Below are 457390 nucleotides of genomic sequence, written 5' to 3' on the forward strand. Positions count from 1 at the left end.
AACGAAAAGATGTAAATGCGAAGAGAATGTCGCAACCTGCGCCGTAGATGATAGGCCAAAGGATCGGAACCGACTGGCCTTGGCATATCGAATTAGTGCAGACGAACGCGGCTCGCCCCCCTGCCGCAGTTACATAGTCCGTTGCCTTGATTACCCATCCGCAAACGTAATCGAGAAATCCCGTCGAACTACTGCGCGCGCCAACGATGGCGCGTATTTCGGCTTTCTGTTCAGCGGTCTGCCAAGTGTTACCAAGATAAGGTGGATTACCACAGATGTAGGTCTCCCCGGCCTCATTCTCGAAGTCGATCTGCGCCTGATTCAGCAGCGTATGAAACAGGTCGTCGGCATGGTGCTTCACGCCGGTCCCGGTCGGCGGGCATACGCTCAACCAATCGAGCCGCAGGGCATTGCCGCAGGTGATCCAGTTCTGCGCGTCGAGCGGCAGAAACTCGGCCAACGCCAGCTTCTGCCCGCGATACAGCAGGTCGCACTGAAACTCGGCGATGATGAGCGCGAGGCGCGCGACCTCGGCCGGGAAGTCGCGCAGCTCGATGCCGCGAAAATTGGTCAGCGGGATCTCAGATGCGCGGCCGGCTTCGCCGCGCCGCTCGTTGATGACGGCCTCGATGGCCCGCATTTCCTTGTAGGCGATGACGAGGAAATTGCCGCTGCCGCAGGCGGGATCGAACACCCTGATCCGCGCCATGCGCCGCCGCAGGTTCAACAGCATCCGGCTGTTGTCGCCCGCTTCCTCAAGCCGCGCCCGCAGGTCGTCGAGGAACAATGGGCTCAACACTTTCAGAATGTTGGGGACGCTGGTGTAGTGCATCCCGAGCGCGCCGCGCTCCTCGTCGTCCGCCACGGCCTGGATCATCGACCCGAAAATGTCCGGGTTGATCTTCGTCCAGTCGAGGCCGCCGATATGGAGAAGGTAGGATCGCGCGATCCTGCTGAAACGCGGCACGGCGGGGCTGCCGGAGAACAGGCCGCCGTTCACATAGGGGAACGCATCCGCCCAACGCGGCAGCTTCGCGGACGCCCGCTGAGCGATGGGCGTGTTCATGGCGCGAAACAGTTCGCCGATCACCTCATGGGTGTTGGACGAGTCCCGCGCGCTCATCTGCTCGATAGTGGCGGTGAACAGGCCCTCGCCGTTGAAGATGTCGGTGTCCTCCGCGAAGAAGCAAAAGATCAGCCGGGCCATGAAGTGGTTCATGTCGGGGCGGCGGTCGGCCGTGCCCCAATCGGGGTTGTCCTTCAGCAGCTCGACATAAAGCCGGTTCAGGCGGCCGGTCGCCCTTATGTCGAACGAGCTTTCGCGGATTTGCTTGACCGTGGTGATCCCGGCCAGCGGCAGGAAGAATCCGAATTGGTTGGGGAAATCGGCAAAGGTGCAGGCGACCGTCTCGCCCGTCGCCAATTCCTCGGCCTCGAACGTGTCGCCATCCGTCGCCAGGACGAATTTGGCCTTGGCCCGCGTTGTCGCCGGACTGGCCTTCAGCGCGGCAAGGGTGTTCGTCACCTCGCCGGGCAAAGCGACAGCGATATGGATGTTGTTGGTCTGAAGGACGCCACCAAGGTCGGACTTGTTCGACTCGCCCTTGCGCAGCCGCTTGAGGGTGGTTTCCTTGTTCCCGAAGGCCTGCAGGAAGAGATAGGGAAACTCCTCGGCGTCGAACGGCTGCTCAGCCAGCTTAGATATGGCTTCTTCAATCTCGACGGCGTTCATGAGTCCCCCCGCTTTCCGTGGCCGAAGCACGGAAAGGCACCACCTTGATCTTGTTGGCCCGCCGCATGACTTCCTCCAGTTCGTAGTCGAGCTGCCGGATCAGCCACTCGCGGGCTGGTGTGCCGAATGCCTTTTCCAGCCGGACGGCCATCTCTGGCGAAATGCCCGACCGCGCGTTCAGCAAGTTGCTGAGGGTCTGCCGATCCACGCCCAGGACTCGGGCGGCGTCGGTGACGCTTAACCCGTTCCTTTCAACGCAGTCCTGCCGGACAGTTGCTCCTGGATGCATCGCCTATGATTCTCACCAAGCCTCAGTGAAGAGGACACTATAGTGATAATCGACACTCGACAACCGACTTCGGGCTCCACCCACATCAGGGGCAACATCGATCCGCATCAACGACCATTCCGGGTGTGCTTTGTTTGGACCGCGGAAGGCCCCGTGGAGGTCGAGATCGTGGACTACGACTAGAAGAGAACCCCACAATGACCAAGAAGCTCAAGCCCGTGCATCCCGGCGTGGTTCTGCGAGAGGAGTTCCTCGTTCCGCTCAAAATGTCGGCGGGCGCTCTTGCGAAGGTCTGCGGCTTGCCTCGGACTCGAATCGAGCGGATCGCCAGCGAACAGACCGGCACTACGGCCGATACCGCGCTTCGGCTCGCCAAGGCTCTCGACACGACGGCCGAGCTTTGGCTCAATCTGCAGAACGACTACGACGTTCAGATCGCGAAGCGCGATCTCGGCAGGATTCTCGATCGCATCCAGACCGTAAACAAGTCGAAGGCGGCCTGACCGGCGAAGTGCAATATCGACGGCGTAACGGGCCGCCCAGTCAAGCCGGGCGGCGATACCCGAGAGTTAGGCAAGCGCGGGCAAGCGACGCCGAGCGGTCACACGGCGTGCCCACCGCCCGCCCCCTCACACCTCCCGGCGGCTGAGGAAGGCGAGGCGCTCGAACAGGTGGACGTCCTGCTCGTTCTTGAGCAGCGCGCCGTGCAGCGGCGGAATCAATTTGCGCGGGTCGCGCTCGCGCAGCGTCTCGGGACCGATGTCCTCGTTGAGCAGCAGCTTGAGCCAGTCGAGCAGTTCGGAGGTCGACGGCTTCTTCTTCAGCCCGGGCACCTCGCGCACCTCGAAGAAGATGCGCAGCGCCTCTTCGACCAGGCGCCGCTTGATGTTCGGGAAGTGCACGTCGACGATCTGCGCCATGGTGTCGGCGTCGGGGAACTTGATGTAGTGGAAGAAGCAGCGGCGCAGGAAGGCGTCGGGCAGCTCCTTCTCGTTGTTGGAGGTGATCATGACGATCGGCCGCTTCTCGGCGCGGATGGTGGCGCCGGTCTCGTAGACATGGAATTCCATGCGGTCGAGCTCGAGCAAGAGGTCATTGGGGAATTCGATGTCGGCCTTGTCGATCTCGTCGATCAAGAGCACCGGCCGGCTCGGGGCGGTGAAGGCGTCCCACAATTTGCCGCGCCTGATGTAGTTGGCGATGTCGGAGACCCGCGGATCGCCGAGCTGGCTGTCGCGCAGGCGCGACACCGCGTCGTATTCATAGAGGCCCTGCTGGGCCTTGGTGGTCGACTTGATGTGCCAGGTCAAAAGCGGCGCGTCGAGGGCCTTGGCGACCTCCTCCGCCAGCACGGTCTTGCCGGTGCCCGGCTCGCCCTTTACCAGCAGCGGCCGCTCCAGCACGATCGCGGCGTTGACCGCGACCTTGAGGTCGTCGGTCGCCACATAGTCCTTGGTGCCCGTAAACTTCATTCGACACTTCGCCTCTCGACATGGCCTCTCGAGATGAAGCGACCGCCGCCGGCGGTCGCTTCCCAAAAGGAACGCTCCGTCACACCCGCTTGATCAGCGTGAGCAGCACCAGGACCACGACGCCGCCGATCGCGGCATTGATGATCTCGGCGACCAAGCCGACCCCCAAGTGAATGCCGAGCTGCGGCAGCAGCCAGCCCGCCACCACCGCGCCGATGATGCCGACGACGATGTTGCCGATCAGGCCGAAGCCGCCGCCCTTGACGATCAGCCCGGCGAGCCAGCCGGCGATGGCGCCGACGATCAGCCACGCAATGATGCCCATATCTATTCCCCCTGATATCCGTGATCGGCCTTCCCCGGAAGGCCTTGAGCCGCGCCGACTTTAGTTGAAATCGCCCCCTCGACAAGTGCGGCGCAGCGGAAAAACGGAAACACCCGTCCGCCGCACGGAATTGCGCGCGCTTGCCCCGCCTCGAAGCGCTTGACGAGAGCCGCGGTCGCGCGCCACCCTGCGACCATGTTCCTGCAATTCTTCACATCGCTGCGCGACGCCCAGGTCCCGGTCACGCTGCGCGAATATCTCACCCTGCTCGAGGCGCTCGATGCCGATCTCGCCGGGCAGACGGTGGAGAATTTCTACTATCTGTCGCGCGCCGCGCTGGTGAAGGACGAGCGCAATCTCGACAAGTTCGACCGCGTCTTCGGCGCCACCTTCAAGGGACTGGAGAGCCTGCTCGACGCCATGGAGAAGGCGGACATTCCCGCCGAGTGGCTGAAGAAGCTCGCCGAGAAATACCTGACCGACGAGGAAAAAAAGCAGATCGAGGCCATGGGCTGGGACAAGCTCATGGAGACGCTGCGCGAGCGCCTGAAAGAGCAGAAGGCGCGCCACCAGGGCGGCAGCAAGTGGATCGGCACCGCCGGCACCTCGCCGTTCGGCGCCTATGGCTACAATCCCGAGGGCGTGCGCATCGGCCAGGACAAGAACCGCAACAACCGCGCGGTGAAGGTCTGGGACCGGCGCGAGTTCAAGGACCTCGACGGCAATGTCGAGCTCGGCATCCGCAACATCAAGGTGGCGCTGCGGCGGCTGCGCAAGTTCGCCCGCACCGGCGCGCCGGACGAACTCGATCTCGACACCACGATCCGCGAGAGCGCCAGCCACGGCTATCTCGACGTCCATATGCGCCCCGAGCGGCGCAACGCGGTGAAGGTGCTGATCTTCTTCGACATCGGCGGCTCGATGGATTCCCACGTCGCCCAGATCGAGGAGCTGTTTTCGGCGGCCAAGTCCGAATTCAAGCACATGGAGTATTTCTACTTCCACAACTGCCTCTATGAGGGCGTGTGGAAGAACAACAAGCGCCGCTTCATCGACCGCACCCCGACCTGGGACATCCTGCACAAATATCCCCACGACTATAAGGTGGTGTTCGTCGGCGACGCCGCCATGAGCCCCTACGAGATCGTGGTGCCGGGCGGCTCGGTCGAGCATGTCAACGAGGAGGCCGGCGCGGCCTGGGTGGAGCGGATCACCCGCACCTATCCCCATGTGGCCTGGCTCAATCCGGTGGCGCGCAAGCACTGGGACTATTCGGAATCGACCACCATCCTGCGGCGGCTGCTCAACGAGCGCATGTTCCCCTTGACGCTCGAGGGGCTGGAAGCGGCGATGCGCGAACTGGTGCGCTGACGCCTTCCGGAATCGATCTGCAAACGAAAGTTCTTCACCGATGCCCCAGACCATCCATCGCGGTATCAAGAGCCTCGTCGCCGAGGCCAATGCGCAGATCACGACGCTGAGCGCGCCCGAGGCGATCGCCGCCGCGCAGCGCGACGACGTGGTGCTGGTCGACATCCGCGACCCGCGCGAGATCGAGCGCGAGGGCCGCGTGCCAGGCTCCTTCTCCTGCACCCGCGGCATGCTGGAATTCTGGATCGATCCGGAAAGCCCCTATGCCAAGCCGGTGTTCCAGCAGGACAAGACCTTCATCTTCTATTGCGCCGGGGGATTGCGCTCGGCGCTCGCCGCCAAGACGGCGCAGGACATGGGATTGAAGCCGGTCGCCCATGTCGCCGGCGGCTTCGCCGCCTGGCGCGAGGCCGGCGGACCGGTGGAAAAGCTGCCGGTGGACAAGCTCGCGCCGCGGCAGCCGAAGTAATCCACACCGAGGTTGGCCACCGGGTTTCTCACAACGGCGAATGCAAGGCGGACTTACGCACATGGCCTCAACCAACGATCCCCTCGTCTCCACCGCATGGCTGGCGGACCATCTCGATGATCCGAACGTCCGCGTCGTCGACGCCACGTTCAAGATGCCCGGCGTGCTGCCGCTGCCCCATGACGATTTCCTCGCCGCCCATATTCCGGGCGCGGCGTTCTTCGACGTCGACACCGTCGCCGACACGAACAATCCGCTGCCGCACATGTTTCCCGACGACGCGCGCTTCGCCCGCGAGGTCGAGAAACTCGGCATTTCCGCTGACAGCCTGGTGGTGGTCTACGACGCCGGCGGCTGGGTCGCGGCGCCGCGCGCCTGGTGGATGTTCCTGAGCTTCGGCCACGACAAGGTGCGGGTGCTCGACGGCGGATTGCAGAAATGGCGCGCCGAGGGCCGGCCGGTGGAGTCGGGGCCGGCGTCGCCCCGGCCCGGTCATTTCGCCGCCAGGCTCGATCCGGCCTTCATCCGCACCAGGGCGCAGCTCGTCGACAATCTCGCCGCGCGCGGCGAGCAGGTGATCGACGCCCGGGCCCGGCCGCGCTTTGCCGGGTCGGTCGCCGAGCCGCGGCCGGGGCTGCGCAGCGGCCACATCCCGGGCAGCCTCAACCTGCCCTACAACGAGCTGTTCGACGCCGCGACCGGGACCATGAAGCCGCTCAACGAGCTGCGAAAGCTGTTCGAGACCGCGGGCCTCGATCTCGCTCGGCCGGTCGTCACCACCTGCGGCTCGGGGGTCTCGGCCGCGGTGCTGAGCCTGGCGCTGTACCGGCTCGGGGTGCGCCGCTCCGCGCTCTATGACGGCTCGTGGAGCGAATGGGGCGCCGCCGACGGGCCGCCGATTGCCCACGGTTGAACTATATAACAGAGATCAACCACCGAATCCGGGAAACGGATTGATCTGCTGGCGCTGCTGTTGAAAGGGGCTGATCTGTTGCGCAGCGGGCCTCGCCCGGACCGCCGCGCGAACGTGATGCACCTTCGGCTTCTTGTGCCGCTTGGCAAGGTGGCGCGGGATCTCCGGACGCGGCCGCGCCGCCGCCTTGATGACCTCCTCGGGCAGATCGGCCGGCACCGCAGCGTTTTCGCTGGTATCCAGCGCCGCGGTCGGCCCGGGCTTTGCCGCCTCGGACGGCGCCGCGTTCTCTCCGGTCGCCGCTGACGGCTCGGCCGCGTCCTGGCTCGCATCCTTGATCGCCGGCTGAGGATCACCGGCAGGCGGGGTGGCCGCCGTCGTCGCCGGCGCGGCTTCGCCGGCCGGCACGGGGGCGGGCACCGCCGGCGCCAGCGCCACCACCGCCGGCGCTTGCCCCGGCTCCGGCTTGGCCTCGGATGTCATTTCCGTCCTGGTATCGGTCTGGCTGCCGGGCTTCGCCTCAGGGCCCGGCTCGGTCGCCGTCACCTCGGCCAGGCCGGGCGCAGGCGCTTCCTGTGCCGGCGCGGCGGCAGCCGTGTCCGGCTCGGTCGGCCGCGGCTCCGCAGAGGGGGCGGCTCGCTGCCCCGGCTCGGCCTGGGTTTCGATCTGCAGCAGGGCGAGGGTGGCCTGGCGCTGCTCCCGTTCCCGCGCCACCACCGCTTCCGACGCCGGCGGCGGCGCCGCGAGCCCGGCGAAATTGTCATGGGCGGCACGCAGCAGCGCCGCCGCGCCGAGACCGAAGACCAAAAGCGAAACCGACAGCAGAACAATGGCGAACAGGACGCGGAAGCCCGGCAGCATGGGACCCTCGGCACCTCGTGGCTGGAGGCGCGGTCGACTCGAAGTGGGACGAGATGCAGCCGGATGAACGCCGCGGCCGCGAATCAGGCGTTTCGAGGATAGCCCAAGGCGTTTGCGTCAAATCATGAAAAATGGAGGCGGTGGCGTCGGTTGCGCCGAAATTAGCCGCCGAGGCCCAAAATCTCGCCCCATTCGACGTGCTTGTGACCGCGATGTCTTGAATGCGCCGCTATGGTGCGTAAAGCACGTTAACCTTCCGGTGGCGGATTCCGGGTTATAGAAGAGTGATGATGAGCAAGCGAATTCTGGCGATCTTGGCGGTGGCTGCGGCCGGCGTCGCGGGAACTCCCTCGGCGATGGCGCAGACCTATGCCCAGCCGACCTCGCCCTCCTATCCGGCCCCTCCCGGCTCCTATCCGCCGCCGGCGGCGCCGGACCAGATGCCCGATTTCGACAATCTCGACGATGACGCCGCCGCCGCCCCACCGGCGTCCGCCGCGCTGTCGACGCCTGGCCCGGTGATGTCGCCGGACGATCCGCGCTATGGCCGGCCGGCCGGGCCGCCGCCGGTGATTTATTCCGATCGCCCTGCCGACGGCGCCGTCGCCAGCCGCCAGCAGGGCGGTGCCGGCTTCATCGATCCGTCCGACCCCAGCCGTCAGCTGCGGCCGCCGGGCGCGATCGACGGCAGCGCCGCTGGTCCGGTCACCGGTGCCGTGCCGCAGATGGCGCCCCAGGGCTCCGACGGACGGCCGATGACCGTGATGGCTTTGCCCGCCGACGAGCAACCCGAGGTCGGTCCGCGCAAGGAATTGCCCGAGCGTCTGCGTCGCAAGGAGGTCTCCTTCGTGACCAAGGAGCCGCCGGGCACCATCGTCGTCGATACCCCGAATACCCAGCTCTATTACGTCCTCGGCAACAACCGGGCGATCCGCTACGGCGTCCGCGTCGGTCGCGACGGCTTCACCTGGACCGGCGTGCAGAAGATCACCCGCAAGGCCGAGTGGCCGGACTGGCATCCGCCGCCGGAGATGATCGAGCGCCAGCCCTACCTGCCGCGCTTCATGGCCGGCGGCGACGGCAATCCGCTCGGCGCCCGCGCGATGTATCTCGGCTCGACCGTGTACCGCATTCACGGCACCAACCAGCCGTCGACCATCGGCCAATTCGTCTCCTCGGGCTGCATCGGCATGCTCAACGAGGACGTCACGGACCTGTTCGACCGCGTCAAGGTCGGCACCCGTGTGGTCGTGCTCCCGGGTGGCGCGCCGCCGGCGACGACCACGGCGTCGGCCCAGCCGCTGCCGGATCCCGGCCGCCCCGCGCCGATGACGTCCGGTACGGGTGCTTCCGCCATGGCCGGCACCAGCCCCACGGTGGTGCCGGCGCTGCCGGCTCCGGTGACGATCCGCTGATCCGGCATCGCTGAAGGCGATCCTGTCTGAATGATCTGAACTTAAAGTCTTGAGGGCGCGGTGACCAAACGGCCACCGCGCCCTTTCCTTTTGGACTGCTCGTCGGCACTCAGCCGAGTCGCCGCACCGGCTCACCGGCCTGCCAGGCGGCGATGTCCTCGACCATGTCTTGATAAAAGCGACGATAATTCTCGGCGGTGACATAGCCGAGATGCGGCGTCAGCACGACGTTATCGAGCCGCCGCAGCGGGTGATCGACCGGCAGAGGCTCCTGCGAAAAGGTGTCGAGCCCGGCGCCGGCGATGCGGCGCTGCTGTAGCAGCTCGAGCAGCGCGACCTCGTCGACGATCGGCCCGCGCGCGGTGTTGATCAGGTAGGCCGTCGGCTTCATCCGGGCGAGATCGGCGCGGCCGACGAGGCCCCGTGACCGCTCCGACAGCACCAGGTGGATGGTGATGATGTCGGAGGTGGCAAACAGCGTCTCCTTGCTCGCACGGGCGACGCCCGCGGCAGCGCAGGCCTCGGCGGTGAGATTGGTGCTCCAGGCCTGGACCTTCATGCCCAAGGCTTTGGCGATGTCGGCTACGCGGATGCCGAGCTTGCCGAGGCCGACGATGCCGAGCACCTTGCCCTCGACGTCCTGCCCCAGCGTCACCTGCCACGGCGCCCCGGACTTCATCCGGGCACTCTCGAAGCCGATGCGGCGCGTGAGCTCGAGCATCAGACCGATGGCAAGTCCTGCGGTCGGATTGCCGACATTGCCGGTGCCGCAGACCACGATTCCGCGGGCCTTCGCCGCGTCGAGATCGATGGCGGCATTGCGCAGGCCCGAGGTCAGCAGCAGCTTGAGGCGCGGCAGCGCCGCGATCACCTTGGCGCCGAACGAGGTCCGCTCGCGCATGGCGCAGACGATGTCGAAATCCTGCAGCGCGGCCACGGCCGCTGCGGAATCGGCGAAGGGCTGGTCGAACACGGTGATCTCAACGTCCGTCAGGCTCCGCCAGTCGGCAAGGTCGAGGGCAACATTCTGATAGTCGTCGAGGATCGCGCAGCGCAGAGCCATGAGGAACCGTTCCCGGGTGACTGCGAGGCGATGCGCCCCGCCCTCGTCATGCTGGCGCGGCCGCTGATGCGACGCAAGCCGGACGGCTTACGGCCGGATGCAACCCTGATCCGCCTTCGCCACCTCGCGCGCCGCTTCCTGGCTGTGCCTGGCCTGCCAGGCCGGGCCCGGACCACGCATGTAGTGCTGCTCCGGCCGATAGGGGTCGAAGGCGGAGATGACGAACTGGTGCAGAAAACCGGTCACCTCATGCCAGAAACCGGCAGGCGGCGTTGCGGCGGGAACAAGATCGAGACGGACAGTGGGATCGTGAGCCATCGGGGCGCATCGCGTTGCAGATTGCTGCCGGGTCGCGGTCGGCTCGCTGGCACAGCCACAGCCAGAGTGTCCCGCGGCCTCCCGCGCCTGGCTTCCGAGGTCCGCAAGCGACGCCTGGGGCGTGTTTCGCGCACCTCGGAAGCGGGGCACTTGGAGAGCTTCAGGCTCGGCGGAATTGATTAAAATGCGGTTCTCCGGCGCCGCCGCGGCCGGACGATGATGATTATGGTTTCCAATTCGTGAACCGCGCCGGTTGCCCTTTGCCGACCGCGCCGCTACATCAGCACCAGATTTTTCCCAGCTTTTCGCCTCCCAAGGAACACGATGGCTCGCCAGTTCGTCTATTTCATGCAGGGTCTCACCAAGACCTACCCGGGCAACCGCAAGGTGCTCGACAATATCCACCTGTCTTTCTACCCGGATGCCAAAATCGGCGTGCTGGGCGTCAACGGCTCCGGTAAGTCGACACTGCTGCGGATCATGGCCGGCATCGACAAGGAATACAGCGGCGAGGGCTGGGTCGCCGAGGGCGCACGCGTCGGCTATCTCGAGCAGGAACCAAAGCTCGATCCCGCCAAGACGGTGCGCGAGAACGTGATGGAGGGCGTCGCCAAGCAGAAGGCGATCCTCGACCGCTATAACGAACTCGCGGTGAACTACTCCGACGAGACCGCCGACGAGATGACCAGGCTGCAGGACGAGATCGAAGCCCTGGGCCTGTGGGATCTCGACAGCAAAGTCGACCAGGCGATGGATGCGCTGCGCTGCCCGCCGGACGATGCCGACGTCACGGCGCTCTCCGGCGGCGAGCGCCGCCGCGTCGCGCTCTGCCGGCTCCTGCTCGATCAGCCCGACCTGTTGCTGCTGGACGAGCCGACCAACCATCTCGACGCCGAATCCGTCTCCTGGCTGGAAGGTCATCTGCGCAACTATCCGGGCGCGATCCTGATCGTCACTCACGACCGCTACTTCCTCGACAACGTCACCGGCTGGATTCTCGAACTCGATCGCGGCCGTGGCATTCCCTACGAGGGCAACTATTCCTCGTGGCTGGTGCAAAAGCAGAAGCGGCTCGAGCAGGAGGGCCGCGAGGAGGCCGCGCACCAGCGCACCCTGGCCCGCGAACAGGAGTGGATTGCAGCCTCGCCGAAGGCGCGTCAGGCCAAATCCAAGGCGCGCTACCAGCGCTACGAAGACCTGCTCGCCAAGGCCAGCGAGAAGCAGACCCAGACCGCCCAGATCATCATTCCGGTGGCGGAACGGCTCGGCAACAACGTGGTCGACTTCGAAGGCCTCACCAAGAGCTTCGGCGATCGCCTGCTGATCGACAATCTGACCTTCAAGCTGCCGCCAGGCGGCATCGTCGGCGTCATCGGCCCCAACGGCGCCGGCAAGACCACGCTGTTCCGCATGATCACGGGGCAGGAGACGCCGGACAAGGGCACCATCACCATCGGCGAGACGGTACATCTCGGCTATGTCGACCAGTCGCGCGACGCCCTCGACGGCACCAAGAGCGTGTGGGAGGAGATCTCCGGCGGCAACGACCTGATCCTGCTCGGCAAGCGCGAGGTCAATTCGCGCGGCTACTGCTCGGCCTTCAACTTCAAGGGCGCCGACCAGCAGAAGAAAGTCGGCCAGCTCTCTGGCGGCGAGCGCAACCGTGTTCACCTCGCCAAGATGCTCAAGTCGGGAGCAAATGTGCTGCTGCTCGACGAGCCGACCAACGACCTCGACGTCGACACCCTGCGCGCCCTCGAAGAAGCGCTGGAGGATTTTGCCGGCTGCGCCGTGATCATCAGCCACGACCGCTGGTTCCTCGACCGTATCGCCACCCACATCCTCGCCTTCGAAGGCGACAGCCACGTGGAATGGTTCGAGGGCAACTTCCAGGACTACGAGAAGGACAAGATGCGCCGTCTCGGCCAGGATTCGGTCATTCCGCACCGGATGAAATACAAGAAGCTGACGCGCTGACCGCGCGGATCGGAAGATCGAGGCGCCTTTTTCTTTTGCGTCATCGTCTTCTGCATCATGCCGATCGATGCTGCGGCCGGCGCGGCGCCGCGTCAGGGTGACGCGGAGACACTTGGGACTTGATTTCCGGCCCCCATTTCGAGTGAGACTCCAGGCACGTTGATCCTGGTGCGATGGATCTGACGCTCGTATCAGCATCGCAGCGAATTCGTCGTACGCGCGTCAGATCCAAAACCGCACTAGAATCATAACTATGCTAGTGTCCCTCTGGTTTCCAACGTTCGTATGAGCGCCTGCTGCAATGGGATACGAACGTTGGAACCGGGACACTAGGAGTCATGATGTCACTGTCACCCGAAACCCCGTTGCCGCCGCGCGGCGCCCGGTTGCGCCCGCTGCCGATGCTGATCTTCGGCTCGCGCTGGCTGCAGCTCCCGCTCTATGTCGGCCTGATCGTCGCCCAGGGCATCTACGTCGTGCTCTTTCTCAAGGAGCTGTGGCATCTGTTTTCCCACACGCCCGATTTCAACGAGCAGCAGATCATGCTGGCGGTGCTGGGGCTTATCGACGTGGTGATGATCTCCAATCTGCTGGTGATGGTGATCGTCGGCGGCTACGAGACCTTCGTCTCCCGCCTCAATCTCGAGGGACATCCGGACGAGCCGGAATGGCTCAGCCACGTCAATGCCAGCGTGCTCAAGATCAAGCTGGCCATGGCGATCATCGGCATTTCCTCGATCCACCTGTTGCGCACCTTCATCGAAGCCGGCAATCTCGGCGGCGTCGGCCGGACCACCAACTACACCGAATCCGGCGTGATGTGGCAGACCATCATCCACGTCGTCTTCATCATTTCCGCCATCGGCATCGCCCTGGTCGACAAGATCTCCAGCGCGACCACCGCTGCGGCGGCCGCCGAGCACGACTGAGACTTGAGCGGTAAGAGTTGGGCGATGAGGCACGAGCAACAGCGCGCACGTACGGGCGGAAGGCGGATAAGAGCCGCCGTCCGTGCGCTCGCCGTCGCGCTGCTCCTCGTCACGGCTATCCGTGCCCCCGCGGCGGCGGCCGATTCCGGTTTCACCCGCTTCATCGCTTCGCTCTGGCCGGAGGCGCAGCAGGCGGAGGTGTCGCGCGCCACCTTCGATCGCGCCACAGCATCGCTCGAGCCCGACTACAAGCTGCCCGACCTCGCCCTTCCCGGCCGCCCGCCTTCGGCGGCGCAGGCGCAGGCCGAATTCGTCCAGGTCCCCGCCGATTACGTCAAGGAAGCGACCATCGCCCGCCTCGCCGCCGAGGGACGGCGGCTTGCCGACCAGCACCGGGCGACACTCGCAGCCATCGAACAGCGCTTTGGCGTGCCGCCGGAAATCATCCTGGCGATCTGGGGCCGCGAGACCGACTACGGTCGCTATACGCTGCCCAACAACGCCATCCGGGTGCTGGCGACCCAGGCCTATGTCGGCCGCCGCAAGGATCAATTCCGCACTGAATTCATCCTGGCCCTGAAGATCCTCGACGAGGGCCATGTCGCCCTCAAGGACATGCGGGCATCGTGGGCAGGCGCCATGGGCCTCACCCAGTTTCTGCCATCGGAATTCTACCAGCACGCGGTGGATTTCGACGGCGACGGCAAGCGCAATATCTGGACTTCAATTCCCGATGCCCTCGCCTCGGCCGCCCAGCAGCTCAAGCACAAGGGGTGGCAGAACGGTTTGCGTTGGGCGTATGAAGTACGTGGGCCGCGCAATGTCGACTGCACCGAGGGTGTCCCCGAAATCACGCGGCCGATCGGGGAGTGGCTGCAGCGCGGCTTCTCATTGGCGCGCGGCCGGGTGCTGTCGGCTGCGGAGAAAGCCGAGCGCGCCTCGCTGCTCCAGCCGGAAGGCATTTACGGGCCGGCCTTCCTCGTCACGCGCAATTATTTCGTGATCAAAGAGTATAACTTTTCTGATCTCTACGTGCTGTTCGTCGGCCATCTCGCCGACCGCATGACCGATCCGCATCCGTTCGAGGCATCGTGGTCAGCTTCCACGCAGCTGCGCACCGCCGATGTCGAGGAGATGCAGCGCCAGCTCACCCGCATGGGACTTTACGCCGACAAGATCGACGGCAAGGCCGGCATGAAGACCCGCGCCGCGCTGGGCGCCTATCAGAAGGCGGCCGGGCTCAAGCTCGATTGCTGGCCGAGCGGCGATGTGCTGCGCGCCATGCGCCGCTGAAAGTCCGCCGGGAACCCGCGCCAAACCGTTCTTCGCCGTTGCTTTATTGTCGACTGCGCCGGGAAATCGACTAACAATGGATGGCTTGCGCGCGGGGACACCCATTCTACAATTCTCACACCTGGCCAGCAACTGGGCGGAGGCGCTGCGGCGCGGATGGCAAGGCATTGCCCCGCCGCCACCCGCCTTGATAACGGCATTCGCGGCGATCTGCCTTGCTGGCAGCACCTTGGCGCGTTGGCTGATCGCATTGATCCGGCCGGATACGCCCTTCATGCTCTATATTCCGGCGGCGATGGTGTTGGCCGTGGTCGGAGGCCTGCGCGCCGGCGTGATCACTGCGCTCCTGGGCGGAGTGCTCGGCATCACGCTGAGCTTCAGTGGCAGCCCGCCCATTCCCAGCCGGCTGACGCTGCTTGCGATCTACCTGCTGGTCGCCGCGTTGATCATCTGGGGCGTCGGCCACTACCGCGCGCTCGTGGCCCATTATCGCGCAGTCTGCACCCAGCTCACCGAAGAGGAGCGTTATCGCCGGCTCGTCATCGAGGAGCTGCAGCATCGGCTGCGCAACAAACTCTCGACCATCCACGCCGTCATCAGGCAGGTGCTGCGTGACCAGCCGGAGGCCTGGACCAAGATCGACAGCCGCATCCGCACCCTGTCGGCGACCGACGATCTGATCGCCCAGGCGGACGAGCGCGGCTGCGAGCTCAAGGACCTTCTCGTCTCCGAACTCGATCCTTATGGCGAGGGTCGCTTCACCTTGGCGGGGCCCGAGGTCTACCTGCCGGCCAAGCTCGCGGTCTGCCTCGCACTGGTCTTCCATGAATTGACGACCAACGCCGCCAAATACGGCGCGCTGTCGTCCGCCGCTGGAATGCTCGAGATCGGCTGGTCGACCGCGAATGACATTCTCAGCCTGAACTGGCAGGAACGCGGCGGCCCCGCCGTCGCGCCGCCAGGCAGGGCCGGCTTCGGCACCAAGCTCATCAATTCCGCCCTGGCCGGCTTCGACGGACACACCGAGATGGATTTTCGTACCGAGGGGCTGCGCTACGCCCTGCGGTGCCGGATCCCCGCGCCGGAGCCGGACCGGCCGCTGGCTTGAGCCATCGGAGATCGGCATAGGGGGCGACCTTTTGGGTCGCTCCCCTGCCACACCACCCGGCATGCGGGTCCGCACCGGGCGGTTCGAGAAGTTGAGGTCATGAGAGACGGGGCAGTCCCAACCGGTCCGACCAGTTCAGGGTTAGCACGGCGTTGAGGAGCATGCCGCTGTTGCGCCACCAGCGACGGCTGTTGGCCGCCACCTGCCGTGCAACGTCAGGCTTGGCTCCCAGCGCCAGCAGTTCCCTGTGCATGGTCGTACCGCGCTTCCACTGCTTGAGCTGGATGGCGCGCAGCCGGTGACGCAGCCACTGGTCCAGCTCTCGCCAGACCCGTGGGGTTTGCGCCAGCCGGAAGTACGCCTTCCAACCCAGGACATAGGGCCGCAGACGATCCACCACATCCTGCATGCTGCGCCCGCCACTGCGGCAGGTCAGTTGCCGGATGCGCTGCTTGAACGTCCTCAGCGGCTTGTCGGCGACCTTGCGTTTGATCACGCCGCCCGGGGCTACCCAAAGGCTGTAGCCCAGGAACTTGCGACCAAACACGCTGGCCACTGTGCTTTTGGTCTCGTTGACCGTCAAGTGCAGCTTGCCGTAGAGCCGCCGAAGCAGCGCCATCACCCGGTCACCCGCCCGGCGGCTGCGAACGTAGACGTTCGCATCGTCGGCGTAGCGCACGAAGCAATGGCCCCGACGTTCCAGCGCCTTGTCCACTTCATCGAGCAGAACGTTGGCCAGCAGCGGCGATAGCGGCCCGCCTTGCGGCGTCCCCATCGTTCGCTTCCGGACCACGCCATCGCCCATGATCCCGCTGTTCAGATACGCCCGGATCAGCCGGATGACCCCGGTGTCCCCGATCCGTTTCTGAAGGCGGTCGATGAGGATGTCGTGATCGACCCGGTCAAAGAACTTTTCCAGGTCGACGTCCACCACGATCCGGCGGCCCGATTGCACGTATGACTGCGCCGCAAGGACGGCGTCATGCGCGCTTCGGCCCGGCCGGAAGCCGTAGCTGTGCTCGCTGAAGGTCGGATCAAGAATGGGCTGCAGCACTTGCAGCAGCGCCTGCTGGATCAGACGATCCGTCACCGTCGGGATGCCGAGCTCACGCTCGCCGCCCTCGGGCTTGGGGATCGCCACCCGTCGCACCGGACTGGGCCGGTACGCCCCCGACAACAGTTGCTCGCGGATCGCCGGCCACGCCGTACGCAGCTGCGCGGCGGTCTGGTCAATGTCCAGACCGTCCACACCGGCTACGCCTTTGTTGGCCCGCACCCGCTTCCACGCCCGTTGCAGGTTCTCTCTCGCCAGAGCCGCCAAAAGCAGCGCCGACCCTGTGCCCTTCGGTTCATGCCGCGGGCGACGAGCTTCATCGCTGCCCGAGCCACACGCGGCTTCACCGCGTCCTACCCCGGACCGCCCTGCTTGCGCAGGCATCTGATGCAATGCTCGCCACATCGACATGGCCTCGAACACTCCCTCTCGTTCGGCCCTTCGCCTGCGGGACGGCTTCGCAGCCTTCCCACCGGCTACTACGACCTCGGCTGACTTCTCGCTCCGGCTCGACACCGTCGCCCTTTCGGGCATGAGGCGAGACCTCCCCAGGTAAGAACGCACTCCTTCACTGCACGACCGCCGGATCTACGCCGCTTCCCCTTGATCACGAGAGCTTCGCGATTACTGGCCCGCTCGCCCTGGTCGGCAACGCCTTCTATCCGCTTCTTATTCATCGGCCCGCAGCTTCGCTCCACGCTTCCTCCCCACACTCGGTCGCCCTCATGCGGTTGCGCTTCGCTTCGCTCGTTGTGATCAACTCACGATGGGACTTGCACCCATAAGAGGGCGCCCATGCTGGGCGCACAAATGAAAAACCCGGCCAGCGGCCGGGTTTCTCGAATGGAGCTGATGGTCCGTTCAGCTGCAGACCGTTCAGTCGCAGACCTGGACGCGGCGAAAACGCCAGCCGTAACCGTCCCAGAAGCGCTCACGCACCCAGCGGCACGGCGGCTCTTCGACATAGACCGGCGCCGGGGCATAGTAGACCGGCGGCGGCGGCGGAGCCGAACCGGCAATGGCGCCGCCGAGCAGCGCACCACCGATCAGACCACCGGCGATCCCGGCCGCGATCCGGCCGTCATCGGCGCGCGCCGCAGGAGCGGCAACGGCGAGCGCACCGGCGACGGTGACCGCCGCAAGGAACGCCGAAAGCATCTTCTTCATTCGTATTCTCCTCAGATCGCGCCGAGCCGCGCGGTGGAAAGGTCCGACAGGAGAGCCCCGGGGCTCCTTGTTGGCGTGTTTACCGTGTCGTTGCGTTCAGTAGAAGCGACCCTGCCTCGCGGCCGACCGCCCGCATTCGTCCCCGCCGCGATCATAATCGAAATTCACGTGGCGGGCTCAACCTTTTTCGGCTCGAACCGGCGCGATCAAGGCCTTGCCATTGCGCCGAATTTTCGGCGAACCGACCGCACAAACCGTCAATAACAGACGCGCGTGCGGCGAATCCGCCAGCCGTAGCCGTCCCAGAACCGCTCGCGCTGCCAATAGCACGGACCGCCATAGGCCGGCGCGTAATCGCCGTAATAGCCGTAGCCCGGGCCGTAGCCGTAGCCAGGGCCGTAGCCGTAGCCGCCGCTGAGGGCGCCACCGATGATCGCGCCCGCTGCAAGTCCGCCGATCACGCCCGCGGCGATGCGGCCGCCACGGGCCTCCGCCTGATGCGGCGCAGCAATGACGCTGATCGCCAATGTCGCCGCCGCCGCCGTCGCCAGCAGTGAATGTTTCATGGCACACACTCCTAGAATGAAGATGCGAGGCTGAAAGAATTTCGCGGCCGCAGAGTTTCATTTGCGGGTTGAACGGACAATGAATGCGGCCGCCGAAATGCCGCCATGTTCGCCGCCCGGGCGGCCTATTTCGATGCGCCGCTCTTCGCGCCCTCCGGCGGCTTCTTGTCGCCGCCCGAGGCCGGCGGCTGGAGCCGCAGCTGCTCGAGCTTGCCCTCGAGACCGGCGACGCTCGCCTTGAGGGCTTCGACCTGGCGGCGCAGCGCCTCGATCTCGGCCCGCGCGGCATCGACCCTGGCCTGCTGGTCGAGCGCCGCCTTGGTCATGACCTTCTTGAGGAAATCGACGTTGCTCTGCAGGCAGCTGGTGCGCCGCTCCATGGTCTTTTCGGCGGTACAGATCTCGATGCCGGGGACGTCCTGGGCCCGCGCCACGATCGGCAGGGCAAGGACGCCAACCAGGAGGGCGCATGGAGCCGCCAGCCGCTTTCGCATCGTCATCGTCATCGTCCCTCCCGCTGCGCAACAGAACAGGGGTAGTTTAGCCGTGATTGCAGCCGCCCTGAGCGCAGAATGATGCAAATAAGAATGATTTGCATATAGCTCGATACACCGTGGAGATCTGGCTGCGCTGCGACGCCAGACGAAAACGCCGCCGGCGCTGCGAGCGGACCGGCGGCGGAAACCATCAGGCCGTGGACAACCCCACCGCGCCGGCGGGGTGGGAAACGCCTCAGCGCTCGGCGAAGGCCTTTTCCACCACGAAGTGGCTGGGCTCGCCGTGGTTGCCCTCGATGAAGCCGCGCTCATCGAGCAGCGCCTTGGTGTCGACCAGCAACGCCGGGCTGCCGCAGATCATGACGCGGTCCTTCGCGGCCTCGAGATCCGACAGGCCGATGTCCTTGAACAGCTTGCCCGAGGTCATCAGGTCGGTGATGCGGCCGCGGTTGCGGAACGGGTCGCGGGTCACGGTCGGATAGTAGATCAGCTGGTTGCGCACCATCTCGCCGATCAGTTCGTCGTTCGGCAGCTTTTCGGTGATCATCTCGCCATAGGCGAGCTCGCGGACGTGGCGGCAGCCATGCAGCAGCACCACCTTCTCGAAGCGGTCGTAGGTCTCCGGGTCCTTGATGACGCTGAGGAACGGCGCCAGTCCGGTGCCGGTGCCGACGAGATAGAGATTGCGGCCGCCCATCAGGTTGTCGATCACCAGCGTACCGGTGGCCTTGCGGCTGACGATGATGCGATCGCCTTCCTTGAGGTGCTGCAGGCGCGAGGTCAGCGGCCCGTCCGGCACCTTGATCGAGAAGAATTCGAGTTCGTCCTCGTAATTGGCGCTGGCGACGCTGTAGGCCCGCAGCAGCGGCTTCTCGTTGACCTTGAGCCCGATCATCGTGAATTCGCCGTTGCGGAAACGGAACGACGGGTCACGGGTGGTCCGGAAGCTGAACAGGGTATCCGTCCAGTGATGGACGCTCAGAACGCTTTCATGATTGAAGTTGCTCATATGCACCGCACCCGTCGCCGCTTGGTCCAAATTTTCCAGGGGCGGCGAGCGCCGAAGCGATTGCCCCGGAAATTCGTTTGTGTACTAATGAATATGCCGGCCGCCGTTTGCCGTCAAGGGAGGGCGGACACGGTGCCCACGGTGGCTAGATAAGGGATTTTGTTGCCAAGCGGAATACGTTGCGATGCAACATTATTCTCAATTTCAAGGCCTTAGGATTATTCTGGCCCCTTCCGGGGCGCATGCAGGGAATGTTTGCAGAACCGCCCTCGACGGCTTCAAGGAAAGGAACGACGACCATGGCGCATGGCGAGCCCACCGGCCCCTCCGGCTCGACCCGGCTGGTAATCCGCAATATCGGCCTGCTGCTGAGCGGTGACATCGACAAGCCGGTGCTCGACGCCGACACCATTGTCGCCGACAACGGCCGGATCTCGGCGATCGGCCGCGCCAAGGACGTCGATACCGACGGCGCCACCACGGTGATCGATGCCGCCGGCACCACCCTCACCCCGGGGCTGATCGACAGCCATGTCCACCCGGTGGCCGGCGACTGGACGCCGCGGCAGAACCAGATCGGCTGGATCGACAGCTTCCTCAACGGCGGCGTCACCACCATGATCTCGGCGGGCGAGGTCCACATGCCCGGCCGGCCCAAGGACATCACCGGCCTCAAGGCCATGGCGATCTTCGCCCAGCGCGCCTTCGACGCCTTCCGTCCCGGCGGCGTCAAGGTCCATGCCGGCGCGCCGGTGATCGAGCCGGGCATGACCGAGCAGGACTTCAAGGAGCTGGCGGCGGCCGGCGTCAAGCTGCTCGGCGAGGTCGGCCTCGGCGGCGTCAAGGACGGCGCCTCGGCCCGCGAGATGGTGGGCTGGGCCCGCAAATACGGCATCCAGAGCACCATCCACACCGGCGGTCCCTCGATCCCCGGCTCCGGCCTGATCGGCGCCGATGTCGTGCTCGAGGCCGACACCGACGTGATCGGCCACATCAACGGCGGCCACACCGCCCTGCCCGACGGCGAAATCCGCTGCATCTGCGAGGGCTGCAAGCGCGGCCTCGAACTCGTGCACAACGGCAACGAGCGCTCGGCGCTCTACACCCTGCGCACCGCCAGGGACATGGGCGAGATGCAGCGCGTCATCCTCGGCACCGATTCGCCGGCGGGCTCGGGCGTGCAGCCGCTCGGCATCCTGCGCATGATCTCGCTCTTGTCGTCGCTCGGCGACGTCCCGGCGGAGGTCGCGTTCTGCTTCGCCACCGGCAACACGGCGCGGATGCGGGCGCTGGACTGCGGCCTGATCGAGGTCGGCCGCGCCGCCGATTTCGTCATCATGGACAAGGCCCAGCACTCGCCGGGCAGGACCATCCTGGAGAGCGTCCAGCTCGGCGACCTGCCGGGCATCGGCATGACCATCATCGACGGCGTCATCCGCACCCATCGCAGCCGCAACACCCCGCCGGCGACCAAGGTGCCGAGCGTGGTGCACGGCTGACGGATTCGGATTGCAATCGATCCGGGTGCTGATCATGATCATCCCGGCGCGGCGGCCCACGGCCGCGGCGCCGGGATTTTTTTTGCCCTGCTTTTTTTTGCTGAACACGACAGTCTGATCGCCCAAGACCTTCGAGCCGGGGCCCGCGCCGAACAGCGAGCCGCGAACCTCCGGCCCTGCTTGACCTTGTCCATCCTCCGGAGAAGCCGTCAGGGTGTATGTGTCCATCGGCCATATCCCGCAGTGGATCGAGATCGACCGGACCGATCAGGCCAATCCGGTGCTGCTCTTTCTCCACGGCGGCCCGGGCGGCTCCTCCCGCCCGGCGGCGGCGGCGTGGAAGCCGTGGGCCAACGCCTTCACCCTCGCCCATTGGGACCAGCGCGGCGCCGGCCGCACCTTCGCCCGCAACGGTGAAGCGGGCTGCGGTCCCCTGACCATCGCCCGCCTCGTCGAGGACGGCATCGAGGTCGCCGAATTCCTCCACCGCAATCTCCACAAGCCGAAGCTTCTGCTGGTCGGCCACTCGTTCGGATCGGTGCTGGCGGTGCACATGCTGCGACAGCGGCCGAAGCTGTTTGCGGCCTATGTCGGCGCCGGCCAGCTGGTGAACAAGCGCGCCAACGAGGAGATCATTCATGCCCGTCTGCTGGCGCGCGCCCGGGCGACCCGCGACGACGAGGCGCTGCTCGCCCTGAGCGCGCTGACGCCGCCGCTGCACACCGACCGCGACAACATCGCGGTGCTGCGCCAGTGGGCCGACCGCCTCGCCGACGGCAGCGGCGACGAAGTGCAGATGCATCCCTCGCCGCCATCGGTCGGCTTCACCGCACAGGACCGCGAGCAGCTGGCGCGCGGCCGGGCCTACTGCCGCGCCCAGCTGTTCGACGAGATCGGCGCCGTCGACCTGGCCGCGCTCGGGCTCGACTTCGCGGTGCCGATGTTCTTCTTCCACGGCACCCACGACCAGCAGGCGGCGCTCGAACTCGCCGAGCAGTACTGCGCCGACATCACGGCGCCGGCCAAGGGCTTCGTCCGCTTCGAGGGCTGTCACCATTTCATGGCGATGAACCGGCCGGAGCTGTTTTTGCGCGAATTGCTGGCGCGGGTGCGGCCGGTGCTGTGAGACGTGGCGACCGCAATTCATTCTCGTCATGGCCGGGCTCCGTCCCGGCACAAGGCTGGGCGCGCCGAAGCTTCTTAGCGAAGGTGGGCAAGCGCGGGCATGACGATTGAAACGCTGAAACAGTGGCCGCTTTCTCCGCGGTCGTCGCCCACTTCCCAGCCGAGGCAGGTGTTGACCGAGGCGCGACACAATCTCCACCGTCCGCCCGCTTCGAGCGGGCGAACCAGTACGCCGTGACCGTGGTGAAGGGCAGAGCGTCCGCCGCGATGCCTGATCGCAACGGCACGGAGTACTGGGCTCCCCGGACGAGCCGGGGAGCGACAGCAGAATGTGCCGATGGCGCGTTTCCCTCTCGGCCGAGCGCAACGGCCCAGCCGAGGCAGGTGTTGACCGAGGCGCGACACAATCTCCACCGTCCGCCCGCTTCGAGCGGGCGAACCAGTACGCCGTGACCGTGGTGAAGGGCAGAGCGTCCGCCGCGATGCCTGATCGCAACGGCACGGAGTACTGGGCTCCCCGGACGAGCCGGGGAGCGACAGCAGAATGTGCCGATGGCGCGTTTCCCTCTCGGCCGAGCGCAACGGCCCAGCCGAGGCAGGTGTTGACCGAGGCGCGACACAATCTCCACCGTCCGCCCGCTTCAAGCGGGCGAACCAGCTCGCCGTGGCCGTGGTGAAAGGCACAGTGTCGGCCGCTCCGCGCCAATTGCGATGACACGAAGTACTGGGCCGCCCGATCAAGTCGGGCGGTGACGGCAGAATATGCCGATAGCGCGTTTCCCTCTTGGCCGAGTGCACGGCCCAGCCGAGGCAAGTATTGACCGAGGCGCGACACAGTCTCCGCCGTCGTCGCCCGCTTCGCGCCTACGAGATTCACACGTCACCACCGCATTCGTCGCAACCTTTTCTCGTCGTGGCCGGGCTTGCCCGCCTTCGCCAAGAAGCTTCGGCGGGCGCAGCCATTGTGCCGGGTCGAAGCCGAAGCCGACGACCGGTCCCGGCCACCCCGATGAGGAGCGCAGTGCGTTTGCTCCCCTCCTGATGATCAGCGCACTCGGATAAATCCGACTTGCGATGACAAGCCCGCTGACGACGAAGTGGGAGTCGAAGCGCTTCCGGAAAGACCGCCGGCGTGGCGCGCTTGGCCTGAACAGGACGGTGCGCGGGTCGTCTCGCATCCCCGCTATTGTCCCTGCGCCATACGCAGGATCGAAATCGCCACGCAGCCTGCGCCCGCCGGAAGAAGAATTGCCTGTCCGCCGGCCGGAAGCGCGAAGACCGGGGTTCCCGCAAGCGCCTCCTGGCGTGCGCTGCCTTTGGGCAGAAGGGCCTCCGCCGCCTGGCAGTTCTGCGCGAACGGCACGACACGCACCATGTCGCCTTCGCAGGATTGGCCGTTGGGCGCGGCGAAGACGACACCGCTGGCCGGTCCGGAATTGCCGTTGTCGGACTTGTAGAGCATTCCGACGACGCCCTGCATCGACCGGCGATCCGCATCGGTCTTGCCGGTTTGCGTCTGAACCATGTACTGACTGCCCTCCGTCAGGGCCCTGCCCAGGGCGGCATAGGTACTCGCGCAGGTCTTGATACCCGCCTGGGCAGCATGGGTGGTGAAGGGATCGGCGGCACCGGGGGCCGACGCCGTCGGAGTGGATTGCTGTTGAGGATGCGCCTGGGGCTGTGACGCGGCTTGCGGCGGCTTACCCGAGGCACTCTGGGCGTTCGCCTCCGAACCGACGAGATTTTCGTAAGCGAGAAAACCGACACCGCCGGCCAGGACAAGCCCTGCCGCCGTCAAGGCCAGGATGCGCCCCCACGATCTGGCGGTGCGCGTTTTGCTGGCTGGCGATGACGGCGGGGCCGTCGCGGCGACAGGACGCGGCGACATGAGGCGGTCGTGGATACTTTGTTGGGTCATGAAAAAACCTTTCGAATTTGCCGCTTTATTGGAGCGACGTGGCGCCGGGCGCTGCTCGCCCTCAAATCGCAGCGAGTGCATCCGAGAGGCCGTCGAGGGGTGCGCGAAGAGCGACCTTGACCGGCGGCCCCTGTGCGGGCGTGCCGACATAGGAAATCTCGGCCACCGCCTTCTTGCCGACATAACCGCGCATGCGGGGGCCAACCGGCAGATAGGCGATGCAGACCGTCTCGTTGCAGCCGCTGACGCTGACCTGAACCGGGGCCTGCCCATCGTCGAAGGACAGCTCGATCGTATTGCCCGCGCCGACGGTCGGCGGCGCGCGCAGGATCATCAAGGGATCGCCGGCCTGCGTTGCGGCCAGCGACCAACTGAACGCGGCCGCCCCTGCGGCATCGACGATGGTTTGCGAGACATTGCAGACCCGCTTCTTCACCTTCAGATTTTCGTCGCAGATCAGCGTCCAGTTGCGGAACGGCTGGATCATGCGGCGATACTGGCCGAGCGGCACGTCGGCGGGCAGCGAGACCTCCGATGGCTTGATGCTATAGCCCGGCGTCAGGCTGTAGCTCGGGGCCGCCAAGGCCGCCTGCACCGCCGGCGCAGGCTTTTTCTTAACCTGTCCGGCGGCGGCGGCACCACCGGACAGGCACGCAACGATCAGGAGAGCCAGCGTACAGGGGGGGCGGATCCCGATCGTCGCGAACATAGGCGAATACCGATCAGTTGAAGGTGTAGCTGAGGCCGCCGGCTACACCCCACTGACCGCCCGACGTCGTCGCTGAAGCATTGACGCGCACCAGCTGACTCTCGCTGGTGTAACCGAGCCCCATCGCGAAGGCGCCTTCGCCGCGCCACGCGCCGCCGCCGACCGCCGCACTCACCTTGCCGGGACGATCGTCATAGCGCAGCGAGGATGCCGCCAGGCCGACCGCCGCGGCCTGGCGCGCCTCCGTGCGAACATCTCCGATCGCGTTGCTCAACATTCCGAACTTCTGATCGGTGTAGTTATTGGCAGCACCCAGCGTCTCCGCCGACTTCTGATCGGTGTAGGAGTTCGCCGTCGATATCGCATAGGTCGTCCGGGTGTCGGTGTAGGTGTTCGCGCTCGCCAGCGTCGTCGCGGCGGTATCCTTCAATTGCTTGACGTTCACCGCATCGGAATTGGCGACACCCGCCGCGACGTTGGAGATCAGCACCGGCGCACCTGGATCTCCGCCCTGAAGGGTGACGCTGTTCTTCTTGCTGCCATCTGCATTGGTGTCGTACTGGACCGCGTTCTTGCTGGCGGCTGTGGCGGAGCTGATGGCGGAACCGAGGCTATCGACCGCCTGGTTGGTCGCATAGAGCTGCGAGCCGTTGACGGCATCCGTCGATGTGGAGCTCAATCGGCCGGCGGCGACATTGGTGAGTGTCCGCTCGGCGCCCACATTACCGACCGAGACAGTGCTCGTCGCGTTGGTGCCGGCGAATTTATAGGCCGTACCATTGACCGTCGCACCGGCCGTATTGACCACTGCCGCCGTCGTCGATCCGGAACCGAGAGCGACATCACCGGCATTGGCGCTCGCCTTGGCACCCTGGCCGAGTGCGACCGCATTGGCCGTGCTCGCCGAGGCGCCATTGCCCGCGGCGAGGCTGCTTGCGCCCGAGGCGACGGCCTTCGGGCCGACCGCCACACTGTCGGTCCCGATGGCCTGACTGTCGGCGGCCGTCGAGTTGGCATGGAAGTATTTGATACCACCGCCATTGCTGATGTTGGAGATCTGGTTCGTCAGGTTGGTCACATTGCTGTTCGTCGCGAACAGCTGCGAGCCGTTGACCGCGTCGGTCGAGGTCGCCGACAGCGCCCCCTCCTTGACGTTGGTCAAGGCCACAGGCGACGTCGCGCCGACCCCGCCGAGCGTCACGCTGGTCTTGCCGGCGTTGTCGTACTGCACCGAGTTGTTCGCCAGCGTCCCGATCGCGCCAATGGCCTGATTGGTGGCATAGAGTTCGGACCCGTTGACCGCATCCGTCGAGGTGGCCGAGATCCGCCCCGCCGCGACATTGGTGATCTGGCGCTCGGTGCCGACGCCGCCGACGCTGACGACGCTGGTCGGCGAGATGCCGGCGAAGGTGTAGGTCGTGCCGTTGATCACCGTGCTCGCGGTCGGGTTCGCAGCCGCGGTCACGCTGCCGGCCCCGAGCGCGACATCATTGGCGTTGTTGGCGGTCGCGCCGAAGCCGATCGCGGTCGAACCGGTTCCCGTCGCGACGGCATTGACGCCCGCCGCCAGGGCGTTGGTGCCGGTGGCGCCGTCGTTGTTGAAGTTGCCGCTCGCAGTACCGCCGTCGTTGACGCTGTAATAGTGGGTCCTGACGGCGGTGACCGCGGTGGTCATCTGCGACAGGTTCACCGCATCGGTCCCGGCAGTGCCCGGCGCGACGTTGGTGATCCTGGTGCCGCCGGCGTCGATGCCGGTCGAGGTGACGCTCGGCCCGCCGACGATGGTCAGGCCGCTGCTGTTCATGGTGGTGTTGCCGGTCGTCACCGAGGTGAAGGTCGGCGTCATGCTGGTGGCGATCTGGATCTCGGCGCCGTTCTGGGTCACCGCGATGTTGTTGCCGGCGGTGAAGGTCGCGGTCGCTCCCGGCGCGATGTTACGCACCGTGGTGCCGGTCGCCGTGCCGGTGCCGGTCGCCTTGGTGGTGACATTCCAGCCGGCGCCGGCGAGCTGCTGCACCGCATAGAGCTCGCTGCCGTTGATCGCATCGGTCGAGGTCGCGCTGATCCGGCCGGCCGCGACGTTGGTGATCTGGCGCTCGGTGCCGACGCCGCCGACGCTGACGACGCTGGTCGGCGCGGCCCCGGCGAAATTATAGGTCGTGCCGTTGACCGTCATGCTCGCGGTCGGGTTCGGCGCCGCGGTCACGCTGTTCGAGCCCAGTGCGACATCGCCCGCATTGTTGGCGGTCGCGCCGAGGCCGAGGGCGGTCGAACCGGCGCCGAGCGCCGATGCGGCCACGCCCGCCGCCAGCGAGTTGGTGCCGGTGGCGCCGTTGTTGGTGTAGTTCGCCTGCTGGGTGCCGCCGTCGTTGACGCTGTAATAATGGGTCTGGACGCCCGTGACCGCGGTGTTCAACTGCGAGACGTTGACGCCATCGGTTCCGGCGGTGCCCGCCGCCACATTGGTGATCTTGGTGCCGCCGGCGTTGATGCCGGTCGAGGTGACGCTCGGCCCGCCGGTGATGGTCAGGCCGGTGTTGTCGATCTTGGTGTTGCCGGTGGTCACCGAGGTGAAGCTCGGCGTCATGCTGGTGGCGATCTGCACCTCGGCGCCGTTCTGGGTCACCGCGATGTTGTTGCCGGCGGTGAAGGTCGCGGTCGCTCCCGGCGCGATGTTCTGCACCGTGGTGCCGGTCGCCGTGCCGGTGCCGGTCGCCTTGGTGGTGACATTCCAGCCGGCGCCGGCGAGCTGCTGCACCGAATAGAGCTGGGCGCCGTTGATCGCGTCGGTCGAGGTCGAGGTCACCGCGCCCTGCGCCAGGTTGGTGATCCTGGTGCCGCCGGTGACGCCGCCGTCGGTGCTGACCGGCCCCGCCAAGGTCGAGCTGCCGTAATTGACGGTGCCGTCCGGATTGAGGTTGTACTTGACCGCCCGGTCACCGACCGCGGTGACCGCCTGGTTGGTGGCGTAGAGCTGCGAGCCGTTGATGGCGTCGGTCGAGGTCGAGGTCAGTCGGCCGGCCGCGACATTGGCGATCTGGCGCTCAGTGCCGACACCGCCGACGCTGACGACGCTGGTCGGCGAGGTGCCGGCGAAATTATAGGTCGTGCCGTTGATCACCGTGCTCGCGGTCGGATTGGCCGCCGCGGTCACGCTGTTCGAGCCGAGTGCGACATCGTTGGCGTTGTTGGCGGTCGCGCCGAGGCCGAGGGCGGTCGAACCGGTGCCGAGCGCCGATGCGGCGACGCCCGCCGCCAGCGAATTGGTGCCGGTGGCGCCGTTGTTGGTGTAGTTCGCCTGCTGGGTGCCGCCGTCGTTGACGCTGTAATAATGGGTCTGGACGCCCGTGACCGCGGTGTTCAACTGCGAGACGTTGACGCCATCGGTTCCGGCGGTGCCCGGCGCCAGGTTGGTGATCTTGGTGCCGCCGGCGTTGATGCCCGTCGTGGTGATGCTCGGCCCGCCGGTGATGGTCAGGCCGGTGTTGTCGATCTTGGTGTTGCCGGTCGTCACCGAGGTGAAGCTCGGCGTCATGCTGGTGGCGATCTGCACCTCGGCGCCATTCTGGGTCACCGCGATGTTGTTGCCGGCGGTGAAGGTCGCGGTCGCCCCCGGCGCGATGTTCTGCACCGTGGTGCCGGTCGCCGTGCCGGTGCCGGTCGCCTTGGTGGTGACATTCCAGCCGGCGCCGGCGAGCTGCTGCACCGCATAGAGCTCGCTGCCGTTGATCGCATCGGTCGAGGTCGCGCTGATCCGGCCGGCGGCGACATTGGTGATCTGGCGCTCGGTGCCGACGCCGCCGACGCTGACGACGCTGGTCGGCGCGGCCCCGGCGAAGTTGTAGGTCGTGCCGTTGATCACCGTGCTCGCGGTCGGGTTGGCCGCCGCGGTCACGCTGTTCGAGCCGAGGGCGACATCGCCCGCATTGTTGGCGGTCGCGCCGAGGCCGAGGGCGGCCGAACCGGTGCCCGCGGCCGCCGCGGCGACGCCCGCCGCCAGCGAATTGGTGCCGGTGGCGCCGTTGTTGGTGTAGTTGGCCTGCTGGGTGCCGCCGTCGTTGACGCTGTAATAATGGGTCTGGACGCCCGTGACCGCGGTGTTCAACTGCGAGACGTTGACGCCATCGGTTCCGGCGGTGCCCGCCGCAACATTGGTGATCTTGGTGCTGCCGGCGTTGATGCCCGCCGTGGTGACGCTCGGCCCGCCGGTGATGGTCAGGCCGGTATTGTCGATCTTGGTGTTGCCGGTCGTCACCGAGGTGAAGTTCGGCGTCATGCTGGTGGCGATCTGCACCTCGGCGCCGTTCTGGGTCACCGCGATGTTGTTGCCGGCGGTGACGGTCGCGGTCGCTCCCGGCGCGATGTTCTGCACCGTGGTGCCGGTCGCCGTGCCGGTGCCGGTCGCCTTGGTGGTGACATTCCAGCCGGCGCCGGCGAGCTGCTGCACCCCATAGAGCTCGCTGCCGTTGATCGCATCGGTCGAGGTCGCGCTGATCCGGCCGGCGGCCACATTGGTGATCTGGCGCTCGGTGCCGACGCCGCCGACGCTGACGACGCTGGTCGGCGCCGTGCCGGCGAAATTGTAGGTCGTGCCGTTGACCGTCATGCTCGCGGTCGGGTTGGCCGCCGCCGTCACGCTGCCGGAGCCGAGGGCGACATCGCCGACGCTCGTGTTGGCAGTGGCCCCCGAACCCAGCGCGAGGCTGTTGCCGCGGCCGGCGGTGGCCGTATCGCCCATGGCGATCGATCCGGCCTGGGCCGCCCGGCTCAGATAGCCCAGCGCCACCGAACCCTGCCCGACGGCAAAGTTCTGAAAACCGATACCAACCGCGCCCGACGCGGCGGTGCCGGGGGTGCCGGTGGCCTGGCCGCCGCCGCCCACCATGTTGCCCCAGCCGATCGAGGTGGAGCCGTCCCCGGTTGCCGTACTGTTCGAGCCCTGGGCGACGGAACCGTGCCCGGTCGCCGTGGCCGAAAAGCCGAGCGCAGAGGCGCCAATTCCGTTGGCAAACGCGCCTGGGCCGACGGCAACAGCAGTACCGCCTTGAGCCGTCGCGTTGGTGCCGATCGCCACCGCATTCGCCGTCTGGGCGCTGGCGGTATTGCCGATCGCCACCGCCGAGGTGCCCGCCGCCGCCGCGGCGACGCCCGCCGCCAGCGAATTGGTGCCGGTGGCGCCGTTGTTGGTGTAGTTGGCCTGCTGGGTGCCGCCGTCGTTGACGCTGTAATAATGGGTCTGGACGCCCGTGACCGCGGTGTTCAACTGCGAGACGTTGACGCCATCGGTTCCGGCGGTGCCCGGCGCCAGGTTGGTGATCTTGGTGCCGGCGGCGTTGATGCCCGTCGTGGTGATGCTCGGCCCGCCGGTGATGGTCAGGCCGGTATTGTCGATCTTGGTGTTGCCGGTCGTCACCGAGGTGAAGCTCGGCGTCATGCTGGTGGCGATCTGCACCTCGGCGCCGTTCTGGGTCACCGCGATGTTGTTGCCGGCGGTGACGGTCGCGGTCGCCCCCGGCGCGATGTTCTGCACCGTGGTGCCGGTCGCCGTGCCGGTGCCGGTCGCCTTGGTGGTGACATTCCAGCCGGCGCCGGCGAGCTGCTGCACCCCATAGAGCTCGCTGCCGTTGATCGCATCGGTCGAGGTCGCGCTGATCCGGCCGGCGGCCACATTGGTGATCTGGCGCTCGGTGCCGACGCCGCCGACGCTGACGACGCTGGTCGGCGCCGTGCCGGCGAAATTGTAGGTCGTGCCGTTGATCACCGTGCTCGCGGTCGGGTTGGCCGCCGCCGTCACGCTGCCGGAGCCGAGGGCCACGTCATTCTGGTTGGTCGCGGTCGCGCCCGAACCGAGCGCCACCCCCCTGGTCGCATTGGCGGCGGCTGTATCGCCGAGGGCGATCGATCCCGCTGCCGCCGCGTTCGAGCTGTTGCCCAGCGCCACCGACCCCTGGCCTGAGGCCGAGTTCGCATTGCCCAATGCGACAGCGCCCTGGCCACTCGAGGAATTATTGGCGCCCATGGCGACGGCGCCGGTGCCGGTCGCGGTGTTGGGATCGCCGATCGCCACCGCGCCCGCGCCGTTGGCGATGTTGCCGGCACCGATCGAGACCGCCGCACCGCCCAGCGCCGAGGCATTGGTGCCGATCGCCACCGCATTCGCCGTCTGGGCGCTGGCGGTATTGCCGATCGCCACCGCCGAGGTGCCCGCCGCCGCCGCGGCGACGCCCGCCGCCAGCGAGTTGTTGCCGGTGGCGCCGTTGTTGGTGTAGTTCGCCTGCTGGGTGCCGCCGTCGTTGACGCTGTAGTAATGGGTCTGGCCCCCCGTCACCGCCGTCGTCATCTGCGACAGGTTGACCGCGTCGGTCGGATTGGTGCCCGCCGCGACATTGGTGATCTTGGTGCCGCCGGCGTTGATGCCGGTCGAGGTGACGCTCGGCCCGCCGGTGATGGTCAGGCCGGTATTGTCGATCTTGGTGTTGCCGGTCGTCACCGAGGTGAAGCTCGGCGTCATGCTGGTGGCGATCTGCACCTCGGCGCCGTTCTGGGTCACCGCGATGTTGTTGCCGGCGGTGACGGTCGCGGTCGCTCCCGGCGCGATGTTCTGCACCGTGGTGCCGGTCGCCGTGCCGGTGCCGGTCGCCTTGGTGGTGACGTTCCAGCCGGAGCCGGCGAGCTGCTGCACCCCATAGAGCTCGCTGCCGTTGATCGCATCGGTCGAGGTCGCGCTGATCCGGCCGGCGGCGACATTGGTGATCTGGCGCTCGGTGCCGACGCCGCCGACGCTGACGACGCTGGTCGGCGTCGTGCCGGCGAAATTATAGGTCGTGCCGTTGACCGTCATGCTCGCGGTCGGGTTCGGCGCCGCCGTCACGCTGCCGGCCCCGAGGGCGACATCATTCAGGTTGGTCGCGGTCGCTCCCGAGCCCAACGCCACCGAGGAGTTACCCGCAGCGGAGGCGCCAACCCCGAAAGCCGCTGAATTGTTACCTGAGGCCGTGGCGGCGTTGCCGATTGCCGTCGCAGCCACGCCAGAAGCATTTGAACTCGCGCCGAGGGCGCTCGCGTTCCCGCCGCTAGCAGCCGCAAATTGTCCAATCGCCACTGCATCTCCAGCACTGGCGTTCGCACTTGTTCCGATCGCCGTTGACTGTATGCCGGTTGCCTTGGCGAGAGCGCCGATCGCCAAGGCTTGGTTCTGGGTTGCCTGGGCGCTTATTCCCAATGCAACCGCACTACCCCCGGAGGAGATCGCGTTTGTGCCCTGCGCAATTGAGGAGCCACCTGTCGCCGTGGCGCCCTTGCCGATCGCGACATCACTGGCGCCCGTCGCCGATGCGGCGACGCCCGCCGCCAGCGAATTGGTGCCGGTGGCACCGTTGTTGGTGTAGTTCGCCTGCTGGGTGCCGCCGTCGTTGACGCTGTAATAATGCGTCTGGACGCCGGTGACCGCGGAGGCCATCGAGGCATAGAGTTGCGAGCCGTTGATGGCGTCGGTCGAGGTCGAGGTGATCCGCCCGGCCGCCACGTTGGTGATCTGGCGCTCCGCGCCGACCGCGCCGACGCTGACGACGCTGGTCGGCGCGGCCCCGGCGAAATTGTAGGTCGTGCCGTTGATCACCGTGCTCGCGGTCGGGTTCGGCGCCGCCGTCACGCTGCCGGAACCGAGGGCGACATCCTTGGCGTTGGTCGCCGAGGCGCCCGAGCCCAGCGCGAGGCTGTTGGTGGCATTGGCGGCGGCGGCGTCGCCCATGGCGATCGAGCCGGCCTGCAGCGCCTTGCTCTGGTTGCCGAGCGCCACCGAGCCCTGGCCGACCACCGTGTTGGAGAAGCCGATGCCGACGGCGCCCTGCGCCGCCGTGCCGGCGGTGCTGACCGCCTGGCCGCCGCCGCCGACCATGTTGTTGTTGCCGATGGCGGTGGTGCCGTCGCCGGTCCCGGTGTTGTTGAAACCCTGGGCGACGGCGCCGGTGCCGGTCGCCGTGTTGGGATCGCCGATCGCCACGGCACCGTTGCCGTTGGCGACGTTGCCGTTGCCGATCGACACCGAGGCGCCGCCGATCGCCGAGGCTTTGGTGCCGACCGCCACCGCATTGGCGGTCTGGGCGTTGGCGGTGTCGCCGATCGCGACGGCCGACGGCCCGCCCACATTCGCGGCGTTGCCGACGGCGACGGCCTTGGTCGCACCGGCGGCGACCGTCGCCCCGTTGCCGATCGCCATTGAACTGGTCGACAGGCTACCGGACGCCCCATTGACCTTTGCGCCGTTGCCAAGTGCGATGGCGTTCGCTGCGTAGGTCACAGCGGCGCCATTGCCCTGGGCTATCGATGCGGCGGAATTGGCGTCCACGGACGCGCCTGGGCCAATCGCCACACTATCCGTTCCACCGGCCTGGCTCGCCGGACCAGTCGAATTGGCCCGGAAGTATTTCGTATAGTAATAGAGTTGACCACCATTGACAGCATAAGTGCTTGTTGGGCTCAACGCTGGAGATGCGACACCGGAGATAACTACGCCGGAAGCGTTCGTAATCGCATCGGTTCCGTTCGTCATAAGTACGTAGTTCGCCGCCGATCCGCCCGGGGTCATTGATATGGTGGCAGTGGTGTTGTCAGTGACAATACTTGTTCCGTTGGCCGTAGCTCCGTTCGCATAAATCGTCGCATAAGCGTCATTTACCGACCCGACTGGACTATAAAAAGCGCAGTGGGCGCCAGGCGCATAATAGCCGCTGGTTGTGCCAGCATTATCCATTAGAATGAAGGAGGCCGAATTGGCCACGGACGAGCAGGCAACTGCTCCGGCCGCTATAGCCGGTTCCGCGAAGATCAGGCCGCCGAGAACCGAACTTGCGACAAGCGCCCCGATCGTCGCAACAAGATCGCTTTGCGAGCCTCTGCTCCGATTCAAATCAACGCTGATTGACGACCTAAGCGACACGCCCGCAACCCGCGCCCCGCGCAGCCCCAGCGCGCCGAGCCCGAGGTTCTTGCGGCGGATACCGAGCATCCGGTGCGCGATTCGCAGGATGGCCATCACCCGTCGCCGCAGCGCGCGGCTGCCGTCCTCGCCGCCGTCAACCCAGTTGTTGACGAAGCCGGTCCTGGTGCGACGCCCGGCCTGGTTTGAATGTGGATTCATGGAAGGAGCTCCTGATGATAGCTGATGACGGCCTGACCGGTTGGTCCGGCCGGTCCGGTGCTCCAGGGCACTCGCCTCTTGCTCGAAAGAGACAGCCCCGGTGGCGCGCCCATGGCGCGAAGACGTCAGCGGCCATCCTGGCGGCACTGCGCTTGCCTCGCCTGCAACCCCATGCAGGCGACGATCACTCGGAAACAGTTCTAATCGCTCACTCACGTCCGGCTCCCCCCGGCTAGCCGCGTCACGATCCGGACAGCGCCCGCATTCTGGTGGCGCTGACCTTTTGATGACCCGGCCATGAGAGACAGCTCGAAGGCTGTTCGTATTGCTCAGGCCCGCATCAAGGTTGACCGTCGCCGCACGATCGACACGAAATTGAACAATGTTGCCGCTAATCCGACAGATCGCCGGCGCGACGACATCGCGACGGGGCCTCGGTGATTCGCTCGGGGTTGACGGCTCGACACCAGACAACCGGCGCTGTCAGGCGCTGTTGTGCTTTCGACCGATCACCACCTGGGGGCGCCGCAGCGATGGCATGCGAACCTGCGATGACGCGGATGACTGGTCCGCCCGATCAAGTCGGGCGGTGACGGCAGAATGTGCCGATAGCGCGTTTCCCTCTTGGCCGAGCGCACGGCCCAGCCGAGGCAGGTGTTGACCGAGGCGCCGCCACAATCTCCGCCGTCATCGCCCGCTTCGAGCGGGCGACCAGTAACCCGTATCCGCGGTGAGGAGCGCGTGCGTCAGCCGCTGCGCGTCAAATCAGCGACACGGCGTACTGGGCCCTCCGCCTTCGCGGAGGGCGACGGTGAGTGAGTGGGTCGGCGCCTCGGCCAAATCGCTGATGACGACGGAGAGTGGGCCCGCGCGCCGCACCTCTCTCCGCCGTCGTCGCCCGCTTCAAGCGGGCGAACCAGTACGCCGTGACGATGGTGAAGGGCACAGCGTCGGCCGCAATGCCCGATCGCGACGGCACGGAGTACTGGGCTCCCCGGACAAGCCGGGGAGCGACAGCAGAATGTGCCGATGGCGCGTTTCCCTCTTGGCCGAGCGCAACGGCCCAGCCGAGGCAGGTGTTGACCGAGGCGCGGCACAATCTCCGCCGTCATCGCCCGCTTCGAGCGGGCGACCAGTAACCCGTATCCGCGGTGAGGAGCGCGTGCGTCAGCCGCTGCGCGTCAAATCAGCGACACGGCGTACTGGGCCCTCCGCCTTCGCGGAGGGCGACGGTGAGTGAGTGGGTCGGCGCCTCGGCCAAATCGCTGATGACGACGGAGAGTGGGCCCGCGCGCCGCACCTCTCTCCGCCGTCGTCGCCCGCTTCAAGCGGGCGACCAGTACGCCGTGACGATGGTGAAGGGCACAGCGTCGGCCGCAATGCCCGATCGCGACGGCACGGAGTACTGGTCCGCCCGATCAAGTCGGGCGGTGACGGCAGAATGTGCCGATAGCGCGTTTCCCTCTTGGCCGAGCGCAACGGCCCAGCCGAGGCAGGTGTTGACCGAGGCGCGGCACAATCTCCGCCGTCATCGCCCGCTTCGAGCGGGCGACCAGTAACCCGTATCCGCGGTGAGGAGCGCGTGCGTCAGCCGCTGCGCGTCAAATCAGCGACACGGCGTACTGGGCCCTCCGCCTTCGCGGAGGGCGACGGTGAGTGAGTGGGTCGGCGCCTCGGCCAAATCGCTGATGACGACGGAGAGTGGGCCCGCGCGCCGCACCTCTCTCCGCCGTCATCGCCCGCTTCGAGCGGGCGAACCAGTACGCCGTGACGATGGTGAAGGGCACAGCGTCGGCCGCAATGCCCGATCGCGACGGCACGGAGTACTGGGCTCCCCGGACAAGCCGGGGAGCGACAGCAGAATGTGCCGATGGCGCGTTTCCCTCTTGGCCGAGCGCAACGGCCCGGCCGAGGCAAGTGGCGACCGAGGGGCCGACGCAGCCTCGCCAAAACGGACCGGATATAAATAAATCATGCGACATTATTAATTGACCGATCCCAGGTCGGCGCGGCATATTCGTGCCCGATGCCGGGGCGGTCCGGCACGGCGCGGGCGCTGCCCGAGCCGCAGCAGGATGCCAGGAACTCGATGCAGCGCACCACACCACAGGATGCTGCCGTCCCGGTGGTCCAGCACCACGGGCGCGGCACCAATCAGGTCGGCGTGCGCCTCTACAACGAGCGGCTCATTCTCTCGCTCATCCGTCGCCACCGCCGCCTGTCCAAGGCGGATATCGCGCGCCTCACCAGCCTCTCCCTGCAGACGACCACCGTCGCCATCAACCGGCTCGAGGCGGAAGGGCTGCTGGTCGCCGGCGAGCGCCAGCGCGGGCGCATCGGCCAGCCGGCGGTGCCCTATTCCCTCGACCCCGAGGGAGCCTTCGGCCTCGGCATGGTCATCGGCCGGCGCGCCTGCGACGTGGTGCTGATGGATTTCGTCGCCGGCATCCGCGGCCGCGAGCGGATCACATTCCCCTATCCGCTGCCCGGGGCCATCCTCGACTTCGCCCGCGCAGCCATTCCCAAGCTGCTCGAGCCGCTGTCGCCGGGCGCCCGCGCGCGCCTGTCGGGCAGCGGCATCGCCATGCCGTTCGAGCTGTGGAACTGGGAGGCGGAACTGGAGACGCCCGCCGACGCGCTGGCCGGCTGGCGCGATTTCGACGTGGCAGCGGCCCTCGCCCCCATCGCTCCCGGCCCCGTGCGGGTACTGAACGACGCCACCGCCGCGTGCGCGGCGGAATTGACCTTCGGCGGCGGCTCGGCTTATCGGGACTTCGCCTATTTCTTCGTGGCCACCTTCATCGGCGGCGGCATCGTGCTCAATGGCAGCCTGCTTCCCGGCCGCTCCGGCAATGCCGGCGCGCTGGGCTCCATGCCGGTCATGGCCCACACCCGCGGCGCAACCGAGCTGCAGCAGCTCATTCGCTCGGCCTCGCTCTACACCCTGGAGCAGCGGCTCGGCGAGACCGGTCTCGAGGGGGCGCAGATCTGGACGGAGCCCGACGACTGGAGCCGCTTCGCCGGACCGCTGGACGCCTGGATCGAGGAGGCCGCCGAAGGCCTCGCCCAGGCGACGGCCGCCTGCCTCGCGGTGGTGGATTTCGAGGCCATCGTCATCGACGGCGCCTTCCCGCCCGAGGTGCGCCGCAGGCTGGTGGCGCGCACCCGCGAGGCCTTCGCCCGCCTCGACCGTCAGGGGCTCTCCGAGGCGGTGATCGCGGAAGGCACCATCGGCCGCGATGCGCGGGCCATCGGCGGCGCGGCGCTGCCGCTGCTCGACACGTTCGGCAGGGATCTCGACGTTCTGTTCAAGGATTGACCATGCGCAACGGCGTGGAAAGCAACCGATGATCCTCGTCTGCGGCGAAGCCCTGGTCGATCTTCTCGTCGGACCGGCGGAAGGCACGGAAATGCCGGCGCGGGCGGTGGCCGGCGGCTCACCGTTCAACGTGGCGCTCGGCCTGGCGCGGCAGGGCGTGCCCGTGGGCTTCTTCGGCGGCATCTCGCAGGATCGCTTCGGCACCCACCTCGCCGACGTGCTGGCGCGCGAAGGCGTCGACCCGCGGTTCGTGGTGCGCTCGCCCCATCTCTCCACCATCTCGGTGGTGGCGACGCAGGCGGATGGCCAGCCGGTCTATTCCTTCCACGGCGAGGGCGCGGCGGATCGCATGCTCGCCGTCGCCGACCTGCCCCCTGCCCTGCCCGACGCGGTACGGGCGCTGACCTTCGGGTCCTACACGCTCGCGGTGGAGCCGGTGGGCACCACCTACGCGGCGCTGGCCGAGCGGGAGGCGGGCCGCCGCATCATCAGCATCGATCCCAACCTCAGGCCGACCGTGGTCGGCGACCTCGAGCGCTGGGCGCGGGCGGCGGAGCGCTTCTTCCGCGTCGCCGACATCGTCAAGGCGAGCGACGAGGACATCCGCATCGCCTTTGGCGACGGCACCGGCCTCGCCGATGCCGCGCGCCTGTTCCACGGCAAGGGAGCGAAGCTCGTCATCATCACCCGCGGCGAGAACGGCGCGCTCGCCTTCACGCCCACCTGCGAGGCGAGCGCCCCCGGCCGCACGGTCGCGGTGCGCGACACGGTGGGCGCGGGCGACACCTTCCACGCCGCCATCGTCGCCCGGCTGTACAAGACCTCACGGCTGACCGGCGAGGCTCTCGCCGCCCTCGATGCGGAAGCGCTGGGCGATCTTCTCGCCTATGGCACCGCGGCCGCCGCCATCACCTGCTCCCGCGCCGGCGCCGACCTGCCCACCGCCTCCGAGGTGGAGGCGAGCCTGTCCTCCCTCGCCCGCGCCAGCTGACGGCCGTTTCGCAAGGCCCGCGAGCCGTCACCCGAAAAAACAAAACGCGCGAGCCGGGTCTCGCGCGTTCCGCGCCTTCGGTCGGAGGAGATGCGAGGGCAGCGCCCCAGATTATCGACTATCAGATTCACAGATCATCGCCAGCGTCACAGACGCGGCGCTCGCCTCGCATTCCGCGTCGTCCCACGCTTCAAGCCTACGAGATTCACGCATCCGGGCGGCACAACGAAGTGAAAAGATGCGCCCTGACCCTCATTCTCGTCATGGCCGGGCTTGTCGCCCGGAAGTCGGATGTTTCCGACTTCCGGCATTAAGGAGAACGCGATCCGGCGCGAGCCGGATCGCTATGCCATCCACGACTTGCTTGCTGCAGCGTCGTGAAGACGTGGATGCCCGCGACCGGTCTTCGCCTTCGGCTTCGACCCGGCGCAATGGCTGGGCGCGCCGAAGCTTCTTAGCGAAGGCGGGCAAGCGCGGGCATGACGACTGAAAGGCTGAATGAGTGGCCGCTTTCCCGGCTGCGAAGCAGACGTGTGAATACGATAGCAGATTATTGAATGGATATCCGGCTCTTGGCGGCGCGCTCCTGCGGGGCACGGGCGCCGGTCATCAAGGCCACCGCGTCCGACATGGTGCAGCTCGAGGGCTCGACCACGGTGAGCCGCCGTCCCAGCCGGTGGATGTGGATGCGGTCCGCGATCTCGAACACGTGCGGCATGTTGTGGCTGATCAGCACGATGGCGACGCCGCGCCGGCGCACGTCCAGGATCAGCTCCAGCACCCTGCGGGATTCCTTCACCCCCAGCGCCGCCGTCGGCTCGTCCAGGATCACGACGCGCGAGCCGAAGGCGGTGGCGCGCGCGACCGCGATGCCCTGCCGCTGTCCGCCGGAAAGGGTCTCCACCCGCTGGTTGATGCTCTGCACGGTCATGAGGCCGAGTTCGGAGAGCTTCTCGCGGGCGATGCGCTGCATGGCCTTGCGATCCAGCATGCCGAACACCGTGCCGAGCACGCCGGGCTTCCTGAGCTCCCGGCCGAGGAACATGTTGTCGGCAATGGACAGGCTCGGGGAGAGGGCCAGCGTCTGGTAGACCGTCTCGATCCCCGCGGCCTGCGAGTCCAGCGGCGAGCGGAAGCGGACGGGCTGCCCGTCGAGGCGGACTTCGCCCTCGTCCGGCACCAGGGCGCCGGAGAGCGCCCGGATGAGGGAGGACTTGCCGGCACCGTTGTCGCCGATCACCGCCACGATCTCGCCGGGAAAGAGGTCGAAGTCCGCATGGTCGAGCGCGGTGAGGCGGCCGTAGCGCTTGACGAGGCCGCGGGCCTCCAGCAGCGGCCGCGGGGTGGCGTTCACGGGCGCGATGGTCATGCCGACACCTTCCGGATCCACTGGTCGAGGGCGACCGCGATGATGATGAGCCAGCCGACGGCGAATTCCTGCCAGAGCACGTCCACGCCCGAGAGGGCGAGGCCCGAGCGCGATACGCCGACGATGAGGGCGCCGATGAGCGTGCCGATGATGGAGCCGCGGCCGCCGAACAGGCTCGCTCCGCCGATGACGACAGCGGTGATGCTGTCGAGGTTTGCGGTCTGGCCCGCCTGCGGGCTCACCGAGCCGATGCGGCCGATGAGGGCCCACGCCCCCAGGGCACAGATAAGTCCCGCCGCCACATACACCGTGAACAACACCCGGTCGGTGCGGATTCCGGCGAGGCGCGCGGCCTGGGCATCATCCCCCACCGCATAGATATGCCGCCCCAGCGCCGTGCGGTTGAGCACGTACCAGACGACGGCGACGAGGGCGAGCATGAACAGGGTGCCGAAGGTGAGCCGCGCCCCGAACACGTCGATGGGCGTGCCGAGCCGCTGGAGGAAAGGCGCGGCCTTCGCCACATCCTGGGCGCGGATGGTCTGGGCGCCCGAGTACCAGAGGTTGAGCGCGAAAAAGATCGACCAGGTGCCGAGCGTGACGATGAACGGCGGCAGCTTCAGGAGCACCACCAGGAGCCCGTTGAAAGCGCCGCACGCCGCGCCCGCGGCGAGCCCGGCGCCGAATGCCACCGGCGTCGGCAGCCCGAGCGTGACGGCGAGCTTGCCCATGATGACGGAGCACAGGACCATCAACGCCCCCACCGACAGGTCGATGCCCGCCGTGAGCACGATCAGCGTCTGCGCGGCGCCGAGCATGCAGATGATGGTCACCTGCTGGAGGATCAGCGACAGGTTGAAGGACGAATAGAAGCGCGGCCCGACGATGAGGGAGAAGGCGACGATCCCCACCAGCAGCACGATGGCGGGCGCCGCGGTGGGATTGGCGTGCAGGAAATGCTGGAGGTGCTGCAGCGGCGATTTCGCATGCACCTCGAACTCGGCCACCTTCGTGTCCTGCTGGGTGAGGACCGTCTCGAACGCCTGCATGGCGCGCGTCTCCCCGCTCGTCTCGGTCATGGCAGCTCCTTATGTCGCGTTCCGCGGCGCGCGTTCGGCACGTCGCGACGGCTCAGCCCCAGCACCTCTTCAGGGCGGCGTCGACGGCGATGGAGGACAGGCCGGGCACGGGGCGATCCGTCACCAGCTCGACGCCCGTGTTGATGAAGTCCCGTCCGTCGGCCGCCTTCGGCCGGGTACCGTCTTTGACGAACCGGGCCACGGCATCGACCCCCATCTGCGCCATCGCGAGCGGGAACTGCATGGCGGTGGCGGCGATCACGCCGTCCTTGACGTTGCGCACGCCGGGGCAGCCGCCGTCCACCGCGACGATCAGCACGTCCTTCTCTCGTCCGATGGACCGAAGCGCCTCGTAGGCGCCGGCCGCCGCCGGCTCGTTGACGGCGTAGACCACCGACACGACGGGATCGCGCTGGAGCAGCATCTCCATCGCCCGGCGCCCGCCCTCCTCGTTGCCGAGGGTGACGTCGTGGCCGACGATACGCCCGTCCTTCTCGTCGCCGATGACGGCCGGATCGGCGACATCGACGCCGAAGCCGGAGAGGAAGCCCTGATCGCGCGCCACATCCACCGAAATCTGATTCACGTTGAGGTCGAGCAGGGCAAGCTTCGCCGCCTTGGCGTCCTTGCCCAGCGTCTTCGCCGCCCACGCGCCGATCAGCCTGCCGGCCTCGAAATTGTCGGTGGCGAAGGTCGCATCGGCCGCCGTCGGCGGATCGAGCGGCGTATCGAGGGCGATCACCAGGATGCCCTTGGCGCGCGCCTCCGCCAGCGCTGGCACGATGGCGCGGGAGTCCGACGGGGTGATGAGGATCCCCCGGGCGCCGGCGGCGATCAGGCTCTCCACCGCCGCGATCTGGGAGTCGGTGTCGCCGTCCACCTTGCCGGCGAAGGTGCGCAGCTCGAAGCCCAGCTTCGCCGCGGCGGCCTCGGCGCCTTCCTTCATCTTCACGAAGAAGGGGTTGGTGGAGGTCTTGATGATGATGCCGACGATGGGCTTGTCGGCGGCCAGCGCCGGGCTGGTCGCGGTGGCGAAAGCGAGTACGGCTGCCGTCAGCAGCCCTGGCCAGGCCCGCATGGTTTCCTCCTCCCGATGTTGCCCGTTCGAGCGTCGTCTTCGGCCGAGGAGAGCGCATGCGGTGGCCTCCTGTCAATATTTAAATCAGGATGAGTTATTAATTGACGGCTGCGTTCCCCCTGCGCATAAAGACGACATTGCGCCCTCCGCGAGCTGGAAGCTGATCGCAACGGCGGTAGGCAATTGCGAGACGCCACACTGGTGCGGTGGATCTCGTCAGATCCAAAACCGCACTAGAATCATAATGATGCTGGTGTCCCTTTGTTTCCAACGTTCGTCAAAGCGCCTGCTGCAAAGGAATACGAACGTTGAAAACGGGACACTAGTGTCCCGTCTCCGAATGACCGCTTCGTTTGCCTCACCCTCGCACGGTCATTCGGAGACATCGGGACACTAGCAAAATCAAAAAGCTAGTGTGGCTTATGTCTCGCAATTGCCTACAGGGACTTGCCGCAAAGGACATAGGCAATTGCGAGACGCCACACTAGGAACAACGAGCCGAACCATGTCGAGCCGCGTGATCCCGGTCGTTCCCTTCGTCCTCACCGTCTTTGGCGCGACCGGCGATCTTGCCCGCCGCAAGCTTTTACCTTCGCTCTACCGACGCCACCGCGTCGGACAACTGCCCGCGCGCGCCATCATCGTCGGCGCGGCGCGCCAGCGGATGACGGTGGACGCGTTCGTCGCCCTCGTGCGCGACGCCCTTGTCGAGCACATCGCGCCGGAGGATCTCGACGACGCCGACCTGACGCAATTCCTCGCGCGCCTCAGCTATGTGCCGGTGGAAGCCGAGGGCGAGGAGGGATGGACCGAACTCTCCGACCTGCTCGCGGCGCAGCAGGGTGTCGTGCGCATCTTCTATCTGGCGACCGGGCCATCGCTCTTCGCGCCGATTTGCGCGCGCCTCGCCCGCCACGGCCTCAACAAGGACGATGCGCGGCTGGTGGTGGAGAAGCCCCTCGGCAAGGATCTGTCGAGCGCCGTCACCCTCAACGACGCCATCGGGCAGGTCTTCGACGAGCATCACGTCTATCGCATCGACCATTATCTCGGGAAGGAGACGGTGCAGAACCTGATGGCGCTGCGCTTCGCCAATGCCCTGTTCGAGCCGGTGTGGAACAACGCCCATATCGACCATGTCCAGATCACCGTGGCCGAGAGCATCGGCACGGCGGGCCGCGCCGGCTATTACGACACCGCCGGCGCCCTGCGCGACATGGTGCAGAACCATATCCTCCAGCTGCTCTGCCTCGTCGCCATGGAGCCCCTCGTCTCGCTCGACGCCGATGCGATGCGCGACGAGAAGCTCAAGGTGCTCAAGGCGCTGCGGCCGATCAACGAAGGCAACGCCGCCCAGTGCACCGTGCGCGGCCAGTATCGCGCCGGGGCTTCCGCCGGCGGCTCGGTGCCCGGCTATCTGGAGGAGCTCGGCACCGGCCATTCCGACACCGAGACCTTTGCGGCGCTGAAAGCCGAGATCGGCAACTGGCGCTGGTCCGGCGTGCCCTTCTATCTGCGCACCGGAAAGCGCCTCGCCAGCCGCGTCTCCGAGATCGTGGTCGCCTTCCGGCCCATTCCCCATTCGGTGTTCGACGGCCATGCCGGCCCGATCGCGCCGAACCGCCTCGTCATCCGCCTCCAGCCCGACGAGGGCGTGAAGCTGTGGCTGATGATCAAGGATCCCGGGCCCGGCGGCATGCGCCTGCAGCACGTTCCGCTCGACATGAGCTTCGCCAGCGTGTTCGGCGTGCGCAATCCGGACGCCTACGAGCGACTCATCATGGATGTGGTGCGCGGCAACCAGACCCTGTTCATGCGGCGCGACGAGGTCGAGGCCGCCTGGCGCTGGATCGACCCGATCCTTCAGGCCTGGCGCGCCTCGCGCGAGCCGCCCAAGCCCTATACGTCCGGCACCTGGGGTCCCTCCGCCGCCATCGCGCTCATCGAACGCGACGGCCGCACCTGGACCGACGACACCTGAGGCCTGCACCGTGAACGCTCATTTCGCCCCCATCGCCCTTGCCGCCCATGCCGACGGCCCTGCCCTCGCCCGGGCGCTCGCCGCCGGCGTCGCGGAGGCGCTGCGCGCCCGCCTCGCCCGCGACGGCGCGGCGGGCCTTGCGGTTTCGGGCGGGCGCACGCCGGTCGCCTTCCTCAAGACCCTCGCCGGTGAACCGCTGGACTGGACGCGCATCGCGGTGACGCTGGTCGACGAGCGCTGGGTGCCGGAGACCTCGGAGCGCTCCAACGCCGCCCTCGTGCGCCGGCACCTGCTCAAGGGCGCGGCCGCCGCCGCGCGCTTCGTGCCGCTCTTCACCGGCGATCCGACCCCCGAGGCGGGCCTTGCCGCCGCCACCGCGGCGGTCGCGTCCCTCCCCGCCCGCTTTGCCGCCGTGGTGCTCGGCATGGGCGACGACGGGCACACCGCCTCCTTTCTGCCCGGGGCAAAGGCGCTTGCCGCCGCCATCGATCCCGCCGGCACCGCCCCGCTGACCATCGTGCGGGCACCGGCGGCGAACGAGCCGCGCCTCACCTTCACGCTGCCGCGCCTCGTCGCGGCCGACCGGCTCTTCCTGCACATCGAGGGCATGGCGAAGCGAGCCGTCCTGGAGCGCGCCCGCGCCGGAACCGACGCGGCCGAACTCCCCATCCGCGCCGTCCTCAACACCCTGCGCTCCCCACTCGACGTCTTCTGGTCGCCCTGAAACCAAGTCCGGCTCGCTCCCTCAAAAGGATGCAACGATGACCACCCTCAACGCCCGGATCGGCGAAGTCACACAACGCATCGTCGCGCGGAGCCTTTCGGCGCGCGCGCGATATCTCGATCGCATCGCCGGGGCCGCCGCGCCCCGGCCGCACCGCCAGGCGCTGGGCTGCGCCAACCAGGCCCACGGCTTCGCCGCCTGCGGCCCCGCCGACAAAGCCATGCTGCGCGAGGGGCAAGGCGCCTCCATCGGCATCGTCACCGCCTATAACGACATGCTCTCCGCCCACCGGCCGTACGAGCGCTATCCGGAGCTGATCCGGGAGGCGGCGCGCGCGGCGGGCGGGGCGGCGCTGGTGGCCGGCGGCGTGCCCGCCATGTGCGACGGCATCACCCAGGGCGAGGCGGGCATGGAGCTCTCCCTCTTCTCCCGCGACGTGATCGCCCTTTCCACCGCCGTCGCGCTGTCCCACCAGACGTTCGATGCCGCGGTGTTCCTCGGCATCTGCGACAAGATCGTGCCGGGACTGGTCATCGGGGCGCTGTCGTCCGGCCACCTGCCGGCGGTGTTCATTCCCTCCGGCCCGATGACGAGCGGGCTCGCCAACACGCAGAAGTCGCAGGTCCGCCAGCTCTTCGCCGAGGGCAAGGTGGGCCGCGATGCGCTGCTGGAGGCCGAGGCGAAGTCCTATCACGGGCCGGGCACCTGCACCTTCTACGGCACCGCCAACACCAACCAGATGCTCATGGATATCATGGGCCTGCACCTGCCCGGCGCTTCCTTCGTCGCCCCCGACACGCCGCTGCGCGACGCGCTCACCAGGGCGGCGGTGGAGCGGGCGCTCGCCATCACCGCGCTCGGCAACGATGCCATCGCCGTGGGCCGGATGCTGGACGAAAAGGCCTTCGTCAACGCCATCGTCGGCCTCCACGCCACCGGCGGCTCCACCAACCACACGCTCCACCTCGTCGCCATGGCGGCGGCGGGCGGCATCACCCTCGCCTGGGACGACTTCTCGGAGCTTGCCGAGGTGACGCCGCTGCTCGCCCGCGTCTACCCGAACGGCGCGGCGGACGTGAACCATTTCCACGCCGCGGGCGGCATGGCCTTCGTCATCCGCGAGCTGCTGGGCGCCGGCCTGCTGCACGCCGATGCGCAGACCATCCTCGGCCAGGGGCTCGACGCCTATACGCGCGAGCCCGTGCTCGGCGGGGACGGTGGCCTCGTCTGGCGCGACGGGCCGACGGCCAGCGGCGAGGCGACGGTGCTGCGGAGCGCCGCCGCCCCGTTCCAGCCGACCGGCGGGCTGAAGGTGCTGGACGGAAACCTTGGCCGCTCGGTCATCAAGACCTCGGCGGTGGCGCCGGAGCGGCACGTGATCGAGGCGCCGGCCCGCGTCTTCCATGCCCAGGAGGAGTTGCAGGCGGCATTCAAGGCCGGCAAGCTGACCGGGGACTTCGTCGCGGTGGTGCGCTTCCAGGGGCCGAAGGCCAACGGCATGCCGGAGCTGCATAAGTTGATGCCGCCGCTGGGCGTGCTGCAGGACCGGGGGCAGAAGGTGGCGCTGGTCACCGACGGCCGGCTCTCCGGCGCCTCGGGCAAGGTGCCCGCCGCGATCCATGTGACCCCGGAGGCGGCGGAAGGCGGCGCCATCGCCAAGATCCGCGACGGAGACCAGGTGCGCGTCGATGCCGTGACCGGCCGGCTGGAGGTGGTCGTCCCCGCCGCCGAATGGGCCGCGCGCCCCGCCGCGAAGGCTGACCTTTCCGCCCACCACGCCGGCGTCGGCCGGGACCTCTTCGCCCCGTTCCGGGCCGCTGTCGGACCCGCGGACCAGGGCGCCACGATTTTCAGGGGAGTGCAGGCATGAGCGAGACGAACCAATCCGGGCTGGACGCCATTCTCGCCCGCGCTCCGGTGGTCCCGGTCGTGGTCGTGGAGCGCGCCGCCGACGCGGTGCCCCTCGCCCGCGCCCTGGTGGAGGGCGGTCTTCCCGCCATCGAGATCACCCTGCGCACGCCGGCGGCGCTCGACGCCATCCGCGCCGTGGCGGCGGAGGTGGAAGGCGCCATTGCCGGCGTCGGCACCGTGCTCGACGCCGCCCAGCTGGCGGCCGCGGAACAGGCGGGGGCGCGCTTTGCCGTCTCCCCCGGCGCAACCCCCGCGCTGCTGGACGCGGCGGCAGGCGCCGGCATCCCGCTGCTGCCGGGCATCGCGACCGCGAGCGAAGCCATGGCGCTGATCGCCCGCGGCTATCGCTTCGCCAAATTCTTCCCGGCCGAGCCGGCGGGCGGGCGGAGCTATCTCGCGGCGCTCGCCTCGCCTCTGCCGCAGCTGAAATTCTGCCCCACGGGCGGCATCACGCTGGAAACCGCCCCCGCCTATCTGGCGCTGCCCAACGTGATCTGCGTCGGCGGCTCCTGGATGCTGCCGAAGGCCGTCGTCGCAGCCGGGAACTGGACCGCCGTCGCGGCGGCGAGCCGCGCCGCCGCCGCCTTGCGTGCCTGAGGGGAAGCGTCGTGACCGAGGCGCCGGCCAAGGGCTTCGTCCGCTTCGAGGGCTGTCACCACTTCGTGGCGATGAACCGGCCGGAGCTGTTCCGGCGCGAACTGCTGGCGCGGGTGCGGCAGGTGCGGTGAGGCGTCGCGCGGCTCAGAGCAAGGATGATCGCCGGGCGATACGGTGTTGCAACGTGCAATTTTGAGTCAGCGCCCCTCACCCGGATCGCTGACGCGATCCGACCTCTCCCCGCTTGCGCGGCCAGTGTCCTGTTTCCAACGTTCGTATGCCATTGCAGCAGGCGCTCATACGAACGTTGGAAACAAGGGGACACTAGCATCATTATGATTCGAGTGTGGTTTTGGATCTGACGCTCGTTCGAAGAACTCGCTGCAATACTGAAACGAGCGTCAGATCCACCACACTAGCACTACTTTGGCAGATTCTGGGAGTTGATCGGCGAGACTGGATTCCCGAATCACGTTTTCAATGATTCATGGGTGGTCAGCTTTTTTGGAGGGCTGACCGGTGGATACGACGTCGAGGTGGGAAGATGAGCTTGGACGCTGGCTCGAGCCATTCCTGGATTGTTTAGGTCACAAGGCTCGGCGGCGGATGTGTCCGCTATATGTTTCAGGACTGATTGGGCCGGGCGACCGCAAGAGCGTCCAGCCAATGGCGGCGCGGCTGGCGCCGGGCGACTATGATCAATTGCATCATTTCATCGCTGATGGCGTCTGGGACGCGGCGCCGTTGGAAGTAGAATTGCTCGTTCAGGCCGACCGGCTCGTCGGCGGCACAGATGCGGTGCTGGTCATCGACGATACATCGATGCCGAAGAAGGGCGATCGCTCGGTTGGTGTAGCTCCGCAATATGCATCAACTCTCGGTAAAACGGCGAATTGCCAAACATTGGTGTCGCTGACGCTTGCGCGCGGTGAAGTGCCGGTAATGGTGGCGCTACGTCTCTTCCTTCCCGAGAATTGGACGAGCGATCCGGTACGTCTGAAGCACGCCGGCGTTCCCATCGAGCATCGCGCGGCACGGTCCAAGCCAGAGATCGCGCTGGCTGAGATCGATCGCGTGATCGCAGCCGGTGTTCGCTTCGGCTGTGTGCTGGCGGACGCGGGATACGGATCGAGCGCGCCGTTCCGTCATGCTCTGAGCGAGCGCGGCCTCTTATGGGCAGTTGGTATGTCGCGGCGCCAGAAAGTCTATCCGGCCGATGTCACCATGATCTTTCCAACGGAGAAAGCCCGTAAGCCGCGCAAACACCATATCCCGGATATGTCGCCAGTTTCAGCCGAGACGATGCTGGCCGGCGTAAAGTGGCAGAAGATCAGCTGGCGCGGGGGTACGAAAGGCCCGCTGACATGCCTTTTCGCTGCGCGGCGCGTCCGCATCGCCGACGGCCCAAAGCACCGCGTGTTCGATAAAGGTGTCGAGCGTATGCCTGGTGATGAAATGTGGATCCTGGGCGAGCGACGATCGAGCGGAGAGCAGAAGTACTACATCTCGAATCTGCCCGCTGACGTTTCGCTTAAGACGCTGGCAGCTGCCGTCAAGGCGCGGTGGATCTGTGAACAGGCGCATCAGCAGTTGAAGGAAGAGCTGGGGCTCGACCATTTTGAAGGCAGGTCGTGGGCCGGATTACACCGACATGCCTTGATGACGATGATCGCCTATGCCTTCCTTCAGTCCCGCCGCCTCACCGCAGCGGGACGAAAAAAAAAGAGTCCCAGGCCCACCGCCACAACCGAGCATGCCGGCCATCAGGCAAGCCATCCTCGACCTCTTCGTGCGGCCTCCACCCCTACGATGCACGCACTGTGAGATGCTGCTCGCAGGCTGCCTTCAGCCAAATCTGCCAAAGTAGTGCTAGGAGATTCACACATTCGAGCGGCGACAGATGCGCTCTCACCACAACTCATTCTCGTCAGGGCGCATCGTTTCACTCCGTTGTCACCGCCCGGATGCGTGAATCTGATAGCCGCTCTTTGCGGGGCGAGGTGAAGAAAGCCTCGCCTTTTTGGTCACCTCTCCCCGCTCTTTGCCTATCGTATTCACATATCTGCTTCGCAGCCGGGAAAGCAGCCACTCATTCAGCCTTTCAATCGTCATGCCCGGCCTTGTGCCGGGCATCCACGTCTTCACGACGCTGCGGCAAGCAAGTCGTGGATGGCATAGCGATCCGGCCTTCACCGGATCGCGTTCTCCTTAATGCCGGAAGTCGGAAACATCCGACTTCCGGGCGACAAGCCCGGCCATGACGAGAATGAAGGTCATGGCGCATCGTTCCACTCCGTTGTCACCGCCCGGATGCGTGAAGCTCGTAGGCTTAAAGCGGGGGACGACGATGCGAGGCGAGCACCGCGTCTGTGTGTGAATACGATAGCCCCAAGGCGGGGAGAGGTCGCGCGCCTCGAGCGCGCGGCTGAGGAGCGCCTTCCTGAGTTCACCGCAGCAGCGACAGCAGCGTCTCGCGCTCGGCGTGATCGAGCGGCGACAGATGCGCTCTCACCACAACTCATTCTCGTCATGGCCGGGCTTGTCCCGGCCATCCACGTCTTTCAGGTCGAGAGTCCGCAAAGTCGTGGATGCCCGGCACAAGGCCGGGCATGACGATCGAAAGGCTGATGGCATAGCGATCCGGCTCTGGCCGGATCGCGTTCTTTTTCTCGTGCCGGAAGTCGGAAACATCCGACTTCCGGGCGACAAGCCCGGCCATGACGAGAACGAAGGTCAGGGGGCATCTTTTCACTTCGTTGTCACCGCCCGGATGCGTGAAGCTCGTAGGCTTAAAGCGGGGGACGACGATGCGAGGCGAGCACCGCGTCTGTGTGTGAATACGATAGCCCCAAGGCGGGGAGAGGTCGCGCGCCTCGAGCGCGCGGGTGAGGGACACCTTCCTGAGTTCACCGCAGCCGCGACAGCAGCGTCTCGCGCTCGGCGTGATCGAGCGGCGACAGATGCGCTCTCACCACAACTCATTCTCGTCATGGCCGGGCTTGTCCCGGCCATCCACGTCTTTCAGGTCGAGAGTCCGCAAAGTCGTGGATGGCATAGCGATCCGGCCTTCACCGGATCGCGTTCTCCTTAATGCCGGAAGTCGGAAACATCCGACTTCCGGGCGACAAGCCCGGCCATGACGAGAATGAAGGTCATGGCGCATCGTTTCACTCCGTTGTCACCGCCCGGATGCGTGAAGCTCGTAGGCTTAAAGCGGGGGACGACGATGCGAGGCGAGCACCGCGTCTGTGTGTGAATACGATAGCCCCAAGGCGGGGAGAGGTCGCGCGCCTCGATCGCGCGGGTGAGGGACACCTTCCTGAGTTCACCGCAGCCGCGACAGCAGCGTCTCGCGCTCGGCGTGATCGAGCGGCGACAGATGCGCTCTCACCACAACTCATTCTCGTCAGGGCGCATCGTTTCACTCCGTTGTCACCGCCCGGATGCGTGAATCTGATAGCCGCTCTTTGCCTATCGTATTCACATATCTGCTTCGCAGCCGGGAAAGCGGCCACTCATTCAGCCTTTCAATCGTCATGCCCGGCCTTGTGCCGGGCATCCACGTCTTCACGACGCTGCGGCAAGCAAGTCGTGGATGGCCGGGACAAGCCCGGCCATGACGAGAATGAAGGTCATGGCGCATCGTTTCACTCCGTTGTCACCGCCCGGATGCGTGAAGCTCGTAGGCTTAAAGCGGGGGACGACGATGCGAGGCGAGCACCGCGTCTGTGTGTGAATACGATACCCCCCAAAGCGGGGAGAGGTCGCGCGCCTCGAGCGCGCGGCTGAGGAGCGCCTTCCTGAGTTCACCGCAGCCGCGACAGCAGCGTCTCGCGCTCGGCGTGATCGAGCGGCGACAGATGCGCTCTCACCACAACTCATTCTCGTCATGGCCGGGCTTGTCCCGGCCATCCACGTCTTTCAGGTCGAGAGTCCGCAAAGTCGTGGATGCCCGGCACAAGGCCGGGCATGACGATCGAAAGGCTGAATGAGTGGCCGCTTTCCCGGCTGCGGAGCAGATGTGTGAATACGATAGCCGCTGACGCGGGGCGAGGTGAAGAGAAGCGTCGCGTCTTGGTCACCTCTCCCCCCAAAGCGGGGAGAGGTCGCGCGCCTCGATCGCGCGGGTGAGGGACACCTTCCTGAGTTCACCGCAGCCGCGACAGCAGCGTCTCGCGCTCGGCGTGATCGAGCGGCGACAGATGCGCTCTCACCACAACTCATTCTCGTCATGGCCGGGCTTGTCCCGGCCATCCACGTCTTTCAGGTCGAGAGTCCGCAAAGTCGTGGATGCCCGGCACAAGGCCGGGCATGACGATCGAAAGGCTGATGGCATAGCGATCCGGCCTTCACCGGATCGCGTTCTCCTTAATGCCGGAAGTCGGAAACATCCGACTTCCGGGCGACAAGCCCGGCCATGACGAGAATGAAGGTCATGGCGCATCGTTTCACTCCGTTGTCACCGCCCGGATGCGTGAAGCTCGTAGGCTTAAAGCGGGGGACGACGATGCGAGGCGAGCACCGCGTCTGTGTGTGAATACGATAGCCCCAAGGCGGGGAGAGGTCGCGCGCCTCGATCGCGCGGGTGAGGGACACCTTCCTGAGTTCACCGCAGCCGCGACAGCAGCGTGGCGCGCTCGGCGTGATCGAGCGGCGACAGATGCGCTCTCACCACAACTCATTCTCGTCATGGCCGGGCTTGTCCCGGCCATCCACGTCTTTCAGGTCGAGAGTCCGCAAAGTCGTGGATGCCCGGCACAAGGCCGGGCATGACGATCGAAAGGCTCATGGCATAGCGATCCGGCTCTGGCCGGATCGCGTTCTTTTTCTCGTGCCGGAAGTCGGAAACATCCGACTTCCGGTGGCAAGCCCGGCCATGACGAGAATGAAGGTCAGGGGGCATCGTTTCACTCCGTTGTCACCGCCCGGATGCGTGAAGCTCGTAGGCTTAAAGCGGGGGACGACGATGCGAGGCGAGCACCGCGTCTGTGTGTGAATACGATAGCCCCAAGGCGGGGAGAGGTCGCGCGCCTCGATCGCGCGGGTGAGGGACACCTTCCTGAGTTCACCGCAGCCGCGACAGCTAGCGTGGCGCGCTCGGCGTGATCGAGCGGCGACAGATGCGCTCTCACCACAACTCATTCTCGTCAGGGCCGGGCTTGTCCCGGCCATCCACGTCTTTCAGGTCGAGAGTCCGCAAAGTCGTGGATGCCCGGCACAAGGCCGGGCATGACGATCGAAAGGCTGAATGAGTGGCCGCTTTCCCGGCTGCGGAGCAGATGTGTGAATACGATAGCCGCTGACGCGGGGCGAGGTGAAGAGAAGCGTCGCGTCTTGGTCACCTCTCCCCCCAAAGCGGGGAGAGGTCGCGCGCCTCGAGCGCGCGGGTGAGGAGCGCCTTCCTGAATTCACCGCAGCCGCGACAGCAGCGACAGCAGCGTGGCGCGCTCGGCCTGATCGAGCGGCGCCAGGGTCTCGTCGGAAATGGCCACCGCGTTCGGCAGCGCCTTGTCGACCGCGAGCTGGCCGGCCCTGGTCAGGCTGACCAGCAGCCGCCGGCCGTCGGCCGGGTCGGGGCCGGTCTCGGTCAGTCCGCGCCCGGTGAGGCGATCGATCACCCCCTTGATGGTGGCGACGTCCATGGCGGTGATGCGGCCGAGCTGGTTCTGCGAGCACGGCCCGCTCTCCGACAGCTTGAACAGCGCCGTCCACTGGGTCGGCGTCAGGTCGCCGCCGATGCGCTCGGCGAAAATGGCGGAGTGACGCTGCGACACCTGGCGAAGGATGAAGCCGATCTGCTCCTCGAGCTGGTAGGTCGGCCGCTGCGGCTTGCGTCGCGGCTTCGGTGATGCGGCCCGGCTCATGAGTGCTCCTGAGATTTCCGCCGCGGTTTTCGACCGCTGCGGCGATCAAGTCAAATCATGCCCGATCGCCCGATGCACCTCCACCCGGAAGCGCGTCAGACCGCGAGGTAGGCGTCGCGGATGTCGGGCCTCGCGTCGAGCTCGGCCATGGTCCCGGAAAAGCACATCCGGCCGCGCTCGATGATATAGGCGCGATCGGAGATCAGCCGGGCGAAATGCAGGTTCTGCTCCGACACCAGGATGCTGACGCCCTCGCGTTTCATGGTCAGGATGGCATTGGCCATCTGCTCGACGATCTTGGGCGAGAGGCCTTCCGACGGCTCGTCGAGCAGGATCAGCGACGGATTGCCCATCAATGTGCGGGCGATGGTCAGCATCTGCTGCTCGCCGCCGCTCATCCGCCCGCCGGGGCGGCCGCGCATCTCGGCGAGGTTGGGAAACAGCTCGTACAGGCGCTCTTCCGTCCAGCGCGGCGCGTCCTTGCGCGGCGGCTGGCGGCCGACCTCGAGATTCTCCTCCACCGTCAGGTCGGTGAAGATGCGGCGCTCCTCCGGCACGTAACCGAGGCCGCCGCGGACGATGGCGTGGGTCGGCAGGTCGGAGACGTCGCGGCCTTCGAACATCACCTTGCCGCGGCGCTGGCTGACGAGGCCGACGATCGAGCGGAAGGTGGTCGACTTGCCGGCGCCGTTGCGGCCGAGCAGCGCCACGACTTCGCCGGCGCCGACCTCGAGGCCGACATCGAACAGGATGTGAGCCGGACCGTAGAAGCTGTTGAGATCCGAGACGGCGAGTTTCACGAGGCAGCCTCCGCATCCGCATGGCCGCCTTCGTAGAGCAGGCCTTCGCCGAGATAGATCGCGCGCACCTGCGGATCGCGACGCACCGCTTCCGGCGAGCCTTCGGCGATCAGCTGGCCGCGGTTGAGCACCAGGATCCGCTCGGCATGCTCGAACACGACATCCATGTCGTGCTCGGTGAACAGCACGCCGATCTGCTTGTCGTGGGCGATGCGCGCGGTGAGCCGCATCAATTCGATGCGCTCCTTCGGCGCCATGCCGGCGGTCGGCTCGTCCATCAGCAGGAGTTGCGGCGCATTGGCGAGCGCGATGGCGAGTTCGAGCCGCTTGAGGTCGCCATAGGCGAGCTCGCCGCAGGCCCGGTCGCCGTCGCTCGCCATGCCGACGAGGTCGAGCAGCGCGTCGGCCTCGCCGCGCGCCAGCTTCGGCGTCGAGCGCCACATGTTGAACAGGCGGTGCGCGTGGGACGCCAGCGCCACCTGGACATTCTCCCGCACCGTCATGGTGGAAAACGTCGCGGTGATCTGGAAGGTGCGCCCCACCCCGAGCCGCCAGACCTCGCGCGGCTGCCGCCCGGTGGTGTCCTCGCCGAGCAGGCGGATGCGCCCGGCATCCGGCGGGATCTGGCCGTTGAGCATGTTGAAGCAGGTGGTCTTGCCGGCGCCGTTCGGCCCGATCAGGGCGACGATCTCGCCCGCGGCGACCGCGAAGGACACGCCGCGCACCGCATGAACGCCGCCATAGGACTTGGTCAGGCCTTCGACCTGAAGGATGGCTGCAGGCCGGCTCATTCGGCGCCTCCGAGCTTCGGCGTGGCGGTCACCGCGACCGGCGTCCCATTCTGTTTTTCAGGTCTGCCGCGCAGCTTCTCGCGCAGGCTGCCGATGATGCCGACGATGCCGGCCGGGAAGGCCACCACCAGCAGCACCACGATGCCGCCCAGCACCAGCTTGGAGAGATCGGTCTGGCTCACCAGCCAGATGTTCAGCGCCTTGTAGACCACCGCGCCGACCACCGCCCCGGAGATGGTCTCGACGCCGCCGAGCAGCACCATCACCAGCGCGTCCACCGACAGCGAAATGCCGAGGCTGTCGGGAAAGACGCTGCCCTTGAGATAGGCGAACAATGCGCCGGCGACGCTCGCCACCGTGCCGGCGACGACGAAGGCCAGCCACTGGATGCGCTTGCCGTTGATGCCGATGGCCTCGCTGCGCAGCGCCGAATCCCGCGTCGCCCGCAGCGCGTAGCCGAACGGCGAGAACACCAGGATGCGCAGCCCCGCCACCGCGAGCGCCGTGATCGCCAGCGACAGCAGGTAGAAGCGCGCCGGGGTGGCCACCACCGCGGCCGGCCAGATGCCGAGCAGGCCGTTGTCGCCGCCGGTGACTTCGACCCACTGGAAGGCGATCGACCAGACGATCTGGGCGAAGGCGAGCGTCAGCATGGCGGAGTAGACGCCGGACAGCCGCACCGTGAAGAAGCCGAACAGCGCCGCCCCGGCGAGACCGAGCAGCGGGCCGATCAGCAGGCAGGACAGCATCGGCCAGCCGGCGAGCTTGGCGAGGAAGGCGACGCCATAGGAGCCGAGGCCGAAATAGGCAGCGTGGCCGAAGGAGGCGAGCCCGCCCACCGACATCAGGAAATGCAGGCTGGCGGCAAACATGATGAAGATGACGATCTCGGCGCCGACCGTGAGCGCGTAGGTGCCGCCGACCAGCGGCAGCGCCGCGGCGGCGATCAGCGCGGCGAGCGCGGCGAGACGCTCGCCGAAGGTCAGCGGCGCCCAGGGCCGCACCGTGAGGCCGGGGGTGCGCCGCGCCGGCGCCTCGGCCTTGCCGAACAGGCCCCACGGCCGCACCACCAGCACCGCCGCCATCACCAGGAAGACCAGGATGATGGAGATCTTCGGAAAGATCAGGATGCCGAAAGCGTTGAGCTCGGAGACCAGCACCGCGGCGACGAAGGCGCCGGTGATGCTGCCGAGCCCGCCGATCACCACCACGACGAAGACGTCGACGATGACGCGCAGGTCCATGGTGTGGTTGACGGCATCGCGCGAGATCTGCAGGGCGCCGCCCAGCGCGGCGAGGAAGACGCCGACGGCGAAGACCGAGGTGAACAGCCATTTCTGGTTGACGCCGAGCGCCGCGACCATGTCGCGATCCTGGGTGGCGGCGCGGACCAGCACGCCCCAGCGGGTGCGGTGGAACAGCAGCCACAGCGCGCCGAGCACGACCGGGCCGATCACCAGCAGGAAGACGTCATAGGACGGCAGCGCCTGGCCCAGCACGTCGATGGCGCCCTTGAGCCCCGGCGCGCGGCGGCCGAGCAGATCGTCGGGCCCCCAGATCAGCACCACGAGGTCCTCGACCATCAGCGTCAGGCCGAAGGTGGCGAGGAGCTGAAACAGTTCGGGCGACTTGTAGATGCGGCGCAGCAGCAGCATCTCCACCACCGCGCCCACCGCGGCGACGATCAATGCGGCGAGCACGATGCCGCCCCAGAAGCCGAGCGCGCCCGACAGCCTCTCGGTCAGGGTGAAGGCGACATAGGCGCCGAGCATGTAGAAGGCGCCATGGGCGAAATTGACGATCCGCGTGACGCCGAAAATGATCGACAGTCCGGACGCCACCAGAAACAGCGAGGCGGCGCTGGCAAGCCCGGTCAGGAACTGGACGAGATAGAAGCTCATGGAGGGTTCACACGGGCCTGGTCATGACCGGCGCCGGCGGCGCCGAATGGGTTGGAGCGAAACGAGGCGGAGTCGAGCAACCGGCGCCGGGCGGACGGCACGCCATCCACCCGGCGACATTGTGGGATCAGTCCTTCGGACGCACCTTGGCGACGTCGGCCTCGCTCGGCAGGTAATTGGCGCCGTCGCGATAGACCACGTCCACCATCACGCCCTTGCCGTCCTTGACCGAGGTCTTGCCGACGAAGGCGCCGAGCGTCGCCTGGTGATCGGACTTGCGGAAGGTGATCGGGCCGAACGGCGAGTCGACCTTGATGCCTTCGGCCGCGGCGATCAGCTTGTCGGTGTCGGTGGAATCCGCCTTGGCGAGGATCGCCGCCGCCGACTTGATGAGCTCGTAGCCGACGATCGAGCCGAGACGCGGATAGTCGTTGTATTTGGCCTGATAGGCCTTGAGGAAGGCGTCGTGCTCCGGCGTCTTGATGCTCGACCACGGATAGCCGGTGACGATCCAGCCTTCCGGCGTCTCGTCCTTCAGCGGATCGAGATATTCCGGCTCGCCGGTCAGGAAGCTGACCACCGCGCGGTCCTTGAACAGGCCGCGGGTATTGCCCTCGCGAACGAACTTGACGAGGTCGGGACCGAAGGTGACGTTGAGAACGGCCTCGGGCTTGGCGGCGGCGAGCGCCTGCACCACCGGGCCGGCGTCGATCTTGCCCTGCGGCGGCCACTGCTCGCTGACCCACTCGATGTCGGGGCGCTTGGCGGACAGCAGCTTCTTGAACACCGCAACCGCCGACTGGCCGTATTCATAGTTCGGCGCCACGGTCGCCCAGCGCTTGGCCGGCAGCTTGGCGGCCTCTTCGGCCAGCATCGCCGCCTGCATGTAGTTCGACGGGCGCAGGCGGAAGGTGTAGCGGTTGCCGCTCGCCATGGTGACGGCATCGGTCAGCGGCTCGCCGGCGAGGAAGAACACCTTCTTCTGCTTGGCGAAGTCGCTGACGGCGAGACCGATATTGGAGAAGAAGGTGCCGGAGATCATGGCGACGCCTTCGCTGGCGACGAGCTCGTTGGCCGCGGTGACCGCGTCGGCCGGCTTGCCGCCGTCGTCCTTGGAGATGACGACGAGCTTCTTGCCCTTGATGCCGCCGGCGGCGTTGATCTGCTCGACCGCGAGCTGCCAGCCCTTGCGATAGGGCTCGGTGAAGGACGGCAGCGCCGAATAGCTGTTGATCTCGCCGATCTTGATCTCGCTCTGCGCCATCGCGGCGCCGGCAAGGCCATACAGCCCGGTGGCGAGCAGGCCCGCCAGGAGATATTTGCGTCGGTTCATTCCAGACCCTCCAGTGTAGCGGGTGCCTGCCGGCCCCCGGGTGACTTCCTCAACACGCCCGAATTTCCCGCCAAACTGCAAGCCGAGGCCTGCCGTCAGCGCAAACCGTCCTCGCCCTTGATCTCTGCAACTGTCAGGCCACCGACACGGGGCAACGGCCGGCCGCTGTCGGTCACCGCCACGGCCACCATGATCTCGTTGGCCCGCGGCGCGTCGTTGATCCGCACCTCCATGCCGTCGAAGTGACTGCGGACGAAAGCCGCATCCTTGTGGCCGAGCGGGATGTCGAGCGCCACGCCCGGGCCGCCGCGCTTCTTCGACGACGGGATCAGCGCCGCGCCCTTGCCCAGCACCTTGCGCACCGGCGCCCCCAGCTTGGGATGGAGCAACGCGGCGGCATGCTCGAGCTCGCCGTTCTCGCCGACCGCCGCGGCCTTGCCGTAGCTCTGGGCCTGCGGTCCCTCGATGCCGAGCGCCGCCACCGCCCGGCGCGTCAGGAGGTCGCCGAGTTCCTCGCCGATGGCGATCAGCGGCGAGAGATCCTCGACGTAGCGGCCGGCGAACGGATTCTCGATCACCGCCACCGCGGCGGCGCGGCGGGTCGGCGGCGTGACGTCGCGCCCGGCCTCCTGAAGGGTCTCCTCGACGACGGTGACGATCTTGCGGATCACGGCGCTCATCGCAGTCCATCCTCTCCCTTGATCTCGTCGGCCTTCAGCCCGCCGACCCGGGCGTGAATACGCGATCCGGTGGTCATCACCAGCGCCAGCAGGATCTCGTCGGCCCGCGGCGCGTCGGTCATGCCGACCTCCATCGCATCGAAATGCGACCGGACGTATGACGCGTTGACGTGGGTGATCGGCACGTCGAGCCGCGTGCCGGGACCGCCGACCTTCTTGGCCGAGGGCACGATCGCCCTGGCCTCGCCCAGCGCCTCGCGCATGGCGTAGCCGCCGGGGACATGCCACAGCGCGCCGTGCTCGAGCTCGCCCGCGCCGCCGACGATGGCGCCCTTGCCGTAGCCCTGGATCAGCTTCGGATCGCCGCCCAGGGCGTCGACCAGCGCCTTCGCCATGGCGATGCCGAGCGGTTCGAGATCCTTCATGAAGGGCGCGATGTCCTCGACATAGCGGCCGGCATAAGGATTGCGGATCACGGTCAGCGCCGCGCCGCGCTTGAGGGGCACGCTGGCGCGCGGCCCCCCCTCGTGGAAGATTTCCTCGATCTGGATCTGGCGCTTGCGGATGACGACCTCAGGCATGCAACGAGCTTTCTTGCGGGATGATGGGGGAAGGATAGACCGCCGGCGCGGCGGTGGCGATGGCGTCGAAGCCGACCGTGCGGCTCTCGCCGCAAAGCCGCAGCGCCGCCGCCTTGATCAGGCCGCGGGCGAGAAGATCGCGCGCCACCGCAGCCCCCGCGGCGAGCGCCTCGGCGATCTCGGCCGGATCGAGAGCGGCCACGGCGCGCGTCACCGGCAGCATGCCGAGATCGCTGTCGGGCTGCAGCTCGCAGGCTGGCACGCGGCTGACGGCCGGATGCCCCGGCAGGTCGACGGCATTGGCGATCACGGTGGCCGCGGCATCGGCCGGCGCCGCGGTGGCGGCGAGGACGGTGACCGCATCGGCGATGCCGAGCGAGAAGCTGCGGCCATGGCGGCCGCTGGTGGCGATGCCGCGCACGCCGTCGCGCGCGCCGATCACCGCGGTCCCGGTCAGGGCAGGACGGTCCGGCCGATCGACGAGACCCACGGTGAATTGCGCACCATCGGCGAGATGCAGCGCGATGTCGCCGCCGTTGTTGACATAGGCACGCTCGAGCGGCGCCGCGCCGGCAATCGCCGCGCAGATCTCCTCGGCGACGGCGCCGGCCACCGCCGCCATCGGCGTGATGAAGATCTCGGCGGCGAACGGCGCCACCGCGGCGTGCATGCGCCGCGCCACCCGCCCGCGCAGCGCGGTCGTCAGGGGTCTTGCCGGCGCGCGCAGCTCGCCGAGTTCGGCGCAGAGCTCGTCGAGCAGTCCGGTGAAACGCCGCACCGCGGCGGCATAGGCCGCTTCCACGGCATCGCGCCGGCCGCTGGCCTCGATCACGAGATCGATCGGGCCGTCCTGCAGGTGCAGTCGCCGGCCATCGCCGAGAAAAGCGACCTGCGGAGCGCGGCTCACGGCTGCGCCGCCGTTTTGGTTTTGGCCGCCGGCTCCGCCTCGACCGCCGGGGCGCGTCGCAGGAGTTCGGCCTTGTCCTTGAGCGAGGTGACCGGGCGGACATTCTCCATATGGCCGCCGAGCGCGGCGTAATCGGACAGCCGCATGGTGAATTCGATCGGCGCCACCAGCGCCGGGGTCGGCACATAGCCGAAGGCGCCCTGCGGCACCTCCGTCACATCCACCATGAAGGTGATGCCGCCGCCGGGCCAGACATAGACCGGCGCGCCGCCGCTCGTCACCCTGGTCAGCGCATCCTTGACCGAGCGCGTCAGGCGGACCGGATTGTCGGTGACGCCCGAGCGCAGCGAGCCGCCGGCGCCGCCCATGAACAACACGGTGCACAGCGCCGGCTCGCAATTCTCGCGGATGCGCTCGACGGACAGCACCAGCGCTTCCGGCAGCGGCTTTTCGACGGGATGCAGCGCCTCGTCGAGCTCGAAATAGGCGTAATGCTCGCCGGTGGTCGAGACCATCAGCAGGCGCAGGCCCGGCCTGGCATTCCTCGGATCGAACGGCCCGAGGATCGCGAGCGGATCGGTGATGTTGGTGCCGCCCCAGCCGGTGCCCGGCTCGGCCACCTGGAAATAGCGGCCGGGCGTCGAGCGCCGGCCCTTCATCTTGATCCCGGTCTCGGGAATATCGAGCAGCTTGCCGGCCTGATGCTCCGACAGCACGCCGGTGATGTGATCGTCGACCACCACCACCTCGTCGACCTTGCCGAGCCATTGCTTGGCGAACATGCCGATGGTGGCCGAGCCGCAGCCGACACGCATGCGCTCTTCCGGCTCGCCATTGACGATCGGCGGCTTGCCGGCCTGCACCACCACGGTGGCGCCGCCGTCGATGGCGAGCTCGACGGCCTTGCCGTTGGAAAGGTCCATCAGGACGTCGCAGGTGACGCGGCCTTCCTTCTTGGTGCCGCCGGTGAGGTGATGGACGCCGCCCAGCGACAGCATCTGCGAACCGTATTCGCTGGTGATGACGAGGCCGACCGCCTCGCCCTGGGCGCGCACCGTCGCCGCCTCCGGGCCGAGATAGCGGTCGGTGTCGATCTTCACCTTGACGCCGCAGTAGCTGAAGATGCCTTCGGTCACGACCGTGACCATGTCGACGCCGTCGATCTCGGAGGAGACGATAAAAGGCGCCGGCTTGTAGTCGGGATAGGTGGTGCCGGCGCCGATCGCGGTGACGAAGACCTTGTCCTGGCCGACGATCTTGCCGTCCCAGTCGCCGACCCGCTGGAACGGGACGATCTTGCCGCCGTGCGACAGCGTGCGCTCGAGCAGCACATGGGGGTCGACGCGGATCAGTTCGCCGTCGCGATTGGCGTAGCGATCGCAGGCGCCGGTGGCTCCGGGACGGATGTAGCACATCACCGGGCAGGCATCGCAGCGGATCTTGTCGCTGCCGGCCGCGCCGTCCGCGGGAGCCTGGCTTGCGTCATTCGACATGAACGTCATCCAATCATCGCGCCGGGATCGACCGGGCCGCGCCGCGCGACCGCCGCGCGCCGGCGCACTCGTTCGTATACGAATGATCTTGCGCAGGGCCCGGGAGACTGTCAAGCGCGGCCGCGGCGTCTGGCGAGGCAATGCAAATTAAACTCGCAGTTGCCTAGCCGACCTGTCGCGAAATTGTGCAAAGCAGCGACATGCTGCGGCGCGCCGATACCGTTCGGCGCGGCAGCGCAGCAGACGCGATGCCGGAAGGGGCAGGCCATTGCGAGACGCCGCACTAGCAGTCGGAATAGCCGTCGCAGGGATACATCACGGGCATCACGAAGATCGCGACCGCGAGCAGCAACACGACAAAATGGAGCACCATCATGGATCGCTCGCTGTCTGAACAGACCGGGCCACCGCGACTCTCATTCAGTTGAAAATTGCGGCGCTCCGGTTTCGCTCGTCCTACGTACCTTCTTGGCAAATAGGATCACCCGCGCCCCGTTCCCTGCGTCCCATTGCCGCGTTCGCCGGCACCGGCAGGCGCGATCGAGCGCCACGTCCATATTTGTCCTGATGCGCTCAACGGCGCCCGGAATCCGTTGTTCCAGCGTGGCCCGGCTCGATCGATGCTGCAGCCGCGAACGTGCCGCGTCAGAAGGCGATCTGCACCTTCATCGAGCGACTTCGGTCGCCGGCGATCTCGAAGGCGGCGACGGCGTCGTCGATCGGATAGATGCCCGTGAGCAGCGGCTCGACATCGACGCGCCTGGAATTGATGAGATCGACCGCGAGGCCGAACTCCTCGTGAAAGCGGAAGGTGCCGCGCATCTCGATTTCCTTGGCCACCACCACGTTCTGCGGAATGGAGATGTCGCCGCCGAGCCCGAGCTGGACGAAGACGCCGCGCGGCCGCAGCACGTCGAGGGCGCCGCGCACCGCCCGCTCGTTGCCCGAGGCCTCGAACACCACGTCGAAGGAGCCCTTGCCTGCTCCATAGGCGGCGAGCGCCGCCGGGTCGCTCGCCACATTGATGGTGCGGTCGGCGCCGACCGCCAGCGCCTTGGCGAGCACGCCGTCCATGACATCGGTCACGACGATCTCGCGCGCGCCATGGGCCCGCGCCGCAACGACGCACAGCGCCCCGATCGGGCCGCAGCCGGTGACCAGGACCCGCTTGCCGAGCAGCGAGCCGGCCCGGTTGACGGCATGCAAGGTGACGGCGAAAGGCTCGGCGAAGGCGGCGATGTGGGGCGAGACGTGGTCGGCGACCTTGTGGCACTGCCAGCTTTCGGCCACCAGGCGCTGGCGGAAGGCGCCCTGGATGTGCGGCATCGGCATGGCGCTGCCGTAGAAGCGCATGTTCAGGCACTGGTTCTGCTGGCCGCGCTGGCAATATTCGCAAGCGCCGCAGGGCCGGCTGGGCGACACGGCGACGCGCTCGCCCACGGCGAAGCCGGCGACGCCGGCGCCGAGCGCGACGATCCGGCCGGCGACCTCGTGACCGAGCACCATGGGCTGGCGCACCCGCACCGTGCCGAAACCGCCGTGATTGTAATAATGCAGGTCGGAGCCGCAGATGCCGCCGGCCTCGATCGCGATCTCCACCTGGCCGGGGCCGGCGGTCTCGGCCTCCGAGCCTTCGATCCGCAGATCCTTGGCGGCGTGAATGACGATGGATTTCATGGCCGATGTCATTGGGCATCCTCCGACCGGCGCGGATCGTTTCCTCGCCCGCTCGCCGTGTGCGGCGTGCTTAGGTGGCAGCCTTTCGGCCGTCAAGGCGGCGCGATCACCGTGACACAGCCGTCCGGCTTGCAATGCCCGGCGCGACGGGCGACACCTTGTCCAGAACAGTCGAAGAATGGGAGGAATTGCCGTGACGTCCTTGTTCGATCTCAGCGGCCGGCGCGCCCTCGTCACCGGTTCGAGCCAGGGCATCGGGCTGGCGCTGGCGCGCGGCCTCGCCCGCCACGGCGCCTCGATCGTCCTCAACGGCCGCTCGGTGGAGAAGGTCGAGGCCGCGGTCGAAGCCCTCGCCGCCGACGGCCATGCCGCCCGCAGCGCGGCGTTCGACGTCACGCGCCAGGGCGATGTCGCCACGGCAATCGACCGGATCGAGGCCGAGATCGGCGCCATCGACATCCTGGTCAACAATGCCGGCGTGCAGTTTCGCGCGCCGCTGGAGGATTTTCCGGCCGAGCGCTGGGAAGAACTGCTGCGCACCAACATCTCCAGCGTGTTCTATGTCGGCCAGGCGGTGGCCCGGCACATGATCAGGCGCGGCCGCGGCAAGATCATCAACATCGCCTCGGTGCAGAGCGAACTGGCGCGCCCCTCGATCGCGCCCTACACCGCCACCAAGGGCGCCGTGCGCAACCTGACCCGCGGCATGTGCACCGACTGGGCGAAATACGGGCTGCAGGTCAATGCGATCGCGCCCGGCTATTTCAAGACGCCGCTGAACAAGGCGCTGGTCGAGGACGCGGAATTCTCCGCCTGGCTCGCCAAGCGCACGCCGGCCGGCCGCTGGGGCGACGTCGAGGAACTGGTCGGGGCCGCGGTGTTCCTCGCCGGCGACGCCTCGTCCTTCGTCAACGGACACACTCTATATGTCGACGGCGGCATCACCGTGAGCCTGTGAGCGAGTAGTCGGCGAGCGGTGTGCGAGCTGGCACGGCTGCGTCTCGCCAGCGCCGCGCTCGGATCATTGCCTGATCGGCCGGCGCGCTCGCCGCACGGCCCGTGTCAAATCGACCGATCGTGGCGCCCCTGGCCCGCATCTTGCTAACCGGTCGGCGCCTAAAGCTTGCACGTTTGTATACAAACGGTATCGTCGCCGCGAGCTCACTCAAGGCCAGGGACCGTCCGCCGCCGCCATGCCAGCCAAACCCACGCCCTCCGTGCTGCGCCTCACGGTCAACGGCCGCAGCCATGACGTCACGGCGGCGCCGGAGACGCCGCTGATCTACATCCTGCGCAACGACCTCGGCCTCAACGGCCCGAAATTCGGCTGCGGGCTCGGCGAATGCGGCGCCTGCACCGTGCTGATCGACGGCGTCGCCGCGCGATCCTGCGTCATTCCGGCCGGCGCCTGCACCGGCCGCGCCATCGTCACCCTCGAAGGCCTCGGCGGCCGCGACAATCCCGATCCGGTGCAGCAGGCCTTCATCGACGAGCAGGCGGCGCAGTGCGGCTACTGCCTCAATGGTATGATCATGACCGCGAAAGCGCTGCTGACGCGCAATCCCCATCCCACCGAGACGGAGATCGCCGAGGCGCTGCGCTACAATCTGTGCCGCTGCGGCACCCATGTGGAAATCCTGCGCGCGGTGCTGCGGGCCGCTGGAGGGAGCGCCGCATGAGCGAGGAAAAGGCGACGACTGCCATGACCGGAAACTCCGGCTCGCTCACCGGCGGTTCACTCACCATCGTCCGCACCACCGCGACCGGTGCAAGCGACATCTTCCTCGTGGTGCGCGCCGACGGCACCGTGGAAGCCTATAACGGCCATGTCGACCTCGGCACCGGCATCCGCACGTCGCTCGCCCAGATCGTTGCCGAGGAGCTCGATGTCGGCCTCGCCCGCGTCAACATGGTGCTCGGCGATACCGCGCGGGTGCCGAACCAGGGCGCGACCATCGCCAGCGAGACCATCCAGATCACCGCGGTGCCGCTGCGCAAGGCGGCGGCGCAGGCGCGCCATGCCCTGCTCGCCCGCGCCGGCGCCCTGCTCGATGAGCCGGCGGCGCAGCTCAGCGTCGATGACGGCCTGATCCGCGGCCAGGGCAACCGCACCGTCAGCTATGGCGAGGCGATCGGCGGCGAAACCATGCGCCTCGAGCTTGCCGACGAGGTCGCGGTCAAGCCGGTCGAACAGTATCGCATCGTCGGCCAGGCCGTGCCGCGCGTCGATATCCCGGCCAAGGCCACCGGCGAATGGGTCTATGTCCACGACGTCCGCGTGCCCGGCATGCTGCACGGCCGCGTCGTGCGGCCGCCCTATGCCGGGGTCGATGCCGGCGACTTCGTCGGCACCAGCCTGATCGCCGTCGACGAAGCCTCGGTCAGTCACATCGCCGGCCTCGTCGCCGTGGTGCGGATCGCCGATTTCGTCGGCGTCGTCACCGAGCGCGAGGAGGACGCGGTGCGCGCCGCCGAGGCGCTGCGCGTGTCGTGGAAACCGACGCCGAGCATTCCGGACGTCACCGATATCGCGACGGCGCTGCGCGCCAATCCCTCGACGCCGCGCAAGCTGCTCGACCAGGGCGACGTCGACACCGCCCTCGCCGCCGCGGCGACGCGGATGACCCGCACCTATGTCTGGCCCTATCACATGCACGCCTCGATCGGGCCATCCTGCGCCGTCGCCGACGTGCGCGACGATGGCATCCGGGTCTGGTCGGGCACCCAGAACCCGCACATCCTGCGCGCCGATCTCGCTTTGCTCACCGGCCGGAGCGAAGCCGGCATCGACGTGGTGCGAATGGAGGCCGCCGGCTGCTACGGACGCAACTGCGCCGACGACGTCACCGCCGACGCGGTGCTGCTGTCGCGCGCCGTCGGCCGGCCGGTGCGGGTGCAGCTGACCCGCGCCCAGGAGCACCAGTGGGAGCCGAAAGGCACCGCCCAGTTGATGGATGTCGACGGCGGCCTCGATGCGCAGGGCGGCGTCGCCGCCTACGACTTCGCCACGCGCTATCCCTCCAACGGCGCGCCGACGCTGGCGCTGCTGCTGACCGGCACCATTGCGCCGGTGCCGGCGGTGTTCGAGATGGGCGATCGCACCGCGATCCCGCCTTACGCCTACGACAACATGCGCGTCGTCGCCCACGACATGCCGCCGATCGTGCGCGCGGCCTGGCTGCGCGGCGTCTCGGCGCTGCCCAACACCTTCGCCCATGAATCCTATATCGACGAACTCGCCACCGCGGCCGGCGTCGATCCGATCGAGTACCGGCTGCGCTATCTCAAGGATCCGCGCGCCGTCGATCTCGTCCGCGCCGTGGCCGAGCGCGCCAACTGGCAGCCGCGGCCGCAGTGGCAGCCGAAAGCGGCCGAGGGCGACATCCTGCGCGGCCGCGGCTTCGCCTATGCGCTCTACGTCCACAGCAAGTTTCCCGGCTACGGCGCGGCGTGGTCGGCCTGGATCACCGACGTCGCGGTCAACAAGACCACCGGCGACGTCAGCGTCGTGCGGGTGGTGGCGGGCCAGGACTCCGGACTGATGATCAACCCCGAAGGGGTGAGGCACCAGATCCACGGCAACGTCATCCAGTCGACCAGCCGGGCGCTGAAGGAAGAAGTCACGTTCGACCGCATCGGCGTCGCCAGCAAGGAATGGGGCGCCTATCCGATCATCACCTTCCCCGAGGTGCCGAAGATCGACGTATTGATGCTGCCGCGCGACGACCAGCCGCCGCTCGGCGTCGGCGAATCCGCCTCGGTGCCGAGCGCGGCCGCCATCGCCAATGCGATCTTCGACGCCACCGGCGTGCGCTTCCGCGAGCTGCCCTTCACGCCGGAGCGGATCCGGGCGGGCCTCGAGGCGGCGCAGATCGCGCCGCCGGCGCGCCGGCGGCGCGGCTTGTTCGCGGGCCTCGGCGCCGCCTGCGCCGCGATCGCCGGCCTCGTCGTCACCGCCATGCCGTGGCGGCCGGCGATCGCGCCGGTCGAGAAGCCCGATGCTTCGATCTATACCGCCGCCACCATCGCCCGCGGCGCCCAGCTCGCCGCGCTCGGCGCCTGCGCGGTTTGCCACACCGCCGAGGACGGCACGGTCAATGCCGGCGGCCGGCCGCTCGAGACACCCTTCGGCGTCATCTACAGCACCAACATCACCCCCGATCCGAAGACCGGACTGGGCGCCTGGTCCTACCCCGCGTTCGAGCGCGCCATGCGCGAGGGCATTCACCGCGACGGCCGCCATCTCTATCCGGCCTTTCCCTACAACCATTTCGCGGCGACGACCGACGCCGACCTGCAGGCGCTCTATGCCTATCTGATGGCCCAGCCGGCGGTGCACGCGCCGGCGCGCGATCACGAGCTTGCCTTCCCGTTCAATCTTCGCCCGCTGCTCGCCGGCTGGAACCTGCTGTTTCACCGCGGCGCCGCCTTCGCCGCCGATCCGGCGCGCTCGGCGCAGTGGAATCGCGGCGCCTATCTGGTCGAAGGCCTCGGTCATTGCGGCGCCTGCCACACCCCGCGCAACGCGCTCGGCGCCGAGCAGCGGCGCGTCCGGCTCGCCGGCGGTTTCGCCGAAGGCTGGGAGGCGCCGGCGCTGACCGCGCTGTCGCGCGCGCCGATCCCATGGAGCGAGGACGAGCTGTTCGCCTACTTGCGCACCGGGCAGTCGCGGTTTCACGGCGTCGCCGCCGGACCGATGGCGCCGGTGGTGCAGGAGCTGGCGCATCTGCCCGACGCCGACATCCGCGCCATGGCGGTCTATCTCGCCTCAGCGGCGCCAGCGACACCGGGCGCCGCGGCGCAGGAGGCGCTGGCGGCGAAATACGAAACCCTGACCGCCGCGGTGACGACGGCGCCCGCCTCGATGGGCGCGCGGATCTATCAGGGCGCCTGTGCCGTCTGCCACGAGGTCGGCGGTTTGCCGCTGTTCGGCAGCCGGCCGTCGCTGGCGCTCAATTCCAACCTGCACAGCGACCATCCCGACAACCTGATCCAGGTGATCCTGCAGGGCATCCCGGCGCCGGCGGCGCGCGACCTCGGCACCATGCCGGCCTTCGCCGCGCAGTTCTCCGATCATCAGATCGCCGAGCTCGTCGGCTATCTCCGCGGCCAGTTCGCGCCCGACAAGCCGGCGTGGGGCAATGTGGCGGAGACGGTGGCGCGGCTGCGGCGGCGGTGACGCCAGTGATGGCCGATGCGCCGGCACGACCTCCGCCCTGCGCCATTGCGACGACGCGGATGACCGGGCCGCCCGATCACGTCGGGCGGTGACGGCAGAATGTGCTGGCTCACTTCGTCGGCTTGTTGTTGCCGCCGCCGCCGAAGGTCATCTTGAACATTTCCTGGAACTGTTCCGGAGCGAAGGACATCCAGTTGCGCATGATGGCGTCGGGCGACATCTTGCCGAGATTGTCGAGCATCTGCTGCTCGAGCTCCTTCATGACCTTCTCCTGCATCGGCTGCAGATTGGGCAGCCCCATGAATTCGCGGGCTTCCTGCGGCGTGCAGTCGACGTTGACGGTGATTTTCATGCGAATTCCTTTCGGCTTCGCCAGCTAATCCGATCGACGGTAAAAATTCAAGCAAGTGCCGGGACTTGGTCAGGATCCGGTCGGAACCTGACCACAATCGCCGGGGCGAGCGGTTTTCGTCGCAGAGGCGTTGCAAAAACCGCCGAAATCGTCTTCCTGTGCACCATGTGGCCGCCGGAATTGCCGGTCGGGCCCGCTTTCAGGAGCAGATAACGATGAATATCGATGCAGTTGCCATCGGCAAGAACCCTCCCGATGACGTCAACGTCATCGTCGAGGTGCCGATCGGCGGCGAGCCGATCAAATACGAACTCGACAAGGCGGCCGGTACCTTGGTCGTCGACCGCTTCCTCTACACGCCGATGCGCTATCCGGGGAATTACGGCTTCGTGCCGCACACCCTGTCCGACGACGGCGATCCGATCGACGTGCTGATCGCCAATACCCGGCCGATCATCGCCGGCGCGGTCATCAATGTGCGTCCGATCGGCGTGCTGCGCATGGAGGACGACGGCGGCGGCGACGAGAAGATCATCGCGGTGCCGGCGCCGAAGCTGACCAAGCGCTACGAGAAGGTCCACAACTATACCGACCTGCCGACCATCACCCGCGATCAGATCCAGCACTTCTTCGAGCACTACAAGGATCTCGAGCCCGGCAAATGGGTCAAGGTGATCGGCTGGGGCGACGCCGACGAGGCCCGCCAGCTGATCGTCGAGGCGATCGCGCGCTACAACAAGGGCTGACGCACTCGCACTGAACATCACAAAAGGCGCGCAGGGATTGCGCGCCTTTTTTCGTGACTATGGTAGGTGCCGCGGCGGCCTCAGCGCGCCCGGCCGTCGAGGCTGAAGCCGCCGGCGCCGAACGCGACCACCTGGAGGAGACCGCCGGCGATGGCGATGTTCTTCAGGAAATGGATCATCTGGTTCTGGTCGGCGAAATGGCTGTGAAAGCCGAGCGCCGCAACGACGCTGAAGGCGGCGAGCACCAGCGCCGCGGCGCGGGTGCGATAACCCACCGCCAGCAACACCCCACCGGCCAGTTCGACGAGGACGGCGGCGCCATAGGCGACGGCCGGCAGCGGCAGACCGGCCGCGGCGATATAGGCCTGGGTCTGCTCCGGCGCAAAGATCTTGCCGACGCCGGAAAGCACGAAGATCAGGGCCAGCATCAGACGGCCGACGAGGGGCAGCGCCGCAGCGAGAGCGCTGCCGGACTTGCCGTTGGACTTGGAATCGAGCGCAAGCGACGTCATTGCAGAAATCCTTCGAAGTCGAATGGGGATGGGGATGAGGCGCGCGATCAGGCGCCGGTCAGCGCCTTGGCGACCTGGGTGACGCGCTTGCCCTGGAAGCGGGCGACCTCGAGATCGTCGGCGGTCGGCGGCGTCGCCTGGTTGAACGACACCGAGGAGGCGCCGTAGGGCGTGCCGGCCTTGAACAGCGAGGCATCGGCATAGCCGAGCGGCACGATGATCAGCCCGAGATGCGCCATCGGGGTGTAGAGCGAGATCAGGGTCGATTCATTGCCGCCGTGGGGCGTCGAGGTGGTGCCGAACACCGAGCCGACCTTGCCGTTGAGCTTGCCCTGGGCCCACAGCCCGCCGAGGCCGTCGATATAGGCCTTGAGTTCGGACGACACCGAGCCGAACCGGGTCGGGGTGCCGAACACGATGGCATCGGCCCACACGGCGTCGTCCGGCGTCGGGGCTTCGTATTTGGCGTTCAGCGCGGCGGCCTGATCGGCCCAGCCCGGCACCGAATTGATGACCTCCTGGCTGACGACCTCGCGGGCGCGGCGCAGGCGAACCTCGGCGCCGGCGCCGCGGGCGCCATCGGCAATGCCGTTGGCGAGGGCTTCGGTGACGCCGGAACGCGAATAGAAGACGATCAGAACTTTGGGCTGGGCCATGGCGGGGTTCCCTTCAGTTGAACTGTTTTCACCGCTTCAATGGCCGGCTGGCTTCGTTCTGAAAAGCCGGATAATATCGATCCAATTATTCGATCTTTTCGAACATCGCATTGTCAAGGAGGGCGTGATGGAGCCGAAGCAACCGACCCTCGACCAGCTCCAGATCTTCCTCGCCATCGTCGAGACCGGCAGTTTCGCCGCCGCGGCGCGGCGGCTCGGCCGCGCCACCTCGGTGATCAGCTACGCCATCGCCAATCTCGAAGCCCAGCTCGGCCTCGAGCTGTTCGACCGCGGCGCCGCCCGGACGCCGCAGCTCACCGAGGCTGGACGCGCGGTGCTGGCCGACGCCCGAAGCATCGCGCTCGGCGTCGGCGAACTGCTGGCGAAAGCGCGCGGCCTCGGCGCCGGGCTCGAGGCCGAAGTCGCCCTGGTGGTCGACGTGATGCTGCCGGCATCGAGCTTCGTCGCCGCAGTGGAGGCGTTCCAGACGGAATTCCCGACGGTGTCGCTGCGGCTCTATGTGGAGGGCCTCGGCGCCGCCACCCAGCTCGTGCTCGACGGCAGCGCCGATATCGGCATCACCGGTCCGGTGTCGCATCATGTCGACGAGCTCGAGGTCCGCCAGCTCGGCGCGATCCGCCTGGTGCCGGTGGCCGCCCCCCACCACCCTTTGGCGCAGATCGAAAAGGTGACGCTCGCCGCCGCGCGCAAGCACATCCAGCTCGTGCTGGCCGACCGCTCCGAATTGACCAGGGGGCAGGACTTCGGCGTGATCGCCTTGCGAAGCTGGCGCCTCGCCGATCTTGGCGCCAAGCATGCGCTGCTGCTCGCCGGCATCGGCTGGGGCAGCATGCCCGAGGCGATGGTGGACGATGATCTCGCCGCCGGGCGGCTGAAGCGGCTCGGCCTCGATGCCTGGGACAACGTCGCCTATCCGCTCCAGGCGGTGCATCGCTCCGATCGCGCGCTGGGCCCGGCGGCGCGCTGGCTGCTGGAGCGGCTGACCGGCAACTGTCGCCGGGCCGAAGCGAAGTGGACGCCGGTGCGCGTGACGCAAACGCCGCAAAAACCGAAGCCGCCGCTCCGAGCCCGTCGGAGCGGAAACGGGGGCTAGTGTGGCGTTTCCAACGTTCGTATCCCACTGCAGCAGGCCCTCATACGAACGTTGGAAACAACGGGGACACTAGTGTGGCGTCTCGCAATTGCCTACCGCCTTCGCGGCAACCCTCTCGTAGGCAATTGCGAGACATAAGCCACACTAGCACTTTGATTTTGCTAGTGTCCCTATGTCTCCGAATGACCGTGCGAGTGCGAGGCAAACGTAGCGGTAATTCGGAGACGGGACACTAGCATCATTATGATTCTAGATGAGATAGATCCGGTCCGGCAGTTCGTCGCGCGGCGCGCCTTGCCGCGGAAAATGGCTGGCGAGCTTGTCGCCGCACAGTTCGATCGCGGCAACGAAACCGTCGCCGATCCGCCCTTCCCTGGCATGCGCGACGAGGAGGTCGACCGCCTGCTGCCATTCCGCCTGGGGCACCTTGGCCGCGATGCCGTCGTCGGCGACGATGCGGGCATAATGCTCGGCGAGCGAGACGAAGATCAGGATGCCGCAGCGATCCGCCTTGCGGGCGATGCCGCGGCTGGCGAACTGCTCGGTGGCCATGCGATAGGCCACCGCCCGCCGCGCCGCGCGCGGCATCAGGGCGACGCGCAGCGCCGGCCGTGACAGCACGCCGGCGAGGACGACGAACAGCAGGATCTGCGCCTCGAGCAGCCGCGTCACGCTGAGCGTCGTCGCCGCCATCAGAATCCAGGGCAGCGCCAGGGCTGCCGCTGCGGCGATCAGCATCGGCAGCGCGGTGGAATCGGCGGAGACGCGCGCCAGCACGCAGACGATCTCGCCCCGGCTCTTCTCCTCCGCGGCGCGGATCGCCGCGGCGACGCGCTGGCGTTCGTCGAGGGAAAGCGTCATCACCAACTCCCCGAGGCGCCGCCGCCACCGGACGACCCGCCTCCTCCGGAAAACCCGCCGCCGCCGGACGAGCCGCCCGATGATCTGCTGCCGCTCGCCGCGCTGAAAAGAATGTTGAGCACGACGTTGAAGAAGAACCAGCGGAACCCGGGCGAGATGATCAGCAGCGTTACGAGCGCGATCAGCGCGGCGATCAGCACCCAGCTCACGGCCGGATCGGCCGGGCTGCTGTCGAGCCGCAGGTCCGGCTTCTGCTGCCATTCCGAGGAATCGGTGGTCAGCACCGTGATGATGTCGTCGACGCCGCGGGCGATGCCGTCGCCGAACTGGCCGGCCTTGAAGCGCGGCGTCATCGCATTGGCGATGATCACCTTGGAGAGCGCGTCGGTCAGCGTGCCTTCGAGGCCGTAGCCGACCTCGATGCGCACCCGCCGCTCGTTGGGCGCGACCAGCAGCAGCACGCCGTTGTTCCTGGCCTTCTCGCCGAGCTGCCAGCTGCGGAACAGGGCATTGGCATAGGGTTCGATCTCCTCGCCCTGGAGCGAGGAGACGGTGGCGACGACGAGCTGGATGCCGGACTTCGCCTCGAGGTCGGCGAGCTTCTGCGTGATCGCGTCGCGCGTCTCGGCCGGAATGATGTTGGCCTCGTCGACGACGCGGCCGGTGAGCTGCGGAAAGGTCGGCGCCGCGGCGGCGAGACCGAACAAGGTGAAAAACAGCAGCAGCGTCGCGAGCAGGCGCGAGAAAACCTCTCGCGCGCGTTGGATCAGGCGCGGTGCCGTGCCGCGAGCCGCACGGCTTACTGGGTCCCCCGGTCGAGCCGGGGGACGACGGTGGGAGGATGGGGCGTGCGCATCGGGCCCGGGGGCCGCGCTGCCGCATTCAGATGTCGTCGCCCGCAACGGCCGGCGCGCATGCGTCTGGGATGGGGCGTTCATCCCGCGCCTCCGCCCGAGGCCGGCTTTAGAACTTCACCTGGGGCGGGGTCTGGGCGCCTTCACCGGCGGTGAATTCGGCCATCGGCTTGGCGGAGCGGAAGAAGGTCGAGGCCCACAGCACGCCGGGGAAGGTGCGCAATTCGGTGTTGTAGGAGCGCACCGCCTCGATGTAGTCGCGCCGCGCCACGGCGATGCGGTTCTCGGTGCCTTCGAGCTGCGACTGCAGGGCGAGGAAGTTCTGGTTCGACTTCAGGTCCGGATAGTTCTCGCTGACCGCGAGCAGCCGGCCGAGCGCGCCGGAGAGCTGGTTCTGGGCATCCTGGAACTGCTTGAGCTTGTCGGGATCGGTGAGCTGGCTGGCATCGATCTTGACCTGGGTCGCCTTGGCCCGGGCCTCGACCACCGCGGTCAGGACGTCCTTCTCCTGCTTGGCATAGCCCTGGACGGTGGCGACGAGATTGGGAATGAGGTCGGCGCGGCGCTGATAATTATTCTGCACATCGGCCCACTTCGCCTTGGCCTGCTCCTCCAGCGTCGGGATGGTGTTGTAGCCGCAGCCCGCGACCGACAGCCCCAGGAGAACGACGGCGACGAGATTGCGAAATTGCGGCAGCGTGATGCGCATGGGGACTCCTGGGGGAAACGACGGATGACTCGATTGAAGGTAAATTATCCGCCGCCGCAGGTCGAGAGCACATAAGCGAGCGCGGCGGAGTTAAGGAGTTGACATTCGCACCACGAGCCCGCGTCCAGGCAGGCGGCAAAAGTCAAATCCGCTCCACTATGCGGTTGGTGGTTGCGTGCCTAGTGCGGTGGATCTGACGCTCGTATCAGCGTTGCAGCGAATTCGTCGTACGAGCGTCAGATCCAAAACCACACTAGAATCATAATGATGCTAGTGTCCCCTTGTTTCCAACGTTCGTATGAGCGCCTGCTGCAATGGGATACGAACGTTGGAAACAGGACACTAGTGTCCCTTTGGTTCTAACGTTCGTATGAGTGCTCGCTGCAAAGGGATACGAACGTTAGAACCGGGACACTAGAAGAGCGTAAAGATTTTAACAGAGCCCGGCGCCGCGGGCCAGTCGCGCCCGCGCCTCAATAACCGGTCAGCTCCAGATAGCCGACGCCGCGCTCGCTGCCGCTGATCGTGATCGGCCCCTCCCAGTATTGATAGCGCGTGCCCATCCAGCTCTGCGGATTGAGCGGCGCGATGTCGAGCGCGAGCCTGCGCGAGGCAATGGCGATTTTCCACGAGGTCGGCAGCTCGCGGCCGGCGATGCGGGTCGCCGTGCCCGGCGTCAGCACGATGTCGGCGGGATCGAGCGGCGCCGCAGCGCCGTCGGCGCCGACATAGGTGCCGGCGAGGAAATGGGCGCCGTCGTTCTGGCGCAGGCGGAACAGCATCAGCTTGGCGCCGGACGCAAGATGCAACGAGAACCAGTCCCAGCCGGTCTGGTCCGCCGCCAGCGGCTGGCTGCTCCATTCATGGTCGAACCACGCCTCGCCGGTGACATCGATGGTCCGGCCGTCGACCACCAGCGATCCGGCGACGCGCAGGAACGGCTGGCTGTAGTAATAGGACGCCTGGCCGCGCGCCGACTTGCGGCTGAAGCCGGCCTCGCCCTGCGGCACCAGCGGATGACCGGCGGTGAGCGTCAGCGCATAGGAGAAATCCTTGCCCGACGCATTCAGTTGCAGCGGCGCCATCAGCTCCGGCGCGGCGCCGGGCGCGCCCGCCATCCGCCAGTCGTCGATGAAGGCGAGGAAGGGCGCGGCGGTGACGCCGGCCTGATCGACGCCGCCGCGGGCGAAACGCTCGGCGAAGCGATGCGTCGTTGCGCTGGTCAGCGCCGCATGCCCCATCCAGAGCTGGCGGCTGGCAAAGCCCTCGGCCTGATCGCCGGGCCTGCCGGCCTGGCGGAACAGCGTCCACTGCACGCCATAGCGCGCGCCGCCGGCATCGCGCAGATTGGCGGTGAGGTACCACCATTCGATGCGGTAGTCGGGATGGGCGCCGTGATCGGCGGGAAAGCTCAAGGCCTTGCCGGGCAGCACCCTGGCGAAGCCCTCCACCTCGGCGCCGAGATCGGAAAAGCCCTGGGCGTCAGCCGGGCCTGCGATCGGTCCAACCACAACCAGCGCTGCGACCACAGCGAACCGACAAAGATGATTCGTCCTGCCCGCGCTTGCCCGCCTTCGCTTAGAAGCTTCGGCGCGCCCGGCTCTTGTGCCGGGTCGAAGCCGACGGCGAAGACCGGGCGCGGGCATCCGCGCCTGCGTGGATCGGCCGCGAAGTAAGACGTGGATGGCCGGGACAAGAAGCCCGGCCATGACGAGGAGGCTAGTACCCTGTTTCCGAAGTTCGTGAGTCATCTGCTGCATCCTCTGGACACGAACTTCGGAAACAAAAGGGTACTAGTGTCCTGCCTCCGAATTACCGTGCGAGCGTGAGGCAAACGAAGCGGTCATTCGGAGACATAGGGACACTAGCAAAATCAAAGTGCTAGTGTGGCTTATGTCTCGCAATTGCCTACGAGAGGGTTGCCGCGAAGGCGGTAGGCAATTGCGAGACGCCACACTAGCGTTCATCGGCGAAGATCTTGAGCAGCGTCACCGGACGGGTGCGCGCCAGTTGCAGGATGGGAACAAGCGCCGCGAGCGCCGCCGCCGCCATGGCGACGACGACGAGCCGCGCCAGCTGGAACGGAAACACCGAGAGCGGCAGCCGCCAGCCGAAGGCCTTGACGTTGACGACCTCGATCAGGCACCAGGCGACGACGATCCCGAGCGGCAGCGCCAGCAGCACCGTGAGCAGCGCGAGCCCGAGCGTCTTGACGAGTTCGAGGGCGGCGAGCCGGCGCCGCGTCAGGCCGACGGCCCAGAGCGGCGCGAGCTGCGGCAGCCGGGCCTCGCCGAGCGTCAGCAGCGACGTCAGGAGCGCGATGCCCGCGACCAGCAGCGTCAGCGTGTCGAGCGCCGCGGTGACCGAGAAGGTGCGTTCGAAGATCCGCTCCGATTCCGCCTTGACGCTCGCCTGGTCGGCAAGATTGCGGCCGTCGAGCTGGAAACGGTTCTGCAACGCCGCCATCACCGCCGGCACGTCGGCGGGCGCGACGCGGACCCCCATGCGGGTGCGATCGGCCTGCGGAAAGCGCCGCAGCAACTGATCGACATTGACCGCGATCTGGCCGCGCGCATTGCCGTAATCGGCATAGATGCCGCCGACGCGCACCCGCCACTCGCCGGTCGGCGTCGGAACGCGCAGCTCGCCGTCGAGCTTGAGACCGAGCCGCCGCCCGAGCTGCTCGCTGACGAGCGCGGTGCCGCCGTCGCGCACGCCGTCCCAGACGCCGGCTTCGGCCTCCAGCAGCGGCCATCGGCGGCGATAGGTGGCGTGATCGGCGACGCCCATCACCTCGACGGTCTCATTGCCGAGCCGCGTCTCGCTGCGGACATTCGGCAGCACCGCCCTCACCTCGTTCCGGGCGCGCAGGAAGGCGGCGATCTCGGCGGCCTCGCGGTCATTCCTGCCCGCCACATAGATCTCCGATGCCAGCCGGCCGTCGAGCCAGCGCAGGAAGGTGTCGCGGAAGCTGCCGACCATGGTGCCGACCCCGACATTGACCGACAGCGCCAGCAGCAGCGCCATCAGCGCCAGCGACAACCCGGGCAGCTGGCGACGGCTGTCGGCCCACGCCCACAGGCTCACCGCGCCGCGCGCGGTGCCCTCGCCGAACCGCAGCAGCAGCGCGAGCAGTCCGGGCAGCAGCAGCGCGGCGCCGAGCAGCACGCCGGCGAGCACGGCGAAACCGGCGATGAGGCTGGTGCCGAAGCGGAACGCCGCTGCGGCGGCGGCAAAGGCGATCAGCGCGATCGCGCCCTGAACGATCAGCGCGCGCTGCTGCTCGCGCTGCCAGGCCACCGGCTGGGCCGAGACCAGCAGCGGCAGGCGCAGCACCTTGACCAGCGCCTGGGCGGCGGCGATCACCGCGCCGGCGACGCTCATGGCGAGCCCCGCCAGCCACCATTGCGGCGCGAGGCTCAGTTCGCCCGGGACGCTGGCGCCATAGAGGCCGCGCAGGCTGGCGGCGACGTCGGGCAGCAGCACGGACGCGATCAGATAGCCGCCGGCGACGCCGGCGAGGCCGGCGACGAGCGCGATCAGGACGAGTTCGGCGAGCAGCAGCACGGCGAGACCGCGCGCGGTGACGCCGCAGGCGCGCAGCGTGCGCAGCATCGGCAGCCGTTGCTCGAAGGCGAGGCCGATCGCCGAATGAACGATGAACAGACCGACCAGGAAGGACAAGAGGCCGAAGGCGGTGAGATTGAGATGGAAGCTCGCGGTGAGACGCTGCAGATCGGTCTCGCTGCCGGGCGCAACCGAGCGCAGCGCAGCGCCGGCGACAGCGCCGAGCGACGATGCCGGCGGCGCCGCCAGCGGATCGATCAGGAAGCGCGAGATGCGATCCTGAAGATGCAGCACGCGCTGGGCGAAGCCGATATCGGTGACGAGGAGCTCGCCCACGAGATCGCCGACGACATGGATCGGCGGCAGCGTCTCGCCGCTGTCGATGGTGGCGCGGGCGCCGTCGGTGACGCCGAGTTCATGCGCGGTCCGCGGCGCCACCAGGGTCTCGCCCTGCGCCGAGAGAAAGCGTTGCAGCGCCGCCGGCGCTAATTCCGGCGCCGGCCCGCTGCCGCGCGGCAGGCTGAGCGGCTCGATGCCGATCAGCCGGACCGGGCGGCCGCCGAGCCGCACCCGGCCCTCGACCACCGGCGACACCGCCCAGCCGGCGCGGCGCAACGAACCGAACAGCGCCTGCGGCACGCTGGCGCTCTCCGCCGGCAGCAGCATGGCGGTATCGGTGCCGAACACCGCCGCGGCGCGATCATAGCTAGCCCGCGCCTGGGCATTGATCGCCTGGACGCCGCTCCACAGCGCCGTCGCCGCCATCAGCCCGACCAGGAGGGTGACGAGCTGCATCGGATGGCGCCGCCAATGGCTGAGCAGGACCTTGAGGACGAAGGCCGCGCCGGTCACGTCAGGTGCCCCGCGGTGAGATGGAGGCGGCGGCCGAGCAGGCCGGCGAGATGCAGGCTGTGGGTCACCATCAGCAGCGCGCAGCCGCTGCGCGCGACGAGGTCGCGCAGCAGCCGCACCACCTCTTCGGCGGTGGCCTCGTCGAGATTTCCGGTCGGCTCGTCGGCGAGCACCAGCGCCGGGCGGACGGCGAGCGCGCGACCGATGGCGACGCGCTGCTGCTGGCCGCCGGAGAGCTGTTCGGGATAGCGCGCAAGAAGGTCGCCGAGCCCGAGCCGCGCGGCGAGCTCGGCCATCCATCCGGCCTCGAAGCGGCCGGCGATGCGCGCCTGGAAGGCGAGATTGTCGCCGACGCAGAGACTGGGGATCAGATTGTACTGCTGGAACACGAGGCCGAGCTTGTCGCGCCGCAGCCGGGCGCGGGCCGCCTCGCCGAGCTTGGTGACGTTGTCGCCGTCGAGCACGACCTCGCCGCTGTCGGGCTCGTCGAGGCCGGCGATCAGATGCAGCAGCGTGCTCTTGCCGCTGCCCGATTCACCGGTGAGGGCGACGCTCTCGCCGCCGGCGATGCCGAGATCGATGTCGCGCAGCACCGCGAGCGAGCCCTGCGGCAGGCGATAGCTCTTGCACAGCTTGGCGACGCTCAGCATGGACGAGGGCATAACCGGGGACAGCGGGAACCGCCAGCCGAAACTCGGATCCGCGCCCTCTCGAACCATGAGGCTCCCTCACCCCAGCCGCAGCAGGACCTCGGCGCTGTGCAGGGCGAGGCCGGCGAAGCCGCCGATCAGCGTGCCGTTGAAGCGGATATATTGCAGGTCGCGGCCGACATTGAGCTCGATCAGCTTGACGAGCTGGCCCATGTCCCAGGCCTTGACCTGATCGGCGATGAAGCTCGCCGCCTCGCTCTTGTGTTCGGCGACCAGGCGACGCAACACGGCGTACAACCCGCGATTGATCTCGGCGCGCATGTCGTCGTCGCTTTCGAGATGCCGCCCGGCCTGGACGAACAGATGGGCGAGATGCGGATGGATGCCGCCGCCGCTGGCGCCCTCGGCGATCAGGCCGGAGAGAGAGGCCCATAGCTTCTGCGCCAGCGCCTGCCACTCGGGACGCTCCAGGATCTCGCGCTGGAGCTGCTTGAGCTTCCCTGCATAGTCGGGATCGCCGGCGAGGCGATCGGCGAACGAGCGCATCAGGCGATCGAATTCGCCGCGGAACGGGTGACCGGGATCGGCCTCGACCTCGGCGAAGAAGGCGGTGGCCGAGGCGACGAGCTTGTTGAGGACGTATTTGTCGGCGCGGTAGAGCTTGAGCAGCGTCGGCAATTCGTCCCGGATCTTGTCGCGGATGGCGGCGAGCAGTTGCGGATCGTCCAGCGAAGCGCGAAGGCCGCGCAGCAACTCGTCGAGCAGCACGCGATGGCGGCCGCTGTCGATCAGGCTGCGCAGCGACGACGCCGCCAGCGGGCCGAGATCGAGCGCCTCGAGCTGGGCATTGATGCGGCGGCTCACGAAGCTCTTCAGTCCGGACTGGTCGATCGCGGAGAGCGCCTCGGGCGCGAGCTGCAGCAGGAAGCGGGCGAGATCGCCGGCGCGCTTGGCGTCACCGAGCCAGGCGCTGGCCAGGGCGGCGAAATCCACCCGGCGCAGCCGCGCCTCCACCGCGGCTTCGCCGAGGAACTGGCGCTCGACGAATTCGCCGAGCTTGTCGGCGATGCGGGCCTGATTGCGCTGGATGATCGCGGTATGGGGAATCGGCAGGCCGAGCGGGCGGCGGAACAACGCCACCACCGCGTACCAGTCGGCGAGCCCGCCGACCACGGCGGCCTCGGCGAAGGCGGCAAGGAAGCCGAAGGCGGGGTGGCGGCCGGCATTGATGCGGGCGATGACGAGCAGGCCGAGGCACAGCGCCAGCACGGCGCTCGCCGCCGCCTTGATGCGGCGCAGCTCGGCGGCGCGCTGGACATCACTGATGGCGCTGTCGCCCGTCGGTTCGATCGCCGTCATCTCTCGCCTTCGATCATGCGAGCAGGCCAGTGGCCACATCCTAGTGCGGTGGATCTGACGCTCGTTTCAGCATTGCAGCGAGTTCTTCATACGCGCGTCAGATCCAAAACCGCACTAGAATCATCTTGATGCTAGTGTCCCCTTGTTTCCAACCTTCGTAGAAGCCCCTGCTGCGATGGAATACGAACGTTGGAAACGGGACACTAGCTAACGATATGCTTCAGGACCTCCCTGCAACAATCGTATCGGCTCCACCTCCGCCGGCGCCGGCCGTTCCTGCTGAGGCCTTAGAGGCCTCAGCACTTTCCTTACCGTTTGGCCGGGAAACTAATAACCTGGGCCGGCTCGCCTACCGACACCGAGGTGCCTTTGAGACGGGGCATTTCCACTACGGGGGCAGCCGCCGCAGAGAGGTAGCCGGACGGCAGGCAGGCCAGCCGCTCAATGCTCGCCGTATCAAACGGCAGGGCGTCGCGGATCTGTTGCAGGCTCCATCCGCCCTGATCTGCCAAAAGGCGGATAGAGCGGGAGAGTATTCGCGGTTCTTCGAATTGTAGTATGTCGTCAAGCGGTTCGCAGGTGCGCCAGCCTCTCGCGCTGTAGTGCTTCCAGAGACGAAGGGTGTATTCGCCCTTCGTGATGCCGAGGGTGTCGCACCGCTTGATCATCGCTCCTATTGCGACCTTCCAGCGCTCTTTCAGGGCGTGAAAAGCCGACAACGTCGGCGACGTCAACTCGCCGGCAAAGCTGTTTGCAGGCAGCAAAAAGGCCGCGGCGAAAAGGTGAGCCTGGTGCTCGATCAGCTTGAATTCTTCGGCCTTGGTCAAGGTGGTTCTGTCGACGTGCCGGTGCAGCAAAATGTGCCCGAGCTCGTGCGCTGCGTTGAAGCGGACACGCACCGCCGACGGCTTGTCGATCGCAACGTAGATATAGGCGCGACCGTCGACACCCGACCAGGACGACACGCCGTCCATCGTTGCTGCTTCGAGCTCGTCGTGAATAATGACGATTCCATTGTTCTCGAGCAATTGGTGCAGGTCGGAAATCGGCCCGTCGCCGAGGCCCCAAAAGTGGCGGCAGCGTAGGGCAATATCTTCGATCATCTTGTCGCTGATCGTGCGAAAATCACGATCGCCGACAAAGTCCGGAACGTTGCATTTTGGGATGTCGACGGCGTTCTGCACGGTAAGGCTGATGTCCTGTCCCCAGCGCATGCGCGCCGCGGCTTTGCGGCGAGCGGCCTTGGTCGCAGCCGCCATGGACCGATAGAAAAACGGGAAATCTCCGTGCTGAGGCTGCGGCGCGAGGAAATAGGCGGTTGGCAAATTGAGGGCGCGGCTCAGCTCCGTCAGGCCAAGGGGTTCGGGGGCTTGCTCGCCGCGCAACCAGCGCGAAATGCTCGCGCTGCTGCTACGGCCCATCAATTGTGCAAGAGATACTTGTGACAGATCGCGTGCGTCGAGCGCTTCTGCCAAACGGCCAGGAAGAAAGCCTGGTACTCCCAATTTCATTTCAGCTCACGTCGTTTGGTTTTTGCTTGAGTGCCACCACGGCAAGGTCCGGAATAATCTCGGCAGGCCGCTCGACCGCGTTATAGGCGGCGATCACGGTTTCGACCGGTTCATTGAAGATCCAGCGCGACAGGGAGCTGTCCGGGATCGCGAAGTTCAGAAACGCCGGCGTGTCGAGGTCTTTGGGATGCGCCGCCGATAAGAAGAGACCGTAGAGGCGCGGGCCGGCGACAACTGGCGCTGAGAGCCCGAAAAGGTCGCCTTGAAATTGCGACACCGCCGCGTTCATGGCGGCAAGCTGCTTGCGGTAGCGAACGGGCCGGATGTTGCCGCGGTACCGATCCGGCTTCGCGCGGCCGATTACGAAGTGATCGGAGATCAAAAGGGTGTAGCGGCCACCAACCGGGTTCGTGTCCTTGGCCGCGATCGTGAGCCCCCCAGCTTCGCCTGCCCGACGCAGACCGCTCTCCAGCAACCAATGCCGTTGCCGACCGAGCACTTCGCGCCGCTCCGGCGCGCCGTATTGCACCGGGTCATTTGCTCGCTTGGCGGCCTCGAAGTAGGCACCATCGGTTTCTTCACGGTTCATCGTGAAGAGCACGAGTGGCAGGCGGGTGGTGATGCGCGTCAGAATGTCGGGTTGGGCCAAAAGCATGGTCCTAGGCTGTTTGCGTTATCCGGAAAACTAAGCCGATTCTTTGCGGAATGCAATTTGCCCGTGAAAGGCCCTCCCCAACCTTTTAACATATGATAATGTCTTTTATCATATGTTAAAGGGGCAACTATGAAAGCCATTGATGATCTAGACCGGAGAAGTGCATGGGCCTTCCATCCTTGGTTCTTTGTCATTGTCGCTCTCATCGTAGGAATCTCGCTTGGATTGCTCAGATGGAGAACGGGGCTTCCCGTTTCGACCAGCGCGACACTCGCCACCTTCGGGGCTTTCATGGCTTGCTGCGGCGTCATCACAATCGGACGACCGATGATCCGCGCAGGTGGCTATCGAGCGTGGTTCGAAAAATCCAGGATTATCGATGAGGGCCACATCGTTCCTACGCCAGAGGAAATCGAAGAGGCCAAGCAAGGGGAAAAGGACGCGGCGGCCCTCCAAATTACCGGGCCGGCGCTCGTGATCGTCGGCACCATGCTCAATGGTCTGAGTGGCTTTTTCTGATGAAGGAATTGGAGCGAACATGGTGACTAACCCGTATTTCCAAAACTCGACCGAGGCCGCCGCCCAGGCGGCCGAATTCATCAAGCGCATTTCGAACATGCCGGACGAGGAGTTGTTCGCCGAATACGCGGCGGCAAAAGCGGAGCTCGGCGAGCTGGCCCTACTGAAAAGCATCGCTACCGAGGCTGAAATCGTCCAGCGACACGGCTATGACAAGAAGCCCTATCGCCAATGGCTCGAAGCCCAGGCACAGAAGAATCAGGGGGGCAAGTGAACGCCCTCACCATCCTGACCTCGACCCCGCTCCCGGCGATCATCGACGCTGCCGGCGAGCGGGCGCGCGTCCGCTTTCGCGAATTCTTCACCGCGCAGATCCGCAATCCGAACACGCGCCGCGCTTACGCGAAGGTAGCCGCCGAATTTGCCGCCTGGTGCGAGTTGCGGGGCTTGCGATCGATTGTTCAGGTGCAGCCGCTGCACGTCGCCGCCTATATCGAGTTCTTAGGCAAGCGAAACGCCGCCCCGACGGTCAAGCAGCGTCTCGCCGCGATCCGGCATCTATTCGACTGGCTTGTGGTTGGTGAGATCGTTCCGCTCAATCCGGCCGCCTCGGTGCGCGGCCCGCGCCATGTTGTGAAGACCGGCAAGACCGCTGTTCTGGCGCCCGACGAGGCTCGCCATCTGCTCGACAGCATCGACGAGAGCGAGCCAATCGGCCTACGTGACCGGGCGCTGATCGGACTTATGGCCTACAGCTTCGCGCGCGTCGGTGCAGCCACGGCGATGAAGGTTGAAGATGTGTTCGTTGAGAAGCGCCGGCTATGGGTGCGCCTTCACGAAAAAGGCGGCAAAGAGCATGAAATGCCTTGCCACCACACGCTTGAGGCCTGCCTACACGCCTATATCGACGGATGCGGCCTAGCGAGCGACCCCAAGGGGCCACTACTTCGCACGATCAGTCGCAAGACGAAGCAGCTATCGCGCACTCCCCTCCCCCAGGCTTCGGCCTACTTGATGATCGAGCGCCGCGCCGCGGCCGCCGGCATCATGACCCGGATTGGCAACCACAGCTTTCGGGCGACGGGTATCACGGCCTACCTCAAGAACGGCGGCACGTTGGAGCAAGCTGCCGCCATGGCAAATCATGCCAGTACGCGCACGACGCAGCTCTATGACCGCCGGCAAGAAGAGTTCACGCTCGATGAAGTCGAACGGATTCAGATTTAATAAAAACTGAGTAGTAGGACCGTAAAAAATTTCGGCTAGCGGAAACTTTTCTTTTCCTAACTCTCCCCAACGCATACGGAAAACATAACACATTGAAGCGGCAGCGCTTTCCTGCAAGGTCTCGTCGGGCGCCTGACGACCTGCGAGACTAGCTATTACGCCAATCGACTTCGCAGCACCGGAAACTGTGTCGCGAAGTCCGCTCCCCGTTCAGCAGCATGGCTTTCGATCGAATGGTATCTCGTCAACCACCAGCATCATGGAGATCTTGGAATCCGTGGCGCCATTTTTCCAACAAGCCATGCAGAACATCCATGCCTTGTTCGAGCACTTCGACGTTGATCACGCCGAGACCTGTCAGGTGTGCGTTGCCCTTGATATCTTCAGGGTATCTAAAAACCTGTCCAGTGGGGTCAATTTGGCAAAACTCATCGACAATGTCTCCAGCCAGGCTCAATTCGACGTCGTCGAAGCACGTTAACTGAGATTTTTTGACCTCAGCTTCCAGCAGTTTCCAATTGTCCTGGAGTTTATGGGTCTTCTGATAGTCAACACCTGACTTGTTGTATGTGCTAAGCTTGTTTAGAAGGTGTTTGACGTAGAGCTCGATCCCGTGCCGATACGAAAACGCGGCGGGGTAGATTAGAATATCGATTGCCCACTCGCCTCGTTTAGAGCAGGCTCCGAGCGATGTGAATCGAATCAGGATTCCCGAATCGGCTGACATCTGATTCATGATTCCTGCCGCAGAATGGAGGCGGCTGGAATGGCGCTTTCCGACGATCTTCGCAAACGAGTGGTGGAGGCTGTCGTCTCGGGCGGGCTGTCGCGCAATGCGGCGGCGAAGCGTTTCGAAGTCAGCATTGCGAGCGCCGTGCGCTGGGTCAAGCAATTCGAGACGACGGGAGAAATGTCGCCGAAGCCGACTGGAGGCGATCGCCGCTCCGGCCGCATCGAAGCCCATCACGGCTATCTGATGGGTCTGATCCGGCGCACGCCGGACGTCACCCTGCTGGAGATCCAGGAACGTCTGATCAGGAATTGCGGCGAGCATTTTTCGAGTTCCGTGCTGTGGCGCTTCTTTGACCGTCATGGCGTCACGTTTAAAAAAAGACCGCACACGCCTCGGAGCAGCAGCGGCCGGACGTCCTGAAGCAACGCCTCGAATGGTTCGAGCGACAGCTCGATCTCGATCCCGAGAAGCTCGTCTTCATCGACGAAACGGGCGCCTCGACCAATTTGGCGCGCAAAGGCGGGCGTTGCCGGCGTGGGCGGCGGCTGCGCGTCGGCGTGCCGCACGGCCATTACAAGACGGTCACGCTCGTCGCCGGCATCCGCCTTCGCGGGCTCGTGGCGGCGAAGACCTATGATCGTCCGATCACCGCCGCCCTGTTCGAGGACTGGGTGGAACACTGCCTCGTTCCTACCCTCACGAAAGGCGACGTTGTCGTCATGGACAATCTGTCCGCCCACAAGGGGCCGCGGGTCAAGGAGTTGATCGAGGCCGCGGGCGCCGAGCTGCTCTACCTCCCGCCCTATAGCCCCGACATGAACCCGATCGAGAAGGCGTTTTCCAAGCTGAAAGCGCATTTGCGCAAAATCGCCGAGCGAACTGTCGCCGCCCTGATGCGCGCCCTCGAAACCTGCGCCGACATCTTCAAGCCCGCCCAATGCGCAAACTACTTCGCTGCATGCGGATATGATCCACCTTGATCGGAGTCTGCTCTAATAGCTTCGACGATTTGCTTGGCACCTTCAAGAAAACCTTCGCCGTAGTCATCAAAATCGTAGGGACCGCCATTCTCTCCGACACATGCATTTAGTTGAGGATTTGGACCGTTCCTAAACAATGAGTTCGGTTGATAAGCCATCGCTCCCCCCCAGCCAAGCGCGCTTGACAAGACGTTACAGTCTAGACTAGCGCCCACATCCTTGGGCTGTCCGCCGGCAAAAGAAAAGGCCCGCGGTTGCGGGCCTTTCACGACGTGGACAGAACCCGGGAGAGGATAGGCGCTCAGGCGACCTTGCGGGTCGTGTCGATGACCTGGGCGATGTTCTCCTGGGCGGTCTTGGCGGTGTCGGTGATCAGCTTGCCGACATATTCGGTCGCCGACTTGGCACGGGCGACGGCGACTTCGCCGCGCGAGCGCAGCAGGTCGGACTGGATCTGAACCGCCTCGGTCAGCGAGGTGGCGGAGGCCAGCTTGTCGAGGCCGCTGAAGAAGGCTTCGGCATCCTCGAAAATCGCCTGCTGGATGTTGCGGGTCACCTTGGCAGCCTCGGCGAACGAGCCCGACACGGCGCTCTCGACGACACCGGTCACCTTCTCGGCGCCGGTCTGGATCTCAGCCGCGCGCTCCTTGGCGGTGGAGACGCTGCGCTTGACGAATTCCCGCGCCGCTTCCGGCACTTCGAGATTGGGCACGGCCTTGAAGGCGAAAGCATCCTTGAAGCCGTCGAACAGTGGATTGGTGGTCATGGGCATCTCCATCCTTGTGCAAAGCTATGGGGCACCCCCCGTCACCTGACCTGAGGGCCTGCTCAATATGGCACCACTCATATCGCAATGCAACATTTATGTTGCAGTGCAATATATCTCCGATGAATGAAATTAAAATATGTTCTTCAGATAGTTATGTGATCAGGAACAGAGCCGGCGGCCCGTCCGGACCGGCGCCGGGCCCGCCGGGCCCGATCGGCGGCGAGGCAGTGGGCGGCGATGGTGTCGGCGAGGCCCGGCATCAGCTCCGTGGGGAAGTCGTGCCCCATGCCGGGGATGATCTTCAGCGCCGCGCCGGGAATGTGCCGGGCGGTATCCCGCCCCGCGGCGGCCGGCACCAGCGGATCGTCGGCGCCATGGATGACCAGGGTCGGCGACCTGATGGTCTTGAGCAGTTCGACCCGGCTGCCGTTGGCGATCACCGCCGCGAACTGCCGCATGGTGGCGGCGGGGTCATAGGCGCGGTCGAGCCCGGTCTCGACCATCTTGCGCAGCACCGGCGCCGGGGTCGGATAGGCCGGACTGCCGATGGTGCGATAGAGCTTCATGCCGTAGCGGATCAGGCCGTCGCGGTCGGTCGGCTTCGGCCGGCGGCCGAACATCACCGCATTCACCCGCGACTTGGGCCGCGGCAGTCTGGGATCGCCGCTCGACGACATCATCGAGGTCAGGCTGCGCACGCGCTGCGGATGGTGAGCCGCGATCAGCTGCGCGATCATGCCGCCCATCGAGACGCCGACGATGTGGGCGCTGCGCAGGTGGAGCGCATCGAGCATGCCGACGGCATCATCCGCCATGTCCTCGAGCGTATAGGGCACCTTCAGCGGACGGCCGAGGAAGGCGTTGAGCAACAGGCCGCTCAGGCGGATCTTGCCGCCGTGGCGGAGCTTGGTGGACAGCCCGCTGTCGCGGTTGTCGAAACGGATGACGCGGAAGCCCGCCGCCGCGAGACGATCGCAGAAGACATCGGGCCAGAAGATCATCTGGGTGCCGAGGCCCATGATCAGGAGCACCGCCGGCGCGGACGCCGCGCCGCGCTCGTCATACGCCAGATGCAGCCCGTTGACGCGAATGAAGGCCATGCTGTGGACGTGCGCTCCTGCTTCGACCAATCTGGCAGAGATCGCCGCGGCGGGCCAGCCACCGTCAGGCGGTGGTGGCAAGGCCGCCGTCGACCGGGATCACCGCGCCGCAGGTGAAGGCGCTGGCCTTCGAGGCGAGATAGAGCGCGACGCCGGCCATGTCGTCGGGGCCGCCCATGCGCTTCATCGGCGTCCCCGCGAGCACCTCACGGGCGTCGGCCTCGGCGATGCCGGCGGTCATCTTCGAGGGAAAATAGCCCGGCGCGATGCCGTTCACCGCGATGTGCCTCGGCGCCAGGAATTTCGCCATCATGCGCGTCAGGTGATTCACCCCGGCCTTGGAGGCGGCGTAGGAATAGGTTTCGAGATGCGAGGTGCGGATGCCCTCGATCGAGCCGATATTGATGACACGCGCATAGTCCTGCGCGCTGCCGGCGGCCTCGAGCAGCGGCAGCAGGCGCTGGGTCAGGAAGAACACCGACTTGACGTTGAGGTCCATGACCTTGTCCCAGCCGCTCTCGGGGAATTCGCCGAAGCTGGCGCCCCAGCTCGCGCCGGCATTGTTGATGAGGATGTCGAGGCGCTGCTCGCGCCGGCCAAGTTCGTCGGCGAGACGGTCGATCTCCTCCATCCGCGACAGGTCGGCGGGAATGGCGATGCATTCGCCGGACCGCGACAGCTCGCGCGCCAGCGCGTCGCAGGCCTCGGCCTTGCGGGCGGTGATGTAGACCTTGGCGCCGTTCTCGACATAGCCGCGGGCGATCATCTCGCCGAGACCGCGACTGCCGCCGGTGACCAGCGCGATCTTGCCGCGCACGGAAAACAGCTGCTCGATCTTCATCTCAACTCCTCCCTGTGATGCAGTGGTCGCGCCGGCGCGCTAGTGTGGCGTCTCGCAATTGCTTATGCCCTTTGCGGCGAGCCCCTGTAGGCAATTGCGAGACGCCACACTAGTGCGGTGGATCTGACGCTCGTATCAGCATTGCCGCGCGCTCTTCGTACGAGCGTCAGATCCAAAACCGCACTAGAATCATAGTGATGCTAGTGTCCCTTTGTTTCCAACGTTCGTAAAAGTGCCTGCTGCAATGGAATACGAACGTTGGAAACGGGACACTAGTGCGGTGGATCTGACGCTCGTATCAGCATTTGCAGCGAATTCGTCATACGAGCGTCAGATCCAAACCGCACTAGAATCATATTGATGCTAGTGTGGCTTATGTCTCGCAATTGCCTACGACAGACCGGTCGCAAAGGCGGTAGGCAATTGCGAGACGCCACACTAGAGCAACGCCTCGATGCCGCGGGCCAGCGCCTGCGGCGCCGTGGTCGGCGCGTGGCGGCTGGCGACCTGGCCGCTGCGGTCGATCAGGAACTTGGTGAAATTCCACTTGATCGCCTCCGAGCCGAGCAGCCCCGGCTTTTCGCGCTTGAGAAACTCGTAGAGCGGATGCGCCCGCGCGCCATTGACCTCGATCCTGGCGAACATCGGAAAAGTGACGTCGTATTCCGTCGTGCAGAAGCTCGCGATCTCCTGCGCGGTGCCGGGCTCCTGGCCGCCGAACTGGTTGCAGGGGAAGCCGAGCACGGCGAAGCCGCGGTCGCGATAGCTGCGGTAGAGCGCTTCGAGCCCCTGATATTGCGGGGTGAAGCCGCATTTGCTGGCGGTGTTGACGACGAGGAGGACCTGACCGCTGAGGCTGGCGAGCGGCAGGTCTCCGCCCCCCAGAGTTGCAGCGGTGAAATCATAGACACTCGTCACGGGCGAGACTCCAGGCGAGGCTTTGCCGGATCGGCGGCTGGTATCGACCAAACCCTTGTCACCAGGCCGCGACGAGGTCAACGGCCGGCGGCGCAGAGCGCCGCCGTCAGAACAGGCTGGCGAAATCCTTCGCGCCCTGGGCGCCCTGGGCGCCGTCCATGCGCGCGTTCATCACCGCGAACAGCCTGGCGACGGTGTTGTGACGGATCGCCACCGGGTTGCGCTCGTAGCCGCCGCGCTGGAAGAAATTCGCCGTCGGCACGATCTCGCGCAAGGCCGCCGGCATCGTCACCATGTCGAGGCCGGTGCCGTCGCCGGTCAGGTTCATCATCTCGAGCTCGGCAGCGGTGAGCGGCCGCGTCGTGCCTTTGTTGCGGGCGAAGATCACCGAGGTCAGCAGCTTGTGGGTCTGCAGCAGCGGGCCGACATCGAGGTCCAGCACCAGGGCGTGAACGCCCCAGCCCTGCTCGGTCTTGGCGAGCTTCTCGTGCTCGTTCCAGTCGTCCGGCACCGACTGGCAGAACGCCACCATCTTGCGCAGCACCGCGATCTTCTGCTCCAGCGCCTTGCGCTGGGGCGGCGGCAGGCCGTGCGCCTTCTCGGTCAGCACGCGGACGAAATGGCCGCCGCGCTCGGCGACGAGTTCCACCGTGTTGGTGGTGAGCAGCTGGTTGTAGCCGACCGCGGTCGAGATCGCCCGGCCGCCCGGGCGGCCAGGGGAGCCGGACTGCATGTCATAAGTGCCGTTGCCGCCGGTCTCGAAATTATAGACCCGGACGATCTGGTCGCGGGTCAGGCCCTCAGTGAGCGCGGTGCGGACATAGGCGCGCTTGAATTCGAGATCGCTCGCCGGGCGGTGCGGCGCAAACTGGAAGTGCCTGGCGGCGGCGGCGAGGTAGTCGGCGACCACCGGGATGTATTTCGGCGGTCGCGGCGGCTGTTCCGGCCCCGGCTCGGGCTCGGGATTGATCGGCTTCTTCGGCCCGCGATAGAGCGGCGGCTGGGTCAGCACGTAATCGTCGGCGGCGAGCGGCATGCCGTCGCGGCGCTTGGCGTTACGCGCACGCCGCTTGTCGCTGATCGCACTCCAGTAATCCTGCGCCTCGGCGTCGAAGGCGGCGCGCGCCTCCTCGTATTCGGCAAGGCGGCGCTTGTATTCGGCGACCGCCGGCGAGGCGAAGAGCTGAGCCAGCTGTGGCGCTTCCGACGGCGCCGCGGGTTCCGCCGCGGCGGCGACGGCCCCGGCGGCGACCAGGACGGCAGCGCCGATCAGCGCGCGGGCGAGCGGAGCGAATGTCGGTTGATTCGGCATGGCGGGATCATAGCGGATTTAAGCGCGAGCGCCCGCGACCACCAGACGCAGGCGCGCCCCGGCGCCTCACGCGTCCTTGAGCTCGTCCAGCAGGGCCGCAATCACCGCGCGCTCGGCGGCTCCGAGCGGCGCCTGGGGCGGCAGCGGATCGCCGACGTCATGGCCCTGGAGCGACAGGCCGGCCTTGATGCAGGCGGCGAGGTTGTACCTGGCGAAGGCCTCGTTGACCCGCCACAGCCGGCGCTGCAGGGCGAGCGCCTCGTTCCAGTCGCCGGCGCGGCACAGCCGATAGAGCTTCACGCTCTGGCGCGGGATGATGCAGGCCGGCCCCGCCATCCAGCCGACGCCGCCGATCAGCATCACCGCGGCGGGGATGTGGGCCGAGGCCGCGAACACCTGCAGCTCGTCGCCGCAGCGGTTGATGATCGAGAGCAGCCGGCCGGTATTGGTGGAGGCATCCTTGATGTAGCGGATGCGCGGGTGCGTGGCGAGGCGGCTGATGACGTCGAGGGTGAGATCGGCGCGCTGGAACTGCGGATTGGTGTAGATCACCACCGGAACGTCGACCGCGTCGGCGATCGCCCGGAAATAGGCTTCGATCTGGGCGTCGCCGAGCGGGAAATAGGCCTCGAGCACCGCGAGGATGCCGTCGGCGCCATGGGCCTGCCAGGCCTTCGCCTGGGCGAGCGCACCGGCGATGGTGGTGGCGGCGACGCCCGCCACCACCGGCACGCGGCCGGCCGCGGCCTCGATGGTCGCCCGCACCACGGCGCTGCGCTGGGCGAAATCGAGATAGGCGAATTCGCCGGTCGAGCCGAGCGGGGTCAAACCATGGACGCCGGCCCTGATCAGGTCGTCGCACAGCCGGCCCAGCACCTCGGTGCGGATCACGCCCTCGGCGTTGATCGGCGACGGCAGATAGGGAAAAACGCCGTGGAAATTCGAAGCCATGACCGCTCGCACCGGAAGACAACGACCTGCCGCTTCTATAGCGCACCGGCGGCGGTGCGCTATAGTGTGGCGTCTCGCAATTGCCTACCGCCTTTGCGGCAAGCCTCTCGTAGGCAATTGCGAGACATAAGCCACACTAGATTTCAGCCGCTGTTGCGCAGGCCGGCCGAGACGCCGTTGATGGTGAGCTGGATGCCGCGCAGCACCTGTTCGTCGGTGGAATGGGCGCGATGAGCCCTGAGCAGCTCGACCTGCATGTGGTTGAGCGGATCGAGATAGGGGAAGCGGTTGCGGATCGAGCGCTCCAGCACCGGGTTGGACTGCAACAGCCGCTCCTGGCCGGTGATCTCGAGCAGCGCGCCGGTCGCGCCCTGCCATTCGGCGCGAATCCGCTGGAACACGCGTTCGCGCAGCTCGACGTCGTTGACGAGCTCGGCATAGCGCGAGGCGACGGCGATGCTGCTCTTGGACAGCACCATGTCCATGTTCGACAGCAGGGTGCGGAAGAACGGCCATTCGCGATAGAGCTCGCGCAGGAAGGCGATGCCCTGGTCGGGGTGGCGCTTGACCCAGCCGTCCACCGCGCTGGCGAAGCCGTACCAGCCCGGCAGCATCAGCCGGCACTGCGCCCAGCTGAACACCCAGGGGATGGCGCGCAGATCCTCGATGCGGCGCGTCTTCTTGCGCGACGCCGGCCGGCTGCCGATGTTGAGGGTGGCGATCTCCGAGATCACCGTCGACTGCCAGAAATATTCCTCGAAGCCGTCGGTCTCGTAGACGAGGTCGCGATAGGCGGCGAACGCCAGCGCCGACAGCTCCTCCATGGCCTCGAGATAGGCCTCGCGCGGCGCCGCATGCTGCGGCTGCAGCAGGCTCGCCTCCAGCGTCGCCGCCACCATGACCTCGAGGTTGCGCCGGCCGACCTCCGGATTGGAATATTTGCTGAAGATGATCTCGCCCTGCTCGGTAATCCGGATCTGGCCGTTCACGGCGCCGCCGGGCTGGGCGAGGATGGCGTCGAAGCTCGGCCCGCCGCCGCGGCCGACCGAGCCGCCGCGGCCGTGGAACAGGCGCAGGCGCACGCCCTGGCGCGCGAACACGTCGAGCAGGCCGATCTCGGCCTTGTAGAGCTCCCAGCCCGAGGTGATGAAGCCGCCGTCCTTGTTGCTGTCGGAATAGCCGAGCATCACCTCCTGCACCGAGCCGCGGCTGTCGACGAGGCGGCGATAGGCCGGCAGCGACAGCAGGCGATCCATGATCGCGGCGCAGTGGCGCAGGTCGTCGATGGTCTCGAACAGCGGCACGATGTTGACGCGGCTCGTCCCGTCCGGATCGACGAGGCCGGCTTCCTTGAGCAGCACCGCGATTTCCAGCAGGTCCGAGGCCCCCTTGGTCATCGAGACGATGCACTGATTGACGGCGGCTTCGCCGAACCGGCGCTTGCCCTCGGCGACCGCGCGGAGCACCTCGAGTTCGCTGCGGGTCTCCTCGCTGTAGTCGCGGAACGGCGAAAGCAGCGGCCGCGGCGAAGTGAGCTCGCGGGCGAGCAGCGCGAGACGCGCCTCCTCGTCGAGGTCGCCATAGCCCCCCTCGACGCCGGCGGCGGCAAATAGCTCGGCGATGCTGCGCTCGTGCACCGCCGAGTTCTGCCGGATATCGAGGCTGGCGAGGTGGAAGCCGAAGCAGTCCACCGCCCGGCGCAGCCGCCGCAGGCGGCCGCGGGCGATCACCGCGACGTGGTTGTCGCAGAGCGAGCGGTGGATGGTTTCGAGGTCGGCGCGGAAGGCCGCGGCGTCGGCATAGGGCGCGGCCTCGCCGACCGGCCGCCGGTCCGCGGCGACGCCGTCGAGAACGGCCGCGGTGGCGGCGAGGCGGGCATAAAGGCCGGAGATCGCCAGCCGATAGGGCTCGCGCTTGCGGTGTGGCGAGGTGTCGGGCGATTGCTCCACCAGCGCCCGCATCGGATCGGACAGGGTGATGAACTGGCCGGCCAGGGACAGTTCGCCGCCGAGCTGATGCAGCTCGGACAGATAGAAGCGCAGGATCCGGATGCTCTGCAGCCGCAGCGTATCGCGAAACACCGTCGCGGTGACGAAGGGATTGCCGTCGCGGTCGCCGCCGATCCAGCTGCCGATGCGCAGGAAGGAGGCGAGTTCGTCGTCGGCGCAGGCGTCCTCGGCAGCGAGCTGATCCTCCAGCGCGCCATACAGCCGCGGCAGTTCGCGCAGGAAGGTATAGTCGTAGAACGACAGGCCGTTGGCGACTTCGTCGAGCACCGTCAACTTGGTCCGCCGCAACAGGTTGGTCTGCCACAAGGTGAGGACGGCGCGGCCCAGTTGCTCGTCGATGTCGGCGAGCTCGTCGGCGGTGAGGCGGGTGCGCCCACGCAGGTCGAGCAGCGCGGCGATCTCCATCTCGCGGTCGATGGTGCTCTTGCGCCGGACTTCGGTCGGATGGGCGGTGAGCACCGGGCTGATCAGGGCGCCGGCGAAGAAGCGCCGCAGCGCCGGCGCGTCGACGGCCGCTTGCCGGCTGCGGCTCAGCACATCGGCCAGCGTGCCGCGCTCGTCGGCGCCGGCGCGGGCACGGTTGCGGCGGATGTGATCCTGGTCCTCGGCGATGTTGGCGAGATGCGAGAAATAGCTGAAGGCGCGGACGATGCGCACGGTTTCGGCCACCGACATGCCGCCGAAGATCGCATCGAGTTCGTCGCGGGCGGCCTGATCCTCGTCGCGGTGGAACCTGACCGAGGTCTGGCGGATGCGCTCGACGAGGTCGAACACCGCCTCGCCCTCCTGGTCGCGCACGGTGTCGCCGAGAATGCGCCCGAGCTGCCGGATGTCGTTGCGCAGCAGGACGTCGTCGAGTTCCGGCGGCCTGGCATCGTCCGCCGCCATCCTGCTTGTCCTCGCCGCGATGCTGCTGCTGTCCGACGCCATGGCGCTCCCCGTTTGCCCGCGTTTGTCCCATATCAACGGGGGGCGACGCAAGAATCCGGCCGGCCCCACGGAGGACTGACCGTCGGCGACGTCAACGGCTGGCGCGCCGCCTCTTTCGGCAAGGCATGAGCAGCTTGCCCGGCGCGATCGGCGACTCCGCTGCGGGAGTGCCGATGGACTCAGCGGGAGCCGAACTTATAGGACGCCTGCAGGAACATCGCCGCCTGTTCGGCCGAAAAGGTCTGCTGTTCAATTTCGCCTTTGCCGCCGTTCGAGAAGTTAGCAGTCTTGCCCTGCGCGACCCAATAGGCCCAGTAGCGGCCGCCCACGCCGACGCTGACCCTCTCGGTGACGTCGTAGGACAGGATCGCCTCGAGCTGAACGCCGTTGCCGGTGCCCCACTGCGGAGACACCGCGTTCGGGCCGTGATCGTCCTCGCCGTGAAAGCGAACATAGGGCAGATAGGCGGCCTCGGCGTTGAGATGCACACGGGGCGCGAGGAGGACGTCCGCGGCGGCGCCGACACGCAGGGCGCGCCAGATCGTGTCCTGTCCAAGGCCCACGGCGTCGACGGTCTGCGCCGGCGCGTACATGACATAGGTCATGAGCTTGTTGGTCAGCATCGGCTGCTCGAAATAGCTGTAGCCGGTGAACACCGTGAGCCTCGCCGCCGGCTGCCGGAACCAGTCGTAACCGGCATCCACCGTGAAATATTTGATCTTGCTCGAGGCCTCGGAAAGCGAGTTCTGATACGGGAAGACGCTTTCGGCGGTGCCGTCGAGCGGCTGCGCGAGGCCCCAGTCCTCGTCATTCATGTGACCGTGTTTGCCGCTCCCGGCGCCGACGAAACCTTTCAGGACGAAGTTCTGCGGGGTGTCGATCCGCGCAAAGAGTTCGCCAGAATCCGTCTGCAGATCGGTCCACGTCAGCCGCGAGTTGTTCACCGGCGGGGGCGAGGCTCCACCGAGATCCTGCTTGAACCGCCCCCAGCCGTGCACGTAGCGCGCGCCCAGTTCGACCTCGACGGCGCCGGCGGCCGGCAGCGCTGGAGCTGCCGTCGTGGGCGCCGCCCGGTCGCCGAAGCGGTAGTTCACCCCGAGCTTCATCGCGTGGATCGCCTGGCCGATCCCGGTCGCCCTGCCATCGGGGGCCGACGAACCGGCAACGCCGGGCAGCACGCCGATGGTGATGGGGGCATCAGGCGTTGCAAGACCATGCCGGCCGAAGCCGAGATAGTCGTATTCGGCCATCACCGACCAGTTGCCGCTCAGGGCGTATTCGAGGCCGACGCCCGCAGTCCAGCCGAGCTGGCTGAAGCTGGAGCTGGTCACGGCGTTCGGCGGGCCATCCGTTCCTTCCCGAATATTGTTGGTGGCGATATCGACGCTGCCCTGCATCCAGGCCAGCCCGCCCTTGGCATAGAGCAGCATCTCCCCGCGCAGTCCGGTCGCGAGCCCGACGCGGCCGGTAACGGTGCCGAGCCAGCGCGGCTGCACCTGACAGGTCGCGCCATAGGCTCCGCCGAGGAAGCCCGGCAAGTTCTCCGGCGGCAGCGGCCCAAGGCTGCGGGCCGGCTGCAGGCAGGTGAAGGTGCCGTTCAGGTTAGCCCACGTCACGTCGGCCTGAGCGCCGAACACCCACGGCCCGGTCTGCCAGTCATAGCCGACCTGGCCACCGAGCAGCGGACCCGGAGAGCGGATGTGGTCACCGAACAGCGTCTGACCATAGGGATCGTCGACGTGGCTCAGGTCCAGGGCGCCACCCGTATGCGCGCCAAGGTAGAAGCCGGACCAGCTCCACCGAGCGGGTGCCGGCGCCTTCACGGAAGGATCGGCCGCACTTGCGGCTGTCCCGGCCGACAGCAAGGCAACGGTGCAAAGCAACAGGTTCTTGACGACGGCCATGCGCGCTTTGACGCCCACGCGAGCTGCGACATCCATTAAGTATCCTCGCAAAACATGATTCAAGGATGGCCGATTCTCCCAGCCAAGCTAGTGTCCTGTCTCCGAATTACCGCTTCGTTTGCCTCACCCTCGCACGGCAATTCGGAGACATAAGGACACTAGCAAAATCAAAAAGCTAGTGTGGCTTATGTCTCGCAATTGCCTACAGGGGCTTGCCGCAAAGGACATAGGCAATTGCGAGACGCCACACTAATCGAGTCCGCGCTCAAGCGCATCAACTATCGTTCTGCGCGAAATAATTGAATCATAACAACCGTTTTGAGAAACGAGACTCCGAACGCAGAGCGGCGGATCGTGCATATCCCGCGCGTGCGCCATGGCGCACGGGGCTGCGCCAGCCCATCGCCCAACGTCGCGGCGTAGCGGATTGGTCGCGTGCCGCGGGCAAGGAGCGGCCCCTACCCCACAGTCGCCACCGGCGCGACGATGCGGCGGTAGAGATGCCAGGTGGCGTGGCCGAGGATCGGCAGCGTCACCAGGAGGCCAAGAAAGCTCGGCAGCACGGAGACGATGAGCACCACGACGATGATCGCGGCCCAGCCGATCATCGGCAGCGGGCTCGCCACCACGGCGCGGACACTGGTGATCATCGCGGTGACGAAATCGACATCGCGATCGAGCAGCAGCGGAAACGACACCACGGTGAGCGAAAACAGCACCAGCGACAGGATCGCGCCAACCAGATTGCCGATCGCCAGAAACAGCAGGCCGTCGCTGGTGGTCAGCAGCACCTGAAGGAACTCCCTGAGGCTCGAGAAGGACGCATTGAGGCCGAGCAGCAGCGCGATCAGAAGCCGCACCTGGTACATCCAGATGATGAAGACGAAGAGCGTGACGAAGGCCATCCAGCCGATCTCGGGGCGGCCGGTCATGCAGCGCCACACTGCAACGACGGTGACGGGTCGGCCGTTTTCCAGCCGGCGGCTGACCTCATAGAGCCCGACGGCGACGAAGGGGCCGACCAGGGCGAAGCCCGCGGCCAGCGGATAGGCGAGATAGACCGCGCCGAAGGCCGTGACGCAGAGCACGATGAGAAGCCCGCCGAGGGCGTAGAAGGCGCCGAAGGCGAGGCCATAAAGCGGCGCGGCGCGAAAATCGCGCAGCCCCTGCGCCAGCGCCTCGGCGATGTCGGACGCTGTAATGCTGCGGACAACCGGATCGCGCGGACCCGAGGTCTCGATCGTGGTCCCTGCCATGGTCTTCCCCGTGATTTATAGTTCGTTGGGGAGAGGATTCTTCAAACGTGGCAGACGCGCAAGCGGGATTTGATGACGATGCCCGGACCGTCAGCGGATGATGCGGGCGGTGACGCCGGCGACGAGCTGCAACACCACGCCGAGCAGCCAGCCCAGCCCGATCAAGATCGCGACCCAGTTCGGCGGTTCGAGATCGAGCACGATGGCAACGACGCTGATCAGCGCGGCGACCGGGGCGAGGAAGGTCCCGAACGAACTGGCGATCTGGACCTTTTCCGGAAGCGGCTCGGAAGCATCGTCGCGGCGTCCCGACATGTCGATGCCGAGATAGAAGCCGACCGCGCCACAGATCATCATGGCGAGGACGAAGCCGACCGTCATCATCCCCTGGATCCCGGACTTGGCGACATAGGCCGCGACGAACAATCCGCAGGATGCACCCGCAGTGGCGAGGCCGACGCGCTCGAGAACATGGGCGAAACGGTTGGAACGGGAACGAAGAGGCATCGTCAATCTCGCTCTTTGCCGTTGAATTCGTCACGCCTGATGCGGCCGGACATTCGCGGGCTGACCCGAAGCCATCTTCCGCGGCTGGCCCGATCGTGACTTGAGCCAAGTCAAATGTGCCGGCACCCGGCCACAATGGCACGTCCCGGGGAATCCGTCGACCGCGAGGCGCGGCTCGCGAGGGCCGGACTTTCGCAAGATGCAACCGCCAACGGTGCTCCGGGCAACGGTATTTTGGCGATTGACAGAGCTCACCGGCGGTGGGCTACATGCCTGCCCGATCAGCCCAATCCGTCCTGGCGTCGCGACCGGGGACACGAGATCCATCAGGGACCAACGCCCATGCGCAAGATACCTGTCCGCCGTCCGATGCTCGCTCGTTGGGCGGGCGCCCTCCTGATCGCTGCGGCCGCCACCATCACCCTGCTGCCACGCCCTGCGGATGCCCAGACGGCGGTCAAGATCATGGTCGGCGGCATCGACAAGCAGATCTATCTGCCGGCGAAACTGGCCGCCCAGCTCGGCTTCTTCAAGGAACAGGGCCTGGAGGTCGAATTGTTCAATTCGACGTCGGGCTCCCAGGCGGCCACCGCCCTGCTCGCCCGCGAGGTTCAGGGCGTGGTCGGGTTCTACGATCACACCATCGACCTGCAGTCGAAGGGCAAGTTCATCACCGACGTGGTGCAATTCTCGGTGGCGCCGGGCGAGACCGTGCTGGTCAAGGCCGCCGATGCCGACAAGCTGAAGGATCCGGCGACCTGGAAGGGCCAGGCCCTCGGCGTGACGGGGCTGGGGTCGGCCACCGACTTCCTCACCCGGGCGCTCGCCGCCAAGGCCGGCCTGAAAGTGCAGGATTATACGCTGGTCCCGGTCGGCGCCGGCGACACCTTTCTTGCCGCGATGCAGCAGGGCAAGATCGTCTCCGGCATGACCACCGAACCGACGGTGCAGCGCGCGCTCAAGGCCGGCACCGCCAAGGTCGGCATCGACCTGCGCACGCCGGAAGCGACCCGCGCCGCCCTCGGCGGCGATTATCCGGCGGCCTGTCTCTACATGGACCGCGGCTGGATGGAAGCAAACAAGGAGACGGCGCAGAAGATCGTCAACGCGCTGGTCAAGACGCTGAAGTGGATGAACGCCCATTCGCCCGAGGAAATCGCGGCGCAGATGCCGAAGGACTATTACGCCGGCGACCTTGCGCTGTATGTGCAGGGCCTCAAGGAAGGCAAGGCCCAGTATTCGGCCGACGGCATGATGCCGGAGGGCGCGCCGGAGTCCGTGCTGAAGGTGCTGTCCAGCTTCTCGCCGAATGTGCAGGGCAAGACCATCGACCTGTCGAAGACCTTCACGCGGGAGTTCGTCGTCAAGGCGAATGCATCCCATTGATGACCGGACCTGATGCGAGCATGACCGGCACCGCCACCGCCGCGGTCGAACTCAAGCACGTCGCCCGCCGCTTCGTGACGCCGAGCGGCGACGTGCTCTCCGCGCTCGAGGATTTCGACCTGCGCATCGCGCCCGGCGAATTCTGCGCCGTGGTCGGCCCGACCGGCTGCGGCAAGTCCACCACGCTCGGGCTGATCGCCGGACTGGCGCGGCCCCAGGCCGGCGAGGTCAGCCTGTTCGGCGCGCCGGTGGGCGGCGTCGACCGCCGGGTCGGCTTCGTCTTCCAGCAGGACGCGGTGTTCCCGTGGCGCAATGTGCTCGGCAATGTCATGGCGGGACCGCTGTTTCGCGGCGTCGAGGCCGCCAAAGCGAAGGCCGAGGCGCTGGACTGGATTTCCAGGGTCGGTCTCACGGGTTTCGAGAACCATCATCCCCATCAGCTCTCCGGCGGCATGCGCAAGCGCGTGGCGCTGGCGCAGACCTTCATCAACCATCCGAAGGTGCTGCTGATGGACGAGCCGTTCTCCGCGCTCGACGTCCAGACCCGCGAACTGATGCAGGAAGAGCTGTTGCAGTTGTGGGCCCAGCAGCAGTCGGCGGTGCTGTTCGTCACCCACGATCTCGACGAGGCGATCCTGCTCGCCGACCGCGTCGCGGTGCTGACCACCCGGCCGGCGCGGGTCAAGTCGGTGCACACCATCGACCTGCCGCGCCCCCGCGATGTCGCGACGCTGCGCTACGACGAGCGGTTCATCACCATCGCGCGGCGGATTTCCGACGATCTGAGAGAGGAAGTGCTGCGGGCGCGCGCCGGCGCACTGATCCACACATGACCAGTATCGCATGACCAGCATCACCGACCAACCCATCGCACGCGACGGCCGCCTCGAACCGATGGTCGACCGCATCCGCCGCTACAATCGCACGGTGCTGGCGCTCCGCCTCGCCGTGCTGGTCGCGCTGATCGCCGGCTGGGAAGGCGGCGTCCGCCTCGGCGCGATCGACCCGTTCTTCTTCGGCCAGCCGAGCGCCATCGTCGTCAAGCTCGTCGACTGGTTCCAGAACGGCACCTCGATCGGCCCGTTGTGGATGCAGATCTGGGTGACGATCTACGAGGCCGGCGCCGGCTTCCTGATCGGCGCCGTGCTCGGCATCTTTTGCGGCATCGCGCTAGGGCGCAACCAGCTCCTCTCCGACATCTTCTCGATCTACATCAAGGTCGCCAATTCGATTCCGCGCGTCGTGCTCGGCTCGATCTTCATCGTCGCGCTCGGCCTCGGCGCCCCCTCCAAGATCGCCCTCGCGGTCGTCATGGTGTTCTTCGTGGTGTTCGCCAACGCCTTCCAGGGCGTGCGCGAGGCGGACAAGAACCTGATCGCCAATGCCCGCATTCTCGGCGCCAGCCCCTGGCAGATGACCCGCGCGGTGGTGATCCCTTCGGCGCTGTCCTGGATCCTGGCGAGCCTGCATGTCAGCTTCGGCTTCGCCCTGGTCGGCGCCATCGTCGGCGAATTCCTCGGCGCCCGCGAAGGCATGGGGCTCTTGATCGCAACCGCCCAGGGCTCGTTCGATTCCAACGGCGTCTTCGCCGCCATGATCGTCATCGCCGTGGTGGCGCTGATCGCCGAATGGCTGCTGACGATGATCGAGAACCGGCTGCTGACCTGGCGGCCGGAGACGAGCCGGGAGTAGACACGGCGTCGCCCGTGGCTCGACCGGGCGAGCCCGTACGCCGGGACGCCGGAGATGCGAGAAGGCGTCAGTCGCCGGGCCTATTTCCGTTCACACGGAGTAACGCCCCCCCCCCCGGACAAGCCGGGGGGCGACAGCACGATGCGCGCTCAGAAATTACGCCTGATCTCGACCGCGCCCTGATAGAGATCCTGGTCCTTGAGCTGGAATGTCGAGCCCGCCGGATAGCCGGGAATTGCAGTGCCCGTCGTCGTGAAGGTGCCGGTCAGGTGCTGGTTGAGCCTGACATAGGTGAACTCGGCGGCGAGCGTCAGATCCTTGACCGGCGTCCACGCCGTCCGGGTGCCGATCTCGGCGAGTGCGAGATCGAAGCTTCCACTCGCCGTCGTGAAGCCGGTGCTGAGACGGCCGGCATTGGCGGCGGCGAGCAGCAGCGCGTCGCCGGTCGAGCCGTAGGAGATCCTGCTGTAGGAGGCGAACAGCGAGGTGCGCCACTGCGGCGTCCAATAGTGCTCGTAGAAGGCCGCGGCCTGCCAGGCGTCGCTCTTCTCGATGCTGGTGCCCGTGCCATAGACACCGTCGAGAACGTAGCCGAAGCCCATGCCGCCGTTGCCGAGCTTGGCGAGACGCCCGGCGCCGGCACTGTCCCAGGTGCCGCCGAAAACATACTTGGCGGCGCCGTTGCCGTACGACGCCTGGACTTTCAGGCTGTCGCCGCTCCCGGTCGGCAGCTGCTTGAGTTCAAAGGCGCCGATCACCGCATAGCCCCAAGTCGACGACGGATGACTGCTGTCGCTGTCCGTCGGCGTGTAATAGGTGCCATGGACCTCGTGCGCCGCAGCGCCGACATGCAGCGTTCCCCAACCCTGGTCGAGCCGCAGATTGCCGACGATATCGGGCACATGATCGCCGCCCTGGGCATTGCCCTGGAACGTGTTCGCCGTGGTGCCGTAGCCGATGGTCGCGCCGCCGAACGGACCGAGCAATGCGCTCGAACCGCCGAGTGAGGTATTGACGGTGCCGGCGGAGCGATAGGGCTGGGCGTCTTCGAGCGAGATCGTGCCGGATACGCCGTTGCCGAATTCGGCCGTATAGGCGAGCTGCGGCAGGCCGGTGTCGTTGTGCGAGCCCGACAACGCGCCCGTCGACGTGCCGATGATGGGCTTGGTCAGCGCCCATTGCGGATCGAATTCAGAGACGGCCTTGCCGAAGGTGAAGCCGGCGAACTGGATGAACAGGAAATCATTCTCGGTGTAGCCGCCCGAGATGTTCTCGCGTCCCTGCGAAAAGTCGAACAGCACGCTCGCATAGGTGCGCAGCACGCCGTAGTCGGTTTGCGTCCTGGTATCGAGGAAGAGATAGGCCCGCTCGCGCGTCGTGTAGTAGCTGCGATTGTAGGCATTGGCGCCGCCGGTGCCGCCCTGGAAGTACGGCACGCCCCAGGGATTGCCGTTGAAGGTGGCGCCGATGCGGATCGCGCCGCCGATGCGAAGACAGGTATCCGTTCCGGGAATAAAGTAGAATCCGGCGCCATAGGCCGTGCAGATCCTGACATATTCGACCGGCTTCGCCTTGACCGGCAGGTCGGCGGCCACGGCGCTGCCGAGCGTGGCGCAGGCCGCCGCGGTTCCCAGCAGCACTGGCATCAAACAGCGTTTGTGTCGTCCCAACATCGATCATCCCCACTCGCGGCCTCGGGCTTGCCGACGACCGCAGGCTTTCGAACCTGCGCAGCAATCGCTGCGGCGCCGCCACGCCTGCCAACGGCGGCAACTCGGTTGCGAGACCGCGGCAGACTCACGTTGCGCAGGGAACGATGACACGCCGATGATCCGCAAGGGAACCCGGCGGATCGGCGGCGACGGGCAGCCATGCGCTCACATCTTGGCGATTGGTGCCCCCTCCGCTGATGGGTGCGCGCGCCCGCAACGGCCGGCCGCGCTCAACGTCGCTGGTTATAGACGTCGAGGCACACCGCCCCGAGCAGCACCAGGCCCTTGATGACCTGCTGGTAATCGATGCCGATGCCGAGGATCGACATGCCGTTGTTCATCACCCCCATGATCATGGCGCCGATCACCGCACCGCCGACCCGGCCGACCCCGCCATAGGCCGACGCCCCGCCGATGAAGCAGGCCGCGATGACGTCGAGCTCGAAGCCGAGGCCAGCCTTGGGCGTCGCCGTGTTGAGCCGCGCCGCGAACACAAGTCCGGCCAGCGCCGCCAGCACCCCCATATTGACGAAGGTCAGGAAGGTCAGCCGCTCGGTGTGAATGCCCGACAGCTTGGCCGCCTTGGCATTGCCCCCGACCGCATAGATCTGCCGGCCGATCACCGTCCGCGAGGTGACGAAGGCATAGAGCGCGATCAGCACCGTCATGATCACCAGCACATTGGGCAGGCCGCGGTGCGAGGCGATCAGGTAGGTGAAATAGGCGATGACGACGACGAGCGCCGTGCTTTTGAAAACGAAGACGCCGGTCGGCTCGACCTCGATGCCGTGGGATTGCTGGCGCGCGCGCAGCTTGATGCTGGCGTAGACCAGGGCCAAGGTCAGCACCCCGCCGATCAGCATGGAGGTCGGATACAGCGATCCGGCGGCGGGAAACAGCTCGGGGATGAAGCCGGACGACAGTTTCTGGAACGTTGCCGGGAACGGCCCGACCGACTGGCCCTCCAGCAGCGCCAGCGCCAGCCCCTTGAACACCAGCATGCCGGCGAGGGTGACGATGAAGGACGGGATCTTGAAATAGGCCACCCAGTAGCCCTGGGCGGCGCCGATGGCAGCACCAACCAGCAGGCACGCCACGAAGGCGAGCCCGTAATTGACATGCAGGCGCACCATCAGCACGGCGGCGACGGCGCCGACGAAGCCGGCCACCGAGCCGACCGACAGGTCGATGTGACCGGTGACGATCACCAGCAGCATGCCGAGCGCCATGATCACGATGTAGCTGTTCTGCAGGACCAGATTGGTGAGGTTGAGCGGCTGCAGCAGCGTCCCCTCGGTCATCACCTGGAAAAACAGCATGATCGCGAACAGCGACAGCAGCATGCCGTATTCGCGCAGGTTGTTCTTGATGAAGCCGGTATGGGACCGCCGCTCGGGGAGCGTCACCGTCTTGTCGCTCATGGCCGTTTCTCTCCCTTGCGCATGATCGCGCGCATGATCTTTTCCTGGGTTGCCTCGCCGGCCGTGAATTCTCCGACGAAGGCGCCGTCATCCATGACGCAGATGCGGTCGCAGATGCCGAGCAATTCGGGCAATTCCGACGAGATCACGATCACGCCCCTGCCGGCCTCCGCCAGCTCGTTGATGATGCAGTAGATCTCGTACTTGGCGCCGACGTCGATGCCGCGGGTCGGCTCATCCAGGATCAGCACCCTGGGATCGGTCAACAGCCATTTCGACAGCACCACCTTCTGCTGGTTGCCGCCCGACAGGGTCCCGGTCTCCTGATAGACGTCGCGGCAGCGGATGCGCATGCGATTGCGATAGTCGCTGGCGAGCCTGAGCTCCCGCACCTCGTCGATCACCCGCCGCGGCGCCACCTTCTCGAGACTCGCCAGCGTGATGTTCTTGCGGACATCGTCGCCGAGGAGCAGGCCGAGCTGCTTGCGGTCTTCCGTGACATAGGCGAGCCCCGCGGCGATGGCGCGCGGCACCGTGGAGAGATCGACGTCCTCGCCGTCGAGGCGGGCGCGGCCGCTGATCCGGTGGCCCCAGGACCGGCCGAACAGGCTCATGGCGAATTCGGTGCGGCCGGCGCCCATCAGTCCGGCGATGCCGACGACCTCGCCGCGGCGGACTTCGAGTCCGACATTCTTGACGACCTGGCGGTCGGGATGCAGCGGGTGATAGACCGACCAGTTTTCGACGGCGAACACCGGTTCGCCGATCCGCGACTCGCGCTCCGGAAAACGATGGGCCAGATCGCGATCGACCATGCTGCGGATGATGCGGTCTTCCTCCACCGCCTCGGCCCGGCAGTCGATGCCGTCGACGGTACGACCGTCACGCAGCACCGTGATGCGATCGGCGACCCGCGCCACCTCGCCGAGCTTGTGCGAGATCAGGATCGAGGCGATGCCCTGGTCGCGAAACGCGACCAGACGATCGAGCAGCGCGGCGCTGTCCTTTTCGTTCAAGCTGGCGGTCGGCTCGTCGAGGATCAAAAGCCGTACCTTCTTGGACAGCGCCTTGGCGATCTCGACCAGCTGCTGCTTGCCGACGCCGAGATCGGTGACCAGCGTATCGGGCCCCTCGGCTAGGCCGACCTGGGCGAGCAGTTCCCTGGTGCGCCGATAGACTTCATCGCGGTCGATCACGCCGAAGCGGGAGGGCGGATGCGACAGGAAGATATTCTCGGCGATCGACATCAGCGGGATCAGGGCGAGTTCCTGATGAATAATGATGATGCCGAGCGCCTCGCAATCGTTGATATCGCGAAAGCGCCGCTCCTCGCCGTCGAAGACGATGGTGCCCTCGTAGCTGCCGTAGGGATAGACGCCGCTCAGCACCTTCATCAGCGTGGACTTGCCGGCGCCGTTCTCGCCGACCAGCGCGTGGATTTCGCCCGGCGCGACGGTGAAACAGACGTCGCGCAGGGCCTGCACGCCGGCAAAGCTCTTGCTGACGCCGCGCATCTCGAGAATCTCCGTCATCGGGGCATCTCCTTCGCAACCGGGAATGGGGCGCCTGGCGGCGCGCGCCGGCATCCGCTCGCCGGCGCGCGATCCGCCATCGATGATCAATCGATCTGCGAGCGTTTGTAGTAGCCGCTGTCGATCAGGAGCTTTTCCCAGTTGGTCTTGTCGACCACCACCGGCTTGAGCAGATAGGACGGCACCACCTTGACGCCGTTGTTGTAGGTCTTGGTGTCGTTGACCTTGACCTCCTTGCTGCTCAGCGCGGCATCGACCATGTCGGCGGTGACACGGGCGAGATCGCGGGTGTCCTTGAAGATGGTCGAATACTGCTCGCCGCGCAGCATCGACTTGATCGACGGCACCTCCGCATCCTGCCCGGTGACGATCGGCATCGGCATGTCGCCGCTGCCATAGCCGACACCCTTGAGCGAGGACAGGATGCCGATCGACAGCCCGTCATAGGGCGACAGCACCGCGTGAAGACGCTTCTTGCCGTAATAGGCGCTCAGGAGGTTGTCCATGCGTGCCTGGGCCGTGGCGCCGTCCCAGCGCAGGGTCGAGACCTTGTCCATGCCCATCTGGCCGCTGCCGACCACCAGCTTGCCGCCGTCGATATAGGGCTTCAGCACCGACATGGCGCCGTTGTAGAAGAAATAGGCGTTGTTATCGTCCGGCGAGCCGCCGAACAGTTCGATGTTGAAGGGACCCTTGCCGTCCTTGAGCCCGAGCGCATTCTCGATCGATTGCGCCTGCAGCACCCCGACCTGGAAATTGTCGAAGGTTGCATAATAGTCGACGTTGGGCGTGTCGCGGATCAGGCGGTCATAGGCGATGACGGTGATGCCCTTGGCCCTCGCCTGCTTGAGCACGTCGGACAGCGTGGTGCCGTCGATCGCCGCGATCACCAGCACCTTGGCGCCCTTGGTCACCATGTTCTCGATCTGGGACAGCTGGTTGGGAATGTCGTCCTCGGCGTATTGCAGATCGGTGCCGTAGCCGCGATCCTTGAGCACCTTGACGATGTTGTTGCCGTCGTCGATCCAGCGCGCGGAGGATTTGGTCGGCATCGCGATGCCGACCGTCGGCTTGGTCTGGGCCGCCGCACCGCCAGCGGTGACCGCGGCCGCCAGCGCCGCCGCGGCCAGGGCCGCCAATGTGGTTCTGAAGATCGTCATGGTTCTCTCCCTTGAGCATCGAATCGAGCGTTGAACTCGTCGACCGTTTTCTGCTGTTTGTTGTGCGATAGATCGCGGACGCGCAGCGCGCAGTGTTCGGTTTGCGGGATCTCCTCGTTCAGGGGTCTGCGAGCTTGACGTCGGCCGCGGGCCGGCCGCGCACCGCGGCCTCGATCACGAAGGTGCGGCCATGATCGGGATCGGCCGCCCGCTCCGCCTCGTCCATGCCCTGCCAGGCCGAGGTCACCAGCAGGCGGTCGAGAGCGCGACCGACGAAGGCCGGGCAGCTCGCCTGGCGTGCCGGCACGCGGACCGAGCGCAGATGCTCGCCCTCCGGCGTGTAGACGTCGACACAGCCGCCGCCCCACCGGGCGTTCCAGATCAGGCCCGACGCATCGACGACGGCGCCGTCGATGCTGCCGCCGCCGCGACGCCGGTGCAGCGCCGCCGGCGGTCCGGCCGGCAGCCCCGTCGCCGGATCCACAGCGACGCGGTAGAGCACGTTGGTGGCGGTATCGGCGAAATAGCCGGTGCCGCCGTCGGGCGAGAAGCAGATCGCGTTCGGAATGGTGATATTGACGTAGAGCCGCGACAGCCGCCCGCGATACAGCGCGTAGATCGCGCCAAGGCCGCGTTCGGCGTTGCGGCCCATGGTGCCGATCCAGAACGTGCCCGACGGATGCACCCGCGCGTCGTTCGAGCGGGTCAACGGATTGTCGGCCTCGAGCGCGCAAAGGAGTTCCACGCCGCCATAGGCGACGCTACGGACATAGAGACCGTCGTCGGCAACCAAAAGCTGGCGTCCGGCGTCGATCCGCGCCAGCGCGCTCGCCATCACCGGCAGGTGATGGATGATCGCCCGACCGCTCGACAACGTCACCTCGAACAGCCGACGCTCGAGGATGTCGAACCACCATGCGGTGTCGGTCGCCGGATCATAAGTCGGCCCCTCGCCGAGATGGCAGCGTTCGGCAGAAAGGAGCGAGACCGGCATCTGTTCCGGCATCTCGTTCATTACCTCGCCGCCGCCGGTCATCGACGCCTCGCAGTCCAACTCACCTCCTAATTGTGAACCGATCACACCCTCACCTGTCAACTGCGGAGCGTCGCGACGGCTCGCCCCTTGCGCCCCTGCCATCGCCGCACTCATGCCAGGGAGAAACGGTAGACGGTGTGGTGACGATAGACGTCGCCGGGCGCGAGCAGCGCCGACGGGAAATCCGGGCGATTGGGCGCATCCGGCCAGACCTGCGGCTCGAGACAGATCGCATCCGACTGCCGATAGAGCCGGCCCGACTTGCCCGCTGTCATCCCGTCGAGAAAGTTCCCCGAATAGACCTGAAGGCCCGGCTGGTCGGTCAGAAGTTCCAGCACGCGCCGCGACGTCGGCGATTCCAGCCGGGCGCCGAGGCGCAGCCCCGCGCCGGGGCGCAGACAGAAATTGTGGTCGTAGCCGCGCCCCTGCCGCAGTTGCGCATCGCCTTGGCGGATGCGGGCGCCGACCGCGACGGGACTTCGAAAATCGAACGGCGTGCCGGCGACGCCGTCCGGAGCGCCCGGCAGCGGAATGGAGCCGGGACCGATGGCGAGAAACGAGTCGGCGGCGACGGTGAGCCGATGATCGAGAACGTCGCCGCTCGTCACCGCCCCGTCGAGGTTGAAGAAACTGTGATTGGTCAGATTGACCACGGTCGGCCGGTCACAGCTCGCCTCGAAGGCGAGCGACAGTTCGGCCGGACCGCTCAGGCGATAGGTCAGCCGGACGTCGAGCGTGCCGGGATAGCCTTCTTCGCCGTCGGCGCTGACATAGGCCAGCGACACCGCCGGCTCCGACCCCTCGTCGACATCGACGACGCGCCACGGCTTGCGGTCGAAGCCCGCGATGCCGCCATGCAGCGCATTCGGGCCGTCATTGGCGGCGAGGCGCACCACCTCGCCGTCCAGGGCGAAGCTGGCGCCGGCGATACGGTTGGCATAGCGGCCGACGGTCGCGCCATAGAACTGCCGCGGCGTCAGATAGCCGTCGAGATCGTCGAAGCCGAGCACGACATCGTCGCAGCGGCCCTCGCCGTCGGGCACCAGAAGAGCCTGGAGCCGCGCCCCGAAGGTGATGACGCGCGCTTCGAAGCCGGGCGCAGTGCGCAGGGCAATGCGCTCCACCGTGGTGCCGTCGGCCAGGGTGCCGAAGACCTCGCGGCGGATTGCCGGGCTTGCGGCGCTCATCGCTCGTCCTCGAAGGCTTCGACGGTGCTGCGATGGCCGAGCAGGAAGGCATCGGCGACGAGCGTCAGCGGCGCGAGATCGACATCGCTGGCGCCGCGCCCGGCGAGTTCGACGAACCGGCCATAGAGGCCGCGATATTCGGCCTCCGGCGCATCGACCAGCACCTCGCCGTTCTCCGTCAGGCGGGCGCCGCCCGACGACAGGGTGAGCCTGCCGCCGTCGGTCTCGACATCGATGTCCCAGGTCTGCACGCCGGTCTGGCGGAAATCGAATTCGGCCCGGACCGGCAGCCCCTCGGTGTCCGCGAGCGCGAGGCTCGCCGCAATCGGCGCCTGCCGATTGGCCGGAAACGACAGCGCCGCGGCCGTGACGAACAGCGGTCGCGGCAGGATACGGGTGAGGATCGACAGCGCGTTGATGCCGGGATCGAACACGCCGAGGCCGCCGGGCTCCCAGATCCAGCCCTGCCCCGGATGCCAGACCCGCACGTCTTCCGTCCAGGCGACCGTCACCGCGCCGATGCGACGCCCGGACAGCAGGTTCCGCGCCGGCTCCACCGCCGGGGCGAAGCGCGAATGCCAGGTCGCGAACAGGGTCCGCCGCGCGCCGTGCGCGGCCGCGAGCAACGGTGCGATTTCGGCCACCGTGGCGCCGGGCGGCTTCTCCAGCAGCACATGCTTGCCGGCGGCCAGCGCCAGCGCCGCCTGGCCGCGGCGGACCTGCGGCGGCGTGCACAGCGCCACGGCGTCGATCGCGGTGCCATGCCGGAGCAGTTCGTCGAGCGTCGTGAAATGCGGCACGCCCGGCAGCGAGGCGTTGCGGCTGGCGACGGCGGCGAGCTCGACGCCGGGCGTCGCCGCGATGGCCGGCACATGCTGGTCCCGGGCGATCTTGCCGAAACCGACGATGGCGATGCGCAGAACAGACATGGGTTCCTTTCCCGATCAAATCACAGGCGCGGCCGGCGCCGCGTCGTCAGGACGACGGCCCGCCGCCACAGGCTCCGGCGCTTCGTGCCGCCGCATGCCGTTGTAGATCACCTCGGTCATGGCCGCCGCCGCGGCCTGCGCATTGCCGTCGGCGATGGCATCGACGATGCGCTGGTGCCACAGCAGCACGGTGTCGCGGTCCTGCGGCTCGACCGGCGCGCTGAGCAGGAACGATGCGCGCAGCGCCGCCTCGATGACGCTGCCGATCGAGCGCATGAAGAGGTTGCCCGAGGCATTGGCCACCGCGACATGCAAAGCGAGGTCGGCATCGGCGAAGCCGACCGAGTCGGAGGCCTCGCGGCGCATGCCGTCCATACTGCGCTGCAGTTCGGCGATGTCGGCCTCCGAGCGCCTTGCTGCCGCCAGCGCCGCGGCACGCGGCTCGACGGCGAGACGGATTTCGGCGAGATCGCCGAGGAAGCGCTTGTCGATTCCGGCATCGAGATGCCAGGCGAGGACGTCGGCATCGAACATGTTCCAGGCGCCGCGTTCGCGCACGACCGTGCCGACCCGCGCCTTGGTCGACAGCAGCCCCTTGGCGACCAGGGTCTTGACGGCTTCCCGCAGCACCGGCCGCGACACGCCGAAGCGCGCGGTGAGTTCGGCGTCGCCCGGCAGCTTGGCGCCCTCGGCAAAGCGCCTCGCGATGATGTCGATGCCGATACTGCGGGCGACCTCGGCGTGGTTGGAATGAGCGCGGCCGGTCGGAATGACCACGAGACGGGGTTTCATGGCGAGGCTCCTGCTCTGCCGCGAACCGAACGGCGGGCAATGCCGGTCAGCGCCTGCTGAAGGGCGATGAAGACGAACAGCAAGACGCCCGTGGCGATCTTGGCCCACCAGCTCGACAGCGTGCCGTCGAAATTGATGTAGGTCTGAATCAGGCCCTGGATCAACACGCCGAGAAAGGTACCGATGACCGTGCCGTGGCCGCCGGTCAGGAGCGTGCCGCCGATGACCACCGCGGCGATGGTATCGAGCTCCACTCCGACCGCCGACAGCGAGTAGCCGGCGCCGGTATAGAACGAGAAGACGATGCCGGAGAGACCCGCCAGCAGGCTCGACAGCATGTAGATGCGGATGGTGGTCGACGCCACCGGCAGGCCCATCAGCGCGGCGCTGGCGCGGTTGCCGCCCAGCGCATAGACGCTGGCGCCGAACCGGGTGAAGTGCAGCAGCACCGCGCCGGCGCCGACCACCGCCAGCATGATCAGCGCGATCGCCGTCAGACGGCCGCCGCCGGGCAGGCGCACGGCGAAATCGGACACCGCGGCATAGAGCGGGGCGTTGATCGCGGTCGATTCCGTCGACATCAGGAAGCTGGCGCCGCGGGCGAGGAACATGCCCGCCAGGGTGACGATGAAGGGCGGCATGTCGAAAGCCTGGATCACCGCGCCCATGGTCGCGCCGAAGGCGGCGCACAGCACCAGCACCGCGGCGAAGGCGAGCCACGGCGGCATGCCCGCCCGCTCGATCGCCAGCGCGACGAACACCGTGGTGAAGCCGATCACCGAGCCGACCGACAGGTCGATGCCGCCGGAAATGATCACGAAGGTCATGCCGGTGGCGACGATGCCGAGAAAGGCATTGTCGGTGAGCAGATTGGCGACGACGCGGGTCGAGGCGAAATTGGGAAACTGCAGCGTGCAGATCGCGAAGCCGACGACGAAGACGACGGCGGTGACGACGACCCCTTGCAGGCGCATCATGCCCGGGCCCTCCGCCAGAATCCGGCGACATCGGCGAAACGCGGCGATTGCAGCAGCAGAACGATCATCACGACGACGGCCTTGACCACGAGATTGAATTCCGGCGGATAGCCGGACAGCAGGATGCCGGTGTTCATCGCCTGGATGATCAGCGCGCCGAGCATCGCCAGCGCCAGGCTGAAGCGGCCGCCGAACAGCGAGGTGCCGCCGATCACCACCGCCAGGATGGCGTCGAGTTCGAGCCAGAGCCCGGCGTTGTTGGCGTCGGCGCCCATGATGTCCGCCGCGGCGATGACCCCGGCGAGCGCGGCGCACAGGCTGCACCAGACATAGACCGCCATGATCATCGCCCGGGTGCCGACGCCGGCGAGTTTGCTCGCCCTCTCGTTGCCGCCGGTCGCCTCGATCAGGAGACCGAGCGCCGAGCCGCGCACCACCAGGGCGGTGACCAGCAGCATGCCGAGCGCGATCGCCACCGGCGCCGGCACGCCGGCGAGCGCGCCATTGCCGAGCCAGGTGACATCCGGCGCGCTGAAGGTGACGATCCGACCTTCGGTGATGAGCTGGGCGATGCCGCGGCCGGCGACCATCAGGATCAGGGTGGCGACGATCGGCTGGATGCCGAGCACCGCGACCAGGAAGCCGTTCCACAGGCCGCAGACAAGGCCGGCGCCCAGCGCCGCGGCCAGCACCACCGGCAGGCCATGAGCGTCGGCGAGGCTCGCCGCGATGGCCCCGGCGATCGCCATGACCGCGCCGACCGACAGGTCGATGCCGCGGGTGGCGATCACCAGCACCATGCCGAGCGCCAGCAGCGCCACCGGCGCCCCGCGGTTGAAGACATCGACCAGACTGCCGAACAGCCGGCCATCCTGCAGCCGCAGGTCGAAGAATTGCGGCGAGACGGCGCGGTCGATCAGCAGGATGACGACGAAGGCGAGGAACTGGGGAAGGCCGCGGCGCAGCAGGCGAAGCACCATGATCAGAGCTCCCCGGCTTCGGCGGCGACCGGCTCCGCCGCGCCGTCGGCGGCGATGGCGTCGAGGATGGCGTGGATTTCGACCGCGGCAGCCTCGAGGCTGCCGACATGGGCACGGTCGCGCAGCACGATGACGCGGTCGGCATAGGTGACGATCTCGTCGAGTTCCGACGAGATCACCAAAAGGGCGAGACCGCCGTCGCAAAGCTCGCGGATCAGCCGGATGATCTCGGCATGGGCGCCGACGTCGATGCCGCGGGTCGGCTCGTCGAGCACCAGCAGCCGCGGCGCGGTGGCGAGCCAGCGCGCCAGCAGCACCTTCTGCTGATTGCCGCCGGACAGAAGGCCGATCGCGCGTTCCGGATCCGGCGGCCGGATGTCGAGCATGGTGATGAATCGCCTGGCGATGTCATCCTGCTCGCGGCGCGACAGCGGCCGCGCCAGACCGCGCTTCGCCTGCAACGCCAGAACGATATTCTCGCGCACCGAGAGATCGGCGATGATGCCTTCGGTCTTGCGCTCCTCGGGACAATAGCCGAAGCCGGCCCGCACCGCGTCGCGCGGTGAATGCAGCCGGATCGGCCGGCCCTCCACCGCGACGCCGCCACTGTCGGCGCGCTCGGCGCCGAACACCAGGCGGGCGGTTTCGGTCCGGCCCGAGCCGAGCAAGCCGGCGAGGCCGACGACCTCGCCCTGGCGCAGCTCGAGATCGAACGGCGCGACATAGCCGGCCTTGCCGAAGCGGGTGAAGGTGGCGCGGGACGGCCCTTTTTCACGCTCGCCCACGGCGGCGCGCCGACTTGTGGTCTCGGCGAGCTCGCGGCCGAGCATCATCCGGATCAGCTCGAGCCGCGGCAGCGACGCGGTCGCCCGCTCGCCGATCAGGCGGCCGTTGCGCAGCACCGTGACGCGGTCGCAGATCTCGTAGACCTGATCGAGGAAGTGGCTGACGAAGACGATGCCGATGCCGCGGCGGGCAAGCTCGCGCATCACCCCGAACAGGACCTCGACCTCATGGCGATCGAGGCTGGCGGTGGGCTCGTCGAGGATCAGGACGCGTGCGGACAGATCGACGGCCCGGGCGATGGCGGCGATGTGCTGGACCGCGACCGAATAGCTGCCGAGCGGCGCGGCGACGTCGATGTGCAGGCCGAAGCCCGACAGCAGGGCCGCCGCACGGCGGCGCATCTCGCCTTCTCGCACGAAGCCGAACCTTGTCGGCTCGCGTCCGAGAAAGAGGTTCTGCGCCACCGACAGATTGGGCAGCAGATTGACCTCCTGGTAGACCGTGGCGATGCCGGCTTCGACCGCCGCCTTGGCGGAACGCGGCGCCACTTCGATGCCGCCGAGGCGCACGGTACCGGCATCGCGCGGCACCACGCCCGTGACCAGCTTGATGAGCGTCGACTTGCCGGCGCCGTTCTCGCCGAGCAGGGCGTGGATCTCGCCGGCGCGCAGGGTGAAGTCGACGCCATCGAGGGCCCGCAGGCTGGCAAAGCTCCTGGTCAGCCCGCGCACTTCGAGCAACGCATCACCGTGCTGCGGCAGCGGAAGATCAACACCGCGATCCATTCGACAGCTTACCTCGGCGGCCGGCGCTTCCCGGGGCGCGTCCGCATTCACCTTCAGGAACGTGGGATAAGGTGTCACGGGCGGGACCGGCGGAACGCGTTCCAGCGGTCCCGCATGCGCGGCATACGGCTCAGTAGCCGAGCCCCTTCTTGCTGTCGTAGACCTTCTTCGGATCGTCGGCGGCGGTGTAGAGCTTCGATTCCGTCTGGATCCACTTCGGCGGCACGGTGCCCTTGTCCTTGTAGGCGATGATGGCGTCGAGCGCCGGGCCGGCCATGTTCGGCGTCAGCTCGACGGTGGCATTGGCCTCGCCGGCCGCCATGGCCTTGAAGATGTCCGGCACCGCATCGATCGAGACCGTGAGGATGTCCTTGCCGGGCTTCAGTCCGGCTTCCTTCATCGCCTGGATGGCGCCGACCATCATGTCGTCGTTGTGAGCGTAGACGGCGCAGATCGACTTGCCGCCGCCCTCCGCCTTGATGAAGCTCTCCATCACCTCCTTGCCCTTGGCACGGGTGAAGTCGCCGGTCTGGCTGCGCACCACCTTGATGTTCGGGCGCTTGGCGACGACCGAATCGAAGCCCTTCTTGCGGTTGGTGGCGACGCTGGCGCCGACGGTGCCCTGCAGTTCGACGACGTTGCACGACTTGTCGCCGAGCTGCTTGGCCAGCCATTCGCCGGCGACGGCACCCTCATGGACGCTGTCGGAGGTCACCGCGGTCAGATAGAGGTCCTTGCCCGAGGGGTCGATGTCGCGGTCGAGCAGCACCACCGGTATCTTGGCTTCCTTGGCCTCCTTGAGCACGGAGTCCCACCCGGTCGCGACCACCGGTGCGAGGAAGATGGCATCGACGCCCTGGGCGATGAAGGAGCGGATCGCCTTGATCTGGTTCTCCTGCTTCTGCTGGGCGTCGGCGATCTTGAGATTGACCTTGCGCTTGGCCGCTTCGGACTTCGACACCGAGGTCTCGGCCGCCCGCCAGCCGGATTCCGATCCGATCTGGGAGAAACCGATGGTGAGCTGGGCTGCTGCGGCGGGAAGCGAGAGGGCCGAACCGGCCATTGCCGTGGCCAGGAAAAGGGCTTTGAGATTCATGAGGCGCGTTCTCCCGATACGTTGATCGTTTTCGAGACGGCGCCTGCGACCGATCCATTCGGTACTAAAGCACCGCTCCGCCGCCCTCGTTGGGGCAGCGACCTACTATTTCACGGGATCGGCGAGGCGACTAGTCATATTATTTGACTATTCGGTTCCATTTTGAGCCCGCCACCATGGTACCGACAGTTCGGCGAAGGCGCGGGCGCGGCCGCCCGGCAACGGCACACTTTGCCTCCTCCCGATCGACTTGCCGGGGTGTCGAGGCAAAAAAAATTCGCCCGAAAAATTACAATCATGAGTTGCGGACGCTCGAGCGACAGAATCAAAAGCTGCGAAATCGCCCTGTCCGACACCGCAAAGCTTGATCCGGATCAATTCGGATGCGCGCAACGCGAGCGGCGAGCACGCCTCACACGGCAAAGCCGTGCGGGGCGATCGGCGCGCAAACAACATGCATGCACCTTTGCTTAACAATGCGTCATTTAACTGTCGCCGCAGGGCAACCTGGCGCCCGGATTTCGCCAGTGACTGGAAACAGCAGGACGGAGGTGCGCCATGGCGCACGCGATCAGGCCGACGGGAGTGGAATGCCTTCTCGGCGACGAAGAATTGATCGTCTCGAAGACCAATCTCAAAGGCCACATTACCTACGCCAACGACGTGTTTCTGCGCGTCTCCAAATACCCGGTGAAGGAGATCATCGGCGCCCCCCACAGCGTGATCCGTCACCCCGAGATGCCGCGCTGCATCTTCAAACTGCTCTGGGATACCATCGGGGCGAAGCACGAGATCTTTGCTTATGTCGTCAACCTGGCGGCGGACGGCGGCCACTACTGGGTGTTCGCCCATGTGACCCCGACCCTGGACGCCCAGGGCAACATCCTCGGCTTCCACTCCAACCGGCGCAAGCCCGACCGCGCCCAGGTCGAGCGGATCAAACCGCTCTACACCCAGATCGTCGCCGAGGAGAACCGGCATCCGAACCGCAAGGACGGCATGCTGGCCGGCTACGACATGCTGATGGGCCATCTTCAGAAACAAGGCATCGGCTATGACCAATTTGTGCTCTCTCTCTAAGGCCAACCTGTCGCTGGCGCTGGCCGGCCTGTTTGCCGTGGCCGCGCTCGTCATGCCGACCATCGACCTGCCGCGCATCTACGAGGCGGCGATGCTGGCCGCCGTTCTCGCCGCCGTCGCCGCCACGGCCTGGCAGCTGCGCGCCATTTCGCTTGCCTTCGACGAAGCCGCACAGGTCTGCGCAAAGGCGCGGACCGGCGACCTCGAGGCCCGCGTCCTCGCGAGCCGGCAAGGGGGGCGGATCGGCGTCCTGCAGGCCGCGATCAACGACCTGCTCGACATCGTCGACGCCTTTGTCCGCGAGTCCTCGGCCTCGATGGACTATGCCAGCCAGGGCAAGTGCTTCCGCAAGATCCTGGTGCGCGGCCTGCCGGGCTCGTTCCGCCGCTCCGCGGTCATCATCAACAAGGGCACGGATACGCTCAACCAGCGCGTCGTCGAGATCGCCGCTCTCGCCACCTCGTTCGGCGGCAACATGGACCAGGTCGCCAGCGGCCTCGCCAGGGCGGCATCGGACCTCGAGACCGACGCAGAATCCATGGCAGCTGCCGCCGAGGAGACCAGCCGCCAGTCCTCGGAGGTCAGCGCCGCCTCGAGCCAGGCCTCGAGCAATGTGCAGACGGTCGCCAGCGCCGCCGAGCAGCTGTCCTCCTCGATCAGCGAGATCAGCCGGCAGGTCAGCCGCTCCACCGCCAGCACCGGCCGCGCCGTGAGCGAGGCGAACCGGGCCGACAGCCAGATCCGCAACCTCGCCGACGCGGCGATGCGCATCGGCGACGTCGTCAAGCTGATCAGCGAGATCGCGGAGCAGACCAATCTGCTCGCCCTCAACGCCACCATCGAAGCCGCGCGGGCCGGCGACATGGGACGCGGCTTCGCAGTGGTCGCCTCCGAGGTCAAGAGCCTCGCCACCCAGACCGCCAAGGCGACGGAAGAGATCGGCGCCAAGGTCGCCGAGATGCAGGAAAGCACGACGAATTCGGTCGAGGCCGTCGAGGCGATCACACGGACGATCGCCGAGATCAACGAGATCTCGACCATGATCGCCGCCGCGGTCGAACAGCAGGGCGCCGCCACCGGCGAGATCGCCCGCAATGTCCAGCAGGCCTCCACCGGCACGTCGGAAGTCTCCTCCAACGTCGCCGGCATCAGCCAGGCGGCCGACGATACCGGGCGCGTCGCGACGCGGGTCAACAGCGCGTCCGAACGCGTCAACACCGAAGTCCAGACGCTGCGTCAGGAAGTGCACAAGTTCCTGGAGCGGCTGACCGCGGCGTGAGCTGACGGCGGGAGGGCGGCGCCCTATTTCGAATCCGCGCGGCCGGCCATCGCGGCCTCGACGTCGGCATCGCGAAGCTGGCTGAAGTCGCGATAGAAGTAGCCGATGGCGCCGAACGGCTCGGGCGTTTCCAGGCAGACCACCTCATCGACCAGCGGCCGCAATGCCTCGATCGTCTCGGGCGGTGCGACCGGGACCGCGAGCACCAGCTTGGCCGGCCGCTGGCGGCGGATGGCCTGCAGCGCCGCCTTGACGGTGGCGCCGGTGGCAATGCCGTCGTCGACGACGATGACGACGCGGCCGGCGACCGGCTCGCGCGCGCGATCGCCGATATACTGGCGCCGCCGGCGTTCGATCTCCGCGACCTCGTGCTGGTAGGCGGCTTCGAACTCCTGCGGGGTGACGCCCGAAAACGCGATGACCTCCTCGTTGCGCACGACGAAGGGCGGCGTGCCCTCGGCCACCGCGCCCATGGCGAGCTCCGGCTGCACCGGCACGCCGATCTTGCGCACCAGCATCAGGTCGAGCGCGCCGTCGAGCGCGGACGCGATCTCGACGGCGACCGGGACGCCGCCGCGCGGCAGGGCGAGGATCAGGGGCTTGTGCCCCTTGTAGCGCGACAGGGCTGCGGCCAGTCGCCGTCCGGCATCGGTGCGGTCGCGGAACGGCATCATCGCGCTCCTTGCGATCCGGGATCGGTGCGTGGGTGATCGGTGCGAACGAGGTGCTGCGTGAACCAGTCGGCCGCCAGATCGATGACCTGTTCCAGCGCGCCCGGCTCGGGAAACAGATGCGTGGCGCCGGGCACGATGGCGAGGCGCTTGACCCCGGCGAGCTGTTCGGCGGCCCCCTCGTTGAGCTCGATCACGCCGACGTCGGCGCCGCCGACGATCAGCAGCGTCGGCGACGTCACCCGCGCCAGGGCGGCATCCGCGAGATCCGGCCGGCCGCCCCGCGAGACCACCGCGCCGACCTTCGGCGAGCGCGCCGCGGCGACCAGCGCGGCAGCAGCGCCGGTGCTGGCGCCGAACAGGCCGAGCGGCAGCTCGCGCAACCGCGGCTGCCGGTCGATCCATTCGAGCACGTGAAGCAGCCGTTCCGACAGCAGCGCGATGTCGAAGACCATGCTGCGGTCATCCTCCTCGCCGACAAGCAGCAGATCGAACAGCAGCGTGGCGATGCCGCGCTGCTGCAGGCCCTCGGCCACCTGCCGGTTGCGCGGACTGAAGCGGCTGGAACCGCTGCCGTGGGCGAACACTACCAGGGCGGCCGGCCGATCGGGCACGGTCAGCGTCCCCGCGAGGCCGAGCGGCGGGATGTGGACATCCTGGGAGCGCAGCGCCGGACGCGCGCCGGGGGGCCTCGTTGACGGCATGGCAAAAGGCTAACGCCGCGAGACGGCACTTCGTTGACCAATGTCAAACGTTATCCGGGGCCGCCGGTTATCTCTTTCGCAATGCACGATGATCGGGACCATCCGATGCTGCGGCAGAGCCACGGTGCCGACACAGCGATTCCTCAGGAATCCGTTCCTCAGGGAAATGTTCCTCAGGAAGCTGTTCCGCAGGTCGCCGCCGGCGCCGGACCGGACCTTGCCGCCAAGGTCCGGTTCCTCTGTGACAGAGGCAGCTACCGCGACGGCGTCGACGAGGTCGAGCTGCGCGAGACCCACATGTCCTTCATCTTTCTCGCCGGCGATCGCGTCTACAAGCTCAAGAAGCCGGTCCGCTTTCCCTATCTCGATTTCTCCACCCTGGCGCGGCGGGGCGCCGCCTGCCGGGCCGAAGACCGCCTCAACCGGCGCCTGGCGCCCGACGTCTATCTCGGCGTCGTGCCGCTGACCTGCGACGGCGGAGAATTCGCCATCGGCGGCGCCGGCGACGTCGTCGACTATCTCGTCGCCATGCGCCGCCTGCCTGACCACGCCACCCTCGACGACGCCCTGCGCCACGGCGCGCCGCCACCGCGCCAACTCGACCTCGTCGCCGCAACGCTCAGGCGCTTCTACGCCCATGCGGCGCGGGGGCTACAGCCGGGAGAGCCGGACATCGCCGCCCGCCTGAGCCTCCTCGGGGTGGATTGCAGCATCCTCCACGATGCCCGCTTCGCCCTGCCGCAGGCGCCGATCAACACCAGCGCCGCGGCGCTGCGGCGCTTCATCGCCGAGCGCCGCCAGCTCCTGCTCCAGCGGGTGCGGGCGCGCTACGTCGTCGACGCCCACGGCGACCTGCGGCCGGAGCACATCTGGCTCACCGCGCCGCCGATCATCATCGACTGCCTGGAGTTCGACGACCGCCTGCGCTCGCTTGATCCGCTCGACGAGGTCGCCTTCCTGCATCTCGAATGCGAACGGCTCGGCCGCCGCGACGCCGGCGAACGGATCCGAAAGGCCCTCGCCCGGCCGCTTGCCGAGAACGAAGCCGACGGCCTGTTCCTGTTCTATCGCTGCCAGCGGGCCCTGCTGCGCGCGCGGCTCGCGATCGCCCATCTCTACGACGCCCATCCGCGCACGCCGGAGAAATGGCCAGCGCAGGCCCGCGCCTATCTGGCGCTGGCCGCCGCCGACGCCCGCAAACTGGAGCGCTGTCTCGGCCGAGGACGTCGAACTCAGAAGGCCAGAAGATCGTCGATGGCGCGGCACTGATGCAGGCCATCGATGGCGGCACCGAGCAGCGGCGCCACGGCGACGACGCGCAGCTTGTCGCGCGCCGGCCCCGCCACCAGGCGAAACGCCGGCACCGCGTCGGTGACCAGGATGCGGTCGATCACCGGGTCGGCCAGCGCCTCCGCCGCCCCCGGCATGAACAGGCCATGGGTGACGCAGGCGATCACCCGCCGCGCCCCGCGCTGGCGTGCCGCCAGCGCCGCCCGCACCAAGGTGCCGCCGGTGCTGATCAGGTCGTCGACGATCACCGCGGTGGTGTCGTCCACATCGCCGACGAACAGGCTGCCGGAGACCACGCCGGCGCTGCGATGCTTCTCGGCGAAGGCATTGGCGACCGGCCGGCCGAGCGCCGCCTGGAGCTTGTCGCGGAGCCGCTCGGCCCGCTTGCCGCCGCCGAGATCGGGCGACACCACGCAGGCCGCATCCGCGCCGATCTCCTCGACGATCGCCCTGATCAGCGCCGGCGCCGCGGTGAGCGCCACCGCGCGGCAGCGGAAGGCGTTCTCGAAGGCGGCTTCGTTGTGGACGTCGAGGGTCACCACCGCATCGACGCCGACCGCCTCGAACAGGGCGGCGACGTAGCGCGTCGTCACCGGATCGTTGCTCTTGGTGCGACGGTCCTTGCGGGCGTAACACAGATAAGGCGTCACCGCGGTGATGCGCGCCGCCCCGGCATCCTTAAGCGCGGCGATGAAGAACAACAGCCGGCACAGCTTGTCGTTCGGGCTGTGGAGCGGGCCGCCATGGAGGCTGTGGACCACATAGACGTCGGCGCCGGCGACATTGCCCAGCGGACGCGCCTTGTGCTCGCCGTCCTCGAAGTCGCGTTCCTCGTGCGGCGACAGCGGCCGGCCGAGCACCCCGGCGACGGCGACGCCGATCGCCTCGCTGCCCTCGAGGGCAAACAGCTGCAACGCCTCGTCGGGGGAATTCGTCATGGCAGGACCATTTGCGCAGGACCATTTGCGATTGCGTCAGCCGGACGGGAACGCTGCACCGGACCCCGTGTTCCGGAACGCTAGTGTCCCTCTAGTTCTAATCTTCGTACGAGCGCTCGCTGCAAAGTGATACGAACGTTGGAACCGGGACACTAGGCGTCGCCGCGGCGGCGAATTTGCGCAAGATCAATTCCGCCAGCGGTGCGGGCTCTACTCTTCATACAGTTCTATCAGCGCTGCGGAGGCTGCCATGAAGGCTCGGGACGTGATGGTCGCGCCGGTGATTACCGTCCACCCGACGACGCCGGTCGTCGAGGTCGCGAAACTGTTCATCGAACGACGGATCAGCGCCGCGCCGGTGGTCGATCAGAACGGCAGCGTCGTCGGACTGGTCAGCGAAGGCGACCTGTTGCATCGCACCGAGACCGACACCGAGCGACGCCGCTCCTGGCTGCTCTCCGCCCTGGTCAGCAAGGACACGCTCGCCGCCGAATACGTCAAGGCCCACGGCAAGACCGCCGCCGACGTCATGACGCCCGACGTCATCGTCGCCGGGCCGGACACGCCGTTGCACCAGATCGCGACGATGATGGAAAAGAACGCCATCCGGCGCGTGCCGATCGTCGAGAATGGCCAGCTGGTCGGCATCGTCAGCCGCGCCAACCTCGTGCAGGCCATCGCCGGCGCCCGCCACGCCCTCGACATCCAGCCCTCCGACACCGCGATCCGCAGCAAGCTGTTGTCCCATCTCGAACACCAGCCCTGGGCCGAGACTTCCCAGCTCAACGTCACGGTCAACGACGGCGTCGTCGACCTGTGGGGCTTCACCACGTCGGAGACGGAGCGCAACGCGGTGCGGGTCGCCGCGGAGTCGACGATCGGCGTCCGCGGCGTCAACGACCATCTCGCCGTCCGGCCGGTCGAGGGATGGATGTGAGGCTTCTGGCATGAAGGTGCGATTGAAAATTTCGAAGGACGGCGCCGAACTGCACAACGGCAGCTATGAGGTCGAGGACGCGAGGGATTTCGGCAATGCCTGCGCCGAGGCCTGGGCCGCCTTGCGGCAGCGACAGCTCGAGCGCCAGACCAGCATCGGCGCGCTGATGGAGAATATCGACCGCAGCGTGCTCGACGACCTCGTCGATTCGCAGATCAGCGTCGAGCCGCTGGCCTCCTAGTGTGGTGGATCTGACGCTCGTTTCAGTATTGCAGCGAGTTCTTCGAACGAGCGTCAGATCCGAAACCACACTAGAATCATAATGATGCTGGTGTCCCCTTGTTTCCAACGTTCGTTTGAGCGCCTGCTGCAATGGGATACGAACGTTGGAAACGGGACACTAGCTTTTTGATTTTGCTAGTGTCCCGATGTCTCCGAATGACCGTGCGAGGATGAGGCAAACGAAGCGGTAATTCGGAGACGGGACACTAGTGTGGCGTCTCGCAATTGCCTATGCCCTTCGCGGCAAGCCCCTGTAGGCAATTGCGAGACATAAGCCGCACTAGCTTTTTGATTTTGCTAGTGTCCTGATGTCTCCGAATGACCGTGCGAGGGTGAGGCAAATGAAGCGGTAATTCGGAGACAGGACACTAGGCGGGGCCGCGAACCGCCTATGCGCGAATCATCGCACGACGAAGCCGGGCCGATGGGCCCGGCTTTTCGTTCACTGCGGCTCATGTCGCCGATTTGCGGCCGGTGATCATCGCCTTGATCAGATTCTCCCGGTGCGCGAGGCTGGTCACGACGACGCCGAGCACGTGGAGCCCGACGAGGACGATGGTCATGGTCGCCATCGCTTCATGCACCTCCTCGACCCATTTCGCGCCCCAGTAGGCGTCCGTCGTCATCATGTAACCGGTCGCGCCGGTGGCGGCGAGGCTCGCGATCAGCGCGATGATCATGGCGCCGCCGGCCGGATTATGGCCGAGATGACGGGGCGCGGAGAAGCGTGCGACCTGGCGCAGATAGCCGACGACCTGGCGCGGCGAGCGCACGAAGCTGGCGAACCGCGCATAGCGCGTGCCGACGAAGCCCCAGCCGATCCGCAGGACGAGGAGACCGGCGATGGCGTAGCCGGCCGCCACATGCACCTTCTCGATCTCGTCGCCGGTGGCATAGGCGAGGATGAACAGGCCGACGAGGCTCCAGTGGAACAGGCGGACGAACGGGTCCCACACCTTGACCGTCGCCGGCGGCGTCGCGCCGCCGGCTTCGATCCTGTCAGGAATGACAGTCATGGAGGTCCGGCCTTACAGCTGGCCGACGATATTGCCGTTGGTCGGATCGACGAACAGTTCGACGCGGCCACCATTTTTGTCGAGGGCATAGAGTTCGCCGCAGGCGTTCTTGAGCTTGGCCTTCTGCACCTTGTAGCCCTGCGCCTCGACCTTGGACTGCAGTGCCTCGATCGACAGCCACTGGCTCTGCGCTGCGGAGGTGCAGGGACGGCCGAGGCTGCCGGCCTGGGCGGCGACGGCGCCGGTCACGAGGATGGCGGCGGCGGACGAAAGAAGAATGAGCTTGCGCATGATGATCTCCTTGGGGCGGTCGCCGGACATCGGCTAACCTGGAGCGATCATGCGCGAAGGCAGCTGACGCGCCGCTGTTGAGCCGCGTCAGCCGATTGTCAGGTGGACGACAGTCGAGGTTCCGGTCGACGCCTGTTGCCGGGGATGCTTCGCGAAAAAGCCCTCCGCGACGCGGCGGAGGGTTCCTTTGGCGCGAGCGACCGAGATCAGCCGCCGATCTCGCCACTCAGCACTGCGCCGAACAGCTCCCAGCGTTCGCCCTTCATGCGCTCGAGCTGCACCTGCTCGATCGGCGCGAAGTCGGTCGCGCTGGTGTTGATCTTGATGCCGGGCAGCAGGTTGCTCGATCGGAAGTCCTTCAGGCTCGCCGCCTGCTTCATCACGTTCGCACGGGTGAGATTGTCGCCGCACTGCTTGAGGACCTGCACCAGAGTCTGGGCGACATTGTAGCCGACCATGACGCCGCCGTCGGCGCGGTTGGCGTCGGGGAAATATTTGGCGAGGAAGGTATCGAACCCCTTCATCGCCGGATCGTCCTTCCATTGCGGATCCACCGCATCCATCAGATAGGCGACGGAGATGATGTCCTGGGCGTTATCGAAGCCGGCGGGCTTGATCACCGAGCCGATCGAGGCGCTGACATTGTTGAGGAAGTGCACCGGCTTCCAGCCGATCTCGGCCACCTTCTTGATCGCCTGCGCGGCGAATTTCGGCGTCGTGATGTTGACGAAGACGTCGCCGTTGGTCGATTTCAGCTTGACGATGTGCGAGTCGATGGTCGGCTCGGAGACTTCATAGGACTCCTCGGCGACGATCATCGAAGCCGCCTTGGCGCCGAGGCCATCCTTCAGCCCCTTGAGATAGTCCTTGCCGTAGTCGTCATTCTGGTAGAGCACGGCGATCTTGGCGTTCGGCTTTTCCTTCAGAATGTACTTGGCATAGATCCGGGTCTCGCTCTGGTAGTTGGGCTGCCAGCCCATGGTCCAGGGAAATTCCTTCGGCTCGTTCCATTTGGTCGCGCCGGTCGCCACGAACAGCTGCGGCACCTTCTTGGCATTCATGTATTTCTGGATCGCGGTGTTCGACGGCGTGCCCAGCGAATTGAAGATCAGCAGCACTTCGTCGCTCTCGACCAGCTTGCGCGCCTGCTCGACGGCCTTCGGCGGGCTGTAGGCGTCGTCATAGCTGATGAAATTGATCTTGCGGCCGTTGATGCCGCCCTGTTCGTTGATCATGTTGAAATAGGCCGCTTCGGTCCTGCCGATCACGCCATAGGCCGATGCCGGACCGCTATAGGGCATGATGTTGCCGATCTTGATCTCGGTGTCGGATGCGCCGGGGTCGTATTTCTTCTGGGCCAGGGCGGCGCTGGCGCTGGCGGCGACCAGGATGAGCGCAGTCGAAAACACCGCCGTGCGACGGGTCAGGCTGGACATTTCGGTTCTCCCTAGAATGTTGTGTCTTGTGCGGAGACCTCTGACGGATCTCTCGCGGCTGATTGAATACCTTTCGCATCGGCTGTTCAACGACGCGGCGCAGCGCGTCCGGCGCATCGTCGCTTCGCAGACGCAGCACGATGTGGAACCTGTGGCCTATCTGAATGCCGCCAACACCGCCGCCGACGCGGCGACCAGACCCAGCGACAGCACGCTGGCGCGCCAGATCAGCTGCCGACGCGCCGCCTGCCGGTCGTGAAAGGCGAGCCAGTCCCGGATGAAGCCCGGCGGTATCTCGAAGATCACCACCGGATCGTCGCGATGATGGACTTCATGTTCGCAAAGCATGGCCCGGACATTGGCGACGCCGAGCTGATCGAGCTCGCAGTTCCATTCCCGGGCCTGGTGGCCGCTGGTCCAGCGATTCTCGAAAGGCACGCGCGGCGATCTGGCCCGGTGCGGCACGGCGATGTGTGACGTCATGACGAGCCTCCATTGTCAGCTCACCATGACCGCAATGTAATCCTTCCGGGGGCCTTCGAGGAGTCCCGCCTCAGCTTTCGTTTCCGCCGCGCTGCGGTGCGGCTCGGTGCCGGAGATCGTAGCCGCGCCGGCCGCGCTGTCGGCCTGAAACGAGACGTCTCCGCCCCGATCGAACTCGGAGCGGAGACGCTGGTCTTTCTGTCTTGACGCGTTTCCTTCACGCGAACCGGCATCCGCTTCGCCCGGAAACGCGCCGGATCAGGCCACCTGCCCGAGGGCCTCGGCGATGATCGCCGTGATCGCGGTGATCTCCTCGGACGTGACGATCAACGGCGGCGACAGCGCGATGATGTCGGCGGTGTAGCGCACATAGAGCCCGCGGCTGAGGCAGGCGAGGAACAGCTCGTAGCCCCGCGCGCCCGGCGCCCCGTCCCGCGGCGCGAGCTCGATGCCGGCCATCAGCCCGACGGTCCTGATGTCGATGACGTTGGGCGCGCCGCGCAGGCCCTGCAGCTTGTCCGACCAGATTGCGCCAAGCGAAGCGCCACGGTTCAGGAGCTTCTCACGCTCATAGATGTCGAGGGTGGCGAGCGCCGCGGCGCAGGCCGCCGGATGACCCGAATAGGTATAGCCGTGGAACAGCTCGATCTGGTTCTCCGGCCCCTGCATCAGGGCGTCGTGGATCGCGCGGCTCGCGAACACCGCGCCCATGGGAATGGCGCCGTTGGTCAGTCCCTTGGCGGTGGTGAAGATATCCGGCTTGACGCCGAAGTACTCGCTGGCGAACGGCGTGCCGAGCCGGCCGAAGCCGGTGATGACCTCGTCGAAGATCAGGAGAATGCCGTGGCGGTCGCAGATCGCGCGCAGCCGCTGCAGGTAGTCCTGCGGCGGCGGCAGCACGCCGGCGGAGCCGGGCACCGGCTCGACGATGACCGCGGCGATGCTGTCGGCGCCGTGCAGCGCCACCAGGCGCTCGAGGTCGTCGGCGAGCTCGGCGCCGTGCGGCGGCAGGCCGGGCGAAAAGGCGTTGCGGGCGAGATCGTGGGTGTGGCGCAGATGGTCGACGCCGGGCAGATGGGTGGGAAAGGCCCGGCGATTGTTGACGAGGCCGCCGACCGAGAGCCCGCCGAAGCCGACGCCGTGATAGCCGCGCTCGCGGCCGATCAGCCGGGTGCGCGAGGCCGCGCCATTGGCGCGATGATAGGCCAGCGCGATCTTCAACGCAGTGTCGACCGATTCCGAGCCGGAATTGGTGAAGAACACCCGGTCGAGCCCGGCCGGCGCCAGCGCCGCGAGACGCGTCGCCAGATCGAACGCCGCCGGATGTCCCATCTGGAACGACGGCGCGTAGTCGAGGGTCGCGAGCTGGCGATGAACCGCGTCGGCGATCTCATGCCGGCCGTGGCCGGCATTGACGCACCACAGGCCCGCCGAGCCGTCGAGGATGCGGCGGCCCTCGACCGAGGTGAAATACATTCCGTCCGCGGCGGCCATCAGCCGGGGCTTCGCCTTGAACTGGCGATTGGCGGTAAAGGGCATCCAGTAGGCGTCAAGCGACGGCGTGTTCGGAATGGCATTCATTGGGTGGGGCTCCTGGTGCCCGCTTTCCGAAGTTCGCAAAAGCAGCGCTGCAACTGCCTGGTGCGAACTTCGGAAAACAAAGGGCACTGCAAGTTTGTAATGGTCGTACCCGCTTGCTTCCGAAGTTCGTGTCCAGAGCTTGCAGCGAGCGACTCACGAACTTCGGAAGCCGGGTACGACTCCGGCCAGGGCAGACGGTCATGATCGGAAAAAAACAACAAGTCCTTTTCTCTGACCTGCTAAGCTATTGATATTTCGCAATCAAAATTTCAGAATTATGCAATCCTCAACACCTGCAACAGCGGACCCTGCATGAGCATCGACATCGGCGAACGGCTTCGTTACCTGCGCGGCCGCCACAAGCTGTCGCAGCGCGAGCTCGCCAAGCGGGCCGGCGTCACCAATTCGACGATCTCGCTGATCGAATCGAACCAGATGAACCCCTCGGTCGGCGCGCTGAAGCGCATTCTCGACGGCATCCCCATCGGCTTGTCGGAATTCTTCGCCATCGAGCCGGAACGGCCGCACCAGGCCTTCTTCCGCGCCGACGAACTGATCGAGATCGGCAAGGGCCGGATCTCGTTTCGCCAGCTCGGCGAAAGCATGTCCGGGCGCAAGCTGCAGATCCTCAAGGAGCACTACCAGCCGGGCGCCGATACCGGGCGCGTGCTGCTGGTCCATGAGGGCGAGGAAGGCGGCATCGTGATTTCCGGACGGATCGAGGTGACCGTGGGCGACGAGCGGCGGATCCTCGGGCCGGGCGATGCGTATTACTTCGAAAGCCGCCGCCCCCACCGCTTTCGTTGCGTCGGGCCGGCGGCCTGCGAAGTAGTCAGCGCCTGCACCCCGCCGACATTCTGACACGAGCCGGATTGATCTGACCCGGTTCGGCCCCGGCCGCCGTGCCGGCGCCGGATTCTGTCCGATGTCCGACAGTGCTGTCGCGGACCGGACAGCCGGCCGGGTCGCAGGGCCAAAACAGCGCACATCGAGCCGGCACGCGCCTTGCTCATTTGGTGCAACGCACCAACGCGGCCTTCCGGCCGCGACACCCGGTGCATGCTGCAAAAACTGAAAGGCTCGACATGACCAGCCGCCGCCAGATCGTCGCCGTCATCATCAGCGCGCTTGCCGCCACCTTTGCCACCACCTTCCCCATGAGCGGCGCCGGCGCGGCGCAGATCAACGTCGCGGTCGCCGCCAATTTCACCGAGCCGGCCAAGGAGATCGCGGCGCTGTTCAAGCAGAAGACCGGCCACGATGCAGTGCTGAGCTTCGGCTCGAGCGGCCAGTTCTATTCGCAGATCACCCAGGGCGCGCCGTTTCACATCCTGCTGTCGGCCGACGATGTCCGGCCGAAGAAGCTCATCTCGGACGGCCTCGGGGCGCCGGACAGCCGCTTCACCTATGCCGTCGGCAAGCTGGTGCTGTGGAGCAAGACGCCGGGCCTCGTGAAGGACGGCGAAACGCTCAAGAGCGCGATCTTCGCCAAGGTCGCGATCTGCAATCCGGCGGCGGCACCCTACGGCCTCGCCGCGGTCGAGACGCTGAAGTCGCTCAAGCTCTATGAAGCGCTGCAGCCCAAGCTGGTGGAAGGCGCGACCATCACCCAGGCCTATCAGTTCGTCGAAACCGGCAACGCGGAAATCGGCTTCGTCGCGCTGTCGCAACTGTCGGGCAACCCGGGCGGCTCGCAATGGCTGGTGCCGCAGGATCTCTACAATCCGATCCGCCAGGATGCGGTGCTGCTCAAATCCGCCGCCGGCAACGAAGCGGCGACCGGCTTCATGGATTTCCTCAAGAGCCCAGAATCCCGCGCCATCGTCCTCAAATACGGCTATGTGCTCGACCGCCAGAGCTGATCGGGAATGGGCGGGCTGCCATTCGCCATCGGCCAATCTGTCCTCCTCACCATCGAACTCGCCGCGCTGACGACGCTGATCCTGCTCCTGCTCGGCACCCCGCTCGCCTGGTGGCTGGCGCGGTCGAAGGCCTGGTGGAAGGAAGCGGTGGCCAGCATCGTGGCATTGCCGCTGGTACTGCCGCCCACCGTGCTCGGCTTCTATCTGCTGGTGCTGCTGGGGCCGCAGGGACCCGGCGGCCTGGTGGCGCAACTCTGGGGCGGCCGCACCCTCGCCTTCACCTTCGCCGGCCTGGTGTTCGGCTCGGTGCTTTATTCGATGCCCTTCGTGGTGCAGCCGATCCGCAACGCCTTCGCCGCCATGGGAGATCGCCCGCTGGAAGCGGCGGCGACCCTGCGCGCCTCGCCCTGGCGCGCCTTCTGGACCGTTGCCGTGCCGCTGGCCCGTCCCGGCTTCCTCAGCGGCGCCGTCCTCGGCTTCGCCCACACCATCGGGGAGTTCGGCCTCGTGCTGATGATCGGCGGCAACATCCCCGGCAGCACCAGGGTGCTGTCGGTCGCGGTGTTCGATTATGTCGAAACCTCGCAATGGCGCGAGGCCAATATCATCGCCGGCGGCATGGTGATCTTCGCCTTCACGGTGATCCTCGGCATGACCCTGATCGAGAAGCGGGCGTCGTGGCGGCACAGCTGACGCAAACCGAGATGACGCAAGCCGGCCCGACCCAGGCCGATGCCGGGCGAATCCGGGCGCGCTTCCACGGCCGGCTTGGCGGCTTTGCGCTCGACGCCGAGCTTGACCTGCCGGCGATAGGGGTGAGCGCGATCTTCGGCCCGTCGGGCTGCGGCAAGACGACGGTGGCACGCTGCATCGCCGGCCTGCACCACCTGCCGGACGGCCGCTGCATCGTCGATGGCGAGGTCTGGCAGGACGGCGCCCGGTTCCGCCGCACGCATCAGCGGCCGATCGGCTATGTCTTCCAGGAAGCCAGCCTGTTCGCCCATCTCTGCGTCCGCCGCAACCTGCTCTACGGCGCGCCGCGCGATCCATCCTCGCAGCGCGTCAGCTATGCCGAGGTGGTTTCGCTGCTCGGCCTGTCGCCTCTGCTCGAGCGGATGCCGCAGCATCTGTCGGGCGGTGAGCGCCAGCGCGTCGCCATCGGCCGGGCGCTGCTGTCGCAGCCGAGATTGCTGCTGATGGACGAGCCGTTGTCGGCGCTCGATCACGACAGCCGGGGCGAGATCCTGCCGTTTCTCGAACGACTGCACCGCCTGCTCGCCCTGCCCGTCATCTATATCAGCCACGACATCACCGAGATCGAACGGCTGGCCGATCATCTCGTCCTGATGCGGGACGGGCGCGTCATCGCCGCGGGCCCACTGGCTGCGCTGCAGAGCGATCCGACGCTGCCGCTGGCGACCGCCCGGGAGGCGGCGGTCAGCCTCGACGGCGTCATCGCCGGCCACAACGCCGACGATGAACTGCTGACCCTGCAGATCGGAACCATCCAACTGCAGGTGCCGGCGCCCGCCGCCCCGATCGGGCAGCCGCAGCGGCTGCAGATCACCGCGCGCGACGTCAGCATCGCCCTCGTGCCGCCCCAGCAGGCATCGATCCTCAACGTGCTGCCGGCACGAATCGTCGCCGCAGCGCCGGCCGGCTGCGGCGAAATCGTCGCCGTGCTGGCGCTGGATGGGTCTGACATCCAGCTTCTGGCACGGATTACCCGGCGCTCCTGGAACCAGCTCGGGCTGCGCACCGGACGACCGGTCTATGCCCAGGTCAAGGGCGTGTCGCTGGTCTGACCGCGCCATTCGTGGCACACAGCTTGCTGGATCAATGCCGGCCGGGCGGGGGCACACGGAGTTCGACATGACGACAGATCGCATGGCGTCGGATTTCACCAACATCGATCCGAACCGCTTCGCCGCGGTGGTCTATCGGCCGCAAGACGATGTCGACACCCTGCTCACCGAATTCGCGCTCGATCTGAAGCGGCGCGGGCTTCGTCTCGGCGGCATCGTCCAGGTCAACGGCAAGGATCCGGATGGCCACAAGGCCGATATGCAGGTGCTTGATCTCGCCGGCGCTCAGCGGATCTCGTTGTGGCAGCCGCTGGGCAGCGGCGCCGCCTCCTGCAAGCTCGATCCGGCGGGCCTCGCCGAGGCCGCCGTGGCGGTGAGCCGGGCGATCGGTCAGGATCTCGATCTCGTCGTGATCAACAAGTTTTCCAAGCAGGAGGCCGCCGGCAAGGGGCTGCGCAGCGAATTCGCCGAAGCCATCCTGTCGGGCGTGCCGGTGCTGACTGCTGTGCCGGAGGGAAGCCTCAAGGCCTGGATCGACTTTACCGGCGACCGCGGCACCACCCTGTTCTGCGCCCGCGAGGTCATCGAGGGCTGGTGGCGCGAGCTTTCGCGGCGTCTCGCCAATGCGGCCGCGATGGAAGACGCCGTCATAAAAGACGCCGCTATCAAAGAAGCCGCCATGGCCGCATCATCTGCAACCATGGCGCCTGTCGTTACCTGAAGCGGAAGACCGCGTTATTTGCCGATCATCACGTCGGACGACTTGATGACCGCTGACACGGTATCGCCGACCTTGAGCTGCAATTCGTCGACAGCCTCGTTGGTGATGGCGGAGAAGACCGTCAGGCCCGGGGCCAGCTCGACCTTGATGTGGGCGGTGGTCGCCCCCTTGGTCACAGCCACGACCTTACCCGGCAAGACGTTGCGCGCACTCAGCTTCATTTTGGAGATTCCATTTTATTAACCCGACCGGCGGAACCTAGTCGATACCGGCCCGCGAATCCACAAGCAGCAACGCCCGCCATGGTTGCAATTGACGAGATAACTTGAAGTGTCGGCTTTGCGACAACACCGCGTCGGATGCTCCGCCCGCTACTATCGCCATGGCGTACTTGTTCACCTGCTTGAAGCGGGCGATGACGGCAGGGGGCGTAGCGAGCGCCCCCGACCCACTCACCGTCGCCCTCAGCGAAGGCGGAGGGCCCAGTACTCCGTGTCATCGCAATCGGGCACCGCAGCGAACGCTCTGCCCTTTACCACCGCCACTGCCTACTGGTCCGCCCGCTTCAAGCGGACGACGACGGCAGAGGGCGTGTCGGCGCCTGCGACAGCTCTGCCCCCCGATGCCCCCGTTCAGCCGAACTTGAACAGCACGCCGTAGCCGCCGCGGGGATAGCTCCATTCGATGTCGCCGGTCGGCTCGCCGATGACGCGGCAGGTGCCGCATTCCAGGCAGCCATCCACAGTGACCTCGACCTGGCCGCTGTCGTTAAGCTCGTAACAGCGGCCGGGGCAGGCCTTGAGCAGGGTGCGCAACGCCGGTGTCGGCGTGGTGTGCGGGCGAACCTTGATATGCGGCCGGCCGCTATCAACCAGATAACGATTGTAGAACAGCTTGTCCTCGACCCGCACAGCGACTTCGGCAGTCATGATCGCTCTCCTTGCTGGATGGTTGCTAGCGCCACGCCCTGGCGAGACGGAACGCGTCACCGAACAGGCCGGTCCAGGATCGCGCCGAGACAAACGAGCGCAGCGTCGTCTTCTCCTTCTCGATCTTGGGCGTGCCGTCGACCCGGACGAAGCTCGCCATCGCCTTCGAGACGAGCTGCGGATAGGTCAGGAAATAGCTCTGCGACTGGTTGTGCAGCAGCGCCGGCATGTCCTTGTACTTCTTCAGATCCTTGATGACGAAACTGTCGTCGAGCATCTTCTTGTAGAGCGCGAGATTGCCCTTGGTCATCGGCTCGCGCCGCGACTTGACCTGGAAGATCGCCTCGGCGGCGATGCGACCCGACGTCATGGCGAGGTTCGAGCCCTCGCGATGGATCGCGTTGTTGAGCTGCGCGGCGTCGCCAACCACCACCCAGCCGTCGCCATAGAGCTGCGGGATCGCCTTGTAGCCGCCCTCGGGAATAAGGTGGGCGGCATATTCCTTCACCTCCGAGCCATCGATCATCGGCGCCACCGACGGATGCTGCTTGAAACGCTCGAGCAGGCCGTAAGGCGTCTCGCCGGTCTTCTCGAAATCCGAGACCAGGCAGCCGATGCCGAGCGAGATGCATTCCTTGTTGGCATAGATGAAGCCGAGGCCGGTCATGCCGCGCGAGATGGTGCCGGCGGCCTCGATCACGACGCCTTCGTCGCCCTTGAGGTTGAACCGTGATTCGATGGTTTCGCGCGGCAGGAAGTGCATCTCCTTGACCGCAAGCGCCACATTGTTCGCCTTGGGGATCTCGCGCAGCCCGGCGCGGGTGCCGAGCAGGCCGTTGACGCCCTCCGCCAGCACCACGACATCGGCATGGACCTCGCCGTCATAGCGGTCGGTCCGCACCCCGATCACCTTGCCATAGGCGTCGGTGGCGAGTTCGGTGACTGTGGTTTCGCACAACACCGTAGCGCCGGCTTCGCGGACCTTGGACGAGAACCACTTGTCGAACTGGGCGCGGATGATGGTGTAGCGGTTCGGCTTCTCTTCGTTGAAATCGTCCGAACGGTAGTGCAGCCCGACATGGGCGCGGTCGTCCATCATCCAGAAGCGCTGCTCGACCAGATGACGCTCCAGCGGCGCGTCCTCGCGGAAATCCGGCACCAGCTTCTCCAGCATATCGGCGTAGAGAATCGCACCCTGGACGTTCTTCGAGCCGGCATATTCGCCACGCTCGAGCTGCAGCACCTTGAGGCCGCGCTTGGCCAGCGTCAGCGCCGCGGCATTGCCCGCCATCCCGGCACCGACGACGATGGCATCGAATTTTTCCTCGATCATGGCTTGCCTCGCTAACGTCTCGACACCTGAAGTTCGCCTAAACCGTCAGCGTCCCCCGAGCGAACTTCAGATTCGAAAGGGACACCCGCAATTTGAAATTCCGCTAACTCGCGATGCGATCGCGCGAATGCGGCGACAGGCGCGCGCGGAAGGCTTCCGTCAACGCCGGCAGCAGGCGGATCGCATCGGTCACGATACCGACATGGGCGAACTCGAAGATCGGCGCGTTCTTGTCGGTATTGATCGCGACGATGAGATCGGCGCCTTCGACGCCGACCCGATGCTGGATCGCGCCGGAGATGCCGGCGGCGATGTAGAGCTTGGGACGGATGGTCTTGCCGGTCTGGCCGATCTGGCGGTCGGAGGTGACCCAGCCCTTCTGCACCAGGGGACGCGAGCAGCCGAATTCGGCGCCGAGCACCGAGGCGAGCTGGCGGACCAGCTGGAAGTTTTCAGGAGAGCCGAGACCGAGGCCGCCGGCGACGACGACGTCGGCATAGGCGAGATTGGACTTGGCGGAGTCGCGGTCCGGCAGGAAGGACAGCACCTTGGTGACGATGTCGTCCTCGATCAGGCCGAGCGGATGATTGATGATGCGTCCCGCGGGCCGCGCCTCGCGATCGGGCATGGCCATGACGCGGGGCCGCACCGTGGCCATCTGCGGCCGGTAATTCAGGGTGTAGATGGTGCAGAGCAGGGAGCCGCCGAAGGTCGGCCGGGTCGCGGCCAGCGAACCGTCGGCATCGACGTCGAGTTCGGTGCAGTCGGCGGTCAACCCGGTCAGCAGGGTCGTCGCCACCGAGCCGGCAAGATCGCGACCGAGTGTCGTCGCACCCAGCAGCAGGATCTCGGGCTTGTAGGTATTGACGACATCGGTCAGCGCCTTGGTATAGGCCTCGTTGCGGTAATGGGTCAGGAGATCGTCGGCGACGACATAGGCGAGATCGGCGCCATAGCAGAAGGCTTCGGCGGCGGCCTGCTCGGTCGCGGCGCCGGTCGGGCCGATCACCACCGCGGCGAGATCGACCTTCAGCTTGTCGGCGAGCTTGCGGCCGGCGCCCATCAGCTCCCACGACACCGGATGGACGTGGCCGCGCTCCTGCTCGACGAAGACCCAGACGTGCTTGTAGCCCTTGAAGTGCTCCGGCAATTCCTTCTTGGTGGCGGCGCGGCTGTTGGCGGCGGCGGGCGCTTTGGTCGGTTCACTCTTGTTCGGTTCACTCATCGGTGTGGCCCCTCGTCGAATTCAGTAGCCGCGCGCCAGCGCCGCCAGCTCGGACTCGAGCTTGGGCTGACGGCGGAACATTTCGTTGATCAGCGCGTCGGCAGGCGCATCGCCGGCCTCGACCAGCGCCGCCTTTTCGGCGCGCGGCGACGGCGCGAACACGCGCTTGACGATCGTCGGCGAGCCGCGCAGTCCGCATTTGGAGATATCCTCGACGCCGGCGACCTGGGCGCTCCAGGTGACGACCTCGGCCCTGGCGGCGCGCAGCGCATCCGCCATGGTGCCCCGCCGGATCTCGTTGGTCGCTTCCAGCATGGTGATCAGACAGGGCAGCCGCGTCTGCAGCACCTGCAGGCCGCCTTCCGAGCGGCGCTCGACCTTGACGCTGCGGGCCGCAAGATCGAGCTCCGCGATCCGCGCGACGTAAGTGAGCTGCAACAGGCCGAGCCGCTTGGCGATGCCGGGGCCGACCTGGGCGGTGTCGCCATCGATGGTCTGCTTGCCGGTGAAGACGATGTCCGGCGCGCCGAACGTATCGCCGATCTTGCGGACGGCGGTGGCGAGGGCATAGGTCGTCGCGAGCGTATCGGCGCCGGCGAAGAAGCGGTCGGTCAGCAGCACCGCGCGATCGGCGCCGAAGGTCAGCGCCTTGCGCAGGCTGTCCGCGGCGGAGGGCGGGCCCATGGTCAGCACCGTCACCTCGCCGCCGAACTTGTCGCGCAGCGCCAGCGCCGCCTCGAGCGCGAACAGATCGTAGGGATTGATGATGGTCGGCACACCCTGCCGCATGATCGTATTGGTGACCGGATGCACGCGGATCTGAGCCGAATCCGGAACTTGCTTGATGCAGACGACAATGTGCATGGGCTGGCTCCGATCATCTCGTTGTCACCATCGGCGCGGGCCGGACGGCGTCCTTGGCAATGGGATTAGCAAGTGTCGTACCAATCGCCGGCAGCGCTCGATTTCGCCGCATCTCCAATAGCTTATTGGAGCAGGCACAATGTTTCCGGGATCCCCGTGGAGCGACACTGTGGGTCGCGTCGCAAATCCGACAGCGGCAACATCGACGCCCATTCCATTCGGGCGATTGCCAACGACATCAGCCGCCGGCATGGCCGGCGGCTGTGAGAGGCTGGGCAGCGCGTGCTGTCGGAGCGCAGCAAATGGCGGGTGACCGACTACTTCAGCGTGGTGAGCTGAACCATCGGCTGCTGCGGCTTCGGTTTGACCGCGTCCTTGAGCACCTTGAAGACGCGCTCATCGATCGGCGAGGAAGCGACGAAATCGGCATAGGCCTTCGCGAGCACGTCCTTGCAGCGCGCGGTGACCGCTTCCTCGGACATGGCGCTGAAATCCTCGCTGACCAGATACTGCCCCATCCTTCGCAGGATATGCAGCCGCGCGACATTGACCACCTTGATGTCGTAGTCGACGCCAAGGAGCTGAAAGAACTCCTCGGCCGAAGCGGCCGTGTTGAGCTTCTTCAGGATCTCCGGCTGCGCCGGCGCGGATGTACTCATGATGGCTCTCCTTCGACAATGTTGATCCGGCTATCGTCGCGGGCGCGCTCGCGGCCCTGGCCGGCCTCGTCGCGCAGCCGTTTCTGCATGTGCGACAGCCTGGTTTCGAGGAATTCCACCCGGTCGAGCACCACCGAGATCGCCTCCCCCACCGGGTCTGGCATCAGGTGGTGATCGAGATCGATGCCTCCCACCATGCGGCGATGGGTCGATTCGCGGCGCACCACCCGCGCCGGAATGCCGACCACGGTGACTTCGGGCGGGGTGCCTTCGATCACCACGGAATTGGCGCCGACGCGGGTGCCGCGCCCGAGGGTGATCGGCCCCAGGATCTTGGCGCCGGCGCCTACCACCACCCGGTCCTCGAGAGTGGGATGGCGCTTGCCGGGCGACCATGAGGTGCCGCCGAGCGTGACCCCGTGATAGAGCGTGACGTCGTCGCCGATCTCCGCGGTCTCGCCGATCACCACGCCGGCACCGTGATCGATGAAGAAACGCCGGCCGATCCGCGCCCCGGGATGAATGTCGACATTGCTGACGAAGCGGCCAAACCACGACACCAGCCGACCGGGAAAGCGCAGGCCGGCGCGCCACAGCCGGTGCGCGATCCGGTGCCAGATCAGCGCGTGCACCCCCGGATAGGTCAGCAGCGTCTCCACTTCGCTGCGCGCCGCCGGATCGCGCTGACGGACGCAGCCAATATCCTCCCGGATCAGGCGCAGGAGGGACGGTTCAGGCGCGTCCACGCCGGGCTCCACCAATTGCGTCACCACGTCGGTCATGCTGCCGTCCTCCTCACGCGCAATTGGACAGGGCGCGGTTACAAACCTCGTGCCAGATCTGGCGCACGGTCTCGCTCGCCACCGGCCCCTTGTGATCGACCGCATGGGCTCTGACCCTGGCGAGAATGGCGCGCGACTGCTCCGCCGTCGCCGTCAGTCGCAGATCGGTGAGCAGCGAGGTGATCGCCGACAGGCCGGAATGCTTGCCAAGGACGATGCGGTTGCGCCGGCCGAGCAGAGTGGGATCGAGCGCCTGGTAGGTGCGCTGGTCCTTGAGCAGGCCGTCGACATGGATGCCGGATTCATGGGTGAAGATGTGTTCGCCAACGATCGCCTTGTTGAGCGGAATGCTTCGGCCGGCCGCCATCGCCACCACCGCGGCAATGCCGTCGAGCTGCGCCAGCTCGACGCCGGTATCGCGGCCGTAGAGCTGGCGCAGCGCCACGGCGACCTCCTCCAGCGGCGCGTTGCCGGCCCGCTCGCCGAGGCCCATCACGGTGACGGAGGCGTGGCTGGCGCCGGCCTTCACCGCCGCCAGGGTGTTGGCGGTGGCAAGTCCCAGATCGTCGTGGCCATGGAACTCCAGTTCGAGATCCGTGGTCGCGCGCAGCGCCGCCAGCAGCGATGCGCTCGATTCCGGATCGAGCACGCTGAGCGTGTCGGCGACGCGGAAACGCCGGGCGCCGGCAGCGGCGGCGCAGGCCACCACGTCGATCAGGAAGGCGCGATCGGCGCGCGAGGAATCCTCGCCGCCGACGGCGACCTCGAGCCCCTTGTCGCGGGCATAGCCGACCACCCGTCGCAACGTCTCGAGGGCGTTGGCGCGGCGACCGCCGAGCTTGGCGGCAATCTGCACGTCGGAGACCGGCAGCGACAGGTTGACCATGCCGACGCCGGTCTGCAGGGCTGCATCGACATCCTCGACCCGCATCCGGCACCAGGCGATGGTGGTCAGCGGCAAGTCCGCCTCGACAATGGCGCGGATCGCGGCGATTTCCTCGATCCCCATGGCAGGCGTGCCGGCTTCGATCTCGGGAACGCCGGCGCGGGCCAGCGCGCTGGCGATGGCGACCTTCTCGGCCGTCGTGAAGGCGACGCCAGGCGCCTGCTCGCCATCGCGCAACGTGGTGTCGTTGAGAATGACGCGTCGCTGACCGGTCGCGGTCGCAGCTTCGGGGCGGGGCGAGAACTTCGAGGTCGGACTGGGCATGGGCATTCCGGGCACCTGCTGTCCCCGGAGCGCCGGACAATTCAGTCTCGGCCGCCGTGGGTCGAACTTATCCGTAGCAACCCCTATGCCACTGGCAGCCGCCCCATAACACCATGGTTCTCAACGGCTTTTTCGCGCCTCCGGCGCTGTCGCAAAGGCGACAGAACAGCGGCCGGTGTCGGAACGACGAGACGGGGTTGAAACGCCAGGGACGACCCGCGTCGCAAGATCGTGCGCTCCGGCTCACACCGCTTTGCGACGCAGATGAATGACGACGTCGATGCTGGCGATCTCGTAGCCGGATAGCGGCGCCGGCATCTTCTCGACCACGACCCCGGGCGACGGCGTGTCGAACAGCCGATTCTCGCCGGCGACGAAGAAATGGTGATGGCAGCCCGGATTGGTGTCGAAGAAGGACTTCGAGCCGTCCACGCCGATCTGGCGCAGCATTCCGGCGCGCGTGAACTGGTGCAGCGTGTTGTAGACGGTGGCGAGCGAGATCGCCATGTCGTTGGCGACCGCCTCGGCGTGCAGCATCTCGGCGGTGAGGTGCCGGCCACCGCCTCCGAACAGCAGCCGGCCCAGCAACAACCGCTGCCGCGTCGGCCGCAGCCCGTGCCGGCGCAACAGGTCGGCGCAGTCGAACGCCGGCGCGAGTCGCGCCACCGGCGTTCGCAGCGTGACGGCGGCCACCGTCATGGCGATGCCTCCGCGGTCCCGACCGGATCTGCGGCACCGGCCCGGCGGCGCGCCGCCATCCGGCTCTCGCCGCTTTCGTCACCGAAGCAGGAGTGGAAGTCGGCACATTCGGTGCAGACCGGCGTGGTGCACATCACGAAGCCGTCGTCTTCGCACATCGAGCGATAGAAGAAACGCTTCCAGCGCATGTTGCGGGTATTGCGCTCGGCGAGCGGGGCGAAATGGCGCTGCAGCAGCCGGCTCAGTTCGGCCCGCTCGCGCAGGCCGAGGTCCTCCCAGAGGTGGTTCGGCTCCATGCTCCGGCGCGCCACCATGGCGGCGAGCCAGTGCCCCACCTCGCCCTGCGTCGAACGCCGCGCCTGCAGCAGTTCGCGCAGCATCGCGACCTCATCGTCCTCCGCCGTCGCCCGCGCTGCGGTTGCCGCCAGGCCCCTCCGGAGCGGAAAGAAGCGCTCCAGCAGGACGGCGAGTTCCGGCGCGGTCAATCCGCTGCGCTCGGACACAGACCCGCCCTCGGCGGCCGCGACCGCCAGGATGCACGCCAGCACATGGCGATCGAAACTGGTGTCGTCCGCGATCACCGCCGCGGCCGGCTCGATGCCGGTCAGGCTGCGATAGAAAGCGGCGCAGCTCTGCAATTCGGCCGGACGCGGCTCGGCGACGTTGGGTTCATTCGAGCGCGCATCTGTGACGATCACGGCCATCGGCATCGCGCCGATATCCGGCTGCAGCCCTCGAACGACGACGCTCATCTGTCGCTCCCGTGCAGTTCGCACCTCATCGCCACGAGCTCGCCACCGGCGGCTTCATGCAGCGTGATCGGAAAAAGGCGGAACCAGCGCCGCCTGGCCCGGCTCCGCAGGAGATTGGCAAGGCTCCAAGATTTCCCCGCCAAATGGAAAGAGCGGCCGGCTCGAAGAAGCCGGCCGCAATCGTTCAGGCCGTGGCCAGCTCGGACGCCGTCTTGCCGATCTGGGATTCGTCGACCGCCTTCATGATGCCGTGCTCCATCAGCATGTCCTCGAGCTCGTCCATGGTGATCGGGGTCGGGATGATGCCCTTGCCGGCGTTGACGTGGATCTTCTGCGCCAGCGTGCGGTAGTGGCCGGCCTGGACCGAATCCGGGGCATATTCCAGCACGGTCATGCGGCGCAGCTCGGCGTGCTGCACGATGTTGTCGCGCGGCACGAAATAGATCAGCTGGGTGCCGAGCTTCTTGGCCAGCGCTTCCGCCAGCTCGAGCTCCTTGTCGGTCTGGCGCTCGTTGCAGACGAGGCCGCCGAGGCGCACGCCGCCGGAATTGGCGTATTTGAGAATGCCCTTGGAGATGTTGTTGGCGGCATACATCGCCATCATCTCGCCGGACATCACGATGTAGATTTCCTGCGCCTTGTTCTCGCGGATCGGCATCGCGAAGCCGCCGCACACCACGTCGCCCAGCACGTCGTAGGACACATAGTCGATGTCCTCATAGGCGCCGTTCTCCTCGAGGAAGTTGATCGAGGTGATGACGCCGCGGCCGGCGCAGCCGACGCCCGGCTCCGGACCGCCCGACTCGACGCAGCGGATGTCGCGGTAACCGATCTTCATCACTTCCTCGATCTCGAGGTCCTCGACGCTGCCGGCATTGGCGGCGAGGCTGAGGATGGTGTCCTGCGCCTTGGCGTGCAGGATCAGACGGGTCGAGTCCGCCTTGGGATCGCAGCCGACGATCAGGATCCGGTGGCCCATCTCGGCCAGCGCCGCCAGCGTGTTCTGGGAGGTGGTCGACTTGCCGATCCCGCCCTTGCCGTAGAATGCGATTTGTCTCAGTGAAGACATGTGGTGCTCTCCATGAACCGATTGCTAATGAAACCGCGCCTCTCGCGCAGACTGTTTCTCTCAAGAAACGGCACACGGGCTGCGGGAAGGAGAGCATCGCTCGTCATCAGCGTCGGCGTGCTCTCAGCCCTCACTCGTTTTGCGAGACGTTATGAGCAACCGCCGTGCCACTTTCGGCCGCGTGCCATAAACGATTGATGCTGAAGAATAATTCGCAGCTGACGCCGGCCTGCTCCACGCTGTTCAGAACCCGACAGCAGCGGCGCGCTGTTCGAAACGAGACACGCCGGGAGGCCCGACGGCAGCGGACCGGTTGAGGTGTTCCGGCTTCGCAGGCGCAGCCGGAACAAAACTTGCTAGTCGTCTCCCAACCGGCGCGGTGTGCGCGCCCAATGTGAGGAGATCGACATGCAGATCGGCGTCGAAACATCCAAGGCCGTCGACCAGCGCCGCGTGTTCGTGGTCGACGACGACGAGATCATCCGCGCGGCGTTGCAGTTCATGCTGCACGACGAGATCGAGACTCATGAACTCGCGACCCCGGAGGAGGCCTACGACAAGGGCACCGACTGGCTGACGCCACACGTGGTGCTGCTCGGCGTCTCCTTCATCAAGGCGCGCGGCAATGCCCTGGTCGGCGAGATGGCGGCGAAGTTTCCCGGCGTGCGCATCCTGATCGTCTGCGAGAAAGCCGACGAGACCACCGCGGTGGAGGCGATCCGCGCCGGCGCCCATGGCGCCCTGGTGAAACCGCTGACGCTCGAGGCGGTGCGCAAGAAGGTGGACACCATCCTTGGCCGCGGCGGTGCCGCGCCGCTGGTGCAGCTCAGTATGATGTGAGCGGGCGCGACGCGCATGACCACCGTGACGTTCTTCGAAAAGCCGGGCTGCGCCACCAATGCCCGCCAGCGCCGCATGCTGGAAGCCGCCGGCCACGACCTCGTGGTCCGCAGTCTTCTCAGCGAACCGTGGACCGCGGCGGAGCTCCGCGGCTATTTCGGTTCGCTGCCGGTCAAGGCCTGGTTCAATCCGGCGGCGCCGGCCGTGAAATCCGGCGCCGTCGACCCCGCCACGACGGATGCCGACACCGCGCTGGCACTGATGGTCGGCAATCCCCTGCTGATCCGCCGGCCACTGATCGCCAGCGGCGGCGTGCGCAGCGCCGGCTTCGACAGCGCGCTGGTCGCCGACCTCCTGGGGCACCCCGCCGAGCCCCGCGACGGCAGTTGCTCGCGACCCGGACCCGACGCATCCTGCCCGTCCCCCGCACCGGCCGGCGAGCCGTCATGACCCGGCCGCGCATCCCCTTCCGCCGCATCGACTGCGAGGAGTTCGATGCCTGCCGCAACGACGGCGCCACCGTGTTCGATACCCGCGACGCCGCGGCTTTCGCCGCCGGTCATGTCGAGGGCGCCACCCGACTGACCCAGGCCAATATTTCGGAAATTCTCGCCGGCCTGCCGCGAACGACGCCGGTGCTGATCTATTGCTATCGCGGCAACGCCAGCCGCGAATACGCGCAGATCCTGTCCGATTTCGGTTTCAACGACGTCAGCAGCCTCGACGGCGGCTACGAGGCGTGGCGGCAAAGGCGGCGATAGCCGGCAGGTGATGGCCGATGCGCCGCCTGTTCTGCGCCGCCATCGCCCGCTTCAAGCCGGCGAGCCAGTCCGCCGGGACGGCGGTGAAGGGCAGAGCGTCCGCCGCGGCCTGCACCATCACTTCTTCAAGATCATCACCAGCCGGTCGACACGCTTGCCGTTGACGAGGTGGGACTCGACGATTTCGTCGACGTCCTCGGGCGTCGTCGGCCGATACCAGATGCCTTCCGGATAGACCACCAGCAGCGGACCGGCGGCGCAGAAGCCAAGACATCCCGACGCGGTGAAGCCGACGTCGCCGAGGCGACGCGCCTCGATGGCCTTGGCAAGGCGATCCCACAACGGCTGCGATCCCGACGCGCCGCAACTGCCGCGCGGATGGCTCGGCGGCCGCTGGGTGACACAGCCGAAGGCGTGAATCCTGTAGACCTGGGGCAGTTCGAAATCGGCCTCTTCGGCCATGACGGTCTGATCGGTCATGACAGCGCCGGGCTCGCGATGCCCTTGTCGCCGAGCAGGGTGGCGAGTTCGCCGGTCTTGAACATCTCCCTGACGATATCGGCGCCGCCGATGAATTCGCCCTTGACATAAAGCTGCGGAATGGTCGGCCAATTGGAATAGGCCTTGATGCCTTCACGGATCTCGCCGTTGGCCAGCACATCGACGCTGGCATAGGTCACCGACAGTGCGGAGAGCACCTGCACCACCGCGCCGGAGAAGCCGCATTGCGGCGCCGACGGGCTGCCCTTCATGAACAGGACGACATCGCTGCCGGTGATGATGTCCTTGATCTGATCGAATGTCGCGTTTGTCATCTTCAACTCCCCGAAAGCTCGCGCTCGGCAGCATCATGCAAGGATGATGCAAGGATGATGCAAGGATGACGCAAGGCCGGATTCCGCCCTATCCCGGAACGAAGGTTTCGAGCGCCAGCGCGTGCAGCGCGCCGCCCATCCGGCCGTTCAGCGCCGCATAGACCATCTGGTGCTGCTGCACCCTGGTCTTGCCGGCGAAGGCCTGCGAGGTGATGCGGGCGCCGAAATGGTCGCCGTCGCCGGCGAGGTCCGCCACCACCACATGAGCGTCCGGAAACGCCTCCCGGATCAGCCGCTCGATTTCGTCGCCCGTCATCGCCATCGTGGTTCTCTCCCGTCCATGGTCACGCGTTGCACCCGCCCCCATGCAAGGGCCAAACCAGCCCGTCCTGTCCTGTTTGCGACAAAGTCGCACCGCGCCCCGGCCCACGTGCCCGGCCGCCTCGCCAACGCGGCGGGTAAGCCGTTGCAAGCCCGTCCATTTCCCGACAGTTCCAGCCGCGGCCCGGCTCTTGCTTCGTGGCTGCGCGAGTTGCGCGTCGGATACCAGGTGTCACCTTCTCGGCGACGCCCGAGCCGGCGTGCCGCTTTGAGGATCGTCAGCTCGTGCCTGAGCGACCGGGAACAACGAATGGACACGGATCAGCAGAGGGGCCGCCGGCGCTTGCGCCGGTCCGCGGTCATCCTGGGGACGAACGAGATCGCCTCGGCGGTTGCGGTCGCGCTGCGCCGCAACGACTACGACGTCGTCATGTCCCACGACCCCTCGCCGCCGGTGATCCGGCGCAAGATGGCCTTCCATGACGCCCTGTTCGGCGATCCGGTGAGTCTGGGCGGCATCGCCGCCGAGCGCGTCGACAGCAGCCTCGCCCTTCGCGGCCTGCTTGGCCGCACCGACGGCGTCATCATCACCGAGCTCGGGCTGCTCGATCTCATCGTCATCCAGGCGATCGATCTGCTGGTCGATGCCCGGCTGCAGAAATATGCCGCCAAGCCGGACCTGCGCCGCCTGGCGCGATCGACCGTCGGATTGGGTCCCGGCTTTGTCGGCGGTCAGAATTGCGACATTGCCGTGGAGACGCGGCCCGGCAAGGCCGGCACGATCATCGAACACGGCGCGACCGACGAGGCCGACGGCGTTCCCGGACTGCTCGGCGAGGCCGCGGCCGAACGCTTCGTCCGGGCCGAGGTCAACGGCCGCTGGCACACCGCCGTCGAGATCGGCACGCGGGTCTACAGGGATTTCATCATCGGCCATCTCGCCAATATTGCGGTGCCGGCGCCGTTCGACGGATTGCTGCGCGGCGTCGTCCGCGACGACACCGAGGTTCTTGCCGGCAGCAAGCTGCTCGAAATCGATCCGAGGGGGCGCGCCGCCAGCGCCACCGAGATCGACGACCGGGTGAAGCAGATCGCGGCGGCGGTCATCCGCACCCTGGCGCTGCGCGAGGCGGGCCTTGCCGAGCGGTCCGGGCCCAAGATCCACCTGGTGAAATGATCGTCGACCGATGAACAGCGCGAGATGAGCAGCGCCAGATGAGCATGATGACGCAACGGCCAGTCCGGATCGAACTCGCGCCGGAGCGCGACGGCATCAATTTCGGCGAGCTGCCCGCGGCGATCGACGCCCTGCTCCAGCAGGGCGTCGCGGCCTATCGCAGCGACTATAGCGCGGCCGACCGGCTGTTTCGGCAGGCCCTGGCCGCGGCACCGACGGTGCTGCCGGTCTATTTCTGCCTGTACAAGATCCACACCTATCGCGGCAATCTCGATGCGGCGCGCGACGCCGCCGAGAGCGGCTTGCGCGAAGCCGCGCGCCAGGCCGGCTGGCCCGCGGACTGGCGCGCCTGGCGGGCGGGCATCGCGACGGCGGACGATGCCGGCCATTTTGCCCTCTACACGCTGAAGGCGCTCGCCTTCATCCACCTGCGGCGCGACAACCTCGATCTCGCGCGCGAAATGCTGGCGGCGCTGGCACTGCTCGATCCCGCCGGCGCAGTCGGCTGGACCGTGGTCGCCGCGCTCGCCGACGCAGTGAACTGATCTTCGAAGCGGATCGCTCACGCCCCTTCAAACGACAGAGCTGGCGAACTGGCATCGCGCTTGCACAATACTTCACGGCGGCCGCAAGCCGCGGTGAAGTGGAGCGGGCATCGTGGATTTTTGTCGCATTCGCGCAAGGATCGAACGACACCGTGTCGGGCTCGTCGCAGAGCCGCGGCCAGGATCGCTCCATCGCAATCGAAAGGCGCGCCCATGAGCAGCCCCGATATCCACCCATCCGCCACCGTCACATTGGCGCCACATGGCGGCGACAGCCCGGCTTCGGTCCAGGCTTCGGTCCAAGCCTCGGTGAATGGCGCGCTGAGCGACGCCATCGTCGCCGCGCTGCGCACGGTTCATGACCCGGAAATTCCGGTCAACATCTACGATCTCGGCCTGATCTACCAGATCGCGATCAAGGACGGCGGCACCGTCGATATCGTGATGACGCTGACGGCCCCCGGCTGTCCGGTCGCCGGCGAGATGCTGCGGTGGGTCGAGACCGCCGTACTCACGGTGGACGGCATCACCACGGTGAATGTCGGTCTCGTGTTCGACCCGCCATGGGACAAGTCGCGCATGTCCGAAGAAACGCAACTCGAGCTCGGGCTGCTTTGAGCCGTCGCGCACGAGATCCCTTCATTGTCGTTGTTCAGCCGAAACAGATCCGACCAGAGCAGACAAGACCAGACAGAGCAGGCAAGGAGAATGACGTCATGATCGAACTGGCCACACGCGACGGGTACAAACTCTCCGCCTATCGCGCCGATCCCGAAGGCGCCCCGCGCGGGGCGGTGATCGTGCTGCAGCAGGGCGCCGAGCCGGCCCCCCATATCCGCAAGATGGCCGACCTGTTCGCATCACGCGGCTATGTGGCAATTGCCCCGGCGCTTGATCCGGAGGCGTTCGCGGCCGAAGCCGCCGCCGAGGCCGCCGGCGACTCCACCCCCAACGCGCCCAGCGGCACCGACCAGGCGCTCGCGGTGGTGCAGGCCGCGATCGACAATGCGGCCGGCGCCGGCAAGGTCGCCCTCGTCGGCTACAGCTGGGGCAGTGACGTCGCCTATGCGGCAGCCAACGCCCTTCCGGATCTCGCCTGCACCGTCTGCTACTACGGCGAGGGCATCGTCGACGCCACCGGCGGCAAACGCAGGGTGCCGACGCTGGTGCATTTCGCCGGCAACGACAACAACGTGCCGAGCGAAAAGGTCACGCAGTTCCGCGCGTCGCGCCCGGATGTCAGCGCCTATTGCTATCCGGACGTCGGCCACGGCTTCGGCAGCGACGGCGAGCCGGGCTATGACGCGGCAGCCGCCGAGGCGGCGCTGTCCCGCACCCTGTTCTGGTTGTCGCAGTTCATCGACGGCCAGCCGCCGCTGACACTGAAGAATGCCGGCGCCTACGCGCTGGCCAAGACCGACAAGAAGAAGTCGAAGAAGAAGGAAGGCGGCGACGACCTCGGACCGCCGATGGATTGATCGATCGGCGCCGACCTCCGGGAGAGCGATCATGAAGCCGACCACGATCATGGTCAACGAAGCGCCGCGCTGCGTGGTGCGGCCGGTCGACATGAAGGACCTGGCGCGCTTCACCCGCAATGCCAAGACCTACCTGCTGGCGGGCACCCCCGACGGCAAGGTCAGCCATCGCGAGGCCGATGACGGCGAGTTGACGAAATGGCGCGAGGCCCTGGCCCTGCACCTCGCCTGGGGCGGCGAGGAGGAGAATTTCTTCGGGATCCCGTTGTAGGGTGTCCTCGCCGCTTGCGGCGAGAGGTGAACGAGGCCGAATGCGAGGCACGCGCGCTTTTGCGCCGTCGTCGCCGGCCATGACGAGAACATCATGGCTCTTCGGCACACCTTGCGCCGCTCACGCCCCCGCGGGCTGGCCCGCCGCGATGTGGTTGCGCATCCAGTCGGCGAGCTTGGTCATGGCGCCGTCGAGTTCCTGCCGCGCCTCGGGGTCAACGACCACCTCGGCCAGCGCGCCGCGCATGCACATGAGCCAGGCGTCGCGTTCGGCGTCGCCGATGCGAAATCCCATGTGGCGCTGGCGCAGCCGGGGATGGCCCTTCTCCGGCGAATAGAGCTTCGGGCCGCCGGTCCATTCCGACAGATAGCGCTTGAGGATCTGCTTGGTGCCGCCGAGATCGTCGGGATGCATGGCGCGGATCACCGCCGCCTGCGGCTCGGCATCCATCCGCCGGTAGAAGGCCTCGACCAGCCGATCGATGGCGACCGCGCCGCCGACCCGCTCAAAGATCGGCGCTTTCGCTTCCGCATCGCTCATCGCATCACCCTCGGCCCTTGCTCGCGCTCTGCTCATTCGTCCATGTTCGGCAGCAGGACCACCTCGGCCGGAGCGCCCGGCCCCTGGCCTTCGAGGAAATCGAGCGCGTCGATGCTCGACAGCCCGCCGCCATTGTCCATCAGCACCACCGCGTCATCCGGCATCCGCGACAATGCCTCGATGAGCTGGGCCACCGTCATTGTCGCCCCCGCTCGAGCGCAGCACCGGCGGCCTGCGGCAACCGGCGGCCGCTCTCGTCGAAATCCAGCGCGCCGGGGTCTTCGTCCGGCACGGTGATCTCCGCCCGCCTGATCCGGCCATTGGCATGGTAATGATAGCGATGGGACAGCTCGACCTCGCCATACACGATCTTGTCGAACCCATGCAACACGCCGGCGCGATCGAAATAGGCGCGAATGAAGGTGTTACGGTTCGTCAAGGCATCGTCGGCGAGCGGACCGACCATGATCGACGGCGGCTCGACACCGCGATAGGAGAGATAATACCGGCAGTCGAGCGGCTCCCCGCCGCTGTCGCCCTGGTCCATCGGATGGCCGCTCCCGCCCACCCCGACATCACTCGGGATGGATCATGATGTCCATGGTTTCGTCGGAATCGCCGTCGCGGAACGGATCCGGCCCCTCGTCCTCGACGAGAGGGACGCCGCAGAGGCAGACCTCGCCGTCGATCAGCGTCACCGCCACCGGCTCGAGGCTCTGGCCCTTGCAGTCGCCGGCGATGCACAGCCCGCTGTCGATCTCGAACAGCGCGCCATGGCGGCCGCAGCGCAGAAAGGCCCGATCGCGGCTGAAGAACTCGCCGTCGCCGAAATTGAGCCATTTGCCCTCGTGCGGACAGACATTGACGTATCCGAACACTTCGTTGGCGTGGGTGCGGACGACGAAGATGGCAAACGGCCGATGCTCGCCCGCCTCGGTGATGCGCGACAGACTGAAGGCCTTGGCAGCGCCCTTCTCGATGTCGCTGGCGGCGCAGATCGCATAGACGTCCGGCGCCGTGATATCCGGCACCGTCACGTCGTGCGCTGCACCGCCCGGCGCCGCGTCCTGGGATGGCTCCGACATGCCGCCTCCACTCCGATCCATTGCCGCGTCAGGCCCCCCAAGCCGCCGTCATGCGGCGGTGGGCGCCGCCTCCGCCTTGAAACCATCGACCTCGTCGCGGCTCAGACGGAACAGACCCCGGCCGCCGGAAAACGCCTGATAGGCGCCGACCCGGCGCTGGTAGAGAAAATTGAACCATTCCTGAGGCGTCAGCGCCGGTGGCCGTTCGCTGATCTCGACGACCGAACCGTTGGGGGCAAAACGCAGGTGGATCATGACACCGGCTGCCGTCGCAGCCGCCTCCGCTACATCCGTCGACATGACATCCTCCGCTCTTACAAACCCGATCCGAAGCCTAGCAGCTCGATGGTGACGTTCTCCGTGCCCAGCACCTTGGTCTGGCAGGCGAGGCGCGATTTCGAGCCGACGCCGACGATGCTGTCGAGGCGTTCGTTCTCCTCGCGCGCGATCTTCGACAGGCCCTTGCGGCCTTCCTGCACGAAAATATGACAGGAGCCGCATTTCGCCTGGCCCTCGCATTTATGCGCGATCGGCGCCTCGCTGCCGAGCAGCGCTGCGAGGATGGTCGTTCCCTCGGCGACCTCGATCGATTTGCCCATCGGCATTACCGTCAGCGTAGCCATGTATCCCGTCTCCTTTGGGTTGGTGGTCGTGTTCTGGCAACTCTCAATAGATCGCGGCTCCCGCCCCGACATTGATCGATGCGTCCTTCATCGTCTCGACGATGAAGGAGATCTGCGGATCGCTGAGATGGGCGTGGAAGGGCAGCGCCACGGCGCGATCCGCCACCTTCTCGGTGACCGGAAAATTGCCGCGGCGGTAGCCGAGTTCGAAATAGTGGCGCTGCAGATGCAGCGAATTGCAGTAGGCCGCGGCCTCGACCCGCTCGACGCGCAGGTCTTCGATGATGGCGTCGCGGCTCGATCGCGAGAAACGGGTGCCGAGATGGACGAGGTAGAGGAACCAGTTCACCTCGGTGACGTCCGGAGCCGTGTACGGATCCTTGATGCCCTCGAAGGAACGGATGTGCTGGTAATAGAGCTGCTCGGTCAGCCGGCGGCGCTCCAGGATCTCGTCGATCCGCCGCAGCTGCGTCAAGCCGAGCGCCGCGGTGATGTCGCTCATCGCCGCCTGGTAGGGCGCGCTGGCGCTGACCACCACGGAGGTGCGCTCGTGCAGGCGGTGGGAGCGATGGCGCCGCATGGCCACGGCGAGGTCGACGTCGTCCGTCACCACCATGCCGCCTTCGCCGCAGGTCAGCGCCGCCGGCTGTGAGAAATCGAACACCGCCATGTCGCCGAACGAACCGACCAGGCCGCCCTTGTAGCGCGAGCCGATCGCCTCTGTGGAATCCTCGATCAGCAGCACGCCGCTGCGGCGCGCGAGCTCGCGCAGCTCCGACCACGGCGCCGGATGACCATTGGCATTGCCGGCGACGATGGCGCGGGTGTTCGGCGTGATCCTGGCCGCGGCCTTGTCGGGCACCAGCGTCCCGGCCCAGTAGTCGATGTCCGCGAACACCGGCCGGGCACCGGCGAGGCTGATGGCATGGACGGTCTCGCGAAACGAATAAGGCGTCGCGATCACCTCGTGACCCGGCCCGATCTCCGCGGCGCGCAGCGCCAGCAGCAGCCCGAGCGTGCCGCTCGGCACCGCGATCGCATAGGCCCGGCCGACATAGGCGGCGAACGCCGCCTCGAAGGCCTCGACCTCGCCGCCGGCGGACAGCCGCGGCGACTTGAGCACCGCCTCGACCGCCTCGACCTCGGCCAAGGTGACGTCCGGATCGGACAACGGAATGAAGTTACCCTCCGGCGGGCCGCTCTCGGTGCCGGCTTCATCCTCGAAGTCGTAATCCAGCGCCGGTTCGGTCATGCCGCCGCGCCTCGATAGGCCAGCACGATTCCGCTCGCCCGCTCCGGATCGCGCGTCACCTGAACACAATGGTCGTTGCGATCGACGAGATGGATGTCATAGCGCGTCGCCGAGCGGTACGGCTCCTCGATCATTTCCGAGGCGTCGCAGCTCGTCCACGACAGGCCCGGGAAACGCTGGCGCAGGGGTGTCAGCGGATTGCTGCCGGGCCCGGCGGCGGCCAGCATCCGTTCGATCTCCGTCAGATCATCCGCAGCAAGTGTCATGGCGACAATATCCCGTGTCGGAGAGTGAACAATCATTCTCAAAGGCGATCATGCAATTTCATTGCCAGATCGCTGACGTCGGACCGCCGGGCCGGATCGTTCACTGCCAGAAGCATCGCTCCGGATCCTCGCTGAGGAGATCGAGCGCAGACCCCAGCCGCGGATGCTTCGAATGAAACGTCCAGGTGCCGTTGCGATGGTTCTTGGCGAACAGCTTCCATGCGCCCGCGACCGGTTCATGCAGCATCAAGGCGACATCGATCACGCCGCCGTCGGGATCGATGTTGCGCGAGCAGCATGGGCTCTCGATGCGATAGCCGCCGGTCACCGCCTCCACCACCGGCGAGACGTAGCGGTAGCGCTTGCGGCCGCGCAGCGCTCGCTCGATCCGCTTGCGATCGAGTTCGTTGGGATGAGCCGCGATCGCCGGGCGGCTCTGGATCGCGAACACGGCGGTCATCCCCTACAGCGGCTCGATTTCTTCTTCGAGGCAGCCCACGACGAGGCGTTCGCCGAACTCCACCAGATAGATCGGCAGGTTGGCCTCGGTATGGGTGCCGACCTGGACGATCTCACCGGCATCACCGGTGTTCACCAGCAGGGCCTCCATCTCCGCGTCCGGAAAGGAGCCGTCGTTGCGCAGGTCGATCAGCGCCTTGACGCGCTGGCCCCACTGATATTTCGGCAGTCGCGGTTCGAACATCGACAATGTTCCCTTGATCAATGCATGCCTGCTCAATGCATCCCTGGCAGCGGCAGTTCATCGGCCTCGTCGCGGACGTTCACCGGCTCGAGCTCCTTGCGCTTCATGCCGACGCGGTTGCCGCTGTCGACGAATTCGATGCCGTAGATGTAGAACTGCTGCAGGAAGGTGCCGATGCTGACGACGTAGCCCTCCTCGCCCTTCTTCGCCAGGATGTCGCCGATCTCCTTGCCGGCGTAGGTGCCGTCGTTGCGGATCGTGCGCTTTGCCCGCACCTTTTCGCCATAGGCGAAGAACGGCGGATCGCTCAGCTCCACCACATCACTGTCGCGCGAGATCTTGCTCATCGGGGCCGCTCCATCGATCGTTCAGCGAGGCCGCTCAATCGCCCGCGCGCCATGTCGCGCACGAGCTCGTCCTCGTCGTCGGCGAGTGGCCCGAGTTCACGCAGCGCGATCCGGCTCGCCACTTCGTAGCGCACCCGCCAGTCCGCATCGGACCGCAGGCGAGACAGGAGATCCGGCGCGAGCCGCTTGGCGATCTCGATGCGGACGCCGGCCGCGGTGTCGGTCGCCATGCCGAGCAGCCAGTCCCGCGGAGCGCGCTGGGCCACGACCCGCCGGACCTCCGGCTCGACGTCCTCGATCAGCGGCCCGAGCAGCCGCGGATCGATCTTCCGGGCGATCACCAGGCGGACGTAATAATCGGAATCGCTCATCATCGGGATGAGGTCGGCGTCGTCGATCATCGAGACGATGCGGATGCGCACCTCGCGGTGCGGGTCGCGGCGCAGCCGCATGATCAGCCGCTTCGGCAGGCGGCGGGCCGCGTTCCAGCGCACCGTTTCCTCGGCATCGTCGAGCAGCGGCGGCAGCAGGAACACGCTGGCATGCTTGGCGGCGATCGCCCGCACCTCGAAATGCGGATGACCGACATAATTGTTGGCGAGGTCCGGATTCCAGTTGAAGAATCGATCGATGCGCCGGGCATAGCGGTCCTGGACGCAGGCGTGCTTGAGCCTGCATCGGCTCGCGGCGCGCAGCTCGGCATGGGCGCAGGAGCCGCAATCGATCTCGCGGCCCTGCCAGTCCAGCGCCTCGTCGATGTCACTCGTCATCGCCCCGCTCCGCCCGTTCGAGCACATCGAGCAGAACCCGCGCGCCGACCTTGTCGCTCGGATCGAGTTCGATCAGTTTGGCCGCGGCGGCGCCGCCCTCGGTGAGGTTGCCGAGCCGCATCTGCAGATAGGCATAGCCCTTCAGTGTGAAGAGGTAGAACCGCGCCAGCGCATTGTCGAAGCGGCCGAACTCGGCATCCCGGGCCGCGACCGCGCGCCAGTCGCCGGAAAAGTCGTTGTCGCGCGCCGACTTGGCAAGGCAGCGCTCGGCCATCGTCAGCGCCTCGGCCAGCCGGCCCTTGTAGAAATAGAACCGGTAGAAGCCGATCAGCACCGCGGCGTGGTCCGGCGCGATGCTCTCGGCCGCGCGCAGATGCTGCTCGGCAAGCTCGGAGCGGTGATAGGACTGACCGGCCAGCGCGAGGTGCATTTCCGCCTCCTCGGGCAGGCCGCCGCCCAGCACGGCGGCCGCCAGCAGGCCCTCGTCGATGACCGCATGCGGCTCGCCTGGTTCCGCACCGCCCGCCATGACCGGCTCCCTCAGGCGTTCAGCGCCGAATGGCTGGAGCAGCTCGCCTGCTTGGGGTCGTGAAACACCAGGCCGGTCTGGGCCGGCGTGTCCCTGAAATCGATGGTCACGCCTTCCAGCAGGATCCGGCTCTCGGCCGGCAGGAACAGCTTGATGCCGTTGCTCTCGACCACGGCGTCGCCGGCAACGGGTTCGCCGCAGATGCTGATCTCGGCGTTCAGCCCGGAGCAACCGCCCGGACTGACCGCGAGACGGAAGCCGCTGCCGACGCCGCCGTCGGCCCGGACCATCAGGCGAATGAAGCGTTCCGCCGCCGGCGTGATGGTGAAGCTCATGTCGTCCTCCTTCAGGCTGGCGGCTGGTAGCGCGGGAACGCCGGATCGATCACGCAAGTGTTGTCCACCGGGCAGACGGCAGCGCATTGCGGGCTGTCGAAATGCCCGATGCATTCGGTGCACTTCTTGGGATCGATGACGAAGGTCCCGTTCTTCTCGCTGATCGCCACATTCGGGCACTCCGGCTCGCAGGCCGAGCAGCTCGTGCATTGCGACGATATGATCTTCAAGGTCATGGAATTGTCTCCTCGCCGCTATCGCTCAGGCCGCCGTGATCAGGGCGCCCTGGCGGATCTCGGCATCGCCGCGCTCGACATGCTCGATCTCGCCGACATTGACCTTGTCCAGATAGGCCTTGAACCACGAGATTGCCGACTTCTCGATGAACTCGTGGGCGAACTGGTCGACCGGCTCGATACCGGCCTTCAACAGATCCGCCTTGGGGCAGCCGCCGATCTTGGCGACGAATACCGCGTGGCAGTCGTTGATGGCGCGGATCACGGTCTCCAGGCTGTCCTCGTCGCCGTAGCCGCCCTGGCAATAGAGGTCGACTCGACGATGACCGACGAACTTGGCGCCGGCGGTGGACAGTTCATAGACCTGGAATTCCTTGGCATGGCCGAAGTGCTCGTTGATCAGACCCGAGCCCTTGGTGGCGACCGCGACCAGGAGCTTGATGTCGCTCATCTCGCCGGCAAGGGTTTCGAGCTCCTGCTGCTTGGCGGCGACCTTGGCAACGCGCTCCTCCTCGACCTTGGCCTGATAGGCCTTGCGGGTGTCGAGGTCGTAATTGACTTCCATCGCCATGATCTTGTCGGTGGTGAATTCGGCGCTGCGGTCCTCGCCGAGCAGGCCGACCGCGTCGGCGCGGCACTGGCGGCAGTGCCGCATCATGTTCATCTCGCCCTCACAGGAATCCTGCAGCGCCTTGAGCTCCTGCGCCGTCGGGCCGCGCTGGCCGGTGAGGCCGAACACGGTGCCATGCTCCGGCGCCGAGATCAGCGGCATGATGTTGTGCAGGAACGCACCGCGCGACTTCACCGCCTTGTTGACCTCGACCAGGTGCTGGTCGTTGACCCCCGGGATCATCACCGAGTTGACCTTGCAGAGGATGCCGCGCTCGGTCAGCATCTCGAGGCCGAGGAGCTGGCGATCGGTCAGGAGCTTGGCCGCCTCGATGCCGGTGTAGCGCTTGTGCTTCCAGAACACCCAGGGATAGATCTTGGCGCCGACCTCCGGGTCGACCATGTTGATGGTGATGGTGACGTGATCGACATTGAAGCCGGCGATGGTGTCGACATGGTCCGGCAGCGCGAGGCCGTTGGTCGACAGGCAGAGCTTGATGTCCGGCGCCGTCTTGGCGATCAGCTCGAAGGTCTTGAAGGTCTTCTCCGGATTGGCGAGCGGGTCGCCCGGGCCGGCGATGCCGAGCACGGTCATCTGCGGAATGGTGGAGGCCACCGCCAGCACCTTCTTCGCCGCCTGTTCCGGCGTCAGCTTCTCGCTGACGACGCCGGGGCGGGATTCATTGGCGCAGTCGTATTTGCGGTTGCAGTAATTGCACTGGATGTTGCAGGCCGGCGCCACCGCCACATGCATGCGGGCATAGTGATGGTGCGCTTCCTCGCTGTAGCAGGGATGGTTCTTGACCTTTTCCCAGATCTCGGTCGGCAGGTCGCCCTGGCCGGCGCCCGAGCCGCAGCTCGCCTTGCCGCTGCCGCCGGACGTGCCGCAGCCTTTGTGCTCGGCGATGGTTTGCATGACGTCCGCGATATTCGGACCTTGACCACTGGCTGCTTCGGGCTGGGCTGATGCGGACATGATCTTCCTCGCTGCTGGGGTTGGTTTGAAGGGGGCGGATCAATTTGCAGATCAATTTGCAGATCAATTTGCAGATCGATTAGCAACTCGCATGCCATCGCCGCCGGACGCGCAATTCGGTGTCGGCTCAAGGATTTAGGCGAATGGTACCGGCTGTCGCGTTATGGACAGCGAATGACGGACGAGGGCTGCGTCTGTTGGAAAGTTGACAGATCGGCGTGACCGGCACGGGTCCGGGCGCCATCCGGGCCGACCTGCGGGGTGCTAGTGTGGTGGATCTGACGCTCGTATGAAGAACTCGCTGCAATACTGAAACGAGCGTCAGATCCACCGCGCTAGAACCGGGTGATGACGGTGGAAGTCGTGTCGGCGCCTCGGCCATCACTTGCAATGGACGCTTGCCTCAGGCGACCGTCAGCCCGCCAGAATCTCGGCGGCGCGGGGCAGCGACATGGCGATGGGCGTCAGCCCCTGTTCGGCCAGGAAGCGCAGCTCGTTCCTGGACAGCGCATCTGGCTCGAGCACGACATAGTGCCGGGTCGACGACCGCTTGGTGATCTGCCGGGCATAGGTCCGCAGCATCTGGTCGTTGAAGCGACAGCCGAGAAAGACGAAGCCGCGATTGGTGCGCCGGTCCTTGATGACGTCGGGGATCGGCGTCTGGATGTCGATCTCGGTGAGGACCTCGACATAGTCTGCATCCGAGATCAGGAAATTCTTCGCCGGCGTGACGCCGCCATGAGGCTTGTAGAGGATCGTGGTCCAGGCCGATGCCGCAGCACGGTCGGCCTCGGTGCCGGAGCCGTCATAGAAGCGATACCAGCGGTCTTCGCCGATGCCGGCGCGGGAGATGCCCTGGACCTCGCCCCAGTCGCCGCGGCCGGCCAGCGCCGCGCGCATGGCGCCGTCATACCAGGCGTCCACGATCAAGGGCAGCGGCAGCGCGGCGAGATGGCGATGCAGCGCTGTCGGCGGCACCGGGGCGGAGAACGCTTCCGCCATCAATGCCGTCACGGTGGAGCGATGCTTGTAGCTCTCGATGTGCTGGGCCGAGGCCCAGGCATTGCCCTTGGCGCGCTTGGGCAGCGCGACCTTGGTGGCGAAGAAGGCGGCCAACGCCTCGGGCGTGGTCGGAACGGCTGCCTGCGCCAACGCGGCGACGCCGGCGCCGAGATAAGGAATGATGCTGCCCGCCTGCAGCATCGCTGCGATCTCGGCCAGGGCAGCCTCGGCATCGGCCGCGGCGAGAAATTCGAGATGGGGAACGGGAGCATTCATCTCCGCTACTCGCTTTCGCTGTCGCCGCGCTTGCGCGCATTGACTGTCACCGGCAGCGTGGTGTCGGCCGCCATTTCCGGAAGATCCAGCGTCCAGCCGTTGGCGATGCGGATCCAGCCGCCCCACAGCGTGGTGTGCTCGGATTCCACGATCGGCTCCTCGAGATCCTTCTTCGGAACATAGATCGACAGGCCGGTCTCCGGCGAGCGACGGATCATGATCTTCACAGGGCCGGCTCCATGCTTGGCGGGTTCGTGCTTGGTGGATTTGCGATTGACGGATTTGTGCCTGGTGGATCGTCGGAGGCGATCTGCGCCTGCCACGACGGCGACGACGCCCGCACCCGGGCGACGATGGAGGGAACGACCTCCAGTACGCGCCCGATCTCCTCGGAGGTATTATCGCGCGACAGCGAGAAACGGATGGCGCCGCGCAGCCATTGCGGCGCGACCTGCATGGCCCGCAGCACATGCGACGGCTCCATCGAGCCGGAGGCACAGGCCGAACCGAGCGAGGCGGCGACGCCAGCTGCCGTCAGGTGATGCAGGATCGCCTCGCCGTCGAGATGCGCAAACGCGACGTTGGCGGTATTGGGCAGGCGATGATCGCCGTCGCCGAGCACGACGCAGTGGCCGACGGCGGCGATGATGCCGTTTTCGAGGCTGTCGCGCAGGCTGCGCACCCGCGTCGCCTCGTCGCGAAGGTGGGCCGCCGCCAGCTCCGCCGCCTTGCCGAGGCCGACGATGCCGGGAACGTTTTCGGTACCGCCACGGCGACGGCGCTCCTGCGGCCCGCCGCGCACCAGGGGCGCGAACGGCGTGCCCTTGCGCAGATAGAGCGCGCCGATGCCCTTGGGTCCGTGCAGCTTGTGGCCCGACAGCGACAGCATGTCGATGGCGGTCGCCTTGAGATCGACACCGACCTTGCCCACCGCCTGAACGGCGTCGGTGTGAAACAGCGCGCCGGCGCCATGGGCGCGCTCGGCGAGCTCGGCCACCGGGAACAGCGTGCCGGTCTCGTTGTTGGCCCACATCACCGAGGCGATGGCGGTGCGCGGCCCGAGCGCCCGCGCATAGGCGTCGACGTCGAGCCGGCCACATCCGTCGACGCCGATGCGGTGGACCTTGACGCCGCGGGCGCTTTCAAGATGGTCGACGAGCGTGAGCACCGCCGGATGCTCCACCGCGGTCACCACGATCTCGTCGCGGCCGGTCTGGGTTTCAAGCGCCGACAGAATTGCCGCATTGTCGGACTCGGTGCCGCCCGAGGTGAAGACGATCTCGGCCTCCGAAGCGGCGCCGAGCAACTGCTGCAGCGAGCGCCGCGCCTCGCGCAGGGCCGGCGCCACCGCATGGCCGAAGGCATGGACGGAGGATGCATTGCCGAACTGGTCGGAGAAATACGGCAGCATCGCCGCGACGACGGCCGGATCGGTCCGCGTGGTCGCATTGTTGTCGAGGTACACCGGCTCCACGACAACCCTCTTCAGTGGGGCGCCTTCAGCGGGGGCGCTTTGGCCGCGCCGGGCGCTCCGGCGACAGGGATCAGACGGACGAGTTCACCGAGCCGCTCGACGATCTTGGCCTGGATGCCTTCGATGGTCGCGCTCGCCAGCTTGCAGAACACGCAGGCGCCGGTGAGCTTGACCATCACCTTGTTGCCCTCGATGCCGACGAGGACGCAGTCGCCGCCATCGCGCTTGAGGTTCGGCCTGATCTCCTCGATCGCGGCCCGGATGATCTCGGCCCTCGCGTCGTCGGCGCTCAGGGACTTCGGTGCGACGTCTGTTTCAGCCAGCATGGTCTTGATCTCTTCCTGTTGCGGCCCGACAAGGCCGGATGGATCGCGGACGTAGAAACCGGGACCGGCTCAGCCGAAGGATTTGCCGCAGCCGCAGCTCGTCTTGGCGTTCGGATTGTCGAAGGTGAAGCCGGAACCTTCCAGGGCAATGACGAAATCGATCGTCGTGCCGGCGAGCATCTCGTGGCTCTTGTTGTCGATGAAGACCCGGACGCCGTCACGCTCGATGACGGTGTCGTCGGGGTCGACCTCGCTGACCAGCCCGAGATTGTATTTCAGCCCGGCGCAGCCGCCGGCCTCCACCATGATGCGCAGGCCATCAACCGGATTGGGCGCGGCCGTGATCGCGTTGCGAACCGCATTGAGAGCGCTGTCGGTGAGATTGATCATCGTGTTCGACCCCTTGGCATTGGATCAAGCCATGCCAGAGAGGATGGCAAGTCTCGTGCCATGCAGCAAAGTGCTGATTTAACGTGGGATTTCGCCGGAGCCAGGCTGTTGTCTTCCCGACGCTTGTCGCGTTTGCGACAGCTTCGCTCCGGCAGACAAATTGCATGGGCCCCTGTCAGGATGCCCGCCCCGCGGGCCGTGTCGGGACTGCGACACCATCCACTGCTGACGGACCGCATGCCGAGAGACGGCCATGCCGAGAGATAATGGGAGACCGACGTGACGACGCTCGAGAAGACCGTAACCATCGACGCCACTGCCTTCGCCCGGCTCGACAGCGAGGGACGCCTGCTCAATGCGGTGTTCAAGGGCCCGAGCACCAAGCCGGGCCGCTTCGGCTTTCGCGGCGATATCGCGCTGAAGTTCCAGACCCAGGTCGCCGATGAGAAACGGCCGCCGGACTTCTCCATCGAACAGGTGCTGGCGGTCGCGCAGGCCGGCGAAGACACCATTCCCGTGCTCGCCGGCTACCTGCATTCGTTCGCCTATCTCGCGCCGGCGGTCGAGGTGCTCAAGGGCCTGCTGCGTCCGGACGGCGCCTATTTCCTGTTCTGCAACAACATCGACCTGTTGGCGCACTACACCATCACGCTCGACGGCATCACCTTCCACATCCTGCCTCTCGACGAATCCACGGTCTGGAAGGAAATGCTCGACCTGCTGGCGATCGACAAGAACGACATCAAGAAGCTCGATACCGCCGGCAAGCTCGATTACGTGCTCGATGCCGCGGTGGCGCTCAAGCCCAAATATGAAGTGATCAGCTACGAGGAGGGGCTCAAGCGCGCCGGCCCGGTCAAGAACCGCAACGAGAACCGGCCGGTGTGACACCGGCCTGGTGCCCGCTTTCCGGAGTTCGTGTCCGGAAGATGCCGCAGCTGACTCGCGAACTTCGAAAACAGGGTACTGGTTCACTCCTCCGCGGCCGCCGGCGTCTCGTCCTCGTCGTCTTCGACCAGGGTGACGCCGGTGACGCAGATGTCATCGTCGATCACGGCGAGCCGCACCGCTTCCAGCACGTTGCCCTTGCACGGTCCGTCGACGCACTGGCCTGTGCCGATGTCGAACAATGAACCATGTTTGCCGCACAACAGCCGTGTGCCGTTGGAATCCAGGAACTGGCCGCGCTCCCAATCGAGATTGGTGCCGTGATGGGGGCAGCGATTGACATAACCGAATACCTGCTTGCCCCAGCGCACCACGATAATCGGCCATGGCAGCGGACCGTTCTCGCCTTCAATCAAGAGCTGAAAGCCGACCGCCCGCCGGCTGGGAATGTCGTTCATGCCGCAGATCGCATAGGCGACGGGGACTTCGCTGGTCGTTTCAGTGAGCGTCGACATCGCATCCTCGAATTTTGTCACGCCCTTCGCCTTGCAAGAATCCTGCAAGTCTGCCCCCGCACGTTTGGCCGCGACCCGGCATCGATTTCAGCGCCGCGCGATCTGGCACAAAAATTGAAATCCACTCCTTCAGACCATGTCTTTTTGTTCTGGAGGTACAGATGAAACTGCCAAGTGATCGCGCCGCCGCCACGGTGGACGACATCAAGGCCCAGCTCAGCGGCGCCACGCTGACAGTCTATTCGGTCGCTCGTCCGACCAATGCCGACATTGCCGTGGAACGCAGCGGCGTTCTTGCAACCCTCACCTTCGCCTCGCCGGCCTTCTCCGCCGACGGCAGCACGGCGCTGTTCGTCGCCAATCCGGTCCAGGCTGCCGATGTCGGCACGCCCGGATTCGCCCGCGCCCGCACCGCGGACGGCGCCACCATCGCCGATTTCTCGGCGGGCCCGGGCGCCCGCGAGATCAAGTTCAGCGAGGTCTCCTTCTCGGCGGGCGCGCCGATCGCGATCACCGCCTTCACCATCAAGCCGGAAAGCGCCTGGCCGGAACGGCCGGACTATTACGAGACGCGGCCGCGCAACGGCTATCCCTTGCATATGGCCTGAGGCGGCGTGCACCTGCAGATGTCCTTCTCGCGACAGTTGTCGACTTGCCGACATGAACTTGCCGACACCGACTTGCCGACGCGGACTTGCTGACACCTGGTTTCCGACACTTGGTTTTCGACACTTGGTTTCCGACACGGAGAAACGATCGATGGATTTCGCAAAACCCGAGGCGCTGGTGAGTTCGGACTGGCTGGCGGAGCACCTGTCGGATCCGGACCTGCGCATCCTCGACTGCACCTGGTATCACACCAGCACCAACATCGACGGCCGCACCCAGTATCGCGGCCGCCATCTGCCGGGCGCCGTGCATTTCGACATCGACCACTTCGCCGATAAATCCAGCCCGCTGCCCCACATGCTGCCGAGCGCGGCGGAGTTCGCCACCAAGGCCGGCCTGCTCGGGATCTCCAGCGACGATCGCGTCGTGGTCTATGACCGGCTGTGCGGCGGCGCCGCCGCGGCGCGGGCGTGGTGGATGTTCCGCGTGTTCGGCCATGACAAGGTGGCGATGCTCGACGGCGGCTTTGGCAAGTGGGCCAAGGAGAAGAAGCCGACGGAGATGGCGCCGGTGCGGCCGCAGCCGCGCAGCTTCAAGGCGACGTTCAAACCGGCGCTGGTGCGCACGCTCGGGCAGATGATGAGCAATCTTGCGAGCGGCGGCGAGCAGGTCGTCGACGCCCGAGGGCCGGCGAAATTCGACGGCACGCAGGACGACGTCTTTCCGGTCAACAAGCTCGGCCACATCCCGGACGCCATCAATCTGCCCTGGGGCGATCTCGTCGACCAGGACAGCGGTGCCTTGATCGCCCCGGAGGCGATCGCCGCGCGCTTTGCCGCCGCCGGCGTCGATCTCGGCCGCCCCGTGGTGGCGACCTGCGCCTCCGGCATCACCTCCTGCATGCTGACGCTGGCACTCTATCTTCTGGGCCACCCCGATGCCGCGGTCTACGACGGCTCCTGGGCCGAATGGGGCGTTGCGGAGGATACACCTGCGGTCGCGGCCGCCGCGGCGGCCTGAGCCGAGCGAGGACAGATATGGACGCGTCGGCAACCGATCTGAACCTGCTGGCCGAAGGGCAGGACTTCGCCCTGCTCGGCTCCGCCGACGGCCGGCGGTTCGTGCTGCGCTCCAAACCCGATCACTACGCGGCGCATCTCGACGGCGAGGACGCCGCCCGTTTCAAGGCCGATTACGACATCGTCAGAAATCAGTTCCCGACCTGGGAAGCCGACCAGACCCTGGCGCAGCTCTGGGATCAAGGCGGCTACAGCTGGCTGGCGGCACAAGAAGGAGAATAGCGATGGCCGTGCTGATCAAGACGACGCAGGACGGACGCAAGCTCGAGGTCGTCGGCCTTGCGATCTGCCTCGACGGCAAGCTCGAGGCCTTCGACCTGATCGAGGTCAAGATGCATCCCAACCGGGCGGCGATCCTCAAGGTTGCCCCCGACGCCACCCATATGGCCGGACGCGTCGCGCTGACGCGCGAGGAGGCCGATATCGTCACCCGCGCCTTCGCCGACACCGAGGCGCAGATCCTGGCCAACCCGATCGCCATCAACGAACGTTTCCGCCTCGCGCTGAAGTGGAAGGCCTGCTCGGAGGGGATCGAGTAGCGGCTCGGCCGGGATGCCGATGCCGGAAAGTCGGAAACATCCGACTTCCGGTGACAAGCCCGGCCATGACGAGAATGAAGGTCAAGGTGGATCTTTTCACTTCGTTGTGCCGCCCGGATGCGTGAATCTCGTAGCGCTTTCGCGGAGGACGACAGTCCGTCGGCGCGGAGCGCCGGGTGAGGGGTGCCGTCGCGACGGCGGCACCGGCAACTCGGGCGGGGCTACGGACTTTATACAGGCTCCGGCATGCCGTCGTGAACGTCAGGCCACAGAGCGCCCGCATCCCCGTTCAATTCATCACCTGCCCGCGCCAGCGATAGACGCCGCAGTCGTCACGGACGAACATCGCCTCGACGTTGGGATGCTGGATCGGCTCGTTCGAGGAATCCGGCTCGAGGCTCTGCTCGGAGACATAGGCCACGAACGGCGTCTGCTCGTGATCGGCGAACAGATAATAGAACGGCTGGTCGCGACGCTGTTGCGGATCGACCAGCAGCATCGCATGGGTGAACTCGGTTTCGGTGTAGTGCGGGTCGACGTCGAACACCATGCCGCGGATATTGTAGGACCGGTGCCGTATCACCTGGCCGATGGCAAACTTGGCGACGGCGATCCGCCCCATGGTCAGCGACTTCGGCATGGCCATCGACAGCACTCCCACGGCTCGTCGTCGCGGCCACTCACCGGTCCGGATCAGGCCGCCGCCTGCGCCGCGGCGTGGGTCTGGCAATTGGTCGGACAGACCCGAGCGCAGGCGCCGCAGCCGATACAGGCGCCGTCGTCGTTCATCACCATGATCTTCTTTTCGACCTCGTCATCCTCGTCGTCGTCGAGCGCCACCAGTTCGCCATCCTCATTGATGCCCTTGAGGGTCATCACCTCGCGGCCGCAGACCTTGTAGCAGCGGCCGCAGCCGATGCACTTGCCGGCATCAATGGCGAGCAGGAATTCCGGCTGCCAGAGGCGGCCATCGCGGGTGGCATTGGACATTGGCTGAGCTCGCTATCTCGGGCTGTGGCGTTCCGGCTGGGGTGATCCGACTTGTCTTGATCGGGCGAAATCGGCCGGTCAGGCCGCTTCGAGGGTCTTGAGAACGGCGCGTTTCGCCTCGAGTTCGGCGAAGGCATCGTGGGTCTTCTGGGCCACGCTCAGGATCGACTGCCAGTTCACCGGCAGCTCCTCCGACAGGTCGTGGAGGTCCATCTTGGCCTGGATCGCCTTGGCGGAGAGCTTCTTGATTTCGGCCTTGAGGCTTTCGACGTCGCTCATGGAATGTCCTCTGATAATCCGCCGCTGCTCAGTAGTCGGCGACGTCGCGGAATTTGCCGATCATCTCGACGCCGGCATTGATGTGCTTGTCACCTTCCTCGGCGAGCTTGGCGAAGCTGTCGAACCCGAAGCGATGCACATCGCGCAGCTGCTTGTTGACCACGATCAGACGCCCACCGATCAGCACCATGCGGCCGAACCCTTCATGGCTCATCTTCAGCATCGGCGAGATCATCACGCCGGTGGCGCGCTCGATCGACAGCGCGACGGCGTTGAAGAACAGCTCGAGGCGCCAGATGGTTTCCGGATCGGGATCGCCGATGATCGGCAGCGCCCGGCGCTTCTCCTTGTCGACGATGTAGGGTTCGAGCAGGTCGAGATCGGGCTTGCTGTCCCAGGCTCCATGGGAGTCCTGGGCACGCCAGACCTTGATCAACTCCTTGATGAACGGCGCTTCGGCGGGCGAAGCCTGTTCAATCGCGTCAGCGACAGCAGTCATGTTGGATCCTATTCGTCGAAATCGAGAGTACGTTCCTGGCCCTTGGCGAGGGCTTTGCGCAGCCACGGCGGCGGCGTGCCCTTGAGCACACCTTCCAGCTTGACGAGCAGATCGGAGATCTCCTCGGGCTGGTTGACCTTCATCGGATGGATGTTGTTGGCGACGACGCGCGCCGCGCCGGAACCGCCGATCGCAGCCACGTAAAGAATGGCGCAATCCTTGATCGCGTCGATCTTCGGGGCAAGCTTGTCCTCGTTGCCGTCCTCCTTGAGGTCGCCGTCGAACTGGACGGCTTCGAGGAAGCGGTGGCCGTCCGGCCCGACCTCGTAGATCGCAATATTCTTGGCCCAGCCGAAATGAGCGTCGACCCGCTTGAGATCCTGGGTGGCGAACGCAATCTTCATGTGCCGTCCCTCTCCTGTTGACGCTCAGTGCACGTGTGCCGCATGGCCGTGGCCGGGCGCCGCCAGCCCGTCGCGCCAGGTATCGGGCGTGGGCTGATGGTTCTCCTCGTGATCGGCCATCACCAGGTTGGCGATCCGGAAAATCAGGTCGCGCGTGCCGCGATAGCCCGCCGAAAGCTGGTGGCCGGCGCCGAGCCGGTCGAACATCGGCATGCCGGCACGATAGAACGGGATGTGCAGCCTCTCCGCCGCCTGACGTCCATGGGAATGGGTGATGAGCAGGTCGCAGTCCCGCGCCTTGGCGAGATTCTCGAGATCCTCGAGATCGCCGATCAGCACGTCGTCGGTCTCGACCCGCTCCAGGACCGGCGAATGGGTGGTGGTGACGGCGGCGACCACCTTGGTGCCGACTTCGTGCAGCGTGGTGCTGAGATCGAACAGCAGATCTGGCTCGGCGCCGATCGCCAGCCGCCGTCCGCCGAGATGGAAATGAGCGTCCAGCATGGCGTCGACCAGCTGGCCGCGCTGCCGGCGATATTTCACCGGCACCGGACGCCCGCTGATCTCGCCGAGAAACGCCATCAGCTCATCATTCGGGCTCAGGCCGGTGATCCGTTCGAACAGACGGTAGGGAACGCCGGTCTTGCGCTGCATCGCCTCGGCGGCGCTGCGCATCTGGGCGCCGAAAGCCAGTGTCCAGCCGGCATGGCCCATGGTGGCCACTTCCTCGACACCGATGCCGCCGATGGTGGTGGGCGTGAATTCATCCGGGATGTGGCCGTCGAGCGAGCCGGCAAGGTCCGGCAGGATCGACGGCTCCAGGCCGAAATCCTCGAAGATGGTGCGCAACTCGTCGATATCGCCCGGCGTCAGGTGCGATCCGGGCAGCACGTTGATGCGATACGGATCGCGCCGCGCCGCCGTCTTCGGCGCCTCGACCAGCACCTCGACCATCCGCGCCACGGTCTTCTCCCAGCCGTCCTGGAAGGCGTCCTTGAAATCGGGGGTCGAGACATAGACCAGCGGAAACTGCGCCAGATGGGGGTGCTTTTCGCGGATCAGCCTGAGATAGCCCTCGACATCGTCGCCCTTGGTCTCGGTGACGCCGGTGGAGCAGATGCCGATGATCTCCGGCTTGGTGCGGTTATAGATGTTGATGATCGCCTGCTCGACATTCTCGTAGCCGCCGAGAACGGTCGCCACCTCGCTCATGGCCGTGGTCTGCAGCGGGATCGCTTCCTTGAAGTGGCGGACGAACAGCACGAGGCCGAACGACGTGCAGCCCTGGGAGCCGTGCAGCAGCGGCATCGAGCCGCGCAGGCCCATGAAGGCGAGCGCGCCGCCGATCGGCTGGCTCATCTTCAGCGGGTTGACCGCGCAGGCCTTCTTGCCGAGAGTGACCGTCGCCATGCCGCCTACTCCGCCGCCTGCTGCAGGACCGGTTCGGCGACCTTCTCGGCGAGGATCTCGCGGACGCGGATGGCGCAGCCTCCGCATCCTCCCGACGCCGCCGTCTGCTGCTTCACGCCCTCGACCGTGGTCAGGCCGTGAGCCGCGATGGCGTCCTCGATGGTGCCGAGATCGACCGACTTGCAGTGACAGATCTTCTTGGCCCGCCGGGCGGCCTCGGCGCGAACCGGATCGGCGGCCAGCGCGGCCGCCTCGGCCTCCATCTGGGCCATGGCCGTGGACTGCCAGTCGGCGCCGGCCCTGGCCCAGGGCGCCGGCTTGCGAACCTCGGCCCAGACCGGATTGAACAGCGCCTTGTCGATCTCGGCGACGAGATTGACCATGCCGACATAGCCCATATAGGCGTGGTGGCGCTCCTGGTTGATGTCGAGCCAGGGCATCGAGGCCTTGAGCGCGACGAACTGCGAGCGGCCGCCGGAGAGCATGATGTCGGCCCGCGCGTCTTTGAGCATTTTGTACATTTCGCGCGGGGTCATATCCTCGATCATGTGGGCATCCTGCCCCATCAGCTCCTTGATCCGCTCCTTGTCCTCCTTGGTGGACTTCTTGACGCTGGTGCCGACCAGTTCCAGGCCGGCCTCCTGCAGCGCGGCGACCACCGACCACGACTTCACGCCGCCGGTGATCAGCAGTACCTTCTTGTTTTTGAAGCGCGGCTTGTAGGGCTCGATAGCCGCCCAGGCGCGGGCCTCCTCGCGGGCGATAAGCGCCTCGGTGCGGTCCATCAATTCGCTCGGCGCGCCGCGCTCGATCAGCATCCGCGCGATCTCGCGCAGCGAATCGCTGGTGTCCTCGATGCCGTAGAACGAGCCCTCGAAGAAAGGAATGCCGTAGCGCTCTTCCATCTTGCGGGCGACATTGATCATGGCCTTGGAGCAGACCATCATCGCCGCCTTGGCGCGGTGGGAATAGGCCACCTCGCGGTAGCGGCCGTCGCCGGAAATGCAGGCGAAAATGCGGATGCCGAGTTCGTCGAGCAGCGGCTTGACCTGCCACAGCTCCCCGGAGAGGTTGTACTCGCCGATGATGTTGAGGTCGTAGGGCGTGGTCTCGTCCGGCTCCTCGGTGCCGATGACGTGCTCGAGCAGCGCTTCGCCGGCGAGCTTGTTGCCGAGATTCTTCGGCCCGACAAAGCCGGGCGAATTGATCGGAATGACCGGCTTGCCGAACTTCTCGCGGGCCGCTTTGCACACCGCGTTGATGTCGTCGCCGGTCATGGCCGGAACGCAGGTCTGGTAGACGAAGACCGCCGGCGGATCGTATTTCTCGATGATTTCCTTGATCGACTTGTAGAGCCGCTTCTCACCGCCGAACACCACGTCGGTCTCGTTGATGTCGGTCGTGAAGCCGGTGCGCCAGATGTTCGAGCCGGAGGACCTGGCGCCGCGGTTGTCCCAGGAGTTGCCCTCGCAGGCGATCGGGCCATGGACCAGATGGGCGACGTCGGTCAACGGCTGCAACGCGATCTTGGCGCCGTCGAAGGCGCAACCGCCGGCCGCTCCGCCCGGCTGGAGCTGCTTGGTACAGCCCTTCTTGCGCTCGGCCTCGGACTTGTTGGCATTCTTGGCGCAGCCGGGTTCGTTGAAGACGCCCTGGATCGTGGCCGCCAGCGAGCTCATTCGTCTCTCCTCTCCACCGGATTTGCGGGGTCTTGCTCATTCCGCCCGCCGAGGTCCCGCCACAAGGCGGGATCCGGCGATCGTCGGTTCATTCCAGGGCGCTATCGCGGCAGATCGGGTCGCGATCGCGCTCTGGCTTACTTATTGCCGGCGCATGATCTGATCGGAAAACCGGCATCCACTTTTCCGGATCATGCTCGTTTGTCGGAGCATGATCTGATCGGAAAACCGGCGTCCACTTTTCCGGATCATGCTCGCACCTCAGCGGATGATGTCGAAGCTGTAGTCGGTCTTCGACGGAATGTTGGTATTGGCGTCGATGGTGTCGAAGATCTTGTCGAGGATCCGCACCAGGACGTTCAGACCGCCCTGATAGCCCCACACCGGATAGCGATGATGATGGTGGCGATCGAAGATCGGGAAGCCGATCCGGATCAGCGGCGTGCCGGTGTCGCGCTCGAGGTACTTGCCGTAGGTGTTGCCGATCAGGAAATCGACCGGCTCGGTGAACAGCAGCGAGCGCATGTGCCAGAGATCCTTGCCGGGATAGACGTGGCAGTTCTTGCCGAAGGGCGAGGAAGCGAACAGTGCCTCGACCTTCTCGGCCCAGCCTTTGGTGCCGTTGGTCGCGAGCACATGGGTCGGCTCGGCACCGACTTCGAGCAGGAAGGCTGCGAGACCGAGGCAGAGATCCGGATCGCCGTAGATCGCGAACTTCTTGCCATGGATGTGGGCGGCGGAATCGGCGACGGCATCCAGCAGGCGGCCGCGCTCCCTGGCGAGCGCCTCGGGAATCTCCTTGCCGGTGATCCGCGACAGCGTCATCAGGAACTCATCGGTGCCGCTGACGCCGATCGGGTGATTGAACGCCGCCACCTCCTGGCCATGGGCCTTGATCAAGGGCAGCGTCTTCTCGGTGCAGTACTGCTGCATCGAGATGGTCGCCTTGGCATGGACGGCATTGGCGGCATCTTCCAGCGTGGTGCCGCCGTCATACATCCGGAACTCGCCGTCGGTCGGGGTATCGAACACCTCGCTGTTGTCGGCGAGGATGGTGTATTCGATCCCCATCAGCTCGAAGATCCGCTTGATCTCGCGGATGTTGCCGACGGTGTAGCCGTCGAAGCCGCCGATGAAGTTCACCTTCTCGTTCGGTTGACGCTCGAGCTTCGGCGCCGTGCCCGCCTTGCCGTCCCAGAAGTGCTCGAGGATTCCCTTGAGCGCATTGTCATAGCCCGTGACATGGCTGCCGACGAAGGCCGGGGTATGGGCGAACGGCACGTCGAAATCTGCCGGCACCGAGCCTTTTTCCTTCGAGGTCTTGATGAAGGCATTGAGGTCGTCGCCGATCACTTCCGCCATGCAGGTGGTCGAGACCGCGATCATCTTCGGCTTGTACATGGAATAGGTGTTGGCCAGGCCGTCGATCATGTTGTTGAGGCCGCCGAACACCGCGGCGTCCTCGGTCATCGACGACGACACGCAGGAGCTCGGCTCCTTGAAGTGCCGCGACAGATGGCTGCGGTAATAGGCGACGCAGCCCTGCGAGCCGTGAACGAAGGGCAGCGTGCCCTCGAAGCCGACCGCCGCGAACACCGCGCCGAGCGGCTGGCAGGCCTTGGCGGGGTTCACGGTCAGCGCCTCGCGGGCGAAATTCTTTTCGCGGTATTCAGGGGTCTTGGCCCATTCGCGAATCCGCTCGACTTCCGCGGGATCGCGGGGGTTTTCGAACATCTTCTTCTTGTTCGCCAGCATCTGCTGGTATTCCGGACCGCGGAAGAGCTCGAAATGGTCGAGCACGTTGTCGGCATTCTGCGTCATGGAAGCACCCTTGATTTTGTCGTGTGTGTCGGTCCTGACCGCCGACCCCGCCGCCAGAGGGCGGGGCCGGCGATCGTGATCATTCCGCAGCGAGCAGCTTCGGCTTGGCGGCGGTCTTCCACGGCGCCTTGGTCTGCTTCCAGACCGGCGAGTTGATCGCCATGTCCATGTCACGGGCGAAGATGGCGAAGCCGTCATAGCCGTGATAGGGGCCGGAATAGTCCCAGGAATGCATCTGCCGGAACGGCACGCCCATCTTCTGGAAGACGTACTTCTCCTTGATGCCCGAGCCGACGAGATCCGGCTGGACCTTTTCGACGAAGCGCTCGAACTCGTAGCCGGTGACGTCGTCGTAGATCAGCGTGCCGTCCTTGACGTAGTGCTGGGCAGTGCGCTGATAGTCGTCGTTGTGGCCGAATTCGTAGCCGGTGCCGACGACTTCCATGCCGAGGTCCTCGTAGGCGCCGATGACGTGGCGCGGACGCAGGCCGCCGACGAACAGCATCACGGTCTTGCCTTCCAGCCGCGGCCGGTACTTGGCGATCACCGCATCCATCAGCGGCTGGTACTTGGCGATGACGCGCTCGGCGCCTTCCTTGATCTTGTCGTCGAAGAAGCCGGCGATCTTGCGCAGCGATTCGGCGATCTTGCTCGGGCCGAAGAAGTTGTATTCGCACCATGGAATACCGTACTTCTCTTCCATGTGGCGCGAGATGTAGTTCATCGAGCGGTAGCAGTGCAGCACGTTGAGCTTGGCCTTGGGTGTCGCCTCGAGCTCGGCGAGACTGCCGTCGCCGGACCACTGGGCGATGACGCGCAGGCCCATCTCCTCGAGCAGGATGCGCGACGACCAGGCGTCGCCACCGATGTTGTAATCGCCGATGATCGCGACGTCGTAGGGCGTCGGCTCGAAGCGCGGCGCGGCGTCGGGCGAGATCTTGTCGAAGATCCAGTCACGTACCGCGTCATTGGCGATGTGGTGGCCGAGCGACTGCGACACGCCGCGGAAGCCTTCGCAACGCACCGGAACGATGGTCTTGCCGTCGTATTCCTTGGACTTGTTCTTCGACACCGCCTCGATGTCGTCGCCGATCAGGCCGATCGGGCATTCCGACTGCACGGTGATGCCGTTGTTGAGCGGAAAGAGCTCCTGGATCTCATCCATGATCTTGGCGAGCTTCTTGTCGCCGCCGAAGACGATGTCCTTCTCCTGGAAGTCGGAGGTGAACTGCATGGTCACGAAGGTGTCGATACCGGTCGTGCCGATGTAGTAGTTGCGGCGCGCCGCCCAGGAATACTGGCCGCAGCCGACCGGGCCGTGGCTGATATGGATCATGTCCTTGATCGGCCCCCAGACCACGCCCTTCGAACCGGCATAGGCGCAGCCACGAATGGTCATGACGCCCGGGATCGACTTCAGGTTCGACTTGACGCCGCAGTCCGACTTGCCGGATTCATGGACGTTGAGGTGCTTGGCGCGGCGTTTGGCGGTCTTTTCCGGATAGACCGACAGCACCTCCTGGATCAGTTCCTTGTTGCGCGCCTTGATCTCGGCGACGCTTTCCGTCTTGGTCAGGCTCATTCGCGTGTCCTCGCTTGATGCAATGGGGAGCCGCCACCCGGCCTATGCCGGGCGGCGGAAGGGCGTCAGGCCGTGGCCAACTCGGCGGCGGTCTTGCCGATCTGAGACTCGTCGATCGCCTTCATGATGCCGTGCTCCATCAGCATGTCCTCGAGCTCGTCCATGGTGATCGGGGTCGGGATGATGCCCTTGCCGGCGTTGACGTGGATCTTCTGCGCCAGCGTGCGGTAGTGGCCGGCCTGGACCGAATCCGGGGCATATTCCAGCACGGTCATGCGGCGCAGCTCGGCGTGCTGCACGATGTTGTCGCGCGGCACGAAGTAGATCAGCTGGGTGCCGAGCTTCTTGGCCAGCGCTTCCGCCAGCTCGAGCTCCTTGTCGGTCTGGCGCTCGTTGCAGACGAGGCCGCCGAGGCGCACGCCGCCGGAATTGGCGTATTTGAGAATGCCCTTGGAGATGTTGTTGGCGGCGTACATCGCCATCATCTCGCCGGACATCACGATGTAGATTTCCTGCGCCTTGTTCTCTCGGATCGGCATCGCGAAGCCGCCGCACACCACGTCGCCGAGCACGTCGTAGGAGACGTAGTCGATGTCCTCATAGGCGCCGTTCTCCTCGAGGAAGTTGATCGAGGTGATGACGCCGCGGCCGGCGCAGCCGACGCCCGGCTCCGGACCGCCCGACTCGACGCAGCGGATGTCGCGGTAACCGATCTTCATCACTTCCTCGATCTCGAGGTCCTCGACGCTGCCGGCGTTGGCGGCCAGGCTGAGGATGGTGTCCTGCGCCTTGGCGTGCAGGATCAGACGGGTCGAGTCCGCCTTGGGATCGCAGCCGACGATCAGGATCCGGTGGCCCATCTCGGCCAGCGCCGCCAGCGTGTTCTGGGAGGTGGTCGACTTGCCGATCCCGCCCTTGCCGTAGAATGCGATTTGTCTCAGTGACGACATGGTGCTCTCCTTGGAAGTCCGTTGTCCGCTCGATTTCGCTAACTCAGGTGTCCGCTCTGATCGCGTCCGCCCCGTCTGCTGCTGGAGCGATCCGACCTCGTCGGCCCTGCGGGATGGATCACCAGCACCGCGTTCGGGCCTTGCAGCCCTGAGGTTTGCAACGACCGTGCCAGCGCTTATGCTTTTTAAAAAACGGTTGAATCGGAAGGAGATAACCAGATCGCCCGGCGGTTGTTGTAAACCCGACATGACGCGGCGGGGGCCGACGCCGGCGACGGCACCTGTCCGGAATTCAACACGCTGCCTGGCGCCGATCGGACAGCCCGCCGGCCATGGGCGGCGCCGTGGTATGTCGCTTGCTTGGCTCCTGGGACAGAGGGCCATGACGACGACAAGGTGACAGCATGCAGAACAATGTCCGGCTGACCGATCTTCGGCTCACGTCAAACGCCCCGGTGCTGTTCGTCGTCGAGGATGACGAGGTCATCCGCTCCGCCCTCACCTTCATCCTGCGCGACCACTATGAGACCCACGCCTATGCGAGCCTCGACCAGCTCGGCGCCGGCGCCGCGAAACACAGCCCCGACCTGATCCTGGTCGGCGACGGATTGGCTGACGGCACGACGCCAAGCCGGCAGGATCTCGCCGATCTGGGGCAGACCAAGCTTCTGCTGCTCGCAAATACGGTCGGCAGACCGTTGACCGGAAACGACTCGGACGACGCTGCCGCGCATTGCGGTCCGTTCGGCCGAAGGGCTGACGGCATCCTGCGCAAGCCGATCACCGTCGACAACGTCCGCGATACGGTGGCCGCGCTGCTGGGCGACGGCCGCGCCTGATACCCTTTCCCCCTCTTCTCCCTCGGAGATCGCCATGGACCTCGTCTTGACCGCCACGCCGCCGACCGAGACGCCGAGCAGCATCGAGGACATCGAGGAGAATTTCTCGCTGCTCGACGACTGGGACGACCGCTACCGCTATGTCATCGAACTCGGTCGCAAGCTGGCGCCGATGACCGAGGCCGACCGCGGCGACGTCAACAAGGTCCAGGGCTGCACCAGCCAGGTCTGGCTGGCCGTACGCACCGAGGGCTCCGGCGAGGCGGCCGTGCTGAGCTTCTCCGGCGACAGCGACGCCCACATCGTGCGCGGTCTTGTCGCCATCCTGCTGGCCATGGTGTCCGGCCGGACCGCGAAGGCGATCCTCGCCGCCGATCCGATCGCGCTGTTCGAGCGCCTCGGCCTGCGCGAGCACCTTACGCCGCAGCGCTCCAACGGCTTCCGCTCCATGGTCGACCGCATCCGGCGGGACGCGGAGGCGGCGGCGCGGTAGCGTGGAGACACCGATCGACAATCTGAACGCCGAAGCGTTTTCTTTGGCCATGGCCGGGCTTGTCCTGGCTTGTCGCGGCCATCCACGTTTTTCTTTGCCGAACTGCCGTCCGGTTGCGGACGCCCGCGACCGGTCTTCGCCGTCGGTTTCGACCCGGCACGATGGTTGGGCACGCCGAAGCTTCTTGGCGAAGGCGGGCAAGAGCGGGCATGACGAAGAACGAATTTCCCCGCCGAGCTCGCGACAGCGGGGATGACCGCTGGGGATTGGACGCGCCGATGGGTCGCGCAGACAGCGGTCCGCGCGCGGCTACAGCGGCGTCATCTCGCGGCCGCGCATGATCACCACGGCGGCGGGGCGCGGAAATTCGACGGTGTAATAGATCTCGCCGAGAAAGCTCCAGCGCTCGCGGATGATGCCGAGATCGTTGCTCTGGACCACGATCTCGCCGACATCCTTGTGAGGATAGATGCCGTCATTGGCCACCGGCCGCAGCGCGCGCACCGTATCGCCCGGCCTGAAATCGCCGTTGAGTTCCTGCTTCGGCGCCGGACAGGGAAATTGCCTTACTTTCCGGCGCTGGACGTCGCGCAGCGCCGGACCGCCGGCGGAATGAAAGCAGATGCATTGCGGCGCGTTCATGCGAGGAACTCCTTGGCCTTGACTACCGCCCGGACGAGTTCGTCCACCTCCTGGCGCGTATTGTAGAGCGCGAAGGATGCGCGACAGGTGGCCGCCGCGCCGAAACGCTCCAGCAGCGGCATCGCGCAATGGGTGCCGGCGCGTACGGCTACGCCGGAACGATCGATGATGGTGGCGAAGTCATGCGGGTGGCCGCCCTCGACCTCGAAGGAGACGATGGCGCCCTTGCCCTTCGCCTTGCCGATGATCCGCAAGGAATTGATCTCGCCGAGCCGCTCATGGGCGTAGGCCACGAGATCGGCCTCGTGCGCCCGGATCCGGCTCTTGCCGATGGAAGCGATATAGTCCAGCGCCGCACCGAGCCCGACCGCCTGGACGATCGCCGGGGTGCCGGCCTCGAAGCGATGCGGCGGCTCGCCGTAAGTGACGCGGTCCTGGCTGACCTCGCGGATCATCTCGCCTCCGCCATTGAACGGCGGCATCGCGGCGAGATGGGCATGCTTGGCGTACAGCGCGCCGATGCCGGTCGGGCCATAGAGCTTGTGACCGGTGATCGCATAGAAATCGCAGTCGAGGTCCTGGACGTCGACGTCGAGATGGACCGCCCCCTGCGCGCCATCGACCAGCACCGGAATGCCGTGGGCATGGGCAATCCGCACCACCTCCTTGACCGGCACCGTCGATCCCAGGACGTTCGACATCTGGGTGATGGCGACGATCCTGGTCCGCGGCGACAGCAGCTTCTCGAACTCGTCGAGCAGGAAGTTGCCCTCATCGTCGACCGGCGCCCATTTGATTACCGCCCCCTGGCGCTCGCGCAGGAAATGCCAGGGCACGATGTTGGCGTGGTGCTCCATGATCGAGAGCACGATCTCGTCGCCCTCGCCGATCCGCTCGCGACCGAAGGTCTGGGCCACCAGGTTGATCGCCTCGGTGGCGCCGCGGGTGAAGACGATCTCGTCGCTGCGCGCCGCATTGAGGAATTTCGCCACCTTGTCGCGGGCGCCCTCATAGGCGTCGGTGGCGGCATTGGCGAGGTAATGCAGGCCGCGGTGGACATTGGCGTATTCGGAGGTATAGGCCGCCGTCATCCGATCGAGGACCGCCATCGGCTTCTGCGCCGACGCGGCGTTGTCGAGATAGACCAGCGGCTTGCCGTGAATGGTCATGCCGAGGATCGGGAAGTCCTCGCGCAGCCGCGCCACATCATAGCCGCCGTCGCTCACCGCCGGATGCATGGCTCAGTGCTCCTTCAGCCACGCCGCAGTAGCATTCGACAGCACCTCGCGCAGTCCGTCATGGGGTAGTGGATCGAGCACTTCGGCGGCAAAGGCCTGGACCAGGAGCGCTCTCGCCTCGCGCTCGGGAATGCCGCGCGCCATCAGATAGAAGGTCAGCTGATCGTCGAGCGGACCAGCCGTCGAGCCGTGACCGCATTGCACGTCGTCAGCGAAGATCACCAGCTCCGGCTTGTGGTCGGCGCGGGCATCGTCCGACAACAGCAGCGCCCGCGACATCATCTTGGCGTCGGTCTGCTGCGCCGCCTGCCGCACCGTGATCCGCCCCTGGAACACCGCGCGGGCCTGATCGTCCAGCACCGACTTGAACGCCTCGCGGCTCTGGCCGCCGGGGGCGGCATGATCGACCGCCAGGGTGGTGTCGGCATGCTGGGTCCCCGACAACAGGCTCACCCCGCGAATGCCGGCCACGGTGCCTTCGCCACCGAGGCGGATGAACTGCTGGTTGCGGATCACCGCCCCGCCGCTGATGAAGCTCAGACTGTTGAACGTCGCCCGCGGCCCGACATGGGCGAGCAGGGTGCCGACGTGCAGCGCCGTGCTGCCCTCGCCGATCACCCGGACATGTTCGACCTCGGCGCCCTCGCCGATCACGAGCTGCAGCGCGGCGTTGACCTGATAGTCGGTCTTGTCGGGCCCCTCGTGGGTCTCGACCAACGTCAGTTTGGCGTCGGCTCCGATCACCGCGAGCGAGCGGGTGAACGACGAAACCGCGCGCTCGCCCGTCGTGACGAAGACGAGGTGGATCGGGCGCTCGATCGCCGCACCCGGCGCCACCGTCAGCACCACGCCGTCGCCGGCGAACGCCGTATTGAGCGCGAGGCTGGCGTCATCCGGCGGAACCACGTCGCCGAGGCGCTGCTCCAGCAAGGGCTCGTCGGCGGCGAGCGCCTCGGCCATGGAGCGGATCGCCAGTCCGGCTTCCAGCCCGGCGAGATCGGAGGCCGCGGCAATGAGGCTGCCGTTGACGATCACCAGCCGGCGAAAGCCGAGCGCGGCGAGCATCTGGCCGCCGAGAGAGGCCATCGCCTCCGGCTTCGCCAGCGGCGCCATCTCCGGCATCAGCTGGCGCAGATCGGTGTATTTCCATCCCTCGAGCTTCCGGCTGGGCAGGCCGGTGCGGCCGAACAGATCGATCGCCGCCTTGCGCTGGGCGGCAACATCGGGCCCGCCCGGCAGCGCCGTGCGCGCGCCGAGATAGGCGGCGGCCAGCGCCAGCTCGGCCTTGGTCTTCATCGGGGACTTGATCGGATGGGCGATGGCATTCATGGCTCACGCCGCCTCGTTCTGGTACTGGGCGTAACCGGTCTTCTCCAGCTCGAGCGCCAGGTCCTTGCCTCCGGTCCGCACGATCTGTCCCGCGGCGAGCACGTGGACGACGTCCGGCACGATGTAGTCGAGCAGGCGCTGGTAATGCGTGATGACGATCATGCCGCGCTCGGCCGAGCGCAGCGCATTGACGCCGTTCGCCACCACCTTGAGCGCGTCGATATCGAGACCGGAATCGGTCTCGTCCAGCACGCAAAGCTTGGGCTGCAGCAGCGCCATCTGCAGCGTCTCGTTGCGCTTCTTCTCGCCGCCCGAGAAGCCGACATTGACCGGCCGGCGCAGCATCTCCGCGTCGATGCCGAGGTCCTTGGCGATGTCGCGCACGCGCTTGAGCAGGTCCGGCGACGACAGCTCCTCCTCGCCGCGCTTCTTGCGCTGGGCGTTGAACGCGGTCCGCAGGAACGTCAGGGTCGCCACCCCGGGGATTTCGATGGGGTACTGGAAGGCCAGGAACACGCCCTTGGCGGCGCGCTCGTCCGGCGCCATGGCGAGCAGATCCTCGCCGTCGAGCAGCACCTCGCCGGCGGTGATCTCGTAGCCGGGCTTGCCGGCCAGCACATGGGACAGGGTCGATTTGCCGGCGCCGTTCGGCCCCATGATGGCGTGGATCTCGCCCTTGTTCACGGTAAGATCGAGGCCCTTGAGGATCTTGCGACCGGCGACTTCGGCCTCGAGGCCCCGGATCTGCAACAGCGGCGTCATGCGACTTCTCCTCGTGATACGCGTTGCGGCCTCAGCCCACGCTTCCTTCCAGCGAGATCGAGATCAGCTTCTGGGCCTCGACCGCGAATTCCATCGGCAGCTGCTGCAGCACGTCCCTGACGAATCCGTTGACCACCAGCGCCACCGCCTCCTCCTGCGACAGCCCGCGCTGGACGCAGTAGAACAGCATGTCCTCGGAGATCTTCGAGGTCGTCGCCTCGTGCTCGAACAGCGCCGAGGCGTTCCTGGCCTCGATGTAGGGCACGGTGTGCGCGCCGCATTCGTCGCCGATCAGCAGCGAATCGCAGGCGGTGAAGTTGCGCGTGCCCCTCGCCTTGCGATGGGCGCTGACGAGGCCGCGATAGGTGTTCTGCGACCTGCCCGCGGCGATGCCCTTGGAGATGATCCGGCTCGTGGTGTTGTTGCCGAGATGGATCATCTTGGTGCCGGAATCGACCTGCTGGTAGCCGTTGGAGATCGCGATCGAGTAGAACTCGCCCCGCGAATTGTCGCCGCGCAGGATGCAGCTGGGATATTTCCAGGTGATCGCCGAGCCGGTCTCGACCTGGGTCCAGGAGATCTTGGAATTGCGGCCGCGGCAGTCGCCGCGCTTGGTGACGAAATTGTAGATGCCGCCCTTGCCCTCGGCGTTGCCGGGGTACCAGTTCTGCACCGTCGAATACTTGATCTCGGCGTCGTCCAGCGCCACCAGCTCGACCACCGCGGCGTGGAGCTGGTTCTCGTCGCGCTGCGGCGCGGTGCAGCCTTCGAGATAGCTCACATAGGAGCCCTTGTCGGCGATGATCAGGGTGCGCTCGAACTGGCCGGTGTTGCGCTCGTTGATGCGGAAATAGGTCGACAGCTCCATCGGGCAGCGCACGCCCTCGGGGACGTAGACGAAGGAGCCGTCGGAGAACACCGCCGAATTGAGCGTGGCGAAGAAGTTGTCGGAGGTCGGCACGACGCTGCCGAGATACTTGCGCACCAGCTCGGGATGCTCGCGCAGCGCTTCCGAGATCGGCATGAAGATGACGCCGGCCTTCTTCAGCTCGGCCTTGAAGGTGGTGGCGACCGAGACCGAATCGAACACCGCGTCGACCGCGATCCTGCGCTCGCCTTCGGGCCGCTCGACCCCGGCCAGCATCTCCTGCTCGCGCAGCGGAATGCCGAGCTTGTCGTAGGTCGCCAGAATCTCCGGATCGACCTCGTCGAGCGAGGCGAGCTTCTTCTGCTTGGGGGCGGAGTAGTAATAGAGATCCTGGTAGTCGATCCTGGGATAATCGACCCGCGCCCAGGTCGGCTCGGTCATGGTCAGCCAGCGGCGATAGGCCTCGAGGCGCCATTCCAGCATCCAGGCCGGCTCGCCCTTCCTGGACGAGATGAAGCGGATGGTGTCTTCGGACAGACCCTTGGGGGCCTTTTCGGATTCGATCGCCGTCTCGAACCCATAGCGATATTGATCGACGTCGATCTGGCGAACCTGTTCGATCGTTTCCTGGACAGCCGCCATGATCTACCCCACCGGTGCGTTCGTTATGATCTCAAGCAAGCTTTGCGCCGCGCAGATCGCGCACGTCGCTCCGCGCTGCCCGCTTGCGCGGCGCAGGCGATGATGCCACGCAGGCGCAGATCCTCGGCGGCGACGATGGCGAGCAGCAGTGTGCCGATCCGGCGCGCGATGCCCGCAAGGCCGATACCCGATCTGGCGCCTGCGCGCGTCACGGCGCCGGCCTCACGCCGGAATGCAGGTGTCGGGCACGGGACACACCACCGCACACTGCGGGGCATCGAAATGCCCCTCGCATTCGGTGCACTTCTTGGGATCGATCACATACATGTCCCGCTTGAGGCTGATCGCCGCGTTGGGACATTCGAATTCACAGGCGCCGCACACCGTGCATTGCGACGCGACGATCTTATAGGCCATGAGGAGCTCCCGCGATTTGCCGACGCGTTCTCTCTTTCAAGCCTCGTGCCAACTTATAGCGATTTGATTTACAAGGAGATTTTCGAAACTCGACGGTCGCCCTGTCGCGGCTGCGACAGGCTGTCGGATGTCCGACAGCCCCTCGCGACTTCAGATCCGCTTGACCTCGATGTTGTACTTCTTCAGCGCATAGCCGACCTGGCGCGGGGTCAGGCCGAGCAGGCGCGCAGCCTTGGCCTGGACCCAGCCGGCCCTTTCCATCGCCTCGATGAAACGGCCGCGATCGGGCGTCGCACCCTGCGCCTCGTCGGCCTCGTCGAACGGTGACGGAGCTTCGGTGACGGCAGGGGCCGCGCCCGGCGCCTTGTTCTCCGCCGCGCCACTGCTGCCTGCCGAGAGCGGCAGCACCGGCAGCGACACCACTGGCCGCAGCCGTTGCGGCGCCAGCTCGGCATGCCCCTTCCACAACAGGGCGGAGAGGCATTCGTTGCGACGACAGGCGAAGTCGTCGTTGGCGATCGAGGGACCGTGAGCCAGTGTCGCGGTCCGCTGAATGCAATTCTCCAGCTCGCGCACGTTGCCGGGAAAGCCGCAGCCCATCAGCACCTCGATGGCGCCGGGGTCGAAGCTCAGCGAGCGCTCGTTGTCGGCATTGAAGCGACGCAAGAATTCACGCGCCAGCAACGGAATGTCGCCGCGGCGCTCGCGCAGCGGCGGCAGCAGGATCGGCACCACGCTGATGCGGTAATAGAGGTCGGCGCGGAACTCGTTCTTCGCCACCGCCTCCTCGAGATTGCGATTGGTCGCGGTCACCACGCGGACATCGACCTTGATGGTGTGATTGCCGCCGACGCGCTCGAACTCCTGCTCCTGCAGCACGCGCAGCAGCTTGGCCTGGAATGCCGGCGAGATCTCGCCGATCTCGTCGAGAAACAGCGTGCCCTTGTCGGCCAGCTCGAAGCGCCCCTTGCGCGCATTCACCGCGCCGGTGAAGGCGCCCTTCTCGTGACCGAACAATTCGGATTCGAGAACGGATTCCGGCAGCGCCGCGCAATTGATCTTGATGAAGGGGCCCTTCACCCGCGGCGACAATTCATGAATGGCCTTTGCCACCAGTTCCTTGCCGGTTCCGGACTCGCCCCGCAACAGCACCGGCGAGTGCGACCGCGCGACGATGGCGATCTTGTCGAGCATGGCGCGCAGCGCCGGACTGTCGCCGACGATGCCCTTGAGCCGTACGGGTTTGCGGTCACGCGGCGGCTTGAGTTCCGACAATTCCTTCTGCAGGCGCGAGCTTTCGGCCATCAGGCGGTCGCGGTCGCGCGTCACGACGCGATAGAGCTGAACCGTCTGGCCGATCAGGTTCGCCACCATGGTGAGGAAGCGCACGTCGGTATCGAGACGGAAGACCGAGCGGCCATCCCAGATGCGGTCGATGGTCAGCGTCCCGATCACCCGGTTGGCGATGCGGATCGGCACGCCGATGAAGGACACCTTGGCGCCCTCGCGGTCGGCCAGCGCGCCGACATCGGAGGCGAACAGCGGATGGGTTTCGATGTTTTCGGCCACCAGCGGCACCGCGGTGGCGATGATCTGACCGATGGCGGTTTCCGGCAGGCGGGCGCGGTAGCGCTCATCCGCACCTTCATTCCAGCCGACCCCGACGGTGATGTCCGGAACGTCGTCGTCGGCGAGGAGCGAGATGACGCCGTGGCGCATCTGCAGGAACGAGGTCAGGACATTGAGGACGTTGGCAAGGGTCGTCTCGAGCCGGTTCGGCGCGTTGAGAATCTTGGAGATTTCGTAGATTCCGGTGAGCGCGATCTCACTCAGGGGAATTACAGGAATACCGGCGCGCGCACCCATTTCGTCAATCGCCGATGCTTCGGAACGGACCATGCGAGATCTCCATGTCCCGGGCATCTCTCTCCCATGTTGCAGTATTTTGGTTGATAGTGAGCCTGCATCGGTGAATTGTCGTGCCCAACTTGGCCGCATGGCTGCGGAAGCTGTAGGCGCGCATTCGCACAAAATCTGCGCCGCGCGCCACGCGCAGATATGCAATCCCACGAATTGTGGTTGATTACGGTGATGTCTTGGGCAGTTGCCGACAATTATCAACCGACGCGAGATTGTCTATGATCGAATTAACTCACTTTGACCGGTCACTTTTGATCGTCGCCGCCGGTTCGAAATAGTCCCCTGTTTTGCGAAGGGCGGTGAGCGGATTGGACTCGAACTTCGTCGGCGGCGATGCGGCAGCGCTCCATGTCGCCAAAACGGGCACGCAAAACCCACGATTCCAGTGTGGTCTTGGCTCGGAGTTTCCTTTAGTGGACTCGCAGAGTCATTTCTCTTTGTTTACGGCCGGCCAGGTCGGAACCCATCGCCGCAACGGCGCCGCGCGCGGCGCGCCGGAGACGATCGTCCTTGTCCCCTCTCCTTCCGCGAGCAAACGGCGGCGGCGGGCGCGCCCGCATTGTCGGGATCGCCACCGCCATCTGGGCCGCCTCGATCTTCCTCAGTCGCCTGATCGGCCTCGTCCGTGAGCAGATCATCGGCCGGACCCTGGGTGCGAGCCGCCAGGCCGACCTCTATTTCGCCAGCTTCACCCTGCCCGACTTCCTCAATTACCTGCTGGCCGCCGGCGCACTGTCGATCGTCTTCATCCCGATCTTCCTCGGTTATCTCGAGCGCGGCGACGACAAGCGCGGCTGGCACGCCTTCAGCGTCATCGCCAATTTCCTGGTGCTGGCCGGCACCCTCGGCCTCGTCCTGCTGTTCTACTTCGCGCGGCCGCTGACCGCCCTGGTCGCGCCCGGCTATACCGATCCGGCCGATGTCGACACCCTGGTGCGGCTGACCCGGATCATCCTGCCGGCCCAAATCTTTCATCTGGTCGGCGGCCTGCTGTCGGCGGCGCTGCAGGCGAAGAACCGCCATCTGCTCCCGGCGCTGGCGCCGCTGGTCTATTCCGCCGGGATCATCGCCGGCGGCCTGATCGGCACCCAATATCCAGCGCTCGGCGCCGACGGCTTCGCCTGGGGCGTGCTCGCCGGCTCGATCGTCGGGCCGTTCGGCCTGCCGCTCGCCGGCTGCATCCGGTCGCACATGCGCTGGCTGCCGATCTTCTCGTTCCGCGACGCGGACCTGCGGCGCTATCTCTTTCTGTCGGCGCCGATCATGATCGGCTTTTCGATCGTCGTGGTCGACGAATGGATCGTCAAGAACCAGGCGTCCTATCTCGGCGTCGGCGCCCTGTCCTACCTGCAATATGGCCGGACGCTGATGAAGGTGCCGATCGGCATCTTCGGCATGGCTGCCGGTGTCGCCGCCTATCCGACCATCAGCTCTCTCGTCGCCACCGGCCAGGTGAAGGAGGCTTACGACCTGCTGGCGCGGGCGATCCGTCTCGTGCTGACGCTCACCTTCGCCGCCCAGATCTGCCTCACCGTCGCCGGCTTCGATGCCGTCTATCTGGTGTGGGGGCTGTTCGCCAACCGCTTCAGCGTCACGGACGCGCAGGCCACCGCGACCGTGCTCGGCTTTCTCTGCCTCGGGCTCGGCGGCTGGGCCACCCAGACGGTGATCAGCCGAGGCTTCTATGCGCTCGAGAGCACCTGGCTGCCCACTCTCGTCGGCACCATCATCGCCGTGCTGATGGTGCCGCTTTATGTCGCGCTGCGGATCGAGGCCGGCACCGCCGGGCTGGCGATCGCCAGCTCGCTGGCCATCATCGTTTATGTCGCCGTGCTCGGCTTTCTGCAGCGGCGACGCTTCGAACGCGAAGCCGCCGCCCGCGGCACCACGCTCGACCGCAGTTCCGCCCTGCTGCCGGCGACGCTCCGCCTCGCCGCCGCGGCCGCCATTGCCATCGGCGTCGGCCTCACCCTGCGCATCGGACTGGCGCATTGGCTGGGCGGCCAGCACGCGCTGGTCGTCATCCTGCGCGCCGCGCTGCTGTGCAGCGTCAGCGTCGGCCTTTACGCGGTGCTGGCCTATCTGTTCGGCGTCGCCGACGTCACCGAGGTGGCCCGCCTCGTCAGGCGACGGCTCGCCGGCCGCGCCGCCCCGTCCGACCGAGGAGGCTCGCCCGACGGCGGCTGATCTTGCTTGCAACGGGCCTATCGATCCATGGCCGCCTTGGCCTCGCCGTCGGGCAGCAGCCGCATCAGATCCTCAAGCCTCACGAGATTGCCCTCACGAGATCGCGCTCCGGCCTGTCGGCCGCGCCGGGATCCGCGGAGCACGGAATCCTGACAGATCGCGGTCTCTGCCGCAGTGCATCTCTTCCACCAAATCGAGATCGACGCACGATTTGATCTCTCAAGACCGAGACGGATGCTTCGTCTGTTTCGAATGCTGAAACCAGCGATATCGCCGCTTCAAACCGATCTTCGATCGCGATAACGATCGTGCACCCCAGCAGGATCCTCGCGAATGTCGAACCGTCAACTCCACCTGAACGTCAATCTGCTGCATTCCGGCGTCTACCCGTCGGCATGGCGTCTGCCCGAAAGCGATCCGAAAGCCTTCTTCGACCTCGGACACTTCGTGCGGGTGGCCAAGATCGCCGAGCGCGGCAAGCTCGACGCCATCTTCCTGGCCGACACGCCGGCGATCACCGACCGGATCGACTACCGGCCGTTCTTCTCGCTGGAGCCGACGATCATTCTCGCCAGCGTTGCCGCAGCGACGAGCCATGTCGGACTGATCGGCACGGTGTCGACCAGCTTCAACGAGCCCTTCAACATCGCGCGGCGCTTTGCCAGCCTCGATCACGCCAGCGGCGGACGGGCCGGCTGGAATGCCGTCACCACGGCCGATGCGGCGTCGAGCCGCAATTTCGGGCTCGACGGCCCGCTCGACCACAAGGCGCGTTACGACCGGGCCAAGGAATTCACCGAGGTCGTCAAGGCCCTGTGGGACAGCTGGGAAGACGATGCCTTCGTCGGCGACAAGGCGAGTGGGCGCTTCGTCGACACTTCGAAGGTGCACCCGATCAACCATCGCGGGCCGCACTACACCGTGGCCGGTCCGCTCAACGTGCCGCGCTCGCCACAGGGCCGCCCGATCACCGTTCAGGCCGGCGGCTCGGACGACGGCCGCGATCTCGCCGCCGCCCACGCCGACGCGGTCTTCACCCTGGCGCAGAGCATCGAGGAAGGCGCGGCCTATGCGCGCGATCTGCGCGCCCGTGCCGCCGCCTATGGCCGCCCCGGCGATTCGATCGTCATCCTGCCGGGGCTTGCCACCGTGATCGGCAGCAGCGAAGCCGAAGCGAAGCGCCGCCAGGACGAATTGTGGAGTCGAGTGCCGGTCGAATACAGCCTGTCGCGTCTCGCCGGAACGCTGCACATCGATCCGGCGCAGCTCGACCTCGACAAGCCGCTGCCCGATCCGCTGCCGCTGCCGATCAACGCCAACCATACCATGTTCAGCGGCACGCTCGCGCTTGCCCGGCGCGGCAATCTCACGGTGCGCGAGCTGCTGCGCGCGCTCGGCGGCGGCGTCGGCCACCGCATCATCGTCGGCACTCCCGAGCAGATCGCCGACGATATCGCGGCATGGTTCAACGCCGGCGCCGCCGACGGCTTCAACCTGATGCCCGATGTGCTGCCCACCGGACTGGAGACCTTCGTCGACACCGTCGTGCCGATCCTGCAGAAGCGTGGCCTGTTCCGGCACGAGTATGCCGGCACGACGCTGCGCGACCACTTCGGCCTGCCACGACCGCCGAGCCGCTATGCCACGCCGGCGCGCAGCGTCGCCCGCGCCTGAGCTCTCGACGACAACCCCTCAACGACGACGAACCCGCAAAAACGACTGCGGCGACGCGGCCCCCATCGCGTCGCCGCAGATGCCGCGAACGAGGTGCGGCCGATCAGCCCGTGGCCATCAGCCCCCTCGCCCCCCTGACTCGCGGCATGACTTCGGCGGCGAAGCGCTGCATCTCGCGCTCGAACGGCTGGAACTGGAGCATGAAGAGCTCGATCCCCGCCGCATGAAACGCCTTGATCCGCCCCGCCACGTCGTCATAGCTGCCGACGAGGCCCGCCGCGGTCCCGCCATTGCTCCCCACCCGCGGCGATTTCCGCATCGTCTGCATCATCACCACCTTTGGATCGGTGTTCTGCTGCTGCACCGCGCGCATCGGCGCATCCTTTGCGGCGAGCGCAAGCAGGTGCTGATAGGCGGCCTGCGCCTCGGCGTCGGTGTCGCGGGCGATGACGAAAGCCGCCAGCCCGAAGCGCAGCGGCGGACCGTGCCGACGCCGCGCCGCGACGTCGGCGATCAGAGCGCGGACGTCCTCGAGCGGCTGGCCGTTGATGAACCAGACGTCGCCGTGGGCGGCAACGAGATCGCGCGCCGGCGCCGATTCTCCGCCGACATAGATCGGCGGCCGCGCACGGTATTGATCCTGCGGCCGCAGAACATAGTCGCGGATGTCGAAGTGCGCGCCCTTGTGGGTCACGCGCTCGCCGCGCAACAGGCGCTCGACCACCGAAATCCATTCAGTGCCGTAGGCATAGCGCTCGTCGTGCTCGGGAAAGCCGATCCCGGCCCGCTCCAGCTCCGGCCGGTTCCAGGCGTTGATCAGATTGACCGCGAAGCGGCCCCGACTGATATTCTCGATCTGCAGCGCCATCTTGGCGAGCACCACCGGATGCTGCAGGTAAGGCTTGATCGCCGCGATGATCTCGATCCGGCTGGTCAGGGCAGCAAGGGCCGCTGCCGCCGTCCAGGCTTCGAGCTGGTCGAGATCCTCCTGGTGCGGGTTCATCGTGTGCTGCGCCACCAGCGTCGAATCGAATCCGAGCGCCTCGGCCTCGAGCACCAGCTGCCGATTGCGCTCCCATGACGCGTCGAAGGGCTCGTCGGGATCGTGATGCGAGGCGCGCGGCCCATGAACCGGCGCCCAGACGCCGAAACGAAGCGAAGACATCGAATACCCTTCTCCAGGAGCGAGGCGCAGCGGTCGACCTCATGCGTGCGCGACGAGGCGATGTTGTCGCCAAACTCACGTCCGGATCAAGCTGGTCGAAACGACATCGCGCGCGATTCCAGGCATTTAGATTTTCCTGTCACGCCGCGCGTCGCCGCGAGATCATAACACTCCGCCACGACGAACAATTGAAATAGCGGACTATTTGTCGTTGCGGAAAATCGTGGGACATTTCGCTCGCATGCAACCATCTGACCGCGCGCGATGCGAACTGCATCACTGCGACGGCTGCGGACCCGGACCACGCGTCTCGTGGCCCACGACTTTGGATCGTCACTCGCCCCTCGATACCAGCAACGCTTGAGCAACCTCGCAGTGAGCAGTCTTCGACAGCTTGTCGCCCTCGATGCGACAGAAACCGACAGTGCCGCCATCGGCGCGCGCTCTGCCGCGCCGGTTCGGCATCGCGGAGCCGCGCCGCTCGGCGCCCGCGGCCTCTTCATTCTGTCGTGGGTGTCGCCGATCGCGCTCGTGGTCGCCTGGGAGTTCGGCGCCCGCGCCGGCTGGCTGTCGCCGCAGGTCCTGCCGGCCCCCAGCAAGGTGCTGGCGACGGCGTTCAAGCTCACCGCCGGCGGCAGCCTGCTGACCGATCTCGGCACCAGCCTGTTGCGGGCGGTTGCGGGCTTTGTCGTCGGCGGCGCCTGCGCATTCGCGCTCGGCACGCTGGTCGGCTTCTCCCGCCTGGCAGAAGCGGCGATCGATCGCAGCGTCCAGATGGTCAGGGCCATACCGTTCCTGGCGCTGCTGCCCCTCGTCATCGTCTGGCTCGGCGTCGGCGAGGCCGAGAAGGTCTTCCTGGTGGCGCTCGGGGTTGCCTTCCCGATCTACATCAACACCGTGCTGGGCATCCGCCAGGTCGATCCCAAGCTGCTCGAACTTGCGCAAGTGCAGCACCTCGGCCCCATCGAGACCATCCGCCGCGTCATTCTGCCTGGCGCGCTGCCGTCGATCCTGACCGGCATCCGCTACGCGCTGGCCACCGCCTGGCTGGCCCTGGTGGTGGCCGAAACCATCGGCGCCCAGTCGGGCCTCGGCTTCCTCGCCATGGACGCGCGGGAGTTCCTGCGCACCGACGTCATCGTCCTGACGATCGTGATCTACGCCCTGATCGGCGTCGCGGCCGACTCCATCGCCCGCCTGCTGGAGCGCCGCCTGCTGGCCTGGCATCCGAATTACGGGGCGGCCCGATGACGCTGCATGTCGTTCCGCCATCGACGGCACCTGCGGTCAGCGTCAGCCGCCTGCGGCGGCGTTATGGCGATCGCGTGGTGATCGACGGCCTTGACCTTTCGATCGCGCGCGGCGAATTCGTCGCCCTGCTCGGCGAGAGCGGCTGCGGCAAGACCACGCTGCTGCGCGCGCTGGCCGGCCTCGATCCGATCCAGGGCGGCCGGATCGCGGCACCGCGGCGGCCTGCCGTGGTGTTTCAGGAGCACCGGCTGCTGCCGTGGGACACGTTGTGGCGCAATGTCGCCCTCGGCCTGAGTGGCGACGATATCCGCGGCCGCGCCGCCGCGGCGCTCGCCGAGGTCGGGCTGGGCGAGCGGCTCGACGACTGGCCGCGCAATCTCTCGGGCGGGCAGGCCCAGCGCGTCGCGCTGGCCCGCGCCCTGGTGCAGCAGCCCGAACTGCTGCTGCTCGACGAGCCTTTTGCCGCGCTCGACGCCCTGACGCGGATCCGCATGCACGGCCTGGTGCGCGAACTGGTCGCCCGCCATCGCCCCGGTGTCCTGCTCGTCACCCACGATGTCGACGAGGCCATTGCGCTGGCCGACCGCATCCTGGTGATGCGCGATGGCGCGATCGCCTTCGAACACCGTCCCGGCATCGTCAATGCCAGCGCCGCCGCGACCCGCGCCGAGCTTCTTGTCGAGCTCGGCGTCGCGGCACGCCGATCAGCCTGATCGTCACAAGGACCTGAAGATGACAGAGACGATTTCTCCCCGCCCGCCCGCGTCGCTGAGCCGTCGCCGCCTGCTGCGCGCGGCCGCCGGCCTCGGTGCGGCGGCGCTCGGCGCCGGATCCGGTGCCGCCGCGGGGCGCACCACCGACAAGGTGCGCCTGACCTGGGGGCTCAGCGGTCTCAACCTGATCGCCAAGGAGCGCGGTGGTCTCGAAAAGGCATTGGCGGCCGACGGCATCAAGGTGGAATGGCTCGGCCCGTTTCCGAACCATGCGCCGACGCTGCAGGCGGTGACCGGCGGCAGCGCCGACTTCAGCTTCGGCGGCAGCACCACACCTGCCCTCGCCGCGATCATCGCCGGCTCGCCGCTGGTCTTCACCCAGTTCGTCGTCTACGAGCCGCGCACCACGGCGATCATCGCCCGGGACGATTCCGGCATCAACCGGATCGAGGATCTGGCCGGCAAATCGGTGGCCGTGAACCGGTCGGGGCTTGGTGAATTCCTCCTGGTGGCGGCGCTGGAGAAGCACAAGATCGACCGCTCGGCGGTGAAATTCGTCTATCTCAATCCGCCCGACGCCGCACCCGCGCTCGCCTCCGGCAAGGTCGATGCATGGTCGATGTGGAGCCCCGGGGTCGACATCGCCCGCCTCGAATACAAGGCGCACGATCTGTTCCTGGAGGAGCGCGATCTGGATTTTCAGATCGACTACACCTCCTATCTGACCACCCGGAAATTCGCCACCGAGAATCCGGATCTGGTCAAGGCGGTCAACGCCGCCTTCCGGGCCGAGGGCCAATGGATCTCGGACAACGGCAAGGACGCCGAATACATCGCCCAGAAGGCGGCGAAATACAGCGACGCGGTGCGCGACCGTTTCATCGCCCTGAAGCGGAGCTACCGCTACTTCGCGGTGGATGACAGCACCTTCGTGATTGATTTGCAGCGGGCGGCCGACTGGCTGGTGGCCCGCAAGGTGCTGCCCGAGCCGGTCAAGATCACGGACCATCTCGCCAGACTCTGACCGCCAGCCGCCGGTGACCGCGGCCACACTTCGTTCCACATGCAGGCATGCCCATGAACAAGCCGATCTCGTCTCAATCCCTCCGCCTCTCCGATCCGATCGACGCCCAATCGGCCGAGCTGAAGGCGCTGTTCGACCAGATCGCCGCCGGCGCCCTCGAGCGCGAGCGCGAACGCGTCCTCCCCTTCGAAGCCATCGACCTGATCCGCCAGTCGCGGCTCGGAGCGCTGCGCATCGCCAAGGCGGACGGCGGCGGCGGCAGCACCATCCGCGACCTGATCGAGATCGTGATCCATCTCGCCGCGGCCGACGCCAATGTCGCGCACATCCTGCGCAACCATTTTGCCGTCGTCGAGCAGCAGGTTCGCCGTCCGCGCAACGACCAGGCCCGCGAATGGCAGAAGGCGGTGGTCAACGGCGCGATCATCGGCCTCGCCACCACGGAACTCGCCAGCCCGCGCGTCGGCAACGTCACCCCCGACACCTTGCTGACGCCCGACCGCGACGGCTATGTCCTCAACGGCACCAAGTATTACAGCACGGGAACGCTGTTCGCCGACTACGTGCTGGTTCGCGCCGCCGACCCCACCGGCGCCACGGCCGCGGCCGTGATTCCAGTGAACCGCCCCGGCGTCGAACTCGTCGACGACTGGGACGGCATGGGCCAGCGCCTGACGGCGAGCGGCACCACCCATTTCCGCAATGTGCGGGTCGCGCGCGACGAGGTCGCCTTCGATTCCCCGGAGGTCGGCTACGGCGTTCCCTATGCCAACACCTATGCGCAGCTGTTCGTCACCGCGGTCAATGCCGGCATCCTGCGCGCCATTCATCGCGATGCCGTGGCGCTGGTCCGCAGCCGGCCGCGCACCTTCTATTATGCGCCCGCCGAGCGCGCCGCCGACGATCCGCTGCTGCAGCAGACGGTCGGCCAGATCTCCAGCGAGGCCTTCGCCGCCGAGGCCGTGGTGCTGGCAGCGGCGACTGCCCTCGATGTCTCCAGCGCCGCCGCCGAGGCGCGCGATGCCACGGCGCCGGACGCCGCCCATCGAGCCGCCCTCCTCGCCGCCAAGGCAAAGATCGTGGTCGACGAATTCGCCCTGCGCGCCGGCAGCCAGCTCTTCGATGTCGGCGGCGCCTCCAACACCAAGCGCAGCCACAATCTCGACCGTCACTGGCGCAACGCCCGCACGCTGTCGTCGCACAATCCGACCACCCTCAAGGCGCGATCGATCGGCGACCACGAGATCAACGGCACGCCGCTGCCGGCCAAGGGCTTTTTCTGAACCCAATCGGAGCCAGAGCAAGACAGCGGATTGCGCGGGGGCCTTTCCACCATCCGACCCAACCTTCGGACACGGACTACGCCAAAGGAGAAACGCCATGCCAGACCATGAGGTGTCAGCGTCACTCCAAGCTTCGGCCGCCACGTCCGGCGCCGAGGCCTCGACCGGCGACCTTGCCTATCGGGCACTGCTGCAGCGCCTCGCCGGCATCGTCGCCATCGTCACCGCCGGTCGCGGCGAGGCGATTTCCGGCGCGGCCGTCACGTCACTGTCGTCGCTGGGATCCGATCCGCCGCGGCTGCTGCTCAGCCTTGGCCGGACCTCGCCGTCGCTTGCCCTCATCGCCGACCAGCGCCAGTTCGCAATCAGCATCCTCGGTGCCGGCCAGGACGACACCGCCGATCGCTTCGCCCCTGACGCCGGCGACGGCCTCCCGTTCGACGGCCTCGCCTGGCATCGGGGCGCCTCGGGAGTTCCGCTGCTCGACAATGCCGCTGCCACGGTCGAATGCGAAGTCGACACCATCGACATCCGCTATGCCCGTGCCGTCCTGATCGGCCGCCCGGTTGCGATATCGCTCTCCGGCGATATCTCGGCGCTGGCCTATTGGAACGGCGACTATGTGCGCCTGATGCACGACCACGATCTCGATCGTCTCGCCGAGGTCAGCCTGCCGCCCCGAAACACGACAGCCCGCCCGACGGCCGCGATCCCGCATCGCCCCTGATCCATGCCCTTCAGCTTTCCTCCCGTCATCGAACCCGGACAGCGAGACCGACCATGAGCCAACGCCGACAACTCATCCTCAATCTCTTCATCTACCCCGGCGGTCATCACGAGGCGGCATGGCGCTACGGCGGATCGCGTTATCAGGACGTGCTCGACATCTCTTTCTATCAGGATCTGGCGAAGCGGGCCGAGGCGGGCCGAGGCGGCCAAGCTCGACGCGGTGTTCTTCGCCGACGGGCCGGCCCTTGCCGACAACGTTCGTTTTGCCCAGCGCTTCCGGCTCGAACCGCTGACCTGGCTGTCGGCGATGGCGGCGGCGACGAGCCGCATCGGACTGATCGGCACCGCCTCGACGAGCTACATGGAGCCGTACAATCTGGCGCGGTTCTACGCCTCGCTCGACCACATCAGCCGTGGCCGCGCCGGCTGGAACATCGTCACCACCAGCGCGCCCCAGGCGGCGCAGAATTTCGGACTGCCGGAACATCCGCCTCACGCCGAGCGCTATGCGCGGGCGCGGGAGTTCGTCGACGTGGTGACGCGGCTGTGGGACAGCTGGGAGGACGAGGCCCTGGTCAATGATCCGGCGACGGGCATCTTCGCCGACACCGACCGAATCCATGCCATCGATCATGTCGGGCAATATTTCCGCGTGCGCGGGCCGCTCAACATTCCCCGGCCGCCGCAGGGCCGGCCGGTCTATGTCCAGGCCGGCTCCTCCGACGACGGCCGCGCCTTCGCTGCCCAGGTCGCCGAAGCGATCTTCACCGCACATCAGACCGTCGACAGCGCGAGAGCGTTCTACGCCGACATCAAGCGCCGGGCCGGCGGCTTCGGGCGCGATCCGGATCACGTCAAGATTCTGCCCGGCATCAGCCCCTTCATCGGCAGCACCCAGGCGGAAGCCGATCGCCTGCAGGAGGAATTCGACGAGCTGATCCAGCCCGAATATTCGCTGGCCCAGCTCCGCCAGCTCACCGGCCTCGACCTCGCCGGACATGACCTCGACGGTCCCTTCCCGCGCCATCTCGTCGATGCCAGCCATCCGCGCGGCGTGGCGAGCCGGTTCCAGCTGGTGCTCGACATCGTCGATCGCGAGCAGCCGACCATCCGCCAGCTGGTGCAGCGGCTTGCCGGCGCCCGCGGCCATTGGGTGATCGCCGGCCCGCCGGAGAAAATCGCCGATGCGATCCAGGCCTGGTTCGAAGGCGGCGCCGCCGACGGCTTCAACGTCATGCCGCCGTGGCTGCCGGGCGGAGTCGACGCCTTCATCGATCAGGTGCTGCCGATCCTGCGCCGGCGCGGCCTGTTCCGGCACGACTACAGCGGCACCACGCTGCGCGATCACTACGGCCTGCCGAAGCCGCCAAACCTGTTTGCCGGCGCGACGCAGGCGCGAATCTCCGCGTAACGGCGACAACCTTGCTTCACCTCGTCACAGGATCGAGATCGTCGCGATGAAGACGTTTACGCTATTCCTCTCCGCCATCGTGGCGCTGTCCATCGGCAATCTGCCGCTCGTCCGCGCCCAGCAGCCGGACAAGCCCGAACTCAAGGTCGGCTTCGTGCCGGGACCCTATATCGACGGCTTCAAGGCGGGCGTCGCCCCGGAGCTGAAGAAGAGGGGCTATCAGATCCGCTACGTCGAGTTCAGCACGGGGCTCGAAGCCAACACCGCGGTGTTTCGCAACGACATCGATGCCAATGTCATGCAGCACACGGTGTTCCTGAATTCCTTCAACGAACGCCACAACACCGACCTCGTCGGCATCGTCCATGTGCCGACCCCGCCGATGGGGCTCTATTCCAAGAAGCACGCACTCGGCACGCCGATCAGGCCGGGCTCGATCGTGGCGGTGCCCAACGACCCGGTCAATCTGCAGCGCGCGCTGTGGATCCTGCGCGATCTCGGTCTGATCGAGATCCGCGACAGCAAGCCGATCGACGTGACCGAACTCGACGTCGTCAAGAATCCCGGCGGCATCAAGATCGTGCCGCTCGAGGCGGCGCAGGCGCCGCGGGCGCTGGACGATGTCGACTATGCCGCGGTCCAGGGCAATTTCGCGATCTACAGCGGCTTGAAGCTGACCAACGCCTTCGCCCTGGAGAAAATGACGACCCCCTATGTCAATGTCGTCGCGGTGCGGCGTGGCAACACCGACACGGGATGGGCGAGGGATATCGCCACCGCCTACAGGTCCGACACCTTCAAGACCGCGATCCGGGCGGATCGCTTCTACGACGGCTTCACCCTGCCGGACTATTTCAGGTAGCGGACCGCATCGGCCGGCGTCATTCGCCGGCCGCGACGCTTTCTCTCGCCGCCGGCTCGCCGGCGTCGTCGATCTTCACCTGACGCCCGCGATGGCTCGGCGCCAGACGCGGCCCGCGCCCGAACAGCTTGTCGCGGAAGGTCCCGGCGGCATAATCGCGCTTGTAGCGGCCACGCCGCTGCAGCTCGGGAACCAGCAGCTCGACGACGTCCTTGAACGTTTCCGGCATCACCACCGAGCCGAGATTGAACCCGTCGCTGCCGGTCTCGTCCATCCACGCCTCCAGTTCGTCGGCAACGGCTGCGGGCGAGCCGACCGTGACCGGACCACGACCGCCGATCCCGACCCAGTCGGCGAGCTCGCGAATCGTCCAGGTGCGGGCCGGATCGGCCGTGCTGAAGGTCTCAACCGCCGACTGGCCGGCATTGGTCTTGACGTGACGCAGCGGCTCGTCGAGCTCGTATTTGCCGAGATCGATCCCGGTCCAGCCCGACAGCAGCGTCAAGGCCGCGTCCCGGTTCACGTGACGGCGATAGTCGCGGTGCTTCTCCTCGGCCTCCGCATCGGTGCGGCCGAGCACCACGGTGTGCATGTTGAAGACCTTGACGTCGTCGGCGGCGCGCCCCTGCGCCACCGCGCTGGCGCGGACGGAATCGACATAAGTCTTGAGAATGGCCGTGGTCGGCGCCCCGATGAACACAGCCTCGGCATGCCGGGCGGCGAATTGGCGCCCGCGCCCCGACCCGCCGGCCTGATAGAGCACCGGCGTGCGCTGGGGCGAGGGTTCGCACAGATGGACGCCATCGACGTGAAAATGCGGTCCGCGATGACGGATGGCATGGACCTTGTCCGGATCGGCGAAGACGCCGCGCGACCTGTCGCGCAGCACCGCATCGTCCTCCCAGCTTGCTTCCCACAGCTTGTAACAGACATCGAGATAGTCGTCGGCGTAGGCGTAACGATCGTCATGCGCGGCCAGCGCATCCTGGCCGACCGACCGCGCGCCGCTGTCGAGATAGGAGGTGACGATGTTCCAGCCGATCCGGCCCTCGGTCAGATGATCGAGCGTCGAAATGCGGCGGGCGAAGGTGTAGGGATGCTCGTAGGAGACCGAAGACGTGACGCCGAAGCCGAGATGGCGCGTTACCAGCGCCATGGCCGTGACCAGCTGCAGCGGATCGTTGACCGGCACTTGGGCGGCATGGCGGATGGCGAAGTCGCGATCGCCGTGAAAGACGTCGTAGACGCCGATCACGTCGGCGATGAACATGCCGTCGAACAACCCGCGCTCGAGCAGCTGGGCAAGCTCGGTCCAGTAGGTCAGGCGCCGGTAGTCGGCCGTATGGTCCCGCGGATGAGTCCACAGGCCGGGGGCGACATGCCCGACCGTGTTCATGATGAAGGCGTTGAGGCGGATGTCCTTGGTCATGGGTTATGCCGACGCCACGTGGGCCACGGCCGGCCGCCAGACGGCATCTGCGTAGAGATCGGGGCTGAAGTCGTCGGCGATGGGTCCGTTGATGCGCGCCTCATGGACGGCAAGATCGGCGAAGAACAGGTCGTGGCTGATCCGCGCCACGACGCCCGGGATATCGCGCCTGAAGCTCGGCACGTCGCCCACCGGCAGGCCGAAGCTGACGAAGGCGCCCGGGTTGAAGACATGGATGTTCTTCAGATAGGGGGCCCGGCCCGGCTGCTTTTCGAGATATTCGTGGCCGGCGCCGAGATAGGGATAGGCGCCCAGCGCTTCGTCGCGCTGGTCCGGCGGCGGCAGAAAGCGGTCGCGCCAGAGCAGGATGTCGCCGGCGACGTCGCGCAGCTCGTCGCGCGCCGCAACGTCGGTCACATAGCCGGTGCCGGCGATGACGAAATCGAAGCCGAGGCGCTCCGACGCCGTCGCGATGATCGCCTTGCCGCCCTGGTGGCGGACATCGCGCCAGGACGCGCCGAGATGCAGATGAAAATTGGCAAACCTGGTGACGCGACTGATGGAGTCCGGCGGTGGGGTCGATCCGGCCTGACGGAAGCGCCGGGCCTGCTGCCATTTGGCCGCATCCGGCAGCGCGTAGTAGTTGTCGTAGGCGCCGGGATAGCCGCGGACGCGCATGACCGGTAACGACGCCAGCGCGGTGCGCCGGGCAAACAGGTGAACGTCGGCGGCGCCGGATTCGAGGGCGACCGCTGCGGCGTCGAACGCCGAGGCGGCGCTGCCGAGCACGGCCACCGACTTGCCGCGCAGCGCCGCGAAATCGACCGGATCGGAGGTGTGGGCATAGAGATCGGCCGGCAGATTGTCGCGCAACAGCACCGGAATGTTCGGCGCACCGCTGCCGTCGACGCCGTTGGCGAGGATGAGCTTTCGCGCCGTCTCCACCGTGTCGCCGGCGGGACCCGACAGGTGAAGCCGCAGATGATCGGCCGCAGGCTCCACCCGCTTCAGACGGGTACCGAAACGCACCGGCACGTCGACAGTGCTGCGGAACCAGTTGAGATAGGCCGCCCAGTCGGTGCGCGCGATGCGGTCGATCGCGGCATAGGCACTGGCGCCGTGACGGGATTCGTACCAGGCCTGGAAGCTCAGGCCGGGCAGGCCAAGGTCCGGTCCCACCAGATTTTTCGGTGTCCGCAGCTTGTGCATGCGGGCGCGCGACAGCCAGACGCCGGCTTCGGTCTCCTCAGAAGCCCGCTCCAGCACGGTGACCTCGCCGATTCCCGCCCGCCGCAGCGCGAACGCGAAGGTGGTCCCCGACTGGCCGCCGCCGATGATGGCGACGTTGTGGTCGATGCCGGTCTGGCGCGGGACCCAGTTGTCGGGCGCCGGCCCGATCAGGCGCAGGGTTTCGCGGGCGGTGAAATCGGGATCTGTCGTCGACATGGGATCAGGGCATCAATCGTGAAGTTGCGGGAAGTCGTAGCGCTCCGCCAGAATCGCGAGAATGCGATCCGTCGCATCGAGATAGCGATGGCCATTGGCGATCTTGGCGTCCGCCGGCACCGGCACGGTATCGGCGAACACCAGGACCGGCAGCGACTGGTGCTGCTCACCGAGCAGTTCGACCAGCACCCGGCGGGGCTTCGGGAACGGCAGGCGGAAGACATCGAGCTGGGTCGCGAGGCCCGGAAAGGACTTCAGCAACCCCTCGATCGTGTTGCAGTGCGGACAGACGAAGAACCGGCCGGGCCGCGATGGATCCTCGAAGCCCGGACTGAGCAGATAGAGACGGGCGCGACTCATTGAACCTCGCCGAGAACACCGAGATAGGACTTGCCGATCAGGTCATAGGCCACGTCCGAGGTCGGCGGATGGAACGGTCCGGATCGCACGTCGCGATAGAGCCGCTCCAGCTCGTTCTTCCTGTACAGCGATCCGGCCCCGGCGATCTTGGTGGCGAGATCGACCACGCGCCGCGCGCCGTCGACGCTATGCTGCTTCGCCGCCACCAGCTTGGCCGGCCACAGCTCGCCGTGGTCGACGCCATCCGCCCACTCCCGCGAGATGCGGTCGAGCAGCGCCCAGATGCTGTCGAGCTCGATGGCCGCCTCGGCGACGTCGCGCTGGGTATAGGGATGATGGGCGTAGGTCTTGCCGCCCAGCGCCGCCGAGACCCGACGGCCGGCGCTCTCCAGCGCCAGATCGAACGCCCGCTTGGCGAGCCCGTAATAAACCGCGCTGATGCCCGGAATGGCGGAGCCGAAGATCGCGCCGATGAAGGGATCGGACGGCGGGCCCGCCGGCAGCACCCGGGCGACGTGAGGCGCCAGGCCGACCACGCCCTCGAGCACGGTGTCGTCGCTGCGCGTCGCCCGCACGCCGAGCGTATCCCAGGTCTGCTCCGTCCGATGGCCCGCATCCTGGCGGCGGATGAAGGCGTGAACGATCTTCGGATGCGCCGGATCGGAATTGTCCAGCGCATGCAGCCCGAGCCAGTCCCATACCGGGGACAGCGAGGTAAAGATCTTGCGGCCGGTGAAACGATAGCCGCCGTCGCCGAGCGGTTCGGCCACCACCGCCGAACTGGCAAGACCGAGGTCGTTGCCGATCTCACCATGCCCGGCCGCGAAGATCTTGCCGGCGACCGCTTCGCGCAACAGCCACTCCAACGAGGGATCTCCGCTGCGCCACAGATGCGCCGCGGCACCCGTCCAGTATAGATGCATGTTGATGGCGAGCGCCGTCGACGGCGCATGATAGGCGAGCCGGGCCTGCTCGGCGACGAGTTCGGGTATCGACAGGCCGAGGCCGCCGAACTCCTCGGGCACGGCCAGCACCAGATAGCGCGCCGCGCGCAGATCCTCGAGATCCTCGTAGAAGAAGCGGTTGTCGCGGTCGTCGCCCGCCGCACGAGCGGCAATCTTCCGCAGCAAGTCGTCATCGAGGAGGTGCGGGCGCGAAACCGAACTTTGCTCAGGCCTGGGACGCAGAATCTGATTCATCGACGGGCTCCGGCGTGAAGTGAACGAAACGATCATCCGCGTGCGCGAGCCGCGCATCGCGCTGCCGGTCGCGCTCTAAATCCTATGAGCGCCAGTGGTTGAGTCAATGAAACGAAACACGCGTTGTTTTCATCGCGAGACAATGAAGACAGCGCGATTGAGGCATCCGGAAGATGATCGTTGCGACGGCGTCAATTGCATTTCGCGCGCGCAACGACACGAGCCCTGCGCGGAGCCAAATCCTCGCCTCGCGCCTGGAGCGACTCCATTCTCCAATTCCGTCGTTCCGGAGAACGGAGCTTTCGTATCGACGACAATTCCGAAATTGCCATCGGCCCCTCCTTGCCGACAAATGTCGGCACGCAGCTCCGCGCGGAAAGACCAGCCGGCGGCGATCATGCCCTTCAGGAGTTCCTCATGTCCGCCCGGCGCCTGCCCGTTCTGCTCTCGATGCTCGCGCTGCTGTCGGCGCCGCTGACCTCAGGCGCCCGCGCCGAAGGACGGCTGCGGATCGTCGAGCAGTTCGGCACCGTCTATCTGCCGCTGCATGTCATGCGCGACCAGAAGCTGATCGAGAAACACGGCAAGGCGGCGGGCGTCGACATCGCGGTGGAATGGATCAAGCTCAGCGGCGGCGCGGCGATCAATGACGCGCTGCTGTCGGGCGCCGTGGACGTCGGCGGCGCCGGTGCCGGTCCGGTGATCGTGTTGTGGGACCGCACCAGGGGCAGCAGCGACGTCAAGATCGTCGCCGCGCTCGGCGAGCAGCCGAACTACCTGATCACCAGCAACCCCGATGTCAAGACGCTGAAGGACTTCACCAAGACCGACAAGATCGCGCTGCCGGCCGTGGTGGTATCGCAGCAGTCGCGCCTGTTGCAGATCGCCGCCGAGAAGGAATTCGGCGAAGGCAAGTACAACGCGCTCGACGACATCACCGTCAGCCTGCCGCATCCGGACGCAACCACCGCCCTGCTGTCGGGGTCCGGCGCCATTACCGCCCATTTCTCCAACCCGCCATTCCAGGAGCAGGCGCTGCAGAACCCGAAGGTGCACAAGGTGCTCAGCTCCTATGACATCATGGGCGGCCGCATCACCCCGACACTGCTTTACGCCACCACCAGGTTCCGCAGCGAAAATCCCAAGACCTACAGGGCCCTGTTCGACGCATTGACCGAAGCGTCGGACTGGATCGCCACCCACAAGGCCGAAGCGGCCGCGACCTATATCAGGGTGGAGCAGTCCAAGCTCGATCCGGCCTTCATCCGCTCCGTGATCGATAACCCCGACGTGTCCTTCACCACGACGCCTCAGGGCACTTTCAAATATGCGAGCTTCCTCGCCAGGATCGGCGCGATCAGGAACAAGCCGGCGAGCTGGAAGGACTACACGTTCGAAGAACTGCATGGGCGGCCGGGAAGCTGACAGCGAAGATCGGCAGCAGCCATGAGACATCCGGTTCTCCTCGAAGCCGTGCGGCTGACGCTCGATTACGACGGCGAGCGCGGGCCGGTGCGGGCCGTCGACCACGTCGGATTCCAGGTCGGTCGGGGCGAGCGTCTGGTGCTGCTCGGACCGTCCGGCTGCGGCAAGTCGTCGATCCTCAAGGCGATCGCCGGTTTCATCCGGCCGAGCGAGGGCGCGGTGCTGCTCGACGGCCGCGAGATTACCGCGCCGGGGCCCAACCGCATCGTCGTCTTCCAGGAATTCGATCAGTTGCTGCCGTGGAAGACGGTGCGCGACAATGTCGCCTTTCCGCTCAAGGTGGCGCGCGGGCTGGCCACGAAGGCGGCGCGGCAGGCCGCCGAAGCGGCGCTTGCCGAGGTCGGACTGAGCCACGTTCTCGACGCCTATCCACACATGCTCTCCGGGGGCATGAAGCAGCGCGCGGCGATCGCCCGCGCGCTGGCTGCCGAGCCCGAAATCCTGCTGATGGACGAGCCGTTCGCGGCGCTCGACGCCCTCACCCGTCGTCATTTGCAGGATGACCTGATGCGGCTCGCCGAGCAGCGCCGCTTCACCCTCGTCTTCGTCACCCATGCCATCGACGAGGCCGTCCTGATCGGCACGCGGCTGCATCTGCTCAGTCCGCATCCGGGCCGCACCGTCGCCAGTTTCGACACCGCGGAACCGGACTTCAGCCGGCCCGACAGTCCCCGCTTCCAGGCCGCGGTGCGCGATATCCACGGCCTCTTGTTCGACCGGGTGCACGGAGCGGCAGCATGACGGAACAAGTCGAACTCTCTCGGCGCCAGGCCGTGGGCCTGCGGGCGCGGCCGGTCGGCGCGCGGCGCAGCGCAGCGTTGCTGAGAACCCCGCTCGGCCGCCGCGTCGTCGTGCTGGCGGCGCTTGCGGCGATCTGGCAGGCCGCCGCCATTCTCGCCGACAATCCGATGCTGCTGCCGAGCTTCACCCAGACGGCGGACGCGCTGTGGGACGCGCTCGCCCATGAGAATCTCGCCCAATCGGCTGCGGCCTCCATCCTGGTCCTGCTCAAGGGCTATGGTCTTGCCGTGGCGATCGCCGCCGTGCTGGTCTCGTTCGCCACCGTCAGTCCGCTGCTGCGCGAGGCGCTGCTGACGCTGACCGCCATGTTCAATCCGCTGCCGGCCATCGCGCTGTTGCCGCTGGCGATGCTGTGGTTCGGCCTCGGCGAGAACAGCCTGATCTTCGTCCTGGTGCATTCGGTGCTGTGGCCCTTCGCCCTTGCCACATTCACCGGCTTCCAGGCCGTGCCCGACGCTCACCGCCTGGTCGGGCGCAATTACGGCCTGCGCGGAGCGCGCTACATCGCCTACATCCTGGTGCCCTCGGCTCTGCCCTCGGTGATCTCGGGGCTGAAGATCGGATGGGCGTTCGCCTGGCGCACGCTCATCGCCGCCGAACTGGTGTTCGGGGTCAGCGCCAGCCGCGGCGGCCTCGGCTGGTTCATCTTCCGCAACCGCAACGAACTGTTCACCGACAAGGTGTTCGCCGGCCTCGTCACCGTGATCATGATCGGGCTTGTGGTCGAGTTCGGCCTGTTCCGCGCCCTCGAGGCGGCGACAGTGCGGCGCTGGGGCATGCAGCGGTAGTCGGCCCCTGCAGCCGCGGCCGCCGCCTGTCACGGCGACGACCTTCATCAACCTCGTCAAGCCGCCGCCAGTCCCTGGGCGTCGAACACGCCTTCGAACAGCACCGTCGACAGGTAGCGCTCGCCGGAATCCGGCAGCACCAGCACGATGGTCTTGCCGGCATTCTCCGGCCGCTGCGCCAGCCGGGCGGCGACGGCCGCCGCAGCGCCGCCCGAGATCCCCGACAGGATGCCTTCTTCACTCGCCAGCCGCCGCGCGAAGGCAATCGCCTCATCGTTCGACACCTGCTCGACGGCGTCGATCAGCGACAGATCGAGCACCTCGGGCACGAAGCCGGCGCCAATGCCCTGGATCTTGTGCGGCCCCGGCTTGAGCGGCTCACCGCTGATGCCGAACCGCTCGGCGAGAACGGCGAGATCCGCCGCCGTCGCCGCCCGACCGTCGACAAAGACGAGCTCGGCCATTCGTATCACCAGGTGGTGAGGATCGTGCCGTTGAAGCGCTGATCGGTGAACGCCTTTACCTCCGGCGAACGGTAGATCTCGACGAACCGCTTCAGCGTCGGATTGTCCTTATTCCTGACGCGGACGGCGAAAACCAGATTCCAGTTCGTGTCGGCGCTCTCGAGCAGCAGCGCCTTCTTGGGATCGAGACCGGCGCCGAGGGCGTAATTCAGATTGACCGCGGAGAAGTCGAGATCGTCGAGCGAGCGCGGCAGCTGCGCGGCGTCGAGTTCGAGCACCTTCAGATGCTTCGGATTTTCGGCGATGTCGGCGATGGTCGCCTTGATGCCGATCCCAGGCTTCAGCTTGATGAGCCCGGCCTTCTCGAACAGTTGCAGGGCCCGGGCGCCGTTCGACGGATCGTTCGGGATGCCCGCCCTGGCGCCGTCCTTGATCTGGTCGAGGCTCGTAACCTTGCTGGAATAGAGGCCGATCGGAACGATGATGCTCTTGGCGATCGAGACGATGTCATAGCCGCGCTGCGCCACCTGATTGTCGAGATAGGGCTGATGCTGGAAATTATTGATGTCGAGTTCGTCCTGCGCCAGCGCCGCGTTCGGCACCGTGTAATCAGTGAATTCGGTGATCTTCAGTTCGATCCCCTCCTTCGCCGCGAGCTGCCCGGCATAGCGCAGGATCTCGGCATAGGGACCGGCGGTGGTCCCGATGCGGATCACCTTGGTGTCCGCCGCGGTTGCGCCGGCGGCGAAGCCGAGCGTCAGGACAACAGAAAGAAGCGTCCGGATCATGCAAAACGTCCTTGCGCGTTGAGTGGGAGCAAGCGGCTCGTGTCCCGTCTCCGAATTACCGCTTCGTTTGCCTCACCCTCGCACGGTCATTCGGAGACATCAGGACACTAGCAAAATCAAAGTGCTAGTGTGGTGGATCTGACGCTCGTTTCAGTATTGCAGCGAGTTCTTCGAACGAGCGTCAGATCCAAAACCACACTAGAATCATAATGATGCTAGTGTCCCCTTGTTTCCAACGTTCGTATGAGCGCCTGCTGCAATGGGATACGAACGTTGGAAACAGGACACTAGTGTGGCTTATGTCTCGCAATTGCCTACAGCGGCTTGCCGCAATGGGCATAGGCAATTGCGAGACGCCACACTAGCGAGCGCGCACGACCTGCGCCGAGCGCGCGTCGCGGGCGGGAATTCCAAATTCGCTTTTGGCAATCGTTCCGAACAACCGTACGCGCCGCGCCCGCCGAAGTTGGAAATTGCGCAATGCCTCGCGCGCCAGCTCCGGCGTCGAGGCTGGCTGCTCGGCGCCATCCGCCGGGCGGAGGCCGGCCGCCTCGAGACCGACGATCAGGCGCTCGGTGCGCAGATGCGCGGCGCTGCTGTCGACATGATAATAAGTATCGAGCATGTGCTCCGGGGCGAAATAGGAATCCTCGACCTCGCCGACGACGGCAAGGCCATGGCGTTCGAACAACGCCCGCGCTTCCTGCGCCAGCGGCAATCGGCCTTCTTTCAGGTCGTAGCAGTCGCGTCCCGCCACCGCCGGCCAGGCCAGATAGACGCGGACATGGCGGTGGGCCTGCAACTCCGCCAATTGCCGCACGGCCCATTCGACCTGCGGGACGATCCGGCCGGAAGCGGCGATGTAGGCGGCGCAGGAAATCCCCTCGACGCTCGATCGCCGGCGGCTGTCGTCCTTCCAGTCGCCCAGCGGCCATTTGCTCATCTGCATGTCGATGCGCGCGTAGTGGCTTTCGGCGAGATCATTCCGCAGGAACAGGCGGATGGCATCCGACAGATTGTGCAGCGAGGCGTGGGCGACGATGAAAGCGAGCCGGTCCGGCCATGGCAGGCTGGCATAATAGGCCGCGTATTCGTCGGGGGTGTTGTCGACGAAGTCCTGCGGCATGTCGTCCCGGGTGTAATAGACCCATTCCAGGGGCAGGATCAGCGTATCGCCGTCCCTTGCGTATTTAAGCAGGCGATGGATCTTCATCTCGAGCGGAATGCTGCCGTTGTCGGCGACGTCGATCACCGGCGTGCGGAACGCCTGTTCGATCAGCCCCGGCTCGATGCCGAACATCGAGCTCGATCCGGCGTCGACGACGATGCGCGGCGCCGGAATCTGCTCGAACAGGAATTGCGAGTAGCTGTAAGGCACCCGCCTGTTCGCGGTGGTGACCGCGTCATAGGTCGCAACCATCGCGCCGGCGCTCAGCGCCGCGCCGCCAACCGCCGAGAGGAGAAACAGCGCCAGTTTCCGCATGGTCAGAAGCTGTAATAGATGAAGGGCGACGGCCGCGAAATATTGGTCGCAACCATGGCGACCAGAATGGCCGCGCCAGCGAGCCCGCCGGCGACACCGACCCTCCTCCCCAAAGTCCCCGCTGCGAGAGACTGGCTGTTGGGACAGCACCAGACGAGCAGCGCGCCGACGATCAACAGCGGCCAGACCTGGAGAATCCGGATGGTGAAGCCCGGGTGGGGATGAGCCATCGTCGCCAACAGGCGGTTGGCTGCGGCAAAATCCGGCGCCCTGAAATAGACCCAGCTCAGATTGACAAACAGAAAGGTCACGACGATGCCGGCCCAGTTCGGCATGCGGTGGCCGGCCGAGGACCAGGCCCGCTGGCAGCAGCACGCCAGACCGTGCAGCGCGCCCCAGGCGACAAAGGTCCATGCCGCGCCGTGCCACAAGCCGCCGAGCAGAAACGTCACGAACAGGTTGCGATAGATTTTCGCCGTTGGCACCCGGCTGCCGCCCATGGGAATATAGAGATAATCGCGCAGCCAGCGCGACAGGGTCATGTGCCAGCGGCGCCAGAAATCCTGGATCGAGACCGCCTTGTAGGGCGAATTGAAATTGAGCGGCAGCCGCACCCCGAACAGCAGCGACACGCCGATCGCCATGTCGGCATAGCCGGAAAAATCGAAATAGATCTGGAAGGTGTAGGCAAGGCTGACCAGCCAGGCATCGACAAAGTGCAGCGACGCCACGTCGCCGTAACCGAGATCGGCGAAGACCGCCAGCTGATCGGCGATCAGCAGCTTCTTGAGCAGACCGATCGAGAACATGAAGGCGCCCTCGACCAGCATCGATGCATAGCCCGCGGAGCCGAAGGAGAACGTCTCACCGCGGCGCAGCTGCGCGAATTGCGGCATGACCTCTCGCCAATGGATGATCGGACCCGCGACGATGTCCGGAAAATAGCTGGCGAACAGTCCGTAGCCGGCAATATCCCGCTGCTGCAGGCCCTTGCCGTAGAGATCGACCAGAAAGGCGATCTGGGTGAATGTGTAGAACGAAATTCCGACCGGCAGGGCAATCTCGACGGCCGGCGGCGTCACCCCGACCAGAGGCAGATTGGAGAGGATGAATCCGGCGTATTTGAAGACACCGAGCAGGGCGAGATCGACCACGATCGCCGCCACCAACACCGCCTTGCGATGTCCATCGGACAGGTGCGCGCCGCTGAGCGCACGGCCGATGGCATAATTGAACAGCACGGAGCCGACCAGCACGGGCGCGTGCTCGAGATCGCCCCAGCAGTAGAACACCGCCGATGCGACCAGGAGCATCGGCACCAGCAGCGAGCGCATCCCCACCGCCAGCGCGGCGTGAAAAGCCAGCAAACTGACCGGCAGGAACCACAGGAAGAAGTCTCTGGTCACGAACAGCATGCCGGAGGTCCGCGGATGCACGAAGGCAGGGGTGAAGCGTGGACCTTATCGCCCAGCGCAGCCGTCCGTCCATGATCGTCGCCGCGCGGCTGGTATTCGGAACCGCTTGAGTTGTGACAAATAATTTACTCTCCTCGGGCCGCGCTGCTTCTCGCTCCGGCCTCAGGTGGACGTGGACGCGGGCTGCAACGTCGACGGACCGAAGTACCGCGCCGCTTTCAGAAGGTCGCCGCCAGCGTCAGGCGAAAGCTGCGCGGCTCGACCGGATGCAGGACGTAATCCATGACGCCGGTCTGGCACACCGCCGCCGGCACGCTCGGTGTGGGAAAGCAGCGGGCAAACAGGCTGTCGGTCTTCAGCAGCGAACCATAGGCGTAGGTGATCTGGTTGGCGCCGGCATCGAGCAGGTTGAGAACGTCCAACTGGATGCGCCAGCCGCGCGGGTCGCGCCAGCCGACGCGGGCATTGACCAGACTGACCGCCGGCGAGCGGAAGGCATTATCCTCGGTGAGCGCGGTCGGACCGAGATGGCGCCAGCGCAAGGTGCCGAACCAGCCGGTGGCTTCGCCGAGGGTCAGGCCGGCGCTCGCCACCATCGCCGGCGCGTTGGGAATGTAGTTGCCCGGCGCGTTGCCGATCTGCGCCTCGGGGTTGCCGGCGAGCGCGGCATAGAGCGCCGCCTGCTCGGCATCGTCGCCGAGGAAGCGCGCATGGGTCAGGGCGAGAGCGGCATCGACGGTTACCCAGCTCCGCGGCTTGTACTTCGCCGTCCATTCGATGCCGTAGCGGCGGCTCGGCCGGCTCGCCGAGGTATCGCCCGCGTCGCCGTTGAAGACGATTTCCGAGGCCTGCTGCAACACGAACAGGCTGAGCGAGGTGTCGAGACCGGGCAGGAAGCGGCTGCGCACGCCGATCTCGGCGCCCTTGGTCCGCACCAGCAGCGGCGAAGGCGATACGCTCACCGCCGGATCCGCCGGATCGACGCTGGCGGTGGCGCCGCGGGCATCGTTGCTGTGCATGCCCATGCCGGCGCCGAAGAACAATTCGGTGGCGTGGAACGGGCCGATCACCATGGTGAATTTCGGGCTGCCGATGGCCGCCCGGACGTTGCCCGAATTGGTGCTGTTCAACAGCGAATCCACCCGCGCGGCATAGGCATCGCCGCGCCAGCCCAGCGTGGTGCGCAGCCAGTCGGTCCAGCCGACGCTCGACTGGACGTAGAGGCTGGCGCTGCCCTCCCCCACCCGATCGCTCCGGATCGATGTGAGCGGCGCGCGCCGCACCGTGTTCGAAAGCTGCAGGTCGATATCGTCGTAGCGGCTCTGCAGGCCGATGGTCGTCTGCATCGGCCGGCCGGCGAGGCTGCCATCGAGGCTGCGCGCCAGATTGGCTCCCATCATCAGCCGGTCGTCACGCTGGTGAAACTGATCGCCATTGACGGGATCGGAGAGATAGTAGGTGAAGTTGTTGTAGAGATCGAGCGTGCTGCGCACGGCGTAGAGATTGGCCTTCCACGACCCGGCGTCGTCGGTCGAGGCCATCCGCGCCGAGAAGGCGAAGCGATCGGTGTTGCCGCCATCGCTCGGATCCTCGGTGCCGAAGCGCGACAGCAGCCCCCCCGGTCAGCGCCCGCTGCGGCACCTGGTCGGTCGAGGTCCAGCGATTGGAATAGGCCATGCCGGTGACGGTGAAACCGTCCTGCGCCGTGCCCTGGCTGTAGCGCAGCAGGGCGTTGAGCTTCTTCATGTCGTCCGGATTGGTCCAGGGACCATCGTAGCGGCCGGCCTCGCCGGCGGCGAGCAGGCTGCCGTCGCCGAGCGGCACCGCGCCCATGGCGAACAGGCGCCGATAGCCGAAGCTGCCGACGGACAGAGAAGCGATATTGTGCACGAGGCGGTCGACGAGGCTGATGCGCAGGTCGCCGGCCGAGGCGAAATCGCCGACGTCGGCGAAATAGGGCCCCTTGCGGACATCCAGCGCCGCCACCGTTTCCGGCATCAGCCAGTTGAGATCGGCATAGCCCTGGCCGTGGGCATGGGTGCGCATGTTGACCGGGACATCGTCGACCGAAATCGCGAGGTCGGTGCCATGGTCGAGATTGTAGCCGCGCAGAAAATACTGGTTGGCTTTGCCCTCGCCGCTATGCTGGGTGACGATCAGCCCCGGCGCCGCCTCGAGCAGTTCGCCGGGCCGCGCCACCGGCCGCGCATCGAGTTCCTGGCCGCTGACGGTGATCTCGCTCGCCATTTGCGCCGGCGCCCGCTGTCCGCCGGCGACGACGGGAGCATCCGCCGACACTGTCGGCGGTGATGTCCGGCGCGGCGTCGCAAGCGACCGGCGCTCGGGCTGGAGAACCCGGACCGGCAGCCGCTTCTTCGGCGCGGCCTGCTGCTGCACCACGATCGGCGGCAGTGCCTCGGGCACGGACTGGGCGAGAGCGATCGCCGGCCAGCCGCCGACGCAGGCCAACGCCGCCCCGCAGCGAAGGGCGCATCGAAAATCCGACAGCCTCATCAGCTGCCCCGCAGCGCTGCGGCGACCGCCGCCTGGCCGAGCGCGATGCCGCCGTCATTGGCCGGGACTTGCCGAGGCGTAAGCACATCGAGGCCCCGATCGCGCAGGGCCTGCGCCACGCCTTCGAACAGGATACGATTCTGGAAAACGCCGCCGGACAGCACGACGGTCGGCAGGTGCCGCGCCCGGGCGAGCCCGCAGGCCGTCTGCGCGACGGCCGCAACGACACCGCGATGCAGCCGCGCCGCGATGCGCCCCGGCGCCGTCCCGCGCCCGACGTCGTCGAGCAATGCCGCCCACAGCGGCGCCCAGCCGATCCGCGGCGGCTCGCCGACCAGCAGTTCGTGGGGATAGGCGCCGTCCTCGCCCGCCATTTCAGGCTCGGCCAGAGCCTCGAGCTCGATCGCCGCCTGGCCCTCATAGGACACGCCCTCGGGCCGAATGCCGAGGATGGCGGCGGCGGCGTCGAACAGGCGCCCCGCCGAACTGGCCGGCGGCGCATTGAGGCCGCTCTCCAGCATGCGCAGCAGCACCGGCGGCTGGCGGCCGCGGACGAGGCGGACGATGGCGAGATCGGCGAAACGCCGCTCGACGCTGTCCCAGCCGACGAACTGATGGAGATGGGCGAAGGCGTTGCGCCAGGGCTCGCGCATAGCGCGATGGCCGCCGAGCAGTGGCACGGCCGTGAAGGCCGCGAGCCGCTCGGCGGCGCGATAATCGGCGCACAGGAATTCGCCGCCCCATAATTCGCCGCGCTCGCCCATGCCGAGACCGTCGAGCACGATGCCGAGCACCGGCGGCGCCGCCGGCGAAACGCCGTGCTCGGCCAGCACCGCCACGACATGGGCGTGGTGATGCCGGACCCGCTGCACGGCGGCGCCGCACTCGGCGGCAAGCCGCTCGCCCCATTGGCTCGACAGGTAATCGGGGTGCTGGTCGATCGCCACCACCCCGGGCGCGAAGGCGAACAGCCGCCGGTAGAGCGCGAGCATGGCGCGATAGTCGTCGTGGGCCGCCGTCTCCGCCAGATCGCCGATGTGCTGGGACAGGACCGCGCGGCGGCCCTGCAGCAGGCAAAAGGTGCTCTTGAGCTCGGCGCCCATGGCGAGGATGCGCGGCGCGGTGTCGAACGCCTTGGCCAGCACCAGCGGCGCGGGCGCGTGGCCGCGAGCGCGGCGCAGGACGACGGGGGTCTGATCGGCAACGCGCCAGACGCTGTCGTCGAGACGGTTGACGATGTCGCGGTCATGCATCAGCCAGACGTCGGCGATGCCGGCGAGCCGCTCGAGCGCCTCCGCGTTGTCGATCACCTGCGGCTCGTCGCTGGCGTTGCCGGAGGTCAGGACGAACGGCACAGACAGCTCGCGGGCCAGCAGATGATGCAGCGGCGTAGAGGGCAGCATGAAGCCGACGGTGCCCTGCCCTGGTGCCACCTCGGGCGCCAGCGGCGCGCTGTCGGTCCGACGCCGCAGCACCACCACCGGCGCCGCCGCGCTTGCCAGCAGATCGGCTTCCGTCGCGCCGACCTCGGCATAGGCCGTGACCATGGCGAGGTCGCGCGCCATCAGCGCCAGCGGCTTGTGAAAGCGGTGCTTGCGCTGGCGCAGCCGCGCCACTGCATCGGGATGAGCGGCATCGCAGGCGAGATGAAAGCCGCCGATGCCCTTGATGGCGACGATCTGCCCGGCCCTGATGCGCCCGGCCGCGGCGGCAATGGCATCGCGGCCCGCCTCGACCTCGATCTGGCGGCCGTCCGCATCGCTCAACCACAGCCGCGGCCCGCAAACCGGGCAGGCGTTCGGCTCGGCGTGAAAGCGGCGATCGGCCGGATCGTCATATTCGGCGCGGCAGGCCGCGCACATCGCAAACGCCGCCATCGAGGTGGCGCCGCGGTCGTAGGGAATGGCGCGGATGATCGACAGCCGCGGCCCGCAATGGGTGCAGTTGGTGAAGGGATAACGGTAGCGGCGATCGGCCGGATCGAGCACTTCGGCGAGACATTCGGGGCAGGTCGCGGCGTCGGGCACGATTCCGGTGGCGATCGCGCCGCCTTCGCTGGCGGCGATACGGAAGTCCGCCGGCACGAGCCCCGACAACGGCCGGCGCTCGATCGCCTCGACGCGCGCCAGCGGCGGCGCCTCGCGCTTCAGCGCCGCCTCGAAACCGGCGAGTTGCGCGGCGGTGCCCCAGGCGCGGATCAGGACGCCTTCACCGTCATTGAGCGCCTCGCCGGTCAGCCCGGTCCTCCGCGCCAGCCGCCAGACAAACGGCCGGAAGCCGACGCCCTGGACGAGGCCGCGGACACGGAACGCGACCGCCTCGATCGCCATCAATGCACCGTGCAGACCATGCAGGGGTCGAACGAGCGCACGACGTGCTGCACCGATACCGGCTCGACTTCGTCCTTCCGCACCGGCGCGCCGACCAGCGCCTGCTCGCAGACGCCCGGCGTGCCGCCACCGTCGCGCGGCGAGAAGTTCCAGGTGGTGGGCGCGATGATCTGGTAGTTGCTGATCCGCCCGTTCCGCACCTCGAGCCAGTGGCCGAGAGAGCCGCGCGCCGCCTCGATCAGCCCCTCGCTCTCGCCGTCGCTGGGCATCGGCCCGTCGACATAGAAAGGCTCGTTCGGCCGGATCGCACGGACCCATTGCTCCATCAAGAGCACGAGGCGCGCAATCTCGATGGCGCGGGCGATGACGCGGTTGCGCGCATTGCCGCCGCCCCGCGCCACCAGATCGACCAGCAAGGGATGACCATCGACCACCTGTCGCGCCAGCGCGCCGACCTCGACCACCGCGCCGTCGAGCCGCGGCGCCTTGCACCAGGTATAGCCGCCGGGCGCATCCGGCTCAGGCAGCGTCAGGCCGTGGGAAGGATGGGCCGGCGCCGCGGGGCGCACGAGCCAGGACGAGGTATGATCCTCGGCGATCTCGGCGCTGTGGAAGGCGCGGGCCCGGCCAGGCTCGACGACGCCGCGTTTGAAGGCGTGACCGCCTTTGAAGCCGTAGGCGCCATAGCTCAGATAGCGACCGCTGCCGGCACCGAGCTGGTCCAGCCCCATGGCGCGGGAGATGGTGAGAAAATGGCGGAAATCGCCTTGGGTCGGCGGCGCCGCGGCAACCCAGGCCTCGAGCGCATCGGCACTGGCGATGGCGACGACGCGCTCCAGCGTATCGGCGAACAGCTCGGTCTGAAGAAAGCGGCGCAGCCCGCCGATCATGGCGTAGAGCCGCATCTGCTCGGCGGCACCGATGGCGCGCGTGGTACCGCCGGGCTGCAGGCCGAGGGTGTGAGGCCAGCGCCCCGCCAGCATGCCCATGAGATGAAGGAATTCCGCCCGTGCCGGCAGCAGCGCCCGGCTCGCCTCGCCCTCGACCGCCTTGAACCGCGCCTGCGCCGGCGCGAACCAGCTCTCGCCGGCATACACCGGCCGGGCGAAGTCCGGCATGAAGAACAGATAGAAGTGGGTCAGATGATCGGCGGCATTCTCGGCGGCGAGGACGATGTTCTGCGCCAGTGCGCCGTTGTCGGGAACGGCGAGGCCCTGCAAGGCGAGCAGCGCCTGGGCGGCGGCCATCGACTGCGAGACCGAGCAGATGCCGCAGATCCGCGGCGTATAGACCAGGGCGTCAAGCGGATCCTTGCCGGTCAGGATCTGCTCGAAGCCGCGATAGAGCGGCGAGTTGACGAAGGCGGCGCGCACTTCGCCGGCCTCGATCTCCAGCCTGATCTCCAGATCGCCTTCGACGCGATTGAACGGGCCGACGATACGACGGCTCATGCCTTGGTCTTCCCCTGCCGTCCGACCGGAGGCACGACGATACGGTCGGCCACCGCGTTCTTGCGCAGGCGCTCGGGCGTCGCCGCCTTCGACAACGAGGCCAGCGCCACGAACCAGGCCTTCGGCATGTCGGTGGGCAGCCCGACCGGAATGCCGGCGCGCTTGGGCGTCTGCAGGTAGGGATGATCGAGCTCCTCGAAACCCGGCTCGGTGCAGCTGATGCAGGGATAGCCGCCGCGGGTGCAGGAGCCCTCGCCGTTCCACGGGCGGATGTTGCAATCGCCATGGACCTGGGTGCCCATGCAGCCGAGATGCTCCATCATGCAGCCGAGCTGACCGAGCTTCTGCGCGCTCGCCTTGAACTCGTAGAATTCGTTACGCGAGCAGCCGTGATGGACGAGATGGTCGGCGTAGAAGCGCGGCCGGCCGAAACGGTCGAGATCCGCCGGCGTCATGGCCCCCAGGCCGAGTTGCAGGAAGGTTTCGACCACCCAGCCCGGATGGACCGGACAGCCGGAAATGTTGACGACCGGCAGCCCCGATGCCGAGCGGAACGCCGGCCCGAGCAGGCCGCCGCCCTCGCGCCCATCGTAAGCGAGACCGCAGGCCTCGGACGGATTGTCCCCCGCCGCCGTGATGCCGCCATAGGCCGCGCAGGTGCCGATGGCGACGACATGGCGAGCGCGCCGCGCCAGTTCGTCGATCAGGTCCATCATCGGCCGGCCGCTGCCCGACAGCATGTGGAATTTCCCGGTGCCGCGTGGGCCGCGGATCACCGAACCTTCGAGGCAGAGTATGTCGAGCGGAATTTCGCCCGCTGCGATCCGCACCAGCAGCGCATGAAATTCGCTTCCCGTGGCTTCGCTGAGCGAGGGGTGCCAGAGGAGGTCGATGCCGGCGAGGTCGAGGGCGGTGACGAGATCCGGCGCTTCGGCGCCGATCAGCGACAACGTGCAGCCGCCGCAGCCGCCGGACTGCAACCACAGCAGGTTGAGGCGGCGTCGCTCATTGTCCGGAGGCAGCATGGGACGCCTCCCGCACCGGCAGCCGCAGGGTGAACACCGCCCCGCCATCCTCGTGATTGGCCCCATCGAGATGACCGCCGAGCTCTTCGGCAAGGCCGTAGCTGACGTAGAGCCCGAGCCCGGTGCCTTCGCCGATCGGCTTGGTGGTGAAGAACGGTTCGAACAGCCGCTTCATCGCCGTGGCCGAGAGGCCGGGCCCGTTGTCCCGCACCCGGACCACGATCCCGCCGTCCTCGTAGGCGCCGGTGACGATCAGCCTCGGATCGGGCCGATCCGCCATCACGTCGACGGCGTTCTGCACCAGATTGACCATGATCTGATGCACCGGCCCGCGCCGCCCCACGGTCTCGAGCTGCTCGGGGATGTCGAGCACCACCTCCGGCTTGACCCGCGTCGCCTTCACCACCCAGCTCACCGCCGTGCGCAACACCCGGCTGAGATTGAAGGTCTCGAGCGGCTCGGCCTGGGTGCTGGAGAAACGGCGCAGGTCCTGGACGATTTCGCTGACCCGCTCCGCGCCTTCGAGAGTGCCGTCGACCAACGGACCGATGTCAGCGAGGATGCGGTCGATCTTCAGGCTCTTGCGCAGTTCGACGAGCTGCGCCGGCGTCTCGCCGCGATCGATCGCCTGGAGATATTCGGTGAGCCGGCCGCCATAGCGCTTGAGCGCATGCATGTTGCCGAACACGAAGCTGATCGGATTGTTGAGCTCATGGGCGACGCCGGCGACGAGCCGGCCGAGCGCGGCCATCTTCTCGGAGAACACCAGTTGCTGCTGCGCCTGGCGCAGCTCCTGATGCGCGGCGGCAAGTTCAGTGAAGGCGCGGCGCAGTTCGCCGACCGGACGGCCGATCAGCACGAGACCGACGAAGCGCCCCTTGGAATCGACCCGCGACGAGCAGTTCATCGACAACAGGGTCGGCACGCCCGACCGGTCGATCAGCGAAATCTCGTCCTCGGTGATGCTGCCGCCGCCGTGCAGGCGGTTGCGCAGGTTGTCGAACAGCGCATGCTGGGCCTGCGGCAGCAGGGCTTCCAGCGGCTCGCCGAGCAGCGACTTGCCGAAGCGGCCGGTGAGGCGTTCGAGCGCCTGGTTGACGGTTTCGATCCGTCCCGCCTTGTCGCAGACGATCAGCACGTCGGTCATGGCGCCGAGCACGCTGTCGATGAACTGGTGGGCCTCCTCGAGCTCGGCGTTCTTTCGTTCGAGTTCGACCTGAGACTGGACGAGTTCCGAATAGAACTGATCCATCTTGCGGATCACTTCGATCCAGGCATCTTCCGAGGCCGGCGGCGACGCCGCGACATCGGCCACGCCGGCGAGCTCGAGCAGGCCCGAGCGCTGCGCGCCGTGCTCGTCGTCCGGCTTGAAGCTGGTGTCGAATTCACCCATCGGCAGGATCTTGGCCAGTTCTCTCAGGTCTCGGTTCGCTTCTCTAAGGTCGGATCGCTCAAGGCCGGTTTGACCCGGTCGCGGGCCGGCCGTCAATCGCTCACAGCACGGCGTTCTTGCGCGGCGGCGACGGCTTGCGCACCTGCGGATCGATCGCCTCGATCTTCTCCAGGCCGTAGCGCTCGAGCTTGGCGCGGAGCCCGACCCGGGACAAGCCGAGTTCCTTGGCGGCGCGGCTCTTGTTCCATTTGTGGCGGATCAGCGTCTCGCGCAGGATGCGGGCCTCGAGCTGCTCGATGCGATCCTTGAGCGGGCCGTCGAGACCGACCAGCATCTCGACATCCGCGGCTTCCTCTTCCGGCGCCGCGCGCAGAATGCGCCGCGACAGAAGATCGGCGCCGAGCAGGCCATTGTCCTCGCCCATCACCAGCAGGTGCTGGATCTCGTTCTGCAGCTCCCGGACATTGCCCGGCCAGTGATAGGCCTCGATGCAGGCGAGCGCTTCGTCGGTCAATCCCTTCACGGTCTTGCCGAGCTGCTTCTGCGCCTTCTCCAAAAGCATGCGGGCGATCACAGGAACGTCCATCGGCCGCTCGCGCAGCGGCGGCACATGGATGGTGACGGTGGCGAGGCGATAGTACAGGTCGTCGCGAAATCGTCCCTCTCGCACCTCATGCTCGAGATCTCGGTTGGTGGCGGCGATGACGCGGACGTCGACCTTGCGCGACTGGCCCCTGCCGACCGGACGGATCTCGCCCTCCTGCAGCACGCGCAGCAGCTTCGCCTGGAAGGCAGGGGTGATATCGCCGATCTCGTCGAGAAAGACCGTGCCGCCATTGGCCCGCTCGAACAGTCCGACATGATCCTCGACCGCGCCGGTGAAGGCGCCGCGCTTGTGGCCGAACAGCTCGCTCTCCAGCAACTGGTCCGGCATGGCGGCGCAGTTCTCGACGACGAACGGCTTGTTCCAGCGCAGGCTGTTGTAATGCAGCGCCCGCGCCACCAGCTCCTTGCCGGTGCCGGATTCGCCGCTGACCAGAACCGAGACGTCATAGGGCGCGATCCGCCTGAGGCGATCGCAGACCAGGCTCATCGGACTGTCCGGCGTGCGGACGATGCCGTCGTCGGCACTATACTGCGTCTTGAGTTCGAGGCGGCGGCCGGCGACCACGCGCTCGGCCCGGTTCGCCGACATCTTCAGCTCGACCGCCAGCAGATCGTTCTCGCGCTGCAGCCGGTACAGCCGGGCGGCATTCTGCAGGGTCAGGATCAGCGCATCCGGCTGCCAGGGCTTGGTGACGTATTGATAGATGCCGGCCTCGTTGATGCCGCTGATGATGTCGGTGGCGTCGGTGTAGCCGGAGATCACCATGCGCACGGTATCCGGCCAGCGATCCCGCACGGTCTTGAGGAATTCGACACCGGTCATCTCCGGCATGCGCTGGTCGCAGAGCACGACCTCGACCACCTCGTTCTCCAGGACCGCCTCGGCCTCGCGCACCGTCACCGCGGTGCGGACGTCGAACTCCTCCTCGAGGATGCGCTGCAGCGCCTCGACGCTGCGCAGCTCGTCGTCGATGACCAGAACGGTCGGTAAGGCGGGTCTCAAGGCTTTTTCCCCCCATGCGCGCGATAGGCCGTTCAACAGATCCTCGGCAGTTGCTCGCCGTTCAGCCAGTCGACGATCCGCGAGCCGCCGAACACCGTCCGCATCTGCACGAAGGCGTTCGGATCGCCGACGACCTCGCCGATGACCGCTGAACCCAAACCTAGCGGATGGGCGCGCATCACCGCAAGCAGCCGCGCGGCGACGTCGGGCGGACAGATCGCGATCAGCTTGCCCTCGTTGGCGATATAGAGCGGATCGAGCCCGAGCAGCTCGCAGGCCGCGCGCACGCCCTCGTTCACCGGGATCGCCGCCTCTTCCAGCCGCATGCCGACCCGCGACTGCTGCGCGATCTCGTTCAAGGTGGTGGCGAGGCCGCCGCGCGTCGGATCGCGCAGCACACGGATTTCCGGAACGGCTTCCACCATGGATGCGACCAGCCGATGCAGCGCCGCGCTGTCGGAGCAGATCTCCACCTCGAAGGCGAGGTTCTCGCGCTTCGACAGGATCGCCACGCCATGATCGCCGATCGGGCCGCTGACCAGGATGACGTCGCCGGGGCGCGCCCGGTCGCCGGAAACCTCGACGCCATCGGGGACGACGCCGATGCCGGTGGTGGTGATGAAGACTCCATCGCCCTTGCCGCGTTCGACCACCTTGGTGTCGCCGGTCACGATCGGCACCCCGGCAGCAGATGCCGCGGCGGCCATCGAGACCACCACGCGCTCCAGCTCCGCCAGCGGGAAGCCCTGCTCCAGGATGAAGGCCGCCGACAGATAGAGCGGCCGCGCCCCGGCCATGGCGATGTCGTTGATGGTGCCGTGGACCGCGAGCGCGCCGATATCGCCCCCCGGGAAGAACAGCGGCGACACCACATGGGCGTCGGTGCTCATGACGAGGCGGCCTGCAGGCGGCTGGAAGCACGCGCCGTCATTGCCGGCGCGCAGCAGCGGATTGTCGAAATGCTTGAGGAACAGCGAGCGCACCAGCTCGGCGGTGGCGCGGCCGCCGCTGCCGTGGGTCATGTCGACTGCACCCGTGAGCGGGGCACCGGCCGCGGAAAAACGGGCGTCGTGCGCGGTCATGCGGCGGCCTCGCTGCCGGACGCAGGCTGCCGGAAGCGGCCATAGGTCCAATAGGCGGCGCAGGCGCCTTCCGACGACACCATGCAGGAGCCGATCGGATTGTCCGGCGTGCAGCCGTTGCCGAACAGCTTGCAATCGGTCGGCTTCTTGGCGCCGCGCAGGATCGAGGGGCATTCGCAGCTCTTCGGCTCGCGCGCCGTGCTCGGCGAGATCTCGAAGCGCCGCTCGGCGTCGAAGGCAGCGAATTCCGCGCGGATGCGCAAGGCGCTGTCGGCGACCTCGCCGAGGCCGCGCCAGGCGAAGGAGGGGCGCAGCTCGAACACCTCGTCGACCACGCCTTGAGCCTTGCGGTTGCCCTCCCGCGTCACCACCCGCACGTACTGGTTCTCGACCTCGTGGCGCCCGTCGTTGAGCTGGCGGATCGCCATCAGCGTCGCCTGCATGACGTCGAGCGGCTCGAAGCCGGCGATTACCACCGGACGGCGATACACCTTCGCAAACGGCTCGTACGGCGCGCTGCCGATCACCGAACTGACATGGGACGGACCGAGGAAGGCGTCGATGGCGACGCGGGCGCTGTCGCGCACCTCGGGGCTCTCGACGATCTCCTTGATCGCCGCCGGGGTCAGCACATGGTTGCAGAACACCGAGAAATTCGTCAGCCCGCGGTCCGCGGCCGCCTTCAGGGCGATCGCGGTCGGCGGCGTCGTGGTCTCGAAGCCGATGGCGAACAGCACCACCTGCCGCGTCGGATTTTCGGCGGCGATGCGCAACGCATCCTGAGTCGAGTAGATCATGTGGACATCGGCGCCGTCGGCCTTGGCCTTCAACAGGCTGCGGCGGCCGGAGGCCGGCACCCGCATCATGTCGCCATAGGTGCACAGGATGACCTTGTGGCGTTCGGCGAGCTCCAGCGCATTGTCGATGCGGCCGATCGGCAGCACGCAGACCGGACAGCCCGGACCGTGGATGTAATGCACGTTGGACGGCATCAGGTCCTGGACGCCGTAGCGGAAGATCGCGTGGGTATGGCCGCCGCAGAATTCCATGATGTTGTAGCTGCGCCCGGGCGCAGCCTCGCGGCGGATGGCGCCGGCAAGGCCTTCGGCGAGATCGCGGGCGCGGAATTCGTCGACATATTTCATGCTGCGCTCTCCCCTGCCAGTTCGGCTTCCGGGCAGTCGCCGGCCGCGCGCATCATCGAAAGGGTGCGCTCGGCCTCCTCGGGCGAGAGCCGGTGCAGCGCGTAACCGACGTGCACCAGGACGAAATCGCCGATGGCGACCTCGTCGAGCAGGGCAATCGAGATCTCCTTCCTGACCGGGCCGAGCGCGACCACGGCGGCCTGGCGGGCCAGATCGAGGGAAATCACTTCGGCGGGAAGAGCAAGACACATGACGTCACGCTCCCGAGGTGGAGAGACGCGCGGGAAAGGCGACGGTACGGGCAGCCTTGAGCCAGCCGATCCAGGCGTCCATGCCCTCGCCGGTCCTGGCGGACACCTGCAGCAGCTTGAGGCGCGGATTGATCTTGCGGGCGTTGATGAGACACGCCTCGACGTCGAAGTCGAGGTGCGGCAGCAGGTCGAGCTTGGACAGGATCATCAGGTCGGCCGAGGCGAACATGTCGGGATACTTGAGCGGCTTGTCCTCGCCCTCGGTGACCGACAGCACGACGACACGATGCGCCTCGCCGAGATCGAAGGACGCCGGACAGACGAGATTGCCGACATTCTCGATGAACAGGACGGCGCCCTGTTCGGGCTGCAGCCGCGTCAGCGCCTGACCGACCATGTGGCCGTCGAGATGGCAACCCTTGCCGGTGTTCACCTGGATTGCCGGGGCGCCAGTGGCCCGGATCCGCGCCGCATCATTGGCGGTCTGCTGGTCGCCCTCGATCACCGCGACCGGCGCGACGCCGCGCAGCCGTTCGATGGTCGCGACCAGCAAGGTGGTCTTGCCCGAGCCGGGACTCGAAACGAGGTTGAGGGCAAGAATGCCGTGGTGGTCGAAGTGGCGGCGATTCTCCGCGGCATGGGCGTTGTTCTTGGCGAGGATATCCTGCTCGATCTGCACCATTCGCGTCTGCGACAGTCCCGGGGCGTGAGCCCGCGCCGGGCCGGCGCCGAAATCCATCACCGCCGCGCCCGCGCCGTCGATACCACCGTGGCCGTGGTCATGCGCGTGATGATCGTGATCGTGGCGATCATGGTGGTGGTGATCATGATCGTGGCGATGATCGCCATGATGATGGTGGTGATGGTCATGGCCGTGATCGTGGTCGTGGTCATGACCATGACCATGATCGTGATCATGACCGCGAGGCTTCGCACCGCTGGCGCCCTCGATCGTCACCTCCCCCGTGCCGCAGCCGCACACCGTGCACATCAGTCGACCTCCAACTCCTTGACCCGGAATTCATCCCCCGAGGTCACCTGCAATTGATGCCCGCCACAGAGCGGGCAGGCGTCGAAACGCTGCGCAATCGCAACGCTCTCGCCGCAAGGCATGCACCAGGCACGCGCGGCAGGGCTGTCGCATTCCAGCCGCGCGCCTTCGGCCAGCGTGCCCCTGGTGACGACATCGAACGAGAAGCGCAGCGCCTCGATCTCCACGTTGGCGAACGGCCCGACCTCGAGCCACACCGTGCGCACGCGGGCATAGTTCTGGACCCGCGCCTGATCCTCCAGGATGCCGACGATGCTCTCCGCCAGCGCCATTTCGTGCATCAGGACACCTTGACAGTGTATTCGACGCAAGGGTCGAAAGCGGTGACGGTCATGTCGGCGAGGAGGCGAATGTCGGGGCGTTTCGACACCGCAATCGAGCCGAGTGCCCGGGCGGCGGCGCCCTCCGGATGGAAATTCCATTCGGTCGGCGCCAGCACAACATAGCCCACCAGGCGATCCTGCGCGATCTCGACATAATGGACCAGACGGCCGCGCGCCGCCTCGACCTGACCGATGCCGGAACCTTGGTCGAACCGGCTATCCGGCGCCGGCGCATCGCCGGTTTCGGCCGCAAGGGCCTCGAGCCGCGCCGGCAGCAGCGCCAGTTCGAGCAGCCGGGCGATCAGCCGCGCGCCGAGACCGAATCCGGCCTCGCTCATCTGCGCCCGCACCACCGGGTGATCGGCCTGCCGCGCCAGCGCCGTGCTCTCGCGCGGACGTCCCTGCCAGAGCGGACGGGCCACCAGCGCCGCGGCCTTGTCCCCCCGCAGCAGCGGCAGGACGCCTGCCAGGAAATCGGCATCCTCGATCGACGGCAGCGCATCGAGCGGCACGGCACCGGCATCCATGGCGCCGGCGCGGAAGAGGCGCTGCAAGGCGCGGCGGGCCGGACCTTCGCCGGATCCGGCCCAGTCCGCCATCTCATCCGGCCGGCTGCGCAGCAGCCAATGGGCGATCGGCTCGCCGAGGATGGCGGTTTCGACCATGTCGCCGATCTCGGCGGCGGCGCCAGATGCCACCTCCCCATCGTCCGACGCGGCGGCGGCGAGAGCCAGCGCCTTGGGCGCCAGCGCACCGCGAATCCGGCGATCGAGCGCCATGATCCGGCGCAGGAAGCTCAAGTCAGGCTCCGAGCCGGCAAAGCGCGGCCAGTCCATGGCGATGCGCAGCAGATGCTCGCGCGCGGTTTCCGACAGCACGAGAACGTCGCGGAGCCGGCGCCGCGCCGCCGTGGCGGCAATGCCGAGCGCCTTCTCGCAGGCAGTGACGAAGGCTACGCCTTGCGCCATGCCGCACACGCCGAACAGCAGCGGCAACGATTGCAGCACTTCGGCGGGCGTTCGTCCGAGAAAATTGCGCGCGACCATGAGCGGGCGGCTGGAGCCGATGCGGGCCAGGGCGCGCGATCCGTCGAGCTCGATCTCCAGCCGGCCGGCGAGGGTCATGACTGGCCGCCCCGGACCGACGCCGGACCGAACAGCAGTCCGCGGCGGCTCGGCGTCCCGGCCGTCGCTGCCGGCGCGACGACCGCGGCCTGCTCGGCCGCGACAGCCCCGCTCGCGCGCGCCTCGGCGTTGTCGCCGTGCTCCGCATCGAACAGCGCATCGAGCGCCGCCGCCGCGGTCAGTTCGGCGGCGGCCTGATCCTCGAATTCGAGCACCGGCGAGAACAGCGAGCACATGCGATAGCGGCCGATGTCCGCCAGCTCACCCATGATGAATTCGAAACGGCCGGCGGGAAACTGATGCAGGCTCTTGCCGCCGATGTCGATGCCGCGCCAGGCCTCGGCCGCTTCGGCACTCGCCGGCAGCAGCATCAGATTGATGAACCAGGGGGTGACCAGCGCCGCCAGCCAGCCGTCGTCACAGCCGCGCATGCCGATGCAGGCGACGCGGAGCCTGCCATTGAGGATCGGCACGTCCTGCATGCGGTCGCGGTACAGCGCCTCGAATGCCGCCTGCAGCTTCGCCGCGGCCGCCGCTTGCGCCGTCGCCGCTGCCGGTGAGACGTCAGTCATGGGGGTGATGACGGGTTTGATCATCGGCGTGATCATGGCCATCGCCGTCGAGCAGGAGAAAGCCCGCCTTGGCGCCGTCGCAATTGGGGCAGGTCCAGTGATCCGGCAGGCTGGCGAAAGGCGTGCCCGGTGCGATCTGCCAGTAGTCGTCGCCTTCGGCGGGGTCGTAGACATACCAGCAGATCCGGCATTCGAGCCGGCTCTGCTCGGTCAGCTTGGCGTTGTCGCCACCAAACGATCCCGCGAAGAAATGATCGGTCACTGATAGACCCTCAGGATTTCGCCGAGCCGCTGGGCGCTGTCCTCGAGGTCCTCCGGCGCGGCGCAGGCGACGCTCGGCACCTCGGTGATCTCGATGGTGTTGAGGATGATGGCGTCGCGCGAGTTGAAGTAGCGCACCCACCAGCCGTGGCGCGTCGCGGTGGACGAGATCCGGCAATTGCCATAACCGCGCGACAGGATGGTCACGACGCCCGGCCCGAGACGGGCATCGAGGAAATCGACGTCTTCGTCGGACAGCGGCAGCAGGCTCAGATTGATGACGTGGGCGGCATCGCCCGAGGCCCGCGTCGCCAGGCGGTCGGCCATTTCGGTGACCAGCGCCGGCGCATTGTAGACCATCGAAGGCAGTTCGCCTTCGTGCGGCGTCAGCGCCGCCGACGTGCCGGTCATGGCCATCGCCAGCACGCTGGCGGGAAAGTCGCCGGTCTCGATGATGTCGCTGCCGAGGCGGCCGGCGGTATCGACCTCGTGCACGCGCCACACCCCGGCCAGCACCGATTCCTGCGCCTGGATGGTGGCGCCGGCGACAATGCTGACCTCGCCTTCGCCGAGAATCTGGTCGACAAAGGCGCGGTTGGCGGCATCGAGCCCCGTCAGGTCGAAGCGCGCGGCGCGGCCCTCGTCGAGGGCGTCACGCACTTTCGCGAGCACGGCGAGGGCCGCAGTGACGTCCTCCACCTCCTCCGGCTCCGGCACCGCCGGCATGGAGTAGGTCCGCATGGACTTCGGCATTTCCATGTAGGCGAGCTCGGCGCCATCCTCATCCAGGGGCTGGCTGCCGGCGCCGACGACAGGACCAAGGCTCGACGTCATTGCCATTCTCCCGTGTCGATGCCGAGGTCGCGATTGAGCCGGCCAGTCGGCGCCGGGGCCGGAATGGCGCAGCCGTCCGGCAGGCGGAACGGCGGTGGATCGCTGACCTCGCGCTGCAGAAGGGCGGAAATCTCGGTCAGGTAGTCGCCCCAGTCGAGCAGGCGGGTGATGGCGCCGAGATAGCCGGCCCGGCGCATCAGCACGAAGGCCGGAAAGGCGTTGAAGAGGAAGCGACGCTGCAGCGACCGTTCGGCGGCCTTCGCCACCAGGGCGGGCGTGAAGCGGCCGCGGAAAGTCTTGGCGAGCTCAACCAGGATCACCGCGGCATCGGCGCTTTCCACCAGGCGGTCGGCGTCGCCGGCGAAGAACAGCAGCGAATGCTCGTTCGCTTCCAGGAAGGCATCGAGTGTGGCGTCGTCGACCACGGCAAAGCCGTGGCGTTCGACGAGAGCATCGATCAGGGACGTCGACATCGGACGATGATCCTCATGAGGCGGTCGGGAGGCTGGTTTTCAGATGAGCCGGCAGTTCCGGCTCGCGGTCGGCGAGATCGGGAAAGAGGTGGTCGAAATCCGCAGGAGAGGCGCCCGCGCCGTCGACGGCGAGTTGCAGCGCCGAGAGCGCGCGAGCGACGAGCTCGGCCTGCTCGGGCGAGATCACCTCGCGTGCGGCATCGATGAAGACCAGCACGAAGGTGCCTGGCGGCTGGTCGCCGACGATCCGCATATCGATCTCGCGGCGCGCGCCCATGCCCTCACACACGGCGTAGCCGGAACTTGCGGCGACGACCCGCATGGGTACACCAATGCACATCAGGCGTCCTCCGGCCGCGCGTCGGCATCCGCCGCATCAGGCGCGGTCCAGGCCAGCACGCGGGCATCGCCGCTGCGGCAGGCTTCTTCATCCGACGGGCGCTCGTCCTCGTAGCGCGACATCACCATGTGGCGGCAGGCCAGCGTCTCGGCGTCGTCGCGCGGGACCTCGCGCAGACGCGCCGTGACGCCGAAGCGGGCGAGATAGTCGAGGGCATGGCTGATGGCGGGAGCGATGCGGTCCTTGGTCGCCTCGCGCAACGAGCCGCCGAAATCCTCGAGCTCGACCGGCTGGACCCCGACCAGCAGCAGATGGCCGGGGCCGCCGCCGAGCAGCTCGGCGGTGGCGAGCACTTCCTGGAAGCCGGTCTGGTGCAGGCTGATCTTCTTGGCGCCGAGAAACTTCGGCACTTCGTCATCCTCGACGAGCTTGATGGTGCCGGGCGGCAGGCCATAGTCGACCGCGTCGAACACCACGAGGATGTCGGCGTTGCGCACGTGGTCGACGAGATAGAGGCCCTGGGTGCCTCCATCCATCAGGCGGACATTGTCGGGCAGGTCATAGTCGCGGTGCAGCGCCTCGACGGCGCGGACACCGAAGCCCTCGTCGGCCCACAGCAGATTGCCGATCCCGAGGACCAGTACCCTTGGCGATCCCATCGCACACCCTTCTCTTTCACGGGACGCGTGAGTGTTGCGTGACAAAAGCATTAGCAAGGGGCGGGCCAGATCCCGGTATGCATTCAAGTGCAAGGGGTTAGGAGGATCGACCGGGGGGCTCGACGCGACCTGATGGACGCTATGCTTCCAATCCGAGCGACGCCGTGGAAAGCCTACTTCCATGGCGATGCACTTGATCCGGTGGGGGTGGCGTCCGTCCTCCCGACGGCAAGCCACTGTGGTCAGGCACTGGCCATGCGAATGCGCCGCCCCAAAAACAAAGACGGGATGCGCGGCAGCGCACCCCGTCAGGTCGACGATCGGACGGCAGCAGGCGAAAGCTCGCCTTCAATCGTCGGCGGGCCGGTCGTCCCTGAATTGCCGCCAGCCCGAGATCATGGTGCTGACGATGCTCTGGCGGGACATCACGTCCTCGCGGACGGCGGCATAGACGTGAACCAGCACGAAGCACACGATCGCCCACATGCCGATGTGATGCCAGGTGTGGACGTTCTGGCTGTTGCCGAACAGCGGAATGACCCAGCTCGAGAACAGCCGATACTGCCACGACCCCATGCCTTCGCCTTCGCCATAGAGCGCGAAGCCGGACACCATCATGAAGATGATGCCCCAGAGGAAGGCGACATGCATGGTCAGGGTCGCGAGCGGGTTATGGCCTTCGTACTTCTTCGGCTCGCGGGCAATGAAGAAATACCATCTGATCTCGTGCAGCACATCGCGCCACCAGGCGCGGCTGGTCACCGGCGGAATGAACATCTGCCGGGCATGGGAATTGCCGGCGAAGGCCCAATAGATCCGCAGGGCGAAGCCGACGATGAGGATGTAACCGGCGGCGAAATGGGTGAAGCGGATATAGCCCATCAGGAAGTGGCTGCTCGCCTCCCCCGACAGGGTGGGCGGCGGCGAGCCGATGAAATAGCCGCTCACCGCCAGCACCACGATGGCGAGGGCATTGACCCAATGCCACAGCCGCAGCGGCGCCTCGTAGACGTAAATCGCCTGCTGCAAGGCGGGCTTGGCCACGCTCTGTAAAGGACTCTGCATCGCTGCGGCCCTCCCCTACTGCGCCGCGATCAGATAGGCGCCCGCGGCGGCGATGGCGCCGCCGAGCAACCGCGACAGGCCGCTCTGCGCCATGATGATCCGGCCGAAGACCATGCCGGCGACATGCAGGCCGGCGGTGGTCAGGGCGAAGCCGGCCATGTAGGCGGCGATGGCGCCGCTCGCCTCGGTGCCGTGGGCATGGCCGTGAAACACCGCAAACAGCGCCACCAGCGCCATGCCTGCCGCGGTCGGCAGCTCGAGGCGGGTAAGGATCAGCAGTCCCAGCACCAGCACCGAGGCCGCGATGGCCACGTCCACCATCGGCAGCGCGATGCCGGCATGGCCGAGCGCGGCTCCCGCCAGCATGGCGAGCACGAAGGTCAGCGGCGCGAGGAATGCCCGCGGGCCGCCGACCAGCGCCGACCAGATGCCGATCGCCAGCATGGCGAGGGCATGATCGGCGCCGCCGAGCGGATGCATCAGCCCGGCGACGAAGCCGTGGCTGTGGGGGCCGTCACCGGTATGGGCGAGGGCCGGGCTCGCCGCCACCAGCACCATGGCGACGGCGAGCGGAGCGTAAGACAGCTTCTTCATGATTTCATCCTCCCTCAGCGCACCGTGACCTTCGCCAATTCCTGGCCGTCCTCGCTCATGACATGGGTCGAGCAGGCAAGGCAGGGGTCGAAGCTGTGGATCGTTCGCAGGATCTCCACCGGCTCGTCGGCACGCTCGACCTTGGTGTTCATCAGCGAGGCCTCGAAGGCGCCGATATTGCCCTCGTTGTCACGCGGCGAACCGTTCCAGGTAGTCGGCACCACGCACTGGTAGTTGTCGATCTTGCCGTCCTTGATCTTGAGCCAGTGCGCCAGGGCGCCGCGCGGCGCCTCGGTGAAGCCGACCCCCTTGACCTCGCTCGGCCAGGTCTTCGGATCCCAGCGCTCGACATTGGCGGTGGAGCTGTCGCCGGCCTTGATGTTGGCGATCAGCTTGTCCATGAAGTAGCGCATCTTGTAGGCGGCCCACTGGCCCTCGAGCGCGCGCGCCGCGGTGCGGCCGAGCGTCGAGAACAGCGCCGTGACCGGCACGTCGAGCGTCTTGAGGACGAGGTTGATCTGCTCGGTGATTTCCTTGTTGCCCGAGGCATAGCCGACGACGTAACGGGCGAGCGGGCCGACCTCCATGGCATGGCCCTTCCAGCGCGGCGCCTTGATCCAGGAATACTTGCCGCTCTCGTCGAGCTGCTGGATGTTGGTCTTGGTGCCCTTGGTGGCCGCGCCGAGCTGGAACTTGGGCTGGGTGATGCCGTCCCAGGGGTGCAGCCCCTTCTTCTCGTCGGGGTAGGTGTACCAGGAATGCGGCACGAACTCCTGGATCTGGTTGGGATCGCGCAGATCGACCGGGTGCACCTCCTTGAGGTTGCCGTTGATGATGGCGCCCGACGGCATCATCAGGTTGGCCGGCGTATAATCGTTGGCGTGATCGGGAATGTCGCCATAGGCGAGCACGTTCTTGCCCGAGATGCCGCCGCCATAGAGCCAGCCCTTGTACAGCGCGCCGACCGACAGGATATCGGTGATGTAGACGTTGTCGATGAATTCGATGGTCTGGTCGATGATCGACTTGACGAGATTGAGGCGCTCCATGTTGATGGCGCCGACCGCGCCCTCGCCGTCGAGATTGATGGCGCAAGGCACGCCGCCGACCAGCCAGTTCGGATGCGGATCCTTGCCGCCGAACACGGTGCGGATCTTGACGAGGTGCCCCTGGAAGTCGAGCGCTTCCAGGTAGTGGGTCACGGCCATCAGGTTGGCTTCGGGCGGCAGGATATAGGCCGGATTGTCCCAATAGCCGTTGCGGAACGGACCGAGCTGGCCGCTCTCGACGAACTTCTTCAGGCGGTTCTGGACGTCGCGGAAATAGCCCGGCGACGACTTCGGATGACGCGGCGAACTCGCCTTCTGCAATTCGCTGGTCGCCTTCGGATCGGCCTTGAGCGCATGGACCGGATTGACCCAGTCGAGCGCGTGCAGGTGATAGAAGTGCACGAGGTGATCGTGGACCTGCAGACAGAGCTGCATGATGTTCCGGATCGAGTTGGCATTCTCCGGAATCTTGATGTTGAGGGAGTCCTCCACCGCGCGGACCGAGGTCAGCGCGTGGGTGCCGGTGCACACCCCGCAGATGCGCTGGGTGAAGGCCCAGGCATCGCGCGGGTCGCGGCCCTTGAGGATCACCTCGAGGCCGCGCCACATGGTGCCGGTGGACACCGCATTGGTGATGATGTTGTCGGCGCTGACATTGACCTCGCAGCGCATGTGACCCTCGATCCGGGTGACCGGATCGACAACCACGCGCTTGCCGGTGGTGTCGAGCGTAAAGCCGTTGGGCGTCTGGATGGTCATTTACGAATTCCCCCCGTTGGTCGGAGCCTTGTCGCGGGCGCGCTTGATGGCGCTGACGGCGGCATGAGCGGCGACGGCGGCGCCGACGGTCCCCACCGCGACGGCGCCGATCCTGTCGGCATTGGCCTCAATGCCGAACTGGTTGATGTCGGTCAGGCGATTGTAGAACGAGCCGTTGTCCCAGAAGCCGTCCTCGGAACAACCGATGCAGCCATGGCCGGCCTGGATCGGGAAGGACACGCCGGAATTCCAGCGCACCGTCGAGCAGGCGTTGTAGGTGGTCGGCCCCTTGCAGCCCATCTTGTAGAGACAGTGGCCCTTGCGCGCCCCGTCGTCGTCCCAGGACTCGACGAACTGGCCGGCATCGAAATGCGGCCGGCGATAGCACTTGTCGTGGATGCGCTGGGAATAGAACATCTTCGGCCGCCCCTGACGATCGAGCTCGGGAATGCGGTCGAAGGTCAGCATGTAGGTGATGACGGCTGTCATCACCTCGGGAATCGGCGGACAGCCCGGCACCTTGATGATCGGCTTGTCCTTGATCACCTTGTGGATCGGCACCGCCTGGGTCGGGTTCGGCCGCGCCGCCTGGACGCAGCCCCAGGACGCGCAGGAGCCCCAGGAGATGATCGCCTTGCAGTCCTTGGCGGCACGCTGCAGCTGGTCGAGATAGGGCTTGCCGCCGATGATGCAGTACATCCCATCCTCGTTGAGCGGCGGATTGCCCTCGCAGGCCAGGATGTAGTTGCCCTTGTACTTGGCGATGATCTCATCGACGATCGCTTCAGCCGCATTGCCCGCCGCCGCCATGATGGTGTCGTCGTAATCGAGCGAGATCATCGACAGGATGACGTCAGAGGCGAGCGGATGCGCCGAGCGGATGAAGGCCTCCGAACAGCAGGTACATTCGAGGCCGTGCAGCCACAGCACCGGCGTGCGCGGCTTGGTCTCCAGCGCCTGCGCCATGGTCGGCGCGAATTCCGGCGCGAGGCCGAGCGAGGCCGCGGTCAACGAACAGAATTTCAGGAAACTTCGGCGCGAAATGCCCTGGCGCCTGAGCACGTCATAGAATGTCTCGGTCATCGCCGGCGGTCCTCCCCCATAACGAACGCCGCATGGTTGCGGCAGTGGTTCGAAGGAGAAATGATAGCAAGTTCCGCGCCACTTCGATTGGGCGTTTGATGTCAACAACTTAGACTTATTTTGCGGCGCAGCGACGCGGATAGCCCCTGAACGATCCTGCCACCCAGTGGAAAGCTGCTTACCGGGAACGCGCGGCGGAGTTTCGGTTCAGCGGCCAATGCATCGCCCGCGACCGTCACCTCGCACGCGGGCGGCGGCCGCCTCGCTCGCGGTGGTCCGCAACGATGGAATTGAAAGAACGACGGCGCACCGCCTGCCCGATTGCAGCCGCGCGGAATCCTGAGCGGCACCCCACCATCTACGCCTGCCGTCGATGAATTGAGACGGCGGATCGTCCTGCCGACATCTTCGAACGGCCCGTTCATCGTCCGAAACATTTCTCAATAAGGCGAATTGCAATCGCCATCATTTGGCCGGGGCCACACCGATATCTCGAACCACTCTCGAACAGTGGGCCTCCAGCTTGATGAACGCCAGTCCCCGCCAGCCGGGCCGATCGAAGTCGGTCTCGCTCAGCCGTCTTCGCACCACATCGCTCGCGGCCCTGCTGCTGCTGCCCTTGTCCGCGCCCGCGGCGGCCCAGACCGCCTCGTCGATCGTGGTCGAGGGCAACCGGCGCGTCGAGGCGGACACCATCCGCTCCTATTTCAAGCCGGGTCCCGGCGGCCGGCTGGACAGCGGCCGCATCGATGACGCGCTCAAGGCGCTGTACGAGACCGGCCTGTTCCAGGACGTGAAGATCAATAACGTCGGCGGCCGGATCGTCGTCGCCGTGGTCGAAAACCAGGTGATCGGCCGTGTCGCCTTCGAGGGCAACAAGAAGATCAAGGACGACCAGCTTTCGGCCGAGATCCAGTCCAAGCCGCGCGGCACCTTCTCGCGGCCGATGGTGCAGGCGGATGCCCAGCGCATCGCCGAGATCTACCGTCGCTCGGGCCGCTATGACGTCCGCGTCGTGCCGCAGGTCATCGAGCAGCCGAACAATCGCGTCGATCTCGTCTTCGAGGTCACCGAGGGCAGCAAGACCGGCGTCAAGACCATCAACTTCGTCGGCAACAACGCGTATTCGTCCTATCGCCTCAAGGACGTGATCAAGACCCACGAATCGAACCTGCTCAGCTTCCTCGCCTCCGGCGACATCTACGATCCGGACCGGGTCGAGGCCGATCGCGACCTGATTCGGCGCTTCTACCTCAAGAACGGCTATGCCGACGTGCAGGTGGTGGCGGCGCTCACGGAATATGACCCCCAGGGCAAGGGCTTCATCGTCACCTTCCAGATCGACGAGGGTCAGCAATATCGCGTCGGCTCGGTGAGCTTCCACTCGAGCATCCGCTCGCTCGAGGGCAATTCGCTGGCCAGCCTGTCGCGGGTCAGCGTCGGCTCGCTCTACAACGCCGAGGCGGTCGAGAAGTCGGTCGAGGAGATGCAGATCGAGACCTCGCGCCGCGGCTTCGCCTTCGCCATGGTGCGGCCGAGCGGCGAGCGCAATTTCGAGAATCGCACCGTCGCCATCGTCTTCAACGTCGACGAGGGTCCGCGCAACTATATCGAGCGCATCAATATCCGCGGCAACACCCGGACCCGCGACTACGTCATCCGGCGCGAGTTCGACCTCTCCGAGGGCGACGCCTACAACCGCGCCCTGGTCGACCGCGCCGAGCGGCGGCTGAAAAATCTCGACTATTTCAAGACCGTGAAGATCTCGACCGAGCCGGGCTCATCCAGCGACCGCGTCGTTGTCGATGTCGACCTCGAAGAGAAGTCGACCGGCGAGTTCTCGGTGTCGGGCGGCTACTCGACCTCCGACGGCTTCCTCGGCGAAGTCAGCGTTTCCGAGCGCAACCTGCTCGGCCGCGGCCTCTACGCCAAGGCGGCGGTGTCCTACGGCCAGTATTCCCGGGGTGTTTCGCTCTCCGTCGTCGAACCCTACCTGCTCGGCTACCGGGTCGCGCTGGGCACCGATCTCTTCTACAACAAGCAGGATCAGAACTCCTACCGCTCCTACTCGGTGGAATCCTACGGCTTCAACACGCGGCTCGGCTTCGCCCTGCGCGAGGACCTGACGCTGCAGCTGCGCTATTCGCTGTCGGCGCAGAAAATCGGACTGACCTCCGCCTACGACAACTGCAACAACAACGCGGCCAACACCTCGCTCGCCTACAATCCGACGCCCGGTTGCTACGACGACGGCGAAGCCTCGCTGCCGGTTCGGATCGAGCTCGACAAGGGGCGCGCGATCACCTCGGCGGTCGGCTACACCCTGACCTTCAACACCCTCGACAACAACAAGAACCCGACTTCCGGCCTGCTGGTCGATTTCCGGCAGGACTTCGCCGGCGTCGGCGGCGATGTCAGCTACCTCAAATCGACCGGCGACGTGAAGTACTTCCAGCCGCTGGTGGCCGACATCGTCGGCCTGATCCATCTGCAAGGCGGCATTCTCAACAAGCTCGGCAGCGACGACCTGCGCATGCTCGACCATTTCCAGATGGGCCCGCAGCTCGTCCGCGGCTTCGCCAGCAACGGCATCGGCCCGCGCGACATCACCTCCGGCACCACCAACGACGCCCTCGGCGGCACGAAATACTGGGGCGCGTCGGCCGAACTGCAGATGCCGTTCTGGTTCCTGCCGAAAGAAGTGGGCCTGAAGGGCGCCGTCTACGCCGACGCCGGCTCGCTGTGGGGCTACGAGGGGCCGACCTCCTGGGCGAAGACGCTCGAGACGATGACCTATAGCGACGACAACACCGTTCGCTCCTCGGTCGGCGTCGGCCTGATCTGGGCGTCGCCGTTCGGTCCGCTGCGCTTCGACTACGCCGTGCCCGTCACCAAGAGCTCTCATGACGTCGTCCAGCAATTCCGCTTCGGCGGCGGCACATCGTTCTGAAACGCCGGCGCGCATTCTCGAAACGATCGACCCGGCACAGAAACAAGATTCTACAACTCTTCTCAGGTGTGACGCCGGCGGACCACATTTCGGCAAGACACGCCACCTAAATATCGATCGGCCTGAGCAAACAACCCGGCTTCCCCCGCCGCGCTCCGGTCGTCTCCCTCGGGTGGTGAGCCAAGCGCCACCCGAGGGCACTCTTTCAGCCCCTTCGAAGCCGGCCCCTTCGAAGCGATGGCGCTCACCAGCCACACGTTGAAGCAGACGAAACATCTGGAAACCTATCTGTTGCTGAAGCGCGGTCCGGGCACCGCTATCGAGGATCGTCATCCGACGGTTCTCATCTTCAGCGGCGAACAGCGACCGGCGAATGCTTCCTCACAGCCGCCGATCGAAGGCGGTATTGCGATTTGATGTCATTCCGGTGCTTTCGCGTCCCTGCCCGACCAGCTGCGGATCATGGCCACGCCCGAACCGCCGGCGGCAAGGGCCGGACCGCGAGCCGCCGCCGGCATGCCGGACTGGGCCTTGCAGGCGGCCTCGCGCTGCTTCTGGCCGGTTGCGCGGTCGGCCCGGATTATGTCGGGCCGCCGTCGCCGTCGTTGCCCTCGCGCTGGCGGAATGCGCCCGCCGCACCGTCGGCCGATCATGCCGCCCTGACACGCTGGTGGCGCCGGCTCGGCGATCCGCTGCTCGGCCGGTTGATCGAGGAAGCGGTCGAGGCCAATCCCGACGTCGCCAACGCCAAGGCGCGAATCCGCGAGGCCCGGGCGACGCTCGCCCAGACCGCCGCCAGCCTTTTTCCTTCGATCGAGGGGACGGGATCTGCAACCCACAACAAGGCCAGCAGCGGCGCGTCAGTCGATTCGATCGGCACCGACGTCGCGCCTTACGGCCTGTACCAGGCCGGATTCGACGCCAGCTGGGAACTGGATCTGTTCGGCGGCAATCATCGCGGCCTCGAGGCGGCGCTGCGCGGTGAACAGTCCGCCGAGGACGACCTGAGCAGCACACTGCTGACGCTGATCGGCGACGTCGCCTCCTACTACATCGAGGCCCGCGGCTATCAGGCCCGGATCGCGCTGGCGAATCGGACCTCCAGTTCGCAGCGCGATACCGAACGCCTGACCCGATCCAAGTTCAACGCCGGCAGCGCCACCGCGGTCGACGTCGCCAAGGCGACCGCCCAGGCCGCCAGCACCGAAGCCAACGTGCCGACCTATGAAGCGGCGCGGGCGGCCGATATTCATCGGCTCGGCATCCTGCTCGGGCGTGCACCCGGCGCGCTGGCGACGACGATGACCGGAGCCGCGCCCCTCCCCGACCCGCGCCTGCCGCTGCCCGCCGGCATTCCCGCGGACCTGCTGCGCAACCGGCCCGACGTTGCCAGCGCCGAACGCAAGCTCGCCCAGGCCACGGCGAAAATCGGTCAGGCCGAAGCCGATCGCTACCCCAGCGTAAGCCTCACGGGATCGGTCGCCACCTCCGCCCTGCGGCTCGGCGACCTCGCCAAATATTCCAGCGTCAGCTGGTCGATCGGACCTTCCGTCACCGTCCCGGTGTTCGACGCCGGCAAGCGCTATGCCGCGGTCAAGATCGCCGAGGCGCAGCGCGACCAATCCTTCGCGACCTTCCAGTCGACGCTGCTGACGGCGCTGGAGGACGTCGAGAATGCGCTGGTGTCGCTCTCGACCGAGCGGGTTCGCATCCGCAAGCTGTCGGAAGCGGCGACGAATTATCGGGAAGCCGCGCGGCTGTCCCGCGCGCTCTATGAAAACGGCTCATCCAGCTTCATCGACGTGCTCGACGCCGAACGCTCGCTGTACTCTGCCGAGGATTCCCTGCTGCAGAGCCGGACTTCGATGGCGAAGGACTATGTCGCGCTGGCAAAAGCGCTCGGCGGCGGCTGGGACGGCGCAATTGATGCCGGCCAGCCGCTGATCGCCGATCGCGATACCGGCCCCCACCCGCGGAAGCCTCTCCGGTGATCTCCTCGTTGTCCCGCAGCACCCGCATCATCATCGCCGCCGCCGCGGCGCTCGCCATTGTTGCCGGCGGTGCCGTCACGCTGGCTCACGTCGCTGCGCCACGCGACCAGGGTTCGCTCATGAGCGTCCCGGTCACCATCGGCGACCTCCGGGAAGAGGTTCTCGCCAACGGCACGCTGAAGCCGTTGCGGCTGACGGCCGTCGGCGCCCAGGTCTCCGGCCGCATCATCGCCCTGAAGGTCGCGGTCGGCGACCAGGTCAAGTCGGGAGATCTGATCGCCCAGATCGATCCCGTCACCAAACAGAATGATCTTCGCACCGCCCAGGCCTCACTGGAGAACTATCGGGCCCAGAAGCAGGAAAAGGAAGCGACCCTGGCGCTGGCCGAGGCCAACTTCGCCCGTGCGCAGGCGACTTTCGCCCAGCGCGCCACCTCCCGCAGCGACTACGATTCGACCGAAGCCACCATGCGCCAGACCCGGGCGCAGATCGCCTCGCTCACCGCGCAGATCACCGCCGCCGAAGTCAATGTGGAGACCGCCAAGGTCAATCTCGACTACACACGGATCACCGCGCCGACCGACGGCACCGTGCTCGCCGTGGTCGCGCAGGAAGGCCAGACGGTCAATGCGGTTCAATCGGCCCCGACCATCGTCGTGCTCGGCCGGCTCGACACCATGACGGTCCGCGCCGAGATCTCCGAGTCCGATATCGTCAAGGTCAAACCCGGGCAGCGACTCTATTTCACCATCCTCGGCGATCAGGACCACCGCTACGAAGCGGAGCTGGAGCAGATCGAGCCGGCTCCGGAATCGATCAAGACCGACTCGAGCTTCACCTCGACCTCGACGACGGCGTCGACCTCGTCGTCATCGTCAAGCTCCTCCAGTTCCGCGATCTACTATATCGGCGTCTTCAGGGTGCCCAACCCCGCGCGGCGGCTGCGAACCTACATGACCGCGGAAGTCCATATCGTGGTCGGCGAGGCCAAGGGCATCAGGCTCGTCCCCGCCCTCGCGGTGTCGCGCCAGGCCGACGGGCGCCAGACGGTGCGCGTGCTCGATGCGTCCGGCGCGGTCAAGGAACGCACCGTCATCACCGGCCTGAACGACCGCACCACGATCGAGATCACCTCGGGGCTCGAGGCCGGCGAGAAGGTCGTGACCGGTCAGGTTGCGAGCAACCAGCCGGCATCGCGCGGCTTCGGCCCTGGCCCGGGCCCGGGAGGCCCGTGAGATGACGGAGCCGATCATTGCGCTGCGCGGCGTCCGGCGGGAATTCGTCGCCGGCGAGAGCACCGTGGTGGCGCTCGAGGGCATCGATCTCGCGATCCGCCCCGGCGAAATGGTGGCGATCATGGGGTCGTCGGGCTCCGGCAAGTCGACGCTGCTCAACATCCTCGGCTGCCTCGACCGGCCGAGCTCCGGGAGCTATCGGGTTGCCGGGCGCGAGACTGCCGCACTCGATGCCGATGCGCTCGCCGCGCTGCGGCGCGAGCATTTCGGCTTCATCTTCCAGCGCTATCATCTGCTGCCGGAGCTCACAGCCGCCGGCAACGTCGAGATACCCGCGATCTATGCCGGCCGGCCCAGCCGCGAGCGCAGCGCGCGGGCGAAGGCCCTGCTCGCCCGCCTCGGCATGGACGCACGCGGCGGCCACCGTCCCAACCAGCTCTCGGGCGGCCAGCAGCAGCGCGTTTCGATCGCGCGGGCGCTGATCAACGGCGCCGAAGCGATCCTGGCCGACGAGCCCACCGGCGCGCTCGACCGCCGCAGCGGCGAAGAGGTGCTGCGCATCCTCGACGAGTTGCACGCCGAGGGCCGGACTATCATCATTGTCACCCATGACCCCGAAGTCGCGGCCCGGGCCGAACGCATCATCGAACTGAGCGACGGCGCCATCGTCGCCGATCGCCGGACCGGACGCCCGGCGGCGATCGCGACGCCGCCCACCCGGCCGCAAGCCGGCACGGAAGGACGATGGAGCGCCTATCTCGGCCGGCTGCGCGAGGCCTCGCGCATGGCCCTGCTGTCGATGGCGGCGCATCGGCTGCGCAGCTTCCTGACGATGCTCGGCATCATCATCGGCATCGCCGCGGTATCGTCGGTGGTCGCGCTCGGCAACGCTTCGCAACGCAAGGTGCTGTCGGACATCGCCAACCTCGGCACCAACACAATCGAGGTCTTTCCCGGCAAGGACTTCGGCGATGCGAGGGCGGGCAAGATCAAGACGCTGGTGCTCGACGACGCCCGGGCCCTGGAGCGGCAGAGCTTCATCGCCGGGGTCACGCCGACAGTGTCGACCAGCACGACGTTGCGCTATGCCGCGAGCGAATCCAACGCGCTGGTCAACGGCGTCGGCGAGCAGTATTTCGCCGTCAAAGGCGCCAAGCTGGCGCTTGGCCGGCTGTTCGACGATACGGCCGTGCGCGACATCGATCGTCAGGTCGTGATCGACGACAATACGCGGCAGACCTTCTTCGCCAACGACCCGACAGGCGGCGTCGGACGGGTGATCTGGGTTGGACGGGTGCCCTGCCGCGTCGTCGGCGTCATCGCCCAGCAGCAAGGCGGCTTCGGCTCCAGCCAGAACCTCTCGGTCTATCTGCCCTACACCACCGTCCAGGCCCAATTCATCGGCGACCATTCGCTGCGCAGCGTACTGCTTCGGGTCAGGGACGAGGTCGCCACTTCGCTCGCCGAACAGGCGGTGACCACGCTCTTGACGAGGCGCCACAACACCAAGGATTTCGTCGTCCTCAACACCGACGACATCCGCCGCACCATCACCAGCACCACCCAGACCCTCGCCTTCCTGGTGGCTGCGATCGCCGTCATCTCGCTCGTGGTCGGCGGCATCGGCGTGATGAACATCATGCTGGTGTCGGTCTCCGAGCGGATCGGCGAGATCGGCGTGCGCATGGCGGTCGGGGCGCGACGCGGCGACATCCTGCAGCAGTTCCTGATCGAGGCGACGCTGATCTCGTCGGTCGGCGGCATCGCCGGGATCGTCATCGCCATGCTGCTCGGTCTCGGCCTTAATCTGGCGATCCCGAGTTTCGGCGTCACCTATTCGAGCTTGTCGATTGCCGCCGCCGTCGCCACGTCCACGACGATCGGCATCGTCTTCGGCTATTTCCCGGCGCGCCGCGCCTCGTTCCTCGATCCGGTGGTGGCGCTGAGCCGCGACTGAAGCGTCGTTGGCGTGTGGTGGTGGATGCGGGCGCACGCGCACGCATGACACTTGGACAAGGCTCTTGAACACGGCTCTTGAGCGCGGCTCTCGGGCAATTCGTGGGCGCGGCGCGCGAGACGAATGTCAGCTCCCCACCGGCAGGAGTCTCGCCGACATATTCGACCAGCGGATCGTTCAGCAGCAGCCTGATGGATTTATCGAAGTAGTCACGGTCCGCCGGGTCGACCTTTGCGGCAATCTTGAGCGGAATGCCCGATCGCCTGGCAATGTCGATCGCGCGGTCGGGGCGCTTTCAGGGGACTCGATCAGGTGCGAAGCACGTCGCGGCCCATATACCAAGGGGGGAACGGCATGAAGCTCCTCGGCGGGATTGCAGCGCTAGTGTCCTGTTTCCAACGTTCGTATCCCATTGCAGCAGGCGCTCATACGAACGTTGGAAACAAGGGGACACTAGACTAGTGTGGCGTCTCGCAATTGCCTATGCCCTTTGCGGCAATCCTCTCATAGGCAATTGCGAGACATAAGCCACACTAGCTTTTTGATTTTGCTAGTGTCCCGATGTCTCCGAATTACCGTGCGAGGGTGAGGCAAATGAAGCGGTAATTCGGAGACAGGACACTAGCATCATCATGATTCTAGTGTGGTTTTGGATCTGACGCTCGTTCGAAGAACTCGCTGCAATACTGAAACGAGCGTCAGATCCACCACACTAGTGTGGCGTCTCGCAATTGCCTATGCCCTTCGCGGCAAGCCCCTGGCAATTGCGAGACATAGGCCGCACTAGCTTCCTGACGCGCGCCGGTACGCGCCACGCACGGGCCGATCGGATCGCGTCGATTGCATAAGGAAGTTCGGGGCGGCGACTGGAGGTGGCCGCCGCCCCTTCGGCCGATCAGGCTGCTTTCGATTTCGCGACGTGGGTCGCGATCGCGTCCATCAGCGCCGGCGACAGGCAGTCATAGGGCTCGAGCCCCAGTTCCTTCAGGCGAGCCCTGATTCCGGCCATATCCGCCGGATTGACACCGGACTCGATCACCGACGAGACGAAGGCGGCGAAGCCGGGGGCGGCCGAACCGGTCTCGACGAACAGTTCCGGGTGGATGAAATCCAGGCCGTAGAACGGGTGGGACTTGTTTTCGATCCGGCCGTACATGTGCGTGCCGCAGACGCTGCAGGCATGGCGCTGGATCGCGGCGGACGGGTCGACAATCTTCAGCTTGTCGCCGTTCTCCACCACCTTGACGCTGTCGCGCGGCACCACCGCGACGACCGAGAAGGTCGCGCCTTCCGGCTTCCAGCACTTGGTGCAGCCGCAGGCGTGGTTATGGGCGACGTCGCCGGTGATCTGGACCTTCACCGGCCTGTCCTTGCATTTGCAGACCAGCGTGCCGCCGGCAAAGCTGCCGGTGCCCTTGCGTACGCCACTATCGACCGACGGATGAATATGAACAGTCATGGGCCGTTTCCTCCTGGGGTTGACGTTGTTGTCCTGCGAGTGCCGGAGCGCGATAGCTTCGAGATCAGTCGCCATCGCGCTCCAGCCTGTTGATCGGGCATGATCTGATCGGAAGACAGCTAACTCGCTGTTCCGGATCATGCTCCAGCGGTCAGAAGACGACGACGGAGCGGATCGACTTGCCCTCGTGCATCAGGTCGAAGCCCTTGTTGATCTCCTCGAGCTTGAGGATGTGGGTGATCATCGGGTCGATCTCGATCTTGCCGTTCATGTACCAGTCGACGATCTTGGGCACGTCGGTCCGGCCGCGGGCGCCGCCGAACGCCGTGCCCTTCCACACCCGCCCGGTGACCAGCTGGAACGGCCGTGTCGAGATTTCCTTGCCGGCCTCGGCGACGCCGATGACGACCGACGTGCCCCAGCCGCGGTGGCAGGCCTCCAGCGCCTGGCGCATCACCGTGGTGTTGCCGGTGCAGTCGAAGGTGAAGTCGGCGCCGCCGTCGGTCAGCGCCACGAGGTGCTGGACGATGTCGGTGTCGATCTTCTTGGGGTTGACGAAATGGGTCATGCCGAAGCGGCGGCCCCATTCCTCCTTGTCGTCATTAAGGTCGACGCCGATGATCTTGTCGGCCCCGACCATCCGCGCGCCCTGGAGGACGTTGAGGCCGATGCCGCCGAGGCCGAACACCACCACGTTGGCGCCCGGCCAGACCTTGGCGGTATTGACCACGGCGCCGACGCCGGTGGTGACGCCGCAGCCGATATAGCAGGCCTTGTCGAACGGCGCGTCCTCGCGGATCTTGGCCACCGCGATTTCCGGCAGCACGGTGTGATTGGCGAAGGTCGAGCAGCCCATGTAGTGGTAGATCGGCTTGCCCTTGTAGCTGAAGCGCGAGGTGCCGTCGGGCATGACGCCCTTGCCCTGGGTGGCGCGGATCGAGGTGCACAGATTGGTCATGCGGCTAAGGCAGCTTTTGCACTGCCGGCATTCCGGCGTGTAGAGCGGAATGACGTGGTCGCCCGGCTTGACCGAGGTGACCCCGGCGCCGACCTCGCGGACGATGCCGGCGCCCTCATGGCCGAGAATGGACGGGAAGATGCCTTCGCTGTCGAGGCCGTCCAGGGTGTAGGCGTCGGTGTGGCAGATGCCGGTGGCCATGATCTCGACCAGGACTTCGCCGGCCTTGGGCCCCTCCAGGTCGACCTCGACGATCTCGAGCGGTTTCTTCGCCTCGAAGGCGACGGCGGCGCGGGTCTTCATCCTAAACTCCAGTTTTGCATTTCAACTATCGTTTGCCAGTTCGACTCTCGAACGAGGGGGGAGAAACCAAGGGGTGAGAATCGCCGGTCCGTTTTAGGGCCTTTTTCGCCGCGCGTGAATCGGAGCGACGGCTCCGACTTCCTGATTGGCGCTAGTTCCTCGAGCGAAGCGCGTCCGCTTCGCGTGACGACGTTCAATGCCCCATGCAGCTCGTTTCCGCCTTGGTATAGGCCTCCGGTTTGTCTTCGTGCTTGGCCGGGCGGACGCGGCCGACCGCGTCATTGGCCCGGGCCCGCAGGTAGATGTAGATGTCGTCCAGATAGCAGACCACGTTCGCATTTTCGCCGAATGCCGGCATGACGTTTTCCTGGGACGACGACACGTTCTTGCGGCCGGTGGCGACGACGTTGAGGAAGTCGCCGTAACTGAGATTGTTGAGCGAGTCTTTCAAGGCCGGAGCGTAGGTCGAGCCCATGCCGTCCGGGCCGTGACAGACGTGGCATTCGGAGTGATAGCGGCGATAGCCGGAATAGGTGTACCAGTCGACGGTGCCGTCAGCAGCCACGTTGAAGGTCGGATCGCCATCCTTCGCGAAGTATTTTCCGTCTTCCGACTTCACGGCTTTCGGATCACCGCTGCCGTCGGCATGAGCAATCCCTCCGAACGCCACGACAGCAATCACTGCACCCAAGAAAATGGCTCGCACGCGCTTCATCCCCGATGTTTGTATTCGGTTTTCTTGACGCCCGGCTTGAAAGGACGAGCCTGGCGCATTCGTGAATGTCCCGGCGCGAAGGTTTTCGCGCCGGGACATGTCGTTGTCAGCTTCGCGGCAGCGTGAACACGGTGAGCGTACCACCGAGCGCGGTGTAGCTGCTCAGGGCGGCATAGCCGCCGACCGCGCCCAGACCCGCCGTCGGATCGGTCAGCCCCGCAGCGAGGCCGATGCCGGCCCAGCCGCCGACGCCGGACAGAACCGCCACGTACTGCTGGCCGCCATGTTCATAGGTCGTGACGTTGCCGATGATGCCCGACGGGGTCTTGAACTTGTACAGTTCCTTGCCCGTCTTGGCGTCGACCGCCTTCAGGTAGCCCTCGAGCGTGCCGTAGAACACCACGCCACCGGCGGTGGCGAGCGCACCCGACCACACCGAGAACTGCTCCTTGTTCGACCACACGATCTTGCCGGTCTTGCCGTCCCAGGCGATGAAGTTGCCCATGTTGGTTTCGCCGGCAGGCGGATACATCGAGAGCGTGGCGCCGACATAGGGCTGGCCCGCGCTGTAGCTCACCTTGAACGGCTCGTAGTCCATGCAGACGTGGTTGGTCGGCACGTAGAACAGCTGCGTCTCCGGCGAATAGGCCGCCGGCTGCTCGTCCTTGGAGCCGAGCGCCGCCGGGCAGATGCCCTTGACGTTGTGATCCTCGCCGGCCTTGTCGGTCGAGTACTGGTCGACGACCTTCGGCCGGCCGTAGGTCGGCGAGCTCTTGTTCATGTCGACGCCGGTCGTCCAGTTGACCTTCGGATCGTACTTCTCGGCGACCAGCAGTTCGCCGTTGGTGCGGTCGAGGGTATAGCCGAGACCGTTGCGGTCGAAATGGGTCAACAGCTTGCGCGGCGTGCCGTTGATCGTCTGATCGGTGAGGATCATCTCGTTGACGCCGTCATAGTCCCATTCGTCATGGGGGGTCATCTGGTAGACCCACTTGGCGACGCCGGTGTCAGGATCACGGGCGAAGATGGTCATCGACCACTTGTTGTCACCCGGACGCTGCTTCGGATTCCAGGTCGAGGGGTTGCCCGAACCGTAATAGACGAGGTTCAGAGCCGGATCGTAGGACAGCCAGCCCCAGGTGCAGCCGCCGCCGATCTTCCACTGATCGCCCTGCCAGGTCTTCAGGCTCGAGTCCTTGCCGACCGGCTTGCCGAGCACAGTGGTCTTTTCCGGATCGAGCTTGATCTGGTCGTCCGGGCCTTCGGAGAAGGCGCGCCAGGCCTGCTTGCCGGTCTTGAGGTCGTAGGCGGTGACGTGGCACTGCACGCCGAACTCGCCGCCGGAGATGCCGACCAGGACCTTGTCCTTGACCACCAGCGGCGCCGAGGTGCCGGTCCCGCCCTTGCTGGGATCGCCGTTCTTGGTGCTCCAGGCCACCTTGCCGGTCTTGGCGTCGAGCGCCACCAGCGTGGTGTCGGCCTGGTGCAGGATGATCAGGCCGTCGCCATAGGCGAGGCCGCGGTTGACGGTGTCGCAGCACATCACCGGAATGACGTTGGGATCCTGCTTGGGCTCGTAGTGCCAGATGATCTTGTTCTCGTTCTTGAGGTCGAGAGCATAGACCTTGTTGGGGAACGGCGTGTGGACGTACATCACGTCGCCGATGATCAGCGGGCCGCCTTCGTGGCCGCGCAACACGCCGGTCGAGAAGGTCCAGGCCACCTGGAGCTTGCCGACATTGGCGGGCGTGATCTGCTTGAGCTTCGAGTAGCGCGTATTGGCGTAATCGCCGGCCGGCATGACCCAACCCTTCGGGTCCTGCGACATCTTATTCAGCTCGTCGTTGGCACGAGCCGCGCCTGCGGCCATCAAGGCCGTGACGCTCAGGCAAGTCATCAGCATCACCTTGCGCATAGCGAATCCTTCCCGAGTTTTTTCTCTGTCTGGCTGTCAACCATCGAATTGTCGCTGGGCTACCCCGGTCCAGCGTCAGCTCTTGTGCGGGAGAATTGTTGCGACCGCCGGTCACGGCTTTTTGGCGCCGGATCACCTGGTCTGGGTCTCCCTCAACAGTCGGTAGACTTGGGACGTTGTCCCCCGCAGATCCCTCCTCCCGATTGCACTCTCTGGGTCACCGCCCGAGACGACCCACGTGTTCCATTTTGATCTGGAATCCCTAACCGGTCCGGCGCCGGGAGACTTGCCCAAGAGGGAAACCGACTTGTTCCTGAGCGAAACGAGACTGACTTTTTATTCCGCAGCTTCACCCGGCAGTATTTCCGGGTTGATTTCGCACCTGCGATAGCGCGTGTGCCGATGCACAACTCCACCGGTTTCCGGCAACGAAGGTTCCGCTTGACGGAAGGCGAACTAAATTGGAGGATTTAACAAAGAAGGTACCGGAGGAACGCTGCTCGACACACCCCTTGGGCTCCAGCGACCCGCATTGAACTGTAGGCAAGCGCCACCTTGCCACCGGTGTCGTTCCAATACCGGTGTCTCCCAAAATTGGCGTCTCTCCAACACCGTTGTCTTTGCGATGGTCTCTCAGCGCCCGTTTCGCGCGGTGGTGTCTCCGCAAGTGGTATCGCAACACTGGTTGTATCGGTAACCGATATCGCGCCTCGCGGCGGATAGCTGGGTTTCGGTCTCGCGTCACTCATGTGGTTGGTTCATGTCCAATAGCCTTCGTTCGCTGAGCACCACTGGATTGACGCCCAAGACGCAGGTTCAGTACTGGACCGATGCGCTGACCGAGCTTTGCGGGAAATTCGACGTTGATCCCCTGGGAGCGTCCTCACTCGAGGGCCACATCAACTACACGACGGTGTCGCGGCTGAAGCTCTGCCAGATCGAGGCCAGCCAGCACCGCATTGCCCTTCCCAACTCGCGGGTCAGGAAGGCGGAGCATCCCTTCGTCAAGGTCCTGTTCCAGACCTACGGAATATCCCATTTCGAGCAGGATGGGCGCCGCATCGAGCTCATGCCCGGCGATTGTCTCGCCTATGACGTTTCCGGCCCCCATACGATCATCAGCCCGTCGCTGACGCGGCACGAGGTCGTCATCGTGCCGACGGAATTGCTCGAGGAGCGCGGCTTCCATTCGGCGAAGATGCCGGTGTGCAAGGTCTCGGCCCGGACCGGCACCGGCCGGATCGTCCATGACTTTGTCCACGCGGCCTTCGGCGAAGCGCCAAGACTGTCGCCGTCCACCGCGACCAGCCTCGCCGACACCCTGATCGATCTACTGCTCCTGCCTCTTCGCGAGGTCGGGACGATGTCCGATCGCAGCGGTCCAGCCGCCCTGTATCTCAAGGCCCAGGCGTTCATCCGCGACCACCTGCGCGACCCGGAGCTGAGCATCGAGCAGATTTCGGCCGCGCTGGGCTGCAGCAAGCGCTATCTGCACATGATCTTCAGCGACCGCGGCATGACCGTCAGCGACTATATCTGGCAGGCACGGCTGCAGAACTGCCGTCAGGAGCTTGAGGACGCCCAGGGCAAGACCATCACCGACGTCGCGTTCTCGTGGGGCTTTTCCAGCTCGTCGCACTTCAGCCGCGTCTTCCGGCGGTACTTCGGCGTCTCGCCGTCGTCCATCCTCAAGGTGCAGCACCAGCATCATCTCGCCCCGGATGCCTTGATGAAGCAATCGGTCCGGACCTTCAGGTTTCCCAGCGCATAGTTTGGGCGCGGCGCGCTTCTGGCCGCCACGCTGCCCGGCCGATGTCCGTCCGACATCCTCGATGCGGGCGTTCGTCGACAGGCGCGAAGATCGTCGCGTGATGCGACCGACGATCAACCTGGCTCGCCCCTTGCCACGTCTCGCAACGGCGCTCTACTGAGTTCGTTGGCCGCAGCGATCGTCTTCCGCAGAAGCCGCAGGAACTGCTCTGCTTCCTTTTCGGTCAGGCCGCGCAGCATGATCCGCTGCGCGGCCTCGACCGCCGGCACTATCCTGCGAAGAGTTCGCCCGCCCTCAACGGTGAGCCGCAATTCGCGGGCGCGCCTGTCCCGGCTGCTCGGGTGGCGGACCATCAAGCCCTTCTGCACCAAGCGGTCGACGACCCCGGTAATCGTCGTTCGATCATAGGCAATCAATCCGGCCAGCGTCACTTGATCAATTCCCGGGCTCGCGCCGACGGCCGAGAGAGCCGCGTATTGCACGGGGGTGAGGTCAAATCCTGCCTCCTCGACCTCGTTGACGAACACAGCCACCGCGATCTGCTGAAAGCGGCGCGCCAGATGGCCGGGCATCTCATTGTTGTCTCTTACCACACCGCTATCTTTCACCGCGCCCTCCTCAACAATCGGGTTGACTAGTATACTGATGATCAGCATGCTGAGTAAATACCCGGGAGCGCGATCGCTCCGCCCCCGGACAGTCCGGCACGGAGGCGTCTGATGCAGTTCCACCTCAACGGCTTCGAGCCGGGCGATCCGGAAATCGTCGATCCGACCGAGCGGCATTCGCCGCCGGGGGCATCCGGCACCGTTCCGGAAGAGGTCGATGTCCTGATCGTCGGTTGCGGGCCGGCGGGTTTGACCCTGGCGGCGCAGCTTGCTGCCTTCCCTGACATCAAGACCTGCATCGTGGACCAGAAGGCTGGCCGATTGCTCCGCGGCCAGGCCGACGGCATCGCCTGCCGCACGATGGAGATGTTCCACGCCTTCGACTTCAGCGAGCGCGTGCTGAAGGAGGCCTATTGGGTCAACGAGACGACGTTCTGGAAACCGGACGACACCTCCTGTGAGAAGATCGTCCGCAGCGGCAGGGTCCAGGACGTCGAGGACGGGCTCTCGGAATTCCCGCACGTCATTTTGAATCAGGCCCGGGTGCATGACTTCTTCCTCGACCACATGCGCAGATCGGCGGCCAAACTCGAGCCGTACTATGCACGGCGCGCGCTCGAGGTTCGGGCCGACGCGACCGCGGCCGGTGCCGACGGCTCCTCCCGCCCGGTGACCGTCAGGCTCGAGCGCCTCGACCCCTCGCACGAGGGACAGATCGAGACAGTCCGGGCCCGCTTCGTCATCGGCTGCGACGGCGCCCGCAGCACTGTACGCAAATCCATCGGGCGCGTTCTCCACGGCGATTCCGCCAACCATGCCTGGGGAGTGATGGACGTCCTGGCTGTCACCGATTTTCCGGACATTCGCCTGAAATCGCTGATCCAATCCTCGACCGAGGGCAGCATCATCGTCATCCCGAGGGAAGGCGGCTATCTTGTTCGGCTATATGTTGAACTCGCTGCTCTCGACGTGGGCGAGAGGGTCTCCAGCCGCAACGTCACTGTCGATGATCTGATCGCGAAGGCGCAGCGAATTCTCAACCCGTATACGCTCGAGGTGAAAGACATCGCATGGTGGTCCGTTTACGAGATCGGCCAGCGGCTATGCGACAAATTCGACGACGTCCCGGCCGACGAGACCCAGACGCACCTGCCCCGCGTGTTCATAGCCGGCGATGCCTGCCACACCCATAGCCCGAAAGCCGGCCAGGGCATGAACGTATCCATGCAGGATGCCTTCAACCTGGCGTGGAAGCTCGCTTCGGTTCTCCGGAAGCAGTGCGCTCCTCGCCTCCTGCAGACATACTCCGCGGAACGCCAGGCCATTGCGAAGGAGCTGATCGATTTCGACCGAGAATGGGCCGCGATCCTGGCATCCGCGAACAGCGGAGAAGGTGACGGGTTCGATCCCGCCAGGACCCAGAATTATTTCGTCAGACACGGGCGCTACACCGCGGGAACTGCGACGCAGTATCGTCCGTCGATGATCACCGCCGAACCGCGCCATCAGCATCTTGCGACAGGATTCGTCGTCGGCACGCGCCTGCATTCCGCGCCGGTCATCCGTCTCGCGGACGCCAGGCCGGTTCACCTCGGCCATGCCGTCAAGGCTGATGGCCGCTGGCGGATCTTCGCCTTTGCCGGAGCAGAGGATCCGACTGCAGCCAGGTCCGCTATTCACGCCTTGTGCGACTTTCTGGCCGAAGATCCGGACTCTCCCGTCCGGCGGTACACTCCGCGTGCAGAGGACATCGATTCGGTCATCGATGTCCGTGCGGTATTCCAGCAGGGTCATCGCGAGCTCGCCATCGAAGCCCTGCCTTCCTTCCTTCTGCCGCAGAAGGGTCGTTACGGACTTCGCGATTACGAAAAGATCTTCTGCGCCGATCTCGAGGACGGTCGCGACATCTTCAAAATCCGCGGCATCGATCGAGAAGCGGGATGCATGGTCGTCGTCCGGCCGGATCAGTATGTCGCGCATGTTCTCCCGCTCTCGGCTCATGCGCAGCTCGCGGCATTCTTCGACGGCTTCATGTTGCAACGGAACTGAAAGCAGAGCATCGATTACATCCCGGCGCGAGCGTCTCCGTCATGGCCGATCGAGCCGGCGCACTGCGCGGCAGGATGGAGGCCGGCGATCCGCGCCGTTTCCGGCGAGATCCACGGCGTCAATGGCGGGCTGCTGCAGTCGTGCGAGGCAGAGATGCTGGCTGATCCACTGCGGGCGGACGACGAGCAAGAGACCCGCGACAAGGCAGAGTACGCCGCCGGCGGCGAACGCGAGCGGGTAATACTGCGGACCGGCGGCCGCGACGGCGAACGTCGTCGCGGCGGCCGCGCCGTGATGCGCCACGGCAAGGATCGACATGACGCCGCCGATCTGCAGCCGTCCGAACCGATCCAGGCCGATGCGCACGAGGGCCGGCATCGTCGCGGCCGAATCAAGGCCGTAGAGCACGGCGAATTCCGAAAGCTCCCGCAAGCTGAACGAGCTCAGCGGCAGCCACAACAGGAGCACCGCGCGGCCAAAGTAGTAGGCGGCCAGGAGCCGCATTCCTGACAAGCGATCGGCCGCCGCGCCGAAGGCGAGCCCGCCGATCACCGCCGCGATGCCGCTGGCCGCGACTGCGCCGGCGCCCGACGATGCGCTGAGCCCCTCGACACGGCAGATGCTGATCAGGTGATTGCCGACGAGTCCCGTCGATGTGACGCCGCAGACGCATGTCAGGACCAGCAGCAGCCAGAAATTTCCATCCCGCGCCGACGCGGCGACCGACCGCCGCGAGGCGAGAGCCGCATTCCCGACCTGAGCGGAACGGCAACGGTCCGGGATGAAGACGGCGGCACAGGAGATGGCGGCGACGACCACGACCGCCATCGTCGAGATCACCGCCACCCGCCCAAGGCTTTCGATCAGCACCGCCGAAAGCGGCAGCGCGAGCATCGGCGCCGCGAGCGCGCAGGACAGGAACAAGCCGGAGGCGGTGGCACAGTGCTGCGGATAACGTTCGGCGGTGACGACCGATCCCACCACCATCGGCCCGATGCAACCGCTTGCCCCGATGCCAAGCGCCCAGACCAGCGCCAATTGCCGCGGCTGCAGGTCGACGGCCGACAGCAGGAGCATGCCGAGCAGGACGCACAACACGCTCGCGATCGTTCGGCGCAAGCCGACGCGCGCAATGAGGAAGGCCCCCAAGGGCGCGGCCGCGACCGACAACAGCATCCCGGCCGAGATTCCGCCCAACAGCGTCGCTTCCGACCACTGACGCTCGCGCACGAGCGAGTCGGCAATGACAAGCGGCAGGGCGCTCACGACCGCGCTCGAGGCGGTCGCGCCGGCGCTGGCGATCAGCAGTGCATGCCTCGCCACTCTCCCGCGGCGACGCCCGGCAGCGACACTCATCTCATGTTTCTCAAGAGGCGAGGAAGCGCTTCGACGCTTTCCCCGCCGCGCGAACCTATCGATCAGCCTTGGCGTGGCAGCTCGCAGCGTTGGTTTCGCTCACCAGGTCGATGCCTGGATTGTGGTCGAAGAAGCCGCTCGGCATCAGCTTGAATCCGGTGAAGATGCATGGCTGGACGGGAAAGTCCTCCGGACGGACCTGGTGATGGAGCCCAAAGGTGTGCCAGACTACCAGATCCTGGTCGACCAGCGGCCTGTCCTTCTTGACGAAATCGGCGACCCCGCCCGACCCGTCCGAGTGGTTCATGTATTCGCCGGCGGGATAACGCTCCTCGGGATCGAACGCCGTGACCCACAGCTGATTGCTGGTGAAAGCCGAACGACGGCCGGACGGCGAGTTGGCGGCGACGAAGGGCGTCACGGGATGCGTCGGCTCCAGCTTGTAGGCGGTCGGCAGGCCGACGTGGTTCTTGCGCTCGGCGCTTGCGATCCTCCACGCGCGATGGGTTTCCAGATTCGCCCGCCGACCGGCCGCGAGCTCCGAGCGCAGCACCGTCTCCTCCTCGTAGAAGGCGTTGCCATAAGGATTGTCCGGCCCTTCCGGCGCGGCATAGGTGTTCAGTTCGACAACCCTGTTGCGGTCACCGTCGACGCTCATGTCCAGCCGGGCGCAGAAGATATGCTGGTGAATGTGCCCGAGAACGCCCGGCGAGACCTCCTTGCCATAACGACCGGGCTTCCCGGGATGGCAGGCGGTCGTATTGATGACGCCGGTCGCCTTCAGCTCCAGCTCGATCGAGCCGTCCGTGTGGAAATACCAGAAGATGCCGTACTCGTAGTTGGCGACCGTGCAGATGCAGGAGACGACGAACCTGCGGGCCCGGCGGGATTCGACGCGATCGGTGCGAAAATCCCAGTGCTTCCAGAGAAGCCCTGCGTCCTCTTCATGGATGCAGACGGCGTTCTCGATCGTGACGACATCGCCATTCATCGTGGCAAGGTTGGCATCGAGATACTGGATCGCCCCGAGACAATCGCAACCGAGCTTGAGCGAGTTTGCCAGCTTGCCGATTCCATACTCGCCGATGTCGAAGACATTCTTGCGGAAATGACCGAGATCCGGCGTACCGTATGGCACCACCATCTCGACCAGCGATGCACGATACATCACCGGCCTTCCGTCGTAACTGATGTCGTGAAGCGTCAAGCCCTCGCGAGAGTTGAAGCCGATGCGAAAAGCCCACTTGTCCCAGCTGACCTGATGGCCATTGAGCTTGAACGAAACCCCCTCCGGCTGGACAACATTGAGCGGCTTGTAAGGCTGACGGGGCTTGTCGATGAACTGGGCCTCGTAGTTGCCCCCCTTCTTCGGTATCGGAATGATCTCGTGATCGTCGACGCGCAGCACCTCGCCGGTCTTGATGTCGACGATTGCGTTCAGCCCGCCGATCGGATGGGCGTAGAAGTTTTCGTTCTCCCCGAGGCGCAGCCACGCGAAGACGTGGGCAAGGTATCGGCCTTCTTCGTCCGGAATGTCGAAATTCCCGGCGGACCATGGGTCGATGCAAACGCTCTCCATGTCATCGATACCGCGACGCTTGCAGGCGGCGATGAAGTCCGGCGACCGCCTGACCGCTTCCTCGATGGTCGTGAACTGTTCGAGCTGGATCATCGGCTTCGCGGAGGCGATATAGTCCGACTTGAGGACTTTCTTCTCGTCCAACGACACGATGAGGCGCCAGACGCCGTCGCGTTCGATCTGGAAAAGATTGGCGCGCGCCTGCCTGGGAACGGGATCACCCTGCCGGAACGAGCGCACGATCTCCTTGGCGGGCTCGTAGAGTTCGACGGTCTCGAAGCAGAATCCCGCGCCGAAATTGGCATCAGCCCGCACGATCCGGAAAACCTCGAGAAGCTCTTCCCTGGAGAGCGGGTCCAGAGGGTGCGGCGCGCCGCTGACCTTGTCCGGGTTACCACAATGACATGCAGCGCCATCATCAGTCGTTTTTCCGGTGTTCATAGAACGATCCCTTCTGGTTGGTCCGACGATCTCATCGTGAAATTGCACAAATTGCAGTTCCTGGCGGCGCGCCCACCCGCCGGCGATCGGCTCGACCGCGGGTCAGCGCCACTGCTTCTCTTCCGCCGTCCAGGCCGAGCCGGGCAGCTTCCCAGGCTTGGCAAAGGCCGACACCACGTTGGCGAGCAGCCGCGACACGTTGTTGTCGAAATCGTTGAAGGGCAGCGACTGGCTGAAGGCGATCGAGCCTGTCGAGAACACCGCGCCGTGCTCGGGAGTCGTGAAATAGACCATGTCGGCGCGCACCCGATAATCGTGAGAGCCGGACAGGCCGGGATAGGGATAGAGCACTTCCTCGACCACGGTCTGGTAATTGTCGCTGTGACCTCCCGACGACGCGACGATCAGCGCATGCGGCGGCGTGCCCAGCGTCAGGTCATAACGATCGAGTTCCAGTCCGCCGGCCGCTCCCTGGGCGAGGCCGAAATCGCCGATGATCTCGCCCTCGATCCCCTCGAACATCCATCCTGCGCGGCGATGCCAGCTGTCGGGCATGCGGCGGAACGGCCGCGCCGAGTCGAACCCCTCGGATATGAAGCCGATGCCGAACACTTTCTGCGGTGGACGGCCGAGATCCTTCCACAGCCCGCTCTTCTGACCGGTGGTGGCGAGATAATACTCGCCGGGGCGGGCCTGCCAGGCGCGCATGCCCGAGTTTAGCTTGCGGACCTCGATGCACCAGGGATCGTCGGGGTGATAGCCGATATTCCAGTAGTAGCCGTTGCCGCCGAGATAGAGAAAGCGGCCGCCCGACCCGATGTAGTCTTCGACGGCATCGAGAATGGGCTCCGAGACGTATTCCGGATGGGTGCCGCTGAGCACGACGCGGTAGGGCTCGAGCAGCGCCACGCCCTCGCGGTTGAGATCCTCGTCGGTCACGACGTCATAGCTGTAGCCCATGTGCTCGAGCCAGGCGATGATCGACAAATCCGCGGGGAATTGCCAGGTCACCCCCATCGACGACATCCGGGCCTTGGGTCGCATGTTGAGGATCGGCCTGCGATAGGTGCTGTAGCACACCCCCGCCCCATCGCTGTGGTGATCGTAGAGCGAGAGGCCGAACTCCGCCGTCTGATAGAGCTCGACGTCGGTCTCCGAGACGATCGGCGACTGGCCGGCCAGCGGCTGCATGATCTCGGCGTCGAAGCTGAGATGTTCATTGGCATAGGCGAGATAGCTGGCGGTGGGCACCAGGAACAGGATCGGCGCGGTCGGCCGCTCCGGCCGGACGAAGAACACGATGTATTCCTCGCGCAGCCCCCGACCATCGCCGACCCGCAGCCGGAACGCATATGCGCCGCTACGCAGCTTCGGGAGCTTCAGGCGCTTGGTCAGCTCCCACTTGCAGTCGATGATCGCGTCGTCGTGGAACTCGATGCCGCCGTACTGGTGCGGAGCGAGACGATAGCAATCGTCACGCCCGGCCCAGTTGAATCCGGTCTGGCCGCGCACCGGACGATTGTAGCCCGCGGCATGCAGCGCATAAGGGCCGGCGTCGACCACCCGGTCGCCGATGCCGGTTGCCGTGTAGCCGAGCGAGGTGTCCCAGAACGCGACCTGACCGCTCGCCGGCGGCACGCCGCTGGCGCAAAACTGGTCGAGCTCGGCGCGCGACAGCACGCGGTCGAAAACTGCGGGACGATCGAGCTTTCCATTGAAGCATTGCGTGACGAAGTGGCCACGCAACGTATGGAAGTCCTGTGCCCCCGCCATGATGAACGGCAACTCGGGGGGATTGTGCGGGCGGAAGCGCAGGCTCTCGCGGACGTGCGAGCGGAAATCCACATTGGCGACCTTGCTGAGCAGGCCGTTGTAGCGGTTCGAGACGCCCTCCTGATAGAGCGTCGCGACGCCGGTGCGGGCGTCGAAGCTCGCCGCGACGAAGTACCAGTTGCTCTTGAGCAGTGGCACCTCGCCGTCGAGGTAGTCGACTTCGCTGCCGTCGCCATAGCCGAATTCGAGCAGGCCGTCGGGATTGAGCCACAGGCCGTAGCCGCGATTGCCGAATGCGTCCCAGCGTCCCATCAGGCACTGGCGCATGCCGCCGCCAGGACGGTTTGGAAAGACGAAGGTCGCAAGCGTGAAACTGCCGTTCAGGGCGAGCCGACCGTCGGGATCCGCCACCGTCAGGAACGAGCCGACCTGGGTGTATTGCTTGCGAACCGGCCATTGTCCGTTCAGTTCGCAGTCCACCACCTCCTCACGATAGCCGGGCCCGGCCGGATGGGAATCGCCGTGGATCAGGCGCACGAGCTGGGCGTCGACGGACCTGGTGCCGTCAGCATGAACGTAGAATTCGATATCGTCGCCGGGCTTGACCGAAATCTTGTCGGCATACCCAAAGATCTTCTGCTCGGCCATACGTCGTAAATCTCTTCTTCAAAGGTGGTGATGCGAACGGATCAGCTTTCCAGCAGGTCCTGGACCCGGCGCAGGAACAGCGCGTGGTAGGCTTCGTCCGGGGTGCCATAGAGACGGTCCTCGACCACCCGCGGGGCGGTGCCGCGATGCCCGGACAGCGCGACGATGCGATAGGCCTTGAACTCCTCGATCACCATGATCGCGTATTTGTCGACCTGACCCTGCCGCCGGAAATAGATCAGCAGTCGCTCGAGCGGTTCGCTGTGCTGTCCGAGGGGGCGCATCCGGTGCTCCTCGATCACCGCATCGCTGACCAGGCGCTTGAGGAAGTCGCGCTGCATCTTGTCGAAGCGGCGGAAGAAGATCTGGTCCTTGTCCTCGGTCTCGGTCGCTTCTTCGGGTAGCATCTCTCCGCCTTTCTCCGATCGTGTGGCCCGCCGCTCGCTCTTCTTCTTGTCACGCCAGGTGCGGAACTGCTGCTTGATGCCGAACAGGCCGTCGCGCAGAAACAGGACGACCGCGAGCATGATCGCCCCGATCAGGATGAAGCGCAGCGGCCCGAGGTCGATCAGTATCCGGTCGATGAAGACGACGATCGCCGTTCCCGCGACCGCGCCTTCCGCGCGCCCAATTCCCCCGATCACCAGCATCGCCAGCGACAGCAGCAGCGTGTCGAAGGAGAACAGGTTGGGCGACGCGCCGCCGAAATGGGTCGCGTAGAATCCACCGATGAAGCCGAGGGCGGTCGACGAGATCAGGAAGACCTGGATGCGCGCCCGGATGTAATCGACCCCGCAGGCCTGCGCGAAGGCCTCGCGCTTTTCCGGCGCCATGCGCAGGACGCGCCCCAGTCTCTTGCCATCGATGAAGCGGTAGATGACCAGCGCCAGCACCATGAGCGCGAGCGCCGCGTAATAGCCCAGCAATAGGCGATGCGACTGCGCGAGGCCAGCAGGAAGATAGCTCGGCGCGCCGTAGAGTCCGCCGGTAGCGGAACCGAATTCACGCGACTGGACGACGTAGACGCGGCACAGCTCGACCACTCCGAGCGTCAGGAGCGCGTAATAGAAGCCGTCGAGCCTCATCGCCGGCAGCGCGATGACCATTCCGAAGGCGAGCCCGATCAGCGAGCCGAGCAGCGGCAGCATCCACCACGGAAGGCCGAGCCGGATCGCGAGATAGGTCGTGCCGTAGGCGGCGGCGCCGACGACGGCATAGGTGGCAAGCGAGAAGATGCCGGCCGTCCCGATGATCAGCATCCAGCACAGATTCACCGCCGAATAGATCGCGAAGACCGCGGCGGCGCTCATCACCGTATTCCAGGCGCCGGCGGGCGCGAACAGAGGCGCGAGCAGCAGGGCGACGAAGGCCAGGGCCCACCAGATCGGCCGCTTGTCGACGATAGTCTTTTCGCGGCGCATCGTCTTCGGATTGTATTCGCCGCGGACGTTCAGCACGCGGCGCCGCGTCGGCCAGTAGCGCACGCGCGACCACAGCCGGGCGCCGTGCCCCGGCCATTTGTGGTAGTAGCGCAGCCGTCCGACGGGGTGCATGCGCGGCCGGAACTGTCGCGTCTCGTCCCAGGTGACCTGGTGCGGGAGATGGCGGTTCGTCGGCGCCTCGCGGGCGGGATGCTCCGGATAATGACAGTCCGTCGGATCGATCCAGATCGGCTGGGCGGTATCGGTCATGGTCACGCTTCCCGGGCCTTGTCGAGCAGGCCGGCAATACCGCGTGGCCGGACAAGCAGGACGAGGATGATCAAGAGGAACTGGGTGATAAGGACGTATTGGCCGCCCAGCAGCGTCGAGGTCAGGGCCTCGTTGAAGCCGAGGATGATGGCGCCGAGGACGGCCCCTGGCACGCTGCCGAGGCCGCCGAGCAGCGCAATGCTCAACCCCTTCACCATGGGCGTGATGCCGCTGAAAGGCGCGACATAATATGTCTGCGCGAGCAGCACCGAGGCGAGTCCGGCGAGCGACCCGGTCAACGCCATCACATACAAGCCGGTGTGCCGCACCCCGATGCCGACGATGGAGGCGGCATGCGGGTTCATCATCATCGCGCGGATCTCGAGGCCGCGCCGGCTCGACCGCATCCAGAGCAGGATCAGCGTCAGCAGCACGATGGCGGAGAGCGAGGCGCCGAGCTTGTCCGAGGTCAGGACGACGCCGGCGACATCGATACTCCAGCTGCCGAAGAGCCGCGGCAGCGACTTCGATCGCGGGCCGAAATACCATAGCAGCGTCTGGTTGCCGATCAGGCTGATCGCCAGCGTCGCGATCAAGGCGCGGATCGGAAAGTTCGGCTTGTCGTGGATGGGAATGAAGGCCAGCAGGCAAACGATCAACCCTCCCAGCGCGCCGGTGAGGATCCCCGCTGCCATCACCATGGCCGGATAGGGGCCGATCAGCGCGCTCGCCAGCCACGCGCCGTAGCCGGCGAAGGCGAAGATGAAGCCGTAGGCCATGTTGACGAGGCCGAGGCTGGACCAGGTCAGCGAAATCCCGATGGCGAGCGTGCCGTAGACGCAGGCGAGCGTGATCGCGTTGGAGAGGATGAAACCCCAGTTCATCGGCCATGCTCTCCCATCAGGCTCCGGGAAGCGGACGCTTCGCCCTTCAGTTTGCCGGCATGCATGCCGATGATGCGATCCACCCTGCCCTCCAGCAGCCCGAGATTCTGCTCGGCGATGACCATGGCCGAGTTGCCGAGATCGACCGCCATCAGCGCCTCGACCACCGACTTTCCGATCTTCGGGGCGAGGCCGAGCGAGGGCTCGTCCACCAGGAAAAGATCCGCGTCCGCCATCAGGCCCCGCCCGATCGACACCATGCGTCGCTCACCGCCCGACAGCCGGCCGACCGGCGTGCTCATCAGCCGCTCGAGCGGGGGGAATATCTTGAGGATCCTCCGCTTGCGGCTTGCCCGCTCTTTCCATGCACGCGGCGTATAGGCGCCGCTGTCGAGATGCTCCTCGACAGTGAGGCCGTGGAAGATTTCGTCGCCCTGCGGGATCAGGGCGAGCCCTCGCCTCACGATCTGATGGGTGTAACGGCCGGGCCCCTGGCTCCGGGTCCGACCGACCTCGAAGCCGTTGAGCAGGATCGTGCCGCGCTGCCAGCCGGTCAGGCCGGCGATCGCCTGAAACAGCGTCGACTTGCCGTGGCCGTTGAGGCCGACCAGCCCGATGCGCTCACCGGCGAAGACGGTCAGGTCGAGATCGTGGATCACCCGCATCGGCCCCCAGCCGGCGGACAGACCGCGCACGTCAAGGACAACAGTCCTGTTGGCTGTCTCTTGCATCAATGCGAGCCCTCGGTGCCGTCGAATTCGAAATAGGCGGCCTTCACCCGCGGGTCGACGAGGATGTCGGCAAGCTGCCCATCGGCGATCATCTCGCCGGCATCGAGCACCAGGACCCGGTCGGCGACCGCGGCAAGCAGCTCCATGCGATGCTCGATCAACACGACTGCGATATCGAGCTCCTTGGCGAGAACGCGCATGATCTCGTCGAATTCATCGATCTCGGAATTGATCAGCCCGGCCGCGGGCTCATCCATGAGCAGCACGGAGGGCCGGCGCATCAGCAGGCATGTCATCAGCAGTTTGCGCCGGTTCAGCGTATCGAGCTGATCGGCCATGGTGGCGCCCGAGACACGGAAATCGACCAGCCCGGCCCCCCACTCGGAATCGTCCGGCGTCAGATACGGGCGATACGCCTGGCGCGCCGCTTTAAGCACTTGGGCGACGGTCATGCCGGCGGGCACGACCGGCGTCTGGTACGTCCGGCCGATGCCCAGTCGCGCCCGACGGTGCAGCGGCAGGCCGGTGATATCCCTGCCGCGGTAGCTCACCGAACCCGATTTCGGCGGCATCCGCCCGGACAGCACCTCGAACAGGCTGGTCTTTCCGGCACCGTTCGGCCCGATGACGCCGAGCACCTCGCCGGGCGCGACGGCGAGCGAAATTCTGCGCAGGATCGAGCGGCCGCCGAGATCGAGAGCGATATCGCTGCAGGCGAAGAGGGGTTGAGCTGACATCGGTCCGTGCCGCCCGTCACCACCACGGCGCCTTGCGCAGCGCGCTCTCCTTGAGCACATCAGGGTAGACGATCTTGTGGTCGTTGTTCTGGACCTGGAAGTAGAGCTGGGCCATGCCCTGCTCCAGGTCGCGCGCGCCGATCGCGTCACCGGTGTCGGGATAATGCGCGCATTCCTGATAGGGATTGTTCATGCTCATGTATCCGCAGACGCCGCGATACGGCGTCTTGCGAATCCAATCGCAGACCTCCTGGAATTTGGCGGGATCGCCGACCGCCTCCCAGGCCGCCTTCAGGTAATAGGTCGCGTCATAGCCGCTGCCGGTGTAGCAGAGCCCCATGATACCCGGGAAACGCTTCTTGTATTTCGCGCGGAACGCACTGCCCTTCTCGTCGGCATAGACGCCGAGCACCGTGCTCCAGACGAAGCCCTCCGCGGCCGGGCCGGACAGTTCGAGAAATTCCGGCTGGGACGGACCATATTGCAGATAGACGAGCGCCCCTTTGAGGGGATCGGCGCTGTACTGCTTGACGAAGGCGGCGTATTCGGCGGCAACCCAATGGTCGATCATCACGGCGCCGGCACCGATCTTCTTGATCTCTTGGATCACCGAACCCCAGTCCTGCACCGGATACTGAATGTCGGTGATGCCGGCGAGCTTGAAGTCGCTCTTCGGCAGTGCGGCCTGCAGCGCCTTGGAGATGGTCTGGTTGTAGGCGATCTGCTCCTGCACGATATGGACGCCGTTGTTGAGCGGCTTCCAGGCGCCCTGGTCGCGCATGGCCTTCAGGAACAACGGGAACGTGTAGCCGTAATGGACCTCGGACGGATCGGTCTGGAAGATGTGCGAATACTTGTCGCGATCCTTGGCGACGAGATCGGTCATGTTGCGCTGCGTCAGCCCCCACAGGAACGGCGCCTTGTAACGCGCCGAGACCTCGGCGACCGGCACCGGGGTGAAGACGAAGGCGCAGGACATCGCGTGCACCTTGGCATCGATCAGCTTGTTGATGGCGACCTGCCCGCTTTCGGGAGACAGCGGATCGACATCGACGGCGACCGCCTTGAGCTCGCGCCCGAGCACGCCGCCGGCCGCATTGATCTCCTCGAGGGCCAGGGTCGTGCCGTTGAGATAGTCCTGGTGGTCGGCGACACCGGCCTGTGCGGTTTGCGCCGTCGGCACGCCGATCTGGATCGGATCGGCTGAGGCGGCGCGCGTGCTTGCCGGCACGAACGGGGCGGGAAACGCCGCGGCGGCTACGCCCGTCGACGCCAGATTGAGGACAGTCCTGCGGGTAAGCGGCTTCGTCATGTGGTCCCCTCTTGCTATCGCGCAGGTCGAGCATCTTTAGAACAACAACTTGCGATGGCAGGAAGGATATTGCCGGCCGGGCGGCTCGTCTTTTCCGCCGGCGCACTGTTTTTTCTTTCGGTGCGTACGTCCTGACCAGCCCCGCCCCGCTGGCATGTTTCTTGAAAGCGTTTCGCTGAACTTAGGGCCCAGAGCGCCATGAGCCGCAGCAACTCTTATTCAACGGCGGGAATTGAAGGCCAGCGCAGCGTCGAGGCCTGGCGGCAGGCGATGGCCGAGGTCTACTACCGGCTCGATATCAGACCGGCGCACGCCGGCAGCGTGCGTGGCGAACTGCTCGACTGGCAGTCGGGGACGATCGGCGTCTCCAGCTTCAAGGCCGATGCCCAACGGGTGATCCGTCACGCCAGCGCGGCAAAGGCCGACAGAACCGAGGATTTCGTCTTTCTGTTTCCCACCCGGAAGCTGTTGCGATACCAGCAGCGGGGGCGCGACGGCCTCGTCCAGCCGGGGCATGTCCTGCTGCTGAACGCCGCCGAACCCTATGTCGTCGATGTTCCCGACGGATCAGAGAACATCACGATCAAGATCGACCGTGAGCATCTCGTTCATCGCCACCACGACATCGACGACCTGTGCGCCACCGGCAATTTCGCCAATCCGCTGCTGGTGCCCGCCATCATCACCCTGTGCGAACAGGTGCTCAAGCTTCAGTCATCCGCCCACACCGCGCGCATCCAGGACTGCATCGTCGACCTGCTCTGCCTGATGCTGGAATTCCGCGAGCCGAGCGATCGGGGCCATCTGGTCCGAGAGGCGCTGGGCACCTCGCTGTTCAACAGCATCTCCGCCTACATCCGCCGGCGGATGGCCGACCATTCGCTGACGCCGGAGCGCGCCGCCGCCGATCACAAGATCTCGCTGCGCTACCTGCACAAGATCTTCCAGCATCACGGCAGCTCGTTCAGGCAGGTGCTGCAGGAAGAGCGACTGCAGCAAGCCCATCTCCTGATCGTCGAGGGTGGCCGGCGCGGCAAAATCAATCTCGGCGAAGTCGCGTTCCGTTGCGGCTTCGCCAGCCAGTCGCATTTCTCCGTAAGCTTCAAGCGGCGCTTCGGCCTGTCGCCGCGCTACACCTCCGGATGACAAGACGGACGCGGTCCCCATCCGCCGAGCCTCTGATCGCCGCTGGATCTGTCACCTACGCGGCAGGCTATCGAAACACCCCGCCTCGTCGGACTGGCGCATCAGACCCAACCACCGTCCACGACATAATGCTGCGCCGTGCAGGCCGATGCTTCGCCGGAGGCGAGGAACACGGTGAATTTCGCCAACTCGTCCGGCGTGAGCTTGCGCTTCAGACACTGACGCCGCATCAGCTCGGCCTCTCCTTCCGGGGTGAGCCATTTTTCGATCTGGCGTTCGGTCATGATCCACCCCGGCGCGATCGCGTTCACGCGGATGTTGTAGGGGCCGTAGTCGCGCGCCAGCGAGCGGGTCAGCCCAAGCACGCCCGACTTACTCGCCGTGTAAGCCGCCATGCCGCCTTGCCCGGCCATCCAGGAGGTCGAGCCGAAATTGATGATGACGCCCCGGTTGGCGGCTTTCATGTCCGGCAGAACGGCCTGGGCGGCAAAGAACTGATGCTTCAAGTTGACGGCAATCCGGTCGTCCCAATAATCCGGGGTGACTTCCTCGGTCGGATGGCGCTCGTCATGTGCCGCATTGTTGATGAGGACCTCGATCGGTCCGTGCACCGCGCGCGCCTGTGCGACACCTGCACGCAGAGCCGGAATATCGGTCAGGTCGACGTGGACAAAATGCGCGGCGAGCCGCTGGGCCGACAGCTCGCGCGCCAGACGAGTGCCGGCCTCATCGTTGATATCGAAGAAGACGACGATCGATTTCTGGTGAGCGAAGTGGCGCACGATCGCTGCGCCGATCCCCGATGCACCGCCCGTGACTAAAATTACCTTGCCAGCGAGATCCGGATAGACGGCCGCCATGACTGTTTCCTTCATCCAATGCTGCCCGCTCAGCCGTCCCAGCGTAAGGCCGGCAATCCACCCCGACCGATGGAAGTGAGCATTGGCCGGAGTTGGGCACTCATTTGGTGAGGTGTATAGATCAGAACTCCAGTTGCGCACCTCAAAAAGCGAGACGATCTCCTCGAACCGCCGGAAAAGGCGGAGGGAGAGCGAAGTCGCGTTCCGTTCCGGCTAAGACGGACGCGGCTTCACATCGGTGGCGCACGCCAAAGAACGACCGGATCGCAGCATTCCCGTCGGCGCTGACGCGTTCATTATCGCCCGTCGCGACGGACGGCTCGGACGCACGCGCTCGCGTGACCGTGACCACCATCAAGACTCGGTAGCTGCCGGGCAGAAGCTCTACCGAGGGGAAACTCTCTGAAAACAATGGTGGGCCCGGCAGGACTCGAACCTGCAACCAGACCGTTATGAGCGGCCGGCTCTAACCATTGAGCTACAGGCCCGCCGGGGCCGCTGGGCGGATGCGCGCTGTGCGGCCGACGGAGCCCCTCCCCATACAATGAAGGCGGGAGGCCGGCAATCGGCTAAGTCGCTGACAAAGCCAAACAAGTCCGAGGGCCGACGGGGACCGGGCCGACCCGCCGCGGCGGATCGACGCCGGTCGGACGACAATGTCACAATGTCCGTGTCCGCCCGCCGATGCGCGCCAGGGACGCGGCATCCGGCCGGGATGCCCCGGCCGGATGCGCAGGCTGGCGGCCGGTGCCGGCTTGGCCTCAGGCGGCCCGCACCGTCCCCAGGAAATGGCTGACTTTTTCGCGCAGCAGGCCGCTGTCCCGCGACAGCGAGGTCGCCGCCGACAACACCTGGGTCGAAGCGGAGCCGGTCTCGCTGGCGCCGCGCTCGACCTCGACGATGTTCTGGCTGACCTCGCGCGTGCCGCCTGCCGCCTGCTGGATGTTGCGGGCGATCTCCGCCGTCGCCGCCCCCTGCTCCTCGACCGCCGAGGCGATGGTCGCCGCGATCTCGGATACCCGCGCGATGGTCGAGCCGATCGCCTCGATGGCGGCGACCGACTCGCGGGTTGCGTCCTGCATGCCGGCGATCTGGCGGCTGATGTCCTCGGTGGCCCTGGCGGTCTGGTGCGCCAGCGCCTTGACCTCCGTCGCGACCACGGCAAAACCGCGGCCGGCATCGCCGGCGCGCGCCGCCTCGATAGTGGCGTTCAGCGCCAGCAGATTGGTCTGGCCGGCAATGGTGTTGATCAGCTCGACCACGTCGCCGATCTTGGCCGCGGCGCTAGCGAGCACCTCGATGCGGCGATTGGTGAGGTTGGCCTGATCCACCGCCTCGCCGGCGATCCTGGTCGATTCCTGCACCTGCCGGCTGATCTCGTTGACCGACGAGGTCAACTCCTCGGTGGCAAACGCGACCGACTGCACATTGGCGCTGGCCTGCTCGGAGGCCGCGGCGACGCTGGCGGTCACCGCCTGCGAGCGCCTTGCGGTCTGCGTCATGCTGGTCGCCGACGCCTCGAGCTGGCTCGAGGCCGACGACACGGTTTCGATGATCTCGCCCACAGCATTCTCGAACTCGTCGGCGAGCTTGCGCATGTCGCCGGCGCGGCGCTGTGCCGCCGCCGCCTCATTGTCGCGCTGCTGCTCGCGCAGCCGCGCCGCCTCGATCATGCCGTCCCTGAACACCTCGACGGCCTTGGCCATTTCGCCGATCTCGTCGATACGGCCGGCGCCCGGGATCGCGACCGTGGTGTCGCCGCCCGACAACTGCGCCATGGTCTTCACCATGGCCATGATCGGCCGCGAGATCGCATTGCCGATGACGAGCGCGAAGACGATACCGAGCAGAACGGCCGCGACGCCGCCGATCCTGTCGAGCATGGCGGAGCGGCCGATGCCGGTATCGACATCCGAGGCGACCCGCCGAGCCTCGGTCGTCACGCCGGTCTTGAGCGTTTCGAGCTGATCGACGATCGACCTGGTCTGCGGCGCCACGCTCTTGTAATAGGCGTCATCGGCGGCCAGCAGCTCCTTCGCCGTCCAGGCGACGGCTTTCTTGTAGGGCTGCAGGGCGGCCTTGACCGCATCGACCGCCTTCTTGGTGTCCGCCGACAGATCCATGTGGTCGGTCTGGGCGATTTCCGCCTCTAGCCGCTGCATGCCGGCATCGAAAATCGCCGGGCCCTTGGGGTCCTTGGTGGCCATGAAGCGCCAGTTTTCAAGCCGCACCGTCAGCATCTCGCTCTCGATCCGCGCGGCTTCCGGCGCAACGAACGTGCCCTGCGCCGCCTGGACCAGCCGGCGCATCGCGGCAGTAACGTTGTCGCCTTCGGCGTAGAGCGCGGCCCGCGTCTCGATGAAACGATCGACCGTGTCGCGCACCGTCGCATGCACGGTCTTGAACTGCTCGACCTCCGCCGCAACCTTCTGGTAGGCGCCACGACGCTCGGGCGGCGCCGCCGCCACGAGGTCCCGCAGCCCGGCGGCGACGGCGTCGAGGCGCGTCGCCGCCTCCCGCAACGACGGCTCGTCGTGATCGAAGATGTAACGCAGCATGGCGCGGCGCACCGCCTGAAGATCTCCAACCATCTCGGCGGCGCGGAGCGCGCCGTCGGCTTCCGCCGCCATGCGCGCGACATCGGTTCGCGCCGCCTCGAATTGCCAGACCGACGCGGCGACCAGGGCGACCGAAAGCGCGACGAGCAGGCCGAAGCTCGCGAACAGCCGCCCGCGGATCTTCAGTTTAAAAAATCCCATTTCCATCAATTCCTGTGGCTGCGCCGACGACGGCGCACAGCGATTCCTGTGGCGGAGAGAGCAATGGTGGGTTGCTCGCACGACGGATAGTGCCAAATCCGCGTTGCGATTTTCTTTATGTTCCCGGCGAGCCGCGATGTACGACGAGACTTTTTGAAATCGCGCTGCCGGCTCCCGATTGAATTTCGCGAAGCTGCAACCAGCGCGAGCGCGGCGGGCAAGCATGATGAGAGCGTGAGCAACCGAATGGTTCGAGCTTAGGCAAACCGCCGCTTTCGCGGATTCCGTCCGATCGCATGATCGTCGTCAGCTCTTCACATTCGGCGCCGGACCTTGACGACGACGCCGTCGTCCTCCCGGAGCCGCAGGCTCATGAGCGCTATCGCCCGCCCTCCTTCGTCTTCATGCCGCGCGCCAACCCGGTTCAGGAGATGCTGCTGGCCCATTGGGGCATCACCGTGCCGACACCCGACAAGGAGGAGAACGAGGACGAGGCGCTGGTGTCGTTCCTGTCCGATCTGAAGACGCAGATCGAGGAGGCGTAAGGATCGAATTCGGGCGCGCTCCGACGTCTCGCCTCACGCCATCGCCAGCCGTGGCCGGGCGCGCAGCAGCAAGGTCAGCGCGATGGAAATGTTCAGGGCGTTCCAGCCAAGGCCGTTGACGAAGGCCGCGGCGTAGGAGCCGGTGGCGTCGAAGATCACCCCGGAGATCCAGCCGCCGAACGACATGCCGAACACCGAGGCGAAGATGACGATGCCAACCCTGGTGGCAGCCTCCGCCGCCGGCATGGTCTCGCGCACCACGATGGCATAGCTCGGCACGATGCCGCCCTGGAACAGGCCGAACAGCGCCGAGATGACATAGAGCGAGGTCAGGCTGTCGAAGAACAGATAGAACACCAGCGCCGCCCCCTGGGCGACCGAGCCGAGCAGCAGCGTGCGCAGGCCGCCGATGCGGTCGGCAAGCCAGCCCGAGCCGATACGGCTGACGATGCCGAAAGCCAGCATCAGGGACAGCATCTCGGCGCCGCGGGCGACGCCGTAACCGAGATCGCCGCAATAGGCGACGATATGGACCTGGGGCATCGCCATGGCGACGCAGCAGGCGACGGAGGCGATCGACAACAGCACCGTCAGGCCGTTGATGGAAAAGCGCGCATCGAGCCGCGGCGGCGGCGCGCCGACATGGCTGCGCCGCGCCTCGCCTGCGAGTTGCAGACGAAGCAGCACCAGGACCAGCGCCATCGCCATCGAGCAGCCGACCGCAATGGCGAGATGGGTGGTGCGCCAGCCGACGCTGGCGATGGCGTGGCCCACGACCGGCGGCCATAGCGCCCCGGCGATGTAGTTGCCGCTCGCCGCGACCGAGACGGCGAAGCCGCGATAACGCTCGAACCAGTGCGAGGCTTCCGCCATCAGCGGGCCGAAGGTGGCGGCGCCGCCGAGCCCGATCAGCACATACATCAGATTGAACTGCCACAGCGCGGAGGCGACCGCGGCGCCGGCAAAACCGAGCGCGAGGGCAATGACGCCGACGCCGATGGCGACGACGATGCCGAACCGATCGGTCACGCGCCCCATCACCACCCCGCCCGCGCCGAAGCCCAGCATGGTGCAGGTAAAGGCGAGCGAAGCGCCGCCGCGGCTCGCAGCGAAATCGGCCTGGACCACCGGCAGCGCCACCACCACCGACCACATGCCGACGCTGCCGATCGAGCCGATGACGAGCGCGAACGCAAGCCGGACCCATGCCCGACGCGAGTCGGGGACGAAGATGCTTCCCTGGGACATGAAGAGCCCTGATGGTCTAACCCGGTATGACCAAATTCGGCCGCTTCGCGCCGCAAGGTCAAGACATTCTCCGGAATGCCCGTCTCGGGGAATATTCATGCTGCGCCCGAACTCCCGCAGCCGCTCCCGGAACCCTGTTAACGCTTTACTAACCATACACCGGGCAAATTTTGCCCAGTGAAGGCGGGGTCGTCGGTCAGCCAGGCGGGGGTGCCCCGTGGATGCCAGCGCGGTCAATCACTTCTCGATCGGCGGCCTCCCGGCCGCCGCGCGGCCTCATGCAGGCCGCGAACGTCACGGGCGCGGGGATGCGGCGACAATGGTGGATGTGACGGCAGGCAGCGGCGCGGCGGCGGCCGGCGGCGTGATACCCGGCTTCGTACCCAGCTTCCAAGAGATCATCCGGATCATGCGGCGCGGCGACATCGCGCTCGCGATCGGCATCCTCACCATCCTGGTGGTGCTGATCCTGCCGCTGCCATCGCTGGTGCTCGACCTCTTCCTCGCGGTCTCGATCACCATGTCGATCCTGATCCTGATGACCGCGCTGTTCATCCAGACGCCGATCGAGTTCTCGTCCTTTCCCACCGTCCTGCTGATCTCGACCATGCTGCGCCTGTCGCTCAACATGGCCTCGACCCGCCTCATCCTGTCGCGCGGCCACGAGGGCAGCGCCGCCGCCGGCCACGTCATCGAAGCCTTCGGCAACTTCGTGATGAGCGGCAATTTCGTCATCGGCATCATCGTCTTCATCATCCTGGTGATCGTCAATTTCGTCGTCATCACCAAGGGTTCGGGCCGCATCGCCGAAGTGGCGGCGCGCTTCCATCTCGACGCCATGCCCGGCAAGCAGATGGCGATCGACGCCGACCTCTCCGCCGGCCTGATCGACGAGAAGACCGCACGCGAGCGCCGCAAGGCGCTGGAGGACGAAAGCGGCTTCTTCGGCGCCATGGACGGCGCCTCGAAATTCGTTCGCGGCGACGCCATCGCCGGTCTCCTGATCGTCTTCGTCAACGTCATCGGCGGCATGATCATCGGCATCGCCCAGCAGGGCCTGCCATTCGCCGAAGCCGCCCGCAGCTACACCCTGCTCACGGTCGGCGATGGCCTCGTCACCCAGGTCCCGGCGCTGATCGTCTCCACCGCCGCCGGCCTGCTGGTGTCCAAGGCCGGCGTCAGCGGCGCCGCCGACAAGGCGCTGATGAGGCAGTTCTCCGGCTATCCCCAGGCGCTCGGCATGTCAGCGGCGGTGATGCTGCTGCTGGCAGTGCTGCCCGGCATCCCGATGGCACCCTTCCTGCTCCTCGGCGGCGGTGCCGGGGCGCTCGCGGTGATGGCGCGCAAGCAGAACAAGAAGCTCGCCGACGCCGCGACCCAGGCCGCCGCCGCGTCGCCGGCCCAGGCGGCGGCGGCCGCCGCGGCCGAGGAGCCGATCTCGGCGGCGCTCAAGATCGACGATCTCAAGATCGAACTCGGCTACGCCCTGTTGCCGCTGGTCAATGCGCCGGACGGCACCGACCGCCTGACGGAGCAGATCAAGGCGCTGCGCAAGTCGCTGGCGATCGAGATGGGCTTCGTGATGCCGTCGGTGCGCATCCTCGACAATGTCCAGCTCGAGGCCAACACCTACATCATCAAGATCAAGGAGGTGGATGCCGGCAGCGGACGGGTCTGGCCGAACAACCACATGGTCATGGATCCGGCCGGCGGTCAGGTCCAGCTCCCCGGCGTCCATACCACCGAGCCGACCTTCGGCCTGCCGGCAACCTGGGTCGACACCTCGCTGAAGGAAGAAGCCTCGCTGAAGGGTTACACCGTCGTCGACGCCGCCACCGTGCTCTCGACGCACCTCACCGAACTGCTCAAGAACAACATGTCGGACCTGTTGTCCTACGGCGAGGTCCAGAAGCTGCTCAAGGAACTGCCGAAGGAACAGGCCGATCTCATCAAGGACATCGTCCCCGGCCAGATCACCATTTCGGGCATCCAGCGCGTCCTCCAGCTCCTGCTCGCCGAGCGCATCTCGATCCGCGATCTGTCCACCATCCTGGAAGGCATCGCCGACGCGCTGGCCTTCTCGCGCAACCCGGCGACCATCGTCGAACACGTGCGGGCGCGGCTGGCGCGGCAGATCTGCGCCCAGAACACCTCGATGAACGGCTATGTGCCTCTGATCGCCCTGTCGGCGAAGTGGGAGCAGGCGTTCGCCGAGTCCCTGATCGGCACCGGCGACGATCGCAGCCTCGCCATGCAGCCCTCCAGACTGTCGGAGTTCATGACCGCGGTGCGCGACAAGTTCGAGCAGGCGGCGCGCGAAGGCGAGGCTCCGGTGCTGGTGACGTCGGCGTCGATTCGCCCATTTGTTCGTTCTTTGGTTGAGCGTTTTCGGTCACAGACAACTGTTTTGTCGCAGGCGGAGATTCACCCCCGCGCCCGCCTGAAAACCGTCGGATCGGTCTGAAATACCAACCAAGCCATTCTGATTGATGGCATTTCTGGCGCAATCCCGGCCGAATCCGGCCGGGAACAATCGCGGCCGATCAAGTGTTTTCACTGCCTTGTGATCGCCTCTGGGAAACTGCGGGGTGCTTTCCCACGTTCATGAGCACGAGACGTTGAACTTCCGGTTTCCGATGGCGACCAATTTCAAAGGAAGATCGACGGCAGGAGGCTTCCGTGAACCACTCAATTTACAGTGCGGATCGTACGACCCACCTGAAAATTGTGGTTGTGGCGCTGTTTGCCGCCATCGTGGTCGCCGGCGTCGGTATCGTCGCACGATTGGGTGCCGATGACTCCGTTCAGACCGCTCGGGTGATCAAGGCCGGCAAGCCGGTCGTGCTCACCAGCAATGGCTCGATGGTCCGCTGAGGACGGTAAACGAAGAGGAATTCGCGAATTCACAGGGAAACTTTACAGCCCCCCAAAGTCGCCTTGTGAACACGTAGCTTAACCGCTGCGTAAATACCCCAAGTGACTACCCCTGACGACCCGTCACTTTCCCCCAAAAGTGACACCCCCCGAGAAAACGCCCGCTCCCCACGGGCGTTTTCTTTGTTTTGGGGTCAGGCAAACCTTCGCTCCATTGCGCTACCGCCGCGACGACGGCGGCACGGTCTCCGCCAGCTTGCCGGTGAATACGATCGGGCCGGTGGCGACGCCGGTCGGCGAGCCGCCCTCCGGCTCGACCGACACGGCGTAGGTCGCCTGGTCGATGGTTTCGGCATCGAAATCGGCGAGCGCGGGGCTGACGGTGAAATCGGTGCCGCCGATCACGCCGAGCGAACGCGGTTGCGGCAGCTTCTCGGAGACCAGCCACAACTCATAGCTCTTGCCCTGCTCCGGCTCCGCACCGAGGCGACGGACCGTATAGGTCCTGGTCGCGGTATCGACGGTGAGGATGAAGGCCGGCTGCTCGGCCCCCTTCTGCAGCACCGCGACGAATTGCGGCGGCAATGGCGCCGGCACCTGAACCGTCTCGACCCGCGGCCTCGGCCGCAGCGGCGCCGGCAGCCAGTCGGACCTCACGGCCTGCACCACCACCAGGGCCAGCAGGCAGGCGGCAAGCGCCGACGCCAGCACCGTGACGCCGCGCCAGCGCCGCACCGCGCCGGCGAGCGCAACCACTTGTCCGCTGGTGTCAGGTGCCGGTGCCGGTGCCGGCTCTTGCGGCGGCGGCGGTGACGGCAATTCCGGCAGCACCAGCGGCAATTGCCCCTGGGACAACAGCGCCGCGTCGCGCACCCGCGGCCACAGGGAGGGCGGCGGCTCGACCGCGCCGACCATCGCCGCGAGTTCGCCGAGTTGTGCTTCCCAGCGCTCCACCATCAGGCGGAACTCGCCGTCGATCGTCATCATGGATTCGACCTGCGCCCGCTCCTCGCCGTCGAGGGTGCCGAGCGCGTATTCGGCGGCGAGCAGGATATGGTCTTCGCTGTAGCTCATGCGCTCACGCGAGGCCGAGACATTGCCGGATCTCGATCAGGCTGCGGCGCAGCCAGGTCTTCACCGTATTCACCGGCGTTTTGAATTGCGCCGCGAGTTGCTCGCGGCTCCAGCCATTGTAATAGGCGAGCAGGACCAGCCGCTGCCGGTCCGGCTCCAGCCGGCCGACACAGGCGAGCAGGCGCTTGAGTTCCTCGTTGATTTCCCGGCGCGCCAGCGGGTCGGGCGGGTCGGACGCGACGTCCATGGCGGCCGGCTCCTCCTCGATGGACACTTCGCCACGCTTGCGCAGCATGTCGATGGCGCGGTTGCGGGCGATCGACACCATCCAGGTGATCGGCGAGCCCACCGCCGGATTGAACTGGCCGGCGCCGTGCCAGACCCTGACGAAGGTTTCCTGCACCACTTCTTCGGCAAGCTCCGGCCGACGCAAGATACGAAGCACAACCCCGAAGAGTTTCGCGCTGGTCGCGGCATAGAGACGCTCGAATGCCGCCTCATCCCGCTTGGCCACCGCCGCGAGCAGCCAGACGAGCTCAGCGGTGGTCAGCATCGATAGCCCCCTCGCCCGGCGGCGCCTCGTCCGGCGAGGCCTCCTCCGTGCATCATGGCAGCCTTGCGGAGGGTGCCAGCTTGACCCGACTGGTTTGTCACGTGGCCCTTGATGGCTTGACGAATGCGAATGTTACGAAGACACATTCTTATTCAAACTGTTGGCAATCGAACGCGAGTTCGACGGCGCTCTGGTCTTCGTATCATTCCCGTCGGCCGATTGACCACCCCCGACGCTTCTCCGTCAACCGTTGCGCCAGGCGACGAGCGCCGCGGCGACTTTGGCCGGCCGCTCCGCCTGGGACAGGCGGCCACAATCGGCGATCACCTGGAGCCGCGCCCGCCGGATCGCCGCCGTGATTTCCTCCGACAGTTCCTTGGGCGGCAGCAGCCCCTGATCGGAGGTCAGCACCGGACAGCCGATCGCGCCGCCGCCGCTCCGCCAGCTGCCGCCGTCAGGCGACGCCGCGGCTGCGGCCTTCCCAATAGGGTGCCCGCAACGCCTTGCGATCGATCTTGCCGAGGCCCGTCACCGGGATCGTCTCGACGACATCGATGGTCTTCGGCGACCAGGGCGCCCCGCGCTTGTCCTTGACGTGAGCCTGGAGCTCGGCGACTTCGATGCTGGCGCCGTTCTTGAGCACCACGAAGCCCTTCACCGCCTCGCCCCACTTGCCGTCGGGAATGCCGATCACCGCGGCCGAGGCCACCGCGGGATGCGACATCAGCGCGTCCTCGACCTCGCGCGGGTAGATGTTGAAGCCGCCGGAGATGATCATGTCCTTGGTGCGGTCGACGATATAGAAGAACCCGTCCTTGTCCTTGACGGCGACATCGCCGGTGTGCAGCCAGCCGCCGCGCAGTCCCTCCTCGGTGGCGTCGGGCCGCTTCCAGTAGCCGTCCATCACCAGCGAGCCGCGCACGCAGATCTCGCCCGGCTCGCCGATCGCCACCTCGCGCATGTCGGCGTCGAACAGCTTGACGTCGACCATCGGATTGGCCCGTCCGCAGGAGCCGAGCCGTTCCGGCCGGGACAGGTCGTGATCGACGGTGCGCATGGCGGTGATGATCTGCGGGGCTTCGGTCTGACCATAGAGCTGGACGAAGACCTGGCCGAAGATCGCGATCGCCTCGCGCAACCGGTCCGGCGACATCGGCGCCGCGCCATAGATGATCATCTGCAGCGACGAGAAGTCGTAGCGCCGTCGCAGCTCGACATTGTCGATCAGGGCATAGATCAGCGTCGGCACCAGGAAGGTGGCAGTGATCCTGTCTTCCTGCACCACCCGGCCATAGACCTCGGGATCGAAGCCCTGGACAAGGCGGGCATAGCCGCCACGCAGCATCACCGGAAACAGCGTCACGCCGGCGGCGTGGCTGATCGGGGTCGCGGCGAGGAAGCGGATCTCGGCCGGCCAGTCCCAGTCGGCGAACAGCGCGAAGGTCATGGCCATCAGCGAGCGGTGCGGCAGCATCACGCCCTTGGAGCGGCCGGTGGTGCCGCCGGTATAGGCGAGGAAGGCGATGTCGCCGACCTCGCCGTCGTCGACCAGCGGTGCCGGGGCGACCGCGGCCGCCTCGGCAAGCAGGTCGCGGGCGCCGTCCATGGCGCCAAGCGAGACGAGGTGCTTGAGGGTCGGGGTGCGCCGCTGGATGGCGAGGCCGCGTTCGGCGAACTTGCCGGCCTCGACGATCAGCAGATCGATTTCGGCGTCGGCGACGATGAAGGCCTGGTCGTCCTCGGCGGCGAGTGGATGCAGCGAAGTATAGCGGCCGCCCATGATCAGCGTGGCGCAGATCGCCGCCCAGCTTTCGGCGCGGTTGGTGGCAAGCACGGAGACCGCGCAGCCCTTCTTGAGGCCGAGGGCGCGGAACACGGTGATGTAGCGGCCGACCTGCTCGCCGAACTCGCCGTAGCTCCAGCGGATGTTGCCATCGGCGATCGCCGGCCGGTCGGCGTAGCGGATGATGGAGGAGATGATGAGCCCGCCCATCGTTCCGCCGGTATGCAGCCTGTCCATGGTTTTTCGTCTTCTCCCTTGAGCTTTGGAGCCTCCGCTCCGATTGAATCGGAGCGGAGGCTCCAGGTTTTTGTTTTGACGCGTTTTCTTCGCGCGAACCGGTGTCCACTTCGCGGGAAAACGCTCTGGCGGCCGGTTCGGCCGGCCTCTCGGAGCATTGTAGACGCATGTTCCGGTCGCGCCAGCTCCGAAAAACGACCAAATATTTCGCCGATGGCGGCGCCGATCCGGGCCGGCGAGCCCGGCGCCAGAAGCGGCGGCAACATCGGTGAGGAAGCGTCGGAAAACCGCCGCCGCGGCCTTTGACGGCGCCGGGCACAGGGTTTATGTGGTCCGTTCATGACCACATTGGACAATGCCACCGCCTGGCCGGACCTCAAACCGACCGCGCTGCTCGTGCTCGCCGATGGGACCGTGCTGGAGGGCTTCGGCCTCGGCGCCGAGGGTTCCGCCGTCGGCGAGGTGTGTTTCAACACCGCCATGACGGGTTACGAGGAGATTCTGACCGATCCCTCCTATGCCGGGCAGATCATCACCTTCACCTTCCCCCATATCGGCAATGTCGGCACCAACGATGAGGACATCGAGGCGCTGAACATGGCGGCGACGCCCGGCGCCCGCGGCGTCATCCTGCGCGCCTCGATCACCGATCCGTCGAACTACCGCGCGGCGAAGCACCTCGACCAGTGGCTCAAGGCCCGCGGCATCGTCGGTCTCTGCGGCATCGATACCCGCGCGCTGACCTCGCTGATCCGCAGCAAGGGCATGCCCAATGCGGTGATCGCCCACGCGCAGGACGGCAAGTTCGACCTGCGGGCGCTCAAGGAGGAAGCCCGCGAGTGGCCCGGCCTCGTCGGCATGGATCTCGTGCCGATGGTCACCAGCGCTCAGCGCTTCACCTGGGACGAGACGCCATGGCAGTGGGAGAAGGGCTACGGCCGCCAGGACGGGGACAAGGCGGAGTTCAACGTCATCGCGATTGATTACGGCATCAAGCGCAACATCCTGCGCCTTCTCGCCGGCGAAGGCTGCCGCGTCACGGTCGTTCCGGCGACGACCTCGGCGGAAGACATCCTGGCCATGAAGCCCGACGGCGTCTTCCTGTCGAACGGCCCGGGCGATCCGGCCGCAACCGGCGAATATGCCGTGCCGGTGATCAAGAAGGTCATCGAAACCGGGCTGCCGACCTTCGGCATCTGCCTCGGCCACCAGATGCTCGGCCTCGCCCTCGGCGGCAAGACCGTGAAGATGCACCAGGGACATCACGGCGCCAACCACCCGGTCAAGGACCTGACCACCGGCAAGGTCGAGATCACCTCGATGAATCACGGGTTTGCCGTCGACAAGACATCGCTGCCGGCCAATGTGGTCCAGACCCACGTCTCGCTGTTCGACGATTCCAATTGCGGCATCGCGCTCGAGGACAAGCCGGTGTTCTCGGTGCAGTACCACCCCGAAGCCTCGCCCGGTCCGCGCGATTCCCACTACCTGTTCAAGCGCTTCACCGAGCTGATGCGCCAGCGCAAATCGGCCTAGACGGCGCGCAGGCCCGACGCCGCCCGCTCACGCCTCGTTGCCACCTTCCTGCCGGCTCGCCTCGAACAGGAACCAGGTGCGCCGCTCGGTGGCGTCGATGAAATTCTCCAGCAGGCTGGCCGTGGCGACGTCGCCATGGCGATCGGCGACCTCGTGCGCCTTGCGCAAGGACGCTGCGAAATTCTTGGTGTCCTGCGTCAGCTCGCACAGCATCTCCCGCGGCGGCACATAGTCCTCGTCATCGTCCTCGACGCTCTTGAGGCGGTTGACATGGCCGATCGAGCGCAGCGTCGTGCCGCCGATCTTGCGCACCCGCTCGGCGAGATCATCGATCGCCGCGAAGATCGCTTCGTCCTGCTCGTCCAGCAACAGGTGGCAGTCGCGGACATGGCGGGCGCTGGACAGGGCAGATCGGACGCGATAACGCCGAAGCCCGGAGGACGTTCCTTCGCCGGAACGCGGCCGCGGAGTGGAATGAAGACACCACTGACCGGTGACGAACGACGGCTCAGGGGAACGACGGCTCAGGGGACATGACGCAATTGGCTGGACCGACAAGCGCAATCAACGACGGCCGGAGAACGGCCCGGGGCGAGCCGCTGCGGGGGCCGCGCCATGGATGACTGGATCGACTATTACGATTCCACCCACACCATCTATGTCAGCAAGCTTCACCGCGATCTGCATTTCAGCATCATCGCCGATGATATCATCGGCTACATCTCCTCGCCCGACGCGGTGGTGCTGGACTATTCCTGCGGCGAAGCCACTTCGGCGGGGCGGGTGGCGGCCCGTTGCGCCAAGCTGATCCTCGCCGAGCCGGCGCCTGGCGTCCGCGGCCGCCTCATCGCGCGCTATGCCGGCGACCTGAACGTCAAGGTCCGCGCCCTCGAAGACCTGCGCCATCTCGAGCCCGCCTCGGTCGATCTCGCGGTCATGATCTCGGTGGCGCAATACATGACGCCGGCCGAACTCGACGCCGCCTTCGCCACCATCCGCCGCCTGCTGAAACCCTCGGGCCGTTTCGTGCTCGGCGACGTCCTGCGGCCCGATGTCGGCGCCGCGACCGACGTCATGGCGCTGCTGCGCATGGCTTGGCGCCACGGCTTCGTCAAAGACGCCGTGATCGGGCTCATGCGCACTTATCTGTCCGACTATTGGCAATTGCGCAGCCAGATCGGGCTGCAGCGCTACAGCGAACAGGACATGCTGGCGAGGCTGACCGCGGCGGGCTTCTCCGCGAGCCGCGCCCACGTCAATGTCGGCCACAACCCCGCGCGCATGACCTTTATCGCCCGCCACGCTTTCTCAGCCGGCCCCTGACCCGTTCCACGGGGCCGATCAGTGCAACAGCAGCCGTTAGACTGGCATCCTCCGGACACGAACTTCGGAAAGCTGGCACTAGGCGTCTCGCAATTGCCTACCGCCTTTGCGGCCAGTCTGTCGTAGGCAATTGCGAGACATAAGCCACACTAGCGCTTTGATTTTGCTAGTGTCCTTTATGTCTCCGAATTACCGTGCGAGCGTGAGGCTAATAGGGCGGTAATTCGGAGACAGGACACTAGGCGCCGGCCGGCCCTTGCGGTATTATTGCATCCGGCCCGGTGGCGGAAGTTTACGCGGGGGCTGTGCAAAGCCTTCTATCCTGGTTCGAAGCCAGGCCGGGCCTCCAGACTCGTCGGATCTGCATGTCCGACGTTGATTTATCGGCATTTTTGCCTGCGGACAGGGCGTTTGGGCGCCCTCTATCCCCTTCCCCCCCTCCAGAATCTCGTCTAAAGACAGCCCCGCGCGAGGCCAGCTCTCGGCGCCCGGCCTTGAGGACGCGCGAGGAGCGCGCCCTTTTTTTGTGCCCAGTTTTCCCCGCCCGCGCTAGCGAGACGCGATGCCCAAACGAACTGACATATCCACCATCCTGATCATCGGCGCCGGCCCCATCGTGATCGGCCAGGCCTGCGAATTCGACTATTCCGGCACGCAGGCGGTGAAGACGCTGAAGGAGGAGGGCTATCGCATCGTCCTGGTGAACTCCAATCCGGCGACGATCATGACCGATCCGGATCTCGCCGACGCCACCTATATCGAGCCGATCACGCCGGAAATCGTCGCCAAGATCATCGAGAAGGAGCGCTACGCGGTGCCGGGCGGCTTCGCCCTGCTGCCGACCATGGGCGGCCAGACCGCGCTGAACTGCGCGCTGTCGCTGCGCCGCCAGGGCACCCTCGAGAAGTTCGACGTCGAGATGATCGGCGCCACCGCCGACGCCATCGACAAGGCCGAGGACCGCGGCCGGTTCCGCGAGGCGATGACCAGGATCGGCCTCGAGACGCCACGCTCGACCCAGACGAAGACGCTGCCGGATGCCCTGCGCGCGCTCGAGCAGATCGGCCTGCCGGCGATCATCCGGCCGTCCTTCACCATGGGCGGCACCGGCGGCGGCGTCGCCTATACCAAGGCGGAATTCATCGAGATCGTCGAGCGCGGCATCGACGCCTCGCCCACCAGCGAGGTCCTGATCGAGGAATCCGTGCTGGGCTGGAAGGAGTACGAGATGGAGGTCGTGCGCGACAAGCACGACAACTGCATCATCATCTGCTCCATCGAAAATCTCGATCCGATGGGCGTGCATACCGGCGATTCCATCACCGTCGCCCCGGCGCTGACGCTCACCGACAAGGAATACCAGATCATGCGCGACGCCTCGCTGGCGGTTCTGCGCGAGATCGGGGTCGAGACCGGCGGCTCAAACGTGCAGTTCGGCGTCAATCCGGTGGACGGCCGCCTCGTCGTCATCGAGATGAATCCGCGTGTCTCGCGCTCGTCGGCCCTGGCCTCCAAGGCCACCGGCTTTCCGATCGCCAAGGTCGCGGCCAAGCTCGCGGTCGGCTACACCCTCGACGAGATCGCCAACGACATCACCGGCGGCGCCACGCCGGCCTCGTTCGAGCCGACGATCGACTACGTCGTCACCAAGATTCCGCGGTTCGCCTTCGAGAAGTTTCCCGGCGCCAGCAATACCCTGACCACCTCGATGAAATCGGTCGGCGAGGTCATGGCGATCGGCCGCACCTTCCAGGAGAGCCTGCAGAAGGCCTTGCGCGGCCTGGAGACCGGCCTGACGGGCCTCGACGAGATCGAGATCGAGGGCCTCGGCAAGGGCGACGACAAGAACGCCATCCGCGCCGCGCTCGGCACACCGACGCCCAATCGGCTGCTGCAGGTGGCCCAGGCGATGCGGCTCGGCTGGTCCGACGAGGAGATCTTCAACTGCTGCAAGATCGACCCGTGGTTCCTCGCCGAGATTCGCGGCATCGTCGACATGGAAGCGCGGGTGCAGGCCCATGGCCTGCCCGGCAATGCCTTCGCCATGCGTTCGCTGAAGGCGACGGGATTCTCGGACATGCGTCTCGCCGTGCTGTCCGGCAAGACCGAGACCGAGGTCAAGGCGCTGCGCCGCACCCTCGGCGTGCGCCCGGTGTTCAAGCGCATCGACACCTGCGCCGCCGAATTCGCCTCGCCGACAGCCTATATGTATTCGACCTACGAGACGCCCTTCATCGGTCATACGGCCGACGAAAGCGCGCCCTCGGACCGCAAGAAGGTGGTCATTCTCGGCGGCGGCCCGAACCGCATCGGCCAGGGCATCGAGTTCGACTATTGCTGCTGCCATGCCTGCTTCGCGCTGGACGATGTCGGCTATGAGACGATCATGATCAACTGCAATCCGGAGACGGTGTCGACCGACTACGACACCGCTGACCGGCTGTATTTCGAGCCGCTGACCGCCGAGGACGTGCTCGAGATCATCGATACCGAACGCGCCAATGGCACGCTGCACGGCGTCATCGTCCAGTTCGGCGGCCAGACGCCGCTCAAGCTCGCCCGCGCGCTGGAAGAGGCGAAGGTGCCGATCCTCGGCACCTCGCCCGATGCCATCGACCTCGCCGAGGACCGCGACCGCTTCAAGCGCGTTCTCGACAAGCTGCGCCTGAAGCAGCCGAAGAACGGCATCGCCTATTCGGTCGAGCAGGCGCGGCTGGTGGCGGCGGACCTCGGTTTCCCGCTGGTGGTGCGGCCCTCCTACGTGCTCGGCGGCCGGGCCATGCAGATCATTCGCGAGGACAGCCAGCTCGGCGACTATCTGCTCGGCACCCTGCCCGAGCTCGTCCCGGCCGACGTCAAGGCGCGCTACCCCAACGACAAGACCGGGCAGATCAACACCGTGCTCGGCAAGAACCCGCTGCTGTTCGACCGCTATCTGTCGGACGCCACCGAGATCGACGTCGACTGCCTGTGCGACAGCAAGGACACTTTCATCGCCGGCATCATGGAGCATATTGAGGAGGCCGGCATCCATTCCGGCGACTCGGCCTGCTCGCTGCCGCCGCACTCCCTCGACCCGGCGACCATTGCCGAATTGGAGCGGCAGACCCGCGAGCTCGCCCTCGGCCTCGACGTCGTCGGACTGATGAACGTGCAATACGCCATCAAGGACGGCGATATCTACGTGCTCGAGGTCAACCCTCGGGCATCCCGAACGGTACCGTTCGTCGCCAAGGTGGTCGGCATTCCGGTGGCGAAGATAGCGGCCCGGGTCATGGCCGGTGAGAAACTCGCCGATTTCAAGCTGAAGCCGCCCAAACTCGCGCATGTCGGCGTCAAGGAATCGGTCTTCCCCTTCGCCCGCTTCCCCGGGGTGGATACGGTTCTCGGTCCGGAAATGCGCTCCACCGGCGAAGTCATGGGCGTCGACCGCTCCTTCGCCGTCGCCTTCGCCAAGAGCCAGCTCGGCGGCGGCACCCGTGTGCCGAGGTCGGGCACGGTCTTCGTCTCGGTGCGGGAGAGCGACAAGACCCGCATCCTGGAGGCCGTGCGGCTGTTGGCGGACCTTGGCTTCAAGGTGATTGCGACCTCCGGGACCCAGCGCTTCCTGGCTGAAAACGGCGTTGCGGCCGAAAAAGTCCACAAGGTGCTGGAGGGGCGGCCCCATATCGTCGACGCCATCACCAACGGCGAGGTCCAGCTGGTTTTCAACACCACCGAGGGGCCCCAGGCCCTGGCCGACAGCCGTTCCCTGAGGCGCGCTGCCCTCTTGCATAAAGTGCCATACTACACCACTCTTTCGGGCGCCGTCGCGGCGGCGCAGGGGATCCGGGCCTATCTGGGTGGGGACCTCGAAGTCCGCACATTGCAGAGCTATTCAGCCAACCGCTGAACGGGCCTGGCGCCGCAGTCCGCGTGCAATCCCCGACCGCTGTTCGGAACCGGGCGGTTGCGTTTGTGTTCCCTATCGACGCCCGGGCCGGCACCGGGCCGCGAACCAACAGAACGTTTCGCGTGACGGAGCCTTGCCGCTCCCGAGCGCGGGATTTGAAGGACGACGACGAATGGTAGAGAAAGTTCCGATGACCGAGGCCGGGCACACCGCCCTCGCAGATGAGCTGCGGCAGCGCCAGCAAGTTGAACGCCCGCGCATCATCGAACAGATCGCCGAGGCGCGCTCCCATGGCGACCTGTCGGAAAACGCGGAATATCACGCCGCCAAGGAGCAGCAGTCGCACAACGAGGGGCGCATCGCCGAACTCGAAGACAAGCTGGCGCGCGCCGATGTGATCGACGTCTCCAAGCTGTCCGGCGACACCATCATGTTCGGTGCCACGGTGACGCTGGTCGATGAGGACACCGAGAAGAAGGCGGTGTGGCAGATCGTCGGCGACACCGAAGCCGACGCGAAGAAAGGCCGGATCTCCATTTCCTCACCGCTGGCGCGTGCGCTGATCGGCAAGAAGAAGGGCTCCTCGGTGGAGGTGATGGCGCCAGGCGGCGCCAAGGCCTACGAGATCACCAAGGTGGACTGGAAGTAACTACCCTCACCAGAGCGCCGCAACCGACGCTACCATCAGGGGCCGCCATGGTGCGGCCCTTTGACTGTCGAAGGGCCGCTGTCGGGCGGCCCTTTGTCCGTCCCGGGTCGAAGTGCTTCGTCAAAGTGCTTCCGGCTTCAATGCGCTTTCCGGTTCAGAATGCGAAACTAGTGTGGCGTCTCGCAACTGCCTACCCTCTTTGCAGCCAGTCTCTCGTAGGCAATTGCGAGACATAAGCCACACTAGCACTTTGATTTTTCTAGTGTCCTTTACGTCTCCGAATTACCGTGCGAGCGTGAGGCAAATGGGGCGGTAATTCGGAGACTGACGCGCTTGTCAGAAAGATTCACTGCAACGTGATCCGCGGCGACAGCTTCCTGCGTTAGCGAAGGGACCTTCCAGACAAAAGAGGGGGTAATCTCGTCATGGACAACATCCTGCAAAGCTGGGCGCCCCGCGTCCTCAGCATCCTGCGCATCATCACCGGCCTGCTCTTCCTGCAATATGGATTCGCCAAGCTGCTCAAATGGCCGCCGGTGCCGATGTTCGAGAAGGTACAGCTGTTCTCGCTCTACGGCGCCGCGGGCACGCTCGAGCTCATCGGCGGCATTCTGCTGATCCTCGGGCTGTTCACCCGCCCGGTGGCTTTCATCGTCTGCGGTGAGATGGCCTTCGCCTACTTCCTCGGCCACGCCGGGCGCAACTTCTTCCCGATCATCAACGGCGGCAATCTCGCCATCGAATTCTGCTTCGTCTTCCTCTATCTCACCTTCGCGGGCGCCGGCCCGTTGAGCCTCGATGCCGCGCTGCTGCGCAAGAAGTAAGCCTCAGCTCGGCAAGAAGATCACCGTCACAACCGCGCCGGCTCGCCGGCGCGGTTCACGTCTGGCGGGGAGAGGCGAAGCGGCTCGTGCGCTCAGGCGCGACCGAGCCTGAGCTCGAGCGGCACGGCCGCGGAATTCTTGGAATTCTGCAGCACCAGCGAGGTGCGCACGTTGCGCACATGGGGCGCGGCGGTGAGATGGGCGACGAAATGCTGGAAGGTCGCCATGTCGGGCGCCACGCATTTGAGGATGTAATCGACCTCGCCGGAGAGCATCCAGCACTCCCGCACCAGCGGTTCGGCCCGGACGAAATCCTCGAAGGCACGCAGATCGGCTTCCGCCTGGCTCGAGAGGTGCACCGCGGCAAATACGGTGACGTCGAAGCCGAGGCGGTGCGGATCGAGCAGACCGCGATAGCCGGTGATGTAGCCGGCCTCCTCCAGCGCCTTCACCCGGCGCAGACAGGGCGGTGGAGAGATCCCGACACGCTTGGCGAGTTCGACATTGGTGATTCGACCGTCCGCCTGGATTTCGCTGAGGATCTTGAGGTCGATCGAGTCGAGGTCCTTGGACACTGAGGCCGGATTCCCTGGTGTTTCGGCAAGCGGAATTCGCGCTTCATACCCTACCGGCGGGAATTTGCGAAATTTTATTGCGCCTCAGGGTGTTGATACCGGGGACCACGGGCAATCCGGATTGCAAAACTTGCATGGCTGCCCAGATACCCTAAGATGCTCGTGGCTGGATTTCGACGCCCCTCAGCCAACTTCAGAGCATTTTTCGCCCCCCTCAGCCCCCGACGTCAGGGGCAAGGACCACGCTATGTCGTCAGCCGCCTCTTCGCCCGCCACCGGCGCTTCCGCCACGTCCGTCAAGGTTCTGATCATCGGCTCCGGCCCTGCCGGCTATACCGCCGCCATCTATGCGGCCCGCGCGATGCTCGAGCCGGTGCTGATCCAGGGCATCCAGCCGGGCGGCCAGCTCACCATCACCACCGAGGTGGAGAATTATCCCGGCTTCGCCGACGTCATCCAGGGGCCCTGGCTGATGGAGCAGATGGAAGCCCAGGCCCGCCACGTCGGCACCCGGATCGTCACCGACTACGTCAACAAGCTCGAACTCGGCCAGCGCCCGTTCCGCGTCACTTGCGACTCCGGCGACGTCTATTTTGCGGACACGGTGATTCTCGCCACCGGCGCCCAGGCACGCTGGCTCGGCCTGCCCACGGAAGAAACCTTCAAGGGCTTCGGCGTCTCCGCCTGCGCCACCTGTGACGGCTTCTTCTATCGCGGCAAGCAGGTCTTCGTCGTCGGCGGCGGCAACACCGCGGTCGAGGAGGCGCTGTTCCTGACCAATTTCGCCTCACAAGTGACGCTGGTGCATCGCCGCGACTCGCTGCGCGCCGAGCGCATTCTGCAGGACCGGTTGTTCAAGCATCCCAAGATCAAGGTGATCTGGGACACCGCCGTGGAAGAGATCCGCGGCGAGCAGAACCCGGCCAAGGTCACCCATATCCGGCTCAAGAACGTGAAGACCGGCGCGGTCTCCGACCTGCCCGCCGACGGCGTCTTCGTCGCGATCGGCCACGCGCCGGCCACCGAACTGGTCGCCGGACAGCTCAAGCTCAAACCCTCGGGCTATGTCGAAGTCGGACCGCACTCGACCGCGACGTCGGTGCCCGGCGTGTTCGCCGCGGGCGACGTCGCCGACGAGACCTACCGGCAGGCCGTCACCGCCGCCGGCATGGGCTGCATGGCCGCGCTCGAGGCCGAGCGCTTCATCCACCTCGCTGCGGTCGATCGCGCGGCCGCTGAATAGCAGGCGAACAACTGCGATGGCTCAGAATCGTCACGGATCTGCGGATATGGATTGGGACAAGTTGAAGGTTTTCCACGCCGCGGCTGAAGCGGGCAGCTTCACGCATGCCGGCGAGCAGCTGGGGTTGTCGCAGTCGGCGGTGTCCCGCCAGGTCAGCGCGCTGGAGCAGGAGCTCTCGGTGTCGCTGTTTCATCGTCATGCCCGCGGTCTCATCCTGACCGAGCAGGGCGACATGCTGTTCCGCACCGCCCACGACGTCTTCATGCAGCTCCAGGCGGCACGCGCCAAGCTCACCGACAGCCGCGAACGGCCGAGTGGCGACCTCAAGGTCACGACGACGCCCGGCGTCGGCATCAACTGGCTGATCCCGCGCCTCGGCGAATTCACCTCGCTCTATCCCGAGATCCGCATCCAGCTCATGGTCACGGACGAGGAACTCGACCTGTCGATGCGCGAGGCCGATGTCGCTATCCGCACCCGCAAGCCGACCCAGCCCGACCTGATCCAGCGCAAGCTGTTCTCGATCGGCTTCCACGCCTATTGCTCGCCGGACTACATCAAGCGGTTCGGCACCCCGCGCACGCTCGAGGACCTCGACAACCATCGCATCATCATGCTCAGCGACCTTCAGGTGCCGCAGCATCTGCAGAACCGCACCTGGCTGATCGAAGCGGGTCGCAACGGCTCGGGCCCGCGCGATGCCTATTTCAAGGTCAACAACATCCTCGGCCTGTTGCGGGCCTGTCAGCAGGGCCTCGGCATCGCGGCACTGCCCGACTACCTGGTCGACGAGAACAATCGCCTGGTGCAACTGTTCGGCGAAGCCGACTCGATCCAGCTCGACACCTATTTCGTCTATCCCGAAGAGCTGAAAACCGTGGCCCGCGTCCAGGTGTTCCGCGACTTTGTGGTCAGCAAGGCGCAGCGCTGGCCGGGCTGAAATGCCCGTTGGCGCGGTGACTTGAGAGGCCAATCGCCATCGCGCTCAAGACAGAGCTGACAGAACAAGATCCGGAAGACCGGCCCCGGATTTCCGGATTTTGCTCTAGGAATGGAACGATCGGCCGCTACCCGGTGACGCCGCATGACTGACATGCGACATCCTCCGTTGCCGGGCGCTCAGATTGGGAGTGTACTTAATTTCACTGATAACCTGCGGTTGCGTATCGTCCCCCCCTCCTCCAGTGGCCGCTGGCGTTCAGTTATCCCTCTTGGAAGGTGATTGTGTCGGCCTCACATGGCCAAAACTGCACAGCCGGGCCCTGGGCCCGGCTTTTTCTTTGGTGCTCGATTTCCTTTGACGTTTCTCCGCTGCAACCATAGGGCGAGCAGTGTGAACCGACGCTGCGATCCCGGGCCTGCGATCCGGCCTGCGCGGCTTGGCATGCCCGCCACCGCAGCGCGAACGCCGGGAGGTTCCGGAAACAGAAAACGCGCGAGCCTCGCGCGTTTTGGCCGTCCCAACGATCAAGAAAAATGACGGTCAAGCCGCCTGCTTGTGCATTGCGCCGGCGCTCGACACCGTCCCACGGATGGCCTTGATCGACTTGTCGATGGCGGCCCACAATCGGTTGATCTCGCTCGCTGCGCGGCCTTCGGCGTTGTATTCCTTGACGCCTTCACCGTGAGCGAGTGCCAGCAGGAGATCGGCACGGTTGCTGACCTGCCCGCCCCAGACCGGTGCGCGGAACTTGGCCAGCGCCGCGCGCGCCATGGTGACGATCGGACTTTCCTGATCATTGCGCAGCGCGGGAGCGCCGTTGATCACCACCGCATAGGGTTTACGCGACGAGCGGCACAGCGCCACGGTCTCCTGCACTGCATCGACATCGAAGACGCCGGGCCGTGCCGGGATGATCACCATGGTGGCGTTGCTGATGGCATCCTCGACGACCGCCGACATGTTCGGCGGGGTGTCGATGAAGACATATTCGAAGCCGTTGCGCTTGGCCGAGGCGACGATCTCGCTCACCGATCGCGACGCCACCCGGATCGGCGGCTCATTGGTGCCGCGCAGCTTCTGCCACAGGCTCAGCGAACCTTGCGGATCGGCATCGATCAACAGACAAGGTTTCGACGCCTTATGGACGTGGGCCGCGAGATGGGCGGCGAGGGTGCTCTTTCCAGAGCCCCCTTTACGCGAAGCAAAAACAATGACGTTCATAGCTTGGCCTCCAGATTGACCCCCGGAGGCAAAAATGAATCGGTTCCCTGATTCGATAAAGAATTATTTGGATTGCAAGCGTCTAGCGCGTGTAATTCCCCGATGCTTTGGCTTTTGAGACACAGAATAGCTTGGGTATGAACCGTTCATCTTCCTGAATTGGACGCGGACTGGTCTTTTGCGAGTCCGAATTGAGTCAATCGAAGACGATCCTGAAGACTATCTGAAAAACAGCGCCGGAGGCGAAAGCTGAAACGGCGTGCAGCGCGATCGGGCGCGCCAGACAGGTCATTGACGTGAGGCGCCGGTGACCTCGCAGGCGCCGTCGGCGGTCTGGGTATCGACGAAGGCAAAGCGGACCTTCTTGAACGTCTGCTGCGCCTTGGCCGGCACGCTCGCGGGGATCGACTGCTGGATCTCGGTGACCTTGCCGGACTTGCGATCGGTGAAGACGCAGCGGACCTTGAGATCCTTGACCGCGAAATCGTTGTCGTTGGCGATGGTGATGTCGGCGATGCCGGCGGTGTTGTAGCCGCCCTTCTTGAAGACCTGCCCCACCACCTTGAGGCCTGTCACCTGGTCGGCGGCGAGCGCCGCACCCAAACCGACAGCCGTCGTAACGAGGGCCGCACTGCATAGCGTCCCGAACCAAAGCGCGCTGAACATTGTCCCCTCCAGCTTCGATTTTGTCTCAGGACGCCCGAGCGGCACCGTGCTGTCAACCAGAAGCGTGGCGTGTCAGCCACACTGCGGCCGGTCGCGAGAGGAGCAGAAACTTGCCGTGGGTACCAGGCCGGGCTCCAGAAATCCTCCGCTGTCACGCTGAGGAGCATCAGCGCAGCGCAAGGCACTCGCGCGCGACGCCGCGGCAATCGCCATGGGCGGCCAATTTGGAAGAACGGCAGGACGGATGGGGTGGGACCGGTGGTACAGTTGGGTGGGCTCGAACCACCGACCTCCTGTTCCACAGACAGGCGCTCTAACCAACTGAGCTACAACTGCATTTCCGCGCGGTCGCCGGGCGGACCAGGCAAGCTGGCCGCAGCGCCGCGAACGGGGCGGAAACTATGAGCAACGCCGGCCTTTGGCAAGGCCGGCGTCGCCTCGAATAGCGCTATTCGCGGCGAAAAGAGGCTCAGCCTGCCTCGCCGAAAGCCCTGGTCGCGGCCGCACGGATCGGCGCCACCGTCTCGCCGGCGACCTTTTGCCCGAGTTCCAGGAGATCGCGCGACTGGGCGGCGAAGGTATCGATCTGCCTGCGAGTATGGTTCGTCACCACATCGAGAGCGTCGGGCAGCGAGGCCGATCCGAGCAGCGCATGGGCGAAATCGAAGGCCTCGTCGGTGGCGCTCCGGGACATCTCGAGCAGCTTGGCGACGTAATCGCAGCCGCCGCGCAAAGCCGATTCCCCGGCCGCGTCGAACGCGCCGACCCCGGATTCGGCCGCCGTCTTCAGCTGCTCATAGCCCTCTCGAAACTGGGCGACGCCCTGCTCGGCGAAGCCACGTAAATCGGCGAGTTCGGCGAAATTCAGCGCCGAGAAGCCTGCGGGCGAAAACGAAAAGGGTTCACGAGGGGGCATCAGGTCTCCGGGTCGTTCCGAGGACGCGGCCACACGGCCGCGCCGTCCCATTTGTGCCGGATCATACGGGCATTTTTGTGCAACGCAATATATAGCCCCCTTCGCGGCCAGCGACGGTCAGGCGCCTCCGACGGCGGCCCCGGCCTTATTTGGGCTTGGTCACGTCCATCGCGGCGCGGGTCACCGCCTGACCGATTTCGCTGGCCTGCTCCGCCAGCGAGCGCATCTGGTTCTGCACGTAGTCAGTGTGCAATTTGAGGACTTCGGTCAGGTCCTTGGCCTGGAGGAGATGCTCGGCGTAGTCGAGCGAAGCCGCGACATTCTTCTCGGCAAAGCTGATCGCCTTGACGCTGACTTCCTTGGCGCCGGCGCGGACCGCCTCGCCACGGCCTTCGATCGTGCTGGCGGCCTGCTGGGCCGAGCCGAGGAATGTCTCGAAAGCCTTGCGGGCCTGATCGAAACTGGCCTCGGCCATGGAGCGCAGCTCCTTGGGGATTTCAAAGCGGTTGGTCTGGTCCATCGCATTCCTCCCTCGCTCACTCGCCGCCGGATGCCGGTTGCTCGCAGGTCCAAAGCTTTGCACCCGGTCGCCCGGCAAGACAACGCCGCGCGGCCATGACCGGTCCCGCGTCCTGCTCAAATTAAGGATATACCGGCTTTCGCCCGGCCTCCGGGGGGCCGGCCGTGGACCTGGCCGCCTCCGCCCTTTACTAAGAATTCCTTAAAGCCTGCCGACCTCGCCGGCGCCGCGTCGAGAGGGGCCGGCCGGGACAGAAGGACGCGAACGCCGCCCGATGCCGATCGACGAAGCCGATTTCCAGTTTCGTGGAATCCGCGATCCGCGGCTCGCCCCCTATGCGACCAGCAGCCTGCCGGCCTGGCTGTGGGCGAATGACGGCAGCCGCATCCTGTGGGCCAATGCCGCCGGCGCCGCCGTGTTCGGCGCCGACGACCTGGGCGCATTGGCGGCGCGCCGCTTCGGCCCGCCCGATCGCCACCGCCGCCAGATCGCCCGGCTTGCCGGACGCCTGGCCCTCGACGGCAGCGTGCGGCTCGATCGGCTGCGCGGCTTCGGCGCACGCCTCAACGGCCTCGTCACCTGCGGCTGCCGCCGCCTCGTCTTCGGCAAGGGCAATATCGGCGTGCTGGTGGTTGCAGCCGCGCAGCCCGGCCGGCCGCTGCCGCTGAAGCTGCGCCTGCAGCGCCTGGTGGCCAGCTTCGATACGGCCGCCGCCGCCTTCGACGCCGAAGGCTTCCGTCTCGCCGCCAATGCCGCGGCCGAGGACTGGCTCATGGACACCGCCAGCGGCGGCGGCACCCTCGCGGCGCTGGGGCTGGCGGAAACCGCGGCCGTGGCGCTGCACGAGGGCGGCGCCGAGATCCCGCTCGATCACGGCCGCCGCCTGCTGCTGCGGCGGATCGGCAGCGGGGCGGACACCGCGCTGCTGCTCATCGGCCAGACCCAGATGAAGGCCGCAGAGCTGCCGGAGCCGACGCCCGCACCGCCGCCCGGCGACAGCGCCGCGAAACTTTCCGAGGCTGCCGCCGCGGCGCCCATAACGGAGCCGGCGACGGCGCCTGTGCCGCCCTCGCCGGAAGCCGCGGTGGCCGCCGAAGCGCCGCCGGAACCGGCCCCGGGCGGACTGCTCACCGCCGAAATGGCCGCGACTGCGACCTTCGTTCCATCGACCGGCCCGGCACCGGACGAGCCGGAACCGGTCGCAGCCCCGGCAACCGCGGCATCGCCGGTCGACGCCGCTGCGGCGGAGCCCGCGCCGGCGCAGCGCCATCACCCCCTGCGCTTCCTGTGGCAGATGGATGCCGACGAACGCTTCTCGCTCGGCTCCGACGAATTCGCCCAGTTGATCGGTCCTTCGACCTCTGCCGCGTTCGGCCGGCCGTGGACCGAGATCGTCGAGGAATGCGGCATCGATCCGGAAGATCGCGTCGCCGCCGCCGTCGCCACCCGCGCCACCTGGAGCGGCATCACCGTGCACTGGCCGGTGGACGGCACCGAGACGGCGCTCGAGGTCGAGTTGTCGGGCCTGCCGGTCTTTGACCGTGACCGCAATTTTCTCGGCTATCGCGGCTTCGGCGTCTGCCGCGACATCGAAGCGCTCAACCGCCTCGCCGAACAGCGCCGCAATGATGCCGCAGCGCTGGAGGCGAGATCTGACGCCCCAACCGAAACCAAGGCGAGGCCCGCCATGGCCGATACTCCGCCTCCCGCTTCACCGCCAGAAACGGATCATCCCGTGGACACGTCCCCCAATGTGGTGCCGTTCAGGCCCTCCGCCGACGCCAAGGCGCCGACCCTCTCGCCCGGCGAGAACAACGCATTTAACGAACTGGCGCGCCAGCTCGCCGCCCGGCTCGAAGCCGAGCGCGATGCGCTCGACCAGCGCGACGGCGAGCTGGCGGAGTCGTCGGCCTCGACCGCCGCGCCCGGGGAGGCCATCGAAGCCCCGAGCGAGGCCGATGCGGCCGCGGCGGTATCCTCCACCCCTGAGCCGCTGCCGGCCGCCGCGCCACGGACGGGCACGAGCGCGGCGCGCGAGACGGCGCTGTTCGATCTGCTGCCGGTCGGGGTGCTGATCTATCGTCTCGACCGCCTGCTCCATGCCAACCGCGTCTTTCTCGATCGGGTCGGCTATGCCGACCTGGAGGCGCTCGCCGGCGCCGGCGGGCTCGACGCGCTTGACGTGAAACACGGAGCCGGCGGCGTGGGCGCCGGCAGCGACGGCACGCCGGTCAGGATCGAAAGCCCGGGCCAAAGTCGGGACGATGGCGCCGCCGTCGACGCACGACTGCACGACATCGTCTGGGACGGCGAAGCGGCCCACGTCCTGATCCTCGCGCTCGCGGCGCCGCAGGAGACCGCCGCCCCGACCGGGCCGGCGGCGGTTGCGCCCACAGCCGACGCGTCGGACCAGCAGCGAGGAGAGCTTGCCGCCATCCTCGAGGCGAGCGACGACGGCATCCTGATCCTCGCCGAGGATGGCCGCATCGCCTCATCCAACCGCGGCGCCGAAACGATCTTCGGCCGGTCCGGCGACGACCTCGCGGGCCGCCCGCTCACCGACCTGTTCGCCGGGGCCAACCGCGACGAACTCGCTGCCGCGCTCGGCGGCGGAGGCGACGGCCGCCCCCCGGCGCGTCACGAGGTCCTCGGCCTCGGCCCCGACGGCCAGCCGCTCGATCTGACGGTGAAGCTCGGCCGCGCGCCGGGCGGACACCGTTTCGCCATCGTCCGGCCGCGCCCGGCGGCGGCGCAGGCGGCCCCGGACGACAGCGCTTCCAGGCGCATCGCCGAACGCACGGCGGCCGCACGGGCCGATATCCTGGCGCGCCTCAGCCACGAGCTGCGCGCGCCGCTCAATGCCATCATCGGCTTCGCCGACGTCATGATCGAGGAGCGCTTCGGCGCCATCGGCAACGAGCGCTACGGCGCCTACCTCAAGGACATGCGCGCCGCGGGCGAGCGCGTCCTCGGCATCCTCGGCGACTTCCTCGACCTGAGCCGCGCCGAGACCGGCAAGCTCGACCTCGCCTTCACCGGTCAGGATCTCAATGACGTGGTGGAGAAATGCGTGACGATCATGCAGCCGCAGGCCAACCGCGAGCGCATCATCATCCGCACCGCGCTCAGCCACGCGCTGCCGCAGGTCACGGCGGATGCCGATGCGCTGCGCCAGATCGTGCTCAATCTCGTCGGCAATTCGATCCACGTCGCCCGCGCCGGCGGCCAGGTCATCGTCTCCACCGCGGTGAGCGAATTCGGCGATGTCGTGCTGCGCGTGCGCGACACCGGCCGCGGCCTCAATCACGCCGAGATGACCGAGGCGATCGAACAGTTCCGCCAGACCGACGGCGATCAGCTCGCCCAGGACAATGCCGGCATCAACCTGTCGCTGACCAAGGCGCTGGTCGAGGCCAACCGGGCGCAATTCCACATCCGCTCGGCGCCGCAGTCCGGCACGCTGGTCGAGGTCGCCTTCCCGCCCGAGGCCAAGGCGGGGTGAGCCGACGGCCGAGGGATCAGGCGTTCCTGAGCGCGACGCGGAAGGAGGCTTCGGTCTTGGCCTTGACCTCGTCGAGGGTGACGCCGTCGGCGAGCTCGATCAGCGCCATGCCGTTGTCGCCGTGCTTGTCGATGGTGAAGACCGCGAGATCGGTGATCACCATGTCGACGACGCGCTCGCCGGTCAGCGGCAGCGTGCAGCGGTGCAGCAGCTTCGCGCCGTCCTTGGCTGAATGCTCCATCACCACGACGACGCGCTTGACGCCGGCGACGAGATCCATCGCCCCGCCCATGCCCTTGACCATCTTGCCGGGGATCATCCAGTTGGCGAGATCGCCGTTCTCGGCCACCTGCATGGCGCCGAGGATCGACAGGTCGATGTGGCCGCCGCGCACCATGGCGAAGGAATCGGCGCTGGAGAAATAGCTGGTGGTCGGCAGCTCGGTCACCGTCTGCTTGCCGGCGTTGATGAGGTCCGGATCCTCCTCGCCCTCGTAGGGAAACGGTCCCATGCCGAGCATGCCGTTCTCGCTCTGCAGCTGGACGTCGACGCCTTCGGGGATGAAATTGGAGACGAGCGTCGGAATGCCGATGCCGAGATTGACGTAAAAGCCGTCGCGCAGCTCCTTGGCGGCGCGGGCGGCCATCTGTTCGCGGGTCCAGGCCATTTGGGCTTCTCCTCTCGATCTCAGGCGGGGCGCTTGCGCGTGGTGCGCTGCTCGATGCGCTTCTTGGCCGTGCCGACCTCGATGATGCGCTGGACGTAGATCCCCGGGGTGTGGATGTGGTCGGGGTCGAGTTCGCCGGCGGGAACGAGATGCTCGACTTCCGCCACGGTGACCTTGGCCGCGGTCGCCATCATCGGATTGAAGTTGCGCGCGGTCTTCCGATAAATCAGGTTGCCTGCGGTGTCGCCCTTCCAGGCATGGACGATGGCAAGGTCGGCGACGAGGCCGGTCTCGAGGATGTATTTCTCGCCGTTGAACTCGCGGACTTCCTTGCCCTCGGCGATCAGGGTGCCGACGCCGGTCTTGGTATAGAAGCCGGGAATGCCGGCACCGCCGGCGCGGATGCGCTCGGCCAGCGTGCCCTGCGGATTGAACTCGAGCTCGAGCTCGCCGGCGAGGTAGAGCTGGGCGAACAGCTTGTTCTCGCCGACATAGGACGAGATCATCTTTCTGATCTGCCTGGTCTCGAGCAGGCGGCTGAGCCCGATGCCGTCGACGCCGGCATTGTTCGACACCACGGTAAGGTCCTTGACGCCGGAGTCGCGCAGCGCGTCTGACAGGGTTTCGGCGATGCCGCACAGGCCGAAGCCGCCCGACATCACCATCATGCCGTCCTTCAGAATGCCGTCGAGCGCGCTTTTCGCGTCCGGATAGACCTTGTTCATGGCTGTCGAACCTGATGCGGGATGGAAGAAATAGCGCAGTCTATTAGGCGAATTGGTCAAGAGACGTCAATCAGCCCGGGATTGAGCGCCGCGCCGCCGAAGTGGCTGTCCCCGCGGTGTGGAGAGGACATTCCGCCTCAGCCGGTGGCCTTGAAAGCGTCAAGAAAAACCAGCAAGTTGGGGCATGCAGGCGGCCGCAGCGCGGATCCGCCAGATGAGAACTCCGATCCGGATCACAGCTTGACCATTGCCCAGGGAATAAGGCGCCTCGGCACGCCGGCGGCGGCGTTGCTGGGGCTGGTGGTGATCGGTTTGGTCGCCGTGTCCTGGTTCACCGATCGCGACGCCTTGCGTCGTTCGGTGGAGCGCCAGTTGCGCGAGGCGACCGGCCTGCCCCTCGTGGTGCTCGGCGGCGCCGAGGTTTCGCTGTTTCCCGACAGCTATGTCAGCCTGCATGATGTGCGGCTGAAGGATGCCGCCGCCGATCCGTCCGCCAATCCGACCGCCAATCCGACCACCCTCGGCGTCGACATCGTCACCGCCAATCTGCGCCTCGTGCCGCTGCTGATGGGCCGCTACGAAATCGCCGATGTCGCTCTGGAACATCCGCGGATCGATGTCAGGCGCGCCGACAACGGCCACAGCAACTGGTCGCCGATCCTCGACACCCTCGCGAGGACGATCAGGCCCGGCGCCAACAGCACCGTGACCTTCTCCGAGGTCAGGATCCGGAACGGCACGCTGATCTTCCACGATGCGGACCGGGGCGCCGAGACTGTGAGCGGCGCGGACCTGTCGTTCGCCTGGCCCGCGATCTCGCGCTCCTTCGCCGCCACCGGCCAGTTCGACTGGCGCGGCCAGCGAGTGGACGGCAGCCTCAGCATCAATGATTTCGTCGCCGCCCTGGCCGGCAACCGCTCCGGCATCAAGGCGCGGATCACCGCGGCGCCGCTCAAGCTCGCCTTCGACGGCGCGGCCGCGAACCGCGCCAGCCTGATGCTGGAGGGCACGCTGACGGCGGATGCGCCGTCGTTGCGCAATGCCCTGCGCTGGACCGGCAACGACCTGCCGGGCCGCAGCGGCTTCGGACGGTTTTCGCTGAAGGCCCGTGCCAATGTCGTCGGCCCGTCGATCGCGCTGACCAACGTCAACATGGAAATCGACGGCAATGTCAGCGAAGGCGTGCTGACCTATTCGAGCGACGACCGGCAGATGCTGCAGGCCACGCTCGCCTCCGAGGCGCTCGACATCACGCCTTATATCGAGACGATCCGGCTGTTGACGAGCGGCGCGCGCGATTGGAACCGGCAGCCGTTCGACTTGCGCAGCCTCACCAGCATGGATCTCGACATGCGCCTGTCGGCGGCCAAGGTGACGGCAGGCGCCGCCCGTTTCGGCCGCACCGCGATCGGCGCCAATCTGCGCAACGGCACCCTGGCGCTCAGCGTCGGCGAGGCGCAGATGTTCGGCGGAATTCTCCAGGGCTCGTTCGGGATGAGCCGCGCCGGCGACGGCGCCGATCTGAAATCGCAGTTCCAGTTCACCGATGTCGATCTCGAGGCGCTGGCGACCGAGATGCTGGGCGGCCGCAAGCTCGCCGGCCGCGGCAATCTCAATCTCGCCTTGCAGGCCACGGGGGGCAGTCCCTACGAACTCGCCCAGTCGCTCGCAGGCACCATCACCCTGACCGGCCACGATGGCGCGCTGGTCGGGTTCAACGTCGAACAGCTGCTGCGGCGGCTCGAACGCCGGCCGCTGTCCGGCGCCGGCGAGTTCCGCAGCGGCCGCACGCCTTTCACCGCGCTCACTATCGCGCTGAAGATCGACAACGGCATCGCCACCGTCAATGACGGGCGCATCGAAGGCCCCTCGGCGCGCCTGACGCTGGCCGGCACGGCGAGCGTGCCGGCGCGCGAATACGACCTCAAAGGCGTCGCCAGCCTGATCTCGAACGCCAGCGCGCCGCCCGCCTTCGAACTGCCCTTCGTGGTGCAGGGGCCATGGGACGATCCGCTGATCTTCCCGGATTCCGACGCCCTGATCCGCCGCTCGCCGGCGTCGGCGCCGCTGCTCAACGCCGTGCGCGACGGCAAGGCCCGCGACGCCGTGCGCTCGGTGATCGACCGCCTCAAGGGTGTCGGCCGTCCCGCGGACGATACCGGCGCGAACCCGGCCAAGGCGCCGCCCGCCAGCGCGAACAATTAAATCGCAACAGCCTCACGTTGAATTTTCCGGACGGATCGCGAACCGCAGCCAGCCTCGTCAGGCCGCGCCGGTCTCCGCAATTTTGTCGACGCGCCGCGATCTGTCCGATTAAATGACGGGGCAGGCTCCCGCCATCGGAGCCGCAAGAAAAGGAAACGCTGATGAAGTTTGCACTCGTCCCGGCGCTTGCCGGGCTGATCGCCCTCGCCCCCCTGGCGCTGGCTCCCTCGGCGGCAGAGGCTCACGGCCCGGTCCGCAAGAAGGTCACCGAAACCATCATCATCAATCAGCCGCCGGAGAAAGTCTGGGCCGCCGTCGGCAATTTCGGCGACATGAGCTGGCTGCCTCCAGTCACGAAAACCGAGGCGAAGGGCGGCAACACGGTCGTCGATCCGGAGGACGACAGCAAGAATCCCACGCGTCAGCTGACCCTCGAGGGTGGGGCGACCGTCGATGAGGTGCTGTACAAATATGAACCGGAGAAGATGAGCTATTCCTACCGCATCACGAAGGTCGACGTGAAGGTGCTGCCGGTGACGAACTATTCCTCCAGCATCACGGTCTCGCCTGCCGAGGGCGGCAAATCGTCGGTCGAGTGGCGCGGCGCCTTCTACCGGGGCTATCCCAACAACGATCCCCCGCCCGAACTCAACGACGAGGCTGCGGTCAAGGCGGTGACCGACCTCTATCGCGCCGGGCTCTCGGCCCTGAAGACGAAGCTCGAGGCTCCCGGCCAATAAAGCGATGTGGCGCGATCTGACCCTCGGAATGGTGCTGCTGCTGGCCGCATCGGCGGCGCCGGTCGGCGCCGGCGAGGCCTTCGTCACCGACCAGCCAGGCGAGCAGGTCGTCATCGTCGATACCGCCAGCATGGAAAAGCTCGCCACCATCGCGGTGGCGGGCGAACCGGCCGGCATCGCGGTCTCGGCCGACGGCGCCCGCGCCTATGTCACGAGCCCGGAAGGCAAGATGCTGACCGTGATCGACGCGGAGCACCGCAAGATCCTGCGCCAGATCAAGCTCGAGGGCGGCCCGCTCGGCGTCGCCGTGCATCCATCGGGGCATCCGGTCTATGTCGCGGACTGGTATTCGAAGCGCCTCCTCGCCCTCGACCCCGAAGACAAGATGCCGGCCCGCACCGCGATGGTCGGCACCTCGCCCTCCGGCGTCGCGGTCACGCCGGACGGCGCCTTCGTCCTCACCGCCGACCGCGACGACAATGCCGTCTCGGTGGTCGATGCCGCGACGCTCGACCGCGTCGCCGTGATCCCGGTCGGCATTCGCCCGTTCGGCATCACCATCGATGCCGACGGGCGGCGGGCCTATACCGCCAATGTCGGCTCCAACACGGTGACGATCATCGACCTCACCGCGCGACAGGTGATCGGCACCGTCAAGGTCGGCCTGCGTCCCTACGCGGTGGCTCTGGCGCACGGCAAAGTCTTCGTCACCAATCAATATGGCAGCTCCATCACCGTGTTCGACACGGCGACGCTCAAGGTGCTCAAGACCATCGAGGTCGGCGAATATCCCGAAGGCATCTCGCCGAGCCGCGACGGCAACCATGTCTACGTCGCGAGCTGGTTCGCCAACGCGCTCAGCATGATCGACACCGAGACACTCAAGGTGGTGAAGGAGGTCAATGTCGGCGACGGCCCACGGGCCTTCGGCCAATTCATCCGGTAGAGCACGGCGGCGCCGGTTCGTCGGCCCGACACCGGCAGCGATCCAAGGCCACTTGCTGCTGCAACCGAAGTGGGCGGCCACCGGCACCCGTCAGGATCGATCATGAGCTCCAATCATCAGATTGCGTCGGGCCGCGCCACGCTGGCTGCGGAGGTCGTCGGTAGCGGCGACCCTGTTGTCTTTCTGCACGCCGGCATCGGCGATCGCCGGATGTGGCGCGCGCAACTGGATGGCGTCGCCGCAAACAATACGGCTATCGCCTATGATCGGCGGGGCTTTGGCGAGACCCGCGCCGAAAAGGAAGATTTTTCGGCAGTCGCGGACTTGATGGCGGTGATTGATGCCATGGCGGGCGGTAAGCCTACGATCCTTGTCGGATGCTCGGATGGTGGGCGAATCGCGCTCGACGCGGCGCTTCGGCATCCGTCATTTGTCCGTGCTCTGGTTCTCATTTCGCCCAGCGCGACCGGCACGCCCGAGCCGGTCTATCCGCCCGACATCAAGCGCCTGATGGCCCAGATCAAGGACGCCCAGAAGGCCGGCGATCTGGACCAGGTGATCGCGCTGAAAGCTCGGCTTTTTCTGGACGGTCCACTGGCGCCCGAGGGGCGTGTCATGGGTCAGCCTCGCCGGCTGTTCCACGACATGAACGCCATTGCGCAGCGGTCGCCGCCGACCGGAGCGAACCTTGATGTCGCACCCGCCTTCGATCGTCTGGGCGAGATATCGGCACCATCGCTTGTGATTTGCGGTGACCTCGACCTTCCCAACATTCAAGAACGAAGCCGTTATATTGCAACTACGGTATTGCACGGGTCGTACCATGAGTTGACCGGCGCCGCCCATCTGCCAAGCCTGGAGCGACCGGCGGACGTCACGGGTCTGCTCGCGGAGTTCATCCACCGCTGCTCCGGCCGCCGGTCAGGCCAGTCGGAACCGGGGCGTTGACCGCTGCGCCCGAAAAGCGGTCCCCCGCTTCTAATGCCGAATGTCGGAGACACCGGATCGGCAGCGGCGCCGAGCCCGGCCCGGTGGTGAAGCTCGCGATGACGAGATCGTCGAGCGACAGCGTGAAGGCGAGCATCCAGCCGGCGATCACCGCCGGCATGATCAGCGGCAGCGGCGCAGAACGGCGACTGAAACGCCGGCCTCTTGCTCCTTCAAAATCCCGATAGTCTGCTCTTCCGAAAAGCGGCTGCACTTCACGGTTCTGGTCCTTTGTCGTGGGCCAGAACGAACTTCCAATTGGATATTTTGAATTGCCTGGACCGTGCCTTTGATCGCGCCGACACGATCCTTGCCTCGGTTCTCCGGAAGGCACGCTTCTGGAAGAAACATGCCGATCAAACGTTCAATGACCGCCAGCGCGCGATGATCGAGCGACTGTTCGACGGCTTTGAAGGCAAGCTCACCTCATCAAAATGGGCCCAGCTGACGAAGTCCTCGCAGGACACGGCGCTGCGTGACATCGACGATCTTGTTGCAAAAGGCGTGCTGACGAAGAACCTGGCCGGCGGTCGCAGCACAAGCTATTCGCTGATCACCGAAGAGACGAATAGCGGCTAAACCGCCCAACGGTCGCAGCGGGAACAGCCCGGTTGAGTTCGAGCAGGAGGTTCCGCTCTCGTCGCAACCGCCCCCTACAGCGGCGCGGCGCCCTCCCCGGCCCTGCGGGTGAGCTTGGCGGCGAGCGAGGCGACGACGATCAGCACCGCGACCGCAGCGACCAGCAGCGTGCTGATGGCGTTGATCTCCGGTTTGACCCCCAGCCTGACCTCGGAATAGATCCGGATCGGCAGCGTCGCCGAGCCCGGCCCGGTGGTGAAGCTCGCGATCACGAGATCGTCGAGCGACAGCGTGAAGGCGAGCATCCAGCCGGCGATCACCGCCGGCATGATCAGCGGCAGCGTCACCGCAACGAAGGCCTGCGCCGGCCGGCAGCCAAGGTCCATCGCGGCTTCCTCCAGGCTGCGATCGAGTGCGCCGAGCCGCGACTGCACCACCACGGTGACGAAACACATGGTCAGCGTGGTATGCGCCGCCGTGATCGTCCAGAAGCCGCGGGAGGCGTCGAGCGCGACGAAGAACAACAGCAGCGACAGCCCGGTGATCACCTCGGGCATGACGAGGGGCGCATAGAGCATGCCGGAGAACAGGGTGCGGCCGCGGAAGCCGCCGCCGCGCGCCAGCGCCAGCGCGGCGACGGTGCCGAGCACGGTGGCGGCCGATGCCGAGACCGCCGCGACCCGCAGGCTCATCCAGGCCGCATCCAGCATCTCGCGATCGGCGAAGAATTCGGCGTACCAGCGCAGCGACCAGCCGCCCCAGACCGTGACCAGCCGCGAGGCGTTGAAGGAATAGATCACCAGGATCAGGATCGGCAGGTAGAGAAAGGAAAGACCGAGCGCCAGCGCGGCCACATTGACGCCGGACAGCGCAGCGAGACGGCGCCGCGGGGCCATGATCCGATGTCCGCCCAGGTCCGGCATCAGGCAACGTCCTCGAGCTGGCGGCGCTGCAGCCGCTCGTAGAGCAGGAGCGGCGCGAGCAGGAGCACGAGCAGCACCACGGCCAGTGCCGCGGCGACCGGCCAGTCCTTGTTGGTGAAGAATTCGAGCCACAGGGTCTGGCCGATCATCATCCGGTCCGAGCCCGCGAGCAGGTCCGGGATGACGAATTCGCCGACGATGGGAATAAAGCAGAGCAGCGCGCCGGCGGCGACGCCGGGCAGCGACAGCGGCACCGTGACGAGCCAGAACGCCTTCAGGCGCGAGCAGCCGAGATCGGCGGCGGCTTCGACCAGTGCCGGGTCGAGCTTCGCCAGCGTCGCGTAGAGCGGCAGGATCATGAAGGGGAAATAGGAATAGACGATGCCGAGATACATGGCGCTGTCGGTCGACAGCCACACTACCGGCTGATCGACGAGATGCAGGGCGAGCAGCAGGCGGTTGAGCAGGCCATCATGCTGGAGCACGTTGATCCAGGCATAGATCCGGATCAGGAACGAGGTCCAGAACGGCACGATCACCAGGGTCATCGCCAGCGGCTGCCATGACGCCGGCAGCCGCGCCATGGCGTAGGCCACCGGATAACCGATCGCCGCCAGCATGGCGGTCGAGGCCAGCGCCACGACGAGGCTGCGCAGATAGGACAGCGGATAGAGCTCGTCCGATCCGAGCAGGACGAAGTTCGACAGGCTGAATTCGCCGAGCGCCGCCTTGACGCTCGCCCACCCCGCCGCCGGATCGATCACCGGCAGATAGGGCGGCATCGCGATCACGGTCTGCGACAGGCTGATCTTCGCCACGAAGCCGAACGGCACCAGGAAGAACAGCAGCATCCACAGATAGGGCAGAACGGCCGCGAGGCGGGCCGGACGGGTGAAGATGCGGCGGGCCACGGCCTCAGCGCTCCAGGACGACGCAGTCGCTCGCCGCGAAGGAGGCGATCACCGCCTCCCCGGGCGCGAACTGGTCGGCGGCGAGACGCGAGGCATTGACCAGCGCCGCGCGCAGCACGAAGCCGCCGGGCAGGCCCACGCGATAGATCGAGGCGCCGCCGCGATAATCGACCTCGTGGATCTCGCCGGAAAGGCGGTTCTCCGCTGCGGCGATCGGCGCGGCGCCGGGCGCCGTCAGCCGGATCTTCTCCGGCCGGACCGCGACGCTGAGCCCGGCGGGGCGCGGCGAGCCGCCATGGTCGACGGCGACGATGGCCCCCGCCTCCCGGCTCGCGAGCGTGAGGCGGCCGTTGGCCTGGGTCGACACCTCGCCCTCGAACAGGTTCACGTCGCCGAAGAAACCGGCGATCCAGCGGCAGTTCGGCGCCTCGTAGAGTTCGCGCGGCGAAGCGACCTGGACGAGGCCGCCGTGATCCATCACGCCGATGCGGTCGGCCATGGTCATCGCCTCGTCCTGGTCGTGGGTGACGATGATGAAGGTGGTGCCGAGGCGGCGCTGCAGCGCCAGCAATTCCGCCTGGGTGCGCTCGCGCAGCTTCTTGTCGAGCGCCGCCAGCGGCTCGTCGAGCAGCAGGATGCGCGGCCGGCGGGCAAGGGCGCGCGCCAGTGCGACGCGCTGGCGCTGGCCGCCCGAGAGCTGGTCGGGCTTGCGCCGCTCCAGCCCTTCGAGCCCGACGAGGGCCACCATCTCCTTCACCCGTGCCGCGATCTCGGCGGCCTCAAGGCCAGCGCGCTTCAGTCCGAAGGCGATGTTGTCCCGCACCGAGAGATGGGGAAACAACGCATAGGACTGGAACATCATGTTGACCGGCCGGCGGTGCGGCAGCACGTCGGCGACATCGCGGCCGTCGAGCAGGATGCGGCCCTCGTCCGGGGTCTCAAAGCCAGCCAGCATCCGCAGGAGCGTGGTCTTGCCGCAGCCGGACGGTCCGAGCAGCGCAAAGAATTCGCCCGCGGCGACGTCGAGGCTGAGCCTGTCCACCGCGGTGACGCCGCCGAACCGTTTCACCACGCTCTCGATGCGCAGCAGCGGCGCGGGCCGATCCGCCGGCGGCGCCGCCGCCGTGCCGCGAAGAAGCTTGCCTGTGCCCTGGTTCGTCATGTCGCGCGCCCGCCCGCCCTCGGCCCCTCGCTGATATCCGGCTATCGTATTCACACATCTGGTCCGCAGCCGAGAAAGCGGCCACTCTTCAGCCTTTCCGTCGTCATGCCCGGCCTTGTGCCGGGCATCCACGACTTCACGACGCTGCAGCAAGCAAGTCGTGGATGGCATAGCGATCCGGCCTTCACCGGATCGCGTTCTCCTTAATGCCGGAAGTCGGAAACATCCGACTTCCGGGCGACAAGCCCGGCCATGACGAGAATGAAGGTCAGGGCGCATCTTTTCACTCCGTTGTCGCCGCCCGGATGCGTGAATCTCGTAGGCTTGAAGCGGGGGACGACGCAGAATGATGTGTGAATCTGATAGCTGAGATCCGGGCCGAGATCATCCAGACCGGGTCTGCCGGTCAAGGATATTTTCCGGCCGCCGGAGCGCGGCGGGCAGGCAAATGCGGCAGGAATGATCCGTGGCCGCTCAGCCGGCCTTGCGGACGACCGGTTCGGGCGCCGGGCGGCCGACGACTTCGGCATACTGATCGATCGGAGCCGGCTTGCCGAGGAAGTAGCCCTGGACCTGATCGCAGTTTTCCTCGGCGAGGAAATTGAGCTGCTCCTGGGTCTCGACGCCCTCGGCGACGATCGGGATGTCGAGACCGCGGCCGAGGCTGATCATGGCGCGAATGATCGCGGCCGACTGGGTATTGCAGCCGAGATTGAGAACGAAGGTCCGGTCGATCTTGATCTTGTCGAAGGGGAAGGCCTGCAGATAGGTCAGGGACGAATAGCCGCTGCCGAAATCGTCCATGGCGATGCGCACGCCGAGCACCTTGAGCCGGCGCAGCAGCGACAGGCCGCGATCGAAGTCGCCGATCAGCACGCCCTCGGTGATTTCGAGTTCCAGCCGGCCGGGCGACAGGCCGGTCTCCAGCAGGATGGAGTGAACGAGGCCGACGAGATCGCCGTGCTGGAACTGGGCCGGCGAAAGATTGACGGCGACCCGCAGCGGCTTTGGCCACGAGGCGGCTTCACGGCAGGCCTCGCGCAGCACCCATTCGCCGAGTTCGACGATGAGGCCGCTCTCCTCGGCGAGCGGGATGAAGTCGGCGGGCGACACCACGCCGCGGACCGGGTGGGTCCAGCGCACCAGCGCCTCGAAGCCGACGATCTCCGGCGACGCCACGCCGTGCCCGGTGCGGGCCTGGGGCTGGTAGTGCAGCGAGAGCTGCCCGCCCTTCAACGCCGCGGTGAGCTCCTGGTAGAGCGCCCGGCGGTCGCGGATCTGCTGGTCGGTCTCGGCCTCGAAGACGGTGACGGTGCCGCGGCCCTTGGCCTTGGCGCGGAACAGCGCGACGCCGGCATTGGCGAGCAGCGCGGCGGCGTCGGTGCCGTGGCGCGGGAAGACCGAGATGCCGATGGTCAACCCGGTCCGCACCGACTTGCCGTCGATCACGAACTCCGCGCGCATGCATTCGACCAGCCGTTCAGCGAGCGCCACGGCCGCCTGGGGCTGCTTGCCGTCGATGATGAGCCCGAACTCGTCGCCGCTGAGGCGGGCGACGACGCCGCCTCGGGCGGCGTCCTGGATCCGGCCCGACACCTCGATCAGCAGCTGATCGCCGAGCGAATGACCGAACACATCGTTGATTTCCTTGAGGCGGTCCATGTCCATCGACAGCACCGCGAATTCCTCGTCGGTGCCGCTGCAGGCGTCGATCATCTGCGTCAGGGCCTGGATGAAAGCCGCGCGGTTCGGCAGATCGGTGAGCGTGTCGTGGTAGGCCATATGGGCCATGCGCGACTCGGTCTGGCGACGATCGGTGATGTCCTCGTTGGTCTTGATCAGGTAACGCGGCTCGCCGGCATCGTCGAGCACCGTGACGCGCCGGGTGAGAAACAGGCGCAGCCCGCTCCTGGTCTGGATCGGCTGCTCCTCGATGGTCTGGCCGCGCTTGCGGATCGCGATGTTATCGCGCTCCATGATCAGCTTTGCGGCCGAGCCGTAGATCTGCTCGACCGTGGAGCCCACCACCGCCTCGCGGTCACGATTGAAGATCTTTTCGGCGCTGCGGTTGACGAACAGGTACTGGCCGTCGCTGACCCGCTTGACGTCGAGCGCGATCGGGACATGATCGATGATCATCTCGAGGAACTTCTTGGTGCTCTCGAGCTCTTGCGACAGGCTCCGCCGCTCGGTGACGTCCTCGAAGACAGCGATCAGGAATTCGGGCTGATCGGCGTCGTTGCGCGCGATCGACCGGATCGTGCGCAGGATCCGGTCCTGGCCGTCGCGTTCGACGGCGAAGTCGGTGCGCAGAACGTCGCCCGGCGTCGCCACCGCCTTGCGGTCGAGTTCGGCGACATTGACGGCGGTCCGGCCCGCGAAAATCTCGTCGGCTGTGCGGCCGATGATGCGCTCGCGCGGCAATCGCGCGAACTCCTCGAAGGCGCGGTTCGCCAGGATATAGCGGCCATCGTCGATGTTCTTGGCGGCGACGCAGACCGGAATATTGTCGATCACCGCTTCCAGGAAGCGCTTGGCGGTGGCGAGCTGACGCGACAGGCGCCGGCGCTCCGTGCAATCCTCGTGGATCGAAATGGCGCCGCCGCTGCGCAGCTCGCGGTGCTTGACGAGAATGGACCGGCCGTCCGGCAACTCGCTGACATGACCGGCGTCGCTGCTGACCTGCTCCATGAACGCATCGACGTCGCAGACGATCTGGTTGCGCGCGTGGCGCAGTTCGATGAGCTCACGGCCGGACATGCCGGAACGCAGATCGGCCCGCGACAGGCCATAGAGACGCAGATAGCTGTCGTTGCAGAAGACCAGGTTCTGCCTGGCATCGACGATGACGACGCCGATATTCATGTTGTTCAGGGCGGCACTGATGAAGGCGGTGTTGCGCCGGCCGACGCGCTTGAGGCGCTGCATCGCCGACATCGCCCACACCATCACCGCCGCCAGGAAGCCGAGAATCGTCAGGCCTCCGAGCAGAATCTGCCAGACGGTGCCGGGCTCGGCGGCTTCCAATCCGGGGATCAGCGCTGTGCCCTCAGCCGGCCACGCCGGCGTGGCGATGAGCCACGCGCACAGCACGGCAGTCGCGAAGACTTTCGCTTTGCCTCCAGTCGTTCCGGCCATGCTCAGATCACCAGCGCCCCGCCTAAAATGTCGGCGGAGTGTCTGGTTGCAGCCGTTTGAATCGGGTAAACGCCTGCTGCGGCCTCTGCTTCAGCTGGCTGGAATTGAGGCAAATGCCCCCACATGCTTAATGCCGCGATAAAACATGCGGCGGAACGACGACCTGCCGGGTTAACCACTCCCTAAATTGCGCCGGGCCATGGATCAAATCGACTGCATCGTCATCGGCGCCGGCGTGGTCGGCCTCGCCATCGCCCGGCGCCTCGCCAGGGCTGGCCGCGAGGTCATCGTGCTGGAAGCCGCGTCCGACATCGGGACCGGAACATCGTCGCGCAACAGCGAAGTGATCCATGCCGGCATCTATTACGCCGCGGGCAGCCTGATGGCCCGCCATTGCGTCGCCGGTCGCCGGTCGCTTTATCGTTTTTGCGAGTCGCATGGCGTCGGCCATCGCCGCTGCGGCAAGCTGATCGTCGCCACCACTGCCGAGGAGGGCGACAAGCTTGCGTCCATCCGCGCCCGCGCCGCGGCCAACGGTGTCGCCGACCTGGAGGAACTCGACGGCGCGGCGGCGCGGCGGCTCGAGCCGGCGTTGAACTGCACGGCTGCGCTGCTCTCCCCCTCGACCGGCATTGTCGACAGTCACGGCTATATGCTGGCGCTGCGCGGCGACGCCGAGGCGGCCGGCGCCGCCTTCGCGTTCAACACCCCTTTTGAGCGAGCGCGGGCCGAGCGCGGCGCGATCACCGTCGAAGCCGGCGGCGAGACGCCCATGACGCTGGGCTGCCGGCTGCTGATCAATGCCGCCGGCCTCCACGCGCCGGCGCTCGCCCGCACCATCGTCGGCATGCCGGCCGACAAGGTCCCGACCGCTTATTACGCCAAGGGCAACTATTTCAGCTGTTCCGCGCGCGCGCCGTTTTCGCACCTGATCTACCCGGTGCCGGAGCCCGGCGGTCTCGGTGTGCATCTCACGCTCGACCTCGGCGGCCAGGCGAAGTTCGGACCCGACGTCGAATGGGTCGACGACATCGATTACGAGGTGGATACCTCGCGGATGGCGCGCTTCTACCCCGCGATCCGGCGCTATTGGCCTGCCCTGCCCGACGGCGCGCTGGCGCCGGGCTATGCCGGCGTCCGGCCGAAGATCGTGCCGTCCGCCGTTGCCGTGCAGGATTTCGTCATCCAGGGCCCGGCCGACCACGGCGTTGCCGGACTGATCAACCTGTTCGGCATCGAGTCGCCGGGGCTGACGGCTTCGCTGGCGATCGCCGGCCATGTCGGGGGGCTGGCCGGCATCGGCGCCGGCGATGAACCCGGCGACCTCGCCAGCTGATTTGAAAGCCCGGCGCCCCGACGACGCCGGCATCACGCGATGCCGGCGTTCGTCAACAAGGCTGCGGGAACTTGCGGCAGCAGGCCTCGACCTTGGTCAGGCCTGCAACGCGGCGCCGGAGAAGGGATGCCGGATGATGCGGTGCCGGAACGATGGCTGACGCCAATGATGACCGGCAGCGGCGACCAGCAATGATGGGAGTGGGACTTTTCTTCTCGCCCCTAATGGATCGTGCTGCTGACGGCAGATCTCAGCCGTTCGATTTCGTCCTTGACCATCAATTTGCGGCGCTTGAGCTCGACGATCCATAAATTGTCGGTAGAGAGGTGCCTCAGGGCTTCGTGCAATTCGCTTTCCAGAACCCGATGTTTGCGTTCCAGCTCAACGAGATGCGCCTCTATCGCCATTAGAAGTCTCCTCTGTCAGATGGACCTCAATTGGATCTGCGAGAAGAAGTCTACATCAGCGGCAATGACTGTCGACTGTGACATTTCACGCCTCGGTAAACTTTCGTTGCAGCCGCACGATAGTGCACAAGCCGAGGTCATAGCCCGGTTGTCGCTGCGACGCGGAAGAAACATTGCCTGCGCTATGGGCAGAAGGCCTTGAATGCGTCGCTGGCGAAGCGCATGATTTTCTGCGATGAGATGCGGGAACCGTGCCGTCGTCCGGCGGCGCGCATGCTTGCCTCGAAGCGACCTCTGGTGCTCGACTTCCACCCGCTGCGACAATGACCGAACAAGACAATTCCGAATTTGCCCTCGAGCTCGCTCAGCTGCAGCAGGAGCATCGCGACCTCGACGCCGCAATCGAAGCCCTGCACCACTCGCCTGCACCGGACCTGCTGCGCCTCCAGCGCCTCAAGAAACGCAAGCTTCAATTGCGCGACCGCATCGCTTTCGTCGAGGATCAGATCACGCCCGACATTATCGCTTAGTACGGCGCCGCAGCGCCTTGCGACGGTACATCTCACGGTCGGCGCGCTCGAGCGCGGCAGCGCCATCGTCCGACGGCGCGATCATGGTGACGCCGATGGATGCTCCGGCAGCGAGCGGCTTGTCACCGAACGCGAATGTCAGCCGGTCGATGGCGTCCTCCAGCGCAGCGGCCTTGGCCCGGGCATTGACCTCATCGAGATTCCACAACAACACGGCGAATTCGTCGCCGCCCAGTCGCGCGATCATGTCCGAGGACCGGATCTGCCGCAGCACGACGCCGACGATGCCCTTGAGCACCGCGTCGCCGGCGGCATGGCCGTAGCCGTCGTTGATCGGCTTGAGGCCGTCGACGTCCAGCGCGATCAAGGCGGCGCTGGCGCGGTAGCGGCCGAGATAGGCGATCGCTCTCCTGAGTTCGCGATCGAAGCCGCGGCGGTTGGGGATGTCGAGCAGGAAGTCGGTTTCCGCGCAGTCCTCCAGTTCGGCGATACGGTCGCGGGCCTGGGCGAGTTCCGCGGTCAGCCGCCGCAGCTCGGCCCGCAGCCGCGCGGCCTCCGCGGGCGGCGGCGTCTCGGGCTTGGCGGCGCCGGGTTCCATCTGCAGCGCCACCTCCGCGGCCGGCTGCGTGGCCGTCCCGCGGGAGGCTCTGGAGGATAGACCGATGTGCCGCTCGCGGCCGGATCGCACCCCGGACGGGGACGCGGCAGGGGAAGGAGTGAGGCTGGGCTTGCGCACGAATAGGTCAGTCCGGGAGCGTCAGATCCAAAACCACACTAGAATCATAATGATGCTAGTGTCCCATTGTTTCCAACGTTCGACCAGGGCGAATCGCTCTGACAGGATAGTTGATCGGTGCAGCCGTGCCAGCGGTCGCGCTCTGGCCGCAATGCCTTGCGAACCGCTAGCCGCCGTGCCGCGCCCCAAACCGTTGACCGTGCTCGCGTCTCGGTGGCGCCCGCAATTCCACTTGGCGCCGAAACAGGCTAAAGGGTCGGCCGATGCCGTCTTCGATTCCACCGCGCCACCAGCAAAGACATTCATCATGACCGCCCCCGTCGCCATCATCATGGGCAGCCAGTCCGACTGGAACACGATGCGCCATGCCGCTGAAACCCTGACGGCGCTCGGCATTGCGCACGAGGCCCTCATTGTGTCGGCACACCGGACCCCGGAGCGGCTGTTTGCCTTCGCCAAGGGCGCCAAGGGCGCCGGCTTCGAGGTGATCATCGCCGGCGCCGGCGGCGCCGCCCATCTGCCCGGCATGACCGCCTCGCTGACCGAACTGCCGGTCTTCGGCGTGCCGGTGGAATCCAAGGCGTTGTCCGGGGTGGATTCGCTCTACTCCATCGTTCAGATGCCGGCCGGCATCCCGGTCGGCACCCTCGCCATCGGCAAGGCCGGCGCGATCAACGCGGCGCTGCTGGCCGCCAGCGTGCTGGCGCTCCACGACGCGCCGCTCGCCGGCCGTCTTGCGGCCTGGCGGCGCCAGCAGACCGATGCCGTGAGCGAGCGACCGGAGGATCCGGCGTGACGACCGCAGCACGCAAGCTCAGGCCGGGTGACACCATCGGCATTCTCGGCGGCGGCCAGCTCGGCCGCATGCTGGCGATGGCTGCGGCGCGCCTCGGGCTCAAGGCCCAGGTGTTCTCACCGGACCCGGATTCGCCCGCCTTCGATGTGGTCCAGCACGCCACCTGCGCCGAATATGCCGACGTCGAGGCGCTGGAGCTGTTTGCCGCCGATGTCGACGTCATCACCTATGAATTCGAGAACGTGCCGGCGGCGACCGCGATGATCCTCGCCGCGCGGCGCCCGGTGCTGCCCGCGACCAGCGTGCTCGAAACCACCCAGGACAGGCTGGCGGAGAAGAATTTCGTCACCGGCCTCGGCATCGCCACCGCGCGCTACGCCGACGTCGGGTCGGTCGACGCCCTCTGCCGTGCTCTCGACCAGATCGGCCGGCCGGCGGTGCTCAAGACCCGCCGCTTCGGCTACGACGGCAAGGGCCAGGTGAAGGTGCAGGAGGGCGACGATCTCGACGCGCGCTGGACCGAGCTCGGCAGCAGTTCCGCGATCCTCGAGGCCTTCGTGCCGTTCGAGAAGGAAATTTCGGTGATCGCGGCCCGCGGCACCGATGGCGAGGTGGTGTGCTTCGACATCACCGAGAACGAGCACCGCGACCACATCCTGAAATACTCCTACGCCCCGGCCCGAATTCCCGACACCGTGGCCGCCGAGGCCCGCTCCATCGCCACCACCATCGCCGACGCGCTCGGCTATGTCGGGGTCTTCGCGGTCGAAATGTTCGTTCTGGCGGACGGCTCCGCCCCGCGCCTCCTGGTCAACGAGATCGCGCCGCGGGTCCATAATTCGGGCCACTGGACCCTCGACGGTGCCTCGATATCGCAGTTCGAACAGCACGTCCGGGCGATCGCCGGCTGGCCGCTGGGCCACCCGGTCCGCCACGGCGACGTCACCATGACCAACCTGATCGGCGACGACGTGCTTGGCTACGAGCGCTGGCTGCAGGTTCCCGGCGCCACCGTCCACCTCTACGGCAAGGGCGTGCCCCGGCCGGGCCGCAAGATGGGTCATGTTACCGAGATCCGGGCGCATTCCGCCGGCGCGGTCAAGGCGGGCAAATAAGCTCGATCCGGCCGCCAAAAGCCGCGGTGCGGCGATGGACATTGCCGGCCCGATCTGCTATGTCCGCGCCCTTGATGCGACTGGCGTGGCCCTTTGCCGGCCTTCGCGATCTTCAGAATTTTCATAGTTTTAGACCAGACAAAAGGATGCCGCGTGCAGGTTCTCGTTCGCGATAACAACGTCGATCAGGCTCTCAAGGCGCTCAAGAAGAAGATGCAGCGCGAGGGCATTTTCCGCGAGATGAAGCTCCGCGGACACTACGAAAAGCCCTCTGAGAAGAAGGCTCGCGAAAAGGCCGAGGCTGTGCGCCGCGCCCGCAAACTGGCCCGCAAGAAGCTGCAGCGCGAAGGCCTGCTGCCGATGAAGCCGAAGCCGGCCTTCGGCGCCGACCGTGGCCGGCCGGGCGCCAGTGCGGGTCCGCGCGGACCGCGCTGAACGCCACGTTTGCGGAACGAAGCTTTTCGAAGCCGGATTCCGAAGACATCTCGGTTGAAAGACGCGTCAGATGAAAGAAGCGGGCCCTTCGGTCCGCTTTTTTATTTGCTGATCTGATTTGCTGATCTGATCGGGGAAGGCGGCGATCGTCGCCTCTGTCTGCCTGGCCTATTGCGGCACGACCGAATTGATGACGGAGCGGGCGGCGGACAGCATGTCCTCGGCCATATTGGTCTTGGCCTGCTGGGCCGAGGCGGACAGGTCGATGGGCGGGGCAGCGGGAATGTCGGCCGGCGGTACCATCCGACGGCGTTCGCCGACCGTCGTGCCATCGGACGAGGCCGACTGCAGCGGCTGGACGCGAGGGGCCGAGACCGGCCCCTGGACCGGCGCAGCGACCACCACCGGCGGCGGCAGCGGCTGCACCAGCCCCTGAGACGGCCCGTTGCCGGCGCTCGCGGTTCCCATGGTCGAAGCCGTGCCAGTTGTCGCGGCGGCCGAGGTCCCCGAGGCGGGTGCCGCGGTAACGACGCTGGCGCGCGGCGGATCCGCCGGCCGCGCCTCGGTGGAGCCCCGCAGCCGATCGATTGCCGCGCGGGCGAGTTCGTTGGCGTCCCGCCGCTCCTCGGCACCGGCCGGGGCCGCGGCGACGCTGGCGGCGGGTTCGACGACCGGCGCAGGCTTGCCGCGCACCACCCTCTCACGCGGATTGGGATGCTTGGCCTCGACGGCCGCCTTGTCCGCGAGGGCCTTTTCGGACGCCGCCTTTTCAGCAGCGACCTTTTCGGCAGCCGCCTTCTCGGCCGTCGCCCTGTCGGCGTTCGCCTTGTCCGGGATCGCCCTGTCCGGGATCGCCCTGGCGGTATCGGACGCCGCGGCCGGCTTGGCGGGCGAGGCCTTGGTCCCGGCCTTGTTCGAAGCCTGCTCGGGGGTAGCGGCGGCATCGGAATAGGCCGCCGCCTTGGGGGCGCCGGGGTCGGATTTCGGGTTGATGTAATGATTGACGATGTACGCCCCCAGCACGGTCGCAATCACCGAGGGCAATATCTGGAGAAAGAAACTTGAAATGAATTTCATCATCGACCAGCCACCTGCATCCCCGCGCGCTTGATGCTGGAACTTTTGGGCCGATTGAGGGATCAACTGCGACCCTTCGATGGCAGCGATCAAAAGCGCGACGGCGCGCCACTTATGGCACGAAGATCAGCAACAGGAAAACTGCAAAAACCACAACGTGGACCAGCCCGAAGAGAATGCTGGTCCGCCCGGTGCGGAACGGTCGCGGCGGCCACCGCCGGAACCGTCAACCCGATGGTCGCTGGTGTCCTGTCTCCGAATTACCGCTTCATTTGCCTCACCCGCGCACGGTCATTCGGAGACATCAGGACACTAGCAAAATCAAAAAGCTAGTGTGGTGGATCTGACGCTCGTTTCAGTATTGCAGCGAGTTCTTCGAACGAGCGTCAGATCCGAAACCACACTAGAATCATAATGATGCTAGTGTCCCCTTGTTTCCAACGTTCGTATGAGCGCCTGCTGCAATGGGATACGAACGTTGGAAACGGGACACTAGTGCGCGAAGATCCCAGCGCGAGATTGATGCTCTTCCGCAGATCGTTGCGGCGCGCGCCGGGCACCCGCCGCGGCGCCCGCCGGCATCAGGATCATCGCCTCCGGGCCACCTCGATCGGCGTGACCGACAGCGTCGGCGACGAGGTGCCGTAAGGCTCGCCGAGGCTGCGCCGCCGCCGGGTCACATCGCCTTGACGACGCTCTCCGTCACCTTCTTGGCGTCACCGAGCAGCATCATCGTGTTGTCGCGATAGAACAGCGGATTGTCGATGCCAGCGTAGCCGGAGGCCAGCGACCGCTTGATGAACATCACGGTGGCGGCCTTCCAGACCTGGAGCACCGGCATGCCGTAGATCGGCGACTTCGGATCGTCTTCGGCCGCCGGATTGGTGACGTCGTTGGCGCCGATCACGAACGCGACATCGGCCTGGGCGAATTCCGAATTGATGTCCTCGAGCTCGAACACCTCGTCATAGGGCACGTTGGCTTCCGCCAGCAGCACGTTCATGTGCCCCGGCATGCGGCCGGCCACCGGGTGGATGGCGTATTTGACCTCGACACCCTCCTTCTTGAGCATGTCGGCCATTTCGCGCAGCGCGTGCTGGGCCTGGGCCACCGCCATGCCGTAGCCCGGCACGATGATGACCTTCTGGGCGTTCTTCATGATGAAGGCGGCGTCGTCCGCCGAGCCGAGCTTGACCGGCCGCGCCTCGCCGCCACCTGCCGCCGCCACGGCGGTCTCGCCGCCGAAGCCGCCAAGGATGACCGAAACGAACGACCGGTTCATCGCATGGCACATGATGTAGGACAGAATCGCGCCGCTCGAGCCGACCAGGGCGCCGGTGATGATCAGCGCCGAATTGCCCAGGGTGAAGCCGATGCCCGCCGCCGCCCAGCCGGAGTAGGAGTTCAGCATCGAGATCACGACCGGCATGTCGGCGCCGCCGATCGGGATGATCAGCAGTGCGCCGATCGCCAGCGCGAGGACGGTGATGATCCAGAAATCGACCTGTCCCTGGAACGCCACCAGACGATAGATGAACACCACGAGCGCGACGACCAGCACGACATTGATGACGTGGCGCGCCGGCAGGATGATCGGCTTGCCGCTCATGCGGCCCGACAGCTTGAGGAAGGCGATCACCGATCCGGTGAAGGTCAGCGCGCCGATGGCGACACCGAGCGACATCTCGACGAGGCTCGAGCCGTGGATGCTGCCGCGGGCCCCGATGTCGAAGGCCTCGGGGGCGTAGAACGCCGCCGCCGCGACCAGCACCGCCGCCATGCCGACCAGCGAGTGGAAGGCGGCGACCAGCTCCGGCATCGAGGTCATCGGCACCCGCCGCGCGATCACCGCGCCGATGCCGCCGCCGATGGCGATGCCGAGGATCACCAGACCCCAGGCCAGGGTGCCCGATGGCGGATGTCCCGCGAGGGTGGTGGCGATGGCGATGCCCATGCCGACCATGCCGAGCAGGTTGCCCTGACGGCTCGACGCCGGGCTGGACAGTCCGCGCAGCGACAGGATGAAGAGGACGCCGGCGAGCAGATAGAGCAGTGCGGAGAGATTGGCGTTCATCGTGGGCCCCTGCTCACTTCTGCTTCTTCTTGTACATCGCCAGCATGCGCTGGGTGACAAGGAACCCACCGAAGATGTTCACCGATGCGAAAACCAGGGCGACGAAACCGAAGCCGCGCGCCCAGAGCGACGATCCGCTGTTGCCGATCAGCTCGACCCCGACGGCGAGCAGCGCGCCGACCACGATCACCGAGGAGATCGCGTTGGTCACCGACATCAGCGGAGTGTGGAGCGCCGGTGTCACCGACCACACCACGAAGTAGCCGACGAACACGGCGAGAACGAAGATCGACAGCCGAAACACGAACGGATCGACGGCCTGCACAACATGCTCCATGGCGACGCTCCTTATGCGCTTTTCGGCTGGAAGTTCGGATGGATGACGGCGCCTTCCCGGGTCAGGGCGGTGGCCTTGACCAGTTCATCGTCCCATTTCACCGCCACGGTCCTGGCCGCCTTGTCGACGAGCGTCTCGATGAAGGAGAAAAGGTTGCGGGCATAGAGGCCGGAGGCGGATGCGGCGACGCGTCCGGCGAGATTGGTGTAGCCGACGACCTTGACGCCGCCGAGGTCGGCGACCTCGCCGGCCCTCGCACCCTCGACATTGCCGCCGCGCTCGACCGCGAGGTCGACCAGCACCGAACCCGGCTTCATCGAACGCACCATCTCGGCGCTGACGAGACGCGGCGCCGGCCGGCCCGGGATCAGCGCGGTGGTGATGACGATGTCCTGCTTCTTGATGTGCTCGGCGGTGAGTGCGGCCTGCTTGGCCTGGTACTCCTTGGACATTTCCTTGGCGTAGCCGCCGGCGGTCTCCGCCTGCTTGAACTCCTCGTCCTCGACGGCGATGAACTTGGCGCCGAGCGATTCGACCTGCTCCTTCACCGCCGGCCGCACGTCGGTCGCGGTCACCACCGCGCCGAGACGGCGGGCGGTGGCGATCGCCTGCAGCCCGGCGACGCCGACGCCCATGACGAACACCTTCGCCGCCGGCACCGTGCCGGCCGCGGTCATCATCATCGGGAAGGCGCGGCCGAAGGACTCGGCAGCCTCGATCACCGCACGGTAGCCGGCAAGGTTGGCCTGGGAGGACAGCACGTCCATGACCTGGGCGCGGGTGATGCGCGGCATCAGCTCCATGGCGAACGCCGCGACCCCGGCATCGGCCATCGTCTTGAGCGCGGCATCGTTGCCGTAAGGATCCATGATCGCGATCACCAGGGCGCCGCGCTTGTAGCGTCCCAGCTCGGCCGCTTCCGGCCGCCGCACCTTGATGACGATGTCGGCGCCGCTGACCGCATCGGCGGCGATGGTGGCACCGGCGGCTTCGTAGTCGGCATCGGGAATGCCCGAACGCAGGCCGGCACCGGGCTCGACCGCGACCTCAGCACCGAGCGCCTTGAACTTCTTCACGGTCTCCGGCACGGCGGCAACGCGCGGCTCGGCATCGATCTCTCTAGGGACTGCGATTTTCATGGGGGCTCCCGCGGCCTGACGGTCGCGCATGAAGGTGGGACTCCGGCGGCGCGGGCCGCCGGCAGACCGACTGGAATCAGACGAGGAAGAACGCCATCAGCACGAGAATGATGACGACGGCCGCAGTGCCGTATTTGACGAGATTCAAAAAGCCCACATAGGTCGCTTCATGGGCCGCGTAGTCGTTGCCGTCCGCGGTCGAATAAGAAAGCTCGTGGCCTGCCATTGGTCCCCTCCAGCGCCATTCAAAAAGGTATCGGGAATTAGCCTAATTGCCGAGCGAGGGCAACGTCCGGCCCTCGCTTCTCCGCTTGGCTGTGTCTGTTCTGCGACAGTGCCCTGTGCAGCTGCAGCACGAATTCAACAGCCGTTCAGCACGCGGCGTCAGCCCATGCTTTCCAGCTCCGCGATCATGCCTTCGATCACCGACAGGCCGCCGTCCCAGAACGCGGGATCCTTGGCATCGAGACCGAAGGGCGCGAGCAGCTCGCCGTAGTGCTTGGTGCCGCCGGCCGAGAGCATCGCGAGATAGCGCTCGGCGAAGCCCTCCGCCGCGCGCTCGTAGACCGCGTAGAGCGAATTCACGAGGCAGTCGCCGAAGGCGTAGGCGTAGACATAGAACGGCGAATGGATGAAGTGCGGGATGTACATCCAGAAGGTCTCGTAGCCCGGCTTGATCTCGATCGCCGGCCCGAGACTCTCGCCCTGCACGCTGAGCCAGATCTCGCCGATGCGCTCCGCCGTCAACTCGCCGTTGCGCCGTTCGGTATGGATGGCCCGTTCGAACGAGTAGAAGGCGATCTGCCGGACGACGGTGTTGATCATGTCCTCGACCTTGCCGGCGAGCAGCGCCTGGCGCTGCGCCCTGGTCCGGGCCGCGGCCAGCAGACGCTTGAAGGTGAGCATCTCGCCGAACACGCTCGCGGTTTCGGCCAGGGTGAGCGGCGTCGGCGCCATCAGCGGGCCGTTGGGCGCCGCGAGCACCTGATGGACGCCGTGACCGAGTTCGTGGGCCAGCACCATGACGTCGCGCGGCTTGCCCTGGTAGTTGAGCAGCACATAGGGATGCGCAGACGGCGTCGTCGGGTGGGAGAAGGCGCCCGGCGCCTTGCCCGGCCGCACCGGCGCATCGATCCAGCGCTCGGTGAAGAAACGCTCGGCGATCGTCGCCATCCTGGGCGAGAAGGCCTCGTAGGCGGTCAGCACCATGTTCCGCGCCTCGGGCCAGGCGATCGTCGCCGTGGTGGCGAAGGGCAGCGGTGCGTTGCGGTCCCAATGCGCCAGCTTCTTCTTGCCGAACCAGCGCGCCTTCAACGCATAGTAACGGTGCGACAGTCGCGGATAGGCGGCCCGGACGGACGCCACCAGCGCGTCCACCACCTCGCGTTCGACGCGGTTGGCGAGATGCCTTGAATCGGCGATGTCGGCAAAGCCGCGCCAGCGATCGGAGATCTCCTTGTCCTTGGCGAGGGTGTTGGTGATCAGGGCGAAGCTGCGCTCGTTGGCCTTGAAGGTCCTGGCCAGGGCCGCGGCCGCCGCCTTGCGCTTGGCCGGCGCGCGATCCTGCAACAGATTGAGCGTCGGCTCGATGGCGAGATCGCGGCCGCCGACCTTGAAGCGCAGGCCGGCGATGGTCTGATCGAACAGCCGGTTCCAGGCCCCTGCCCCGGTCACCGACTTCTCGTGGAAGAGCTGCTCGACCCTGTCCTCGAGCTGATAGGGCTTGTCCTTGCGGGTGTCCTCGATCCACGGCCGGTAATGACCGAGCTCAGGCGTCGCGGCCATGGCCGCCTCGATCACCGCGTCGTCGATGCGGTTGAGCTCCAGGGTGAAGAACAGGAGGTGCACCGAGGCCGTGGTGATCAGCTCGGAAACATCGCCGTAGAATTTCGAGATCGCCGGATCGACCGTGTTCCCGGCATGCATCAAGCCGGCATAGGACATCAGCCGGCCGGCGAGATCGTCGATCTCCTCGAGGCTGCGGATTGCCGCAGCGAGCCACTCGCCGCCATCGGCACGCGCCAGCCCCTCGGCCAGCTTGCCCTTGTAGGCGCTCTCGAAGGCGGCGCAGTCGGCATCGAGCTTGTCGAGATCATGGACGACCTCAGGCGCATCGGTCGCCGCATAAAGATCGGTCAGATTCCACTCGGGCAGCCGGCCACCGCCGGCCTTGGCGGCCGGCCGCGCCGATTTGGCGGCGGCTGGCTTGGCCTTGGTCGCAGCCTTGCGGGCGGCAGGGGTGGCTTTGCGGCGGGTCGCGGAACGGGGGGACATGAAGGGGGCAACCTCGGCTGGACATTTCAGGCGGCGGCGAGCGCCATCGCCAGCATAGGGGCGGCCAACGATCCGGATCAACCGGCGAGACCGCTCGCGGCCGCGCCGAGACCGGCTGGTTCCGTGCCGGATCGGCCCGCCGGCGAAGACCGCTCCCGCACCGAGCTTCGGTTGAGGCCTTACTTGGCGCCTTAACAGGGTCTTAACGTTCTGCGGCGACAGTGCCCCAATTCGGGACAAAGCCTTGCAATCTCAGTGGAGTGGAAATGCCCACGCGTATCCTCATCGCCGACGACGACGCTGTTCAGCGCCGGCTGGTCGAAAACATGGTGCAGCGATTCGGATACGAAGCGGTCGTGGTTGACAGCGGCGACGCCGCGCTGGCGGTGCTGACGGCGACCGACGCGCCGGAGATCGATGCCATGGTGCTCGACCTCGTCATGCCCGGCCTCGATGGGCTCGGCGTGCTCGCCAAGATGCGCGAGGCCGGCATCGCCGTGCCGGTGATCGTGCAGACCGCCCACGGCGGCATCGACAATGTGGTCTCGGCGATGCGCGCCGGCGCCCAGGACTTCGTCGTCAAGCCGGTCGGCGCCGAACGACTGCAGGTCAGCCTGCGCAACGCCCTGACCACCAGCGCGCTGAAGGGCGAATTGCAGCGCATCCGGCACAGCCGCGAAGGCCGCCTCACCTTCAAGGACATCGTCACCCGCAGCGAAGCCATGGAGAAGGTGCTGCGGACCGCGAAGAAGGCCGCAGCCGCCAGCATTCCGGTGCTGATTGAAGGCGAATCCGGCGTCGGCAAGGAATTGATCGCCCGCGCCGTTCACGGCTCCAGCGAACGATCGAGCAAGCCTTTCGTCGCGGTCAATTGCGGCGCCATTCCCGACAACCTCGTCGAGTCGATCCTGTTCGGCCACGAAAAGGGCGCCTTCACCGGCGCCACGGAGAAGCATACCGGCAAATTCGTCGAGGCCTCCGGCGGCACGCTGTTCCTCGACGAGGTCAGCGAATTGCCGCTCGCCGCCCAGGTCAAGCTGCTGCGCGCGCTGCAGGAGGGCGAGGTCGAGGCGGTCGGCGGAAGGCGGCCGGTGAAGGTCGATGTCCGGATCATTTCGGCCACCAACCGGCAGTTGCTCGACCACGTCAAAGCAGGCCATTTCCGCGAGGATCTGTTCTACCGCCTGCACGTGCTGCCGCTCACGGTGCCGCCGCTGCGTGCCCGCCGCGAGGACATTCCGCTGCTGGCGCGGCATTTCCTCGCCCGGTTCTGTGCCGAGGAAAGCCGCCACATCACCGGCGTGGACGCCGAGGCCATGGCGCGCCTCGCCCAGGCCGACTGGCCGGGCAACGTCCGCCAGCTCGAGAATACGCTGTACCGCGCCGTGGTCATGAGCGATGGCGTTCAGCTGACCCTCGCCGACTTCCCGCAGCTCACGGCGGCCTCGCCCGCCCCAGCCTCGAGCCCGGCTCCCGCCGACATGGCCCTGACGCTGACCCCCGCCCAGCCCGCGGTGGTGTCCGCGGCGGAGATTCCGATTGCCCCGCCGCTGCCGACTGCCGGCCAGCTCGCGATGCTGTCGGGCGACGGCGAAATCCGCCCCCTGGACGAACTCGAAAACGAAATCATCCGCTTCGCGATTTCCTACTACCGCGGCCAGATGTCCGAGGTGGCTCGCCGCCTTAAAATCGGCCGTTCGACGCTCTACCGCAAGCTCGAGGAGGCCGCGCCGGCCGGCGACGGCGAATGAACGGCATCAAGTGCGGTGGATCTGACGCTCGTATCAGTATTGCAGCGAACTCTTCATACGCGCGTCAGATCCAGAACCGCACTAGAATCATAATCATGCTAGTGTCCTTATGTCTCCGAATGACCGTGCGAGCATGAGGCAAATGGAGCGGTAATTCGGAGACAGGACACTAGGCTGGCGCGGCCAGGCCCCCGCGTCGCCTCTAATGATTCGGCTACTGATTCGGTGTCCCTGCCCGCTCATCGCCGCGGGAAAGCCGACATGAACCGTTGCGGCGTGGTGACAGACCAAGGAAAAGCGCCGCGCCGCTGGCCCAAATCGTTGCCTGTGCAGGGGTTTGAAGTCAGTTTCGCGTGACTTTCCCCGCCGGCGCTGGCCGCCCGCGGGGGCCGCGTGTATCACTTCAAATATCATGTTGCGGCTTTCAGCGCGTGGAACTGCCATGCTTCTGCCGCGTAGCAATGGAATGCGGTCGATCGATCGACCGAGGAACTGAACTGATCTGGACGGATTCCAGTTGGCGGAAGCAACTGGTGGACGCAATCGAGCCGCCCCAATGGGAGGGCTCGCCAAGGGGTGCGAGAATGCTGAAGACTTCGATGGGCCGGACCGCCTACGACCGCATGCTCACAGCGGTAGCGGCCACATTCCTGGTGGTATCGTCCGGCGCGGCCCTCGCCCAATCCGCACCGAAGAGCGCCGCTGAACTGGCGATCGACGCCGCCGTTCCGGTGCCTGAGCCGGCCAATGTGCCGCCGCCGACCGCCGCAGACCTCAAGCCGGCAACTTCCGCCGATCCCAAGGCCGAGAGCAAGACTGACGCCGGGCCCGAAACCAAACCGGATACCGCCACGGCGACGCCAGCCCCCGCTCCAGCCGCGAGCACTGCGATCACGAGCACGCCCGCCACCGACAAACCGGCCGCGACGGCGATCGCCAAGGATGGTGTCAAAGATACTGTCAAAGATACTGTGAAGGACGGCGCCAGGGAGAGCGCCCAGAGCAACGCGCCGACGCCGGCCCCGGCGGCTTCGACGGTGGCCACGGCCGATCAACCGGTGGCCGAGAAGCTGCGCGACCTGCTCACTGCCAAATCGGTGCATTTCTTCGACCGCAAGGCCGATCGCGCCGCTGTCGAAGCTTTCTACAAGGGCCGCGACTACGCCCCGCTGCTGACCGACGGCGGCGTCGCCAATACCAGGGCCAAGGCGGCGATCACGCGGCTCAAGGAGGCCGGCCGCGACGGGCTCGACCCGGCCGATTATCCGACGCCGGACTTTTCGGCCGCCGCTGCGCCGGACGCCCAGGCCGAGGCCGAATTGCGCCTCATGGCGAGCGTGCTCGACTATGCCCGCCACGCCCAGAGCGGCCGCATGCATTGGTCGCGCGTCAGCGCCGACATCGCCTATCCCGAACATCCGGTCGATCCGACGGAGGTGCTCAACACCATCGCCACGACCAAGAACGTCGCCGCGGCGCTCAACGCCTACAATCCGCCCCACAAGGGTTATCTGGCGCTCAAGGCCAAACTCGCCGAATTGCGCGCCAAGACCGAACCGACAGCCCAGATCGCCGATGGTCCGGCGCTCAGATACGTCGCGGCGCGCAAGAAGCAGGCGGCCGAGGTCATGGAAGATCCGCGGGTGCCGCAGCTCCGCGTCCGGCTCGGCCTGGCCGAGGTCGCCGGTGACACGCGTTACGACGACAAGCTCGCCGCGGCGGTGCGCAAGTTCCAGGACAACAACGATCTCAAGCCCACCGGCGTGCTCGACGTCCAGACGGTACGGGCGCTCAATTCGCCGAAGAAGGACCGGCAGATCGATATCGTCCGCGTCAACATGGAGCGCTGGCGCTGGCTGCCGCGCGACCTCGGCGCACCGTCGCTGGGCGACGCCTATGTCATCCTCAACATCCCGGATTTCACCCTGAAGGTGATGCACAACGGCGCCCCGGTCTGGTCGACGCGGGTGGTCACCGGCAAGCCCGGCAAGCACGCTACCCCGCTGCTGACCGAGACGATGAAATACATCACGGTGAATCCGACCTGGAACGTGCCGCCGTCGATCATCTACAATGAGTATCTGCCGGCGCTGCAGCAGGATCCCGATGCCCTGTCGCGGATCGGACTGCGGCTCGAACGCAGCCGCGACGGCAGCATCCACGTCTGGCAGCCCCCGGGCGAAGGCAATGCGCTCGGCCGCATCCGCTTCAACTTCCCGAACAAGTTCCTCGTCTACCAGCACGACACGCCGGACAAGTACTTGTTCACCAAGGACGAGCGCGCCTTCAGCCACGGCTGCATGCGGGTGCAGTATCCGGATCAATACGCCGCGACGCTGCTCAGCATCGCCTTGCCGAACGAGCACTACACGCCGGAGAAAATCCGCTCGATGTACGGCCAGAGCGAAATCGATATCAAATTCCCGACGCCGATCCCGGTGAATATCACCTACCAGACCGCCTTCGTCGACGAGGCCGGCAAGCTGGAATTCCGCAAGGACATCTACGGCCGCGACGCCGCGATGCTGGCGATCCTGCGCGGCAGCGAGGGCAAGGATCTGGAGACACCGGTGGCGCACGCCCAGCCGAGCTACGCCCGGCCGAAGGGCGACATCCCGCAGGGCGTGGCGCTCAACGGCGACGGCGGCGCGCCCTTCAACTTCTTCGAGCGGCTGTTCGGCGGCGGCCCGAGCGCGCCTCCGGCGCCGATCCGACCACAGCGCCGGATCTTTACCCGCTGACCCGACGAAGACGAATTATAAAGCGTAATCAATGGCTTCGCCTCCAAGGGCGGAGCCTTTTTGTTGATCATAGGGCCCGCGCCAGGGGGCGTGGAGGCGCTTTTTTGCCATACTTAGCCAGCAGAGTCCGCCGGCGGTTGAACGGGACCCGTAAAACTCGGTTAACCGTCGCATGGTCTAACGCGAACTGGACTTCAATCCTGCGTTCACCCTGCCGCTGCATGGGGTAGCGGCGAGAGGACGCAGGGCGACGCCAGGACGACGCCGCTGAGCGAACAGGCTGGTGCAACTGGCGTCGTACGGACGGGGCTCGACTTCGAGGTCGACCTTTCACCATTGACCTGGAAGTCAAAATTGGAAGTCGCCTTGGGGATCTTCTTGGGGATCGTTCCGACGTGCTGAGCCGTTTCGCGCGCGCCAATCGTGTCGCGTCGTTCCCGCGGGCCTGCCTGCGGTTCGGCGTCGCGTCGTTGCTGCTGATCGGCGGTCTGTCGAGCGTTCATGACGCCTCTGCCACCGGCGACACCCGCACCCTCTCCTTCCATCACACCCATTCCGGCGAAGACATCACCGTCACCTTCAAGCGCAATGGCCGCTACGACGAGGCGGCGCTGAAGGAGCTCAACCATTATCTGCGCGATTGGCGGACCCAGGACCAGACGACGATGGATCGCCATCTGTTCGATGTCCTGTGGGAGGTCTATCGCGACGTCGACGCCAAGCAGCCGATCCAGATCATCTCGTCCTACCGCTCGCCGGCCACCAACGCGATGCTGCGGCGGCGCTCCTCCCACAGCGGCGTCGCCCGCTCCAGCCAGCACATGCTCGGCCATGCCATGGACTTCTACATTCCCGGCGTGCCGCTCGAGCAGATCCGTTTCGCCGGCCTGCGGCTGCAACGTGGCGGCGTCGGCTTCTATCCGACCTCCGGCTCGCCCTTCGTCCATCTCGATACCGGCAATGTCCGGCACTGGCCGCGCATGACGCGCGAGCAGCTGGTCCGCGTCTTCCCGAACGGCCGCACGGTTCACGTGCCCTCCGACGGCAATCCGCTGCCAGGCTATGAACTGGCGCTCGCCGACCTCCAGCGCCGCAAGGCCGACGACGGCTCGGGTTCCGGCAGGAACTTCCTCGCCTCGCTGTTCCGCGGCAAGGCGACGGCGCCCGACGACGACGAGGAAGGCGCGCCGAGCGCGGCCGACGGCAAGGCGGCTCCGTCGGCGCTGGTCGCCTCGATCAACGCCGGCAAGACCGCCGCCGCCAAGATCGATACTGCCAAGATCGATGCTGCCAAGACCGATACCGGAAAGATCGAGGCCGCCAACACCGAAGCCGTGCCGCTGCCGCGGGCCAAGCCGGCGAGCTACCGAGTGGCCTCCGCGACCTCGCAGCCGGTGGTCCTCGCGGCGGCGGCGGCCCCCGCGACGCCAGCTGCCGAGCCGATCAAGGCCGCTGCAGCGCCGAAGCCGCAGACGCCCGCCGACATCATCAATTCCCGCGGCTTCTGGGGTGACGAGCCGGCCAAGGCGAAACAGGCGAGCCCCGAACAGATCGCGGCACTCGCCGCCCGCAACGCCTTCGCCTCGATGGATCCGGCGGCCGACAAGGATCAAGTCTTGGCCTATGCGCCGGGGCGGGTGCTCGACCGCTCGCGCATCGTCACCGCCAGCGCGCCGATGCCGCGGCTGCACGCGCCGCTGCCGGCCCGGCATGCCGGCGCCGAGATCACCACCATCGTCACCAAGGGTCAGCAGGGCCGTTCGGCGACGATCACGACTGCGTCGCGGATCGCGCCCGCCAACATGAACACGGCATGGATGCGGGCGATGATCATGACGCCGAGCATTTCGACCGGAATGCTCGCGGTCTCGTTCGGCGATCAGGACATGACCACGATGCGGCACCTGTTCATCAAGCCGACGTCGACCGTCGCGACGACCTTTTCCGGCGAATCGCAGTCCGTCCTGAGCTGCGAGCGCTTCTCCGGCTCGGCCATGACGCCGGTGGCGATCACCGCCTTCACCCTCGCCTCATTGCGCTGACGCGCGCCCGCTGTCGCATTGGCGAGGCAGGCGGCGCGGCCGCCCTCACATCATCCCGAGCGCCTGCATATAGGTCTCGAGGATCGACTCCTGCTCCTGGCGCTCGTTGGCGTCCTGTTTGCGCAGACGAATGATGGCGCGCAGCGCCTTGACGTCGAAGCCATTGCCCTTGGCCTCGGCATAGACGTCGCGGATATCGTCCGCGATCGCCTTCTTCTCTTCCTCGAGCCGCTCGATGCGCTCAACGATGGATTTGAGCTGATCCTTGGCGAAGCGCGTCGCCGGCGCTTCGTCGTCGGTCTTGAGGGCGGCAGAGGTGGCCATCGCATTACTCCTGATCTACTTTGTCTTGCGGCAACGAGCGCCCGGCGGGATCGAAGATCCCGGTTCGCCCGCACCGTCATCTCTGATGACCTCGGCTTGAACTGCGCAGAACGCTCGACCCGCGGACGCCGCGCGGTGAAGGCGCCGGCATCGGGATCTCCCAGCCATCTTGCGGATGACAGTCGTGTCACGGAGGCCCGCCGTCAAGGCGTGCGGCGCCCCATCCACAGCGACCCACAGGCCGGGGTACGGAAAGCGCGCCGGAAGAGCGAATTTGGTTGCCTGTGGCGAAGCACAGCGGCCGCAGGCGCGAGCCGCCGACGGTCGCGGCAACAGGCGGACGAAACCGCCGTCAGTGGCCCGGATGGCTCTTCTTCAAGGCTTCGAGTTGATCCGTCGACGCCTCGCGCTGGTAGGTCGCCTTCCAGGTTTCATAGGGCATGCCGTAGACGGCTTCGCGACTCTCGTCCTTGGTCAGGGCAATACCGCGCTCGTCGGCGGCATCCTTGAGCCAGTTGGAGAGGCAATTGCGGCAGAAGCCGGCCAGATTCATCAGATCGATGTTCTGCACGTCGGTACGCTCGCGCAGATGCCCGACGAGGCGGCGGAAGGCGGCGGCCTCCAGCTCCGTTCTGGTCTTGTCGTCGATGGCCATGACGGCTCCCATTCTTTTCACGAGAAGATGACGCGCGCGCGTGGATCTGTCATCAATTCTGCCATATCGCGCTGCACACAGCCAGCGCCGCCGCGTCTGCGGCAGCGCCCCTCCGACCTGTCGGCCGTCCAACCGGCGTTGACAGCCCCGCCATGGTTACGCGAAATCAACAATCGATTGATACGCCTCGATAAATGATCCAGTCCACGGCTCATCCACAAGCTGCCCGATCGCACCGCCGCGCCAGAGGGCTTTCCCTCGGCCTGGCGACGGCGATGCTCGTCGTCGTCCTGTGCGGCTTCGCCAGGCCCGCGGCGGCCGATTTCCGTCTCTGCAACAACACCTCAAGCCGCGTCGGCGTTGCGCTCGGCTACAAGGATGCCGAAGGCTGGACCACTGAAGGCTGGTGGAACGTTCCGGCGCGAAATTGCGAGACGCTGCTGCGCGGCACCCTGGTGGCGCGCTATTATTATATCTATGCGGTCGATTATGACCGCGGCGGCGAATGGTCAGGCCAGGCCTTCATGTGCTCGCGCGACAAGGAATTCACCATCCGCGGCACCGAGGATTGCCTGGCGAGGGGCTTCGATCGCACCGGCTTCTTCGAAGTCGATACCGGCGAGCAGCGCGCCTGGACGGTGCAGCTCACCGAATCCGGCGAACAGCCGAAACCGCCCGGACTGCCGGGGCTGCCCAATCCGCCCGGCCCGCCCGGGGCCGGGGGCGCGCCGCCGATCGGTGTGGCTCCTCCCGGGATCGCGCCGCCACCGCCGGCGGTTCCGGGACCGAAGTGATGAGACGCCTGCGGCGCATCAAGATTCTCGCCACACTCGGCCCGGCGTCGTCGGATAGCGCGACGCTGCGCAAGTTGTTCGAGGCCGGCGCCGACGTCTTCCGCATCAATATGAGCCACACCTCCCACGACAAGATGCGGGAGCTGATCGCGACGATCCGTCATGTGGAGACGAGTTATGGCCGGCCGATCGGCATTCTCGTCGACCTGCAGGGACCGAAGCTGCGGCTCGGCCAGTTCAAGGAAGGCTCCGTGCAGCTCGGCAGCGGAGAGGCCTTCATCCTCGATTCCGATCCGACGCCGGGCGACAGGACGCGCGTGCATCTGCCGCATCCTGAAATCCTCACCGCGCTCCGGCCGGGCGACGCGCTGCTGCTCGACGACGGCAAGGTGCGCCTCATCGCCGAGGAGACCTCGCCGCAGCGCGCCGTCACCCGCGTGGTGATCGGCGGCAAGATGAGCGACCGCAAGGGCGTCAGCCTTCCCGACACCGACCTGCCGGTCTCGGCGATGACGCCGAAGGACCGCAGCGATCTCGAAGCGGCGGCCGAAGCCGGCGTCGACTGGATCGCACTATCCTTCGTCCAGCGCCCGGAAGACGTCACCGAGGCGAAGAAGCTGACCCGCGGCCGCGCCGCCCTGATGTCGAAGATCGAGAAGCCGCAGGCGATCGAGCGGCTGCCGGAGATCGTGGAGGTCTCCGATGCGCTGATGGTGGCGCGCGGCGATCTCGGCGTCGAACTGCCGGCGGAGCGCGTACCCGGACTGCAGAAGCAGATGACCCGCCTCGCCCGCCGCGCCGGCAAGCCGGTGGTGATCGCGACGCAGATGCTGGAATCCATGATCCAGTCGCCGGTACCGACCCGCGCCGAGGTCTCGGATGTCGCCAACGCCGTGTTCGAGGGGGCGGACGCGATCATGCTCTCGGCGGAATCGGCGGCCGGCAAATATCCGGTCGAGGCCGTCGCCACCATGAACCGGATCGGCGAGGAAGTGGAGCGCGATCCGACCTATCGCACCGTGATCGACGCCCAGCGTCCGGCGCCGGAAACGACGGTCGGCGATGCCATCGCCGATGCCGCGCGGCAGATCGCCGAGACGCTCGACCTGTCGTCGCTGATCTGCTGGACCTCTTCCGGCTCGACCGCGCTGCGGCTCGCCCGGGAGCGGCCGAAACCGCCGGTGGTTGCGATCACGCCGAACCAGACCACGGGCCGCAAACTGTCCCTCGTCTGGGGCGTGCATTGCGTGATCGCCGAAGACGCCCACGATCAGGACGACATGATCGAGCGGGCCGGGCGCATCGCCTGGCGCGACGGCTTTGCCAGGATCGGCGAGCGCGTCATCATCGTCGCCGGCGTCCCGCTCCGGATTCCCGGCACCACCAACATGCTGCGCGTCGCCACCATCGACGACCAGAGCACCGACGCGGTGTAAGGGTACAGGCCTCACCCGGCCAGCTTCGCATCCAGCGCGATCTGCGTGCTCAGCAGCTTGGCGACCGGGCCCCCGCCTTGGCCTTGGCGGCGCCGGGGATCCGGCGAAAGGAACGATCAGTTCAGGAAAGCCTTCACACCAAAGGGTGAGGTGCGTCCGGTACGCGGCGCTCCATCGGCCGCCTCAGATATCCCGGCCCTCGACCTTCTCGGTCAGACTCTTCACGAGATCGGGAATCTTCTCCAGACGCGGATCGACGTCGAGCGCCCTGCGATAGGCTTCGAGCGCGCGTTTGTCGTCGCCATATTCCTGCATGATCATGCCGAGACCGGTCAGCGCGCCAAAGTGCCTGGGCTCGCGCGCCAGCACCTGGCGGATATCCTCCAGGGAGCGGGCGTAGTCGTTCTTGAGGAAATGTACCGTGGCCCGGCGATTCCAGCCCTCGACATAGTCGGGCCGCAACGTCACCACGGCATCCAGCAGTTCGAGCGCAAGATCGAGGTTGTGAACCTCCATCGCGAGCTTGGCCCTTGCCATCAGCAGCGCCGCGGTGTCGCTCTGCGTCGCCGACCAGATCGCCCAGATCCGGGCCTCGACGTGCCGGGCACTGGCATCGTCGGGAGCGGCCTTGAGCGCGCCGAACAGGAAATCGAGATTGCGCGTCTTGTCGCCGCTGACCCGCGGCAGATCCTTCGGCGGCGCCGGCAGCTTTTTCGGCTCATCGTGCGGATTGGGCACGGGCTGGGCCAGTGCCGCCGGCGCGGACCAAGCCGCGGCCAGCGCGGTCGCGACGAGGAGAGCGGGAAGACGGAGGAGCAATCGCTTTGCCATGAGCAAAGTCTAGACGCGCAGCATCGCTCCGCAAGAGCTCAGGCTCGAGACAGCGATCGGCTCACATGGCTGTGAGGGGATGCGGAGCTGCGAAAGGGCGCGGACGAAACCCGCGACGCCGGAACTCAGCCCTGGCGCGCCTTGAAGCGGCGCTGGACCTTGTTGATGACGTAGACCCGGCCCTTGCGGCGGACAATGCGGTTGGCGCGATGGCGGCCCCGCAGCGATTTCAGCGAATTACGGACCTTCATGGGACAAACCTGCTCGTTGAAAGGCCGCGTTCAAGGCCGAAAAACAAGATAAAAACGGGGGCATCCCGCCGGCAGCCGCGCTGCGCGAGACGGGCGGGTTCTAAGCCAACCGACCCGCCGATGTCAATGCACCGCCGGCCTCTGGCGGGCGGTATTTCCACCGCGGAGCCGCCTTTCGTCCCGGGCACGGGCCCGCGCCACCTCCTTAATCCATTGGCATGGCATCAAAAACCCGTTTCCCGGCGCCCTGTGGGACAAGGGGGGCTTGTTTGCGCGCCACGGCCCGGTTAGGCGTCGCTTGGCGGGCCACGCCCCGCCGAGTTTTTCCCGAGGACGGCCGCCATGCTCAATCCGGACGATGTGATCGCCATCGACATCCATACCCATGCCGAGGAGCCCTGCGGCGCCCATGGCGACGATGGCTACGACGATTTCCAGGCGGCGATGTCCGAATACTTCAAGTCGCCGCACAAGCACCCGCCGACCGTGCCGGAGACCGCCGCCTATTATCGCGCCAAGAAGATCGCCGCGGTGATCTTCCCGGTGGACGCCGAGCGGGAGACGGGCTTCCGCCGCTACAACAACTACGAAATGGCCGAGCTCGCGGCGCAAAACTCCGACGTGCTCATCCCGTTTGCCAGCATCGATCCGGCCAAGGGCAAGGTCGGCGCCCGCGAGGCGCGCAAGCTGATCGCCGATTACGGCATCAAGGGATTCAAGTTTCACCCCACCATGCAGGGCTTCTATCCCAACGACCGAATGGCCTATCCGCTCTACGAGGCCATCGCCGACGCCGGCAGCATCGCGCTGTTTCACACCGGCCAGACCGGCGTCGGCTCGGGCATGCGCGGCGGCAACGGCATGCGGCTGAAATACTCCAACCCGATGTATATCGACGACGTCGCGGTGGACTTCCCCGACATGAAGATCATCCTCGCTCACCCGTCGTTTCCCTGGCAGGAAGAGGCGCTGTCGGTCGCGACCCACAAGCCGAATGTCTATATCGACCTCTCCGGCTGGTCGCCGAAATATTTCCCGCCGATCCTGGTGCGCTACATCAACAGCATTCTGCAGGACAAGATGCTGTTCGGCTCCGACTGGCCGGTGATCACGCCGGATCGCTGGATGGCCGACTTCGCCAAGCTCGACATCCGCGACGAGATCCGGCCCAAGGTGCTCAAGGGCAATGCGCGCAAGCTGCTCAACCTCTGAAGGCCCCCGCCTCGGCCGACGGCGTCCGAGCGCGAGTTGCAATGCGGGCCGGTTCCGCTAACTTCGAAACGGGCGCCGCCGACGGATTGGTCGCGCCGCCGCAACGCGAAGGCCGGTAGGAAATGCAGGGCGATTCGAAATCCGGAGCACCGCGGCCCGAGCCGGCCGAACTGAGCCGGCCCTTCCTGCTCGCCCCCCATGCCGAGCGCGGCGCCGTGCTGCGCGAACTGCACGCGCGGCCGTTCGAGGCGGTGCCTTCGCCCTGCCGCGCCATCCGCTTCGCCTTTCTCACCGACGCCACCCAGATGGCCGCCGACGCCGAGGCCTTGGTGCGCTTCTGCGCCGCCAGCGGCCTCGGCAAGCTGCCGCCCTCCGCCAAGCACCAGCGCATCGTCTTCCCGGATGCCACCCTGCGCTGGGAGCAGCACAGCGAATTCACCACCTATACCTGGATGCTGGAAGGCGCCGCCCAGGACATCGGCCACTCGCCGCCGGCCATCGTCGCCTCGACCATGGCCCGGATCGGCCAGCCGGGCCCGCACCTCGTCTCCATCGATCTTCAGCTCGACGCCGGCACCGATGACGACATTGCCGCCGGCTTCGACAGTTTTTCGCTCGCGGCTTCGAAAGTGGTGAACGGCCACGCCACGATCGCCACCGACTTCCAGGCCGACGCCGCCGGCTTCGTTCGCATCCTGGTGCACGATCACGGCCTGACCGCGATCGAGCGCGGCGCCCTGGTGCTGCGCCTGCTCGAGATCGAGACCTATCGCTGCTTCGCCCTGCTCGGCCTGCCGCTGTCGCGGCGGCTGACGCCGATCGTCAAGGAGGCGGAAGACCGCCTCTCGGGCATCATGAATGTGATGACGGCGAACGCGATGTCGGCCGGCGGCGGGCTCGAGACCAACCGCCAATTGCTCGACGAGATCACGTCGCTGGCGGCGCGGATCGAGGCCGAGGCGGCGATCGCCGGCTATCGTTTCGCCGCCAGCAATGCCTATGACGGCATCGTCCAGCAGCGGCTCGTCGTCGTCGGCGAGCAGGCGGTCAACGGCTGGCCGACGCTGGCCGAGTTTCTCGCCCGGCGACTGAACCCGGCGATCCGCACCTGCCAGACGCTGAACGCGCGCATGGCCGACCTCAACAGCCGCCTCACCCGCGCCGCCAACCTGCTGCGCACCCGCATCGACGTCGAGATCGAACAGCAGAATCGCGACCTGCTCGCCGCCATGAGCGAACGGGCGCGGATGCAGCTCCGCCTGCAGCAGACCGTCGAAGGCCTGTCGGTCGCGGCGATCAGCTACTACGTCGTCAGCCTGCTGCATTACGCGTTCGAGACCCTGTCGCATTACGTGCCGCTCCAGGTGCCGCTCGCCACCGGCATCAGCATTCCCTTCGTGGTCGCCTTCCTCGCCGCCCTGCGCTGGCGGCTGCATCGCAGCCACCAGAAGGGCTGATCACCGCACGCAAAGCCCGCTTGTCGCAGCCGGCGGTTTTCGCCATGTTCGCCGCGCCGGTTGCGGCCCCTCCCCTTCCCAGTCCTTCAGGATCGCCATGAGCCTCGACAGCGTTCGCGCCTTCTTCGCCGCGAAAGCCCCCGACATCACCGTGATGGAATCGGACCGCAGTTCCGCCACCGTGGCGCTCGCCGCCGAAGCCTTCGGTGTCACGCCGGAGCGCATCGCCAAGACGCTGTCGCTGCGGGTCGGCGACAAGGTGCTGCTGGTGGTCACCTGCGGCACCGCGCGGCTCGACAACAAGAAGGCCCGCGCCGCGTTCGGCGGCAAGGTGCGGATGCTGAACGCCGAGGAAGTGGTGGCCGCCACCGGCCATCCGGTCGGCGGCGTCTGCCCCTTCGGCCTTGCCAATCCGCTGCCGGTCTATTGCGATGTATCGCTGAAGACCTTCGACGAAGTGGTGCCGGCTGCCGGCTCGACCAACAGCGCGGTGCGCATCACCCCGGCACGGATGGCGCAGCTCACGGGCGCCGAATGGGTCGATGTCTGCGCGTAGTGTCCCGTTTCCAACGTTCGTATCCCATTGCAGCAGGCGCTCATACGAACGTTGGAAACAAGGGGACACTAGCATCATTATGATTCTAGTGTGGTTTTGGATCTGACGCTCGTTCGAAGAACTCGCTGCAATACTGAAACGAGCGTCAGATCCACCACACTTGCCGAAGCCGCGGCGGGGTGAACCGGAAGCCCCTCCGGTGACGAGGCCGGCAGAGCCGGCCGTCGCGAACCATCAGGACGAGAGCCCGCTCCCTGCTCCTCACACGAAGCGGTTCGAAGCATCGAGACTGGCGATCGGCGCGGACTGCTTCACCGGATGACTCAATCAACCAATTGAGCCATTGGATTTCAACCGTCCGACCATGGCGGATTGCTTTGAAGCCGGCAACAGCACCGAATTCGCCTTTGGTCGCCTTGACCACGATCGGGCGGGCCTGCACCATCACGCCGGAACTGGTGCAATGGGTTCATTGCCGCGCCGTCTCGCGCGATGGCGCGAACGAACCGATGACACCGGGACATGACAAATGCTGGGAGGCAACGCATGAAATTGAAAATGGCATCGGCCGTCGCGCTGTGCAGCCTGTTGCTGGGCGGCGCGGCATCGGCCCAGGGGGTCAAGATCGGCATCCTCAACGACCAGTCTGGCGTCTATGCCGACTACGGCGGCAAGTGGTCGGTGGAAGCTGCCAGGATGGCGATCGAGGATTTCGGCGGCGACGTGCTCGGCAAGAAGATCGAACTCGTCACCGCCGACCATCAGAACAAGCCGGATCTCGCGGTCAGCATCGCCCGCAAGTGGTTCGACGTCGATGGCGTCGATATGATCACCGAGCTCACCACCTCGTCGGTGGCGCTGGCGATCCAGGATCTCGCCAAGCAGGAAAAGAAGATCGACATCGTGGTCGGCGCCGCGACCTCGCGCATCACCGGCGACGCCTGCACGCCCTATGGCTTTCACTGGGCCTATGACACCCACGCCCTGGCGGTCGGCACCGGTGGCGCGCTCGTCGAGGCCGGCGGCGATACCTGGTTCTTCCTGACCGCCGACTACGCCTTCGGCTACGCGCTCGAAGAGGACACCAGCGCCCTCGTCAAGGCGAAGGGCGGCAAGGTACTGGGCTCGGTGCGCCACCCGCTGAACTCCTCCGACTTTTCCTCGTTCCTGCTGCAGGCCCAGAGCTCGAAGGCCAAGGTGATCGGTCTCGCCAATGCCGGCCTCGACACCACCAACTCGATCAAGCAGGCGGCCGAATTCGGCATCGTCGCCGGCGGCCAGAAGCTCGCCGGCCTGTTGCTGACGCTCGCCGAAGTGCACGGCCTCGGCCTGCAGGCGGCCCAGGGCCTGGTGCTGACCGAGGCCTTCTACTGGGATCATGACGACGCCTCGCGCGCCTTCTCCGAGCGCTTCTTCAAGCGCACCGGACGGATGCCGAACATGATCCAGGCCGGCACCTATTCGGCGACGCTGTCCTACCTCAAGGCGGTCAAGGCCGCCGGCACCAAGGACAGCGAGGCCGTCGCCAAAAAGCTCAAGGAGCTGCCGGTCGACGATGCCTTCGCCAAGGGCAAGGTGCTCGCCAACGGCCGCATGGTACACGACCTCTATCTGTTCGAGGTCAAGAAGCCGTCGGAATCCAAGAAGCCGTGGGACTACTACAAGCAGCTCGCGGTGGTGCCTGGCGACAAGGCCTTCCCGACCGCCGCCGAAAGCGGCTGCCCGCTGACGAAATAACCGCGCTCATAAAAAAGAAACGACGACAGTCTGGAGCGACGGAGCAATCCGTCGCTCTTTTTTGTTGGCGATGCGCGTGCGCGGAAGGTCGATGGTGCGCACAACGTCAGTCGCCCTGCATCAATTCAAACACAGGGAGGACAGGATCCTCAACTTTCGTCGGGATGACGGCTGAAGCTGAGACCGCGCTTGGCGCCAGCTGCTTCATGCCAGCGGTGTCTCGCGATCATCCGCGCCATCGGCAGCAAGCGGGGCAGTCGAATACCTAAAACGCGTCAAGCAGTATTGATGCCGAGTTCCCCTGCATCCGCGGAATGAAACGACTGCCGGCTTTGTGCATTGGGCGTGGAGGCACCAGCAGAGGTTCCATGCGGACCGGCCCGATCACGCCGGGCCGACTGGCACGATTGATGCTTCGCATCGTGCAGGAGGTGACGTGATGAAGCCGATCATTGTCTTGTCCCTCACGCTCGGGCTGATACTGACGCCCGGGATATCGCCGATGGCCCGCGCCCACGATGCCGAGGGCAGACCGAACTGGATTGCGGAGGGCGCCTATCGCGGCAAGGACGGGGTCCACTGCTGCGGACCCAACGACTGCGAGATGCTCAGTTCCAGCGAGGTACAGGTCCGGCCCGACGGCATCTGGCTCGCGCGCTTCAAGGAGCTGGTGCCATTCGAACAGGCAACGCCAAGCGAGGACGGCAAGATCTGGCGTTGCCACAACATAAGCGGCGATCGCCGCTGTTTCTTCATGGGCTACGGCACGATGTGAAGGCGGCGTACGCCGCGCGACCTTCCGGTCGCGCGGCCGTGCTCAGAACCCGAGAGCCATGCCATCCTTGCGATGGTCGCTGGCGCCGAACAGCACGCCGCGTGCGTGGTCGATGAAGATCGCCTGGCAGCCGCCGAGCGGTGCATCCGCCCAGGATACCGGATGGCCGCGGCGCGCCAGCTCGTCGGCAAGGTCGCTCGAATAGGTCGGCTCGAGCGACAGCACCCCGTCATAGGCGAAGGAGCGCGGCGCGTCGGACGCCGACTGGATGTCCATGCCCCGGTCGAGGACGTTGGAGAGGAAGGCCGCGTGGCCCGCCGCCTGATAGTGGCCGCCCATGACGCCGAACGGCATCACGGTGCGGCCCTCCTTCATGACGAGGCCGGGAATGATCGTATGCATCGGCCGCTTGCCGGCCACCAGCGCATTGGGATGGCTTGGGTCGAGGTTCAATCCCAGGCCGCGATTGTGCAACAGGACGCCCGACTTCGCGGCATAGATGCCGCTGCCGAAAGCGTTGAACAGCGAATTGATGAACGAGACCGCGTTGAGGTCGCGATCGACCACCGTGAGACAGACCGTGTCGCGATGTTCCACCGCGTCCCAGAGCTGGCTGGTCGACGCCTCGGTGAGCGAGATGGCGCCGCGCACCTGGGCGATGACATCCTCGGAGAGGAAGCGCGCCGCATCGAGCGGGCTGAAGGTCGGATCGCAGACGAACAGGTCGCGGGCGCGATAGGCCGCCTTGGTGGCCTCGGCGAGCAGATGCACGCGATCGACTTCGGGCAACGCCCCGACGTCGTAGCCCGACAGGATGCGCAGCATGATCAGCGCGGCGAGTCCCTGGCCGTTGGGCGGGCATTCATAGACCTCATGGCCGCGATAGCCGGCCTTGATCGGCGCGACTTCCTCGCCGCGATGGGCGGCGAAATCGGCCGCCGTATGAACGCCGCCGAGCCGCTGCAGTTCGGTCGCCAGCTCCTCGGCCACCTCGCCTTCATAGAAGGCGGCGCGGCCCTCGCGGGCGATCCGCCGCAGCGTGCGTCCGAGCGCCGGCTGAGCGCGCTTGTCACCGATCTCGGCGACCCGGCCGTCGGGCAGGAATTGCGCGCTGGCGGCCGCGTTGCTCTCGAGCCGGGCGCGAAAACGTCGCCAGTCATAGGCGACACGCGGGGTCACGACGAAGCCCTGCTCCGCCGCCTCGATCGCCGGCCTGAAGATACGTTCGAGCGGCAGCGAACCGTAGCGGTCATGGAGCAGGCACCAGGCGTCAATCGCCCCCGGAATGGTCACGGCCTGCGGCGCGGTGGGTTCGATCCGGCTCAGCCCCGCCGCCTTGAACTTGGCGAGATCGGTGGCGGCGGGGGTGCGGCCGGAGCCGTTGATCGCCACCGGCACGCCGGCCCGCGGCGCATAAAGCGCGAAACAGTCGCCGCCGATACCGGTCATCTGCGGCTCGATGACGCCCTGGATCGCCACGGCGGCCAGCGCGGCGTCGACGGCATTGCCGCCCTCGCGCAGCACCTCGATCGCCGCCAGCGTCGCCTGCGGATGGGAGGTGGCGGCCATGCCGCGTTCGCCGATGGCGAGCGAGCGACCGGGAATGATGAAATCGCGCATCAGGGTCTTTCTTTCGGTTGATTGCAGCGGCGGAGCATTGAGCCGCGATCAGATGATGGGGAGATGGCGCGGCTCGGGGCCGCGGGGAAAGGCCTGGTCGATGGCCGCGATCTCGGTCTCGTCGAGCGCAAGACCGAGCGCGGCGGCGTTGTCGGCGGCATGCGCGGCCGAGGCCGCCTTCGGGATCGCCAGCACGCCCGGCCGCCGCGTCAGGAAGGCCAGCGCCACCTGGCGCGGCGTCGCGCCGTGGCGTTCGGCGATGGCGGCGATGGCGCGACCGCCCGCCGACCGCGGCGAGGGAAAGGCATCGTGACCGAACGGCGAATAGGCGACCACGGCGACGCCGTGGCGCTCGCACCAGGGAATCACCGCGTGCTCGATGGCGCGCTCCTGCAGATGGTAGAGCACCTGGTTGCAGGCGATGTGGCCGTCGTCGGCGACAGCCGCGAGCTCGTCGAGGTCGTCGGCGTCGAAATTGCTCACGCCCCAGCTGCGGATCTTGCCGGCGCGGACGAGGTCTTCAAGCCCCGCCACGGTCTCGGCGAGCGGCACATCGCCGCGCCAGTGCAGCAGATAACACTCCAGGCGATCAGTCTTGAGCCGCCGCAGCGAGCGCTCGCAGGCGGCGATAGTGCCGGCGCGCGAGGCGTTGCCGGGCAGGACCTTCGAGACGAGGAAGCAGTCGTCACGCCGGCCCGCGATCGCCTCGGCGACGACGACCTCGGCATCGCCATACAATTCCGCGGTGTCGATGTGGGTCAGTCCGAGGTCGAGCCCCCGGCGCAGCGCCGCCACGGCCGCGGCGCGATCGCCGTCGTCGATATACCAGGTGCCCTGGCCGATTACCGAGGCGGAAAGGCCGGTCCGTCCGAAGGGACGCGTGGCCGGGCGATGCGGGGGAGACTTCGTCATGCTGCACTGGTTAGCGCAAAATAATGCCGCCCGATATCGCCTCGCCGGCGGGGGACCGGGCCGCGATCCACGCTTTTTGCATGCCGGAACCCTGCCTGAATCGAGCCGGTTCAGATCGGAAGGGAAGCCTCCTCGAACGCGACGCCGATGCGGGTGGGTTTGCGCCAGACCGTGCGACACCGCCGGCGGGAGCCGTCGGTGTCGAACACCAGCGTGAAGCGATCGGGCACGCCGACCGGACTCTCGACCTCGAGCATGGCCCCGCTCTCGGACACGTTGCGGACCACGCAGGAAATCGCCCCGCCGCCGAAGGCGATCTTGCCCGACTTGATGACGCGGCGTCGCACTGCGCCGCGGTTGTCGTCCGTCATGGCCCTTGCCTCTTTGCCACCGCGCCCCGGATGATCGCTCCGCCGGTCCGGAACCGGACATTGCGACCTATCCCGCGAGGCTAAATACCACTGGTTTCAAAATCACCAATTCGCAAGCAATTTCGACGACAATCGCCGCGAATCCCGGCCGACCGGCCAAGGAAAGGCGCCGTCGCATGGAATATTTCAAATGGCGCTTTGCGGCCGCAGCTGGCCTGCTCGCGCTCGCATGGGCCGGCAATGCGCGGGCCGAGGTCGTGGTGCACGTTCACCTGGCGCGGCAGACCATGGAGGTGGAGGTCGACGGCCTCAACACCGCGAACTGGCCGGTATCGACCGCCCGCCGCGGCTATCGAACGCCTTACGGCCGCTACCGGCCCTATCAGCTCCAGCGCATGCACTACTCCAAGCTCTACGACTGGTCGCCGATGCCCTATTCGATCTTCTTCCGGCGCGGCTATGCCATTCACGGAACCTATGAGGTCCGCCGCCTCGGCCGGCCGGTGTCGCACGGCTGCATCCGCCTCAGCCCTGACAACGCCCGAACCCTGTACGAATGGGTGGGGTCCCACGGCCTCGCCGACACCATCATCGAGATCGGCGATTAGCCGCGAGGGATTCGTTGAGGTGGAGACTTCAAGTCAGGACAATGCAGGCCGACTGAGAACGGGCAGGCAGTTAAGGGGCGCCTGGATTATATCCGTCAAGGGATCGGAAGCTCCTGGATAGTCAAAGGCCCTTGTTGTGCGCACCTTCGCATGAGCGCTCGCTCGCCGCCCACGACGCGAGATGGATGCGCAAATCCAAGCCGCTTGATGCCCGTGGCGACAACGACTGGACGACCTGAAGCCGCATTCCAGGATTGCGCGCCGTTTACGGCCAGCCACGTGGTCGGGTCCGACGATAGGCACAGCGCCGGCGATGAAACCTGCCTCACTTCACGGCCAAACCATATTTGCGAATCTTATCGAAGACCGTGGTCTTGGCCATTTTCAGGTCCTCCGCCGTGCGCGCGAGACTCATGTTGTTGCGCCTGAGCGCTTCAGCGATGAGTGAGCGCTCGAAGGCCTCCATCGTCTCAGCCAAGGGTCGTCCTGCCGAGCCGTCGAGTGCATCGACCGGCAGTCCGCCTTCGACTCCCAGGACCCAGCGATCGGCGGCGTTCCTGAGTTCCCGCACGTTCCCCGACCACTGCTGGGACATGAGCGCCGTCAGCCGCTCGCTGTCGAGCTTCGGCACCGGCTTGCCGTAGCGCACGGCAGCCAAAGCGGCGAAATGCTCAAACAGGAGGCCGATGTCGTCGCGGCGCTCCCGCAAGGGCGGCAACGGCAAGGTCGCGACGTTGAGGCGGTAGTAGAGATCGGAACGGAAGCGGCCTTCGTCAGCCAGTTCTTTCAAGTCCACCTTGGTCGCCGCGATGATGCGGCAGTCGACAGCGATCACCTGGTTGGAGCCGAGCCGTTCGATCGTGCGTTCCTGCAACACGCGCAACAGCTTGATCTGCATCGGCAGCGACATGGACTCGACCTCGTCCAGGAATAACGTGCCGCCGTTGGCATGCTCGATCTTGCCGATCCGGCGCTTGGCGGCGCCGGTGAACGCTCCCGCTTCGTGGCCGAAGATCTCGCTGTCGACCAGGCTTTCCGGCAGGCCGCCGCAGTTGATGGCGACGAAATTGCCCGTTCGACGCGGGCTCGCCTCGTGCAGGAAGCGCGCCACCAGTTCCTTGCCGGTACCGGTCTCGCCGAGAATCAGGACATCGGCCGTAGTAGCCCCGAGATCGGCGATGCGGCGGCGGACCAACTGCATGGCGGCGGAATTGCCGATGAGTTTCGAGGCAACGCCCTGGCTGTCGCTGAGCTTCTCGCGCAAGCTCCGCACTTCCAGCACGAGGCGGCGCTTTTCCAAAGCCCGCCGCGTCACCTCGACCAGATGGGCAGATGAGAACGGCTTCTCGATGAAGTCCTGCGCCCCCTCCTTCATCGCCTGGACGGCGAGCGAAATGTCGCCGTGGCCGGTCATGAGTACGACGGGGAGGTCGGGATCGAGCGCGCGGATGCGCGCCATCAGCGCCATCCCGTCCATGCCGGGCAGCCTTATGTCGGTGATGACCACCGCCGGGCCGATCGCCGCGACGGCGCGCCAGCCGGCTTCGGCACGGTCGACCGCTTCGGCCGCGATGCCTTCCAGTTGCAAGGCCTGCTGGCAGCCGCGCCGGACCGCAGGGTCATCCTCGACGATCAGTACCGTTAACACCTCCGGCATCAGGCCTCCTTCTCGTCTGCTGCGGCCAAATCGAGGACGAAGGCTGCTCCGGCCTCGTGGCACTCTGCGGCGGTGAGCGAACCACCGAAATCCCGGGCGATGCCGGCCGAAATGGCAAGCCCAAGCCCGAGCCCGCCGCCCGTTTCCTTGGTCGTGAAGAACGGTTCGAACAGGTGCACCCGCGCATCCTCCGAGAGGCCATGACCGTTGTCGGCAACCGTAATCTGCACGCGATCGCCGTCACGGCGAACGGAGAAGCTGAGGCGCGGTTCTGCGACGCCGGCGAGCGCATCGAGAGCATTGGCCGTGAGATTGACCAGGATCTGCTCCAGCCGATTGGCGTCGGCCAACACGGCGACGTCGGCGGGCTCAACCGAGATCTCGGGCTTGATGCCGCCGCGGGCGAAGTGCCGGCTGAGGATCAGAAGCGCGTTTTCGATGACGCGACCGATACGCACCGGGCGCGGATTGCCGGAGGATTTCCGGGCGAACGACTTCAATTGGCTGGTTAGCGTCCCCATGTGCGCGACCAGCTCGCCGATCAGCGTCAGGTTGCCGGCCGCCTCCTCCATCATGCCGCGATCGAGGAATTTCACCGTATTGTCGGACAGCGTCTGCAGTGCGGCGAGCGGCTGGTTGAGTTCGTGCGCCAGTCCGGCCGAAATCTGGCCGATCACCGCCAACTTGCCGGCATGAATGAGTTCGTCCTGCGCAGCCTTCAAGGTCCTCGTGCGCTCCTCGACCTTCAACTCGAGCTCGTCGTGAGCGCGCTGCAACGCCTCGCGCGCCTTGAGCCGCTCGCGGACGCGGGAGCGGCGCTGGTTGAGCGCCACGGTGAGGATGGCGAGAAAGCCGCCGCCGATCGCGGCGAGCGCGGCTTGCGTCCAGGCCTTGGCCGCGACATCGCCGTACGGCGACAGCACTGTCAGCGTCCAGCCGTTGCCGCTCAAGGGCTCGGTCTGCGTGACGAAGCGGCCGGAGACGGGGAACACCGGCGCGGCCTCCTCGCGCGGCCGGTCGAGTTCGACGAGTTCGGCATGGCCGCGGCGCAGCACCTGTTCGGTGTGGAGCCCCAACGGCGGCAGCGGCCGGGCATTGTAGTGGAGCGACCGCACCAGCTCGCTGCGCACTGCATCGTCGAGCTGGCGGACAGCGGTGAATTTCCACGATGGCACGGAGGCCAGAATGACGATGCCGTTCTCGTCGGTGACGAATACCGGCGCCTCGACCGTGGTCCAGGATTGTTCGAGCTGTTCCAGGCTGACCTTGACCACCGCGACGCCCTGGCGCTTGCCGTCGATCAGGATCGGCGAAGAGAGGTAGTAGCCGGGTTCGCCCCTGGTGGTGCCGATGCCGAAGAACCGCCCATTGCGGCCGGCGATGGCGTCGCCAAAATAGGACCGGTAGGTGAGGTCTTCGCCGAGAAAGCTGTCCGGCCGGTTCCAGTTGGAGGTGGCGACAACATGGCCGGAGGCGTCGAGCACATAGATCGTCAGGGTGCCGGCGCGCTGGTTCAACTGTTCGAGATAATGGTTGACGGCAGCGACGCGCTCCGGGCCGCCGTTCAAGAAGAGGTCGACCACGTCGCGTTCGAGCCCCAGCGTCGCCGGGAAGAAGGCGTATTTGTCGATCTCGCGTTCGAGGCTCGCCTCGTAGAGGTCGAGTCGCTGCCGGCCGCGTTCGATGAGGGCATCGATGCCGTGATCCTCGCTGTAGCGGAAGGCCGCGAAGCCGAGCACCAGCGCCAGCGCCAACACGGCAGCGGCCGGCGTCAGCCAACCGAAATGGCGCGGCAGGGGGCGAAGCAGCATCGGTGCGGAGTTCTCCGGTGAAACAGGCGTTGAGGCGCCAATCCCAGAATAAAGCACACTTTCGTCTTCTCTGCCTCGCCCTGGCCAGAATGCCAAGCCGCGAGGTTCTCTCGCGCATTCATCCTGGCTGAGGGGGCCGCAGGACGGCGTGACGCTGGCCGCGGACCCCGATCGTGTCTTGCCGTCGAAAGGGGACGGAAGGGTCGGATGGAGCCGTCCTCTCCATCCGGAGGGCTACATCAGGCCACTTGGGGGAGCACGGCCTCGGTCTCGACCTCGTCGTCCACCTCGGGCGCGCCGATGGCGTCTTCCCACTTGGCGATGACGGCGGTAGCGATCGAATTGCCGAGCACATTGGTGGCGGTACGCCCCATGTCGAGGAAGACGTCGATGCCCATGATGAGGAGCAGTCCGGCTTCCGGCAGGTTGAACATCGGCATGACGGCGGCGATGACGACGAGACTGGAGCGCGGCACGCCAGCGATGCCCTTCGACGACACCATCAAGACGAGGAGCATGGTGATCTGTTGCCAGAAATCGAGCGGGATGCCGTAGGCCTGCGCCACAAACAGCGAGGCGAACGTGGTGTAGAGCATCGAGCCGTCGAGGTTGAACGAGTAGCCGAGCGGCAAGACGAAGCCGATGACGCGCTCGGAGATGCCGAAACCCTTCAACTGCTCCATGACGCGCGGGTAGGCCGCCTCGCTCGACGCGGTGGAGAAGCCGAGGATCATCGGGTCGCGAATGGCCGTGATGAGTGGGAAGATCCGGCTGCGAAGCACCAGGAAGCCGAGGAAGGTCAGCGCCGCCCACAACACCAGGAGGGCGATGTAGAAGCTGCCCATCACCTTGCCGTAGACGGTCAAGACTCCGATGCCCTGGGTGGTGACGACATTGGCGATGGCCGCGAAGACGCCTAGGGGGGCGAAGGTCATCACGTAGCCCGTGACCTTCAGCATCACCGGCACGCCGTCCTCGATCCCCTGGGCGAGCACCCGCGCTGTGGTATTGCGCAACTGGCCGAGCGCCAAGCCGAAGAATACCGAGAACACCACGATCTGGATGATCTCGTTGGTTGCCAGCGCCTCGAAAATGTTGCGCGGGAAGACGTGCGTCAGGAAGTCCTTGAGGTTCAGGGAGGACGTCTTCAGATCGACCGCCGCATTGACCGCCGGCAGGGGAATGCCGACGTTGGCGCCGGGCTGCAGCACGTTGGCGATGACGAGGCCGATGACGAGCGACATCAGCGACGCCATGACGAACCAGGCGAGGGCGCGGACACCGATCCGACGGACCGTCCTGGCATCGCCCATGCCGGCAAGCCCGGCGACCAGCGTGCAGAAGATCAGCGGCGCGATGATCATCTTGATCAGGCGCAGGAAGATGTCGGTCAGCATGGCGAAGTAGCTGGCGATTTCCTTCGCCTCGGCCGGTGTCGCCGCATATCTGTTGCAGACATAACCGACGCCGATGCCAAGAATCAGGGAGAGAAGGATCCAGGTCGTTTGCCGACTTTTGGTCGGGCGGGCAGGAAGAGCGTGCATGTCAATGGGTTCCTTGGGCTGATGCGTTTCTTGTCGAACCGGGTGAAATGCCGCCATCCGAGCACTCCGCGGCCGGACGGCGGCCGGAACTCTCAGCTGACGGCCTTCAGCGTGCGCGGCTGGGTCAGCACTTCTGGACGCAGCACGTCGGCGAGTTGTTCGGCGGTCATCAGGCCACGTTCCAGCACCAGTGAGGCGACGCCTTTCCCGGAGCGATAGGCCTCGACCGCCACATCGGTCGCATGCTGATAGCCGATGTAGGGGTTGAGCGCGGTCGCAACCCCGATGGACTCGCGCACGATCGCCTCGAGCCGAGCGCGGTTGGCGGTGATCCCGTCGACGCAAGCGTCGGCGAGGATGATGCAGCCCTGGCGCAGGTGGGTGATGCTCTTGAACAGCGAGTGGGCGATGATCGGCTCGAAGGCGTTCAGCTGTAGCTGCCCGGCCTCGGCCGCCATCGTCACGGTCAAGTCGTTGCCGATCACCTCGAAGGCGATCTGGTTGACGACCTCCGGGATGACTGGATTGACCTTGCCGGGCATGATCGAGGAGCCTGCCTGGCGGGCCGGCAGGTTGATCTCGCCAAAGCCTGCGCGCGGGCCGGAGGAGAGAAGACGCAAGTCGTTGCAGACCTTCGACAGCTTCACCGCCACCCGCTTCAGCACGCCGGACAGCTGGACGAATGAGCCGCAGTCCTGTGTCGCCTCGATGAGGTTCGGCGCCGTGACGACCGGAACGCCGCTGATCTCGCTGAGGTACCGGCAGACGAGCCCGGCATAGTCCGGGTGTGCGTTGATGCCGGTGCCGATGGCGGTAGCCCCGAGGTTGATTTCGCGGATCAACAGCGCGGCCTCCTTCAGCCGGTCCTCATCCTCCTCCAGCATGACGGCATAGGTGGAGAACTCCTGGCCAAGCGTCATCGGCACCGCGTCCTGCAGCTGGGTGCGGCCCATCTTCAGGATGTCGCGAAATTCGTCCGCCTTGCGCTGGCAGGCGGCGCGCAGGTACGCCATGGCGTCGACCAGCCGGAAAATGCCGGCGTAGGTCGCCACCTTCAACGCCGTCGGATAGACGTCGTTGGTGGATTGGCTCATGTTGACATGTTCGTTCGGGTGTAGCCGGGCATAGTCACCGCGTTTGGCGCCCAGGAGTTCCAGCGCCCGGTTGGCGATCACCTCGTTGGCATTCATGTTGGTCGATGTGCCGGCGCCGCCCTGGATGACGTCGACGACGAACTGGTCGTTGAATTTGCCGGCCTTCACCTCGCGGCAGGCAGCAATGATCGCTCCGGCCAGATCCTGCGGCAGCAGGCCGAGTTCCTCGTTCGCCCGCGCCGCCGCCAGCTTGATGTCGGCGAGCGCGCGGATGAGATCGGGATAGTGCGAGATCGCCGTTCCGGTGACCGGGAAGTTCTCAACCGCCCTAAGCGTGTGCACGCCGTAATAGGCGTGTGCTGGGACATCTTTGTCGCCAAGAAGGTCGTGCTCGACGCGAGGATTTTCCAAAGTCATGTGTCTCTCCCTGGTGCGACCCGGTCTCGGGCGGGCGTCGGAGAGTTCATCGCAAGCGGCGTGCCAATCGCGAGCCGTGCGGGCGCGAGCTAGCACGTTGAAAAGATTGAAAGGATTGTGGTGCGACTGGGAGAAGCCTCCGGATTTCCGAATGATCGGGAACGGGGGCGCGCAGATTGCCGCTCAGACGAGGCTCGCGCCGATGCGTCGAAGGCCTCGCGACTTCAGGTAACTTTCTGCAAACAAATGCAATCTTTTGGCGACCGAGGCGACATTCGGATTGCCGAACGGCCCGCTCTCAATAATTCGGTCGAGCGAATGCGCCGGATCCGCAAGATCCCGGAAAACCGGGCGAAGTGATCGCGACTGGGTTGGACAGGTGGGTCATTTCATGGCCAATGCTTCTACCCGCAGCGGCTGCCATTTCCGGCACGCAAGAAGCTCCAACAGGACGAAACACGCCCATGAGCGCTCTTCATACCAAACTTGCCTTGATTGCTGCCTTGACGCTTTCCCTTGCCGCCGTCACGCCGGCGCCGGCGCAGGATCCGGGACATCTGCCCAACGTCGTGATTCTGGCAACCGGGGGCACCATCGCCGGTAGCGGCGCAAGCAGCACCACAACTATCGGCTACACCGCCGCCACGGTCGGCGTGGATGCCCTTATTGACGCCGTTCCGGAGATCAAGAAGGTCGCCAACGTCAAGGGCGAGCAGATCTTCCAGATCGCCAGCGAGAGCATGACCAACGACCACTGGCTGAAGCTCGCCAAGCGCGTCAATGCGTTGCTCGCCCTGCCGGACGTTGACGGCATCGTCATCACCCACGGCACCGATACGCTTGAGGAAACCGCCTATTTCCTCGACCTGACGGTGAAGAGCAACAAGCCCGTTGTTCTGGTCGGCGCCATGCGCCCGTCGACCGCCATTTCCGCTGACGGCCCGATCAACATCTACAACGCCGTCCTGCTCGCGGGTTCCAAGGAGGCCGTAGGCAGGGGCGTCATGATCGCCATGAACGATGCCATCAACGCCGCCCGCGACGTCACCAAGACCAACACTTCGCTCACCGATACGTTCCGCACGCCCGAACTCGGCGTCTTGGGCTACATGCAGGACAATGCGCCACACTTCTACCGCCAGTCGCTGCGCAAGCACACGACCGAGTCCGAGTTCGACGTCTCCAATCTCGACAAGCTGCCGGACGTCGACATCGTCTACGGCTACGCCAACATCAATCCGATCGCGCTCGACGCCTTCGTGGCGCATGGCGACAAAGGCATCGTCTATGCTGGCGTCGGCGACGGCAGCCTCGGTGCCGGCATCAAGCCGAATCTGATCGACGCCCGCAAGAAGGGCGTCATCGTGGTGCGCTCGTCGCGCGTCGGCAACGGCATCGTCGCGCGCAACGGCGAGGCGAACGACGACGAGCTCGATTTCGTCGTCTCCGATACGCTCAATCCGCAGAAGGCGCGCATTCTCCTGATGTTGGCGCTGACCAACACGACGAACACCAAGGCGATCCAGAAGATGTTCTACACCTACTGAGCCGGACTGCGGCTTCTCCGACCAGTCGGCGCGAACGGCCGGGCAGCGCCGGCCGCCTCGCTCCCGATGACCTCTCTTCCCCGCCAATTCGGAGAATTCCGCCTGTCCACATTTTTGCGGAGCCGGATTGAACAACGGGAAATCCGGCCAAGAGTGGCGCTGCCGATGAGGCTGCCCACTCCAATTCAGCAACGTGCCGCCCCCCTGAGCTACTGCCGAAGCGACGCAAATTCAGCCGGGAGTTCAAGAGCGAGGCGGTCAAGCTGGCCAGGAAGCGCCGGGGATCGGTCGCGCAAGCATCAAGACCGGCGATCAGGCTGGGGAATTCCAGAAGATGGCGATTTGAGATCTGCCCCGAACGGCCAGGCGGCCGGTGAACGCCGAAGGCCGCGAAAAAGATGCCGGGGAATGGTGGGCGCGACAGGGATCGAACCTGTGACCCCTACGATGTCAACGTAGTGCTCTCCCGCTGAGCTACGCGCCCGAACCGTACGATAGGGTGGCGTCCCTATATCGGCTCGAACCGGCGCTGGCAAGACGGGCCTGCGGTCGGTCCGGGGCCAATCTTGGGGACGACCGGGCGGGCCGTTCGGCGCGGAACGCCCCCTGCGAGCCAAATGGCGGCTCAGGCCGCCAGCATCTTGTTCACTTCGCTCACCAGCTCGCGCAGGTGGACGGGCTTCGACAGCACCTTGGCATTCTTGGGAGCCTCCGAATCGGAATTCAGCGCCACCGCGGCGAAGCCGGTGATGAACATGATCTTGATGTCCGGATCGAGCTCCGAGGCGCGGCGCGCCAGTTCGATCCCGTCCATCTCCGGCATCACGATATCGGTGAGGAGCATCTCGAACGGCTCCTCCCGCAGGCGCTGGTAGGCGGACAGGCCGTTATCGAAGGAGGAGACCTGATAACCGGCGTTTTCCAGTGCCTTGACCAGGAACCGGCGCATATCGTTGTCGTCTTCGGCGAGGAGGATCTTGTGCATAGCGTCTGGTTGGCCCGGTCCGGAATCAAGAGAAATGCGGCGACCTCATTAACCCGGACGAGGGTAAATTTGGGGTGAAGGCGAACCGCGGCGAAGCCGGAGGATTGAAAAACAATACCTCCAAACCGGAATAAAACCTGCAACTTCGGCACCAAAATGTGCTGTCATTGCCGGCGCAGCAAGAGGGCCGCACCCCGCCATGACGCGATCCGACGACGAGCCGTCGTCCCCCTTCGAGATCATCGAACCCGCCAGCTGGCGGGCCCCGATCATCTTCAACTCGCCCCATTCCGGCGCGGCGTATCCGCGCGCCTTCCTCGACGCCTCGCGCATCGACCTCGGCACGCTGCGCCGCTCGGAAGATTCCTTCATGGACGAGATGATCGAGGGGCTGACCTCCGAAGGCTTCGCCGTGGTGCGAGTGCACTTTCCACGCTCCTTCGTCGACGTCAACCGCGAGCCCTACGAACTCGACCCACGCATGTTCGACGGCCGGCTGCCGAGCTTCGCCAATACCCGCTCGATGCGGGTCGCCGGCGGACTTGGAACCATTCCGCGGGTGGTCGGCGACGGCCAGGAGATCTACCGCGACCGCCTCAGCGTCGAGGACGCCCTGCAACGAATCGAAAGCCTCTACAAACCCTACCACCGCGCCCTGCGCCGCCTGATCGGCTCGGTCCATGAGCGCTTCGGCGCCGTGGTGCTGGTCGACTGCCACTCCATGCCCTCGACCGGCATCTCGCGCGACGAGCCGCGGCGGCCGGACGTGGTGATCGGCGACCGTTACGGCACGAGCTGCGCGGCGCAGCTGCCGCAGACGATCGAGGAGGCGCTGACCGCGATGGGCTATACGGTCGGCCGCAACAAGCCCTATGCCGGCGGCTTCATCACCGAGCATTACGGCAATCCCGCCAGCGGGCTGCACGCGGTGCAGATCGAACTCAACCGGGCGATCTACATGGACGAACGGCGCCGGGAACGCACCGAGCGCTTTGCCCAGATCACGGCGGATTTCGCGGCGCTGGCGCGCGCGATTGCCGCCGTGCCGCTCACCATGCTCGGGCCGTTCGAGGCCGCCGCCGAATAGCGACACGACCGACCGAAAGTCGACACCGGCACACGTAAGTCCGGCCGAGGGCAAGGAAATAGCGGCGGCGAACCAAACGGCATAGAAAAAGGGCCGCCTGCGAAAGCAAGCGGCCCAAGTCTAGGGAGGAAACGCCCAAGGAGGGCAGCGATAACGCGAAGCGCTATCGCACCGCAACAATATGCGGCCGCAGCGCAAAAAACGCAAGGATTATTGGCGCCGTCGATTATGCATTTTTTGCATGACAGCTCTGCCGTTCATGCGCCCAGTATGATCGATATTTCCATGCAATATCAGTCACTAAGCTATGTACGCCCCTCTCTCGTTACCTGCCGAAATCACCCAAAAGCCACCCAAAAAATGAATCAATAGTACTGTCTGATCGATCAATCGGACAAAGCTATGAACGCAGAAATCTTTCACTCCGCGCTCGCATTCGAGAAAATTCGAAACAGGAAAGCTGCTTGTTGCCGGTCGACCGGGCTTGGGCTCGCGCGGTGAATCTGACGTTCGTATCAGCCTTGCAGCGAATTCGTCGTACGTGCGTCAAGACGGCGAGGCGGCGAACCGGCGCCTTGCCTGCTATGACCGGACTTGTTGTCACGCCGGTTTGGGCAGACAGATTGGGGCGGAGCGCAGCCGGAGCGGGCGCGCAGGGAGTGCCTTAGATGGTCATCGATTTCACGGCGTTTCTCGACCGCCTCGCCTCGGCCTCGGGAGAAACCATCCTGCCCTTCTTCCGCACCTCGCTCAGCGTCGATAACAAGAACGACGGCCGGGACCTCGATCCGGTCACCGAGGCCGATCGGGCCGCGGAGGCGGTGATGCGCCGGCTGATCAAGGCCAATTTTCCACAGCACGGCATCGTCGGCGAGGAATTCGGCGATGAACGCCCCGACGCCGAATATGTCTGGGTGCTCGATCCGATCGACGGCACCAAGTCCTTCATCTCCGGCCTGCCGATCTGGGGCACGCTGATCGCGCTGATGCATCATGGCGTGCCGGCCTTCGGCATGATGCATCAGCCCTATATCGGCGAGCGCTTCAGCGGCGACGGTGGCGCGGCGAGCTACAGCGGGCCGTCGGGCAAGCGCAAGCTCGCGGTGCGGCGCTGCGCCGGCCTCGCCGAAGCCACGATCTTCACCACCAGCCCGCGACTGATGAATGGCGCCGACCGCGCGCAGTTCGAGAAGGTCGAGGCCGAGACGCGGTTGTCGCGCTACGGCGGCGACTGCTACGCCTACTGCATGCTGGCGGCCGGCCATCTCGATCTCGTCGTCGAGACCGAACTCAAGCCTTATGACATCGCGGCCCTGGTCCCGATCATCACCGGTGCAGGCGGCATCGTCACCACCTGGGAAGGCGCCCCGGCCCAGCACGGCGGCCGCATCGTCGCCGCCGGCGACCCGCGCGTCCACGAAGCCGCGCTCAAGCTGCTCCAGAGCTGAAAGAGACGGCCGCCGCGCAGATGCCGGGGTCGGAAGCGGGCGCAAGAAACCGGACCGGCCGTCACATTCAGAATGAATACTCCACGCCGACAGTAGCTCCTTGAAACAGTATCGCCGCCCCGCAGTTGACGCCAAGCGCACGCACGCCCGACGCAGTCGTCAACGTTTCCTGGATCTGTCCCGGCGCCAATGCAACGCCATCGAGCCATAGCGCTGCGTAACCTGCTTTCAGCGCCAGCCCGTCAATCACCCGATATTTCACCTGCAGATTGGCTTCGCCGACGAAGGCGGCATGGTTGGCCGTGGCGCTCGATGAATACACGACCTTCTGAAGGCTGACCCCTGTCGATTGCTCGGCATTGTTCTCGAAAATTCCGATCTTGATCAGCCCGTCGAGCGAAAAGCGGCCAAGCTCCAGTATCTTTCCGGCCAGGCCGACTTGGACGCCGTACAGGTTGTTCGTCGTGCTCGTATTCCAAAAGGGGGGATAATTTCCTGCCACCGTCCCGCCCGGCGTAACCTGAAAGAGATTGCAACCAGGACACGTCGACTTCCATGTCGGTGCGGTAAGATCTGCGGGGGTCAACGCCCCCTGAAGACTGTCATTTAGCTGCAGCCAGCGAAATCCGGCCAGGACGGTCACCCGGCTGGAGAGAGTGAACCGTCCGCTGGCCTCGGCGCCATAAAGACTTGTCGTCGAATTCCACACCATGGACTGGTAGGGAAAATCCTGAGTTTGCCAGAAGATGCCCGGCGCCTTCATGACCAGCCAGGCCGGGGGACTGTCGGGACCAATGGAACCGGTGGCGCTCTGATCGAAGATATTGAAGAACGACAGCTCGGCACCGTAACCGGATGGGTCATGATAAGTGAGGGCGACCTTGGGTCCGGCGGAGAAACCCTGTCGAAACTGATTGCTGTTGAAGACTTCGGCGCCGGAGGCAGTTGAAGTTGCAAGAAATGGCACGACGCCCGCCACGCGCTCGACGAGCGTTCGATTGACGCCGCCCGTGCGCGCCAAGGCGATCGCCTCGGCCGAGATGGTCCACCGCGGATTGCGCTCCGGCCGGTTGACCGCCATCGGCGAGACGACGGAGGCGCCCCCGTCACCATCCAACGATTTGCCGGTCAAACTCGCCTGGTCTTCGGCCGATGCCGCGATCGGCAGGAACAGCGCGGCGAAAAGAGAATGGAACAAACGGGTCGCGGCACAGCCACGTTTACGACGGAGCAATCCAAAACGAGTTCTCATCGCCTGACCGTTGATCCAGTTGCGTCCTTTTCAACAAAGGCAAGCGGAACGGGTAACAAGGGCGTCGAGAGCGAGAGAGCGCGGCGCCGGCGACTGCGTCAACAGATACTATACAGATTTAAATAGCAGCGCCAATCTGCTACTCGCAAAGGAGAAACATCGCCGACGCGATCGTCAGATTCAGGCCGAGAGCGCGTCCACGAAGCCGCGCTCAAGCTGCTCCAGAGCCGAAAGAGACGGCCGCCGCGCGCAGATGTTCGGCGAACTGCCGCGCCGGGCGCGGCAAGGCGCGGAAGCTGCGGGCGCAGACGACCAGCCGCCGGCGGGCGAACGCATCGCGCAGGCGCAGCCTCTCGATCTTCATGGTCTGGGCGGCGCGGTCGGCAGCCTGCTGCGGCACCACCGCAATGCCGACGCCTGCCTCCACCAGGCGGCAGACCTGATCGAAAGCCTTCAGCCGTGCCCGCAAATGCAGCCGGCGGCCGAGCAGCGCCGCCTGCGCGGCGATGTGATCCTGCAGCGCCGCGCCTTCGGCGAGACCGACGAAATCGCGCGCTGCGACCTCGGCAAAGCTGACCGAGCGGTGAGCCGCGAGCGAATCGCCGATCGGCACCACCAGGGCCAGGTGATCCTCGCAGAAGGCGAAGGCCTCCAGTTCCGACGGCACGGCGCGATCGATCGCGACCCCGAGTTCCGCGCCACCGCTCGCGATGATCTCGCCCACGCGCGCGCTCTGCAGTTCCTCGACAGCGACGGTCAGACCGGGGTGACCGCGCAGGAAGGCGGCGAGCGGCACGGGCAGATGCTCGGACAGCCCGGCAGTATTCGCCAGTAAGCGGATCTCCGCCGTCGCGCCTCGGCCGTCGGCGGCGAACTCCCCCTTGAGCGCCGCGATGCTGCCGAGCACGCCGCGGGCATGGGCGAGCAGCGTCTCGCCGCTCGCTGTCAGTTCGACGCCGCGCCGCCGCCGGTGCAACAGCGCCGCGCCGAGTTCCGCCTCGAGGCGCTTGATGCGGGCACTGGCGGAGGCAAGCGCCAGGGCACAATGAGCGGCACCGGCGGTGATGCTGCCCCGTTCGGCGATGGCCACGAACAGCCTCAGATCGGTGAGATCGAAATGCATGGCTGCCGCCTCCGTCGTCATCTGACCTCTCTGCCTTCGTCCAGAACGAAGGCTGCGCGCTAGTGTGTCGTCTCGCAATTGCCTACCGCCTTTGCGGCAAGCCTCTCGTAAGCAATTGCGAGACATAAGCCACACTAGCAAAAGCGGAACACCAGCCTTCGCATCATCCAGATTGTAAGGCCGTGACGCATCGGTCAATCTGCGCCCCTTGCCGCTCGTTCCCTGCCGGAATCCCAAGACCCTCGCCATGCCAACATCCCTGCACGTCATGATCGCGCTCGCGCTGCTGCTGGCCGGCTTCGTCAAGGGCGTGCTCGGGCTCGGGCTGCCGACGGTGGCGATCGGGCTGTTGGCGACAAGAATGCCGCCGGCCCAGGCGCTCGCCATCGTCATCGTGCCGGCGATCGTCACCAATATCTGGCAGACCTTCGCGGGCCATTACCTGCGCGACATCGTGCGGCGGCTGTGGCCGCTGATGGCCGGCACGCTCGCCGGCATCCTGCTGGGCGGCGGCTTGATGACCGGCCCCTATGCCCGCCTCGGCACGCTCGTGCTCGGCATCCTGCTGATGGTCTATGCGATCATCGGCCTGCGACAGCTTCATTTCACCGTGGCGCCGGCGCACGAAAAATGGGTCGGCGGCATCGTCGGCCTGATCACCGGGGTGATTTCGGCGGCGACCGGCATCCAGGTGATCCCCTCAATGCCGTTCATGCAGGCGATCGGCATGGAGAAGGACGAACTCGTGCAGGCGCTCGGGGTGTTCTTCACCACCGCGACGCTCGGCCTCGCCTTCAATCTCACCGATGCCGGCCTGCTCGGCGCCGCGACCGCGCTGCCCGGCTCCATCGCCATGGCAGGCGCCTTCATCGGCATGGCGATCGGCCAACAGGTCCGCGGCCGGATGAACGCCGTGACTTTCCGGCGCTGGTTCCTGATCGCGATGATCCTGCTCGGGCTCTATCTCGCCGGCAGCACCGTGATGTCCCTGATCTCCACGCCGCACGCCGGCTGAAACGCGAGACTCACTCGGCCAGGGCCACCCGCACCCCGAGCCAGATGAACAGCGCGCCGAGAGCGCGGTTCACCCCCTGCACGAGCGCCGTCGAGCGCCGGGCCCGTGCCGCGGCCCTGCCCGTCGCCACCGCCAGCCCGATATTCCACAAGGTGCCGAAGACATCGAACCACAGGCCGAGAAGGAGGAAGCCGAGCGCCTTGAAGGGCGCGCCGGCATCGACGAACTGCGGCAGGAAGGCGAGGAAGAACAGCGCCACTTTGGGATTGAGCGCGTTGGTCAGGGCGCCCTGGCGAAAGACCTGCCCGAGATCGGCGGCAGGGGGCGGCGCCGCCTCGCCCGCCGGGTGCGCCCGCGCCAGCAGCATGCGCAGGCCCATGATGCACAGCCACGCCGCGCCGAGCAGCTTGACCGCCATGAAGCCGGTTGCCGAGGCGGCAATCAGCGCCGACAGGCCGGCGGCCGCGGCAACGATATGGACGAGACAGCCGGCCCCGACACCGAGCGCCGCGGTAACCCCGCCGCGCCAGCCGAGCTGCAGGCTGCGGCCGGCGACATAGGCCGCATCGGGACCAGGTGTGATGTTGAGAAGCAGGCCGGCGGCGACGAACAGCCAGAAGTCATGAATGCCGAGATTCTCGAGAGTCATAGCCTCTCCGGTCCTCCACCTGAGCCTTTAGCTATTTGAACAGCGGCGTGCCCGGCACGAAGGCGTCGAACGCCGACCAGAAGAGCTCCCGATAACGGTCCTGCTCCTGGAGGATCTCGTGGCGGGCGCCGGGAATGACGAGATGGCTGCCGGCGCGCAGGTGATAGGCCAGCTCCTCGATCGCCGCGGTCGAGACGATGGTGTCGTTGCCCGCCGCCAGCATCAGGATCGGCTGATGGATGCGGGCGGGAAAGTCCACGGCCCTGAAGTCGTGCATGGTGCGGAAGGCGGTATCCGCCCAGGCGATCGTCGGCGACGCGATCCCGAGCGCCGGATCCTCCTCGAGGATTGCGGCGTTGCGGGTGTAGCGCACCGGATCGCCGGTCACCGGATTGGCGGCGAACGGACCGGTGCCGACGATATCGTTGTTGCCGCCGGGCACATAGCGCCCGCCCAGACCGGCAAGACGCATGGTCAGCAGCAGCGTGCGGACCGGAAATGACGTGCGCCGCCCGGGCAGGTCGATCATCGGCGCGGTCAGCACCATCCGGTCGAACCAGCGCTTGCCGGCATGGGCGAGGCGCAGCATCACCGCGCCGCCCATGGAATGGGCCAGCGCGAAGAACGGCGGCGGACAATCCGGCAGCACGACCTGATGAATGAACGCCTCGACGTCGATCTCGTAATCGGAGAAACGGCGGACATATCCCTTGCGCGGGTTCCTCAGCCCGCGCGACGACCGGCCCTGGCCACGCCAATCGATCATCGCCACGGCGAAGCCGCGGTCGCGCAGATCCTGCACCGTCTCGAAATACTTCTCGATGCATTCGCCGCGGCCGGTGAAGACACAGACCGTACCCTTGCGGCCCGCCGGCGGCTCCCAGCGGGCAAAGCGCAATTCGACGCCGTCGGGAGTCTTGATGGTCCCGCTGACAACGCCCTCCGGCGCCGGGTTGGCGGGAATCGAAACGAGCGTCATGGCAATGGCCCGGAGCGGAAAACAGCTGTCAGGGAAGGCATTCGGGAGCGGATACCGGCGCGCGGACAACCCCTTGAAGGCCGCGCAGACCCTCCCATATCAGGTTCGTGCAGGCCTCTCCAGTGCGGTGGATCTGACGCTCGTACCAGCACAGCGCGGCGAATCCTTCGTACGAGCGTCAGATCCACCGCACCAGGTTGCACAAGACGAAAGCCCGGCCGTGACGGCGGGCGGTCGGGGATACTTGCTCCCCTGGGACTTGCTCAATTGAGGAGAACCATCATGCGCACGTTTGATCTTGCCCCCTTCTATCGTTCCACCATCGGTTTCGACCGGCTGTTCAATCTGCTGGACCAGACCAGCGCCGACTCCGCGCCGGGTTACCCGCCCTACAACATCGAGCGAACCGGCGATAACGCCTATCGCATCACCGTCGCTGTCTCCGGCTTCTCGCAGAACGAACTGTCGATCGTCGCGAAGGAGAACACGCTGACGATAAAGGGTGAGAAAGCCTCCAGCGAGAACAAGGCCAGGTCCGAAGTGCTCTATCGCGGCATCGCCGCCCGCGCCTTCGAACGGGTGTTCCAGCTCGCCGACGACGTCCAGGTCAGGAATGCGTCGCTCGAGAACGGGCTGCTGCATGTCGACCTGGTCCGCGAGATTCCCGAGGCCAAGAAACCCCGTACCATCGCGATCGCGAACGGTTCGGCCAGCGCCGCGCCGCAGGTCGAGAAGGCCGCGTAAGCCGACCGCGATCCGGGGTCGCCGGGATCCCCCGCACCGAATTCGATCGAGCGCCCCGGTCCGCCGGGGCGCTTTTCGTTGTCCCGCGCCTGCTGTCGGCGCGCCCGGCGACCTATTCGAAGCCCTGCACCGGCGGCATCTCCTGGGTGGGCTGGAGCTGCAGCGTGGGCGGGGCGGGTTTCGCCTCGGCCGGTTTGGCGTCGGCCGGGCGGACTTCCGCCCGGGCTTGAGCTGCAGCCTGGGCGGCGGCCGGCGGCACCGCGGCGGCTTTCGGCTCGGGCCGGGGGGCCGGGTTCGCGGCCGGCGTCCGGCTGGCGACCCGCGGGCCGGCATGGGGGATCGGCAGCGGCGGCCGCAGGTTGCGGACGCTGGCCCGCTGCACCGGCGACGGCAGGCCGGGCGAGCCATAGGTTCCGACCACCTCGTCCTCGGCGATCTCGGCAGGCATGAAGCGCAGGATCCGACCGGTATGGGCATCGACCACCACCCGACCGTCATCGCCGTCAGGGCTGATCGCCGAAACGGTGTAGACCCAGCGCCGCCGGACCGGCTGGCCAAGCGGCTCGAAACCCCTCGCCTGCAGGATCCGCTCGACCTCGAACGCCGGCACCGCTTCCTCTATTACCACCGGCTCCCGCCAACCGCGCGGCGGCGGCGCATAGGGACCCGGATCAGGCGGCGGCGCGAGACCCGGCACTTCTCCGACCCGGATCTCGTCGACCACCCGCACGGCGGCGACCACGCCATCCGCTGCAGCTCCGGCCGCGGCCCTGACCAGCCCCTCGCCCGGCATCTCGGCATGCGCCGCGGACGCGCCCACCAGCGTTGCCGCCAGCACCCCGCCGGCTGCAGCACGCGCCAAAACTCCCGCGAAAGAACGCCTCATATCCCGCTCCTGTTACCCTCGTCCCCGGTCATCCGGGCGTCGTTGACCGCCCACCGGGCGACGGCGTTAACCTTGCGGCGGAATGGGGCGCGGCTTGGACGCAATCGCGGCGCGACGCTGCCAAACCGGGGCGCAAGCAGGGCAGAAATGCTTGCATTGGCAGGGACTCTCACGCGCTTGTGTGATAGAAAAAAATTTGGCAAGGTCAGCGCTAGGACAGCACGGCTGTCCCATTTTTCCGGGCAACCGGCTTTCCGTCGACGACGCGGCGACGGAGGGGATGGGCAGAGGTCGGCCCGACACGGCAGGCATCTAGAAAAGCGTCTCCTGAAATGGCTCGCCCGGTGCGATGCGGTATCGAACTGGTGCCGCCGCGCCGAAGCTGCGCCGGAAAACGTAAAAATGACGCCTCGCGACGGGGATCGCGGAGGTGCGAGAGGGTGACATGAGCGAATCCAGTTTCGAGCACGACGTTCACGGTGCAATGGCGCTGTCGACGGACCGCGATTCGAAACCGGCCGCTCCGCTCGAACACACGACCCGGCCTGCCGCCGCCGGCCTCTACGACCCTGCGCTGGAAAAAGATTCCTGCGGCGTCGGCTTCATCGCCGACATCAAGGGCCGCAAGTCCCACAAGATCGTCAGCGACGCGCTGAGCGTGCTGTGCAATCTCGAGCACCGCGGCGCTGTCGGCGCCGATCCGCGCGCCGGCGACGGCGCCGGCATCCTCGTGCAGATTCCGCACGCCTTCTTCAGCCGCAAGGCCAAGGAGCTTGGCTTTGCGCTGCCCGCCCCCGGCAAATATGCCGTCGGCGCGCTGTTCATGCCGCGCGAGACGGCCTGGCGCGAGGTGATCAAGAGCATCATCGCCAAGCAGATCAAGGCCGAAGGCCTGACCCTGCTCGGCTGGCGCGACGTGCCGACCGACAACTCCTCGCTCGGCGAAACGGTGAAGCCGACCGAGCCCAACCACATGCAGGTCTTCATCGCCTGCGAGGACTGCAAGGACGAGGAAGAGTTCGAGCGCCGGCTCTACATGGCGCGCAAGAGCGTCTCCAACGCCATCTATCAGCGTCGCGAGCGCACGCTCAGCGGCTACTACTTCGTGTCGTTGTCGTGCCGGACCGTCGTCTACAAGGGCATGTTCCTCGCCGACCAGCTCGGCAAGTACTATCCCGACCTCAGCGAGCCCGATTTCGAGACGGCGCTGGCCCTGGTGCATCAGCGCTTCTCGACCAATACCTTCCCGACCTGGTCGCTGGCGCATCCCTACCGGATGATCGCCCACAACGGCGAGATCAACACGCTGCGCGGCAACGTCAACTGGATGGCGGCGCGCCAGGCCTCGGTGTCGTCCCAGCTGTTCGGCGAGGACATCGAGAAGCTGTGGCCGATCTCCTATGAGGGCCAGTCCGACACCGCCTGCTTCGACAATGCCCTCGAATTCCTGGTGCAGGGCGGCTACTCGCTGCCCCACGCCGTGATGATGATGATTCCCGAGGCCTGGGCCGGCAATCCGCTCATGGACGAGAAGCGGCGCGCCTTCTACGAATACCATGCCTCGCTGATGGAGCCGTGGGACGGCCCGGCGGCGATCGCCTTCACCAACGGCCGGCAGATCGGCGCCACGCTGGACCGCAACGGCCTGCGGCCGGCGCGTTACCTCGTCACCAAGGACGATCGCATCCTGATGGCGTCCGAAATGGGCGTCCTCAAGATTCCGGAGGACCAGATCGTCACCAAGTGGCGGCTGCAGCCCGGCAAGATGCTGCTGGTCGACCTCGAACAGGGACGCTTGATTCCCGACGACGAGATCAAGGCGTCGCTGGCCGAGAGCCATCCCTATCGCGAGTGGCTGTCGAACACCCAGATCGTGCTGGAGGACCTCCAGGAGGCGCCGGGCGAGCGCGCGCCCTCCAACCTGCCGCTGCTCGATCGCCAGCAGGCCTTCGGCTACACCCAGGAGGACATCAACTTCCTGCTGTCGCCGATGGCGGCGCTGGGCGAGGAGGCGACCGGCTCGATGGGCACCGACACGCCGATTTCGGCGCTGTCGAGCAAGCCCAAGCAGCTCTTCACCTATTTCAAGCAGAACTTCGCCCAGGTCACCAACCCGCCGATCGACCCGATCCGCGAGGAGATCGTGATGAGCCTGGTGTCGTTCATCGGCCCGCGGCCGAACCTGTTCGACATCGAAGGCGTGTCGCGTTCCAAGCGCCTCGAAGTGCGCCAACCCATCCTGACCAATGCCGACCTCGAGAAGATCCGCTCGATCTCCGAGATCGCCGAGTCGCATTTCCGCTCGCGCACCCTCGACACCACCTACGCCGCCTCGCTCGGCGCCGCCGGCATGGAGCAGGTGCTCGATGATCTCTGCGGCCGGGCCGAGGCCGCCGTGCGCGAAGGCGTCAACATCATCATCCTGTCCGACCGCGCGGTCAGCAGCGACCAGATCCCGATTCCCTCGCTCCTGGCCTGCGCCGCCGTGCATCATCACCTGATCCGCACCGGGCTGCGCACGTCGGTGGGCCTCGTCGTCGAATCGGGCGAGCCGCGCGAGGTGCATCACTTCGCCTGTCTCGCCGGCTACGGCGCCGAGGCGATCAACCCCTATCTCGCCTTCGAGACCATCGTCGCGATGAAGGACAAGCTTCCCGCGACGATCGAGGACAAGGAGATCGTCAAGCGCTACATCAAGGCGATCGGCAAGGGCCTGATGAAGGTGATGTCCAAGATGGGCATCTCCACCTATCAGTCCTATTGCGGCGCGCAGATCTTCGACGCCGTCGGCCTGAAAGCGGATTTCGTCGCCAAGTACTTCGCCGGCACGCACACCCGGATCGAGGGCGTCGGCCTCGCCGAGATCGCCGAGGAGACGGCGCAGCGCCATGGCGCCGCCTTCGGCGAATCGCCGGTGCTCAAGAGCGCGCTCGACGTCGGCGGCGAATACGCCTTCCGCACCCGCGGCGAGGATCACGCCTGGACCGCCGAATCGGTCTCGACGCTGCAGCATGCGGTGCGCGGCAACTCGCAGGAGCGTTACCGGGCCTTCGCCAAGATCCTCAACGAGCAGAGCGAACGGCTCCTGACCATCCGCGGCCTGTTCCGCGTCAGGAGCGCCGAGGAGGACAAGCGCAAGCCGGTGCCGCTCGCCGAAGTCGAACCGGCCAGTGAAATCGTCAAGCGTTTTGCCACCGGCGCCATGTCGTTCGGCTCGATCTCGCGCGAGGCGCACACCACCCTCGCCATCGCCATGAACCGGATCGGCGGCCGCTCCAACACCGGCGAAGGCGGCGAGGAAGCCGACCGCTTCAGGCCGATGCCGAACGGCGATTCGATGCGTTCGGCGATCAAGCAGGTCGCCTCGGGCCGGTTCGGCGTCACGACGGAATATCTCGTCAATTCCGACATGATGCAGATCAAGATGGCGCAGGGCGCCAAGCCCGGCGAAGGCGGCCAGCTGCCCGGCCACAAGGTCGACGCGACCATCGCCCGGGTGCGCCACTCGACGCCCGGCGTCGGCCTGATCTCGCCGCCGCCGCACCACGACATCTATTCGATCGAGGATCTGGCGCAGCTCATCTACGACCTCAAGAACGTCAATCCCGACGGTCTCGTCTCGGTCAAGCTGGTGTCGGAAGTCGGCGTCGGCACCGTCGCCGCCGGCGTCGCCAAGGCGCGCGCCGACCATGTGACGATCTCCGGCTTCGAAGGCGGCACCGGCGCGAGCCCGCTGACCTCGATCAAGCATGCCGGCAGCCCGTGGGAGATCGGCCTCGCCGAGACCCACCAGACCCTGGTGCGCGAGCGGCTGCGCAGCCGCATCACGGTCCAGGTCGACGGCGGCTTCCGCACCGGCCGCGACGTCGTCATCGGCGCGCTGCTCGGCGCCGACGAGTTCGGCTTCGCCACCGCGCCGCTGATCGCGGCGGGCTGCATCATGATGCGCAAGTGCCACCTCAACACCTGCCCGGTCGGCGTCGCCACCCAGGATCCGGTGCTGCGCAAGCGCTTCGTCGGCCAGCCCGAGCACGTCATCAACTACTTCTTCTTCGTCGCCGAAGAAGTCCGCGAGATCATGGCCGCGCTCGGCTACCGCACCGTCAACGAGATGATCGGCCAGAGCCAGATGCTCGACCAGAACGCCCTGGTGGCGCACTGGAAGGCCAAGGGCCTCGACTTCTCCAAGCTGTTCTACAAGCAGCAGGCCGCGCCCGGACAGAAGATCTACCAGAGCGAGAGGCAGGACCATCACCTCGAGAAGGTGCTGGACCGCAAGCTGATCGGCGAGGCCCAGGCCGCGCTCGATCGCGGCGCGCCGGTGAAGATCGAAACCGAGATCAACAACACCGACCGCAGCGCCGGCGCCATGCTGGCCGGCGCGGTGGCCAAGCGCTTCGGTCATGCCGGCCTGCCCGACGACACCATCCATGTCCGTCTCAACGGCACCGCCGGCCAGGCCTTCGGCGCCTGGCTCGCGCGCGGCGTCACCTTCGAACTCGAGGGCGAAGCCAACGACTATGTCGGCAAGGGGCTGTCCGGCGGCCGCATCATCGTCCGCCCGCCGGCTGATTCCGGCGTGGTCCCCGAGGAGTCGATCATCGTCGGCAACACCGTGATGTACGGCGCGATCGCGGGCGACTGCTACTTCCGCGGCATCGCCGGCGAACGCTTCGCCGTGCGTAATTCCGGCGCCGTCGTCGTCGTCGAGGGGGCCGGCGACCACTGCTGCGAATACATGACCGGCGGCGTGGTGGTGGTGCTCGGCAACACCGGCCGCAACTTCGCGGCCGGTATGTCGGGCGGCGTCGCCTACGTCTATGACGAGGACGGCACCTTCGAGAAGCGCTGCAACATGGCGATGGTCGAACTCGAGCCGGTGCTCTCGGAGGAGATGCTCAGCGAGAACTCCTTCCACCAGAGCGGCGATCTCGAGGCCCATGGCAGGGTCGACGTCCTCGCCAACCTCACCGGCGACGATGTCGAGCGGCTGCATGTGCTGATCACCCGGCACGGCAAGCTGACCGGCTCGAAGCGGGCCGCGGCGATCCTCGCCGACTGGCCGGCGGCCCTGCGCAGGTTCCGCAAGGTCATGCCGGTCGAATTCCGCCGCGCTCTGAACGAACTGAAAAAGCGCGAATCCGACGAACCGAAGATCGCGATCGGCGCGTAACTCTCTGCGGGACAGACGTTTCCATGGGCAAGATCACTGGCTTTCTTGAAATCGACCGTAGCGACCGCGTCTATGCGCCCGTCGCCGAGCGGCTGAAGCACTATCACGAATTCGTCGTGCCTCTCTCGGAGAAGGAGCTGCGCGATCAGGCGGCGCGCTGCATGAATTGCGGCGTTCCCTACTGCCACGGCACCGGCGCGGTGACGCCGGGCACGCCCGGCTGTCCGGTCAACAACCAGATCCCGGACTGGAACGACCTCGTCTACAACGGCAACTGGGAAGAGGCCGCGCGCAACCTGCATTCGACCAACAACTTCCCCGAATTCACCGGGCGGGTCTGCCCGGCGCCGTGCGAGTCCTCCTGCACGCTGAATCTCGAGGAGACTCCGGTCACCATCAAGACCATCGAATGCGCGATCGTCGACCGCGCCTGGCAGAACGGCTGGCTCAATCCCGAGATCGCCGCGCACAAGACCGGCAAGAAGATCGCCGTGGTCGGCTCCGGCCCGGCGGGCCTCGCCTGCGCCCAGCAACTCGCCCGCGCCGGCCATGACGTGCATGTCTACGAGAAGAACGCCAAAGCCGGCGGCCTTCTGCGCTACGGCATTCCCGACTTCAAGATGGAGAAGGGCATCATCGACCGCCGCATCGGCCAGATGGAGGCCGAAGGCGTCGTCTTCCATTACGGCAAGGCGGTCGGCGGGCCCGGCGGCATCGATCCGAGCGAGCTCATCAAGACCCATGACGCCGTGGCGCTGACCGGCGGCGCGGAAGCGCCGCGCGACCTGCCGGTGCCCGGCCGCGAGCTCGACGGCATCCATTTCGCCATGGACTTCCTGCCGCAGCAGAACCGCCGCGTCGGCAACGAGCCGCTCGGCGACGTCCGGGAGATCCTCGCCACCGGCAAGCATGTGGTGGTGATCGGCGGCGGCGATACCGGATCCGACTGCATCGGCACCTCGAACCGTCACGGCGCGAAAAGCGTGACCCAGCTCGAGATCATGCCGCAGCCGCCGGAGAAGGAGAACAAGCTGCTGACATGGCCGAACTGGCCGATGAAGATGCGGACCTCCTCGAGCCATCAGGAAGGCGCCAAGCGCGAATTCGCGGTGCTGACCCAGCGCTTCTCCGGCAGCAACGGCAAGGTCGAGAAGCTGCATTGCATCCATGTCGACAGCAAGATGCAGCCGATCGCCGGCAGCGAGTTCGCGCTCGAGGCCGACCTCGTGCTGCTCGCCATGGGCTTCGTCCACCCGGTGCACGAGGGCCTGCTCAAGACGCTCGGCGTCGACCTCGACCCGCGCGGCAACGTCCGGGCCTCGACCGGCGACTACAAGACCTCGGTGCCGAAGGTGTTCGCCTCGGGCGACATCCGGCGCGGCCAGTCGCTGGTGGTCTGGGCGATCCGCGAGGGCCGGCAGTGCGCCGCCTCGATCGACCAGTTCCTGATGGGCGCGACCAACCTGCCGCGCTGAGCGCGAAGACCGAGACGACAGATCTAGGCCGCCCGCAGGGGCGGCCTTTTTCGTTGCACCGCGATCTGCCCAGCCACGCGCGATCGCCCGTCGGCGCACCGCGCTGTCAGCGATCGATCGCAATCGCCGTGATATCGTGGGTTGCGGCTCTGGTTCGGCGCAATGCCGCGGCTCGTGGGACGACATCACTGAACCCGCACCGGATATTCGACGTCAAAACCATGAGCTGCTATCTTCTTGTCCGCGGAGCGAGTTGATGGACGACGATCAAACATCCCCGGATCGCGGTGTCGCCAAAGGCCCGTGGGGCGCGCCGCGGATCGCCCCGCCGCCGCACCCGCCTCAGGCCGCGCCCGGCCCGGTCAAGGATGTGTCGCGCGCCGCCCGTCACCGGATCGGGCTGTCCTCGATATTGTTTGCGGTGCTGATGGTCGCGCTGGTCGGCGGCCGCGCCTATAAGGATCTGTCGCGGCCGGAGGCCTGGGCCTACTGGCGCGACGCCTATCTCTCGCCCAGCCTGAAGTCGTCGGTCGCCGACGTCGAGATCGACGGCCGAAAGCGCGTGACGCTGGCCGTCAGCGGCAAGATCGGTGCGGCCGCGGCCACCTGGTTTCGCACGGCGCTCGACGACGCCAAGCTCTCCGCCGGCGACGTAGTGGCGTTGTCATCGCCGGGCGGCAATCTCGATCAGGCGCTCATCATCGGTGAAATGATCCGCGCCCGCGGCCTTGCCACCGCGGTCGGCACAATCGACAGCCTGGGACGGCTCACGCCCTCCTATTGCGCCAGCGCCTGTGTCTTCGTCTTTGCCGGCGGCAAGCCCCGCCTCGGCCTCGATGGCTCGAAGCTCGGCGTCCACCGCTTCACAACAAAGGCGTCGGGATCCGATGCCGTCGCCGACGCCCAGCGCACCACCGGCTTCATCCTCAGCTACATGACGCGGATGGGGGTGTCGCCGTCGATCCTGGAACTGATGACCGCCACCGGCGAGATTCGCTGGCTGAACGAGGCGCAGGCGACCGACCTCGAGCTCGTCACCGAACCGCTGCCGCGATCCTGACAACGCCGAGACGTAAGCCGCGCCTATTGCCCGACAAAGGTGCCCGGCGCGGAAGCCGCAGGACCGATATTCAGCGGCGGGCGCGGCACGTTATCGCGCGGCCGCGGTCGGCTCTGCACCGGCGGCGATGCCTCCTTGCGCTTCCTGGGCGGGGCGGGTTGTCCGTCGGGCGACGATGCGCCAGGCGCGTCGGCAGCCGGCGGCGCGACCGCCGGAGCCGACTTCGGCTGGCCGGCCTGCTCCGGTCTGGCCACTGCCGGAACGGTGGCGATGGCCGCATCCTTGGAAGCCTCCTTGGAAGCGTCCTTGGGAAGAGTAGCCTGATCGACGCTGCCGATGTCGCGCCGCGGCCAGGCGAAGTCGTCGGCGCGGCCGGCGGGCGCCGCCAGCGGCTCGCCCTTGACCAGCGTGCGCGCCGCAAGCGGATCCCACCCGGCCGGACGCGTGCCCGGACCACCGAGCAATTCGTCGCTGCCCACCGAGGAGGCGACCAGCGGCACGATCGGGCCGGCCAGCGGCCGCGGCGGCGGACCGCCAGGACGGGCGCTGACATCGGGAATCCCGGGCTCGCTCGGCAGCGCCACCGGCGTCGTGCGCGAGGTCAACAGCCGCGTCACCTCGCGCTCGACATAATGGGCGAGCTTGCGGGCGCCGGCCTTGGTGAAGAACACCCCGTCGCCGCTGCGCAGCCGGCGGATCTGACCTTCGAAATCTGGACCCTGGGTCATGAAGCGCCCGGATTCGTCGACGAAGCCGTCCCAGACGTCCACATAGGTGATGCCCGCCTTGCCGGCGGCGTCGCGATAAAGCGCATCGAGAAACAGCATGTCGGACGTCGCCTTCGGCCCGCGCACCGCCGGCAGGCCGACCCAGATCACGGGCACCCCCCTGGTCTTGAGCACCGCGATCATGTCTTCGATCTTCCTGGAATAGAGTTCGACCCAGCGTTCGTCGCGATACTCGTAGGTGCCGCTGCCGCGCGCGCTCTTCTCCGGCGCGATGATCGACGGCGTCTCGCCATCGGTCGGCTCGTCATTGCCCTGCTCGGCGTCGCCCGGTTTGGCGTCGGTCTGCTTGCCGTCCGCCGGCTTGCCGCGGGCGTCTTTCTTCTCGTCCTTCTTGTCGGCCGGCTTCTTCGGATCCGGCTTTTCGACCACTTCGTGGATCGGCATGCGATCGTTGAGGCCGAGCATCACGACGATGGCGTCGGCCTTCTCGGTGGCGATGATGCCCTTGGCGGCGGCGGCCCAGTCGGCAGGCTCGCCCTTCGGCTGGTATCGAATGAGGCCGGAGACGGTCTTGTGCTTGCGAATGACGCCCATGTCCGGCTGCTCGGCATAGGCATCCTCGAGGCCATAAGCCAGCCAGTCGGCCATGGCGTCGCCCAGCACCAGGACATTGTGCTCCGGCACAGTCTCCCGCTTCTCCGGTGACGGCGCGTGGGAATAATCGACGGCACGCTGCTGCTGCGGTTGGGGCGGCGGCGCACCGGGAAATATCTGCTGGAAAGGCGAGAAGAAGCCGCCGCCACCGCCATAACCGTAGCCGCGCGGTTGCTGCACGTGCTGGCGCGGCTGCGGGCGGCTGCCGAAAAAGTCGAAGAACTGCGCCGAGGCCGGGCTCATGATGCCGAGCAGCAGCGCCGCGGCGACGCTCACCACGATCAGAAGCCCGGATTCGGGCAGCAGGCGGCGCTTGGGCTCTGGCATGCGGCTCACGGCGGCTGAAGGAAACTTAGAATTAATACCAGATTCCGGCCGTCGCAGGGCGGCCTAGTGTGGTGGATCTGACGCTCGTTTCAGCGTTGGAGCGAGTTCTTCAAACGAGCGTCAGATCCAAAACCACACTAGAATCAAAATGATGCTAGTGTCCCCTTGTTTCCAACGTTCGTATGAGCGCCTGCCGCAATGGGATACGAACGTTGGAAACGGGACACTAGCGAGGACCGGTTCCCGGCATCAAGCGCGGCCGCAGGCTGGCGTCAAGCGAGCCGCACGACAGCCGACGAGGAGCCGATTGCGCCCTCCGCTACCGGCGCAGAATAAGCCGCTTTGCCAGAGCCTTACTGACCGCGCAGGCGATCGAGCATGGCCGCCGAGGCGAAGCCGTCGGCAGCGGCGCCGATCGAGGCCTGGAAGCCGCGCAGCGCCTTGCGGGTTTCGCCGCCGAGCTGGCCGTCGGGTTCGCCACGGTAGAACCCGCGTTGGGCCAGCAACTGCTGCAGCTCCAGCCGTTCCGCCCGGCTCAGCACCCGCTCCTGGCGCGGCCATGGCTGGAGGAAGGCCGCGCCGCCGCGCAGGCGGTCGGCGAGATAGCCGATCGCCAGGGCATAGGCCTCCGCCGGGTTGTAGCGCAGGATGCTGCGGAAATTTCCCAGCATCAGGAAGCCCGGTCCCTCGCTGCCGGCCGGCGCCAGCAGAAAGGCCTTGTCGGTGCCGCGCGGAAAGGGCTTGCCACCGGCGCGGCGGATTCCGAGCTGCTCCCACTGGGCAATGCTCATGACGCGGGCGCGGTCGGCCAGCATGTAGTCGAAGCCCTGCGGCACCTCGACCTCGTAGCCCCAGGTCTGGCCAGCCTGCCACCCATCCTTCTTGAGGTTGTTGGCGGTGGAGGCGATCAGATCGGCGACATCGCCGACCACGTCGCGGCGGCCGTCCTGATCGAAATCCACCGCATAGCGCTTGAACGCCGTCGGCATGAACTGGGTCGGGCCGAAAGCGCCGGCCCAGGAGCCCACCATCTGCGCGGGGACGAGGTCGCCGTGGTGAAGAATTTCGAGCGCCGAGAGAAACTCGTTGCGGAAATAGGCCTGGCGCCGGCCGATGCAGGACAATGTCGCGGTGGAGCGCAGCACGCTGCGGTCGCCGCCCTGGGTCGAGTAATTGGATTCCACACCCCAGATCGCCGCGATGATGTAGCGATCGACGCCATAGGTCTTTTCCACGGCGTCGAAGGTCGGGCGGTACTTGGCGAGGATCTCGCGGCCGGCCGCGATCCGGGCATCATTCACCAGCACGTCGAGATAGTCCCAGATCGCCTTGGTGAATTCCGGCTGGGAATCCATCAGGTCCATGATCCGCAGATCAGGAGCCAGCCCGGCGGTATAGCGTTCGAAGCTTTCGCGCGAGACGCCGCGCCGCGCCGCTTCCGGCCATAGCGAAGCGACGCAGGCATCGAAATTAGCCGCGGCCTCGCGGATCGCCTGGGCGGTCATCAGGGGGTGGCCCGAGGCGCCGTCTTCGCCGCTCCATTCCCTCGGCCCGGACGGCGGCAGCGCCGCCGGCCCTGCCGGCTGCGGTGAAAACAGCGACAGAAAGGGCAAACTCGCCTGGGCAGTCGTGGTGCGCCCCGGCCCGGCTGGCCGCGTCGCCGAGCCAGTGGCCTCGCGCGCAGCGACCGGACCGCCGCCAACGCTCTGCGCCCCGGCGCCGGCGGATGCCAGCAGCAGCGCCATGCTGCCGACCCAGATCAGCCCTCGTCCCGCGGTTACCTTCGCCATCGCCTCAAAATCCCGGTCCAAGAGCCATTCAATCGCGCCCATCGCCCCCAATGGGCCCTGACAGGGTTGCCATCAGCTTAATAACCGCGCAACTTTTCGCGACCAAATGATGGTCAATGCGCCGCAGGGCCCTCCCGCGACAGAGGGTACCGGGTGCCGCACCAGCGCCGCAAAGTCCATGGAGTCTGCTACCTGGTTGAACGCCGCAGGACCCATCTGCCCCTCGCCGGCGTTTGCTGCCCGCCTGTTCCCCATTTCAAGAGCCCCCATGAAAATCCGCAAAGCCATCTTCCCCGTCGCCGGCCTCGGCACCCGCTTCCTGCCCGCCACCAAGGCCATGCCCAAGGAAATGCTCACGGTGGTCGACCGGCCGCTGATCCAGCACGTGGTGGATGAAGCCCTGGAGGCCGGCATCGAGCACCTCGTCTTCGTCACCGGGCGGAACAAAGGCGTGATCGAGGATCATTTCGACCGGCCCTACGAACTCGAGGACACGCTCAAGGGACGCGCCAAGCTCAAGGAGATGGAGCTCCTGCTGCGCGACCAGCCGGAGGCGGGTTCGACCTCGTTCACCCGCCAGCAGCAACCGCTCGGCCTCGGCCATGCGGTGTGGTGCGCTCGCGACATCGTCGGCGACGAGCCCTTCGCGGTGCTGCTGCCGGACGTCTTGGTCAAGCACAAACCGAGCGGCCTGAAGCAGATGCTCGACGCCGCCGCGGCCGCCGGGATCGGCAAGGCCAATATCGTCGCGGTGGAAGAAGTGCCGATGGAATCGGTGCACATGTACGGCGTCGTCGGCGTCGGCAAGCCGAAGGGCGACCTGTTCGAGCTCGCCGGCATGGTGGAGAAGCCGAAGCGCGAACAGGCACCGTCCAATCTGTCGATCACCGGCCGCTATATCCTGCAGCCGGAGATCTTCGAAATCCTGGCCACCCAGGAGCGCGGCGCCGGCGGCGAAATCCAGCTCACCGACGCCATGCTGCGGATGGCCGAAGGCCAGCCGTTCTACGGCTTCAAGTTCAAGGGCAAGAGCTACGACTGCGGCTCCAAGTCCGGCTTCCTCGCCGCCAACATCGCCTATGCGATGGATCGCGACGACCTGCGCGACGGTCTGCGCGAGGAGATGCGGCAGTATCTCTGAGGAAAGGATCGCGCGCGGCCTTCACGCCACCAGTGCCAGTGTGGTGGATTTGACGTTCGATTCCGTGTCGCAGCAAGTCCATCAAACGAGCGCCAGATCCAAAACCGCACTAGCATCATTATGATTCTAGTGCGGCGTCTCGCAATTGCCTATGCCCTTTGCGGCAAGCCCCTGTAGGCAATTGCGAGACATAAGCCACACTCGCTTTTTGATTTTGCCAGTGTGGTGGATCTGACGCTCGTTTCAGTATTGCAGCGAGTTCTTCGAACGAGCGTCAGATCCAAAACCACACTAGAATCATAATGATGCTAGTGTCCCCTTGTTTCCCTTGGGTTCTGACGTTCGTAGGAGTGCTCGCGGCAAAGGACTACGAACGTTAAAACCGGGACACCAGGTCGATGCATCATCGCTCCACCAGCAGCCCAGCTTCCCGCAGCGCCGCGACGGCGGGCCTGTGGTGGTCCGGGCGCGACCTGCGGCTGGACGCCTGCCGCGGCATCGCCCTGTGGTTCATCTTTCTCGATCATGTTCCGGAGAACGTCGGCGCCTGGCTGACGCTGCGCAATTACGGCTTCAGCGACACCACCGAGGTCTTCATGTTCGTCTCCGGGGTGACCTGCGCGATCGCCTATGGCGCCGCGCTGCGCCGCCGCGGCTGGCCGACGGTGATCGCCCGCACGCTGCGCCGGAGCTGGGACATCTACGCCGCCTTCCTGCTCCTCGTCCTGGCCTGCGCCGTTTTGGTCTATGCCGCCGGCGGCGGCTCGCTGATGGATGACCCGAGCAACACCCGCGTGCTGTTCGAGCAGCCGGGCCCGACCCTGGTCCACGCCCTCCTCCTGCAGTATCGCCCTGTGAACAGCGACGTGCTGCCGACCTTCGTCATCTTCCATCTTTCGGTGGCGCCACTGCTCTGGCTGCTGCTGCGCGCGCCCAATGCAACCCTCGTCGCCTCGGTCCTGCTCTACGCCGCCACCCGCCGCTTCGACTGGTATCTCGACGCCTGGCCGCGCAATCAATGGTACTTCAACCCGTTCGCCTGGCAGGTCCTGTTCGTGTTCGGCGCCTGGTGGGCGCTCGGCGGCGGCAAACGCCTGCGCGCCTTCCTGCACACGCGCGCGGTTTTGATCGCTGCGCTCGCCTATCTCGCCGCGAGCCTCGTCATCGTGCTCGGCTGGCAGATCGAGGCGCTGCATGGCCTCGTGCCCCCGGCGGTCGCCGCCGTGATCTATCCGGTCGACAAGTCGGGTCTCGACCCGCTGCGGCTGGTGCATTTCCTTGCGCTCGCCGTCGTCGCCGTCCGGCTGGTGCCGGCCGACTGGGTGGGTTTCGGCCATCATCCCGACCGGTCGGCGCGGAAAGGGATATCCCGGTTCCTGCATCGCGGCCTCGTTGCGCCGGTGATGCGCAGCGCCATCCGCTGCGGCGAGAATTCGCTGGCGATCTACTGTCTCGGGGTGCTGCTGACGCTGGCGGCACAGGCGGTCCTGCTGGTGCTGCCCAATGACGTCCTGCTGCAGTTCCTGCTCAGCGGCGCCGGCATCGCCATCATGATCCTGGTGGCGAACCTGCTGACCGCGATCATGCGTCGCAACCAGCTGCGGCCGGGGCTATTCTAGTGTGGCGTCTCGCAATTGCCTATGCCCTTTGCGGCAAGCCCCTGTAGGCAATTGCGAGACATAAGCCACACTAGCACTTTGATTTTGCTAGTGTCCCTATGTCTCCGAATTACCGTGCGAGCGCGAGGCAAACGTAGCGGTAATTCGGAGACGGGACACTAGACCGAAGATGCCTGACACAAGGCTGCACGAGGCCGGGGACGACGAGCCTATGATAGGCTCCGCCGTGGCGTAAACGACAGCAAAGGACGACGAGTGAGCGACTACGACCAGCTGCGCGACTATCTCAAGCGCCAGACCCGCGATGAATTCACCCTCAGCTTCGAGGCGATCGAGGAGATCCTCGGCTTCGCCCTGCCGCGCGCCGCCCAGCGCGCGTCGTGGTGGGAGACGACGCGCAGTCCCCAGGTCGCGGCGCCGCAGCGCGTCGCCTGCCTGGACGGCGGCTATGTCGCCACCCGCCTCGCCGATGGCGAGAGCGTCCGGTTCAGACGGGCGAAGAAAGCCTGAGCGCCGGCGGGCCTACTGCTGCACCCGCACGCCCAGCATGACGATGGTCGCCTCGGTGCTGGAATTGACGGCGGTGGTGTCGAGCCAGTCGTGGCGCACCTGTCCCTTGATCTGGAAGGTGCGGTTTAGCTTGTAGACGAGATCGAGCGATGCGGTGTAGCGGTTGTCGAAACGACCGAGCCCGCGATAATCCGAGGTGCCGTAGCCGAATTTCGCCGTGCCGATCAGCCAGCGCCGGAACGCGTGGTCGACCTGGAAGGTGAAGTCGCGGGTCTGCACGCCGGCAACGCCGGGCAGCGGGCTCTCGTCGATCGATGAAGTGGCGATGAACCGGGCGGTGGTCAGCGGCGTCACGGTCCAGATCAGCGATCCGCTGGTCAGCAGGCCGCTGATGCTGGAGAGACGGTTGTCGACATAGCTGCGGGTGGTCCAGCCCATCGCCGCCTCGCCGGTGATCAGGCGGGTGAGCTCGAAGGTCGAGCCTCCCTTGACGTAGCCGCCGTTGGAATTGCGCTGGTAGCCGTAGCGGTCGAATTGCAGGTCGTGGATGCGGGTGTCGGCCTCGACCTCGACGAACGGCTTGAGCCCGGGCTGCCAGTCGTAGCTCACCCGGCCGATGCCGCCATACTGGGTGTAGTCGCGATCGTCGTTGGAATACGTGCTGCCGTCGGCGAACTTCGACCATTGATAGGAGGTGTGGTCGTAGGTGGCGCTGAGCGCGACGTTGAAGCGATTGAAATCGTGATCGACCCCGAGCGTCGCGCCGGCAGTGGCATAGACCGGATAGCGCGCGAGGCCGGCCTGGATGTTCGGGCTGCCCGGATTGTCGGTGGCAATGCGCAGCCGCAGTTCGGAATTGATCCGGCTGTCGCGACTGACATCGATGCGGCCGTTGATCTTGCCGGTGAAGTCCGGCCGGTCGAGCGTCACCGGCGCGCCGGTCGAGGCGCTGATGTCGAAGGGCGTCGTCGTGCCGTAACCGGTATAGGAGCCGCGCAGGTCGGCGACCAGCGAGTGCCGCTCCCAATTCGATGCGATCAGCAGCTCGGGCGAGATCATGTAGAAGGCCGAGCCGCGCGCCGGCAATGTGCGCGCCGGATTGGTATCGTAGCCGCCGGAGAGTTCGACCGCGGCCTTGGACAGGAACGAGCCGTAATAGATGCCGGTGGCGCCGAACGGATCGGTGTCGAGCGGCAGGCGCCGGCGGGGCGGCTGCCCCGGCACGATGCCGGCCAGCGCCGGCGGCACCGGCGCGCCATGGGCGGCGGTCGAGGGCGGCGGCGCGAGCTTTGGCGGGGTCGACGGCAGCGGGCCCTGGCGCAGCGGCGGCAGGGTGGTATTGTTGGTCAGCGGCACCACGGCACCGGCCCTCGCGGCTCCATTCGGCGCCCCCTTGGCCGTCCCGTTGGCCACGCCCTTGGCGCCCGGCCGGCGGCGACCGAGCGAATCATAGCCGGTCGCGGCGGCACCCGAAGCCGCGGGGGCGCCGTAGCGCGGGATGGCGCCGAGGCGCGAGGGCGCCGGCGGTGCAGGCGGGGGGTCATCGTCGGCAGCCGGCGCCGAATCACCGGTCGCCTGGTCGAGCTTGCGTAACGGTGACTGCTTCGAGGCGGTGCGGCTGGCCTTTTCGGGATTGAATAGGTCACTGGTGAGGCTTTGGGCGCGCGCCGGCCCCCCCATCACAATCAGCATGGCGAACAGCAGCCCGAGCGGCGGGAACGCAGCCGCAGCCACGGCCCGGCGCCGGACCGTCCGACGCTCCATTCCCCGCCCAAGCCCCACAATTAACCCCGTGAAATCAGCAGCTTAATTCATCCATCCGGGCGTTTACCGCCCGTCAGCGTTAATGGAGTAAAAACAATTATGGTTAATGCGGCGTTGAGGCCGCGGCCGCGTCGCGCCGCGGCCGGGGGCGTGCTAGTAGACGCGCCCGAGGATGCCGGTCCCGCATCCGATCTGGAATTGCGATGAAATCGTCCAAACCGCGCGCGGCCGTGACGCCGGCCGCCGTCACACCGGCCGACATGCCGCCGGCCATCAGTTCGGCGCTGCGCACCCTCGAAGCCGAGGGCGGCGGCATCACGGCATTGGCGGCGGCGCTGCAGAACGGTCTCGGCGCGCCCTTTGCGGCGGCGGTTGAACTGATCCGCGGCGCGCACGGCCGCGTCATCGTCTCAGGCCTCGGCAAATCCGGCCATATCGGCCGCAAGATCGCCGCGACCATGGCCTCGACCGGCACGCCCGCCTTCTTCGTCCACGCCGCGGAAGCGAGCCATGGCGATCTTGGCATGATCACCGCCGACGACGTCATCATCGCCCTGTCCTGGTCCGGCGAGACCGTCGAACTGAAGAACCTGATCAGCTATTCGCGGCGCTTCCGCATCGGCCTGATTGCGATCACGGCGGAAGCCGCCTCCACCCTCGGCGAGGCGGCGGATGTGTGTCTCGCCTTGCCGAAAGCCCGCGAGGCCTGCCCGCACAATCTCGCCCCGACGACCTCCTCGCTGATGCAGCTGGCGCTCGGCGACGCCCTTGCCGTGGCGCTGCTGGAGAGTCGCGGCTTCACCGCGGTGGATTTCGGCGTCCTTCATCCCGGCGGCAAGCTCGGCGCCATGCTCAAATTCGTGCGCGACCTGATGCATGTCGGCGACACGATGCCGCTCAAGCCGCTCGGCACGCCGATGTCCGATGCCCTGGTGGAGATGTCATCCAAAGGCTTCGGCTGCGTCGGCATCGTCGATCAGCGCGGCGCGCTGGTCGGCATCGTCACCGACGGCGACCTGCGCCGCCATATGCGCAGCGACCTGATGACCGCGCAGGTCGACGAGGTGATGACCCGCAATCCGAAGACGGTATCGTCGACCGTGCTCGCCGGCGAAGCGGTCGACATCTTCAACAGCTCGAAGATCACGGCGCTGTTCGTCACCGACGACGCCGCCCCGGTCGGCATCATCCATCTTCACGATGTGCTGCGCGCCGGCGTCGCCTGAGCGTCGACGAAGGGCCGGCCCGACTGCAGCCTGGAGCCGCGCTCACCCGATCGTGCGCAGCACCGCATCACCGACCAGCCCGGCGAACAGCAACAGCCCGGCATCGCGGTTCGACCTGAACAGCCGCAGGCAGAGCGCGCTGTCGGTGATATCGATGCGTGCCACCTGAACCGCGAGCTGAAGGGCGAACAGTGCAAGGCCGGCATAGGCCGGCCACGACGCCCCGGCGAGTGCCAGCGCGATGCCGATCAGCACGACCGCAGCGCCATAGAACAGCGCCAGCGCCGGCCGGGTACGTGTCCCGAACAACAGAGCCGTCGACTTGATGCCGATCAGCGCGTCGTCGTCGCGGTCCTGATGGGCATAGATCGTGTCATAGCCGATCACCCAGGCAATCGCGCCGGCGTAGAGCGCCAGCGCCGCGGCATCGATCCGCGCCAGGATCACCGCGAACCCCATCAGGGCCCCCCAGGAGAAGGCGAGGCCCAGCACCACCTGCGGCCAGTAGGTGATGCGCTTCATGAAAGGATAGACGGCGACGATGGCGAGCGAGGCGACACCGGTAAGGATCGCGAAGGTATTGAAGCGCAGCAGCACCAACAGGCCTGCCAATGCCTGCAGCACCATGAACGCGGCGGCCTGGCGCGCCGTCACCTGGCCCGAGGGAATGGGCCGGGACCGCGTGCGCTCGACCCTGGCATCGAGATGGCGATCGGTGATGTCGTTCCAGGTGCAGCCGGCGCCGCGCATCACGAAGGCGCCGACGAAGAACAGCGCGACGGTCGAAGGCAAAAGCCGCAGATCGTGAGCGACCCCGGCGGCGAGGGCGGCCGACCACCAGCACGGCATCAGCAGCAGCCAGGAGCCGATCGGCCGGTCGAAGCGGGCGAGCCGCAGATAGGGCCGCGACCACAGCGGGGCGAGACTGTCGACCCAGTTGCCGGTCGAGTCCGCAACCCGTGCCGCGGCGCCCGGCGATGTGCTCATCGCGCCAGCGCGTTGCCGTTCAGCGTGTCGAATGTGGCGCCGCCGCGCCGCGAGGCTCTCACCTCCGGAATCGCCGAGGAGGTACCGAGCACGTCGCTGAGGCTGGGCCCCGCCGGCGCGCCCTGGGCTCGCTGCTGGGCGACGTTGCAGACGGTGGTCTTCATCTTCTCGGTGTTGGCGTGCCCGGACTTCAGCTGCTTGCCGATCTCCGGCGGAATACCGCACTTCCGCGAATTGGTCTCGATGAAGCTGATCATCTTGACCTCGGCGCCGGCGAAGCTCGAGATCAGCTTGCAGGCCTCCTCGGGCGGCGCCTTGCGCGCACCGGCCGCCTTGATCGCCGCGGCCTTTTTCTCGGCATCCTGACGCAGCGGCAGAAATTCCTTCATGCACTGCTCCGCCCCCGGCGGCTGCCCCGCAGGCTGGCCGCCGAAACCGCCGGCGCCGGCGAGCGGCGCGGCGCCACGCTCGAAGGCCGGGTCGGAGCCGTTGACCGGCGGGAACGGCGACGCCGAGGAGTTCACCGGCGGGAATGGCGAGGAGGACTGGGCCGGAGCGGCGGATTGGGACGGCAGCGGCGCCGGAAAGGCGCCCTGCGCGCGCGCCTCGACGGCAGCCGCCAGCAGCAGCCCCGCCAGGACCGCGGAGCTCAAAGCCGCGGAAGTCAATAATTGTCGGGCAGTCACGCGTGGTCCTCCGGCAAGATCGGACGTCGTCCCCCGTCATCCGGTCGTCAGGCTTCTACGATTCCTGAAAGCGCTTAACAACCCGCTGAATAGGGCGACAGCGCGACCAAATGGGCAACCGGCCCGGCTTTGGGTAGAACAGCCAGATGGAACGAACCCATGCCTTCGCGAAGCGGTGGCATCAATCCGGATCATCATGCCTCAATCCGATCTCGCCAAAGTCGATTTCCGCAGCCCCCGGCTCTATGTCGACGCGCCGCTGCACGAGGGTGCCGAAATCGCGCTCGACCGCGATCAGGCCAATTACCTCGGCAATGTGCTGCGCCTCGCCGCCGGCGGCACCGTCCTGGTATTCAATGGGCGCGATGGCGAGTGGCGCGCCGCCATCGGCGGCCGCAAGCGGCCCGACCAGCTGTCGATCGCAGGCCGCACCCGCGCCCAGGCCGCCCTGCCCGACCTCACTTACGCTTTCGCGCCGCTCAAGCATGCCCGGCTCGACTATATGGTCCAGAAGGCGGTGGAGATGGGGGCAGCCCGGCTGCAGCCGGTCCTGACCCGCTTCACCCAGGTCAGCCGGGTCAATGGCGAGCGGATGCGCGCCAACGCGATCGAGGCGGCCGAGCAGTGCGGCATTCTGGCGCTGACCGCCGTCGACGAGCCCCAGCCGCTGGAGCGCTGGCTCAGCCAGCGCGCCGCGGGGCGGCTGCTGGTGTTCTGCGACGAGGATGCCCCGGTGGCCGATCCGGTTGCGGCGCTCGCCGGCGCGCCGAAAGGCAGCGGCATCGACGTACTGGTCGGTCCCGAGGGCGGCTTTTCCGAGGACGAACGCAGCCTGCTCCGCCGCCAGACCGGTACGCTGATCCTCTCCCTGGGCCCACGCATTCTGCGCGCCGACACCGCCGCGGTCGCCGCCCTCGCCCTGGTCGAGGCGGTGCTCGGGGACTGGCGGCGATCCTGAGCCGGGCCACCAAAACCGTTAAGGTCATTGGCGAATCTCGCGTTTGGTGGTCGAAACCGTCGCCTTGGCATGTTAAAGGGCGGCCGCGCGCGCCATGCGCGGCCGACCACGAAAGATGAACGAGCAATGAGCCAGCCCGCCGCCCCTCGCGCGACCGGATCCGCCGTGGCGGCGGAGGCGCTGCTGTCGTCCTTCGCCCAGGCCGGCTATGCCCGCGCCGAACCGCCGATCCTGCAGCCGGCGGAGCCGTTCCTCGATCTGTCCGGCGAGGACATCCGCAAGAGCCTGTATCTGACCACCGATGCGCGCGGCGAGGAACTCTGCCTGCGCCCGGACCTGACCATACCGGTGGCCCGGGATTATCTGGCTTCCCCCGCCGCCGGGCAGGCTGCCGGCTTCTGCTATGTCGGCACGGTATTTCGTTACCGTGGCGGACGCACATCGGAATTCCTCCAGGCCGGCGTCGAATCCTTCGGCCGGGGCGACCGGGCGGCCGCCGACGCCGAAATGCTGGCGCTCGGCCTCGAGGCGCTGGCCGTTTCGAACATTACCGACGTCGATATCCGCACCGGCGACGTCGCCCTGTTCGCCGCGCTGATCGAGGCGCTCGACCTCGCCCCGTCGTGGTGCCGCCGTCTCGTCAAGGACTTCAACCGCAAGGCCTCGCTTGCCGAGGACCTGGCGCGGCTGACGCTGGCCAGCGACAGCGCGCGCAAGGATTATGACGGCGTGCTCTCCGCCCTCGCCGGCTCGGATCGCAACGCCGCGCTCGCCCTCGTCACCGACCTGTTGTCGATCGCCGGCATCAACGCCGTCGGCGGCCGCTCGGTGGGCGAGATCGCCGATCGCTTTCTCGAGCAGTCGACCCTGACCGGCGGCACCCTGCCGCGCGACATTCGCGTGCTGATCGAACGTTTCCTCACGATCACCGGCGATCCCGACGAGGCGCTGGCGCAGCTGAGGACCCTCGCCGCCGACGCCAGGCTCGACATCGGCGCGGCGCTCGACGAGTTCGAACGCCGGATCGGCTTCATGGCGGCGCGGGGCATCGATACCGCCGCGACGCGCTTCGCCACCTCCTTCGGCCGCGGCGTCGACTACTACACCGGCTTCGAATTCGAACTGCATCGCAAAAACAACGGCGCCGAGCCGCTGGTCGCCGGCGGCCGCTATGATTCGCTGATGACCCGCCTCGGCGCGCGGGCGCCGATCCCGGCCGTGGGCTTCTCGATCTGGATGGATGCGCTCGGCGCGAAAGGATGCGCCCGATGACCTCACCCTTCGTTCTCGCCGTCCCCTCCAAGGGGCGGCTGCAGGAAAACGCCGACGCTTTCTTCGCCCGGGCGGGCCTGACGCTGGCCAAGCCCCGCGGCGCCCGCGACTACCGCGGCACCATCAGCGGCCTCGACAATGTCGAGATCGCCTATCTCTCGGCGAGCGAGATCGCTGCGCAGCTCGCGCGCGGCGCGGTCCATCTCGGCATCACCGGGGAAGACCTGGTGCGCGAGAGCATTCCCGACGCCGACCGCCGCGTCGCCCTGATCGAGCCGCTCGGCTTCGGCAGCGCCAATGTCGTGGTCGCGGTGCCGCAGGCCTGGATCGACGTGCGCAGCATGGCCGACCTCGACGACGTCACCACCGCCTTCCGCGCCCGTCACAACCGGCGCATGCGCGTCGCCACCAAATATCTGAACCTGACCCGCGCCTTCTTCACCAGCCACGGCATCGTCGACTACCGCATCGTCGAAAGCGCCGGGGCGACCGAAGGCGCGCCGGCCGCGGGCACCGCCGAGTTGATCGTCGATATCACCACCACCGGCGCGACCCTTGCCGCCAACGGGCTGAAGGTGCTCGACGACGGCACGATGCTGCGCAGTCAGGCCAATCTCGTCGCATCGCGCGACGCCGACTGGTCGCCGCAGGCGCGCGAAACCGCCCGGATCATTCTCGACCACATCGCCTCGCGGGCGCGCGCCAACGCCTACAAGGAAGTCCGCACCCGCTTCTCCGGCTGCGATGCCCGCCTGCTCGAGACCGCCGCCGCCCGCTTCGGCGTGGTGCTGCCGTTCGCCGGCCCGACCTCCTCGGGCATGATCACGCTGCACTGCCCGCCGGCCCGGATCTACGCGCTGGCGAGCTTCCTGCGCGAGCACGGCGCGGAGACCGTATCGGTGGTGTCGCTCGACTACGTCTTCGATCGCGCCAACCCGCTGTTCGCCCGCCTCGAAACCTTCCTGGCGCGCTGAAGACACGCACCGCGCGGCCCTTGCGGCGCGGCCGGCAGCAATTACCATATGACACGAAGAGCGCCGAAGCGGCGCCGATGCAACGACAACTCAGAAGCACGCAAGCCCGCAAAGTCCAGCCAAGAAGGTCAGATCACGTCCATGATGCTCGGTGCCGATGTCTCGAACCTGTCCGGCGATGCCGCGGCCGCGGCGGCGCAAGGGCTGTCGATCGTGGTGCCGATCTACAACGAGTCGGCCGGCCTCGAACGGCTGCACCTGCGTCTGATCGAACTCTCGGCCAGCCTGCGCCGGCGCTACAACCTCGCGGTCGAGGTGGTCTATGTCGACGACGGCAGCGTCGACAACTCGCTGGCGATCATGCGTGGCCTGCCGCCGGAAGGCCTCGATATCCAGGCCGTGTCGCTGTCGCGCAATTTCGGCAAGGAAGCGGCGCTGATGGCCGGGCTGGACCATGCCCGGCGCGGCGCCACGCTGTTCATGGACGGTGACGGCCAGCATGCCCCCGAGCTCGTCGAGAAGCTGGTGCAGCACTGGATCGTCGACGGCTACGATGTCGTCTATACCGCCAAGGCGCATCGCGCCAACGAGCCGTTCGCCCGCCGCGTCGCCGTGCAGGGCTTCTACGCACTGATCAACTGGGGCGCCCGGCAGAAGATCCCCGAAGACGCCGGCGACTTCCGCCTGCTGTCGCCCCGCGCCACCCAGGCGCTGCGCCAGCTGCCCGAGCGCAATCGTTTCTTCAAGGGCCTGGCGAGCTGGATCGGCTTCCGCCAGATCCGGGTCGATTACGAGCCCGAGCCCCGCGCCCACGGCCGCACATCGTTCAGCCTGCCCCACTTGATTGGCCTGTCGATCGAGGGGCTGACCTCGTTCTCGGTGGCGCCCCTGCGGATGGCGAGCCTGCTCGGTCTTCTGCTCGCCTGCGCCGCCTTCCTGTTCGGCCTGTCGATCCTGTGGGAGACGGTGATCAGCGGCAAATCGGTGCCCGGCTATCCGTCCCTGGTGGTCGGCCTGATGACCATCGGCGGCGTGCAGCTGCTCATGATCGGCGTTGTCGGCGAATATATCGGCAAGATCCTCTCGGAGCTGAAGGCGCGGCCGGTCTACTTCATCGCCGAGCACAGCGTGAAGCCGGCGACGAGCGAGCCCGCCGCACCTAAGGTGGATTCGGTCGGGACCGCGGCCGAGTGAACGCGGCCATGCCCCAGCGCCACATCTGGCTGTGTGCCGACGACTATGGCCTCAGCCCCGGCGTCAACCGCGCCATCCGCGAGCTGATCGCGCAACGGCGCCTCAATGCCACCTCGGTGATGGTTGTCGCTCCCGCCTGCGGCCGCGACGAGATCGCAGCGCTGCGCGAAGTCGCTGCCGGCGCATCCTGCGCCATCGGGCTGCACTGCACCCTGACCGCGCCGTTCCATCCGCTGACCATGCATTTCCGGCCGCTCGATGGCGGCGCGTTCTATCCGCTCGGCCGCCTGCTGCGCGCCAGCGTCATGCGCCGGCTCGATCCCGAAATCATCCGCGGCGAAATCGCGGCCCAGCTCGCCGCCTTCACCGAACGCGTCGGCCGCCCGCCGGATTATGTCGACGGCCATCAGCATGTGCAGCTCTTCCCGCAGATCCGCGACGCCTTTCTCGCCGCGGTGAAGGAGGCGGCGCCCGCTGCCTGGGTGCGGCAATGCGGCCGCAGCGGCGGCTTGCGTGCAGGCCATCCCAAGGTGCTGCTGCTCGACACCTTGAGCGCGCGCTTTCGCGTCCTGGCGCGCCACGCCGGGCTCGCCGCCAATCCCGGCTTCGCCGGCGCTTATGATTTCACCCGCGACAGCGACTTCGGGGCGCTGATGAGGGACTTTCTCGCCGGCCTGCCGGACGGGGGCCTGATCATGTGCCATCCCGGCTATGTCGACGACGTGCTTGCGTCGCTCGATCCGCTCACCACCCAGCGCGAGCGCGAACGGACCTTCCTCGCCAGCGACGATTTCGCCAGGCTCCTGGCGGCGCAATCGGTCGCCCTCGCTGAACGGCGCGCGGCCGCCTGACAGCCCTTGCCAGGGACAACAGCCGGTTTTCCGGTTTTTTGTGCCCTGGTCAGGATGTCGCATACCAAAATTTAATCTGCGGAACTCTTTTGGCGTCACAATGGGCGCCTACCTCTTCCTTCGCCTCACAGGAGGAGGATTGAATGACCCCGCAAGAACGCCGCCTGATCGACGATCTGTTCGACCGTCTTACCGCCCTGGAATCGTCGCCCCGCGATCCGGAGGCCGAAAAGGCCATCATCGAGGGCCTGCGGCGTGCGCCCAATGCGACCTATGCCCTGGTGCAGACCGTGCTGGTGCAGGACGAGGCGCTCAAGCGCGCCAATGCGCGCATCGAAGAGCTTCAGGCCGGCACCCAACAACAGCCGGCCGCCTCCGGCAGCTTCCTCGATTCCATGCGCGACGCCGTGTTCGGCAACGCCTCGCGCGGCTCGGTCCCGAGCGTCAAGCCGGCCGATCCCGCCGGCAGCCGTCCGGTGTGGAACAGCGGCCAGGTGCTCAATTCCGGCTATAACGATCCGCGTGCCGGTTACGGCGCCGATCCCCGCGGCGGCTATGGCGCGGCGCCCTACCCGGCGCCGGGCGGCGGCGGCGGCTCGTTCCTCGGCACCGCCGCGGCGGCCGCGGCCGGCGTCATCGGCGGCTCGCTGCTGATGAACAGCATCCGCGGCCTGATGGGCGGCGGCATGAGCCACCAGGCATTCGGCGACGCCGGCAGTTTCGGCAGCGGCAGCGCCGGCCCGTGGAGCGGCGATGCCTCGAACAGCGATCTGGCGCGCGAAGCCGGGCTGAACGACATCGGCGGCGGCGGCACGGACCGCGGCAAAGCCGACGACCGCGGCCACGGCCTGTTCGACACTGCGTCCTCCGACGACCTGAATGACCAGCGCCAAGACGATCAGGACGACAATGACGACGGCGGCTTCGACAGCGACGACGGCAGCGATTACGCCTGAGGCCGGTCAGGCGAGCCGCACGCCACGGCGATCGAACCGGTTCGACCGATGAAGACCGGCCGCTGCATGCAGCGGCCGGTGCTTTTCCGAGTTCATCGGCGCCGGGTCAGAGCACCACGACCCTGGTGCCGACCGGAACCCGGCCATAGAGGTCGATCACGTCCTCGTTGCGCATGCGGATGCAGCCCGATGAGACGTTGGTGCCGATGGTCCACGGTTCGTTGGAGCCGTGGATGCGATAGAGCGTCGAGCCGAGATACATGGCGCGGGCACCGAGCGGATTCTCCGGCCCGCCCTCCATGTGGCGCGGCAGATCGGGGCGTCGCTTGAGCATCTCTGCCGGCGGCGTCCAGTCGGGCCATTCGCGCTTTGCCGAGACATGCTTGATGCCGGACCAGGTGAAACCGGGCTTGCCGACGCCGATGCCGTAGCGCAGGGCCCTGCCGCCTCCCTGCACCAGATACAGAAACTTGTTCGGCGTATCGATGACGATGGTGCCGGGCGCCTCGCGGCCAGGATACTCGACCACCTGCTTTTCATATTTCGGATCGAATCCCGGACGGCCGGGCTCCAGCGCCTGGCGCTGGTAGTAGTCCTGATCCTGATCATCCGGCACGTAGTAGCGCTGATCGCCGTCGGGCTGTCCGCCCTGGGGCACCAGTTCGTAGCGCGGCGCACGTTCGTAGCGCGGCGCGTCCGGATAGGCTGGCGCCGGCCCCGCACCACCGCCGCCAAAGATAAACTCGATGAAGCCACCACCCATCGCGGGGCGGTCGGCATAGGCGACGCGGAGCGGGGCAGCAGGATCGTTGCGGGCCCGATCGTTGCGGACTTGTTGGTAGCGGACCTGGTCGTTGCGAACCTGGGCCAGGGTCGGCGTGATGGTGACGCCGAGCGCGCAAGCGCTGGCGAGGATCGCGGAGGTGAGTTTCAACATCGACGTACTCTGCACTCTTCGTCGGAAATCGGCGCATGGCTGCGCTCACGCGCGCATTAGAAGCGGCAATGGCATCGGTTTGGTAAACGACGCGGCCGGGCGGATTCACCACGACCACAGGTCGGCCCGCTTCATGTCGACAGCGTTTATTTTTGGTGAAGGCGCCGCGCCATGGTTAATCGCGGCTTACCCTCGCCTTCGACACGCATCGAAGGCGAGGTTCCATGTGAACCCGCTGTTAAATCCCGTTGTATTACAAAGTCTGCGCTCGAAGGTTGGGGAGTTCTTATGCCTGTTCACCGCAAGCGCTTTCGCATCGAAGAAGCCCAGTACGGCGTGACGCCGCTCGACGTGTCGCAGGGCGGCGACATCAGCCAGTCCCATAACGAGATCATGGCGGAGCTGCGCGCGATCCGGGCACAGATGGCGACTGTGCAGCCCGCCGTCGAGGCCGACGGCGCCGACGACAAGACCGCTGATCTGTCGCAGGAGACCGCCGACGCGCGCGCGCTGCTGCAGACCTACCGCGCCCAGATCGAACAGTGCGAGAAGCTCAAGATCGAGCTCGACCTGATCCACGAGGCGATCAGCCGTACCAAGCAGGAAATCGCCGTGCTCCACGGCAAAAGCTTCGATGGCGACGAGATGGCCCGCGTGACGGGCGAACTCGGCGCAGTGGTCGGCGGCACCGAAGAAGCGACCCAGCAGATCCTCGAAGCCGCGGAAGCCATCGACCAGTGCGCCAGCGCGCTGACCAAGGTGAACTCCCCCGACCAGCAGGCGCAACTCGCCGATGACATCCAGGAGCGCGTCGTCTCGATCTTCGAGGCCTGCAACTTCCAGGACCTGACCGGCCAGCGTATCAGCAAGGTCATGAACACGATGCGCTTCATCGAGCACCACATCAACGTGATGATGGATATCTGGGGCGGCGTCGACGCCATCAAGGCGCACGCTCCGGCGGTGATCGACGACCGCGTCGGCGATGCCCGCCTGCTCAACGGTCCCAAGGGACCCGACGACGCCGGTCATGCCTCGCAGGACGACATCGACGCCATGTTCCCGTAACCGCGCCGGCCTGGTCGACAGAATTCGGGCGGCCTCGGGATCGGGGCCGCCCTTTTCATTCACGACGTCATTTACGACGCTTCATTGCAGTGCGAGTGCGTTTTGCACCGCACTAGAATCAATCATATCGATGGCTCTAGGCGCGCGGTCCGCAGCGGACGTAGACCATGGTGCCGTAGCGGCCATCGGCGTCCTTGTCGATGAAACGGGTGATCAGCACGCGACCGTCGAACGAGACGATCTCGCGATCCTTCTCGCCCCCGGGAGGGCCGGCCGGACCGATATAGTTCTTGCCGCTGCGGCTGCCCTTGATGCGCAATTCCTGCGGCGTCGCCTCGTCGGCGAGATGCATGATCACCCCGCCGGAGTTGCCGCGACCGATCACATAGGGCTGCTTGCACTGGCCGCGCGCCGCATTCTCGGTGCGGACCCGGTCGTCGGCCTTGTGGTAGGAGGCAAGACCCCAGCGCCCGACGAGCTCGTCCGGGCGGATGCTGCCGGGAATTTCCGGCTCGACCGCCGGCTCCTGCGGCGGGGGCGGCGGCTGGGACATTCCAAGGTCGAAGCCCTGGAAGCCGCCGCCGGTACAGCCTCCGAGCACGGCAGCAAGAACCGCGGCTGCGGCGAAAGCCGTCAACCGGCGCGTCGAAACAAATCTTTGCATCTCATCCCCTGAGCGAGCATTCCCCGGCCGCGACACTCCCGACGTTTCGCGGCCCAAACTGATCGCCGGCCGCGCCAAGTGGCGCCGCCGTCGCGATATGGTTTCCAGACCATCCCATAATGACATCACCAAGGCCTTAAACGGCGACGATCGGCAAATTCGATCGTGCGGCGCAGCAGTTGCCTCTTGGCGCCGCCCGAACGGCCCCGTTGCTTGACAGGATCGGCAGCACGCCATATCTCCCGGGCGCACTTTAGCACTCTCGGGGGATGACTGCTAACTCGCCTTCTGATCCGGCAGCCCCGGGCCTTGCTCCCTTCATCAGTCCAGAGGAACTCCAATGGCCAAGACCAAATTCCGCCCGCTCCATGACCGCGTCGTGGTCAAGCGCATCGACGCCGACGAGAAGACCAAGGGCGGCATCATCATCCCGGACTCCGCCAAGGAAAAGCCGTCCCAGGGCGAAGTGATCGCCGTCGGCCCGGGCGGCCGCGACGAGGCCGGCAAGCTGATCCCGATCGACCTCAAGGTCGGCGACAAGGTGTTGTTCGGCAAGTGGTCGGGCACCGAGGTCAAGATCGATGGCGTCGATCTCCTGATCATGAAGGAGTCCGACATCATGGGCGTGACGGCCTAACGGCCCGGCGTTTTCGTTCAAGTGCATTTTCCGGCCGGACCGTCCGCCGGCCCCGTCAGGGGCACCCGATGGGCCGGCCCACTCACAGGAGCAACTGAGATATGGCAGCCAAGGACGTGAAATTCGCGGGCGACGCCCGTGAACGCATGCTGCGCGGTGTCGACATCCTCGCCAACGCGGTCAAGGTCACCCTCGGTCCCAAGGGCCGCAACGTGGTGATCGACAAGAGCTTCGGCGCCCCGCGCATCACCAAGGACGGCGTCACCGTCGCCAAGGAGATCGAGCTCGAGGACAAGTTCGAGAACATGGGCGCCCAGATGGTGCGCGAAGTGGCCTCGAAGACCAACGACACCGCCGGCGACGGCACCACCACCGCCACCGTGCTCGCCCAGGCGATCGTGCGCGAAGGCGCCAAGGCGGTCGCGGCCGGCATGAACCCGATGGACCTCAAGCGCGGCATCGACATCGCGGTGACCGCCGTGGTCAAGGACATCGAGAAGCGCGCCAAGCCGGTGGCCGCCTCCTCCGAGGTCGCCCAGGTCGGCACCATCTCGGCCAACGGCGACACCACCATCGGCAAGATGATCGCCCAGGCGATGCAGAAGGTCGGCAACGAGGGCGTCATCACCGTCGAGGAAGCCAAGTCGCTCGATACCGAAGTCGATATCGTCGAAGGCATGAAGTTCGACCGCGGCTATCTCTCGCCCTATTTCGTCACCAATCCCGAGAAGATGACCGCCGAGCTCGAGGACGCCTACGTCCTCCTGCACGAGAAGAAGCTGTCGGGCCTGCAGGCCATGCTGCCGGTGCTCGAGGCCGTGGTGCAGTCGGGCCGTCCGCTCCTGATCATCGCCGAGGACGTCGAGGGCGAGGCGCTCGCCACCCTCGTGGTCAACCGTCTGCGCGGCGGCCTCAAGGTCGCGGCCGTCAAGGCGCCGGGCTTCGGTGATCGCCGCAAGGCCATGCTCGAGGACATTGCGATCCTGACCGGCGGTCAGCTGATCTCCGACGACCTCGGCATGAAGCTCGAGAACGTCAACCTGCAGATGCTCGGCCGCGCCAAGAAGGTCGTGATCGACAAGGAAAACACCACCATCGTCAACGGCGCCGGCAAGAAGCCGGCGATCGAGGCCCGCGTCAACCAGATCAAGGCCCAGATCGAAGAGACCACCTCGGATTACGACCGCGAGAAGCTCCAGGAGCGTCTTGCCAAGCTGGCCGGCGGCGTCGCGGTGATCCGCGTCGGCGGCGCCACCGAGATCGAGGTCAAGGAGAAGAAGGACCGGGTCGAGGACGCCCTCAATGCGACCCGCGCCGCGGTGCAGGAAGGCATCGTGCCGGGCGGCGGCACCGCGCTGCTGCGCGCCAAGAAGGCGGTCGGCCGTCTGTCCAACGACAACTCGGACGTCCAGGCCGGCATCAACATCGTGCTGAAGGCGCTCGAAGCTCCGATCCGCCAGATCGCCGAGAATGCCGGCGTCGAAGGTTCGATCGTTGTCGGCAAGGTGCTCGAGGGCAAGGGTGAGACCTTCGGCTTCGACGCCCAGAACGAGGAATATGTCGACCTCGTCGCCAAGGGCATCATCGATCCGGCCAAGGTGGTGCGCACCGCGCTGCAGGACGCCGCGTCGGTCGCCGGCCTGCTCGTCACCACCGAAGCCATGGTCGCCGAGCTGCCGAAGGAGCCGGCGCCCCCGATGCCGGGCGGCGGCGGCGGCATGGGTGGCATGGGCGGCATGGGCTTCTAAGAAGCCCGGCGTCTCTCGCCACTTCGCAAAAATCAAAGGCCGCCCTCAGGGGCGGCCTTTTTCCTTTAGATCGCGTTCCTTTAGATCGCGGCGCTCAAGGCAAGCGGCTTACGGCTCGAAACGCAGAGCTGCCTCAGCCCTCCGGCGCCAGGAACGGCTGGACGATCTCGCAGAACGCCGGCAGGTCTTCACAGGCCTCGGCATGCACCGCCAGCGCCGGCCAGCGGCCGGCATCGAACACGCCGGGATGGGCCTCTTTCGTGAAGCGCAAGACGCAGCCGACCGCGATATCGGCGTGGCCGATGCGTTCGCCGAACCACCACGGCGACTTGATGTTGCCGCGCTCGGCTTCCAGGGCATCCAGCACGCCGGAGATCTGGGTCCGGCAGCGCTCCATCCACAGATCGGAGCGCTCGGCATGCAGCACGCGCTCGTAGACGAGGCTCACCGCCTTGTCGCCAAGGCCGGTGGCGAGCGCGCAGGTCTTCAGGGCACGGCGCCGGACCGCGCCGGCGGACGCGATCATCGCCTTGCCCTTGCCGACGCATTCGTCGAGATGATCGAGAATGGCCCAGCTTTCGATCAGCACCTCGCCGTCGTCCAGCACCAGGGTCGGCACGCGGCGCAGCGGATTGAACGGGGCGATCTTGTCGGCATCGCCGAAGATCGACCACGGCCGGTGTTCGAAGGCAAAACCATAGAGCCGCAGCGCAATGGCGACGCGCCGCACGAAGGGAGAGTCATACTGGCCGATCAGAATCACGCCGGGCTCCACTGGAGATTGCTTTTCTCCATGTTGAAACGCGGCGGTCGTGGACGTCAATCGCTGAACGCCGCAATGACCGCGCAAACAAGCCTGTCATGCGTCATCGGGATCGATCACCGGCACATGGGGCGCGGCACTGCGCGACAGCTCGCCGACCAGGCGCGGATCATCGGCCACCTCGGTCTGGAGGCGATAGGGCCGGAAGCCCGAGCGCTGATAGAACGCGATTGCCGAAGGGTGATCCAGCGTACAGGTGTGAAGCCAGATGCGCCCGACGCCAGGCGCCCACGCACGCTCCAGCGCCCGGTTCATCAGCCACCTTCCGGCGCCGCTGCCGATCAGCTTCGGGGGGGCTGGCGGATGCTCAAGAGTCGCCCGGGAATCACTTCCGGAAAGGCTCTCCTTGGAGCACGGAAATCCGCTTGCTAACCGCTATGCTCAATGCAGTGCGCTCTTGTTCGGTTATCTCGAGGTTCGGGAGGCTCAGTGTCTGGAACGCCCGAACCTCCGTCAGCGTCATCCGGTCGATCTCTGCTGCCTGCGGGCTGATCCCCATTTCATTGTCGAGCTTTCGATCAATCATCCGTAATAACCTCCGTTACTGCGCGGAAGAAACCCAGTCGCCTCTTGCGCGAATCAGCCGTGGCGACACGTAGCATCGGCATGGCGCAATCAATGGTGCTTCTCACACATCGCGCAATTAGTCGCGATCTCAATTGCTAGTCAACGTAACGTTCTCCTGTCGCGACCAGATCAGCACCTCAAACGGGGTCATGTCGCGCATGTACTTTCCACGGCGCGAATGGCGTTGGAGCGAAAGCGTCCCGTCGGAAAACTTGTAAATGTTCTCCAGATATCGGCAACCGTGAAGATCGAACCAACGATATGCGATGCGAGCCGTTTGAGAAAACCCTCGGACGACCGATGCGGGCACCGTGCCAAGTTACGCTCGCCACACAGGCCTTCAAAGAGAAATTGTGTCATACCTGCCTCAAATCTTCCGCCCTTCAATGACTACGTCCTCCATTGCCAAATTGTATCACAGGCTAATATGCTCGCTCGAAGAGTTAGGGGGACGACGATGGCGGAATCAACCATAGTCGAGGTCATACGGATGCTTGACCCGCCAGATGCTTGGACAATGCGGTGGCATTTCGTAATCGATATAAATGGCGACGGGCAGATAACGATCTCAGACGTGTGGCTTTGGGCGTCTTATATTTTCTTTGCGCCGGGTGACGTTATTCTCCTCGGCATTATGCTCAAGCTTCCTAGTGTAGCAGCGTTTCTGGAAATGACACCGAAGCTAGTTTCAGGTTGGTGGTCGTTCGCCATATCTTTTCTATTTTGGGCGATATTTTTGGGTAACTTGAGTGCAGAGAGCAAGCGGGCAAAAGAAGAGCGCGCCCAATCACCGAGACTGTAAACTGAACTGTGTCGCTGCATAATCCCCCGAGAGGCGAGAGCCGCCTGGAGCATGCAGATGAAGGTTTCCCCTGAACTTCTCGAAGAGCTGACGAAGGATTTCAAGCGGCCGGAGGAGATGGAAAGTCTCTACGCGCAGATGTTGCAGCACATGATCAATCGCGGGCTGTCGGCCGAGCTGGATGCGCATCTGGCCGCGGGGTCGGCGGAGGCGGGCTCGAACGCGGGGCGGTCGAACAAGCGCAACGGCAAGAGCATGAAGACCGTGCGGAGCGCCAACGGTTCGCTGACCGTGGAGACCCCGCGCGACCGGCTTGGAACCTTCGAGCCGCAACTGGTGAAGAAGCGGCAGGTGCGGCTCGCCGGCATGGAGGAGAAGATCCTCACGCTTTACGCCAAGGGCCTGACGACGCGCGACATCGAGGATGCGCTGACGGAACTCTATGGCGTGTCGATCTCGCACACGCTGATTTCGCAGGTCACCGAAAGCGTGATGGACGAAGCCCGAGCCTGGCAGAACCGCCCTCTGGACGATGTCTATCCGATCGTCTGGCTGGACGGGCTGGTCGTCAAGGTGCGGCACAACAAGCAGGTGATCAACAAATCGGCGCATATCGTCCTTGGCGTCAACCTGCGGGGCGAAAAGGAAGTTCTCGGCCTCTGGCTGGCGGAGTCGGAGGGCGCGAAATTCTGGCTCTCCGTGCTGACCGAACTGAGAAATCGCGGCGTGCGCGACATTTTCATCGCCTGCATGGACGGTCTCAACGGGCTGCCGGAGGCGGTGAACGCGGTTTTTCCGAGGACGCTGACGCAGCTTTGCGTCGTGCATCTGGTGCGCGCCAGCCTGCGCTACGTCGCGACGCAGGACGCAAAGGCGGTGATCGCCACGCTGAAGAAAATCTATCAATCGGCGAGCGCCGACGAAGCCGCGGCGGAACTCGACGCCTTCGAAGCCGAATGGGGCAGGAAATACAAATCCGTCGTGCGGATATGGCGCGGCAATTGGGACAACGTCATTCCGTTTTTCCAGTTCGTGCCGGAGATCCGCAAGGTGATCTACACGACCAACGCCATCGAATCCCTCAACATGACCATGCGCAAGCTCACGCGAAACCGCAGGATTTTCCCAAACGACGACGCCGCGCTGAAATCGCTCTTCCTCGCAATCCAGGAAGCCGCTAAAAACTGGAAAAGCATCCACCACTGGAAGCCCGCCCTGCAGAGCTTCCAGATCATGTTCGGCGAGGACAGAGTCCCACTCGAGCAGTTGCAAGCCAATCCGCAGCGACACAGTTCAGTTTACAGTCTCTTCGAAGCGAAGCCCGCTATTAGGTTAACGTCAGCCCAAGGAGTTGATCCCTTGCGATCAGCTTCCAGCCATTTTTGCAAAACTTGTCGGCAACTCTCTGAGAAAACCGTTTGCCATTTGTGAGGCCGACCACAATAGCATCCGCAGCGCGCCAATTTGCGCGAACTCTTTCCGCATCGACTAACAAGCCGTTATCGACCGGATTATCAATGTTCGATACGTGCTTGCATTGAAGTAGATGCGAAATTGTTCCCAGTTCATCTCGAACAACGATGTCGGCACCGCCATCCCCCGAACGGATGGTGAGCTTAGCGTTCAAGCCGCTCCGAATAAGACAATCTCGCACAAATTCTTCGAGCCCTAGGGGACCAGATTTGTCGACTTCCTCTAGAATTTTCGTCGGATTCTGCGGCGACTTTGACTGGAATGCTTGAGTAAAATCAGCAGCCGTAATTTCCGTCGACGTCAATATCTTCCTCGAAACGGCTCGTCTGCTCGCGAGCAGCTCATCTAGGATGACATCATAGGAAGTCTCCTGAAGCTGCGGATGAACAGCTCCAAATTTGTAGACGTAAACCTCCTTCTTTGCTCCGATTCTATAGGCTCTGTCGGTGCACTGGTCTTCAACGGCAGGGTTCCACCATCGGTCGAGATGCATCACGTGATTTGCGGCCACAATATTTAGGCCAACGCCCGCGGCTCTTGGAGACAGGATTAGCGCAGCAAATCCTTCTATTTCCGAGAATCTATCAACGATAGGCTGCCGCTGACTTGGATTTGTATCTCCCCGAATGAATTCTGGTTGAGGGCACGCGAACCGTTCTTTTATGAGACGGGATAAAATAGTTTGAATTTTTCTACTATTGACGAATACAATTACTTTTTCTTTGCGGCTGGCGATCATTGCCAACTGCTGAAATGCCGGTGCAAACCTAGCGGACATCATGATGTAGTCCTCGGCGGACAGCAAACCGCCAGAGACACTCTCAGGATCAGCCGGATGCAGTGAAATTGACCTGAAGTCGTGGAGGGCTCTCAATATCTTAAGGTTGCCCGCCTGCGTAGCTGCACTTATCTCAGCGTAGCGGCTCGCTTGTACTGCAGGCATCGCTGTCCTGACCATGTTGCCTTCATGCTTTGGCGGCAGGTCTTTGGCGACATCTTCCTTCATTCGGCGAAGCGCGTACGCTGGCACTCCCTTGCCGCTAATCGTGCTCGGGCTCAGTATTTCATTCGAGAGCCGCTCAAGAGATTTAGCGCGTTCTGCTTCAGCCTGCGATTTACCGTAGATCTTGATAAACTCGCGCAACGGGGGAAAATAACCAGGTGCTATAATGTCAGTTATTGCCCAAAGGTCGGCGATAGAATTTTCAACCGGCGTGCCCGTCATGCCTACGACGAAATCGACGTTTAGCGTTTTGAGAGTCGCATTAATTCGCGTAGTTGGATTCTTTGCCTTCTGAATCTCGTCGAATACTCCAACGCTGAAGGGCACCCCGGCAAAACTAATATGATAATCTCGAACCGTCTCAAATGTTGTTAGAACCCAGGTTGCCTGCTTGATCTCCTGTGAGTTCAATAGCATTAGCCCATCATTACTCTTTCCAACTTTTAGTGCGTTCAATTGATTGCCGAAAGCTATCAACGGAGGGCCGAGTCCTTCATCAAACGCAAATCTCTGGTGCTCGCTTTCCCAATTCTTCAAAAGACTGGTCGGCGCAACTACTAGCGCGGGACGGCCGCTCCGGACCAGTCGCTCTCGCATCAGAAGCATCAGAAATGTTAGACTTTGGAGCGTCTTACCCAGTCCCATATCATCCGCAAGTAGTACGCCAGGCCATCCGCTCGTATACGCGCTAGTTAGCCATGCCACGCCCTGTTGTTGGTGCTGCTTCAGCTCAACCCTCATGAGTGGTTGAGTCGCGTCAGTCAGTCGGCGAGGAATGAATTGCCTCTTGAACTCGGCTTCATCAAAGTTCTCTCGCGTTTTGAGAACGGCAATCCGGCGGCGAATGGGGGCCAGTTGCTCTTGTTCTTGGCCGCTGAAAGAAAGTTGCTTACTGGGTGGCGCCTCGGGCGGCATCAGGCGTTGGAGGGTAGGCAGAAGGCCCGGAGCATTCGTCGAAACGCTAACGTCACCGATGTCGACCTGCTGTTGACCGCGCGATATCGCATCCTGCACGGCGTGCAACCACCTTGGAACATCTTCTGGTTCGCCAACAACGAGCTTGTCTCCTAAGACGACGGAGAAGCGTTCGGGCAGCCATGTGTTTGACTGCTTTTCGAGATAAGAAAGCTGCGGCGGAATCCATTCACCAAGCCCGACAATGCGCTGCGAGTATTGCTCCGTCTCATAGAACAATGTGTCTCCGATAGAGACATCACGGTCATCATCGAATTCCTTGTACGCCGCCGAAATTGCTGCAGCGGGCGCCATCAAAAAAGAGAGGCGCTCCTCAATCTGAGCAGACTGCTTTCGCTTAACGACCTCCAGCGCCGGCCGGAGCGACGGATCGATAAATATGTATTGGCCACTTTCGATCACATATGTGGAATTGACTTGCTTCTGTGACCTAAATTGCTTTCCGAACAGTTCCGCAGTCGCTGGCGTAACGGCCAATTCCGCCTCTGCGCCGTCTTGCATTTCAGCGTCACTCTTTCGCATTGGAATAGGATCGAAATTAATGTCGCCTCCGCCCAAGGTTGGCTTCAAGCTAAATGCCGTCACATGGGACACACGCACCTTCATAATGAAAGCATCGGTACCGATGTTCGGAACAGGAGCGTCGTCGGGTATGAGAAGACGCAGTGCGGCAAAGGCGGCGATCTTGTCGTCTCTTGTTTTTGCCGAATTAAGCTCATTTGCGCGTTGCAGAACCTGGAATATTGTTCCGGAAATGCGAAACCTTTTCCCACTTGCTTGAAAAATCCCTTCGCTGAAGGTCCCAACTACTCGAACACCGCCATTTGTAGCGGAGTAAGCTATTCTGAAGTCATCCGACGCCAGTCCACCAACACTCTGGACGTCGATCTGATATGGAAATGGCGGAAGGAGACCGAGTTGCAATGCGTCGTCATTGGCAAGCGACGCCGCGTCTTCAAACGTTAGAAGCCGTGTAGCGCCGTCTTTAGGCTCGAGATGCCCTTGATACTTAAGTTCATCCAGTACCGCTGACGTTAGCGGAGGCAACTTTCCAATCGCTTCATCCCAATCGGACTGAACTGCAAGACGGCTACCGAACAAGCCGTTGCGCTTCTCGCATATCCTTAGCAAATAGCCAGTATCGCTAAGCTCTGAAACAATCTCAAACATCGCTAAGCTCGTATGCCGGTGTGATGCTCGATTGCACGGCGAGCCCAGGTAGTCCAACTACCATTTTTGTCGTGACGGATAGCGTCGCGCATAAAGTCCCCGATGCGCACTTCCATGCTCGCGCGCCTAAGCTCTTGGCCGACATAAGTCGGTTTATGGAATTCAGGGGCGCCCTTATCGCCGTCGCGCCAAAACCTGAGCGCCCCAGAGTGACTCCATTCTGCGATCACTAGATCGCCTAGCCGCATCAATAAAACGGACTGATTGGAGTTTGCCCCAGTTAAGTGAGACCATTTCATATATTCAGTATCCGGGCTTGCTCGCTGAGCTTGCTTGGCCACGCGTCCGGCATCGCTTGCTAGAATGAGCGTTAGGTCAGTTACGTGGCCCTTCTCGAAATATCGCAACCAAAACTTCTTGCGCGGCATGAACTGATCGTCTGCGGTCTCTTCGATGATCCGTATGAAAAGATCGAGATACTCGATGGAGAGCCAGCGCCTGACGGCTACTAAGCACTCGTCTCGGCGCCGCTGGCCATCCTTGCCCAGCAGGATAGGCCACATATAGAGCCGCGGATCTCGATATCTGGAAATGAGTGCGCCAACGATCTTCTTTAAAGCGTCTGGCGGCGGCGGTTGGTGAAGAAATGGATCAACCAACGCCTCATAAAACTCCGCCGGTGGAGTGCCCACAATGTTGTCAAACGCAAAGGACAACGCGTGCTCCAGGCGGCCGGGCTTCAAGTTTCTTGTTGCCAGTCGAATGCAAGCCAACTTCAGCTCGATGCCATACGCTGTCGATAGGATGAACGTTGATAGTCCCTTGGCAAGGCTCGCTTGATGGATGTTGTTGCCTTCCAAAAGAGAAGTCGCAACAGAGTTCACCGCCTGGTTATCTTCCAAGATCCCGGTGAGTTTGCAAAACCTTCGATTGCTTTCCATCAATTGATCAAGGTTCTGCCTAACGTAGGCCCTCAAAATGTCCCGCAGGGACTTATCCCGATAGCAAAAAAACAATGAATTGAGGCTAGCACGAATGCAGCGCTTATCGCGTCGACGACTGGCCTCGGTCAAAAGTCCTAAAACATCTTCAGTGCTGAAGCCTTCATGCAACCCAATAGCAGAAATAGCGACTCGCAATTCGCGCCGAGAGACAAGCGATAGCGATCCTGTCCGCACTCTTGAGACGATCGCCTCTAAAGTTGCCCGGCTTGGCTTGAGGTCGGATGAATCAGCTCTATATCCAGAACATGCTTCAATCAGCTTGCCGTACTCGGCTAATCTCGTTGATTCGAGGCGCTTCGGCGAAAACGAGTTTATCGCAGCCAGGATCGACATGAGGCAGCCCTGCTACTTTGTTAGCAACTTCTGCACTTCGTTGAGGTTGTCCGATCGGGGGGAAAACATCAGAACCCGCAAATCGATACGACGATTACCCTTCTTCCCTTCTTCAGCGTCGTTAGAAAAGGCAGGGCGGGTCTCGCCATACTCCGCAGGATTGATTAGGGGGGACGTGCCCTCACCAAGCCTTTTACCGTCAACGCTTGGAGAGATGCTAAACATCTGCGCGAGGCGAGGTTGATAGGCATAGATAGTTTGAACCGCGTTTATAGCCCGGCGGCCCGAAAGCGACAGATTATCGCGTATGTTACCTTCGACCGTGCCCCATATCGGCGTGTTGTCAGTGTGACCCTCTACAAATACTGCGTCGATGAAGACGGCGTTCGGGTTGCAAACACGGGTTGGATAGCTGGCGGGACCTACACTAAAGCAAGGAAGCACCTTCGCAAGCGCTGCAGCCAGCGACTTCACAGCGTTTTCGCTGGGTGAGCCTGGGACAATGATAGACTTTCCCTGAGGAAAGAGCATATCGCCCGATAAACGCAAAATTCCTTGCTCTGGAATCACCTTCACATCGTTGTCGCTTATGCCCTGAATATTGCTCAGACTGCGCTGCAGCTCATAGAGTATCTTTTCGCGGGCAGAGTGAGCTGGTCCCGGAAATCTGGACAGGACGATAAGTGGAATTTCTGCCTGACAACGGCGATAATCGCCGCGAACAGGAGAGACCATGAAGAGACGACCCCGCCGGAACCACTCACCGGCCTTCAAGGCGAAGGTGGCTCTGGCCGCCATCAAGGGCGATCGGACGATCGTCCAACTGGCCGAGCATTTCGACGTTCACCCCAATCAGATCACCGCATGGAAATCGCAGCTCGAGGGCAGCGCGTCTGAGGTTTTCGGATCGGGAGGCGGAGCGCCGGCCATCCCCGCGATCGATGTGAAGTCGCTCCATGCCAAGATCGGGGAGCTGACGCTGGAGAACGATTTTTTAGAAGGCGCGCTCACCAAGGCGGGATTGCTGAGCGCAAAGCGATGATCGACCGTGAGCACGATCTGTCGATCACCAAGCAGGCAGAGGTTTTGAAGATCAGCCGGGGCAGCGTTTATTATCTGCCCCGCCCAGTATCGCCCGCCGACCTCGAGATCATGCAACAGATCGATCGGCTGCACCTGGAATACCCCTTCGCCGGTTCGCGTATGTTGCGAGGCCTGCTGGCCTTGCGGGGGTGCAAGGTCGGCCGCCGGCATGTGAAGACGCTGATGCGGCGGATGGGGATAGAGGCGCTCTATCGCCGGCCGCGCACGACGAAGCCTGAACCCGGCCACAAGATCTATCCGTATCTGCTGCACGGCATGGAGATCACGCGACCGAACCAGGTCTGGGCCATGGACATCACCTATATCCCGATGGCCCACGGCTTCGTCTATCTCGCCGCCGTGCTCGATTGGGCGACGCGTCGTGTTCTGTCCTGGCGATTGTCGATTACGATGGAGGCGTCCTTCTGTGTCGAGACATTGGAGGATGCTCTCGCGCGTCACGGCAAGCCGGACATATTCAACACCGACCAGGGCTCGCAGTTCACTGGCGCGGCCTTCACCGGCGTGCTCGCCGATAACGGCATCGCCATCAGCATGGACGGCAAAGGAGCTTGGCGGGACAACGTGTTCGTTGAGAGGCTGTGGAAAAGCGTCAAATACGAGGAGGTCTATCTGCGAGCCTATGAGACCGTCGGCGAGGCGCGAAGCTCGATTGGTCGGTATCTCGACTTTTACAATGGCCGCCGCCCGCATTCGAGCCTTGACGACCGCACCCCGGATCAAGCCTACTTCGATCTTCCTCCGCTCCGCGCGGCGGCCTAACCCCGGCAGAGCCTCCACTTATCGACGCGGAAAATCTGTTCAGACAACCGGGACCACCTCAGAGTCCGCCTGCTTTAAATATCGCTCCAACGGGTTCTGCCGTAATTTTTGAAGCTCATCTTCGAGCTCAGAAACGCGGCGCTTCGTTTGCTCGAGTTCAGCAGAGGTGGCCTTCAGTTGATCCAATGTTGCTAGGTGCTGAGACAAGGGAATTGTCCGCTCGGTGTCTTGAATGCGATACGCGAAATACATGAGGAGGATAATGAAAACGAACAACATGCCGACCATGATGTCGGTCATGGATACAAAGTAGCTTTCCTCTCCCTGTTCGACTTCGGCTTCGCTCATTCAGCTGCCGCCTGGCTTGGCTTCGTTTGGCTCTCCGCCAATTCGTCTATAAGCTGCTCAAACTGATTCACAGCTCGCGCAAGAGCTTGATCCATTGTTCCCAGCTGGTCAGACATTTGCTTAGATTGATACTCAAGATGATCGGTAATCGATTTGAATACCGTCGCAAGCTTTTCATCAACGGCGTTAAACCGATCGAGGTGCGTGGACATTTGCTTTTGCAGCGTCTCTATCATCGCACGAGTGGATGCTTGCATTTCTGAGGCAGCCCGGTGGAAATCGGATGCCGCGCTGGCCGAGCCTTCCATGGCTGCGAGAAGTTTGGTCATGTTTGAATCGACCGCAGAACCAGCCCGGACCAGCCCCTGGGTGGCGTTCACAACCTCCTGAGAGACGCTGCTAAGTTTTTCTTGAAGCTCACTGTGTTTTCGCGTGATGTCGGACAAGGTTCCAACATGCAGACTTTGGCTATCGCTCAGTTGTTTAAGGAGGCTCTCAATTTTTGTGGCGCTAGCGGCGAATGAATCGCCTCCCACGGTCAAACCTTGGAGTAGATCGTTGGTCCCTGCCGCAAGTTTTGTGGAGAGCTGACTGCTTGCGTCCGCGATCAGCGAAGAAACGGCATCTTTTAGGCTTTGAGATATCTCGGCTTGCTCTTTTGCGGCCGCCTTGCCCGCGTCGCTGATAGTGGTTGCCGCTTGTTCCAACCTGGTTGGCAGATCCTTCAATTCGGACGCGAGACCGGTTAGTGACCTGCTTGCATCAGTCAAGCTGGCTTCGAAGGCACCTTTCATAGCATCGCCAACCGCCTTGCCGGCTCCTGCTCCCGACGCTTCGATCAATTTGGAGAAAGAATCGGCGATCTCTGAGAGCTTAGCGGTTAAGCTGTCATTGCTCTGTTCGACTGCTTGCCTAACAGCATCGCCGATCCTCATTGCGATGTTGGTGTTAAACAACTTAAGTTCAGTGAGACTTTCCTGTTGAACAGTGAGTTGCCTTTCAGAGATCTTTTGCTCGCTCACGAATAGCAGGCGTTCTTCTAGCGACTCGTTCAGCTGATGCACGGTGGCGCTCAGATGTCTGAGGATTAGGCGAATGAACAGCGAGAGCAATATGGAGGCAACCAAGCCGGCGGCAGATATATAGAACTTTGCTGCCGCTGTAGTTAGTAGTTTGCTGAGCGCTTGCTTTATATGCTCTTGGTCGACGGCGCTGGTTAAGCTTGCTGTAGAAAAGGTAAGTGCGGCTATGAGTCCAATGAACGTTCCGAGGAGCCCGAGGCCAACGAAAAAATTCGGCAAGCTGCGCACGAAATCGTATTGAACGCGTAGACTTCGTGTGGTGAAAAATTGGGAGGGGCGCGCAGATGCAAGAATAACTGGAGCCTGCGCCGTTTCGCGAAAGATCAGCGTTTTCCGGAACTCAGCCCAGGCGGTGGAGGTTAGCTTGTTTGACGAGAGCGTCGTATCTACTTCGTCATATCTACTGTGGAAGCTGAGACGCTTTTGATCTTCAGAAGTTTCCTTTGATTTTCCGCGAACAGCCGACAGCGCAGAATGAAGGCGATAGGCTTGAGGCAAAACGGCACACACAAATGCAAGGAATAGTGTGGCGGCGCTCACAAGCAGGCCGGTCGCAACTTTAGGGCCGAAATCTTCAGTCCCAAACGGCTTTAGAATCTCGCCGTATATGGATATCGTGTACTCGAACCAGTGATCCATCGTACCCATCCCCCCATGATGGATGCCGAGGCTTGTTCCTTCGCGAAATCAATAACCTACTTGGCGGCCTGACATTTGCCTTTCTCCTTCTCATCGTCAAGGCGCCGGGAGGGCAAATCGTCCTTAAGTTGCACTGTTTGGATGAATCGGGGCTCCTGGTACCTAGTGTTCCGTCTCGCAAATCAGTTTAAATAATCTTGGTTGCTTCGGGCAAGCAGGAGCTGAGAGGATGGCGCGTCCCGTCAAGGTACTTACCGCCGATGCGGAGACACGGGCTGAACTCCAACGGAGGGCCAATGCTCCGACCAGTGCGCATCGCGATCGTTTTCGAGCAAAAATTATTCTGCTGCGTCTGGAGGGGGTGAAAATCGAGCTCGTCGCCGAGCAGATGGATACATCGATGCCAACGGTGTCGACATGGTCCAGCCGGTTCGAGGCACACGGGCTCGACGGCCTCGACGACAAGGGCGGACGCGGACGCAAGCCCTCGATTACAGAGAAGAAAATCGAGCGTGTCATCACCGATGCCACGCGTCCGCCGAAGAACCGCAAGCGTTGGAGCGTGCGCAGCATGGGCCGCCATGCCGGAGTATCGCACAGTACTGTGCAGCGGATCTGGTCAAAGAATGACTTGAAGCCCCACATTGTAAAGACGTTCAAGCTCTCGAATGATCCGGAGTTTGAGAAAAAGTTCTGGGACGTGATCGGGCTCTACCTCGATCCGCCAGCGAAGGCGCTGGTGTTATGCTGCGACGAGAAGAGCCAATGCCAGGCTCTGGAACGCACTCAACTTGGCTTGCCGCTTGCCCCGAAGCGTCCCCGGACAATGACTCACGATTACACCCGGCATGGCACGATTACGTTGTTTGCTGCCCTCGATGCGATGAAAGGCAAGTTGATCGCGCGCACCGAGGCGCGTCACACTCACATCGAATGGCTCAGGTTCCTGAAACAGATCAATCGCGAAACGCCCGAGGAACTCGACATCCATCTGATCCAGGACAACTATGCCACGCATAAGCATCCAAAGGTCAAGGCTTGGCTCGCCCGTCACCCGCGCTTCAAGTCGCACTTCACGCCGACATCTTCGTCCTGGATGAACCTCGTCGAACGCTTCTTCGCTGATTTAACCGCCGACGTGATACGCTCGGGCAGCTTCGCTTCCATCGGCGAACTCGTCCGCGACATCGAAGCCTATCTCTCCGATCGCAATGCCGCCCCGAAGCCCTACACGTGGAGGGCCGAGGGCGCGGCCATCCTCGAAAAAATCAACCGCGCCCGCGCCGCCCTCGACAAAATCGAGGCAGCGTGAGTTATTGCAAGGCAATTGAGAGTCAGGACACTAGCACTACTTTGGCAGATTCTGGGAGTTGATCGGCGAGACTGGATTCCCGAATCACGTTTTCAATGATTCATGGGTGGTCAGCTTTTTTGGAGGGCTGACCGGTGGATACGACGTCGAGGTGGGAAGATGAGCTTGGACGCTGGCTCGAGCCATTCCTGGATTGTTTAGGTCACAAGGCTCGGCGGCGGATGTGTCCGCTATATGTTTCAGGACTGATTGGGCCGGGCGACCGCAAGAGCGTCCAGCCAATGGCGGCGCGGCTGGCGCCGGGCGACTATGATCAATTGCATCATTTCATCGCTGATGGCGTCTGGGACGCGGCGCCGTTGGAAGTAGAATTGCTCGTTCAGGCCGACCGGCTCGTCGGCGGCACAGATGCGGTGCTGGTCATCGACGATACATCGATGCCGAAGAAGGGCGATCGCTCGGTTGGTGTAGCTCCGCAATATGCATCAACTCTCGGTAAAACGGCGAATTGCCAAACATTGGTGTCGCTGACGCTTGCGCGCGGTGAAGTGCCGGTAATGGTGGCGCTACGTCTCTTCCTTCCCGAGAATTGGACGAGCGATCCGGTACGTCTGAAGCACGCCGGCGTTCCCATCGAGCATCGCGCGGCACGGTCCAAGCCAGAGATCGCGCTGGCTGAGATCGATCGCGTGATCGCAGCCGGTGTTCGCTTCGGCTGTGTGCTGGCGGACGCGGGATACGGATCGAGCGCGCCGTTCCGTCATGCTCTGAGCGAGCGCGGCCTCTTATGGGCAGTTGGTATGTCGCGGCGCCAGAAAGTCTATCCGGCCGATGTCACCATGATCTTTCCAACGGAGAAAGCCCGTAAGCCGCGCAAACACCATATCCCGGATATGTCGCCAGTTTCAGCCGAGACGATGCTGGCCGGCGTAAAGTGGCAGAAGATCAGCTGGCGCGGGGGTACGAAAGGCCCGCTGACATGCCTTTTCGCTGCGCGGCGCGTCCGCATCGCCGACGGCCCAAAGCACCGCGTGTTCGATAAAGGTGTCGAGCGTATGCCTGGTGATGAAATGTGGATCCTGGGCGAGCGACGATCGAGCGGAGAGCAGAAGTACTACATCTCGAATCTGCCCGCTGACGTTTCGCTTAAGACGCTGGCAGCTGCCGTCAAGGCGCGGTGGATCTGTGAACAGGCGCATCAGCAGTTGAAGGAAGAGCTGGGGCTCGACCATTTTGAAGGCAGGTCGTGGGCCGGATTACACCGACATGCCTTGATGACGATGATCGCCTATGCCTTCCTTCAGTCCCGCCGCCTCACCGCAGCGGGACGAAAAAAAAAGAGTCCCAGGCCCACCGCCACAACCGAGCATGCCGGCCATCAGGCAAGCCATCCTCGACCTCTTCGTGCGGCCTCCACCCCTACGATGCACGCACTGTGAGATGCTGCTCGCAGGCTGCCTTCAGCCAAATCTGCCAAAGTAGTGCTAGGGAGCTACCGCAATAGAAGGTCTTAGTAAGAATTTGGAATAGCAGAATATTGTCGGAGAGCCTCATTGGTCAAAACTGGCCCGCTTTTCTGATATCATTATACCCCCTCCAGGGTGAAGCGCCCGACCTTCGGCCGTCAAGCACGGCATCAGCTCAGCGGAGCGCAGCAGCGGTCATTCCTCCCCCGGATCGCTGGCCAGCACGCCCTTGACCGCCTGACGCCAGCCCTTGAGCTTGCGCGTCCGCGTCGCCGCGCTCATGTTCGGCCTGAAGCGGTGCTCGAGCCGCCAGTTGTCGGCGAAACGCGCCGGCTCGGGATAGAGCCCGGCGCCGAGCCCGGCGAGATAGGCGGCGCCGAGCGCCGTCGTCTCCTGGATCATCGGCCGGTCGACCGGCGCGTCGAGCAGGTCGGCGAGCCGCTGCATGGTCCAGTCGGAGGCGGTCATGCCACCGTCGACGCGCAGCACCGGACTCGCCGCGCTGGCATCCGGCCAGTCGGCGCGCATCGCCGCCCACAGGTCGTAGGTCTGATAGCAGACGCTCTCCAGCGCGGCATGGGCGAGCTCTGCCGGGCCGGTGTTGCGGGTCAGCCCGAACAGCGCGCCGCGCACCCGCGGATTCCAGTAGGGCGCGCCCATGCCGACGAAGGCCGGCACCAGATAGACCGACTGCATCGAATCCGACTGGTCCGCGAGCGGCCCGGTCTCGGCGGCATGCTTGATGATGCCGAGCCCGTCGCGCAGCCATTGCACCGCCGAGCCGGCGACGAAGATCGAGCCCTCCAGCGCGTAGGTGCGCTTGCCGTCGAGCTGATAGGCGACGGTGGTCAAGAGCTTGTTCTTGGACGCGACCGGAGTGGTGCCGGTGTTGAGCAGGGCGAAGCAGCCGGTGCCGTAGGTCGACTTCATCATGCCCGGGGTGAAACAGGCCTGGCCGATGGTGGCGGCCTGCTGGTCGCCGGCGATGCCGCGGACCGCGATGGTGCCGCCAAACAGGTCCGGCACCGTGTCGCCGAAATGCGCCGAGGAATCCTTGACCTCCGGCAACATCGAGCGCGGCACGCGGAGCAATCGTAGCAGCTCGTCGTCCCAGGTGCCGTCATGAATGTTGAACAGCAGCGTGCGCGAGGCATTGGTGGCGTCGGTGGCGTGGACACGCCCGCCGGTCAGCCGCCACAGGAGGTAGCAATCCACGGTGCCGAACAGCAGTTCGCCGCGCTCGGCGCGGGCACGCGCGCCCGGCGTCTGGTCGAGGATCCAGGCGACCTTGGTGCCGGAGAAATAGGGATCGATGATCAGCCCGGTCTTGGCCATGATGGTCGGCTCATGACCCTCGGCCTTGAGGCCGGCGCAGATCTCGGCGGTGCGCCGGTCCTGCCAGACGATGGCGCGATGCACCGCCTTGCCGGTGGCGCGGTCCCAGACCACCGTGGTCTCGCGCTGGTTGGTGATGCCGATGGCGGCAATGTCGGCGGCCGTCATCCCGGCCTTGGCCAGCGCCGCGCGGCAGGTGGCGAGGGTCGACTGCCAGATGTCCTCGGGCTCGTGCTCGACCCAGCCCGAAGCGGGGAAGTGCTGCGGAAACTCCTGCTGCGCCTGGGCGGCAATGGAGATGTCGGCGCGGAACACGATGGCGCGCGACGACGTCGTGCCCTGATCGATGGCAAGGATATGGGACGCCATGGCGCTTCCTCAGATGACTTTCGTATCGATGGTCAAACGCAAGGAAAGCGATAATCGCCGCCGCCGTCAATCCTCAGAAAGACGACGGGCAGTGGCTGGTGCGCTCAACTGTCTAAACCGCGGCGGTGGTGACGCCGCCATCGATGACGATGGTCTGGCCGGTCATGAAGCTCGAGGCGTCGGAGGCAAGATAAACCACTGCACCGGCAATCTCATGCGGCTCGCCGATGGAGGAGACAATCACCACCGAGCCGCCGCCGCGCTTGACCATTTCGGGGATCGCCTTGCTGCAGAGCCAGAGATTGCTCTTCACATTGGCGCCCATGATCTTGTCGAAGGCTTCGTCGCTGATGTCGAGCAGCGGCCCATAATAGGGATTGACCGCGGCATTGCAGACCAGCACGTCGAGCCGGCCATAATGCGCGATTGTGCCTGCGACCAGCGCCTCGACCTCATCGCGGCGGCTGATGTTGCAGGCGATGACATGGGCATTGCCGCCGGCGGCCGCGATGCCGTCGGCGACGATCCGGCAGGCATCGGCCCTGCGGCTCGAAACCACGACCTTCGCACCCATCTTCGCCATCAGCTCGGCTGACGCCCTGCCGATGCCGCGGCTCGAGCCGGTGACGATGGCGACCTTGCCGGCGAGGTCGAAGGGCGTGGTCGCCATGGCGTTACTCCCGCAGCAATCCGCCCTGGTCGCTGACGCGGCGCAGGTGGTAGTCGGCGTCGCCGAACTGGCTTTCGATCATGGTCAGGCGCTTGAAGTAGTGCCCGATCTTGAACTCCATGGTCATGCCGACGCCGCCATGGAGCTGGATCGACTGCTGGCCGACGAAGCGTGCCGAACGGCCGATCTGCACCTTCGCCGCGGCCACGGCGGTCGCCCGCTCCCTGGCATCGTCGATATCGGCGGCCATGGTGGCGAAGTAGGACATGCTGCGGGCCTGCTCCACCGCCACGAACATGTCGGAGCCGCGATGCTGCAGCGCCTGGAAATTGCCGATCGCGGTGCCGAACTGGTTGCGGGTCTTGAGATATTCGACGGTGGTCTTGAGCGATTCGTCCATCGCGCCGACCGCCTCGGCGCACAGCGCGATGCGGGCGTCGTCGACCACCCGCTCGATCAGCGGCAGGGCGTTCTCGGGATCGCCGAGCGCCGAATCCGCACCGACCTCGACACCGGTGAAGGTGACGTCCGCTGCACGCAGGCCGTCCTGGGTCGGATAACCGCGGACCGTGACGCCCTTGGCGTTCGCCGGCACCAGGAAGGCGCCGACGCCAGCGGCGTCGCGCTGGCCGCCCCTGGTGCGGGCGGTGACCACGAACGTATCGGCGGCGTCGCCATGCACCACGACGAATTTCTCGCCGTCGATGACGAAGCCCGATCCGCTCCTTTTGGCCGTGGTCGCGACGTCGCCGAGATCGTAACGCGAGTTCTTCTCGAGCTGGGCGAAGGCCATGGTCCTGGAGCCCCCGATCAGCGACGGCAGATGCGCCGCTTTCTGCGCCGCCGAACCGCCGCGGCGCAGGAAGCCGCCGCCCAGCACCACGGTGGCGAGATAGGGCTCGAGCACCAAGGCCCGGCCGAGCGCCTCCATGACGATCATGGTCTCGACGCCGCCGGCGCCGAAACCGCCGTCGGCCTCGCTGAAGGGCAGACCGAGCAGCCCCTGCTCGGCGAACGTGCCCCACATGGCGCGGCTCCAGCCGTCCTTTTCGGCGGCGTATTTCTTGCGCTGCTCGAAGTCATAGGAATCGCCGAGCAGGCCGTCGACGCTCTCCTTGAGGAGCCGCTGCTCCTCGGACAATTCGAAGTCCATTGATCTGATCCTCGTTGAAGCGGGCGAAATCGCTCAGAGGCCGAGCACGGCCTTGGCGATGATGCCCCGCTGGATTTCGTTGGAGCCGCCGTAGATCGAGACCTTGCGGTAGTTGAAGTAGCCGGGCGCGATCTGGGTGGTCCAATCGGCGAAGTCGTTGCGACCGTGATCCTCCGGCGCATAGGGCATGCCGAAGGGACCGATCACCTCGAGCATCAGCTCGGTGATGGTCTGCTGGATCTCGGAGCCCTTGATCTTGAGGATCGAGGATGCCGGATCCGGCTTGCCCTTGCCATGCTTGCCCTCGGCGGCGACGACCCGCATCTGGGTGATTTCCAGCGCCTTGAGTTCGATCTCGGTGGCGGCGAGCTTCTCGCGGAAACGCGGATCCTCGAGCAGCGGCCGGCCGCCGGCCTGCACCTTGGAGGCGAACTCCTTGATGCGGCGAAGTCGCTCCTTGGACATGCCGACCCGGGCGATGTTGACGCGCTCGTTGCCGAGCAGGAACTTGGCGTAGTCCCAGCCCTTGTTCTCTTCGCCGACGAGGTTGGCGACCGGCACCTCGACCTCGTCGAAGAACACCTCGTTGACCTCGTGGCCGCCGTCGATGGTCTGGATCGGCCGAACGGTGATGCCGGGCGACCTCATGTCGATCAGCAGAAAGGAGATTCCGGTCTGCTTTTTCGCCGCGGGATCGGTGCGCACCAGGCAGAAGATCCAGTCGGCATACTGCGCCAGCGTCGTCCAGGTCTTCTGGCCGTCGACGACATAGACGTCGCCCTTGCGCTTGGCTGAGGTCTTCAGCGAGGCGAGATCGGAGCCGGCGCCAGGTTCGGAGAAGCCCTGGCACCACCAGTCGTCGAGGTTGGCGATGCGTGGCAGATAGCGCTTCTTCTGCTCCGAGCTGCCGAAGGTGTAGATCACCGGTCCGACCATGTTGACGCCGAAGGGCAGCGGCGGCGGCGCCGGAGTGGCCTGCAGCTCCTCGAGAAAGATGTATTGCTGCGCCGGCGTCCAGCCGGTGCCGCCATACTGCTCGGGCCAGTGCGGCACCGCCCAGCCCTTCCTGTTGAGGATGCGCTGCCACTCGACCAGCTCTTCCTTGGTGTTGTGGCGGCCCTCGACGATCTTCTGTCGGGTGGCGGGGGGCAGGCTCTCGCGGAAGAAGGTGCGCACCTCGTCGCGGAAGGCCAGCTCTTCCTTGGTGAAGCTGAGATCCATCGTCAGTCTCCTTGGCACGGAAGGCGTTGGTGCGCGCGCGGCGGCGACACGACCGCCGCGCGCGTGTTTCTTACTGAATGATCTCGAACAGGCCGGCCGCGCCCATGCCGCCGCCGACGCACATGGTGACGACGCCATACTTGACCTTGCGGCGGCGCCCCTCGATCAGGACGTGGCCGGCGAGGCGGGCCCCCGACATGCCGTAGGGATGGCCGACCGAGATCGCGCCGCCATCGACATTGAGCCTGGCCGGGTCGATGCCGAGCTTGTCGCGGCAATAGAGCACCTGGACGGCGAAGGCCTCGTTGAGTTCCCAGATGCCGATGTCGTCGATCTTCAAGCCATGGCGCTTGAGCAGGCGCGGAATGGCATAGACCGGGCCGATGCCCATCTCGTCCGGCTCGCAGCCGGCGGCGACGAAGCCGCGGAAGATGCCGAGCGGCTTGAGCCCCTTCTGGGCCGCGAGCTTGTCGCTCATGATCACCGTGGCGCTGGCGCCGTCGGACAGCTGGCTGGCGTTGCCCGCGGTGACGGAATAGCCCTCGCCACGCACCGCCTTGAGCGAGGCAAGACCTTCCGCCGTCGTTTCGGGCCGCGGGCCTTCGTCCTGGGACAGCGTCACTTCCTTGTACGACACCGCGCCGCTGGCCTTGTCGACGACCGCCATGGTGGTGGTGATCGGCGCGATCTCCTCGCTGAAGCGGCCGGCCTGCTGGCCTGCGGCGGTGCGGCGCTGGCTTTCCAGCGAGTACTCGTCCTGCCGCTCGCGCGAGATGTTGTAGCGCTTGGCGACCACTTCGGCGGTGTCGAGCATCGGCATGTAGACGTCGCCCTTGAGCTTGACGAGCTCGGGGTCGACGGCATGGAAGGTGTTCATCTTGTCGTTCTGCACCAGGCTGATCGACTCGCCGCCGCCGCCGACCGCGATCTCGACGCCGTCGAACAGCACCGAGCGGGCGGCCAGCGCCATGGCCTGCAGCCCCGAGGCGCATTGCCGATCGATGGTGGTCGCGGCGACGCTGACCGGCAGGCCGGCGCGCAGCAGCGCCTTGCGCGCGATGTTGCCGCCGGTTGAGCCCTGCTGAAGGGCGGCGCCCATCACCACGTCCTCGATCTCGGCCGGATCGAGCTTGGCGCGCGCCACCGCATGGGAGATCGCATGGCCGAACAGCGTCGCGCCCTCGGTGTTGTTGAGCGCGCCGCGATAGGCCTTGCCGATCGGCGTGCGGGCGGTGGAGACGATCACAGCATCGGTCATGAGGGAATCCTCGTTGCTTCGGAAGGGGTGGATCCGCCCGGCAGCTTCTGCTGCTGGGTGCGGAGTTCGTTGCGGGAGAGCTTGCCGACGGGGGTGCGTGGCAGTTCGTCGCGGAATTCCAGCACCGCCGGCAGTTCGTGCTTGCCGATCTTGCCGGTGAGGAAGTCACGCAGCTCGTCGAGCGTGAAGGGCTTGGCGCCAGCCTTCAAGGTGACGAAAGCCTTGGCCGCCTCGCCGCGATAGGGATCGGGCACGCCGAGCACGATGACCTCCTGCACCGCCGGGTGCTCGTAGATCGCCTGCTCGATCATCTGCGGATAGACGTTGAAGCCGCCCGAGATGATCATGTCCTTCTTGCGGTCGACCAGGTAGAAGTAGCCGTCCTGGTCGACGTAGCCGATGTCGCCGGTCAGGAATCGATCGCCGACGAAGGATTCGGCCGCTTCCTTCTCGCGCTTCCAATAGCCGCGGGTGACATTGGGACCGCGGATGCGCAACTCGCCGGTCTCGTCCGGACCGAGCACGCGCGTCGGCTCGTCCAGCGCCACCACATCGAGCTCGATGCCGGGCAGCATCAGGCCGATCGAGCCGGGCTTGTCCGGCCCTTCCGGCGGATGGCCGGTGCCGGGCGAGCAGGTCTCGGTCATCCCCCAGCCGCTGCGCAGCTTGATGCCCGTCTTGCTCTCGAACACCTTGGCCACTTCCACCGGCAGCGGCGCGCCGCCCGAGCCGATCTGCGACAGGGACGACAGGTCGCGCTGCTCGAGATCCGGGAGGTTGGCGATGGCGATCCACATCGTCGGCACGCCGGGAAAGACGGTGGCGTGCTTCTCCTCGATATCACGCATCACCGCATTGATGTCGAAGCGCTGATGCAGCGAGATCAGTTCGCCGTTCTTGAGGTTGCGCAGCAGGATGACGGTAAGCGCATAGATGTGAAACAGCGGCAGCACGCAGATCACGCGCTCGACGCGGTTGCGCTCGGCGCGCTGCTTCGCCCCCCACAGGTCGTAGATGCCGACCGCGGAGGTGAGATTCCTGTGGCTCAGCATCGCGCCCTTCGGCAGGCCGGTGGTGCCGCCGGTATATTGCAGCAGGGCGATATCGTCGGGCGACACCTGCGGCCATTGCGCTGGCGGCGTCGCGCCCCGGACGAAATCGGCAAAGGTCACGATCCTGTCGCTTGCCGGCCAGGGCTCCTTGGAATTGGGCTCCTTGGAATTGGGCGCCTTCGGATTGCCGACATCACCCCAGCGCGCATCCTCGCAGATCACCAGACGGTCGATAAGGCCCTTGTCGAGGAATTTCAGCGCCACCGGCAACAGCGCCGGCAGATCGCTGGTGACGAGCACTCGCGCGCCGCTGTCGCTCAGCTTGTGGGACAGCGCCCGTTCGCCGTCGAGCGGGCTGAGATGGACGATCCGGGCGCCGGCCTTGAGCCCGCCGAAAAAGCAGATCGGATGATCCGGCGTATTGCCGAGAAACAGCGCGATCGCGTGACCACGGCCGTAGCCGGCACGGAGAAAGCCCGCGGCGGCCTCGCCCGCCCGCGCACCGAGCTCGGCGTAGCTGATCGGCTTGTCGCGGAACTCGATCGCGGTGCGGCTGCCGAAATCGGCCGCCGACCTCGCGAGGAGGTCCGGCAGGGTACCGAAGGGGATCGGCGCGTCCCAGCGCGCCCCTTCGGGGTAATACTTCTCGCCCGCGTAGGCCATGGCGTTCAGGCCGCCTGCGCCGCGGCCTTGGCCCAGCCGGCGAAGGTCTCGCCCTTCTCCGCCAGCTCCTTGAGCAACGGCGCCGGCTCGAGCGAGGCGTCGCCGGTCTGTTTGGCGTGGAAGGCAAGGCGCTCGGCGATGTGCTTGAGCCCGACCTGATCGGCGTAATACATCGGACCGCCGCGATAGACCGGCCAGCCGTAGCCATAGAGCCAGATCACGTCGATGTCGCCCGGCCGGGCCGCGATCTTCTCGGCAAGGATGCGGGCACCCTCGTTGATCATCGGATAGACCATGCGCTCGAGGATCTCATCGTCGCTGATCGCCCGGCGCTGGATGCCGAGGCGGGCGCAGGTCTCCTCGATCAGCTTCTCGACCTCGGGATCCGGCAGCGGGGCGCGCGAGCCGCCTTCGTATTTGTAATAGCCCTTGGCGGTCTTCTGGCCGAAGCGTCCGGCCTCGCACAGCGCGTCGGCGATCTCGGACTTGATGCCGCGGTCCTTGCGCGAGCGCCAGCCGATATCGAGGCCGGCGAGGTCGCCCATGGCGAAGGGACCCATCGGCAGGCCGAATTTGGTGACCACGGCATCGACCTGCTGCGGCAGCGCGCCTTCGAACAGCAGCTTCTCGGCCTGCTTGCTGCGGGCCGCGAGCATGCGGTTGCCGACGAAGCCGTCGCACACGCCGACCACCGCCGGCACCTTGGCGATGCGCTTGGCCGTCGCCACCGCTGTGACCAGCACGTCCGGCGCGGTCTTCGCCGCCCGCACGATTTCGCACAGCTTCATGACATTGGCCGGGCTGAAGAAATGCATGCCGAGGACGTCCTGCGGACGCCTGGTGATGGCGGCGATGTCGTTGATGTTGAGGTAGGACGTATTGCTGGCCAGCACCGCACCCGGCTTGGCGTATTGGTCGAGCTTGGTGAAGACCTCCTTCTTGATCTCCATGGTCTCGAACACCGCCTCGATGACGAGGTCGGCGTCCTTGACGTGTTCGAGGCCGACGACGCCGTTGATCAGCGCCATACGCTTGGCCGGGGCATCCGCCGGAATGCCGCCACGCGCCGCGGTGGCCTCGTAGTTCTTCTGCATGATGCCGAGGCCGCGCTTGAGCTGCTCCTCGCCGGTCTCGATCAACGTGACGGGAATGCCGGCATTGGCGAACGACATGGCGATGCCGCCGCCCATGGTGCCGGCGCCGATGATGGCGACGCGCTCGACCTTGCGCGGCCTGGCGCCTTCCGGCACGCCGTCGATCTTGGCGGCCTCCCGCTCGGCGAAGAAGGCGTGGCGCTGCGCCCTGGACTGATCGCCGGCCACCAGCCGCAGGAAAGTCTCGCGCTCGCGCTTGAGGGCCTCGTCGAACGGCACGTCGAAGATCCAGCTCACCGCCTCGGCGCAGGCCAGTGGCGCCTCGAGGCCGCGGTTGCGCTTGTTGGCGGCAGCGGCGGCATTGGTGAAGATCGACCGGTCGGCCCTCGCCGCAGCGATCTTGGAATCGTCGTCGCGCAGGCGGCGCACGGGCCGTTTCTCGGCCAGCACCTTGCGGGCGAAGGCCTCGCCACCGGAGGCCGGACCTTCGATGACCTCCTCGATCAGGCCATGCTTGAGGGCTTCCGCCGCGCCGATCGGATCGCCGGTCACCACCATCTTGACCCCGAGTTCGGGGCCGACGGCGCGCGGCAGCCGCTGGGTGCCGCCGGCGCCGGGGATCAGCCCGAGCTTGACCTCGGGCAGACCGAGCCTGGCATCTTTGGTGGCGACGCGGAAATGGCAGCCGAGAGCGACCTCGAGGCCGCCGCCGAGCGCCGTGCCGTGGATCGCCGCGATCACCGGCTTGGGACAATTCTCGATCGCGGCGATGACCTCGCCGAGGAAGGGCTGCTTCGGCGGCTTGCCGAATTCGGTGATGTCGGCGCCGGCGATGAAGGTACGGCCGGCGCAGGTCAGCACGATGGCCTGCACCTGCGGATCGGCGCCGGCGGCCCTGACGGCGTCATAGATGCCACCACGCACCGCCGCGCTCAGCGCATTCACCGGCGGGCTGTCGACGGTGACGATGGCGATGACATCGTGACGCTCGACCCTGACCACTTCACTCACGCTGCTCTCCTTGACCGTTCTTGAATCCGCTCGCCGGAACGCGACGGCGACAGTCCCTCGGGCTGCAACCGTCTCGTCCGATCGGATCATCTCCCAGACGCCGAGCTCGAGTCGCCGATTTGCAGCGACCGACCCTTGGTGCACCATCATTCCGCATGTTTCGCACTGCGGAATTTAATTTCACACCTTGACAGGGAGGGTTATTTTGAAGAGCGTCCGTTGTCAACGAGGGAGCGCCACGGCAATCTTGAATGAAGCAGCCAGCGAAGAAAACAGCGACCGATCGCAACTTCGTCGTGGCGCTGTCGCGAGGCCTCGACGTGTTGCGGGCCTTCCGTCCCAATGACGGGCTGCTGGGCAACCAGGAGCTGGCGGCCCGCACCGGCCTGCCCAGGCCGACGATCTCGCGGCTGACCTACACCCTGACCAAACTCGGCTATCTGACCCCTGTTCCGCGCTTCGAAAAATACCAGCTGGCGCCGGCGGCGATGGCGCTGGGCTATTCGGCGCTCGCCAATCTCGGCATCCGCCACGTGTCCGATCCCTACCGCGACAAATTGATGCGGGAAACCGGCGGCGCGGTCGCGATCGGCGCACGTGATCGCCTCAGCATGATCTATTTCGGCCAGAGCCGCAGCGACCTCACGGTCGGCGTGCTGCTCGATGTCGGCTCGCGGATTCCGATCGCCACCACCGCGATGGGCCGTGCCTATCTCTGGGCGCTGCCGGAGGACGAGCGTACCGCGCTGCTCAGGGAAATCCGCGAAAATTCCGGCAGCCGCTGGCCAAAGGTGCGCGAGGGCATCGAGCGCGCCGGCGAGATGATCGCTCAGCACGGCTTCGCGATTTCGGCGGGCGAATGGCACAGCGACATCCACGCCGCAGGCGTCGCGCTGCAGCTCAATGATGGAACCGGGCCCTACGCATTCAACTGCGGTGCGCCGGCGTTCAAGTTTTCCGAGAAGCTGCTGATCGACGATATTGGCCCGCGACTGGTCGCGATGGTAAATAACATCGAAAAGGCCATGACCGGCAGACCGAGCGTCGGCAGCGTCGCCGCGCAAGACAGCAGCCGATCCAATCACCAAAACAACAACAATACCAAAAAACACAAATCAGGAGGAAAACTTGCTCGTTTGGTCGAGGGAACCGGCTAGCGGCGGCTGTCGCAGCCCCAGCGCGGCTTGGTGCGCCGGCGAGCGCGCGGGTACGAGCCGGACATGACGCAGGTCGAGACGCGGGGCTCCGCGCCCCTGCTCTCCGTGCGTGACGTCAGCGTCACGTTCGGAGGCATCGTCGCGCTCAACGGCGTGTCGTTCGAGATGCGCCATGGCCATATTCTCGGGCTGATCGGACCGAACGGCGCCGGCAAGACGACGCTGTTCAACTGCCTGAGCCGCCTTTACCAGCCGAGCCGCGGCGATATCCTGATGGACGGCCACACCATCCTGCGCCAGCAGCCGCATCGCATCGCCGACATCGGCATCGGCCGTACCTTCCAGAACGTCGCGCTGTTCCACAACATGTCGGTGCTGGACAATATCCGCGTCGGCGCCCACTCGCGCACGAAGAGCGACGCCGTCAGCGACATGCTCAAGCTGCCCTGGGTGCGCCGGGAGGAGCGGACGCTCGACCGCCGGGCCCGCGACATCGCCGCCTATCTCGACCTCACCGACGTCGCCGACCTCAAGGTGGCGGGGCTGCCCTTCGGCACGCAGAAGCGCGTCGAGCTCGGCCGGGCGCTGGCCGCCGAGCCGAAGATCCTGCTGCTCGACGAGCCGGCCGGCGGCCTCAATCACGAGGAAGTCCATGCGCTGGGCGACCTGATCCGCCGTATTCGCGACGAGCGCGGCGTCAGCGTTCTCCTGGTCGAACACCACATGGGCCTCGTGATGTCCATCGCCGACCATGTCGTCGCGCTCAATTTCGGCAAGAAGCTCGCGGAAGGAACGCCCGCCGCCGTGCAGTCCGACCCCGACGTGATCAAGGCCTATCTGGGGAGCAAGGACCAATGACGGCGCTGCTCGAGATCGAGAATCTGCGGGCCTATTACGGCCAGGTGCAGGCGCTGCACGGGCTGCAGTTCAGCCTCGACGAAGGCACCGTCACCACCCTGCTCGGGGCCAACGGCGCCGGCAAGACGACGACGCTGCGCGCCATCTGCAACATGATCCGCTCCACCGGCGCGATCCGCTTCGACGGCAAGCCGCTCGCCGGAAAATCCACCGAGAACATCGTCAAGCTCGGCATCGCCCATGTGCCGCAGGGCCGCGGCACCTTCACGAGCATGACCGTCGAGGAGAACCTGCAGCTCGGCGCCATCACCCGCGGCGACCGCAAGGGCATCGCCGCCGATATCGAACGCATGTACGGCCATTTTCCCAAGCTGAAGGAGCGCGCCAATCAGCAGGCCGGCACGCTATCCGGCGGCGAGCAGCAGATGCTGGCGGTCGCCCGGGCGCTGATGCTGCGGCCGCGGCTGATGCTGCTCGACGAGCCATCTTTCGGCCTCGCGCCGCTGGTGGTGCGCGACCTGTTCGCCATCCTCGGCCGCGTCAACCGCGAGGAGAGGGTCTCGATCCTGGTGGTCGAGCAGAACGCGCAGCTCGCGCTCGAGATCGCCAAGCAGGCCTATGTCATCGAGACCGGACGAATCGTGATGGCGGGCGACGCCCGCGAAGTCGCCGACAACGAAGACATCCGCAGATCCTATCTGGGCTATTGAGGGCACGGCCATGGAACTCCTGATCAACCAGATCCTGGCCGGCATCGCCACGGGCGCCATCTATGCCTGCATGGCACTCGCGGTGGTGATGATCTACCAGGCGATCGACCAACTCAATTTCGCGCAGGGCGAGATGGCGATGTTCTCCACCTTCGTCGCCTGGCAGCTCATCCAGTGGGGCGTGCCATACTGGGCGGCGTTCGCGCTGACCCTGGTGATCTCCTTCGCCGGCGGCATCGTCATCGAGCGAACGCTATTCAAGCCGCTCGCCAATGCGCCGATCCTGACCCACGTCGCCGGATTCATCGCGCTGTTCGCCGTCATCAACAGCGTCGCCGGCCTGACCTGGGATTTCACCATCAAGCAGTTCCCCTCACCGTTCGGATCGAAGCCGTTCCTCGGCAGCCAGCTGATCTCGACCCACCAGGCCGGTATGATCGGCGTCACCGTGGTGCTGCTGGTGCTGCTCTATCTGTTCTTCCGCTACACCCGGATCGGCCTCGCCATGCGCGCAGCCGCCTCGCTGCCGGAATCGGCCCGCCTCGTCGGCATCAATGTCGGCTGGATGATCGCGCTGGGCTGGGGCATGGCCAGCGCAATCGGCGCCATCGCCGGCATGCTGATCGCGCCGATCGTCTTCCTCGAGCCGAACATGATGGGCGGCGTGCTGCTCTACGGCTTCGCTTCCGCCGTGCTCGGCGGCCTCACCAGTCCGTTCGGCGCGGTGATCGGCGGCTTCCTCGTCGGCATCTTCGAGAATCTGGTCGGCACCTACATCCCCGGTGTCGGCAACGAACTCAAGCTGCCGATCGCGCTGGCGCTGATCGTGACCGTCCTTGTCGTCAAGCCCAACGGCCTGTTCGGCCGCCGTGTCATCCAGCGAGTGTGACCATGAGCACCGTTCAGGAAACCGTCTCCGCGCCGGCCGCCGTCGAGGTGCCGGGCAAGAAGTCGATGACGATGGGGCGCGTCGCCTCTCTGGTGATGCTGGCGCTGATGCTCGCCGCCCCGCTGTTCGTCAAGAATTTCATCATCTTCCAGATGACGATGCTGCTGGTTTACGCGGTGGCGATCGTCGCGCTCAACCTGCTCACGGGCGGCAGCGGCCAGTTCTCGCTCGGCCAGAGCGCGTTCTACGCGTTCGGCGCCTACACCTCGGCGATCCTGATGGAGATCTACGGGGTCAATTACGTGCTGACCCTGCCGGTGGCCGGCCTCGCCTGCTTCGTGTTCGGTTTTCTGTTCGGACTGCCGGCGCTGCGGCTGTCGGGCGTTTATCTCGCGCTCGCGACCTTCGCGCTCGCCACCGCCATGCCCCAGCTCGTCAAGCTCGGTATCTTCGAGCCCTGGACCGGCGGCGTGCAGGGCCTCGTCGTCACCAAGCCGGACGCGCCTTTCGGCCTGCCGATGTCCCAGGACATGTGGCTCTATTATTTCACGCTGGCGGTCGCGCTGCTGATCTATGCCGCCTCGGTCAACCTGCTCAATTCGCGCACCGGCCGGGCGATGATGGCGATCCGCGACAACCAGATCGCCGCCTCGGCGCTGGGCGTCAATCTCGCGCTCTACAAGACGCTGGCCTTCGGCATCAGCGCCGCCTTCACCGGCATCGCCGGCGCGCTCGGCGCCATCGTCGTGCAGTTCGTGGCGCCCGATGGCTACACCATCCAGCTCGCGATCGCGATCTTCCTCGGCATGGTGGTCGGCGGCGTCGGCTGGCTGCCCGGATCACTGGCCGGCTCCGCCTTCATCGTCTTCGTGCCGAACATCGCCGAAGGCATCTCCAAGGGACTGTCCGGCGCGGTGTTCGGCGTGCTGTTGATCATCGTCATCTTCGTCGTGCCGCACGGCGCGAGGCAGGTCGCCGTCGCAGGCGAAAATCTCATCAAGAAAATTTTCAAGATCTAGGAAGGGGACACTTCACCATGACGACTTCGAAAGTGCTCGGCCTGGCGGCCGCTCTCTCGGCCCTGCTGGTCACGAGCGGCACGGCCCTCGCCCAGAAGAAATACGACACCGGGGCGAGCGACACCGAGATCAAGATCGGCAACATCATGCCCTACAGCGGCCCGGCCTCGGCCTATGGCGTCATCGGCAAGGTCGAAGCCGCCTATTTCAACATGATCAACGAGCAGGGCGGCATCAACGGCCGCAAGATCAACTTCGTCACCTATGACGACGGCTACAGCCCGCCGAAGGCGGTGGAGCAGGCGCGCAAGCTGGTCGAGAGCGACGAGGTCCTGTTCGTCTTCAGCCCGCTCGGCACGGCGTCGAACTCGGCCGTCCAGAAGTACATGAACGCCAAGAAGGTGCCGCAGCTGTTCGTCGCCACCGGCGCCACCAAGTTCGGCGAATACAAGAGCTTTCCCTGGACCATGGGCTGGCAGCCGCCGTACCAGAGCGAAGGCCGCAGCTACGCCAAGTATCTCCTGAGCGCCAAGCCGGAGGCCAAGATCGCGGTGCTCTACCAGAACGACGATTTCGGCAAGGACCTGCTCAAGGGCTTCAAGGACGGCCTCGGCGACAAGGCCGCGCTGATCGTCGCCGAAGAGAGCTACGAGGTCTCCGAGCCGACCATCGAGTCGCACATCGTCAAGCTGAAGGCGACCGGCGCCGACACCTTCGTCAGCATCACCACGCCGAAATTCGCCGCCCAGGCGATCAAGAAGGTCGCCGAAGTCGCCTGGAAGCCGATGTACTTCCAGAGCAATGTCGGCGCCTCGGTGGGCAGCGTGCTCAAGCCTGCCGGATTCGACAATTCCCAGGGGCTCCTCTCGGCGGCCTACGCCAAGGACGGCGCCGACGCGCAGTGGGACAACGACGAGGGCATGAAGAAATTCTATGCCTTTCTCGCCAAATACGCGCCGGATGCCAGCCGGATCGACGCCTCGGTGGTCTACGGCTATGGCATCGCCCAGACGGTCGAGCAGGTGCTGAGGCAGGCCGGCGACGACCTGACCCGCGCCAATGTCATGAAGCAGGCGGCCAACCTGAAAGATGTGTCGCTCGACACGCTGCTGCCGGGCGTCAAGGTCAACACCAGCGCGACCGACTTCTATCCGATCGAGCAGTTGCAGATGATCCAGTTCAAGGGCGAGAAGTGGGATCGCTTCGGCCCGGTGATCAGCGGTGAAGTCGGCCGCTGACGGGTTCCGGCGTCGTCCGGGTGACGCGATCGCGATCAAGGCTCCTGCTTCGGCGGGAGCCTTTTTTCTGCTGCCATTTACTGCAGACGTGAAGCAGCCGGGCGTCTGCTAAAATGCCGCCAGCTTGTCGAGGATCTTCAGCAGCGCCGCGCAGTCGGCCTCGCCGAGCAGCGCCTTGAGCCGGGCCTCGTGCTTGGTGGCAACGAGGCGCTTGGCGCGGGCGAGAATGGCGCGACCTTTGTCGGTCAGCATCACCATGTGGGAGCGTCGATCCTGGTTGGACCGCACCCGCTCGCACAGATCGCGGCTCTCGAGTGCATCGAGCATCGAGACGAAATTCGGCCGCTGGATGCCGAGCGCCGAGGCGATCTCGGTCTGGTTTCGACCGGGATTGTGCTCGAGCAGGACGAGTACGGAGAACTGGGCCGGGGTCAGCTGGAGCGAGGCGACACAGCGGATGAAATCCTCGAATACCCGCAGCTGCGCCCGCTTGAAGCGGTAGCCGATCAGCTCGGAGAGTTCGCCGAATTGCAGCGGCGCCGGCTCGTTCGCCTCTTTGGCCGGCGCTGCCAAAGATTTGGCGGCACGCGCCGATCTCGACCCGGTCATGATCCCTCCCGATCCATCCGTGGCGCAGCGCCGCGATCCGGCGTTCACCCAGAAAGCGCTCTCGCCTAAGGTGGCCGGCGGAAGCGGCTTGAGATTATAGTCGATAATTGTTATGAACCATATCAAATAGCCGCGGCGGATTTCAACCGCCTGCATCGGCCGGCCGTCTGGCGCCGTGGAGGGGAAACGCGATCTTGGACACCACAATCCTGCTGTTCCTCGCCCAGGACGGCATCACCAACGGCGCAGTCTACGCCCTGCTCGGTTTCGGGCTGGTGCTGGTCTTTGCCGTCACCCGTGTGATCCTGATCCCGCAGGGCGAATTCATCACCTTCGGCGCCCTGACCTATGCCGCGCTGTCCGCCGGCAAGGCACCCGGTACCGCGCGCCTGGCTCTCGCCCTCGGCGTCGTCGCCTTCTGCATGGACGTCTTCGTCGCCCGCCGCCATTTCTCCGCGCGTCGGCTGATGCGCTCGGCGGCGCTCAATCTGCTGTTGCCCGCCGTCATCCTCACGGTGGCGCTCGCGGTCGCCGGCCGCGTCAACAGCGTACCGCTGAATTTCCTGCTTTCGCTGGTGATCGTCGCTCCGATCGGACTCTATCTCTACCGCATCGCTTTCCAGCCGATCGCCCACGCCTCGGTGCTGGTGCTGCTGATCGCCTCGGTCGGCGTCCATCTCGCCATGCAGGGGCTCGGACTGATCTTCTTCGGCGCCGAAGGGCTGCGCGCGCCGCCGATTTCCGACGCGGCTTTCTCCCTCGGGCCGCTGCGCATCACCGGGCAGAACCTCGCGGTCTATGGCATCGCCATCGCCCTCATCGTCGGACTGTGGCTGTTCTTCGGCCACACGCTCTACGGCAAGGCGCTGCGCGCCACCGCGGTGAACCGGCTGGGCGCCCGCCTCGTCGGCATCCGCACCACATTGTCGGGCCAGATTGCCTTCCTGCTCGCCGCCGTGATCGGCGCGATCTCCGGCATCCTCATCGTGCCGATGACCACGATCTATTACGACAGCGGCTTCCTGATCGGGCTCAAGGGCTTCGTCGCGGCGATCATCGGCGGCCTCGCCAGCTATCCGCTGACCGCAGCGGCCGCGGTGGTGGTCGGCATCGTCGAGGCGCTCTCGTCGTTCTACGCCAGCAACTACAAGGAGGTCATCGTCTTCACGCTGATCATTCCGGTGCTCCTCGTCCGTTCGCTGGCCGCGCCCGCGGTCGAAGAAGACAAGGACTGACCGCCATGACCCAACGTTGGCCGATTGCCCTGTTCGCGCTGGTGATGGCGGCGCTGCCGCTGATCCCCGGCATGCCGCCGTTCTGGATCGTTCTGCTCGACAATATCGGTCTCGCCGCCCTGGTGGCGATGGGACTGGTGCTGCTGACCGGCGTCGGCGGCCTCACCTCATTCGGCCAAGCCGCCTTCTGCGGCTTCGGCGCCTACACCACTGCGGTGCTGACCACGGCCTATGGCCTGTCGCCCTGGCTGACGCTGCCGGCCTCGCTGCTGGTCAGCGGCCTCGCCGCCGTGCTGCTCGGCCTGATCACCGTGCGGCTGTCGGGCCATTACCTGCCGCTCGGCACCATCGCCTGGGGCCTCAGCCTCTATTATCTCTTCAGCAAGCTCGAATTCCTCGGTCGCAACGACGGCATCTCGAGCATTCCGCCGCTCGCCGTCGGACCATGGCAGATGATCAGCGAAGGGCGGATCTATTACGCGATCTGGGCGGGTGTCATCATCTCCGGCATTCTCACGCTCAATCTCCTCGACTCCCGCACCGGCCGCGCCATCCGGGCGCTGCGCCGCGGCCATATCGCCGCCGAGTCCTTCGGCGTGCAGACCGCCCGCGCCAAGCTCCTGGTCTTCATCTATGCCGCGGTGCTCGCCGGCCTGTCCGGCTGGCTCTATGCCCACTTCCTGCGGACGGTGAATCCGACGCCGTTCGGCGCCCAGTCCGGCATGGAATATCTCTTCATCGCCGTGGTCGGCGGCGCCGGCTATGTCTGGGGCGCGGTGCTCGGCGCCGGCATCGTCGTGGTGCTGAAGGAAATCCTGCAGAGCTACCTGCCCTTCATCTTCAGCGAGGGCCAGCCCGAGATCGTCGTTTTCGGCGTTCTGCTCGTGGTGCTGCTGCAGGTCGCTCCGAGCGGCGTATGGCCGCGCCTCGCGGCGTTCTGGCCGTTCGATCGGCCCCAGCGCAAGCCCGCGGCGGCGCCCGCGCTGCCGCCGCGCTCGCGCTCCGCGGCCGGCGCCGCGACGCTGCTCACGGTCGATGGCGCCCGCAAGCAGTTCGGTGGCGTCACCGCCGTCAACAACGTGTCATTCGAAGTCGCCACGCAGCAGATCGTCGCGCTGATCGGCCCCAACGGCGCCGGCAAGAGCACGACCTTCAACCTGATCACCGGCGTGCTGAGCGCCACCGCCGGCAACATCGCCCTGCTTGGCCAGCAGATCGCCGGCGCGACGCCCCAGGACATCGTCCGTCGCGGCGTTGCCCGCACCTTCCAGCACGTCAAGCTGGTGCCGGACATGACCGTGCTCGAGAACGTCGCGATCGGCACCCATCTGCGCGGCCATGCCGGCGCGATCGCCAGCATGTTGCGGCTCGATCGCGCCGACGAGGCCAAGCTGCTCGCCGAAGCGGCGCGGCAGATCGAGCGGGTCGGCCTCGGAGCCCAGATGCATCATCTCGCCGGCAGCCTCGCGCTCGGTCAGCAGCGCATCGTCGAGATCGCCCGGGCGCTCTGCGCCGATCCGATCCTGCTGCTGCTCGACGAACCCGCCGCCGGCCTGCGCCACAAGGAAAAGCAGCAGCTCGCCGCGCTGCTGCGCCAGCTTCGCGGCGAGGGCATGTCGGTGCTGCTGGTCGAACACGACATGGGTTTCGTCATGAATCTCGCCGACCGCATCGTGGTGCTCGATTTCGGCACCAAGATCGCCGAGGGCCTGCCCGCGGAGATCAAGAGCGATCCCGAGGTGATCCGGGCCTATCTCGGAGGTGTGGCATGAGCGACAAGCTGCTTTCGGTCGATGACGTTTCCGTCTCCTACGGCAAGGTCGAGGCGGTCCGCTCGGTTTCGCTCGACGTCGGCGCCGGCGAGATCGTCACCATCGTCGGCGCCAATGGCGCCGGCAAGACCACGCTGCTCAACGCCGTGATGGGCGTGCTGCCGCTCAAGGGCCGCGTCAGCTTCGATGGCCGCGACCTCGGCGGTTTCGATATCGAGGACCGCGTCAGCGCCGGCCTGTCGCTGGTGCCGGAGCATCGCGAATTGTTCGCCACCATGACGGTTGAGGAGAATCTCCAGCTCGGCGCCTTCCGCGTCGGCTCAGCCGGCGCCGGCGCGGCCGCCGAGCGGGTCTATGGGTTGTTTCCGCGGCTCAAGGAGCGGCGGCCGCAGCTCGCCGGCACACTCTCGGGCGGCGAGCAGCAGATGCTGGCCATGGGGCGCGCCCTGATGGGCCAGCCCAAGCTGCTGATGCTGGACGAACCGAGCCTCGGTCTCGCACCGCGCATCGTCGCCGACATCTTCACCATCATCGGCGACCTGCGCAAAGCCGGGGTCGCGGTGCTGCTGGTCGAGCAGAACGCCCAGGCGGCGCTGCGCATCGCCGACCGCGCCTATGTCATGGAGCTCGGCGAATTCGTGCTCGACGGCGCCGCCGGCGCCATCGCCGAGGATCCCCGCGTGGTGGCGAGCTATCTCGGCTTCCAGCACGAAGGCGTGGAGGCCTGAGCCGTCGCCGCGCGGGCGCGGCTCAGCTGCAATCAGTCGAGGGATCGCTGGCGCGGGGCGGCGCGTCAGGAACCGTGGTGCAGCCGTTCTCGCCGCCGTAATCCTGCCTGCTTCGAGTTATTTTATTGTACTGCGATAAAATAATATCGAAAGGCTTACGTATGTCTGCACACTACGGCACTTGGCTGTCGACCGCCCGCAGCCGACGGATGCGGAGGATCGCTGTCGGCGCGCGCTGGCTCGCAGCTGCCGGCTTGGCCCTGATGGCGGTCCGCGACGTCTACCTCGTCTTTGATACCGAGGCGCTTCTGCTGGCGCTCGCCCTGCCCGACCGATCGCTGCTCACCGCCGACCAGGGCGCGATCATCATGGCCTGGGCGCTTAGCTCGATTCCCACTTGCATCTTGATGGCCGGCCTTTGGTTCGCACGCAGGCTGTTCGTACGTTACGCGCAGGGCGAGACATTCGATCCGGATGTGCCCGAGCGGCTCGGAGCGCTGGGCCTGCTCGCGATGGTCGGTGCCGCCGCAGGTGTCGTCGTTCGAAGCCTTGCCAGCCTCGTGCTCAGCCTCGGGACGCCGGCCGGGGAGCCGCATCTGGCGATCGGCATCGCTTCCCACGAGATCGCTGCGCTGATCATCGGACTGCTGCTCGCCGCCTTCGCCCTGGTGACGCACGATGCGCTGCGACTCGAAGAGGGCAGCACGGTCGTCCTCTGAGCCTTGAAGCGCGATAGCTTCAGATCTGATCGCCATCGCGCTCCAGCTTGTTGATGGAGCATCATCCTTTTTGGATAACCGGTATCCACTTTTCCGGATCATGCTCTTGGCCCGCGCCGCGGCCGTCTGCCATCGCGCGGGCTTCGATCAGCACACTCATTCCTGGGCTGGAAAGTGGAAATTGACGCCCGCTTTCAGCAGATGGCCGGACAGATTGCGGTTGGCGAGGGGCTGCAGGCGATCGCCTTCGGGCATCTTGCCAAGGAGCAGGTAATCGTATTCCGCCATGATCGAGACCCGGTCGCTCAATGCATATTCGACGCCGGCGCCGAACAACCCACCCAATTGCAGGACGTGGCCACTGGACGAACCGGTGGGCCGGTCGATATGCCTGACGGCCAGTCCGGCGGTGGCGAAGGGCAGCCAGCGGCCGAGAGCAACGCCGTAGCGCAGCTTGGCGGCGCCGAGCCATTGCGCGCCGACGGCGGTGGCGGCATCGCCGGGTCGCGACGAGGGACGCGAGAGATAGCTGCCGTCCAGCTCGACCCCGAACACCGCCGAGGCCGCGCTGCCGCCGACCTGATAGTTGTAGCCCACCTGGGCGCCGCCGAGGAAACTGCCGCGCCCCGCGGCGCTGTTGGCGCCGTTCAACAGGTAGCCGCCGTGTAAGCCGCCGTAGCCGCCGGTCCAGTCGAACCCGGCACTCGGCAGCCCAGCTGCAGGCGCGTAGTGCATCGGCGCGATCGGCTCCGCCGCCGCCGCGCTGCCGGCGACTGCGATCGTGGCCAAGGCAGTGAGCGCGAAGCGGCGCAGACGGAACGGATGTGTTCTGAACTCGATGTAGGGCATGGGGCTCTTTCAGTTGAGGAGGAGGATAGGCCGCTTCGGACAGGCGTCGACGATCGGCCGCCGGCCGTTGCGGTGGTGGACGGGAGATGACGGAGGACGAGGGAGTTAGAAGGAGATCGATTTAGAAGATAAAGCTACACAATTTAAGATAGAAAATTCGGACAAGCCGGTACTCACCTTTCAAGATCACGCTATGGTGGTGATGAAGCGACGTTTGCTTCGACAGCCTGCGTCCCAGATGGCCGCTAACGTCGGATCCGCTCGGCTCAGGCAGAGTTTTTCAACGGCGTGCGCGCATGCAGCAAGCCGTCCGCCGTGTCAGGCGCATATTCGAGGATGTCGCCCGGCTGACAATCGAGCACCTCACAGATGCGCTCCAGCGTCTCGAAACGGATGCCGCGAACCTTGCCGGATTTCAGCAGCGACACATTGGCTTCGGTCAGCTGAATGCGGGCCGCCAGTTCGCGCGACCGCATCTTGCGCTTGGCCAGCATGACATCGAGATTGACGATGATCGGCATCGGGCCTCACACAAATTCGCTGTTTTCGGTGGAGAGGCGGACAGCTTCACGCATGATGCGGGCGAAGGCAATCAGCGCGATGCCGGCAAGCACGGTGAGAAGCTGCGCCAATTCGAACTCGAAACCGATCATCCTCAGATCCGGCGGATTGCTGCGCGTCAGGTTGAAGGTCGTGAGGATCTGGAGAAACGGCGATAGCGCGGTCTTGGCGATCAGCGCCCAGCCGATGCGGCCGATGCGCCCGGCATTGTCGTGCTCGAATACGCGGCCGCGCGCGAAGGCCGCAAACAATTTCGCCAGCTCGACCAGCGCGTACAGGACGGGGGCAGCGCCCAGCAAGCTGATCAATGCGCCGCCAATCCGGGTATCGAAGCGGACGGTGATCGGACGCGTGCCGAGCGGGCCCTGCCAGGCGAGCCAGCGCTGGATCAATTGATCGCTCGACCAGACGAGGGGAATGCTGAGCAGGACAGCGGCGGCCGACAGCAGCGAGCCGATCGCCACGACGCGACCGATCCGCCGCAGGCGCGTATTGGTTGGCATGGGCGCCGGCAGGGCCAGCATGACGACGTTCATCACGGTCTCCGTTCTGCAATATCGAATATTTTTATTGTTTTACGATAAAATATGGCCGGATTGTGACGTCTTGCTGATGCTGCGTGTGTCCATCGCAGGGCGCGAGAGAACCCGCAAAACGGATCGCAGCGTCGGACAATCGTTTGATTGCCAACGCCAAATGCTACGGACCAAGCCTTCGCGCGATGCGGCCGACGCGCCGGCGATGGGTGGCTCGCTTGCAACAAGTTCAAGCCGTTGGTAATAAGGCCGCCCGGTCGGCAGTTCACCGAGGCACCACCGCCCCTTCCGAGGGGAGCTAAACCTGCTTTCAGTCGAGATCCGACGTACGATACGCGTGCATCGCCGTTCTTCTGCGGCGAGATGCCGCGACAACTCGATGACGTGCTCATCGCAAGCCGGTGGTCCTCGACGCTTCTCTTGGCGAATGGCACGTCGTTGAGGACGATCCATGTCGAGACATCTCATTCCCTTCACCGTGGGTGACACCTCCGCACTCGCGCGCTCATTGCGGGCGCAGCTCGCCGGTCGCGAGGCGCAGCCCAGCCATGTTGAGCTGCTCAATATTCTCGCTCGCGCCGCTGGCTTCCGAAACTTCCAACACTTTCGCGCTTCGCACGAGGCGGAAGGCCGCCTGCAATCAGACCGCCCCGCACCCGCACCAATCGACCATACCAGGATCGAGCGGATGCTTCGGTGCTTCGATCCGCAATCGCGCCTGGTCCGCTGGCCGGCACGACGCAGCGATCAGGACGGCTGTCTCTGGGTGCTGTGGTCCGGCTTTGCGGCAGGGCAGAGCTTTACGGAGCGGCAGATCAACGCTTCCTTGAGGGAGCGCCATCTGTTCGGCGATCATGCGCTGCTGCGCCGCGCACTGATCGGCCACGGGCTGATGACACGGAAACCCGACGGCAGCGACTACCGCCGCGTCGAACACAAGCCTCCGGCCGAAGCCCTGACGCTGATCCGGGCTCTTGCCTCCCGTCGGCCAGCCCGAACGCTTGCGATCCGGAACTGACGGGACAGCCATCCCTGCTTCACGCTGGGTTCAGGAGAAACAAAACGGGGCGCCTTGCGGGCGCCCCGGTCGAACGGGCGATGATGGGCCGACGATAGCGGCGGCTTACTTCACCACCTCGTATTTACCGTCCTTCACCGTCAGCAGGATGCGCGAACGGTCGTCGAGGCCGTAGCGATCCTTTTCGGTGAAGTTGTAGACGCCCTGGCTTGCCGCCAGTTCCTTCTCGCCGAGCAGCGCCTTGCGGATCGCCTCGCGGAATTCCGGCGTGCCGGGCTTGGCCTCCTTCAGCGCCACCGGGATGACGCGCTTGAGCACCTCGAAAGCGTCGTAGGAATGGGCGGCGAACTGGCTGCGGCTATGGGGTCCATATTTCGCCTCATAGGCGGCGTTGAGGGCGAGGCCCGGCTTCTTGGTCAGCGCACTGTCCGGCTGGCCTTCCGGCGACATCACCGGGCCCGAGGCCATCAGCACGCCTTCCGCGGCCTTGCCGGCGATGCGGATGAAATCCATGCTGGCGGCGCCGTGGGTCTGATAGATCAGGCCCTTGTAGCCACGCTCGCGCAGCGCGATCTGCGGCAGCGCCGCGGCGGTGCCGGAGGCGCCGACCAGGACCGCGTCCGGATTGGCCGCCACCAGCTTGAGCACCTGGCCGGCGACGGAGGTGTCGGGCCGGGCATAGCGCTCGTCGGCGACGATCTGCAGCCCCATCAGCCCGCCCTGGGCCTTGAGGTCGTTCATCCACAGATCGCCGTAGGAATCGGAATAGCCGATGAAGCCGACCGTCTTCACGTTGTGCTTCTTCATGTGGTCATAGAGCACCTTGCCCATGATCGGGATCGGCTGCGGCATATCGACCGACCACTTCTCGCGCGCCGGCGTGAACGGCATCGGCGCAAGCCCGAAATGCGGCACCCCGGCCTCGTTGGCGACGGTGGAGACGGCGATCGTCGGCGGCGTCGTTGCCGAGCCCATGATGATGTCCGCCTTGGCCTCGGTGACGAAGCGGCGGGCATTGGTGGTGGCGGTGGTCGGGTCGCCGGCGTCGTCGAGCACGATGACGCGCAGCTTGACGCCGCCGATCTCGGTGGGGACGAATTCGAGCGCATTACGCTCCGGAATACCGAGCGCCGCGGCCGGGCCGGTGGTCGAGGTGGTGATGCCGATCACGATCTCGTTGCTCTGGGCGGCGGCCGGCGCGACCAGCGCCGGCAGAACGGCAAGAGCCGCCACCGTGGCGAATAGCACTTTCTTCATTATCGTTATCCTCCCTGCTAGGTGTGTTTGGTTGTTATGACGTGACTTTAGTCTGTCGAAGGCCCTGATATCAAATTTTCCGCGGCGCTGAACCGGGCCTTGACGCTCTCCGGCACCGGCACCGATTTCAGCCGTTTCGGATCGTCCGGATGGGGACCGACGAAGACGCGGGTCTCGAAGCCTTCGACCGCGAGCACCTCACCCTTGAAGACCCGGTGCAGGATCTCGAAGCTGGAGCGGTGCCAGGCCGCGACGCGGCTCTCGATCTCGATTTCATCGTCGAAGGTCGAAGGCACGTAGAACTTGGCACGGGTATCGACCATCGGCCAGCCGACCATGCCGAAACGCTGCAGCGTCGCCTTCTTGGGAAAGCCCGCGGCGGCGAACAGCTCATTGGTGCTCTGGTCGAAGATCTCGAAATAGCGCGGGTAATAGACGATGTTGGCGGGATCGCAGTCGCCCCAGGCAATCCGGACGGTGCGGCGATAGACGAACATGCCTCCCTCCTCTCCCGACGACAACCCTCAGCGGCGCTTGCCCACCTCGGCCAGGATGACATCCGGCCCGGGCGGCTCGGCATAGACGACGTCGACCAGCGCCGCCCGATGCTCGAGCACCGCACGCTGGTTGACCGAGCCCTTGTCGGTCACCTCGCCGGCATCGATCAGCAACGGCGTATCGAGCAGCATCGCGCGCAGAATGCGGTTGGATGAGCCGGTCGCCTCGGCGGCGAAGACGTCGAAGCGCTCCTTGAAGGCGGCGCGGACCAGCGGATCGTGGGCGGCCGCGGCGATATCGCCGAACGGCAGGGTCGGGTTGATGAGCTGGCAGCCGTCGAGATCAAGCACCGCAAGCGCACCGACCTCCTCGCGGTTGATCCCGGTGACGACGACATCACGGACCAGCGGCGCGCAGGCGGCGACGAAGTGGGCCCGCAACGGCCCGACGCTCACCCAGGTGCCGCTGCCGAGCTTGAAGTCCTCGGTGATGCGGCCGTCGAAATCGAAGCCGGCGGAGAGATCGTTGGGATCGACCGGACGCAGCGCATCGCCGAGCTTGTAGAAGCCCTCCTCGTCGAAGGCCTTGGCCGTCATGGCGTCATCGCGCCAGTAGCCCGGCATCACGTTCGGCCCCTTGGCGCGGACCTCGAGCTTGCCGTTGTTCGGCACCAGCTTGGCGACGTTGCCGCGCACCGGCAGACCGACATGGCCGGAGCGGCTGGTCTCCGGCGTCACGCACATGAAGAACGGCGCGGTCTCGGTTGCTCCGAGGCCGGTCAGCATCGGCACGCGTCCGCCGGTCTCCCGCACCGAGATGGCGTCGAGCTCGTTCCAGACGTGGGCGGAGAGCCCGGCGCCGGAGAAGAACATCGCGTGCAGGCGGCTGAAGAACTTGGCTCGCAGCGCCGGATCGGCGCGGAAATAGGGCAGCAGCGATTCGTAGCCCTTGGGTACGTTGAAATAGACCGTCGGCGCGATCTCGCGCAGATTGCGCACCGTCTCCTCGATGCCCGCCGGCGTCGGCTTGCCCTCGTCGAGATACATCGAGCCGCCGTTGAACAATGTCAGGCCGATATTGTGGTTGCCGCCGAAGGTATGGTTCCACGGCAGCCAGTCGACGATCACGGGCGGCTCATCCTTGAGGAAGGCGAGCGTCTCGCTCAGCATCACCTGGTTGGCGCAGAGCATGCGCTGGGTGTTGATCACCGCCTTGGGCTTGCCGGTCGACCCGGAGGTCAGCAGAAACTTGGCGATCGTGTCCGGGCCGATCGCGTGGTTGATCTCGTCGAGCCGGGGATCCTCGGGCGTTGCCGAGAGATCGGCGAGCGAGACGACGGCATGACCGGGCACGCTGCCCCGGCCGACCACCACCTCGGTGCCGCCGGGCACGTTCGCGGTAATGGCACGTGCGAACAGGTCGCCATTGTCGGCGAAGATCATGCCGGGTGTCAGCAGGCCGATGACGTAAGCGAGCTTGCTGTAGTCCTTCGACACCAGCGAATAGGGCGGCGACACCGGGCAGAACGGCACACCGGCGTAGTAGGCGCCGAACGCCATCAGAGCGTGGTCGACGGAATTACCGGACAGGATCATCAACGGACGGTCCGCCGACAGACCGCGCGCGATCAGCGCCGAGGCAATGGCACGGCTGGTCTTGAGAAGCTGCGCGTAGGTGACCTCGCGCCAGCCTTCGCCGCTGCGCTCCGCCATGAAGACGCGATCGGGGGCATGCTCCGCCCAGTAATGCAGCTTGTCGGTGATCCGCGTCGGATAATCGCCGAGCACCGCCTTTGGCCGCAGATAGATGCTGCCGTCGTCGTGATGTTCGATCGCCACCTTGGTGCGTCCGAACGAGATCGGCCGCAGCGGCGCTCCGGCCGGATCGACGGTGAATTCGGTTTTCTGCGCGGCTGCAGACATGGACGCCCTCCCAGGCTCGGAACGGTCGCTTGTTTTATTGATCGATCAGGTCGGACGAACCCTGCCGGCCTTGCGTTCGAGAAAGGCGCGGATGCGCTCCTTCGCTTCCTTGCTGTTCTGCGCCACGGTCGCCGTCAACGCCTCCATCATGAAACCGACCTGCGGCGGCGCTTCCGCGATCAGCGGCAGCGCCTGGAGCACGGCGAAATTGGTCAGCGGCGCATTGGTGGTGATGCGCTCGGCGAGTTCGAGGGCCTTGTCATAGGCGCCACCCTCGGCCGTGAGATATTGGGAGAAGCCGAGCGTCACGCCTTCGCTGGCGGTGTAGACCCGGCCGGTCAGCATCATGTCGGCCATCCGCGCCACGCCAACGAGACGCGGCAACCGCACCGAGGCGCCGCCGCCGACGAAGATGCCGCGCTGGCCTTCGGGCAATGCATAATAGGCGCTCGGCTCGGCGACGCGGATATGGCAGGCACAGGCGAGTTCGAGGCCGCCGCCGATCACCGCACCCTTGAGCGCCGCGACCACCGGCACGCGGGCGTACTGCACCTTTTCGAAGGCGCGGTGCCACATCCGCGAATGCTCGAGGCCTTCAATGACGTCGGTTTCGGAGAGTTCCGAGAGATCGAGGCCTGCCGAAAAATGGTCGCCGACGCCGTAGACCACCACCACCCGCACGTCGGAGGCGATGGTCGAGAAGCACTCGTCGATCGCCCGCACAGTCGAATCGTTGAGCGCGTTGCGCTTGGCAGGGCGATTCAGTCCGACGGTGAGAATGCTGCCAACCCGTTCGATGCGGAGCAGCGCGGTGGGATCGGGGATCCCGGTCGAGGCGTTTCCCATGGCGATTTGATATCCTTCTGAATAGTTATAATACATAATCAATCAGCGGCGAGTCAACGCCCGGCAGAGAGCCCGGCGGTCACAGGATCTGGTGGACGTCGAGTTCGACGCGGTCAGGGCGGCGCGTCCCGACGCCGACGAACAGCGCCTCCATCAACCAGCGCCAGGCCGGATGGCCGGTTTCGAAACGGGGCATCGAGCGGAAATAGATCAGCGCGGGATCGACCGCCTCCCCGCGCCGGATCTTCTCCAGCGCGTCCGCCGGGCCGAAGCGGATACCGATATTCTCGATGTAGATCACGGCGCCGTCATCGAGCTCGACGGCGTATTTGGCCTCCAGTTCGGTGAGGCCATTGGGCCGGATGACCTGATAGTCGGCCCCGCCGTTGCGAATACGCCCGTTGATACCGCCGCCCGCCCCGGGACCGCTCAGTTCGCCGGCGAGGATCGGGATGATGCGGCGCGCGCCATAGCCGAAGTCGCCGGCCTCGATCGGCTGGCCGACACTGATCGAGAGACTGAAGACGTGGCGCGAGGCAAGCGGTGCGACCATGTGGCCCTCGGTTCATGAATGAAAACGGTAGCGCGTGCGGCGCAGCAGCCGCGGAACCGGCGCCTTTCACCAATCGTTATATCCGATAATCATCCGCGCAAAGCGGCCACGGGCGCAAGGCCCCGCCGCGGATCGATCAGGCACAAGGACACGGACCGTGCGCACGCAGGTAGTGATCATCGGCAGTGGGCCATCAGGACTATTGCTCGGCCAGTTGCTGCACAAACACGGCATCGACAACATCATCGTCGAGCGCAAGGATCGCGACTACATTCTCGGCCGCATCCGCGCCGGCGTGCTCGAGCAGGGCCTCGTCGCACAGATGGACGAAGTCGGGGCCGCGGCGCGCCTGCACAAGGAAGGCCTGATCCACGGCGGCATCGAGCTGCTGTTCGGCGACGTGCGTCATCGCATCGACCTGAACGCCGCCACCGGCGGCAAGAACGTCACCGTCTACGGCCAGACTGAAGTCACCTACGACCTGATGGAGGCGCGCCTCGCCGCCGGCCTCGTCACGGTCTACGATGCCGACCAGGTGACGCCGCTGGATTTCGCCGGCGACAAGCCGCGCGTCACTTACGTCAAGGACGGCGCCACTCACGCCATCGACTGCGATTTCATCGCCGGCTGCGATGGCTTTCACGGCATCAGCCGCCGGAGCGTGTCCGCCGGCGGCATCCAGGAGTTCGAACGCGTCTATCCTTTCGGCTGGCTCGGCGTGCTGTCGGACACGCCGCCGGTGTCTCCCGAGCTGATCTATGTGCGCAACGAGCGCGGCTTCGCGCTGTGTTCGATGCGCTCGCACACCCGCAGCCGCTACTACGTGCAGTGCCGGCTCGACGAGCACGTCGACGACTGGTCCGACGACAAGTTCTGGGACGAGCTGCGCCGTCGGCTCGACGAGGAAGCGGCCGACAAGCTGGTGACCGGCCCCTCGATCGAAAAGAGCATCGCGCCGCTGCGCAGCTTCGTCGCCGAGCCGATCCGCTTCGGTCGCCTGTTCCTTGCCGGCGACGCCGCGCACATCGTGCCGCCGACCGGCGCCAAGGGCCTCAACCTCGCCGCCAGCGACGTCCACTACCTGTCGCAGGCGCTCCGCGAGTTCTACGTCGAGAAGTCGCCGGCCGGTATCGATCACTACTCCACCAAGGCGCTGGCGCGGATCTGGAAGGCCGAGCGTTTCTCGTGGTGGATGACGTCGATGCTGCACCGCTTCTCCGACACCGACCCGTTCACCGCGCGGATCCAGCTCGCCGAACTCAATTATGTGGTGGAATCGAAGGCCGCGACGGCGTCGCTGTCGGAGAACTACGTCGGCCTGCCCTATTGAGGACGGCGCGCCGCCGCGGCAAGGGTCTGCGCCAGGGCCGCGGTGACGTCGGCGATGATCCGGCCATCGCCGTCGGCACGGCTGACGATCAGCGCGCCCTCGAGCGCGGCCACCACCAGGGCTGACAATCTGCGGGCGCGGAATCTCGCCACGCCGTCGCGCGCCAGAGCGCGCTCAATGACCGCGCGCCAGGCTTCGAAGGCCTCACGTCCGGCCCGAGTCAGCCCCGGCAGCTCAGGCGCAGTTTCCAGCACCGTGGTCGCCAGAGGGCAGCCGTCGCGCCAGCCGGACTGCGCCATCCAGCCCTCCAGCAGTCCGCCATAGGCCCTCACCAGGGCCGCTGCCGATGTCGCGCGCCGGCTGAGCTCCTCCATGCTCGCGGTAACCCGCGCCCCTGCGAAGTCGAGCGCCGCCTCCGCGATCTCGTCCTTGCCGCCGGGAAAATAGTGATAGAGCGAGCCCTTGGGGGCGCCGCTGGCCGCGACGATCTCGTTGATGCCGGTCGCCGCATAGCCGCGCCGCCGGAACAAGCCCGCCGCGGCCGCAACGATCGCGCCACGATGCTTCGGTCTCGCTCCCATCGACTTCTCCCCGCTTGATTCGGTCTCGTGATTATATAGACTGGTCTAATTAATTCGAGCGGCTGCCAAGGAGCTGGGGATGGAGCGCGGCGCAATTCCGGATGGGTTCGAGCGGCATTTTCGCCGCAGCCCGCTGACCGATCCCTGGGAGCCGATCTATTCCAGGCGCGGCGACGATGCGGTCGTCATCGGTTTGCGGCTGACCGCGGCCCACACCAATTCCCGCGGCTTCGTCCACGGCGGGCTGATCGCGGCGCTGGCGGACAACGCCATGGGGCTGAGCTGCGCCGCGACATCGGCCGATCCGGTCTCGCTGGTGACGATCAGCCTGGCGGTCGATTTCGTCGGGTCGGCCAGGACCGGCCAGTGGCTGCAGATCGAACCGACGGTGATCAAGAGCGGCGGCTCGATCTGCTTCACGCAATGCCTCGTCACCGCCGATAGCGCCGTCTGCGCCCGCGCCAACGCGACCTTCAAGGCGCTGCGCAAATCATGATCGTCCGCCCCGCATCCTGGTGAAGCGCCAGTCGCAGAACTCGACCGCCAGATCCGTGAATGCGCGCACCTTGGCCGACAGCAGCCGCGCCGCCGGATAGACAATGTGGATCGGTCGTAGTGGCGGCTCGAAATCCTCGAGCACCAGCTTGAGCCGCCCCGCGGCGATGGCCTCCGCTGCCTGATAGTAGAGCACCATGGTGAGTCCGCCACCCTGTTCGGCATGCCAGAGCCCGGCCTCCGCGCTGTTGGTGACATAGCGCGGCGCGATCGGCGCCTTCAGCGCCTGACCTTCGGCCTCGAAACGCCACTCGGTCGGCGGCAGCACGCCCGAACAATGAATGATGTCGTGATCGCGCAGTTCGGCCGGCTGCAGCGGCGTGCCGCGGCGCGCAAGATAGTCCGGCGAGGCGACCACGACGCGGTCCATGTTGCCGACCAGTCTTGCCACCACGCTGGAATCCGGCAGATCTCCGATCCGCACCGCCACGTCGATGCCGTCCTCGACCAGATTGACGATGCGGTCGGTGAGCTGCAACTCGCCGGTGACGTCGGGATAGCGGCGCAGGAATTCCGACATCAGCGGGTTGACGTGGAGGCGGCCGAACATCACCGGCGCGGACACCACGAGATGACCCGAGGGCCGGCTGCGCTCCGCCCGCGCCGCGGCCTCGGCTTCGGCTTCGGCAATATCGGCGAGAATGCGCCGGGCCCGCTCCAGATACTGGCGGCCGACTTCGGTGAGCGCCACCGCGCGCGTCGTTCGCTGCAATAGCCGGGCGCCGACCTGTTCTTCAAGGCCAGCGACCAGCCGCGTCACCGACGAGGCCGATAGCTTGAGCCGGCGCGCCGCCGGCGCGAAACCGTTGAGGTCCGCGACCGTGACAAAGGCCTGCATGGCATCGAGCCGGTCCATGGGATTATTTCACACTGAGCAATGATCTCGTGTCAATTTCATTGATTGTTTCGAGCGGCTGGCAACGCGATGTTGGGGAGGCGAGGAATTCTGGACAGGAGCCGCCGGCTATGAGCCAGCTTCCACCTTTGGTCAGCGACGTTGCCTTCACGCCCACCGTGAAGGAGATTCAGGGCCGTAAAGGCTCCCGCTCCGCCTATGAACGCGCCGCCTGGGCGCGCGAGATCAGCCCCGACCTCGCCGGTTTCATCGCCGCCCAGACCAGCTTCTTCCTCGCCACCGCCAATGCCGCCGGGCAGCCCTATATCCAGCACCGCGGCGGGCCGGCCGGCTTTCTGCACATGCTGGGGCCCACCACGCTCGGCTTCGCCGATTTCAGCGGCAACCGTCAATATATCAGCGCCGGCAATCTCGCCGATAATCCCAAGGCCTTTCTGTTCCTGATCGACTATACTCATCGCCAGCGGGTCAAGATCTGGGGGGAGGCTCGCCTTATCGACGACCGGCCGGATCTGGTGGCGCAACTGATGCCGCAAGGCTACAAGGCGCGCGGCGAAGCCGCGGTCCTGTTCGAGGTCGCCGCCTGGAACGCCAACTGCCCGCAGCACATTCCCCAGCGCTTCGAGGCGGCAGACGTCACCGCCGCAATCGCCGTGCGCGAGGCGCGGATCGCGGAGCTGGAAGCAGAATTGGCCACGTCACGGGCACAAGGCGCAACTGGATGACGGCAGTGGACGAGGGCGACGCGAGCACGATGGTCGAGCGGCCGACACCGCCTGTGACCGATGCCGCCGTCGGCGCCGATAATCCTTGCCAGGGTTGCGGCGCCTGCTGCGCCTATTCCGCCAATTGGCCACGCTTCAGCACCGAGGACGACGCGGCGCTGGGCCTCATTCCCGAAGCCCTCGTCAACGACCGTCAGTCCGGCATGCGCTGCGAGCGCGACCGCTGCTGCGCGCTCAAGGGCAATGTCGGCGTCGCCACGGCCTGTGCGATTTACGCAGTGCGACCGGAGGTGTGCCGCAGTTGCGAGCCGGGCGATCCGGAATGCAATCTGGCGCGCCGTCGCTACGGGCTGCGCCCGCTGCCGGAAACGGCCTGAGGACGATCAGGCGGAAGCGGCAACGGGCTCGTCGTCGATATCGTCGAATACCGGCGGGGACGACAGCGGTGCGGTCGAGAGGGTGATGGCGCGGCGCTGCTGGGCGGCAGTGGCCGGACGGCTCGTTGGGGCCTGGCGCGACAAGGCATAGAGCGTCGCGCCGGCGCGTCCGCCGACGATCGTCAGGATGCGCTCGTCGCAACTCCCGGCGATGGCGATGCCGAGTTCATGGAGGTGGCTGCGGCGGTAGCAGTAGAGCGCCAGCATGGCGCGCAGCTCGGGCGCAACCGAGACGACGAGGGCCGGCAGACCATTGCGATCCGCGCGATAGAGACGCCCGAGCAGGTCGTCCTCGACCGGACAAGCGTCATTTTCAAATGCGTCGCGTCCAGACCACATGCACGTTCTCCGTGCATTCGACAATGCGACTCGAACTCTTAACGAGACGTTAACCACGACCCCGCCGCAACCCGATCGCACGTCACCCTATTCGTCGATGAAGGTCGCGGCCTCGCCGATCGACGCCCGACTGGTGCGGTAGCTGTTGGCGGGATGAGACGGATCGGCATAGCCGAACGAGATGCCGCAGACCACACGGCGGTCCTCGCCAAGACCGAAATAGCCGCGGATGAATTTCGAATAACCGGCCAGCGCCGCCTGGGGGATAGTGGCGACACCGAGCGCCTGCGCCGCCATCATGAAATTGGCGACATAGCCGCCGCAATCGACCGCGCCGTAGACGCCCAAAGCCTCGTCGGTGCTGATGACGGCGACATGCGGCGCGCCGAACAGCTTGAAATTCTGCAGCGACTGCAGGCGGTAGCCCTGCTTGTCGCCGCGCGCGATGCCGAGGGCGTTGTAGAGCTGGAAGCCGCTTTCGCGGCGACGCTCGAGATAGACGCCGCGATACTCGCGGGGAAAGGGAAAGTCCGACCCTGACGCATGTGCGGAGGTGTCCGCACCCGCCTCGGCGAAGATCGCGTCGCGAAACCGTGCCGCCGCCGCGCCGCTCGCCACGATCACCTGCCAGGGCTGGCTGTTGCACCAGGATGCAGTGCGCTGGGCCGCTGCGAGAACCCGTTCGATCACCGGGCGCGGCACCGGATCGGGGCGGAAGGCGCGGCACGAATAGCGCTCGGCGAGCAGCGCCTCGACCGCCTCGATGCGGCCGGACGACGAAGTCATGGCGTTCTCCAACTTTGAGCCAACGACGCCCATCAGCGCCCCTTGGTCGGCACCTTATTGATCGGCAGGTCCCTGTCGACCCTGACATCGCTCGGCAGCCCGAGTACCCGTTCGGCGATGATGTTGCGCACGGCCCAGCTGGCGAGCCTGGAGCGTACCGCAGGATCGTCCAGCGTGGGGCTTACGCTTGCGGCGCGTCCGCCGGCCGTCGCGCCATCGCCTCCTTGAGATCGAGGCCGGCGCAGAAAGCCTTGCCGGCGCCGCGCAGCACCACGACACGGGTGTCGTGGTGCTTGGCGAGGCCGGCGAAATATTGGCCAGGCGCGGCCACCAGACTGTCATCGAGTGCGTCGAGGCGGTCCGGGCGATTCATCGTCACCCGGTCGACACCGTCCTCGTGCTCGATCAGCAGAGCGGCCGCGCTCATGGCCCGCCTTACCTCGGCGCCATGCGGATCGCGCCATCGAGACGGATGGTCTCGCCGTTGAGCATCGGGTTCTCGACGATATGCACCGCCAGCGCGCCGTATTCCTCCGGCTTGCCGAGGCGGGCCGGGTGCGGGACCTGCTTGCCGAGGCTGTCACGCGCCTCTTCGCTCAGCCCCATCAGCAGCGGGGTGAGGAACAGCCCCGGTGCGATGGTGCAGACGCGGATGAAGAGACTGGAGAGATCGCGCGCCACCGGCAGCGTCAGGCCGACAATGCCGCCCTTGGAGGCAGAATAGGCCGCCTGGCCGATCTGGCCGTCAAAGGCGGCGACGCTGGCGGTGTTGACGACGACGCCGCGCTCCTCGCCGATCGGCGACTGGGTCTGCAGCCGGTCGGCGAACAGACGGATGCAGTTGAAGGTGCCGATCAGGTTGACGCGGATGACGCGCGAGAACTGGTCCAGCGGATAGGGACCGTTCTTGCCGACGGTCTTGGCGGCGCCACCGATGCCGGCGCAGTTCACCAGGACGCGGGCGACGCCGTGGGCCGCCTCGGCCTTGGCCAGCGCGGCCTTGACGTCGTTTTCATCGGCGACGTCGCCGACCAGGGCGACGCCGCTGATTTCGGCGGCGACCGTCTCCGCGTTCTCCTTGTTGACGTCGAGCACCGCGACCTTGGCGCCCTTGGCGGCCATGGCGCGGGCTGTCGCCGCCCCGAGGCCGGATCCGCCTCCGGTGATGACGACGGCTACGTCTTTCAACTGCATGTCAGTGCCTTTCTGTGGGAGTTGAACTTGCTGTGTGTTTAGGACGCCCAGGCCGCGAGAATATCCGATGCGGTCGACGGTGCCACCGCCGCCGAACCCTGGATCTGCGAAGCCGTGCGGGAGAAGCGCGGCGCCGGCGCCGGCTGAAGCTGGCCGGCGTACTCGACGAACGTCTTGCGGGCGGCGAGATGCGGATGCGACGGCGCCTCGAACAGGCCGACCACGCCGGCAACGCAAGCCTCCGTGCCCTCCAGCACCGCCACCCATTCGTCGCGGGTCTTGCGCTTGAAGATTTCCTCGAGCTTGCGCTGCTGCGCCGGCCAGTTCGCGCAGTCGAACTGAGAGCCAAAATCGTCCTCACCGAGGCCGACGAGACGGCGCAGCTCGGCATAGAACTGCGGCTCGATAGCGCCGATCGCGATCGTGCGGCCATCGGCGCATTGATAAGGGCGGTAGAAATGCGCGCCGCCGTCGAGCAGGTTGCTGCGCGTCGAGGCGGTCCAGCGCCCGAGCGCGCGCATGCTGTGGAACATCGAGAGCATCAGCGATACACCATCGCACATCGCGGCATCGACCACTTGGCCCTGCCCCGAACGACCGGCCTCGATCACCGCGGCGAGCACGCCGACCACCAGAAACAGTGCGCCGCCGCCGTAGTCGCCGACGAGATTGAGCGGCGCCACCGCCTCCCCGTTGCTGGCGCGGAACGAATCCAGCGCGCCGGTGATGGCGATGTAATTGATGTCGTGACCAGCCGCTTGCGCCAGCGGTCCGCTCTGGCCCCATCCGGTCATGCGGCCATAGACCAGGCGCGGGTTGCGCGCCAATGCCGCTTCAGGCCCGAGCCCGAGCCGCTCCATCACCTCGGGACGGAAACCTTCGAGCAGCACGTCGGCGGCGGCGATCAGGTCGAGCGCCTGGGCGACGTGATCAGGCTGCTTGAGATCGAGTTCGAGAATGCGGCGGCCGCGGTTGACGAAGTCGCGCTCGTCGCGCCTGCCCTGGCCCGGCCGCACCACCGAGACCACGTCGGCCCCCATGTCCGACAGCATCATGGCGGCGAACGGCCCGGGCCCGATGCCGGCGAATTCGATCACCCGGATTCCTGCCAGTGGTCCCGATGCTCCCGTCCGGCTCACGTCCATGCCTCCCGAATGCCTCTCTTTTATCGTTTGCGCTTCTGCGCTTCCACGCTTCGGCAAGTTGCGGTCGTTACCGCCGCCGGACCGCGCCCGCCCGCCGGACACAGCATGCCGCCGAGCAGAGTCTCGATCATGTAGTCGATATAGTTGCGCCGCACCTCGTCCGTGACCTCGCCGACACCCGCGGCGCGCTCCATGGCGTGGCGGCCATGGAAGAGATGATCGCAGGCGCCGACCACATGCGTATAGAAGAAGATCGGGTCTACCTTGCGGAATTGGCCCGCCGCAACCCCCTCGTCCAGCAACCGGCGCTGGAAATCGAGCAGCGGCTTGATGAAGAAGACCGAGACCGAATCCGCCGAGCTTTCGCTGCTGCCATGCAGCAGGAAATGGATCAGGCGGTTCATGTAGGGCGAGCGGTAATAGGCGTTGACGATGCCGGCGATGTGCAACCGCAATTTTTCGGTCGGCGAGATCGGCTGTGCCAGCAGAAACTTCAGATTGGAGAACTGGGCCTCGGCGTCGCGGGCGAGCAGCGCCAGCAGAAGGCCTTCCTTGTTGCCGAAGTGGTATTTGACCAGCGCGGCATTGGCCCCGGATTTCTGGGCGATGTCGGCGAGCGACAACTCGATCGAGTTACGCTCGATCATCAATGCGCTGGCCGCCGCAAGCAACCGCTCTGCGGTCGAATTCCGCACGGCGGGCATTCCGTTCGTCGCACGCCTGGTCACCCCCGACGCCATGTTGCTTGCACATCCTCCGCGAACGGCTGCCGCCTGCGGACGCCGTTCCTCGACGTCGACCGACGTTAATTGATTGATTGACTAAGTCCAGCCTCAACTCTTTAATTTGGGCAACCAAGCAAGAAACCGGCGCCCAAGGAGACCGAAATGGCTGAAGCCTATATCGTTGCAGCAGCGCGCACCGCGGGAGGACGAAAGGGCGGCAGGCTCTCCGGCTGGCATCCCGCCGATCTCGCAGCCATCATCCTCGATGAACTGGTGGAGCGCAGCGGCGCCGACCCGGCCCAGGTCGAGGACGTGATCATGGGCTGCGTCATGCAGACCGGCGAGCAGTCCAACAACATCGCCCGCAACGCCGTGATGGCCTCGAAGCTGCCGGAAAGCGTGCCCGGCACCTCGATCGACCGGCAATGCGGCTCGTCGCAGCAGGCGCTGCATTTCGCCGCCCAGGCGGTGATGTCGGGCGCGATGGATGTCGTGATCGCCGCGGGCGTGGAGAGCATGACGCGGGTGCCGATGGGCCTCGCCTCGACACTGCCGGCCAAGAACGGCTACGGCCATTACAAGAGCCCGCGGATGGAGCGCCGCTATCCCGATATCCAGTTCAGCCAGTTCACCGGCGCCGAGATGATGGCCCAGAAGTTCGGACTTGAGAAGGAACTGCTCGACCAGTTCGCCTACCAGAGCCATCAGCGCGCCATCGCGGCGACCCGGAGCGGCGCCTTCAAGGACGAGATCGTGCCGGTGACCATCACCTGGGCCGACGGCTCGACCGATACGCATCATATCGACGAGGGAATCCGCTTCGATGCCACGATCGACGGCATCCGCGGCGTCAAGCTGATCACCGAGGGCGGCCGGCTCACGGCGGCGACATCGAGCCAGATCTGCGACGGCGCCTCGGGCGTCATGGTCGTCAACGAGAGGGGGCTGAAATCCCTTGGCGTCAAGCCGATGGCCCGGGTCCATCATATGACGATGATCGGCCACGACCCGGTGATCATGCTGGAAGCTCCGCTGCCGGCGACCCAACGCGCCTTGAAGAAGGCGGGCATGAAGATCGACGATATCGACCTGTTCGAGGTCAACGAGGCCTTCGCCTCGGTACCGACCGCATGGCTGAAGGACACCGGCGCGGATCCGGCGAGGCTCAACGTCAACGGCGGCGCCATCGCCCTCGGCCATCCACTGGGCGGCTCGGGCACCAAGCTGATGACGACGCTGATCCACGCGCTGAAGGCGCGCAATAGGCGCTATGGGCTGCAGACCATGTGCGAAGGCGGCGGCATGGCCAACGTCACCATCGTCGAGCGTCTGTGACGATCAGGGCGGCCGCGCGGCCGCCCTTTTCTCGCGCGAGATCAGCGCGATCGTTGCGTGAGATCACCGTGCTGCACCGCCGATGCGGCCGGCCCCGATCGCGACATGGCGGGCCGGTCGCGCACGCCGGACACGGCACGCTCGACGAGGAAACACCATGAGGGATTTCCGATGACGCATCCGTCGCTGCATGCGCGGACCACGCCCGACAAGATCGCCTATCAGATGGCTGGCTCCGGCGAGGCGATCACCTACCGTGAACTCGACCGCCGTTCCAATCAGGGCGCCCAGCACTTGCGCTCGCTCGGACTGAAGGCCGGCGATCACATCGCCTTGCTGATGGAGAACTCGCTCGCCTTCATGGAGATCTGCTGGGCGGCGCAGCGCAGCGGGCTCTACTACACCGCCATCAGCCGCTACCTGACCGCCGACGAGGTCGCCTATGTCGTCAAGGACTGCGGCGCCAGGGTGATGATCACCTCGCCGAAATGCATCGCGGTGGTGGCGCCACTCCACTCCTCGGAGCCGGATGCGCCGGCGTTCTATGTCACCGGGGCGGCACAGGGCGGCTTCCGCTCCTGGGACGATGCGCTGCGCGCGCAGCCGGATACACCGATCGCCGACGAGGTCGGCGGCTACGACATGCTCTACTCATCGGGCACCACCGGCCGGCCGAAAGGCATCAAGCGCCAGTCCACCAACGACCCGATCGAGACACCGAACGCCTTCCTGCGTTTTCTGTGCGCCGACATGTGCGGCATGACGCGGAACACGATCTATCTTTCACCGGCGCCGCTCTATCATGCGGCGCCGCTGCGCTTCAACATGATGGTCGGCGTGCTCGGCGCCACGTCGATCATCATGGAGCATTTCGACGCCGAACAGTTCCTCGCTCTGGTCGAACAGCACCGCGTCAGCCACAGCCAGCTTGTACCGACGATGTTCGTGCGCATGCTCAAGCTGCCCGATGACGTGCGCCGGCGCTACGACCTGTCGTCGCTGAAGGGCGCGATCCATGCCGCCGCGCCCTGCCCGGTGGACGTCAAGGCGCGCATGATCGAATGGTGGGGGCCGATCCTGATCGAATATTACGCCGGTTCGGAGGGCAATGGCGTCACCGTCTGCACCTCGCAGGAATGGCTGGCGCACAAGGGCAGCGTCGGCCGCGCCGTGGTCGGCAAGGTCAAGATCGTCGATGAGAATGACGACGAATGTCCTGTCGGCGAGATCGGCATGGTCTATTTCGCCGATGCGCCGCAATTCGCCTATCACAACGATCCGAACAAGACGAAACGCGCCTATAATGCCAGGGGCTGGTCGACGCTCGGGGATGTCGGCTATCTCGACACCGACGGTTTCCTCTACCTCACCGACCGCAAGGCCTACATGATCATCTCCGGCGGGGTGAACATCTATCCCCAGGAGACCGAGGACGTGCTGATCACCCATCCGGCGGTGGCCGACGTCGCCGTATTCGGAGTGCCAAACGGGGACATGGGCGAGGAGGTCAAGGCCGTGGTGCAGCCGCACGACATGAGCCGGGCCGGCAAGGCACTCGAAGCGGAACTGATCGCCTTCTGCCGTCAGCACCTGTCGCCGCTGAAGTGCCCACGCTCGGTCGATTTCGATCCGGAACTGCCGCGCACCCCAACCGGCAAGCTGATCAAACGGCACCTGCGCGACCGCTACTGGCCGGCCAAAACGAGCGCCTGACGCCGCGCCCGGCACTCAACCCGCTCCGAGAGATGCGGCACTCGGGCGCAGGTGTTTCCAAAATATCGCGTTCGGCAGCTTTCCTGCATTTCTGGCGTGGTAAACTGAAGTCGCTCGCCTCGATCTATGCTAGACGGAGGCGGGCTGAATCCTCCCACTGCCGAATCGAAGGGATCTGATGTTGAAATCCGTGTTTGCCACCGCGCTTGTCGTCGCAGTCTTTGCCGGCGCCGCCCAGGCGCAGGTGCCGCAGCGCAGCGGCACCCCCGAGGAGCAGAAGGCCTGCTCGAAAGACGTCTCCCGCTATTGCCGGACCGTGATGAATGAAAGTGATCTGGTGATCCTGAGCTGCCTGCAGCAGAACCGCCCCAAGATCTCGCAGTCCTGCGACAAGGTGCTGGCCTCCCACGGCCAGTAAAGCGGCAGATTTTTCCGCGATTTTGATGGCGGCCAGCGAATTACGCTGCCGCCATTTTTTCGAGCCGCCCTGTTCCGCCGCCGCGTGCGATCGTGCCCGCGAGGTCAGGCCGATTTGCGCATGGCGTTGTCGACCAGGGTCTTGCCGAGCGACCAGACGGCCCCCGGCACCCGATGGCTGGCGCTGATCACCGCGTCAAAGCCGCTCTCGATCCACTGGCAGTCCTCATCGGTGATGGTCAGGGACGGCAGCAGCTTGATGGTGTGGCTGGCGTGACCGGAGACCTGGGTCAGGATCTTGTGGTCCTTGAACAGCGGGATGGTGATGAGCTGGCAGAACAGCCCCTTGCTGGCGGTCTCCAGCACGTTCCAGGACGCCTTCAGCGCCAGCGATTTCGGCGCGCCGAACTGGATGCCGACCATCAGCCCCTTGCCGCGAACATCCTTTACCAGCTCGTATTTCTGCACCATGCGACCGAGCGAGGCCTGCAGCCGCTCGCCCTTGGCCTGGGCGTTCTCAATCAGCTTTTCCTGCTTGAGCACCTCGAGGGTGGCGATGCCCGCCGCCATGGCAAGATCGTTCTTGCCGAAGGTCGAGCCGTGGACCACGGCACGATCCATGCGGTCGAAGATCTTGTCGAAGATCCACTTGCGGGTCAGTACCGCGCCGACGGGCACGTGACCGCCCGACAGCGCCTTGGCCAGCAGCACCATGTCGGGCTCGACATTCCAGTGCTCGACCGCGAGGAATCGGCCGGTGCGACCGAGGCCGGTCTGCACCTCGTCGGCGACGAACAGCGTGCCGTAGCGCCGGCACAGGGCCGCAGCCTCGGGCAGGAATTCGTCGTTGGGCATGTTGACGCCCTTGCCCTGGATCGGCTCGACGATGAATGCGGCGACCTGGCGGGTCGACAGCGCCTTTTCGAGGGCCGCCAGATTGTTGAAGGGCACCTGGGTGCAGCCCGGCAGCAGCGGCTCGAACCCGCCACGGAAGTTCATGTCGTCGGTGAGCGAGAGGGAGCCGTAGGTCAGGCCATGATAGGCATGGCCGCAATAGAGAATGTCGGTGCGTCCGGTGGCCGACCGGGCGAATTTGATCGCCGCCTCGACCGCTTCGGTGCCGGAATTGGCGAAGAATGCCTTGTCGAGGTGCGGCACGCGTTCGAGCAGCCGCTCGGCCAGGATGCCCGCCAGCGTCGAAACATCCATCTGCACCAGATTGGGCAGTTCGCTGTCCAGGACGCTGGTGAGCGCCCGGCGCAGCACGGGATGGTTGCGCCCGACGGCGAAGACACCGAAACCGCTCAGCAGGTCGAGGTAGCGAGCGTCCTGCCGGTCGTACAGATATTGGCCGCTGCCACGCTTGAAACCGACGTCGTAGCCGATGGTCTTGAGAACCCGGACCAGTTGTTCGTTCAGGTAGTGCGCATGCAATTCGCTGCGCTCACTCTGGCGCGCAGCGAACATCTCGGAAAGGTCAAGATTGGGATACAGCATTGTTTACATAGGTCGTTTCGATGCGCATTCGTCAACAGGAAATCAAAAATGCGGCGAAATGACCCGACTTTTGACCTCAGCGGCGGTACATCTGGTAAAGTGATTTATTAGATTTCGCTGCATTGCCAAAGGAATTGCATGAACAAGATCGGCATCTCTGGGATCGTCCTTCTTGCCGCGATGGGAAGTGCCGCTGCCGCCGAACCGATCGGCGAGTGGCTGGTGAAGGATGGTGTGGCGCGCATACGCATCGTCGACTGCAATACCAGGCTGTGGGGAGTGGTTTCCTGGGAAAAGACACCCGGCGGGGTAGATGCCGAAAATCCCGACCGCTCCAAGCGGTCTCGCCCGACCCTTGGCATGCCTATACTCCTGAACATGAAGAAAGCTCCACCCGAAAATGGCGGTGAGCCCGATCAATGGGAGGGCAAGGTTTACAACGCCAAGAATGGCAAGACCTACGACGCCAAGGTCAAGCAGGTCGGAGAGGACAAGTTGGACATCAAGGGCTGCGTTCTCGGCTTCCTGTGCGGCGGTGAGACCTGGACGCGCTATATCGACCCGGCCGCGCCGATCAGCCCCGCACCCGCCCCGGTCTCTGCCCCGAAAACCGCCCCGATCAAAAACAAGGCACTGGCCAAGGCGGCGACGGCGACCACAGCCACGGCCGCCGCCGACCCGAATGCCAATGCCGAGATCTGCTCACTTCCCGAGATCGCGGGGGCGCCCCATTAGCGCCGGCTGAAACAGCACCGCGGCCGCCAGCGTCGTCACCAGGGACAGCGCCAGCAGCTTGCCCATGCTCGACGTCCCCGGATGGCTGGAGAGCCAGAGGCTGCCGAAGGCTGTCGCAGTGGTCATGGCGCTGAAGAAGATCGCACGCGTCAGACTCGATTGCAGAAGGTCGGTCTGCCCCGCGCGCCACGCCGTGACGTAATAGATCTTGAACGCCACGCCGACGCCGAGCAGTAGCGGCAGGGCGATGATATTGGCGAAGTTCAGCGGCAGACCGATCAGCACGCAGATTTCCAGCGTCATCACGCCCGCCAGAAGCAGCGGGACCAGGGTCAGGAGCACGTCCCCGATTCGCCGCAAGACGATCCAGAGCAGAATGGCGATCGACAACAGCGCCCAGGCGCCGGCCTGGATGAAGGCGGCGACGATGGTGTCACCCGACTCCAGGATCGAGATCGGGCCGCCGATCGCGGTCGGCTCCACCTTCAGCACAGCCGCGGCGAACCTGCGCAGCGTATCGTTGTCGTTCGGATCGCCGCTCGGCTGGGCCTGGACATGGATCTTGCCGTCGGCCATGCGCCATTCGTCGACGATGTCCGGCGGCAGCGTCTTGATCGTCACCTCCTGGGCCTTCAGCAGGCTGCGCATCTGGTCGAGCATGACCTGAAGCGGCGAGATGAACACCGCCTCGACCTTGTCGCGCATCGTCTTGTCGGCGTTGACCAACCGGGTCAGATCGTCGGCGAGCCTTCGACTCGCATCGGCCCAGGGCGTCCCGGCCGCGCCGGCGAATTTGCGCAGGCTCTGCGCGGATTCGCTCAGCGCGACCACCCGTTCGGCGTCGGTCGGCGGCGTGCCGGGGTCGTTCTTGAGGATCGGATCGAGGGTTTCGGCAGCCTTGCGGATCAGGGCCAGCTTGGCCGGCTGGTCGTCCGGCACGAAGCTGTCGAGCGAGATCGTACGCGCCACCTCCGGGAGCCGGCGCAGCTTCTCCTGCAGCGTCTTCGCCGCCGCCTCGTTCGGCACGATCATCTCGACGGCGTTGGTCCCGGTATTGGGATCGCGGCGCAGGTCGAGATAGGTGGCGATCGATTCGACGTGCTTGCTGCGCAGGTTGATCGGGTTGAAATCGAAATGCAGGAAATAGAGCAACGGCAGCCCGGCCACCGCGACCAGCAATGTGCCGACCACGATGGGAATGCGGTGACGTTCGAGGAACCGGTCGACCGGCGCCATGAACGAATAGCCGAGCTCCTCGCCTTCGCCCGGCGGGTTGAACACCTTGAGCAGCGCCGGCAGCACCGTGAGCGCGGTGACATAGGCGATGATCATGCCGGCGCCGGCGATCTTGCCGAGTTCGGACACACCCTTGTAGTCGGTCGGCAGGAAGGACAGAAAACCAGCTGCAGTCGCCACCGCAGCGAGGGTCAGCGGCACCGCGGACTGCTCGGCGGCGACTGCGATCGCCGGCTGCAACTCGCCGGTGCTGAAGCGCTCGGAGCGATAGCGCACGCTGTACTGGATGCCGAAATCGACGCCGAGACCGACGAACAGCACGAAGAATGCGACCGAGATCAGGTTGAAGGCGCCCACCAGCATCAAGCCGACGGCCGTGGTGATCGCCAGGCCGATGCCGAGCGTGATGAAGACTGCGACAATGATCTTGGGCGAGCGCAGCGCCATCCAGAGGATGAACAGCACGATGACGACGGTGATGAGCGAATTCGTCAGCGCACCTTCCTGGACGGTTGAGAACTCCTCGTTGGCGATCGGGACCGGACCGGTCAACCGCACCCGGGCCTGATACTTGCCTGGAAAATCGAGCTCCTGGGCGGCCAGCCGGATGGCATCGGTCGCCACCTTGCCGGGCTCCAGCGCATTGAAGTCGAGCACCGGGCGCATGGTGATCAGCACCCGCTTGTCCGCCTCGGTCAGCGGCTGGGGACTGGTCAGGGCCCGCCAGGAGAAGGCCGCCGGCCCCTTCAGCGCCTGCTCCACCGTATCCGCCACCATGGCCAAGGGCCGGGTCAGGGCGTCCCGGGAATACTGGTTGCGCTCGGCGCCGGCGAGCCCGAATTCGAGCACGCCGGTGAGCCCCCGCAGGTTCGGGTCGTCGGTCAGGATGTCGAGAACCGGGGCCGCCGCGGCGAGTTGCTCGGTCTGCTTGGCGACCTCGGGGGTCGGCAGGAACAACAGGCCGTTGCTGTCGAAGAACGGTCCAGCGGCCGGCATCTGCACGGAAAGGAATTTGTCCTTCTGGGGAATTAGTTTGTTTTCAAGGGCTTGCGCGGCCTCACGGGCGAGCTCCGGGGTCGCGGCCTCGACCACCGCAATGATCATGTCGTTGCGGCCGGGAAAAGCCTTCTCGAAATTGATTTCGCGCTGTCGCCATGGCAGATCAGGCGAGATTAACTTGTTGATATCGGTCGATATCGCGAAATGCTGGGCAGAATAGACGGCCGCCGCCGTCGCCAGAATCAGACCGGAAATGATGGTGAGCCATGCATAACGCGTACAGCCCCTCACCAGGGCGACAATAAACCTTGTCAGCACAGTTTTTCTTTCTATGTCTTCGGATCGATCGCAGTTGACGGCCGCCAGCGATGCCGGCCGGGTTAACTGTATTGGCTGGGCGGTGCCCTTAAGTCACACAATCATGGCATAACGCCAGCCCAATCCGAGAAACACTGCTGAAAATCCGCCTTACTGCTATACTGCAGGCGTTCTCGCCTTGTTCTTATGCTGAGTTGGAAGATAGTGCATGACTTCTCAAACGCCGCTTCTCGACACTGTCGAATCTCCCGCAGAACTCCGCAAGTTGAACGAGAACCAGCTTCCCCAACTGGCGGATGAACTGCGCACGGAGACCATCAATGCCGTGGCGGTGACCGGCGGTCACCTCGGTGCCGGACTCGGCGTCGTCGAACTGACCGTCGCCCTGCACTATGTCTTCAACACCCCCGACGACCGGCTGATCTGGGATGTCGGCCATCAGGCCTATCCGCACAAGATTCTGACCAGCCGTCGCGACCAGATCCGCACCCTGCGACAGGGCGGCGGGTTGTCCGGGTTCACCAAGCGCGCCGAGAGCGAATACGATTCGTTCGGCGCCGCCCACTCCTCGACCTCGATCTCCGCCGGTCTCGGCATGGCTGTGGCGCGCGACCTCGCCGGCGAGGACCGCAGCGTCGTCGCCGTGATCGGCGACGGAGCCATGTCCGCGGGCATGGCTTACGAGGCCATGAACAACGCTGGCGCGATGGATTCGCGACTCATTGTCATTCTTAACGACAACGAGATGTCGATCGCCCCTCCGGTCGGCGCCATGTCGGCCTATCTCGCCCGGCTGCTGTCCGGCCACACCTATCGCTCGCTGCGCGAGATCGGCAAGCATGTCGCCGCCAAGCTGCCGAAATTCGTCAAGACCGGCGCGGCGCGCGCCGAGGAATATGCCCGCGGCATGGTCACCGGCGGCACGTTGTTCGAGGAACTCGGGTTCTATTATGTCGGGCCGATCGACGGCCATAATTTCGATCACCTGATCCCGGTGCTCAAGAACGTGCGGGATTCCCGCGAAGGCCCGATCCTGGTCCACGTCATCACCAAGAAGGGCAAGGGCTATGCGCCGGCGGAAGCCTCCGCCGACAAGTATCACGGCGTCGTCAAGTTCGACGTCGCCACCGGCAAGCAGGCCAAGTCCCAGCCCAACGCCCCGTCCTATACCCGCGTGTTCGGCGACTCGCTGGTCAAGCACGCCGAGAACGACGACAAGGTTGTCGCCATCACCGCGGCGATGCCCTCGGGGACCGGCGTCGACATCTTCGGCAAGGCCTTCCCGACCCGCACCTTCGATGTCGGCATCGCCGAACAGCATGCGGTGACCTTCGCCGCAGGCCTCGCCAGCGAAGGCTTCAAGCCGTTCTGCGCGATCTATTCGACCTTCCTGCAGCGCGGCTATGACCAGGTGGTCCACGACGTCGCGATCCAGAACCTGCCGGTGCGTTTCGCCATCGATCGCGCCGGGCTGGTCGGCGCCGACGGACCGACCCATGCCGGCTCCTTCGACCTCGCCTATCTCGGCTGTCTGCCCAATTTCGTCATCATGGCCGCCGGCGACGAAGCCGAACTCGTCCACATGGTCGCCACCGCCCATGCGCTCGATGACCGACCTTCCGCCTTCCGCTTCCCGCGCGGCGACGGTGCCGGCGTCGATCTGCCGGCCTTCGGCGTGCCGCTGGAGATCGGCAAGGGCCGCATCCTGCGCGAGGGCTCCTCGGTGGCGCTGCTGTCGCTCGGCACCCGCCTCCAGGAGTGCCTGAAGGCGGCGGACGTGCTCAAGAACCACGGCCTGACCACCACGGTCGCCGATGCGCGTTTCGCCAAGCCGATCGACACCGACCTGGTGCTGCGGCTGGCGCGCCAGCACGAAGTGCTGATCACGATCGAGGAAGGCTCGATCGGCGGCTTCGGCGCGGCGGTGCTGCAGACCCTGACCGACAACGGCGCCACCGATCGCGGCCTCAAGGTCCGCTGCATGGTGCTGCCGGATACGTTCATCGATCACGACACGCCGGCGGCGATGTACGCCAAGGCCGGGCTCGACGCCAAGGGCATCGTCGTCAAGGTGTTCGAGGCGCTGGGTCGCAATGCCGACAAGAGCGTGGTGCAACTTGCTTGATCGCCGCGACTTCAAGGTCGTCCTCGCCCAGCCGCGCGGCTTCTGCGCCGGCGTGGTGCGCGCCATCGAGATCGTCGAGCGGGCCCTCGAGAAATACGGCCCGCCCGTCTATGTGCGGCATGAGATCGTGCACAACAAATACGTGGTGGAGAGCCTGAAGGCGAAGGGCGCCGTTTTCGTCGAGGATCTCTACGAGGTTCCCGCCAATGCCGTGACCGTCTTCAGCGCCCACGGCGTCGCTCGCCGGGTCGAGGACGAAGCGGCTGCCCGCGGCCTGCCGGTGCTCGATGCCACCTGCCCGCTGGTCACCAAGGTCCACAATCAGGGCAAGCGCTATGTCTCGAAGGGGCGCTCGCTGATCCTGATCGGCCATGAAGGCCACCCGGAGGTGGTCGGAACCATGGGCCAGATCGACGGGCCGGTGATCCTGGTGCAGAACGTCGACGAGGTGGCGAAGCTGGACCTGCCGGCAGAGACGCCGCTCGCCTACATCACCCAGACCACGCTGAGCGTCGACGACACCAAGGACATCATCGCGGCGCTGGAGGCCCGGTTCCCGGATATCCAGGGGCCGGATACCCGCGACATCTGCTACGCCACCCAGAACCGCCAGTCGGCGGTGCGGGATCTCGGCAAGGTGGTCGACCTCATCCTCGTCGTCGGCGCCACCAACAGCTCGAATTCCAACCGGTTGCGGGAAATCGGCACCGAAGCCGGCATTCCGAGTTATCTGGTGGCCGACGGCAGCGAAGTGAACCCGGACTGGCTGAAGGATGTCAGAACCATCGGCATTACCGCCGGCGCCTCGGCGCCCGAAGTGCTGGTCGACGACGTCATCGAGGCCTTGCGGCGCATCGCGCCGGTGACGGTGTCACTGCTGCCCGGCCGCGAGGAGAACATCGAGTTCCGCCTGCCGGTCGAACTGACCCGGCCGTCTCCCGTTTCCTGACCCCGACCACGATCGACCTGAATACGACTGCCCTGAACACGATCCGAAAAAGAGTCCGACCCTCATCATGGCCATTCCCTTCTTCAAAGAGATCAAGATCGGTTCCTACCTCGTCAAGCAGAAGCTTCTCGGGCGCAAGCACTATCCGCTCGTCCTGATGCTGGAGCCGCTGTTCCGCTGCAACCTCGCCTGCGTCGGCTGCGGCAAGATCGATTATCCGGACGCCATCCTCAATCGCCGCATGACCCCCGAGGAATGCTGGGAGGCGGCCGAGGAGTGCGGCGCACCGATGGTCGCCATCCCGGGCGGTGAGCCGCTGATCCACAAGGAGATCGGCGAGATCGTGCGCGGCCTCGTCGCGCGCAAGAAGTTCGTCTCGCTCTGCACCAACGCGCTGCTGCTGGAAAAGAAGCTCGACCTGTTCGAGCCGTCGCCCTACCTGTTCTTCTCGGTGCATCTCGACGGTCTGCGCGACCACCACGACAAGGCGGTGTCGCAGAAGGGCGTATTCGACCGCGCCGTGTCGGCGATCAAGGCGGCGAAGGCCCGCGGCTTCACCGTCAACGTCAACGCCACCATCTTCGACGGTCATCCGGCCGAGGAGATCGCCAAGTTCCTCGACCTCACCAAGAAACTCGACGTCGGCGTCTCGATGTCACCGGGCTATGCCTATGAGCGGGCGCCGGACCAGGAGCACTTCCTCAACCGCCGCAAGACCAAGGAGCTCTTCCGCAAGGTGTTCGCGCTCGGCAAGGGCAAGAGGTGGAATTTCATGCATTCCACCCTGTTCCTCGACTTCCTCGCCGGCAACCAGACCTTCCATTGCGAACCGTGGGGCATGCCGGCACGCAACATCTTCGGCTGGCAGAAGCCGTGCTATCTGCTCGGCGAAGGCTACACCAAGACCTTCAAGGAGCTGATGGAGACCACTGACTGGGATTCCTACGGCACCGGCAAGTACGAGAAGTGCGCCAACTGCATGGCCCATTGCGGCTACGAATCGACCGCGGCCGATGCCGCCATCACCAATCCGTTGAAGGCGCTGTGGGTATCGCTGCGCGGTATCCGCACCGAAGGGCCGATGGCGCCGGAGATCGACCTCTCCAATCAGCGCCCGGCGCAGTACATCTTCACCGAACAGGTGCAGAAGAAGCTGTCAGAGATTCGCGCCGACGAGGCCACCGCTGCCGCTGCCAAGCAGAAGGCTCCGACAGCCGCTTAAGGAGCGCAGGGCGCGATTGAAATCGCGTCCCGCCGAGACCAGCGCCGGGATCGCCATCGGATTGATCGCGATCCCGCGCATCACCTTCCAGATATCGACCTTGCCGTCGGGCTTGAGAGCGTCCATCGCAAGCGCCGGCAACGACCGCGACGCCGGGTCGCTGATCACGCGGACGGCCGCGAAGGGCAGCCCGTTGTCCTCGGCATAGCTCGCGGCGATATGGCTCTCCATATCGACCGCCGCCGCGCCGGTGCGCGCACGCAACTCCGCCTTGACGGCGGGCCCGAGCACGACGTCCTCCGATCCGGCGAGAATGCCGCCGATGACGCGCGGACGACCGCTGCCGGACAGCGACACCATGCCGTCCCTTGCCGCCGCTACCGCCTGCCAACGCCGCTCATGGGTGACGACTTCGGTTGCAACCACCACGTCGCCGGAGCGCAGTTCCGGATCAAGACCGCCGGCGACGCCGAAAGAAACGATGCCGCGCACGCAGGCCGGATCGAACGAAGTCATCATCTCGCGCAGCTGGCGCGGACTGCTGCTGCTGCAGACCACCGTCATGCCTGGTCCCGCAGCAATGCGCGCCTCCTGACGGAGACCGGTCACGATCAAGACTGGCAATGTACTGGAATTGGCGTCCCCGCCGGCCCCAAGAATCACATTCCGACCCCTACGAAACGACTGTTACTATCCCGCAAATTGCGATAGCGCGCCAGCGCCCACAGCGGGAAGAACTTCGAATAGCCGTGATAGCGCAGATAAAACACACGCGGAAAACCGCCGCCGGTGTAAGCCTGCTCACGCCATAGGCCGTCTGCTGCCTGCGTTTGCAGCAGATACTGAATTCCGCGCCGTGTCGCCTCGTGCTCGCATTCGCCCGCGGCCATCAGAGCGAGCGTCGCCCACGATGTCTGGGAAGCCGTCGATTCCGCCGGCTCGTAGCCGCGGTAGTCGAGCTTGTAGCTGTTGCCGTCCTCGCCCCAGCCGCCATCGGCATTCTGGATCGAAGCCAGCCACGCCACCGCCTTGCGCATCATCGGATCCTGGTGACCGATGCCGGCCGCATTCAGCGCGCACAGCGCCGACCAGGTTCCATAGATGTAGTTGACGCCCCAGCGGCCGAACCAGGAACCGTCGGCGAGCTGCGTCGAGCGCAGATAGTCGACGCCGGCCTTGAGCGCCGGGCTCGTCTCCATGGTTTCGCCGAGTTGCGCCAGCATCGAGACGCAACGCGCGGTCACATCGTCCGTCGGCGGATCGAGCAGCGCGCCGTGATCGGCAAAGGGGATGTTGTTGAGATAATATTCGACATTGTCGGCATCGAAGGCGGCCCAGCCGCCGTTCTTGCTCTGCAGCCCGAGCAGCCATTCACGGCCGCGGGCGATCGCCTCGTCATAGGCGCTGCCGGCGCCGATGGCGCGGGCGCGATCGAGCGCCATCACCACCACGGCGGTGTCGTCGAGATCGGGATAATGCGGATTGGCATATTGGAAGGCCCAGCCGCCGGGACGGACTCCGGGCCGCTTCTCGATCCAGTCGCCCTCGACGTCGAGCACCTGCATCGGCTTGAGCCAGTCAAGCGCGGCACGCACCGCCTCGGCGGTGCCGGGGCCGCCGGCCTCGAGCATGGCGTGGGCGGTGAGCGCGGTGTCCCAGATCGGCGAGACGCAAGGCTGGCAATAGGCCTCGTCGTCCTTGATCACCAGGAGCTTCTCGATCGACTTGCGGGCGATCGCACGATGCGGATGATCCGGCGGATAGCCGAGCACATCATACATCATCACGCTGTTGGCCATGGCCGGATAGATCGCGCCGAGGCCATCCTCGCCGTTGAGCCGTTCGGTGGTGAAGGCTACTGCCTTCTCGACCGCCCGCTCCCGCATGCCCTTTGGAAACAGCGGATCGGCAACCCGCAGCAGCTTGTCGACAGCGCCGAAGAACACGAACCACGACGTCTTCTGATGCGGCGCCTTCGGCGCCATGCCGATCGCGCGCGGATTGCTCTCGACGAACAGTTCCGGAATCGAGATGCCGAGCCGATTGCGGGCGCGCGGCCTCTTGAGCATCAGCACCAGCAACGGCACGATCACCGTTCGTGCCCAGTAGGAGATCCGGCTCAGATGGAACGGAAACCAGCGCGGCAGCAGCATGATTTCCACGGGCATCATCGGCACCGCATCCCACGATATCACGCCGTAGAGCGCGAGCAGGATCCGGGTGAAGACGTTGCTCCTCGCGGCGCCGCCATGGGCGAGGATCGCCCTGCGGGCCCGCGCCATATGCGGTGCATCGACCGGATCGCCGATCATCTTGAGGGCGAAGTAGGCCTTGACGCTGGCGCTCATGTCGAAGCCGCCGCCATGGAACAGCGACCAGCCGTCGTGACCGGCCTGGATCCGGCGCAGATAGACGCCGATCTTGGCTTCGAGGCCATGATCGATGGGCTCGCCAAGGTGATGGCGCAAGAGAACATATTCGGCCGGGATCGTGGCATCGGCCTCGAGTTCGAACACCCAGTGGCCGTCTTGCCGACGCTGCTTGAGCAGAGCCTCGCGCGCAGCGACGATGCCGGCCTCGATCACCGCCTTCTCGTCCGCACCTTGGCTCATGGCTTCCACAATCGTCTCGTTCAAGTTGCAATCTCCAGACAACGCTGCCGCAGCGATCTCTGCCAGAGTCCCGCAGCCGCCTGAAGGCTTGAAACGGGAATCGACGCTGCGCAGCGGGTTCACTGCATTTGAAGCACCAGGCCGGCGGCGCGGTCGCCCGACCTGACCGAGCCCTCGATGGTCGCCGGCAGTCCTGTATCAGTCCAGTCGCCGGCGAGAAACAGGTTTGACCAGGCGCTCACCGCTCCGGGACGCAATGCATGCTGCGCCGGCGTGGCCTCGAAGGTCGCCCGACGCTCACGAACGATCTGCCAGGGCGGCAGTTCGGCGGTGATGCCGGCGGCCCTGCAGACATCCGCCCAGATCGCGCGTGCAAGTTCCTCCCGCGGCGTATCGACGTGGCGCTCACCGTCGCTGATGGTCACCGACAGCCGCTCGGGAAAGGCGAACAGCCATTCGACGAGGCCGCCGATCACGCCGAGAATGGCCGGCTGGCCGGCGGGGGGCGTAAAGCGGAAATGTGCATTCACGATGGCGCGGAACCGGGTCGGCGCCGACAAGCCGGGCAGCAGACCCGCCGCCGGCCGGGCCGGCACCGCCAGCACCACGGCGTCGTTGGCCCCCAGCGTGACTATTCCGTCGGTCAGGGTCAGGCTTGTGATCCGGTTGCCGCTGCGGCCGATCTCGCGCAGTTCCTGCCCGATGGAGACGGAGCCGCCACGGGCGCGGATGTAGGCGATGGCAGGATCAACCAGCACGGAACTGAGACCGTCGCGGGCAACCAGCGGCCGGCAGGCTTCGCCGCCGGCGAACAGCGTCTCGCGGATGACGGCGCCGGCGAGACCGGCCGAGCCGTCCGGCGGATCGATATTCAGTGCGGCCAGCAGCAGCGGCTGAACCAGCCGTTCATAGAGCACGCCGCGGCAGGCGATGGTGTCGCCGACACGCTTGTCGGTTCCGGCCCAGAGGAGCGGCGCCAACCCGAGATAGTCGACGACGCGCGTGTCGGGCACACGGTTCGCGGCGTCGAACACCCAGAACGGGATGCGGCCGTTGTTGAGACGCAGCAGCCAGGACTTGCCGCTGCGCAGATCCTTGAAATTGAATTCCGCCTTGTCCGGTCCGGCGAGCCCGTTCTCGGAGCCGATGGTGCGGGCATAGGCCAGCGCATGGCGATTGCCCGAAAGCAACAGGTGATTGCCGTTGTCGATGGTCAGCCCGGTCGCGCTGTCGAAATAGGAACGGCAGCGGCCGCCGACCTGCTGCGTTGCCTCGTGCACATGGACGGTGACGCCCGCCTCGGCGAGGCGGACGCCGGCGGAGAGGCCGGAAATGCCGGCGCCAATGATATGAACGGTTCGGGTCATCAGATGAATGCGTACTGCAGAATGATCAGGAGTTTGGTCAATTTGCCCAGCCGCACCGGTGCCCGCGGCGACGCAAAGCCCCGCGCGATCAGGCGGCCGAGAATGGCGCGATAGTAACGCGACATGATGCGGGGCGCCTTGACGAGACGGCGCGGATGCCGCGCCATCACCGCATCGGCATCCGCGAAATGTTTCAGCGCCTGCGCAACCAGCGGCGCGCAGGCTTTCGGCAGGTTGGGATCGGCGGCAACCGTCTCGGGATCGGTCGCGGTGATGCCGGCGGCGAGCAGCGCCTCGCGCGGCAGATAGAGGCGGCCGATCGAAGCATCCTCGTCGATGTCGCGCAGGATGTTGGAGAGCTGCAGCGCACGGCCGAGGTGATGGGCCAGCAGATCGCCGTCCGGCGCCGGAATGCCGAACACCCGCACCGACAGCCGGCCGACCGCGCTGGCGACGCGATCGCAATAAAGATCGAGCGTCGCGGCATCGGGAGCGCGGATCTCGGCGGGGATATCCATCTCCATGCCATCGATGATGGCGTGATAGTCCTCGCGACGCAGGCCGAAGGTCTTCACGACCGGCGCATAGGCGGCGACCCGCGCCGGCGGATGACCGGCATAGAGCGCATCGATGTCGACGCGCCATTGCGCCATGGCCGCGAGCCGCTCCGCACGCGGCCCATCGGAATCGGCGATGTCGTCGACCTGGCGGCAGAAACTGTAGATCTGGAACATGGCGTCGCGCTGCGCCGCCGGCAGGATGCGCATGGCGGCGTAGAACGAGCTTCCGGCCGCCTGGCCGGCCGCATCGACACTCTGCTCGGTCGTCGACATGCCTGCGACCGTCATGCGCCCGTTGCCGTCCTGGTCGCCGCCGTGCGGCCCGTCACCCGGCGCAGGAGCACCATCGCCACCGCGGCGAGGCCGTAGCGGGCGAACTGGCCGCGCGTCAGATGGACGCGCTCGCTCAACGGATCGCGCTCCTGCAGCAGCCGTACGATCTTCTCCGCATAGGTCTGGATCACCGCGATTTCGGCACCGAGCCGCCAGTCGCGGACTGCCGCGCCGAGCGATTTGCCCTCGCCGAGCAAAGCCTCCGTTCGCGCCGCAAGACGATGCAGGCAGGTCAAGAGCGCCGGCGAGGCGCGGGTCTCGCCGAAGTCCTCGACGCGGGCGCCGGCGGCAGCGAGGGCATCGAGCGGCACATAGACGCGATCGAGATCGCGATAATCCTTGCCGCAGTCCTGCAGGTGGTTGTTGATCTGCAGCGCCGCGCAAATCGCGTCGGACGCAGCCCAGGTGGCACGGTCCTCGCCGTGCACGTCGAGCATGAAACGGCCCACCGGCATGGCCGACAGCGAGCAGTAATGGATCAACTCGTCCCAGTTGGCGTAGCGCAGCTTGGTGACATCGAGGCGGAAGGCGTTGAGCAGATCCTGGGCATGCCGCGGCGCCAGCGAGCGCGCGGCCAGCGCCTCATTCAGCGTCGCCGCTTCCGGATCTTCGCCGTTGCGACCGAACAATCCGTCTTCGAGCCGGTCGAGCAGCACAAGCTTCTGCTCCGGCGTCAGCGCCGGGTGGTCGGCGATGTCGTCGGCGGTGCGGACGAAATTGTAGAAGGCGAGGATCACCGCGCGATGACGCGGATGAATGATCCACGACGCGACGGGAAAATTTTCGTCGCGGTGGGTCTTCCCCGAGCGCAGATCGGCCGCGGCTTCGCTCATCAGGTCTCCGTCACATGGGCCTGGGCGCGGCCTTTCCACATGCCGCCGCGACCGGTGTAATAGTGATAAGCCGACTGAAGCGTATACATCAGATAGATGCAGGCGATGACGGGAAGCAACAGTCCCCAGACGGGCGAACGCCGATAATAGGCCAGCGTCGGCTGAAAGGCGACGGCCATCAGCAGCCAGGCGGCGAGACCGAACCAGCGCGCCAGCCCCGCGCCGAGCAGCGCCAGCGCCACCGGCGCGAGATAGACGAGCCCCATGCCGAGCAGGGTCCCCGCGAGCAGCAGCGGCGAATAGCGCAACTGCGCATAGGCCGACCGCGCGATCATCCGCCCGACTTCGGCGAATGTCGGAGATTCACGCACGCTGGCCACGTCGTTGGAAAAGCCGAGCCAGACCGGCCCCTGGCGCTTGAGCAGCGCGCCGGTGGCGCAGTCGTCGATCAGCGCGCCGCGGATGGCGTCGATGCCGCCCGCCGCACGCAGCGCGTCGAGGCGCGCCAGAATGCATCCGCCGGCCGCCGCCGCCGTCGGATGGTCGCGCCGCGCCACGAACGAGAACGGATAGAGCATCTGGAAGAAGAAGATGAAGGCCGGAATGAGCACGCGCTCGGCGAGGCTGACGCAACGCAGCTTCGCCATGATCGACGCCATCACCAGCGAGCCGCGTTCGGCGCGGGTGACGAGCTGCGCCAGGAGTTCGCCCGAATAGACGATGTCGGCATCGGTGAGCAGCACATATTTCGGCGCGACCGCGCGGCTCTCGACCAGGGTCAATCCCTGCTTCACCGCCCACAGCTTGCCGGTCCAGCCGGCCGGCGGCGTACGGCCTGGAATCACGGTGAGGCGGTCGGCGGCGCCGGCCTCGGCGGCCGCGGCCGTCGCCACCGCAGCGGTGCCGTCGCTGCTCTGGTCATCGACCAGCACGACGGAAAAATTGCCGGCATAGGGCTGCGTGAGCAGCGAACGAATGCAATCGCCGATATTGGGCGCTTCGTCGCGGGCGGGAATGACGGCGACGACCTCGGGCCAGCCCCCCTCGATCGCAGGACGCGGCAAATCGTCATGGCGAGACACGATCCAGAAACGACCATGAAAGCCGACGAGATAGATCCAGGCGGCAAGCGCGATGGCGGCGACGAACAGCAACAACATGAGGCGTAAGAAAATCCGTTGAACGGCCGTTGCCTGGTCCGGCGGCCGGAACTTGCGACCCGGCCAGCGCCAATGAGCGGATCCGGACAGGCTCAGGGCGTGCTTTTGCTCTTTTTTCGCAATTGAAACAAGGCTCTTTCGGGCGGCTGAGGCGCCGCACGGTGCGCGATTTTCTGCTTTGATATGATGGGGTTAACGCCCCCGTGCGGCGGCTGGGGAGCGCCATGCACGCCCTCCCCGGGCGGCCCGGAGATCGGCCGGCGCACAGCCGCCGGCACCTATGGCCGGTTGCCGAAGGCCAGCCCTGCCCCGGCGGAAGTGATCGCCGCCGCACCAGAGATCATCGTGGCGGCGGCGCTGCGCGACTGATTGTCATGGAAACAGCCCGCGCATGTTCTTGGCGCCGCGGACGCGCTCGACACCCATCGCCATGGCGGCGGTGCGGTTGAACACCTTGTCGCGCCGCGCCCGCTCCATCATGCGGTCATAGGCGCGGTCGAGGATCTGGTATTCGCGCCGTATCACCTCTTCCTCCTCCCAGAAGAGCTGCTGCAGGTCCTGCACCCATTCGAAATAGCTGACCACGACGCCGCCGGAATTGCACAGGATGTCCGGGATCAGGAAGATCTCGTCTCCGCGCTGATGGAGGATCAGGTCGGCCTCGGGCGTCGTCGGACCATTGGCGCCTTCGGCGACGATGCGACAGCGCAGGGCGGCGGCAGTGCGGGCATCGATCACCCGCTCCATGGCGGCCGGAACGACGACGTCGCAGGGCAGCGTCAGAAGCTCGTCGGGATCGAGGGCGAGTTCGACCGCCGCCTCGCGCAAGTTGCCGTGCCTCGCGCAATGGGCGATCAGCGCCGGGATGTCCAGTCCGCCGGCATGATAGCGGGCGCCGGTATGGTCGCTCACCGCGACGACCTTGACGCCGGAATTGTACAGTTCGAGCGCGGCGATCGAGCCGACATTGCCGAAGCCCTGGACCACCGCGGTGGCTCCCGCGATCTCGATGTCGAGGTCGCGCATCACCCGGCGGACCAGATGAGCCACCCCGCGACCGGTCGCCTCGCGCCGGCCGAGGGTACCGCCGGCGCTGACCGGCTTGCCGGTGACGATCTCGGTGACGGTCTGGCCCTGATACATGGAATAAGTGTCCATGAACCAGGCCATCACCTGTTCGTTGGTCCCCATGTCCGGCGCCATCACGTCGGTATGCGGGCCGACGAACGGGATCATCTCCTGCATGTAGCGGCGTGACAGCGCCTCGAGCTCGCGCTTCGACAGGCTCGCCGGATCGACACCGATGCCGCCCTTGGCGCCACCATAGGGTAGCCCCACCAGGGCGCACTTCCAGCTCATCCAGATCGCCAGCGCGGCGACCTCGCCGATATCGACGCTGGCCGCAAAGCGCGTGCCGCCCTTGGTCGGCCCCAGGGTGAGATGATGCTGGACGCGATAGCCTTCGAACACGGCGGTGGTGCCGTCATCGCGATGGATCGGACACGAGACGGTGACGGCGCGCTTGGGCATCAACAGCCGGTCGCGTTCGTCGTGGGGAATCGAGAGATAGTCGGCGATCACTTGAAACTGGCTGGCCGCCATCTCGAACACCGGACCACTATAGACCGTCATGACCTGTCTCCATGCAGCAGGCTGCTCTCATCGCACTCAATCTGACGTTTTCTGCGGCGGAGGACCATAGCCCCCGCCGGTCGGCGTGATGATGGTGACCGCCTCGCCGGCTTCGAGCACCGTGCTGGCGCAGCCCGGCAGACGCTCGATCTCTCCGTTCAACCGCCGCACCAGGTTCTGGCCCACTTCACCCGGCTCGCCGCCATCGAGGCCGAACGGGCGCACCCGCCGGTGACCGGAGAGGATGGCGCATTCCATCCGCTCGAGGAAGCGAATGGTGCGCCTCGTACCGTCGCCGGCGTTGTGCCTGCCGCGACCGCCCGTGCCGCGGCGGATGCAGAATTCCTCCAGCACCACCGGAAACCGTGTCTCCAGGATCTCCGGGTCGGTCAGGCGCGAATTGGTCATGTGGGTGTGAACCCCCGGAGCACCGTCGAAATCGGGACCGGCGGGTGCCCCGGAACAGATTGTCTCGTAATATTGATAACGATCGTTACCGAAGGTCAGGTTGTTCATGGTGCCCTGGGCACTGGCCAGCGCCTTCAGCGCGCCGAACAGGCAGTTGGTCACCGCCTGGCTGACCTCGACATTGCCGGCCACCACCGCAGCGGGGTAGCGCGGCGCCAGCA

At 66.0% G+C, this 457390-nt stretch carries 410 protein-coding genes, 3 tRNA genes and 11 pseudogenes (2 of these 424 running past the window's edge); 158 read left to right on the top strand and 266 right to left on the bottom strand.

Going from position 1 to position 457390, the window contains the following annotated elements; all coding sequences use genetic code 11:
- Positions 1-1732 (bottom strand): annotated as a pseudogene (locus tag DB459_RS03195) (class I SAM-dependent DNA methyltransferase); its annotated part reaches 254 nt to the left of the window's first position; the annotation flags it as partial.
- A complete protein-coding gene (locus DB459_RS03200; protein ID WP_253711501.1) occupies positions 1713-2021 on the bottom strand; it encodes a HigA family addiction module antitoxin in 309 nt (102 codons plus the stop codon). The gene DB459_RS03200 and the pseudogene DB459_RS03195, both read right to left, overlap by 20 nt.
- Before the next feature lie 197 nt (positions 2022-2218).
- On the opposite strand from DB459_RS03200, the gene DB459_RS03205 reads away from it, so the two are divergent.
- On the top strand, positions 2219-2524 hold the full coding sequence (locus DB459_RS03205; protein ID WP_253711502.1) for a HigA family addiction module antitoxin: 306 nt from the start codon (positions 2219-2221) through the stop codon (positions 2522-2524).
- Between the two features lie 126 nt (positions 2525-2650).
- On the opposite strand, the gene DB459_RS03210 is transcribed toward DB459_RS03205, so the two are convergent.
- A complete protein-coding gene (locus tag DB459_RS03210; RefSeq protein WP_253711503.1) occupies positions 2651-3493 on the bottom strand; it encodes a MoxR family ATPase in 843 nt (280 codons plus the stop codon).
- 79 nt (positions 3494-3572) lie between these two features.
- Positions 3573-3818, bottom strand: a complete 246-nt coding sequence (locus DB459_RS03215) for a GlsB/YeaQ/YmgE family stress response membrane protein (RefSeq protein WP_253711504.1) — start codon at positions 3816-3818, stop codon at positions 3573-3575.
- A 195-nt stretch (positions 3819-4013) separates the two neighbouring features.
- Between DB459_RS03215 and DB459_RS03220 the strand changes: the two genes are divergently transcribed.
- The 3 genes from DB459_RS03220 to sseA all read left to right on the top strand — a co-directional run bounded on the left by DB459_RS03220 (position 4014) and on the right by sseA (position 6571).
- Positions 4014-5189: a VWA domain-containing protein gene (locus DB459_RS03220; protein WP_253713406.1), complete on the top strand. Its 1176-nt coding sequence runs from the start codon at positions 4014-4016 to the stop codon at positions 5187-5189.
- A gap of 40 nt (positions 5190-5229) precedes the next feature.
- Positions 5230-5658, top strand: a complete 429-nt coding sequence (locus tag DB459_RS03225) for a rhodanese-like domain-containing protein (RefSeq protein ID WP_253711505.1) — start codon at positions 5230-5232, stop codon at positions 5656-5658.
- Between the two features lie 61 nt (positions 5659-5719).
- Complete coding sequence (gene sseA, locus DB459_RS03230; RefSeq protein ID WP_253711506.1) at positions 5720-6571, top strand: 3-mercaptopyruvate sulfurtransferase; 852 nt, start codon at positions 5720-5722, stop codon at positions 6569-6571.
- 15 nt (positions 6572-6586) lie between these two features.
- On the opposite strand, the gene DB459_RS03235 is transcribed toward sseA, so the two are convergent.
- Positions 6587-7432 carry a hypothetical protein gene (locus DB459_RS03235; protein ID WP_253711507.1) on the bottom strand — a complete coding sequence of 282 codons (846 nt, stop codon included), beginning with the start codon at positions 7430-7432 and terminating at the stop codon, positions 6587-6589.
- A gap of 290 nt (positions 7433-7722) precedes the next feature.
- Between DB459_RS03235 and DB459_RS03240 the strand changes: the two genes are divergently transcribed.
- Positions 7723-8847 carry a L,D-transpeptidase gene (locus tag DB459_RS03240; RefSeq protein WP_371926855.1) on the top strand — a complete coding sequence of 375 codons (1125 nt, stop codon included), beginning with the start codon at positions 7723-7725 and terminating at the stop codon, positions 8845-8847.
- A 109-nt stretch (positions 8848-8956) separates the two neighbouring features.
- Here the strand turns inward: DB459_RS03240 and DB459_RS03245 are convergent, their stop codons facing one another.
- Both DB459_RS03245 and DB459_RS03250 read right to left on the bottom strand, forming a co-directional pair.
- Positions 8957-9910, bottom strand: coding sequence for a D-2-hydroxyacid dehydrogenase family protein (locus DB459_RS03245; RefSeq protein ID WP_253711509.1), 954 nt, complete (start codon positions 9908-9910; stop codon positions 8957-8959).
- An 87-nt stretch (positions 9911-9997) separates the two neighbouring features.
- Positions 9998-10228 (bottom strand): hypothetical protein, encoded by a 231-nt coding sequence (locus tag DB459_RS03250; protein WP_253711510.1) that lies wholly within the window; start codon positions 10226-10228, stop codon positions 9998-10000.
- A 324-nt stretch (positions 10229-10552) separates the two neighbouring features.
- Here DB459_RS03250 and ettA point away from each other — a divergent pair, with 324 nt between their 5' ends.
- The 4 genes from ettA (at position 10553) to DB459_RS03270 (ending at position 15535) form a co-directional block, all read left to right on the top strand.
- Positions 10553-12205: an energy-dependent translational throttle protein EttA gene (ettA, locus tag DB459_RS03255; RefSeq protein ID WP_253711511.1), complete on the top strand. Its 1653-nt coding sequence runs from the start codon at positions 10553-10555 to the stop codon at positions 12203-12205.
- Positions 12206-12546: 341 nt separating this feature from the next.
- Positions 12547-13134 (top strand): TIGR00645 family protein, encoded by a 588-nt coding sequence (locus DB459_RS03260; protein WP_253711512.1) that lies wholly within the window; start codon positions 12547-12549, stop codon positions 13132-13134.
- A gap of 24 nt (positions 13135-13158) precedes the next feature.
- Positions 13159-14427 (top strand): lytic murein transglycosylase, encoded by a 1269-nt coding sequence (locus tag DB459_RS03265; protein ID WP_253711513.1) that lies wholly within the window; start codon positions 13159-13161, stop codon positions 14425-14427.
- A 274-nt stretch (positions 14428-14701) separates the two neighbouring features.
- Complete coding sequence (locus DB459_RS03270; protein WP_253711514.1) at positions 14702-15535, top strand: sensor histidine kinase; 834 nt, start codon at positions 14702-14704, stop codon at positions 15533-15535.
- Positions 15536-15632: 97 nt separating this feature from the next.
- On the opposite strand, the gene ltrA is transcribed toward DB459_RS03270, so the two are convergent.
- From ltrA to DB459_RS03295, 5 genes are all read right to left on the bottom strand, one after another.
- On the bottom strand, positions 15633-17012 hold the full coding sequence (gene ltrA / locus DB459_RS03275; protein ID WP_253711515.1) for a group II intron reverse transcriptase/maturase: 1380 nt from the start codon (positions 17010-17012) through the stop codon (positions 15633-15635).
- A 453-nt stretch (positions 17013-17465) separates the two neighbouring features.
- Positions 17466-17756: a hypothetical protein gene (locus DB459_RS03280; RefSeq protein ID WP_253711516.1), complete on the bottom strand. Its 291-nt coding sequence runs from the start codon at positions 17754-17756 to the stop codon at positions 17466-17468.
- 257 nt (positions 17757-18013) lie between these two features.
- Positions 18014-18322 carry a hypothetical protein gene (locus DB459_RS03285; protein ID WP_253711517.1) on the bottom strand — a complete coding sequence of 103 codons (309 nt, stop codon included), beginning with the start codon at positions 18320-18322 and terminating at the stop codon, positions 18014-18016.
- A gap of 125 nt (positions 18323-18447) precedes the next feature.
- Positions 18448-18828 (bottom strand): hypothetical protein, encoded by a 381-nt coding sequence (locus DB459_RS03290; protein WP_371926856.1) that lies wholly within the window; start codon positions 18826-18828, stop codon positions 18448-18450.
- Positions 18829-19054: 226 nt separating this feature from the next.
- On the bottom strand, positions 19055-19828 hold the full coding sequence (locus DB459_RS03295) for a ferredoxin--NADP reductase (protein ID WP_253711518.1): 774 nt from the start codon (positions 19826-19828) through the stop codon (positions 19055-19057).
- 299 nt (positions 19829-20127) lie between these two features.
- On the opposite strand from DB459_RS03295, the gene DB459_RS03300 reads away from it, so the two are divergent.
- Positions 20128-21327, top strand: coding sequence for an amidohydrolase family protein (locus DB459_RS03300; RefSeq protein WP_253711519.1), 1200 nt, complete (start codon positions 20128-20130; stop codon positions 21325-21327).
- Between the two features lie 214 nt (positions 21328-21541).
- Entirely contained in the window at positions 21542-22453 is a 912-nt protein-coding gene (locus DB459_RS03305) for an alpha/beta fold hydrolase (RefSeq protein WP_253711520.1), read from the top strand.
- 1182 nt (positions 22454-23635) lie between these two features.
- Here DB459_RS03305 and DB459_RS03310 read toward each other — a convergent pair.
- The 3 genes from DB459_RS03310 to DB459_RS03320 form a co-directional block, all read right to left on the bottom strand.
- Positions 23636-24340, bottom strand: coding sequence for a hypothetical protein (locus DB459_RS03310; protein WP_253711521.1), 705 nt, complete (start codon positions 24338-24340; stop codon positions 23636-23638).
- 91 nt (positions 24341-24431) lie between these two features.
- Entirely contained in the window at positions 24432-25079 is a 648-nt protein-coding gene (locus DB459_RS03315) for an invasion associated locus B family protein (protein WP_253711522.1), read from the bottom strand.
- A gap of 13 nt (positions 25080-25092) precedes the next feature.
- Complete coding sequence (locus DB459_RS03320) at positions 25093-33426, bottom strand: hypothetical protein (protein ID WP_253711523.1); 8334 nt, start codon at positions 33424-33426, stop codon at positions 25093-25095.
- A 2818-nt stretch (positions 33427-36244) separates the two neighbouring features.
- On the opposite strand from DB459_RS03320, the gene DB459_RS03325 reads away from it, so the two are divergent.
- Together DB459_RS03325 and DB459_RS03330 are read left to right on the top strand one after the other, a co-directional pair.
- Positions 36245-37537 carry an ROK family transcriptional regulator gene (locus DB459_RS03325; RefSeq protein ID WP_253711524.1) on the top strand — a complete coding sequence of 431 codons (1293 nt, stop codon included), beginning with the start codon at positions 36245-36247 and terminating at the stop codon, positions 37535-37537.
- Positions 37538-37565: 28 nt separating this feature from the next.
- Positions 37566-38528 (top strand): carbohydrate kinase, encoded by a 963-nt coding sequence (locus DB459_RS03330; protein WP_253711525.1) that lies wholly within the window; start codon positions 37566-37568, stop codon positions 38526-38528.
- A 550-nt stretch (positions 38529-39078) separates the two neighbouring features.
- Here DB459_RS03330 and DB459_RS03335 read toward each other — a convergent pair.
- From DB459_RS03335 to DB459_RS03345, 3 genes are read right to left on the bottom strand one after another with little or no spacing between them, the layout of a single operon-like run.
- A complete protein-coding gene (locus DB459_RS03335) occupies positions 39079-39897 on the bottom strand; it encodes an ATP-binding cassette domain-containing protein (RefSeq protein ID WP_253711526.1) in 819 nt (272 codons plus the stop codon).
- Complete coding sequence (locus DB459_RS03340) at positions 39894-40976, bottom strand: ABC transporter permease (RefSeq protein WP_253711527.1); 1083 nt, start codon at positions 40974-40976, stop codon at positions 39894-39896. The genes DB459_RS03335 and DB459_RS03340 overlap by 4 nt, the downstream gene beginning before the upstream one ends.
- 52 nt (positions 40977-41028) lie before the next feature.
- Complete coding sequence (locus DB459_RS03345) at positions 41029-42054, bottom strand: substrate-binding domain-containing protein (RefSeq protein WP_253711528.1); 1026 nt, start codon at positions 42052-42054, stop codon at positions 41029-41031.
- A gap of 505 nt (positions 42055-42559) precedes the next feature.
- On the opposite strand from DB459_RS03345, the gene zwf reads away from it, so the two are divergent.
- From zwf to DB459_RS03370, 5 genes and pseudogenes are all read left to right on the top strand, one after another.
- Positions 42560-44035, top strand: a complete 1476-nt coding sequence (gene zwf, locus DB459_RS03350; RefSeq protein ID WP_253711529.1) for a glucose-6-phosphate dehydrogenase — start codon at positions 42560-42562, stop codon at positions 44033-44035.
- Between the two features lie 10 nt (positions 44036-44045).
- Positions 44046-44759 (top strand): 6-phosphogluconolactonase, encoded by a 714-nt coding sequence (gene pgl, locus DB459_RS03355; RefSeq protein WP_253711530.1) that lies wholly within the window; start codon positions 44046-44048, stop codon positions 44757-44759.
- A 37-nt stretch (positions 44760-44796) separates the two neighbouring features.
- Entirely contained in the window at positions 44797-46629 is a 1833-nt protein-coding gene (gene edd, locus DB459_RS03360; RefSeq protein WP_253711531.1) for a phosphogluconate dehydratase, read from the top strand.
- Entirely contained in the window at positions 46626-47267 is a 642-nt protein-coding gene (eda, locus tag DB459_RS03365; protein WP_253711532.1) for a bifunctional 4-hydroxy-2-oxoglutarate aldolase/2-dehydro-3-deoxy-phosphogluconate aldolase, read from the top strand. The genes edd and eda overlap by 4 nt, the downstream gene beginning before the upstream one ends.
- A gap of 480 nt (positions 47268-47747) precedes the next feature.
- Positions 47748-49091: pseudogene (locus tag DB459_RS03370) on the top strand (IS701 family transposase).
- A gap of 3584 nt (positions 49092-52675) precedes the next feature.
- On the opposite strand, the gene DB459_RS03375 reads toward DB459_RS03370, so the two are convergent.
- The 10 genes from DB459_RS03375 to DB459_RS03420 all read right to left on the bottom strand — a co-directional run bounded on the left by DB459_RS03375 (position 52676) and on the right by DB459_RS03420 (position 63294).
- The gene (locus DB459_RS03375; protein ID WP_253711534.1) at positions 52676-53131 is read right to left on the bottom strand and encodes a MarR family winged helix-turn-helix transcriptional regulator; all 456 of its coding nucleotides are present in this window, start codon (positions 53129-53131) and stop codon (positions 52676-52678) included.
- 95 nt (positions 53132-53226) lie between these two features.
- Positions 53227-53931 carry an ABC transporter ATP-binding protein gene (locus tag DB459_RS03380; protein WP_253711535.1) on the bottom strand — a complete coding sequence of 235 codons (705 nt, stop codon included), beginning with the start codon at positions 53929-53931 and terminating at the stop codon, positions 53227-53229.
- Complete coding sequence (locus DB459_RS03385; RefSeq protein WP_253711536.1) at positions 53928-54722, bottom strand: ABC transporter ATP-binding protein; 795 nt, start codon at positions 54720-54722, stop codon at positions 53928-53930. Before DB459_RS03385 ends, DB459_RS03380 begins: the two co-directional genes overlap by 4 nt.
- The gene (locus DB459_RS03390; protein WP_253711537.1) at positions 54719-56623 is read right to left on the bottom strand and encodes an ABC transporter permease; all 1905 of its coding nucleotides are present in this window, start codon (positions 56621-56623) and stop codon (positions 54719-54721) included. Before DB459_RS03390 ends, DB459_RS03385 begins: the two co-directional genes overlap by 4 nt.
- A gap of 127 nt (positions 56624-56750) precedes the next feature.
- Positions 56751-57956 carry an ABC transporter substrate-binding protein gene (locus tag DB459_RS03395; protein WP_253711538.1) on the bottom strand — a complete coding sequence of 402 codons (1206 nt, stop codon included), beginning with the start codon at positions 57954-57956 and terminating at the stop codon, positions 56751-56753.
- 95 nt (positions 57957-58051) lie between these two features.
- Positions 58052-58636: an amino acid synthesis family protein gene (locus DB459_RS03400; RefSeq protein WP_253711539.1), complete on the bottom strand. Its 585-nt coding sequence runs from the start codon at positions 58634-58636 to the stop codon at positions 58052-58054.
- Entirely contained in the window at positions 58633-59217 is a 585-nt protein-coding gene (locus tag DB459_RS03405; RefSeq protein WP_253711540.1) for an amino acid synthesis family protein, read from the bottom strand. The genes DB459_RS03400 and DB459_RS03405 overlap by 4 nt, the downstream gene beginning before the upstream one ends.
- Complete coding sequence (locus DB459_RS03410; RefSeq protein WP_253711541.1) at positions 59210-60124, bottom strand: UPF0280 family protein; 915 nt, start codon at positions 60122-60124, stop codon at positions 59210-59212. Before DB459_RS03410 ends, DB459_RS03405 begins: the two co-directional genes overlap by 8 nt.
- The gene (locus tag DB459_RS03415; protein ID WP_371926857.1) at positions 60121-61626 is read right to left on the bottom strand and encodes a 6-hydroxynicotinate reductase; all 1506 of its coding nucleotides are present in this window, start codon (positions 61624-61626) and stop codon (positions 60121-60123) included. The genes DB459_RS03410 and DB459_RS03415 overlap by 4 nt, the downstream gene beginning before the upstream one ends.
- 636 nt (positions 61627-62262) lie before the next feature.
- Positions 62263-63294 carry an L-idonate 5-dehydrogenase gene (locus DB459_RS03420; protein ID WP_253713408.1) on the bottom strand — a complete coding sequence of 344 codons (1032 nt, stop codon included), beginning with the start codon at positions 63292-63294 and terminating at the stop codon, positions 62263-62265.
- Positions 63295-63487: 193 nt separating this feature from the next.
- Between DB459_RS03420 and DB459_RS03425 the strand changes: the two genes are divergently transcribed.
- The 3 genes from DB459_RS03425 to DB459_RS03435 all read left to right on the top strand — a co-directional run bounded on the left by DB459_RS03425 (position 63488) and on the right by DB459_RS03435 (position 68473).
- A complete protein-coding gene (locus DB459_RS03425) occupies positions 63488-64252 on the top strand; it encodes an SDR family oxidoreductase (protein WP_253711543.1) in 765 nt (254 codons plus the stop codon).
- Between the two features lie 235 nt (positions 64253-64487).
- Entirely contained in the window at positions 64488-64973 is a 486-nt protein-coding gene (locus tag DB459_RS03430; RefSeq protein WP_253711544.1) for a (2Fe-2S)-binding protein, read from the top strand.
- The gene (locus DB459_RS03435) at positions 64970-68473 is read left to right on the top strand and encodes a molybdopterin cofactor-binding domain-containing protein (protein WP_253711545.1); all 3504 of its coding nucleotides are present in this window, start codon (positions 64970-64972) and stop codon (positions 68471-68473) included. The genes DB459_RS03430 and DB459_RS03435 overlap by 4 nt, the downstream gene beginning before the upstream one ends.
- 109 nt (positions 68474-68582) lie before the next feature.
- Here DB459_RS03435 and DB459_RS03440 read toward each other — a convergent pair whose 3' ends face one another.
- Positions 68583-68825 (bottom strand): DUF6489 family protein, encoded by a 243-nt coding sequence (locus DB459_RS03440; RefSeq protein ID WP_253711546.1) that lies wholly within the window; start codon positions 68823-68825, stop codon positions 68583-68585.
- Between the two features lie 215 nt (positions 68826-69040).
- On the opposite strand from DB459_RS03440, the gene ppa reads away from it, so the two are divergent.
- Positions 69041-69571: an inorganic diphosphatase gene (gene ppa, locus DB459_RS03445; RefSeq protein WP_253711547.1), complete on the top strand. Its 531-nt coding sequence runs from the start codon at positions 69041-69043 to the stop codon at positions 69569-69571.
- A gap of 80 nt (positions 69572-69651) precedes the next feature.
- Here ppa and DB459_RS03450 read toward each other — a convergent pair whose 3' ends face one another.
- On the bottom strand, positions 69652-70083 hold the full coding sequence (locus tag DB459_RS03450; protein WP_253711548.1) for a DoxX family protein: 432 nt from the start codon (positions 70081-70083) through the stop codon (positions 69652-69654).
- A 47-nt stretch (positions 70084-70130) separates the two neighbouring features.
- Positions 70131-70739 carry an NAD(P)H:quinone oxidoreductase gene (gene wrbA / locus DB459_RS03455; protein ID WP_253711549.1) on the bottom strand — a complete coding sequence of 203 codons (609 nt, stop codon included), beginning with the start codon at positions 70737-70739 and terminating at the stop codon, positions 70131-70133.
- Between the two features lie 124 nt (positions 70740-70863).
- On the opposite strand from wrbA, the gene DB459_RS03460 reads away from it, so the two are divergent.
- A complete protein-coding gene (locus tag DB459_RS03460) occupies positions 70864-71853 on the top strand; it encodes a LysR family transcriptional regulator (RefSeq protein WP_371926858.1) in 990 nt (329 codons plus the stop codon).
- A gap of 249 nt (positions 71854-72102) precedes the next feature.
- Here the strand turns inward: DB459_RS03460 and DB459_RS03465 are convergent, their stop codons facing one another.
- The 9 genes from DB459_RS03465 to DB459_RS03505 all read right to left on the bottom strand — a co-directional run bounded on the left by DB459_RS03465 (position 72103) and on the right by DB459_RS03505 (position 82865).
- The gene (locus tag DB459_RS03465) at positions 72103-72714 is read right to left on the bottom strand and encodes a TPM domain-containing protein (RefSeq protein WP_253711551.1); all 612 of its coding nucleotides are present in this window, start codon (positions 72712-72714) and stop codon (positions 72103-72105) included.
- Positions 72714-73652 (bottom strand): YgcG family protein, encoded by a 939-nt coding sequence (locus DB459_RS03470; RefSeq protein ID WP_253711552.1) that lies wholly within the window; start codon positions 73650-73652, stop codon positions 72714-72716. The genes DB459_RS03465 and DB459_RS03470 overlap by 1 nt, the downstream gene beginning before the upstream one ends.
- 25 nt (positions 73653-73677) lie before the next feature.
- The gene (locus tag DB459_RS03475; protein ID WP_253711553.1) at positions 73678-74277 is read right to left on the bottom strand and encodes a LemA family protein; all 600 of its coding nucleotides are present in this window, start codon (positions 74275-74277) and stop codon (positions 73678-73680) included.
- 473 nt (positions 74278-74750) lie between these two features.
- Entirely contained in the window at positions 74751-75788 is a 1038-nt protein-coding gene (locus DB459_RS03480; protein ID WP_253711554.1) for a lipocalin-like domain-containing protein, read from the bottom strand.
- A gap of 445 nt (positions 75789-76233) precedes the next feature.
- Positions 76234-78696, bottom strand: a complete 2463-nt coding sequence (locus DB459_RS03485; RefSeq protein WP_253711555.1) for an FtsX-like permease family protein — start codon at positions 78694-78696, stop codon at positions 76234-76236.
- Positions 78693-79346 (bottom strand): ABC transporter ATP-binding protein, encoded by a 654-nt coding sequence (locus DB459_RS03490; RefSeq protein ID WP_253711556.1) that lies wholly within the window; start codon positions 79344-79346, stop codon positions 78693-78695. Before DB459_RS03490 ends, DB459_RS03485 begins: the two co-directional genes overlap by 4 nt.
- A gap of 78 nt (positions 79347-79424) precedes the next feature.
- On the bottom strand, positions 79425-80705 hold the full coding sequence (locus tag DB459_RS03495) for a DUF445 domain-containing protein (protein WP_253711557.1): 1281 nt from the start codon (positions 80703-80705) through the stop codon (positions 79425-79427).
- Between the two features lie 308 nt (positions 80706-81013).
- Positions 81014-82216 carry an ImmA/IrrE family metallo-endopeptidase gene (locus DB459_RS03500; protein ID WP_253711558.1) on the bottom strand — a complete coding sequence of 401 codons (1203 nt, stop codon included), beginning with the start codon at positions 82214-82216 and terminating at the stop codon, positions 81014-81016.
- Position 82217: 1 nt separating this feature from the next.
- Positions 82218-82865: a hypothetical protein gene (locus DB459_RS03505; RefSeq protein ID WP_253711559.1), complete on the bottom strand. Its 648-nt coding sequence runs from the start codon at positions 82863-82865 to the stop codon at positions 82218-82220.
- A gap of 135 nt (positions 82866-83000) precedes the next feature.
- Between DB459_RS03505 and DB459_RS03510 the strand changes: the two genes are divergently transcribed.
- The 3 genes from DB459_RS03510 to DB459_RS03520 are packed head-to-tail and all read left to right on the top strand — an operon-like array spanning position 83001 to position 84617.
- A complete protein-coding gene (locus tag DB459_RS03510; protein ID WP_253711560.1) occupies positions 83001-83390 on the top strand; it encodes a hypothetical protein in 390 nt (129 codons plus the stop codon).
- On the top strand, positions 83377-83664 hold the full coding sequence (locus DB459_RS03515; protein WP_253711561.1) for a hypothetical protein: 288 nt from the start codon (positions 83377-83379) through the stop codon (positions 83662-83664). The genes DB459_RS03510 and DB459_RS03515 overlap by 14 nt, the downstream gene beginning before the upstream one ends.
- The gene (locus DB459_RS03520; protein WP_253711562.1) at positions 83661-84617 is read left to right on the top strand and encodes a tyrosine-type recombinase/integrase; all 957 of its coding nucleotides are present in this window, start codon (positions 83661-83663) and stop codon (positions 84615-84617) included. The genes DB459_RS03515 and DB459_RS03520 overlap by 4 nt, the downstream gene beginning before the upstream one ends.
- 244 nt (positions 84618-84861) lie before the next feature.
- Here DB459_RS03520 and DB459_RS03525 read toward each other — a convergent pair whose 3' ends face one another.
- Positions 84862-85344 (bottom strand): hypothetical protein, encoded by a 483-nt coding sequence (locus DB459_RS03525; RefSeq protein WP_253711563.1) that lies wholly within the window; start codon positions 85342-85344, stop codon positions 84862-84864.
- A gap of 39 nt (positions 85345-85383) precedes the next feature.
- Here DB459_RS03525 and DB459_RS03530 point away from each other — a divergent pair.
- Positions 85384-86330 (top strand): IS630 family transposase gene (locus DB459_RS03530; RefSeq protein WP_253706644.1). Its coding sequence is split into 2 segments (ribosomal slippage): positions 85384-85723 and positions 85723-86330, totalling 948 coding nucleotides; the frame shifts between segments, so codons are not numbered across the junction.
- Positions 86331-86631: 301 nt separating this feature from the next.
- Here the strand turns inward: DB459_RS03530 and DB459_RS03535 are convergent.
- The 10 genes from DB459_RS03535 to DB459_RS03580 all read right to left on the bottom strand — a co-directional run bounded on the left by DB459_RS03535 (position 86632) and on the right by DB459_RS03580 (position 98827).
- Positions 86632-87102, bottom strand: a complete 471-nt coding sequence (locus DB459_RS03535) for a phasin (RefSeq protein WP_253711564.1) — start codon at positions 87100-87102, stop codon at positions 86632-86634.
- A gap of 140 nt (positions 87103-87242) precedes the next feature.
- Positions 87243-88199 carry an alpha/beta fold hydrolase gene (locus DB459_RS03540; RefSeq protein ID WP_253711565.1) on the bottom strand — a complete coding sequence of 319 codons (957 nt, stop codon included), beginning with the start codon at positions 88197-88199 and terminating at the stop codon, positions 87243-87245.
- 64 nt (positions 88200-88263) lie between these two features.
- The gene (locus tag DB459_RS03545) at positions 88264-89040 is read right to left on the bottom strand and encodes an SDR family oxidoreductase (RefSeq protein ID WP_305884149.1); all 777 of its coding nucleotides are present in this window, start codon (positions 89038-89040) and stop codon (positions 88264-88266) included.
- A 438-nt stretch (positions 89041-89478) separates the two neighbouring features.
- Positions 89479-89958, bottom strand: a complete 480-nt coding sequence (locus DB459_RS03550; protein ID WP_253711566.1) for a glutathione peroxidase — start codon at positions 89956-89958, stop codon at positions 89479-89481.
- Positions 89959-90064: 106 nt separating this feature from the next.
- Positions 90065-91270 (bottom strand): hypothetical protein, encoded by a 1206-nt coding sequence (locus DB459_RS03555; protein ID WP_253711567.1) that lies wholly within the window; start codon positions 91268-91270, stop codon positions 90065-90067.
- Between the two features lie 66 nt (positions 91271-91336).
- Positions 91337-92221, bottom strand: a complete 885-nt coding sequence (locus DB459_RS03560) for a dihydrodipicolinate synthase family protein (RefSeq protein ID WP_253711568.1) — start codon at positions 92219-92221, stop codon at positions 91337-91339.
- A 143-nt stretch (positions 92222-92364) separates the two neighbouring features.
- Positions 92365-95118: a phosphoenolpyruvate carboxylase gene (gene ppc, locus DB459_RS03565; RefSeq protein WP_253711569.1), complete on the bottom strand. Its 2754-nt coding sequence runs from the start codon at positions 95116-95118 to the stop codon at positions 92365-92367.
- A 221-nt stretch (positions 95119-95339) separates the two neighbouring features.
- Complete coding sequence (locus DB459_RS03570; RefSeq protein ID WP_253711570.1) at positions 95340-97100, bottom strand: outer membrane protein; 1761 nt, start codon at positions 97098-97100, stop codon at positions 95340-95342.
- A 422-nt stretch (positions 97101-97522) separates the two neighbouring features.
- Positions 97523-98320, bottom strand: coding sequence for a DUF2189 domain-containing protein (locus DB459_RS03575; protein ID WP_253711571.1), 798 nt, complete (start codon positions 98318-98320; stop codon positions 97523-97525).
- A 90-nt stretch (positions 98321-98410) separates the two neighbouring features.
- Complete coding sequence (locus tag DB459_RS03580; protein ID WP_253711572.1) at positions 98411-98827, bottom strand: hypothetical protein; 417 nt, start codon at positions 98825-98827, stop codon at positions 98411-98413.
- A gap of 369 nt (positions 98828-99196) precedes the next feature.
- Here DB459_RS03580 and DB459_RS03585 point away from each other — a divergent pair, with 369 nt between their 5' ends.
- The 3 genes from DB459_RS03585 to DB459_RS03595 are packed head-to-tail and all read left to right on the top strand — an operon-like array spanning position 99197 to position 101905.
- Positions 99197-100213, top strand: a complete 1017-nt coding sequence (locus DB459_RS03585; RefSeq protein ID WP_371926953.1) for an ABC transporter substrate-binding protein — start codon at positions 99197-99199, stop codon at positions 100211-100213.
- Positions 100213-101046 carry an ABC transporter ATP-binding protein gene (locus tag DB459_RS03590; protein WP_253711574.1) on the top strand — a complete coding sequence of 278 codons (834 nt, stop codon included), beginning with the start codon at positions 100213-100215 and terminating at the stop codon, positions 101044-101046. Before DB459_RS03585 ends, DB459_RS03590 begins: the two co-directional genes overlap by 1 nt.
- A 10-nt stretch (positions 101047-101056) precedes the next feature.
- Positions 101057-101905: an ABC transporter permease gene (locus DB459_RS03595; RefSeq protein ID WP_371926859.1), complete on the top strand. Its 849-nt coding sequence runs from the start codon at positions 101057-101059 to the stop codon at positions 101903-101905.
- Positions 101906-102054: 149 nt separating this feature from the next.
- Here DB459_RS03595 and DB459_RS03600 read toward each other — a convergent pair whose 3' ends face one another.
- From DB459_RS03600 to ytfQ, 12 genes are all read right to left on the bottom strand, one after another.
- Positions 102055-103551 (bottom strand): porin, encoded by a 1497-nt coding sequence (locus DB459_RS03600; protein ID WP_253711575.1) that lies wholly within the window; start codon positions 103549-103551, stop codon positions 102055-102057.
- Between the two features lie 296 nt (positions 103552-103847).
- Positions 103848-105038: a multiple monosaccharide ABC transporter permease gene (gene mmsB, locus DB459_RS03605; RefSeq protein ID WP_253711576.1), complete on the bottom strand. Its 1191-nt coding sequence runs from the start codon at positions 105036-105038 to the stop codon at positions 103848-103850.
- Entirely contained in the window at positions 105035-106570 is a 1536-nt protein-coding gene (gene mmsA, locus DB459_RS03610) for a multiple monosaccharide ABC transporter ATP-binding protein (RefSeq protein WP_253711577.1), read from the bottom strand. Before mmsA ends, mmsB begins: the two co-directional genes overlap by 4 nt.
- A gap of 86 nt (positions 106571-106656) precedes the next feature.
- Positions 106657-107730, bottom strand: a complete 1074-nt coding sequence (gene chvE, locus DB459_RS03615; RefSeq protein ID WP_253711578.1) for a multiple monosaccharide ABC transporter substrate-binding protein — start codon at positions 107728-107730, stop codon at positions 106657-106659.
- A 118-nt stretch (positions 107731-107848) separates the two neighbouring features.
- Positions 107849-108766, bottom strand: coding sequence for an SMP-30/gluconolactonase/LRE family protein (locus tag DB459_RS03620; RefSeq protein WP_253711579.1), 918 nt, complete (start codon positions 108764-108766; stop codon positions 107849-107851).
- A gap of 110 nt (positions 108767-108876) precedes the next feature.
- A complete protein-coding gene (locus tag DB459_RS03625) occupies positions 108877-109953 on the bottom strand; it encodes an aldose epimerase family protein (RefSeq protein WP_253711580.1) in 1077 nt (358 codons plus the stop codon).
- Positions 109950-110882 carry a Gfo/Idh/MocA family protein gene (locus tag DB459_RS03630; RefSeq protein ID WP_253711581.1) on the bottom strand — a complete coding sequence of 311 codons (933 nt, stop codon included), beginning with the start codon at positions 110880-110882 and terminating at the stop codon, positions 109950-109952. Before DB459_RS03630 ends, DB459_RS03625 begins: the two co-directional genes overlap by 4 nt.
- A gap of 15 nt (positions 110883-110897) precedes the next feature.
- Positions 110898-111674: a FadR/GntR family transcriptional regulator gene (locus DB459_RS03635; RefSeq protein ID WP_253711582.1), complete on the bottom strand. Its 777-nt coding sequence runs from the start codon at positions 111672-111674 to the stop codon at positions 110898-110900.
- Positions 111671-112651, bottom strand: a complete 981-nt coding sequence (gene yjfF, locus DB459_RS03640) for a galactofuranose ABC transporter, permease protein YjfF (protein WP_253711583.1) — start codon at positions 112649-112651, stop codon at positions 111671-111673. The genes DB459_RS03635 and yjfF overlap by 4 nt, the downstream gene beginning before the upstream one ends.
- A complete protein-coding gene (locus tag DB459_RS03645) occupies positions 112648-113631 on the bottom strand; it encodes an ABC transporter permease (protein WP_253711584.1) in 984 nt (327 codons plus the stop codon). The genes yjfF and DB459_RS03645 overlap by 4 nt, the downstream gene beginning before the upstream one ends.
- A gap of 2 nt (positions 113632-113633) precedes the next feature.
- Positions 113634-115202 (bottom strand): sugar ABC transporter ATP-binding protein, encoded by a 1569-nt coding sequence (locus DB459_RS03650; protein WP_253711585.1) that lies wholly within the window; start codon positions 115200-115202, stop codon positions 113634-113636.
- Between the two features lie 130 nt (positions 115203-115332).
- A complete protein-coding gene (ytfQ, locus tag DB459_RS03655) occupies positions 115333-116298 on the bottom strand; it encodes a galactofuranose ABC transporter, galactofuranose-binding protein YtfQ (protein ID WP_253711586.1) in 966 nt (321 codons plus the stop codon).
- Positions 116299-116856: 558 nt separating this feature from the next.
- Between ytfQ and DB459_RS03660 the strand changes: the two genes are divergently transcribed.
- Both DB459_RS03660 and DB459_RS03665 read left to right on the top strand, forming a co-directional pair.
- A complete protein-coding gene (locus DB459_RS03660; protein WP_253711587.1) occupies positions 116857-117378 on the top strand; it encodes a PAS domain-containing protein in 522 nt (173 codons plus the stop codon).
- On the top strand, positions 117353-118657 hold the full coding sequence (locus DB459_RS03665; protein WP_253711588.1) for a methyl-accepting chemotaxis protein: 1305 nt from the start codon (positions 117353-117355) through the stop codon (positions 118655-118657). The genes DB459_RS03660 and DB459_RS03665 overlap by 26 nt, the downstream gene beginning before the upstream one ends.
- 23 nt (positions 118658-118680) lie before the next feature.
- Here the strand turns inward: DB459_RS03665 and DB459_RS03670 are convergent, their stop codons facing one another.
- Together DB459_RS03670 and DB459_RS03675 are read right to left on the bottom strand one after the other, a co-directional pair.
- Complete coding sequence (locus tag DB459_RS03670) at positions 118681-119328, bottom strand: phosphoribosyltransferase (protein ID WP_253711589.1); 648 nt, start codon at positions 119326-119328, stop codon at positions 118681-118683.
- Positions 119328-120032 (bottom strand): dienelactone hydrolase family protein, encoded by a 705-nt coding sequence (locus DB459_RS03675; protein ID WP_253711590.1) that lies wholly within the window; start codon positions 120030-120032, stop codon positions 119328-119330. Before DB459_RS03675 ends, DB459_RS03670 begins: the two co-directional genes overlap by 1 nt.
- Before the next feature lie 105 nt (positions 120033-120137).
- Between DB459_RS03675 and DB459_RS03680 the strand changes: the two genes are divergently transcribed.
- Positions 120138-121301, top strand: coding sequence for a hypothetical protein (locus DB459_RS03680; protein WP_253711591.1), 1164 nt, complete (start codon positions 120138-120140; stop codon positions 121299-121301).
- Here DB459_RS03680 and DB459_RS03685 read toward each other — a convergent pair.
- Positions 121265-122260, bottom strand: a complete 996-nt coding sequence (locus tag DB459_RS03685) for a ribose-phosphate pyrophosphokinase (protein ID WP_253711592.1) — start codon at positions 122258-122260, stop codon at positions 121265-121267. The genes DB459_RS03680 and DB459_RS03685 overlap by 37 nt on opposite strands.
- Positions 122261-122510: 250 nt before the next feature.
- Between DB459_RS03685 and DB459_RS03690 the strand changes: the two genes are divergently transcribed.
- Together DB459_RS03690 and DB459_RS03695 are read left to right on the top strand one after the other, a co-directional pair.
- Positions 122511-123197, top strand: coding sequence for a CBS domain-containing protein (locus tag DB459_RS03690; protein ID WP_253711593.1), 687 nt, complete (start codon positions 122511-122513; stop codon positions 123195-123197).
- 10 nt (positions 123198-123207) lie between these two features.
- Positions 123208-123438: a hypothetical protein gene (locus tag DB459_RS03695; RefSeq protein WP_253711594.1), complete on the top strand. Its 231-nt coding sequence runs from the start codon at positions 123208-123210 to the stop codon at positions 123436-123438.
- Between the two features lie 493 nt (positions 123439-123931).
- Here DB459_RS03695 and DB459_RS03700 read toward each other — a convergent pair whose 3' ends face one another.
- The 5 genes from DB459_RS03700 to DB459_RS03720 all read right to left on the bottom strand — a co-directional run bounded on the left by DB459_RS03700 (position 123932) and on the right by DB459_RS03720 (position 128286).
- Positions 123932-124495 (bottom strand): cytochrome b/b6 domain-containing protein, encoded by a 564-nt coding sequence (locus tag DB459_RS03700; RefSeq protein ID WP_253711595.1) that lies wholly within the window; start codon positions 124493-124495, stop codon positions 123932-123934.
- Positions 124496-124507: 12 nt separating this feature from the next.
- The gene (locus tag DB459_RS03705) at positions 124508-124786 is read right to left on the bottom strand and encodes a PepSY domain-containing protein (RefSeq protein ID WP_253713411.1); all 279 of its coding nucleotides are present in this window, start codon (positions 124784-124786) and stop codon (positions 124508-124510) included.
- Positions 124787-124992: 206 nt separating this feature from the next.
- Positions 124993-126222 carry an ABC transporter substrate-binding protein gene (locus DB459_RS03710; protein ID WP_253711596.1) on the bottom strand — a complete coding sequence of 410 codons (1230 nt, stop codon included), beginning with the start codon at positions 126220-126222 and terminating at the stop codon, positions 124993-124995.
- Positions 126223-126378: 156 nt separating this feature from the next.
- Positions 126379-126705 (bottom strand): hypothetical protein, encoded by a 327-nt coding sequence (locus tag DB459_RS03715; RefSeq protein ID WP_253711597.1) that lies wholly within the window; start codon positions 126703-126705, stop codon positions 126379-126381.
- A 258-nt stretch (positions 126706-126963) separates the two neighbouring features.
- Positions 126964-128286, bottom strand: a complete 1323-nt coding sequence (locus DB459_RS03720; protein WP_253711598.1) for an aspartate aminotransferase family protein — start codon at positions 128284-128286, stop codon at positions 126964-126966.
- 312 nt (positions 128287-128598) lie between these two features.
- Between DB459_RS03720 and DB459_RS03725 the strand changes: the two genes are divergently transcribed.
- The 5 genes from DB459_RS03725 (at position 128599) to DB459_RS03745 (ending at position 132674) form a co-directional block, all read left to right on the top strand.
- Positions 128599-129147: a cupin domain-containing protein gene (locus DB459_RS03725; RefSeq protein ID WP_253711599.1), complete on the top strand. Its 549-nt coding sequence runs from the start codon at positions 128599-128601 to the stop codon at positions 129145-129147.
- A gap of 224 nt (positions 129148-129371) precedes the next feature.
- The gene (modA, locus tag DB459_RS03730; protein WP_253711600.1) at positions 129372-130148 is read left to right on the top strand and encodes a molybdate ABC transporter substrate-binding protein; all 777 of its coding nucleotides are present in this window, start codon (positions 129372-129374) and stop codon (positions 130146-130148) included.
- A gap of 6 nt (positions 130149-130154) precedes the next feature.
- On the top strand, positions 130155-130841 hold the full coding sequence (gene modB / locus DB459_RS03735) for a molybdate ABC transporter permease subunit (RefSeq protein WP_253711601.1): 687 nt from the start codon (positions 130155-130157) through the stop codon (positions 130839-130841).
- Positions 130842-130852: 11 nt separating this feature from the next.
- Positions 130853-131953: a molybdenum ABC transporter ATP-binding protein gene (gene modC, locus DB459_RS03740; RefSeq protein ID WP_253713412.1), complete on the top strand. Its 1101-nt coding sequence runs from the start codon at positions 130853-130855 to the stop codon at positions 131951-131953.
- 67 nt (positions 131954-132020) lie between these two features.
- Positions 132021-132674 (top strand): DUF2478 domain-containing protein, encoded by a 654-nt coding sequence (locus tag DB459_RS03745; protein ID WP_253711602.1) that lies wholly within the window; start codon positions 132021-132023, stop codon positions 132672-132674.
- Between the two features lie 14 nt (positions 132675-132688).
- On the opposite strand, the gene DB459_RS03750 is transcribed toward DB459_RS03745, so the two are convergent.
- The 11 genes from DB459_RS03750 to nifH (DB459_RS03800) all read right to left on the bottom strand — a co-directional run bounded on the left by DB459_RS03750 (position 132689) and on the right by nifH (DB459_RS03800) (position 142196).
- On the bottom strand, positions 132689-132895 hold the full coding sequence (locus DB459_RS03750; protein ID WP_253711603.1) for a molybdopterin-binding protein: 207 nt from the start codon (positions 132893-132895) through the stop codon (positions 132689-132691).
- A gap of 411 nt (positions 132896-133306) precedes the next feature.
- The gene (locus DB459_RS03755; RefSeq protein ID WP_253711604.1) at positions 133307-133603 is read right to left on the bottom strand and encodes a ferredoxin family protein; all 297 of its coding nucleotides are present in this window, start codon (positions 133601-133603) and stop codon (positions 133307-133309) included.
- Between the two features lie 25 nt (positions 133604-133628).
- Positions 133629-134936, bottom strand: a complete 1308-nt coding sequence (locus DB459_RS03760) for an FAD-dependent oxidoreductase (protein ID WP_253711605.1) — start codon at positions 134934-134936, stop codon at positions 133629-133631.
- Between the two features lie 103 nt (positions 134937-135039).
- A complete protein-coding gene (locus tag DB459_RS03765; RefSeq protein WP_253711606.1) occupies positions 135040-136161 on the bottom strand; it encodes an electron transfer flavoprotein subunit alpha/FixB family protein in 1122 nt (373 codons plus the stop codon).
- A 21-nt stretch (positions 136162-136182) separates the two neighbouring features.
- Positions 136183-137025, bottom strand: a complete 843-nt coding sequence (locus DB459_RS03770; RefSeq protein ID WP_253711607.1) for an electron transfer flavoprotein subunit beta/FixA family protein — start codon at positions 137023-137025, stop codon at positions 136183-136185.
- A 317-nt stretch (positions 137026-137342) separates the two neighbouring features.
- Positions 137343-137684, bottom strand: coding sequence for a nitrogenase stabilizing/protective protein NifW (gene nifW, locus DB459_RS03775; protein ID WP_253711608.1), 342 nt, complete (start codon positions 137682-137684; stop codon positions 137343-137345).
- Positions 137681-138466: a serine O-acetyltransferase gene (gene cysE, locus DB459_RS03780; RefSeq protein ID WP_253711609.1), complete on the bottom strand. Its 786-nt coding sequence runs from the start codon at positions 138464-138466 to the stop codon at positions 137681-137683. The genes nifW and cysE overlap by 4 nt, the downstream gene beginning before the upstream one ends.
- Positions 138467-138479: 13 nt before the next feature.
- Positions 138480-139676, bottom strand: a complete 1197-nt coding sequence (nifV, locus tag DB459_RS03785) for a homocitrate synthase (protein ID WP_253713413.1) — start codon at positions 139674-139676, stop codon at positions 138480-138482.
- Positions 139677-139919: 243 nt separating this feature from the next.
- Positions 139920-140375, bottom strand: a complete 456-nt coding sequence (gene irr, locus DB459_RS03790) for a Fur family transcriptional regulator Irr (protein WP_253711610.1) — start codon at positions 140373-140375, stop codon at positions 139920-139922.
- A complete protein-coding gene (locus DB459_RS03795) occupies positions 140372-141127 on the bottom strand; it encodes a nitrogen fixation protein NifQ (RefSeq protein WP_253711611.1) in 756 nt (251 codons plus the stop codon). The genes irr and DB459_RS03795 overlap by 4 nt, the downstream gene beginning before the upstream one ends.
- A 184-nt stretch (positions 141128-141311) precedes the next feature.
- Positions 141312-142196 (bottom strand): nitrogenase iron protein, encoded by an 885-nt coding sequence (gene nifH, locus DB459_RS03800; protein ID WP_253711612.1) that lies wholly within the window; start codon positions 142194-142196, stop codon positions 141312-141314.
- A 408-nt stretch (positions 142197-142604) separates the two neighbouring features.
- On the opposite strand from nifH (DB459_RS03800), the gene DB459_RS03805 reads away from it, so the two are divergent.
- The 3 genes from DB459_RS03805 to DB459_RS03815 are packed head-to-tail and all read left to right on the top strand — an operon-like array spanning position 142605 to position 143797.
- Positions 142605-143036 carry a response regulator gene (locus DB459_RS03805; protein ID WP_253711613.1) on the top strand — a complete coding sequence of 144 codons (432 nt, stop codon included), beginning with the start codon at positions 142605-142607 and terminating at the stop codon, positions 143034-143036.
- 15 nt (positions 143037-143051) lie between these two features.
- The gene (locus DB459_RS03810; RefSeq protein WP_253711614.1) at positions 143052-143486 is read left to right on the top strand and encodes an ArsC/Spx/MgsR family protein; all 435 of its coding nucleotides are present in this window, start codon (positions 143052-143054) and stop codon (positions 143484-143486) included.
- Positions 143483-143797, top strand: a complete 315-nt coding sequence (locus tag DB459_RS03815) for a rhodanese-like domain-containing protein (RefSeq protein WP_253711615.1) — start codon at positions 143483-143485, stop codon at positions 143795-143797. Before DB459_RS03810 ends, DB459_RS03815 begins: the two co-directional genes overlap by 4 nt.
- A gap of 117 nt (positions 143798-143914) precedes the next feature.
- On the opposite strand, the gene DB459_RS03820 is transcribed toward DB459_RS03815, so the two are convergent.
- The 3 genes from DB459_RS03820 to DB459_RS03830 form a co-directional block, all read right to left on the bottom strand.
- Positions 143915-144277 carry a ferredoxin gene (locus DB459_RS03820; protein ID WP_253711616.1) on the bottom strand — a complete coding sequence of 121 codons (363 nt, stop codon included), beginning with the start codon at positions 144275-144277 and terminating at the stop codon, positions 143915-143917.
- A complete protein-coding gene (grxD, locus tag DB459_RS03825; RefSeq protein WP_253711617.1) occupies positions 144274-144612 on the bottom strand; it encodes a Grx4 family monothiol glutaredoxin in 339 nt (112 codons plus the stop codon). Before grxD ends, DB459_RS03820 begins: the two co-directional genes overlap by 4 nt.
- 88 nt (positions 144613-144700) lie before the next feature.
- Entirely contained in the window at positions 144701-144934 is a 234-nt protein-coding gene (locus DB459_RS03830) for a BolA family protein (protein WP_253711618.1), read from the bottom strand.
- A gap of 309 nt (positions 144935-145243) precedes the next feature.
- On the opposite strand from DB459_RS03830, the gene DB459_RS03835 reads away from it, so the two are divergent.
- From DB459_RS03835 to DB459_RS03855, 5 genes are all read left to right on the top strand, one after another.
- On the top strand, positions 145244-146110 hold the full coding sequence (locus DB459_RS03835) for a xanthine dehydrogenase (protein WP_253711619.1): 867 nt from the start codon (positions 145244-145246) through the stop codon (positions 146108-146110).
- Positions 146111-146148: 38 nt separating this feature from the next.
- Positions 146149-146655, top strand: coding sequence for a hypothetical protein (locus DB459_RS03840; protein ID WP_253711620.1), 507 nt, complete (start codon positions 146149-146151; stop codon positions 146653-146655).
- A 213-nt stretch (positions 146656-146868) separates the two neighbouring features.
- Positions 146869-147273, top strand: coding sequence for a DUF59 domain-containing protein (locus DB459_RS03845; protein ID WP_253711621.1), 405 nt, complete (start codon positions 146869-146871; stop codon positions 147271-147273).
- A 98-nt stretch (positions 147274-147371) separates the two neighbouring features.
- The gene (locus DB459_RS03850; protein ID WP_253711622.1) at positions 147372-148133 is read left to right on the top strand and encodes a dienelactone hydrolase family protein; all 762 of its coding nucleotides are present in this window, start codon (positions 147372-147374) and stop codon (positions 148131-148133) included.
- Positions 148134-148164: 31 nt separating this feature from the next.
- Positions 148165-148404: a hypothetical protein gene (locus DB459_RS03855; RefSeq protein WP_253711623.1), complete on the top strand. Its 240-nt coding sequence runs from the start codon at positions 148165-148167 to the stop codon at positions 148402-148404.
- Positions 148405-148524: 120 nt separating this feature from the next.
- Here DB459_RS03855 and DB459_RS03860 read toward each other — a convergent pair whose 3' ends face one another.
- The 21 genes from DB459_RS03860 to DB459_RS03960 all read right to left on the bottom strand — a co-directional run bounded on the left by DB459_RS03860 (position 148525) and on the right by DB459_RS03960 (position 160143).
- Positions 148525-148944 (bottom strand): group II truncated hemoglobin, encoded by a 420-nt coding sequence (locus DB459_RS03860; protein WP_253711624.1) that lies wholly within the window; start codon positions 148942-148944, stop codon positions 148525-148527.
- A 32-nt stretch (positions 148945-148976) separates the two neighbouring features.
- On the bottom strand, positions 148977-149144 hold the full coding sequence (locus DB459_RS03865) for a hypothetical protein (RefSeq protein ID WP_253711625.1): 168 nt from the start codon (positions 149142-149144) through the stop codon (positions 148977-148979).
- Complete coding sequence (locus DB459_RS03870; RefSeq protein ID WP_253711626.1) at positions 149141-149491, bottom strand: DUF6156 family protein; 351 nt, start codon at positions 149489-149491, stop codon at positions 149141-149143. The genes DB459_RS03865 and DB459_RS03870 overlap by 4 nt, the downstream gene beginning before the upstream one ends.
- Before the next feature lie 28 nt (positions 149492-149519).
- A complete protein-coding gene (locus DB459_RS03875) occupies positions 149520-150029 on the bottom strand; it encodes a Rieske 2Fe-2S domain-containing protein (protein ID WP_253711627.1) in 510 nt (169 codons plus the stop codon).
- Between the two features lie 48 nt (positions 150030-150077).
- Positions 150078-150329, bottom strand: coding sequence for a hypothetical protein (locus DB459_RS03880; protein ID WP_253711628.1), 252 nt, complete (start codon positions 150327-150329; stop codon positions 150078-150080).
- A gap of 14 nt (positions 150330-150343) precedes the next feature.
- Positions 150344-150652, bottom strand: coding sequence for a 2Fe-2S iron-sulfur cluster-binding protein (locus tag DB459_RS03885; protein ID WP_253711629.1), 309 nt, complete (start codon positions 150650-150652; stop codon positions 150344-150346).
- Between the two features lie 43 nt (positions 150653-150695).
- Positions 150696-151904, bottom strand: a complete 1209-nt coding sequence (locus tag DB459_RS03890; RefSeq protein ID WP_253711630.1) for a DegT/DnrJ/EryC1/StrS aminotransferase family protein — start codon at positions 151902-151904, stop codon at positions 150696-150698.
- On the bottom strand, positions 151901-152170 hold the full coding sequence (locus DB459_RS03895; RefSeq protein WP_253711631.1) for a hypothetical protein: 270 nt from the start codon (positions 152168-152170) through the stop codon (positions 151901-151903). Before DB459_RS03895 ends, DB459_RS03890 begins: the two co-directional genes overlap by 4 nt.
- A 100-nt stretch (positions 152171-152270) precedes the next feature.
- Positions 152271-152630, bottom strand: a complete 360-nt coding sequence (locus tag DB459_RS03900) for a DUF3024 domain-containing protein (protein WP_253711632.1) — start codon at positions 152628-152630, stop codon at positions 152271-152273.
- A 3-nt stretch (positions 152631-152633) separates the two neighbouring features.
- On the bottom strand, positions 152634-152873 hold the full coding sequence (locus DB459_RS03905; RefSeq protein ID WP_253711633.1) for a nitrogen fixation protein NifZ: 240 nt from the start codon (positions 152871-152873) through the stop codon (positions 152634-152636).
- Between the two features lie 32 nt (positions 152874-152905).
- Positions 152906-153220 (bottom strand): nitrogen fixation protein NifZ, encoded by a 315-nt coding sequence (locus DB459_RS03910; RefSeq protein WP_253711634.1) that lies wholly within the window; start codon positions 153218-153220, stop codon positions 152906-152908.
- Positions 153217-153990, bottom strand: a complete 774-nt coding sequence (locus tag DB459_RS03915; protein ID WP_253711635.1) for a 4Fe4S-binding leucine-rich repeat protein — start codon at positions 153988-153990, stop codon at positions 153217-153219. The genes DB459_RS03910 and DB459_RS03915 overlap by 4 nt, the downstream gene beginning before the upstream one ends.
- Complete coding sequence (locus DB459_RS03920; protein WP_253711636.1) at positions 153980-154519, bottom strand: hypothetical protein; 540 nt, start codon at positions 154517-154519, stop codon at positions 153980-153982. The genes DB459_RS03915 and DB459_RS03920 overlap by 11 nt, the downstream gene beginning before the upstream one ends.
- Positions 154520-154530: 11 nt before the next feature.
- Complete coding sequence (locus tag DB459_RS03925) at positions 154531-154854, bottom strand: iron-sulfur cluster assembly accessory protein (RefSeq protein ID WP_253711637.1); 324 nt, start codon at positions 154852-154854, stop codon at positions 154531-154533.
- 11 nt (positions 154855-154865) lie between these two features.
- On the bottom strand, positions 154866-155090 hold the full coding sequence (locus DB459_RS03930) for a YfhL family 4Fe-4S dicluster ferredoxin (protein ID WP_253711638.1): 225 nt from the start codon (positions 155088-155090) through the stop codon (positions 154866-154868).
- A gap of 25 nt (positions 155091-155115) precedes the next feature.
- Positions 155116-156675 (bottom strand): nitrogenase cofactor biosynthesis protein NifB, encoded by a 1560-nt coding sequence (gene nifB / locus DB459_RS03935; RefSeq protein WP_253711639.1) that lies wholly within the window; start codon positions 156673-156675, stop codon positions 155116-155118.
- 414 nt (positions 156676-157089) lie between these two features.
- The gene (locus tag DB459_RS03940; RefSeq protein ID WP_253711640.1) at positions 157090-157953 is read right to left on the bottom strand and encodes an SIR2 family protein; all 864 of its coding nucleotides are present in this window, start codon (positions 157951-157953) and stop codon (positions 157090-157092) included.
- 5 nt (positions 157954-157958) lie between these two features.
- Entirely contained in the window at positions 157959-158180 is a 222-nt protein-coding gene (gene nifT, locus DB459_RS03945) for a putative nitrogen fixation protein NifT (protein ID WP_253711641.1), read from the bottom strand.
- The gene (gene nifS / locus DB459_RS03950; protein WP_253711642.1) at positions 158177-159427 is read right to left on the bottom strand and encodes a cysteine desulfurase NifS; all 1251 of its coding nucleotides are present in this window, start codon (positions 159425-159427) and stop codon (positions 158177-158179) included. The genes nifT and nifS overlap by 4 nt, the downstream gene beginning before the upstream one ends.
- A gap of 11 nt (positions 159428-159438) precedes the next feature.
- A complete protein-coding gene (locus DB459_RS03955) occupies positions 159439-159753 on the bottom strand; it encodes a NifU family protein (protein ID WP_253711643.1) in 315 nt (104 codons plus the stop codon).
- 69 nt (positions 159754-159822) lie between these two features.
- Positions 159823-160143, bottom strand: coding sequence for an iron-sulfur cluster assembly accessory protein (locus DB459_RS03960; protein ID WP_253711644.1), 321 nt, complete (start codon positions 160141-160143; stop codon positions 159823-159825).
- A 279-nt stretch (positions 160144-160422) separates the two neighbouring features.
- Between DB459_RS03960 and DB459_RS03965 the strand changes: the two genes are divergently transcribed.
- On the top strand, positions 160423-161031 hold the full coding sequence (locus tag DB459_RS03965) for a hypothetical protein (RefSeq protein WP_253711645.1): 609 nt from the start codon (positions 160423-160425) through the stop codon (positions 161029-161031).
- A gap of 83 nt (positions 161032-161114) precedes the next feature.
- Here the strand turns inward: DB459_RS03965 and DB459_RS03970 are convergent, their stop codons facing one another.
- A complete protein-coding gene (locus DB459_RS03970; RefSeq protein WP_253713414.1) occupies positions 161115-161546 on the bottom strand; it encodes a Rieske 2Fe-2S domain-containing protein in 432 nt (143 codons plus the stop codon).
- 161 nt (positions 161547-161707) lie between these two features.
- On the opposite strand from DB459_RS03970, the gene DB459_RS03975 reads away from it, so the two are divergent.
- The 4 genes from DB459_RS03975 (at position 161708) to DB459_RS03990 (ending at position 163773) form a co-directional block, all read left to right on the top strand.
- Positions 161708-162154: a hypothetical protein gene (locus DB459_RS03975; protein ID WP_253711646.1), complete on the top strand. Its 447-nt coding sequence runs from the start codon at positions 161708-161710 to the stop codon at positions 162152-162154.
- Positions 162155-162305: 151 nt separating this feature from the next.
- A complete protein-coding gene (locus DB459_RS03980; protein ID WP_253711647.1) occupies positions 162306-163175 on the top strand; it encodes a sulfurtransferase in 870 nt (289 codons plus the stop codon).
- Between the two features lie 17 nt (positions 163176-163192).
- Positions 163193-163456, top strand: a complete 264-nt coding sequence (locus DB459_RS03985; RefSeq protein WP_253711648.1) for a hypothetical protein — start codon at positions 163193-163195, stop codon at positions 163454-163456.
- A gap of 2 nt (positions 163457-163458) precedes the next feature.
- Positions 163459-163773 (top strand): hypothetical protein, encoded by a 315-nt coding sequence (locus DB459_RS03990; RefSeq protein WP_253711649.1) that lies wholly within the window; start codon positions 163459-163461, stop codon positions 163771-163773.
- Between the two features lie 289 nt (positions 163774-164062).
- Here the strand turns inward: DB459_RS03990 and hspQ are convergent, their stop codons facing one another.
- The 10 genes from hspQ to nifH (DB459_RS04040) all read right to left on the bottom strand — a co-directional run bounded on the left by hspQ (position 164063) and on the right by nifH (DB459_RS04040) (position 173387).
- The gene (hspQ, locus tag DB459_RS03995; protein WP_253711650.1) at positions 164063-164419 is read right to left on the bottom strand and encodes a heat shock protein HspQ; all 357 of its coding nucleotides are present in this window, start codon (positions 164417-164419) and stop codon (positions 164063-164065) included.
- A gap of 47 nt (positions 164420-164466) precedes the next feature.
- Positions 164467-164763: a ferredoxin III, nif-specific gene (fdxB, locus tag DB459_RS04000; protein WP_253711651.1), complete on the bottom strand. Its 297-nt coding sequence runs from the start codon at positions 164761-164763 to the stop codon at positions 164467-164469.
- A gap of 78 nt (positions 164764-164841) precedes the next feature.
- Positions 164842-165042, bottom strand: a complete 201-nt coding sequence (locus DB459_RS04005; protein ID WP_253711652.1) for a CCE_0567 family metalloprotein — start codon at positions 165040-165042, stop codon at positions 164842-164844.
- A gap of 28 nt (positions 165043-165070) precedes the next feature.
- A complete protein-coding gene (locus DB459_RS04010; RefSeq protein WP_253711653.1) occupies positions 165071-165541 on the bottom strand; it encodes a NifX-associated nitrogen fixation protein in 471 nt (156 codons plus the stop codon).
- A gap of 8 nt (positions 165542-165549) precedes the next feature.
- A complete protein-coding gene (nifX, locus tag DB459_RS04015) occupies positions 165550-165945 on the bottom strand; it encodes a nitrogen fixation protein NifX (RefSeq protein WP_253711654.1) in 396 nt (131 codons plus the stop codon).
- A 24-nt stretch (positions 165946-165969) separates the two neighbouring features.
- Positions 165970-167355: a nitrogenase iron-molybdenum cofactor biosynthesis protein NifN gene (nifN, locus tag DB459_RS04020; RefSeq protein ID WP_253711655.1), complete on the bottom strand. Its 1386-nt coding sequence runs from the start codon at positions 167353-167355 to the stop codon at positions 165970-165972.
- A gap of 5 nt (positions 167356-167360) precedes the next feature.
- On the bottom strand, positions 167361-169034 hold the full coding sequence (gene nifE / locus DB459_RS04025) for a nitrogenase iron-molybdenum cofactor biosynthesis protein NifE (RefSeq protein ID WP_253711656.1): 1674 nt from the start codon (positions 169032-169034) through the stop codon (positions 167361-167363).
- 261 nt (positions 169035-169295) lie between these two features.
- The gene (gene nifK, locus DB459_RS04030) at positions 169296-170855 is read right to left on the bottom strand and encodes a nitrogenase molybdenum-iron protein subunit beta (protein ID WP_253711657.1); all 1560 of its coding nucleotides are present in this window, start codon (positions 170853-170855) and stop codon (positions 169296-169298) included.
- 79 nt (positions 170856-170934) lie between these two features.
- Positions 170935-172437 (bottom strand): nitrogenase molybdenum-iron protein alpha chain, encoded by a 1503-nt coding sequence (nifD, locus tag DB459_RS04035; protein WP_253711658.1) that lies wholly within the window; start codon positions 172435-172437, stop codon positions 170935-170937.
- A 65-nt stretch (positions 172438-172502) separates the two neighbouring features.
- Positions 172503-173387 (bottom strand): nitrogenase iron protein, encoded by an 885-nt coding sequence (gene nifH, locus DB459_RS04040; protein ID WP_253711659.1) that lies wholly within the window; start codon positions 173385-173387, stop codon positions 172503-172505.
- Between the two features lie 404 nt (positions 173388-173791).
- Here nifH (DB459_RS04040) and DB459_RS04045 point away from each other — a divergent pair, with 404 nt between their 5' ends.
- Together DB459_RS04045 and DB459_RS04050 are read left to right on the top strand one after the other, a co-directional pair.
- The gene (locus DB459_RS04045) at positions 173792-174226 is read left to right on the top strand and encodes a hypothetical protein (RefSeq protein WP_253711660.1); all 435 of its coding nucleotides are present in this window, start codon (positions 173792-173794) and stop codon (positions 174224-174226) included.
- 34 nt (positions 174227-174260) lie between these two features.
- Positions 174261-174719: a SufE family protein gene (locus tag DB459_RS04050; protein ID WP_253711661.1), complete on the top strand. Its 459-nt coding sequence runs from the start codon at positions 174261-174263 to the stop codon at positions 174717-174719.
- Positions 174720-175028: 309 nt separating this feature from the next.
- Here DB459_RS04050 and DB459_RS04055 read toward each other — a convergent pair whose 3' ends face one another.
- The 7 genes from DB459_RS04055 to nifA all read right to left on the bottom strand — a co-directional run bounded on the left by DB459_RS04055 (position 175029) and on the right by nifA (position 182516).
- Positions 175029-175361, bottom strand: coding sequence for a nitrogen fixation protein NifZ (locus DB459_RS04055; RefSeq protein ID WP_253711662.1), 333 nt, complete (start codon positions 175359-175361; stop codon positions 175029-175031).
- A complete protein-coding gene (locus tag DB459_RS04060; protein WP_253711663.1) occupies positions 175358-176599 on the bottom strand; it encodes a cysteine desulfurase in 1242 nt (413 codons plus the stop codon). The genes DB459_RS04055 and DB459_RS04060 overlap by 4 nt, the downstream gene beginning before the upstream one ends.
- A gap of 3 nt (positions 176600-176602) precedes the next feature.
- Positions 176603-177928, bottom strand: a complete 1326-nt coding sequence (gene sufD / locus DB459_RS04065) for a Fe-S cluster assembly protein SufD (protein ID WP_253711664.1) — start codon at positions 177926-177928, stop codon at positions 176603-176605.
- A 3-nt stretch (positions 177929-177931) separates the two neighbouring features.
- Positions 177932-178690 (bottom strand): Fe-S cluster assembly ATPase SufC, encoded by a 759-nt coding sequence (gene sufC / locus DB459_RS04070; RefSeq protein ID WP_253711665.1) that lies wholly within the window; start codon positions 178688-178690, stop codon positions 177932-177934.
- Between the two features lie 31 nt (positions 178691-178721).
- Entirely contained in the window at positions 178722-180200 is a 1479-nt protein-coding gene (sufB, locus tag DB459_RS04075; protein ID WP_253711666.1) for a Fe-S cluster assembly protein SufB, read from the bottom strand.
- Between the two features lie 222 nt (positions 180201-180422).
- On the bottom strand, positions 180423-180617 hold the full coding sequence (locus DB459_RS04080; protein WP_253711667.1) for a 4Fe-4S binding protein: 195 nt from the start codon (positions 180615-180617) through the stop codon (positions 180423-180425).
- 150 nt (positions 180618-180767) lie between these two features.
- Positions 180768-182516: a nif-specific transcriptional activator NifA gene (gene nifA, locus DB459_RS04085; RefSeq protein ID WP_253711668.1), complete on the bottom strand. Its 1749-nt coding sequence runs from the start codon at positions 182514-182516 to the stop codon at positions 180768-180770.
- Positions 182517-183047: 531 nt separating this feature from the next.
- Between nifA and murJ the strand changes: the two genes are divergently transcribed.
- Entirely contained in the window at positions 183048-184724 is a 1677-nt protein-coding gene (murJ, locus tag DB459_RS04090; RefSeq protein WP_253711669.1) for a murein biosynthesis integral membrane protein MurJ, read from the top strand.
- Positions 184725-185057: 333 nt separating this feature from the next.
- A complete protein-coding gene (locus DB459_RS04095; RefSeq protein ID WP_253711670.1) occupies positions 185058-186398 on the top strand; it encodes an LLM class flavin-dependent oxidoreductase in 1341 nt (446 codons plus the stop codon).
- A 103-nt stretch (positions 186399-186501) separates the two neighbouring features.
- Here DB459_RS04095 and DB459_RS04100 read toward each other — a convergent pair whose 3' ends face one another.
- Positions 186502-187563 carry an LLM class flavin-dependent oxidoreductase gene (locus DB459_RS04100; protein WP_253711671.1) on the bottom strand — a complete coding sequence of 354 codons (1062 nt, stop codon included), beginning with the start codon at positions 187561-187563 and terminating at the stop codon, positions 186502-186504.
- A gap of 375 nt (positions 187564-187938) precedes the next feature.
- On the opposite strand from DB459_RS04100, the gene DB459_RS04105 reads away from it, so the two are divergent.
- The 7 genes and pseudogenes from DB459_RS04105 (at position 187939) to DB459_RS04135 (ending at position 194836) form a co-directional block, all read left to right on the top strand.
- The gene (locus DB459_RS04105) at positions 187939-188814 is read left to right on the top strand and encodes an ABC transporter permease subunit (protein WP_371926860.1); all 876 of its coding nucleotides are present in this window, start codon (positions 187939-187941) and stop codon (positions 188812-188814) included.
- The gene (locus DB459_RS04110) at positions 188811-189527 is read left to right on the top strand and encodes an ABC transporter ATP-binding protein (RefSeq protein ID WP_253711672.1); all 717 of its coding nucleotides are present in this window, start codon (positions 188811-188813) and stop codon (positions 189525-189527) included. Before DB459_RS04105 ends, DB459_RS04110 begins: the two co-directional genes overlap by 4 nt.
- 19 nt (positions 189528-189546) lie before the next feature.
- A complete protein-coding gene (locus tag DB459_RS04115; RefSeq protein ID WP_253711673.1) occupies positions 189547-190551 on the top strand; it encodes an NrtA/SsuA/CpmA family ABC transporter substrate-binding protein in 1005 nt (334 codons plus the stop codon).
- A 53-nt stretch (positions 190552-190604) separates the two neighbouring features.
- The gene (locus DB459_RS04120; protein ID WP_253711674.1) at positions 190605-191834 is read left to right on the top strand and encodes an acyl-CoA dehydrogenase family protein; all 1230 of its coding nucleotides are present in this window, start codon (positions 190605-190607) and stop codon (positions 191832-191834) included.
- A 97-nt stretch (positions 191835-191931) separates the two neighbouring features.
- Positions 191932-192561, top strand: a complete 630-nt coding sequence (locus DB459_RS04125) for a flavin reductase family protein (protein WP_253711675.1) — start codon at positions 191932-191934, stop codon at positions 192559-192561.
- Between the two features lie 53 nt (positions 192562-192614).
- Positions 192615-193974 (top strand): annotated as a pseudogene (locus tag DB459_RS04130) (LLM class flavin-dependent oxidoreductase).
- A gap of 46 nt (positions 193975-194020) precedes the next feature.
- Entirely contained in the window at positions 194021-194836 is an 816-nt protein-coding gene (locus DB459_RS04135; protein ID WP_253711676.1) for a MetQ/NlpA family ABC transporter substrate-binding protein, read from the top strand.
- A 19-nt stretch (positions 194837-194855) separates the two neighbouring features.
- On the opposite strand, the gene DB459_RS04140 is transcribed toward DB459_RS04135, so the two are convergent.
- Genes DB459_RS04140 through DB459_RS04155 form a run of 4 tightly spaced genes read right to left on the bottom strand, consistent with a single transcriptional unit; the run spans position 194856 to position 199201 of the window.
- The gene (locus DB459_RS04140) at positions 194856-196265 is read right to left on the bottom strand and encodes an LLM class flavin-dependent oxidoreductase (protein ID WP_253711677.1); all 1410 of its coding nucleotides are present in this window, start codon (positions 196263-196265) and stop codon (positions 194856-194858) included.
- A 3-nt stretch (positions 196266-196268) separates the two neighbouring features.
- Positions 196269-197711, bottom strand: a complete 1443-nt coding sequence (locus tag DB459_RS04145; RefSeq protein ID WP_253711678.1) for an NAD(P)-binding domain-containing protein — start codon at positions 197709-197711, stop codon at positions 196269-196271.
- 12 nt (positions 197712-197723) lie between these two features.
- Positions 197724-198071: a DUF3088 domain-containing protein gene (locus DB459_RS04150; protein WP_253711679.1), complete on the bottom strand. Its 348-nt coding sequence runs from the start codon at positions 198069-198071 to the stop codon at positions 197724-197726.
- Entirely contained in the window at positions 198068-199201 is a 1134-nt protein-coding gene (locus DB459_RS04155; RefSeq protein WP_253711680.1) for an acyl-CoA dehydrogenase family protein, read from the bottom strand. The genes DB459_RS04150 and DB459_RS04155 overlap by 4 nt, the downstream gene beginning before the upstream one ends.
- A 486-nt stretch (positions 199202-199687) precedes the next feature.
- Here DB459_RS04155 and DB459_RS04160 point away from each other — a divergent pair, with 486 nt between their 5' ends.
- From DB459_RS04160 to DB459_RS04170, 3 genes are read left to right on the top strand one after another with little or no spacing between them, the layout of a single operon-like run.
- Complete coding sequence (locus DB459_RS04160; protein WP_253711681.1) at positions 199688-200695, top strand: ABC transporter substrate-binding protein; 1008 nt, start codon at positions 199688-199690, stop codon at positions 200693-200695.
- A 21-nt stretch (positions 200696-200716) separates the two neighbouring features.
- On the top strand, positions 200717-201496 hold the full coding sequence (locus tag DB459_RS04165) for an ABC transporter ATP-binding protein (protein WP_253711682.1): 780 nt from the start codon (positions 200717-200719) through the stop codon (positions 201494-201496).
- Positions 201493-202344, top strand: coding sequence for an ABC transporter permease (locus DB459_RS04170; protein ID WP_253711683.1), 852 nt, complete (start codon positions 201493-201495; stop codon positions 202342-202344). Before DB459_RS04165 ends, DB459_RS04170 begins: the two co-directional genes overlap by 4 nt.
- 56 nt (positions 202345-202400) lie before the next feature.
- On the opposite strand, the pseudogene DB459_RS04175 reads toward DB459_RS04170, so the two are convergent.
- The 26 genes and pseudogenes from DB459_RS04175 to DB459_RS04300 all read right to left on the bottom strand — a co-directional run.
- Positions 202401-202712: pseudogene (locus tag DB459_RS04175) on the bottom strand (pyridoxal-phosphate dependent enzyme); the annotation flags it as partial.
- A 101-nt stretch (positions 202713-202813) separates the two neighbouring features.
- Positions 202814-203596 (bottom strand): MetQ/NlpA family ABC transporter substrate-binding protein, encoded by a 783-nt coding sequence (locus DB459_RS04180; RefSeq protein ID WP_253711684.1) that lies wholly within the window; start codon positions 203594-203596, stop codon positions 202814-202816.
- Between the two features lie 361 nt (positions 203597-203957).
- The gene (locus DB459_RS04185) at positions 203958-205079 is read right to left on the bottom strand and encodes a hypothetical protein (protein WP_253711685.1); all 1122 of its coding nucleotides are present in this window, start codon (positions 205077-205079) and stop codon (positions 203958-203960) included.
- A 2-nt stretch (positions 205080-205081) separates the two neighbouring features.
- Positions 205082-206494, bottom strand: coding sequence for an MBOAT family protein (locus tag DB459_RS04190; protein WP_253711686.1), 1413 nt, complete (start codon positions 206492-206494; stop codon positions 205082-205084).
- A gap of 218 nt (positions 206495-206712) precedes the next feature.
- A pseudogene (locus DB459_RS04195) lies at positions 206713-209008 on the bottom strand (TonB-dependent receptor).
- Entirely contained in the window at positions 209008-211338 is a 2331-nt protein-coding gene (gene hypF / locus DB459_RS04200) for a carbamoyltransferase HypF (RefSeq protein WP_253711687.1), read from the bottom strand. The pseudogene DB459_RS04195 and the gene hypF overlap by 1 nt, the downstream one beginning before the upstream one ends.
- The gene (locus tag DB459_RS04205; protein ID WP_253711688.1) at positions 211338-212789 is read right to left on the bottom strand and encodes a nickel-dependent hydrogenase large subunit; all 1452 of its coding nucleotides are present in this window, start codon (positions 212787-212789) and stop codon (positions 211338-211340) included. Before DB459_RS04205 ends, hypF begins: the two co-directional genes overlap by 1 nt.
- Positions 212786-213814 (bottom strand): HupU protein, encoded by a 1029-nt coding sequence (locus DB459_RS04210; RefSeq protein WP_253711689.1) that lies wholly within the window; start codon positions 213812-213814, stop codon positions 212786-212788. Before DB459_RS04210 ends, DB459_RS04205 begins: the two co-directional genes overlap by 4 nt.
- The gene (locus DB459_RS04215; protein WP_253711690.1) at positions 213795-215207 is read right to left on the bottom strand and encodes a sensor histidine kinase; all 1413 of its coding nucleotides are present in this window, start codon (positions 215205-215207) and stop codon (positions 213795-213797) included. The genes DB459_RS04210 and DB459_RS04215 overlap by 20 nt, the downstream gene beginning before the upstream one ends.
- 100 nt (positions 215208-215307) lie before the next feature.
- Positions 215308-216816: a sigma-54 dependent transcriptional regulator gene (locus tag DB459_RS04220; protein WP_253711691.1), complete on the bottom strand. Its 1509-nt coding sequence runs from the start codon at positions 216814-216816 to the stop codon at positions 215308-215310.
- A gap of 32 nt (positions 216817-216848) precedes the next feature.
- Entirely contained in the window at positions 216849-217898 is a 1050-nt protein-coding gene (hypE, locus tag DB459_RS04225) for a hydrogenase expression/formation protein HypE (protein WP_253711692.1), read from the bottom strand.
- Positions 217895-219043: a hydrogenase formation protein HypD gene (gene hypD, locus DB459_RS04230; protein ID WP_253711693.1), complete on the bottom strand. Its 1149-nt coding sequence runs from the start codon at positions 219041-219043 to the stop codon at positions 217895-217897. Before hypD ends, hypE begins: the two co-directional genes overlap by 4 nt.
- The gene (locus DB459_RS04235) at positions 219040-219294 is read right to left on the bottom strand and encodes a HypC/HybG/HupF family hydrogenase formation chaperone (protein WP_253711694.1); all 255 of its coding nucleotides are present in this window, start codon (positions 219292-219294) and stop codon (positions 219040-219042) included. Before DB459_RS04235 ends, hypD begins: the two co-directional genes overlap by 4 nt.
- Before the next feature lie 4 nt (positions 219295-219298).
- Positions 219299-220285: a hydrogenase nickel incorporation protein HypB gene (gene hypB / locus DB459_RS04240; RefSeq protein WP_253711695.1), complete on the bottom strand. Its 987-nt coding sequence runs from the start codon at positions 220283-220285 to the stop codon at positions 219299-219301.
- Positions 220285-220626: a hydrogenase maturation nickel metallochaperone HypA gene (gene hypA / locus DB459_RS04245; RefSeq protein WP_253711696.1), complete on the bottom strand. Its 342-nt coding sequence runs from the start codon at positions 220624-220626 to the stop codon at positions 220285-220287. Before hypA ends, hypB begins: the two co-directional genes overlap by 1 nt.
- On the bottom strand, positions 220626-221792 hold the full coding sequence (locus tag DB459_RS04250; RefSeq protein WP_253711697.1) for a nickel-dependent hydrogenase large subunit: 1167 nt from the start codon (positions 221790-221792) through the stop codon (positions 220626-220628). The genes hypA and DB459_RS04250 overlap by 1 nt, the downstream gene beginning before the upstream one ends.
- Positions 221789-222388, bottom strand: a complete 600-nt coding sequence (gene hybE / locus DB459_RS04255) for a [NiFe]-hydrogenase assembly chaperone HybE (RefSeq protein ID WP_253711698.1) — start codon at positions 222386-222388, stop codon at positions 221789-221791. The genes DB459_RS04250 and hybE overlap by 4 nt, the downstream gene beginning before the upstream one ends.
- A complete protein-coding gene (locus DB459_RS04260; protein WP_253711699.1) occupies positions 222357-222626 on the bottom strand; it encodes a rubredoxin in 270 nt (89 codons plus the stop codon). The genes hybE and DB459_RS04260 overlap by 32 nt, the downstream gene beginning before the upstream one ends.
- The gene (locus DB459_RS04265) at positions 222623-223459 is read right to left on the bottom strand and encodes a hydrogenase expression/formation protein (protein WP_253711700.1); all 837 of its coding nucleotides are present in this window, start codon (positions 223457-223459) and stop codon (positions 222623-222625) included. The genes DB459_RS04260 and DB459_RS04265 overlap by 4 nt, the downstream gene beginning before the upstream one ends.
- Complete coding sequence (locus DB459_RS04270; RefSeq protein WP_253711701.1) at positions 223456-223932, bottom strand: hydrogenase-1 expression HyaE; 477 nt, start codon at positions 223930-223932, stop codon at positions 223456-223458. Before DB459_RS04270 ends, DB459_RS04265 begins: the two co-directional genes overlap by 4 nt.
- A gap of 13 nt (positions 223933-223945) precedes the next feature.
- On the bottom strand, positions 223946-224272 hold the full coding sequence (locus DB459_RS04275; RefSeq protein ID WP_256519304.1) for a HypC/HybG/HupF family hydrogenase formation chaperone: 327 nt from the start codon (positions 224270-224272) through the stop codon (positions 223946-223948).
- Entirely contained in the window at positions 224272-224931 is a 660-nt protein-coding gene (locus DB459_RS04280; protein ID WP_253711703.1) for a HyaD/HybD family hydrogenase maturation endopeptidase, read from the bottom strand. Before DB459_RS04280 ends, DB459_RS04275 begins: the two co-directional genes overlap by 1 nt.
- Positions 224932-225279: 348 nt before the next feature.
- The gene (gene cybH, locus DB459_RS04285; protein ID WP_253711704.1) at positions 225280-225996 is read right to left on the bottom strand and encodes a Ni/Fe-hydrogenase, b-type cytochrome subunit; all 717 of its coding nucleotides are present in this window, start codon (positions 225994-225996) and stop codon (positions 225280-225282) included.
- 15 nt (positions 225997-226011) lie between these two features.
- Positions 226012-226590, bottom strand: coding sequence for a HupE/UreJ family protein (locus tag DB459_RS04290; RefSeq protein WP_253711705.1), 579 nt, complete (start codon positions 226588-226590; stop codon positions 226012-226014).
- Positions 226591-226604: 14 nt separating this feature from the next.
- The gene (locus tag DB459_RS04295) at positions 226605-228398 is read right to left on the bottom strand and encodes a nickel-dependent hydrogenase large subunit (RefSeq protein WP_253711706.1); all 1794 of its coding nucleotides are present in this window, start codon (positions 228396-228398) and stop codon (positions 226605-226607) included.
- A complete protein-coding gene (locus DB459_RS04300; RefSeq protein WP_253711707.1) occupies positions 228399-229481 on the bottom strand; it encodes a hydrogenase small subunit in 1083 nt (360 codons plus the stop codon).
- A gap of 526 nt (positions 229482-230007) precedes the next feature.
- On the opposite strand from DB459_RS04300, the gene bamA reads away from it, so the two are divergent.
- The 5 genes from bamA (at position 230008) to DB459_RS04325 (ending at position 237614) form a co-directional block, all read left to right on the top strand.
- Positions 230008-232431: an outer membrane protein assembly factor BamA gene (gene bamA, locus DB459_RS04305; RefSeq protein ID WP_253711708.1), complete on the top strand. Its 2424-nt coding sequence runs from the start codon at positions 230008-230010 to the stop codon at positions 232429-232431.
- Between the two features lie 237 nt (positions 232432-232668).
- Positions 232669-232848 (top strand): hypothetical protein, encoded by a 180-nt coding sequence (locus DB459_RS04310; protein WP_253711709.1) that lies wholly within the window; start codon positions 232669-232671, stop codon positions 232846-232848.
- Complete coding sequence (locus tag DB459_RS04315; RefSeq protein ID WP_253711710.1) at positions 232848-234422, top strand: efflux transporter outer membrane subunit; 1575 nt, start codon at positions 232848-232850, stop codon at positions 234420-234422. The genes DB459_RS04310 and DB459_RS04315 overlap by 1 nt, the downstream gene beginning before the upstream one ends.
- An 8-nt stretch (positions 234423-234430) precedes the next feature.
- Entirely contained in the window at positions 234431-235657 is a 1227-nt protein-coding gene (locus DB459_RS04320; RefSeq protein WP_371926862.1) for an efflux RND transporter periplasmic adaptor subunit, read from the top strand.
- 1 nt (position 235658) lies between these two features.
- Positions 235659-237614 (top strand): MacB family efflux pump subunit, encoded by a 1956-nt coding sequence (locus tag DB459_RS04325; protein WP_253711711.1) that lies wholly within the window; start codon positions 235659-235661, stop codon positions 237612-237614.
- Between the two features lie 895 nt (positions 237615-238509).
- On the opposite strand, the gene gfa is transcribed toward DB459_RS04325, so the two are convergent.
- The 4 genes from gfa to xoxF5 all read right to left on the bottom strand — a co-directional run bounded on the left by gfa (position 238510) and on the right by xoxF5 (position 242964).
- Positions 238510-239073, bottom strand: coding sequence for an S-(hydroxymethyl)glutathione synthase (gene gfa / locus DB459_RS04335; protein WP_253711712.1), 564 nt, complete (start codon positions 239071-239073; stop codon positions 238510-238512).
- A gap of 151 nt (positions 239074-239224) precedes the next feature.
- Positions 239225-240334: an S-(hydroxymethyl)glutathione dehydrogenase/class III alcohol dehydrogenase gene (locus tag DB459_RS04340; protein ID WP_253711713.1), complete on the bottom strand. Its 1110-nt coding sequence runs from the start codon at positions 240332-240334 to the stop codon at positions 239225-239227.
- Positions 240335-240527: 193 nt separating this feature from the next.
- Positions 240528-241049: a c-type cytochrome, methanol metabolism-related gene (locus DB459_RS04345; RefSeq protein WP_253713417.1), complete on the bottom strand. Its 522-nt coding sequence runs from the start codon at positions 241047-241049 to the stop codon at positions 240528-240530.
- 106 nt (positions 241050-241155) lie between these two features.
- Positions 241156-242964 carry a lanthanide-dependent methanol dehydrogenase XoxF5 gene (gene xoxF5, locus DB459_RS04350; protein ID WP_253711714.1) on the bottom strand — a complete coding sequence of 603 codons (1809 nt, stop codon included), beginning with the start codon at positions 242962-242964 and terminating at the stop codon, positions 241156-241158.
- Between the two features lie 760 nt (positions 242965-243724).
- Here xoxF5 and DB459_RS04355 point away from each other — a divergent pair.
- Positions 243725-244735, top strand: a complete 1011-nt coding sequence (locus DB459_RS04355) for a helix-turn-helix domain-containing protein (RefSeq protein ID WP_253711715.1) — start codon at positions 243725-243727, stop codon at positions 244733-244735.
- 113 nt (positions 244736-244848) lie between these two features.
- Here the strand turns inward: DB459_RS04355 and DB459_RS04360 are convergent, their stop codons facing one another.
- Complete coding sequence (locus DB459_RS04360; RefSeq protein WP_253713418.1) at positions 244849-245307, bottom strand: MarR family winged helix-turn-helix transcriptional regulator; 459 nt, start codon at positions 245305-245307, stop codon at positions 244849-244851.
- Between the two features lie 147 nt (positions 245308-245454).
- Between DB459_RS04360 and DB459_RS04365 the strand changes: the two genes are divergently transcribed.
- Entirely contained in the window at positions 245455-247392 is a 1938-nt protein-coding gene (locus tag DB459_RS04365) for an FAD-binding monooxygenase (RefSeq protein WP_253711716.1), read from the top strand.
- A gap of 39 nt (positions 247393-247431) precedes the next feature.
- On the opposite strand, the gene DB459_RS04370 is transcribed toward DB459_RS04365, so the two are convergent.
- The 8 genes from DB459_RS04370 to DB459_RS04405 form a co-directional block, all read right to left on the bottom strand.
- Positions 247432-248748 carry an MFS transporter gene (locus tag DB459_RS04370; protein ID WP_256519305.1) on the bottom strand — a complete coding sequence of 439 codons (1317 nt, stop codon included), beginning with the start codon at positions 248746-248748 and terminating at the stop codon, positions 247432-247434.
- Positions 248749-248803: 55 nt separating this feature from the next.
- Entirely contained in the window at positions 248804-250768 is a 1965-nt protein-coding gene (locus tag DB459_RS04375) for a primary-amine oxidase (protein ID WP_256519306.1), read from the bottom strand.
- 102 nt (positions 250769-250870) lie between these two features.
- Entirely contained in the window at positions 250871-253189 is a 2319-nt protein-coding gene (locus tag DB459_RS04380; RefSeq protein ID WP_253711718.1) for a LamG domain-containing protein, read from the bottom strand.
- 41 nt (positions 253190-253230) lie between these two features.
- Positions 253231-254880 (bottom strand): branched-chain amino acid ABC transporter permease, encoded by a 1650-nt coding sequence (locus DB459_RS04385; RefSeq protein WP_253711719.1) that lies wholly within the window; start codon positions 254878-254880, stop codon positions 253231-253233.
- 2 nt (positions 254881-254882) lie between these two features.
- Positions 254883-255764, bottom strand: coding sequence for a branched-chain amino acid ABC transporter permease (locus DB459_RS04390; protein ID WP_253711720.1), 882 nt, complete (start codon positions 255762-255764; stop codon positions 254883-254885).
- Entirely contained in the window at positions 255761-256459 is a 699-nt protein-coding gene (locus DB459_RS04395) for an ABC transporter ATP-binding protein (RefSeq protein ID WP_253711721.1), read from the bottom strand. The genes DB459_RS04390 and DB459_RS04395 overlap by 4 nt, the downstream gene beginning before the upstream one ends.
- A 35-nt stretch (positions 256460-256494) precedes the next feature.
- Entirely contained in the window at positions 256495-257232 is a 738-nt protein-coding gene (locus DB459_RS04400) for an ABC transporter ATP-binding protein (protein ID WP_253711722.1), read from the bottom strand.
- A gap of 16 nt (positions 257233-257248) precedes the next feature.
- On the bottom strand, positions 257249-258544 hold the full coding sequence (locus DB459_RS04405; protein ID WP_253711723.1) for an ABC transporter substrate-binding protein: 1296 nt from the start codon (positions 258542-258544) through the stop codon (positions 257249-257251).
- 198 nt (positions 258545-258742) lie between these two features.
- Between DB459_RS04405 and DB459_RS04410 the strand changes: the two genes are divergently transcribed.
- Positions 258743-259690 carry a helix-turn-helix domain-containing protein gene (locus DB459_RS04410; protein ID WP_253711724.1) on the top strand — a complete coding sequence of 316 codons (948 nt, stop codon included), beginning with the start codon at positions 258743-258745 and terminating at the stop codon, positions 259688-259690.
- 101 nt (positions 259691-259791) lie between these two features.
- On the opposite strand, the gene DB459_RS04415 is transcribed toward DB459_RS04410, so the two are convergent.
- The 3 genes from DB459_RS04415 to DB459_RS04425 all read right to left on the bottom strand — a co-directional run bounded on the left by DB459_RS04415 (position 259792) and on the right by DB459_RS04425 (position 263309).
- Positions 259792-260550: an SDR family NAD(P)-dependent oxidoreductase gene (locus tag DB459_RS04415; protein WP_253711725.1), complete on the bottom strand. Its 759-nt coding sequence runs from the start codon at positions 260548-260550 to the stop codon at positions 259792-259794.
- A 412-nt stretch (positions 260551-260962) separates the two neighbouring features.
- A tRNA-Ile gene (locus DB459_RS04420) sits at positions 260963-261038 on the bottom strand.
- A gap of 273 nt (positions 261039-261311) precedes the next feature.
- Positions 261312-263309 carry a methyl-accepting chemotaxis protein gene (locus tag DB459_RS04425; protein WP_253711726.1) on the bottom strand — a complete coding sequence of 666 codons (1998 nt, stop codon included), beginning with the start codon at positions 263307-263309 and terminating at the stop codon, positions 261312-261314.
- Between the two features lie 296 nt (positions 263310-263605).
- Between DB459_RS04425 and DB459_RS04430 the strand changes: the two genes are divergently transcribed.
- Positions 263606-263854, top strand: coding sequence for a hypothetical protein (locus DB459_RS04430; protein WP_253711727.1), 249 nt, complete (start codon positions 263606-263608; stop codon positions 263852-263854).
- Positions 263855-263887: 33 nt separating this feature from the next.
- On the opposite strand, the gene DB459_RS04435 is transcribed toward DB459_RS04430, so the two are convergent.
- A complete protein-coding gene (locus tag DB459_RS04435) occupies positions 263888-265102 on the bottom strand; it encodes an MFS transporter (RefSeq protein WP_253711728.1) in 1215 nt (404 codons plus the stop codon).
- Between the two features lie 319 nt (positions 265103-265421).
- On the opposite strand from DB459_RS04435, the gene flhA reads away from it, so the two are divergent.
- On the top strand, positions 265422-267566 hold the full coding sequence (gene flhA / locus DB459_RS04440) for a flagellar biosynthesis protein FlhA (RefSeq protein ID WP_253711729.1): 2145 nt from the start codon (positions 265422-265424) through the stop codon (positions 267564-267566).
- A 215-nt stretch (positions 267567-267781) separates the two neighbouring features.
- The gene (locus DB459_RS04445; RefSeq protein ID WP_253711730.1) at positions 267782-267976 is read left to right on the top strand and encodes a hypothetical protein; all 195 of its coding nucleotides are present in this window, start codon (positions 267782-267784) and stop codon (positions 267974-267976) included.
- A gap of 219 nt (positions 267977-268195) precedes the next feature.
- On the opposite strand, the gene DB459_RS04450 is transcribed toward DB459_RS04445, so the two are convergent.
- The 4 genes from DB459_RS04450 to DB459_RS04465 all read right to left on the bottom strand — a co-directional run bounded on the left by DB459_RS04450 (position 268196) and on the right by DB459_RS04465 (position 271623).
- On the bottom strand, positions 268196-269050 hold the full coding sequence (locus DB459_RS04450; RefSeq protein ID WP_253711731.1) for an anti-sigma factor domain-containing protein: 855 nt from the start codon (positions 269048-269050) through the stop codon (positions 268196-268198).
- 4 nt (positions 269051-269054) lie between these two features.
- A complete protein-coding gene (locus tag DB459_RS04455) occupies positions 269055-269603 on the bottom strand; it encodes a sigma-70 family RNA polymerase sigma factor (RefSeq protein ID WP_253711732.1) in 549 nt (182 codons plus the stop codon).
- Between the two features lie 243 nt (positions 269604-269846).
- The gene (locus tag DB459_RS04460) at positions 269847-270014 is read right to left on the bottom strand and encodes an alpha/beta fold hydrolase (protein WP_253711733.1); all 168 of its coding nucleotides are present in this window, start codon (positions 270012-270014) and stop codon (positions 269847-269849) included.
- Between the two features lie 43 nt (positions 270015-270057).
- The gene (locus DB459_RS04465; RefSeq protein WP_253711734.1) at positions 270058-271623 is read right to left on the bottom strand and encodes an AMP-binding protein; all 1566 of its coding nucleotides are present in this window, start codon (positions 271621-271623) and stop codon (positions 270058-270060) included.
- Positions 271624-271962: 339 nt separating this feature from the next.
- Between DB459_RS04465 and carA the strand changes: the two genes are divergently transcribed.
- Complete coding sequence (gene carA / locus DB459_RS04470) at positions 271963-273159, top strand: glutamine-hydrolyzing carbamoyl-phosphate synthase small subunit (protein ID WP_253711735.1); 1197 nt, start codon at positions 271963-271965, stop codon at positions 273157-273159.
- Positions 273160-273186: 27 nt separating this feature from the next.
- On the opposite strand, the pseudogene DB459_RS04475 reads toward carA, so the two are convergent.
- Positions 273187-273558: pseudogene (locus DB459_RS04475) on the bottom strand (Dps family protein); the annotation flags it as partial.
- Between the two features lie 216 nt (positions 273559-273774).
- Between DB459_RS04475 and DB459_RS04480 the strand changes: the two are divergent.
- From DB459_RS04480 to DB459_RS04495, 4 genes are all read left to right on the top strand, one after another.
- A complete protein-coding gene (locus DB459_RS04480; RefSeq protein WP_253711736.1) occupies positions 273775-274482 on the top strand; it encodes a class I SAM-dependent methyltransferase in 708 nt (235 codons plus the stop codon).
- 562 nt (positions 274483-275044) lie between these two features.
- The gene (gene carB / locus DB459_RS04485; RefSeq protein ID WP_253711737.1) at positions 275045-278374 is read left to right on the top strand and encodes a carbamoyl-phosphate synthase large subunit; all 3330 of its coding nucleotides are present in this window, start codon (positions 275045-275047) and stop codon (positions 278372-278374) included.
- A 172-nt stretch (positions 278375-278546) separates the two neighbouring features.
- Entirely contained in the window at positions 278547-279023 is a 477-nt protein-coding gene (greA, locus tag DB459_RS04490) for a transcription elongation factor GreA (RefSeq protein WP_253711738.1), read from the top strand.
- A 425-nt stretch (positions 279024-279448) separates the two neighbouring features.
- Positions 279449-279847 carry a DoxX family protein gene (locus DB459_RS04495; protein ID WP_253711739.1) on the top strand — a complete coding sequence of 133 codons (399 nt, stop codon included), beginning with the start codon at positions 279449-279451 and terminating at the stop codon, positions 279845-279847.
- Positions 279848-279939: 92 nt separating this feature from the next.
- On the opposite strand, the gene DB459_RS04500 is transcribed toward DB459_RS04495, so the two are convergent.
- Entirely contained in the window at positions 279940-280422 is a 483-nt protein-coding gene (locus DB459_RS04500) for an Lrp/AsnC family transcriptional regulator (protein ID WP_253711740.1), read from the bottom strand.
- Between the two features lie 247 nt (positions 280423-280669).
- Here DB459_RS04500 and trxB point away from each other — a divergent pair, with 247 nt between their 5' ends.
- Both trxB and DB459_RS04510 read left to right on the top strand, forming a co-directional pair.
- The gene (gene trxB, locus DB459_RS04505; protein ID WP_253711741.1) at positions 280670-281665 is read left to right on the top strand and encodes a thioredoxin-disulfide reductase; all 996 of its coding nucleotides are present in this window, start codon (positions 280670-280672) and stop codon (positions 281663-281665) included.
- A 46-nt stretch (positions 281666-281711) separates the two neighbouring features.
- On the top strand, positions 281712-282605 hold the full coding sequence (locus DB459_RS04510; protein WP_371926954.1) for a LysR family transcriptional regulator: 894 nt from the start codon (positions 281712-281714) through the stop codon (positions 282603-282605).
- 543 nt (positions 282606-283148) lie between these two features.
- Here DB459_RS04510 and DB459_RS04515 read toward each other — a convergent pair.
- From DB459_RS04515 to DB459_RS04535, 5 genes are all read right to left on the bottom strand, one after another.
- Positions 283149-283829 (bottom strand): ParA family protein, encoded by a 681-nt coding sequence (locus tag DB459_RS04515; RefSeq protein ID WP_253711743.1) that lies wholly within the window; start codon positions 283827-283829, stop codon positions 283149-283151.
- A gap of 288 nt (positions 283830-284117) precedes the next feature.
- Positions 284118-284495 carry a hypothetical protein gene (locus DB459_RS04520; protein ID WP_253711744.1) on the bottom strand — a complete coding sequence of 126 codons (378 nt, stop codon included), beginning with the start codon at positions 284493-284495 and terminating at the stop codon, positions 284118-284120.
- Between the two features lie 259 nt (positions 284496-284754).
- Positions 284755-284831, bottom strand: a tRNA-His gene (locus DB459_RS04525).
- 133 nt (positions 284832-284964) lie between these two features.
- Complete coding sequence (locus DB459_RS04530; RefSeq protein WP_253711745.1) at positions 284965-285411, bottom strand: phasin family protein; 447 nt, start codon at positions 285409-285411, stop codon at positions 284965-284967.
- A 145-nt stretch (positions 285412-285556) separates the two neighbouring features.
- Positions 285557-285931, bottom strand: coding sequence for a phasin family protein (locus DB459_RS04535; protein WP_253711746.1), 375 nt, complete (start codon positions 285929-285931; stop codon positions 285557-285559).
- A 274-nt stretch (positions 285932-286205) separates the two neighbouring features.
- On the opposite strand from DB459_RS04535, the gene DB459_RS04540 reads away from it, so the two are divergent.
- Positions 286206-289433, top strand: coding sequence for an ATP-binding protein (locus tag DB459_RS04540; protein ID WP_253711747.1), 3228 nt, complete (start codon positions 286206-286208; stop codon positions 289431-289433).
- Between the two features lie 16 nt (positions 289434-289449).
- Here the strand turns inward: DB459_RS04540 and DB459_RS04545 are convergent, their stop codons facing one another.
- The gene (locus tag DB459_RS04545) at positions 289450-290100 is read right to left on the bottom strand and encodes a 3-oxoacid CoA-transferase subunit B (RefSeq protein ID WP_253711748.1); all 651 of its coding nucleotides are present in this window, start codon (positions 290098-290100) and stop codon (positions 289450-289452) included.
- A gap of 20 nt (positions 290101-290120) precedes the next feature.
- Positions 290121-290825, bottom strand: coding sequence for a CoA transferase subunit A (locus tag DB459_RS04550; protein ID WP_253711749.1), 705 nt, complete (start codon positions 290823-290825; stop codon positions 290121-290123).
- Positions 290826-291071: 246 nt separating this feature from the next.
- Between DB459_RS04550 and DB459_RS04555 the strand changes: the two genes are divergently transcribed.
- The 4 genes from DB459_RS04555 (at position 291072) to DB459_RS04570 (ending at position 295664) form a co-directional block, all read left to right on the top strand.
- Positions 291072-293030 (top strand): AsmA family protein, encoded by a 1959-nt coding sequence (locus DB459_RS04555; RefSeq protein ID WP_253713420.1) that lies wholly within the window; start codon positions 291072-291074, stop codon positions 293028-293030.
- A 161-nt stretch (positions 293031-293191) separates the two neighbouring features.
- Positions 293192-293770: an SRPBCC family protein gene (locus DB459_RS04560; protein ID WP_253711750.1), complete on the top strand. Its 579-nt coding sequence runs from the start codon at positions 293192-293194 to the stop codon at positions 293768-293770.
- A gap of 4 nt (positions 293771-293774) precedes the next feature.
- Positions 293775-294716 carry a beta-propeller fold lactonase family protein gene (locus tag DB459_RS04565; protein WP_253711751.1) on the top strand — a complete coding sequence of 314 codons (942 nt, stop codon included), beginning with the start codon at positions 293775-293777 and terminating at the stop codon, positions 294714-294716.
- Positions 294717-294818: 102 nt separating this feature from the next.
- Complete coding sequence (locus tag DB459_RS04570) at positions 294819-295664, top strand: alpha/beta fold hydrolase (RefSeq protein ID WP_253711752.1); 846 nt, start codon at positions 294819-294821, stop codon at positions 295662-295664.
- 52 nt (positions 295665-295716) lie between these two features.
- Here the strand turns inward: DB459_RS04570 and DB459_RS04575 are convergent.
- Positions 295717-295836 (bottom strand): annotated as a pseudogene (locus tag DB459_RS04575) (putrescine ABC transporter permease PotI); the annotation flags it as partial.
- Between the two features lie 125 nt (positions 295837-295961).
- Between DB459_RS04575 and DB459_RS04580 the strand changes: the two are divergent.
- A complete protein-coding gene (locus DB459_RS04580; protein ID WP_253711753.1) occupies positions 295962-296282 on the top strand; it encodes a hypothetical protein in 321 nt (106 codons plus the stop codon).
- Between the two features lie 74 nt (positions 296283-296356).
- Here the strand turns inward: DB459_RS04580 and DB459_RS04585 are convergent, their stop codons facing one another.
- The 5 genes from DB459_RS04585 to DB459_RS04605 all read right to left on the bottom strand — a co-directional run bounded on the left by DB459_RS04585 (position 296357) and on the right by DB459_RS04605 (position 302416).
- Complete coding sequence (locus DB459_RS04585; RefSeq protein WP_253713421.1) at positions 296357-297178, bottom strand: ABC transporter permease; 822 nt, start codon at positions 297176-297178, stop codon at positions 296357-296359.
- A gap of 26 nt (positions 297179-297204) precedes the next feature.
- A complete protein-coding gene (locus tag DB459_RS04590) occupies positions 297205-298056 on the bottom strand; it encodes an ABC transporter permease (protein WP_253713422.1) in 852 nt (283 codons plus the stop codon).
- A 64-nt stretch (positions 298057-298120) separates the two neighbouring features.
- Positions 298121-299278: an ABC transporter ATP-binding protein gene (locus DB459_RS04595; RefSeq protein WP_253711754.1), complete on the bottom strand. Its 1158-nt coding sequence runs from the start codon at positions 299276-299278 to the stop codon at positions 298121-298123.
- Between the two features lie 203 nt (positions 299279-299481).
- Entirely contained in the window at positions 299482-299688 is a 207-nt protein-coding gene (locus tag DB459_RS04600) for a hypothetical protein (protein WP_253711755.1), read from the bottom strand.
- Between the two features lie 64 nt (positions 299689-299752).
- A complete protein-coding gene (locus tag DB459_RS04605) occupies positions 299753-302416 on the bottom strand; it encodes an EAL domain-containing protein (protein WP_253711756.1) in 2664 nt (887 codons plus the stop codon).
- Positions 302417-302615: 199 nt separating this feature from the next.
- Between DB459_RS04605 and DB459_RS04610 the strand changes: the two genes are divergently transcribed.
- On the top strand, positions 302616-303752 hold the full coding sequence (locus tag DB459_RS04610; RefSeq protein ID WP_253711757.1) for an NAD(P)/FAD-dependent oxidoreductase: 1137 nt from the start codon (positions 302616-302618) through the stop codon (positions 303750-303752).
- A gap of 221 nt (positions 303753-303973) precedes the next feature.
- On the opposite strand, the gene DB459_RS04615 is transcribed toward DB459_RS04610, so the two are convergent.
- Positions 303974-304159, bottom strand: coding sequence for a YdcH family protein (locus DB459_RS04615; protein ID WP_253711758.1), 186 nt, complete (start codon positions 304157-304159; stop codon positions 303974-303976).
- 323 nt (positions 304160-304482) lie between these two features.
- Here DB459_RS04615 and DB459_RS04620 point away from each other — a divergent pair, with 323 nt between their 5' ends.
- The gene (locus tag DB459_RS04620) at positions 304483-304689 is read left to right on the top strand and encodes a YdcH family protein (protein WP_253713423.1); all 207 of its coding nucleotides are present in this window, start codon (positions 304483-304485) and stop codon (positions 304687-304689) included.
- Here DB459_RS04620 and DB459_RS04625 read toward each other — a convergent pair.
- Positions 304679-305287 (bottom strand): GGDEF domain-containing protein, encoded by a 609-nt coding sequence (locus tag DB459_RS04625; RefSeq protein ID WP_371926863.1) that lies wholly within the window; start codon positions 305285-305287, stop codon positions 304679-304681. The genes DB459_RS04620 and DB459_RS04625 overlap by 11 nt on opposite strands.
- A 445-nt stretch (positions 305288-305732) precedes the next feature.
- On the opposite strand from DB459_RS04625, the gene purE reads away from it, so the two are divergent.
- The 3 genes from purE (at position 305733) to rpsU (ending at position 307771) form a co-directional block, all read left to right on the top strand.
- Positions 305733-306221: a 5-(carboxyamino)imidazole ribonucleotide mutase gene (gene purE, locus DB459_RS04630; RefSeq protein ID WP_253711760.1), complete on the top strand. Its 489-nt coding sequence runs from the start codon at positions 305733-305735 to the stop codon at positions 306219-306221.
- Positions 306218-307336 carry a 5-(carboxyamino)imidazole ribonucleotide synthase gene (locus tag DB459_RS04635; protein WP_253711761.1) on the top strand — a complete coding sequence of 373 codons (1119 nt, stop codon included), beginning with the start codon at positions 306218-306220 and terminating at the stop codon, positions 307334-307336. Before purE ends, DB459_RS04635 begins: the two co-directional genes overlap by 4 nt.
- A 153-nt stretch (positions 307337-307489) precedes the next feature.
- On the top strand, positions 307490-307771 hold the full coding sequence (rpsU, locus tag DB459_RS04640; protein ID WP_253713424.1) for a 30S ribosomal protein S21: 282 nt from the start codon (positions 307490-307492) through the stop codon (positions 307769-307771).
- A 168-nt stretch (positions 307772-307939) separates the two neighbouring features.
- Here the strand turns inward: rpsU and DB459_RS04645 are convergent, their stop codons facing one another.
- Positions 307940-308851 (bottom strand): cell envelope biogenesis protein TolA, encoded by a 912-nt coding sequence (locus DB459_RS04645; RefSeq protein WP_253711762.1) that lies wholly within the window; start codon positions 308849-308851, stop codon positions 307940-307942.
- A 519-nt stretch (positions 308852-309370) separates the two neighbouring features.
- Between DB459_RS04645 and DB459_RS27340 the strand changes: the two genes are divergently transcribed.
- On the top strand, positions 309371-309496 hold the full coding sequence (locus DB459_RS27340) for a hypothetical protein (protein ID WP_256519307.1): 126 nt from the start codon (positions 309371-309373) through the stop codon (positions 309494-309496).
- A 28-nt stretch (positions 309497-309524) separates the two neighbouring features.
- On the opposite strand, the gene DB459_RS04655 is transcribed toward DB459_RS27340, so the two are convergent.
- From DB459_RS04655 to DB459_RS04675, 5 genes are all read right to left on the bottom strand, one after another.
- Positions 309525-310922, bottom strand: coding sequence for an NAD(P)(+) transhydrogenase (Re/Si-specific) subunit beta (locus DB459_RS04655; protein WP_253711763.1), 1398 nt, complete (start codon positions 310920-310922; stop codon positions 309525-309527).
- Positions 310923-310935: 13 nt separating this feature from the next.
- On the bottom strand, positions 310936-311259 hold the full coding sequence (locus DB459_RS04660) for a proton-translocating transhydrogenase family protein (protein ID WP_253711764.1): 324 nt from the start codon (positions 311257-311259) through the stop codon (positions 310936-310938).
- Between the two features lie 11 nt (positions 311260-311270).
- Positions 311271-312398 (bottom strand): Re/Si-specific NAD(P)(+) transhydrogenase subunit alpha, encoded by a 1128-nt coding sequence (locus DB459_RS04665; protein WP_253711765.1) that lies wholly within the window; start codon positions 312396-312398, stop codon positions 311271-311273.
- Positions 312399-312474: 76 nt separating this feature from the next.
- On the bottom strand, positions 312475-312624 hold the full coding sequence (locus tag DB459_RS04670) for an aa3-type cytochrome c oxidase subunit IV (protein ID WP_253711766.1): 150 nt from the start codon (positions 312622-312624) through the stop codon (positions 312475-312477).
- 158 nt (positions 312625-312782) lie between these two features.
- Entirely contained in the window at positions 312783-314672 is a 1890-nt protein-coding gene (locus tag DB459_RS04675) for a M3 family oligoendopeptidase (protein ID WP_253711767.1), read from the bottom strand.
- A gap of 266 nt (positions 314673-314938) precedes the next feature.
- On the opposite strand from DB459_RS04675, the gene DB459_RS04680 reads away from it, so the two are divergent.
- The 3 genes from DB459_RS04680 to DB459_RS04690 all read left to right on the top strand — a co-directional run bounded on the left by DB459_RS04680 (position 314939) and on the right by DB459_RS04690 (position 321206).
- Positions 314939-316423, top strand: a complete 1485-nt coding sequence (locus tag DB459_RS04680; RefSeq protein WP_253711768.1) for a sigma-54 dependent transcriptional regulator — start codon at positions 314939-314941, stop codon at positions 316421-316423.
- A gap of 584 nt (positions 316424-317007) precedes the next feature.
- A complete protein-coding gene (locus DB459_RS04685) occupies positions 317008-319164 on the top strand; it encodes a murein L,D-transpeptidase (RefSeq protein WP_253711769.1) in 2157 nt (718 codons plus the stop codon).
- A gap of 395 nt (positions 319165-319559) precedes the next feature.
- Complete coding sequence (locus DB459_RS04690; RefSeq protein WP_253711770.1) at positions 319560-321206, top strand: DUF882 domain-containing protein; 1647 nt, start codon at positions 319560-319562, stop codon at positions 321204-321206.
- A gap of 45 nt (positions 321207-321251) precedes the next feature.
- On the opposite strand, the gene DB459_RS04695 is transcribed toward DB459_RS04690, so the two are convergent.
- Both DB459_RS04695 and DB459_RS04700 read right to left on the bottom strand, forming a co-directional pair.
- Positions 321252-321530, bottom strand: a complete 279-nt coding sequence (locus tag DB459_RS04695; protein ID WP_253711771.1) for a DUF2312 domain-containing protein — start codon at positions 321528-321530, stop codon at positions 321252-321254.
- Positions 321531-321882: 352 nt separating this feature from the next.
- The gene (locus DB459_RS04700) at positions 321883-322185 is read right to left on the bottom strand and encodes a DUF1244 domain-containing protein (RefSeq protein ID WP_253711772.1); all 303 of its coding nucleotides are present in this window, start codon (positions 322183-322185) and stop codon (positions 321883-321885) included.
- A 275-nt stretch (positions 322186-322460) separates the two neighbouring features.
- Between DB459_RS04700 and DB459_RS04705 the strand changes: the two genes are divergently transcribed.
- A complete protein-coding gene (locus DB459_RS04705; RefSeq protein WP_253711773.1) occupies positions 322461-322979 on the top strand; it encodes a DUF1036 domain-containing protein in 519 nt (172 codons plus the stop codon).
- Positions 322979-324415, top strand: a complete 1437-nt coding sequence (gene pyk / locus DB459_RS04710) for a pyruvate kinase (protein ID WP_253711774.1) — start codon at positions 322979-322981, stop codon at positions 324413-324415. Before DB459_RS04705 ends, pyk begins: the two co-directional genes overlap by 1 nt.
- A gap of 183 nt (positions 324416-324598) precedes the next feature.
- On the opposite strand, the gene DB459_RS04715 is transcribed toward pyk, so the two are convergent.
- Both DB459_RS04715 and ykgO read right to left on the bottom strand, forming a co-directional pair.
- Positions 324599-325246: a tetratricopeptide repeat protein gene (locus DB459_RS04715; RefSeq protein WP_253711775.1), complete on the bottom strand. Its 648-nt coding sequence runs from the start codon at positions 325244-325246 to the stop codon at positions 324599-324601.
- A gap of 125 nt (positions 325247-325371) precedes the next feature.
- Positions 325372-325497 carry a type B 50S ribosomal protein L36 gene (gene ykgO, locus DB459_RS04720; protein WP_253711776.1) on the bottom strand — a complete coding sequence of 42 codons (126 nt, stop codon included), beginning with the start codon at positions 325495-325497 and terminating at the stop codon, positions 325372-325374.
- 342 nt (positions 325498-325839) lie between these two features.
- On the opposite strand from ykgO, the gene DB459_RS04725 reads away from it, so the two are divergent.
- The 5 genes from DB459_RS04725 (at position 325840) to DB459_RS04745 (ending at position 331234) form a co-directional block, all read left to right on the top strand.
- The gene (locus tag DB459_RS04725) at positions 325840-326709 is read left to right on the top strand and encodes an amidohydrolase family protein (protein ID WP_253711777.1); all 870 of its coding nucleotides are present in this window, start codon (positions 325840-325842) and stop codon (positions 326707-326709) included.
- A gap of 122 nt (positions 326710-326831) precedes the next feature.
- On the top strand, positions 326832-328166 hold the full coding sequence (locus tag DB459_RS04730; protein ID WP_253711778.1) for a DUF3422 family protein: 1335 nt from the start codon (positions 326832-326834) through the stop codon (positions 328164-328166).
- 97 nt (positions 328167-328263) lie between these two features.
- Positions 328264-328722: a YbaK/EbsC family protein gene (locus DB459_RS04735; protein WP_253711779.1), complete on the top strand. Its 459-nt coding sequence runs from the start codon at positions 328264-328266 to the stop codon at positions 328720-328722.
- A 546-nt stretch (positions 328723-329268) separates the two neighbouring features.
- The gene (locus DB459_RS04740) at positions 329269-330459 is read left to right on the top strand and encodes an ABC transporter substrate-binding protein (RefSeq protein ID WP_253711780.1); all 1191 of its coding nucleotides are present in this window, start codon (positions 329269-329271) and stop codon (positions 330457-330459) included.
- Positions 330460-330898: 439 nt separating this feature from the next.
- On the top strand, positions 330899-331234 hold the full coding sequence (locus DB459_RS04745; RefSeq protein WP_253711781.1) for a hypothetical protein: 336 nt from the start codon (positions 330899-330901) through the stop codon (positions 331232-331234).
- Positions 331235-331276: 42 nt separating this feature from the next.
- Here the strand turns inward: DB459_RS04745 and DB459_RS04750 are convergent, their stop codons facing one another.
- The 3 genes from DB459_RS04750 to DB459_RS04760 form a co-directional block, all read right to left on the bottom strand.
- Positions 331277-332854 (bottom strand): gamma-glutamyltransferase family protein, encoded by a 1578-nt coding sequence (locus DB459_RS04750; RefSeq protein WP_253711782.1) that lies wholly within the window; start codon positions 332852-332854, stop codon positions 331277-331279.
- Positions 332855-332902: 48 nt separating this feature from the next.
- Positions 332903-333766 carry an aldo/keto reductase gene (locus DB459_RS04755; protein WP_253711783.1) on the bottom strand — a complete coding sequence of 288 codons (864 nt, stop codon included), beginning with the start codon at positions 333764-333766 and terminating at the stop codon, positions 332903-332905.
- A gap of 110 nt (positions 333767-333876) precedes the next feature.
- Complete coding sequence (locus tag DB459_RS04760) at positions 333877-334137, bottom strand: PilZ domain-containing protein (RefSeq protein ID WP_253711784.1); 261 nt, start codon at positions 334135-334137, stop codon at positions 333877-333879.
- A gap of 176 nt (positions 334138-334313) precedes the next feature.
- Here DB459_RS04760 and DB459_RS04765 point away from each other — a divergent pair, with 176 nt between their 5' ends.
- On the top strand, positions 334314-334745 hold the full coding sequence (locus DB459_RS04765; RefSeq protein ID WP_253711785.1) for a L,D-transpeptidase: 432 nt from the start codon (positions 334314-334316) through the stop codon (positions 334743-334745).
- 325 nt (positions 334746-335070) lie between these two features.
- Here the strand turns inward: DB459_RS04765 and DB459_RS04770 are convergent, their stop codons facing one another.
- From DB459_RS04770 to aspA, 4 genes are all read right to left on the bottom strand, one after another.
- Positions 335071-336402: a sigma-54 dependent transcriptional regulator gene (locus DB459_RS04770; protein WP_253711786.1), complete on the bottom strand. Its 1332-nt coding sequence runs from the start codon at positions 336400-336402 to the stop codon at positions 335071-335073.
- The gene (locus DB459_RS04775; RefSeq protein ID WP_253711787.1) at positions 336402-338213 is read right to left on the bottom strand and encodes an ATP-binding protein; all 1812 of its coding nucleotides are present in this window, start codon (positions 338211-338213) and stop codon (positions 336402-336404) included. Before DB459_RS04775 ends, DB459_RS04770 begins: the two co-directional genes overlap by 1 nt.
- Before the next feature lie 239 nt (positions 338214-338452).
- Positions 338453-339757 carry a dicarboxylate/amino acid:cation symporter gene (locus DB459_RS04780; RefSeq protein WP_253711788.1) on the bottom strand — a complete coding sequence of 435 codons (1305 nt, stop codon included), beginning with the start codon at positions 339755-339757 and terminating at the stop codon, positions 338453-338455.
- A gap of 92 nt (positions 339758-339849) precedes the next feature.
- A complete protein-coding gene (aspA, locus tag DB459_RS04785) occupies positions 339850-341268 on the bottom strand; it encodes an aspartate ammonia-lyase (protein ID WP_253711789.1) in 1419 nt (472 codons plus the stop codon).
- 464 nt (positions 341269-341732) lie between these two features.
- Between aspA and DB459_RS04790 the strand changes: the two genes are divergently transcribed.
- The gene (locus DB459_RS04790; protein ID WP_253711790.1) at positions 341733-342815 is read left to right on the top strand and encodes a type II asparaginase; all 1083 of its coding nucleotides are present in this window, start codon (positions 341733-341735) and stop codon (positions 342813-342815) included.
- A 409-nt stretch (positions 342816-343224) separates the two neighbouring features.
- On the opposite strand, the gene DB459_RS04795 is transcribed toward DB459_RS04790, so the two are convergent.
- Both DB459_RS04795 and cpdR read right to left on the bottom strand, forming a co-directional pair.
- Positions 343225-343299 (bottom strand) — tRNA-Val (locus DB459_RS04795).
- A 141-nt stretch (positions 343300-343440) separates the two neighbouring features.
- Positions 343441-343800, bottom strand: coding sequence for a cell cycle two-component system response regulator CpdR (gene cpdR, locus DB459_RS04800; RefSeq protein WP_253711791.1), 360 nt, complete (start codon positions 343798-343800; stop codon positions 343441-343443).
- 199 nt (positions 343801-343999) lie between these two features.
- Between cpdR and DB459_RS04805 the strand changes: the two genes are divergently transcribed.
- Together DB459_RS04805 and hisN are read left to right on the top strand one after the other, a co-directional pair.
- Positions 344000-344887 carry an N-formylglutamate amidohydrolase gene (locus DB459_RS04805; protein WP_253711792.1) on the top strand — a complete coding sequence of 296 codons (888 nt, stop codon included), beginning with the start codon at positions 344000-344002 and terminating at the stop codon, positions 344885-344887.
- A 668-nt stretch (positions 344888-345555) separates the two neighbouring features.
- Entirely contained in the window at positions 345556-346335 is a 780-nt protein-coding gene (gene hisN, locus DB459_RS04810; RefSeq protein WP_253711793.1) for a histidinol-phosphatase, read from the top strand.
- A gap of 67 nt (positions 346336-346402) precedes the next feature.
- Here hisN and DB459_RS04815 read toward each other — a convergent pair whose 3' ends face one another.
- Together DB459_RS04815 and DB459_RS04820 are read right to left on the bottom strand one after the other, a co-directional pair.
- Positions 346403-347569: a BBP7 family outer membrane beta-barrel protein gene (locus DB459_RS04815; protein ID WP_253711794.1), complete on the bottom strand. Its 1167-nt coding sequence runs from the start codon at positions 347567-347569 to the stop codon at positions 346403-346405.
- A 229-nt stretch (positions 347570-347798) separates the two neighbouring features.
- Entirely contained in the window at positions 347799-348731 is a 933-nt protein-coding gene (locus tag DB459_RS04820) for a LysR substrate-binding domain-containing protein (protein ID WP_371926864.1), read from the bottom strand.
- Positions 348732-348957: 226 nt separating this feature from the next.
- Between DB459_RS04820 and DB459_RS04825 the strand changes: the two genes are divergently transcribed.
- Positions 348958-349725 (top strand): sulfite exporter TauE/SafE family protein, encoded by a 768-nt coding sequence (locus DB459_RS04825; protein WP_253711795.1) that lies wholly within the window; start codon positions 348958-348960, stop codon positions 349723-349725.
- Positions 349726-349735: 10 nt separating this feature from the next.
- Here DB459_RS04825 and DB459_RS04830 read toward each other — a convergent pair whose 3' ends face one another.
- Both DB459_RS04830 and DB459_RS04835 read right to left on the bottom strand, forming a co-directional pair.
- Positions 349736-350374 carry a LysE family translocator gene (locus DB459_RS04830; RefSeq protein WP_253711796.1) on the bottom strand — a complete coding sequence of 213 codons (639 nt, stop codon included), beginning with the start codon at positions 350372-350374 and terminating at the stop codon, positions 349736-349738.
- Between the two features lie 31 nt (positions 350375-350405).
- Positions 350406-351353 (bottom strand): alpha/beta hydrolase, encoded by a 948-nt coding sequence (locus DB459_RS04835; RefSeq protein WP_253711797.1) that lies wholly within the window; start codon positions 351351-351353, stop codon positions 350406-350408.
- Positions 351354-351635: 282 nt separating this feature from the next.
- Between DB459_RS04835 and DB459_RS04840 the strand changes: the two genes are divergently transcribed.
- Positions 351636-352097, top strand: coding sequence for an Hsp20 family protein (locus DB459_RS04840; protein WP_253711798.1), 462 nt, complete (start codon positions 351636-351638; stop codon positions 352095-352097).
- A gap of 112 nt (positions 352098-352209) precedes the next feature.
- On the opposite strand, the gene DB459_RS04845 is transcribed toward DB459_RS04840, so the two are convergent.
- Entirely contained in the window at positions 352210-352983 is a 774-nt protein-coding gene (locus tag DB459_RS04845) for a PepSY domain-containing protein (protein WP_253711799.1), read from the bottom strand.
- A gap of 445 nt (positions 352984-353428) precedes the next feature.
- Here DB459_RS04845 and gltB point away from each other — a divergent pair, with 445 nt between their 5' ends.
- The 3 genes from gltB to DB459_RS04860 all read left to right on the top strand — a co-directional run bounded on the left by gltB (position 353429) and on the right by DB459_RS04860 (position 360691).
- Positions 353429-358156: a glutamate synthase large subunit gene (gene gltB / locus DB459_RS04850; protein WP_371926865.1), complete on the top strand. Its 4728-nt coding sequence runs from the start codon at positions 353429-353431 to the stop codon at positions 358154-358156.
- A gap of 23 nt (positions 358157-358179) precedes the next feature.
- Positions 358180-359631, top strand: a complete 1452-nt coding sequence (locus DB459_RS04855) for a glutamate synthase subunit beta (protein WP_253711800.1) — start codon at positions 358180-358182, stop codon at positions 359629-359631.
- 256 nt (positions 359632-359887) lie between these two features.
- Entirely contained in the window at positions 359888-360691 is an 804-nt protein-coding gene (locus tag DB459_RS04860; RefSeq protein WP_253711801.1) for a hypothetical protein, read from the top strand.
- A gap of 23 nt (positions 360692-360714) precedes the next feature.
- Here the strand turns inward: DB459_RS04860 and DB459_RS04865 are convergent, their stop codons facing one another.
- On the bottom strand, positions 360715-362400 hold the full coding sequence (locus DB459_RS04865; RefSeq protein WP_253711802.1) for a DUF459 domain-containing protein: 1686 nt from the start codon (positions 362398-362400) through the stop codon (positions 360715-360717).
- A 353-nt stretch (positions 362401-362753) separates the two neighbouring features.
- On the bottom strand, positions 362754-364190 hold the full coding sequence (locus tag DB459_RS04870) for a lytic murein transglycosylase (RefSeq protein WP_253711803.1): 1437 nt from the start codon (positions 364188-364190) through the stop codon (positions 362754-362756).
- Positions 364191-364458: 268 nt separating this feature from the next.
- Between DB459_RS04870 and galU the strand changes: the two genes are divergently transcribed.
- From galU to DB459_RS04885, 3 genes are all read left to right on the top strand, one after another.
- Positions 364459-365331, top strand: a complete 873-nt coding sequence (galU, locus tag DB459_RS04875; protein ID WP_253711804.1) for a UTP--glucose-1-phosphate uridylyltransferase GalU — start codon at positions 364459-364461, stop codon at positions 365329-365331.
- A 398-nt stretch (positions 365332-365729) separates the two neighbouring features.
- Positions 365730-366950 carry an OpgC domain-containing protein gene (locus DB459_RS04880; RefSeq protein ID WP_253711805.1) on the top strand — a complete coding sequence of 407 codons (1221 nt, stop codon included), beginning with the start codon at positions 365730-365732 and terminating at the stop codon, positions 366948-366950.
- Between the two features lie 255 nt (positions 366951-367205).
- Positions 367206-367460, top strand: coding sequence for a hypothetical protein (locus tag DB459_RS04885; protein WP_253711806.1), 255 nt, complete (start codon positions 367206-367208; stop codon positions 367458-367460).
- A 12-nt stretch (positions 367461-367472) separates the two neighbouring features.
- On the opposite strand, the gene DB459_RS04890 is transcribed toward DB459_RS04885, so the two are convergent.
- Entirely contained in the window at positions 367473-369194 is a 1722-nt protein-coding gene (locus DB459_RS04890) for an outer membrane beta-barrel protein (protein WP_253711807.1), read from the bottom strand.
- A gap of 233 nt (positions 369195-369427) precedes the next feature.
- Between DB459_RS04890 and DB459_RS04895 the strand changes: the two genes are divergently transcribed.
- A complete protein-coding gene (locus tag DB459_RS04895; RefSeq protein WP_253711808.1) occupies positions 369428-370450 on the top strand; it encodes an SIS domain-containing protein in 1023 nt (340 codons plus the stop codon).
- Positions 370451-370492: 42 nt separating this feature from the next.
- Here DB459_RS04895 and ubiA read toward each other — a convergent pair whose 3' ends face one another.
- Together ubiA and DB459_RS04905 are read right to left on the bottom strand one after the other, a co-directional pair.
- The gene (ubiA, locus tag DB459_RS04900; RefSeq protein ID WP_253711809.1) at positions 370493-371437 is read right to left on the bottom strand and encodes a 4-hydroxybenzoate octaprenyltransferase; all 945 of its coding nucleotides are present in this window, start codon (positions 371435-371437) and stop codon (positions 370493-370495) included.
- Positions 371434-372105: a hypothetical protein gene (locus DB459_RS04905; RefSeq protein WP_371926955.1), complete on the bottom strand. Its 672-nt coding sequence runs from the start codon at positions 372103-372105 to the stop codon at positions 371434-371436. The genes ubiA and DB459_RS04905 overlap by 4 nt, the downstream gene beginning before the upstream one ends.
- 214 nt (positions 372106-372319) lie before the next feature.
- Between DB459_RS04905 and DB459_RS04910 the strand changes: the two genes are divergently transcribed.
- The 6 genes from DB459_RS04910 to DB459_RS04935 all read left to right on the top strand — a co-directional run bounded on the left by DB459_RS04910 (position 372320) and on the right by DB459_RS04935 (position 378328).
- Positions 372320-373081, top strand: a complete 762-nt coding sequence (locus DB459_RS04910) for a 16S rRNA (uracil(1498)-N(3))-methyltransferase (protein ID WP_253711811.1) — start codon at positions 372320-372322, stop codon at positions 373079-373081.
- Between the two features lie 126 nt (positions 373082-373207).
- Positions 373208-374353, top strand: coding sequence for an ATP phosphoribosyltransferase regulatory subunit (locus tag DB459_RS04915; protein ID WP_253711812.1), 1146 nt, complete (start codon positions 373208-373210; stop codon positions 374351-374353).
- Complete coding sequence (hisG, locus tag DB459_RS04920) at positions 374350-375327, top strand: ATP phosphoribosyltransferase (protein ID WP_253711813.1); 978 nt, start codon at positions 374350-374352, stop codon at positions 375325-375327. The genes DB459_RS04915 and hisG overlap by 4 nt, the downstream gene beginning before the upstream one ends.
- 144 nt (positions 375328-375471) lie before the next feature.
- The gene (locus tag DB459_RS04925; RefSeq protein WP_253713427.1) at positions 375472-376521 is read left to right on the top strand and encodes a glycosyltransferase family 2 protein; all 1050 of its coding nucleotides are present in this window, start codon (positions 375472-375474) and stop codon (positions 376519-376521) included.
- A complete protein-coding gene (locus DB459_RS04930; RefSeq protein WP_253711814.1) occupies positions 376518-377372 on the top strand; it encodes a ChbG/HpnK family deacetylase in 855 nt (284 codons plus the stop codon). The genes DB459_RS04925 and DB459_RS04930 overlap by 4 nt, the downstream gene beginning before the upstream one ends.
- Positions 377373-377515: 143 nt before the next feature.
- Positions 377516-378328, top strand: a complete 813-nt coding sequence (locus DB459_RS04935) for a DUF2076 domain-containing protein (protein WP_253711815.1) — start codon at positions 377516-377518, stop codon at positions 378326-378328.
- 106 nt (positions 378329-378434) lie between these two features.
- Here DB459_RS04935 and DB459_RS04940 read toward each other — a convergent pair whose 3' ends face one another.
- Positions 378435-379265: a L,D-transpeptidase gene (locus tag DB459_RS04940; protein ID WP_253711816.1), complete on the bottom strand. Its 831-nt coding sequence runs from the start codon at positions 379263-379265 to the stop codon at positions 378435-378437.
- A gap of 288 nt (positions 379266-379553) precedes the next feature.
- On the opposite strand from DB459_RS04940, the gene DB459_RS04945 reads away from it, so the two are divergent.
- On the top strand, positions 379554-380333 hold the full coding sequence (locus tag DB459_RS04945) for a protein phosphatase CheZ (protein WP_253711817.1): 780 nt from the start codon (positions 379554-379556) through the stop codon (positions 380331-380333).
- Between the two features lie 136 nt (positions 380334-380469).
- On the opposite strand, the gene DB459_RS04950 is transcribed toward DB459_RS04945, so the two are convergent.
- Positions 380470-380997 carry a hypothetical protein gene (locus tag DB459_RS04950; RefSeq protein ID WP_253711818.1) on the bottom strand — a complete coding sequence of 176 codons (528 nt, stop codon included), beginning with the start codon at positions 380995-380997 and terminating at the stop codon, positions 380470-380472.
- Positions 380998-381337: 340 nt separating this feature from the next.
- Here DB459_RS04950 and groES point away from each other — a divergent pair, with 340 nt between their 5' ends.
- Both groES and groL read left to right on the top strand, forming a co-directional pair.
- Positions 381338-381634: a co-chaperone GroES gene (gene groES / locus DB459_RS04955; RefSeq protein WP_253711819.1), complete on the top strand. Its 297-nt coding sequence runs from the start codon at positions 381338-381340 to the stop codon at positions 381632-381634.
- A gap of 101 nt (positions 381635-381735) precedes the next feature.
- Positions 381736-383382: a chaperonin GroEL gene (groL, locus tag DB459_RS04960; RefSeq protein ID WP_253711820.1), complete on the top strand. Its 1647-nt coding sequence runs from the start codon at positions 381736-381738 to the stop codon at positions 383380-383382.
- 133 nt (positions 383383-383515) lie between these two features.
- Here groL and DB459_RS04965 read toward each other — a convergent pair whose 3' ends face one another.
- The 3 genes and pseudogenes from DB459_RS04965 to DB459_RS04975 form a co-directional block, all read right to left on the bottom strand.
- A complete protein-coding gene (locus DB459_RS04965) occupies positions 383516-384145 on the bottom strand; it encodes a glutathione S-transferase family protein (RefSeq protein WP_253711821.1) in 630 nt (209 codons plus the stop codon).
- A gap of 96 nt (positions 384146-384241) precedes the next feature.
- Positions 384242-384493 (bottom strand): annotated as a pseudogene (locus DB459_RS04970) (GNAT family N-acetyltransferase); the annotation flags it as partial.
- 37 nt (positions 384494-384530) lie between these two features.
- A complete protein-coding gene (locus tag DB459_RS04975; RefSeq protein WP_253711822.1) occupies positions 384531-384731 on the bottom strand; it encodes a hypothetical protein in 201 nt (66 codons plus the stop codon).
- Positions 384732-385229: 498 nt separating this feature from the next.
- On the opposite strand from DB459_RS04975, the gene DB459_RS04980 reads away from it, so the two are divergent.
- Together DB459_RS04980 and DB459_RS04985 are read left to right on the top strand one after the other, a co-directional pair.
- Positions 385230-385574, top strand: coding sequence for a hypothetical protein (locus DB459_RS04980; protein WP_253711823.1), 345 nt, complete (start codon positions 385230-385232; stop codon positions 385572-385574).
- Positions 385575-385625: 51 nt separating this feature from the next.
- A pseudogene (locus tag DB459_RS04985) lies at positions 385626-386831 on the top strand (IS256 family transposase); the annotation flags it as partial.
- Between the two features lie 70 nt (positions 386832-386901).
- Here DB459_RS04985 and DB459_RS04990 read toward each other — a convergent pair.
- The 3 genes from DB459_RS04990 to DB459_RS05000 are packed head-to-tail and all read right to left on the bottom strand — an operon-like array spanning position 386902 to position 392267.
- Entirely contained in the window at positions 386902-390195 is a 3294-nt protein-coding gene (locus tag DB459_RS04990; protein ID WP_253711824.1) for an SNF2-related protein, read from the bottom strand.
- A gap of 2 nt (positions 390196-390197) precedes the next feature.
- The gene (locus tag DB459_RS04995) at positions 390198-391532 is read right to left on the bottom strand and encodes an EH signature domain-containing protein (RefSeq protein ID WP_253711825.1); all 1335 of its coding nucleotides are present in this window, start codon (positions 391530-391532) and stop codon (positions 390198-390200) included.
- 12 nt (positions 391533-391544) lie between these two features.
- Positions 391545-392267 carry a hypothetical protein gene (locus DB459_RS05000; protein WP_253711826.1) on the bottom strand — a complete coding sequence of 241 codons (723 nt, stop codon included), beginning with the start codon at positions 392265-392267 and terminating at the stop codon, positions 391545-391547.
- Here DB459_RS05000 and DB459_RS05005 point away from each other — a divergent pair.
- Positions 392266-393398, top strand: a protein-coding gene (locus DB459_RS05005; protein ID WP_253706739.1) for an IS3 family transposase whose coding sequence is annotated in 2 segments (ribosomal slippage) — positions 392266-392521 and positions 392521-393398 — 1134 coding nt in all. Because the reading frame shifts where the segments join, the coding sequence is not laid out codon by codon here. The two genes, DB459_RS05000 and DB459_RS05005, sit on opposite strands and share 2 nt — an antisense overlap.
- Positions 393399-393437: 39 nt before the next feature.
- On the opposite strand, the gene DB459_RS05010 is transcribed toward DB459_RS05005, so the two are convergent.
- Together DB459_RS05010 and DB459_RS05015 are read right to left on the bottom strand one after the other, a co-directional pair.
- Positions 393438-393746: a hypothetical protein gene (locus DB459_RS05010; protein ID WP_253711827.1), complete on the bottom strand. Its 309-nt coding sequence runs from the start codon at positions 393744-393746 to the stop codon at positions 393438-393440.
- The gene (locus tag DB459_RS05015; protein ID WP_253711828.1) at positions 393743-395467 is read right to left on the bottom strand and encodes a hypothetical protein; all 1725 of its coding nucleotides are present in this window, start codon (positions 395465-395467) and stop codon (positions 393743-393745) included. The genes DB459_RS05010 and DB459_RS05015 overlap by 4 nt, the downstream gene beginning before the upstream one ends.
- Positions 395468-395696: 229 nt before the next feature.
- On the opposite strand from DB459_RS05015, the gene DB459_RS05020 reads away from it, so the two are divergent.
- Positions 395697-396779 (top strand): IS630 family transposase, encoded by a 1083-nt coding sequence (locus DB459_RS05020; RefSeq protein WP_253706553.1) that lies wholly within the window; start codon positions 395697-395699, stop codon positions 396777-396779.
- Positions 396780-396874: 95 nt separating this feature from the next.
- Positions 396875-398218: pseudogene (locus DB459_RS05025) on the top strand (IS701 family transposase).
- 222 nt (positions 398219-398440) lie between these two features.
- Here the strand turns inward: DB459_RS05025 and glpK are convergent.
- The 7 genes from glpK to DB459_RS05060 all read right to left on the bottom strand — a co-directional run bounded on the left by glpK (position 398441) and on the right by DB459_RS05060 (position 408071).
- The gene (gene glpK, locus DB459_RS05030) at positions 398441-399949 is read right to left on the bottom strand and encodes a glycerol kinase GlpK (protein ID WP_253711829.1); all 1509 of its coding nucleotides are present in this window, start codon (positions 399947-399949) and stop codon (positions 398441-398443) included.
- A 112-nt stretch (positions 399950-400061) separates the two neighbouring features.
- Positions 400062-400619, bottom strand: coding sequence for an SDR family oxidoreductase (locus DB459_RS05035; RefSeq protein WP_253711830.1), 558 nt, complete (start codon positions 400617-400619; stop codon positions 400062-400064).
- Positions 400620-400623: 4 nt separating this feature from the next.
- On the bottom strand, positions 400624-401772 hold the full coding sequence (pimD, locus tag DB459_RS05040; RefSeq protein ID WP_253711831.1) for a pimeloyl-CoA dehydrogenase small subunit: 1149 nt from the start codon (positions 401770-401772) through the stop codon (positions 400624-400626).
- A 33-nt stretch (positions 401773-401805) separates the two neighbouring features.
- Entirely contained in the window at positions 401806-402993 is a 1188-nt protein-coding gene (gene pimC, locus DB459_RS05045) for a pimeloyl-CoA dehydrogenase large subunit (protein WP_253711832.1), read from the bottom strand.
- A 70-nt stretch (positions 402994-403063) separates the two neighbouring features.
- Positions 403064-404251, bottom strand: a complete 1188-nt coding sequence (locus DB459_RS05050; RefSeq protein WP_253711833.1) for an acetyl-CoA C-acyltransferase — start codon at positions 404249-404251, stop codon at positions 403064-403066.
- Entirely contained in the window at positions 404248-405966 is a 1719-nt protein-coding gene (gene pimA / locus DB459_RS05055) for a dicarboxylate--CoA ligase PimA (RefSeq protein WP_253711834.1), read from the bottom strand. The genes DB459_RS05050 and pimA overlap by 4 nt, the downstream gene beginning before the upstream one ends.
- A gap of 5 nt (positions 405967-405971) precedes the next feature.
- A complete protein-coding gene (locus DB459_RS05060; RefSeq protein ID WP_253711835.1) occupies positions 405972-408071 on the bottom strand; it encodes a 3-hydroxyacyl-CoA dehydrogenase NAD-binding domain-containing protein in 2100 nt (699 codons plus the stop codon).
- Positions 408072-408322: 251 nt separating this feature from the next.
- On the opposite strand from DB459_RS05060, the gene DB459_RS05065 reads away from it, so the two are divergent.
- From DB459_RS05065 to DB459_RS05090, 6 genes are all read left to right on the top strand, one after another.
- A complete protein-coding gene (locus DB459_RS05065; RefSeq protein ID WP_253711836.1) occupies positions 408323-409228 on the top strand; it encodes an IclR family transcriptional regulator in 906 nt (301 codons plus the stop codon).
- 63 nt (positions 409229-409291) lie between these two features.
- A complete protein-coding gene (locus DB459_RS05070) occupies positions 409292-410086 on the top strand; it encodes an ABC transporter ATP-binding protein (RefSeq protein ID WP_253711837.1) in 795 nt (264 codons plus the stop codon).
- Positions 410083-410796 (top strand): ABC transporter ATP-binding protein, encoded by a 714-nt coding sequence (locus DB459_RS05075; protein ID WP_253711838.1) that lies wholly within the window; start codon positions 410083-410085, stop codon positions 410794-410796. The genes DB459_RS05070 and DB459_RS05075 overlap by 4 nt, the downstream gene beginning before the upstream one ends.
- A 10-nt stretch (positions 410797-410806) precedes the next feature.
- Positions 410807-411685 (top strand): branched-chain amino acid ABC transporter permease, encoded by an 879-nt coding sequence (locus DB459_RS05080; protein WP_253711839.1) that lies wholly within the window; start codon positions 410807-410809, stop codon positions 411683-411685.
- A gap of 2 nt (positions 411686-411687) precedes the next feature.
- Positions 411688-412704, top strand: a complete 1017-nt coding sequence (locus tag DB459_RS05085; RefSeq protein ID WP_253711840.1) for a branched-chain amino acid ABC transporter permease — start codon at positions 411688-411690, stop codon at positions 412702-412704.
- Positions 412705-412721: 17 nt separating this feature from the next.
- Entirely contained in the window at positions 412722-413942 is a 1221-nt protein-coding gene (locus tag DB459_RS05090; RefSeq protein ID WP_253711841.1) for an ABC transporter substrate-binding protein, read from the top strand.
- Between the two features lie 108 nt (positions 413943-414050).
- Here DB459_RS05090 and DB459_RS05095 read toward each other — a convergent pair whose 3' ends face one another.
- Positions 414051-414551, bottom strand: coding sequence for a MarR family winged helix-turn-helix transcriptional regulator (locus DB459_RS05095; protein ID WP_253711842.1), 501 nt, complete (start codon positions 414549-414551; stop codon positions 414051-414053).
- 194 nt (positions 414552-414745) lie between these two features.
- On the opposite strand from DB459_RS05095, the gene DB459_RS05100 reads away from it, so the two are divergent.
- The 4 genes from DB459_RS05100 to DB459_RS05115 all read left to right on the top strand — a co-directional run bounded on the left by DB459_RS05100 (position 414746) and on the right by DB459_RS05115 (position 419005).
- Positions 414746-415786: a branched-chain amino acid ABC transporter permease gene (locus tag DB459_RS05100; protein ID WP_253711843.1), complete on the top strand. Its 1041-nt coding sequence runs from the start codon at positions 414746-414748 to the stop codon at positions 415784-415786.
- A 5-nt stretch (positions 415787-415791) separates the two neighbouring features.
- A complete protein-coding gene (locus tag DB459_RS05105) occupies positions 415792-417558 on the top strand; it encodes an ATP-binding cassette domain-containing protein (protein ID WP_253711844.1) in 1767 nt (588 codons plus the stop codon).
- Complete coding sequence (locus tag DB459_RS05110) at positions 417555-418286, top strand: ABC transporter ATP-binding protein (protein WP_253711845.1); 732 nt, start codon at positions 417555-417557, stop codon at positions 418284-418286. The genes DB459_RS05105 and DB459_RS05110 overlap by 4 nt, the downstream gene beginning before the upstream one ends.
- A 263-nt stretch (positions 418287-418549) precedes the next feature.
- Positions 418550-419005 (top strand): DUF2975 domain-containing protein, encoded by a 456-nt coding sequence (locus DB459_RS05115; RefSeq protein WP_253711846.1) that lies wholly within the window; start codon positions 418550-418552, stop codon positions 419003-419005.
- Between the two features lie 156 nt (positions 419006-419161).
- On the opposite strand, the gene DB459_RS05120 is transcribed toward DB459_RS05115, so the two are convergent.
- The 3 genes from DB459_RS05120 to DB459_RS05130 form a co-directional block, all read right to left on the bottom strand.
- The gene (locus DB459_RS05120) at positions 419162-419854 is read right to left on the bottom strand and encodes an outer membrane protein (protein WP_253711847.1); all 693 of its coding nucleotides are present in this window, start codon (positions 419852-419854) and stop codon (positions 419162-419164) included.
- A gap of 266 nt (positions 419855-420120) precedes the next feature.
- On the bottom strand, positions 420121-420375 hold the full coding sequence (locus DB459_RS05125) for a helix-turn-helix transcriptional regulator (RefSeq protein ID WP_253711848.1): 255 nt from the start codon (positions 420373-420375) through the stop codon (positions 420121-420123).
- A 6-nt stretch (positions 420376-420381) separates the two neighbouring features.
- A complete protein-coding gene (locus tag DB459_RS05130) occupies positions 420382-420951 on the bottom strand; it encodes a DUF2975 domain-containing protein (protein WP_253711849.1) in 570 nt (189 codons plus the stop codon).
- On the opposite strand from DB459_RS05130, the gene DB459_RS05135 reads away from it, so the two are divergent.
- Positions 420938-421195 (top strand): hypothetical protein, encoded by a 258-nt coding sequence (locus DB459_RS05135; RefSeq protein WP_253711850.1) that lies wholly within the window; start codon positions 420938-420940, stop codon positions 421193-421195. The two genes, DB459_RS05130 and DB459_RS05135, sit on opposite strands and share 14 nt — an antisense overlap.
- Before the next feature lie 264 nt (positions 421196-421459).
- Positions 421460-421969, top strand: coding sequence for a DUF2087 domain-containing protein (locus DB459_RS05140; protein ID WP_371926866.1), 510 nt, complete (start codon positions 421460-421462; stop codon positions 421967-421969).
- Positions 421970-422074: 105 nt separating this feature from the next.
- Here the strand turns inward: DB459_RS05140 and DB459_RS05145 are convergent, their stop codons facing one another.
- The 5 genes from DB459_RS05145 to DB459_RS05165 form a co-directional block, all read right to left on the bottom strand.
- Complete coding sequence (locus DB459_RS05145) at positions 422075-423226, bottom strand: ABC transporter substrate-binding protein (RefSeq protein WP_253711852.1); 1152 nt, start codon at positions 423224-423226, stop codon at positions 422075-422077.
- A 47-nt stretch (positions 423227-423273) separates the two neighbouring features.
- Positions 423274-423723 (bottom strand): thioesterase family protein, encoded by a 450-nt coding sequence (locus tag DB459_RS05150; RefSeq protein WP_253711853.1) that lies wholly within the window; start codon positions 423721-423723, stop codon positions 423274-423276.
- Between the two features lie 27 nt (positions 423724-423750).
- Positions 423751-425646: a feruloyl-CoA synthase gene (locus DB459_RS05155; RefSeq protein WP_253711854.1), complete on the bottom strand. Its 1896-nt coding sequence runs from the start codon at positions 425644-425646 to the stop codon at positions 423751-423753.
- 45 nt (positions 425647-425691) lie between these two features.
- The gene (locus DB459_RS05160; RefSeq protein WP_371926956.1) at positions 425692-426498 is read right to left on the bottom strand and encodes a crotonase/enoyl-CoA hydratase family protein; all 807 of its coding nucleotides are present in this window, start codon (positions 426496-426498) and stop codon (positions 425692-425694) included.
- A gap of 73 nt (positions 426499-426571) precedes the next feature.
- A complete protein-coding gene (locus DB459_RS05165; protein WP_253711856.1) occupies positions 426572-427045 on the bottom strand; it encodes a DUF3237 domain-containing protein in 474 nt (157 codons plus the stop codon).
- A gap of 157 nt (positions 427046-427202) precedes the next feature.
- Between DB459_RS05165 and pobA the strand changes: the two genes are divergently transcribed.
- Positions 427203-428375: a 4-hydroxybenzoate 3-monooxygenase gene (gene pobA / locus DB459_RS05170; RefSeq protein WP_253711857.1), complete on the top strand. Its 1173-nt coding sequence runs from the start codon at positions 427203-427205 to the stop codon at positions 428373-428375.
- On the opposite strand, the gene DB459_RS05175 is transcribed toward pobA, so the two are convergent.
- Positions 428369-428956 (bottom strand): TetR/AcrR family transcriptional regulator, encoded by a 588-nt coding sequence (locus DB459_RS05175; RefSeq protein WP_253711858.1) that lies wholly within the window; start codon positions 428954-428956, stop codon positions 428369-428371. The two genes, pobA and DB459_RS05175, sit on opposite strands and share 7 nt — an antisense overlap.
- 79 nt (positions 428957-429035) lie before the next feature.
- Between DB459_RS05175 and DB459_RS05180 the strand changes: the two genes are divergently transcribed.
- Positions 429036-429452, top strand: a complete 417-nt coding sequence (locus tag DB459_RS05180) for a PaaI family thioesterase (protein ID WP_253711859.1) — start codon at positions 429036-429038, stop codon at positions 429450-429452.
- Here DB459_RS05180 and DB459_RS05185 read toward each other — a convergent pair.
- Positions 429447-430367, bottom strand: coding sequence for a LysR family transcriptional regulator (locus DB459_RS05185; RefSeq protein ID WP_253711860.1), 921 nt, complete (start codon positions 430365-430367; stop codon positions 429447-429449). The two genes, DB459_RS05180 and DB459_RS05185, sit on opposite strands and share 6 nt — an antisense overlap.
- A 110-nt stretch (positions 430368-430477) precedes the next feature.
- On the opposite strand from DB459_RS05185, the gene DB459_RS05190 reads away from it, so the two are divergent.
- Both DB459_RS05190 and DB459_RS05195 read left to right on the top strand, forming a co-directional pair.
- Complete coding sequence (locus tag DB459_RS05190; RefSeq protein ID WP_253711861.1) at positions 430478-431092, top strand: pyridoxamine 5'-phosphate oxidase family protein; 615 nt, start codon at positions 430478-430480, stop codon at positions 431090-431092.
- Positions 431093-431121: 29 nt separating this feature from the next.
- Positions 431122-431469: a YkgJ family cysteine cluster protein gene (locus DB459_RS05195; protein ID WP_253713428.1), complete on the top strand. Its 348-nt coding sequence runs from the start codon at positions 431122-431124 to the stop codon at positions 431467-431469.
- 6 nt (positions 431470-431475) lie between these two features.
- On the opposite strand, the gene DB459_RS05200 is transcribed toward DB459_RS05195, so the two are convergent.
- The 6 genes and pseudogenes from DB459_RS05200 to DB459_RS05225 all read right to left on the bottom strand — a co-directional run bounded on the left by DB459_RS05200 (position 431476) and on the right by DB459_RS05225 (position 435697).
- Positions 431476-431868: a hypothetical protein gene (locus DB459_RS05200; RefSeq protein WP_253711862.1), complete on the bottom strand. Its 393-nt coding sequence runs from the start codon at positions 431866-431868 to the stop codon at positions 431476-431478.
- Positions 431869-431955: 87 nt separating this feature from the next.
- Entirely contained in the window at positions 431956-432654 is a 699-nt protein-coding gene (locus DB459_RS05205; RefSeq protein ID WP_253711863.1) for a nitroreductase, read from the bottom strand.
- A gap of 205 nt (positions 432655-432859) precedes the next feature.
- Positions 432860-433081, bottom strand: a pseudogene (locus tag DB459_RS05210) (enoyl-CoA hydratase-related protein); the annotation flags it as partial.
- An 8-nt stretch (positions 433082-433089) separates the two neighbouring features.
- A complete protein-coding gene (locus tag DB459_RS05215) occupies positions 433090-433848 on the bottom strand; it encodes an SDR family NAD(P)-dependent oxidoreductase (protein WP_253711864.1) in 759 nt (252 codons plus the stop codon).
- A 38-nt stretch (positions 433849-433886) separates the two neighbouring features.
- Positions 433887-434987 carry a CaiB/BaiF CoA-transferase family protein gene (locus DB459_RS05220; RefSeq protein WP_253711865.1) on the bottom strand — a complete coding sequence of 367 codons (1101 nt, stop codon included), beginning with the start codon at positions 434985-434987 and terminating at the stop codon, positions 433887-433889.
- A gap of 26 nt (positions 434988-435013) precedes the next feature.
- Positions 435014-435697, bottom strand: a complete 684-nt coding sequence (locus DB459_RS05225) for a TetR family transcriptional regulator (RefSeq protein ID WP_371926867.1) — start codon at positions 435695-435697, stop codon at positions 435014-435016.
- Positions 435698-435880: 183 nt separating this feature from the next.
- On the opposite strand from DB459_RS05225, the gene DB459_RS05230 reads away from it, so the two are divergent.
- The 3 genes from DB459_RS05230 (at position 435881) to DB459_RS05240 (ending at position 439184) form a co-directional block, all read left to right on the top strand.
- The gene (locus DB459_RS05230) at positions 435881-437053 is read left to right on the top strand and encodes an acetyl-CoA C-acetyltransferase (RefSeq protein WP_253711867.1); all 1173 of its coding nucleotides are present in this window, start codon (positions 435881-435883) and stop codon (positions 437051-437053) included.
- Positions 437054-437224: 171 nt separating this feature from the next.
- Positions 437225-438766: an acyl-CoA synthetase gene (locus DB459_RS05235; protein ID WP_253711868.1), complete on the top strand. Its 1542-nt coding sequence runs from the start codon at positions 437225-437227 to the stop codon at positions 438764-438766.
- 178 nt (positions 438767-438944) lie between these two features.
- Entirely contained in the window at positions 438945-439184 is a 240-nt protein-coding gene (locus DB459_RS05240) for a hypothetical protein (protein ID WP_253711869.1), read from the top strand.
- A 104-nt stretch (positions 439185-439288) separates the two neighbouring features.
- Here the strand turns inward: DB459_RS05240 and DB459_RS05245 are convergent, their stop codons facing one another.
- Positions 439289-440680: an aspartate aminotransferase family protein gene (locus DB459_RS05245; RefSeq protein ID WP_253711870.1), complete on the bottom strand. Its 1392-nt coding sequence runs from the start codon at positions 440678-440680 to the stop codon at positions 439289-439291.
- A 138-nt stretch (positions 440681-440818) separates the two neighbouring features.
- Between DB459_RS05245 and DB459_RS05250 the strand changes: the two genes are divergently transcribed.
- A complete protein-coding gene (locus tag DB459_RS05250; protein WP_253711871.1) occupies positions 440819-441415 on the top strand; it encodes a DUF2147 domain-containing protein in 597 nt (198 codons plus the stop codon).
- Here DB459_RS05250 and DB459_RS05255 read toward each other — a convergent pair.
- Positions 441383-443968 carry an MMPL family transporter gene (locus tag DB459_RS05255; RefSeq protein ID WP_253711872.1) on the bottom strand — a complete coding sequence of 862 codons (2586 nt, stop codon included), beginning with the start codon at positions 443966-443968 and terminating at the stop codon, positions 441383-441385. The genes DB459_RS05250 and DB459_RS05255 overlap by 33 nt on opposite strands.
- 208 nt (positions 443969-444176) lie before the next feature.
- Between DB459_RS05255 and dxs the strand changes: the two genes are divergently transcribed.
- From dxs to hpnH, 3 genes are all read left to right on the top strand, one after another.
- A complete protein-coding gene (gene dxs / locus DB459_RS05260) occupies positions 444177-446093 on the top strand; it encodes a 1-deoxy-D-xylulose-5-phosphate synthase (protein ID WP_253711873.1) in 1917 nt (638 codons plus the stop codon).
- On the top strand, positions 446062-447042 hold the full coding sequence (ispH, locus tag DB459_RS05265; protein WP_253711874.1) for a 4-hydroxy-3-methylbut-2-enyl diphosphate reductase: 981 nt from the start codon (positions 446062-446064) through the stop codon (positions 447040-447042). Before dxs ends, ispH begins: the two co-directional genes overlap by 32 nt.
- A gap of 67 nt (positions 447043-447109) precedes the next feature.
- On the top strand, positions 447110-448264 hold the full coding sequence (hpnH, locus tag DB459_RS05270) for an adenosyl-hopene transferase HpnH (protein ID WP_253711875.1): 1155 nt from the start codon (positions 447110-447112) through the stop codon (positions 448262-448264).
- On the opposite strand, the gene DB459_RS05275 is transcribed toward hpnH, so the two are convergent.
- From DB459_RS05275 to DB459_RS05300, 6 genes are all read right to left on the bottom strand, one after another.
- Positions 448199-448927, bottom strand: coding sequence for a phosphorylase (locus DB459_RS05275; RefSeq protein ID WP_253711876.1), 729 nt, complete (start codon positions 448925-448927; stop codon positions 448199-448201). The two genes, hpnH and DB459_RS05275, sit on opposite strands and share 66 nt — an antisense overlap.
- On the bottom strand, positions 448924-450876 hold the full coding sequence (gene shc / locus DB459_RS05280; protein ID WP_253713429.1) for a squalene--hopene cyclase: 1953 nt from the start codon (positions 450874-450876) through the stop codon (positions 448924-448926). Before shc ends, DB459_RS05275 begins: the two co-directional genes overlap by 4 nt.
- Before the next feature lie 119 nt (positions 450877-450995).
- A complete protein-coding gene (hpnE, locus tag DB459_RS05285; protein WP_253711877.1) occupies positions 450996-452243 on the bottom strand; it encodes a hydroxysqualene dehydroxylase HpnE in 1248 nt (415 codons plus the stop codon).
- On the bottom strand, positions 452243-453091 hold the full coding sequence (gene hpnD, locus DB459_RS05290) for a presqualene diphosphate synthase HpnD (RefSeq protein ID WP_253711878.1): 849 nt from the start codon (positions 453089-453091) through the stop codon (positions 452243-452245). The genes hpnE and hpnD overlap by 1 nt, the downstream gene beginning before the upstream one ends.
- A complete protein-coding gene (gene hpnC / locus DB459_RS05295) occupies positions 453088-453969 on the bottom strand; it encodes a squalene synthase HpnC (protein ID WP_253711879.1) in 882 nt (293 codons plus the stop codon). Before hpnC ends, hpnD begins: the two co-directional genes overlap by 4 nt.
- Complete coding sequence (locus DB459_RS05300) at positions 453969-455129, bottom strand: glycosyltransferase (RefSeq protein WP_253711880.1); 1161 nt, start codon at positions 455127-455129, stop codon at positions 453969-453971. Before DB459_RS05300 ends, hpnC begins: the two co-directional genes overlap by 1 nt.
- A gap of 186 nt (positions 455130-455315) precedes the next feature.
- On the opposite strand from DB459_RS05300, the gene DB459_RS05305 reads away from it, so the two are divergent.
- A complete protein-coding gene (locus DB459_RS05305; protein WP_253711881.1) occupies positions 455316-455498 on the top strand; it encodes a hypothetical protein in 183 nt (60 codons plus the stop codon).
- A gap of 3 nt (positions 455499-455501) precedes the next feature.
- On the opposite strand, the gene DB459_RS05310 is transcribed toward DB459_RS05305, so the two are convergent.
- Both DB459_RS05310 and DB459_RS05315 read right to left on the bottom strand, forming a co-directional pair.
- Entirely contained in the window at positions 455502-456761 is a 1260-nt protein-coding gene (locus DB459_RS05310) for a Glu/Leu/Phe/Val dehydrogenase (RefSeq protein ID WP_253711882.1), read from the bottom strand.
- Between the two features lie 36 nt (positions 456762-456797).
- Positions 456798-457390, bottom strand: partial view of a hydantoinase B/oxoprolinase family protein gene (locus DB459_RS05315; RefSeq protein WP_253711883.1) — the 3' end only. 3043 nt of this gene lie beyond the right edge of the window; the window shows 593 of its 3636 coding nt (coding positions 3044-3636); the start codon falls outside the window, past its right edge; the stop codon is at positions 456798-456800.

The sequence above is a fragment of the Bradyrhizobium sp. WD16 genome, assembly GCF_024181725.1.
GTDB lineage: Bacteria > Pseudomonadota > Alphaproteobacteria > Rhizobiales > Xanthobacteraceae > Bradyrhizobium_A.

Excerpts from the sequence above, each read along its gene's own strand:
- DB459_RS04545 (WP_253711748.1), bottom strand. The coding sequence starts at position 290,100 with ATGGCCTGGACCCGCGAACAGATGGCCGCCCGCGCCGCCAAGGAGCTG.
- DB459_RS04805 (WP_253711792.1), top strand. The coding sequence starts at position 344,000 with ATGACGCGATCCGACGACGAGCCGTCGTCCCCCTTCGAGATCATCGAA.
- DB459_RS03635 (WP_253711582.1), bottom strand. The coding sequence starts at position 111,674 with ATGAAACCCCGTCTCGTGGTCATTCCGACCGGCCGCGCTCATTCCAAC.
- DB459_RS03280 (WP_253711516.1), bottom strand. The coding sequence starts at position 17,756 with ATGAAGAAGATGCTTTCGGCGTTCCTTGCGGCGGTCACCGTCGCCGGT.
- DB459_RS04550 (WP_253711749.1), bottom strand. The coding sequence starts at position 290,825 with ATGAACAAGGTCTATCCGGACGCGAAAAGCGCGCTCGACGGCATTCTG.
- modA (WP_253711600.1), top strand. The coding sequence starts at position 129,372 with ATGACCAGCCGCCGCCAGATCGTCGCCGTCATCATCAGCGCGCTTGCC.
- DB459_RS03905 (WP_253711633.1), bottom strand. The coding sequence starts at position 152,873 with ATGTTCGAACCGCGACTGCCGAAATATCAGTGGGGCCAGCGCGTCAAG.
- DB459_RS04925 (WP_253713427.1), top strand. The coding sequence starts at position 375,472 with ATGCTCGGTGCCGATGTCTCGAACCTGTCCGGCGATGCCGCGGCCGCG.
- DB459_RS03745 (WP_253711602.1), top strand. The coding sequence starts at position 132,021 with ATGACGACAGATCGCATGGCGTCGGATTTCACCAACATCGATCCGAAC.
- DB459_RS04300 (WP_253711707.1), bottom strand. The coding sequence starts at position 229,481 with ATGACCGAGACATTCTATGACGTGCTCAGGCGCCAGGGCATTTCGCGC.
- DB459_RS03200 (WP_253711501.1), bottom strand. The coding sequence starts at position 2,021 with ATGCATCCAGGAGCAACTGTCCGGCAGGACTGCGTTGAAAGGAACGGG.
- DB459_RS04135 (WP_253711676.1), top strand. The coding sequence starts at position 194,021 with ATGAAGACGTTTACGCTATTCCTCTCCGCCATCGTGGCGCTGTCCATC.
- DB459_RS03815 (WP_253711615.1), top strand. The coding sequence starts at position 143,483 with ATGACCCGGCCGCGCATCCCCTTCCGCCGCATCGACTGCGAGGAGTTC.
- DB459_RS03420 (WP_253713408.1), bottom strand. The coding sequence starts at position 63,294 with ATGAAATCCATCGTCATTCACGCCGCCAAGGATCTGCGGATCGAAGGC.
- DB459_RS03840 (WP_253711620.1), top strand. The coding sequence starts at position 146,149 with ATGAGCATGATGACGCAACGGCCAGTCCGGATCGAACTCGCGCCGGAG.
- DB459_RS04675 (WP_253711767.1), bottom strand. The coding sequence starts at position 314,672 with ATGTCCCCCCGTTCCGCGACCCGCCGCAAAGCCACCCCTGCCGCCCGC.
- DB459_RS03625 (WP_253711580.1), bottom strand. The coding sequence starts at position 109,953 with ATGAGCGCCGCAAGCCCGGCAATCCGCCGCGAGGTCTTCGGCACCCTG.
- DB459_RS03395 (WP_253711538.1), bottom strand. The coding sequence starts at position 57,956 with ATGAACCGACGCAAATATCTCCTGGCGGGCCTGCTCGCCACCGGGCTG.
- DB459_RS04995 (WP_253711825.1), bottom strand. The coding sequence starts at position 391,532 with ATGTCGATCCTGGCTGCGATAAACTCGTTTTCGCCGAAGCGCCTCGAA.
- DB459_RS03930 (WP_253711638.1), bottom strand. The coding sequence starts at position 155,090 with ATGACCTTGAAGATCATATCGTCGCAATGCACGAGCTGCTCGGCCTGC.
- DB459_RS05310 (WP_253711882.1), bottom strand. The coding sequence starts at position 456,761 with ATGACGGTCTATAGTGGTCCGGTGTTCGAGATGGCGGCCAGCCAGTTT.
- DB459_RS03645 (WP_253711584.1), bottom strand. The coding sequence starts at position 113,631 with ATGGTGCTTCGCCTGCTGCGCCGCGGCCTTCCCCAGTTCCTCGCCTTC.
- DB459_RS03620 (WP_253711579.1), bottom strand. The coding sequence starts at position 108,766 with ATGACCGGCGGCGGCGAGGTAATGAACGAGATGCCGGAACAGATGCCG.
- DB459_RS03210 (WP_253711503.1), bottom strand. The coding sequence starts at position 3,493 with ATGAAGTTTACGGGCACCAAGGACTATGTGGCGACCGACGACCTCAAG.
- DB459_RS04940 (WP_253711816.1), bottom strand. The coding sequence starts at position 379,265 with ATGTTGAAACTCACCTCCGCGATCCTCGCCAGCGCTTGCGCGCTCGGC.
- DB459_RS04895 (WP_253711808.1), top strand. The coding sequence starts at position 369,428 with ATGAAATCGTCCAAACCGCGCGCGGCCGTGACGCCGGCCGCCGTCACA.
- DB459_RS03470 (WP_253711552.1), bottom strand. The coding sequence starts at position 73,652 with ATGAACGCCCCATCCCAGACGCATGCGCGCCGGCCGTTGCGGGCGACG.
- mmsA (WP_253711577.1), bottom strand. The coding sequence starts at position 106,570 with ATGACGGAGATTCTCGAGATGCGCGGCGTCAGCAAGAGCTTTGCCGGC.
- DB459_RS03675 (WP_253711590.1), bottom strand. The coding sequence starts at position 120,032 with ATGCCGTCAACGAGGCCCCCCGGCGCGCGTCCGGCGCTGCGCTCCCAG.
- DB459_RS04360 (WP_253713418.1), bottom strand. The coding sequence starts at position 245,307 with ATGCCCGGCCATCTGGCGCGCCGCTTTCAGCAGATCGCGGTGGCTGTG.
- DB459_RS03560 (WP_253711568.1), bottom strand. The coding sequence starts at position 92,221 with ATGGCTTCGAATTTCCACGGCGTTTTTCCCTATCTGCCGTCGCCGATC.
- DB459_RS04780 (WP_253711788.1), bottom strand. The coding sequence starts at position 339,757 with ATGCACGCTCTTCCTGCCCGCCCGACCAAAAGTCGGCAAACGACCTGG.
- DB459_RS03920 (WP_253711636.1), bottom strand. The coding sequence starts at position 154,519 with ATGGCGGGCGGTGCGGAACCAGGCGAGCCGCATGCGGTCATCGACGAG.
- DB459_RS03430 (WP_253711544.1), top strand. The coding sequence starts at position 64,488 with ATGCCAGCCAAACCCACGCCCTCCGTGCTGCGCCTCACGGTCAACGGC.
- DB459_RS03860 (WP_253711624.1), bottom strand. The coding sequence starts at position 148,944 with ATGAGCGATGCGGAAGCGAAAGCGCCGATCTTTGAGCGGGTCGGCGGC.
- DB459_RS03220 (WP_253713406.1), top strand. The coding sequence starts at position 4,014 with ATGTTCCTGCAATTCTTCACATCGCTGCGCGACGCCCAGGTCCCGGTC.
- DB459_RS04355 (WP_253711715.1), top strand. The coding sequence starts at position 243,725 with ATGTCCAATAGCCTTCGTTCGCTGAGCACCACTGGATTGACGCCCAAG.
- bamA (WP_253711708.1), top strand. The coding sequence starts at position 230,008 with ATGAACGCCAGTCCCCGCCAGCCGGGCCGATCGAAGTCGGTCTCGCTC.
- DB459_RS05195 (WP_253713428.1), top strand. The coding sequence starts at position 431,122 with ATGGTCGAGCGGCCGACACCGCCTGTGACCGATGCCGCCGTCGGCGCC.
- DB459_RS04560 (WP_253711750.1), top strand. The coding sequence starts at position 293,192 with ATGAAGTTTGCACTCGTCCCGGCGCTTGCCGGGCTGATCGCCCTCGCC.
- DB459_RS05225 (WP_371926867.1), bottom strand. The coding sequence starts at position 435,697 with ATGCCCGCCGTGCGGAATTCGACCGCAGAGCGGTTGCTTGCGGCGGCC.
- DB459_RS05075 (WP_253711838.1), top strand. The coding sequence starts at position 410,083 with ATGACGGCGCTGCTCGAGATCGAGAATCTGCGGGCCTATTACGGCCAG.
- DB459_RS04430 (WP_253711727.1), top strand. The coding sequence starts at position 263,606 with ATGATCGTCGTCAGCTCTTCACATTCGGCGCCGGACCTTGACGACGAC.
- DB459_RS04340 (WP_253711713.1), bottom strand. The coding sequence starts at position 240,334 with ATGAAGACCCGCGCCGCCGTCGCCTTCGAGGCGAAGAAACCGCTCGAG.
- pimD (WP_253711831.1), bottom strand. The coding sequence starts at position 401,772 with ATGGACTTCGAATTGTCCGAGGAGCAGCGGCTCCTCAAGGAGAGCGTC.
- ykgO (WP_253711776.1), bottom strand. The coding sequence starts at position 325,497 with ATGAAGGTCCGTAATTCGCTGAAATCGCTGCGGGGCCGCCATCGCGCC.
- DB459_RS04145 (WP_253711678.1), bottom strand. The coding sequence starts at position 197,711 with ATGTCGACGACAGATCCCGATTTCACCGCCCGCGAAACCCTGCGCCTG.
- DB459_RS04590 (WP_253713422.1), bottom strand. The coding sequence starts at position 298,056 with ATGCTGCTGTTCTTCCTGGTGCCGTTCGGCTTCGTGGCGAAGATCAGC.
- DB459_RS03435 (WP_253711545.1), top strand. The coding sequence starts at position 64,970 with ATGAGCGAGGAAAAGGCGACGACTGCCATGACCGGAAACTCCGGCTCG.
- DB459_RS03970 (WP_253713414.1), bottom strand. The coding sequence starts at position 161,546 with ATGTCGACGCTCACTGAAACGACCAGCGAAGTCCCCGTCGCCTATGCG.
- DB459_RS04325 (WP_253711711.1), top strand. The coding sequence starts at position 235,659 with ATGACGGAGCCGATCATTGCGCTGCGCGGCGTCCGGCGGGAATTCGTC.
- DB459_RS04915 (WP_253711812.1), top strand. The coding sequence starts at position 373,208 with ATGAGCCAGCCCGCCGCCCCTCGCGCGACCGGATCCGCCGTGGCGGCG.
- hpnE (WP_253711877.1), bottom strand. The coding sequence starts at position 452,243 with ATGACCCGAACCGTTCATATCATTGGCGCCGGCATTTCCGGCCTCTCC.
- DB459_RS04510 (WP_371926954.1), top strand. The coding sequence starts at position 281,712 with ATGGATTGGGACAAGTTGAAGGTTTTCCACGCCGCGGCTGAAGCGGGC.
- DB459_RS04415 (WP_253711725.1), bottom strand. The coding sequence starts at position 260,550 with ATGGCGGCCGTCTATCCGGATCTCGCTGGCAAGGTAATTTTAGTCACG.
- DB459_RS03340 (WP_253711527.1), bottom strand. The coding sequence starts at position 40,976 with ATGACCGAGACGAGCGGGGAGACGCGCGCCATGCAGGCGTTCGAGACG.
- DB459_RS04860 (WP_253711801.1), top strand. The coding sequence starts at position 359,888 with ATGGACGACGATCAAACATCCCCGGATCGCGGTGTCGCCAAAGGCCCG.
- DB459_RS05250 (WP_253711871.1), top strand. The coding sequence starts at position 440,819 with ATGAACAAGATCGGCATCTCTGGGATCGTCCTTCTTGCCGCGATGGGA.
- DB459_RS03685 (WP_253711592.1), bottom strand. The coding sequence starts at position 122,260 with ATGACGAATTCCCCCGACGAGGCGTTGCAGCTGTTTGCCCTCGAGGGC.
- carA (WP_253711735.1), top strand. The coding sequence starts at position 271,963 with ATGACCACATTGGACAATGCCACCGCCTGGCCGGACCTCAAACCGACC.
- DB459_RS03695 (WP_253711594.1), top strand. The coding sequence starts at position 123,208 with ATGAAGGTGCGATTGAAAATTTCGAAGGACGGCGCCGAACTGCACAAC.
- DB459_RS03725 (WP_253711599.1), top strand. The coding sequence starts at position 128,599 with ATGAGCATCGACATCGGCGAACGGCTTCGTTACCTGCGCGGCCGCCAC.
- DB459_RS05155 (WP_253711854.1), bottom strand. The coding sequence starts at position 425,646 with ATGTCTGCAGCCGCGCAGAAAACCGAATTCACCGTCGATCCGGCCGGA.
- DB459_RS05145 (WP_253711852.1), bottom strand. The coding sequence starts at position 423,226 with ATGAAGAAAGTGCTATTCGCCACGGTGGCGGCTCTTGCCGTTCTGCCG.
- DB459_RS05020 (WP_253706553.1), top strand. The coding sequence starts at position 395,697 with ATGGCGCGTCCCGTCAAGGTACTTACCGCCGATGCGGAGACACGGGCT.
- DB459_RS04345 (WP_253713417.1), bottom strand. The coding sequence starts at position 241,049 with ATGAAGCGCGTGCGAGCCATTTTCTTGGGTGCAGTGATTGCTGTCGTG.
- DB459_RS04045 (WP_253711660.1), top strand. The coding sequence starts at position 173,792 with ATGCAGAACAATGTCCGGCTGACCGATCTTCGGCTCACGTCAAACGCC.
- DB459_RS04205 (WP_253711688.1), bottom strand. The coding sequence starts at position 212,789 with ATGAGCCGTCGTATCGTCGGCCCGTTCAATCGCGTCGAAGGCGATCTG.
- DB459_RS04745 (WP_253711781.1), top strand. The coding sequence starts at position 330,899 with ATGAAGCCGATCATTGTCTTGTCCCTCACGCTCGGGCTGATACTGACG.
- DB459_RS03665 (WP_253711588.1), top strand. The coding sequence starts at position 117,353 with ATGACCAATTTGTGCTCTCTCTCTAAGGCCAACCTGTCGCTGGCGCTG.
- DB459_RS04765 (WP_253711785.1), top strand. The coding sequence starts at position 334,314 with ATGGAATATTTCAAATGGCGCTTTGCGGCCGCAGCTGGCCTGCTCGCG.
- DB459_RS03750 (WP_253711603.1), bottom strand. The coding sequence starts at position 132,895 with ATGAAGCTGAGTGCGCGCAACGTCTTGCCGGGTAAGGTCGTGGCTGTG.
- ppa (WP_253711547.1), top strand. The coding sequence starts at position 69,041 with ATGAATATCGATGCAGTTGCCATCGGCAAGAACCCTCCCGATGACGTC.
- DB459_RS04975 (WP_253711822.1), bottom strand. The coding sequence starts at position 384,731 with ATGATTGATCGAAAGCTCGACAATGAAATGGGGATCAGCCCGCAGGCA.
- DB459_RS04730 (WP_253711778.1), top strand. The coding sequence starts at position 326,832 with ATGCAGGGCGATTCGAAATCCGGAGCACCGCGGCCCGAGCCGGCCGAA.
- DB459_RS04315 (WP_253711710.1), top strand. The coding sequence starts at position 232,848 with ATGTCATTCCGGTGCTTTCGCGTCCCTGCCCGACCAGCTGCGGATCAT.
- DB459_RS04735 (WP_253711779.1), top strand. The coding sequence starts at position 328,264 with ATGAGCCTCGACAGCGTTCGCGCCTTCTTCGCCGCGAAAGCCCCCGAC.
- DB459_RS05305 (WP_253711881.1), top strand. The coding sequence starts at position 455,316 with ATGGGGTTAACGCCCCCGTGCGGCGGCTGGGGAGCGCCATGCACGCCC.
- DB459_RS03405 (WP_253711540.1), bottom strand. The coding sequence starts at position 59,217 with ATGCCTGAGGTCGTCATCCGCAAGCGCCAGATCCAGATCGAGGAAATC.
- DB459_RS05230 (WP_253711867.1), top strand. The coding sequence starts at position 435,881 with ATGGCTGAAGCCTATATCGTTGCAGCAGCGCGCACCGCGGGAGGACGA.
- DB459_RS03295 (WP_253711518.1), bottom strand. The coding sequence starts at position 19,828 with ATGAGCAACTTCAATCATGAAAGCGTTCTGAGCGTCCATCACTGGACG.
- DB459_RS03845 (WP_253711621.1), top strand. The coding sequence starts at position 146,869 with ATGAGCAGCCCCGATATCCACCCATCCGCCACCGTCACATTGGCGCCA.
- DB459_RS03385 (WP_253711536.1), bottom strand. The coding sequence starts at position 54,722 with ATGAGCCGGCCTGCAGCCATCCTTCAGGTCGAAGGCCTGACCAAGTCC.
- hypF (WP_253711687.1), bottom strand. The coding sequence starts at position 211,338 with ATGGCGATCGAGGCGGTCGCGTTCCGTGTCCGCGGCCTCGTCCAGGGC.
- hpnH (WP_253711875.1), top strand. The coding sequence starts at position 447,110 with ATGGCCATTCCCTTCTTCAAAGAGATCAAGATCGGTTCCTACCTCGTC.
- DB459_RS04950 (WP_253711818.1), bottom strand. The coding sequence starts at position 380,997 with ATGCAAAGATTTGTTTCGACGCGCCGGTTGACGGCTTTCGCCGCAGCC.
- DB459_RS04265 (WP_253711700.1), bottom strand. The coding sequence starts at position 223,459 with ATGACGTCGAGCCTTGGTCCTGTCGTCGGCGCCGGCAGCCAGCCCCTG.
- chvE (WP_253711578.1), bottom strand. The coding sequence starts at position 107,730 with ATGACGATCTTCAGAACCACATTGGCGGCCCTGGCCGCGGCGGCGCTG.
- DB459_RS03315 (WP_253711522.1), bottom strand. The coding sequence starts at position 25,079 with ATGTTCGCGACGATCGGGATCCGCCCCCCCTGTACGCTGGCTCTCCTG.
- DB459_RS03870 (WP_253711626.1), bottom strand. The coding sequence starts at position 149,491 with ATGGACCAGGGCGACAGCGGCGGGGAGCCGCTCGACTGCCGGTATTAT.
- DB459_RS03880 (WP_253711628.1), bottom strand. The coding sequence starts at position 150,329 with ATGTCGACGGATGTAGCGGAGGCGGCTGCGACGGCAGCCGGTGTCATG.
- DB459_RS03875 (WP_253711627.1), bottom strand. The coding sequence starts at position 150,029 with ATGTCGGAGCCATCCCAGGACGCGGCGCCGGGCGGTGCAGCGCACGAC.
- DB459_RS04700 (WP_253711772.1), bottom strand. The coding sequence starts at position 322,185 with ATGGCCATCGACGACAAGACCAGAACGGAGCTGGAGGCCGCCGCCTTC.
- nifH (WP_253711612.1), bottom strand. The coding sequence starts at position 142,196 with ATGTCTTCACTGAGACAAATCGCATTCTACGGCAAGGGCGGGATCGGC.
- DB459_RS04840 (WP_253711798.1), top strand. The coding sequence starts at position 351,636 with ATGCGCACGTTTGATCTTGCCCCCTTCTATCGTTCCACCATCGGTTTC.
- groL (WP_253711820.1), top strand. The coding sequence starts at position 381,736 with ATGGCAGCCAAGGACGTGAAATTCGCGGGCGACGCCCGTGAACGCATG.
- xoxF5 (WP_253711714.1), bottom strand. The coding sequence starts at position 242,964 with ATGCGCAAGGTGATGCTGATGACTTGCCTGAGCGTCACGGCCTTGATG.
- DB459_RS03900 (WP_253711632.1), bottom strand. The coding sequence starts at position 152,630 with ATGACCGCCGTGTTCGCGATCCAGAGCCGCCCGGCGATCGCGGCTCAT.
- DB459_RS04400 (WP_253711722.1), bottom strand. The coding sequence starts at position 257,232 with ATGTCAGCTCAACCCCTCTTCGCCTGCAGCGATATCGCTCTCGATCTC.
- DB459_RS03400 (WP_253711539.1), bottom strand. The coding sequence starts at position 58,636 with ATGAGCGCCGTGATCCGCAAGATCGTCACCGTCGTCGAGGAGACCCTT.
- nifA (WP_253711668.1), bottom strand. The coding sequence starts at position 182,516 with ATGGTCCGTTCCGAAGCATCGGCGATTGACGAAATGGGTGCGCGCGCC.
- DB459_RS04455 (WP_253711732.1), bottom strand. The coding sequence starts at position 269,603 with ATGCTGACCACCGCTGAGCTCGTCTGGCTGCTCGCGGCGGTGGCCAAG.
- DB459_RS03260 (WP_253711512.1), top strand. The coding sequence starts at position 12,547 with ATGTCACTGTCACCCGAAACCCCGTTGCCGCCGCGCGGCGCCCGGTTG.
- DB459_RS04365 (WP_253711716.1), top strand. The coding sequence starts at position 245,455 with ATGCAGTTCCACCTCAACGGCTTCGAGCCGGGCGATCCGGAAATCGTC.
- sufC (WP_253711665.1), bottom strand. The coding sequence starts at position 178,690 with ATGACGCCGCTGTTGCAGATCCGGGGCCTCGAGGCCGAAGTCGCCGGT.
- DB459_RS27340 (WP_256519307.1), top strand. The coding sequence starts at position 309,371 with ATGCTCTTCCGCAGATCGTTGCGGCGCGCGCCGGGCACCCGCCGCGGC.
- DB459_RS03345 (WP_253711528.1), bottom strand. The coding sequence starts at position 42,054 with ATGCGGGCCTGGCCAGGGCTGCTGACGGCAGCCGTACTCGCTTTCGCC.
- DB459_RS04585 (WP_253713421.1), bottom strand. The coding sequence starts at position 297,178 with ATGGCCCCGCGGCGCCGTCTCGCTGCGCTGTCCGGCGTCAATGTGGCC.
- DB459_RS04295 (WP_253711706.1), bottom strand. The coding sequence starts at position 228,398 with ATGACCATCCAGACGCCCAACGGCTTTACGCTCGACACCACCGGCAAG.
- ytfQ (WP_253711586.1), bottom strand. The coding sequence starts at position 116,298 with ATGAATCTCAAAGCCCTTTTCCTGGCCACGGCAATGGCCGGTTCGGCC.
- DB459_RS04775 (WP_253711787.1), bottom strand. The coding sequence starts at position 338,213 with ATGCTGCTTCGCCCCCTGCCGCGCCATTTCGGTTGGCTGACGCCGGCC.
- DB459_RS04980 (WP_253711823.1), top strand. The coding sequence starts at position 385,230 with ATGGCGGAATCAACCATAGTCGAGGTCATACGGATGCTTGACCCGCCA.
- DB459_RS04910 (WP_253711811.1), top strand. The coding sequence starts at position 372,320 with ATGCCTCAATCCGATCTCGCCAAAGTCGATTTCCGCAGCCCCCGGCTC.
- DB459_RS05090 (WP_253711841.1), top strand. The coding sequence starts at position 412,722 with ATGACGACTTCGAAAGTGCTCGGCCTGGCGGCCGCTCTCTCGGCCCTG.
- pimA (WP_253711834.1), bottom strand. The coding sequence starts at position 405,966 with ATGGCCTACGCGGGCGAGAAGTATTACCCCGAAGGGGCGCGCTGGGAC.
- DB459_RS05070 (WP_253711837.1), top strand. The coding sequence starts at position 409,292 with ATGACGCAGGTCGAGACGCGGGGCTCCGCGCCCCTGCTCTCCGTGCGT.
- DB459_RS04790 (WP_253711790.1), top strand. The coding sequence starts at position 341,733 with ATGAGCGCTCTTCATACCAAACTTGCCTTGATTGCTGCCTTGACGCTT.
- DB459_RS04010 (WP_253711653.1), bottom strand. The coding sequence starts at position 165,541 with ATGACTGCTGTCGCTGACGCGATTGAACAGGCTTCGCCCGCCGAAGCG.
- DB459_RS05115 (WP_253711846.1), top strand. The coding sequence starts at position 418,550 with ATGGCGGTCCGCGACGTCTACCTCGTCTTTGATACCGAGGCGCTTCTG.
- DB459_RS04425 (WP_253711726.1), bottom strand. The coding sequence starts at position 263,309 with ATGGGATTTTTTAAACTGAAGATCCGCGGGCGGCTGTTCGCGAGCTTC.
- modC (WP_253713412.1), top strand. The coding sequence starts at position 130,853 with ATGACGCAAGCCGGCCCGACCCAGGCCGATGCCGGGCGAATCCGGGCG.
- gfa (WP_253711712.1), bottom strand. The coding sequence starts at position 239,073 with ATGACTGTTCATATTCATCCGTCGGTCGATAGTGGCGTACGCAAGGGC.
- DB459_RS03475 (WP_253711553.1), bottom strand. The coding sequence starts at position 74,277 with ATGCGCATCACGCTGCCGCAATTTCGCAATCTCGTCGCCGTCGTTCTC.
- DB459_RS03690 (WP_253711593.1), top strand. The coding sequence starts at position 122,511 with ATGAAGGCTCGGGACGTGATGGTCGCGCCGGTGATTACCGTCCACCCG.
- DB459_RS04405 (WP_253711723.1), bottom strand. The coding sequence starts at position 258,544 with ATGACGAAGCCGCTTACCCGCAGGACTGTCCTCAATCTGGCGTCGACG.
- DB459_RS05080 (WP_253711839.1), top strand. The coding sequence starts at position 410,807 with ATGGAACTCCTGATCAACCAGATCCTGGCCGGCATCGCCACGGGCGCC.
- nifW (WP_253711608.1), bottom strand. The coding sequence starts at position 137,684 with ATGAGTACATCCGCGCCGGCGCAGCCGGAGATCCTGAAGAAGCTCAAC.
- DB459_RS04160 (WP_253711681.1), top strand. The coding sequence starts at position 199,688 with ATGTCCGCCCGGCGCCTGCCCGTTCTGCTCTCGATGCTCGCGCTGCTG.
- hypB (WP_253711695.1), bottom strand. The coding sequence starts at position 220,285 with ATGTGCACGGTGTGCGGCTGCGGCACGGGGGAGGTGACGATCGAGGGC.
- DB459_RS04705 (WP_253711773.1), top strand. The coding sequence starts at position 322,461 with ATGCTCGTCGTCGTCCTGTGCGGCTTCGCCAGGCCCGCGGCGGCCGAT.
- DB459_RS03955 (WP_253711643.1), bottom strand. The coding sequence starts at position 159,753 with ATGCTGGCTGAAACAGACGTCGCACCGAAGTCCCTGAGCGCCGACGAC.
- nifX (WP_253711654.1), bottom strand. The coding sequence starts at position 165,945 with ATGAAGATTGCGTTCGCCACCCAGGATCTCAAGCGGGTCGACGCTCAT.
- DB459_RS03925 (WP_253711637.1), bottom strand. The coding sequence starts at position 154,854 with ATGAGCTTCACCATCACGCCGGCGGCGGAACGCTTCATTCGCCTGATG.
- DB459_RS03290 (WP_371926856.1), bottom strand. The coding sequence starts at position 18,828 with ATGACGATGACGATGCGAAAGCGGCTGGCGGCTCCATGCGCCCTCCTG.
- DB459_RS05175 (WP_253711858.1), bottom strand. The coding sequence starts at position 428,956 with ATGGGAGCGAGACCGAAGCATCGTGGCGCGATCGTTGCGGCCGCGGCG.
- DB459_RS03720 (WP_253711598.1), bottom strand. The coding sequence starts at position 128,286 with ATGAATGCCATTCCGAACACGCCGTCGCTTGACGCCTACTGGATGCCC.
- DB459_RS03915 (WP_253711635.1), bottom strand. The coding sequence starts at position 153,990 with ATGACGAGTGACATCGACGAGGCGCTGGACTGGCAGGGCCGCGAGATC.
- DB459_RS04625 (WP_371926863.1), bottom strand. The coding sequence starts at position 305,287 with ATGGAACCCGGCGCCGCCAAGCCCGAGACGCCGCCGCCCGCGGAGGCC.
- DB459_RS05065 (WP_253711836.1), top strand. The coding sequence starts at position 408,323 with ATGAAGCAGCCAGCGAAGAAAACAGCGACCGATCGCAACTTCGTCGTG.
- DB459_RS04250 (WP_253711697.1), bottom strand. The coding sequence starts at position 221,792 with ATGACCCTCGCCGGCCGGCTGGAGATCGAGCTCGACGGATCGCGCGCC.
- DB459_RS04665 (WP_253711765.1), bottom strand. The coding sequence starts at position 312,398 with ATGAAAATCGCAGTCCCTAGAGAGATCGATGCCGAGCCGCGCGTTGCC.
- DB459_RS04845 (WP_253711799.1), bottom strand. The coding sequence starts at position 352,983 with ATGAGGCGTTCTTTCGCGGGAGTTTTGGCGCGTGCTGCAGCCGGCGGG.
- DB459_RS05010 (WP_253711827.1), bottom strand. The coding sequence starts at position 393,746 with ATGAGCGAAGCCGAAGTCGAACAGGGAGAGGAAAGCTACTTTGTATCC.
- DB459_RS03830 (WP_253711618.1), bottom strand. The coding sequence starts at position 144,934 with ATGGCGATGACGGGCGACGAAATCGAGCGGCTGATCCGGGAGGCGTTT.
- DB459_RS04515 (WP_253711743.1), bottom strand. The coding sequence starts at position 283,829 with ATGAACGTCATTGTTTTTGCTTCGCGTAAAGGGGGCTCTGGAAAGAGC.
- DB459_RS03270 (WP_253711514.1), top strand. The coding sequence starts at position 14,702 with ATGCTCTATATTCCGGCGGCGATGGTGTTGGCCGTGGTCGGAGGCCTG.
- sseA (WP_253711506.1), top strand. The coding sequence starts at position 5,720 with ATGGCCTCAACCAACGATCCCCTCGTCTCCACCGCATGGCTGGCGGAC.
- DB459_RS03805 (WP_253711613.1), top strand. The coding sequence starts at position 142,605 with ATGCAGATCGGCGTCGAAACATCCAAGGCCGTCGACCAGCGCCGCGTG.
- DB459_RS03575 (WP_253711571.1), bottom strand. The coding sequence starts at position 98,320 with ATGGCAGGGACCACGATCGAGACCTCGGGTCCGCGCGATCCGGTTGTC.
- grxD (WP_253711617.1), bottom strand. The coding sequence starts at position 144,612 with ATGACAAACGCGACATTCGATCAGATCAAGGACATCATCACCGGCAGC.
- DB459_RS03630 (WP_253711581.1), bottom strand. The coding sequence starts at position 110,882 with ATGTCTGTTCTGCGCATCGCCATCGTCGGTTTCGGCAAGATCGCCCGG.
- DB459_RS04495 (WP_253711739.1), top strand. The coding sequence starts at position 279,449 with ATGGACAACATCCTGCAAAGCTGGGCGCCCCGCGTCCTCAGCATCCTG.
- dxs (WP_253711873.1), top strand. The coding sequence starts at position 444,177 with ATGACTTCTCAAACGCCGCTTCTCGACACTGTCGAATCTCCCGCAGAA.
- pimC (WP_253711832.1), bottom strand. The coding sequence starts at position 402,993 with ATGGATCTCAGCTTCACCAAGGAAGAGCTGGCCTTCCGCGACGAGGTG.
- DB459_RS05200 (WP_253711862.1), bottom strand. The coding sequence starts at position 431,868 with ATGTGGTCTGGACGCGACGCATTTGAAAATGACGCTTGTCCGGTCGAG.
- DB459_RS04570 (WP_253711752.1), top strand. The coding sequence starts at position 294,819 with ATGAGCTCCAATCATCAGATTGCGTCGGGCCGCGCCACGCTGGCTGCG.
- DB459_RS03330 (WP_253711525.1), top strand. The coding sequence starts at position 37,566 with ATGATCCTCGTCTGCGGCGAAGCCCTGGTCGATCTTCTCGTCGGACCG.
- DB459_RS04110 (WP_253711672.1), top strand. The coding sequence starts at position 188,811 with ATGACGCTGCATGTCGTTCCGCCATCGACGGCACCTGCGGTCAGCGTC.
- DB459_RS05015 (WP_253711828.1), bottom strand. The coding sequence starts at position 395,467 with ATGGATCACTGGTTCGAGTACACGATATCCATATACGGCGAGATTCTA.
- DB459_RS04310 (WP_253711709.1), top strand. The coding sequence starts at position 232,669 with ATGGCGCTCACCAGCCACACGTTGAAGCAGACGAAACATCTGGAAACC.
- DB459_RS04620 (WP_253713423.1), top strand. The coding sequence starts at position 304,483 with ATGACCGAACAAGACAATTCCGAATTTGCCCTCGAGCTCGCTCAGCTG.
- hpnC (WP_253711879.1), bottom strand. The coding sequence starts at position 453,969 with ATGAGCGAAGCCGCGGCCGATCTGCGCTCGGGGAAGACCCACCGCGAC.
- nifN (WP_253711655.1), bottom strand. The coding sequence starts at position 167,355 with ATGGCGACGGTCACTCTCGGCAAGAAGGCCTGCGCGGTCAACCCGCTG.
- DB459_RS04390 (WP_253711720.1), bottom strand. The coding sequence starts at position 255,764 with ATGAACTGGGGTTTCATCCTCTCCAACGCGATCACGCTCGCCTGCGTC.
- ettA (WP_253711511.1), top strand. The coding sequence starts at position 10,553 with ATGGCTCGCCAGTTCGTCTATTTCATGCAGGGTCTCACCAAGACCTAC.
- DB459_RS03715 (WP_253711597.1), bottom strand. The coding sequence starts at position 126,705 with ATGACGTCACACATCGCCGTGCCGCACCGGGCCAGATCGCCGCGCGTG.
- DB459_RS03810 (WP_253711614.1), top strand. The coding sequence starts at position 143,052 with ATGACCACCGTGACGTTCTTCGAAAAGCCGGGCTGCGCCACCAATGCC.
- DB459_RS04185 (WP_253711685.1), bottom strand. The coding sequence starts at position 205,079 with ATGCGGAAACTGGCGCTGTTTCTCCTCTCGGCGGTTGGCGGCGCGGCG.
- DB459_RS04450 (WP_253711731.1), bottom strand. The coding sequence starts at position 269,050 with ATGAGCTACAGCGAAGACCATATCCTGCTCGCCGCCGAATACGCGCTC.
- DB459_RS03490 (WP_253711556.1), bottom strand. The coding sequence starts at position 79,346 with ATGCTGAGCGTCGCCAAGCTGTGCAAGAGCTATCGCCTGCCGCAGGGC.
- DB459_RS05125 (WP_253711848.1), bottom strand. The coding sequence starts at position 420,375 with ATGCCGATCATCGTCAATCTCGATGTCATGCTGGCCAAGCGCAAGATG.
- mmsB (WP_253711576.1), bottom strand. The coding sequence starts at position 105,038 with ATGAGCGACAAGACGGTGACGCTCCCCGAGCGGCGGTCCCATACCGGC.
- DB459_RS04645 (WP_253711762.1), bottom strand. The coding sequence starts at position 308,851 with ATGATGAAATTCATTTCAAGTTTCTTTCTCCAGATATTGCCCTCGGTG.
- DB459_RS05120 (WP_253711847.1), bottom strand. The coding sequence starts at position 419,854 with ATGCCCTACATCGAGTTCAGAACACATCCGTTCCGTCTGCGCCGCTTC.
- DB459_RS03580 (WP_253711572.1), bottom strand. The coding sequence starts at position 98,827 with ATGCCTCTTCGTTCCCGTTCCAACCGTTTCGCCCATGTTCTCGAGCGC.
- DB459_RS04170 (WP_253711683.1), top strand. The coding sequence starts at position 201,493 with ATGACGGAACAAGTCGAACTCTCTCGGCGCCAGGCCGTGGGCCTGCGG.
- DB459_RS04655 (WP_253711763.1), bottom strand. The coding sequence starts at position 310,922 with ATGAACGCCAATCTCTCCGCACTGCTCTATCTGCTCGCCGGCGTCCTC.
- sufB (WP_253711666.1), bottom strand. The coding sequence starts at position 180,200 with ATGGCGGCTGTCCAGGAAACGATCGAACAGGTTCGCCAGATCGACGTC.
- DB459_RS03795 (WP_253711611.1), bottom strand. The coding sequence starts at position 141,127 with ATGAGCGTCGTCGTTCGAGGGCTGCAGCCGGATATCGGCGCGATGCCG.
- DB459_RS05000 (WP_253711826.1), bottom strand. The coding sequence starts at position 392,267 with ATGGTCTCTCCTGTTCGCGGCGATTATCGCCGTTGTCAGGCAGAAATT.
- DB459_RS03215 (WP_253711504.1), bottom strand. The coding sequence starts at position 3,818 with ATGGGCATCATTGCGTGGCTGATCGTCGGCGCCATCGCCGGCTGGCTC.
- DB459_RS04760 (WP_253711784.1), bottom strand. The coding sequence starts at position 334,137 with ATGACGGACGACAACCGCGGCGCAGTGCGACGCCGCGTCATCAAGTCG.
- DB459_RS03940 (WP_253711640.1), bottom strand. The coding sequence starts at position 157,953 with ATGAATGCTCCCGTTCCCCATCTCGAATTTCTCGCCGCGGCCGATGCC.
- DB459_RS03670 (WP_253711589.1), bottom strand. The coding sequence starts at position 119,328 with ATGCCGTTCCGCGACCGCACCGATGCCGGACGGCGACTGGCCGCAGCC.
- DB459_RS03710 (WP_253711596.1), bottom strand. The coding sequence starts at position 126,222 with ATGTCCAGCCTGACCCGTCGCACGGCGGTGTTTTCGACTGCGCTCATC.
- groES (WP_253711819.1), top strand. The coding sequence starts at position 381,338 with ATGGCCAAGACCAAATTCCGCCCGCTCCATGACCGCGTCGTGGTCAAG.
- modB (WP_253711601.1), top strand. The coding sequence starts at position 130,155 with ATGGGCGGGCTGCCATTCGCCATCGGCCAATCTGTCCTCCTCACCATC.
- cysE (WP_253711609.1), bottom strand. The coding sequence starts at position 138,466 with ATGACCGACGTGGTGACGCAATTGGTGGAGCCCGGCGTGGACGCGCCT.
- glpK (WP_253711829.1), bottom strand. The coding sequence starts at position 399,949 with ATGGCGTCCCATATCCTTGCCATCGATCAGGGCACGACGTCGTCGCGC.
- eda (WP_253711532.1), top strand. The coding sequence starts at position 46,626 with ATGAGCGAGACGAACCAATCCGGGCTGGACGCCATTCTCGCCCGCGCT.
- DB459_RS05165 (WP_253711856.1), bottom strand. The coding sequence starts at position 427,045 with ATGGTCGCACCGCTTGCCTCGCGCCACGTCTTCAGTCTCTCGATCAGT.
- DB459_RS04280 (WP_253711703.1), bottom strand. The coding sequence starts at position 224,931 with ATGGGATCGCCAAGGGTACTGGTCCTCGGGATCGGCAATCTGCTGTGG.
- DB459_RS04750 (WP_253711782.1), bottom strand. The coding sequence starts at position 332,854 with ATGCGCGATTTCATCATTCCCGGTCGCTCGCTCGCCATCGGCGAACGC.
- DB459_RS03225 (WP_253711505.1), top strand. The coding sequence starts at position 5,230 with ATGCCCCAGACCATCCATCGCGGTATCAAGAGCCTCGTCGCCGAGGCC.
- DB459_RS04605 (WP_253711756.1), bottom strand. The coding sequence starts at position 302,416 with ATGGCCGGAACGACTGGAGGCAAAGCGAAAGTCTTCGCGACTGCCGTG.
- DB459_RS03660 (WP_253711587.1), top strand. The coding sequence starts at position 116,857 with ATGGCGCACGCGATCAGGCCGACGGGAGTGGAATGCCTTCTCGGCGAC.
- DB459_RS03500 (WP_253711558.1), bottom strand. The coding sequence starts at position 82,216 with ATGAAATTGGGAGTACCAGGCTTTCTTCCTGGCCGTTTGGCAGAAGCG.
- DB459_RS04535 (WP_253711746.1), bottom strand. The coding sequence starts at position 285,931 with ATGGACCAGACCAACCGCTTTGAAATCCCCAAGGAGCTGCGCTCCATG.
- DB459_RS03205 (WP_253711502.1), top strand. The coding sequence starts at position 2,219 with ATGACCAAGAAGCTCAAGCCCGTGCATCCCGGCGTGGTTCTGCGAGAG.
- nifE (WP_253711656.1), bottom strand. The coding sequence starts at position 169,034 with ATGAGCTCGCTGGCGGCCACGATCCAGGGCGTCTTCAACGAACCCGGC.
- DB459_RS05050 (WP_253711833.1), bottom strand. The coding sequence starts at position 404,251 with ATGACCGATGCTGTGATCGTCTCCACCGCCCGCACGCCGATCGGCAAG.
- DB459_RS05235 (WP_253711868.1), top strand. The coding sequence starts at position 437,225 with ATGACGCATCCGTCGCTGCATGCGCGGACCACGCCCGACAAGATCGCC.
- DB459_RS04005 (WP_253711652.1), bottom strand. The coding sequence starts at position 165,042 with ATGAGCGACGTCGAAAGCCTCAAGGCCGAAATCAAGAAGCTCTCCGCC.
- DB459_RS03335 (WP_253711526.1), bottom strand. The coding sequence starts at position 39,897 with ATGACCATCGCGCCCGTGAACGCCACCCCGCGGCCGCTGCTGGAGGCC.
- wrbA (WP_253711549.1), bottom strand. The coding sequence starts at position 70,739 with ATGGCCCAGCCCAAAGTTCTGATCGTCTTCTATTCGCGTTCCGGCGTC.
- DB459_RS03865 (WP_253711625.1), bottom strand. The coding sequence starts at position 149,144 with ATGACGGTGGCCCAGCTCATCGAGGCATTGTCGCGGATGCCGGATGAC.
- DB459_RS04870 (WP_253711803.1), bottom strand. The coding sequence starts at position 364,190 with ATGGCGAAGGTAACCGCGGGACGAGGGCTGATCTGGGTCGGCAGCATG.
- DB459_RS04080 (WP_253711667.1), bottom strand. The coding sequence starts at position 180,617 with ATGGCCTATAAGATCGTCGCGTCGCAATGCACGGTGTGCGGCGCCTGT.
- DB459_RS04115 (WP_253711673.1), top strand. The coding sequence starts at position 189,547 with ATGACAGAGACGATTTCTCCCCGCCCGCCCGCGTCGCTGAGCCGTCGC.
- DB459_RS03235 (WP_253711507.1), bottom strand. The coding sequence starts at position 7,432 with ATGCTGCCGGGCTTCCGCGTCCTGTTCGCCATTGTTCTGCTGTCGGTT.
- DB459_RS04100 (WP_253711671.1), bottom strand. The coding sequence starts at position 187,563 with ATGTCTTCGCTTCGTTTCGGCGTCTGGGCGCCGGTTCATGGGCCGCGC.
- DB459_RS04215 (WP_253711690.1), bottom strand. The coding sequence starts at position 215,207 with ATGGGTGAATTCGACACCAGCTTCAAGCCGGACGACGAGCACGGCGCG.
- DB459_RS04270 (WP_253711701.1), bottom strand. The coding sequence starts at position 223,932 with ATGTCGACGTCCCTGATCGATGCTCTCGTCGAACGCCACGGCTTTGCC.
- DB459_RS04060 (WP_253711663.1), bottom strand. The coding sequence starts at position 176,599 with ATGCATCCGGCGGTGAGCGACGGCGGCTATGATGTGGCGCGGCTGCGC.
- DB459_RS05130 (WP_253711849.1), bottom strand. The coding sequence starts at position 420,951 with ATGAACGTCGTCATGCTGGCCCTGCCGGCGCCCATGCCAACCAATACG.
- DB459_RS03265 (WP_253711513.1), top strand. The coding sequence starts at position 13,159 with ATGAGGCACGAGCAACAGCGCGCACGTACGGGCGGAAGGCGGATAAGA.
- DB459_RS04990 (WP_253711824.1), bottom strand. The coding sequence starts at position 390,195 with ATGTTTGAGATTGTTTCAGAGCTTAGCGATACTGGCTATTTGCTAAGG.
- DB459_RS04385 (WP_253711719.1), bottom strand. The coding sequence starts at position 254,880 with ATGACCGATACCGCCCAGCCGATCTGGATCGATCCGACGGACTGTCAT.
- DB459_RS05215 (WP_253711864.1), bottom strand. The coding sequence starts at position 433,848 with ATGCAGTTGAAAGACGTAGCCGTCGTCATCACCGGAGGCGGATCCGGC.
- shc (WP_253713429.1), bottom strand. The coding sequence starts at position 450,876 with ATGAGCCAAGGTGCGGACGAGAAGGCGGTGATCGAGGCCGGCATCGTC.
- DB459_RS04410 (WP_253711724.1), top strand. The coding sequence starts at position 258,743 with ATGAGCCGCAGCAACTCTTATTCAACGGCGGGAATTGAAGGCCAGCGC.
- DB459_RS04865 (WP_253711802.1), bottom strand. The coding sequence starts at position 362,400 with ATGCCAGAGCCCAAGCGCCGCCTGCTGCCCGAATCCGGGCTTCTGATC.
- DB459_RS03450 (WP_253711548.1), bottom strand. The coding sequence starts at position 70,083 with ATGACGTCGCTTGCGCTCGATTCCAAGTCCAACGGCAAGTCCGGCAGC.
- DB459_RS03510 (WP_253711560.1), top strand. The coding sequence starts at position 83,001 with ATGAAAGCCATTGATGATCTAGACCGGAGAAGTGCATGGGCCTTCCAT.
- DB459_RS04125 (WP_253711675.1), top strand. The coding sequence starts at position 191,932 with ATGCCAGACCATGAGGTGTCAGCGTCACTCCAAGCTTCGGCCGCCACG.
- DB459_RS04095 (WP_253711670.1), top strand. The coding sequence starts at position 185,058 with ATGTCGAACCGTCAACTCCACCTGAACGTCAATCTGCTGCATTCCGGC.
- DB459_RS03980 (WP_253711647.1), top strand. The coding sequence starts at position 162,306 with ATGGATTTCGCAAAACCCGAGGCGCTGGTGAGTTCGGACTGGCTGGCG.
- DB459_RS05190 (WP_253711861.1), top strand. The coding sequence starts at position 430,478 with ATGAGCCAGCTTCCACCTTTGGTCAGCGACGTTGCCTTCACGCCCACC.
- DB459_RS04275 (WP_256519304.1), bottom strand. The coding sequence starts at position 224,272 with ATGTGCATTGGTGTACCCATGCGGGTCGTCGCCGCAAGTTCCGGCTAC.
- DB459_RS04540 (WP_253711747.1), top strand. The coding sequence starts at position 286,206 with ATGCCGATCGACGAAGCCGATTTCCAGTTTCGTGGAATCCGCGATCCG.
- hpnD (WP_253711878.1), bottom strand. The coding sequence starts at position 453,091 with ATGACGGTCGCAGGCATGTCGACGACCGAGCAGAGTGTCGATGCGGCC.
- DB459_RS05135 (WP_253711850.1), top strand. The coding sequence starts at position 420,938 with ATGACGACGTTCATCACGGTCTCCGTTCTGCAATATCGAATATTTTTA.
- galU (WP_253711804.1), top strand. The coding sequence starts at position 364,459 with ATGAAAATCCGCAAAGCCATCTTCCCCGTCGCCGGCCTCGGCACCCGC.
- DB459_RS05180 (WP_253711859.1), top strand. The coding sequence starts at position 429,036 with ATGGAGCGCGGCGCAATTCCGGATGGGTTCGAGCGGCATTTTCGCCGC.
- DB459_RS04520 (WP_253711744.1), bottom strand. The coding sequence starts at position 284,495 with ATGTTCAGCGCGCTTTGGTTCGGGACGCTATGCAGTGCGGCCCTCGTT.
- DB459_RS05300 (WP_253711880.1), bottom strand. The coding sequence starts at position 455,129 with ATGTTGTTGCTGTTCGTCGCCGCCATCGCGCTTGCCGCCTGGATCTAT.
- DB459_RS03755 (WP_253711604.1), bottom strand. The coding sequence starts at position 133,603 with ATGACTGCCGAAGTCGCTGTGCGGGTCGAGGACAAGCTGTTCTACAAT.
- DB459_RS04825 (WP_253711795.1), top strand. The coding sequence starts at position 348,958 with ATGCCAACATCCCTGCACGTCATGATCGCGCTCGCGCTGCTGCTGGCC.
- DB459_RS03440 (WP_253711546.1), bottom strand. The coding sequence starts at position 68,825 with ATGAAAATCACCGTCAACGTCGACTGCACGCCGCAGGAAGCCCGCGAA.
- DB459_RS04370 (WP_256519305.1), bottom strand. The coding sequence starts at position 248,748 with ATGAGTGTCGCTGCCGGGCGTCGCCGCGGGAGAGTGGCGAGGCATGCA.
- DB459_RS04855 (WP_253711800.1), top strand. The coding sequence starts at position 358,180 with ATGGGCAAGATCACTGGCTTTCTTGAAATCGACCGTAGCGACCGCGTC.
- DB459_RS04685 (WP_253711769.1), top strand. The coding sequence starts at position 317,008 with ATGCTGAAGACTTCGATGGGCCGGACCGCCTACGACCGCATGCTCACA.
- flhA (WP_253711729.1), top strand. The coding sequence starts at position 265,422 with ATGGTGGATGTGACGGCAGGCAGCGGCGCGGCGGCGGCCGGCGGCGTG.
- DB459_RS04725 (WP_253711777.1), top strand. The coding sequence starts at position 325,840 with ATGCTCAATCCGGACGATGTGATCGCCATCGACATCCATACCCATGCC.
- gltB (WP_371926865.1), top strand. The coding sequence starts at position 353,429 with ATGAGCGAATCCAGTTTCGAGCACGACGTTCACGGTGCAATGGCGCTG.
- DB459_RS03570 (WP_253711570.1), bottom strand. The coding sequence starts at position 97,100 with ATGGATGTCGCAGCTCGCGTGGGCGTCAAAGCGCGCATGGCCGTCGTC.
- DB459_RS03975 (WP_253711646.1), top strand. The coding sequence starts at position 161,708 with ATGAAACTGCCAAGTGATCGCGCCGCCGCCACGGTGGACGACATCAAG.
- fdxB (WP_253711651.1), bottom strand. The coding sequence starts at position 164,763 with ATGTCCAATGCCACCCGCGATGGCCGCCTCTGGCAGCCGGAATTCCTG.
- cybH (WP_253711704.1), bottom strand. The coding sequence starts at position 225,996 with ATGCAGAGTCCTTTACAGAGCGTGGCCAAGCCCGCCTTGCAGCAGGCG.
- DB459_RS04770 (WP_253711786.1), bottom strand. The coding sequence starts at position 336,402 with ATGCCGGAGGTGTTAACGGTACTGATCGTCGAGGATGACCCTGCGGTC.
- DB459_RS04165 (WP_253711682.1), top strand. The coding sequence starts at position 200,717 with ATGAGACATCCGGTTCTCCTCGAAGCCGTGCGGCTGACGCTCGATTAC.
- zwf (WP_253711529.1), top strand. The coding sequence starts at position 42,560 with ATGTCGAGCCGCGTGATCCCGGTCGTTCCCTTCGTCCTCACCGTCTTT.
- hypA (WP_253711696.1), bottom strand. The coding sequence starts at position 220,626 with ATGCACGAAATGGCGCTGGCGGAGAGCATCGTCGGCATCCTGGAGGAT.
- DB459_RS04050 (WP_253711661.1), top strand. The coding sequence starts at position 174,261 with ATGGACCTCGTCTTGACCGCCACGCCGCCGACCGAGACGCCGAGCAGC.
- pyk (WP_253711774.1), top strand. The coding sequence starts at position 322,979 with ATGAGACGCCTGCGGCGCATCAAGATTCTCGCCACACTCGGCCCGGCG.
- hybE (WP_253711698.1), bottom strand. The coding sequence starts at position 222,388 with ATGATCAAACCCGTCATCACCCCCATGACTGACGTCTCACCGGCAGCG.
- DB459_RS05185 (WP_253711860.1), bottom strand. The coding sequence starts at position 430,367 with ATGGACCGGCTCGATGCCATGCAGGCCTTTGTCACGGTCGCGGACCTC.
- DB459_RS03310 (WP_253711521.1), bottom strand. The coding sequence starts at position 24,340 with ATGTCGCCGCGTCCTGTCGCCGCGACGGCCCCGCCGTCATCGCCAGCC.
- DB459_RS05105 (WP_253711844.1), top strand. The coding sequence starts at position 415,792 with ATGACCCAACGTTGGCCGATTGCCCTGTTCGCGCTGGTGATGGCGGCG.
- DB459_RS03595 (WP_371926859.1), top strand. The coding sequence starts at position 101,057 with ATGACCAGCATCACCGACCAACCCATCGCACGCGACGGCCGCCTCGAA.
- DB459_RS03885 (WP_253711629.1), bottom strand. The coding sequence starts at position 150,652 with ATGGCTACGCTGACGGTAATGCCGATGGGCAAATCGATCGAGGTCGCC.
- DB459_RS04190 (WP_253711686.1), bottom strand. The coding sequence starts at position 206,494 with ATGCTGTTCGTGACCAGAGACTTCTTCCTGTGGTTCCTGCCGGTCAGT.
- DB459_RS04465 (WP_253711734.1), bottom strand. The coding sequence starts at position 271,623 with ATGGACAGGCTGCATACCGGCGGAACGATGGGCGGGCTCATCATCTCC.
- DB459_RS04830 (WP_253711796.1), bottom strand. The coding sequence starts at position 350,374 with ATGACTCTCGAGAATCTCGGCATTCATGACTTCTGGCTGTTCGTCGCC.
- DB459_RS05240 (WP_253711869.1), top strand. The coding sequence starts at position 438,945 with ATGTTGAAATCCGTGTTTGCCACCGCGCTTGTCGTCGCAGTCTTTGCC.
- DB459_RS04715 (WP_253711775.1), bottom strand. The coding sequence starts at position 325,246 with ATGGCAAAGCGATTGCTCCTCCGTCTTCCCGCTCTCCTCGTCGCGACC.
- carB (WP_253711737.1), top strand. The coding sequence starts at position 275,045 with ATGCCCAAACGAACTGACATATCCACCATCCTGATCATCGGCGCCGGC.
- DB459_RS03300 (WP_253711519.1), top strand. The coding sequence starts at position 20,128 with ATGGCGCATGGCGAGCCCACCGGCCCCTCCGGCTCGACCCGGCTGGTA.
- DB459_RS03545 (WP_305884149.1), bottom strand. The coding sequence starts at position 89,040 with ATGAAGATCGAGCAGCTGTTTTCCGTGCGCGGCAAGATCGCGCTGGTC.
- DB459_RS03245 (WP_253711509.1), bottom strand. The coding sequence starts at position 9,910 with ATGGCTCTGCGCTGCGCGATCCTCGACGACTATCAGAATGTTGCCCTC.
- sufD (WP_253711664.1), bottom strand. The coding sequence starts at position 177,928 with ATGAATGCCATCGCCCATCCGATCAAGTCCCCGATGAAGACCAAGGCC.
- DB459_RS04140 (WP_253711677.1), bottom strand. The coding sequence starts at position 196,265 with ATGACCAAGGACATCCGCCTCAACGCCTTCATCATGAACACGGTCGGG.
- DB459_RS05150 (WP_253711853.1), bottom strand. The coding sequence starts at position 423,723 with ATGTTCGTCTATCGCCGCACCGTCCGGATTGCCTGGGGCGACTGCGAT.
- DB459_RS03415 (WP_371926857.1), bottom strand. The coding sequence starts at position 61,626 with ATGACGTTCATGTCGAATGACGCAAGCCAGGCTCCCGCGGACGGCGCG.
- DB459_RS03985 (WP_253711648.1), top strand. The coding sequence starts at position 163,193 with ATGGACGCGTCGGCAACCGATCTGAACCTGCTGGCCGAAGGGCAGGAC.
- DB459_RS05205 (WP_253711863.1), bottom strand. The coding sequence starts at position 432,654 with ATGACTTCGTCGTCCGGCCGCATCGAGGCGGTCGAGGCGCTGCTCGCC.
- DB459_RS05085 (WP_253711840.1), top strand. The coding sequence starts at position 411,688 with ATGAGCACCGTTCAGGAAACCGTCTCCGCGCCGGCCGCCGTCGAGGTG.
- DB459_RS04150 (WP_253711679.1), bottom strand. The coding sequence starts at position 198,071 with ATGAGTCGCGCCCGTCTCTATCTGCTCAGTCCGGGCTTCGAGGATCCA.
- greA (WP_253711738.1), top strand. The coding sequence starts at position 278,547 with ATGGTAGAGAAAGTTCCGATGACCGAGGCCGGGCACACCGCCCTCGCA.
- DB459_RS03555 (WP_253711567.1), bottom strand. The coding sequence starts at position 91,270 with ATGCCGAATCAACCGACATTCGCTCCGCTCGCCCGCGCGCTGATCGGC.
- DB459_RS04055 (WP_253711662.1), bottom strand. The coding sequence starts at position 175,361 with ATGAACGCGCCGCAATGCATCTGCTTTCATTCCGCCGGCGGTCCGGCG.
- DB459_RS03895 (WP_253711631.1), bottom strand. The coding sequence starts at position 152,170 with ATGACACTTGCTGCGGATGATCTGACGGAGATCGAACGGATGCTGGCC.
- purE (WP_253711760.1), top strand. The coding sequence starts at position 305,733 with ATGACCGCCCCCGTCGCCATCATCATGGGCAGCCAGTCCGACTGGAAC.
- ppc (WP_253711569.1), bottom strand. The coding sequence starts at position 95,118 with ATGGCGGCGGACGATGCCAGGCCGCCGGAACTCGACGACGTCCTGCTG.
- DB459_RS04235 (WP_253711694.1), bottom strand. The coding sequence starts at position 219,294 with ATGTGTCTTGCTCTTCCCGCCGAAGTGATTTCCCTCGATCTGGCCCGC.
- aspA (WP_253711789.1), bottom strand. The coding sequence starts at position 341,268 with ATGACTTTGGAAAATCCTCGCGTCGAGCACGACCTTCTTGGCGACAAA.
- DB459_RS03855 (WP_253711623.1), top strand. The coding sequence starts at position 148,165 with ATGAAGCCGACCACGATCATGGTCAACGAAGCGCCGCGCTGCGTGGTG.
- DB459_RS03540 (WP_253711565.1), bottom strand. The coding sequence starts at position 88,199 with ATGGCCTTCATTCGCGTCAACGGGCTGCATCTGGCGTATGACGAGCGC.
- DB459_RS03890 (WP_253711630.1), bottom strand. The coding sequence starts at position 151,904 with ATGACCGAACCGGCGCTGGATTACGACTTCGAGGATGAAGCCGGCACC.
- hypD (WP_253711693.1), bottom strand. The coding sequence starts at position 219,043 with ATGAAATATGTCGACGAATTCCGCGCCCGCGATCTCGCCGAAGGCCTT.
- DB459_RS05110 (WP_253711845.1), top strand. The coding sequence starts at position 417,555 with ATGAGCGACAAGCTGCTTTCGGTCGATGACGTTTCCGTCTCCTACGGC.
- DB459_RS03760 (WP_253711605.1), bottom strand. The coding sequence starts at position 134,936 with ATGATCGAGGAAAAATTCGATGCCATCGTCGTCGGTGCCGGGATGGCG.
- DB459_RS04610 (WP_253711757.1), top strand. The coding sequence starts at position 302,616 with ATGGATCAAATCGACTGCATCGTCATCGGCGCCGGCGTGGTCGGCCTC.
- hisN (WP_253711793.1), top strand. The coding sequence starts at position 345,556 with ATGGTCATCGATTTCACGGCGTTTCTCGACCGCCTCGCCTCGGCCTCG.
- DB459_RS04565 (WP_253711751.1), top strand. The coding sequence starts at position 293,775 with ATGTGGCGCGATCTGACCCTCGGAATGGTGCTGCTGCTGGCCGCATCG.
- DB459_RS04530 (WP_253711745.1), bottom strand. The coding sequence starts at position 285,411 with ATGCCCCCTCGTGAACCCTTTTCGTTTTCGCCCGCAGGCTTCTCGGCG.
- DB459_RS04935 (WP_253711815.1), top strand. The coding sequence starts at position 377,516 with ATGACCCCGCAAGAACGCCGCCTGATCGACGATCTGTTCGACCGTCTT.
- DB459_RS03835 (WP_253711619.1), top strand. The coding sequence starts at position 145,244 with ATGGACACGGATCAGCAGAGGGGCCGCCGGCGCTTGCGCCGGTCCGCG.
- ubiA (WP_253711809.1), bottom strand. The coding sequence starts at position 371,437 with ATGAGCACATCGCCGGGCGCCGCGGCACGGGTTGCGGACTCGACCGGC.
- DB459_RS05245 (WP_253711870.1), bottom strand. The coding sequence starts at position 440,680 with ATGCTGTATCCCAATCTTGACCTTTCCGAGATGTTCGCTGCGCGCCAG.
- DB459_RS04670 (WP_253711766.1), bottom strand. The coding sequence starts at position 312,624 with ATGGCAGGCCACGAGCTTTCTTATTCGACCGCGGACGGCAACGACTAC.
- DB459_RS04880 (WP_253711805.1), top strand. The coding sequence starts at position 365,730 with ATGCATCATCGCTCCACCAGCAGCCCAGCTTCCCGCAGCGCCGCGACG.
- DB459_RS03325 (WP_253711524.1), top strand. The coding sequence starts at position 36,245 with ATGCCGGGGCGGTCCGGCACGGCGCGGGCGCTGCCCGAGCCGCAGCAG.
- DB459_RS03770 (WP_253711607.1), bottom strand. The coding sequence starts at position 137,025 with ATGCACATTGTCGTCTGCATCAAGCAAGTTCCGGATTCGGCTCAGATC.
- DB459_RS03820 (WP_253711616.1), bottom strand. The coding sequence starts at position 144,277 with ATGACCGATCAGACCGTCATGGCCGAAGAGGCCGATTTCGAACTGCCC.
- edd (WP_253711531.1), top strand. The coding sequence starts at position 44,797 with ATGACCACCCTCAACGCCCGGATCGGCGAAGTCACACAACGCATCGTC.
- DB459_RS03535 (WP_253711564.1), bottom strand. The coding sequence starts at position 87,102 with ATGCCCATGACCACCAATCCACTGTTCGACGGCTTCAAGGATGCTTTC.
- hypE (WP_253711692.1), bottom strand. The coding sequence starts at position 217,898 with ATGACCGCGCACGACGCCCGTTTTTCCGCGGCCGGTGCCCCGCTCACG.
- DB459_RS03650 (WP_253711585.1), bottom strand. The coding sequence starts at position 115,202 with ATGGATCGCGGTGTTGATCTTCCGCTGCCGCAGCACGGTGATGCGTTG.
- DB459_RS03990 (WP_253711649.1), top strand. The coding sequence starts at position 163,459 with ATGGCCGTGCTGATCAAGACGACGCAGGACGGACGCAAGCTCGAGGTC.
- DB459_RS03495 (WP_253711557.1), bottom strand. The coding sequence starts at position 80,705 with ATGACGGCGATCGAACCGACGGGCGACAGCGCCATCAGTGATGTCCAG.
- DB459_RS04435 (WP_253711728.1), bottom strand. The coding sequence starts at position 265,102 with ATGTCCCAGGGAAGCATCTTCGTCCCCGACTCGCGTCGGGCATGGGTC.
- DB459_RS04480 (WP_253711736.1), top strand. The coding sequence starts at position 273,775 with ATGGATGACTGGATCGACTATTACGATTCCACCCACACCATCTATGTC.
- DB459_RS04660 (WP_253711764.1), bottom strand. The coding sequence starts at position 311,259 with ATGGAGCATGTTGTGCAGGCCGTCGATCCGTTCGTGTTTCGGCTGTCG.
- DB459_RS03765 (WP_253711606.1), bottom strand. The coding sequence starts at position 136,161 with ATGAGTGAACCGAACAAGAGTGAACCGACCAAAGCGCCCGCCGCCGCC.
- DB459_RS04375 (WP_256519306.1), bottom strand. The coding sequence starts at position 250,768 with ATGAACACCGGAAAAACGACTGATGATGGCGCTGCATGTCATTGTGGT.
- DB459_RS03705 (WP_253713411.1), bottom strand. The coding sequence starts at position 124,786 with ATGCGCAAGCTCATTCTTCTTTCGTCCGCCGCCGCCATCCTCGTGACC.
- DB459_RS04695 (WP_253711771.1), bottom strand. The coding sequence starts at position 321,530 with ATGGCCACCTCTGCCGCCCTCAAGACCGACGACGAAGCGCCGGCGACG.
- DB459_RS04120 (WP_253711674.1), top strand. The coding sequence starts at position 190,605 with ATGAACAAGCCGATCTCGTCTCAATCCCTCCGCCTCTCCGATCCGATC.
- DB459_RS03960 (WP_253711644.1), bottom strand. The coding sequence starts at position 160,143 with ATGATCAATCTCACCGACAGCGCTCTCAATGCGGTTCGCAACGCGATC.
- yjfF (WP_253711583.1), bottom strand. The coding sequence starts at position 112,651 with ATGATGCGCCTGCAAGGGGTCGTCGTCACCGCCGTCGTCTTCGTCGTC.
- DB459_RS03390 (WP_253711537.1), bottom strand. The coding sequence starts at position 56,623 with ATGAGCTTCTATCTCGTCCAGTTCCTGACCGGGCTTGCCAGCGCCGCC.
- DB459_RS04820 (WP_371926864.1), bottom strand. The coding sequence starts at position 348,731 with ATGACGACGGAGGCGGCAGCCATGCATTTCGATCTCACCGATCTGAGG.
- DB459_RS05035 (WP_253711830.1), bottom strand. The coding sequence starts at position 400,619 with ATGGCGACCACGCCCTTCGACCTCGCCGGCAAGGTCGCCATCGTCACC.
- DB459_RS04835 (WP_253711797.1), bottom strand. The coding sequence starts at position 351,353 with ATGACGCTCGTTTCGATTCCCGCCAACCCGGCGCCGGAGGGCGTTGTC.
- DB459_RS03680 (WP_253711591.1), top strand. The coding sequence starts at position 120,138 with ATGCTGCGGCAGAGCCACGGTGCCGACACAGCGATTCCTCAGGAATCC.
- DB459_RS04595 (WP_253711754.1), bottom strand. The coding sequence starts at position 299,278 with ATGACGAACCAGGGCACAGGCAAGCTTCTTCGCGGCACGGCGGCGGCG.
- nifH (WP_253711659.1), bottom strand. The coding sequence starts at position 173,387 with ATGTCGTCACTGAGACAAATCGCATTCTACGGCAAGGGCGGGATCGGC.
- DB459_RS03600 (WP_253711575.1), bottom strand. The coding sequence starts at position 103,551 with ATGCCAGTGCTGCTGGGAACCGCGGCGGCCTGCGCCACGCTCGGCAGC.
- DB459_RS05095 (WP_253711842.1), bottom strand. The coding sequence starts at position 414,551 with ATGACCGGGTCGAGATCGGCGCGTGCCGCCAAATCTTTGGCAGCGCCG.
- nifV (WP_253713413.1), bottom strand. The coding sequence starts at position 139,676 with ATGCCCAGTCCGACCTCGAAGTTCTCGCCCCGCCCCGAAGCTGCGACC.
- DB459_RS04180 (WP_253711684.1), bottom strand. The coding sequence starts at position 203,596 with ATGATCCGGACGCTTCTTTCTGTTGTCCTGACGCTCGGCTTCGCCGCC.
- DB459_RS03910 (WP_253711634.1), bottom strand. The coding sequence starts at position 153,220 with ATGAGCAAGATCTCGCGCGACAGTGATGTGGTGGAGCTGAGCGATCCG.
- hspQ (WP_253711650.1), bottom strand. The coding sequence starts at position 164,419 with ATGGCCATGCCGAAGTCGCTGACCATGGGGCGGATCGCCGTCGCCAAG.
- DB459_RS03525 (WP_253711563.1), bottom strand. The coding sequence starts at position 85,344 with ATGTCAGCCGATTCGGGAATCCTGATTCGATTCACATCGCTCGGAGCC.
- DB459_RS03700 (WP_253711595.1), bottom strand. The coding sequence starts at position 124,495 with ATGACTGTCATTCCTGACAGGATCGAAGCCGGCGGCGCGACGCCGCCG.
- DB459_RS03850 (WP_253711622.1), top strand. The coding sequence starts at position 147,372 with ATGATCGAACTGGCCACACGCGACGGGTACAAACTCTCCGCCTATCGC.
- DB459_RS03375 (WP_253711534.1), bottom strand. The coding sequence starts at position 53,131 with ATGAGCCGGGCCGCATCACCGAAGCCGCGACGCAAGCCGCAGCGGCCG.
- nifD (WP_253711658.1), bottom strand. The coding sequence starts at position 172,437 with ATGAGCCTGACCAAGACGGAAAGCGTCGCCGAGATCAAGGCGCGCAAC.
- DB459_RS04740 (WP_253711780.1), top strand. The coding sequence starts at position 329,269 with ATGAAATTGAAAATGGCATCGGCCGTCGCGCTGTGCAGCCTGTTGCTG.
- DB459_RS03465 (WP_253711551.1), bottom strand. The coding sequence starts at position 72,714 with ATGACGCTTTCCCTCGACGAACGCCAGCGCGTCGCCGCGGCGATCCGC.
- DB459_RS03240 (WP_371926855.1), top strand. The coding sequence starts at position 7,723 with ATGAGCAAGCGAATTCTGGCGATCTTGGCGGTGGCTGCGGCCGGCGTC.
- DB459_RS03585 (WP_371926953.1), top strand. The coding sequence starts at position 99,197 with ATGCTCGCTCGTTGGGCGGGCGCCCTCCTGATCGCTGCGGCCGCCACC.
- trxB (WP_253711741.1), top strand. The coding sequence starts at position 280,670 with ATGTCGTCAGCCGCCTCTTCGCCCGCCACCGGCGCTTCCGCCACGTCC.
- DB459_RS04945 (WP_253711817.1), top strand. The coding sequence starts at position 379,554 with ATGCCTGTTCACCGCAAGCGCTTTCGCATCGAAGAAGCCCAGTACGGC.
- DB459_RS03250 (WP_253711510.1), bottom strand. The coding sequence starts at position 10,228 with ATGGCTCACGATCCCACTGTCCGTCTCGATCTTGTTCCCGCCGCAACG.
- hisG (WP_253711813.1), top strand. The coding sequence starts at position 374,350 with ATGACCTCACCCTTCGTTCTCGCCGTCCCCTCCAAGGGGCGGCTGCAG.
- DB459_RS04615 (WP_253711758.1), bottom strand. The coding sequence starts at position 304,159 with ATGGCGATAGAGGCGCATCTCGTTGAGCTGGAACGCAAACATCGGGTT.
- DB459_RS04210 (WP_253711689.1), bottom strand. The coding sequence starts at position 213,814 with ATGCTGCCTCCGGACAATGAGCGACGCCGCCTCAACCTGCTGTGGTTG.
- DB459_RS04680 (WP_253711768.1), top strand. The coding sequence starts at position 314,939 with ATGCCCACGCGTATCCTCATCGCCGACGACGACGCTGTTCAGCGCCGG.
- DB459_RS04290 (WP_253711705.1), bottom strand. The coding sequence starts at position 226,590 with ATGAAGAAGCTGTCTTACGCTCCGCTCGCCGTCGCCATGGTGCTGGTG.
- DB459_RS03590 (WP_253711574.1), top strand. The coding sequence starts at position 100,213 with ATGACCGGACCTGATGCGAGCATGACCGGCACCGCCACCGCCGCGGTC.
- DB459_RS03285 (WP_253711517.1), bottom strand. The coding sequence starts at position 18,322 with ATGAAACATTCACTGCTGGCGACGGCGGCGGCGGCGACATTGGCGATC.
- nifB (WP_253711639.1), bottom strand. The coding sequence starts at position 156,675 with ATGTCCGCATCAGCCCAGCCCGAAGCAGCCAGTGGTCAAGGTCCGAAT.
- nifK (WP_253711657.1), bottom strand. The coding sequence starts at position 170,855 with ATGACGCAGAATGCCGACAACGTGCTCGACCATTTCGAGCTCTTCCGC.
- ispH (WP_253711874.1), top strand. The coding sequence starts at position 446,062 with ATGCCGACAAGAGCGTGGTGCAACTTGCTTGATCGCCGCGACTTCAAG.
- cpdR (WP_253711791.1), bottom strand. The coding sequence starts at position 343,800 with ATGCACAAGATCCTCCTCGCCGAAGACGACAACGATATGCGCCGGTTC.
- DB459_RS04380 (WP_253711718.1), bottom strand. The coding sequence starts at position 253,189 with ATGGCCGAGCAGAAGATCTTTGGGTATGCCGACAAGATTTCGGTCAAG.
- irr (WP_253711610.1), bottom strand. The coding sequence starts at position 140,375 with ATGACGGTGGCCGCCGTCACGCTGCGAACGCCGGTGGCGCGACTCGCG.
- DB459_RS04755 (WP_253711783.1), bottom strand. The coding sequence starts at position 333,766 with ATGACGAAGTCTCCCCCGCATCGCCCGGCCACGCGTCCCTTCGGACGG.